The 461373-nt window shown below is 60.1% G+C and carries 408 protein-coding genes, 11 tRNA genes, 1 other RNA gene and 5 pseudogenes (2 of these 425 running past the window's edge); 182 read left to right on the top strand and 243 right to left on the bottom strand.

Annotated features, from left to right (window positions below; genetic code table 11):
- The 22 genes from mltG to ACLQ8T_RS08695 all read left to right on the top strand — a co-directional run.
- On the top strand, positions 1 to 765 hold the 3' portion of the coding sequence (mltG, locus tag ACLQ8T_RS08800; RefSeq protein ID WP_413454437.1) for an endolytic transglycosylase MltG. Its footprint begins 657 nt before the window's first position; 765 of the gene's 1422 nt are visible here — the last part of the coding sequence; the start codon falls outside the window, past its left edge; the stop codon is at positions 763 to 765.
- A 65-nt stretch (positions 766 to 830) separates the two neighbouring features.
- Positions 831 to 1679, top strand: coding sequence for a shikimate dehydrogenase family protein (locus ACLQ8T_RS08795; protein ID WP_413454436.1), 849 nt, complete (start codon positions 831 to 833; stop codon positions 1677 to 1679).
- Between the two features lie 29 nt (positions 1680 to 1708).
- The gene (aroC, locus tag ACLQ8T_RS08790; RefSeq protein WP_413454435.1) at positions 1709 to 2908 is read left to right on the top strand and encodes a chorismate synthase; all 1200 of its coding nucleotides are present in this window, start codon (positions 1709 to 1711) and stop codon (positions 2906 to 2908) included.
- Between the two features lie 13 nt (positions 2909 to 2921).
- Complete coding sequence (locus ACLQ8T_RS08785; RefSeq protein WP_204722208.1) at positions 2922 to 3410, top strand: shikimate kinase; 489 nt, start codon at positions 2922 to 2924, stop codon at positions 3408 to 3410.
- 81 nt (positions 3411 to 3491) lie between these two features.
- On the top strand, positions 3492 to 4583 hold the full coding sequence (gene aroB, locus ACLQ8T_RS08780; protein WP_413454434.1) for a 3-dehydroquinate synthase: 1092 nt from the start codon (positions 3492 to 3494) through the stop codon (positions 4581 to 4583).
- A gap of 4 nt (positions 4584 to 4587) precedes the next feature.
- Positions 4588 to 5118 carry a tetratricopeptide repeat protein gene (locus tag ACLQ8T_RS08775; RefSeq protein WP_204722206.1) on the top strand — a complete coding sequence of 177 codons (531 nt, stop codon included), beginning with the start codon at positions 4588 to 4590 and terminating at the stop codon, positions 5116 to 5118.
- A gap of 110 nt (positions 5119 to 5228) precedes the next feature.
- Positions 5229 to 5789, top strand: coding sequence for an elongation factor P (gene efp, locus ACLQ8T_RS08770; RefSeq protein ID WP_204722205.1), 561 nt, complete (start codon positions 5229 to 5231; stop codon positions 5787 to 5789).
- Positions 5789 to 6199, top strand: coding sequence for a transcription antitermination factor NusB (gene nusB / locus ACLQ8T_RS08765; protein WP_038991129.1), 411 nt, complete (start codon positions 5789 to 5791; stop codon positions 6197 to 6199). The genes efp and nusB overlap by 1 nt, the downstream gene beginning before the upstream one ends.
- A 208-nt stretch (positions 6200 to 6407) precedes the next feature.
- Positions 6408 to 6866, top strand: a complete 459-nt coding sequence (locus ACLQ8T_RS08760) for a DUF664 domain-containing protein (protein WP_413454433.1) — start codon at positions 6408 to 6410, stop codon at positions 6864 to 6866.
- A 267-nt stretch (positions 6867 to 7133) separates the two neighbouring features.
- Positions 7134 to 7703 carry a bifunctional pyr operon transcriptional regulator/uracil phosphoribosyltransferase PyrR gene (gene pyrR / locus ACLQ8T_RS08755; protein WP_413454432.1) on the top strand — a complete coding sequence of 190 codons (570 nt, stop codon included), beginning with the start codon at positions 7134 to 7136 and terminating at the stop codon, positions 7701 to 7703.
- On the top strand, positions 7700 to 8662 hold the full coding sequence (locus tag ACLQ8T_RS08750) for an aspartate carbamoyltransferase catalytic subunit (protein WP_413454431.1): 963 nt from the start codon (positions 7700 to 7702) through the stop codon (positions 8660 to 8662). The genes pyrR and ACLQ8T_RS08750 overlap by 4 nt, the downstream gene beginning before the upstream one ends.
- A gap of 11 nt (positions 8663 to 8673) precedes the next feature.
- The gene (locus tag ACLQ8T_RS08745; protein ID WP_413454430.1) at positions 8674 to 9978 is read left to right on the top strand and encodes a dihydroorotase; all 1305 of its coding nucleotides are present in this window, start codon (positions 8674 to 8676) and stop codon (positions 9976 to 9978) included.
- On the top strand, positions 9971 to 10477 hold the full coding sequence (locus tag ACLQ8T_RS08740) for a hypothetical protein (protein WP_413454429.1): 507 nt from the start codon (positions 9971 to 9973) through the stop codon (positions 10475 to 10477). The genes ACLQ8T_RS08745 and ACLQ8T_RS08740 overlap by 8 nt, the downstream gene beginning before the upstream one ends.
- Positions 10478 to 11647 (top strand): glutamine-hydrolyzing carbamoyl-phosphate synthase small subunit, encoded by a 1170-nt coding sequence (carA, locus tag ACLQ8T_RS08735; protein WP_413454428.1) that lies wholly within the window; start codon positions 10478 to 10480, stop codon positions 11645 to 11647.
- The gene (carB, locus tag ACLQ8T_RS08730; protein WP_413454427.1) at positions 11647 to 14925 is read left to right on the top strand and encodes a carbamoyl-phosphate synthase large subunit; all 3279 of its coding nucleotides are present in this window, start codon (positions 11647 to 11649) and stop codon (positions 14923 to 14925) included. The genes carA and carB overlap by 1 nt, the downstream gene beginning before the upstream one ends.
- The gene (gene pyrF, locus ACLQ8T_RS08725; RefSeq protein WP_073706210.1) at positions 14918 to 15760 is read left to right on the top strand and encodes an orotidine-5'-phosphate decarboxylase; all 843 of its coding nucleotides are present in this window, start codon (positions 14918 to 14920) and stop codon (positions 15758 to 15760) included. The genes carB and pyrF overlap by 8 nt, the downstream gene beginning before the upstream one ends.
- 147 nt (positions 15761 to 15907) lie before the next feature.
- Positions 15908 to 16243 carry an integration host factor, actinobacterial type gene (mihF, locus tag ACLQ8T_RS08720; protein WP_013349055.1) on the top strand — a complete coding sequence of 112 codons (336 nt, stop codon included), beginning with the start codon at positions 15908 to 15910 and terminating at the stop codon, positions 16241 to 16243.
- 3 nt (positions 16244 to 16246) lie between these two features.
- A complete protein-coding gene (gene gmk / locus ACLQ8T_RS08715; protein WP_038991117.1) occupies positions 16247 to 16813 on the top strand; it encodes a guanylate kinase in 567 nt (188 codons plus the stop codon).
- Between the two features lie 8 nt (positions 16814 to 16821).
- Positions 16822 to 17082, top strand: a complete 261-nt coding sequence (gene rpoZ, locus ACLQ8T_RS08710; RefSeq protein ID WP_038991115.1) for a DNA-directed RNA polymerase subunit omega — start codon at positions 16822 to 16824, stop codon at positions 17080 to 17082.
- 95 nt (positions 17083 to 17177) lie between these two features.
- Positions 17178 to 18404, top strand: coding sequence for a bifunctional phosphopantothenoylcysteine decarboxylase/phosphopantothenate--cysteine ligase CoaBC (gene coaBC, locus ACLQ8T_RS08705; RefSeq protein ID WP_413454426.1), 1227 nt, complete (start codon positions 17178 to 17180; stop codon positions 18402 to 18404).
- 76 nt (positions 18405 to 18480) lie between these two features.
- Entirely contained in the window at positions 18481 to 19686 is a 1206-nt protein-coding gene (gene metK, locus ACLQ8T_RS08700) for a methionine adenosyltransferase (RefSeq protein ID WP_204722197.1), read from the top strand.
- Between the two features lie 9 nt (positions 19687 to 19695).
- Positions 19696 to 21657: a primosomal protein PriA gene (locus tag ACLQ8T_RS08695; RefSeq protein WP_413454425.1), complete on the top strand. Its 1962-nt coding sequence runs from the start codon at positions 19696 to 19698 to the stop codon at positions 21655 to 21657.
- On the opposite strand, the gene ACLQ8T_RS08690 is transcribed toward ACLQ8T_RS08695, so the two are convergent.
- Both ACLQ8T_RS08690 and ACLQ8T_RS08685 read right to left on the bottom strand, forming a co-directional pair.
- Positions 21654 to 22526, bottom strand: coding sequence for an alpha/beta fold hydrolase (locus ACLQ8T_RS08690; RefSeq protein WP_413454424.1), 873 nt, complete (start codon positions 22524 to 22526; stop codon positions 21654 to 21656). The genes ACLQ8T_RS08695 and ACLQ8T_RS08690 overlap by 4 nt on opposite strands.
- 9 nt (positions 22527 to 22535) lie before the next feature.
- Positions 22536 to 23543 carry a sugar-binding transcriptional regulator gene (locus tag ACLQ8T_RS08685; protein ID WP_204722194.1) on the bottom strand — a complete coding sequence of 336 codons (1008 nt, stop codon included), beginning with the start codon at positions 23541 to 23543 and terminating at the stop codon, positions 22536 to 22538.
- Between the two features lie 106 nt (positions 23544 to 23649).
- Here ACLQ8T_RS08685 and ACLQ8T_RS08680 point away from each other — a divergent pair, with 106 nt between their 5' ends.
- The 3 genes from ACLQ8T_RS08680 to glpK are packed head-to-tail and all read left to right on the top strand — an operon-like array spanning position 23650 to position 27655.
- Positions 23650 to 25329 carry an FAD-dependent oxidoreductase gene (locus ACLQ8T_RS08680; RefSeq protein ID WP_413454423.1) on the top strand — a complete coding sequence of 560 codons (1680 nt, stop codon included), beginning with the start codon at positions 23650 to 23652 and terminating at the stop codon, positions 25327 to 25329.
- Between the two features lie 59 nt (positions 25330 to 25388).
- Entirely contained in the window at positions 25389 to 26117 is a 729-nt protein-coding gene (locus ACLQ8T_RS08675) for an MIP/aquaporin family protein (protein WP_413456399.1), read from the top strand.
- Positions 26118 to 26134: 17 nt separating this feature from the next.
- A complete protein-coding gene (gene glpK / locus ACLQ8T_RS08670; RefSeq protein WP_204722192.1) occupies positions 26135 to 27655 on the top strand; it encodes a glycerol kinase GlpK in 1521 nt (506 codons plus the stop codon).
- A 90-nt stretch (positions 27656 to 27745) separates the two neighbouring features.
- Here the strand turns inward: glpK and ACLQ8T_RS08665 are convergent, their stop codons facing one another.
- On the bottom strand, positions 27746 to 29596 hold the full coding sequence (locus tag ACLQ8T_RS08665) for a hypothetical protein (RefSeq protein WP_413454422.1): 1851 nt from the start codon (positions 29594 to 29596) through the stop codon (positions 27746 to 27748).
- Between the two features lie 288 nt (positions 29597 to 29884).
- Between ACLQ8T_RS08665 and leuS the strand changes: the two genes are divergently transcribed.
- The 7 genes from leuS (at position 29885) to holA (ending at position 39019) form a co-directional block, all read left to right on the top strand.
- On the top strand, positions 29885 to 32374 hold the full coding sequence (gene leuS / locus ACLQ8T_RS08660; RefSeq protein ID WP_413454421.1) for a leucine--tRNA ligase: 2490 nt from the start codon (positions 29885 to 29887) through the stop codon (positions 32372 to 32374).
- Positions 32375 to 32383: 9 nt separating this feature from the next.
- Complete coding sequence (locus ACLQ8T_RS08655; RefSeq protein WP_413454420.1) at positions 32384 to 33322, top strand: DegV family protein; 939 nt, start codon at positions 32384 to 32386, stop codon at positions 33320 to 33322.
- A gap of 15 nt (positions 33323 to 33337) precedes the next feature.
- Positions 33338 to 33703: an SLBB domain-containing protein gene (locus ACLQ8T_RS08650; RefSeq protein WP_413454419.1), complete on the top strand. Its 366-nt coding sequence runs from the start codon at positions 33338 to 33340 to the stop codon at positions 33701 to 33703.
- A gap of 88 nt (positions 33704 to 33791) precedes the next feature.
- The gene (locus ACLQ8T_RS08645) at positions 33792 to 35228 is read left to right on the top strand and encodes an IS1380 family transposase (RefSeq protein ID WP_413454418.1); all 1437 of its coding nucleotides are present in this window, start codon (positions 33792 to 33794) and stop codon (positions 35226 to 35228) included.
- A 140-nt stretch (positions 35229 to 35368) separates the two neighbouring features.
- On the top strand, positions 35369 to 35728 hold the full coding sequence (locus ACLQ8T_RS08640) for a ComEA family DNA-binding protein (RefSeq protein ID WP_413454417.1): 360 nt from the start codon (positions 35369 to 35371) through the stop codon (positions 35726 to 35728).
- A complete protein-coding gene (locus ACLQ8T_RS08635; RefSeq protein WP_413454416.1) occupies positions 35725 to 37992 on the top strand; it encodes a ComEC/Rec2 family competence protein in 2268 nt (755 codons plus the stop codon). The genes ACLQ8T_RS08640 and ACLQ8T_RS08635 overlap by 4 nt, the downstream gene beginning before the upstream one ends.
- 34 nt (positions 37993 to 38026) lie before the next feature.
- The gene (gene holA, locus ACLQ8T_RS08630; RefSeq protein ID WP_413454415.1) at positions 38027 to 39019 is read left to right on the top strand and encodes a DNA polymerase III subunit delta; all 993 of its coding nucleotides are present in this window, start codon (positions 38027 to 38029) and stop codon (positions 39017 to 39019) included.
- A 178-nt stretch (positions 39020 to 39197) separates the two neighbouring features.
- Here the strand turns inward: holA and rpsT are convergent, their stop codons facing one another.
- Both rpsT and ACLQ8T_RS08620 read right to left on the bottom strand, forming a co-directional pair.
- Entirely contained in the window at positions 39198 to 39458 is a 261-nt protein-coding gene (gene rpsT / locus ACLQ8T_RS08625; protein WP_038991103.1) for a 30S ribosomal protein S20, read from the bottom strand.
- Between the two features lie 170 nt (positions 39459 to 39628).
- Positions 39629 to 40198, bottom strand: a complete 570-nt coding sequence (locus tag ACLQ8T_RS08620; RefSeq protein ID WP_204722179.1) for a type II toxin-antitoxin system PemK/MazF family toxin — start codon at positions 40196 to 40198, stop codon at positions 39629 to 39631.
- Between the two features lie 112 nt (positions 40199 to 40310).
- Here ACLQ8T_RS08620 and lepA point away from each other — a divergent pair, with 112 nt between their 5' ends.
- A complete protein-coding gene (gene lepA, locus ACLQ8T_RS08615; RefSeq protein ID WP_413454414.1) occupies positions 40311 to 42158 on the top strand; it encodes a translation elongation factor 4 in 1848 nt (615 codons plus the stop codon).
- Entirely contained in the window at positions 42159 to 43388 is a 1230-nt protein-coding gene (gene hemW / locus ACLQ8T_RS08610) for a radical SAM family heme chaperone HemW (protein WP_413454413.1), read from the top strand. It begins immediately after the preceding gene.
- Between the two features lie 16 nt (positions 43389 to 43404).
- Here hemW and ACLQ8T_RS08605 read toward each other — a convergent pair whose 3' ends face one another.
- Complete coding sequence (locus tag ACLQ8T_RS08605) at positions 43405 to 43806, bottom strand: DUF4870 domain-containing protein (protein ID WP_128470272.1); 402 nt, start codon at positions 43804 to 43806, stop codon at positions 43405 to 43407.
- Positions 43807 to 43897: 91 nt separating this feature from the next.
- Positions 43898 to 44767: a DUF3097 domain-containing protein gene (locus tag ACLQ8T_RS08600; RefSeq protein WP_413454412.1), complete on the bottom strand. Its 870-nt coding sequence runs from the start codon at positions 44765 to 44767 to the stop codon at positions 43898 to 43900.
- 127 nt (positions 44768 to 44894) lie between these two features.
- Between ACLQ8T_RS08600 and hrcA the strand changes: the two genes are divergently transcribed.
- The 3 genes from hrcA (at position 44895) to ACLQ8T_RS08585 (ending at position 47873) form a co-directional block, all read left to right on the top strand.
- Entirely contained in the window at positions 44895 to 45908 is a 1014-nt protein-coding gene (hrcA, locus tag ACLQ8T_RS08595; protein WP_413454411.1) for a heat-inducible transcriptional repressor HrcA, read from the top strand.
- Positions 45909 to 45974: 66 nt separating this feature from the next.
- The gene (gene dnaJ, locus ACLQ8T_RS08590) at positions 45975 to 47096 is read left to right on the top strand and encodes a molecular chaperone DnaJ (RefSeq protein WP_413454410.1); all 1122 of its coding nucleotides are present in this window, start codon (positions 45975 to 45977) and stop codon (positions 47094 to 47096) included.
- Positions 47097 to 47099: 3 nt separating this feature from the next.
- Positions 47100 to 47873, top strand: a complete 774-nt coding sequence (locus ACLQ8T_RS08585) for a 16S rRNA (uracil(1498)-N(3))-methyltransferase (RefSeq protein WP_413454409.1) — start codon at positions 47100 to 47102, stop codon at positions 47871 to 47873.
- A 340-nt stretch (positions 47874 to 48213) separates the two neighbouring features.
- Here ACLQ8T_RS08585 and ACLQ8T_RS08580 read toward each other — a convergent pair whose 3' ends face one another.
- Positions 48214 to 49125 (bottom strand): GerMN domain-containing protein, encoded by a 912-nt coding sequence (locus ACLQ8T_RS08580; RefSeq protein WP_413454408.1) that lies wholly within the window; start codon positions 49123 to 49125, stop codon positions 48214 to 48216.
- 310 nt (positions 49126 to 49435) lie between these two features.
- Between ACLQ8T_RS08580 and ACLQ8T_RS08575 the strand changes: the two genes are divergently transcribed.
- From ACLQ8T_RS08575 to ACLQ8T_RS08555, 5 genes are all read left to right on the top strand, one after another.
- Positions 49436 to 50464, top strand: a complete 1029-nt coding sequence (locus tag ACLQ8T_RS08575; RefSeq protein ID WP_204722163.1) for a PhoH family protein — start codon at positions 49436 to 49438, stop codon at positions 50462 to 50464.
- A complete protein-coding gene (ybeY, locus tag ACLQ8T_RS08570) occupies positions 50461 to 50934 on the top strand; it encodes an rRNA maturation RNase YbeY (RefSeq protein WP_413454407.1) in 474 nt (157 codons plus the stop codon). Before ACLQ8T_RS08575 ends, ybeY begins: the two co-directional genes overlap by 4 nt.
- A 4-nt stretch (positions 50935 to 50938) precedes the next feature.
- The gene (locus ACLQ8T_RS08565; protein WP_204722159.1) at positions 50939 to 52225 is read left to right on the top strand and encodes a CBS domain-containing protein; all 1287 of its coding nucleotides are present in this window, start codon (positions 50939 to 50941) and stop codon (positions 52223 to 52225) included.
- Positions 52218 to 53180: a GTPase Era gene (gene era, locus ACLQ8T_RS08560; RefSeq protein ID WP_204722157.1), complete on the top strand. Its 963-nt coding sequence runs from the start codon at positions 52218 to 52220 to the stop codon at positions 53178 to 53180. Before ACLQ8T_RS08565 ends, era begins: the two co-directional genes overlap by 8 nt.
- 122 nt (positions 53181 to 53302) lie before the next feature.
- Positions 53303 to 53908 (top strand): hypothetical protein, encoded by a 606-nt coding sequence (locus ACLQ8T_RS08555; RefSeq protein WP_413454406.1) that lies wholly within the window; start codon positions 53303 to 53305, stop codon positions 53906 to 53908.
- 42 nt (positions 53909 to 53950) lie between these two features.
- Here the strand turns inward: ACLQ8T_RS08555 and ACLQ8T_RS08550 are convergent, their stop codons facing one another.
- Positions 53951 to 55123, bottom strand: a complete 1173-nt coding sequence (locus tag ACLQ8T_RS08550) for an FAD-dependent monooxygenase (protein ID WP_413454405.1) — start codon at positions 55121 to 55123, stop codon at positions 53951 to 53953.
- A gap of 298 nt (positions 55124 to 55421) precedes the next feature.
- On the opposite strand from ACLQ8T_RS08550, the gene leuA reads away from it, so the two are divergent.
- From leuA to ACLQ8T_RS08535, 3 genes are all read left to right on the top strand, one after another.
- Positions 55422 to 57164, top strand: a complete 1743-nt coding sequence (gene leuA, locus ACLQ8T_RS08545) for a 2-isopropylmalate synthase (RefSeq protein WP_204722151.1) — start codon at positions 55422 to 55424, stop codon at positions 57162 to 57164.
- A 247-nt stretch (positions 57165 to 57411) separates the two neighbouring features.
- Entirely contained in the window at positions 57412 to 58161 is a 750-nt protein-coding gene (gene recO / locus ACLQ8T_RS08540; protein ID WP_413454404.1) for a DNA repair protein RecO, read from the top strand.
- Positions 58158 to 58964 carry an isoprenyl transferase gene (locus ACLQ8T_RS08535; protein ID WP_073706233.1) on the top strand — a complete coding sequence of 269 codons (807 nt, stop codon included), beginning with the start codon at positions 58158 to 58160 and terminating at the stop codon, positions 58962 to 58964. Before recO ends, ACLQ8T_RS08535 begins: the two co-directional genes overlap by 4 nt.
- A 5-nt stretch (positions 58965 to 58969) precedes the next feature.
- On the opposite strand, the gene ACLQ8T_RS08530 is transcribed toward ACLQ8T_RS08535, so the two are convergent.
- A complete protein-coding gene (locus tag ACLQ8T_RS08530) occupies positions 58970 to 60007 on the bottom strand; it encodes an alpha/beta hydrolase (protein ID WP_204722145.1) in 1038 nt (345 codons plus the stop codon).
- A gap of 60 nt (positions 60008 to 60067) precedes the next feature.
- Between ACLQ8T_RS08530 and ACLQ8T_RS08525 the strand changes: the two genes are divergently transcribed.
- Positions 60068 to 61132: a quinone-dependent dihydroorotate dehydrogenase gene (locus ACLQ8T_RS08525; protein WP_204722143.1), complete on the top strand. Its 1065-nt coding sequence runs from the start codon at positions 60068 to 60070 to the stop codon at positions 61130 to 61132.
- Positions 61133 to 61537: 405 nt separating this feature from the next.
- Here the strand turns inward: ACLQ8T_RS08525 and ACLQ8T_RS08520 are convergent, their stop codons facing one another.
- The gene (locus ACLQ8T_RS08520) at positions 61538 to 62131 is read right to left on the bottom strand and encodes a DUF3043 domain-containing protein (protein WP_038991084.1); all 594 of its coding nucleotides are present in this window, start codon (positions 62129 to 62131) and stop codon (positions 61538 to 61540) included.
- Positions 62132 to 62200: 69 nt separating this feature from the next.
- Between ACLQ8T_RS08520 and ACLQ8T_RS08515 the strand changes: the two genes are divergently transcribed.
- The 6 genes from ACLQ8T_RS08515 (at position 62201) to ACLQ8T_RS08490 (ending at position 68235) form a co-directional block, all read left to right on the top strand.
- Positions 62201 to 63610, top strand: coding sequence for a M20/M25/M40 family metallo-hydrolase (locus ACLQ8T_RS08515; RefSeq protein ID WP_413454403.1), 1410 nt, complete (start codon positions 62201 to 62203; stop codon positions 63608 to 63610).
- A 133-nt stretch (positions 63611 to 63743) separates the two neighbouring features.
- Positions 63744 to 64118, top strand: coding sequence for a HesB/IscA family protein (locus ACLQ8T_RS08510; RefSeq protein ID WP_038991082.1), 375 nt, complete (start codon positions 63744 to 63746; stop codon positions 64116 to 64118).
- Between the two features lie 172 nt (positions 64119 to 64290).
- The gene (gene coxB, locus ACLQ8T_RS08505; RefSeq protein ID WP_413454402.1) at positions 64291 to 65214 is read left to right on the top strand and encodes a cytochrome c oxidase subunit II; all 924 of its coding nucleotides are present in this window, start codon (positions 64291 to 64293) and stop codon (positions 65212 to 65214) included.
- A 2-nt stretch (positions 65215 to 65216) separates the two neighbouring features.
- Positions 65217 to 66935 carry a cytochrome c oxidase subunit I gene (ctaD, locus tag ACLQ8T_RS08500; RefSeq protein WP_413454401.1) on the top strand — a complete coding sequence of 573 codons (1719 nt, stop codon included), beginning with the start codon at positions 65217 to 65219 and terminating at the stop codon, positions 66933 to 66935.
- Positions 66936 to 66937: 2 nt separating this feature from the next.
- On the top strand, positions 66938 to 67339 hold the full coding sequence (locus tag ACLQ8T_RS08495; protein ID WP_413454400.1) for a cytochrome c oxidase subunit 4: 402 nt from the start codon (positions 66938 to 66940) through the stop codon (positions 67337 to 67339).
- A gap of 113 nt (positions 67340 to 67452) precedes the next feature.
- A complete protein-coding gene (locus ACLQ8T_RS08490; RefSeq protein WP_204722133.1) occupies positions 67453 to 68235 on the top strand; it encodes a GntR family transcriptional regulator in 783 nt (260 codons plus the stop codon).
- 740 nt (positions 68236 to 68975) lie between these two features.
- Here the strand turns inward: ACLQ8T_RS08490 and ACLQ8T_RS08485 are convergent.
- From ACLQ8T_RS08485 to ACLQ8T_RS08470, 4 genes are all read right to left on the bottom strand, one after another.
- On the bottom strand, positions 68976 to 70643 hold the full coding sequence (locus ACLQ8T_RS08485; RefSeq protein ID WP_038991077.1) for a cytochrome b: 1668 nt from the start codon (positions 70641 to 70643) through the stop codon (positions 68976 to 68978).
- Positions 70644 to 70645: 2 nt separating this feature from the next.
- Entirely contained in the window at positions 70646 to 71695 is a 1050-nt protein-coding gene (locus tag ACLQ8T_RS08480) for a ubiquinol-cytochrome c reductase iron-sulfur subunit (protein WP_038991076.1), read from the bottom strand.
- 70 nt (positions 71696 to 71765) lie between these two features.
- Complete coding sequence (locus ACLQ8T_RS08475; RefSeq protein ID WP_038991075.1) at positions 71766 to 72560, bottom strand: c-type cytochrome; 795 nt, start codon at positions 72558 to 72560, stop codon at positions 71766 to 71768.
- Between the two features lie 76 nt (positions 72561 to 72636).
- Positions 72637 to 73275, bottom strand: a complete 639-nt coding sequence (locus ACLQ8T_RS08470; RefSeq protein ID WP_254590165.1) for a heme-copper oxidase subunit III — start codon at positions 73273 to 73275, stop codon at positions 72637 to 72639.
- A gap of 389 nt (positions 73276 to 73664) precedes the next feature.
- Between ACLQ8T_RS08470 and trpD the strand changes: the two genes are divergently transcribed.
- Positions 73665 to 74630 (top strand): anthranilate phosphoribosyltransferase, encoded by a 966-nt coding sequence (gene trpD, locus ACLQ8T_RS08465; RefSeq protein WP_413454399.1) that lies wholly within the window; start codon positions 73665 to 73667, stop codon positions 74628 to 74630.
- Positions 74631 to 74714: 84 nt separating this feature from the next.
- Here trpD and ACLQ8T_RS08460 read toward each other — a convergent pair whose 3' ends face one another.
- Positions 74715 to 74996: an Lrp/AsnC family transcriptional regulator gene (locus ACLQ8T_RS08460; RefSeq protein WP_066138340.1), complete on the bottom strand. Its 282-nt coding sequence runs from the start codon at positions 74994 to 74996 to the stop codon at positions 74715 to 74717.
- A gap of 137 nt (positions 74997 to 75133) precedes the next feature.
- Here ACLQ8T_RS08460 and ACLQ8T_RS08455 point away from each other — a divergent pair, with 137 nt between their 5' ends.
- Positions 75134 to 75757, top strand: a complete 624-nt coding sequence (locus ACLQ8T_RS08455; RefSeq protein ID WP_239543321.1) for a SatD family protein — start codon at positions 75134 to 75136, stop codon at positions 75755 to 75757.
- Positions 75758 to 76300, top strand: a complete 543-nt coding sequence (locus ACLQ8T_RS08450) for a hypothetical protein (RefSeq protein ID WP_413454398.1) — start codon at positions 75758 to 75760, stop codon at positions 76298 to 76300.
- Here the strand turns inward: ACLQ8T_RS08450 and ACLQ8T_RS08445 are convergent.
- On the bottom strand, positions 76289 to 76663 hold the full coding sequence (locus tag ACLQ8T_RS08445) for a DUF3054 domain-containing protein (RefSeq protein ID WP_413454397.1): 375 nt from the start codon (positions 76661 to 76663) through the stop codon (positions 76289 to 76291). The genes ACLQ8T_RS08450 and ACLQ8T_RS08445 overlap by 12 nt on opposite strands.
- A 149-nt stretch (positions 76664 to 76812) precedes the next feature.
- On the opposite strand from ACLQ8T_RS08445, the gene ACLQ8T_RS08440 reads away from it, so the two are divergent.
- Positions 76813 to 77793: an arsenic resistance protein gene (locus ACLQ8T_RS08440; RefSeq protein ID WP_413454396.1), complete on the top strand. Its 981-nt coding sequence runs from the start codon at positions 76813 to 76815 to the stop codon at positions 77791 to 77793.
- 334 nt (positions 77794 to 78127) lie between these two features.
- Here the strand turns inward: ACLQ8T_RS08440 and ACLQ8T_RS08435 are convergent, their stop codons facing one another.
- From ACLQ8T_RS08435 to ACLQ8T_RS08415, 5 genes are all read right to left on the bottom strand, one after another.
- On the bottom strand, positions 78128 to 78622 hold the full coding sequence (locus ACLQ8T_RS08435) for an SRPBCC domain-containing protein (RefSeq protein ID WP_413454395.1): 495 nt from the start codon (positions 78620 to 78622) through the stop codon (positions 78128 to 78130).
- 70 nt (positions 78623 to 78692) lie between these two features.
- Positions 78693 to 79682, bottom strand: a complete 990-nt coding sequence (locus ACLQ8T_RS08430; RefSeq protein ID WP_011273866.1) for an IS481-like element IS5564 family transposase — start codon at positions 79680 to 79682, stop codon at positions 78693 to 78695.
- Positions 79682 to 80857, bottom strand: coding sequence for a chloramphenicol efflux MFS transporter Cmx (cmx, locus tag ACLQ8T_RS08425; RefSeq protein WP_047217927.1), 1176 nt, complete (start codon positions 80855 to 80857; stop codon positions 79682 to 79684). Before cmx ends, ACLQ8T_RS08430 begins: the two co-directional genes overlap by 1 nt.
- Positions 80858 to 80878: 21 nt before the next feature.
- Positions 80879 to 80932, bottom strand: a complete 54-nt coding sequence (locus ACLQ8T_RS08420; RefSeq protein WP_011113070.1) for a chloramphenicol resistance leader peptide — start codon at positions 80930 to 80932, stop codon at positions 80879 to 80881.
- A gap of 305 nt (positions 80933 to 81237) precedes the next feature.
- Positions 81238 to 81600 carry an ArsR/SmtB family transcription factor gene (locus tag ACLQ8T_RS08415; RefSeq protein WP_204722122.1) on the bottom strand — a complete coding sequence of 121 codons (363 nt, stop codon included), beginning with the start codon at positions 81598 to 81600 and terminating at the stop codon, positions 81238 to 81240.
- A gap of 247 nt (positions 81601 to 81847) precedes the next feature.
- On the opposite strand from ACLQ8T_RS08415, the gene zapE reads away from it, so the two are divergent.
- The 7 genes and pseudogenes from zapE to ACLQ8T_RS08380 all read left to right on the top strand — a co-directional run bounded on the left by zapE (position 81848) and on the right by ACLQ8T_RS08380 (position 86566).
- Complete coding sequence (gene zapE / locus ACLQ8T_RS08410; RefSeq protein ID WP_413454394.1) at positions 81848 to 82972, top strand: cell division protein ZapE; 1125 nt, start codon at positions 81848 to 81850, stop codon at positions 82970 to 82972.
- The gene (gene def, locus ACLQ8T_RS08405) at positions 82969 to 83610 is read left to right on the top strand and encodes a peptide deformylase (protein ID WP_204722118.1); all 642 of its coding nucleotides are present in this window, start codon (positions 82969 to 82971) and stop codon (positions 83608 to 83610) included. The genes zapE and def (ACLQ8T_RS08405) overlap by 4 nt, the downstream gene beginning before the upstream one ends.
- Positions 83610 to 83699: pseudogene (locus ACLQ8T_RS08400) on the top strand (hypothetical protein); the annotation flags it as partial. The gene def (ACLQ8T_RS08405) and the pseudogene ACLQ8T_RS08400, both read left to right, overlap by 1 nt.
- Positions 83700 to 83744: 45 nt before the next feature.
- Positions 83745 to 84461 carry a methyltransferase domain-containing protein gene (locus ACLQ8T_RS08395; protein ID WP_413456398.1) on the top strand — a complete coding sequence of 239 codons (717 nt, stop codon included), beginning with the start codon at positions 83745 to 83747 and terminating at the stop codon, positions 84459 to 84461.
- A 104-nt stretch (positions 84462 to 84565) separates the two neighbouring features.
- A complete protein-coding gene (locus ACLQ8T_RS08390) occupies positions 84566 to 85042 on the top strand; it encodes an NfeD family protein (RefSeq protein WP_038991063.1) in 477 nt (158 codons plus the stop codon).
- 53 nt (positions 85043 to 85095) lie between these two features.
- Positions 85096 to 86034, top strand: a complete 939-nt coding sequence (locus tag ACLQ8T_RS08385) for an SPFH domain-containing protein (protein WP_204722114.1) — start codon at positions 85096 to 85098, stop codon at positions 86032 to 86034.
- A gap of 184 nt (positions 86035 to 86218) precedes the next feature.
- The gene (locus ACLQ8T_RS08380) at positions 86219 to 86566 is read left to right on the top strand and encodes an RNA polymerase-binding protein RbpA (protein WP_038991059.1); all 348 of its coding nucleotides are present in this window, start codon (positions 86219 to 86221) and stop codon (positions 86564 to 86566) included.
- Positions 86567 to 86820: 254 nt separating this feature from the next.
- Here ACLQ8T_RS08380 and ACLQ8T_RS08375 read toward each other — a convergent pair whose 3' ends face one another.
- The 16 genes from ACLQ8T_RS08375 to ACLQ8T_RS08300 form a co-directional block, all read right to left on the bottom strand.
- The gene (locus ACLQ8T_RS08375; RefSeq protein WP_038991057.1) at positions 86821 to 87549 is read right to left on the bottom strand and encodes a polyprenol monophosphomannose synthase; all 729 of its coding nucleotides are present in this window, start codon (positions 87547 to 87549) and stop codon (positions 86821 to 86823) included.
- 410 nt (positions 87550 to 87959) lie between these two features.
- Positions 87960 to 89564, bottom strand: a complete 1605-nt coding sequence (locus tag ACLQ8T_RS08370; RefSeq protein ID WP_413454393.1) for an amidohydrolase — start codon at positions 89562 to 89564, stop codon at positions 87960 to 87962.
- A 55-nt stretch (positions 89565 to 89619) separates the two neighbouring features.
- On the bottom strand, positions 89620 to 92418 hold the full coding sequence (locus ACLQ8T_RS08365; protein WP_413454392.1) for a DEAD/DEAH box helicase: 2799 nt from the start codon (positions 92416 to 92418) through the stop codon (positions 89620 to 89622).
- Positions 92419 to 92446: 28 nt separating this feature from the next.
- Positions 92447 to 93313 carry a twin-arginine translocase subunit TatC gene (gene tatC, locus ACLQ8T_RS08360; protein ID WP_413454391.1) on the bottom strand — a complete coding sequence of 289 codons (867 nt, stop codon included), beginning with the start codon at positions 93311 to 93313 and terminating at the stop codon, positions 92447 to 92449.
- Between the two features lie 9 nt (positions 93314 to 93322).
- Positions 93323 to 93538 carry a Sec-independent protein translocase subunit TatA gene (gene tatA, locus ACLQ8T_RS08355; RefSeq protein ID WP_022875116.1) on the bottom strand — a complete coding sequence of 72 codons (216 nt, stop codon included), beginning with the start codon at positions 93536 to 93538 and terminating at the stop codon, positions 93323 to 93325.
- 31 nt (positions 93539 to 93569) lie between these two features.
- A complete protein-coding gene (locus ACLQ8T_RS08350) occupies positions 93570 to 93929 on the bottom strand; it encodes a hypothetical protein (RefSeq protein ID WP_204722106.1) in 360 nt (119 codons plus the stop codon).
- On the bottom strand, positions 93930 to 95936 hold the full coding sequence (locus ACLQ8T_RS08345) for a helix-turn-helix transcriptional regulator (RefSeq protein WP_413454390.1): 2007 nt from the start codon (positions 95934 to 95936) through the stop codon (positions 93930 to 93932). It lies immediately after the preceding gene.
- 93 nt (positions 95937 to 96029) lie between these two features.
- Entirely contained in the window at positions 96030 to 96425 is a 396-nt protein-coding gene (locus ACLQ8T_RS08340) for an FKBP-type peptidyl-prolyl cis-trans isomerase (RefSeq protein ID WP_066138294.1), read from the bottom strand.
- Positions 96426 to 96441: 16 nt separating this feature from the next.
- Positions 96442 to 97377 (bottom strand): FKBP-type peptidyl-prolyl cis-trans isomerase, encoded by a 936-nt coding sequence (locus ACLQ8T_RS08335; RefSeq protein WP_413454389.1) that lies wholly within the window; start codon positions 97375 to 97377, stop codon positions 96442 to 96444.
- Between the two features lie 121 nt (positions 97378 to 97498).
- Entirely contained in the window at positions 97499 to 98872 is a 1374-nt protein-coding gene (gene pafA, locus ACLQ8T_RS08330; protein ID WP_413454388.1) for a Pup--protein ligase, read from the bottom strand.
- Positions 98873 to 98950: 78 nt separating this feature from the next.
- On the bottom strand, positions 98951 to 99136 hold the full coding sequence (locus ACLQ8T_RS08325) for a ubiquitin-like protein Pup (protein ID WP_413454387.1): 186 nt from the start codon (positions 99134 to 99136) through the stop codon (positions 98951 to 98953).
- Between the two features lie 67 nt (positions 99137 to 99203).
- Positions 99204 to 100820: a depupylase/deamidase Dop gene (gene dop / locus ACLQ8T_RS08320; protein ID WP_413454386.1), complete on the bottom strand. Its 1617-nt coding sequence runs from the start codon at positions 100818 to 100820 to the stop codon at positions 99204 to 99206.
- Complete coding sequence (gene arc, locus ACLQ8T_RS08315; protein ID WP_413456397.1) at positions 100817 to 102526, bottom strand: proteasome ATPase; 1710 nt, start codon at positions 102524 to 102526, stop codon at positions 100817 to 100819. The genes dop and arc overlap by 4 nt, the downstream gene beginning before the upstream one ends.
- Positions 102527 to 102674: 148 nt before the next feature.
- Positions 102675 to 103733, bottom strand: coding sequence for a tRNA (adenine-N1)-methyltransferase (locus ACLQ8T_RS08310; RefSeq protein WP_204722098.1), 1059 nt, complete (start codon positions 103731 to 103733; stop codon positions 102675 to 102677).
- A 42-nt stretch (positions 103734 to 103775) separates the two neighbouring features.
- Complete coding sequence (locus tag ACLQ8T_RS08305; RefSeq protein ID WP_413454385.1) at positions 103776 to 104903, bottom strand: site-2 protease family protein; 1128 nt, start codon at positions 104901 to 104903, stop codon at positions 103776 to 103778.
- Positions 104900 to 105613: an HAD family hydrolase gene (locus ACLQ8T_RS08300; protein ID WP_204722094.1), complete on the bottom strand. Its 714-nt coding sequence runs from the start codon at positions 105611 to 105613 to the stop codon at positions 104900 to 104902. Before ACLQ8T_RS08300 ends, ACLQ8T_RS08305 begins: the two co-directional genes overlap by 4 nt.
- 83 nt (positions 105614 to 105696) lie before the next feature.
- Here ACLQ8T_RS08300 and ACLQ8T_RS08295 point away from each other — a divergent pair, with 83 nt between their 5' ends.
- Positions 105697 to 106605 (top strand): proteasome assembly chaperone family protein, encoded by a 909-nt coding sequence (locus ACLQ8T_RS08295; protein ID WP_413454384.1) that lies wholly within the window; start codon positions 105697 to 105699, stop codon positions 106603 to 106605.
- A gap of 32 nt (positions 106606 to 106637) precedes the next feature.
- On the opposite strand, the gene mshC is transcribed toward ACLQ8T_RS08295, so the two are convergent.
- From mshC to ACLQ8T_RS08280, 3 genes are all read right to left on the bottom strand, one after another.
- Entirely contained in the window at positions 106638 to 107900 is a 1263-nt protein-coding gene (gene mshC / locus ACLQ8T_RS08290) for a cysteine--1-D-myo-inosityl 2-amino-2-deoxy-alpha-D-glucopyranoside ligase (protein ID WP_413454383.1), read from the bottom strand.
- A gap of 127 nt (positions 107901 to 108027) precedes the next feature.
- Positions 108028 to 108852: an undecaprenyl-diphosphate phosphatase gene (locus tag ACLQ8T_RS08285; protein ID WP_073706253.1), complete on the bottom strand. Its 825-nt coding sequence runs from the start codon at positions 108850 to 108852 to the stop codon at positions 108028 to 108030.
- A 78-nt stretch (positions 108853 to 108930) separates the two neighbouring features.
- On the bottom strand, positions 108931 to 109140 hold the full coding sequence (locus tag ACLQ8T_RS08280; RefSeq protein ID WP_204722086.1) for a hypothetical protein: 210 nt from the start codon (positions 109138 to 109140) through the stop codon (positions 108931 to 108933).
- 44 nt (positions 109141 to 109184) lie between these two features.
- Between ACLQ8T_RS08280 and ACLQ8T_RS08275 the strand changes: the two genes are divergently transcribed.
- Positions 109185 to 109418: a DUF5703 family protein gene (locus ACLQ8T_RS08275; RefSeq protein ID WP_204722084.1), complete on the top strand. Its 234-nt coding sequence runs from the start codon at positions 109185 to 109187 to the stop codon at positions 109416 to 109418.
- Between the two features lie 33 nt (positions 109419 to 109451).
- On the opposite strand, the gene ACLQ8T_RS08270 is transcribed toward ACLQ8T_RS08275, so the two are convergent.
- The 5 genes from ACLQ8T_RS08270 to ACLQ8T_RS08250 all read right to left on the bottom strand — a co-directional run bounded on the left by ACLQ8T_RS08270 (position 109452) and on the right by ACLQ8T_RS08250 (position 115115).
- A complete protein-coding gene (locus ACLQ8T_RS08270; protein WP_413454382.1) occupies positions 109452 to 110591 on the bottom strand; it encodes an acyl-CoA dehydrogenase family protein in 1140 nt (379 codons plus the stop codon).
- 47 nt (positions 110592 to 110638) lie between these two features.
- The gene (locus ACLQ8T_RS08265; RefSeq protein ID WP_413454381.1) at positions 110639 to 111955 is read right to left on the bottom strand and encodes a M20/M25/M40 family metallo-hydrolase; all 1317 of its coding nucleotides are present in this window, start codon (positions 111953 to 111955) and stop codon (positions 110639 to 110641) included.
- A gap of 85 nt (positions 111956 to 112040) precedes the next feature.
- Positions 112041 to 113015, bottom strand: a complete 975-nt coding sequence (locus ACLQ8T_RS08260; protein WP_413454380.1) for a TAXI family TRAP transporter solute-binding subunit — start codon at positions 113013 to 113015, stop codon at positions 112041 to 112043.
- On the bottom strand, positions 113005 to 114450 hold the full coding sequence (locus ACLQ8T_RS08255; RefSeq protein ID WP_413456358.1) for a sensor histidine kinase: 1446 nt from the start codon (positions 114448 to 114450) through the stop codon (positions 113005 to 113007). The genes ACLQ8T_RS08260 and ACLQ8T_RS08255 overlap by 11 nt, the downstream gene beginning before the upstream one ends.
- On the bottom strand, positions 114447 to 115115 hold the full coding sequence (locus tag ACLQ8T_RS08250; RefSeq protein ID WP_204723270.1) for a winged helix-turn-helix domain-containing protein: 669 nt from the start codon (positions 115113 to 115115) through the stop codon (positions 114447 to 114449). The genes ACLQ8T_RS08255 and ACLQ8T_RS08250 overlap by 4 nt, the downstream gene beginning before the upstream one ends.
- A 241-nt stretch (positions 115116 to 115356) precedes the next feature.
- On the opposite strand from ACLQ8T_RS08250, the gene ACLQ8T_RS08245 reads away from it, so the two are divergent.
- From ACLQ8T_RS08245 to ACLQ8T_RS08225, 5 genes are all read left to right on the top strand, one after another.
- Complete coding sequence (locus tag ACLQ8T_RS08245) at positions 115357 to 116637, top strand: Nramp family divalent metal transporter (protein WP_413456357.1); 1281 nt, start codon at positions 115357 to 115359, stop codon at positions 116635 to 116637.
- Positions 116638 to 116717: 80 nt separating this feature from the next.
- Positions 116718 to 117359: an NADPH-dependent F420 reductase gene (locus ACLQ8T_RS08240; RefSeq protein ID WP_413456356.1), complete on the top strand. Its 642-nt coding sequence runs from the start codon at positions 116718 to 116720 to the stop codon at positions 117357 to 117359.
- 205 nt (positions 117360 to 117564) lie between these two features.
- Positions 117565 to 117789, top strand: a complete 225-nt coding sequence (locus ACLQ8T_RS08235) for a hypothetical protein (RefSeq protein ID WP_413456355.1) — start codon at positions 117565 to 117567, stop codon at positions 117787 to 117789.
- A 182-nt stretch (positions 117790 to 117971) separates the two neighbouring features.
- Positions 117972 to 118466, top strand: coding sequence for an FAD-binding protein (locus tag ACLQ8T_RS08230; protein WP_413456354.1), 495 nt, complete (start codon positions 117972 to 117974; stop codon positions 118464 to 118466).
- 120 nt (positions 118467 to 118586) lie between these two features.
- The gene (locus tag ACLQ8T_RS08225; RefSeq protein ID WP_413456353.1) at positions 118587 to 118982 is read left to right on the top strand and encodes an FAD-binding protein; all 396 of its coding nucleotides are present in this window, start codon (positions 118587 to 118589) and stop codon (positions 118980 to 118982) included.
- Positions 118983 to 119060: 78 nt separating this feature from the next.
- On the opposite strand, the gene ACLQ8T_RS08220 is transcribed toward ACLQ8T_RS08225, so the two are convergent.
- Positions 119061 to 119145 (bottom strand) — tRNA-Leu (locus ACLQ8T_RS08220).
- A 510-nt stretch (positions 119146 to 119655) separates the two neighbouring features.
- Here ACLQ8T_RS08220 and ACLQ8T_RS08215 point away from each other — a divergent pair.
- The 3 genes from ACLQ8T_RS08215 to ACLQ8T_RS08205 all read left to right on the top strand — a co-directional run bounded on the left by ACLQ8T_RS08215 (position 119656) and on the right by ACLQ8T_RS08205 (position 122530).
- The gene (locus ACLQ8T_RS08215; protein ID WP_413456352.1) at positions 119656 to 120177 is read left to right on the top strand and encodes a DUF2127 domain-containing protein; all 522 of its coding nucleotides are present in this window, start codon (positions 119656 to 119658) and stop codon (positions 120175 to 120177) included.
- A 114-nt stretch (positions 120178 to 120291) separates the two neighbouring features.
- The gene (locus ACLQ8T_RS08210) at positions 120292 to 121269 is read left to right on the top strand and encodes an alpha/beta fold hydrolase (protein ID WP_413456351.1); all 978 of its coding nucleotides are present in this window, start codon (positions 120292 to 120294) and stop codon (positions 121267 to 121269) included.
- Between the two features lie 19 nt (positions 121270 to 121288).
- Positions 121289 to 122530 carry a glycosyltransferase gene (locus tag ACLQ8T_RS08205; protein ID WP_413456350.1) on the top strand — a complete coding sequence of 414 codons (1242 nt, stop codon included), beginning with the start codon at positions 121289 to 121291 and terminating at the stop codon, positions 122528 to 122530.
- Positions 122531 to 122604: 74 nt separating this feature from the next.
- On the opposite strand, the gene ACLQ8T_RS08200 is transcribed toward ACLQ8T_RS08205, so the two are convergent.
- The 3 genes from ACLQ8T_RS08200 to ACLQ8T_RS08190 are packed head-to-tail and all read right to left on the bottom strand — an operon-like array spanning position 122605 to position 126093.
- A complete protein-coding gene (locus ACLQ8T_RS08200; RefSeq protein ID WP_413456349.1) occupies positions 122605 to 123459 on the bottom strand; it encodes a MaoC family dehydratase in 855 nt (284 codons plus the stop codon).
- A 1-nt stretch (position 123460) separates the two neighbouring features.
- On the bottom strand, positions 123461 to 124798 hold the full coding sequence (locus ACLQ8T_RS08195; RefSeq protein WP_413456348.1) for a 3-oxoacyl-ACP reductase: 1338 nt from the start codon (positions 124796 to 124798) through the stop codon (positions 123461 to 123463).
- Entirely contained in the window at positions 124798 to 126093 is a 1296-nt protein-coding gene (locus ACLQ8T_RS08190) for an acetyl-CoA C-acetyltransferase (RefSeq protein ID WP_204722060.1), read from the bottom strand. Before ACLQ8T_RS08190 ends, ACLQ8T_RS08195 begins: the two co-directional genes overlap by 1 nt.
- 75 nt (positions 126094 to 126168) lie before the next feature.
- On the opposite strand from ACLQ8T_RS08190, the gene ACLQ8T_RS08185 reads away from it, so the two are divergent.
- The 3 genes from ACLQ8T_RS08185 to ACLQ8T_RS08175 all read left to right on the top strand — a co-directional run bounded on the left by ACLQ8T_RS08185 (position 126169) and on the right by ACLQ8T_RS08175 (position 130262).
- Positions 126169 to 126828 (top strand): TetR/AcrR family transcriptional regulator, encoded by a 660-nt coding sequence (locus tag ACLQ8T_RS08185; RefSeq protein ID WP_413456347.1) that lies wholly within the window; start codon positions 126169 to 126171, stop codon positions 126826 to 126828.
- Between the two features lie 50 nt (positions 126829 to 126878).
- Complete coding sequence (locus ACLQ8T_RS08180) at positions 126879 to 128894, top strand: acyl-CoA dehydrogenase (RefSeq protein WP_413456346.1); 2016 nt, start codon at positions 126879 to 126881, stop codon at positions 128892 to 128894.
- 381 nt (positions 128895 to 129275) lie between these two features.
- Positions 129276 to 130262, top strand: a complete 987-nt coding sequence (locus ACLQ8T_RS08175) for an Abi family protein (RefSeq protein ID WP_413456345.1) — start codon at positions 129276 to 129278, stop codon at positions 130260 to 130262.
- A gap of 628 nt (positions 130263 to 130890) precedes the next feature.
- Here ACLQ8T_RS08175 and ACLQ8T_RS08170 read toward each other — a convergent pair.
- Both ACLQ8T_RS08170 and ACLQ8T_RS08165 read right to left on the bottom strand, forming a co-directional pair.
- Complete coding sequence (locus tag ACLQ8T_RS08170) at positions 130891 to 131166, bottom strand: hypothetical protein (RefSeq protein ID WP_413456344.1); 276 nt, start codon at positions 131164 to 131166, stop codon at positions 130891 to 130893.
- A 226-nt stretch (positions 131167 to 131392) separates the two neighbouring features.
- Positions 131393 to 131836 carry a VOC family protein gene (locus ACLQ8T_RS08165; protein WP_413456343.1) on the bottom strand — a complete coding sequence of 148 codons (444 nt, stop codon included), beginning with the start codon at positions 131834 to 131836 and terminating at the stop codon, positions 131393 to 131395.
- Positions 131837 to 131930: 94 nt separating this feature from the next.
- Between ACLQ8T_RS08165 and ACLQ8T_RS08160 the strand changes: the two genes are divergently transcribed.
- Positions 131931 to 132485, top strand: coding sequence for an N-acetyltransferase family protein (locus ACLQ8T_RS08160; RefSeq protein ID WP_413456342.1), 555 nt, complete (start codon positions 131931 to 131933; stop codon positions 132483 to 132485).
- Here ACLQ8T_RS08160 and ACLQ8T_RS08155 read toward each other — a convergent pair.
- Together ACLQ8T_RS08155 and ACLQ8T_RS08150 are read right to left on the bottom strand one after the other, a co-directional pair.
- Positions 132482 to 133426: a dihydrodipicolinate synthase family protein gene (locus tag ACLQ8T_RS08155; RefSeq protein WP_413456341.1), complete on the bottom strand. Its 945-nt coding sequence runs from the start codon at positions 133424 to 133426 to the stop codon at positions 132482 to 132484. The two genes, ACLQ8T_RS08160 and ACLQ8T_RS08155, sit on opposite strands and share 4 nt — an antisense overlap.
- A 287-nt stretch (positions 133427 to 133713) precedes the next feature.
- Positions 133714 to 134274: a hypothetical protein gene (locus ACLQ8T_RS08150; protein ID WP_413456340.1), complete on the bottom strand. Its 561-nt coding sequence runs from the start codon at positions 134272 to 134274 to the stop codon at positions 133714 to 133716.
- A 127-nt stretch (positions 134275 to 134401) separates the two neighbouring features.
- On the opposite strand from ACLQ8T_RS08150, the gene pepN reads away from it, so the two are divergent.
- The gene (gene pepN, locus ACLQ8T_RS08145) at positions 134402 to 137050 is read left to right on the top strand and encodes an aminopeptidase N (protein WP_413456339.1); all 2649 of its coding nucleotides are present in this window, start codon (positions 134402 to 134404) and stop codon (positions 137048 to 137050) included.
- 130 nt (positions 137051 to 137180) lie between these two features.
- Here the strand turns inward: pepN and ACLQ8T_RS08140 are convergent, their stop codons facing one another.
- A complete protein-coding gene (locus tag ACLQ8T_RS08140; RefSeq protein ID WP_413456338.1) occupies positions 137181 to 138236 on the bottom strand; it encodes a biotin/lipoate A/B protein ligase family protein in 1056 nt (351 codons plus the stop codon).
- A gap of 170 nt (positions 138237 to 138406) precedes the next feature.
- Here ACLQ8T_RS08140 and ACLQ8T_RS08135 point away from each other — a divergent pair, with 170 nt between their 5' ends.
- Positions 138407 to 138994 carry a hypothetical protein gene (locus ACLQ8T_RS08135; RefSeq protein WP_413456337.1) on the top strand — a complete coding sequence of 196 codons (588 nt, stop codon included), beginning with the start codon at positions 138407 to 138409 and terminating at the stop codon, positions 138992 to 138994.
- Positions 138995 to 139415: 421 nt separating this feature from the next.
- On the opposite strand, the gene ACLQ8T_RS08130 is transcribed toward ACLQ8T_RS08135, so the two are convergent.
- The 4 genes from ACLQ8T_RS08130 to ACLQ8T_RS08115 form a co-directional block, all read right to left on the bottom strand.
- The gene (locus ACLQ8T_RS08130) at positions 139416 to 139673 is read right to left on the bottom strand and encodes a type B 50S ribosomal protein L31 (protein ID WP_038991006.1); all 258 of its coding nucleotides are present in this window, start codon (positions 139671 to 139673) and stop codon (positions 139416 to 139418) included.
- A 145-nt stretch (positions 139674 to 139818) separates the two neighbouring features.
- Entirely contained in the window at positions 139819 to 140652 is an 834-nt protein-coding gene (locus ACLQ8T_RS08125) for a TrmH family RNA methyltransferase (RefSeq protein WP_413456336.1), read from the bottom strand.
- Between the two features lie 4 nt (positions 140653 to 140656).
- Positions 140657 to 141454 carry a sulfite exporter TauE/SafE family protein gene (locus tag ACLQ8T_RS08120; RefSeq protein ID WP_338085773.1) on the bottom strand — a complete coding sequence of 266 codons (798 nt, stop codon included), beginning with the start codon at positions 141452 to 141454 and terminating at the stop codon, positions 140657 to 140659.
- A gap of 28 nt (positions 141455 to 141482) precedes the next feature.
- Positions 141483 to 142268, bottom strand: a complete 786-nt coding sequence (locus tag ACLQ8T_RS08115; RefSeq protein WP_204722045.1) for an ABC transporter ATP-binding protein — start codon at positions 142266 to 142268, stop codon at positions 141483 to 141485.
- A gap of 189 nt (positions 142269 to 142457) precedes the next feature.
- On the opposite strand from ACLQ8T_RS08115, the gene serB reads away from it, so the two are divergent.
- Both serB and ACLQ8T_RS08105 read left to right on the top strand, forming a co-directional pair.
- The gene (serB, locus tag ACLQ8T_RS08110; RefSeq protein WP_413456335.1) at positions 142458 to 143378 is read left to right on the top strand and encodes a phosphoserine phosphatase SerB; all 921 of its coding nucleotides are present in this window, start codon (positions 142458 to 142460) and stop codon (positions 143376 to 143378) included.
- A gap of 161 nt (positions 143379 to 143539) precedes the next feature.
- A complete protein-coding gene (locus ACLQ8T_RS08105) occupies positions 143540 to 145288 on the top strand; it encodes a VanW family protein (protein ID WP_413456334.1) in 1749 nt (582 codons plus the stop codon).
- A 157-nt stretch (positions 145289 to 145445) separates the two neighbouring features.
- Here the strand turns inward: ACLQ8T_RS08105 and ACLQ8T_RS08100 are convergent, their stop codons facing one another.
- Positions 145446 to 146195, bottom strand: coding sequence for an SDR family oxidoreductase (locus ACLQ8T_RS08100; protein ID WP_413456333.1), 750 nt, complete (start codon positions 146193 to 146195; stop codon positions 145446 to 145448).
- A 34-nt stretch (positions 146196 to 146229) separates the two neighbouring features.
- Positions 146230 to 146988, bottom strand: coding sequence for a beta-ketoacyl-ACP reductase (locus ACLQ8T_RS08095; RefSeq protein WP_204722037.1), 759 nt, complete (start codon positions 146986 to 146988; stop codon positions 146230 to 146232).
- A gap of 180 nt (positions 146989 to 147168) precedes the next feature.
- On the opposite strand from ACLQ8T_RS08095, the gene ACLQ8T_RS08090 reads away from it, so the two are divergent.
- Genes ACLQ8T_RS08090 through ACLQ8T_RS08080 form a run of 3 tightly spaced genes read left to right on the top strand, consistent with a single transcriptional unit; the run spans position 147169 to position 148739 of the window.
- Positions 147169 to 147585 (top strand): DUF3099 domain-containing protein, encoded by a 417-nt coding sequence (locus ACLQ8T_RS08090; protein WP_413456332.1) that lies wholly within the window; start codon positions 147169 to 147171, stop codon positions 147583 to 147585.
- A complete protein-coding gene (locus tag ACLQ8T_RS08085) occupies positions 147585 to 147830 on the top strand; it encodes an acetone carboxylase (protein ID WP_128470337.1) in 246 nt (81 codons plus the stop codon). Before ACLQ8T_RS08090 ends, ACLQ8T_RS08085 begins: the two co-directional genes overlap by 1 nt.
- Positions 147831 to 148739 (top strand): SURF1 family protein, encoded by a 909-nt coding sequence (locus ACLQ8T_RS08080; RefSeq protein ID WP_413456331.1) that lies wholly within the window; start codon positions 147831 to 147833, stop codon positions 148737 to 148739. It begins immediately after the preceding gene.
- Positions 148740 to 148814: 75 nt separating this feature from the next.
- Here ACLQ8T_RS08080 and ACLQ8T_RS08075 read toward each other — a convergent pair whose 3' ends face one another.
- The 7 genes from ACLQ8T_RS08075 to mptB (ACLQ8T_RS08045) form a co-directional block, all read right to left on the bottom strand.
- Entirely contained in the window at positions 148815 to 149261 is a 447-nt protein-coding gene (locus ACLQ8T_RS08075; RefSeq protein WP_413456330.1) for a hypothetical protein, read from the bottom strand.
- 69 nt (positions 149262 to 149330) lie between these two features.
- A complete protein-coding gene (locus tag ACLQ8T_RS08070; RefSeq protein ID WP_413456329.1) occupies positions 149331 to 150932 on the bottom strand; it encodes an ABC-F family ATP-binding cassette domain-containing protein in 1602 nt (533 codons plus the stop codon).
- 150 nt (positions 150933 to 151082) lie between these two features.
- Complete coding sequence (locus ACLQ8T_RS08065) at positions 151083 to 152186, bottom strand: GTP pyrophosphokinase family protein (RefSeq protein WP_413456328.1); 1104 nt, start codon at positions 152184 to 152186, stop codon at positions 151083 to 151085.
- An 83-nt stretch (positions 152187 to 152269) separates the two neighbouring features.
- Positions 152270 to 153040, bottom strand: coding sequence for a DUF2637 domain-containing protein (locus ACLQ8T_RS08060; RefSeq protein ID WP_413456327.1), 771 nt, complete (start codon positions 153038 to 153040; stop codon positions 152270 to 152272).
- Positions 153041 to 153171: 131 nt separating this feature from the next.
- Positions 153172 to 154275 (bottom strand): VanZ family protein, encoded by a 1104-nt coding sequence (locus ACLQ8T_RS08055; RefSeq protein WP_413456326.1) that lies wholly within the window; start codon positions 154273 to 154275, stop codon positions 153172 to 153174.
- 57 nt (positions 154276 to 154332) lie between these two features.
- Positions 154333 to 155808, bottom strand: a complete 1476-nt coding sequence (mptB, locus tag ACLQ8T_RS08050; RefSeq protein ID WP_413456325.1) for a polyprenol phosphomannose-dependent alpha 1,6 mannosyltransferase MptB — start codon at positions 155806 to 155808, stop codon at positions 154333 to 154335.
- A 5-nt stretch (positions 155809 to 155813) separates the two neighbouring features.
- On the bottom strand, positions 155814 to 157340 hold the full coding sequence (gene mptB, locus ACLQ8T_RS08045) for a polyprenol phosphomannose-dependent alpha 1,6 mannosyltransferase MptB (protein ID WP_413456324.1): 1527 nt from the start codon (positions 157338 to 157340) through the stop codon (positions 155814 to 155816).
- A gap of 254 nt (positions 157341 to 157594) precedes the next feature.
- Here mptB (ACLQ8T_RS08045) and orn point away from each other — a divergent pair, with 254 nt between their 5' ends.
- Together orn and ACLQ8T_RS08035 are read left to right on the top strand one after the other, a co-directional pair.
- On the top strand, positions 157595 to 158164 hold the full coding sequence (gene orn / locus ACLQ8T_RS08040) for an oligoribonuclease (RefSeq protein WP_413456323.1): 570 nt from the start codon (positions 157595 to 157597) through the stop codon (positions 158162 to 158164).
- Positions 158165 to 158322: 158 nt separating this feature from the next.
- Positions 158323 to 158398 (top strand) — tRNA-His (locus tag ACLQ8T_RS08035).
- A gap of 83 nt (positions 158399 to 158481) precedes the next feature.
- On the opposite strand, the gene ACLQ8T_RS08030 is transcribed toward ACLQ8T_RS08035, so the two are convergent.
- A complete protein-coding gene (locus ACLQ8T_RS08030) occupies positions 158482 to 159072 on the bottom strand; it encodes a DapH/DapD/GlmU-related protein (RefSeq protein WP_413456322.1) in 591 nt (196 codons plus the stop codon).
- Positions 159073 to 159376: 304 nt separating this feature from the next.
- Between ACLQ8T_RS08030 and ACLQ8T_RS08025 the strand changes: the two genes are divergently transcribed.
- The 3 genes from ACLQ8T_RS08025 to def (ACLQ8T_RS08015) all read left to right on the top strand — a co-directional run bounded on the left by ACLQ8T_RS08025 (position 159377) and on the right by def (ACLQ8T_RS08015) (position 161881).
- Positions 159377 to 159452, top strand: a tRNA-His gene (locus ACLQ8T_RS08025).
- A gap of 683 nt (positions 159453 to 160135) precedes the next feature.
- On the top strand, positions 160136 to 161284 hold the full coding sequence (locus ACLQ8T_RS08020) for an acyl-CoA dehydrogenase family protein (RefSeq protein WP_413456321.1): 1149 nt from the start codon (positions 160136 to 160138) through the stop codon (positions 161282 to 161284).
- A 24-nt stretch (positions 161285 to 161308) separates the two neighbouring features.
- Positions 161309 to 161881 carry a peptide deformylase gene (gene def / locus ACLQ8T_RS08015; RefSeq protein WP_413456320.1) on the top strand — a complete coding sequence of 191 codons (573 nt, stop codon included), beginning with the start codon at positions 161309 to 161311 and terminating at the stop codon, positions 161879 to 161881.
- A gap of 27 nt (positions 161882 to 161908) precedes the next feature.
- Here the strand turns inward: def (ACLQ8T_RS08015) and ACLQ8T_RS08010 are convergent, their stop codons facing one another.
- From ACLQ8T_RS08010 to rnpB, 4 genes are all read right to left on the bottom strand, one after another.
- Positions 161909 to 162955, bottom strand: coding sequence for a winged helix DNA-binding domain-containing protein (locus ACLQ8T_RS08010; protein ID WP_413456319.1), 1047 nt, complete (start codon positions 162953 to 162955; stop codon positions 161909 to 161911).
- Between the two features lie 142 nt (positions 162956 to 163097).
- Positions 163098 to 163724: a hypothetical protein gene (locus tag ACLQ8T_RS08005; protein ID WP_413456318.1), complete on the bottom strand. Its 627-nt coding sequence runs from the start codon at positions 163722 to 163724 to the stop codon at positions 163098 to 163100.
- Between the two features lie 231 nt (positions 163725 to 163955).
- A complete protein-coding gene (locus tag ACLQ8T_RS08000; RefSeq protein WP_413456317.1) occupies positions 163956 to 165413 on the bottom strand; it encodes a glyceraldehyde-3-phosphate dehydrogenase in 1458 nt (485 codons plus the stop codon).
- 234 nt (positions 165414 to 165647) lie between these two features.
- Positions 165648 to 166003, bottom strand: an RNA gene (rnpB, locus tag ACLQ8T_RS07995) — RNase P RNA component class A.
- A 133-nt stretch (positions 166004 to 166136) separates the two neighbouring features.
- On the opposite strand from rnpB, the gene ACLQ8T_RS07990 reads away from it, so the two are divergent.
- Positions 166137 to 166925, top strand: a complete 789-nt coding sequence (locus ACLQ8T_RS07990; protein ID WP_413456396.1) for a YaaA family protein — start codon at positions 166137 to 166139, stop codon at positions 166923 to 166925.
- Positions 166926 to 166989: 64 nt separating this feature from the next.
- On the opposite strand, the gene ACLQ8T_RS07985 is transcribed toward ACLQ8T_RS07990, so the two are convergent.
- Both ACLQ8T_RS07985 and ACLQ8T_RS07980 read right to left on the bottom strand, forming a co-directional pair.
- Positions 166990 to 167373, bottom strand: coding sequence for a VOC family protein (locus ACLQ8T_RS07985; RefSeq protein WP_413456316.1), 384 nt, complete (start codon positions 167371 to 167373; stop codon positions 166990 to 166992).
- Between the two features lie 12 nt (positions 167374 to 167385).
- A complete protein-coding gene (locus tag ACLQ8T_RS07980; protein ID WP_413456315.1) occupies positions 167386 to 168339 on the bottom strand; it encodes a Nif3-like dinuclear metal center hexameric protein in 954 nt (317 codons plus the stop codon).
- Between the two features lie 132 nt (positions 168340 to 168471).
- Between ACLQ8T_RS07980 and msrA the strand changes: the two genes are divergently transcribed.
- The 3 genes from msrA (at position 168472) to epsC (ending at position 170789) form a co-directional block, all read left to right on the top strand.
- Positions 168472 to 168999, top strand: coding sequence for a peptide-methionine (S)-S-oxide reductase MsrA (gene msrA, locus ACLQ8T_RS07975; RefSeq protein WP_413456395.1), 528 nt, complete (start codon positions 168472 to 168474; stop codon positions 168997 to 168999).
- A 127-nt stretch (positions 169000 to 169126) separates the two neighbouring features.
- A complete protein-coding gene (cysK, locus tag ACLQ8T_RS07970; RefSeq protein ID WP_038990964.1) occupies positions 169127 to 170062 on the top strand; it encodes a cysteine synthase A in 936 nt (311 codons plus the stop codon).
- 142 nt (positions 170063 to 170204) lie between these two features.
- Positions 170205 to 170789, top strand: coding sequence for a serine O-acetyltransferase EpsC (gene epsC / locus ACLQ8T_RS07965; RefSeq protein ID WP_413456314.1), 585 nt, complete (start codon positions 170205 to 170207; stop codon positions 170787 to 170789).
- Positions 170790 to 170965: 176 nt separating this feature from the next.
- Here the strand turns inward: epsC and ACLQ8T_RS07960 are convergent, their stop codons facing one another.
- Positions 170966 to 172246: a dicarboxylate/amino acid:cation symporter gene (locus ACLQ8T_RS07960; RefSeq protein WP_413456313.1), complete on the bottom strand. Its 1281-nt coding sequence runs from the start codon at positions 172244 to 172246 to the stop codon at positions 170966 to 170968.
- A 296-nt stretch (positions 172247 to 172542) separates the two neighbouring features.
- Positions 172543 to 173097 (bottom strand): hypothetical protein, encoded by a 555-nt coding sequence (locus tag ACLQ8T_RS07955; protein ID WP_413456312.1) that lies wholly within the window; start codon positions 173095 to 173097, stop codon positions 172543 to 172545.
- A 131-nt stretch (positions 173098 to 173228) separates the two neighbouring features.
- Between ACLQ8T_RS07955 and ACLQ8T_RS07950 the strand changes: the two genes are divergently transcribed.
- Both ACLQ8T_RS07950 and ACLQ8T_RS07945 read left to right on the top strand, forming a co-directional pair.
- Positions 173229 to 175490, top strand: a complete 2262-nt coding sequence (locus ACLQ8T_RS07950) for an ATP-binding cassette domain-containing protein (RefSeq protein ID WP_413456311.1) — start codon at positions 173229 to 173231, stop codon at positions 175488 to 175490.
- A 2-nt stretch (positions 175491 to 175492) separates the two neighbouring features.
- Positions 175493 to 175993, top strand: a complete 501-nt coding sequence (locus ACLQ8T_RS07945) for an N-acetyltransferase family protein (RefSeq protein ID WP_413456310.1) — start codon at positions 175493 to 175495, stop codon at positions 175991 to 175993.
- Here the strand turns inward: ACLQ8T_RS07945 and ACLQ8T_RS07940 are convergent, their stop codons facing one another.
- The 3 genes from ACLQ8T_RS07940 to ACLQ8T_RS07930 are packed head-to-tail and all read right to left on the bottom strand — an operon-like array spanning position 175994 to position 178034.
- Positions 175994 to 176527: a hypothetical protein gene (locus ACLQ8T_RS07940; protein WP_204721995.1), complete on the bottom strand. Its 534-nt coding sequence runs from the start codon at positions 176525 to 176527 to the stop codon at positions 175994 to 175996.
- Positions 176528 to 176579: 52 nt separating this feature from the next.
- Positions 176580 to 177590: an NADP-dependent oxidoreductase gene (locus ACLQ8T_RS07935; protein WP_413456309.1), complete on the bottom strand. Its 1011-nt coding sequence runs from the start codon at positions 177588 to 177590 to the stop codon at positions 176580 to 176582.
- Between the two features lie 51 nt (positions 177591 to 177641).
- Positions 177642 to 178034 (bottom strand): DUF1304 domain-containing protein, encoded by a 393-nt coding sequence (locus ACLQ8T_RS07930; protein ID WP_413456308.1) that lies wholly within the window; start codon positions 178032 to 178034, stop codon positions 177642 to 177644.
- Positions 178035 to 178126: 92 nt separating this feature from the next.
- On the opposite strand from ACLQ8T_RS07930, the gene ACLQ8T_RS07925 reads away from it, so the two are divergent.
- Positions 178127 to 178705, top strand: coding sequence for a TetR/AcrR family transcriptional regulator (locus tag ACLQ8T_RS07925; RefSeq protein WP_413456307.1), 579 nt, complete (start codon positions 178127 to 178129; stop codon positions 178703 to 178705).
- 96 nt (positions 178706 to 178801) lie between these two features.
- Positions 178802 to 179320 carry a DinB family protein gene (locus ACLQ8T_RS07920; protein ID WP_413456306.1) on the top strand — a complete coding sequence of 173 codons (519 nt, stop codon included), beginning with the start codon at positions 178802 to 178804 and terminating at the stop codon, positions 179318 to 179320.
- Between the two features lie 153 nt (positions 179321 to 179473).
- Here the strand turns inward: ACLQ8T_RS07920 and gndA are convergent, their stop codons facing one another.
- Positions 179474 to 180913: an NADP-dependent phosphogluconate dehydrogenase gene (gene gndA, locus ACLQ8T_RS07915; RefSeq protein WP_413456305.1), complete on the bottom strand. Its 1440-nt coding sequence runs from the start codon at positions 180911 to 180913 to the stop codon at positions 179474 to 179476.
- Between the two features lie 209 nt (positions 180914 to 181122).
- On the opposite strand from gndA, the gene ACLQ8T_RS07910 reads away from it, so the two are divergent.
- Positions 181123 to 181857, top strand: coding sequence for a FadR/GntR family transcriptional regulator (locus tag ACLQ8T_RS07910; RefSeq protein WP_413456304.1), 735 nt, complete (start codon positions 181123 to 181125; stop codon positions 181855 to 181857).
- 89 nt (positions 181858 to 181946) lie between these two features.
- On the opposite strand, the gene ACLQ8T_RS07905 is transcribed toward ACLQ8T_RS07910, so the two are convergent.
- Together ACLQ8T_RS07905 and ACLQ8T_RS07900 are read right to left on the bottom strand one after the other, a co-directional pair.
- The gene (locus ACLQ8T_RS07905; RefSeq protein WP_413456303.1) at positions 181947 to 183362 is read right to left on the bottom strand and encodes a GntP family permease; all 1416 of its coding nucleotides are present in this window, start codon (positions 183360 to 183362) and stop codon (positions 181947 to 181949) included.
- A 52-nt stretch (positions 183363 to 183414) separates the two neighbouring features.
- Positions 183415 to 183948 carry a gluconokinase gene (locus ACLQ8T_RS07900; protein WP_413456302.1) on the bottom strand — a complete coding sequence of 178 codons (534 nt, stop codon included), beginning with the start codon at positions 183946 to 183948 and terminating at the stop codon, positions 183415 to 183417.
- 320 nt (positions 183949 to 184268) lie between these two features.
- Between ACLQ8T_RS07900 and ACLQ8T_RS07895 the strand changes: the two genes are divergently transcribed.
- Positions 184269 to 184529: a GlsB/YeaQ/YmgE family stress response membrane protein gene (locus ACLQ8T_RS07895; RefSeq protein ID WP_121866769.1), complete on the top strand. Its 261-nt coding sequence runs from the start codon at positions 184269 to 184271 to the stop codon at positions 184527 to 184529.
- Between the two features lie 184 nt (positions 184530 to 184713).
- Positions 184714 to 185403 (top strand): PAQR family membrane homeostasis protein TrhA, encoded by a 690-nt coding sequence (gene trhA, locus ACLQ8T_RS07890; protein ID WP_236641076.1) that lies wholly within the window; start codon positions 184714 to 184716, stop codon positions 185401 to 185403.
- An 88-nt stretch (positions 185404 to 185491) separates the two neighbouring features.
- Here trhA and ACLQ8T_RS07885 read toward each other — a convergent pair whose 3' ends face one another.
- From ACLQ8T_RS07885 to ACLQ8T_RS07875, 3 genes are all read right to left on the bottom strand, one after another.
- Positions 185492 to 186766 (bottom strand): MFS transporter, encoded by a 1275-nt coding sequence (locus ACLQ8T_RS07885; protein WP_413456301.1) that lies wholly within the window; start codon positions 186764 to 186766, stop codon positions 185492 to 185494.
- Positions 186763 to 187932, bottom strand: coding sequence for an acetylornithine deacetylase (gene argE, locus ACLQ8T_RS07880; protein WP_413456300.1), 1170 nt, complete (start codon positions 187930 to 187932; stop codon positions 186763 to 186765). Before argE ends, ACLQ8T_RS07885 begins: the two co-directional genes overlap by 4 nt.
- A 93-nt stretch (positions 187933 to 188025) precedes the next feature.
- On the bottom strand, positions 188026 to 188667 hold the full coding sequence (locus tag ACLQ8T_RS07875; RefSeq protein ID WP_413456299.1) for a TetR/AcrR family transcriptional regulator C-terminal domain-containing protein: 642 nt from the start codon (positions 188665 to 188667) through the stop codon (positions 188026 to 188028).
- Positions 188668 to 188993: 326 nt separating this feature from the next.
- Here ACLQ8T_RS07875 and ACLQ8T_RS07870 point away from each other — a divergent pair, with 326 nt between their 5' ends.
- A complete protein-coding gene (locus tag ACLQ8T_RS07870; RefSeq protein WP_413456298.1) occupies positions 188994 to 189239 on the top strand; it encodes a hypothetical protein in 246 nt (81 codons plus the stop codon).
- Positions 189240 to 189537: 298 nt separating this feature from the next.
- On the top strand, positions 189538 to 189834 hold the full coding sequence (locus ACLQ8T_RS07865; RefSeq protein ID WP_413456297.1) for a glycosyltransferase: 297 nt from the start codon (positions 189538 to 189540) through the stop codon (positions 189832 to 189834).
- 165 nt (positions 189835 to 189999) lie between these two features.
- Here the strand turns inward: ACLQ8T_RS07865 and ACLQ8T_RS07860 are convergent, their stop codons facing one another.
- The 4 genes from ACLQ8T_RS07860 to ACLQ8T_RS07845 all read right to left on the bottom strand — a co-directional run bounded on the left by ACLQ8T_RS07860 (position 190000) and on the right by ACLQ8T_RS07845 (position 191994).
- Positions 190000 to 190293, bottom strand: coding sequence for a transcriptional regulator (locus ACLQ8T_RS07860; RefSeq protein WP_413456296.1), 294 nt, complete (start codon positions 190291 to 190293; stop codon positions 190000 to 190002).
- On the bottom strand, positions 190280 to 190942 hold the full coding sequence (locus ACLQ8T_RS07855) for a hypothetical protein (protein ID WP_413456295.1): 663 nt from the start codon (positions 190940 to 190942) through the stop codon (positions 190280 to 190282). Before ACLQ8T_RS07855 ends, ACLQ8T_RS07860 begins: the two co-directional genes overlap by 14 nt.
- A 257-nt stretch (positions 190943 to 191199) precedes the next feature.
- Entirely contained in the window at positions 191200 to 191808 is a 609-nt protein-coding gene (locus ACLQ8T_RS07850) for a class I SAM-dependent methyltransferase (protein ID WP_413456294.1), read from the bottom strand.
- 110 nt (positions 191809 to 191918) lie between these two features.
- Positions 191919 to 191994: transfer RNA gene (locus ACLQ8T_RS07845), tRNA-Val, on the bottom strand.
- A gap of 192 nt (positions 191995 to 192186) precedes the next feature.
- Between ACLQ8T_RS07845 and ACLQ8T_RS07840 the strand changes: the two genes are divergently transcribed.
- A complete protein-coding gene (locus ACLQ8T_RS07840) occupies positions 192187 to 192636 on the top strand; it encodes a hypothetical protein (RefSeq protein WP_413456293.1) in 450 nt (149 codons plus the stop codon).
- 50 nt (positions 192637 to 192686) lie between these two features.
- Here the strand turns inward: ACLQ8T_RS07840 and ACLQ8T_RS07835 are convergent.
- From ACLQ8T_RS07835 to ACLQ8T_RS07825, 3 genes are all read right to left on the bottom strand, one after another.
- A tRNA-Val gene (locus ACLQ8T_RS07835) sits at positions 192687 to 192762 on the bottom strand.
- Positions 192763 to 192877: 115 nt separating this feature from the next.
- Positions 192878 to 193330, bottom strand: a complete 453-nt coding sequence (locus ACLQ8T_RS07830) for a redoxin domain-containing protein (protein ID WP_413456292.1) — start codon at positions 193328 to 193330, stop codon at positions 192878 to 192880.
- Complete coding sequence (locus ACLQ8T_RS07825) at positions 193330 to 193746, bottom strand: DUF3052 domain-containing protein (RefSeq protein ID WP_413456291.1); 417 nt, start codon at positions 193744 to 193746, stop codon at positions 193330 to 193332. The genes ACLQ8T_RS07830 and ACLQ8T_RS07825 overlap by 1 nt, the downstream gene beginning before the upstream one ends.
- 362 nt (positions 193747 to 194108) lie before the next feature.
- Between ACLQ8T_RS07825 and aceE the strand changes: the two genes are divergently transcribed.
- The 6 genes from aceE to ACLQ8T_RS07795 all read left to right on the top strand — a co-directional run bounded on the left by aceE (position 194109) and on the right by ACLQ8T_RS07795 (position 201921).
- On the top strand, positions 194109 to 196853 hold the full coding sequence (gene aceE / locus ACLQ8T_RS07820) for a pyruvate dehydrogenase (acetyl-transferring), homodimeric type (protein WP_413456290.1): 2745 nt from the start codon (positions 194109 to 194111) through the stop codon (positions 196851 to 196853).
- 153 nt (positions 196854 to 197006) lie between these two features.
- On the top strand, positions 197007 to 198218 hold the full coding sequence (locus ACLQ8T_RS07815) for a PucR family transcriptional regulator (RefSeq protein WP_413456289.1): 1212 nt from the start codon (positions 197007 to 197009) through the stop codon (positions 198216 to 198218).
- A 176-nt stretch (positions 198219 to 198394) separates the two neighbouring features.
- Positions 198395 to 199318 (top strand): ACP S-malonyltransferase, encoded by a 924-nt coding sequence (locus ACLQ8T_RS07810; RefSeq protein WP_413456288.1) that lies wholly within the window; start codon positions 198395 to 198397, stop codon positions 199316 to 199318.
- A 219-nt stretch (positions 199319 to 199537) separates the two neighbouring features.
- The gene (locus ACLQ8T_RS07805) at positions 199538 to 199783 is read left to right on the top strand and encodes an acyl carrier protein (RefSeq protein ID WP_038991515.1); all 246 of its coding nucleotides are present in this window, start codon (positions 199538 to 199540) and stop codon (positions 199781 to 199783) included.
- A gap of 120 nt (positions 199784 to 199903) precedes the next feature.
- Positions 199904 to 201151 carry a beta-ketoacyl-ACP synthase II gene (fabF, locus tag ACLQ8T_RS07800; RefSeq protein ID WP_204721961.1) on the top strand — a complete coding sequence of 416 codons (1248 nt, stop codon included), beginning with the start codon at positions 199904 to 199906 and terminating at the stop codon, positions 201149 to 201151.
- Between the two features lie 194 nt (positions 201152 to 201345).
- Positions 201346 to 201921, top strand: coding sequence for a dihydrofolate reductase family protein (locus tag ACLQ8T_RS07795; protein WP_413456287.1), 576 nt, complete (start codon positions 201346 to 201348; stop codon positions 201919 to 201921).
- A 6-nt stretch (positions 201922 to 201927) separates the two neighbouring features.
- Here ACLQ8T_RS07795 and ACLQ8T_RS07790 read toward each other — a convergent pair whose 3' ends face one another.
- From ACLQ8T_RS07790 to rpsP, 17 genes are all read right to left on the bottom strand, one after another.
- Entirely contained in the window at positions 201928 to 202314 is a 387-nt protein-coding gene (locus ACLQ8T_RS07790; protein ID WP_413456286.1) for a VOC family protein, read from the bottom strand.
- Between the two features lie 300 nt (positions 202315 to 202614).
- Positions 202615 to 203118, bottom strand: coding sequence for a DUF3145 domain-containing protein (locus ACLQ8T_RS07785; RefSeq protein ID WP_413456285.1), 504 nt, complete (start codon positions 203116 to 203118; stop codon positions 202615 to 202617).
- 141 nt (positions 203119 to 203259) lie between these two features.
- Positions 203260 to 204255: a tyrosine recombinase XerC gene (locus ACLQ8T_RS07780; RefSeq protein ID WP_413456394.1), complete on the bottom strand. Its 996-nt coding sequence runs from the start codon at positions 204253 to 204255 to the stop codon at positions 203260 to 203262.
- A 33-nt stretch (positions 204256 to 204288) separates the two neighbouring features.
- Positions 204289 to 205533 carry a DNA-processing protein DprA gene (gene dprA / locus ACLQ8T_RS07775; protein ID WP_413456284.1) on the bottom strand — a complete coding sequence of 415 codons (1245 nt, stop codon included), beginning with the start codon at positions 205531 to 205533 and terminating at the stop codon, positions 204289 to 204291.
- Positions 205534 to 205541: 8 nt separating this feature from the next.
- Complete coding sequence (locus ACLQ8T_RS07770) at positions 205542 to 207095, bottom strand: YifB family Mg chelatase-like AAA ATPase (protein ID WP_413456283.1); 1554 nt, start codon at positions 207093 to 207095, stop codon at positions 205542 to 205544.
- Positions 207092 to 207454, bottom strand: a complete 363-nt coding sequence (locus tag ACLQ8T_RS07765; protein WP_204721949.1) for a YraN family protein — start codon at positions 207452 to 207454, stop codon at positions 207092 to 207094. The genes ACLQ8T_RS07770 and ACLQ8T_RS07765 overlap by 4 nt, the downstream gene beginning before the upstream one ends.
- 161 nt (positions 207455 to 207615) lie before the next feature.
- Positions 207616 to 207936 (bottom strand): DUF2469 domain-containing protein, encoded by a 321-nt coding sequence (locus tag ACLQ8T_RS07760; protein WP_128470383.1) that lies wholly within the window; start codon positions 207934 to 207936, stop codon positions 207616 to 207618.
- Positions 207936 to 208661, bottom strand: coding sequence for a ribonuclease HII (locus ACLQ8T_RS07755; RefSeq protein WP_413456282.1), 726 nt, complete (start codon positions 208659 to 208661; stop codon positions 207936 to 207938). Before ACLQ8T_RS07755 ends, ACLQ8T_RS07760 begins: the two co-directional genes overlap by 1 nt.
- An 11-nt stretch (positions 208662 to 208672) precedes the next feature.
- A complete protein-coding gene (gene lepB, locus ACLQ8T_RS07750; RefSeq protein WP_338085771.1) occupies positions 208673 to 209377 on the bottom strand; it encodes a signal peptidase I in 705 nt (234 codons plus the stop codon).
- A 164-nt stretch (positions 209378 to 209541) separates the two neighbouring features.
- Complete coding sequence (locus tag ACLQ8T_RS07745) at positions 209542 to 210129, bottom strand: hypothetical protein (protein WP_193057783.1); 588 nt, start codon at positions 210127 to 210129, stop codon at positions 209542 to 209544.
- Positions 210130 to 210302: 173 nt separating this feature from the next.
- Positions 210303 to 212600 (bottom strand): trypsin-like serine protease, encoded by a 2298-nt coding sequence (locus tag ACLQ8T_RS07740; RefSeq protein WP_413456281.1) that lies wholly within the window; start codon positions 212598 to 212600, stop codon positions 210303 to 210305.
- Positions 212601 to 213024: 424 nt separating this feature from the next.
- The gene (gene lepB / locus ACLQ8T_RS07735; protein ID WP_413456280.1) at positions 213025 to 213672 is read right to left on the bottom strand and encodes a signal peptidase I; all 648 of its coding nucleotides are present in this window, start codon (positions 213670 to 213672) and stop codon (positions 213025 to 213027) included.
- A gap of 13 nt (positions 213673 to 213685) precedes the next feature.
- On the bottom strand, positions 213686 to 214045 hold the full coding sequence (gene rplS, locus ACLQ8T_RS07730) for a 50S ribosomal protein L19 (protein ID WP_204721937.1): 360 nt from the start codon (positions 214043 to 214045) through the stop codon (positions 213686 to 213688).
- 249 nt (positions 214046 to 214294) lie between these two features.
- On the bottom strand, positions 214295 to 215119 hold the full coding sequence (gene trmD / locus ACLQ8T_RS07725) for a tRNA (guanosine(37)-N1)-methyltransferase TrmD (protein WP_413456279.1): 825 nt from the start codon (positions 215117 to 215119) through the stop codon (positions 214295 to 214297).
- A gap of 3 nt (positions 215120 to 215122) precedes the next feature.
- Positions 215123 to 215665, bottom strand: coding sequence for a ribosome maturation factor RimM (gene rimM / locus ACLQ8T_RS07720; RefSeq protein WP_084083780.1), 543 nt, complete (start codon positions 215663 to 215665; stop codon positions 215123 to 215125).
- A gap of 154 nt (positions 215666 to 215819) precedes the next feature.
- On the bottom strand, positions 215820 to 216062 hold the full coding sequence (locus ACLQ8T_RS07715) for an RNA-binding protein (RefSeq protein ID WP_038991490.1): 243 nt from the start codon (positions 216060 to 216062) through the stop codon (positions 215820 to 215822).
- Between the two features lie 2 nt (positions 216063 to 216064).
- Entirely contained in the window at positions 216065 to 216475 is a 411-nt protein-coding gene (gene rpsP, locus ACLQ8T_RS07710; RefSeq protein WP_038991489.1) for a 30S ribosomal protein S16, read from the bottom strand.
- A gap of 250 nt (positions 216476 to 216725) precedes the next feature.
- Between rpsP and ACLQ8T_RS07705 the strand changes: the two genes are divergently transcribed.
- Complete coding sequence (locus ACLQ8T_RS07705) at positions 216726 to 217355, top strand: LysE family translocator (RefSeq protein WP_073706331.1); 630 nt, start codon at positions 216726 to 216728, stop codon at positions 217353 to 217355.
- A 47-nt stretch (positions 217356 to 217402) separates the two neighbouring features.
- On the opposite strand, the gene ACLQ8T_RS07700 is transcribed toward ACLQ8T_RS07705, so the two are convergent.
- Together ACLQ8T_RS07700 and ACLQ8T_RS07695 are read right to left on the bottom strand one after the other, a co-directional pair.
- Positions 217403 to 219130, bottom strand: a complete 1728-nt coding sequence (locus tag ACLQ8T_RS07700) for an HNH endonuclease signature motif containing protein (RefSeq protein WP_413456278.1) — start codon at positions 219128 to 219130, stop codon at positions 217403 to 217405.
- A gap of 64 nt (positions 219131 to 219194) precedes the next feature.
- A complete protein-coding gene (locus ACLQ8T_RS07695) occupies positions 219195 to 219581 on the bottom strand; it encodes an iron chelate uptake ABC transporter family permease subunit (protein WP_413456277.1) in 387 nt (128 codons plus the stop codon).
- On the opposite strand from ACLQ8T_RS07695, the gene ACLQ8T_RS07690 reads away from it, so the two are divergent.
- Positions 219526 to 220041: a hypothetical protein gene (locus ACLQ8T_RS07690; protein ID WP_413456276.1), complete on the top strand. Its 516-nt coding sequence runs from the start codon at positions 219526 to 219528 to the stop codon at positions 220039 to 220041. The two genes, ACLQ8T_RS07695 and ACLQ8T_RS07690, sit on opposite strands and share 56 nt — an antisense overlap.
- Before the next feature lie 120 nt (positions 220042 to 220161).
- Here the strand turns inward: ACLQ8T_RS07690 and ACLQ8T_RS07685 are convergent, their stop codons facing one another.
- Complete coding sequence (locus ACLQ8T_RS07685; RefSeq protein ID WP_255209554.1) at positions 220162 to 220290, bottom strand: hypothetical protein; 129 nt, start codon at positions 220288 to 220290, stop codon at positions 220162 to 220164.
- Between the two features lie 316 nt (positions 220291 to 220606).
- On the opposite strand from ACLQ8T_RS07685, the gene ACLQ8T_RS07680 reads away from it, so the two are divergent.
- A complete protein-coding gene (locus ACLQ8T_RS07680; protein ID WP_413456275.1) occupies positions 220607 to 222412 on the top strand; it encodes a glycosyltransferase in 1806 nt (601 codons plus the stop codon).
- 67 nt (positions 222413 to 222479) lie between these two features.
- Positions 222480 to 223271 (top strand): CatB-related O-acetyltransferase, encoded by a 792-nt coding sequence (locus tag ACLQ8T_RS07675; RefSeq protein WP_413456274.1) that lies wholly within the window; start codon positions 222480 to 222482, stop codon positions 223269 to 223271.
- Positions 223272 to 223345: 74 nt separating this feature from the next.
- Here ACLQ8T_RS07675 and ACLQ8T_RS07670 read toward each other — a convergent pair whose 3' ends face one another.
- Positions 223346 to 224215, bottom strand: a complete 870-nt coding sequence (locus tag ACLQ8T_RS07670) for a VOC family protein (RefSeq protein WP_413456273.1) — start codon at positions 224213 to 224215, stop codon at positions 223346 to 223348.
- A gap of 127 nt (positions 224216 to 224342) precedes the next feature.
- On the bottom strand, positions 224343 to 225203 hold the full coding sequence (locus ACLQ8T_RS07665; protein WP_413456272.1) for a carbohydrate kinase family protein: 861 nt from the start codon (positions 225201 to 225203) through the stop codon (positions 224343 to 224345).
- A gap of 148 nt (positions 225204 to 225351) precedes the next feature.
- On the opposite strand from ACLQ8T_RS07665, the gene ACLQ8T_RS07660 reads away from it, so the two are divergent.
- Positions 225352 to 227064, top strand: a complete 1713-nt coding sequence (locus ACLQ8T_RS07660; protein ID WP_413456271.1) for an AMP-binding protein — start codon at positions 225352 to 225354, stop codon at positions 227062 to 227064.
- 77 nt (positions 227065 to 227141) lie between these two features.
- Here ACLQ8T_RS07660 and ACLQ8T_RS07655 read toward each other — a convergent pair whose 3' ends face one another.
- The 3 genes from ACLQ8T_RS07655 to ACLQ8T_RS07645 all read right to left on the bottom strand — a co-directional run bounded on the left by ACLQ8T_RS07655 (position 227142) and on the right by ACLQ8T_RS07645 (position 232143).
- On the bottom strand, positions 227142 to 228335 hold the full coding sequence (locus ACLQ8T_RS07655; RefSeq protein ID WP_413456270.1) for a hypothetical protein: 1194 nt from the start codon (positions 228333 to 228335) through the stop codon (positions 227142 to 227144).
- A gap of 141 nt (positions 228336 to 228476) precedes the next feature.
- The gene (ffh, locus tag ACLQ8T_RS07650) at positions 228477 to 230039 is read right to left on the bottom strand and encodes a signal recognition particle protein (protein ID WP_413456269.1); all 1563 of its coding nucleotides are present in this window, start codon (positions 230037 to 230039) and stop codon (positions 228477 to 228479) included.
- 193 nt (positions 230040 to 230232) lie between these two features.
- Positions 230233 to 232143 carry a peptidoglycan DD-metalloendopeptidase family protein gene (locus tag ACLQ8T_RS07645; protein ID WP_413456268.1) on the bottom strand — a complete coding sequence of 637 codons (1911 nt, stop codon included), beginning with the start codon at positions 232141 to 232143 and terminating at the stop codon, positions 230233 to 230235.
- 438 nt (positions 232144 to 232581) lie between these two features.
- Here ACLQ8T_RS07645 and ACLQ8T_RS07640 point away from each other — a divergent pair, with 438 nt between their 5' ends.
- The 5 genes and pseudogenes from ACLQ8T_RS07640 (at position 232582) to ACLQ8T_RS07620 (ending at position 235379) form a co-directional block, all read left to right on the top strand.
- A complete protein-coding gene (locus ACLQ8T_RS07640) occupies positions 232582 to 233292 on the top strand; it encodes an alpha/beta hydrolase (protein ID WP_413456267.1) in 711 nt (236 codons plus the stop codon).
- 156 nt (positions 233293 to 233448) lie between these two features.
- A complete protein-coding gene (locus tag ACLQ8T_RS07635; protein WP_141355555.1) occupies positions 233449 to 233664 on the top strand; it encodes a DUF6480 family protein in 216 nt (71 codons plus the stop codon).
- A pseudogene (locus ACLQ8T_RS07630) lies at positions 233654 to 234091 on the top strand (cyclodeaminase/cyclohydrolase family protein); the annotation flags it as partial. The gene ACLQ8T_RS07635 and the pseudogene ACLQ8T_RS07630, both read left to right, overlap by 11 nt.
- A 116-nt stretch (positions 234092 to 234207) precedes the next feature.
- On the top strand, positions 234208 to 234624 hold the full coding sequence (locus ACLQ8T_RS07625; protein WP_413456436.1) for a phytoene desaturase family protein: 417 nt from the start codon (positions 234208 to 234210) through the stop codon (positions 234622 to 234624).
- A gap of 428 nt (positions 234625 to 235052) precedes the next feature.
- Entirely contained in the window at positions 235053 to 235379 is a 327-nt protein-coding gene (locus tag ACLQ8T_RS07620; protein ID WP_223308937.1) for a hypothetical protein, read from the top strand.
- A 530-nt stretch (positions 235380 to 235909) separates the two neighbouring features.
- Here the strand turns inward: ACLQ8T_RS07620 and ACLQ8T_RS07615 are convergent.
- A pseudogene (locus ACLQ8T_RS07615) lies at positions 235910 to 236437 on the bottom strand (catalase); the annotation flags it as partial.
- A 99-nt stretch (positions 236438 to 236536) separates the two neighbouring features.
- Between ACLQ8T_RS07615 and ACLQ8T_RS07610 the strand changes: the two are divergent.
- Positions 236537 to 237538: an IS481 family transposase gene (locus ACLQ8T_RS07610; protein WP_413455854.1), complete on the top strand. Its 1002-nt coding sequence runs from the start codon at positions 236537 to 236539 to the stop codon at positions 237536 to 237538.
- Between the two features lie 321 nt (positions 237539 to 237859).
- On the opposite strand, the gene ACLQ8T_RS07605 is transcribed toward ACLQ8T_RS07610, so the two are convergent.
- On the bottom strand, positions 237860 to 239080 hold the full coding sequence (locus ACLQ8T_RS07605) for an ammonium transporter (RefSeq protein WP_413456393.1): 1221 nt from the start codon (positions 239078 to 239080) through the stop codon (positions 237860 to 237862).
- A 260-nt stretch (positions 239081 to 239340) separates the two neighbouring features.
- On the bottom strand, positions 239341 to 240000 hold the full coding sequence (locus ACLQ8T_RS07600) for a hypothetical protein (protein ID WP_413456266.1): 660 nt from the start codon (positions 239998 to 240000) through the stop codon (positions 239341 to 239343).
- Between the two features lie 109 nt (positions 240001 to 240109).
- On the opposite strand from ACLQ8T_RS07600, the gene ACLQ8T_RS07595 reads away from it, so the two are divergent.
- Complete coding sequence (locus ACLQ8T_RS07595; protein ID WP_413456265.1) at positions 240110 to 240778, top strand: DNA-3-methyladenine glycosylase; 669 nt, start codon at positions 240110 to 240112, stop codon at positions 240776 to 240778.
- A 71-nt stretch (positions 240779 to 240849) separates the two neighbouring features.
- Here the strand turns inward: ACLQ8T_RS07595 and ACLQ8T_RS07590 are convergent, their stop codons facing one another.
- On the bottom strand, positions 240850 to 242982 hold the full coding sequence (locus tag ACLQ8T_RS07590; protein WP_413456264.1) for an acyltransferase family protein: 2133 nt from the start codon (positions 242980 to 242982) through the stop codon (positions 240850 to 240852).
- 426 nt (positions 242983 to 243408) lie between these two features.
- A complete protein-coding gene (ftsY, locus tag ACLQ8T_RS07585) occupies positions 243409 to 244590 on the bottom strand; it encodes a signal recognition particle-docking protein FtsY (RefSeq protein WP_141355589.1) in 1182 nt (393 codons plus the stop codon).
- 176 nt (positions 244591 to 244766) lie between these two features.
- Here ftsY and ACLQ8T_RS07580 point away from each other — a divergent pair, with 176 nt between their 5' ends.
- On the top strand, positions 244767 to 246002 hold the full coding sequence (locus tag ACLQ8T_RS07580) for an MFS transporter (RefSeq protein ID WP_413456263.1): 1236 nt from the start codon (positions 244767 to 244769) through the stop codon (positions 246000 to 246002).
- A gap of 366 nt (positions 246003 to 246368) precedes the next feature.
- Positions 246369 to 248348 (top strand): cell wall-binding repeat-containing protein, encoded by a 1980-nt coding sequence (locus tag ACLQ8T_RS07575; RefSeq protein WP_413456262.1) that lies wholly within the window; start codon positions 246369 to 246371, stop codon positions 248346 to 248348.
- Between the two features lie 132 nt (positions 248349 to 248480).
- Here ACLQ8T_RS07575 and ACLQ8T_RS07570 read toward each other — a convergent pair whose 3' ends face one another.
- Complete coding sequence (locus ACLQ8T_RS07570; protein WP_413456261.1) at positions 248481 to 249926, bottom strand: glycosyltransferase family 2 protein; 1446 nt, start codon at positions 249924 to 249926, stop codon at positions 248481 to 248483.
- A gap of 74 nt (positions 249927 to 250000) precedes the next feature.
- Positions 250001 to 253573, bottom strand: a complete 3573-nt coding sequence (gene smc, locus ACLQ8T_RS07565; RefSeq protein ID WP_413456260.1) for a chromosome segregation protein SMC — start codon at positions 253571 to 253573, stop codon at positions 250001 to 250003.
- 104 nt (positions 253574 to 253677) lie between these two features.
- Here smc and ACLQ8T_RS07560 point away from each other — a divergent pair, with 104 nt between their 5' ends.
- The 5 genes from ACLQ8T_RS07560 to ACLQ8T_RS07540 all read left to right on the top strand — a co-directional run bounded on the left by ACLQ8T_RS07560 (position 253678) and on the right by ACLQ8T_RS07540 (position 259493).
- Positions 253678 to 254550: a serine hydrolase domain-containing protein gene (locus ACLQ8T_RS07560; RefSeq protein WP_413456259.1), complete on the top strand. Its 873-nt coding sequence runs from the start codon at positions 253678 to 253680 to the stop codon at positions 254548 to 254550.
- A 165-nt stretch (positions 254551 to 254715) separates the two neighbouring features.
- Positions 254716 to 255630 (top strand): hypothetical protein, encoded by a 915-nt coding sequence (locus tag ACLQ8T_RS07555; RefSeq protein ID WP_413456258.1) that lies wholly within the window; start codon positions 254716 to 254718, stop codon positions 255628 to 255630.
- A gap of 267 nt (positions 255631 to 255897) precedes the next feature.
- Complete coding sequence (locus tag ACLQ8T_RS07550; protein WP_413456257.1) at positions 255898 to 256743, top strand: hypothetical protein; 846 nt, start codon at positions 255898 to 255900, stop codon at positions 256741 to 256743.
- Positions 256744 to 256868: 125 nt separating this feature from the next.
- Entirely contained in the window at positions 256869 to 258695 is a 1827-nt protein-coding gene (locus tag ACLQ8T_RS07545) for a hypothetical protein (RefSeq protein ID WP_413456256.1), read from the top strand.
- Positions 258696 to 258764: 69 nt separating this feature from the next.
- Positions 258765 to 259493, top strand: coding sequence for a DUF6270 domain-containing protein (locus ACLQ8T_RS07540; protein WP_413456255.1), 729 nt, complete (start codon positions 258765 to 258767; stop codon positions 259491 to 259493).
- A 1-nt stretch (position 259494) separates the two neighbouring features.
- On the opposite strand, the gene mutM is transcribed toward ACLQ8T_RS07540, so the two are convergent.
- Genes mutM through ACLQ8T_RS07520 form a run of 4 tightly spaced genes read right to left on the bottom strand, consistent with a single transcriptional unit; the run spans position 259495 to position 261906 of the window.
- The gene (gene mutM / locus ACLQ8T_RS07535; protein ID WP_413456254.1) at positions 259495 to 260424 is read right to left on the bottom strand and encodes a bifunctional DNA-formamidopyrimidine glycosylase/DNA-(apurinic or apyrimidinic site) lyase; all 930 of its coding nucleotides are present in this window, start codon (positions 260422 to 260424) and stop codon (positions 259495 to 259497) included.
- Between the two features lie 10 nt (positions 260425 to 260434).
- Positions 260435 to 261133, bottom strand: coding sequence for a ribonuclease III (rnc, locus tag ACLQ8T_RS07530; protein WP_413456253.1), 699 nt, complete (start codon positions 261131 to 261133; stop codon positions 260435 to 260437).
- Between the two features lie 3 nt (positions 261134 to 261136).
- Positions 261137 to 261340, bottom strand: coding sequence for a 50S ribosomal protein L32 (rpmF, locus tag ACLQ8T_RS07525; RefSeq protein WP_013348816.1), 204 nt, complete (start codon positions 261338 to 261340; stop codon positions 261137 to 261139).
- A gap of 2 nt (positions 261341 to 261342) precedes the next feature.
- The gene (locus ACLQ8T_RS07520; protein WP_413456392.1) at positions 261343 to 261906 is read right to left on the bottom strand and encodes a YceD family protein; all 564 of its coding nucleotides are present in this window, start codon (positions 261904 to 261906) and stop codon (positions 261343 to 261345) included.
- Positions 261907 to 262286: 380 nt separating this feature from the next.
- On the opposite strand from ACLQ8T_RS07520, the gene ACLQ8T_RS07515 reads away from it, so the two are divergent.
- Positions 262287 to 263501 carry a CDP-glycerol glycerophosphotransferase family protein gene (locus tag ACLQ8T_RS07515; protein ID WP_413456252.1) on the top strand — a complete coding sequence of 405 codons (1215 nt, stop codon included), beginning with the start codon at positions 262287 to 262289 and terminating at the stop codon, positions 263499 to 263501.
- A 75-nt stretch (positions 263502 to 263576) separates the two neighbouring features.
- Here the strand turns inward: ACLQ8T_RS07515 and ACLQ8T_RS07510 are convergent, their stop codons facing one another.
- The 11 genes from ACLQ8T_RS07510 to coaD form a co-directional block, all read right to left on the bottom strand.
- The gene (locus tag ACLQ8T_RS07510) at positions 263577 to 267089 is read right to left on the bottom strand and encodes a CDP-glycerol glycerophosphotransferase family protein (protein WP_413456251.1); all 3513 of its coding nucleotides are present in this window, start codon (positions 267087 to 267089) and stop codon (positions 263577 to 263579) included.
- Between the two features lie 299 nt (positions 267090 to 267388).
- Positions 267389 to 268666, bottom strand: a complete 1278-nt coding sequence (locus ACLQ8T_RS07505) for a CDP-glycerol glycerophosphotransferase family protein (RefSeq protein ID WP_413456250.1) — start codon at positions 268664 to 268666, stop codon at positions 267389 to 267391.
- A gap of 48 nt (positions 268667 to 268714) precedes the next feature.
- The gene (locus ACLQ8T_RS07500; protein ID WP_121866717.1) at positions 268715 to 269176 is read right to left on the bottom strand and encodes an adenylyltransferase/cytidyltransferase family protein; all 462 of its coding nucleotides are present in this window, start codon (positions 269174 to 269176) and stop codon (positions 268715 to 268717) included.
- Positions 269177 to 269242: 66 nt separating this feature from the next.
- Positions 269243 to 270133 carry a glycosyltransferase family 2 protein gene (locus tag ACLQ8T_RS07495; RefSeq protein ID WP_413456249.1) on the bottom strand — a complete coding sequence of 297 codons (891 nt, stop codon included), beginning with the start codon at positions 270131 to 270133 and terminating at the stop codon, positions 269243 to 269245.
- Between the two features lie 40 nt (positions 270134 to 270173).
- Positions 270174 to 270992: a CDP-alcohol phosphatidyltransferase family protein gene (locus ACLQ8T_RS07490; protein WP_413456248.1), complete on the bottom strand. Its 819-nt coding sequence runs from the start codon at positions 270990 to 270992 to the stop codon at positions 270174 to 270176.
- Between the two features lie 2 nt (positions 270993 to 270994).
- Positions 270995 to 272032: a glycosyltransferase family 2 protein gene (locus ACLQ8T_RS07485; RefSeq protein ID WP_413456247.1), complete on the bottom strand. Its 1038-nt coding sequence runs from the start codon at positions 272030 to 272032 to the stop codon at positions 270995 to 270997.
- 7 nt (positions 272033 to 272039) lie between these two features.
- A complete protein-coding gene (locus tag ACLQ8T_RS07480) occupies positions 272040 to 272831 on the bottom strand; it encodes an ABC transporter ATP-binding protein (protein ID WP_413456391.1) in 792 nt (263 codons plus the stop codon).
- An 85-nt stretch (positions 272832 to 272916) separates the two neighbouring features.
- Positions 272917 to 273765 (bottom strand): ABC transporter permease, encoded by an 849-nt coding sequence (locus ACLQ8T_RS07475; protein WP_413456246.1) that lies wholly within the window; start codon positions 273763 to 273765, stop codon positions 272917 to 272919.
- Between the two features lie 136 nt (positions 273766 to 273901).
- Entirely contained in the window at positions 273902 to 274876 is a 975-nt protein-coding gene (locus ACLQ8T_RS07470; RefSeq protein WP_413456245.1) for an LCP family protein, read from the bottom strand.
- Positions 274877 to 275086: 210 nt separating this feature from the next.
- Positions 275087 to 275989: a UTP--glucose-1-phosphate uridylyltransferase GalU gene (galU, locus tag ACLQ8T_RS07465; protein WP_413456244.1), complete on the bottom strand. Its 903-nt coding sequence runs from the start codon at positions 275987 to 275989 to the stop codon at positions 275087 to 275089.
- Positions 275990 to 276044: 55 nt separating this feature from the next.
- Positions 276045 to 276515 carry a pantetheine-phosphate adenylyltransferase gene (gene coaD, locus ACLQ8T_RS07460; RefSeq protein WP_128470436.1) on the bottom strand — a complete coding sequence of 157 codons (471 nt, stop codon included), beginning with the start codon at positions 276513 to 276515 and terminating at the stop codon, positions 276045 to 276047.
- 112 nt (positions 276516 to 276627) lie between these two features.
- Between coaD and ACLQ8T_RS07455 the strand changes: the two genes are divergently transcribed.
- Positions 276628 to 277839 carry an aminotransferase class I/II-fold pyridoxal phosphate-dependent enzyme gene (locus ACLQ8T_RS07455; protein ID WP_413456243.1) on the top strand — a complete coding sequence of 404 codons (1212 nt, stop codon included), beginning with the start codon at positions 276628 to 276630 and terminating at the stop codon, positions 277837 to 277839.
- On the top strand, positions 277836 to 278618 hold the full coding sequence (locus tag ACLQ8T_RS07450) for a spermidine synthase (protein WP_413456242.1): 783 nt from the start codon (positions 277836 to 277838) through the stop codon (positions 278616 to 278618). Before ACLQ8T_RS07455 ends, ACLQ8T_RS07450 begins: the two co-directional genes overlap by 4 nt.
- Here ACLQ8T_RS07450 and rsmD read toward each other — a convergent pair.
- Genes rsmD through ACLQ8T_RS07430 form a run of 4 tightly spaced genes read right to left on the bottom strand, consistent with a single transcriptional unit; the run spans position 278595 to position 283414 of the window.
- On the bottom strand, positions 278595 to 279179 hold the full coding sequence (rsmD, locus tag ACLQ8T_RS07445; protein WP_413456241.1) for a 16S rRNA (guanine(966)-N(2))-methyltransferase RsmD: 585 nt from the start codon (positions 279177 to 279179) through the stop codon (positions 278595 to 278597). The two genes, ACLQ8T_RS07450 and rsmD, sit on opposite strands and share 24 nt — an antisense overlap.
- Before the next feature lie 19 nt (positions 279180 to 279198).
- Positions 279199 to 281385 (bottom strand): ATP-dependent DNA helicase RecG, encoded by a 2187-nt coding sequence (locus tag ACLQ8T_RS07440; protein WP_413456240.1) that lies wholly within the window; start codon positions 281383 to 281385, stop codon positions 279199 to 279201.
- Positions 281378 to 282346: a DAK2 domain-containing protein gene (locus ACLQ8T_RS07435; protein WP_413456239.1), complete on the bottom strand. Its 969-nt coding sequence runs from the start codon at positions 282344 to 282346 to the stop codon at positions 281378 to 281380. Before ACLQ8T_RS07435 ends, ACLQ8T_RS07440 begins: the two co-directional genes overlap by 8 nt.
- 24 nt (positions 282347 to 282370) lie before the next feature.
- On the bottom strand, positions 282371 to 283414 hold the full coding sequence (locus tag ACLQ8T_RS07430) for an LCP family protein (protein ID WP_413456238.1): 1044 nt from the start codon (positions 283412 to 283414) through the stop codon (positions 282371 to 282373).
- Between the two features lie 141 nt (positions 283415 to 283555).
- Between ACLQ8T_RS07430 and ACLQ8T_RS07425 the strand changes: the two genes are divergently transcribed.
- A complete protein-coding gene (locus ACLQ8T_RS07425; RefSeq protein ID WP_413456390.1) occupies positions 283556 to 284005 on the top strand; it encodes a DUF3515 domain-containing protein in 450 nt (149 codons plus the stop codon).
- A 74-nt stretch (positions 284006 to 284079) separates the two neighbouring features.
- Here the strand turns inward: ACLQ8T_RS07425 and ACLQ8T_RS07420 are convergent, their stop codons facing one another.
- The 6 genes from ACLQ8T_RS07420 to leuC all read right to left on the bottom strand — a co-directional run bounded on the left by ACLQ8T_RS07420 (position 284080) and on the right by leuC (position 290674).
- Positions 284080 to 285192, bottom strand: a complete 1113-nt coding sequence (locus ACLQ8T_RS07420; RefSeq protein ID WP_413456237.1) for a D-alanine--D-alanine ligase family protein — start codon at positions 285190 to 285192, stop codon at positions 284080 to 284082.
- Positions 285192 to 286193: an NAD(P)H-dependent glycerol-3-phosphate dehydrogenase gene (locus ACLQ8T_RS07415; RefSeq protein ID WP_413456389.1), complete on the bottom strand. Its 1002-nt coding sequence runs from the start codon at positions 286191 to 286193 to the stop codon at positions 285192 to 285194. The genes ACLQ8T_RS07420 and ACLQ8T_RS07415 overlap by 1 nt, the downstream gene beginning before the upstream one ends.
- Before the next feature lie 66 nt (positions 286194 to 286259).
- A complete protein-coding gene (locus ACLQ8T_RS07410) occupies positions 286260 to 286943 on the bottom strand; it encodes a lysophospholipid acyltransferase family protein (RefSeq protein WP_413456388.1) in 684 nt (227 codons plus the stop codon).
- A 95-nt stretch (positions 286944 to 287038) separates the two neighbouring features.
- A complete protein-coding gene (gene murA, locus ACLQ8T_RS07405; RefSeq protein WP_413456236.1) occupies positions 287039 to 288358 on the bottom strand; it encodes a UDP-N-acetylglucosamine 1-carboxyvinyltransferase in 1320 nt (439 codons plus the stop codon).
- 256 nt (positions 288359 to 288614) lie between these two features.
- Positions 288615 to 289220 carry a 3-isopropylmalate dehydratase small subunit gene (gene leuD, locus ACLQ8T_RS07400; protein WP_413456235.1) on the bottom strand — a complete coding sequence of 202 codons (606 nt, stop codon included), beginning with the start codon at positions 289218 to 289220 and terminating at the stop codon, positions 288615 to 288617.
- Between the two features lie 14 nt (positions 289221 to 289234).
- A complete protein-coding gene (leuC, locus tag ACLQ8T_RS07395) occupies positions 289235 to 290674 on the bottom strand; it encodes a 3-isopropylmalate dehydratase large subunit (RefSeq protein WP_413456387.1) in 1440 nt (479 codons plus the stop codon).
- Positions 290675 to 290796: 122 nt separating this feature from the next.
- Here leuC and ACLQ8T_RS07390 point away from each other — a divergent pair, with 122 nt between their 5' ends.
- Positions 290797 to 291522 (top strand): IclR family transcriptional regulator, encoded by a 726-nt coding sequence (locus ACLQ8T_RS07390; RefSeq protein ID WP_413456234.1) that lies wholly within the window; start codon positions 290797 to 290799, stop codon positions 291520 to 291522.
- Between the two features lie 27 nt (positions 291523 to 291549).
- Here ACLQ8T_RS07390 and thiL read toward each other — a convergent pair whose 3' ends face one another.
- The 11 genes from thiL to ACLQ8T_RS07335 all read right to left on the bottom strand — a co-directional run bounded on the left by thiL (position 291550) and on the right by ACLQ8T_RS07335 (position 304280).
- Positions 291550 to 292494 (bottom strand): thiamine-phosphate kinase, encoded by a 945-nt coding sequence (thiL, locus tag ACLQ8T_RS07385; protein WP_413456233.1) that lies wholly within the window; start codon positions 292492 to 292494, stop codon positions 291550 to 291552.
- Positions 292495 to 292572: 78 nt separating this feature from the next.
- On the bottom strand, positions 292573 to 294216 hold the full coding sequence (locus ACLQ8T_RS07380; RefSeq protein WP_413456232.1) for a GTPase: 1644 nt from the start codon (positions 294214 to 294216) through the stop codon (positions 292573 to 292575).
- Positions 294216 to 295907, bottom strand: a complete 1692-nt coding sequence (locus tag ACLQ8T_RS07375; RefSeq protein ID WP_413456231.1) for an ABC transporter — start codon at positions 295905 to 295907, stop codon at positions 294216 to 294218. Before ACLQ8T_RS07375 ends, ACLQ8T_RS07380 begins: the two co-directional genes overlap by 1 nt.
- Positions 295908 to 296081: 174 nt before the next feature.
- Positions 296082 to 296157 (bottom strand) — tRNA-Glu (locus ACLQ8T_RS07370).
- 48 nt (positions 296158 to 296205) lie between these two features.
- Positions 296206 to 296277, bottom strand: a tRNA-Gln gene (locus tag ACLQ8T_RS07365).
- A 138-nt stretch (positions 296278 to 296415) separates the two neighbouring features.
- Positions 296416 to 297144, bottom strand: coding sequence for an HAD family hydrolase (locus tag ACLQ8T_RS07360; protein ID WP_413456230.1), 729 nt, complete (start codon positions 297142 to 297144; stop codon positions 296416 to 296418).
- Positions 297145 to 297174: 30 nt separating this feature from the next.
- Positions 297175 to 298680, bottom strand: a complete 1506-nt coding sequence (gene gltX, locus ACLQ8T_RS07355) for a glutamate--tRNA ligase (protein WP_413456229.1) — start codon at positions 298678 to 298680, stop codon at positions 297175 to 297177.
- Between the two features lie 103 nt (positions 298681 to 298783).
- Entirely contained in the window at positions 298784 to 299554 is a 771-nt protein-coding gene (locus ACLQ8T_RS07350; protein WP_413456228.1) for a fumarylacetoacetate hydrolase family protein, read from the bottom strand.
- 130 nt (positions 299555 to 299684) lie between these two features.
- Positions 299685 to 301808, bottom strand: coding sequence for a hypothetical protein (locus ACLQ8T_RS07345; RefSeq protein WP_413456227.1), 2124 nt, complete (start codon positions 301806 to 301808; stop codon positions 299685 to 299687).
- A 204-nt stretch (positions 301809 to 302012) separates the two neighbouring features.
- Positions 302013 to 303107, bottom strand: a complete 1095-nt coding sequence (locus tag ACLQ8T_RS07340) for a branched-chain amino acid aminotransferase (protein WP_413456226.1) — start codon at positions 303105 to 303107, stop codon at positions 302013 to 302015.
- 114 nt (positions 303108 to 303221) lie between these two features.
- Positions 303222 to 304280, bottom strand: coding sequence for a 3-isopropylmalate dehydrogenase (locus tag ACLQ8T_RS07335; protein ID WP_413456225.1), 1059 nt, complete (start codon positions 304278 to 304280; stop codon positions 303222 to 303224).
- A gap of 196 nt (positions 304281 to 304476) precedes the next feature.
- Between ACLQ8T_RS07335 and ACLQ8T_RS07330 the strand changes: the two genes are divergently transcribed.
- Both ACLQ8T_RS07330 and ACLQ8T_RS07325 read left to right on the top strand, forming a co-directional pair.
- Positions 304477 to 305700 (top strand): sensor histidine kinase, encoded by a 1224-nt coding sequence (locus tag ACLQ8T_RS07330; protein ID WP_413456224.1) that lies wholly within the window; start codon positions 304477 to 304479, stop codon positions 305698 to 305700.
- Between the two features lie 7 nt (positions 305701 to 305707).
- Positions 305708 to 306400: a response regulator gene (locus ACLQ8T_RS07325; RefSeq protein ID WP_413456223.1), complete on the top strand. Its 693-nt coding sequence runs from the start codon at positions 305708 to 305710 to the stop codon at positions 306398 to 306400.
- A 79-nt stretch (positions 306401 to 306479) separates the two neighbouring features.
- On the opposite strand, the gene metG is transcribed toward ACLQ8T_RS07325, so the two are convergent.
- From metG to ACLQ8T_RS07275, 10 genes and pseudogenes are all read right to left on the bottom strand, one after another.
- Positions 306480 to 308027 carry a methionine--tRNA ligase gene (gene metG / locus ACLQ8T_RS07320; protein WP_413456222.1) on the bottom strand — a complete coding sequence of 516 codons (1548 nt, stop codon included), beginning with the start codon at positions 308025 to 308027 and terminating at the stop codon, positions 306480 to 306482.
- 57 nt (positions 308028 to 308084) lie between these two features.
- Entirely contained in the window at positions 308085 to 309092 is a 1008-nt protein-coding gene (locus ACLQ8T_RS07315; RefSeq protein WP_413456221.1) for an NYN domain-containing protein, read from the bottom strand.
- Between the two features lie 123 nt (positions 309093 to 309215).
- Positions 309216 to 310400 carry a non-hydrolyzing UDP-N-acetylglucosamine 2-epimerase gene (gene wecB / locus ACLQ8T_RS07310; protein ID WP_413456220.1) on the bottom strand — a complete coding sequence of 395 codons (1185 nt, stop codon included), beginning with the start codon at positions 310398 to 310400 and terminating at the stop codon, positions 309216 to 309218.
- Positions 310401 to 310426: 26 nt separating this feature from the next.
- The gene (wecC, locus tag ACLQ8T_RS07305; protein WP_413456219.1) at positions 310427 to 311659 is read right to left on the bottom strand and encodes a UDP-N-acetyl-D-mannosamine dehydrogenase; all 1233 of its coding nucleotides are present in this window, start codon (positions 311657 to 311659) and stop codon (positions 310427 to 310429) included.
- Positions 311660 to 311785: 126 nt separating this feature from the next.
- A complete protein-coding gene (locus tag ACLQ8T_RS07300; RefSeq protein ID WP_413456218.1) occupies positions 311786 to 313537 on the bottom strand; it encodes a glycosyltransferase family 4 protein in 1752 nt (583 codons plus the stop codon).
- 9 nt (positions 313538 to 313546) lie between these two features.
- Positions 313547 to 314722, bottom strand: a complete 1176-nt coding sequence (locus tag ACLQ8T_RS07295) for a glycosyltransferase family 4 protein (RefSeq protein ID WP_413456386.1) — start codon at positions 314720 to 314722, stop codon at positions 313547 to 313549.
- 50 nt (positions 314723 to 314772) lie between these two features.
- Complete coding sequence (locus ACLQ8T_RS07290; protein WP_413456217.1) at positions 314773 to 316686, bottom strand: glycosyltransferase; 1914 nt, start codon at positions 316684 to 316686, stop codon at positions 314773 to 314775.
- Positions 316687 to 316795: 109 nt separating this feature from the next.
- Entirely contained in the window at positions 316796 to 321226 is a 4431-nt protein-coding gene (locus ACLQ8T_RS07285; protein ID WP_413456216.1) for a glycosyltransferase, read from the bottom strand.
- Positions 321227 to 321869: 643 nt separating this feature from the next.
- Positions 321870 to 323224: pseudogene (locus ACLQ8T_RS07280) on the bottom strand (integrase core domain-containing protein).
- A gap of 369 nt (positions 323225 to 323593) precedes the next feature.
- A complete protein-coding gene (locus ACLQ8T_RS07275; protein WP_413455087.1) occupies positions 323594 to 325030 on the bottom strand; it encodes an IS1380 family transposase in 1437 nt (478 codons plus the stop codon).
- A gap of 509 nt (positions 325031 to 325539) precedes the next feature.
- Between ACLQ8T_RS07275 and ACLQ8T_RS07270 the strand changes: the two genes are divergently transcribed.
- The 3 genes from ACLQ8T_RS07270 to ACLQ8T_RS07260 all read left to right on the top strand — a co-directional run bounded on the left by ACLQ8T_RS07270 (position 325540) and on the right by ACLQ8T_RS07260 (position 332829).
- Positions 325540 to 327519 (top strand): FAD-dependent oxidoreductase, encoded by a 1980-nt coding sequence (locus tag ACLQ8T_RS07270; RefSeq protein WP_413456215.1) that lies wholly within the window; start codon positions 325540 to 325542, stop codon positions 327517 to 327519.
- 729 nt (positions 327520 to 328248) lie between these two features.
- Entirely contained in the window at positions 328249 to 331101 is a 2853-nt protein-coding gene (locus ACLQ8T_RS07265) for a polysaccharide pyruvyl transferase family protein (RefSeq protein ID WP_413456214.1), read from the top strand.
- A gap of 885 nt (positions 331102 to 331986) precedes the next feature.
- The gene (locus ACLQ8T_RS07260; RefSeq protein ID WP_413456213.1) at positions 331987 to 332829 is read left to right on the top strand and encodes a hypothetical protein; all 843 of its coding nucleotides are present in this window, start codon (positions 331987 to 331989) and stop codon (positions 332827 to 332829) included.
- Here the strand turns inward: ACLQ8T_RS07260 and ACLQ8T_RS07255 are convergent.
- From ACLQ8T_RS07255 to serA, 3 genes are all read right to left on the bottom strand, one after another.
- Positions 332826 to 333386, bottom strand: coding sequence for a hypothetical protein (locus ACLQ8T_RS07255; RefSeq protein WP_413456212.1), 561 nt, complete (start codon positions 333384 to 333386; stop codon positions 332826 to 332828). The two genes, ACLQ8T_RS07260 and ACLQ8T_RS07255, sit on opposite strands and share 4 nt — an antisense overlap.
- Positions 333387 to 333397: 11 nt before the next feature.
- Positions 333398 to 335542: a hypothetical protein gene (locus ACLQ8T_RS07250; RefSeq protein ID WP_413456211.1), complete on the bottom strand. Its 2145-nt coding sequence runs from the start codon at positions 335540 to 335542 to the stop codon at positions 333398 to 333400.
- Between the two features lie 337 nt (positions 335543 to 335879).
- Positions 335880 to 337475 carry a phosphoglycerate dehydrogenase gene (serA, locus tag ACLQ8T_RS07245; RefSeq protein WP_413456210.1) on the bottom strand — a complete coding sequence of 532 codons (1596 nt, stop codon included), beginning with the start codon at positions 337473 to 337475 and terminating at the stop codon, positions 335880 to 335882.
- A 469-nt stretch (positions 337476 to 337944) separates the two neighbouring features.
- On the opposite strand from serA, the gene lhgO reads away from it, so the two are divergent.
- Positions 337945 to 339147 carry an L-2-hydroxyglutarate oxidase gene (lhgO, locus tag ACLQ8T_RS07240; RefSeq protein WP_413456209.1) on the top strand — a complete coding sequence of 401 codons (1203 nt, stop codon included), beginning with the start codon at positions 337945 to 337947 and terminating at the stop codon, positions 339145 to 339147.
- Positions 339148 to 340061: 914 nt separating this feature from the next.
- Here lhgO and ACLQ8T_RS07235 read toward each other — a convergent pair.
- A complete protein-coding gene (locus ACLQ8T_RS07235; RefSeq protein WP_413456208.1) occupies positions 340062 to 340454 on the bottom strand; it encodes a hypothetical protein in 393 nt (130 codons plus the stop codon).
- Between ACLQ8T_RS07235 and ACLQ8T_RS07230 the strand changes: the two genes are divergently transcribed.
- The 3 genes from ACLQ8T_RS07230 (at position 340447) to ACLQ8T_RS07220 (ending at position 345338) form a co-directional block, all read left to right on the top strand.
- A complete protein-coding gene (locus ACLQ8T_RS07230) occupies positions 340447 to 342822 on the top strand; it encodes a SpaA isopeptide-forming pilin-related protein (protein ID WP_413456207.1) in 2376 nt (791 codons plus the stop codon). The genes ACLQ8T_RS07235 and ACLQ8T_RS07230 overlap by 8 nt on opposite strands.
- Before the next feature lie 69 nt (positions 342823 to 342891).
- Positions 342892 to 344301: a SpaH/EbpB family LPXTG-anchored major pilin gene (locus tag ACLQ8T_RS07225; protein ID WP_413456206.1), complete on the top strand. Its 1410-nt coding sequence runs from the start codon at positions 342892 to 342894 to the stop codon at positions 344299 to 344301.
- A 125-nt stretch (positions 344302 to 344426) separates the two neighbouring features.
- Complete coding sequence (locus tag ACLQ8T_RS07220) at positions 344427 to 345338, top strand: class C sortase (RefSeq protein ID WP_413456205.1); 912 nt, start codon at positions 344427 to 344429, stop codon at positions 345336 to 345338.
- Between the two features lie 29 nt (positions 345339 to 345367).
- Here ACLQ8T_RS07220 and ACLQ8T_RS07215 read toward each other — a convergent pair whose 3' ends face one another.
- The 4 genes from ACLQ8T_RS07215 to ACLQ8T_RS07200 all read right to left on the bottom strand — a co-directional run bounded on the left by ACLQ8T_RS07215 (position 345368) and on the right by ACLQ8T_RS07200 (position 349955).
- A complete protein-coding gene (locus ACLQ8T_RS07215) occupies positions 345368 to 346072 on the bottom strand; it encodes a class I SAM-dependent methyltransferase (protein WP_413456204.1) in 705 nt (234 codons plus the stop codon).
- 325 nt (positions 346073 to 346397) lie between these two features.
- Positions 346398 to 347429 carry a ketol-acid reductoisomerase gene (gene ilvC / locus ACLQ8T_RS07210; protein ID WP_038991389.1) on the bottom strand — a complete coding sequence of 344 codons (1032 nt, stop codon included), beginning with the start codon at positions 347427 to 347429 and terminating at the stop codon, positions 346398 to 346400.
- 120 nt (positions 347430 to 347549) lie between these two features.
- Positions 347550 to 348068: an acetolactate synthase small subunit gene (gene ilvN / locus ACLQ8T_RS07205; protein WP_413456203.1), complete on the bottom strand. Its 519-nt coding sequence runs from the start codon at positions 348066 to 348068 to the stop codon at positions 347550 to 347552.
- A gap of 3 nt (positions 348069 to 348071) precedes the next feature.
- Positions 348072 to 349955, bottom strand: a complete 1884-nt coding sequence (locus ACLQ8T_RS07200) for an acetolactate synthase large subunit (RefSeq protein ID WP_038991385.1) — start codon at positions 349953 to 349955, stop codon at positions 348072 to 348074.
- 617 nt (positions 349956 to 350572) lie between these two features.
- Between ACLQ8T_RS07200 and ACLQ8T_RS07195 the strand changes: the two genes are divergently transcribed.
- Complete coding sequence (locus ACLQ8T_RS07195; RefSeq protein WP_413456202.1) at positions 350573 to 351034, top strand: hypothetical protein; 462 nt, start codon at positions 350573 to 350575, stop codon at positions 351032 to 351034.
- Positions 351035 to 351114: 80 nt separating this feature from the next.
- On the opposite strand, the gene ACLQ8T_RS07190 is transcribed toward ACLQ8T_RS07195, so the two are convergent.
- From ACLQ8T_RS07190 to ACLQ8T_RS07150, 9 genes are all read right to left on the bottom strand, one after another.
- A complete protein-coding gene (locus tag ACLQ8T_RS07190; RefSeq protein WP_413456201.1) occupies positions 351115 to 351639 on the bottom strand; it encodes a hypothetical protein in 525 nt (174 codons plus the stop codon).
- Between the two features lie 80 nt (positions 351640 to 351719).
- Positions 351720 to 352244 carry an isopentenyl-diphosphate Delta-isomerase gene (gene idi, locus ACLQ8T_RS07185; protein ID WP_413456200.1) on the bottom strand — a complete coding sequence of 175 codons (525 nt, stop codon included), beginning with the start codon at positions 352242 to 352244 and terminating at the stop codon, positions 351720 to 351722.
- A gap of 30 nt (positions 352245 to 352274) precedes the next feature.
- On the bottom strand, positions 352275 to 353135 hold the full coding sequence (locus ACLQ8T_RS07180) for a prenyltransferase (RefSeq protein WP_413456199.1): 861 nt from the start codon (positions 353133 to 353135) through the stop codon (positions 352275 to 352277).
- A complete protein-coding gene (locus tag ACLQ8T_RS07175) occupies positions 353132 to 353446 on the bottom strand; it encodes a lycopene cyclase domain-containing protein (protein ID WP_413456198.1) in 315 nt (104 codons plus the stop codon). The genes ACLQ8T_RS07180 and ACLQ8T_RS07175 overlap by 4 nt, the downstream gene beginning before the upstream one ends.
- On the bottom strand, positions 353436 to 353765 hold the full coding sequence (locus ACLQ8T_RS07170; protein ID WP_121866643.1) for a lycopene cyclase domain-containing protein: 330 nt from the start codon (positions 353763 to 353765) through the stop codon (positions 353436 to 353438). The genes ACLQ8T_RS07175 and ACLQ8T_RS07170 overlap by 11 nt, the downstream gene beginning before the upstream one ends.
- Entirely contained in the window at positions 353762 to 355354 is a 1593-nt protein-coding gene (gene crtI / locus ACLQ8T_RS07165) for a phytoene desaturase family protein (protein WP_413456197.1), read from the bottom strand. Before crtI ends, ACLQ8T_RS07170 begins: the two co-directional genes overlap by 4 nt.
- Entirely contained in the window at positions 355351 to 356295 is a 945-nt protein-coding gene (locus ACLQ8T_RS07160) for a phytoene/squalene synthase family protein (protein WP_413456196.1), read from the bottom strand. The genes crtI and ACLQ8T_RS07160 overlap by 4 nt, the downstream gene beginning before the upstream one ends.
- 5 nt (positions 356296 to 356300) lie before the next feature.
- Positions 356301 to 357434, bottom strand: coding sequence for a polyprenyl synthetase family protein (locus ACLQ8T_RS07155; protein WP_413456195.1), 1134 nt, complete (start codon positions 357432 to 357434; stop codon positions 356301 to 356303).
- On the bottom strand, positions 357431 to 357928 hold the full coding sequence (locus ACLQ8T_RS07150) for a MarR family winged helix-turn-helix transcriptional regulator (RefSeq protein WP_413456194.1): 498 nt from the start codon (positions 357926 to 357928) through the stop codon (positions 357431 to 357433). Before ACLQ8T_RS07150 ends, ACLQ8T_RS07155 begins: the two co-directional genes overlap by 4 nt.
- A 117-nt stretch (positions 357929 to 358045) precedes the next feature.
- Between ACLQ8T_RS07150 and ACLQ8T_RS07145 the strand changes: the two genes are divergently transcribed.
- Together ACLQ8T_RS07145 and ACLQ8T_RS07140 are read left to right on the top strand one after the other, a co-directional pair.
- The gene (locus ACLQ8T_RS07145) at positions 358046 to 358876 is read left to right on the top strand and encodes a tryptophan-rich sensory protein (RefSeq protein WP_413456193.1); all 831 of its coding nucleotides are present in this window, start codon (positions 358046 to 358048) and stop codon (positions 358874 to 358876) included.
- Positions 358873 to 360336 carry an SDR family oxidoreductase gene (locus tag ACLQ8T_RS07140; RefSeq protein ID WP_413456192.1) on the top strand — a complete coding sequence of 488 codons (1464 nt, stop codon included), beginning with the start codon at positions 358873 to 358875 and terminating at the stop codon, positions 360334 to 360336. Before ACLQ8T_RS07145 ends, ACLQ8T_RS07140 begins: the two co-directional genes overlap by 4 nt.
- 21 nt (positions 360337 to 360357) lie before the next feature.
- Here the strand turns inward: ACLQ8T_RS07140 and ACLQ8T_RS07135 are convergent, their stop codons facing one another.
- The 6 genes from ACLQ8T_RS07135 to ACLQ8T_RS07110 form a co-directional block, all read right to left on the bottom strand.
- A complete protein-coding gene (locus tag ACLQ8T_RS07135; RefSeq protein WP_413456191.1) occupies positions 360358 to 360918 on the bottom strand; it encodes a MarR family winged helix-turn-helix transcriptional regulator in 561 nt (186 codons plus the stop codon).
- Positions 360919 to 361030: 112 nt separating this feature from the next.
- Positions 361031 to 361115 (bottom strand) — tRNA-Leu (locus ACLQ8T_RS07130).
- 92 nt (positions 361116 to 361207) lie between these two features.
- Positions 361208 to 361699: a thioredoxin-dependent thiol peroxidase gene (bcp, locus tag ACLQ8T_RS07125; RefSeq protein ID WP_413456190.1), complete on the bottom strand. Its 492-nt coding sequence runs from the start codon at positions 361697 to 361699 to the stop codon at positions 361208 to 361210.
- Between the two features lie 66 nt (positions 361700 to 361765).
- Positions 361766 to 361838, bottom strand: a tRNA-Lys gene (locus ACLQ8T_RS07120).
- A gap of 434 nt (positions 361839 to 362272) precedes the next feature.
- Positions 362273 to 362345: transfer RNA gene (locus ACLQ8T_RS07115), tRNA-Lys, on the bottom strand.
- A 49-nt stretch (positions 362346 to 362394) separates the two neighbouring features.
- Positions 362395 to 362467 (bottom strand) — tRNA-Lys (locus ACLQ8T_RS07110).
- A gap of 173 nt (positions 362468 to 362640) precedes the next feature.
- Here ACLQ8T_RS07110 and ACLQ8T_RS07105 point away from each other — a divergent pair.
- The 3 genes from ACLQ8T_RS07105 to ACLQ8T_RS07095 all read left to right on the top strand — a co-directional run bounded on the left by ACLQ8T_RS07105 (position 362641) and on the right by ACLQ8T_RS07095 (position 367134).
- Positions 362641 to 363573: a 2-hydroxyacid dehydrogenase gene (locus ACLQ8T_RS07105; RefSeq protein ID WP_413456189.1), complete on the top strand. Its 933-nt coding sequence runs from the start codon at positions 362641 to 362643 to the stop codon at positions 363571 to 363573.
- Positions 363574 to 363723: 150 nt separating this feature from the next.
- Positions 363724 to 365568: an ABC transporter substrate-binding protein gene (locus ACLQ8T_RS07100; protein ID WP_413456188.1), complete on the top strand. Its 1845-nt coding sequence runs from the start codon at positions 363724 to 363726 to the stop codon at positions 365566 to 365568.
- A gap of 78 nt (positions 365569 to 365646) precedes the next feature.
- Positions 365647 to 367134 (top strand): malate:quinone oxidoreductase, encoded by a 1488-nt coding sequence (locus ACLQ8T_RS07095; protein WP_413456187.1) that lies wholly within the window; start codon positions 365647 to 365649, stop codon positions 367132 to 367134.
- Between the two features lie 118 nt (positions 367135 to 367252).
- On the opposite strand, the gene ACLQ8T_RS07090 is transcribed toward ACLQ8T_RS07095, so the two are convergent.
- Positions 367253 to 367462 (bottom strand): hypothetical protein, encoded by a 210-nt coding sequence (locus tag ACLQ8T_RS07090; RefSeq protein WP_413456186.1) that lies wholly within the window; start codon positions 367460 to 367462, stop codon positions 367253 to 367255.
- A complete protein-coding gene (locus tag ACLQ8T_RS07085; RefSeq protein ID WP_413456185.1) occupies positions 367441 to 367713 on the bottom strand; it encodes an OsmC family protein in 273 nt (90 codons plus the stop codon). Before ACLQ8T_RS07085 ends, ACLQ8T_RS07090 begins: the two co-directional genes overlap by 22 nt.
- A gap of 262 nt (positions 367714 to 367975) precedes the next feature.
- Here ACLQ8T_RS07085 and ACLQ8T_RS07080 point away from each other — a divergent pair, with 262 nt between their 5' ends.
- Positions 367976 to 368563 (top strand): helix-turn-helix domain-containing protein, encoded by a 588-nt coding sequence (locus tag ACLQ8T_RS07080; protein ID WP_413456184.1) that lies wholly within the window; start codon positions 367976 to 367978, stop codon positions 368561 to 368563.
- 191 nt (positions 368564 to 368754) lie between these two features.
- Positions 368755 to 372147 carry an efflux RND transporter permease subunit gene (locus tag ACLQ8T_RS07075; protein ID WP_413456183.1) on the top strand — a complete coding sequence of 1131 codons (3393 nt, stop codon included), beginning with the start codon at positions 368755 to 368757 and terminating at the stop codon, positions 372145 to 372147.
- Positions 372148 to 372234: 87 nt separating this feature from the next.
- On the opposite strand, the gene ACLQ8T_RS07070 is transcribed toward ACLQ8T_RS07075, so the two are convergent.
- The 3 genes from ACLQ8T_RS07070 to ACLQ8T_RS07060 form a co-directional block, all read right to left on the bottom strand.
- Positions 372235 to 372870 carry a CueP family metal-binding protein gene (locus ACLQ8T_RS07070; protein WP_413456182.1) on the bottom strand — a complete coding sequence of 212 codons (636 nt, stop codon included), beginning with the start codon at positions 372868 to 372870 and terminating at the stop codon, positions 372235 to 372237.
- A gap of 33 nt (positions 372871 to 372903) precedes the next feature.
- Positions 372904 to 373506, bottom strand: a complete 603-nt coding sequence (locus ACLQ8T_RS07065; protein ID WP_413456181.1) for a DUF305 domain-containing protein — start codon at positions 373504 to 373506, stop codon at positions 372904 to 372906.
- Between the two features lie 93 nt (positions 373507 to 373599).
- Entirely contained in the window at positions 373600 to 374034 is a 435-nt protein-coding gene (locus ACLQ8T_RS07060) for a hypothetical protein (protein ID WP_413456180.1), read from the bottom strand.
- A gap of 144 nt (positions 374035 to 374178) precedes the next feature.
- On the opposite strand from ACLQ8T_RS07060, the gene ACLQ8T_RS07055 reads away from it, so the two are divergent.
- The 7 genes from ACLQ8T_RS07055 (at position 374179) to ACLQ8T_RS07025 (ending at position 379629) form a co-directional block, all read left to right on the top strand.
- Positions 374179 to 374631: a MarR family winged helix-turn-helix transcriptional regulator gene (locus ACLQ8T_RS07055; RefSeq protein ID WP_413456179.1), complete on the top strand. Its 453-nt coding sequence runs from the start codon at positions 374179 to 374181 to the stop codon at positions 374629 to 374631.
- Positions 374632 to 374665: 34 nt separating this feature from the next.
- The gene (locus ACLQ8T_RS07050) at positions 374666 to 375088 is read left to right on the top strand and encodes an organic hydroperoxide resistance protein (RefSeq protein ID WP_413456178.1); all 423 of its coding nucleotides are present in this window, start codon (positions 374666 to 374668) and stop codon (positions 375086 to 375088) included.
- Entirely contained in the window at positions 375081 to 375518 is a 438-nt protein-coding gene (locus ACLQ8T_RS07045) for a DoxX family membrane protein (RefSeq protein WP_413456177.1), read from the top strand. The genes ACLQ8T_RS07050 and ACLQ8T_RS07045 overlap by 8 nt, the downstream gene beginning before the upstream one ends.
- A gap of 1024 nt (positions 375519 to 376542) precedes the next feature.
- Positions 376543 to 377676 carry an LLM class flavin-dependent oxidoreductase gene (locus ACLQ8T_RS07040; RefSeq protein WP_121866599.1) on the top strand — a complete coding sequence of 378 codons (1134 nt, stop codon included), beginning with the start codon at positions 376543 to 376545 and terminating at the stop codon, positions 377674 to 377676.
- A complete protein-coding gene (locus ACLQ8T_RS07035; protein ID WP_149596720.1) occupies positions 377660 to 378118 on the top strand; it encodes a MarR family winged helix-turn-helix transcriptional regulator in 459 nt (152 codons plus the stop codon). Before ACLQ8T_RS07040 ends, ACLQ8T_RS07035 begins: the two co-directional genes overlap by 17 nt.
- A gap of 124 nt (positions 378119 to 378242) precedes the next feature.
- Positions 378243 to 378926 (top strand): hypothetical protein, encoded by a 684-nt coding sequence (locus ACLQ8T_RS07030; protein WP_413456176.1) that lies wholly within the window; start codon positions 378243 to 378245, stop codon positions 378924 to 378926.
- 109 nt (positions 378927 to 379035) lie between these two features.
- Positions 379036 to 379629 (top strand): dihydrofolate reductase family protein, encoded by a 594-nt coding sequence (locus ACLQ8T_RS07025; RefSeq protein ID WP_413456175.1) that lies wholly within the window; start codon positions 379036 to 379038, stop codon positions 379627 to 379629.
- Between the two features lie 12 nt (positions 379630 to 379641).
- On the opposite strand, the gene ACLQ8T_RS07020 is transcribed toward ACLQ8T_RS07025, so the two are convergent.
- Both ACLQ8T_RS07020 and ACLQ8T_RS07015 read right to left on the bottom strand, forming a co-directional pair.
- Positions 379642 to 380118 (bottom strand): SRPBCC domain-containing protein, encoded by a 477-nt coding sequence (locus ACLQ8T_RS07020; RefSeq protein ID WP_413456174.1) that lies wholly within the window; start codon positions 380116 to 380118, stop codon positions 379642 to 379644.
- A 69-nt stretch (positions 380119 to 380187) separates the two neighbouring features.
- Positions 380188 to 380697, bottom strand: coding sequence for a GNAT family N-acetyltransferase (locus ACLQ8T_RS07015; RefSeq protein WP_413456173.1), 510 nt, complete (start codon positions 380695 to 380697; stop codon positions 380188 to 380190).
- A gap of 451 nt (positions 380698 to 381148) precedes the next feature.
- On the opposite strand from ACLQ8T_RS07015, the gene ACLQ8T_RS07010 reads away from it, so the two are divergent.
- Both ACLQ8T_RS07010 and ACLQ8T_RS07005 read left to right on the top strand, forming a co-directional pair.
- Positions 381149 to 382576, top strand: coding sequence for a D-alanyl-D-alanine carboxypeptidase family protein (locus ACLQ8T_RS07010; protein WP_413456172.1), 1428 nt, complete (start codon positions 381149 to 381151; stop codon positions 382574 to 382576).
- A 300-nt stretch (positions 382577 to 382876) separates the two neighbouring features.
- Positions 382877 to 384052 (top strand): hypothetical protein, encoded by a 1176-nt coding sequence (locus ACLQ8T_RS07005; RefSeq protein WP_413456171.1) that lies wholly within the window; start codon positions 382877 to 382879, stop codon positions 384050 to 384052.
- Between the two features lie 171 nt (positions 384053 to 384223).
- Here the strand turns inward: ACLQ8T_RS07005 and ACLQ8T_RS07000 are convergent, their stop codons facing one another.
- The 5 genes from ACLQ8T_RS07000 to ACLQ8T_RS06980 are packed head-to-tail and all read right to left on the bottom strand — an operon-like array spanning position 384224 to position 389927.
- Positions 384224 to 385366 carry a cysteine desulfurase family protein gene (locus ACLQ8T_RS07000; RefSeq protein ID WP_413456170.1) on the bottom strand — a complete coding sequence of 381 codons (1143 nt, stop codon included), beginning with the start codon at positions 385364 to 385366 and terminating at the stop codon, positions 384224 to 384226.
- Entirely contained in the window at positions 385363 to 386229 is an 867-nt protein-coding gene (gene nadC, locus ACLQ8T_RS06995) for a carboxylating nicotinate-nucleotide diphosphorylase (RefSeq protein WP_413456169.1), read from the bottom strand. The genes ACLQ8T_RS07000 and nadC overlap by 4 nt, the downstream gene beginning before the upstream one ends.
- On the bottom strand, positions 386226 to 387869 hold the full coding sequence (nadB, locus tag ACLQ8T_RS06990) for an L-aspartate oxidase (RefSeq protein ID WP_413456168.1): 1644 nt from the start codon (positions 387867 to 387869) through the stop codon (positions 386226 to 386228). Before nadB ends, nadC begins: the two co-directional genes overlap by 4 nt.
- Complete coding sequence (gene nadA, locus ACLQ8T_RS06985) at positions 387866 to 389149, bottom strand: quinolinate synthase NadA (RefSeq protein WP_413456167.1); 1284 nt, start codon at positions 389147 to 389149, stop codon at positions 387866 to 387868. The genes nadB and nadA overlap by 4 nt, the downstream gene beginning before the upstream one ends.
- 52 nt (positions 389150 to 389201) lie before the next feature.
- Positions 389202 to 389927 carry an NUDIX hydrolase gene (locus ACLQ8T_RS06980; RefSeq protein ID WP_204721704.1) on the bottom strand — a complete coding sequence of 242 codons (726 nt, stop codon included), beginning with the start codon at positions 389925 to 389927 and terminating at the stop codon, positions 389202 to 389204.
- Between the two features lie 115 nt (positions 389928 to 390042).
- Between ACLQ8T_RS06980 and ACLQ8T_RS06975 the strand changes: the two genes are divergently transcribed.
- Positions 390043 to 390792, top strand: a complete 750-nt coding sequence (locus ACLQ8T_RS06975; protein ID WP_246857151.1) for an alpha/beta fold hydrolase — start codon at positions 390043 to 390045, stop codon at positions 390790 to 390792.
- Positions 390793 to 390892: 100 nt separating this feature from the next.
- On the opposite strand, the gene ACLQ8T_RS06970 is transcribed toward ACLQ8T_RS06975, so the two are convergent.
- Positions 390893 to 391672, bottom strand: a complete 780-nt coding sequence (locus ACLQ8T_RS06970) for a helix-turn-helix transcriptional regulator (RefSeq protein WP_149596711.1) — start codon at positions 391670 to 391672, stop codon at positions 390893 to 390895.
- 85 nt (positions 391673 to 391757) lie between these two features.
- Here ACLQ8T_RS06970 and ilvD point away from each other — a divergent pair, with 85 nt between their 5' ends.
- Together ilvD and ACLQ8T_RS06960 are read left to right on the top strand one after the other, a co-directional pair.
- Complete coding sequence (ilvD, locus tag ACLQ8T_RS06965) at positions 391758 to 393677, top strand: dihydroxy-acid dehydratase (RefSeq protein ID WP_128470556.1); 1920 nt, start codon at positions 391758 to 391760, stop codon at positions 393675 to 393677.
- A gap of 380 nt (positions 393678 to 394057) precedes the next feature.
- Positions 394058 to 395677 carry a hypothetical protein gene (locus tag ACLQ8T_RS06960; RefSeq protein WP_413456166.1) on the top strand — a complete coding sequence of 540 codons (1620 nt, stop codon included), beginning with the start codon at positions 394058 to 394060 and terminating at the stop codon, positions 395675 to 395677.
- A gap of 256 nt (positions 395678 to 395933) precedes the next feature.
- On the opposite strand, the gene ACLQ8T_RS06955 is transcribed toward ACLQ8T_RS06960, so the two are convergent.
- Positions 395934 to 403508 (bottom strand): hypothetical protein, encoded by a 7575-nt coding sequence (locus ACLQ8T_RS06955; protein WP_413456165.1) that lies wholly within the window; start codon positions 403506 to 403508, stop codon positions 395934 to 395936.
- Here ACLQ8T_RS06955 and ACLQ8T_RS06950 point away from each other — a divergent pair.
- The 8 genes from ACLQ8T_RS06950 (at position 403507) to hpaD (ending at position 412989) form a co-directional block, all read left to right on the top strand.
- Positions 403507 to 403917 (top strand): hypothetical protein, encoded by a 411-nt coding sequence (locus ACLQ8T_RS06950; protein WP_413456164.1) that lies wholly within the window; start codon positions 403507 to 403509, stop codon positions 403915 to 403917. The genes ACLQ8T_RS06955 and ACLQ8T_RS06950 overlap by 2 nt on opposite strands.
- Before the next feature lie 776 nt (positions 403918 to 404693).
- Positions 404694 to 405773: an efflux RND transporter periplasmic adaptor subunit gene (locus tag ACLQ8T_RS06945; protein ID WP_413456163.1), complete on the top strand. Its 1080-nt coding sequence runs from the start codon at positions 404694 to 404696 to the stop codon at positions 405771 to 405773.
- Positions 405763 to 406470: an ABC transporter ATP-binding protein gene (locus ACLQ8T_RS06940; RefSeq protein WP_413456162.1), complete on the top strand. Its 708-nt coding sequence runs from the start codon at positions 405763 to 405765 to the stop codon at positions 406468 to 406470. The genes ACLQ8T_RS06945 and ACLQ8T_RS06940 overlap by 11 nt, the downstream gene beginning before the upstream one ends.
- Positions 406467 to 407702, top strand: a complete 1236-nt coding sequence (locus tag ACLQ8T_RS06935; RefSeq protein WP_413456161.1) for an ABC transporter permease — start codon at positions 406467 to 406469, stop codon at positions 407700 to 407702. The genes ACLQ8T_RS06940 and ACLQ8T_RS06935 overlap by 4 nt, the downstream gene beginning before the upstream one ends.
- Before the next feature lie 387 nt (positions 407703 to 408089).
- On the top strand, positions 408090 to 409592 hold the full coding sequence (locus ACLQ8T_RS06930) for a fumarylacetoacetate hydrolase family protein (RefSeq protein WP_413456160.1): 1503 nt from the start codon (positions 408090 to 408092) through the stop codon (positions 409590 to 409592).
- Positions 409592 to 410251, top strand: coding sequence for a GntR family transcriptional regulator (locus ACLQ8T_RS06925; protein ID WP_052253786.1), 660 nt, complete (start codon positions 409592 to 409594; stop codon positions 410249 to 410251). Before ACLQ8T_RS06930 ends, ACLQ8T_RS06925 begins: the two co-directional genes overlap by 1 nt.
- An 80-nt stretch (positions 410252 to 410331) precedes the next feature.
- Positions 410332 to 411828 carry a 5-carboxymethyl-2-hydroxymuconate semialdehyde dehydrogenase gene (gene hpaE / locus ACLQ8T_RS06920; RefSeq protein ID WP_413456159.1) on the top strand — a complete coding sequence of 499 codons (1497 nt, stop codon included), beginning with the start codon at positions 410332 to 410334 and terminating at the stop codon, positions 411826 to 411828.
- Between the two features lie 63 nt (positions 411829 to 411891).
- A complete protein-coding gene (hpaD, locus tag ACLQ8T_RS06915) occupies positions 411892 to 412989 on the top strand; it encodes a 3,4-dihydroxyphenylacetate 2,3-dioxygenase (RefSeq protein WP_413456385.1) in 1098 nt (365 codons plus the stop codon).
- Between the two features lie 206 nt (positions 412990 to 413195).
- Here hpaD and ACLQ8T_RS06910 read toward each other — a convergent pair whose 3' ends face one another.
- Both ACLQ8T_RS06910 and ACLQ8T_RS06905 read right to left on the bottom strand, forming a co-directional pair.
- On the bottom strand, positions 413196 to 413600 hold the full coding sequence (locus tag ACLQ8T_RS06910; RefSeq protein WP_413456158.1) for an acyltransferase family protein: 405 nt from the start codon (positions 413598 to 413600) through the stop codon (positions 413196 to 413198).
- Between the two features lie 369 nt (positions 413601 to 413969).
- Positions 413970 to 414203 carry an acyltransferase family protein gene (locus ACLQ8T_RS06905; protein WP_413456157.1) on the bottom strand — a complete coding sequence of 78 codons (234 nt, stop codon included), beginning with the start codon at positions 414201 to 414203 and terminating at the stop codon, positions 413970 to 413972.
- Between the two features lie 237 nt (positions 414204 to 414440).
- Between ACLQ8T_RS06905 and ACLQ8T_RS06900 the strand changes: the two genes are divergently transcribed.
- Entirely contained in the window at positions 414441 to 415097 is a 657-nt protein-coding gene (locus tag ACLQ8T_RS06900; protein WP_413456156.1) for a phosphoribosyltransferase, read from the top strand.
- A gap of 50 nt (positions 415098 to 415147) precedes the next feature.
- Here the strand turns inward: ACLQ8T_RS06900 and ACLQ8T_RS06895 are convergent, their stop codons facing one another.
- Both ACLQ8T_RS06895 and ACLQ8T_RS06890 read right to left on the bottom strand, forming a co-directional pair.
- Entirely contained in the window at positions 415148 to 416371 is a 1224-nt protein-coding gene (locus ACLQ8T_RS06895) for an MFS transporter (protein WP_413456155.1), read from the bottom strand.
- 26 nt (positions 416372 to 416397) lie between these two features.
- Positions 416398 to 416763 carry an ArsR/SmtB family transcription factor gene (locus ACLQ8T_RS06890; RefSeq protein ID WP_413456154.1) on the bottom strand — a complete coding sequence of 122 codons (366 nt, stop codon included), beginning with the start codon at positions 416761 to 416763 and terminating at the stop codon, positions 416398 to 416400.
- A gap of 83 nt (positions 416764 to 416846) precedes the next feature.
- Between ACLQ8T_RS06890 and ACLQ8T_RS06885 the strand changes: the two genes are divergently transcribed.
- Positions 416847 to 418487, top strand: coding sequence for an ABC-F family ATP-binding cassette domain-containing protein (locus ACLQ8T_RS06885; RefSeq protein WP_413456153.1), 1641 nt, complete (start codon positions 416847 to 416849; stop codon positions 418485 to 418487).
- Positions 418488 to 418614: 127 nt separating this feature from the next.
- Positions 418615 to 419715 carry a fatty acid desaturase family protein gene (locus ACLQ8T_RS06880; RefSeq protein ID WP_413456152.1) on the top strand — a complete coding sequence of 367 codons (1101 nt, stop codon included), beginning with the start codon at positions 418615 to 418617 and terminating at the stop codon, positions 419713 to 419715.
- 21 nt (positions 419716 to 419736) lie between these two features.
- On the opposite strand, the gene ACLQ8T_RS06875 is transcribed toward ACLQ8T_RS06880, so the two are convergent.
- The 7 genes from ACLQ8T_RS06875 to ACLQ8T_RS06845 all read right to left on the bottom strand — a co-directional run bounded on the left by ACLQ8T_RS06875 (position 419737) and on the right by ACLQ8T_RS06845 (position 427654).
- Entirely contained in the window at positions 419737 to 420153 is a 417-nt protein-coding gene (locus ACLQ8T_RS06875) for an META domain-containing protein (RefSeq protein ID WP_038992131.1), read from the bottom strand.
- Positions 420154 to 420196: 43 nt separating this feature from the next.
- Positions 420197 to 421753: an MFS transporter gene (locus ACLQ8T_RS06870; protein WP_413456151.1), complete on the bottom strand. Its 1557-nt coding sequence runs from the start codon at positions 421751 to 421753 to the stop codon at positions 420197 to 420199.
- Positions 421754 to 421850: 97 nt separating this feature from the next.
- Entirely contained in the window at positions 421851 to 422606 is a 756-nt protein-coding gene (locus ACLQ8T_RS06865) for a TetR/AcrR family transcriptional regulator (protein ID WP_083515389.1), read from the bottom strand.
- Between the two features lie 62 nt (positions 422607 to 422668).
- Positions 422669 to 423658 (bottom strand): HAAS signaling domain-containing protein, encoded by a 990-nt coding sequence (locus ACLQ8T_RS06860; RefSeq protein WP_413456150.1) that lies wholly within the window; start codon positions 423656 to 423658, stop codon positions 422669 to 422671.
- Positions 423659 to 423759: 101 nt separating this feature from the next.
- The gene (locus ACLQ8T_RS06855; RefSeq protein ID WP_413456149.1) at positions 423760 to 424674 is read right to left on the bottom strand and encodes a sugar ABC transporter permease; all 915 of its coding nucleotides are present in this window, start codon (positions 424672 to 424674) and stop codon (positions 423760 to 423762) included.
- Positions 424674 to 426269, bottom strand: a complete 1596-nt coding sequence (locus tag ACLQ8T_RS06850) for an ABC transporter permease subunit (RefSeq protein ID WP_413456148.1) — start codon at positions 426267 to 426269, stop codon at positions 424674 to 424676. Before ACLQ8T_RS06850 ends, ACLQ8T_RS06855 begins: the two co-directional genes overlap by 1 nt.
- Positions 426270 to 426385: 116 nt before the next feature.
- A complete protein-coding gene (locus ACLQ8T_RS06845; RefSeq protein ID WP_413456147.1) occupies positions 426386 to 427654 on the bottom strand; it encodes an extracellular solute-binding protein in 1269 nt (422 codons plus the stop codon).
- A gap of 266 nt (positions 427655 to 427920) precedes the next feature.
- On the opposite strand from ACLQ8T_RS06845, the gene ACLQ8T_RS06840 reads away from it, so the two are divergent.
- On the top strand, positions 427921 to 429609 hold the full coding sequence (locus ACLQ8T_RS06840; RefSeq protein ID WP_413456146.1) for a glycoside hydrolase family 13 protein: 1689 nt from the start codon (positions 427921 to 427923) through the stop codon (positions 429607 to 429609).
- Positions 429610 to 429722: 113 nt separating this feature from the next.
- Positions 429723 to 430730 (top strand): LacI family DNA-binding transcriptional regulator, encoded by a 1008-nt coding sequence (locus tag ACLQ8T_RS06835; RefSeq protein ID WP_413456384.1) that lies wholly within the window; start codon positions 429723 to 429725, stop codon positions 430728 to 430730.
- A gap of 192 nt (positions 430731 to 430922) precedes the next feature.
- Here the strand turns inward: ACLQ8T_RS06835 and ACLQ8T_RS06830 are convergent, their stop codons facing one another.
- From ACLQ8T_RS06830 to ACLQ8T_RS06820, 3 genes are all read right to left on the bottom strand, one after another.
- On the bottom strand, positions 430923 to 431174 hold the full coding sequence (locus ACLQ8T_RS06830; protein ID WP_413456145.1) for a hypothetical protein: 252 nt from the start codon (positions 431172 to 431174) through the stop codon (positions 430923 to 430925).
- A gap of 19 nt (positions 431175 to 431193) precedes the next feature.
- Positions 431194 to 431691 (bottom strand): hypothetical protein, encoded by a 498-nt coding sequence (locus ACLQ8T_RS06825; RefSeq protein WP_413456144.1) that lies wholly within the window; start codon positions 431689 to 431691, stop codon positions 431194 to 431196.
- 327 nt (positions 431692 to 432018) lie between these two features.
- Positions 432019 to 433359, bottom strand: a complete 1341-nt coding sequence (locus ACLQ8T_RS06820) for an MFS transporter (RefSeq protein WP_413456143.1) — start codon at positions 433357 to 433359, stop codon at positions 432019 to 432021.
- A gap of 268 nt (positions 433360 to 433627) precedes the next feature.
- On the opposite strand from ACLQ8T_RS06820, the gene ACLQ8T_RS06815 reads away from it, so the two are divergent.
- Entirely contained in the window at positions 433628 to 434323 is a 696-nt protein-coding gene (locus ACLQ8T_RS06815; RefSeq protein ID WP_413456142.1) for an IclR family transcriptional regulator, read from the top strand.
- Between the two features lie 114 nt (positions 434324 to 434437).
- On the opposite strand, the gene ACLQ8T_RS06810 is transcribed toward ACLQ8T_RS06815, so the two are convergent.
- The 3 genes from ACLQ8T_RS06810 to ACLQ8T_RS06800 all read right to left on the bottom strand — a co-directional run bounded on the left by ACLQ8T_RS06810 (position 434438) and on the right by ACLQ8T_RS06800 (position 440074).
- Positions 434438 to 435712, bottom strand: coding sequence for an MFS transporter (locus ACLQ8T_RS06810; RefSeq protein WP_052253862.1), 1275 nt, complete (start codon positions 435710 to 435712; stop codon positions 434438 to 434440).
- Between the two features lie 112 nt (positions 435713 to 435824).
- Entirely contained in the window at positions 435825 to 438911 is a 3087-nt protein-coding gene (locus tag ACLQ8T_RS06805) for an AAA family ATPase (RefSeq protein ID WP_413456141.1), read from the bottom strand.
- Complete coding sequence (locus tag ACLQ8T_RS06800) at positions 438908 to 440074, bottom strand: exonuclease SbcCD subunit D (protein WP_413456140.1); 1167 nt, start codon at positions 440072 to 440074, stop codon at positions 438908 to 438910. The genes ACLQ8T_RS06805 and ACLQ8T_RS06800 overlap by 4 nt, the downstream gene beginning before the upstream one ends.
- Before the next feature lie 43 nt (positions 440075 to 440117).
- On the opposite strand from ACLQ8T_RS06800, the gene ACLQ8T_RS06795 reads away from it, so the two are divergent.
- Entirely contained in the window at positions 440118 to 441065 is a 948-nt protein-coding gene (locus ACLQ8T_RS06795) for a hypothetical protein (protein ID WP_413456139.1), read from the top strand.
- A gap of 86 nt (positions 441066 to 441151) precedes the next feature.
- Here ACLQ8T_RS06795 and ACLQ8T_RS06790 read toward each other — a convergent pair whose 3' ends face one another.
- The 5 genes from ACLQ8T_RS06790 to ACLQ8T_RS06770 form a co-directional block, all read right to left on the bottom strand.
- Positions 441152 to 442153, bottom strand: coding sequence for an exonuclease domain-containing protein (locus ACLQ8T_RS06790; protein WP_413456138.1), 1002 nt, complete (start codon positions 442151 to 442153; stop codon positions 441152 to 441154).
- A gap of 218 nt (positions 442154 to 442371) precedes the next feature.
- Positions 442372 to 442869, bottom strand: a complete 498-nt coding sequence (locus ACLQ8T_RS06785; RefSeq protein ID WP_413456137.1) for a hypothetical protein — start codon at positions 442867 to 442869, stop codon at positions 442372 to 442374.
- Between the two features lie 158 nt (positions 442870 to 443027).
- Positions 443028 to 443723, bottom strand: coding sequence for a hypothetical protein (locus ACLQ8T_RS06780; RefSeq protein ID WP_413456136.1), 696 nt, complete (start codon positions 443721 to 443723; stop codon positions 443028 to 443030).
- A complete protein-coding gene (locus ACLQ8T_RS06775; RefSeq protein WP_413456135.1) occupies positions 443720 to 444637 on the bottom strand; it encodes an ABC transporter ATP-binding protein in 918 nt (305 codons plus the stop codon). The genes ACLQ8T_RS06780 and ACLQ8T_RS06775 overlap by 4 nt, the downstream gene beginning before the upstream one ends.
- 29 nt (positions 444638 to 444666) lie before the next feature.
- Positions 444667 to 445026 (bottom strand): GntR family transcriptional regulator, encoded by a 360-nt coding sequence (locus ACLQ8T_RS06770; RefSeq protein WP_413456134.1) that lies wholly within the window; start codon positions 445024 to 445026, stop codon positions 444667 to 444669.
- A 507-nt stretch (positions 445027 to 445533) separates the two neighbouring features.
- Between ACLQ8T_RS06770 and ACLQ8T_RS06765 the strand changes: the two genes are divergently transcribed.
- Positions 445534 to 446538: an HNH endonuclease signature motif containing protein gene (locus ACLQ8T_RS06765; RefSeq protein WP_413456133.1), complete on the top strand. Its 1005-nt coding sequence runs from the start codon at positions 445534 to 445536 to the stop codon at positions 446536 to 446538.
- 63 nt (positions 446539 to 446601) lie between these two features.
- Here the strand turns inward: ACLQ8T_RS06765 and rdgB are convergent, their stop codons facing one another.
- The 3 genes from rdgB to ACLQ8T_RS06750 all read right to left on the bottom strand — a co-directional run bounded on the left by rdgB (position 446602) and on the right by ACLQ8T_RS06750 (position 448720).
- Complete coding sequence (gene rdgB, locus ACLQ8T_RS06760) at positions 446602 to 447234, bottom strand: RdgB/HAM1 family non-canonical purine NTP pyrophosphatase (protein ID WP_413456132.1); 633 nt, start codon at positions 447232 to 447234, stop codon at positions 446602 to 446604.
- A complete protein-coding gene (gene rph / locus ACLQ8T_RS06755) occupies positions 447231 to 447965 on the bottom strand; it encodes a ribonuclease PH (RefSeq protein WP_038992098.1) in 735 nt (244 codons plus the stop codon). Before rph ends, rdgB begins: the two co-directional genes overlap by 4 nt.
- A gap of 89 nt (positions 447966 to 448054) precedes the next feature.
- Positions 448055 to 448720 (bottom strand): helix-turn-helix transcriptional regulator, encoded by a 666-nt coding sequence (locus tag ACLQ8T_RS06750; RefSeq protein WP_413456131.1) that lies wholly within the window; start codon positions 448718 to 448720, stop codon positions 448055 to 448057.
- On the opposite strand from ACLQ8T_RS06750, the gene ACLQ8T_RS06745 reads away from it, so the two are divergent.
- Both ACLQ8T_RS06745 and ACLQ8T_RS06740 read left to right on the top strand, forming a co-directional pair.
- Entirely contained in the window at positions 448719 to 448865 is a 147-nt protein-coding gene (locus ACLQ8T_RS06745) for a hypothetical protein (RefSeq protein ID WP_413456130.1), read from the top strand. The two genes, ACLQ8T_RS06750 and ACLQ8T_RS06745, sit on opposite strands and share 2 nt — an antisense overlap.
- 9 nt (positions 448866 to 448874) lie before the next feature.
- Positions 448875 to 449183 (top strand): hypothetical protein, encoded by a 309-nt coding sequence (locus ACLQ8T_RS06740; protein WP_413456129.1) that lies wholly within the window; start codon positions 448875 to 448877, stop codon positions 449181 to 449183.
- Positions 449184 to 449420: 237 nt separating this feature from the next.
- On the opposite strand, the pseudogene ACLQ8T_RS06735 reads toward ACLQ8T_RS06740, so the two are convergent.
- The 4 genes and pseudogenes from ACLQ8T_RS06735 to clpS all read right to left on the bottom strand — a co-directional run.
- Positions 449421 to 450215, bottom strand: a pseudogene (locus ACLQ8T_RS06735) (MBL fold metallo-hydrolase); the annotation flags it as partial.
- A complete protein-coding gene (gene murI / locus ACLQ8T_RS06730; protein WP_038992079.1) occupies positions 450212 to 451135 on the bottom strand; it encodes a glutamate racemase in 924 nt (307 codons plus the stop codon). The pseudogene ACLQ8T_RS06735 and the gene murI, both read right to left, overlap by 4 nt.
- A gap of 4 nt (positions 451136 to 451139) precedes the next feature.
- Entirely contained in the window at positions 451140 to 451649 is a 510-nt protein-coding gene (locus ACLQ8T_RS06725; protein ID WP_413456383.1) for a DUF2017 domain-containing protein, read from the bottom strand.
- A gap of 71 nt (positions 451650 to 451720) precedes the next feature.
- Positions 451721 to 452005, bottom strand: coding sequence for an ATP-dependent Clp protease adapter ClpS (clpS, locus tag ACLQ8T_RS06720; RefSeq protein ID WP_038992076.1), 285 nt, complete (start codon positions 452003 to 452005; stop codon positions 451721 to 451723).
- Between the two features lie 140 nt (positions 452006 to 452145).
- On the opposite strand from clpS, the gene ACLQ8T_RS06715 reads away from it, so the two are divergent.
- Entirely contained in the window at positions 452146 to 453444 is a 1299-nt protein-coding gene (locus tag ACLQ8T_RS06715) for a nicotinate phosphoribosyltransferase (RefSeq protein WP_038992074.1), read from the top strand.
- A gap of 103 nt (positions 453445 to 453547) precedes the next feature.
- Complete coding sequence (locus tag ACLQ8T_RS06710; protein ID WP_149596687.1) at positions 453548 to 454141, top strand: isochorismatase family protein; 594 nt, start codon at positions 453548 to 453550, stop codon at positions 454139 to 454141.
- A gap of 76 nt (positions 454142 to 454217) precedes the next feature.
- On the opposite strand, the gene ACLQ8T_RS06705 is transcribed toward ACLQ8T_RS06710, so the two are convergent.
- From ACLQ8T_RS06705 to ACLQ8T_RS06680, 6 genes are all read right to left on the bottom strand, one after another.
- Positions 454218 to 455984 carry a DEAD/DEAH box helicase gene (locus ACLQ8T_RS06705; protein ID WP_128470591.1) on the bottom strand — a complete coding sequence of 589 codons (1767 nt, stop codon included), beginning with the start codon at positions 455982 to 455984 and terminating at the stop codon, positions 454218 to 454220.
- A gap of 55 nt (positions 455985 to 456039) precedes the next feature.
- Entirely contained in the window at positions 456040 to 456291 is a 252-nt protein-coding gene (locus ACLQ8T_RS06700; protein WP_038990501.1) for a DUF3039 domain-containing protein, read from the bottom strand.
- 298 nt (positions 456292 to 456589) lie between these two features.
- Positions 456590 to 458155 (bottom strand): transporter, encoded by a 1566-nt coding sequence (locus ACLQ8T_RS06695; RefSeq protein WP_413456128.1) that lies wholly within the window; start codon positions 458153 to 458155, stop codon positions 456590 to 456592.
- Positions 458137 to 458895 (bottom strand): ABC transporter ATP-binding protein, encoded by a 759-nt coding sequence (locus ACLQ8T_RS06690; protein ID WP_204721624.1) that lies wholly within the window; start codon positions 458893 to 458895, stop codon positions 458137 to 458139. The genes ACLQ8T_RS06695 and ACLQ8T_RS06690 overlap by 19 nt, the downstream gene beginning before the upstream one ends.
- A gap of 137 nt (positions 458896 to 459032) precedes the next feature.
- Entirely contained in the window at positions 459033 to 459944 is a 912-nt protein-coding gene (locus ACLQ8T_RS06685; protein WP_413456127.1) for a co-chaperone YbbN, read from the bottom strand.
- Between the two features lie 5 nt (positions 459945 to 459949).
- Positions 459950 to 461373, bottom strand: partial view of a hypothetical protein gene (locus ACLQ8T_RS06680; RefSeq protein WP_413456126.1) — the 3' portion only. Its footprint extends 283 nt past the window's final position; the window shows 1424 of its 1707 coding nt (coding positions 284-1707); its start codon lies beyond the right edge, outside the window; the stop codon is at positions 459950 to 459952.

The following is a 461373-nucleotide window of genomic DNA, read 5'->3' as shown; positions in this document are numbered from 1 at the left end:
AAGAAGCAGATGCCAGCAGCCGACGCGGCCGAGGTCCTCATCAACCAGCGTCCGGACAAGGTCTTCTATTTCGCGTTGAAGGCCAATATGCGCATGGATGCCGCGCTCAAGGAAATTGCCAAGGGCTCGGGCTTGAAGGAGAAGGACCTGCAGGCGCTGGCCAGCAAGCCGCAGGAGTTCGGCCTGCCCGACTCGGTGACGAACCTCGAAGGCTGGCTGCACCCGGGGGAGTACCGCTTCCCGTTGGAAACCAGCGCCAAAGAAGTGCTGGCCGAGCTGGTCAAGGCCACCAAGGTTTCTCTCGAGCAGGCGGGCATTACCGACCTCGACGAGGGCTACCGCATCCTGAAGATCGCCTCGATCCTGCAGGCGGAGGCGCGCACCCCGGACTACGCCACGGTCGCCGGAGCGATCGAGAACCGGCTGGATCCGGGCAACCGCGAGACGCACGGGCTGCTGCAGGTCGACTCCGCGGTGATCTACGGGCTGGGCCGCTACTCGCTGCAGTTCAGCGCGCAGGAGAAGCAGGACGCGTCGAACAAATACAACACCTACGTCCATAAGGGCCTGACGCCAACTCCGATCGGCTCGCCAGCGAATCCCGCGATCGAGGCCGCCGCCAATCCGGAAGACAACGGCTACTACTACTGGGTGACCGTCAACATCGAAACCGGCGAGACCAAGTTCGCCTCGACCTACGAAGAGCACCAGCGGTACAAGGCCGAATTCGACGCCTGGTGCGACAAGCATCCAGACGTCTGCTAGCGCAAGCCCGCGAACGAAAGACGCGTTGCCGCCCCCAGGGCCGGGCAATTACCAGCAGGAAGTCCATGAAGAAAATGAAGCAGGCAGCTGTCCTGGGCCACCCCATCAGCCATTCCAAGTCTCCAGTGCTGCACCGTGCCGCCTACCAGCTGCTCGGCGCGCCGATCAGCTACAGCGCGATCGACATTGAACCGGGCCAGGCTGCCGAGCATGCTGCCGCACTGCGCGCAGGCAACTGGACCGGCTGCTCGGTGACCATGCCGCTGAAGGATGCGTTCGTGCCATTCATGGACGACCTGTCCGCACGCGTGCAGCGCCTCGGCGCGCTGAACACCATCGTGGTCCGCGACGACGGCACCCTCTACGGGGAAAACACCGACGTGGACGGCCTGGTGCAGGCCCTTGCCGATGTGGGGCTCGCCCAGTGCGCGCAGGCGATGATCCTGGGCTCGGGCAACACCGCGCTGGCAGCCATCGAGGCCGCCGCTGAAGTCGGCGTACGCCAGCTGGATCTTGTCGTGCGTGCCACCTCGCGGGCCTCCCGGGCCGTCGATCTGGCCCACCAGCTGGGAATGGAAACGACCGTCCACGAGATTTCGGGAATCGACCAGGCAGTGGCCGCGACGCTGAACCGCATCCCGCTTGTGTTCTCCACTCTGCCGCCGCGTGCGGCCGACGACTGGGTGCCGGTGATCGGCGCAGGCAGCGGCATCCTGCTGGATGTGGCCTACGACCCGTGGCCCTCTGCCTTGGCGCAATCCTGGCGCGGCACCGTAATCTCCGGAATCCACATGCTCGTGCACCAAGCCGTGGAACAAGTGCGATTCTTCAGTGCCGGAGCCTGGCAGGAATCGCGCCGAGCGGACGTCACAAATGCGATGTATGACTCTTTGGGTCTGGCCCGACACCAGTAATCAGTTCGTGTCATGGCAAAATAGATGACATGTTGCGTTGGTTGACCGCGGGCGAATCGCATGGCCCGGCACTCGTTGGAATTCTTGAAGGCCTACCTGCCGGAGTATCGGTGGATAGCGAAGCAGTGCGGGAGGCACTGGCACGCCGCCGTCTCGGCTATGGCCGCGGCGCGCGCATGAAATTTGAAAAGGACCAGGTCACCTTTCTTGGTGGCGTCCGCCATGGCAAGACCCAGGGCGGCCCGGTAGCCATCGAAATCGGCAACACCGAATGGCCCAAGTGGGAACGCGTGATGAACGCCGATCCGGTGGATCTGGATGAGCTGGCCTCGCTGGCGCGCAACGCGCCGCTGACCCGCCCGCGTCCGGGCCACGCCGATTTCACCGGCATGCAGAAGTACGGATTCGAGGACGCCCGCCCGATCCTCGAGCGCGCCAGCGCCCGCGAAACAGCGGCCCGCGTCGCACTAGGCACGGTGGCCTCCCGATTCCTCAGTGATTTGGGCATCCAGCTCGTCTCGCACACCACGGCAGTCGGCGCCGTGGCCGCACCGGCCGATGCGCCGCTGCCTGGAGCCGCCGATGTCGCCGCCCTGGATGCCGACCCGCTGCGCTGCTTCCACGCAGAAACCAGCGAAGCCATGGTCGCCGAGGTCGACGACGCCCACAAGGCGGGGGAGACCCTGGGCGGCGTCGTCGAGGTCCTCGCCTACAACCTGCCTCCGGGCATCGGCTCCTACGTGCACTGGGACCGCCGCCTGGACGCGCGCCTGGCCGCCGCCCTGATGGGCATCCAGGCCATCAAGGGCGTCGAGGTCGGCGACGGATTCGCCACCGCGGCGCGCCGCGGTTCGGCTGCGCACGATGAGATCGTGCACGCCGAAGACGGCAGCATCAAGCGCAACTCGAACCGCGCCGGCGGCATCGAGGGCGGCATGAGCATCGGCGAGGTGCTGCGCGTGCGCGCCGCCATGAAGCCGATCGCCACCGTGCCCCGCGCCCTGCGCACCGTGGACACCGCCACCGGCGAGGACACCACCGCGCACCACCAGCGCTCGGATGTCTGCGCCGTGCCGGCTGCCGGCGTGGTCGCCGAGGCCATGGTCGCCCTGGTGCTGGCCCAGTCCCTGCTGGAGAAGTTCGGCGGCGATTCGGTGGCCGAGACCAAGCGCAATATCGAGTCCTACCTGGCCAGCATCCCGGGCAATCTGGGTTCGACCGGCGTCTAGGAAGCACGCTTCAATGATCTACCTCATTGGTCCGATGGCCAGTGGCAAGTCCACCGTGGGCAAGTCACTGGCCACGGCCCTTTCTACCAGCTTCGCGGATTCCGACGCGGCCATCGTCGCCCACCACGGAACCATTGCGCAGATCTTCGCCGAGCATGGCGAAGCGCATTTCCGCGACCTGGAAGTCCAAGCGCTGTGCCGGCTGCGCACCGGCGTGGTCGCTACCGGCGGCGGCGCGGTGCTGCGCGAGGAGAACCAGCAGCTGCTCTCGCGCGGCACGGTAATCTACCTGGAACTCGGCGAACAGGCTGCCGCCGAGCGCATCAAGGGCGACGGACACCGCCCGCTGCTGGCTGGTGACGAAGCCCTCAAGAGCTGGATCGCCGTTTACGAAAAGCGCCGTCCAATTTATGAAATGCTCGCTGACGTGCATGTTCTCGTGGATGGAAAGTCCGTTTCGCAAATTCTCGACGAGGTGTTGCCGCAGCTGGAGGGGCTGTGATTAGCCTCACGAGATGCAACTTCTGGCCGCGCTCACGCGTACGCTAGAAAAAATCACCACCATCAGGAGGAAGCTAGACTGATGCCTATCGCACCGACCACCATGAAGGTCACCGGAAGCACCCCCGCGGAGTCGTACCCCGTCATGGTCGGCAACGGCCTCTTGGGCCAACTGCCCGACCTGCTTGGCCCCGCGGTCAAGAAGGTCCTGGTCATCCACCCGCGAGCCCTGCGCGTCACCGGTGACGTGGTTCGCGACGAACTGGCGAAGTCAGGCTTGGAGGCATTGACCGCGGAAATTCCGGATGCCGAAGAAGGCAAGCACATCCAGGTTGCCTCCTTCTGCTGGGAAGTGCTGGGCAAGAACGACTTCACCCGCTCCGATGCTGTGGTCTCAGTGGGCGGCGGGGCCGTCACCGACGTGGCAGGATTCGTCGCGGCCACCTGGCTGCGCGGCGTGAAGGTTATCCATATTCCCACCTCGCTGCTGGCCATGGTCGACGCTGCCGTAGGCGGCAAGACCGGGATCAACACCGCCGAGGGCAAGAACCTCGTCGGCGCCTTCCACCCGCCGGCCGCGGTGCTCGCCGACCTCGACGCGCTGGCCACCTTGCCGAAGAACGAGCTGGTTACCGGCATGGCTGAAATCGTCAAATGCGGCTTCATCGCCGACGAGCGCATCCTGGAGCTGATCGAAGAGGATCCGGCCGATGCCGTCGATCCCGCCAGCGATCGCCTGCGCGAGCTGGTCGAGCGAACCATCGCCGTGAAGATCGACGTGGTCTCGCGGGATTTGAAGGAATCCGGCGACCGCGAATTCCTGAACTACGGCCACACCCTGGCCCACGCCATCGAGCTGGCCGAGCGCTACCAGATGCGCCATGGCGCAGCCGTGTCCATCGGTCTGGCCTTCGCCGCCGAACTGGGCCGCTCGGTGGGCTACACCTCCGACGCAGTGGCCGACCGCCACGTCGCGATCCTGAAGTCCCTCGGGTTGCCGACCACCTACCGCAACGATCGCTGGGCGGCGCTGCTCGATGGCATGAAGCGCGACAAGAAGGCCCGCGGCAGCCAGCTGCGCTTCGTCGTGCTGGAAGAAATAGGCAAGCCGCGCATCTACGAAGTCCCTGATAACTCGTTGCTCTTCGCCGCCTACCAGGAAATCGGGGAGTAGGCACATGGTCGACTACACCGCATACGCCATTGACGTCGCATCGGTCAACCGCGAGGGTGTCGGCACAGCTGTTGAAGGCGTGCTGATCGATCCCGAGACGCTCAAGCCCTACATCGCCGACGAGGCGGCCGCCGAGCAGCAGCTGCTGGTCGGTTCGCCCACCGACCAGGTAATGGTGCTGCTCGCCCGTGGCGAGCTGGCCAAGGCCGGCGAGCTGATCGCGGAATCGCGTTTCGTCGATCCGACCAACGCCCACCTGCGCGTCCTGGACACCGAGCTGACCCGCATGCAGGGCGACTTCGATCGCGCGATCAACCGCCTGCGCAAGCTGGCCGAGGAATTCGCCGGCACCGCGTACGAGCCGCTGATGCACTACCATGCAGGCCTTTCCTTTTTCGCGAAGGGCGACTACAAGGCGGCGGCCACCCGATTCCGCAAGGCCCTGGAGCTGCGCATCGAGTTGGACGACGACGCATACCTGGTCAACGCGGCCAGCACCTGCATGCAAATCGCCGAGAAACGCGCCGCGCAGTAATGCGCGCCACCGTGCCCAACCCTTTGTGCCCCACGGCGCGTAGGGTAAACTTGAACATGGATTTTTGATAATGCCGGCTGTCGCTGGCGAAAATAGAGGATTGAGGAAACGTGGCGGATACAACTGACATCAAGAATGGACAGGTCATCAAGATCGATGGCCAGCTCTGGACCATCATTGACTTCCAGCACGTCAAGCCAGGCAAGGGCGGCGCATTCGTGCGCACCAAGATGCGCAACGTCATGTCCGGCAAGGTCCTGGACAAGACCTACAACGCAGGCACCAAGATCGAACTGGCCACCGTTGACCGCCGAGATTACCAATACCTCTACCAGGATGGCGAAGACTACGTCTTCATGAACCTGGAAGACTACGACCAGCTCACCGTTCCCGGCGCCACCGTTGGCGACGCCGCTGGCTTCCTGCTGGAGAACCAGAACCTGACCATCGCCATGTACGACGGCAGCCCGCTGTACCTGGAACTGCCGGCATCGGTCGTTCTGGAAATCACCTACACCGAGCCGGGCCTGCAGGGCGACCGCTCCTCGGCTGGCACCAAGCCGGCAACCCTGGAAACCGGCAAGGAAATCCAGGTGCCGCTGTTCGTCGAGCAGAACACCAAGGTGAAGGTTGACACCCGCACCGGCGATTACCTGGGTCGTGTCAACTAGTGAGAGCCCGCGCCAAAGCCCGCCGCCGAGCCCTTGAGTTCCTGTTCGAAGCCGAGGCCCGCGATGCAGATCCGCTGGCCGTGGCCATCGCACGACGGGAAAACTCGGACATCGTACTCAACGAGTACTCGCTGGCGATCATCGAAGGCGTGACCGCCCACCTGGCCCGCATTGACGAAGTTCTCGAAAGCTACGTCAAGGACTGGACCATCGAGCGCATGCCAGCTGTTGACCGCAGCGCACTGCGCATCGGCGTGTGGGAGCTGCTGTACAACGATGACGTTCCCGACGCTGTCGCCGTGGCCGAAGCTGTGGTGAACGTGCGGGAATTGTCCACCGATGAATCGCCGGAGTTCGTCAATGGCGTTTTGGGCCGCATCCAGAGCGTCAAGGACACCCTGGTCGACTAATTCGATCCTCACGTTTCCGAGCCCGGGCCGGAACCCCACAAAGGGGTTCCGGCCCGGGCTTTTTTGTGCAGCCATTGCCCGCGGGGCGTGCGACGGCGAGGCTAGGGTGCATCAGCCAGAAGCCCGAACGCTGGAGCAAATCGGTGATCGTGCCGGACATGTGACTTGATCTCGACCAGGATCCGCGGGAAGCAGGGGACGACCCGGCGTGCAGCGGGCCACCTGCGTACGCTACCTGCGCGACTATCGGCTCACCATCGAACTCAAATGCCAGGGCCTGGACGCGGCCCAGATTACCTCGCGCCCGGTCCCGCCCTCCATGATCAGCCTGCTGGGCCTGCTGCGCCACCTCGGCGAAGTCGAGCGGGACCGGCGCAACTGGATCACCGCGGGAGAGCCTGCCGGCAGGATCTACGGGCCGGCGGGATCCGACTTCGAAACGGTGCGCCCGGATCCCGCCCAGGCATCCCAGGCGCTGCGCATCCTGCATGGAGAGCAAGATGCCACCGACCGCCTGCTGGCCGGCTTCGAAGACCTCGGCCAGCGCGCAGGACGCGAGCAGGTGATCATCCGCGACCTGATGGTCCACCGCATCGAGGAGTACGCCAGGCACAGCGGGCATGCAGACCTGCTGCGCGAATGCTTCGACGGCAGGGTGGGCCAATAGCGCAGCACGCTTCCAGCGGTCCTGGCCGCTTAGTGCGTGTGTCGATCGCAACACCTGCCGTGCCTGCGGCTGGGTCGGTTTACGGGATCTGCGTGATTCTGCCCCTTGGCGAGAACCGTCAGATGCATCCTTGTGACCGATCCCATGCCCTATTCAGTGTCATGCATAGGTTTCCGCTAGGGAATCGCCTCGCGCTCGTGATAATTTGGGTTAGCAATATTCCTTTAAATCCCGTCCCGTGAGGCGGAGAAGGGAGAGATGCACAGCATGGATGAGAATTCAGTGCCAGATGCCGCGCGCACGGTATTAACCGGCGACGACATCGAACGTGTACTCACTCGCGTAGCCTACGAAATCATCGAGGCCAACAAGGGCACCGACGACCTGGTCCTCCTTGGCATTCCCAGCCGCGGATTCCCGCTGGCCCAGCGCCTGGCAGCCCGCATCGCAGCCACCGCCGATGGCAATCTCGACCCGGCATCGCTGGTAGGCCAGCTCGACATCACCATGTACCGCGACGATCTGCGCCACTCCACCACCCGCACCCCGGCGCCGACGCGCCTTCCAGCAGGCGGCATCGAGCGCAAGGTTGTCGTACTGGTCGACGACGTGCTCTATTCCGGGCGGACCATCCGCGCCGCCCTGGACGCCCTGGCCGACTGGGGACGCCCGCGCACCGTGCGCCTGGCGGTGCTGGTTGACCGCGGGCATCGCGAACTGCCGATCCGCGCTGATCATGTGGGCAAGAACCTGCCGACCGCGAAGAGCGAAAAGGTTCGCGTGCACCTGGCAGAAATCGATGGCACCAACGAAGTAGTGATCGAGGGCGCCGCATGAAGCACCTGCTCTCCACCGCGGATCTGACCCGCGACGAAGCCATCGCCATCCTGGATGTCGCCGAAGAGATGCGAGAATCGGGAACCCGTCAGATCAAGAAGCTGCCGGCCCTGCGCGGACGCACCGTGGTGAATCTGTTCTTCGAGGACTCCACCCGGACCCGGATTTCCTTCGAGGCCGCCGCCAAGCGCCTGAGCGCTGACGTCATCAACTTCTCGGCCAAGGGATCGAGCGTATCCAAGGGCGAGTCGCTGAAGGACACCGCGCAGACCCTGCTGGCCATCGGAGCCGACGCGGTAGTCATCCGCCACCCGGATTCCGGTGCCCCCGCCAGGCTGGCGGCCACCGACTGGATCGGGCTGCCGATCGTCAACGCCGGCGACGGCACGCATGAGCACCCCACCCAGGCGCTGCTCGACGCCTTCACCCTGCGCCGCCAGGTGGCGCTGCGCGAGGGCACCAGCCCGGCAGGCCGCGGCCTGGACGGACTGAAGGTCGCGATCGTCGGCGACATCCTGCACAGCCGCGTCGCCCGCTCCAACCTGTGGCTGCTGAACACCCTCGGTGCCGAAGTCACGATGGTCGCCCCTCCCACCCTGCTGCCGGTGGGCGCCGGATCCTGGCCGTGCACCATCAGCTACGACCTGGACCAGGTGATCGCCAAGGGCGTCGACGCGCTGATGATGCTGCGCGTGCAGGGCGAGCGGATGAACGCCGCCTACTTCCCGAACCCCCGCGAATACTCGCGCTACTGGGGACTGGACGATGCGCGCCTGGCGGAATTGGACGCTTCGGGCGCCGAAACCCTGATCATGCACCCGGGGCCGATGAACCGCGGCCTGGAAATCTCCTCGGCCGCCGCGGACTCGCCGCGCTCCACCGTGCTCGACCAGGTCACCAATGGCGTGGCCGTGCGCATGGCCAGCCTCTACATGCTCCTCTCCGGCGACCTGATCTGAAGGAAGAAACCATGAACTACTTGATCAAGCAGGCCTCCATCCTCGGCGGCGAACCTGCCGACGTGCTGATCACCGACGGCAAGATCGCCCAGCTGGGCACCATCACCGACGCCGGCGACGCGCAGGTGATCGATGCGACGGACCTGGTGCTGCTGCCGGGCCTGGTCGACACCCACACCCACCTGCGCGAACCGGGCCGCGAAGACGCCGAAACCGTGGAAACCGGTTCGCAGGCAGCCGCCCGCGGCGGCTACACCGCCGTGCACGCGATGGCCAACTCCACCCCGGTGGCCGACACCGCCGGCGTCGTCGAGCAGGTCTACGAATTGGGCCGCAAGGCCGGCTGGGTGGATGTCCGCCCGGTCGGTGCCGTCACCGTCGGCCTGGCCGGCAAGCAGCTGAGCGAAATCGGCGCGATGGCCGATTCCCGTGCCGCGGTGAAGATGTTCTCCGACGACGGCATCTGCGTCTTCGACCCGCTGCTGATGCGCCGCGCCCTGGAATACGTGAAGGCCTTTGACGGGGTCATCGCCCAGCACGCCCAGGAACCGCGGCTGACCGAAGGCGCCCAGATGAACGAGGGCGAAGTCTCCTCGATCCTGGGCATGCCCGGCTGGCCTGCGGTCGCCGAGGAATCGATCATCGCCCGCGATGTGCTGCTGGCCGAGCATGTCGGCGCGCGGCTGCACATCTGCCATGTGTCCACCGCCGGCTCGGTGGAGATCATCCGCTGGGCCAAGGCCCGCGGCATCCAGGTCACCGCGGAGGTCACCCCGCACCACCTGCTGCTCACCGACGAGAAAGTCCGCACCTACGACCCGGTGTTCAAAGTCAACCCGCCGCTGCGCCGCGAGGAAGACGTGATGGCGCTGCGCGCCGGCGTCGCCGACGGCACCATCGACGTGATCGGCACCGACCACGCCCCTCACCCGTCCGAAGCCAAGGACTGCGAGTGGGGCGCGGCGGCCATGGGCATGACCGGGCTGGAGACCGCGCTGTCGATCGTGCAGCACACGCTGGTCGACACCGGCTTGATGGGCTGGGCTGACGTCGCGCGCATCACCTCCGAGGTGCCCGCGCAGATCGGCCGCGTCGCCGACCAGGGCCGCCCGATCGCGGTGGGCGAGCCGGCCAACCTCACCCTGGTGGATCCGGCAGCCCGCTGGATCGTCGACCCGGCAGCCATGGCCACCAAGGGCCGCAACTCGCCGTTCGCCGGCATGGAGCTGCCCGGATCGGTGCGCGCCACCTTCTTCCACGGGCACGCCACCGTGCTCGATGGCCAGCTGGCAACCCCGAGGTCGATCAATGCCTGAGGGAGCACTTCAGCCGCTCATCTGGACGATCGTCGCGGTCGTCGTTGCCGTGACGCTGATCCTGCTGGGCTGGCGCAACCTCAAGGCCCGGCAATCGGCGATTCCCGAGCCGTATGAGGAGTTCGCCGACCAAGTGGAGCACAGCTTCGACGGCATGTACGTGGTCACCACGAAATTCGACGACTGGCTGGACCGCATTGCCGTGCATGAGCTCGGCGTGCGCACCAACGCCACCTTGGAGCTGGGCAGCGAAGGCGTGCACCTGATCCGTTCCGGAGCGCGCGACGTGCACATCCCGTGGGAGCACTACGAAGAAGTCAAGCGCAGCAGCGGGATGATCGGCAAGGTCGTGGAGAAGAACGGCCTGATCGTCATCACCTGGAACAAGGACGGCTTCACCTTCGACACCGGATTCCGTCCCCGCTACCACGAGGACACCCCCAAGATTTATCAGTTGCTGGCGTCGCACGACGACGTAAGCCGAGCAGGAGACAAATAAGTGAATTCCCTGAGCAACCTACCAGCCGTGTTGGTACTCGAAGATGGCCGCATCTTCCGCGGACGCAGCTATGGCGCCGTGGGCACCACCCTGGGTGAAGCAGTCTTCACCACCGGCATGACCGGCTACCAGGAAACCCTGACTGACCCGTCCTACGCGCACCAGATCATCGTGCAGACCTTCCCGCACATCGGCAACACCGGCGTGAACTCCGAGGATCCGGAATCCACCCGCATGTGGGCCGCCGGCTATGTGGTGCGCGACGCCGCCCGCCGTCCGAGCAACTGGCGCAGCGAGCGCACCCTGGACGAGGACCTTGTCGAGTACGGCATTGTCGGCATCCAGGGCGTGGACACCCGCGCCCTGACCCGCCACCTGCGCGACGCCGGAGCCATGAAGTCCGGCATCTTCTCCGGCGACGACGCCGCGAAGTCCGACGCCGAACTGGTGGAACTGGTCAAGGCGCAGCCGTCGATGGCAGGGCGCAACATCTCCGCCGAGGTCTCGGTGGACACCGCCTACCTCGTCGAGCCGGCCGACCACGGCTACACCGGCGAGCCCAAGCACACCGTCGCCGCCATCGACCTGGGCATGAAGTCGATGACCCCGCACCGCCTGGCCGAGCGCGGCCTGCGCGTGCACGTGCTGCCGTACAACGCCACCCTTGAGGACATCAAGGCCACCGGCGCCGAAGGCGTCTTCTTCTCCAACGGCCCGGGCGACCCCGCCACCGCCACCGCGCAGGTGGAACTGGTGCGCTCGGTGCTCGACGCCGGCATTCCGTACTTCGGCATCTGCTTCGGCAACCAGATCCTGGGCCGCGCGCTGGGCTTCGACACCTACAAGCTGCGCTTCGGCCACCGCGGCATCAACCAGCCGGTGATGGACAAGGCCACCGGCCGCGTGGAAATCACCAGCCAGAACCACGGCTTCGCCGTCGACGCGCCGATCGAAGGCTCCGTCACCGCGCCGGTCGAGCGCTTCGGCAAGGTCGAGGTCTCGCACTACTCGCTGAACGACCACGTGGTCGAGGGCCTGTCCTGCCTGGACATCCCGGCCTTTTCCGTGCAGTACCACCCAGAGGCCGCATCCGGCCCCCACGATGCCGCCTACCTCTTTGACCGCTTCATGACCGCGTTGGATTCCGCCGCAGAAAAGGACAGCAAGTAATGCCTAAGCGCACCGATCTGAAATCAGTTCTCGTCATCGGTTCGGGTCCGATCGTCATCGGCCAGGCCGCCGAGTTCGACTATTCCGGCACCCAGGCTCTGCGCGTGCTGAAGGAGGAGGGCCTGCGGGTCATTCTGGTCAACTCCAACCCGGCCACCATCATGACCGACCCGGAATTCGCCGACGCCACCTACGTCGAGCCGATCACCCCCGAGGTCGTCGAGAAGATCATCGCCAAGGAACGCCCGGATGCGATCCTGCCGACCCTGGGTGGCCAGACCGCGCTGAACACCGCGATCGCGCTGGACAAGTCCGGTGCCCTTCAGAAGTACGATGTCGAGCTGATCGGCGCGAACATCGAAGCCATCGAGCTGGGCGAGGACCGCGAGAAGTTCAAGGGCGTCGTCGAGCGCTGCGGCGCCGAATCGGCCCGCTCGGTCATCGTGCACACCCTGGACGAGGCCTTCGCCGCCGTCGAGGAGCTGAACTACCCGGTGGTCGTGCGCCCGTCGTTCACCATGGGCGGCCTGGGCTCGGGCATGGCCTACAACCCGGAGGACCTGCGCCGCATCGCCGGCGCCGGCCTACAGTACTCGCCAACCACCGAGGTGCTCCTGGAGGAGTCGATCCTGGGCTGGAAGGAGTACGAGCTGGAGATGATGCGCGACAAGAACGACAACGTCGTGGTCGTGTGCTCCATCGAGAACTTCGATCCGGTCGGCGTGCACACCGGCGACTCGATCACCGTCGCCCCGGCGATGACCCTGACCGACCGCGAATACCAGAAGCTGCGCGACATCTCCATCGCGGTCATCCGCGAAGTCGGCGTGGACACCGGCGGCTGCAACATCCAGTTCGCCATCGACCCGGCAACCGGCCGCGTCGTGGTCATCGAGATGAACCCGCGCGTTTCGCGTTCCTCCGCGCTGGCTTCCAAGGCCACCGGCTTCGCGATCGCGAAGATCGCCACCAAGCTGGCCGTGGGCTACACCCTGGATGAGATCCCGAACGACATTACCAAGAAGACCCCGGCTTCCTTCGAGCCGGCCCTGGACTACGTGGTCGTGAAGGTCCCGCGCTTCGCCTTCGAGAAGTTCCCGGCCGCGGACAAGACCCTGACCACCACCATGAAGTCGGTCGGCGAAGCGATGGCCCTGGGCCGCAACTTCACCGAGGCGCTGCAGAAGGCGCTGCGCTCCCTGGAGCAGAAGGGCTCCGAGCTGTCCTTCGAGCCCATCCCGGAAGCCGAGCACGAAGCAGTGCTGGCCTCGATCGTGAAGGGCTCGACCGAACGCCTCTCGCTGGTCCAACGCCTGCTGTTCTCCGGCGTGTCCATCGAGAAGCTGTTCGAGACCACCGCGATCGACCCGTGGTACCTGGACCAGCTGCAGCTGATCAACGAGGTCGCGCAGCTGGTGGCCGCGAACAAGCACCTGCCCGAGCACGTGCTGCGCGAAGCCAAGCGCCACGGCTTCTCCGATGCGCAGCTGGCCCAGCTGACCGGCAAGTCCGAGGCTGTTATCCGCGGCATCCGCCACGCGCTGGGCGTGCGCCCGGTCTACAAGACCGTGGACACCTGCGCGGCCGAGTTCGAGGCGTTCACCCCGTACATGTACTCCTCGTACGATGAAGAAACCGAACTGGGACGCCACGAGAAGAAGTCGGTCATCATCCTCGGCTCGGGCCCGAACCGCATCGGCCAGGGCATCGAGTTCGACTACTCCTGCGTGCACGCGGTGATGGCGCTGCGCGCCGAGGGCTACGAGACCGTGATGGTCAACTGCAACCCGGAGACCGTCTCCACCGACTACGACATCTCCGACCGCCTCTACTTCGAGCCGCTGACTCTGGAAGACGTGCTCGAGGTCATCCACGCCGAAGAGGAAACCGGCGGCGTGCTGGGCGTGTTCGTCCAGCTCGGGGGCCAGACCCCGCTGAAGCTCGCCGCCGAGCTGAAGGCCGCCGGCGTGCCGATCCTGGGCACCTCGCCGGAAGCCATCGACCTGGCCGAGCACCGCGGCGCCTTCCAGCAGGTGCTGGACAACGCCGGGCTCATCGCGCCGAAGAACGGCACCGCCGTGTCCTTCGCCGAGGCCAAGGCCATCGCCGACTCCATCGGCTACCCGGTGCTGGTCCGCCCGTCCTACGTGCTGGGCGGCCGCGGCATGGAGATCGTGTACGACGAGGCCAACCTCGAGCGCTACATCACCAACGCCACCGAGATCACCGTGGACCACCCGGTCCTGGTTGACCGCTTCCTGGAAGACGCCATCGAGATTGACGTCGACGCCCTGTTCGACGGCACCGACCTGTACGTCGGCGGCATCATGGAGCACATCGAGGAAGCCGGCATCCACTCCGGCGACTCGGCCTGCACCCTGCCTCCGATCACCCTGGGCCCCGATGTGCGCGAGCGCGTGAAGCAGGCCACCCGTGCGATCGCCGAAGGCGTGGGCGTGCGCGGCCTGATCAACATCCAGTTCGCGCTGGCCAGCGACATCCTGTACGTGATCGAGGCGAACCCGCGTGCTTCGCGTACCGTGCCGTTCACCTCGAAGGCCACCGGCGTGCAGCTGTCCAAGGTCGCCGCGCTGATCGGCGTCGGCAAGACCTTGGCCGAGCTGCGCGGCAGCTACCTGCCGTCCACCGGCGACGGCGCGCACCTGCCGGAAGCCGCGGCCATCGCGGTGAAGGAAGCTGTCATGCCGTTCGCCCGCTTCCGCACCCCGGAAGGCAAGGTCGTCGACTCGCTGCTCGGCCCTGAAATGCGCTCCACCGGCGAGGTCATGGGCTTCGACAAGTATTTCGATACCGCCTTCGCCAAGTCGCAGGCCGCGGCGAACAACCCGCTGCCCACCGCCGGCAAGGTGTTCGTCTCGGTCACCAACCGCGACAAGCGCTCGATCGTGATGCCGGTCAAGCACCTGTCCGACAACGGCTTCGAGATCATCTCCACCGGCGGCACCGCCGAGGTGCTGCGCCGCAACGGCATCCCGACCCAGGTGGTGGGCAAGCTGCACGAAGGCGGAGAGTCCATCGTCGACCTGATCGTGGCCGGCCAGATCGGCCTGATCCTGAACACCCCGTCGGGTTCGGATGCGCGTGGCGACGGCTACGAGATCCGCGCCGCCGCGACCTCGGTCGGCACCCCGGTGATCACCACCGTTGCGGAATTCAACGCCTCCGTCCAGGCAATCGATGCCCTGCGCGAGTACGAGTGGGATGTCACCAGCTTGCAGGTGCACGATGCCAATCTGAACGCGGCACGCAATGCCTGAGCCGATTCCATTCGGCCAGCGGCTTCGTTCGGCCATGCAGGCTTCCGGCCCGCTGTGCGTGGGGATTGATCCGCACCCGGCGCTGCTGGAAGCCTGGGGGCTGGAGAATACCGCAGATGGCGTGCGATCTTTCTCACTGGCAGTCGTGGAAGCGATGGCCGGTGCGGCGGCAATACTCAAGCCCCAGGTCGCCCTGTACGAGCGCTTCGGGTCCAAGGGATTTGCCGCGCTGGAGGACACCTTGAGCGCCGCGAAGGCCGCCGGGCTGCTCACGCTGGCCGACGCCAAGCGCGGGGATATCGGTTCGACCATGGCCGCGTACGCGACCGCATGGCTCGATGACGCTTCCCCGCTGGCCTCAGACGCGGTGACCTTGAGCCCATATCTAGGCTACGAGTCGCTGCGACCGGCACTGGATTTGGCTGCTGCCACCGGCAGGGGAGTGTTCGTTCTCGGGCTGACTTCCAACCCGGAGGGGCCGTCTGTGCAGCATGTCGGCGGAGAAAACTCTGTTGCTAAAACGATTATTGACCAAGTCACTGCAGAAAATTCAGGTGCAGAAGATTTAGGTCATGTCGGTTTGGTCGTCGGCGCCACCATCGGCGATGCGCCGGCCAAGCTCGGAATCGATCTAGCGACCTCCAAGGCTCCGCTGCTCACACCGGGACTTGGCGCGCAAGGCGCCACGGCAGCTGATATTGCCAAGTCATTCGCCTCCAGCTATGGCCAAGTGCTGGGCACGAGCAGCCGGGACATCCTCAAAGCGGGGCCGGACAAGACCGCGCTTCGCGACAAGGCCCTGAGGGTCCGGGACGAATTGCTGGCAGCTAGCTAGCAAAAAATTCGAATAAGTGGCATTGGCGCGTTGTGGCTATTAGAGTTTCTAGTAGCCACAACGCGTTTAGTCTTGCAAAAGCAGCGTTACCTCGCTATGTTTCTCAACATAAGCCTTAGTCCACTACAACTGAAGGATGGCTGAACGATGGTACTGCGAGAACTCTCTGACGAAGATCGTATCCGGGCCCGCGCCAAAGCACTCGCCGCACGCACTCGTCGTGCAGAAATCAAGGCGGAGTTCAGTGCCGGAAAAATTTCCATCACCGAGGTACTAGACTTGGTATACGAAGATGAAGCCGTGGGACGCATGCGTGTCATGGACCTTCTGGAATCGGTACCGGGCGTAGGTGAAGTACGCGCGGCAAACTTGCTGGAGCGACTTGGCATTTCCCCATCCCGCCGTCTGCGCGGACTGGGACGCAAGCAGCGCACCGCAATCACCGAGCACTTCAAGCAAAGCCCGCCAAAAACGAAAGTGTAGTCAATGACCGCAGCGTCGGTAACTGTTCTAGCCGGCCCCACGGCAGTAGGCAAGGGCACCGTCTCTACCTACATCCGCGATAACTATCCAGATGTCTGGCTCTCGGTGTCGGCAACGACCCGCAACGCCCGGCCGGGGGAGCAGGATGGAGTCCACTACTTCTTCGTGGGCCCCGAGCGCTTCCAAACCCTGGTTGAGGAAGGCCAGATGCTGGAATGGGCTGTCGTCCATGGCCAGAACAGCTACGGCACGATTCGCTCCACGGTTGAAAATGCAGTGGCACAGGGCAAGAAGGTCCTGCTGGAAATCGATCTGCAGGGTGCGCGCCAGGTCAAGGAGTCGATGCCCGAGGCAAAATTCGTCTTCCTCGCCCCGCCATCGTGGGACGAATTGGTGCGCCGGCTTGTGGGACGCGGCACTGAAACGGCCGAGGAACAGCAGCGCCGCCTGGAAACCGCTAAACTAGAACTTGCAGCGGAATCAGAATTCGACGTGACCATCGTCAACGACGATGTAGCACGTGCCGCCGAAGAGCTTGTAGCCCTCATGGGGCTAAAGAACGACAAATAGGGAGTCCTGTGTCCAACCCAGAGGGAATCATCAACCCATCGATCGACTCGTTGCTTGAGACCAACGACTCGAAGTACGCCATTGTGCTGAACTCGGCCAAGCGCGCACGCCAGATCAACGCCTACTACGCGCAGCTCAACGAAGGCCTGTTCGAGTACGTCGGCCCGCTGGTGGAAACCAAGCTGAACGAGAAGCCCCTGACCATAGCCTTGCGCGAGCTGGATGACAGCCTGCTGAAGGTCACTCCGGCCGAGGCCATCGAGGACTAATCGGAAAGTCGGCGCCCCCAGCGGGCGCCTTCTTTTTCGTTAAGCCCCTTTTCCACGCACCTCATCACCGCACCGAATCCTCGAGGAAGTACTTCGTGAAGCGAATTGTCCTAGGCGTTTCAGCTGGCATCGCCGCCTACAAGTCCGTGCTCCTGCTGCGCTTGCTGCGCGAAGCCGGCCACCATGTCGATGTGATCCCCACCCAGAACGTCGCGAACTTCGTGGGCAATGCCACCTGGGAGGCCCTGTCCGGAAATCCGGTGACCTCGAATGTATTCGAAGCGGTCGATACCGTCAACCACGTGCGTCTCGGCCAGCAGGCCGATCTGGTATTGATTGTTCCGGCTACAGCCGATGTGCTGGCCAAGGCCGCCGCAGGGATGGCCGACGACCTGCTCACCGGCACCTTGCTTGCCACCCGGGCTCCGGTTGTGGTGGCCCCGGCCATGCACACCGAAATGTGGCAGCACCCGGCCACCGTCGCGAACGTGCAGACCCTGCGCGATCGCGGCGTGCGGGTGATCGAACCTGCATCGGGGCGGCTTACCGGAAAGGATTCGGGACCGGGCCGGCTTCCGGAACCAGATGAGATCTTTGCCGCAGTACAGGACCTGCTCTCCGAGCCGGTGCTCGCTGGTTCCAAGGTCCTGATCACGGCCGGGGGCACCCGTGAACCGCTGGACCCGGTGCGCTTCTTGGGCAACCGCTCCTCGGGCCGCCAGGGTGTCGCGCTGGCGCAGGCCGCCCGTGATGCCGGGGCCGAGGTCACGCTGATCGCCACCCATCTGGAAGTTCCCGCGCCGCATGGCGTGAAGCTGGTGCATGCTTCAAGCGCGCTGGAGCTGCGCGAGGCGGTCTTCGAAAACGCTCCGGGCCAGGACGTGCTGATCATGAACGCGGCCGTCGCCGATTTCCGTCCGGCACGCATCGAGAACTCGAAGATCAAGAAGCGCGACGAGCATTCGGCACCGGTTATCGAGCTGGTGCGCAACCCGGATATCCTCGCCGAACTGGTTTCCGCCCGCAGTCAGAACCCGGACCTGCCGGAGTTCATCGTCGGCTTTGCCGCCGAGACCGGCGACGAGCAGGGCAGCGTGCTCGAGTACGGGCAGGCCAAGCTGGAGCGCAAGGGCTGCGAAATGCTCGTGGTCAATGAGGTGGGTGCGACGCTGACCTTCGGGCAGGAAACCAATAGCATCCACGTGCTCTTCGCCGATCACGCCGAGCCGGTGAAAGCCTCGGGCAGCAAGCTGGAGGTGGCCCGCGTGGTCATCGAGCAGATTTCGAATGCCACAAAAAGTCATGCAGCTGTAACAAGGTGAGCCGCGCCATATGGTGCTTGTTCACGAAATGTCCTAGTTCTGCTTACCGGTCCCAGAGACCAGATAGAGTTATACGGTGACTTCAACAACCCCTGAACTTCGTCTTTTCACCTCGGAATCCGTGACCGAGGGCCACCCCGACAAGATCTGCGACCAGATCTCGGACGCGATCCTCGACGCCATGCTGGCCCAGGATCCGGACTCGAAGGTCGCCGTCGAGACGCTGACCACCACCGGCCTGGTGCACGTGGCCGGCGAGGTGACCACCAATGGCTATGTGGAGATCCCCGAGATCGTCCGCAAGACCATCCTGGACATCGGCTACGATTCCTCGGCCAACGGCTTCGACGGGGCGCGCTGCGGCGTGTCCGTGTCCATCGGCCAGCAGTCCCAGGAAATCCACGACGGGGTCTTCAACTCGCTGGAGTCCCGCGAAGGCACCGCCAAGGATCCCCGCGACTTGCAGGGCGCCGGCGACCAAGGCCTGATGTTCGGCTACGCCTCGGATGAGACCGACTCGCTGATGCCGACCCCGATCTTCCTGGCCCACCGCCTGTCCGAACGCCTGACCCAGGTGCGCAAGAACGGCCGCATGCCGCTGTTGCGCCCGGACGGCAAGACCCAGGTCACCATCGGCTACGACGGCGACAAACCGGTCTCCGTGGACACCGTGGTCGTCTCCAGCCAGCACGCCGCCGAATACGAGCTGGCCACGCTGAAGGCGGACCTGCACGAAGAGGTCGTCACACCGATCCTGGAGCGTTCGGGCCTGGATACCTCGAACACGAAGATCATCCTGAATCCTTCGGGCCCGTTCATCATCGGCGGCCCCGTCGGCGATGCCGGGTTGACCGGACGCAAGATCATCGTGGACACCTACGGTGGATTCGCTCGCCACGGCGGCGGCGCGTTCTCCGGCAAGGATCCATCGAAGGTCGACCGCTCCGCAGCCTACGCCATGCGCTGGGTGGCCAAGAATGTGGTCGCCGCCGGCCTGGCCCGCCGTGCCGAGGTCCAGGTGGCCTACGCGATCGGAGTTGCCCGTCCGGTCGGCCTTTACGTGGAGACCTTCGGCACCGAGACCGTTGACCCGGCGAAGATCACCAAGGCCATCAACGAGGTGTTCGACCTGCGTCCGCTGGGCATCATCGAGGACCTGGACCTCAAGCGCCCGATCTACCGCAAGACCGCTGCCCACGGCCATTTCGGCCGCGAGGACAACGACTTCACCTGGGAGAAGCTGGACCGCGTCGACGCCCTGCGCAGCTGGTTCAACGCCTAGGATCATTCAGTGCAGCAAGATGCCCTGATTTCAGCACCCGAACCGGCCCGTCTCAAGCGGGTTGCTCGGGTGCTGATTGATTCTTCGGTCCCGCATCTGGACCGCTTCTTCGACTACGAGATCCCGCCCTCGATGACCCAAGACGCCGTGGCCGGGGTGCGCGTGAAAGTGCCTTTTGGCCCGCAGCAGCTCTCCGGGTTCATCGTGGAAGTACTTGAAGACTATGCGCCGGAAATGAAGCTTCGCCCGCTGGCAACGCTGGTCAGCACCCAGGTGGCGTTGTATCCGCAAATTGTTGAAGCAGCCCAAGCAATCGCCACGCGCTACTCCGGGACCCTGTGGGATGTGGTGCGTCTAGCCGTGCCCGCCCGCGCCGCCAAGGTTGAAAAAGAAGAGCTGGCTACCATCAGCCCGGTACTTCCCGAGGCACCGAACCAGCTGGAGCATTACGAGCACGGGCCAGAAGCGCTGCAGGCCTGGGCCGATGGGCGCAGCTTCCGCGCGGTAGCTACCTGGGCGCCGAACTTCTACGGAGCGTGGCCTGGCTTCTTGATGGACGCGGCCCGACCGGTGCTGCAGCGTGGCAAGCGCGTACTGCTGCTGGTGCCCGACAAGCGCGATCTGCTGCTGCTGGGCAGCTATCTGGACCAGCACTTCGGGGCTGACTCCTACGCGCAGTTGCAAGCCGATGACGGACCGACCCCGCGCTACCGCAATTTCCTGCGTGCCATCGGCGGGCATGTGCAGATCGTGATCGGCACCCGCTCCGCAGCCCTGTGCCACGTGCCGGACCTGGAACTGATCATTCTCTGGCAGGATGCCGACCAGTCGCACCGCGAACAGCGCGCCCCCTACCAGCACAGCCGCGAGGTCGCGTTGCTGCGCAGCACCCTGGCCGGCATTTCGCTGCTCATCGCTTCGCCATCGCGCTCGGTTGAAGCCCAGCGCTTGGTTTCCACCGGCTGGGCCACCGAGCTGAAGGTCCCACGCGATATCTTGCGTGCCCAAACTGCACGTATCGTGGCCACCACCAATGATTTCGAACTTGAACGCGACCCGGTGCTGGCCCGCGCCCGCATTCCCTCCTTGGCCTGGCGCGAAGCCACCAAGGCATTGGAAACCGGCCCGGTGCTCGTCCAGGTGGCGCGCACCGGATTCATGCCCGCATTGGCCTGTCAGGATTGCCGCACTTTGGCCCGTTGCACGCTGTGCCAAGGGCCGCTGCATATCGCAGGCAAAGGTTCGCATGTGGCCTGCCGCTGGTGCGGCGAACAGTACCACGACTACCGTTGCGTGAACTGCTCTTCTTCACGGATCCGCGCCGCAAGCATCGGAGCCGATCGCACGGCCGAAGAACTTGGCCTAGCATTCCCCAAAGTCAGCGTTATTTCATCAACCGGAGCTAAACCGGTGGAGAAAATCCCTGATAAACCGGCTCTAGTGGTCGCAACACCAGGGGTCGAACCCTTTGCTGAATCCGGATACGCCGCCGTGCTGCTGCTTGACGCCGACAAGATGCTGGCCCACGATTCGCTACGCAACGCCGAAGAAGTCATCGCCCGCTGGTTCACCGCCGCCTCCATGGCCCGCTCCAGCGGGGTAGTGGTGCTGACCGGAAATCCAAGTCCTGCCGGCGCCGCGCTGGTACGCTACGACCCGGCATCCTTTGCCGAACGCGAATTGGCCGAACGCCGGGAGGTGGGTTTGCCCCCGGCGGTACGCAGCGCGGTCATTTCCGGGCTGGGAGCCGAACGGCTCATCGCCAACTTGGATCCCGAAACCCGCCAGCGCGTGCAAGTACACGGTCCCACGGTCATTGACGGGCCGCCAGCGCAGCACCGGTACGTGCTGTTCTTCTCCTACGCCGACGGACCGGCAGTAACCAAGGCCCTGCGCCAACTGCGCGCGAGCATGTCGGCAGCCAAGGACCCGGTCGTGAATATCGCCATCGATCCGGACGACGCGCTCTAGGAGCTGGCAGCCAGCTTCTGCAGGAAGTTCTCGATCGCGTCGGCGGTTTGCGGTGCCTTCTCGTAATGAATCAGGTGCCCTACATTCTCCAGCATCACCAGGTGCGCATCGGCGAAGCGGGCCCGCAAGGCCTCCTGGGTTTGCGGGGTGCCCAGTTCATCTTGCATTCCGCCGACCATGAGCGTGGGCAAGTCGAGCTGCGGGGCGTAGTCCCCGACAGTAGCGCTGATCGAGGCACGATAGGCCTGGGCCAGGGTGGCACGGGAATCGAAACCGCCAAAGTAGGCGCGGTGCTGATCGCGCACATAGACGCGCGTCGAAGGATCCTTGCTCTTGGTCATCACCAGGCTCATGGCGTCGCTGAACAGCTTCGAGCGCAGCAGTGGTTCGCCGATACGTGCTGGCAGCTTGGCGCATACCTCGTAGTATCCACTGGTGAGCTTGGCCAGCAGCGCCTGGTCTGATTCCAAGGCCAGCTCGGAGATCGGGTTGAGCAAGATCAGCGAAGCGAAGCTGCGCGTGGTTGCCAGCTTGGCCGCTACGATCGAGCCGAAAGAATGCCCCAGCAGGTGCACCGAGGAATCCAGCTGCAGTTCCTGGGCGAGCTGCGCGAGCACGGCCGCGTAGCCGTTCACGTCGTGTTCCAGGTCCGCCATGGAGGTGGACGAGCCAAATCCTGGCAGGTCGGGAACGATCACCGTGTAGTGCGCTAGGTGCGAAGAGATGCGCGCCAGTCCATGGTGGTCTCCGCGGAATCCGTGCACCGCGTAGATCACTCCGCGAGAGGGCTGTTGGGCCAGGTGGGTGTAGACCCGAATTTCAGCACCGTTCAGATGGTGGGTGGTCACTAGTTGTTCTCGTGGGGCCATGGTTTAACCCTACCCGTCCAGCAGTGCCAGTGCGGTACCTTCATCGATCACCAGATCGGTAATCAACCCGCCTTTAAGCGCACCGCGCACGGCTTGCAGCTTGCCCCGTCCGGCGACCACGCAAAAACGTGTCGGCACTTTGAGCAGGGCTTCGAGGTTGGGGCCCGTGGAACGGGCGTTCAGCGAAATATTGGAGCTGTTCCCGTCCTTGTCGAAGAACACGGTGGCCACATCGCCGACCACGCCGATTTCGTGCAATTCCTGCGTTTCGGCCCTCGTCAGGTAACCGCCGCGGTACACCTGGGAAGCCACCGCGGAGCCGGCCGATCCCAGGGAGAAGACCGCGAGGTTCATTTCCTTCTGCACTTGCAGCACGCGGCGGATGGAGGTTTCCTGCCACATGGCTTCACGGGTGGAGGCGCGGTCGAAGAAGGCAGGAACCGGGAACTGCTCGGTGCGGGCGGTAAATGCTTGGCCGAAGCGGGTGAGGATGTCGTTGGCATAGCGCACGCCGCTGGTTACCGGGTTCGCCGCACCGTTCAGCTGCACGATCTGCGTGTCGTGGGTTGGGTGCGAGCCCAACGCCATGGACACAGCCTGCATGGTCGAGCCCCATGCAACGCCCACGGTCATCGATGAGGAAACCATGCCGCCCAGCAGGTAGGCCGCGTGCGCGGCGACCCGGGCGAGCAATTCGGAATCATCCATATTCCCGTCGGTGGGCACCACGTTGAAGCTGACGCCGTAGTGCTCGGAGAGCTGGTTTCCCAGCAGCGCGGACATGTTCGCGCTGGGGGAGATACTGATGGAAACCATGCCGGTGCGTTTGGCATGGGATAGCAGGCGGGAGACCGTGGAACGCGATGTTCGCAGCTCCTTGGCGATCACTTCCATCTTCATATCCTGCAGGTAGTACAGCTGTGCGGCGCGCAGCGCGTCCTTGGCTTTCGGGGTGCTCTGCACGGATGTGTCAGCCAGCCCCCGCTTATATGTGCCGCCGTATGAAGATTTCATCATGATTCAGACCACTTCTGCACGTTTGTGCATTTTGTTTGACCGATTTGCCGTTTAGTAACAAGACTAGCTTCAGACTTATTCATTAGTTACATAAGGGGCACAAATCGTGATTCGGGAACAGCTAGCCAAACTGCGTGAACGTCCGCAGGCGAAGGTTCTGGTTGTTGGCGGTGGCATCAACGGAGTTGCAACCTTCCGTTACCTTGCCATGCAGGGGATTGATGTGGCGCTAATCGAGCGGGGCGACTACTGCCAGGGCGCTTCGGGCGCCAGCTCACACATGATCCATGGTGGCATCCGCTACCTCGAAAACGGCGAGTTCCGTCTGGTTCATGAATCCGTTCAGGAGCGAAACTCGCTGCTGGAAATCGCTCCGCACTATGTGAAGCCGCTGCAGACCACCATCCCGATCTTCTCCACTTTCTCGGGCATCCTCAGCGCACCGATGCGCTTCCTGACCCACAAGTCCGGCAAGCCAACCGAACGCGGCGCAGCGTTGATCAAGGCCGGGCTGATCATGTATGACGTGTTCGCTGGCATCGGCGGACGCAACACCCCTTGGCACAACTTCAAGGCCGGCAAAGCCGCCCGCGAAGATCTGCCGGAACTGCGCGATGACGTGAAGTACACCGCCACCTACTTCGACGCTTCGGTGCACAACCCCGAACGACTGACCCTGGATGTGCTGCGCGAAGGGCTGAACGCCAACGACCAGGCACGAGCCAGCAACTACGTTGAGCTGACCGGAGTCGAATCAGGCACCGCCAAGCTGCGCGACGTGCTCTCCGGCGAAGAATTCGACTTCGACGCCGAGGTTATCATCAACGCAACCGGCGCATGGGTCGACATGACCAACAAGGATCTGGGACGCGAAACCAAGTGGACCGGCGGCACCAAAGGATCGCACATCGTGCTGGACCACCCGGAACTGCTTGCCGCTACCGGCGGCCGCGAGATCTTCTTCGAACATGAAGATGGCCGCATCGTGCTGATTTACCCGATGCTCGGCCGCGTGCTGGTAGGCACCACGGACCTCGAGCACGACATGAACGAACCAGCGGTATGCACCGATGAGGAAGTGGAGTACTTCTTCGACTTGGTGCACCACGTCTTCCCGGGCATCAAGGCCACCGAAGAGCAGATCGTCTACAAGTTCTCCGGCGTCCGCCCGCTCCCCAGCCACGACGATACCGCTCCAGGGTTCGTGTCCCGTGACTACCAGATCAAGGAAACCCGCCTGACAGACACCACCACCATGCTTTCGCTGATCGGCGGCAAGTGGACCACGTTCCGCGCACTGAGCGAAAACCTGGGCGGTAAGGCCCTGGAATTCCTGGGCGCCCGCGAAGTGAAGTCCACCGCCGGGGTGGCCATCGGCGGCGGCAAGAACTTCCCTCGCAACGAAGGCGAAGTTGCCGCCTGGTTCGCAGCACGTGAAAGCCGTGCCGGACGCGAACGCCTGCGCATTTTGCTTGAACGCTATGGAACTGGCGCCGACGCGCTGCTCGAGGCCATCGGCGAGAACGAGACCCTGCTGGAGCACACCAAGGAACTGAGCTGCGAAGAATTGGCCTACATGGCCAACTACGAGCAGGTCGGCCGCTTGATCGACGTTTTCATCCGCCGCACCAATCTGGCCTTCCGTGGCCTGGTAACAAAGAATTTGGTGATCGAGGTCGCTAACTGCCTCGCTGATCCGATGGGCTGGGACAAGTCCCAGATCCAAGCCGAGATCGACCATTCTGTCTCGGTCCTTGCAGATGCCCACGGAGTTCTCCTGGATTAATCTGCTCTTGGCCGGCGGCAAATTGCTGCCGGCAGTTGAAATCACCTAAGAGGTCAATGATGTCCACTCACGTGTTTTTCGCCGAGATGCTCGGCACCTTCGTACTATTGCTGATGGGTGGCGGCGTCTGCGCCAATGTCGCCTTGAAAGGCACATTAGGTAGCGCCGCTGGCTGGTTGTCCATCAGCTTCGGCTGGGGCTTTGCTGTTTACTGCGGCGTGTGGGTTGCCGGTGTTTCCGGTGCGCACCTGAACCCTGCGGTGACCTTGGGCCTGATGGTCAATAGCGACGTCACCGAATACGCTCCGGGAGTTGCCATCACCTTGGCCAACACCTTGCTGTATTTCCTGGCGCAGTTCATCGGCGCATTCCTTGGTGCCGTGGGCGTCTGGCTGGCCTACAAGAAGCACCTTGATGACCCGCAGAATGCCGGGACCCAGCTGGGCGTCTTCGCAACCGGCCCGGCTATCCGCTCCTACGGATGGAACGTGGTCACCGAGATCTTCGGTACCTTCATTTTGGTCTTCGTGATCGCTGGCCTGGGCAAGACTCCGCACCAGCTGGGCCCACTGGCCGTAGCATTGCTGGTTGTTGCCATCGGCCTGTCCCTGGGTGGAGCCACCGGCTACGCCATCAACCCATTCCGTGACCTTGCCCCACGCTTGGCGCACCAGTTGCTGCCAATCAAGGGCAAGGGCGGTTCGGACTGGGCTTACTCCTGGGTTCCACTAGCTGGCCCAGCAATCGGCGGTATCCTCGGCGGCGCGCTTGCCGCGGCAATCTTCTAGAAGGAGAGTAGTGAATCATGAGTGAAAAATTCGTTATTGCCATTGACCAGGGAACGACCAGTTCCCGTGCGATCGTCTTCACCCATGCCGGTGAGGTCCACTCGGTAGGGCAGAAAGAACACGAGCAGATTTTCCCAGCCGCCGGATGGGTCGAGCATGATCCAGCTGAAATCTGGAGCAATGTACGCGAAGTGATCGGCCAGGCGCTGTCCAAGGCCAATCTGACCCGTCACGACATTGAGGTTGTCGGCATCACCAACCAGCGCGAAACCGCGGTGGTATGGGATAAGAACACCGGCGAGGCCGTCTACAACGCCATTGTCTGGCAGGACACCCGCACCCAGGACATCGTCGAAGAGCTGGCTGGCGATGAAGGACTTGAACGCTACAAGCAGACCGTGGGCCTGCCGCTGGCCACCTACTTCTCCGGTACCAAGATCAAGTGGATCCTGGACAATGTCGAAGGTGCCCGCGAACGTGCCGAAGCCGGAGACTTGCTCTTCGGCACCACCGACAGCTGGGTTCTGTGGAACCTGACCGGTGGCGTTGACGGCGGCGTGCACGTCACCGACGTGACCAATGCTTCCCGCACCCTGTTCATGGACCTGAAGACCCTGCAGTGGGACGAGAAGATCCTGGCAGACTTCGGCGTGCCGCGCTCGATGATGCCAGAAATCCGTTCCTCCTCCGAGGTCTACGGAACCGTGCACACCAACCAGCTGCTGCGCGAGGTTCCTGTTGCAGGCATCTTGGGTGACCAGCAGGCTGCAACCTTCGGCCAGGCGGCATTCACCGCAGGTACCGCGAAGAACACCTACGGCACCGGCTGCTTCCTGATCTTCAACACCGGCACCGAGATCGTGAACTCGACCAACGGCCTGCTGACCACCATGGCCTACAAGCTGGGTGACGAAGCACCGGTCTACGCTTTGGAAGGCTCGATCGCTGTGGCCGGATCCCTGGTCCAGTGGTTGCGCGATAACATCGGCATGATTTCAAGCGCTCCGGAGATCGAGGCGCTGGCAGCCAAGGTCGAGGACAACGGTGGCGTGTACATCGTTCCAGCTTTCTCCGGGCTGTTCGCACCGTACTGGCGTTCGGATGCCCGCGGCGCGATCGTGGGCCTGACCCGATTTGCGAACAAGAACCACATCGCTCGTGCGGCCCTGGAGGCTACGGCTTTCCAGACCCGTGAGGTTCTGGATGCGGTCAACGCCGATGCTGAGGTTCCACTGACCGAGCTGAAGGTCGATGGCGGCATGGTCGCCAATGAAGCGCTGATGCAGTTCCAGGCCGACATCCTAGGCGTACCAGTGGTCCGTCCGAAGGTCACCGAGACCACCGCGCTGGGTGCCGCCTATGCTGCAGGTCTCGCCGTTGGCTTCTGGAAGGATCTGGGCGAGCTGGAAGCGAACTGGTCCGAGGATACGCGCTGGGAGCCAACCATGGATGAGGCTACGCGTGAGCGCAGCCTGCGCCTGTGGAAGAAGGCTGTTACCCGAACCTTCGACTGGGTCGATGAAGACACCAAGGCCTAGGCCGCTGATGGCCTGATCCGCTGAAAACCGCAAACGCTCGAATCACCGTGATGGTGGTTCGAGCGTTTGCGGTTTAACTCGGAGTCGGATTCAGGCACCGTCAGACGCCAGCGGATCCTCGTTATCATCGTCGGACGCCGGGAAATGCGCTTTAGGAGCGCCGGTAGGGGCGGTGCCGTTGGAAGAATCGCACGTAGCTGAGTTAGTGCGGGCGGGGGATTCGCCTGCCTGCCGCGCATCCCAGTAGGCGTTGCGCCGCGGAATCTGTTCGGGGTCCTGGTGTTCGGGCAAAAGCACGTGGGGAAGTCCGTCGACATCGAGAACCTTGAGCTGGCCGGCATGGCGCTTGTGGTGATCTTTGGTGCACATGCCCGCACCGGAGTACACGCTGGTCTCTCCACCATCAGACCAGGCCTTGAGGTAATGATCCATTTCAACTTGATCTGGCGGTGCAGTGCAATCGGGCACGATGCAGCCACGATCCCGGGCCAGGATCGCTTCCCGGATGGGCCCTTGGTGATAGCGCATGCGCCGGCCCATATCCAGCACCTGGCTGTTGCCGCCCAGGACCACCGGGATGATATTTGCCCGTGCCAGCAGCTGGCGCAGTTCTCCGGGTGGGATGTCCACGCCGTTGGCGCTCATTCCGTGCGCATCGGCCAAGTTCTGCAGGTCAGCGTGCCACAGATACACAACGCACTTGGGGATGATGACCTTTCGCTTGCCGCCGGTAAAGGGGGCCCGCAGCAGCGCCATGAATGCGTTCAGCCGGCGAAGGGGCTGATCAGGTTCGGCGGCTGGATCATCGTGCGCTTCAGTATTGGGCGGGTGTTCTTCTCCGTCGGGCTCGTCGGCATCGTCCTCTGATGCTTCTCCGGCCCACGGTGGCATGGGCTGCTCGCTGCGCAACCACTCCGGTACGGGGCCTGGCTCCTGGTTGGCCGAGCTGGAATCTTGTTGTGTGCCAGCTTCAGCTTCGTCGTTCTGCTCAATATCCTCACCGGCGCCCTCGGTCTGCTCTTGAGATGCCTGGCGATCAGCGCGGCCGGCTTCGGTGCGTGGATTGCCGGACTGGGAGCATACAGACTGAATCAGCTGCGCGTCGGTTGCGTTGGTGCGCAGGGAGAAGAAGTGCACGCCGTTTACCACCGGACCGGGGAAGAATCCGAGTTTGGGTGGCAACTGCTTTCCATGAGTTTGCTTGTAGGTCTTGATGGCGGAATTGATCTTCTTCTGAGCCGCTCTGGGGCCCAGATCCTTCAGCGTTTGCGCCGCAAATTCATCCAAGGTGCGGCCATCGTCCCCATGGGCCACCAGTTCGGTAGCAGTGCCCACGAAAGTGGTGTCCTGCGGCTCGAGCTTTTCCAAGCGGCGGGCCGTGCTGGCGATGGCGCGGCGGTTGGCGGTGCCCTGGTCATAGAGCTTGGCGAGTTCGGTGAAGCGCGGTGCGCAGATGCTACCATCGGGTGTGCGCCGGCCAATGAGCAGGTGGGCGTCGGCGATGCGCCGTTGGGCTTCGAAGTAGGCGATACCCAGCCAGGCTGCCAGCAGCTCTTCCGCGTTCTTATGGCAGCTGCGTCCCTGGACCACAGGAGGTGGACCTGCAAAGAGGTCATCGGTGATGGCGTGGGGATCATCTTCGGGCAGGCGCAGTGCGGCGTAGCTTTCCAGGCTCAGCGCGTGCGCGCCGCTGGCTTGAGCATCAAGGGCTCCGGCGAGCTGGTCGCGATGAAGCTGCTGCGAGAACCGCTCGACCAGCTGCAGTTGCGCCAGGACCAGGCGCGGATCGCCGCTTTGGTGCACGGCCTTGCCCACGGCGGTGAACAGCGCCAGGCACAGATAGCCAAGGCGCAGCAGCACGGCCCCGGACAGCTGGGGCCCGAAGTGCAGTGCTGCCGAACACGCGGTGCGCATGCTGGCGATCAAATGCGGCGTACTCATGGCACCATGATCGAACACTGCAAACGGCTAGATGCGGCGCCTTGACCGGATGTGGATAAGCGCTCAAGCGTGGTGCTGGCCGCTGTGTTCAATCTTGCGCTTCACCGATGCGCGCGTGGGCAGGACAGATGCGATAGAATCGCGATATGAATCCTCAGCGCAACCTCGTATAAGCGCGGCCCGATGGCCGTACCCCCGAGTGGAAATTTGGGGGCTTTTGTTGTGTCTGGAACCAAGAGCAAATTTTCCTATCGGAAATTTTTCCGCAAAGCGTGTGAGAAGAGCAGCGTGACATCATCGACGAACGAACCCAGGACCTACGACTTCAAGGACATCGAGTCCAAGTGGCTTCCGGTGTGGGACGAGCTACAGGTGTTCAAGCCCGCCGATGACGGCAGCCGCGAACGCCGCTACGTGCTGGACATGTTCCCGTACCCCTCGGGCGATTTGCACATGGGCCACGCCGAGGCCTTCGCCATGGGCGACGTCGTCGCACGCTACTGGCGCCTGCGCGGCTATGACGTGATGCACCCGATCGGCTGGGACTCGTTCGGCCTTCCGGCGGAGAACGCCGCGATCAAGCGCAATGCGCACCCTGCGGAGTGGACCTACAAGAACATCGACACCCAGGCCGCCAGCTTCAAGCGCTACGCGATTTCCGCGGACTGGTCGCGCCGCCTGCACACCTCGGATCCCGAGTACTACCGCTGGACCCAGTGGCTGTTCAACAAGTTCTACGACAAGGGCCTGGCCTACCGCAAGGACCACCCGGTGAACTGGTGCCCGAAGGACCAGACCGTGCTGGCCAACGAGCAGGTCGTCAACGGCGCGTGCGAACGCTGCGGCACTGCAGTGACCAAGAAGTCGCTGAACCAGTGGTACTTCAAGATCACCGACTACGCCGACCGCCTGCTTGAGGACATGGACCAGCTCAAGGGCCACTGGCCCGAGCGCGTGCTGCTGATGCAGAAGAACTGGATCGGCCGCTCCGAAGGCGCCGAGGTCACCTTCGAGATCGAGGCGCACGAGGATCAGCCGGCGGTGAAGATCCCGGTCTTCACCACCCGCCCGGACACCCTGTACGGCGCGACCTTCATGGTCGTCGCCGCCGATGCCGACCTGGCCGGCGAACTGGTCACCGCTGAGCACCGCGAAGCGCTGGAAGCCTACCAGGAGCAGGTCAAGGCGCTGAGCGAAATCGAGCGCCAGTCCACCGAGCGCGAGAAGACCGGCGTGTTCACCGGGCGCTACGGGATCAACCCGCTGTCGGGGGAGAAGCTGCCGATCTGGGCCGCCGACTACGTGCTGGCCGACTACGGCACCGGCGCGATCATGGCCGTGCCCGCGCACGACCAGCGCGACCTCGACTTCGCGCGCACCTTCGATTTGCCGGTGCGCGTGGTCGTCGACACCGGGGAAGAGGACCCGAACGCCACCGGCATCGCCACCGCCGGCGAGGGCCAGCTGGTGAACTCCGGGCAGCTGGACGGGCTGGGCAAGGCCGAAGCGATCGCCCGCGCCATCGAAATCGTGGAAGCTGCCGGCACCGGCAAGCACACCGTGAACTTCCGCCTGCGCGACTGGCTGCTGAGCCGCCAGCGCTTCTGGGGCACCCCGATCCCGATCATCCACTGCGCGGACTGCGGCGAGGTGCCGGTTCCCGATGACCAGCTGCCGGTGCGCCTGCCGGATAATCTCCGCGGCGAGCAGCTGGCTCCCAAGGGCACCAGCCCGCTGGCCGCAGCTGAGGAATGGGTCAACGTGGCTTGCCCTAAGTGCGGGGCGGATGCCAAGCGCGACACCGACACCATGGACACCTTCGTGGACTCCTCGTGGTACTTCCTGCGCTTCGTCTCCCCGGATTACACCGAAGGGCCATTCGATCCGAAGGCGGTGCGCGACTGGATGCCGGTCGGCCAGTACGTCGGCGGAGTCGAGCATGCGATCCTGCACCTGCTCTACTCGCGCTTCTTCACCAAGGTCATCCACGATTTGGGCCTGATCGAGGCGACCGAGCCGTTCAGCGCGCTGCTGAACCAGGGCCAGGTGCTCAACGGCGGCAAGGCGATGAGCAAGTCGCTGGGCAACGGCGTGGATTTGGGCGAGCAGCTGGACAAGTTCGGCGTGGACGCGGTGCGATTGACCATGGTCTTCGCCTCCCCGCCGGAGGACGACGTGGACTGGGCCGATGTGTCGCCATCGGGCTCGCAGAAGTTCCTGGCCCGCGCCTGGCGCATCGCCCAGGACGTGGCCAGCGAACCAGACGTCGACTACGCGGCAGGAGACAAGGCGCTGCGCCAGGTCACCCACCGCACCGTGCACGAGGCCGCGCAGCTGCTGGACTCGGGCAAGTTCAACGTGGTCATCGCCAAGGCCATGGAGCTGGTCAACGCCAGCCGCAAGACCATCGACTCCGGCGCCGGCGCAGCCGACCCGGCAGTGCGCGAAGCCGCCACGGTTCTCGCCCAGCTGCTGAGCATGTTCGCTCCGTACACCGCCGAGGACATGTGGGAAGCGCTGGGCTACGCCCCGAGCGTGGTCACCAGCGCGTGGCCGCAGGTCGAAGAGTCGCTGCTGGTCGATGACACCATCACCGCGGTCGTACAGATCAAGGGCAAGGTGCGCGCGCGCCTGGAAGTGCCCGTGGACATTACCGAGGATGAGCTGCGCGAGCAGGCGCTGGCCCACGAGTCGGTGATCCGGATGCTCGATGGCAAGGACCCGCTGAAGGTCATCGTGCGAGCGCCGAAGCTGGTGAACGTGGTCCCCGCACCGTAAGCTCAGCTCATGACTGAACGCCAGAAAAGCTCGCGCGCGGGCTGGCTGCCCAAGTGGCTGGCCCCGCGCGGGCTTTCGCGTACCCGCATCGGGGTGGTCTCCGATTCGGCGTCTTGCCTGCCCGAGGCCTTTGCGCGGCATGCCGACTTCATCGAGGTGACGATCCCGATCATCGTGGACAACCACGTGCAAGGCGAGGACCTGCAGGCGCTGATGATGGGCCTGGCCATGGGCAAGGCGGTGAAAACCTCCCGCCCGGCACCCGGCGAGTTCGAACGCGCCTACCGCCAGCTGCTGGACGCCGGCTGCGAATCGGTCATCTCGATCCACATGTCCGGGGCGCTGTCGGGCACCGTGGACGCCGCCCGCCTGGCCGCGCGCAGCTTCGACGCACCCATCGCGGTGGTCGACACGCGCACCGTCTGCCTGCCCCAGGGCTTCGCCGTGGCCGATGTGCTGGTCGCGCGCGACGCCGGCGCCCCGCTGGAAATGCTCGAGCAGATCGCCCGCACCGCCACCGCCAACTCCGTGTACTTCGCGGTGCCCAGCCTGGAGCAGCTGCGCCGCGGCGGCCGGATCAGCGCGCTGTCCTCGGTTCTCGGCAGCCTGCTGAACTTCAAGCCCATCCTCGGGATTGCCGAAGGCGCGATCGCCGCCCTGGAAAAGCCGCGCTCCTTCGCGCGCGCCACCGCGCGGCTGGTCTCGCTGGCCTTGCGCGACGCCCGCGGCGCCACAGGCGAGGTGCGCCTGGGCGTGATGCATTTCGGCGCCGAGGAACTGGCCGAGGAGATCGCCACCGAACTGGCCCCGTTCAGCGCCGAGCCGGTCGTGGTCGAATCGCTGCCAGCGGTGCTGGCCGCGCATACCGGGATCGGCGTGATCGCCGTGTGCGTCGCTCCGCTGAATCCACAACCGGAATCCATTCTGGACAGCCAGCCCGTCCCTTAGCCCAGACTGTGGCCCATGGGCCGCCACGACTTCTTCAGCAAGTACGCGCCACGTCCCGGCCGCTTGAGGTTCGCGATCTCGCGTGTGGCCGTGCTGGTGCTGGTCATCGTGGTGCTCGCCTGGATCGCGATCTCCATCCTGCTTGCGCCACCGCCGGTAGCCCAGGAGCTTGAAACGGTTCCGCTGGTGTCCGATCCCTCCGCATCGGCTCCGGGGAACCAGCTGTCCACGAGCCCGGCCGGTCCCGAGGTCACGGTCCATGTGGTCGGAGCGGTGAAGAAGCCCGGCGTCTACACGCTGCCCGCGGATTCGCGGATCACCGACGCGGTCGCGGCTGCCGGCGGGCTAGCCCGGGTATTTCATGAAGACAGCAGTCATTAACTGACTTAAAAGAAGAAAAGGTGACCTGAACTGGAAAAATAGGAGTTGTCGAAGCTCTAAATCACCAGATCGAAGGATCACCTTTTCAATGCACCATTCTACCCACGTTTTCCCTGCTCTCTCGACCCAACTCACCGGCCAGTCCCTGGTCTCCCATGCTGGCCTGTCAGTGCTCAGCAACTTCCTGAACGCACTGGACTTCCAACGGGTCTGCGAAGACCGTTTCTCCCAGTTCGTGCCAGCCACCGCAGCCCACCGGTCAGGAAGAATCCTCGGAGCACTGGCGCTCTCGTTGGCCGCCGGCGGCGAGCAAGCCACTGACATTGACCAGCTGCGCGCCGCACCAGGACTCTTCGGCCCAGTGGCGTCTGATGCCACGGTCAGCCGGTTCATGAGCCGGATCAAGGAGCAACCAGACGCTTTCGCCTATGGCTTCGCCACCATGACCCGGACCCTGCGCTCCAAAGTTTGGGCCGCGTCCGGGCCACGGAATCCTGCCCGGCTGGCTACGCCAGCTGATCCTTTGATCATCGACATCGATGCCTCCTTAGTGCACGTCCACTCCGAAAAAGAATTCAGCGCAGGAACGTATAAAGGCGGGTACGGGTTCTCGCCCATGATTGCCATGGCCGACTACGGAAAGACGAATGGGACTGGTGAAGTCCTCGCCGTGCACCTGCGCCCGGGCAATCGGGGAGCGAATTCCGCGGCCTCGCATATCGAGGTGCTCAACCAAGCGTTGGCGCAGCTGCCTGATGATTTCTATGACGAGCGCGGAAACCTGCGTGGTGAGAAGATCCTGGTCCGTACCGATAGTGCCGGTTCGTCCCGGGAGTTTTTGCACTACCTGGATTCGTTGGGGATCCAGTTCTCCACCTCGTACTCGTTACCCGTCATCAAGGAACGGTTCATCCGGTGGATCGATGAGAAGAAATACTGGGAACCAGCGCTGAACGCTGGCGGGGATCAGCGTGATGATGCGTGGGTGATCGACGCGAGCAAGGTGATCGAGTTGAAGGACTACCCTGCGGGGACAAGGATCTATTTGCGGGCTGAGCCGTTGCATCCTGGGGCGAAGGCGACCTTGTTCGATACGGACGGGAACAGGGTGACCGCATTCTTGACCAACAGCCCGCGATTCAATGTGGCGTTCCTCGATGCCCGGCACCGGGCGCGTGGCCGGTGCGAGAACCGGATCAAGACGCTGAAGAGCACGGGGTTGGGCAAGCTGCCGTATTGGTCTTTCGCCTCGAACCAGGCGTGGGCGGTCCTGGCGATGCTCGCACTGAATCTGGTGGCCTGGCTGCAACTGGCCGTGCTGCCTGGTGGCCATGAGGCTTCGGTCTGGGATGTGAAGCGGTGGCGGTACCGGCTGTTTTCAATGGCAGGGAAAGTCGTCTCTGGCGGCCGGCAACGCCGGCTTCTGATCCCTGAGAAGGCGCCTGAAGCGCGGCTGTTATGCCAGTTGCACGAGGGCATCGGTGCGTTGTTCCAGCGGTGGCGGCACGGCGAGCTGGCCGCCTGAACTGGTGGTTGCCCTGTTGCTTCTTTGATTTCGAAAGGTCATTACAACCCAGGTCGGTGGAGCCTGGCATTCAGCGCTGGTGGTTCCGGCGCTCTTTGGCGTGGGCAGAAGCGCAGACGGCCTCCGAAAATCACTGGGTAGTGGATTTCGATGGCCGTCGGAGCTCGGATGAAAAATCTGGGCTAGCCAAGGGCGCGCAGGCGCAGCTGGTGAATCTGGCAGCCAAGCTGGTCGACGGCCAGCAGATCATCCTTCCCGGCACCGAGACCGGCAAGGACCTCCCAGCGGCACCGAGCGCCACGGCCGGCGGGAAGATCTCGCTGAACACCGCCGATGCGCAGACCCTGCAGGAGCTTCCGGGGATCGGCCCGGCCCTGGCCGGCAGGATCATCGACTTCCGCACCGAGAACGGCCCCTTCACCTCCGTAGAGGAGCTGGATGCGGTCTCCGGCATCGGCCCGGCGCTGCTGGGGCAGCTGAGCGAGCTGGTGGTCCCGTGAACACCGATTTCCGGGGCCTGTGGCTGCTGGGCGGGGCCTGGACCGCCGCCTATTTCAGCCTCCCGGCCTGGCTGCTGTGGCTGCTGTCGGCGCTGCTCGCCTTTCTGCTGTTCCTGCTCATGCGTCCCCGGCACGACCGCGCCTACGCCGCACCGTGGTTCACCGGTCCGATCATCCTGCTGCTGGGAATGGTCGCGGTCAGCAGCCTGTCGTTCACCGACCCCCAATGCCGGCTGCCCGGCGCTCCCGAGCAGCAGCGCCGCGCTGTCGTGCGTTTCCAGGACCTGGCATCCGCGCAGGGCCTGGGAAGTACCGCGGGCCGGGCGGAAATCCAGCGCTACTGGGACGATGGCCAATGGGTGGCATGCCAGGTGCCGGTCTACCTGAGCGTGGATTTCGGGCTGCCTGCCAACGCCGGGCAGTTCGAGGCCATCCTCGATTTGGACGCCGCGGATGCCGGATCTTTCGACTGGTGGGCGCAGGCCGCCAGCGAGCCGCAGGTCAGTTCTTGGGCGGAACCGACTGCAGCCGACCTGCTCAAGGAACGCTTCACCCTCAGCCTTCGCGACCTGCCTGGCAATGCCCAAGCGCTGCTGCCCGGAATGCTCTACGGCGACCGCTCCGGGCAGGATGAAGCGCTGGGCGAGGCGATGAGATCCAGCGGGCTGAGCCATCTCACCGCCGTGAGCGGCTCGAATATCGCGCTGATCGGGGCCATCGTGCTGGTCCTTTTTCGGCTGTTCTCGGTTCCGCGCGCCCCCAGCGCGATCCTGATGATTGGCGTAGTCGGGCTTTTCGCCTGGTTCGTCGGGCCGGATCCCAGCGTGCTGCGCGCCAGCCTGATGGGCAGCATTGCGGCGGTTTCGGTACTGCTCGGCCGCGGCCAAGGCTCATTGGGGATTCTGTGCCTGAGCGGAACAGCCTTGCTGGCCATCGATCGAAGCCTGGGCGCCGAACCGGCCTTTGCCCTGTCGGTGCTGGCAACCTTGGGCATCATCATGCTCTCGCCGGCGCTGACCGAAATCCTGCTCCACATCATGCCGGCCTGGCTGGCGCAGCTGACCGCCATCTGCTGTGCCGCGCAATTCACCTGCCTGCCGGTGGTGATCGCATTGAATTCGGATTTCAGCCTGTACTCGTTGCCCGCGAATCTCCTGGTGGCGCCGTTGCTGCCGTTGATTACCGCGCTCGGAATGATCTGCCTGTTGCTGTGCACCCCGTGGCCGGGATTGGAATCGGTGCTGATCTGGGTGCCCGGGCTGCCAGCCGAAGCTATCGGCAAGGTTGCCCATGTCGTCTCCGGGCTGCCGGGTGCTGCCCGTCCATGGCCGGAAGGACTGCCGGGAATCCTGCTGGCGGCCACGCTGTCGCTTGCGCTGTGCTCGCTGCTGGTGCTGGGACGTGAAACCGAACGGCTGCGCGTGCGCCAGGTCTCGCTCGGCGTGCTGGGCGCGATCATGGTCTTCGCCGTGGCGCTCATTGTGCCTGCAACCCTGTTCTATCGGGAAGATGTTGCCACGGATTGGAGCATCGCCATGTGCGATGTGGGGCAGGGCGATGCGTTCGTCATCAATCTGGGGGATGCCGAAGGCTGGCTGATCGATACCGGGCCGCCGGATAGCGGTTTGCTGCTGTGCCTGGACCGGCTGGGCATCACCTCCCTGGGCAAGGTCTTCATCACGCATACGCACAGCGACCATTTCGGCGCCATCCGGGAACTGGAGGAGTCGAAGGTGCGGATCGGGGACCGCTTGGTCTCCACCGGATTCGATCTGGAGCTCTGGCCCGGGGCTCGGGTGCTGGAGCCTGGTACGCGGCAGACTGCGGGGGAGGTGAGCTTCGAAGTCGTGGGTCCCGAGGCTCGGTACGCGCAATACGCCGAGCCCAACGACACGTCGCTGGTCATCCGGTTCAGCTTTTCCACCCAGAGTGGTACCGTCGATTTCTTTGCCGCCGGGGATATGGAGACCGAAGCCATGGATCGCCTGCTGCGGCTGCATCCGCAAGGCCAGGCCGCAATCTTGAAGGCTTCGCACCATGGCGCGCGCAACGGCGGCACACAGATCATTGAGCAGATCCATCCGCAGATCCTGCTGGTCTCCGCCGGGAAGGACAACTCCTATGGCCACCCGCACCCGGAAACATTGGAAATGGCCAAGCGGATCGGCGCGACAGTGCTGCGCACCGACCAATCCGGTACCGTACTGCTCACATTTACCGGCCAGGGCATCCGTGGTACCTCCCTTGGTACTCCGGTTCGGTAGGATCAATATATCGACCGATGCACTAAGGAGCTCGATGGCACGCGCCCAAGCAAATCCGGGTATCTCATGGCGGGAACTGCGCCCGCAACCGCTGATCCTGTTGACCGGTTCAGAAGATTACCTCGCTTCACGCGCCTTCGAGCTGCTGCGCTCCCAAGCCGGCCAGCGGGACGACATCCAGTACACGCGTCTTGACGCGTCCAAGTACGAGCCGGGAGAGCTGCTCATGGCCACCAGCTCCTCGCTGTTCTCCACCGCCAACCTGGTCGAGGTCCACGAACTGGCGCACATGAACGAGTACTTCCTCAAGGATGCGATGGCCTATCTGCAGGACCAGGCACCCGAGAATGTGCTGATCATGCATTATTCGGGCGGCACCCGCGGCAAGAAGCTGATAGACGCGATCAAGGCCGCCGGCGCGGTGGTCGTCAACTGCCAGCCGGTGAAGAAGGACTCCGAGAAGATCGACTTCGTCCAGTCCGAATTCAAGGCAGCCAAGCGCCGGATTACCAATGACGCGGTCAAGGCCCTCGTTGCCGCAGTCGGCAATTCGCTGGCAGAGCTCGGTTCGAGCTGCTCCCAGCTGATCGCCGACACCACGGGAACGATTGACCAGGATACCGTTGACAAGTACTACGGGGGGCGGGTCGAAGCGACCGCGTTCAAGGTGGCCGATGCGGCGATTTCGGGCAATGCCCAGCTCGCGCTGCGCACCTTGCGCCACGCGCTGGGTACCGGAACCGACCCGATTCCCATTGTGGCCACCTTGGCGATGAAGGTCCGCCAGATCGCCAAGGTCGCGGGCGTGAATGAACCTGCTGCTGCCCTGGCCTCCGAATTGGGGATGGCTCCGTGGCAGGTGCAGCAGGCGCAGCAGCAGGCTCGCGGCTGGAAGCGCGGCGATCTGGCCCTGTGCGTCGAGGAAATCGCGAATACCGACCGCATGGTCAAGGGCGGCAGCCGTTCACCCGGATACGCCCTGGAACACGCCATCATGTTTATTGCTGGCAAGGCACCAAGCCGCTGATCCCTGTCGGATTCAGGTGGGGGCGCGCACGATGCATTCGTGCGCGCCCCCACTGTGTCCGCTTCCGCGAAGTCTGCCACGCGTCCCTGATCCGGGAAAGCCGCGAAAAGCAGTTTTGGGCAAAACAAAACCCCCGCACTCGATGAGCGCGGGGGAGTTGATGAAGTCTAAGCTCGGCTTAGAGGGCGTTAACCTTCTTGGCGATGGCCGACTTGCGGTTAGCAGCGTTGTTCTTGTGCAGAACACCCTTGCTTACAGCCTTGTCGAGCTTCTTGCCAGCCAGGCGCAGCGCCTCGGTTGCCTTGTCCTTGTCGCCGGCGGCGATTGCCTCGTTGACGTTGCGGATCACGGTCTTGACCTCGGAACGGACAGCTACGTTACGCAGACGTGCCTTCTCGTTGGTCAGGTTACGCTTCTTCTGGGACTTGATGTTAGCCACTTTAATAAACTCTCTCGTTTATCGTTTTATACGGTCGGTAGAGGGTTCATCCTCCAGGCCATCGACTGAGCGGTGTGGGGCACCTATGGCGACCCGAAGGGGGCGTGTTGCCCAACCTGCGCAACACACAAGGATTAACTCTATCAGATACAGAGCCCGGCAACGAGTGCCTATGCGAGTTCGTTTAGGGCGTTCACCACATTCGAGAAGCGTTCGCGGTCCAGAATGGCGCCTTCGCGGCGAACACCCCGTTCGTCTACTCGAATGATGCGATCAAGCTTGACCTCACTAGGGCGACGCTCGCGGTCCCAGTCCCCGGTACCAATATCCATGTAATTCCGATCGCGGTGACCCGGATTATTCCGGTCCTTGCTGGTTAGCATGAGCCCGAGCAGCCAACCGCTATCGCGTCCAACAATCAGCACCGGTCGATCTTTGCCTCTCGAATAGTCTTCTTCATAAGGAACCCAGGTCCAAACGATCTCGCCTGGATCAGCATTGCCATCCTTGGACGGGTTGTACTCGTAGTGAACCTTGCCACGGTAATCGCCCGGGTATCCGGCACCCCTTGGCACATGCTGCACGGTGGATGCTGCTGGAGATTCTCCACTAGCACTCCGATTCCAACCGTTCGGGCGATTGCGAGCTGGGGAACTGCCGGTCGAATTCGCGCGGATCTTGTTGATTTCCTTGATCGCGCGCATGACCATGCTAAATATCTTCTGCGGATTCAGTGCCATGCACGACAAACTACCAGTTCTAAGCTGTCGAAATATGTGATGACGCGGAAATCATGACAGAATGGAAGCTAATCCAACTATGTCTTTTAGTCAGCTAGTGAGGTCTGTTTAGGTGTCTCCATTGGCCCGCACCGCTCAGGTGCCTGCCGCGACCGATCCGTCGCTCATCCGTAATTTCTGCATTATTGCCCATATCGACCACGGCAAGTCGACCCTGGCCGACCGGATGCTGCAGCTGACCGGCGTTGTTGCTGCCCGCGACATGAAGGCCCAGTACCTCGACCGCATGGACATCGAGCGCGAACGCGGCATCACCATCAAGTCCCAGGCCGTGCGCATGCCCTGGGCCGCCGAGGACGGCACGACGTACGCGCTGAACATGATCGATACCCCGGGGCACGTCGACTTCACCTATGAAGTGTCGCGTTCGCTGGCCGCCTGCGAAGGCGCGATCCTGCTGGTCGACGCAGCCCAGGGCATCGAAGCCCAAACCCTGGCGAATTTGTACTTGGCGATTGAGGGCGATCTGACGATCATCCCGGTGCTGAACAAGATCGACCTGCCTAACGCGCAGCCGGAGAAGTACGCCGCCGAGATCGCCAACCTGATCGGTTGCGAGCCCGAAGACGTGCTGAAGGTTTCGGGCAAGACCGGCGAAGGCGTCGAGGCGCTGCTTGACGAAGTCATCAAGCAGCTGCCGCCGCCGGTCGGCGAAGCCGACGCACCGGCCCGTGCGATGATCTTTGACTCCGTCTATGACACCTACCGCGGCGTGGTCACCTACGTCCGCGTGGTCGACGGCAAGCTCACTCCTCGTGAGAAGATCCAGATGATGTCCACCGGCACCACCCACGAGCTGCTGGAAATCGGCGTATCCTCGCCGAACCCCGAGCCCACCAAGGGCCTTGGCGTCGGCGAGGTAGGCTACCTGATCACCGGCGTGAAGGACGTGCGCCAGTCCAAGGTCGGCGATACCGTCACCAACTCGCTCAAGCCGGCCAGCGAATCCCTGGGCGGCTACGAAGAAGCCAAGCCGATGGTCTTCTCCGGCCTGTACCCGATGGACGGGACCGACTACCCGGCACTGCGTGATGCGCTGGACAAGCTGCAGCTCAACGATGCCGCACTGACCTACGAGCCGGAAACGTCCGTCGCACTGGGCTTCGGCTTCCGCGTGGGCTTCCTGGGCCTGCTGCACCTGGAAATCACCCGCCAGCGCCTGGAATCCGAATTCAACCTGGACCTGATCTCCACCGCGCCGAACGTGGTGTACGAGGTCATGGGCGAAGACAAGCAGATGATGACGGTGACCAACCCTTCGGAATTCCCCGATGGGAAGATCCTCGAGGTGCATGAGCCGATGGTCGCCGCCACCATCCTGGCGCCGAGCGAATTCATTGGTGCGGTCATGGAGCTGTGCCAGTCCCGCCGCGGCACCATGCGCGGGATGGACTACCTCTCCGAGGACCGCGTGGAAATGCGCTACCACCTGCCGCTGGCCGAGATCGTGTTCGACTTCTTCGACCACCTCAAGTCCAAGACCCGCGGCTACGCTTCGCTGGACTGGAAGGCCGACGGCGAGCAGGTTGCAGACCTGGTCAAGGTCGACATCCTGCTCCAGGGCGACCAGGTGGACGCATTCTCCGCAATCACCCACCGCGACAAGGCCTACTCCTACGGCACCATGATGACCACGAAGCTGCGCGAGCTGATCCCGCGCCAGCAGTTCGAGGTGCCGATCCAGGCAGCCATCGGTTCGCGCATCATTGCTCGCGAGAACATCCGCGCCATCCGCAAGGACGTGCTCGCCAAGTGCTACGGCGGCGACATCAGCCGCAAGCGCAAGCTGCTGGAAAAGCAGAAGGAAGGCAAGAAGCGCATGAAGATGGTCGGCCGCGTGGAGGTCCCGCAGGAAGCCTTCATTGCAGCACTGTCCACCGACGAGCCGAAAAAGAAGTAAATGCCTTCAGTTCTGCCTGACGGCGATCCGGCTCCGGCCGATGGTCTGCTCCCTGCCTCATGCGCGCATGAGGCACAGGAGCGGACCATGTCCTTTTATGTTCATATCCCGTTTTGCACCGTCCGTTGCGGCTACTGCGATTTCAACACGTACACCGCCACGGAGCTGGGCTCCGGTTCCAGCCAAGCGACCTATGCTGCCACCGTCAGCAAGGAAATCAGCTTCGCCCGCGAGGTGATGGACCGTTCGGGCCAGCCGGATCGCGAAATCGAGACCGTCTTCTTCGGAGGCGGCACTCCCACATTGCTGCCCGCCGGCGACCTGGTTTCGGTGCTCGGCAGGATCCGCGACGAATTCGGCCTGAAGCCAGGTGCAGAAATCACCACCGAGGCCAACCCTGATTCGGTGACCCGCGAGAGCCTGCAGGAGCTGGCCGATGGCGGTTTCACCCGGGTGTCCTTCGGCATGCAGTCGGCGGTGCCGCATGTGCTCAAGGTGCTGGAGCGGACCCATGATCCGAAGCGGGTTCCGCAAGCGGTTGCCTGGGCGCGCGAGGCCGGCCTGGATGTCAGTGTGGATCTGATTTATGGCACACCGGGGGAGAGCCTTGAGGATTGGCGCACCAGTATCGAAGCCGCGCTGAGCTACGAGCCTGATCATATTTCGGCCTACGCGCTGATCATCGAGGAGGGCACCAAGCTCGCGGGCCAGATCCGCCGCGGCCAGGTGCCGAACATCGACGATGACGATCATGCCGAAAAGTACCAGATGGCCGATGAGATGTTTGCCGCGGCCGGTTTCTCCTGGTACGAGGTCAGCAACTGGGCCAAGACCGCGGCCAATGCGTGCCAGCACAACATCGCCTACTGGAAGGGCGGCGACTGGTGGGGTGCAGGCCCTGGCGCGCATTCGCACGTTGGCGGACTGCGCTGGTGGAATGTGAAGCATCCAGCCGCCTATCAGCAGCGGATCGACGCCGGAATTTCGCCGGGACACGGCCGCGAGTACCCGGATGCCCAAGCCGTGCAGCTGGAACGCACCATGCTGCTTACGCGCTTGAGCTCTGGAATGCAGATCAGCGAGCTCGATGAGACCGGGCGCAAGAAGATTGCCGGATTGCTCGCAGACGAGCTGATTGATGCCAAGGCAGCATTCTCCGGGACCTTGGTGTTAACGCAGCGAGGCCGGCTCCTGGCCGACCTCGTGGTGCGTAAACTGCTTGATTTCTGAGACTGGGTAGCTGGCGCTACTTCATCAGCCTCAGATTGAATCGATAGCGGTAGGGGCGTCCCTTGTTGGCCTGGATGGCGGCAAGGGCGCCGGAGACCGTCATGTAGACCCACAGGGCCACGGCCAGAACTGCAAAAAGCCAGCCGATCACCGGCAAGATCATCAGCACGTTGAACACGATGGCCAGAATGGTCAGCGGGAACGTGAAATTGAACGCTTCCTTGGATTCCTGTGCAGTGAATGGTCCGCGGTCACGGAATACGGCGAAGACGATTGCCGATGGAACACAACCCAAGATGGCGCCGAAGTGGGCCATGGTGGCCCACTGGCGGTCTTCTGAAGGAGTCAGCGGCAGCGCAGAGGTCCGGGAACCTTCGAAGCGGGAATTCTCCGATGGCTTCGTCTGGCGTGATGTCACTATTAATCCTTGTCTTGCTTAAGTGTGGTTTCTCTTATCATAGCGACCGCGGCTGAGCGGACGGGGAGATTCGCCGACAAATCTCCAACTATTAGTCAATCGTTAGGAAACCGTAATCTTCGGTCGTGAGAAAATCGATCAATTCTTCTATTCGGCCCAGCAGCTGCGGTTCAAGCTGCCCGTAATTCTGCACCGTCGACAACAGCCGCTGCCATCCGATGCCGATATCCTCTGCCGTAGCGTGCGGCCAGCCAAAGGCCTTGAGCACTCCGGTTTTCCAGTCGACCCCCTTGGGGATGACCGGCCACGCCTTGATGCCCAGGGTCGCAGGCTTGATCGCCTGCCACACGTCAACGTAGGGGTGGCCGAGGATCAGCACGTTATCGGCCGCGCCGGGAACCTGCATCGCCTCGGCGACAATACGCGATTCCTTGCTACCAGCGACCAGGTGGTCGACCAGGATTCCCAGACGACGCTGCGGCGACGGGGCGAAGTCGCGGATGGCGCCGGCCAGATCGTCAACGCCATGCAGCGGTTCGACGACAATGCCTTCGACACGCAAGTCGTGGCCCCAGACTTTTTCAACCAGCTCGGCATCGTGCTTGCCTTCAACCCAGATGCGGCTGGCCCTGGCCTCCCGGGCCTTCAGCCCCGCAACGGCACGCGAACCCGAAGCGGAAACCAGGTTCTTCGGCTCCGCGGCCTTGGCGACGGGCTCGACAATTTCCACCGGTTCCCCTTCGAGGAGGAACCCGAAGCCGGCTTGGAAGGAACGGCTCTTACCATGGCGGTCTTCGAGCGTGATCACGCGCATACCGCCGGACTTTTCGGTACGGATGACTTCTCCCACCCAACCTGAGGTGGCATCTTCCAGGATCATGCCACGTTCCACGGGGACCTGGCGGAGTTTTCGAGGTGCCGGTGCACTGAGATCTCGTGGTCCCCAGGAGTAATTAGCCACGTACTGCCTTTCGCTGTGATCGAATACGCTCGAAATCCAATGCTAGCAACAGCTGAACGTATTAGACTTGGCACTTGACAGGTTAGAGTGCCAAGGCTGGGCACAGGGAATCCAAGGAGGTGCTGTCATGTCGGAGCCACGACGCTTGGACGTTCTGCGTGCCATCGTGGAGGACTACGTCCAATCCCGTGAGCCGGTGGGTTCCAAAGCGCTCCTCGACCGCCACAACCTCGGCGTCAGCGCCGCGACGATCCGCAATGACATGGCTTTGCTGGAAGAGGAGGGGCTGATTGCCGCTCCGCATACTTCCTCCGGACGCATCCCCACCGAAAAGGGCTACCGCCGCTTCGTGGACGAGATCGGCGAACTGAAGCCGCTGTCGCGGGCCGAACGCGACGCCATCAACAAGATCCTGGATAACTCCACGGACCTCGACGAGTTGCTCAAGAGCACGGTGCGCCTGCTGTCACGATTGACCAACCAGGTGGCGATGATTCAGGTGCCGCACTATGACACCGCGTCATTGAAGAACCTCGAACTGGTGGGCTTGGGCCCAACCCAGGTGCTGATGGTGATGATCGCCTCCAACGGCACGGTGGACCAGCGGATGATGCCGGTCAAGCGTTCCTACAGCGATGACGAGCTGGGCGAGCTGAAGTCGTGGCTGCTGAATAATTTCGGGGGAGTGCAGCTGGCGGAGCTGGCCGGCCGGCTCGGCCGCATAGAGCTCAGCCCGGCACAGCAGGCCGACCCGTTGGTGGAGCATGTGATCGGCGCGCTGGAAGAAATGGCCCAAGCAGCCAATGCCCAGCGCATCATCATGGCCGGCACCGCCAACCTCGCCCGCGTGGAGGGGGACTTCCCGCTGAGCATCACCCCGGTGCTCGAGGCGCTCGAAGAGCAGGTGGTGCTGCTCAAGCTCTTCTCCGAGCTGGAAGCCGATTCTCGCGGGGTGGCCGTGGCGATCGGCACCGAGCACCACTATGGCCAGCTCTCGGATGCAGCAGTGGTCGCGACGACCTATGGCGCCGATGTGCGCAACAAGCTCGGGGTCCTGGGCCCCACCCGGATGAACTATCCGACCTCCATGGCCTCGGTGCGTGCGGTGGCACGGTACCTGTCGAAGATTTTGGCTAACTAGCCTCGCTGGGCACCAGCCCGGCACGAATGAAGTTTAAGAGTCTTAGGAAAGGACACGGCGAATAACGTGAGCTCGCATTACGAGACCCTGGGTGTAGCCAAGGACGCGACCCCGCAGGAAATCAAGAGTGCCTACCGGAAGCTGGCACGTAAGCTGCACCCGGATGTGAACCCGAGCGATGAAGCTGCAGAGCAGTTCAAGCTGGTCACCCGCGCCTACGAAGTCCTTTCCGACCAGACCAAGCGCGCCAACTACGACGCCACCGGCGATGAGAACGGCAACGGCCACCCGGGCTTCGGCGGGGGCCAGGGCTTTGGCGGCTTCGGCGACATCTTCGAGCAGTTCTTCGGCGGCGGCCAGGGCCAGGGCCCGGCATCGCGCACCCAGCCGGGCCGCGACGCGCTGATCACCATCACCATCGACCTAGAGGACGCGGTCAAGGGCACCGTGTACCCGCTTGAGATGGAAACCGCCGTCACCTGCAAAACCTGCATCGGCTCGTGCACTCGCGAGGGCACCAGCCCGGTCACCTGCGACATCTGCCATGGTGCAGGCCAGGTCCAGCGTCCGGTGCGTTCCTTCCTGGGCCAGATGATGACCGTGGAAACCTGTGCTGCCTGCCGCGGCTTCGGCACCACCATCCCGGACCCCTGCCTGGAGTGCAACGGCGAAGGCCGCGTGCGCGAGCACGTCTCCAAGTCGCTGAACGTTCCTGCAGGTGTCGACTCCGGCACCCGCATTCAGCTGCGCGGCCAGGGCGAAGCCGGTCCGGGCGGCGGCCCGAACGGCAACCTGTTCGTCGAGGTCGACGTGCGCCGCCACAAGGTGTTCGAGCGCTCCGGCACCGACCTGCACGCCAAGATGAGCCTGCCGATGACCGCCGCGGCCCTAGGCTGCGAGCTGAAGCTGGAAACCTTCGACGGCGAGCAGGCCATCAATGTCGAGCCTGGCGCCCAGGATGGCGACACCGTGACCCTGCCGGGCCTCGGCGTGCCGCGCCTGCGCGGAGGCAAGCGCGGGGACATCATCGTGCACCTGCAGGTGGAGACCCCGACAAAGCTGGACTCTGCGCAACGCGAGCTGCTCGAGCAGCTGGCCAAGCTGCGTGGCGAGGAAATGACGGCCGGCCGTGTCGAGCATTCCGGCGGCATGTTCTCCCGCCTGCGCGACAAGCTGAACCAGCGCTAGGTCATGAGCAACCACAGCTTCGTCATCGACGCCCAGCAGGGCCAGGATGCCTCTGTCGGCGACGTGCTCGAGCTCGACGGCCCCGAGGCGCACCACGCAGTCACCGTCAAGCGGGCCGCCGCCGGCGAGCAGCTGGACCTGCTCGATGGCAAGGGGCTGCGCCTGACCGTGGAGGTCGTCGCCACCGCCAAGGATCTGCTGCGCGTCAAGGTCCTGCGGCGCACCGAGGAAGCCGTCAGCGACCACCCGGTCACCCTGGTCCAGGCCCTGTCCAAGGGGGACCGCGACCTGCAGGCTGTTGAGGCCGCCGTCGAGCTTGGCGCCCTGGCTGTGCGCCCTTGGCAGGCCGACCGGTCGATCGTGCGCTGGAACGCGGCCAAGGTCGAGAAGGCCATGACCAAGTGGCGTGCCCAGGTGCGCTCAGCGCAGAAGCAGTCCCGCCGCGCCTATGAGCCAGAGGTACTGGACCCGATGGGCTCCAAGGAGCTGGCCAAGGCCATTGCCGAGGATGCCGCGCGCGGCGCTCTGGTCCTGGTCCTGCATGAGCAGGCTGCGGATTCGGTCGCGGGGCACGTGCAGTCGTGGCTCGCCGAGGCGCAGCCCGGCCAGGAGGTCATCATGATCGTCGGTCCGGAAGGCGGCGTCTCGGACACGGAACTGCAGTCCTTCGTGGATGCCGGTGCGCATGCAGCCCTGCTCGGCCAGCACGTGCTGCGCGCTTCGACCGCCGGTCCGGCGGCACTAGTCTTGATCCGCCATCTGATCGGCGAGATCTAGCTTCATGCAATCTTGCGAGCATCGAAAGTGCTCCGTGCAAGCCTAGGGCGCGCCTGCGCTCGGCTTGTGCGGAGCAATTCTGCTTTTGGCGGGCACGCAAGTTTCTGCACCTCGACCTGGCATGGCCCAGGCGACCGCCATCCGGCTCGACGTGCAGGATCTTCGTTCGCCGCAGTGCATCCCATGGTTGTGAAGGCAGTTTCGCAGGCAGCCTGAAGCGGGAAAATTCGGCGCTATCGCGCCATTAGTTGCCGTTCGCGGGACAGGGATCGTTGCCTTTCGCAACCACGTCAGGGCCGCTGCAGGAAACCGGGAACCGTCCGGCAACAGTGGCGGTACGCTACTCGACGCGGAAGTCGCTGATGACCTTGCCGACCAGATGCTCTGATCCAGTTTCAAGTCCCCAGAAGGTTAGGCGGTAGGATCCTGCACGCAGATCGGTGGTCAGTGTGAAGGAACCGTCGTCCTTGATCTGCCCGGGATTGACCTGCTTCTGCGCGGTCATCACCGTGAGCTTGCCGTCGGCGTCCTTGCGCTGCAAGGAGTAGAAGGTGCCGATATCGAACTGGGTGGTTCGGCCATTGATCTTGATCGAGCCGTTTTTCAAGGTCGCGCCGAACTGCGGATCAATGATCCAGATCGGTGCAATGAAGTCCGCATCGCGTGCGTAGACATCCTTGAGCCGGAATCCGTCGAAGACCGTCGCGTTGGCTTGGCCGTCCACCAGGATGCGGACCGTCGGGGCGGTATCCCCGACAACCAGGCCAGCGCTGGCGGCTGCTGCCGTGGCGGTGAAGACGAGCTGCTGGATGGCCCGTTCGGAGAGTCCCTGATCCAGTCGGGCGCTGAACACCTTGGCTGGAAGATCCAGCGTGATGACATTCGCGTTGCTGATGGAAACGCCGATTTCATCGGTTGGCTTCAGATGGGTATAGCGCTTCGGCTTCATCGGGTCTGCGGTGAGCAGCGTCCAGATCGCATCGCCAATGGGTTCCTGATGGCGGGTGTCCTGGATGTATTCGCGGTACAGGTACACGCCGGTGTCCGTGTTTTCCAGCCAGTAGACCGGCAGGATGGCGGCCATGCCGACATCCTCGCCAGCGTCGGTGGCGCTCGGCAGGTTCAGCGATGCGGCCGCGGGGGTCGAAGGCATCTCATAGGAGCTCTCGCGATTCGTCAACCCGCAGCCTGCGGCGACGACGAGAGCGGCAGTGATTCCCAAAACGCCGAATCGACGTGGAATCTTCCGCAAGATCCTTGATTGCACTGCGAACCAATCCGTGGTGATTTATTGCTGTTTCGGCCCGCGGCAGTTGCGGAACCGCTCTCAAGCTTGCCATATTCGAGGCGGCTAACAGGCTAAAACTAGCCCAACTTACTAATCCGTAACCAAATCTATATGTTCGCCACATGCTCCTATTAGCATCATTCAAGAGTGCTTTCAGGTATTCCGGCTTACGCTGAGACCTGAATTTTCTCCGGATTGGCCTGAGACTCGATAGAATGGCAAGCACAACAATTCTCGAACACTACGAAGCTCGCAAAGGGGCGCCGCGCACTGCATGCAGGTTGAACAGAATAAAGCGACCGCGGACAACGGATCCGCATCGCTCACCATCAGTTTCGATACGGCTGAGCTCATGATTGCCACGCTGGGCCCCAATGACGAGCTATTGCGGATCCTCTCCGGAGCCTACCCGCATGTCAGCTTCCGCCCCAACGGCCAAGCCCTGGCCCTGGTCGGCGATCCCCAGCAAGTCCGCAAGGCCCAGCGAGTCACCGAGGAAGCGCGTTCGCTGGCCACCCGCGGCTCGCGCATGAGCGCCGAAACCATCGAGCAGATCATCAAGATGCTCAGCGCCGGCAACCCAGATGCGCCCACCGACGTCCTGGGCCTGAAGATCCTCTCGGGACGCGGACGCTCCATCCGGCCCAAGACTGTGAACCAGAAGAGCTATGTCGACGCCATCGAGGATTCGACCATCACCTTCGGCATCGGCCCGGCCGGCACCGGAAAGACATTCCTGGCCATGGCCATGGCCGTCGCCGCCCTGCAGGACAAGCAGGTCAACCGCATCATCCTGACCCGTCCTGCGGTTGAGGCGGGGGAGAAGCTGGGCTTCTTGCCCGGCTCGTTGACCGAGAAGATCGACCCGTACCTGCGTCCGCTCTACGATGCCCTGCACGACATGGTCAATCCGGAAACCATTCCGCAGCTGCTGGAAGCCGGAACCATTGAGGTTGCACCGCTGGCCTATATGCGCGGCCGCACGCTCAATGACGCGTTCGTGATCCTGGATGAAGCGCAGAACACCACCACCGAGCAGATGAAGATGTTCCTCACCCGCCTTGGGTTCGGTTCGAAGATGGTAGTAACCGGCGATGTCACCCAAGTGGATCTGCCGAACAATGCCACTTCCGGGTTGCGCATGGCCAGCGATGTCCTCGACGGCATCGACGACATCAGCATCTGCCGGCTCGACTCTTCGGATGTGGTGCGCCACCGCCTGATTGCCGACATCGTCACAGCCTACGACCGTTGGGATGACACCCGACGCAAAGAACACGACCGGGGACGCCGCAGCAAATGAGCATCGAAGTAAATAACGAAACCGAGTACGACGTCGACCTCCAGGACGTCAACGCCTTGGCCGAATCGGTGATGCGGGCCATGTTCTTGCACCCGGAAACCGAGGTGTCCATCGTTTTCATCGACGAGGAAGCCATGAGCGCCCTGCATGTCGAGTGGATGGACCTCGAAGGCCCCACCGACGTGATGAGCTTCCCGATGGATGAGCTGCGTCCGGGCACCGCCGGCGCGCCGGGGGAGAACGGCATTCTTGGCGACATCGTGATCTGCCCTTCGGTCGCCGAAGCCCAGGCCAAGGCCGGCGGGCACAGCACGCACGACGAGATCCTGCTGCTGACCACCCATGGCTTGCTGCACCTGATGGGCTTCGACCACATGGAACCAGCCGAAAAGGAAGAGATGTTCGCACTGCAGCGCAAGCTGCTGGAATCCTACACTGGCCGCCCAGCACCGAAGGAAACGGTGGAATAACCCGGTGGAAATCATCTTGCTGGTCCTGGCCCTGGTTTTCATGGCCTTCTCGGCCGTGCTGACCGCTGTCGACTCGGCCTTCTACGCGTTATCCCGGCACGCGGCCGAACGCCTGCGCGCCGAATCCAATTCCAAGTCGCTCTCCGCGATCCTGGATGAGGCGCAAAGCCACGCCCAGGCGGTGAAGTTCTGGCGCATCTGGTTCGAGACCGCTTCGGCGGTCGCCGTGGCCCTGCTCGTTTCCCAGTGGATCGAGAATGTGTGGCTGATCGGCATGATCTCCACAATTGCCATGGCCGCCCTGGGTTTCGTCCTGGTCAGCGTGTCCCCGCGGCGCTACGGGCGGTCCAACGCGCAGAAGGTCGTGCAGTCCACCGCCACCCTGGTCCGCTTCCTGCGCCTGGTCCTGGGGCCGGTCACCAACTGGCTGGCATCCATTGCCAAGGCGCTGAGCCCCGGCGGGGCGGATGGCGAGGGCTATCTGGGCAAGGAACGCCTGCGCGATCTGGTGGATCGCGCCTCCGAAGGCGAGGACCTGGACGAGGAATCGGCCGAACTGATCTCCTCGGTGATCGACCTGGAGGAGACCAGCGTCCGCTCCGTGATGGTGCCGCGCACCGACATGGTGGTGCTGGATGCTGACCATTCATTCCACAGCGCCATGGACCTGTTCATCGCCTCGGGCTTCTCCCGCATCCCGCTGATCGGCGAGGATACCGATGACATCCAGGGGATCATCTACCTCAAGGACCTGATCCGCGAAATCCACGGCCTGCAGCAGGCGCAGTCCCTGGCCGACCTGGCGCGCAAGGTCCGCTTCGTTCCCGAATCGAAGTCCGCGGCAGAGCTGATGCAGGAACTGCAGCAGGAGTCAATCCACCTGGCAGTGGTCATCGACGAATACGGCGGCACCGCGGGCCTGGTGACCCTGGAGGACCTGCTGGAGGAAATCGTGGGCGAGATCGACGACGAGTATGATCGTTCCCGGGCGGAACTGATCGAGAACCCCGACGGTTCGATCTTCGCCGTGGCAGCCGCATCCATTGACGATGTGGCCGACCACTTCGGCATGCACATCGAGGAAGAGGACGTCGATACCGTCGGCGGCCTGCTCTCTAAGGCCTTGGAATCCGTGCCGGTACTCGGTTCCACCGCTGATGTGCACGGCCTGCGCCTGACCGTGGTGGCCCTTGCTGGCCGCCGCAACCGCATCGGCAAAATCCATGTAGAGCGCCTGGAAGCAGACGCATCCGACCATATTGAGAACGACGAGGATTCCTCAGATGAGTGAGAACCAGAACCTGCTCGCCGCCAGCGGATGGCCCGAGGGCTTCCGCTCCGGCTTCACCTCCTTCGTGGGCCGCCCGAACGCCGGCAAGTCCACGCTGACCAATGCGCTGGTGGGCCAGAAGGTGGCCATCACCTCCGCCAAGCCGCAGACGACCCGCCACACCATCCGTGGCATCGTGCACCGCGAGGATGCGCAGCTGATCCTGGTCGACACCCCCGGCCTGCACCGTCCGCGCACCCTGCTCGGCCAGCGGCTGAACGACCTGGTCGCCGAGACCCTCTCCGAGGTGGACGCGATCGGCTTCTGCATCCCGGCCAACGAGAAGATCGGCCCGGGCGACCGCTACATCGCCACGCAGCTGGCGCAGCTGCAGCGAAAGCCGATCATCGCCCTGGTCACCAAGGCCGACCTGGTGGACCGCGAGCAGCTCGCGCAGCAGCTGATCGCCGTTGCCGAGATGGGCACCCAGAACTTCGGCGAGCAGGGCTTCGCCGCGATCGTGCCCGTGTCCGCGGTCAAGGAATTCCAGGTCGAAGAGGTTGCCAATGTGCTGGTCGAGCACCTGCCGGTAGGCCCGCCGCTGTACCCGGACGGCGAGCTGACCGACGAGCCGGAAGCCAAGATGGTTGCCGAGCTGATCCGCGAAGCCGCGTTGGAAGGCGTGCGCGACGAATTGCCGCACTCGCTGGCAGTGGTCGTCGAGGAAATGGTTCCGCGCGAGGGCCGCAGCGAGAGCAACCCGCTGATCGACATCCACGTTTCGCTGTTCGTCGAGCGCTCCAGCCAGAAGGCCATCATCATCGGCCGCGGCGGTTCGCGGCTGCGCGAGGTAGGAACCAATGCCCGTCGCGGCATCGAGAAGCTGCTGGGCACGAAGGTCTACCTTGACCTGCATGTGAAGGTCGCCAAGGATTGGCAGCGCGATCCGAAGCAGCTCGGACGCCTCGGCTTCTAGCCGTTTTCCGCCAAGCGATATATCGCCCCGGGAGGCCTCTAACCGAGGCCGCCCGGGGCGATGCTTGTCCCAGCGGCATGAGCCGCCCGCCAACCTGCAAATGAACGGAAAAGCGTACCTGCATGGCCACCACTCGACTGTTCTCCGTCCTGGTCGCCGGGGCACTGCTGCTTGCCGTCGGGGCGGCGCTCGCGAATCCCTGGCCGTTCCTTGCTGGGGTTCTTGCCGTGTGCGGGTTGCTGCTGCTCGTGGCCTGGCCGGCCTTCTGCATCGTCGTCGAGATCCGCACGACACGGCGGCGAAAGCGGGGGCTGGATATTTCGCCTCGGCTAACCGCGGCGCAGCGGGCAATCGCAGCGATCCAGGCGGTGACCATGTTGATCCTGCTTCCCACGATCGTCCTCGGAGGACTCGCCGCCTATTGCCTGCTCACGGCCGACGAGGACACCGGCCAGGGCGTGTTCAAGATCGCCGTGGGCACCGGCTCGCTGCTGTTGGCCGCCGTGCCGCTGTTGTTTTTCGCTCACGGACGCTCGCCCTTCATGCTCCGTCTTGCCGGTGTCGGGGTGGCCTTGTTCGGTGCCGGCGGGCTCGGAGCTGCAGCGCTCGGCGACCGCGACGGGGGCGCCGGTGGGGGAGAACTGGTAATGCTGGTGGCGGGCCTGGTGATGATCTGCGCAGGTGCTTGGCTGGCCGTCACCGGCCGGAACCGGTGGCGGCGCGACTGAGATGCCACGCCGCCGCTGGCTGCGTCCCGAAGCAGCAGCACGCTACTTGGCCAGGCGCTTGACGATCTGGCGGGCCACCAGCCGGTCCATGCCCGGAAGATGCGTGGAGTTCACAATGATTCGCCGTATCCACAGTCCCAGCTGGTTGCGCGGGAGGAAGCTGTTGGCCGCACGGCGCCCTGAAGCCTGGGCGGTGGCGATCTTGGGCCGCATCGCCTGCTCGTATCGGGCGAGGGCCGGCTTCAGCTGCCCGGGATCGGTGACGCCGCCCACGGCATCGCCCAAGGCCGCGGCCGCGCAGACAGCCATCGCCCCGCCCTGCCCGGCGAGCAGCGACACCGCGGCGGCTGCATCGCCGATCAGCACCACCGGGCCGGCATGCCAGGAATCCATCACCACCTGCGCGACGGCATCGTCATACGGATCTTCCGGGCATTGCATCAGCAACCGGTCCACCTGCGCACCGCAGCCTGCGAAAATACTGCGCAGCCGATCGCGGGCCGACCCGAGCGGCGCCCCGTGTTCATGGCGGTAGACCAGGAATGATGCGACCTCGTCGCTGCGCAGCCCATAGATGCCCGCGGTGCGGTCAACCGTATCGGTCAGCACGAAGCGGTTCTTGTATTGCCGGTTCAGCTCCGGATCCCGGACGATGAAGGCCGCCGCCCTCATCCCCAGGGGGCGCAGGACTTCGGTTTCCGGCCCGAAGAACCTGGCCCGTACTGCGGAATGGATCCCGTCGGCGCCGACCAGCAGATCACCAACCTCTGGCTGGCTCTGCCCCTTGATGCCCACGTGGACCTGTTGGCCACGGACTTCCAGCCGATCGATATCAACCCCGTAGCGCAGGTCCAAGCGCGAGGCGTCGACCTCTTTCAGCGCTTCTCGTGCGGCGGCTTCCATGTCCGGACGCAGCAAGGTGAGCACCTTGCCGCCGGCAAGATCGGAGAACTTCGAGTAGTCCAGCGACGCTGTCGGCTTGCCCCGCCGGTCTACATACTGTGCTGCCTGCACTCGGTGGGCGGCCTGGGCCAGATAGGGGTACAGCCCGATGCGCTCGGAGGCTTCGATGCCCGGGCCGAAGAAGTCCATCATGTACCCGTCGGGGCGCGGGGCAGCCGACCGCTCGAGCACCAGCACATTCCAGCCGGCAAGCCCGAGCTGCCGGGCCGCGACGAGCCCGGCGATGCCCGCGCCGATGATGATCGCCTTCATTGCTGGACCTCCTGCGGGCTGTGGCGTGATGGTGCCCATTCTTCGCCTGCGCTGCCTTCATGTCCACCGCTGTTCGCCACCGGGATGTCCAATATGTGACACGCATGCGAAATAAGTTTCACCTGCCTGAGAAGCGCGGTGCTATGCTCATCTCGTGCATTTCGACCTTCTACTACTACTCAGCCGCTGCGAGGATCCAAAGGACCGCTAGTGGTCTACAGGCCGACCCCTCGTCGCGGAGTAGCTCTTGTCTGGCCCCACAAAGTAAGCACTATTTTTGTCTAGGGGACCCACAGAAATGCAGAACATGCAGAAATCTTCGAACATGCCAATCCACAAGTATGTTCCATTCCAGGACCAGATCGAGGTCAATCTGCCCGATCGCACCTGGCCCGACAAGTACATCACCAAGGCCCCGCGCTGGTGCGCGGTCGACCTGCGCGACGGCAACCAGGCGCTGATCGACCCGATGAGCCCCGAGCGCAAGCACAAGATGTTCGACCTGCTGGTCCAGATGGGCTTCAAGGAAATCGAGGTCGGCTTCCCATCGGCGTCGCAGACCGACTTCGACTTCGTGCGCCAGCTCATCGAGCAGAACCGCATTCCCGAGGACGTCACCATCCAGGTGCTCACCCAGTCGCGCGAACACCTGATCGAGCGCACCTACGAAGCCCTGGAAGGCGCCAAGCAGGCTATCGTGCACCTGTACAACTCCACCTCGATCCTGCAACGCGAAGTCGTGTTCCGCCAAGATGAGGACGGCATCGTGGACATCGCCGTCCAGGGCGCACGGCTGTGCAAGAAGTACGAAGAGCAGCTGACCGGCACCAAGATCACCTACGAATACTCGCCGGAGTCCTACACCGGCACCGAACTGGAATTCGCCAAGCGCATCTCCGAGGCCGTCGCCGAGGTGCTGGAAGCCAGCCCGGAGAACAAGATGATCCTGAACCTGCCGGCCACCGTGGAAATGGCAACCCCGAACGTGTACGCTGACTCGATCGAGTGGATGCACCGCAATCTGGCCAACCGTGATTCGATCATCCTCTCGCTGCACCCGCACAATGACCGCGGCACCGGCGTCGCAGCCGCAGAGCTGGGCTACCTGGCCGGCGCGGACCGCATCGAAGGCTGCCTGTTCGGCAACGGCGAACGCACCGGCAACGTCGACCTGGTGACCCTGGGCATGAACATGTTCGGCCAGGGCGTCGACCCGCAAATCGACTTCTCGGACATGGACCACATCCGCCGCACCGTCGAGTACTGCAACCAGCTGCCAGTGCCCGAGCGCAGCCCATATGGCGGCGACCTGGTCTTCACCGCCTTCTCCGGCTCCCACCAGGATGCGATCAAGAAGGGCCTGGAAGCGATGGAAGCCAAGGCTTCGGCTGAAGGCAAGGACATCAATGACCTGGTCTGGGCTGTTCCGTACCTGCCGGTCGATCCGAAGGATATCGGCCGCTCCTACGAAGCAGTGATCCGGGTCAATTCGCAATCCGGCAAGGGCGGCGTGGCCTACTTGCTGAAGAACGACTACAATCTGGATCTGCCGCGCCGCGCGCAGATCGAGTTCTCCGGCGTCATCCAGCGCAAGACGGATACCGAGGGCGGCGAGATCTCCTCGCAGCATATCTGGGATGTCTTCCAGGACGAGTACCTGCCGGTCAGCGAGGATTCGGGAATGAACTCGTGGGGCTACTACCAGATCGCTTCAGCCACCGCGGCTTCGGCAGAGGATGGCAGCTTCCGCCTGGATACCAAGCTGATCATCGACGGCGTGGCCCATGAGCGCAGCGCCCAGGGCAACGGTCCGGTCTCCGCACTGGTCAAGCTGCTCAACGACGATGGCGTGGATCTGCGTGTGCTGGACTACTCCGAACATGCCATGAGCGAAGGCGGCAACGCCCGCGCCGCGGCCTTCGTCGAATGCGCCGTGGGCGACCGCATCCTCTGGGGCATCGGCCTGGACACCAATACCAACATCGCGGCGCTGAAGGCCGTGGTCTCTGCGGTCAACCGCGCAATCCGCGACAGCAAGTAGGCAGCCGGCAGAACCTGCCGTCAGCAAAACGCCACGGCCAGCCCACTCAGCTGGCCGTGGCGTTTAGTCCTGCACGGCGTTCTCGGCCTTTCTGCCCGGTTCAAGTCGAGGTGTGCCTCGAACCCTTTGGATTCGGGCCCGGTAGATGCCGGTTTGCTCGTGCAACTGCCATGTCCGCCGGCGAATCGGAACTCCTGGTATTCAAGCGATTCAGAACTTTGGCAGTTGAAGTGGGAGAATACTGTCTGTGTCCAGATCAGGTTTCGCTTCCAAGAGCTACCACACCCGTGGTCTGGTCTTGCGCACCCATAAGCTAGGTGAAGCCGACCGGATCATCACGCTGCTGACCCCCAACGGAATTGTCCGTGCCGTGGCCAAGGGCGTACGCCGGACCTCGTCGAGGATGGGCGCAACGCTGGAACCTTTCATGGAGGTCAATGCTCTGCTGGTGATGGGCCGGAACCTCGATATCGTCTCGCAGGCCCAGCTGCGCAACCCCTACGGCCAGCTGCTGGTCATGGATTACCCGAGCTATACGGTGGCCAACGCCATGTCGGAGATCGCCGAAAGGCTGCTCGAGACGGACAGCGATTCAACGCTCCAGCAATATAAGCTCTTCCACGGTGCGATCGCGCTGCTCTCCAAGCAGAGGGTTGATTCCGGGGCCGTGCTCGATTCCTATATTCTGCGGGCGCTGTCGGTCGCTGGTTGGGCACCGTCATTCACCAATTGCGTGCGCTGCGGCAAGCCTGGCCCGCATCAAGCACTGCACGTCCAGCTTGGCGGCGTGGTTTGCCCCGAATGCCGCCCTTCCGGGTCATTATCCCCGCACCCCATCACCATCGAATATCTGCAGGCCCTATTGGAGGGGGACTGGTTCACCGTGGCACAGGCAGGACCCCGTGCGCGCAAGCAGGCAGCAGATATCGTGGCCAATTACTTGCAATGGCACCTAGAGCGTGCAGTGAATTCCCTACGTCTTGTGGAGAGAAATTGAAGAAGCTTCCAAAGATCACCGGTCGCCGAGGCCCCGTTGCTCCCTTTGCGCATCCGGAGAATCCACAGGTGCCGGCCATTCCCCAGGAGCTCATCCCTGAGCACGTGGCGATTGTCATGGACGGCAATGGGCGGTGGGCCAACCAGCGCGGACTGCCGCGTACCGAGGGGCATCGTGCAGGCGAAGCCGCGCTGCTCGATGTGATGGCAGGCGCCGTGGAGTTGGGTGTCAAATATGTTTCGGTCTATGCGTTCTCCACGGAAAACTGGAAGCGCAGCCCAGAGGAAGTCCGCTTCCTGATGGGCTTTTCGCGTGATGTCCTGCGCCGCCAACGCGATACGTTGAATTCTTGGGGCGTGCGCATTCGCTGGTCGGGCCGGGAGCCCAAGCTCTGGAAGTCAGTGATCAACGAGCTCAAAGAAGCCGAAGAGCTGACCAAGGACAACTTGGGATGCCAGCTGACCATGTGTGTGAACTATGGCGGTCGGGCAGAACTTGGCGACGCAGTCAGCCAAATTGCCCAAGATGTCGCTGCCGGCAAGCTTCGCGCCAGTTCCGTTGGCGAAAAGACCATTGCCAAGTACCTGCATGCGCCAGAACTCCCAGATGTGGATCTCTTCCTGCGGACCAGTGGCGAGCAGCGCACCAGCAACTTCCTGCTGTGGCAGTCGGCCTACGCGGAGATGGTCTTCCTGGACCAGTTGTGGCCGGATGTCGACCGGCGGACGCTGTATGCCGCAGTGGAAGAATACGCAAAGCGCGATCGCCGCTACGGCGGAGCCGTCGACAAGCCCCAGGGGTAGGACGTTCAGCGCGCTGTGCCCACCATCCGCAGCCAAAGGCTCAAGTCGCGATACGCCGCGGCTCTGGCCGGTTCAGCGGAGGTGAACACATCGTGCATTGCTCCGGGAATTTCGGACAGGGTGACGAAACTGCCCAGCTTCATCGCCCGCAGGCGAGTCTGCTGAACGTCCAGTACCGAATCGCAATGCTGCATATCGGGGGAGTAGGTCGTGCCGATGTGGGTCCGGTCCGAGGTGAGCACGAAGATCGGCTGCTGGAGTTTCAGCCCTTTGGCTACTAGTGCATGGCCATCGAAGATCGTTTTCAGCCATCCCGCGGTATTCGGAAAAGCGACTCTTGGCCGCCACAGTCGATGAACATCCCACTGGCCGTGGCTGTCGGTACTCAGTGATTGCCAGTAATGGTCGAATTCTGGCCCGCTGAGCTTCCGGCGCGGATTCGTGCGGGTGATCGCTTCCATCAGGCCATGAATGGGAATGCGCAAGAAGGCTGTTCCCTGGAATTCGAGCCATGGAGCATTCAGCACCAGAGCCTTGATCTCTGGTTGCCGGCGGGCAATCCATAAGCTATGAATCAGTCCGCCGGTCGAGTGCCCTTGGGCCACTACTGGCAGGCCCGGATGCTCCTTGCGCAGCAGTTCCAAAGTCGCTTCAAGCTCTTCGTCGAAGTCCGCCAAGTCGTCAACGTATCCGGGCAAGGCATGTTCTGCTCTCAAGCTGCGACCATGCCTGCGCAGATCCAGTGCGTAGAAGTGGTATCCGTGATGATGCCAGAAAGCAGCCAGTTCACGGTTGTAGAAATAGTCGCTCCAGCCGTGCACGCTCAGCACGATTCCCTGCGCCTTGCGCCCGAGACGTTGCCGGAATCCTGCCGGGCGGTACCGAATCAGCGTTGCCACCGCCGGGCCTTCGGCATCGGTTCCGAAATCCAGGGTTTGGTGCTCGAAATCGGGCCCCAGCGGATCTTCAACCCATTGCCCCGGGCAGGTGGAAGACATGAAGTCGGGCCAGTTGCTGCTTTCTGGGACGACGAAGTGCTTCATATCTTGAATACTACCCACCTCAAGTTGTCTGTTTCGGCCTCTTCGCGGGAAAATGGGTCTATGCGCATATACCCACTGGTCTTCAAGCACGTCTTCACCAAGATGGATCCTGAACAGGCTCACCATTTTGCCTTCAACGCGATCAAGATTGCGCAACGTGCAGGGCTCACCAAGGCAGCACGCAAATTCTTCGCCCCGGCACCCAAACTGAATCGCACCGTCATGGGTATCGACTTCCCATCGCCATTTGGATTGGCTGCCGGTTTCGACAAGGGAGCCACCGGCATCTTGGCGTTGAGCGACATAGGTTTCGGCCATGTTGAAATCGGAACGGTTACCGGACAGGCCCAGCCCGGCAATCCGCAACCAAGGCTTTTCCGTCTGGTTGACGACCGCGCGGTTATCAACCGCATGGGCTTCAACAATGAAGGTGCCGAGCGCGTGGCTGCCCGCGTCGCCGGTGCCCGCCAGGAGCTCAAGTCTGATTACGCTGGAACCCGTCCGGTGATTGGCGTGAATATCGGCAAGACCAAGGTCGTGGAGTTGGAGGATGCGGTCGCGGATTACCTGTCGTCCACTCGCCAGCTGGCGATCCACGCGGATTACCTGGTGGTGAACGTTTCAAGCCCGAACACCCCAGGACTTCGCCTGCTGCAGAGCGTCGATTCTCTTCGCCCGCTGCTTTCGGAAGTTGGCCAGCTGGCTGACAAGGTTGCAGGCCGGCACATCCCGCTGCTGGTTAAGATCGCTCCCGACTTGAGCGATGAGGACGTTGCCGATGTCGCGCGCTTGGCCATCGAACTTGAACTCGATGGCATCATTGCCACCAACACGACTATCGGTCGTGAGAACTTGAATAGCGATGCCGCCAAAGTTGAAGAAATTGGTGCCGGCGGACTATCAGGGGCTCCGCTCAAGCAGCGATCGCTTGAGGTTCTTCGCCAGCTGCGTTCATTCGTTCCTGCCGAAATGGCGTTGATTTCCGTCGGCGGCGTGGAAAATGCCACGGATGTGAAGGAACGCCTGGACGCGGGCGCGGACTTGGTGCAGGGCTACACGGCATTCCTCTACGAGGGTCCGTTCTGGGCACGTTCCATCAACAAGGATCTGGAGCGCATGCTCTAGAGCGTTGGTCGTGCAAGCCCATCATCACTCTGGTACGGCCTCGATTTTCACAATCGGGGCCGTACAGCTTTAAGCTCGTTCAGCTACTGCGAAGCTGGCCCGACAATGACCTCGTGTGCTATCTCGAGCACGTGGTGAATCCAGAGCCAGGGAGGCAGGGGAGAAGCTGGCAATTTAGAGCGACAGGCTCCAGGAATCCTTGTATCCGCGTCCACAAGCACGAGACTCACCTCCAGATACAAGGCTGTATGGAAAATTTCCTGCTGGAACTGCCCGGTAGATGAAGATCTCCATTCTTCTTGTATTCACGTTCACAAAGTTATAACCCTGTACCACATGGAGGAATTCGATTAGAAAAGGGGCAAGCTCATGCGAGCTTGCCCCTCAGTGGTCTAGCTGGATCGACTAGTCGATAATTTCGCCGCGCTTGACCTGCGGCTTCGGCAGGCGCAATTTGCGGAACTGCATGCCGCGCATCGCAGCGTACATGCGTACGCCCTTCTCCATGTGGCCGAACTTGGCAGTCAAGCGCTTCTTCAAGATTATGGAAGTCACGATGGCCTCGACGATGATCAATGCGATCACGACCCACAGGGCCAGCTGCACGAACATCTGGACCTGCAGATTGCTCTGGAATACCAGCGAGATGACCAAGAAGGCCAGGATGATGAACATCATGAACTCGCCGAACATCCAGCGGGAGTCAATGAAATTCCGGGTGTAGCGCTTCTGCTCGCCCTTATCGCGCGGCATCAGGTAGCGTTCATCGCCAGTTTCGTTCGCCAAGCGTAAACGGTTCTGGGCTTCGATGCGTCGTTGACGTTCAGCCTCTTTCGCGGCCTTGCGATCAGTAGGAACCAACGGGCGTTGCCGGTTCGCCTGCTGCGCACTGCGCTTGGGCGTTGGACCGGTCTTGCGGCCGTCGGTGGATTCCGGGGCCTGCTGAGCAGGCTCCACATTTACGGGGGATTGAGGTTCATCCTTCTTACGTCCAAACACCCCTCCATCTTAGCCGGGATTCGACAACGGCGTGACATTCGATACCCGTGGAATTGCTAGGCTGAAGACATGACCGAAAATACTTCCTTGGACGCCGCTGCTAACGGTGTCGATATTGCCGCGCTCAAGAGCCACATCGAAACGAACTTCGAGAAGATCCTCGAAGAGCTCACCTCCCTGGTCGCGATCCCAAGCATCGCATGGGAATCCTTCGACCCGCAGAACCTGGAAAAATCAGCTGCTGCCGCTGCCGAATTGGCGAAGTCGGCTGGCATGGAGACCGTGGAAATCCTGCGCGAACCAGCGCAGAATGGCGCTATGGGCGCACCTGCCGTTGTCGCGCAGCGCAAGGCGGCCCCCGGGAAGCCGACCGTGCTGCTCTACGCGCACCACGACGTCCAGCCCCCAGGCAACGAGGCAGACTGGAATACCCCGGTCTTCGAAGCCACGAGGGTAGGGGACCGGCTGTTCGGACGCGGCGCCGCCGACGACAAGGCGGGCATCATGGTGCACATCGCTGCGATGCGCGCCGTGCTGGATCTCGTCAGCGACTTCGGCGTTGGCGTAACCTACTTCTTCGAAGGCGAAGAAGAAGCAGGCTCCCCATCCTTCCGCAACTTCTTGGAAGCGCATCAGGAAAAGCTGGCGGCAGACGTTATCGTCGTTGCCGACTCGTCCAACTGGTCAGTTGGAACTCCGGCGCTGACCAGTTCATTGCGCGGCATGTGCGCGGCAGAGATAACCGTCCGCTCGCTGAACCATGCGGTCCATTCTGGCATGTTCGGCGGCCCAGTTCTCGATGGCCCCATCCTGGCTGCCAAGCTGATTTCCAGTTTCCACAATGACGATGGCTCCGTGGCCGTTGCGGGATTGGTCGCCAACGACGCTGCCGAAGTCGAGTTCGATGAAGCCGAGTTCCGCAAGGATTCCGGCGTACTGGATTCCTTCCAGCTCGCTGGATCCGGGAAAATCACCGACCGCTTATGGAATAAACCAGCACTGAGCGTGATTGGAATGGATATCCCAAGCGTTGACCACTCATCGAATACCTTGCTGCCGGCAACTCGCCTCAAGGTATCGATGCGGCTGGCGCCAGGGCAGGACCCGGCCGATGCGCTCAAGGCCCTTGAATCACATGTCAAGAGCATTGACCTGCGTGGCGCCGAAGTTGAATTTGTGGCTACGGAAGCGGGCAACGCCTACAAGGCCGATTTGGATGCTTCAGCTAATGACACTGCGCGCTGGGCACTGGAACAAGCTTGGGGTGTTGTACCAGTGAATATGGGGCTGGGTGGATCAATTCCATTCATTGCAGATTTGCTGGAAGTCTTCCCGCAGGCCCAGATTCTCGTCACTGGCGTCGAGGATCCTGATTCGCGCGCGCATTCAGCCAACGAGTCGCTGCACCTGGGCGACTTCCAGCACGCCATTGAGGCTGAAGCACTGATGCTGGCAAGGATCAACGCCGAGGGACTATGAAGCGTGTCATACGGAGAGACGCAAGGGGAGAAATCTTCAGCGTAGCGACGTAGGATAGAAGCAAGAACAGAGGTGCCAGCTCCAGAACAAATCTGGGGCTTGGTACCGCATCGAGCAGTATGGGAGGAAAATCATGACTGCATCTGTTGACCAGACCAAGGGCGACCCAACCGAGGTTCCAACCCACGAGGTAGAAATTTCCGACGTGGCAGCGGCCAAGGTTCGCTCGCTTCTGGAGCAGGAAGGTCGGGATGATCTTCGTCTCCGCATCGCAGTGCAGCCAGGAGGCTGCTCGGGCCTGATCTACCAGCTTTATTTCGATGAGCGCATGCTCGAAGGCGACGCTGTGCGCGACTTCGACGGCGTTGAAGTCATCGTCGACAAGATGAGCGTGCCTTATCTTGCTGGCGCATCCATTGATTTCGAGGACACCATCTCGAAGCAGGGCTTCACCATCGACAACCCCGCCGCATCCGGCTCCTGCGCGTGTGGAGATTCCTTCCACTAGGCCGTAGGGAACTAACGCCGCTGTTCAAACGTTGAAGAAATTTCTCGTTAGTACAGCGGCGTTTTTCGGCATTCTGACCCCAAAGAGGGTAAGCTCTACACTAAGTAGTAAAACTATGTTTCCCTTCGTGAGCCACCTCACCGTGCAACTCGTTTAAACCACGAGGTGACTTATGAAGACCACATTCTGCACCAACAAAGAGGAAGGGCCGTCTGTGAGTTCGCAAGACCGAACCGGCAGTCGCGGGTCCGCTAAAGCCAAAGTACTGGCTTTAGTCGGCACTGGCGCATTGCTGTTGACGGGATGTACAGCGGAGGCAAAACGCGGTTGGCTCCCAAACGTGGAGCGCGATACCACCAACCACACCGGGGCAATCCAGGATTTCTGGGTTAACTCGTGGATCGCTGTTATTGTCATCGGCGTATTGACCTGGGGATTGATGCTCTGGTGCGTCATTGCCTACCGTCGCCGCAAGAACGATACGGGTTACCCGCGTCAGCTGAGCTACAACCTGCCATTGGAGATCTTCTACACGGCCATTCCTTTGGTCCTTGTTGTAGTCTTCTTTAGCTTCAACAACAACCTGGTAAAGCAGATCAACGCTCCTGTTGATTCTGAGGTTGTAGTGGACGTCCGAGCCAAGCAATGGGCCTGGGACTTCAACTACAGCTACCAGGGCACCGAGAAGTACTTTGCCGGCGAACAGGCTCACTTGAACACCGATGGCTCGGAAGGCGTTCGCGAAGAACTGCCAACCTTGTACCTGCCAGCAGGCAAGTCGGTAACCCTTGAGCTCAATAGCCGCGATGTCATCCACTCCTTCTGGGTCCCAGCCTTCTTGCAGAAGCTGGACATGATCCCAGGCAGGACCAACTACATCTACCTGACTCCGCAGGTTGAAGGCACCTACGACGGCAAGTGCGCCGAGCTTTGCGGCGAGTACCACTCGGAGATGCTCTTCAAGGTCGAGGTTGTCAGCGAGTCCGAGTTCAAGGCTCAGCTGGCGAAGATGGAAGATGGCCACATTGGTGAAGAATACGACCGTCAGCCAAATGCTGTAAACGGCGTAGTAGTAGAGCGCGGGGAAGGAGAGTAATCATGACAACGTTTGAATATGCGACTGACGACGTAAAGTCGATTGCCCCAGCCGTAGTGCCGAAGTCTAAGGGTCGTCTGTTCGTCGACTACATCACTTCGACCGACCACAAGAAGATCGGGTACATGTACCTGATCAGCTCGTTCATCCTGTTCTGCATCGGCGGCCTGATGGCGCTGCTGATTCGTGCAGAGCTGTTCGAACCAGGCATGCAGATCCTGCAGACCAAGGAACAGTACAACCAGCTGTTCACCATGCACGGCACCGTCATGCTCCTGATGTTCGCAACCCCGCTGTTCGCTGGTTTCGCCAACGTCATGATGCCTCTGCAGATCGGCTCGCCGGATGTGGCCTTCCCACGTCTGAACGCCTTGGCATTCTGGTTCTTCTCGCTGGGCTCGATTATCGCCCTGGCCGGCTACCTCACCCCTCAGGGTGCAGCGAGCTTCGGTTGGTTCGCGTACGCACCGCTGTCGAACACCACCTTCTCGCCAGGCATCGGCGGCGACCTCTGGGTCTTCGGCCTTGCACTGTCGGGCTTCGGTACCATCCTTGGCGCCGTCAACTTCATCACCACCATCATCTGCCTGCGCGCGCCTGGCATGACCATGTGGCGCATGTCGATCTTCTCGTGGAACACCCTGATCACCTCGTTGCTGGTCCTGATGGCCTTCCCGCCGCTGGCAGCTGCCCTGTTCGCACTGGGTGCAGACCGCCGCTTCGGCGCTCACATCTTCGATCCGGACAATGGCGGTGCCGTACTCTGGCAGAACCTGTTCTGGTTCTTCGGCCACCCTGAGGTATACATCATTGCCTTGCCGTTCTTCGGCATCGTCTCTGAGATCTTCCCAGTGTTCTCCCGCAAGCCGATCTTCGGCTACAAGGGCCTGGTCTTCGCGACCATCGCAATTGCCGCCCTGTCGGTTTCCGTGTGGGCACACCACATGTACGTCACCGGCGCGGTTATGCTGCCATTCTTCGGCTTCATGACCATGCTGATCGCAGTTCCAACCGGTGTGAAGTTCTTCAACTGGATCGGTACCCTGTGGCGCGGCTCGATCACCTTCGAAACCCCCATGCTCTGGAGCATGGGCTTCATGATCACCTTCCTGTTCGGCGGCCTGACCGGCATCATCCTGGCGGCTCCGTCCCTGGACTTCCACGTATCGGATACCTACTTCGTTGTGGCCCACTTCCACTACGTGGTCTTCGGTACCGTCGTGTTCGCGATGTTCGCTGGCTTCTACTTCTGGTGGCCAAAGTGGACCGGCAAGATGCTCAACGAGCGCCTTGGCAAGATCCACTTCTGGTTGCTGTTCATCGGCTTCCACGGCACTTTCCTGATCCAGCACTGGCTGGGCGTCATGGGCATGCCACGTCGCTACGCCGACTACTTGCCTGAAGATGGCTTCACAACCATGAACCAGGTATCGACCGTCTTCGCATTCATCCTGGGTGCATCGATGATTCCATTCTTCTGGAACGTGTGGGTAACCCACCGAAACGCCAAGATGGTTGAAGTTGACGATCCATGGGGCTTCGGCGCATCGCTGGAGTGGGCAACCTCTTGCCCTCCACCACGTCACAACTTCCACTCCATCCCTCGCATCCGTTCGGAGCGTCCAGCACTGGATCTGCACCACCCGGAACTGAGCGGACGGGTTACCCCCGAAACTCCGGTTGCGAAGATCTTCGGCTCGGCTGACCAGAAGGACGTATAACGATGAAAGTTGAATCCTGGATTTTCCTGGGTGGCATCTTCTTCTTCACCCCGGTAGCAATTGTCTACGGTTACATGACCAACTGGGAAGAATGGGTCGGATTGCTGTCCTTGATCATGCTGGTTGGACTCTCGGCAATGGTAGGCGGCTACTTGCTGTTCACCGCTAAGCGCGTTGGCAACCGCCCGGAGGACCGTGTGGATGGCGAAATCCACGAGAACGCCGGCGATATCGGAATGTTCTCCCCATGGAGCTGGTGGCCATTGGTGCTGGCATCCGCGGCAGCTGTTGGCTTCCTTGGCCTGGCTGTCGGCTGGTGGGTCTTCTTCATCGGCGCCGGCTTGGCCGTCGTTGGTGTGACCGGCTGGGTTTACGAATACAGCCGTGGCGATCACGCTCACTAAGCAGCAACCCTGACGGGGTGGCAAGCACTTTTGCTTGCCACCCCGTTAGTCTTTTAATAACAGTTCTTCGAAGGCAATTGGCCTTCGGGATATCCAGTTCGAGGAGAAGCAGCATGCGCCACGCACCGCAGCCACACGTTCAGGCGCACCTTGATCCGCAGAGCAAGCAAAGCAAGTACCGGCAGATCCGCGAGATTCTCAAGACCCATGCGCGCGAAGCCTGCAAACCTGGCTACAAGCTGCCACCCGAACGCGTGCTGGCTGAGCACTTCGGCGTGGCTCGCAAAACCATCCGGCAAGCCATCGACGCGCTGGTCGATGAACAGGTGCTCAAGCGGGTAGTCGGAATTGGGACCTTCGTTGTGCCCGAGAAACTGGATCTCCGTGTCCGCCTGCACTCCTACTCCGAGGACATGATGCGCCGCGGCATGGTTCCCGATGCCCACGTACTCGAATTCGCGGAGATCAAGGCCAACGCCAGCCTTGCGGCGCAGCTGATGATGGAGGAGGGCACAGCAGTCGTCCAGTTCAAGCGCCTGCTGCTCGCCGATGGCATTCCCATGAGCCTGGACGAGAACTATATGCCCGCTGATCTCGTGCCGGGTTTCGTGGACGGCGAGCCGCCGTCAAAGCTATATCAAGCCTTGCACGAGCGCTACGGCATCTTGCTTGAATGGGGCGAGGATCAAGTGGAAAGCACTGCAGCCAGCAAGAGGCAAGCGGTGCTCTTAGGCGTAGACCCCGGCTTCCCGCTCCTGCAGATCACGCGCTACGCCTACATCGGCGATCGGCTGGCCGACTACTCTGTCTCGCTCTACCGGTCGGACCGCTACAAGCTGTTCGTTCCACTGCAGCGAGTCGGTACTCGCACGCCACGCTACACGGACACGTTCTGAGGTTAGGCTTGCGACTCGGGTGTCAAGGAAATTGGTTTCTGCCCAACAGCGGCAATGAATAATGCCCACTGATGGCCAACAGAACTGCACGTTGACGGTCAGCAGCACCACTGCACACTGACCTATCCGTGCAAGCACGGCGGCGACCGTCATCCACGGCAACAGACCAACCTCCAAAACGCCATCTCTAGGTCCTGATCAACTATTCCAACGCCGGTGCCGGCCTTGATCACTTGAAAGTGTGTCAGGAGAGGGACGCAGCAAGTTGGCTGCTGAAGGGAATAGTCCTAGATCGCTTCCTGGAGCTGGACAATTGTCTGGGCAGCAACCACCTCGGGCAGCCACAGTTGTGAGCGGCTCCGATCCGGAATTGCGGCTGGCTGGTGGCCTCCCAGATTCATCTGCAGACGGCATTCCGCTTCCTCGCGGGTGAAGAGCAAGGGAGCCTACGCGCACAGGTTGAATCAACCATCGCAGCAGGTTCTTGGCCACACCCGGTAACCCAACGCCTTTTGCGAGCCTGGCGGGGGAGCAAGCCCATGCTGGCCCCCGCGTCGCATGCTGGCACAGCGCCAGAAGCCCTTCTAATCGACTGGGAGATCCGTGGATGGCCCCGAGATCATGTTCGCGGCATTGGCTAGAGCTCTGGTGCACACAAGGCCGCAGGAAAGATGGGTTAACGAAGGGAGGGACACACCTTGCGGTGTGTCCCTTTCCTTTGTGACTAACTCGAGTCGCTATTACTTAGTGATCGAGTCCTGCTTGTCGCCTTCGACCTCATGGTGGCCGTGGGCTGCATGAGCAGCTTCCAACTCCGATGGGGTTACCGGGGCGACGCGGTCTTCGAAGAAGAACTTCGACAGTGCCGCACGACGCTTCTCCGAACCGGAGACGTGTCCTGCTGCATCAGGCTGAGCCGGGATGTACTGGCGATCAACGTAGTTGGTCAGCAGGTAACGCTTGTAGACATCAATTTCCTCGTGCTTCTCCGAGAAGCCACCCTCAGGCGACATCTGGATGATGCCGGCTTCGCGGCCGTGCAGGACGATCTCGCGATCCTTGCGCTGCAGCGACAGGCAGATACGGCGAGTCAGCCAGAAGGCCAGGATTGGGCCCAGGAAGAACAGCGTACGCAGCCAGTAGGTGACATCGTTCAGCGACACATGGAAGTGGGTCGCGATCAAGTCGGAGGAGGCAGCAGCCCACATGACGCAGTAGAACACTACGCCTGCCGCGCCCATTGCCGTACGGAATGGAGCGTTGCGTGGACGGTCGAGCAGGTGGTGCTCGCGGTCATCCTTGGTGACCCAGCGTTCGATCCATGGCCAGGCGAACATCACTGCGAACAGTGCGCCGGCAGGAACCAATGCTGGCAGCAGGACGGACAGCACCAGGGTGTTGTCGCCCCATGGGAATGGAATGATCCATTCGAAGCTGAAGTTGCCAAGCACACCAGGCATCAGGCGCAGAGCGCCATCAACGAAGCCGATGTACCAGTCCGGCTGGGTACCAGCCGAAACAGGGGATGGGTCGTAAGGTCCGTAGTTCCATACCGGGTTGATCTGGAACAGGCCAGCAATCAATGCCACGATGCCGAAGACGATGAAGAAGAATCCACCGGCCTTCGCTGCGTAGACCGGGCCAACAGGGAAGCCAACAACGTTGTCGTTGGTGCGGCCTGGGCCTGGGTACTGGGTGTGCTTATGAGTCACAACCATGAACAGGTGGATCACAATCAGCAGGATGATGATCGCAGGAACGATCATGATGTGCAGCGAGTACAGACGCGGGATCACCGTATCGCCTGGGAACTCTCCGCCGAAGAAGAACATCGACAGGTAGGTGCCCACGATTGGCAGAGCCTTCATGACGCCATCGATAATGCGCAGGCCGTTACCGGACAGCAGGTCATCCGGCAGGGAGTAGCCGGTGAAACCGGCAGCCAGACCCATGATCAGCAGCACGCCGCCAACAACCCAGTTCAGTTCACGTGGGCGACGGAATGCGCCGGTGAAGAATACGCGCAGCATGTGCACGGAGAGGGAAGCAACAAACAGCAGTGCCGACCAGTGGTGCACCTGGCGCATGAACAGGCCGCCGCGCACGTCGAAGGAGATCTCCATGGTCGAGGCCATAGCCGTCGACATGCCGATGCCCTTCATCGGTACATACGAACCGTTGTAGATGACGTGCGCCATCGACGGATCGAAGAAGAAGGTCAGGAAGGTGCCGGAGAGCAGCAGCAGCACGAAGGTGTACATCGCCACTTCACCGAACATGAACGACCAGTGGTCAGGGAAGATCTTGCGACCGAATTCCTTGACGATGCCCGACGCGCCTACGCGGGAGTCCACGAAGTTCGCGATGCGACCGGTAGCGGTCGATGCTTGGTACTCGTTAGTAGCCATGATTAACCACGCTCCCAGTACGATGGGCCAACTGGCTCGTGGAAGTCACTCTGGGCGACCAGGTAGCCCTCGGAGTCCACGGTGATTGGCAGCTGCGGCAGTGCGTGGCCAGCCGGGCCGAAGATGACCTTGCATTCCTGCGTCAGGTCAAAGGTCGACTGGTGGCATGGGCACAGCAAGTGGTGGGTGTGCTGCTCGTACAGAGCAATCGGGCAACCAACGTGGGTGCAAATCTTGGAGTACGCGACGATGCCGTCGACGTTCCAGGTTTCACGCCCCTCGGAGATCTGCATTTCCGCTGGATCCATGCGCATCAGCAGAACGACGGCCTTGGCCTTTTCGTTCAGCGGGTGCTCGGCCTCGTTCAGGCCTTCTGGGATCACGTGGAAAGCAGAACCGATCTGCACGTCTGAAGCCTTGATCGGGGTACCGGATGGGTCGCGGGTCAGACGGACGCCCTTGTCCCACATGGTGTGGCGCAGGGAATCGATCATCTGGCTCGCGGTGTTTCCGGTGCGATCCAGGTCGCGGAACATGAAGATTGCCGGGATTGGAGCCAAGGCAATGGCGCCGATCAGGGTATTGCGGATCAGCGGACGACGCTTGATGCCGGATTCCTCGATAACGGTATCGATGATCTCGACGGCATCCTGGCGATCTTCTTCCGAGCGGATCTCGTGGCGCATTTCCATGAGCTCGTGATCCGGCATCAGGGTCTTGGCCCAGTGGACAATACCCACACCGATACCAAGCATCGCGAAGGCGGTGCCCAGTCCCAGTGCAGCATTCTGCACACGCAGTTCAGCGAAGGTCATCTCACCTAGGCGGCCCAGGACGAAGTAGGCCACGAAGAAGAAGAGCGTGCCGATGATGGAGATGGTAAATAGGAGCGCTACTTGACGCTCATGTCGCTTGGCTGCGCGCGGATCGCGGTCTGCGAGACGCGGACGATGCGGTGGTAGGCCCGGATCTGGGAAACGATCCGGAGCTACATCGTCAGCCTTAGCAACGGTGCCCGAGTTTTCGGGACTGCCGTGACTATGGTCGCCCATGTTTCTCTCTCATCCTTCTGTTAGGAATTTATGTACGTAGTGATGGTTACGGCCGTGGCCGTGGTTTGCCTTAGGAAGGACGCGAGGTCAACCAAATGGTGAAGGCAATGATGATACCCAGACCTGCGGTCCAGGTGAACAGGCCTTCAGCAACTGGACCCAGGGAGCCCAGGGCTGCACCGCCAGCGGAACCATTGGCTTCAATGGTCTTCAGGAAGGTGATGACATCACGCTTCTCTTCTGGGGTGATGTTCGAGTCGTTGAACACTGGCATGTTCTGCGGGCCGGTAGCCATCGCTTCGTAGATGTGCTTTTCGGATACACCGGTCAGGGTTGGCGCGAACTTGCCGCGGGTCAGCGCACCACCGGCAGCAGCCGCGTTGTGGCACATCGCGCAGTTCACACGGAAGAGGGTGCCACCGAGGGCGGCGTCGCCCTGGGTGGTATCCAAGTATTCCTCATCAGGGATCGCTGGGCCTGCACCCAGGCTTGCAACGTATGCTGCCAGCTGGGAGATCTGCTCGTCGTCGAACTGCACCGGCTTGACCTGGGCCTGTGGTCCCTGCATCTGCATCGGCATGCGGCCGGTGCCGACCTGGAAGTCCACGGATGCCGCGCCAACGCCAATCAGCGATGGACCGGAATCGGAGCCTTGGGCATTCATGCCGTGGCAAGTAGCGCAGTTGGCGATGAAAAGCTTCTGACCTTCTTCTACATCGGCCTGCGATGCAGTAGTGGTCTCAGCTGCCTTCGCTTCGCTGATGTTACCGGCTGCAGTGTAGAGACTGCCGGTAATCAGCAATCCGAACAGAAGCAGGGCCACAGCGGCGAGCGGGTGGCGGCGCTTTTTCGAAAGAGCCTTCACTTGCTGGTTCCTCACTTAGTTTCTTTGGTGTGGTGTTGCCGTACTTCTTGTTGAGGCAACTAATGAATTTAAGCTGCTACTTCAAGAAGTAGATGATCGCGAACAGGGCGATCCAAACAACGTCAACGAAGTGCCAGTAGTAGGACACCACGATGGAGCCGGTTGCTTCGAAGTGACCAAACTTCTTAGCCAGCATCGCACGACCAATGATCAGCAAGAATGCGATCAGACCACCAGCGACGTGGATGCCGTGGAAGCCGGTCGTAATGTAGAAGACCGAAGCGTAGGAGTTCGAGTTGATGGCCACGCCCTCGCTAACGAGGACAGCGTATTCGTAGGCCTGGACCGAAACGAAGATCGCACCAAGGATGAAGGTGAGAATGAACCATTCAATCATTCCCCATTCCTTGAAGTTGAACAGCCCGCCAGAGCGGCGAGGCTTGAATTCTTCGGCACGGAACACGCCTAGCTGGCAGGAGAACGAGCTGGACACCAGGATGATGGTGTTAGCCAGCGCGAACGGCACGTTGAGCTTGGCAGTTTCAGTCGCCCATAGTTCGGGCGCGGCAGCCCGGAGGCTGAAGTACATGGCGAAGAGGGCGGCGAAGAACATGAGCTCGCTGGAGAGCCACACCATCGTTCCCACCGACACCATGTTTGGGCGGTTCGGCGCATGTGGCGCCGTCGTATTTGGGGCATGAGTCGCAGTTGTCACACTGACATTATGTCTCTAAATGGCCCTCAGATACCAATGCAAAAGCGGGTTCACGGAGGTTTGTTGCGCCACACCACGGCAACATCCGCGGAAACATGCGGAAGTACAGAGAAAACTCTTTCTACAATTCGTAGAGCTTCATTCGGCGCGTCTCACGAAACAATCACTTATGCAACGAAAGTGTTGCGTATTTATCCTTGGAAAATAGGCGATTTTAGCGACTTGAGCCACATCATTTAGCGACATGAATTGGGTGGCGCGGCCAGTGTCTCGATAGGCTTTCTCATGTGTCAACGAGCCTTGTAAACGAAAAGTTCCCGACGTGGCCAGATCTATTGGCCACCCTGATCGACGGTGGCGATCTCAGCCGCGAACAGGCCGCTTGGGCCATGAATGAGATAATGTCCGGCGAGGCGAGCGACGTGCAGATCGCCGGCTTCCTGGTTGCACTGCGCTCCAAAGGCGAAACCGTGGCCGAATTGACCGGCCTAGTGGACTCCATGGTGGCCAACGCCCGCCCATTGACCATTGACGCACAAACCTTGGACATTGTCGGCACGGGCGGCGATCGCCAGAACACGGTCAATATCTCCACGATGTCCACGTTGGTCTGCGCTGGTGCCGGCGTGAGCATAGTTAAGCACGGCAACCGCGCGTCCTCTTCATCCTCAGGATCGGCCGACGTGCTCGAAGCACTAGGGGTCCGACTTGAGGTACCAATCGAGCGCCTTGTAGAGGTGTACGACAAGGTTGGGATAGCGTTCTGCTTCGCCAATGTCTTTCACCCCTCAATGCGCCACGTTGCCGGAGCACGACGTCAATTGCGGATACCTACCGCCTTCAACTTCATGGGCCCGTTGACCAATCCCGCCTTGCCAACCGCATCCGCCATCGGATGCTCCGACCTGGTCATGGCACCAATCATGGCTGGCGTGCTTGCAAGCCGTGGCGTGCGCGGCCTAGTCTTCCGCGGAGACGACGGACTGGATGAACTAACGACCACTGCTGCCAACCGAGTCTGGGAAGTGCGCAATGGCCAAGTCACCGACTTCATGTTCGACGCCCAAGATGTTGGACTCGCCCGGGCGACGCTCGATGATCTCCGCGGTGGGGATGCGCAACACAACGCAGGGGTTGTACTCGATGTCATCTCGGGAGCGACCGGCCCTGTTCGGGACGCGGTTCTCCTCAACGCGGCCGCAGGAATGGTTGCGTACAGCGATACTGCTGAGGGCAGTTTCGAAGATCGCATGCGGGCCGCCATTGAAAAGGCAGCACATTCGATCGATTCCGGTGCGGCGAAGTCCGCCCTGGACGCTTGGTCGTCAACGACCCAGGCGATCGTAGGGGAGTAGCTCCTGCAGGCAGCGACAAAGCCGGTCTTTGGTTCACGAGTTTACAATCAGTGAACCAAAGACCGGCTTTGTTTTCGATACCGCTTAGTCGTCTAGACCGAGGGAAAAAGCTGCTTCGAGGTCATGCTCGGAATAAGCGCGGAAAGCGATGTGGGTCTGGGTGCCGCGGATGCCTGGAATCTTGGAAAGCTTATTAGCGATGACTTCGGCGAGATCCTCGTGCTTGTTGACCCGTGCAATGGCAATCAAGTCCCAGTCGCCTGCGACGGAGTAGACTTCACTGATGCCCGAGATTGCCGAGATCTGCTGTGCGCACTCGGGGATACTGTCAGTTGCAGTCTGGATCATGACGAATGCGGTGACCATCACTATGCCTTTCGGTTCTAACTTGCCGCCTGGCAAGAGGCGGTTGATTTGGAATCAACTGTAGTCGAAAAGCCGAGAATGGCAGGCATGGCTGCATCACCAGACTTAGCAAAGTACAAGAATTTTAATTTGTAGATATGAATACAAAGTTTTATGATTGTTCCATGATTGTCTTGACTATTGACCAGCGACGTTCCCGATCCACCGAAGACAAGGTGGAAGCACTAGTCAAGCAAGCTAATGCTACCGTCCCTGTGGTCCGCCCGTTCCAGCGAACCGCCGGCGATGAGGTTCAGGCTGTCTTGGATGATGCCAATGAAGCAATTCGCTTGGCAGTGATGATGGCGGCGTCAGGGGACTGGAGCGTTGGCCTTGGTTTCGGACAGGTCGAAACGCCGTTGCCGGAAGAGACCCGGGCTGGCCGAGGACCGGCCTTTGAGTATGCCCGTGTTGCCGTGGAACGCGCTAAGAACACCAACGCACATATCGCTGTTCACGGGCCATCGCATGAAGCCACCCGTCTGGAAGCTGAGCTCCAGTTAACTGCCTGTATCGTTTCCAAGCGAAGGGCCACAGCTTGGGAAGCCGGCACATTGGCTGACGAGGGCATGACCCAGCAACAGATTGCCAAGGCACTTGGAATCACTCAGCAAGCCGTCTCTTCTCGGCTGTCGGCCGCACTATGGTTTGAAGCGAATCGGATGATGGATGAAGCTGCGAAATCGCTAACCCGTCAGCTCAAGATGTTAAAGGAGCAGTAAATGCTTTGGATCGCGTGGGGGAGTCTTTGCCTAGCGGCATTCGTCTCTTGCATATCCGCTTACTTCGGTCATGCCATGGGCAAACGAGCTCGCGTTCGTGACTGGCTCGTAGTTGGTTCTGGCTTGTTCGCACTGCTTTCGGCACTGCTGGCTGCAGTCTCCCAAACATCGATGCAGACGCAAGGGATTCCACCGGTTTACGCTATCGTCCTGAGTTCCATCTTTGCCATTAGTTTCGGCGGCCCTTTTACGGAGCTGACTTTCCGGCTTGCTGCCAAGAATGACGTCGAGCTCCAAAAGGAAGAGTGTGACCCTTCACCGCTTCGTGGCGGACTTTGGATCGGACTTCTGGAACGGACAGCAATTGTCGGAAGCCTCTGGGCTGGTTGGCCAGAAGGCATTGCGGTCGTTCTGGCGGTTAAGGGTCTCGGGCGGTTCTCGGAACTGAAAGATCATCGCGCCGCTGAACAGTTCATCCTGGGGACTTTCGCCAGCGGCCTTGTTGCCGCAGGTTCCTACGGGCTTGGACTGCTAATTATCTAAGCGCTTGGCCACCAACGAAGTTAACAGCCTACGCCCCATCAAGAACAGGCCCAGGACCAGCGAAGCAACGATAATGAATGGGACAGCTGCGGTGGAACCAAAAGCGATGCGCAGCGCTAGCCCAGCTGCTACGGTCCCTACCCAGACCAGTACGCCTGCAGGGACGAGCTTATTGATCGTGAACCATGGCCTGGACAGCAAGGTCATCACCACATAGGCGATCAAGAACGGCAGGGCTGTCATCAAGATGCCACTAAAGCTCAAGGCATGTTCATGTTCACGCCTCCCGAGCAGGGCGAAGAGAACAATCAGAACAACGTCGACAGCCATCCACAATGGCCACATACGAATAGATTCCTTCATGTACTCATCATAGGTTTACCCTGCGGACCATGAATAATCTGGTGCTGTTTCGAGCGATCTCGGTTCAGCCACACGCGTGCCTGATGAAGGCTCGCCACAAATGCCCTGGCATTCCTTCCTGATGCAAGGTCTGCTCTAGCATTAGTCCCATGAAGACGTGGCCTGGCAATGCATGGATGCAAGCTCACCAGATCGCTCTCTATCTCACCGCGATCGCGGCCGGATGCGTCTTCGGCCTGGTTTTGCCTTCAGCCAGCAAGGCGCTTGAATTCACGGTCAATCCAATCCTGGGTCTGCTGCTCTACGCTACTTTCCTGAGCATGCCGCTAACACGCTTGCCCCAGGCCTTCCGGGACATCCGGTTCATTGGTGCACTGTGCACCATCAACTTTGTCGTAGTGCCGATCGTGGCCTTCGGCTTATCGCGTCTCGTGGCGGGGGAACAGCCTCTGCTCTTCGGGGTTCTACTGGTCCTGCTGGCACCCTGCATCGACTACGTCATCGTGTTTACCGGCTTAGCTGGGGGAGACAGCCAAAGGCTGCTGGCCGCCACACCCCTTTTGCTGATTTTACAGATGGTGCTTGTGCCGGCATACCTCTACTTGTTTGCTGGCCCTTCTGCAATCAGCATGATCGTTCCAGTGCCTTTCCTGATGGCGTTGCTGTGGCTCATTGCGCTTCCCTTGCTCACAGCAGCACTCACCCAGGCACTGTCAACGCGCTTTGCACGGATGGAGTGCATCGGCGATTGGGCCGACTACCTCATGGTTCCCTTGATGATGGGAACGCTGTTTTGCGTGGTCGGTTCGCAGATCTACACGGTGCAGTCCAGCTTTGCCCAATTGGCGCTGGCCATCCTTGTTTTTGTCCTTTTTATCGGCCTGATGAACATCCTTGGATACTCTGCAGGAAAACTCTTCCAGCTACCCATGGCCTCACTGTGGGCCGCGACATTCAGCGGCGTCACCCGAAATTCACTGGTAGTGCTTCCACTGGCCCTGGCCCTGCCGGCGGAGCTGGAATTAGCCTCTGCCGTAGTCGTGAGCCAGACCTTGGTAGAGCTGCTTGGCATGTTGGTGATGGTTCGCTTCACGCCGAAACAAAGCACCACATTGCAATCCAAACTATAAGCAATACATCTCGAATATGATGATGCACCGTCGTTGGGGTCAATGAAATGAGCGGATGGGGGATGCCCATTCTGCACGACCAGAGCGGCAATTGCGCCACCAGACACAATATTAATCGATCGTTTAATCGATCCGATGAGCACTGGCCTCGTCGCCTATCCCTCCAGGAAGAAAGCGCCGAGATGGCCAGGAGTAAAACCAGCAGACCACCAATCGCGGCCCTGCACGGCGAAGGCGAGGTGAGCATCAGCTTCGTCCCAGGTGGTGTTTGTGCACGGTGATGCAAACCGTCCGCAAAGTCTAGAGAAATCGGAACCACCTGTCGGCAAAAAGATTAGGGGAGAGGTGCAGGCGAATCGCCCACACTCTCGTATATCTCCCGATAAAGATCCCCAAATTGATCCATCGACCGCGGCGCTCCCAGCAAGACGGACTCCAGATAGGTTAGATGCGTTTCCCACCCAGCCAAGTAAGTTGCGACGTCAACGCTGATATTTGAGTGGGTGAGCACGAGTTCAGCTCCGATCGGGACGGACCGCAGAATCCAACTAACTTTCGATTCCGATTCTTCTGGAAACTTCCAGGACATCTCAAGGGCCGTCGCTGGATCAATCCGCTCAATCAGGCTTTCGCAGATATAGCCTTCCGCATGTTCGATTTTCACAGTCGAACCCACGGCAAGGTTGCCAGCGCGGTGGGTACCCAGCCAGAGTGGCAAGGTCTGGCAGCCAGTCAGCACCTTCCAGTGTCGGTCAGCCGATACGTTGAAACTCCATCGAAGAACTAGCGAACCCGACGAATCGTCCGCGAACTTTCGGATGAGTGGCATATGAAGACACTACGTCGATACTTTGACGTCACAAAAGGGAATAGCGCACTGAAACCCGAATCGGGGAGGCCTAGATGTGATGTCCAGGGACGTTGTTGAGTCGGTCGAAGGGTACGCCGCCAATCGCAGAGTGGTGTCGGTGGTGGTTGTAGAAGTGGAGCCAGCCGGGCAGCGCCAGGCGTCGTTCGGCCTCTGAACCGTAAAACCTGGCATAGGCCCAGCCGTCCCCGAGCGTGCGGTGGAATCGCTCGATCTTCCCGTTCGTCTGCGGCCGGTAGGGGCGTGTCCGCTTGTGTCGGATGCCGAGCCGAGCGCAGAAGTCCCTCCATGCGTGGGATCTGTATGCCGACCCGTTGTCGGATAGGACTCGCTCGACGGTCACGCCTCGTTCGGCGAACCAGGCCACGGCGCGTTCGAGAACTCCCACCGCTGTGCTCGCCTGCTCATCCGACCAGATTTCTGCGTATGCGACGCGGGAGTGGTCGTCGATGACTGTGTGAACGAACGCCGTCCCGGTGCGCGGCTTGTGATCTTTTCCTCGTGGTAATCCCGGAGTCGCGAGCTTGTTCCGTGCGCCTTGCTGCCGACCTACGTAACGATGTCCACCGCCGTCGGGGATGTTGCCGAACTTCGTGACATCGACATGAATCAACGATCCCGGATGAGGATGCTCATATCGCCGCAATGGCTCGCCAGTGACACGATCGATATGCGAGAGGCGGTTCACGCGGCAACGGACGAGGACCGCGTGAACAGTCGACGTCGAGAGACCAAGTCGCGCAGCGATCTGGGCTGGCCCCAGTCGAAGCCGCCAGCGCAGGTTGATGATCTTCTTCTTGACATGCTCGGGCGTCCTGCCTGGGATCCGGTGCGGCTTGCTGGAGCGATCCTGCATCCCAAACTCACCCTCTTCCCGGTAGCGGCCTGCCCATTTCCGGGCAGTGATCGGGGAGACCATGAACATCTTTGCGGCGATCGTGGCCGGATAGCCGTCTTCGACAATCAGCCGGGCTAACCGGAGACGGGCACGAGGAGTGAGAAGAGCGTTCGGATGGGTCATCAATTGGCCTCCGCCGCGGTCTTCGTAAGCGCGCGTCTGGTGAGAAGCATGATGACGAGAGCGATCGCTGTCAGCACCGAAGCGACCCAAACCGGCGCGAGCAGCCCCAGCCCGGTCGCGAGCCCGAGCGCACCAAGCACGGGCCCCGCTGCAGCTCCGATATTCAATGCTGCGGTTGCGTACGAACCGCCCATCGTTGGCGCACCCGATGCTGCATACAGCACACGCGTGATCAGAGTACTGCCGACGCCGAACGACAGGAATCCCTGAACGAGGACGAGGACGATAAGCGCGACGGGATGAGATGCGACCACTGCCAACACGATCCAGCCTGTCAGCAATAGCGGTCCGCCGACTGCGAGCACGAGGCCAGGTCGTTGATCTGATAGTCGTCCTGCGATCGTGACGCCAAGGAACGATCCGATGCCGAACATCACCAGCGCGACGGACACCCACGCTTCGGCCAAGCCCGCGGTCTCGGTCACGATGGGTGCCAGGAAGGTGAATGCCGCAAAGGTCCCTCCGTTGATCAGCGCTCCGAGTACCATGGCCAGGATGAGCCGCGGCGTCGCCAACTGGCTGAGCTCGACACGGAGCCTTGGTGAGGTCGCGCTAGTCTCGCTCCGACCAACATTGTTCGTGACGCCACGAATGACTCCAACGGCCGCGGGAATACAGAGGATGGCGATCGCCCAGAACGTCGTTCGCCAGCCCAGCGCTGTGCCGAGCAGTGCCCCGGCGGGGACGCCCACGACGGTTGCGATCGTCGTGCCGGAGAGCAGGATCGACAGTGCACGCCCCTTCTGGTTCGCTGGCACGAGGGTAGTGGCCGTGCTCAGTGCTACGGCGAGGAATCCTGCGTTTGCGAGAGCGCTGAGCACCCGGGTGATGAGCAGGAGAGAGAACACTGGTGTCATCGCTCCGATGACGTGGCTTCCCGCGAACACGAGAAGGCAAACGATCAATGTGAGCCGCGGTGGCCAACGGCGAGCGAATGCCGCCATCACTGGCGCGCCGACGACCATACCGACTGCGAATGCGGAGGTCAGCAGGCCCGCAGTGCCGACCGAGACGTCAAGTTCGGTCGCGATCGCGGGGAGCAATCCCGCGAGCATGAATTCTGAAGTGCCCATGACGAAGACCGCCAGGGCAAGCATGTAGAGGGCAAAAGGCATCGAGTACTCCGAGGTGTGAGATCAAGAAATGGTTCTTCTTGTCACCACGGCCAGCGCCCCGGGTACGCCAGACATACGCCCACACAGATCGTGGGCGTCGTAACTAGTGGTTCAAGGGGCTGGCGGTGTGACCGACAACCCCTGACCTGTCTGATTCGGGACTCGACATGCCCCAAACTCTAACATGCCTTCAATGGCGAGCGGTCTGGACAGATACTTCTTGAATCGGCACGGTGTCATTACGGGCGGGGGCCAGAACAACGTCCCTGGACATCACACCTAGATTTCCACTACTTTACATAATGTAGATTATCGGCTTACCGGAAATGCGGCTGGAAGTGGCTGCACTCGTTCCATTGGACACGTATTTCTACAGTTGCTTATTGGTCTTCCTCTAGGCGCACATCCTGCAGATCAAGCCGATGCTTCGCGAAGTCCAAGGTCTGCCGGATGAACTCCCGCGATCGCTCGTCGTGCATCGAGTAAATTACGTGACGTCCGGATTTCCTAGTTTGAAGCACACCCGCGGCCCGCAACCTGGACAGCAACTGGCTGGCGACCGTTGGGCTGACGCCAATCAACTGGGCCAGATCAGACAGAGATAGGTCCTCCATGGACAACGCCCAGAGCATCTGAAGTCTTGCCGGATCAGACAAGGTCTTGAGCACGGTTACCGACATGTCCAAGAGATCACTGGAGACGATCCCGTCTTCAGTCGTTGGGACAATGAATTCGCTGGTCATCTCACGCACTCCCTCTCCGCCATTCGCCCGCCCTGGCCTGATCCAACCATTGCGGTCCAGCCCTATGGGTGTGTCCATTATGGCCACGTAATGCGATAAAGCGATAGATACGCAAAAAATTCACATGTCTTGAGCGGGTTCATGGTCAAAACTGTGAGCACTCCCCTGCTTAAATCATTCATTTAGTTATACACTACATAACCGGTGACTAGTAGTTTTGACCACAATTTTCTAGCACAAAGCTTTCGTGCCGTCTCCAAAGGTGGCGATTGCATCACAGAAGATTGGTCGTATCAGTGCCCGGTGGCAAAATTTAGATATGGCTAAACCGCTGCTGGGCATTCCCCACAGGAATAAGTACGCTCGTCGGATCCGTGAATCGCTCAAGCTGCAAAATATCGAAGCTGATACGGTCCAGAGTGAACTGATCGACCTTCTTGAACGCACTCTGCGCGCGCAGTCGCCCGCAAAACAACCCGGTGTCTATATTTACGGGCCTCCAGGCCGCGGCAAGACACTCATCATGAACACCTTGGTCTCCGTCTTGCCAAACGCCACCACGGCGCGCTTCCATTTCCACGAGTTCTTCCAGCGTTTGAATTCGCCGGTCAACCGCGTCCCTGGCCAGCCACTGGGGGCGGTCTTCGCGCAAGGTCTTGAGCGCGAACTGTCTGGCCTCGAGGTACTGGTTTTCGATGAGTTCCATTGCACCGAACCCGGAGATGCGATGTTCATGGCAAAACTCCTCCGGCATTGCACGGAGCATGGAATCCAGCTGTTCACCACGTCGAACTACGGTCCGGAGAACCTTCTGGATGATGACGCGTTCCATCACTTGGTACAGCCGACCATTGACCGGATTCAACGGGACTTCATTGTTTTTTCCCTGGATCATTCAGTTGATTATCGTCAGCTCGTTTCCGATCCAGGGCTCGCTCCTGACGGGTATCGGAAAGGCTCACTGAATCTTTTCGAGACGCCAAACGAAATGCCAGTTCACGATACGATGGTCGAGATCGGCTACGACGAAATCGGTCCTGTGCACTTGAGGGCGGATGAAATCTGGATCAGCTTCGATCAAATTTGCCGAACCCGCCGCAATACTGCCGACTATCTGGAGCTGGCAAGACGGTATCCATGCTGGCATATAACTTCCATCCCAGCGAGCTCCACCTTGCCGATGGATGAGGAACGTCGACTAGCGAATCTCATCGATATCTTCTATGACAAGAACGTGGAAGTGCACCTGTACGCCGCGGACAATCTCGGCGATCTTGGCCATATGCTGCATGACACCGAAAGGGCTCGACTCACTTCGCGCCTGGCCCAACTGCAGCTCAACGAGTACGAAAGGACTTGCGTTTCCCGATGAACACCCCATACACCGCCCAGGACATCGAGATTTTGGTTCGAGAAGTCCTGGACACGGCAAACGATGATCTCGTTTTGCCAATCGTCCAGCTAGGTCATCCAGTTCTCCGCCAGCAGGCCGAAGCCTACGACCACCAGCTGCCACAGGAATTGCTCGAAGAACTGCTCGATGCGATGCGCCAGACCATGTACGATGCTCCTGGCGTAGGCCTCGCAGCGCCTCAGGTGGGTATCCCCCTGCAGATCGCGGTACTCGAAGATCTCTATCCAGTTCCAGAGGAAATTGCTGCGCAACGAGAGCGTGAACCGCTGGATTACTTCGAGATCTTCAACCCTGCTTATGCTGCCGCCACGGATCGTGAAGCAGTGTTCTATGAAGGCTGCCTGTCCTTCGAGGGGTTCCAAGGCGTAGTCACCCGCCCCGCCGATATCACCGCAAATTACCAAGACCGCGACGGCCAGAAAATCACGCGCAACTTCTCCGGCTGGCAGGCCCGCATTTTCCAGCACGAAACCGATCACCTGTCGGGCACCGTCTACATCGACAAGGCCGTAACCCGCTCCTTGATCAACGAGTCCGAACTGTGGCGCCATGAAAGCACGGACGTCGCAACTGCACAAAAGGTACTGAAATTCTAATGTCCTCCGGCGCTGCCAGCGTTACCTGTCCGGTATGCGAGCAACCCCTAGGCTACACAGGAACCCCGGGCAGAACCCTGAGCTGCGATGCAGGGCATCGCTTCGATGCCGCAAAACAGGGCTACTTCAATTTCTTGACTGGCAAGGGAACCAATTTCCTCGAAGACACCTCGGGCATGGTTCAGGCCCGTGATGCGTTCCAAGCCAAGGGGCATTACGAGCCTCTGGCGCTCGCGCTGTCCCAGCTGATCAATAGTCATCACCACGGAAGTTCTCTCGACGTGCTGGATGCGGGCGCAGGTACTGGCTACTACCTAGCAAGAATCCTGGAACACTCCCCTGCTGACGAACGTGATGCGTTGGCCTTGGACATCTCGCGCTTTGCAATGCGTCGAGCCGCGAAAGTTCCCAGCACGCTCGCCGTGGTCTGGGATGTCTGGCGAAAATTGCCCACGGCTGATCGATCACGTGATGTGGTGCTCAACTGCTTCGCTCCGCATAACCCCGCCGAGTTCCAGCGCGTGCTCCGTCCCGGTGGGATATGCATTGTCGTGACCGGTGAACCAGAGCATCTGAACGAAGTCATCGAGCCGCTGGGCATGCTCTCCGTCGCCCCAGGCAAGCAAGCAGCCCTGATTGAAAAATTTGATGCCGAAGGATTCCGCCATCTCGAATCCACGAAGCTGTCCTATCGAATGAATTTGAATACGGATGATCTCTTTCAACTTGCATTCATGGGTCCATCCGGTCACCACCTCTCCCCCGAATTGCTGCATCAGCAAGCTTTCGAACTGGGTGACCAGGCGGTAACCGCCTCCTTCGGAGTACACGCATTCGTCACGCAGGGCTAGAAAATACCCCAAAATGACTACACTCTTTACCCGACATCTACGGCAGAATGGAGGAAAGACCAGTTACGGCTGGTCAGGGTCCTAACAGAATTTAGGTGAATGCCATGACAACCGCCGAATGGATCATCAGCAACGCTTGGGTGATCTGGCTGGCACTGTTCTTGCTGCTGGCGATCATCGAGATGCTATCTCTTGATCTCTACTTCATCATGCTCGGCGTCGGGGCCCTAGGTGGCGTAGCGGTCGCACTGCTCAGTGGACCCATATGGCTGCAGGTTCTCGTATTCTGCGTTATTTCATTGTTGATGATCTTCTTGGTTCGACCAATCGCGGTCAAGCATCTACGGAAATCACCCGAGGGATTCCGCACGAACATCGAGCGGCTCATTGGTGCGGATGCACTAATTCTTGAACCGACCTCGCGCATGTCGGGTTCGGCCAAGATCCATGGAGAGATTTGGACTGCCCGCGCTGATTCGAGCGTTCCAACCATGAATCCCGGTACGTATGCCGTGGTTTCCCGTATCGACGGGGCAACTGCGTACCTGACCGCGAAGTCCCCGGACCCCGCAAACGGCTAAATATCCTGACGCCCCAAATTCATCACTACTGCACAAAGAAAGAGGGTACGACCATGAATTCAGATGGTTTTGGCTTGACTATTGTGCTTGTCGTTCTGGCAATCTTCGTGATTGTCGTCCTGCTGCGCAGCGTGCGTATCGTGCCACAGGCACGTGCTGGCATCGTTGAGCGGCTCGGCAAGTACAACCGAACCCTAAACCCCGGCCTGACGATCTTGATCCCCTTTGTGGATCGCTTGCTGCCCCTGCTGGACCTCCGTGAACAGGTTGTTTCCTTCCCGCCACAGCCAGTCATCACCGAAGACAACCTGGTCGTTTCGATTGACACCGTGGTCTACTTCCAGATCACCGAGCCACGCGCGGCCACCTATGAAATCGCCAACTACATCCAAGCTGTCGAACAGCTGACCACCACGACGCTTCGTAACGTCGTAGGTGGCCTGAATCTGGAAGAGGCCTTGACCAGCCGCGACCAGATCAATGGCCAGCTGCGCGGCGTGCTCGACGAGGCCACCGGCAAATGGGGCATCCGTGTTTCCCGTGTCGAGCTGAAGGCCATTGATCCACCGCTGTCGATCCAGGACTCGATGGAGAAGCAGATGCGTGCCGAGCGTGACCGCCGTGCGGCCATCTTGACCGCTGAGGGCACCAAGCAGTCCGATATCCTCACCGCCGAAGGTGAGCGCCAGGCAGCGATTCTCAAAGCCGAAGGTGACGCACAGGCATCCATCCTGCGCGCGGATGGCGAGTCCCAAGCTATCCAGAAGGTCTTCGACGCAATTCACGCAGGACGCCCGGATCACGAGTTGCTGGCCTACCAGTACCTGCAGACCCTCCCGAAGCTTGCCGAAGGCACTTCGAACACCCTGTGGGTCATTCCGAGTGAACTGACCGAAGCGCTCAAGGGCATCGGCGGAGCACTGGGCGGCAACGGTTCAAGCAGCAAACCTGCGGCTCCGGAATCGCCATCAGCTCCCGACAGCAACCTCTAGCGACAACCGGTTGAGAACCTAATAGCCGTCTGCGGCGAGGTGCATACGATGCACCTCGCCGCAGACGCGTATAATGGATGTTTTGGCACCAGGAATTATCTTCATCTCTAGTCGGAGGGAATGATTTCCGAATGCCAAACGTTGGTACGTGTAGCGAATTCTTCAAACATCGCGGAGGGAAAACATGAGCGATCGCAGCCTACGAGGCATGCGCCTGGGTGCACAGAGCATGGAATCTGAGGCAGGTGTGGAGCCGGCTGCCCGTCAGCGCGTGGAATACCGTACCGAAGAGGGCGAGACCGTCTTCGTCGTCTTTGCTGCAGAAGCTGAAATTCCAGCGACCTGGCACACCAAGACCGGTAAGGAAGCCAAGCTCGTCCATGGCGAAGCCAAGGCCGAAGAACCAGGCAATGAGAAGCCTGTCCGTACCCACTGGGACATGCTTCTGGAGCGCCGCTCCGAGGAAGAACTGGAAAAGACTCTGGCTGACCGCCTCCAGCAGCTGCGTGCTGCGCGTGGAGAAGCCGTCTAATCTCCCCCACTGCCGGTTGGATGCCGTTTTGGCATCTCCGCAAGGGTTTTAGTCGAGGGCTCGGTTTGACAGCATTATCGCTGTCAAACCGAGCCCTCGAACTTGTACCGAATGGCTTGAGCACAAACGCCGATGGTGATGCGTAATTTGCGGTCGCTGTAAGGCGGATGCTTGAAGCTTTCCGATGCTTCTGGGTTAAAGGGAACTGGCGTGCAACGATTCTTCGTTGCACGCCAGTTCCCTTTGCCAAGTATTTACTTTTTGGAAGTCAGCTTCTTCCACCGGGCGCCCAAGCCCCAGCGGGTGACATTCCACATTGCTTCGAATACGATGTTGCCACTCATCTTCGAAGCGCCCAGTTCGCGCTCTACGAACGTGACCGGAACTTCAACGATCTTCTTGCGCAGCATGGCCACGCGGAAGGTCATATCGACCTGGAAGCCGTAGCCCCGCGACTCAACTGCATCGAAGTCGATGGCTTCCAAGGTTTCTCGCTTGAAGGCACGGTAGCCTGCGGTGATGTCACGCAGCGGCAAGCCCAGCATGGTACGCGAGTAGAAGCTGCCGCCGCGGGAAATGATCTTGCGCAGCAACGGCCAGTTAACTACTTCGCCGCCTTTGACCCAGCGCGAACCGATCACAAGATCCGCACCTGCAGCGCTTGCCTCCAGAAGGCGTGGAAGCTGCTCTGGCATATGCGAGCCGTCAGCGTCCATCTCAACCAGCACGTCGTAGTCGCGTGCCAGGGCCCACTCGAAACCTGCGATGTATGCGGCGCCTAGGCCATCCTTGCCGGTACGGTGCAACACATGGATATTCGAGTCCTCAGCAGCCATCTTGTCTGCCAGTTCTCCTGTGCCGTCGGGCGAGTTATCATCGACGATCAATACATCCGAGTCAGGAACTGCGGTACGCAAGCGTCCTACAGTCAGCGGAAGCGACTCCAGTTCGTTGTAAGTCGGAATGATTGTAATGACGCGCACGCGGCGGCACCTTTCTTGGTATTCGACACAAAGCTTGTTGCCTGCTCGGCTTCGGCCCATGACTTCAGCAGGAATCTAGGCCAACAAGAGTTAATCCAAACTAAAATTATAGTCATCAATTGCAAGCCAGCGATCTTCGGACACCGTGTTAACGAACGATCCTCAGTGACTTCGGCCCTATTCTCTACGTCGAAAGGCACAGAGAATGTTATCTAAGGTCACTGAGGATCGTTGTATAAATTACGTCGTTTCCAACGCAATGAATGTGCATCTCGAAGAGGCGCTTAGTCCAGCCTAGTGCGTACCCCACCTAGCCTGTCAACCATCAAATGACTTCACTCTTTATCTAGACACCACTAGTCAGGATAAAATTCGTGAAATTATTCCAATTACTGAGCAACTGTTTCGCTTTAGGCTAATTCCGCTGGTTCGAGCGCATTGAAAAGCGTGACTCCAGCGCGTACTGTACGCAGGCACTGTGGAATCTCCTCATCAACCACCGGGAGCATCGGAGTCCCGGCACGGGCGTCAGTGCTCCAAGAACTAATTCGGACATCCGGGGTTTGCACAGCAAGTTCAGAGGCAGTCCACACCGCAAAGGTCGCCGGTGCACCGATCACGAGCTGCCCGGCAAATGGGTTCATCTCGCCCATGGCTCGATAGGTGGATCGGGTCTGCGCCAGGAAGGCCGCACGTGCAGAGATTCGCGCTTCGGCATTCGCCATGTTCATGCCGGCGCGCACAACCTGCCAGCCGTCGACCTCGGTGACCGGGGCATCAGAACCAAGCACCAGTGGGACACCGGCGGAGAGCATGGCCGAGAGGTTGTTCATTGAGCTTGCGCGCTCCCCCAGGCGCTGCGCGTACATGCCGTTCGAACCGCCCCACGCCTGGTCGAAGACCGGCTGCATGGAAACCATGATGGCGTACTTCAGCAAACGGGCCCGCGAAGCGTCATCAACCATCTCGACGTGTTCCAGACGGTGGCGGCACATCTGCAGTTTGGCTACGCCAATCTGCTCGGCGGCCAGATCGAAACCTGCCAAGACCTCGTCCAGGGCGCCATCGCCGATCACATGGAATGCTGCCTGGATTCCCCGGGAACTGCACGCAACCAGATGGGCCGCGATCTCCTCGCGCTTCAGGTACAGGCAGCCACGTTCACCTGCCAGATCGCTATACTCCTCGCGCAGGTATGCCGTGTGGCTGCCCAACGAACCATCCACGCGAAGGTCGCCTCCCAAACCCAGCAGCTTGCCTTGCGGGAACGACGCGACCAGTTCCTGGGCGATATCCGGATCGCTGACCAGTTCACCCCAGTAGGCATGCACTTGCGGCAGCTCAGCGTTGTCGATGGACAGCAGCTGTTCCAGTGCCTCGCGGCCTTCGATATGCGGGGCCGCCATCTCCACAACGCTGGCGAATCCACGCGAGGCATAGTGCTCCAGTGCCAGGCGCTGGTATTCCTGTTCCGCTTTGTGCGCTACGGCCAGCGCTTCACGCACCGTGTCGTGATCCGCACCCGCAACGATGCCGGAGACCAGGTGCCCCAGATCCAGCAAATCCAGCAGTTCCCGATTCACCAATGCGCTATGCACATCCCGGCGGGCCAGATAGTAGCCACGGCCTTCAGCGGCACTGGTCAGATCCGTTTCCGCAGGCAGTTCCTGGTTGGCCCAAGCGGAGTTGTCCCAGCCCTGGGCCAGTACCAGCTTGGTCGACTTCTGAGCCTGCTCGGCGACGAGGGAAAGCAACGACGAACCCGAGGCGGCTGCCCCCAGATCGGCGCCCGACAGGGTCCGGCCCAGGGCGGCAAGGTGGGTATGGGATTCGACGAAGGCAGGGGTAACCAGGCCGCCCTTCAGGTCGATCACTTCGTCGGCGGCCGCCACGTGGCGCTCGGCCGCGTCCTCGCCGCCCAACCAAGAAATGGTGTCGCCGTCCACCACCATGGCGGTCGCGAATGGATCGGCCGCCGAATAGATGGACCCGTTTCGGTAGAGTGATTTTGCCATCAGCGTCTCCCTTTTCTCCTGCACTGGCTAATAAGTATTCGACTGGACGACCCGGCTAGTCCAGCACATTCGAGTAGGCCACGACGCCGCGCTTGATCTGGTCCACTGCCTTGTAGGCGTTGCGCACCAGCAAGGGCGGAAGATCGGAATTCTTGGCGAACTGGTCCAGGGTATCGATGACCTGCTTGGCCCAGCGCACGAAGTCGCCCGGTGCCAGATCGGTACCGCGCAACGCGCTGTTCAGGCTCGAGCCCCGCGCCCACTTGTATATCGGCCAGATCAAGCCGGATTCCGGCGGAGCGGTCGGGTCGAGGTTCAACGCCTCTTCAGCATCCGAGAGTTCGCCCCAGATCTTGATGGTGGTGTTCCAGATGTCATCGATCTTGCCCGTGGGCATTTTCGGATCGGCACGATCCATGTCCCGGCGCGCCTGGTAGACCAGGCTGGCCACCACTGCGCAAAGTTCTTCGGACTTGAGCTGGGTCAACTTGCCGGTCTCCAGGATCTGGCTGGTGAGCAGGTCGCGGTCGCCATAAATCCGGCGCAACCGGCGGCCCGAGTCGGTCAGCACGAAATCTTCGCCGCCGTCGGATGGAACAAGGTATTCGAACTGCTCCAGCACCTTGCAGACCTTGTCGAACTGCGTGGCAATGGTGTTGGTCCGTCCGCGGATGGCGCGACGGGCCTTGTCCGTATCCTTCTTCAGCTTCCAGTACCTGTCGGCCCAGCGCATGTGCTGGTCCTTCTCCGAGCAGGCGTGGCAAGGATGGTCCTTGAGCTCAAGGCGCAGCGCGTTGATTTCACGTTCGAAAGAATCCGATCCTTCGAAATCGAAGCTCTGGGCATCCTGGCGCGGAGGACGCGACTCGTAGATCGAGTTGCGCAGGGACGAGGCGAGGTCCCGGCGCTCCTTAGGCGTACGCCCGCTGAAACCCTTGGGAATCTTGATCCTCGAGATGATCTGGACTGGCCCGTTGAGGTCTTCTACTGAGAGCCGGCGAAGCTGCGCTTCTTCGGTCAGGACCGTATGGCGTGGGTTGTACATTGCCTTATCAAGCTCGACAACCACGGCACGGCCAAAGCGGCGTCCGCCGGGCAGGTCAACCACATCTCCGCGGATCACTGCTTGCAAGGACTGCTCTGCTGCCGAACGGCGCTGGTGGCGGCGGTCCTTGGCAGCATTCTTCTCGACCTGCGCCAGATTCCGCTGCAGTTTCAGGTACTCCGTGAAATCACCGAGATGGCATTCCATCGACTTCGCGTAGCCAGCTAGGGATTCCTCCTTGGAACGAACCTGGCGGGCCATCCCCACCACGGAACGGTCCGCCTGGTACTGGGCAAAGGACGACTCGAGAATTTGCCGGGTCTGCTCACGGCCAAACTGCGCCAGCAAATTGGTTGACATGTTGTAGGTCGGGCGGAACGAAGAATTCAGCGGATAGGTGCGCTTCGAAGCGAGGCCTGCCAAGGCCTCCGGCTCCAGATCAGGGTTCCAGAGGACAATTGAATGGCCCTCAACGTCAATGCCACGGCGCCCCGCACGCCCGGTGAGCTGTGTGTACTCCCCCGAAGAAATCTGCACATGGGATTCGCCGTTGAATTTCACCAGCTTCTCCAGCACAACCGAACGAGCCGGCATGTTCACGCCCAGCGCGAGGGTTTCTGTCGCGAACACCACCTTGATCAGGTTCCGCGCAAAGAGGTCCTCGACGATTTCCTTGAAGATCGGCAGCAGGCCTGCGTGGTGCGAGGCAAAGCCGCGAACCAGCCCATCGCGCCAAGACCAGAATTCGAGAACGTCCAGATCTTCGTTGGGGATCCGGTAAGCAACTTCATCCAGAGCCTGGGCAATCTCGGCCGCTTCTTCATTGGTCGTCAGGCGCAGATCCGCCATGGCGCACTGCTGGACCGCCATATCGCAGCCCTTGCGCGAAAAAATGAAAAAAATCGCTGGCAGCAAAGCGGCACGGTCGAGCTTGCCGATCACCGCAGGGCGACTGATACGATGCCCCATCCCGGATCCACGCTGGGGTGCGCGGCCGCCACGGCCTCGGCCGCCGTTTCCGCGGCCGCGCTGCACGCGTCCTCCAGGACTGTGCGAGCGGACGAGCTTGCGCAGTTCGGGGTTGACCGAGGCTTTTGAATCGTCTTCGGCGACCTTGTCGAAGGCCACATCCTCGGCAAACAAGTCCACCACATTGGGGCCGACCATGACATGCTGGAAAAGCGGCACCGGACGATGCTCGGAAACGATGATGTCGGTCTGGCCACGGACGGTATCCAGCCAGCCGCCGAATTCCTCGGCGTTGGATACAGTAGCCGAGAGCGAAATGATCTGCACGTTGGACGGCAGATGGATGATGACTTCTTCCCAGACGGCGCCGCGGAATTTATCCGCAAGGTAGTGGACCTCGTCCATGATCACGTAACCCAAGCCGTCGAGGGTCTGGGAATCCGCATAGAGCATGTTGCGCAGCACTTCGGTAGTCATCACGACGATCTGCGCCTCGGAGTTGATCGACGTGTCGCCGGTCAGCAATCCGACCTTCTGGGCACCATAGCGGTTGACCAGTTCCGAATACTTCTGGTTGCTCAACGCCTTGATCGGTGTGGTATAGAAAGCCTTGCGGTTCTCACCCAGCGCCTGGTAGATGGCGTACTCGCCAACTACGGTCTTGCCCGCGCCGGTGGGTGCGGCGACCAAGACGCTGTGCCCTTCTGCGACCTTCTGGCAGGCTTCGGCCTGGAACGGATCAAGGTCGAAGGAGATGCTGGCTCGGAATTCCGGAAGTGCAGTGCCGTTTTCGACCTGCCGTGCCTTGGAAATCGCGTAGCGTTCCGCGGGTGAAGTCACTTGTGGTCGTTCACTTTCTCGCCCTGGTTCAGAGCTGGGATTTCGGTTCGTCAATCGGGCTTGGGGTATTAATGCCAGAAGTCTCGCCACTGGCCAGGCGCTCATTCTCGGCTTCCTGCGCCGCCAGCTTCTTCGCGCGCTTCTTGTCATTGAAGTGGCAGATCAAGGTAGCCACCGCGAAGGTGATGAACAATGGCCCGGCCAACGCGAACATCGTGATCGCATCGCCACCCGGTGCAGCCATGGCGGCCACCAGCGCAATAAGGAAGACGGTGATGCGCCAGTGCTTCAAGATGAGCTTGGCTGGCAGGATGCCCACCATGTTCAGGCCGACCATCAGCACGGGCACCAGCATGGCCAGGCCGAATGCCAGCAGCAGACGGAAGATGAAGGGGAGGTACTCTGAAATGTTCAGCAGGTTATCGGAGTTTTCCGGCGACAGGCTGATGAAGAATTCCAGTGCGAAAGGCAGAACGAAGTACGCCATCGCTACGCCGCCAAGGAACAGCGGCACCGCAGCGGCGACGAAACTGTAGCTCAACCGGCGCTCGTTCTTCTTCAGCCCCGGGACGATAAATGCCCACAACTGGTAGAGCCATACCGGGGAGGAAACGATGAGGCCAACGAAGAGCGCTACCTTGATCATGATGTCGAAGGGCGACATCACTGCGGTGAATACTACCGAGCCGCCTGCATCTTTCACAGGTGCAATGAGCAAGGCAAGCAGCCAGTCGTAAACGAAGAAGCCAGCAACCGTACCCAAGGTCAGCGCAATGAGCGACTTGAATAACCGGTTGCGTGCTTCAATCAGATGCTCTTTAAGAGCCATCCGACCTTCGTCGTTCTTGACCCGCTTCTTCTTGCCGCGCGGGTTCTTGTCTTTATTTGTTGCCACTGAAGAGGTCTACGAGTTGTTCTTTTCGTTGGGGTTCGGTTCATTGACGGTGCCATCAACGGTTTCCGATTTAGGATCGTCGTCCTTCATCTGGCGAACCTCGGACTTGAAAATGCGCAACGACTGACCCATCGAGCGAGCCAAGCCTGGAAGCTTTGGAGCGCCGAACAGCAGAAGCGCCAGCACGATAATGATGACCAGATGCCATCCCTGTAAGCCACCCATGTGGATTCCCTTCTCTTTCCTTAAGTCTACGTCAGAACAGGCGCAGATCACGCATGTTCTGAGCCTGGCCGCGCTGTGCGCGACGTGCGACACGTCGTACTCGACGCGCCTCGATTCTTTCGGCTCTCCCCTGATCGCGAAGCGCTTTGATCATCTCCGGATCCCCATGCGTCGCATCGGTTCCGTGCGGGTAGCGACGCGGGTTCGCAGCGTATTCGACGACGCTGCCTTCTTGGCTTAAACCGGCACTGATGTGATCAGCCGCGTCGCCAAGCCCCTCAACGACCGCCATGCCTCGTTTGAATAAACGGAAGCCGGCCATCACTGCTGCAAGTACTGTTGCCAAAACGAGTACAGTCCACAAAAGGACCCAGAACCACCAAGGAAGCATCTACTTATCCTCATACATTGCGATAGCCTCGTCCAACCAACCCAGTACATGTTCGCGCGTAGCGTCAGGAGAGACCACAGTCAGTTTACCGCTATGGCGAGCCACCAGCGGCGCAGCTACTTGGTGATCCGAGAACTGGACCTTGGCCAAATATCCCGCCCCGATCCTTCCCGTAGACCAGGATGACGGATGGAATGCTTCGATAACCGGCAAGATTTCCGCGTCAACATGGACAATGACCTGTAGATCCTCGTCGCTGGACTCGTAGCGGATCTGGACATCCTGCTGGTCTTCATGCCGGGATTCCAGCTCGAAGTGTTCACCGATAATTTCCACGCTTAACATCCGGTCCACCCTGAAAGTTAATACGCTGTGCCGTTTTCGGCACCATGCGCGCAGATACTGCACTACGCCATCTTCAATGAGCCGGATCGGTTCCACATCGCGAAGCTGGTGCGTGCGCGAACTGGCCGAGTAGTAGTCGATGCGCACGACGTCCTGGGACCGTATTGCCTGGACCAGCTGCTGCGGAATGTCGTTCTCCCGCGCCTTGGAGAGCGCGAAGCCCAGCGCCCCGCTCCAGCCGTCAAAGCGGGCCACGGCGGAGTTGACCTTGGCCAGCGCGGCATCGAGCACCTGCTGGTGCTCGAACTCGGGAATGCTCGACAGGGCATTTAGCCCGCCGAGCACGGCCACTGCCTCCAGCGGTGCCAGCTTCTGCGGCTCGGCGAGCAGTGCCGCATTGGAGATCGTCACGGTATCGGACTCGACGTCTCCGTCGTTGACGTTGATCAGCTCATCGTGCTGGCCGTTTGGCACGCCGCACATCATGATCATGGCCAATTCTTCGCGCACCTTGGCAACGCTCATGGCGTAGCGTTCGGCCAGTTCCCCGATTTCCACGACACCGTGGGCGTGCACATATTGGATCATGTCGATATTCCGCATGACCTGGGTCGTGGTGGTGCCACGGCCGGTGGCGCGATGCGGACGGAACTTCACGTCTGCAAAGTCGCCCTCGGTGCCCTGGCTGCTCTGGGCGTTGCGTGCGTCGCGCAGAATCTGCTGCACCTGCGTTACGAGTTCGGCTGGCGCCAGGACTTTGGCTGCCGGACCGTAGGCGGCCAGCTGCCGGGCAAATGAATGCGGATCCGCATAGCCGATCTGCAGCTTATCCTGGTCGCTGCGTCCATTCACTGCTTGGGCACGCAGCGGAATGGCGTCATCGCCCAGGAGCAGCACCGTTGCCATCAGCCCCGGATGCTGCAGGTCGAAGTCCTGCAGCACCCGGGTCATGTCGAAATCTGCCGGCCGGGCACGATACTGCCCGTTGGACCCAGCACCGCCATGCCGGAAGTTGGCGAACTTGCCCTGCACCCGCGAAAGGCGGAAGACGCGGGTGTCGTCCCGCGTATGGTCGTAGCCGGTGAAGTACCAGTTGCCGTAGCGCTGGCCGATCCCCCACACATCGACGATGCGGTCGCTGCGCGTCCCGTTGGAGGACGTGTAAGCGAACTTCAACGTGTTGCGGTTGAAGACGGCCAGGGCGCATTCCCGGAAGTTCGGTTCATCCATGGACAGGCGCGGAACCAGTGAGCCGGCCAACGGGGCGACCGGAGCGGCATCGCCTTCAAGCCCGGTGACCCGGGCGGCTGCGTTGAGCCCGAGCGTCTGCAGCTTGGTGTCTTTCCAGAGGCTCGCGGCCAAGGCGACGAGGCCGGCTTCCGCGGGGCTGAATTCCACCGGCGGAAGGAACCAATCGGTCGTATCGATGCTGTAGTACGTGACATCGTCGATCACTTCCTTGTCCAGCTGCAGCCCGAAGTCATTTCGGATGTCGTCCTTGAGGCGATCCAGTGCCTTCTCGCGGGTTTCCTTGCTGCCTTCCGGCACCAGGTATGATCCAATGCGCTCGGCGTTGAACTTCCGTGATTTGGTAGCCAGCGCATAGATGAGGCTGGTCAGGCGTTCTGCCTTGCTGGGTCCAGGAGTTTGCTTTGTGCTCACGTGCCTACAGTAACCAATTTTCACTTGCAACGATGACTTTTAAGACAGCAACGGCCCCGATTCGTGAATCGGGGCCGTTGCCAGCACATGGAATTACTTCGTGCCCATCAAATCGACAACGAAGATCAGCGCTTCATTAGGACCGATGGCACCCGGGGCGCCACGCTCGCCGTAGGCCAGGTGCGATGGGATGTCCAGGCGGCGGCGGCCGCCGACCTTCATGCCCAGCAGGCCCTGGTCCCAGCCCTGGATGACCATTCCGACGCCCACTGGGAAGTCGAGGGTCTGCCCGCGGCCCCAGGAGGAGTCAAATTCCTCGCCGGTTGACCAGGCGACGCCTACGTAGTGTGCCTGGACGGTGGTGCCTGGGGTGACCTCCGCGCCGGTTCCCTCGATCAGGTCGGTGATGACCAGTTCTTCAGGAGCGTCGGTGCCCGGGAAATCGATCTCCGGCTTAGTGCGGTCGTAGTTGCGTTCTCCGAACGACATGCTCACGGCCTTTCTGTTACTTGCTTTCGCTTACCTTGTCTAATTCTACGTAGAAGACCAGTGGGCCTGCAGGCTTGCCCTGGGCTTCAGCGTTTTCGCCGTAGGCCAAGTCGGTCGGGATGGTCAGCAAGACCTTGCTGCCTTCCTTCAGGCCCTGGAAGCCCTGCAGCCAGCCCTCGATCACGCCGCCAGTCATATCGGCCTCGTAGCCTTGTTCGCTGCCGAAGTTGCCGTCGAACTTCTTGCCGTCTTCCCAGCGCACGCCGTGGTAGTGGGCGGTGACCTTCGAGGTTTCGCCAACGGCTGGCCCGTCTCCTTCTTCAAGGACGTCCACGGCCAGCCCTTCAGGAGCCTCGGTGTCCTTCGGGATGGTGATCTGCGGATCGCCCTTGCCGGTCTTCACGGTGGGGAGCTTGCCCGCGTCCTTGAGCTTCTTGACCTCGTCCTGGCCCAGGGTCTGGCTAGGGCTCTTGGAATCGGCGATCTTGATCACGATCAGCCGTTCGGCACGCGAGCCTTCGGCCGGTTCGGCCACGGAACCATCTGCCTGCTGCACGCCTTCAATCGCCGCATAGGCGATCCAGTCGCCAACCTGGGACTTCAACAGGGTGTCGTACAGCTCGGGCATCTGCTCCTTGAGCGTCTCGTCAACCTTCATCGGCGATGGATCGGCGGTGAAGTTCTCATTGGTCAGCAGGCCGTCAATGGTCTTGTAGAGGCCCGACTGGATCTGGATGGTGTCGCCTTCCTTGACGTCCGCTCCCTCGCCCTCCACCACGGTGACAGCTTCTGCCTTCTCGGTCAGCAACGGGGCATCGAACTTGACCTCCGGTGCGGTCTTCTCATCTGCTGCTGGCTTGACGTCGATGTCGCTCAGGGCTGACGAACCCGAACCGCAGGACGCCAGGGCAAGGATGGACGCGGTGGCGCATACTGCCAAAACTTTTCGCACGAATCTTCTTTCCGGTTGGATTAGCTGGTGTTGCATTGCGGGCTTGCCTGAAAGGCATGGCTCGAAATGGCCTGCGTCCAGCATAGTTGTTTTTGCTGTGTAAATACTTGTTTCCAGCTTGCTATTGCTGCTGGCCCATCAGCTCGATGAGCTCGTCGATCCGCGGATTGCTGGTAGCGAACGGGTCCTTGCACAGCACGATGCCGCCCGGACCGTCCTCGTACTTCATGTGCACCCAGTCCGCGCTATAGCGCCGTCCGTTGGCCCGTGCGGCACGAATGAATTTGCTGCGCAGCGCCGCGCGTGTCGTGGCCGGCGGATTGTTCACCGCCTGCAGGATTTCGGCATCGGAGACCACCGAGCTGGCCAGGCCGCGGCGCTTGAGCAGGTGGAACAGCCCGCGCTGCGGATCGATGTCGTGATAGGTCAGGTTCAGCTGCGCGAGCCGTGGCGCCGAGAGCTCGAGGGAATTCTTCCGCGCATATCCCATCAGCAGCTTGTGCTTGATGGCCCAGTCGATGTCCTTGTCGATCAGCGAGAAGTCCTGGCTCTCCACGGCGTTCAGGGTGCGTTCCCATAATTCCAGGACGGTGTCGACCTGGTCGTGGTGCGCGCCGTGGCGGGCGATGAATTCCTTGACCGATTCGAAGAGGATCCATTGGATCTGCAGTGCGGTGGGCTCGTCGCCTCCCATCAGCCGCACCACGGTCTGGCCGGTGAAGTCATGGGAGATCTGGCGGATCGAGCGGATCGGGTTTTCCAGCCGCAAATCGTGGTAGATCTCCCCCGATTCGATCAGCCGCAGCACCAGGTCGGTGGCGCCGATCTTGAGCAGCTGGGTGGTTTCGCTCATTGTCGAATCGCCCACGATGACATGCAGCCGGCGGTGGTACTCGGCATCCGCATGCGGCTCGTCGCGGGTGTTGATGATCGGCCGCGAGCGCGTCGTGGCCGAGGAGACCCCTTCCCACATGTGGTCGGCGCGCTGGGAGAAGACGTACTTGGTTTCCCCCTCATCGGTGATCAGATGCCCTGCACCGCACAAGAGTTGGCGGGTGACGAGGAAGGGGATGAGCATGTCTGCCAGGCGCTTGAACTCGATCTTGCGCGGGATGAGGTAATTCTCGTGGCACCCGTAGGAGTTGCCGGCGGAGTCCACATTGTTCTTGAACATGTAGATCCGGCCTTCGTGGCCTTCTTCGGCCAGCTGGTCTTCGGCCTGGTCGACGAGGTCGAGCATGAAGAATTCGCCTGCGCGGTCATGGGCGATCAACTGCTTGAGCTGGTCGCATTCGGCGGTGGCATACTCGGGGTGCGAGCCGACATCCAGGTAGAGGCGCGAGCCGTTCTCCAGGAAGACATTCGAGCTGCGCCCCCAGCTGACCACCGGCTTGAACAGGTGCCGTGCGGCATCTTCCGGGGTGAGCCGCCGCCCATCGGACGGGACATAATTCAGTCCGAACTCGGTTTCCAGACCAAAAATTCTGCGATCCACGCGAAGCTACTTCCCCTCAACTGCGGTTCTGCGCCGGGTGGCAGAACACGACGTCCAAAGCCGAAAGCCCGTGCGGGCTTACTGGCCGCCCTTTTGCACGAATCCGCGCACGAACTCCTCGGCGTTGGATTCCAACACCGAGTCGATCTCGTCCAGCAGGTCGTCCACGCCGGCGGACTGGCCGGTGGTGTTCACCTGGACCTGCTCGGCTTCAGCCTGCTGGTCTTGGGTGTTGCGGCGGGACGAGAAGCTTTCCTGGGTCATCGTTTTCTCCTGACGTAGTCGCGAATCCCGGAATTACGCACCGGGACTCATACCTATTCTGCGCCGATTAGCGGTGCCGCGCCAATTCGTCGATAAATTCCGCAATCTCCAACTCGGCCTCGAACAGCTCGCCCACCTGCGCCCGGGTTCCGGCCAGCGGCTCGGGCATGTGGAAGCGGCTGATCTTGCGCGCCCCGGGCACGGCGAAGGACAGAGCATCCCAGTTCGCCGCGACCACATACGGCGCATAGCGCTGCAGGGTCATGCCGCGCAGGTAGGCGCGGGTATTCTCGGGCGGCGCGCTGACCGCCTGGTTGATCTCCTGCTGGCTGAACAGCGTCTGGATGGCTCCGCGTTCGGCCAGCCGGTAGTACAGCCCCTTGTTTGTGCGCAGATCCGCCCATTGCAGATCGAGCATCGCCACGCGCGGATCCGACAGCTCCACTCCGTGGCGCTGGGCGAACCCGTTGACCAGCTGGTATTTGGCGATCCAGTCGATCTGATCGGCAGCGTCCATCGGGTCGCGCTCGAGCAGATCCAGCATCTGCGCCCAACGGGTGAGGATCTCGGTGGTATCTGGATCCGCAATCCCCCGTGCCGCGCAGTAGTTTTCCGCCGCGTGCAGGTAATGGCGCTGGATCTCGATGGCCGTCAGCTGCACCCCGCCGCGCAATCCCACCTTGGCCTTCAGCGTCGGATCGTGGCTGATCTGCTGCAAGGCCAGGACCGGCTCGGCCAGTTCCAGCTGCGGGGCCATGCCCGCTTCGATCAGCGAGAGCACCAGGTTGGTGGTGCCCACGCGCAGCAGGGTGGAGATCTGTCCGAGGTTCGCATCCCCGATGATCACGTGCAGCCGCCGGTACTTGTCCCAGTTCGCGTGCGGCTCGTCGCGGGTGTTGATGATCGGGCGGTTGATCGTGGTTTCGAGCCCCACTTCGGCTTCGAAGAAGTCGGCGCGCTGGGAGATCTGGAAGGCGGCCCGTTCGTTGAGCATGCCCTGGCCTACCCGCCCGGCACCGCAGAAAATCTGGCGGCTGGCGAAGAACGGGGTGAGCCCGCTGGCAATGGCAGAGAACTCGATGCCGCGCGGCATCAGGTAGTTCTCATGCGAACCGTAGGAGACCGACTTGTTGTCGGTGTTGTTCTTGTAGAGCAGCAGTTCCCCGCTGCCCAGGCGCGCGGCGGCCTGGGCGGCGCGGCGCATCACCTCGTCGCCGGCCTGGTCCCAGAGCACCGCGTCGCGCGGGCTCATCGTTTCCGGGCTGGAGTATTCCGGGTGGGCATGGTCCACGTATAGGCGTGCGCCGTTGCCCAGCACCATATTCATCACTACATCCGTGGAGTCCTTTTCCTGGTAGAGCGTGGATCCCACATGCGCGTCATTGCCGTCGAGCGCAATGGACTCGGCGGTCCAGATGCCCTCGTCATCCAGCCCCGGTTCCACGTCGGTCAGCTGGCTCGGGTGCGCCTGCGCGCGGTCCATAGCGAAGCCGCGCGCATCGGCCAGCGGGGATTCGTCGGAATAGTCCCAGCGCGCGGCCTTGGCCGCCGAGTCCTGCTCGGCGACCAGTTGCGCGTAGGCATCAACGATCTGCGCCGAGAGCACCGTGGCTTTGGCCTTGGGCATGTTCGGGCGGATGATGCCGTATTCGGTTTCCAGGCCGACTAGCCGGCGGGCGCTCATTTGCCGGCCTGCTGGTTGACCAGGGAACGGATGTTGCTGATCCGCTCGCCCTTGCGCCCGGAAATCCGCGCCCAGTCATCGGGGTTGGTGGTGTTGGGCATGTCTTCGTGCTCGGCGAATTCCTCGCGCACCGCGCGCAGCAGGTACTCGGTTTTCAGGCCTCGCTCGTTGTCCGTGATCAGCGCCTTGATGGCGTGTTTCTTGGCGCGGTCCACGATGTTGTGGATGACCGCGCCGGAGGCGAAGTCCTTGAAGTACAGCACCTCCGTATCCCCGGTGACGTAGGTGACTTCGAGGAATTCGTTGATCCGCTCGGTGGAGTACATGGCCTTCACCGCCTCGCTGATCATGCGGGCGATGGTGGCGGAGGCATCGCCGGCATCGGCCGCGAGCTCCTCGGCGTGCAGCGGCAGCTGCGTGGTCAGGTACTTGCTGAAGATCTCCGCGGCGCCCTCGGCGTCGGGACGGCGGATCTTGATCTTGACGTCGAGCCGTCCTGGCCGCAGGATCGCCGGGTCGATCATGTCCTCGCGGTTCGAGGCGCCGATGACGATCACGTTGTCCAGCCGCTCCACGCCATCGATTTCGGCCAGCAGCTGCGGCACGATGGTGGTTTCCACGTCCGAGGAGACGCCGGTGCCGCGGGTCCGGAACAGCGCTTCCATCTCGTCGAAGAACACCACGACCGGATCGCCGTGCAGCGCCTTCTCGCGGGCGCGGGCGAAGATCAGCCGGATGTGGCGTTCGGTTTCGCCCACGTACTTGTCCAGCAGCTCCGGGCCCTTGATGTTCAGGAAGTAGCTGCGGTTGCTGGTGCCTTCCTTGCGCTCGGCGACCCGCTGGGCCAGCGAGTGGGCCACGGCCTTGGCGATCAGCGTCTTGCCGCAGCCCGGAGGGCCGTAGAGCAGGATCCCCTTGGGCGCGCTCAGCCCGTGCTCGCGGTACAGTTCCGGATGGGTGAAGGGCAGTTCCACCGAGTCCTTGATGGCTTCGATCTGCGAGTTCAGCCCGCCGATATCCGAGTAGGCGATGTCGGGCACTTCTTCGAGCACCAGGGATTGCACGTCGGTGAGCTGGACGCGGGAGACCGCCATGCCCGAGCGGGAATCGATGGACAGCTGGTCGCCGACGCGCAGGTGCATCTCGCGCAGCGGTCCGGCCAGCTCGATCACGCGCTGGTCATCGGCCCGGGCCATGACCACCGCGTGGTGGTTTTCCAGCAGTTCCTTGACCGTGACCAGTTCCCCGGTTTCCTCGAAGCCCAGGGCTGCAACGATCACCAGTGCCTCGTTGAGCAGCACCTGCTGGCCGATGACCAGCTTCTCGAAGTCCAGCAGCGGGCTGACCGCCACGCGCATCTTGCGCCCAGAGTAGATCACGTCGGCCGCCTGCGCGCCGGTGGATTCGATGCCCAGGCCCGGTTCGGGGTGCTTGCGCGGGTGCTTGGCCACGATGGTGCCGTGGCTGAAGGGGGTGTCGCCGTCTTTTTCCAGCGCGGCCTTCAGGTTGATGATCTGCTCGCGCGTGGTTTCCAGCAAGGCGACCAGCCGCTTGTTGTTCCCGCTGATGCCTGCCAGCTGCTTGTCGAGGTTGCGGTTCTTGTCGCGCAGCACGTTGACCTGGCGTTCGGTCATCTGCAGCCGCTCGGCCAATTGTTCTGCTTCGCGATTATCGTTCACGTTCCAACCTCCAACATCCAACGCCATCCGGGCCCGTTCTGGGAGCCTGATGAAGTTTTTCCAGTGCATGGCGCACTGGCTTGCTTCCATCCTAGGAACTGAAGGCCCCGAGTGCAGAACACCCGGGGCCTAAATCCGCATAATGAGACGTTGCGTCTCAGCATGCGGATTCTACTCAGGCGCCGCCGGCGCCTTCGGCGTTTTCCTCAGCTGCGCGCACGCGCACCGACTGGTTGGCGTCGCGCGCGGCACGGCGCAGCTTCTTGTCCGACAGGCCGCGCTCGCCCAGGGCTTCTGCCGTCCATTCGTCCTCAGCGTGATCGCGGGTCCAGGCGCTGAGGTCCTCGTCCGAGTAGGAGTGCTCCTTGATCCGCTTGGCCTTTGGGATGCCGTCAGCCGAGTCGGCCAGCCGGCGGCAGGTGATCAGGAAGGCGGTATGCGCGACCATGCGGTGGTCCGGGCGCACCGCCAGGCCGTCGACGTGCCAGCCGCGCACCAGAGTTTCGAAGCATTCGGGCTCGGTGAACTGGCCGGAGGCGCGAATCGCTTCGACCACCCGGGACATCTGGGTCACTGAGGAGACGTAGTTGGTCCACACCCCGCCCGGCGCCAGCACGGTGGCTACCGCGTCAAGGCATTCCCAGGGGCTGAGCATGTCCAGCACCACGCGGTCGATGCTGCCTGGCTCTTCGAGCTCTACAACCTTGTCCTGGAAGTCGCCGATGGAGATCTGCCAGGACGGGTGGTCTCCGCCGAAGACGGTGGAGACGTTGCCGCGGGCGATCTCGGCGAACTCCTCGCGGCGCTCGAAGGAGTGCAGGAAGCCCTCGTCGCCCACCGCGCGCAGCAGCGAGATGGACAGCGCGCCGGAGCCGACGCCTGCCTCGACCACGCGGGCGCCGGGGAAGATGTCGCCGAACTGCACGATCTGCGCCGCGTCCTTCGGGTAGACCACGGTAGCTCCGCGCGGCATGGAGAGCACGAAGTCCTTGGCCAGCGGGCGCAGGGCCTGGTAGCGGAAGCCGTCGGCATTCTCGATGACCGAGCCCTCGGGCAACCCGATGATGTCCTCGTGCGGCAGCACGCCCTTGTGCGTATGGAATTCGCCACCGCGCTGCAGGGTGATGGTGTTGATCCGGCGCTTCTCGTCGGTCAGCTGCACGCGGTCCCCGACCCGGAAGGGGCCGCGGCGGGCTGCCGCTCCGTGGGGGGCCTGGCTGATGGCTTCGCTCACTGATGTGATCCTTTTCTTGGTGCTTTCAGTCTGTATAGAAGTCTACTTGCGGCGTCCGGTGACGGCGTTGACGATCTGCCGCTGGTGCAGCAGGCCCACCACGTTCCCGGTGGAGCTGATCACCGCGTATTCGGCGCTCTCCACGCTGGCCAGGTAGTCGATCAGCGCGCGCCCGTCCGAATCCTCGGCGACGATCGCGCCCTGGCCCAGGGCGCGGGACACTGCCAGCGCGGGAACCTGCGCCGCCTGGCTCCGATCCACCCGGGACAGTGCCTGCGCGTCGATGACCCCGACCGGCATTCCCTTCGGGTCGATCAGGATGATCTCTCCCCCGCGTGCCCCCTGGCGCACCAGCACATCGGCAACGCTGGCGTGCGAGACCATGGCCGAAGCCGGGCGCATCAGGTCGGTAGCGATCACCGTGGGCAGGTTCAGCATCATCTTGGAGTGCGCGATCAGCTGCGTGGTCGCCTGCCACATGAACATCGCCACCATGATGCCGACCACCACGGTGATGATCTGCGGCTGCTCGCCGCGAATGAGCGGATAGATGACGAAGTATCCGATCAGGCCCACGGCGATCGCCCGGCCCACCCAGGACGAGGCGATCGTGCCCTTGAACTGGGACCCGGTGGCCTTCCAGACGATGGACTCGACCAGCCGCCCGCCATCGAGCGGAAGCCCGGGCAGGGCGTTGAACGCGCCGAGCAGCAGGTTGGCATAGACGAAGAAGTCAAGCAGCAGGTTCGGGTACACGCCCAGGGTGGCGTTCTGGATCACCAGCCAGCCCAATCCGGCCAGCACGAAGTTGGACAGCGGCCCGGAGAGCGCCACCCAGAGCGACGCGCCGGGCTTGGCCTTGAAGGAGCCGAACTGGGTGTGCCCGCCCATCAGGGTCAGCACAATGTGCGCATCGGGCCATTTGAAGGCGCGCGCGGTCATCGCGTGGGCTACCTCGTGGACCAGCACCGCCACGGCGATGGCCACGGCGCAGGCCAGGCCCATCAGGTAGGCGCTCAGCGGCGGGATAATGCCGCCGCGCGCCAGCTGGATGCCCACGCTGAAGGTGATCACCGCGGTGATGATGAACCACGAGCTGGAGAGGTAGACCGGGACGCCGCCGATGCGGCCCAGCTTGATTCCGGGGGACTTTTCCTGGGTATCGCTCACGCGCTGACCTGCACCAGCCAGCGGGACATTGCGGCCACATCCACGGAAGCCAAGGAGTCGATCCGGCGCCACTTGCCCTCGCCGGGGTCGGTGGCGTTGGGAACCAGCACCGCATGCAGCCCGGCCTCGGACGCCGAGGCGATGCCCGGCACCGAATCCTCGAAGCCGATGCACTGGGAGGCGGACAGCTGCTGGCCGGTGGCTTCGCCCAGCAGCCGCAGTCCGCGCAGGTAGGGCTCGGGGTGCGGCTTGCCGTGGGCCACCTCTTCGCCGGTCACGCTGGCCTGGAAGGTGCCTTCGGGGATGGCGAGCATCAGCTCGTCGACGATGCTGCGCTCGGACATGGTCACCAAGGCCTGCGGGATCCCTGCCTGATTGCAGGCGGCCAGCAGCTCGCGCGCTCCAGGGCGCCAGGGGATTTCGCGGCGGATGCCGGCAACCACCCGGGCCGAGAGCCAGTCGATGATCTCGCGGATTTCCAGCTGCACCCCGGCCAGCTGCAGGGCGCGGGCGCCATCGGGCAACGCGTTGCCAACCAGGGCCAGGCCCTGCTCATGGCTCCAGGTTCCGCCATGGGAGGCCACCAGCTCGGCTTCGGCAGCCAGCCAATAGGGCTCGGTGTCGATCAGCGTGCCGTCCATATCCCACAACACGGCTTGCGGGGTTGCGGGCTTGGTTCCGGCGGCAAAGTCAAAACTGGTGCTTGGCATGAGTCCATTCTAGATGGAAGAGTGGGGCTAAGCCGCCTCGGCGAGCCACGCCGGGTACATCGAGTGCTGCCAAGGAGTCGTCAATGAACGAGGAATACCACGCCCCGACGCTGGACAGCTATATCGCCAAGACCCAGCATGAGATTCGCCCCACCATTGCCCTGGCCGCCTTCGAGGGGTGGAACGACGCCGGCTCGGCGGCGACGGATGCCGTGCGCCTGCTGCTCGAATCCCACGAGTACGAGCATCTGGCCACGGTGGGCGAGGACGACTTCTACGACTACCAGTTCACCAGGCCCAAGACCCGGCGCACCGAGAGTGGACGCGTGGTGGAATGGCCGCGCACCGAGCTGTTCAAGATCGCGCTGCCGCAGGCGGCCGCCGACCTGCTGGTGGTCCTCGGGGTCGAGCCGACGTTCAAGTGGCAGGCGTTCTGCTCCCGGATCATCAAGGTGGCGCAGGCGCACAATGCCCATGCGGTGCTGAGCGTGGGCGCGTTGCTGGCCGACGTGCCGCATACCCGCCCGGTGCCGACCTCGCTGGCCAGCGACGATGCGCGCTTGCAGGAGCATCTGAAGATCAGCGCCTCCAGCTATGAGGGGCCCACCGGAATCCCCTCGGTGCTCGGTGTGGAGTTCGAACGCTACGGGATCCCGAGCCTGTCGCTCTGGGCGCAGCTCTCCCACTATGTCGCCCAATCCCCCAGCCCGCGGGTCCAGCTGGCCATCATCGAGCTGCTGGAGGAGATCCTCCCGGTGTCCGTGCGCGACCAGAAGCTGCGCGAGGATGCGCTGGCCTGGAAGCATGGGGTGGACGAGCTGGCGGCAGCGGATCCGGATGTCGCCAAGTATGTCGAGCAGCTGGAGCAGGCCACCGACACCAGCGAACTGCCCGAGGCCAGCGGCGAATCCATTGCCCGGGAGTTCGAGCGCTACCTGCGCCGCCGCGGAAAGTACCGCTCGGACGGCCCGGGGTCCGACTACGATATCTGAGGCGGACGCCGGGTTGCGTGCGAAGCAGCGTGCTAGAGCTTGAGCCCGAGCAGCGCGTCGATGCCGTCGCGCAAGGCGTTGGCGCCCTCGTGATTCGAGCTGGCAGGCTGTGCGGCCCACCGGTCGATGGCATTCAGCGCGGCGGGTGCATCAAGGTCATTGGCCAGGTGCTTGCGGATCTGGGCCATCACGCTGGCCGAATCCTCGAGGCTGGCGCTGGCCAGCGCCTCGCGCCAGGCCGCCACGCGCCGCTGCGCGGTGGCCAGCAGCTCGTCGGTCCAGAACCAGTCGCTGCGGTAGTGCTGGGAGAGCAGCACGGCGCGGATCGCCACCGGCTCGACGCCGGCGGCGCGCAGCTTGGAGACCAGCACCAGATTGCCCAGGGACTTGCTCATCTTCTCGCCATCGAGGCCCACCATGCCGGTGTGCACGTAGGCCTGCGCGAGTTCGGCATTATCGCCGGCGGCCGCGTGGGCTGCGGAGAATTCGTGGTGCGGGAAGATCAGGTCCGAACCGCCGCCCTGGACGGTGAACGGAGCCGGCAGGGTCTTTCGGGCAATCACCGAGCATTCGATATGCCAGCCGGGGCGGCCTTCGCCCAGCGTGCCGCCATCCCACCGGGGCTCGCCCTCGCGGGCGGCACGCCACAACAGCGGATCCAGCGCGTCGCGCTTGCCTGCGCGGTCCGGGTCGCCGCCGCGTTCGGCGAAGAAGCCGAGCATCGTCTCGCGGTCGTAGTTGGAGACCGAACCCAGCTTCCAGGCATCGTTCTGCGCGGCCATGGTGTCGAAGTACACGTCGCCTTCGACCCCATCGGCACCGGCCGGCACGCGGTAGGCCAGGTCCGCGTCGAGCAGCTGCTCGACCACGGGGACCAGCCAGCCGATGGATTCCACGGCGCCGATGTAGTTCTGCGGCGGGATGACATTCAGCGCTTCCATGTCGTCGCGGAAGAGCTGGATCTGCGACTCGGCCAGTTCCCGCCAGTCGACGCCCGTGGCCGTTGCACGCTCCAGCAGCGGATCGTCCACGTCGGTGATGTTCTGGGTGTAGGCCACGGTTCGCCCGGCATCGAGCCAGGCGCGCTGCACCAGGTCGAAGGTGACATATGTGGCGGCGTGGCCCATATGGGTAGCGTCATACGGGGTAATTCCGCAGACGTACATGCTTGCCGGTGCAAGAGCCTCGTCCGCTGGCGCAGTGGCCTGCTGGGTACCGGTGGCGGTGTTGAAAAGTTCCAGTGTCGGTGCTGAACCAGCCACCTGAGGTACCTCAGGGTTTTTCCACGCGTGCACTTATGAACATCCTTTCGCAGATGCGACGTATTTCTTCCTTTAAGTCCAAGTGAAGCAGGACAAGGTTTATTCCCATTAACTGCAAGATGTCCGTGAAGCAGTCCACGGACATCTTTCAGGGCAAGAATCAGGCGGCCATCCAGCCCAATCCGAGAGCGACGAACAACGCCAGGCCCAGCAGGATGCGGTACCAGACGAAGAAGCGGTAGGAGTGGGTGGAAACGAACTTCAGGAACCAGCCCACGATCAGGAAGCCGACGATGAAGGCGACGACGGTGGCGACACCGGTCTGCGCCAGGGTGTAGACCCCCGGCTCATCGAAGGACTTGGCCAGCTTGTACAGGCCCGAGGCGAATACCGCAGGGATGGCCAGCAGGAACGAGTAGCGGGCCGCCGCCTCGCGGGTGTAGCCCATGAGCAGGCCGGCGGTGATGGTGCCGCCGGAGCGCGAGACGCCCGGAATCAGGGCCATGGCCTGCGCGAAGCCGTAGAAGATGCCGTGCTTGACGGTCAGCTTCTCCAAGGTGCGCTGTTGCTTGCCGTAGTGGTCGGCAATGGCCAGGATCAGGCCGAAGACCACCAGGGTTGTCGCCACGATCCACAGCGAACGGAAGTTCGTATCGATGTAGTCTTCCAGCAGCAGGCCCAGGATCGCGATGGGCAGGGAGCCGACGATGATCAGCCAGCCCATCTTGGCATCCGGATCCGAATGCGGGATCTTGCCGGCCAAGGCCTTGCACCACGCACCGATGATGCGTACGATGTCACGCCAGAAGAAGACGATCACCGCGGTTTCGGTACCCAGCTGGGTAATGGCGGTAAAAGCCGCCCCGGGGTCCTGGGCGTTAGGCAAAAGTTCGCCAACGATGCGCAAGTGGGCGGAGGACGAGATCGGGAGGAACTCGGTCAGGCCCTGGATCAATCCTAGGAAAGCTGCTTCAAACCAATTCACCCCTCGACATTACTTCACGGATTGCGAGTATCCGGACTCAGAAACACGTAATGCGAAAAATTCACCCCGTGGTCGTACTCACGCATCATCCGAGGGTATGGTGAAGGGCAAAAGCTCGGAATACTGTTCGTAGAGGGCGTCCTCATAGTCTTCGAAGGCATCGGCCAACGCGCCAAAGGCGTCGTCGACGGAAGCCTCGGCGGCACCGCGGCTCTGCGACACAATTGCCAGATGCTGCTCCAGGCGGGCAATAAATGCTTGCAGTGCAAAACTCGGATCAGTACTCATAGCATGAGGCTACAACGCATGGCGTTCTTTAGATAGGGGGCAGGATGCTCGAAGAAAGAATTAAGCCGCCGCTGCATCATCCCGATGACCAGCGCTTCGAATACCTGGTCATCACCTCCTTCCCCGGCGAGCCGAAGCATGTAGCCCGGGCAGCCCTGCGCGAGCATGCGGATAACGGCAAATGGGAGCTGATGCGCACCTGCCGCTACGAGGGCGGCGCCTACAAGTATTGGCTGCGCCGGCGCGTGATGCGCATTCGCAGCACGCTGGCTACCTGAACCGCCACTGGGCAGGCGGCGCCGGGCCTCGGCCTAGCTGTCGAGCGGGCCGACCAGCCAAGAGGCCACCGTATTGGCAGCCGACGCCGCATTGGACGGGTGGTACCAGCTGGCCTGCACGTCGCGGTAGAGCCGTTCGAATTCCGAGCCGCGGAAATACCCGCCGCCGCCCAGCAGCTGGCCGGCAACCTGGACGTTCTCCCGCGCGGTGTCCCCCGCGATGGTCCGCAGCGTCACCAGCTTCGGGAACCAGGCACCCTGGTGGTCAGCCTTCGCTTCCAGGTCTCCGGCCACCGAGCGCTGCAAGGCATCCAGGGACAGCAGGCGCATGGCCGCCTCCGCCAGCAGGCCGCGGGCGTGGACATCCTGCGAATACTTGGTCCCGTCCTGGTGCACTCGATCATTCAGCGCCTCCTGCGCCAGGGTCACCGCACGATCGGCGATGCCCACGTAGACGCTCGCGGTCAGGGTGAGGAAGGAGGCGAAGATGCCGAAGATCAGCGGGTCCGCGTTCGGGCCGACCGGCAGCCGGCTATGCACCCAATCGCTGGGAGCCACCGCATCCTCCAGCTTCGTGGTGTGCGACTGGCTGGCCCGCATGCCCAGGGTGTTCCAGTCGTCCATCGGCTGCACGCCTTCGCCGCGGGCGACGAAGCCGTGGACCAGCTCCCCGGAGTCCTGATCCTTGCCGAACACCCCCAGACGGGTGAACGCCGGGGAAAGCGAGGTGAAGATCTTCACGCCGGTGAATGCCACCGAACAATCGGCAGCGGTGGCCGCACTGGTCTTGGAATCGAAGAGCACCGCATCGTTGCCTGGTTCCGAAATCCCGAAGGCCATCACCTCGCCCTCGGCGACCCAATCGGCAACCATGTCCAGGCGCCGGTCCCCTCGGGCCTGCAGAAGATAGGCGACGCCTGCCCAGACCTGGTGCATGTTGATCGCCAGCGCCGTACCCGGTGCGGCCGTGGCGAGGCGGCGCTGGGCTAGCGCCAGGGTGTCGAAACTCCACCCCAGTCCCCCGCGATCCGCCGGCACCAGTGCCTTGAGGTAGCCGATTTCCACCAGCTCGTTGAAGTCGTCGATGGCGAACGCGTTGGCCTCGTCATAGCCGGCTGCCCGGCCACGGAAGCGTTCAAGCAGCTCGTTGGTCAGTACTGATTCGATGGACAATGATTCTGCTCCCGGTTTCTCTTGTGCTCGGTGGGTGGAGGAGGGTTCTAGTAGTCCTGCAAGAGCTTCTGCAGGACGCGGACGCCGAATTTGACGGAGTCCACCGGCACTCGTTCATCGACGCCGTGGAACATTCCGGTGAAGTCCAGTTCGGCGGGAAGCTGCAGCGGCGCGAATCCGTAGCCGGTGATGCCCAGCTTGGCCAGCCATTTGTTATCGGTGCCGCCGGAGAGCATATAGGGCAGGACCACCGCGTCCGGGTCCTCGGCCAAGAGCGATTCGATCATCGAATCCACCAGCGCACCGGCGAACGGCACCTCAAGGGAATCCTGCTCATGCACCATGGACAGCTCGACGTGTTCCCCGGCCAATTCGCGCAGGGTCTGCACGGTGGCTTCGTGCTGCTCGGGCAGGGTGCGGCAGTCGATCAGCGCTTCGGCATGGCCGGGAATGACGTTGTGCTTGTAGCCGGCGTCCAATGCGGAGGGGTTCGCGGTATTCTGCAAGGTCGCGCCGACGAACCTCGAGACGTTGCCCATGGCCGAGAGCAGCGGTGCAGGATCTGCTTCATCGAAGTCCAGCCCGGACAGCTCGGCCACCTGTTCAAGCAAGGCCCGCGTGGTCTTGGTGTAGGACAGCGGCCACTGATGCTCGCCGATGCGATGCACGGCTCCTGCCAGACGGGTGACCGCATTATCGGTGTTCAGCTGCGAACCGTGGCCTGCCATGCCCTGGGCGCTCAGCTTCAGCCAGGCGATACCCTTTTCCGCGGTCTGCAGCATGTAGGCGCGGCGGCCGTTGATCTCGACCGAGAACCCGCCGACTTCGCTGATCGCCTCGGTGGCGCCGGCAAAGAGCTCTGGATGGTTCTGCACCATCCAGCCTGCACCATAGTCCCCGCCGGCTTCCTCATCGGCAAAGAAGGCGATGACCAGGTCGCGCCGTTGGGTGATCTTTTCGCGCTGCAGATGGCGGATGGCGGCGATGATCATTGCGTCCATGTTCTTCATGTCTACCGCACCGCGTCCCCAGATCATCGAGTCGATGATCTCCGCCCCGAAGGGATCCACGCTCCAGTCTTCGGCGATGGCTGGCACGACATCCAAATGGCCGTGCACCACCAGGGCCGGCAGCGCCGGGTCAGCACCCGGAATACGCGTGAGCACATTGGCCCGCCCGGGAGCAGACTCGTAGATCTTCGCCTCCAGGCCAACTTCCTGGAGCAAACCGGCAACATATTCGGCGGCCTCCAGCTCGCCTGCCCCCTTGTTGCCACCGTAGTTCGTCGTGTCGATCTGGATCAGTTTCCGGCAAATCTCGACGGCTTCATTTTCCATGCGTGCAATGGCGTCGGCAGTGGGCATCACAATTGATCCTCTCGTAGCAGTGCTCTGCCATACACACTAGTCGGCCAAGCCCCCGGCCGTCTCGTACCGGCGTGCCCGACGCTTATCCGTGCAGTTCCCGGTAGGCGGTGCGCGCACCCGGGTGCAACGGCAGGCCACCGGTGCTGATCAAGGTTTCAGTGCTCAGGAATTGGATGCCGGCGCTGGAGGCCGGGACCAGCTGGTCAGCGTTGTCGACCAGGAGCTTGACGATGGCTCCGGCCAGGTCATCAGCCATGTCCGCGCGCGCCATCAACAAGTTGCCAACCCCGATTGCCTGGACGGACTTGACGCCGTGGTAGGTTCCCTCCGGGATGACAACCGCGTCGTACAGGTCCGGGTACCGCTCACGCAACTGCGGCAGGACCCCCGACACGTCGAGCAGTTCCAGATCCATGCTGGACGCGAGTTCGCTCAGCGGCATCACCGGCAGGCCACCGAAGAGGAAGAGCGCGTCAATGCTTCCGCGGCTCAGCGCGTCCAGCCCTGCCGCGTACCCGTACTGCAGCTCCGTGGGCGCATTCGCACTGTTCTTGAGGTTCGCCGCTTCAAGGATCCGCTGGCCGGTAACCCACGTACCGGATTCCGGAGCGCCGGTTCCGATGGTGCGTCCTGCAAGATCATGCAGCGATTCAATGCCGGTTCCAGGACGGAGGATGCAATGGAAGTAGTTCTGGTAGACGCGGCCCAGGGCCAGCGGCGGGGCTTTCGAAGCATAGTCCTTCCGGTACTGTTCTACGGTATCGGCCAGCGCCAGAGCCAGCTCGGCCTCATTGCCTGCGAGCATCGCCAGGTTCTGGGCGCTAGCTTGGGTGTTCAAGGCGCTGGACTGCTCGGCGACCCCGTTGGCCACCAACGCCTTGGAGAGCAAGAAGGCAAATTGGAAGTACATTCCCCCATCTTCCCCTGAAGCGATATCCAATCGGCCTGCACTAGCCCGCGAAGTGCAAGAACCCAAGGCCGGGATCGTGGCAGCCACCGGGAGCGCAAGCAGGTATTTGAGCAGATTTCGCCGCGACGGCAATGGCTCAGGATTCATCGTTGACCTCGGTTTCCTCGGTTTCCTCGGTGTGCCGCGGAAGGCTGATGGTCGCTTTCAGCCCCTGGCCCGGAGCCGATTCCAGCGTGAGCCCACCGGCATTGGCGCGTGCCAGGCGATCGACGATGGCCAATCCCAGGCCGGTTCCCGGGCGGTGCCGCACCTGTTCTGCGCGCCAGAAGCGATCTGCGGCGTTCTCCAGTTCAGCGGCGCTCATGCCGGGACCGTGGTCTTGTATCTGGATCTCGGCAGTTCGCTGGTGGAGCCCGAGGCCCATCACGATGCTGCTGCCGGGTGCGTATTTGAAGGCGTTCTCAACCAGTTCTGCGAGCATCTGCTGCAAATCGAAGCCGTTGCACCACGCGATGGCTTCCGGTTCCGAGGTGGCACTAGCATCGAGTACCAGCTGGCTGCCCAGCAGCCGGGCAGCTTCGGATTGCCGTTCGACTTCTTCGGCAAGCATCTGCCCGACGTCGATTTGCTGGCCGCGCACAGCTGCGTCGGGCAGTGCGTCCCCGGCTTTCTGCTCGGTCAGCCTATGCTCGGCGCTGGCCAAGCGCATGACGCCATCCAGCAAGGTCTCCACCCGATCCAGTTCGCTTTCCACGGCGCGCACTCCAGCGGGATCCGCCTGCTCGCCCAGGCGCATCTTCAGCAGATCCACGCGAAGCCTCAAAGCTGCTACCGGGTTGCGCAGCTGATGGGATGTCTCGGCGATAAGCTCTTGCTGCTGTTCAAGGCTCTCGGCCATGGTCCGGGCCATATTGCTTAGCGACCGGGACAGCTGGCGCAGCTCTGGCGGTCCTTGCTCTTCCAGATGCACCGGCACCTGGTGCTGCGCAATGTCATTGACCGCATCGTTGAGCCGGTGCACCGGGCGAAGCACCCAAGAGGTGAGGCGGTCGGCCAGGAGCAGCAGTCCGGCACCAAGGGAGATGACCATGAGCCAGAGCACGCTGGACTTTTCCAGCACCTTTGTGCGTGCAGTTTCCAGGTTCACTTGCATGGTGACCGAGCCGAGCACCTGGGCGGAATTGCCGAAAGGTTGCGAAAGCAATGCAGTGGCATCGGAGAAGAGATCGATGGGCGGAAGCTGGAGGAGCCCGAGGTTCAGTTCGGCATTGCGCACGGCCTGCGCCACCTCGGGGTCCTGCGGGTCGATGCTCCCCGAGACCAATTGCCGCTGGCCAAGGTTGATCAGCAGGCCTTCGCCGTACAAATCGCTATAGGTATCCATCTCCAGCTGGAGCAGCGACATGTCGCTGTTCAGGTCGGCATGGGTGGCGAGCTGGACGAAACGGTTCAATGCCGAAATCCGGTTCAGCTGCAGATCCGCGGTGGCATCGCGGCTCACGCTCTGCAACAGCATCGCGCTGGCGATGGCGACGATCGCCAGCAGCAGCGTGCCCAAAATTCCCAGTACGCGCAGCCTCACGGGTTCGGCGTTTCCAACCGGTAGCCGACCCCGCGGACGTTCACAATCATCCCCGGGGCAGCGAGCTTGGAACGCAAGCCGGTGAGGTGGACATCCAAGGAACGAGAAACCGCAATGAATGCGTCGCCCCAGAGGTGGTCAAGGATCTGCTCCCGGGTGACTACCGATCCGGCGTGCTGGGACAGCAACGCCAGCAAGTCGAATTCCTTAGCGGTCAAATGCAGCGACCGCCCGTCGAGTACCGCTTCGTGCTTGCCAGTATCCACGCGCAGCCCGCCGGCGATGAGCACGCCGTCATTGTCGTCGGCGAGCACCTTCGCCCGCCGTGCCACTGCGTCAATGCGGGCAAGGAGAACTGCCAGGCCGATGGGCTTGACCAGGAAATCGTCTGCGCCCTGGCGCAGCCCCCGGACCACGCTGCGCTCGTCATTGCGAGCCGAGAGGATGACGACGGGAACGTCGCTAACTTGACGCAGCTTGCGCAGGACTTCAAGCCCGTCCATATCCGGCAGGCCCAGATCCAGCAGGATCATCTGCGCGTTGCGATGCTTCAACAGCGCGTCGGCACCGCGGCCGACATGCTCTGCCTGGTGGCCTGCCGCACGCACCGCATCAATCAGGGCGCGGGCGACGGCCTCGTCGTCTTCGACGATCAACAGCTGCACGGCATCATCCTCGGTGATCAGATCCGGGCGCGAAGCCCGCAGGTAACTGGTCAATTCTAGCAATTCGGGCACGCAGTGTTTCTCACGTCACCCTCAAACTTAAGAAAGTGTTAGTAGTTGACCGCGAGTTTGCCAGTAAGAAAGATCACAACCAAGATTGAATACGATCTCACACCCCCGTGGTCCGCATCACCGTAGATGCGATGCCGCGGCGGCATCGCATTGCGGCAAAGGAAATTAAATGAGTGAAAACATCGAGGCGCAACGCGCCGACCTGGACGCTGGCGGCCCACCGCGCTGGAAAGTCATCGGCCCTGGCTTGGTCGTTGCGGCGACCGGCGTGGGCGCGGCCGACATGGTTGCCACCCTGATAGCAGGCAGCCAGTATGGCTATGCCCTGCTGTGGGCGGTGATTCTCGGCGTGATCCTGAAGATTGTTCTGGTTGAAGGCGCCGGCCGCTACACCTTGGCCACCGGAAAGACCATCTTCGAGGGCTGGAGCACCCTGGGCAAGTGGACCACCTGGTACTTCGGTCCCTACATCATTATCTGGGGCTTCGTCTACGGCGCTACCGCGATGAGCTCTGCCGCGTTGCCGCTGGCGGCGTTGATGCCGGCAGTGGACCTGAAGATCTGGGCAGTGATCATGGGCCTGCTGGGCTTCGTGATGGTCTGGTTCGGCAAGTACAACTTCTTCGAGAAGATCACCGCCGTGCTGGTGGGCATCATGTTCGTGACCGTGGTGGGCTTGGCGTTCATCGCTGTACCGAACATTCCGGAGATGCTCAAGGGCCTGATCCCGATGATTCCACAGGGCGGCGTGGTCTACACCCTGGCTTTGGCCGGCGGCGTCGGCGGCACCATCACCTTGGCCGCCTACGGCTACTGGCTGCGCGAAAAGGGCTGGTACACCCCTAAGTGGATGCGTGTCATGCGCATCGACAACACCATGGCCTACGTCATGACCGGCATTTTCGTGCTCGCGATGCTGGTCGTCGGCGCAGAAGTTGTTCGCGCCGCTGGCGTCACCATTTCCGGTGGCGACAAGGGACTGCTGGAACTGGGCGATGTGCTGAAGGCCGAGTATGGCGATGTTGTCGGCAACGGCTTCCTGGTAGGCTTCTGGGCCGCTTCCTTCTCGTCGATCATCGGCGTGTGGAACGGCGTTTCGCTGATGTTCGCTGACTTCTGGGGCCACATGCGCAAGAAGCCTGCAAACCACCCGGACACCATGACCGGTGGCAAGTACTTCAAGTTCTACGTCCTGTGGCTGACCTTCCCGCCAATGGTGCTGTTCCTGCTGGACAAGCCGATCGCCCTGATCTTGGCCTACGGCGTCCTGGGCGCACTGTTCATGCCGTTCCTGGCAGTCACCCTCTTGGGCCTGCTCAACGGCAAGCGCATCCCGAAGGCATGGGCGAACCGCTGGCACACCAATACGGCGCTGGCGATTACCGCGGTGCTGTTCATCATCTTGGGCTTGCAGCAGCTGATCAAGTCCCTTGCTCCGCTTTGGAGCTGACAAGCTTCCGCTAAGTTGAAGGCCGTGGTGGCATGCAATAAATTGCATGCCACCACGGCCTTCGCGTCTAGGCTGGAGCTATGAGCATCAAGCGGATTGGAATCCTGGGCGCAGGACGAGCTGGCACGGCATTGGCCCGGGCAGCGGCAGCTGCCGGCATTGAGGTGCGCATCGCGGGCTCACGGCCGCCGCGGATGATGAAATACCACTTGGCGCAGTATGCATCCCGGGCCACCGGCGTGCTGGCCGAGGAGATCGCCGAGGATGTCGACTTGGTGGTTCTCATGGTGCCGCAGGAAGAACTCGGCGACATCGATGTCTCCTCCTTGGCTGGCACCCTGCTGGTGGATGCGACCAACCGTTGGGAAGAAGAGCCGCTTCCCGAGTGGCTGGAAGCCTCGCTGGATGCCGGCCTGTCCAGTTCCGAGGGCATCGCGGCCCGCTTCAAGAGCTCGCGCGTAGTCAAGGCACTGAATCACATCAGCCATTGGGATATGGATGCGGATCGGGCAACTAAGCAATCTGCGCAACGTGCCCTGGGCGTCGCCGCGGATAACGCGCAGGATGCCCAGATGGTTTCGGAACTCACCAAGGCATTGGGTTTCTCTCCGGTGCAGCTGCCCAGCTTGGCAGCCGGCCGGGTGCTGGAACCGCAGGGACCGGTCTTCAACCAGGTGCTGGATGCCGAGAGCCTGCGCCGGCTCAGCGGTACCCGAGGGTAGCTGGGCTCAAGACACGACGGTTCCATCCAGGGCGACTGGTTCGCAGTGAATCGGCAGTGGACAGTTAATCTTCTGGATACTTTTGGTCCATTTCGAAAGGATGCCCGCACATGTCCGAAAGCAGCTCGTTCAACATTTCAGCCAGCAGCATCAGCAACTGGGATTACGAGGCCGGTGTGGTGGTTGCCGGCTAGGCATCGCCGGGGTGAGCATCGCCATCGAGGCTGCACGCGCCGGAGCCGAGGTGCTGATGCTCGAACGTTCCGGACGCTGGGGCGGCGCCGCGTCGATGACCGGCGGCTTCATCTACCTCGGAGGAGGCACTCTCCTGCAACGGGCGCTGGGTTTCGAGGACACGGTGGAGAACATGAAGGCATTCATGAAGGCCGCTCTCCGCCCGGGGACCGACGAGGCGAAGGTCGATGCCTAGTGCGAGGGCAGCGTGGATCATTACAACTGGCCGGTCGACGCGGGCGTCGTCTTCAAGGAATCCTTCTGGGGGCAGCCTGGCTGGGAACCTCCCCATGATGACGGGCGGTTGCACTCCGGCGGCGAAAATGCCGCCCCGTTCAGCGCCTCGATTCCCCGGCTCAGCGCGGGCACGTTCCGAAGATGTCCAGTAAGAAGACCGGCGAGCAGGGCGGCAGCTACATGCTCATGAAACCGCTGGTCGAGACCGAGCAAGCCCTGGGCGTGCGCGCCGAATTCGACCTGCGCGTCCAGTCACTGGTCGTCGAGGCGGATGGATGCGTGGTTGGCATCGGAGCCAAGCGCTACGGCGAAGACGTCTACGTCAAGGCCCGCCGCGGCGAGCTCCTGGCCATGGGCAGTTTCGCCTTCAATGAGGACATGGTCCGCGCCAACGAACCGCGCTTCCTGGGCCGCCTGGCTGGATCCATCGAGGCGCACGACGGGCGTGCCATCCAGATGGGCCAATCAATTGGCGCTGCCACCGCCCATACGGACGCCACCGAGGTCGCATTCTTCTGCGATCCGCAGCTGCTGGTGCGCAGCATCCTGGTCAACGGCCGCGGCCAGCGCTACATCAACGAGGACACCTACCCGGGCCGGCTCGGCCAGGCGACGCTGTTCCACCAGGAAAACTAAGCGTTCCTGGTCATCGACGAGGCTGCATTCGAAGAAGGCTGGGCCAGCGAAACCTCCAGCCCGGAACTGCTGATGCAGCCAACCTAGGTTGCCGTCACCGCCGCCGGATTGGCAGCCGAGATGGGACTGCCTGCAGGCAGCCTTCGGGCCACCATCGAGCAGTCAAACCGCTTCGCGGCCGAGGGCACCGATCCCCTGCTGGGCAAGAACCCCAAGTGGGTCAAGCCACTGCGCGGTGCGCTGGCGGCGATCGACCTGCGTGGCCGAACCGGAGGATTCACCCTGGGCGGACTGAAGACCGATACCAACCCACGGGTACTGCATGTTTCGGGCGCAACGATCCCGGGCCTGTTCGCGGCGGGACGCTGCACTTCGGGGGTCTGCGCCGGCGGCTACGCCAGCGGTACCAGCCTGGGCGATGGAAGCTTCTTCGGACGCCGCGCCGGAATCAGCGCGGCACAGGAAGCAAAGTCCCCGGATGGCATCGCGATGGCGCAGGGAGCCGCGGCTCATTGAATCCGTCCCCAGCGGGCCAAGATTTCTGGCAGATGTGAAAAATCCCCGGTTGACCGAAGTCAACCGGGGATTTACCTGTGCGCGAAAGGGGACTTGAACCCCTACCCTCTATTCGAGGACCAGCACCTCAAGCTGGCGCGTCTACCTATTCCGCCACCCGCGCAGGTTGTCTGTTGTTCGCGTTGTTATCGCTGGCAACGAAGTAAAACTCTACCACCGCTTTCGCGTGAATTCCAATCGGACACCAGCTGCCCCGAAGTCGCTGAAACGCCCGTAAATTCGCGGAATATTCGGCCTTGAGTAGGAGGTTTCAGCATTTTCACTGCAATTTCGTGTCAAGGGTCACAAGATTTTCGGCAGAATTGCAGGTTTTCGCCGTCCGTGGTGCCAGTTGCCAGCGATTCGAGCATTCAACTGTACTCGCGCAGGCGTGCGAATGACGCGGGTGCCCACTGTCTTTCGTTGATCAATTAGGCGAAGCGACGGCTCACTGTCCTCGTGGCTTCGATCAGCGCCTGATCTCCCTACGACATTCAGGAACGAAAACTGATTGCAAATGAACATCGCTCGCCACGTGGAATCGAATTGGCAGCATGCCAGCTCTCAGATACTCCATAGCGATTCGTCGCACTTTGAGAAGTAAGCTCAGATCATCGTTAATGCTTGTCAAACAATGAAGAAAGCACAGCGGGCCATGAACCATCCGGAATCAGCACCAGGACAAGTCAAACGCCGCAGATTGCTTGACCGAACTTTTTACGTGGGTCTGATCCTCAAGGGCATCACGGGCGTTTCGGAACTCGTGGCTGGCACCATATTTCTCTTTGCCGGGCCATCTCAGATCATGGTGTTCGTAAGTGCAGTGACTCACCACGAACTTTCCGAAGATCCGCAGGATTTCATCGCCCGCTTTCTGGTCAGTTTGGCTGAACGCCTAGATGTTTCTGCAACGCTCTTTGCAGCGGCTTACCTGCTACTCCATGGGATAGTAAAGGTGGTGCTGGTGTGGGCAGTGCTGAGAAAGCAATTGTGGGCTTATCCGTGGCTCATTGGATTCCTGATTGCATTCATCGTGTACCAGATCTACGAGCTGTTTATCAGCTTCAGCTGGGGACTCATCGGGCTCACAGTTTTGGACGCATTCATCGTTGTACTGACATGGCGCGAGTATCAACTTCATCGACGGACAGCTTGAACTCTCCAGCCGAGCTCCCCGCATTTTCAATGACGGCCGGCCAAGGAGATTTAGAAGAGCGGAAGCAACTTTCGATGAATCCCTCGTTGGCCCGCTTTCCCGTAAAGTGCGTACATGACTGATTTTTCCCTCGGCAGCAATCCCATCCATCACGGGCTGATGCCGACCGACGATGGCCACCAGCTGTACTGGGAAGAGTTCGGACGGCGCGACGGAATCCCGGCACTGCATCTGCACGGCGGCCCGGGAGGAACGCTCGGCGTCAGCGGCTATCGAAACCGCTGGGACCTGTCCCGTACGCGCCTCATCGGTTTCGAGCAGCGCGGTTGCGGCCGTTCCCACCCCTCGGCTGCAGATGCAAACGTGGAGATGGAATCATTCACTACCCCGCGGCTCATTGCCGACATCGAAACGTTGCGCATCGAGCTGGGAATCGAGAAATGGATCCTCAATGGCGCGTCCTGGGGCTCGACCTTGGCGCTCGCCTACGCGCAGGCGCATCCCGAACGTGTTATCGGCATCGTGCTGTTCGCGGTGACGACAACCAGCCGTGAAGAAGTCCAATGGATCACCGAAACCGTCGGAGCGCTCTTCCCCGAGGCATGGGACCGGCTCGCGGTGTTCGCCAGCAGGCATGTTCCTGCCTATGCGTCCGGAGAGTTGCGGCTGGTCGAGGCCTACGCGCAACTGCTCAGCTCCAGCGATCTTGAACTTCGCGATGCGGCCTCCCGCGAATGGGCTCTGTGGGAGGACACCCACATTTCCCTCGGCTCCGAGCAGGTGGTTCGGGATCCGCGCTGGGAAGAGCGCAGTTTTCGGCATTCGATGTCCCGGATGACGACGCACTTCTGGGCCCACGACGGCTTCTGCCAGCCACCGATCCTCGAGAACATGGCCAAGATCCAGCATCTTCCGGCCGTCCTGATCCACGGACGCGCCGATGTTTCCGGTCCTGCAAGAACCGCATGGAAGCTGCACCAGCTCTGGCCGGCTTCCTCGCTGGTCATCTGCGAAGAAGATGGCCACGGAGGAGCGGACATGGTGGATCATTGGACATCCGCAAACGCGAAGATGCTTGACCTGGCTTCTTGATAGCATCAGAGGCGGAGTTTTGAACGAAAAATTCCGTCACCAGCACAGCACCTTGGGAGCACCGATCATGCGCATAGCCATGCTTTCCCTGCATACTTCGCCAATGCAGCAACCCGGCTCCGGCGATGCAGGAGGCATGAACGTGTACATCCAGAACCTTTCCTATGCGCTGGGCGCGCTGGGCCACGAAGTGCATATGCTCACGCGCACCGCCGGGGAATCAGAGTCGCTGCAGGTCAGTGAGGGCGTATGGATGCACCAGGTGCAGGTAGCCGCGAACCGGACCCTGGCCAAGGAGCAGCTGCCCGAAATCGTCGACGAAGCCGCGGAAGAAATAGCCACCCACCTGCACGGCGTGAACATCGATGTGATCCATGGACACTATTGGCTCTCGGGAATGGTGGGACTGCAGCTGGCCCGGCAGTGGGAGGCTCCCCTGCTGGTGTCGATGCACACCTCGGCCGCGGCCAAGGAGCACGAATCTGGCATCCCCGAGCCCGGGTACCGCAAGGAAGCCGAGCAGCAGCTGCTTGCCGAATGCGCGCGCATCATCGCCAACACTCCGGTGGAAGCGAAGCAGCTCGGGAGCTTTTACGCCGTGGAATCGAAAAAGCTCGACATCGTGTTGCCCGGCGTCAACCACCGAATCTTCCATCCGGACCAGGACAAGGTGCGCCGCCCGCTGGGCGAGGTTGACCTGCATCTGGTCTATGCCGGACGGATGCAACCGCTGAAGGGAGCGCATCTGCTGCTCGAAGCCATGGGCATCGCGCGCCGCGAGGACCCCAGCCTGCGCATCACCGCATCACTCTTCGGCGCCCTGTCCGGGCAAACCAACTACGACCTGCCTTCGCTCGTGCAACGCCACGGCCTTCAGGACGTCGTCCGCTTCTTCGATCCGCTCTCCCCCGAGAAATTGGCACTCATCTTCGCCAACGCCGACGTCGTTGCAGTCCCTTCGCTCTCCGAGACCTTCGGCCTGGTAGCTGCCGAAGCGCAGGCCTGCGGCACTCCGGTTCTGGCCAATGCCGTGGGCGGTTTGGCGTACGCCGTGAACGACGGCGAGTCAGGGTGGCTCATGGACGAGCCCGATGCCCAGCTGTGGGCCGAAAAATTGCTTGAGCTTGCCCGGGATCCTGAACAGATTACCGCCGCCGGCCATGGCGCACTGGAGCATTCGGGACTATTCACCTGGGAGCGCGCCGCTGTCGCTACATTGGCCAGCTATCGCATGGCCCAGTCCGAGCGCTACCGAGCCTAGTCAAGGACGGTGGCACCACAGTGCCCTGGTCGTCAACGCTACTGCGTCGATGACCAGGGCACTGGTGATTTCACCTAGCCGCGCACCAGCTCCATTTCGAAGTGGGGCTTGGATTTGCGCGCGTTCCACGCTTGGACGGTGTAACCGTCGGAGTTCGGCTGGAAGGCCAGGTCAATCGAAGCCGGAAGCACCACCGGAGTCTTGAACTCGATGCTCCAGCGGTAGCTTCCGCCAGCAGGCTCGATCCCCGCCAGCGCACGGGCCGCCAGGTAGATGCCGTGGGCGATGGCCGCCGGCATGCCCAATGCCTTGGCGCTGAGCGCAGACAGGTGGATCGGGTTGTAGTCCCCGGCAACCGCGGCCCAGCGGCGTCCGGTTCCCGCATCCAGTTTCCAGCTTGCGGTGCGCTGCGGTGCGGCAAAGTCAGGGTGCGTGCTTTTCTCCGGCGTGGCCCCATCGAGCCGCACGCCTTTGGCCAAGAACGTGCTGCGCAGCAGCATCCGGTCCTGCCCATCCACCACAATGCGCATCACCAGGTCGGCGGTCACCCCGTGCGGATGGGCCGCGAGGTTCTCGCTGTGCACCTCGATGTCGAATGCCTCCACCTCCCCCAGCGGCTGCTGGACCTCCACCTGGTTGACCAGATGGATCATGCCCAGAAGCGGCAACGGGAAATCGTCGCGCACCATCAAGGACATCGCCAGCGGGAACGCCAAGGAGTGCACGTAGAGACTCGGCAGCACGCCGTTCATCGGTGCGTCCACGGCCTTGCGGAACTCGGCAAGCTTCGCCGGATCGGCCTTCGCGCCCTGGAACACCAGCACGGTTTCGGGCAGCACCGGGTTCTTCGGCTTGCGCTTCACGGTCTTGACGGACTGGGCATAGACCGAGGCCATCGACGGAATTCCGGCAACGATCTGCGCACCCATCTCAGGCACCTACCAGCGATTGGCCGCAGACGCGCAGCACCTGGCCGTTCAGCCCGGCCGCGGCGTCCGAGCCGAGGAAGCTGATGGCTTCGGCAACATCCACCGGCAGGCCGCCCTGCATCAGCGATGGCAGGACCATGCGGGCCACGGTGCGGGTGCCCAGCGGGATCTTTGCGGTCATCTCGGTCTCGATGAATCCCGGGGCCACCGCGGCGATGGAGCCGCCATTTTCGGCGAACAGCTTGGCGCTGGCGTGCACCATGCCGATCACCCCGCCCTTGGAAGCGGCATAGTTGGTCTGCCCGCGGTTGCCGGCGATGCCGGAGGTGGACGCCAGCGATACGATGCGCAGGCCCGGCCGCTTGGCCGCCAGGAAGGCCTCGTTCATGCGCAGCTGCGAGGCAATGTTCACGGCGATCACCGAATCCCAGCGGCCGGCGTCCATGTTGGCCAGCAGCTTGTCGCGGGTGATTCCGGCATTGTGGATCACCAGATCCAGCGAGCCATGGCGGCCGATCGCGTGATCCATGATCTGCTGCGCCGCATCCTCGGCAGTGACATCCAGCTGCAAGGTGGTGGCGCCGATGGAATTGGCCACCTTGGCCAGCGCTTCGCCGGCGGCCGGCATGTCCACCACGACCACCTGCGCCCCATCGCGGGACAGCGTTTTGGCGATGGCCGCGCCGATGCCGCGGGCGGCCCCGGTCACCACTGCCACCTTGCCGGCCAGCGGCTTGGCGAAGTCAGCCGGAAGCACGCCATCGTTGGTGCGCACGGTCAGGAATTGGCCGTCCACATAGGCGCTGCGCCCGGAGAAGAAGAAGCGCAAGGCGGCCAGCGCACTCGGGCTGGCCACGGTAGTGCCAGCTTCGAGTACGATGCCATTGGCGGTCGCGCCGCCGCGCATTTCGCGGCCCATCGAGCGCACCACGCCATCGATGCCCTGGCGCACGGCTGACAGCTGGGGCGCATCATCATCCCCGGCAGGCCGGGAGAAAGCGACCACGCGGCCGCCGGGAAGCAGCTTGCGCAGCGCCTGGCCGGCCGCCAGCATCAGCGGCGAAAGGTCAGTGGGGCGCTCGAGCTCGTCAAGCAGCAGGACCAGAGCGCCGAGCTTGGCTTCCCCTGCGTCGTGGCGGCGCACATCCAGGCCCCAGGAGACCAAGGTGTCGCTCAATTCCTGCGCCTTGGCCGAAGCGCCGAGGATCAATACCGGGCCGGGCAGCAGCGCGGCATCCGGGCTGTAGCGGCGCAGCCGCGGCGGACGCGGCAGGCCCAGCATGGTGGCCAGCTTCTTGGTCAGACCGGTGTTTACCAGTTCCATGTACTTGTCTGCCATTAGTTGCGAGCCTCCAGAATAGCGACGACGCCCTGGCCGCCTGCTGCGCAGACCGAAATCAGTGCGCGGCCCGAGCCCTTTTCATGCAGCATCTTTGCGGTGCTGGCGATAATGCGGCCGCCGGTGGCGGCAAATGGGTGTCCGGCTGCGAGCGAGGAGCCGTTCACGTTAAGCTTTGACCGGTCGATGGCGCCCAGCGCGGCATCCAGGCCAAGCTTCTCGCGGCAGAATTCCTCGTCTTCCCACGCCTTGAGCGTGGACAGCACGGTGCCGGCGAAAGCTTCGTGGATCTCGTAGAAATCAAAGTCCTGCAAGGTGAGGTTGTTGCGCTTGAGCATGCGGGCGGTGGCGTAGGCGGGAGCCATCAGCAGGCCCTCTTCGCCGTGCACGAAGTCCACCGCGGCGGCTTCGAAGTCCACGAAGTTCGCCAGCATTGGCAGGTCGTTGGCTTGGGCGTACTCTTCGCTGCCCAGCAGCACTGCCGAGGCGCCGTCGGTCAGCGGAGTGGAGTTGCCAGCGGTCATGGTCGCCGCTTCGCCCAGGTTCTTGCCGAAGGCCGGCTTGAGCTTGGCGAGCTTTTCCATGCTGGAGTCGGCGCGCAGGTTGTTGTCCTTGGACAGGCCGTTGAATGGGGTGATCAGGTCGTTGAAGAAACCGCGGTCATAGGCTGCAGCCAGGTTCTTGTGGCTGGCCAAGGCCAGTTCATCCTGTGCTTCGCGGGTGATGCCCCACTTCTTGGTGGTGATCGCCTGGTGGTCGCCCATGGACAGTCCGGTGCGTGGTTCGCCGGTGCCTGGAGCCGCTGGGGCCAGGTGGCCTGGGCGCAGCTTGGACAACGCAGCCAACTTGGCTTTGGTGGAGCGGGCCCGGGAAAGTTCCATCAGGATCGCGCGCAGCGAATCGGATACGGCGATGGGCGCGTCGGAGGTGGTGTCCACGCCGCCGCCGATGGCCGAGTCGAGCTGGCCGAGCTTGATCTTGTTGGCCAGCGAGCCGATGGCTTCCATGCCGGTGGCGCAGGCCATTTGCACGTCGTAGGCCGGGGTGGCGTGATCCAGCGAGGAGCCGAGTACCGATTCGCGGATCAGGTTGAAGTTCTTGGAGTGCTTGAGCACCGCACCGCCGGAGACTGCACCGATGCGCTGTCCCTGCAGTCCGTAGCGGGCAACCAGGCCCTCGAGTGCGGCGGTGAACATGTCCTGGTTGGACGCATTCACATAAGCGGTGTTGGAACGGGCGAAGGGAATGCGGTTGCCACCGATGATCACGGCGTTGCGCACAGAAGGCTGGCTCATGTTCGTTGAACTCCTACAAATATTCTGGTGTGACAAGTATTACTGTAACCAAGAGTACATGATACTCTGAGTTACGTGAACAAGATCGCTGAGGAAATCGACCGCGAGACCGACGGCCGGGCAGCTCGCTGGGAAGCGCATCGCACCGCGCGCCACGAGGAACTGCTCAAGTTGGCACGCAAAGCCGTGCACAAGCTCGGTGCCCAGGTCTCCATGGAGGACATTGCCGGACACGCAAAGACCTCCAAGCCGGTTTACTACCGGTACTTCGGCGACAAGGAAGGCCTGCGCCAGGCACTGAGCGCCATGGTGATCAACGACTTCCGCGAACGCGTCATCGCCGCCGGCCTGGCCAAGGAAGACGAAATCAGCGCGCTCCACGCGATGGTCTCCTCCTACCTGGAGCTGGCCGACAACAGCCCCAACCTGTACTTCTTCGTGACCTCCGCCCCGCGCTCGGCCGATGACGAGTCGGCCGGGGCTCTGAACACCTTCTTCGAGGAGGCCTCCAGCTTGATGAGCGAACGCCTGCTCAAGCTCTACGACCAGCACGCCACCGCCTCCACCCTCGATTTGTGGCCGCGTGCGGCCCTGGGCATGGTCCGAGCCGCCGGTGAGCAGTGGCTGAGCCACCCGGCAGGCCCCGGCAAGCCGTCACTGCAGTCGCTGGCCACCGAGCTGACCAACTGGCTGGCCTACGGCATCGCCTCCACCCGGACACCGACAACCCGCTGAAGCACCCCTTGGTGCACCCCAATCCGAACCACCGAAATGAAAGGCACGCCATGAGCGAGAACCGCATCAACATCACCGCCCTCTCCGAGCAGCTGCTCGGCCCCTACGCCGAAATCCGCAAGGCCTCGCGCGCCCGCGCCGCCAATCCGCAGCTGCAGCGCGACCCGCTGCTGGGCATGGCCGAGCACCGCGAACGGGTGCTCGGCCAGCTGGGCATCCTCGTCGAGCAGGAGGCCGTGCAGCGTGCCTTCCCCAAGGAATTCGGCGGCTTCGATGACCACGGCGGCTCGCTGGCCGCCTTCGAGGAACTGGTGGCAGCCGACCCATCGCTGCAGATCAAGGCAGGGGTGCAGTGGGGCCTGTTCGCCGGAGCGATCCTGCACCTGGGCAGCGAAGAGCACCACGCCAAGTGGCTGCCGGATGCCATGAGCCTGAAGACCCCGGGCGCCTTCGCCATGACCGAGATCGGCCACGGCTCGGACGTCGCCTCCGTCGCCACCACTGCCACCTACGACGAAGCCACGGAGGAATTCGTCATCCACACCCCGTTCAAGGCAGCCTGGAAGGACTATCTGGGCAACGCCGCGCTGCACGGCAAGGCAGCCACCGTCTTTGCCCAGCTGATCACCAAGGGCGTGAACCATGGCGTGCACTGCTTCTACGTGCCGATCCGCGACGAGGACGGCAACTTCCTGGAAGGCGTCGGCGGTGAGGACGACGGGCTCAAGGGCGGGCTGAACGGCATCGACAACGGCCGGCTGCACTTCACCAACGTGCGTGTTCCGCGCACCAACCTGCTCAACCGCTACGGCAACGTGGACGCCGACGGCACCTACTCCTCGCCAATCCCTTCGCCGGGCCGCCGCTTCTTCACCATGCTCGGCACCCTGGTCCAGGGCCGCGTCTCGCTGGATGGCGCCGCCACCAACGCCTCGAAGATCGCCCTGCAGATCGCTGTGACCTACGGCAACCAGCGCCGACAGTTCAACTCCACCTCGGACACCGAGGAAACCACCCTGCTGGACTACCAGCGCCACCAGCGCCGGCTGATCACCCGCCTGGCCCGCACCTATGCCTCCTCCTTCGCCCACGACGGCCTGCTGGACAAGTTCGACGCGGTATTCTCCGGCCGCGCCGACAGCGACGACGACCGCCAGGATCTGGAAACCCTCGCCGCCGCGCTGAAGCCGCTGAGCACCTGGGACGCGCTGGACACCATCCAGGAATGCCGCGAAGCCTGCGGCGGTGCCGGGTTCATCGCCAAGAACCGCTTCACCCAGCTCTACGCCGACCTGGATGTCTATGTGACCTTTGAGGGCGACAACAACGTGCTGCTGCAGCTGGTGGGTAAGCGCCTGCTCACCGACTATGCGGCCGAGTTCCGCAAGCTCGACACCGGCGCGATGGCGCTGTACGCGGCCAAGCAGGCTGGCACCACCGCACTGCACCGCTCCGGGCTGCGCAGCGTGGGCCAGGCCTTCGCGGACATCTCCGATGAGCGCAAGAGCGCCAACTTCTTCAAGGACCCTGAGAACCAGCGCGCCTTGCTTACCGACCGCATCAATGCCAAGGTCGCCGCGGTGGCCAACGCCCTGCGCGCCGCCGGGAAGGACAAGGCCAAGGGCGCCGCCGCGTTCAACGAGAACCAGGAGCTGCTGATCTCCGCGGCCCGCGACCACGGCCAGCTGCTGCGCTGGGAGGCATTCACCGCGGCACTGGAGAAGATCCAGGATCCGGCCACCGCCGAGGTGCTGACCTGGCTGCGCGATGTCTTCGCGCTGTCGCTGGTCGAGGACGACCTGGGCTGGTACCTGGCCAACGGCCTGCTCTCGATGCAGCGCGCCCGCACCCTGTCCGGCTACATCAACCGCCTGCTTGCCCGCCTGCGCCCGCACGCCCAGGACCTGGTCGACGCCTTCGGCTACACCCAGGACCACCTGCGTGCCGACATCTCCTCGGGCGGCGAAGCCGAGCGCCAGGATGAGGCCATGGAGTACTTCCGTAAGCTGCGCGCCAGCGACAATGCGCCGATCAGCGAGAAGTCCTTGCAGAAGGCCAAGGCCTGATCAGCCACTGGCACGGCTGCAATCACGACCGCCGGCCCGCCCGAGGCACCTGGTGTGCTGGGCGGGCCGGCGGCCCGTCCCGACGACACTCTGCTCCCGGCTGCCGTCCGGTGGACGGTGGCTGGCATGGCCGGGAAGCGGACCGGCGGCGACACCATGCTCACCTGCCGCCTGGGCCGCCTGGGGCGCACGTCCGACGTGCTCGCGACCCTGCCTGGCTGCGAAGATGGAGGCCTGCACAGACGCCGAGCGCCGCTCTTTGGCCAGCCGACAGGTTAGCCGAGGCATGGTGCGCTGTGACTGACTGTGCTAGTATTGGCTCATCATGATCAGCCCGTTGCCGCAAGGCGCGGGCTGATTTTCTTTGTGCAGGAGTGATGGATGGCGCAGTACGCGAAGCAGTGGCTGTCCCTGGAGCAGCAGGTCGATCGACTCGTTGCCCGGGGCCTGGACGTCAAGGACCGCGCCCGCGCTATCGCGGTGCTGGAAGTGATCGGCTACTACCGTCTCACGGGCTACCTCTACCCGTTCCTGGAGTCCGAGGCGTACACCGACGACGAAGGCCGAGCACGCGTCCGCGTGCTGGGCAGGTACTTGACGGGGACGGCGATGGAGCATGCCGAGGCCGTGATCGAGTTCGACAGACGTTTGCGGTTGCTCGTCATGGAGGGCGTGGAGCGCATCGAGGTCGCCGTGCGCATGAGGACCGGCTATATCCTGGGCCGTACTTCGGCTTTCGCCCATGAACAAGCTGCCTGCTTCGACGATTCGTTCACGCGCCCGAGCACCGACAGCCGTGATCCGAGGCCCAGCAAGCACGTGCAATGGCTGGAGCGCGTCAAGGTGCGTCGCGACAGCTCTGACGAGCAGTTCGTCGCGCATTTCCGTGACAAGTACGACGACCTGATGCCGGTCTGGGCGCTCACCGAGCTGTTGGAGCTGGGACATCTCTCGACGCTGTACCGCGGAATGCTCCAGAAGGACGCCGAGGAGCTCGCCGCCGCTTTCGGGGTCCCGAGGAAGAAGATGATGGCCAGCTGGCTGGCCAGCCTGAACTACGTGCGCAACGTGGCAGCGCATCACGCGCGGCTGTTCAACCGCAAGCTACAGAACGCGCCGTCCAGGCCGGCTGCCGGCGCAATCCCCGTGCTTGACCACCTGCGGGCGGAAAATGCGCCGAAGCAGGACTTCGGGACCTATAACGCATTGGCCGTGATCGCTTACCTCCTGCAAACGGTTGATCCCGAGTGCGGATGGCACGAACGGGTCGGAGAGTTGTTGCAGCAGTTCCCGTCCTCGCATGCGCTGACGGTCCAATCGCTGGGTGTCCCCGTAGGCTGGGAGAAGCTCGATCTGTGGAGCAGGTGAGATTCATGCCAGTTTCGCTCTTGGTCCCTCACCAGCCGCTCGGACAACGCGCTGGTTGGTCCTTCTGGGCGTCCCACTCCAGAGCGTCCGGGATGCTGCACCGCTCGAGTCACCCCTTACAGGACACCAAAATGACGGCTATACATCCAGTCATGTGAACATTCTGCGGGAAGGTGTGAAGGCCACTGTGGGTGGGAGCATCGACTTGTTCATTTCACGGGGATGAAAATGAGTTCGACTTGCGCGGCACCAACAGCCTGGCCTGCCAATCTCCAAAAACCCGTTCACCTGTGAACCCAGCAGTGGTGACGACTTTGTGAAAGTGCTCAATCCTGATCGCGTCCGGCGACGATCCGATCAGCCGGGACCCAACGTTCGACACGCGAGAGCCAGTATGGCGTCACCGAGGAAATACTCCACCAGCGCTGTCTCCGATGCCTTACCCCAGCAACCGGCCTGGCGCCAATCAGCTGGTCACCAGTGGGACTCGTACCTTTGGTGCCTATCAGGCTGAAAGCAATATGTCGTAGACGTGCCGCCAGCCGTTGCGGACATACTCCGCCTGTGGCAAATGGTTGCTTCTCGTTCTTCCAGCAGATTCCGCAGATCGAGTTATCCGCTGGACGTTTTAACCATCATTACCAGGTTTCGAATTCAGTTTCTTGTTAGTCGTGCGAGAACTGGAACGATAGCCTTCGGCCGCTGCGTCCGCTCGACGAAAGTACTCATCCTGGTCAATCGCACCGCGCGCCACGTCGGTCAAATTTTCGACGTCCTCGCGGTTCGGGACCCATCCCTCGTGCCAAGAAGCAGCAAGGGCCTGCCGCACGGAATTGCGTTGCATGGCATCGAGTTGCGCAAACAGTTCCGGCCAGCGTTCCTCGATGTCGAATTTCTCGCCCATCACCGGGTTCCTTTCCGAGCCTTTGGTTCTGTCCAATTTTACCAAGTCGCCTGGACAAATAGCAGGAAAGCCAACGGACGGTTATGGTCTCGGAATAAAGTTTCAGGCCGTTCCGGGATGCTGCTCATGCGCCGACGGCAACCAGGTACGCCTCTTCGCTCTTCGCCAGCGGATTGGGCGTGCAGAGAATGCGCTCGCCTCCCGATCATTGAGCCCGGTCGCGTCGCTATCCCAACCGCTCGGCGAGCGCGACGATCAACCCCTCCGGTCCGCGCACGTAGGCCATGAGCCACTGGTCCGCGTAGCGGCCGATGCCGCCATCCAGCCCATAGCCTTCCTCGCCCAGCCGCTGCACGAGTGCTTCCAGGTCATCGACCTCGAAGGCCACCGATCGCAGCCCGAGCTCGTTGGCCAAGGCGTGCGGATTGCCGGGCGCCGGGTCGGGCCGCTGGAAGCTGGACAGCTCGATGCCCACGTCGCTGCCCGGGGCCCGGAGCATCACGATGCTGGTGCGGGCCTGGTGCAGGCCGCAGACCGTGTCGAGGAACTCCCCTTCCATTCTCTCGAGGCGCCCGTCGATTTCAAGGCCGAGCTGCGTGAAGAAACCGGTCACCAGCTCCAGATCGGCAACGGTGATGCCGATATGGTCGAACCGCTTGATCCCTGCCATGGCATTGCCCCTTCCGGTAGCCTTGGGAGCACCTTTTGCGTACTCCATGCTAATCACGCGGCACGTTCGGATTCCAGAGCAGGGGGCTAATTCCATGGATTACCGGATTGCGGCCGCGACGGCTGATCGTTGGCAGGATGTGCTGCAGGTGTTCGGCACGCACGGGGATCCGTCATGGTGCAAGTGCCAGTACTTCATCGACCCGCAGTGGAATCAGGGGGCTGCGGCCAACGAGGCGGCCCTGCACCGCCAGGTGTGCGAGGAACAGGTCCCGGCAGGCCTGCTCGCCTACCGGGGCGATGTGCCCGCAGGCTGGCTGCAGTTCGGTCCCAGCACCCGCTACCCGCGGTTCCGCCCGCGCGGGCACCAGGCCGACGAGGATGCCTGGGTGGCCACCTGCTTTGTGGTCCGCGACGGCTACCGCAGGCAGGGTGTGGCCACCGCGCTGCTCGCGGCGGGCATCGAGCAGGCGCAGGCCCGCGGCGCACGGATCCTGCGGGCGCGGCCCACCGATACGCAGATCAACGCCAAGGACAGTGCCGGGTTGTTCACCGGGGTTCTGAGCACCTTCACCGCTGCCGGGTTCCAGGTGCTCGGCCACAACCGCAGCCTGGCCCTGGTGGAACTGGATCTCTCCCGGGACGGTTAGCTGCGCGGTGCCCCATCAAGCCCGAGGTGCTGGAGCACCTGCGCCAACTCGGCCCGTGCCTGCAATCCCAGCGGCTGCACCGGCAACGGCAGGCTGTCGTGCTGGGCCAAGCCCAGGAGGCCGGCGGCCGCGGCGCTCACCCGCAAGCTGCCGTAGCGGGCCACCAGCTCCCACAGCGGGGCGAGCCCGGCGGAGAGTTCCAGGGCGTGTTCGGTGCTGCCCTGCTGCGCCGCGCGGGTGATCGCCATCATCGGTGCGGGCAGGGTTCCGCCCACGGCGGTGTACCAGGCGTCGCATCCTGCGATCAGCCCAGCTGCGCCGAAGGCATCTCCGGATACGCCGATTCCCACGTGCTCGGGAAGCACCGCCCGGATCGCGGCAACATGCGCCCGCCCTTGATCCGGATCTTCCGGCACCCCGGGAATCTTGATGGAAATGATCCCGGGCAACTGCGCGATCCGCCCGTAGAGCTGGTTGCTGAAGGTGAAATGGGTGGTTGACGGATTGTCGTAGACGACCACTGGCAGCTCGCTGCGCCCGGTGGCTGCCCGGAACAGCTCGAAGACCTCGTCATCATCCAGCCGCTGGTAGCCGACCGGGGCGAGCAGCACTCCGGCCGCGCCGGCGGCCCGGGCATCATCAATATGCGCCAGCACGCGCTCCGTGCGCATGGCGCCCACGCCGGCGAGCACCGGGATCCCCGCGGCATGCTGCACTGCCAATTGGATGACGCGCTCGCGCTCTGCACGATCCAGATACATGTATGAACCGGTCGAGCCCAGCACGGTGATCGAATCGACCCCGGCGGCAACCAGGCGCTGCACCAGTCCGGCGAACGCGGGCTGATCGAGCAGGCCGTCTTTCAACGGGGTGAGCGGGAAAGCGCTGAGCCCGGTCAATGCAGTCACGGGCACCGTTCCGGTGCTATCTGGCGATGTCATCATGGAAGTCCTGTTCACTATGATGGTTCCTTGATCTTACGTCCAGAAGGGTCTAGTCGGTGGAGTTAGCGATCGACGTTGCCTCACGTGGCTGGCGCCCGCGCTATCGTCAAAGCATAGGGATGTCCCTTGTCATAAAATATCTTCGCAAGATTATGAGTAACTGGGTTGCTCATAATTATGCGACTGTCTTCCGGCGGATTGCGAGGCAGTGCTCGCGCAAAAAACGGCGGCTGTGGTCTTGGCCAGAACCTCCCAAACACCGCAGCCACCGGAATCTTCGCGGGCTACAGCCCGTCGACCTCGACCAGGCCGCGACGGGTAGGCACCGGAGCCACGTGCGTGCCGTTGGCCGCGACCCGCTGCACCGACAGCAAGCGTGAAGCGGGTCCATCCGCGGTCTGCAGGATCCACGGGCCGACCATCAGGTAGCCGAGGTCCTTTTCGGCCTCGGTGACCACCCCGGTCACCACGAACTCCCCGTAGGGTTCCTGGCTGAAGGAAGCCACCACCAGATCGCCGTGGGACAGCTCGGACACCTCGATGTCCTCCGGGGCGAAGTCGCCCTCGAAGACCGCAGGAAAGGCGCGAACATCCTTGTCGGGCTGTCGCTGCATGATCTCGCCGCCATCGGCATCCTTGGCCTTCTTCTTCGCCGCGGCTGCGTTCAGCCCGCCGACCATCACGTCATCGAGCACCGTCGCGTGCGCGGCCCCGGTGATCAGGAAGTTGCCAAAGCGTTCGGTCTTGTAGAGCACCGAGAGGACATCGCCACCCTGGACCTCGCCGAAGGCCGCTTTCATGCCCGCTACGTCGCGCTTGGAAGGGCCTTTGATAAAGACGTCCACTGTTTTCTCCATCCTCACAGGTGTTTGCACAGACCCATCAAGCCTAGCGCAGGAAGGCCTGGCGCCGGAGAACCGTGGAAATCCAGTAGAAAAAACCCTAAAGCATTCGTTTCACAGCTAAGCTGGGATGGTGGACACACTTCAACGCTATGCACCCAATGAAAACCTCAGGCGCGACGAAGCGGCCTGGCGCGCACGGAATATCGAATGGCACTTCGCCGAAGTCCAGCTCGACCTGGCCAATGCCGCCGACCGCAACGCCACCAGCTTCACCTCGATCACCACGCTGAACTTCAGCTCCAGGGAACCGGTAACCTTCATCGACTTCATCCACGAATCGGTGGCCGAGGTGCTGGTTAACGGCACCGCGATCGATGTGGATTCCGCCGTGCTTGATGCGCGCATCTACCTCGATAACCTGCGCACCGATGCGCCGAACACCGTGAAGATCACCGGCCAGGCCATCTACTCGCGCTCCGGCGAGGGCCTGCACCGCTTCGTGGACCCGCAGGACGGCGAAACCTACCTCTACACCCAGTTCGAGCCTTCCGAGGCGCGCCGCGTCTTCGCCTGCTTCGAACAGCCGGATCTGAAGACCAGCTACCGCTTCACGCTCACCGGTCGGGCCGATTGGCACCTGGCCAGCAACCAGCCGATCGTCGATGAGGTCGTGAACGAGGACGGCACCAAGACCGTCGCCTGCTCCCCCACACCTAAGATCTCCTCCTACATCACCGCGGTGCTGGCCGGCCCGTACCACGTGGTGCGCGGCGAGCACGTGCAGAAGCTGGCCGACGGCGAAGAGCTGGCCATCGAGATGGCCGCCACCTGCCGGGCCTCACTGGCCGAGCACTTCGACGGCGAGGAAATCATCAAGCTGACCAGCCAGGGCCTTGGCTACTTCCACGAGCTGTTCGACTACCCCTACCCGTGGGGCAAGTACGACTCGGCGTTCGTCCCCGAGTACAACCTCGGCGCCATGGAGAACCCGGGCCTGGTCACCTTCACCGAACGCTACGTGTTCACCTCGCACGCCACCGAAGGCCAGTACGAGCAGCGCGGCAACACCCTGATGCACGAGATGGCGCACATGTGGTTCGGCGACCTGGTCACCATGAAGTGGTGGGACGACCTGTGGCTCAAGGAATCCTTCGCCGACTACATCGGCACCCTGGCCAACGACGAGGCCACCGACTTCACCACCGCCTGGACCACCTTCGCCGCGCGCCGCAAGGCCTGGGCCTACGTCGCGGACCAGATGCCCACCACTCACCCGATCGTCGCCGATATCCCCGATTTGCTGGCAGCGGACCAGAATTTCGACGGCATCACCTACGCCAAGGGGGCGTCCGTGCTCAAGCAGCTGGCTGCCTTCGTTGGCGCGGATGCCTTCCGCGACGCCGCCCGCGCCTACTTCCGCAAGCATGCTTACGGCAACACCTCGCTGGATGACTTCCTCGAAGCGCTGGAAGCCGCCAGCGGCCGCGACATGGGACAGTGGGCCGACGCCTGGCTGAAGACCAGCGGCGTGCCGAAGCTGCACGTCCAGTACGACACCGACGAGTCGGGCACCATCACCTCGGCCTCGCTGATCCAGTCGGGCACCGACCCGGTTACCGCAGCGCCGATCGCCCGCCCGCATGTGCTCTCCGTGGGCGCCTACGAGCTGGACTCGGGCAAGCTGCAGCGCACCGATTCGGTGCAGGTGGAGCTGGCAGGCGAACAGGTGGCCCTGGACTTCCTCATCGGACGAAAGGTCCCTGACCTGCTGCTGCCCAATGACGGGGACGAGACCTACGCGCTGATCGAATTCGATCCGGTCTCGCGCACCACTTTGCTTGGCCACCTTTCGGGGCTGACCGACTCGCTGCCGCGCGCCACCTGCTGGGCCTCGCTGTGGGATGCGGTGCGTTCGGCCACGCTCGACGCGCAGAGCTATGTGCAAGCCATCCTGGATCACGCGCACGCCGTCACCGATGCCGGCGTCTTCGGGGTGCTCACCGACCAGCTGGCCACCTCGATCGCCAAGTACGTGGCTCCCGAGCTGCGCGCAGGGCTGCGCCAGCAGGCAGCCGCAACGCTCACCGGATGGCTGAACGAATTCGAGGCAGGCAGCGACCAGCAAACCACCACCGCACGCACCCTGGTCCGCCTGGCCCGCTCCGGCGTGGCCCCCGAGGTGCTCGATGCGTTCCTCGGCGAGCAACCCAACGCCTATCAGGTCACCGTCGACGAGCAGCTGCTCTGGGGTTCCTACATCGCGCTGTCCGCCGCCGGCCGGCTCGATGACGCCGCCGAAGCACGCATGCACGAGGCCGCTAAGGCCAACCCCACCAGTGTTGCGCAGAATTCGGTACGCACCGCGCTGGCCGCCCGCCCGGACCTGCAGGCCAAGGACACCGCCTTCGATACCGTGCTGATGGCGCGCGATGAGCAGGGAGAACTGTCCAACGACGCCCTCTCGGCTACCGCCCTGGGCTTCACCCTGGGTTCGGCCGCACTGCTGGCCCCATTCGAGGAGCGCTACTGGGCCGCGATCCTGCCGGTCTTCGAGACCATGGGCATGGAATTCGCCACCCGCGTGATCGAGGGACTGTATCCAGGCCACCAGGATCTTCAGGGCTCCATCGAGCAGAACAAGGCGCTGGCCACAGCCACCACCTGGCTCGAACGCCACGAGGGCGCCCCGGCCGCTCTCAAGCGCATCCTGCTGGAGGAACGCGCCGAGCTGCAGCGCTCGCTGCAGGCCCAGGCCTACAGCCGCGCCAGCCGCTAGCCGATAGCCACTGGCGCTCCAAGCCGGCCCCCTGCTTCATCAAGCAGAGGGCCGGCTTTTTGCCGCCTGAAACGAAGCAGGGGCCCGTTCTCGATGCGGAATCGAGAACGAGCCCTTGGATCCTGCCGTCTTATGGAACGCGTGCGGTCCACTGCTCGGTGGCGAATTTGGCAGCCGCCAGCTCCTGCGCCGCCTGTCGGGATTCGGCATCCAGCTGTGCCGGCTTGGCACCGGTGCGCTTGGCGAAGGTATCCATCATGACCTTGATGATCTCCATGCGTTCGAGCTGGGTCTGCGACTTCAGCGGATCAACGCGCTTGACCGCCGAGGCGATGCCCTTGTCGGAAATCTTCTCCCGGCCGATCCGCAGCACCTGAGTCATCTTCTGCGCATCGATGTCGTAGCTCATCGTGACGTGGTGCAGCATCGCGCCATTGGCCAGGCGCTTCTGCGCGGCGCCGCCGATCTTTCCGGCCGGGGTGGCGATGTCGTTCAGCGGCTTGTAGTGCGCCTTCAGCCCGATGCTTTCCAACGCTTCCATCACCCATGCATCCAGGAACGGGTAGGAATCGGCAAAGCTCATGCCGTCCACAAGGGATTCGGGCGCGTACAGCGAGTAGGTGATGCAGTTGCCGGCCTCCATGAACATCGCCCCGCCGCCTGAAATGCGTCGAACGACCTGGATGCCATGCTTTTCAGCTTGCTCCATGTCGACTTCGTTCTTCAGTGACTGGAAGGATCCAATGACCACGGCGCCTTCGCTCCAGTCCCAGAAACGGATCGTCGGCTTGCGCGCGCCCTTGGCAATCTGACGGGTCAGCACCTCATCCAGCGCCACTTGCTCGGCGATGGGGATGATCTCCGGGCCCAGAATTTCCCACTCATGGTCTTCCCACTTGGTGGCATGGCCCAGCGCGCGACGCACTACGCGCGCAATAGCGTTTTCGTCGAAGCCGATCATCACTGCACCTTCGCGCAGGTTCTCGGTTACCGCCGTGCGAATGGTGCTGTGGCTGGCATCGGTTGGCAGTCCGCGGATCGCATCATTCAGGTCGTCGAGCGCATCGTCCGGCTCCAGGAAGAAGTCGCCATTCAACGACACTTCGGTGATCACGCCGTCGGCAGTATCCAGATCTACAACGACTAATTTGCCACCGACTACCTTGTATTCACCATGATGCATCATGGTTTCATTCTATCCCCGGCCACCGGCGAGTCGAATCCGGGCAGCGGTAGACTCGCCGGTTTCCGGTCGACAAGCACTCCCACGCTAACAACCGAATAAACATTCGAAAAGGCATCAACAATCCGCGGATTTCCGGGCCAAAATGTCCGACCCCGGCCGGAGAATTAACTATGGCAATACCCGACTCCATCCAAGACGACGATGATGAGCATCGTCTGCCGCTGCTCCCAGCCTGCACCCGAAGAGAATCCCACAAGGACTCTTTCTTCAGTGATCGCATCGAACATCAATTGTCCTATGGTCCTGCGAAACTCATTGCCGATGAGCTTTACGACGCAGAGCCGCTCAATGGCCCAGGCGACGCCCTCGAACGGCTGAGAATGATCCAGCGCCTGCAGAGCAGCCTTGATGCGCTGACCTCAGTGCTGCTGGCGGACTCAACCGAACAGGTCAGTGAATCATTGGCCGATACCATTGCCACGCAGGACTCGAGCACCGAGGAGGAGGAACGCGAAGTGACACCGCGCGGCCTGAATTCCATTGTGGTTCCGGGCAGCGTAAAGCGCGTAGATCAGTTCGATCATGTGAGCGATCATTGCCCAAAGCGCCCCAGGGTCATCCCCCTTCCTCAAGTCCGATTGACGCCAAAAGGGGGCAGGTTACTCGGGCTCAAGCCGCACATCGACATTCCGGATAAGAGTCCAGGAACCGAACCGCCCCACATGGGCGGACAACGGGAAACAGGCCAAGTGCCCTAGCCCGGATGACCGATCTTGGGTGGCAAATTTTTTCAGTCACCAGAAGCACCACACGACCCATGAACACTTCAGGCAACCGCAATGGAGCCGGTTGCCCATCTCGATGCGGCCAAATGCGATTCTTCGAGAGGCCAGTGCACACTTTTTTGCTGTCGCCGCCGGTAGACCCCGACGGCTATCGCATCAAGAAGCTCCCTGCCGACGCCACCGACAGAATTTTTCAGTCAGTCAAGTCTTCACCTGACGTTCGGGACACCTGGCGCGTCGCACGTTGCGTTCAACGGCGTCCCGCCAATTTTTCAGTGAAAACTTTTTCAGTCATTGCAGGTCCGGCATCCGGGGATGGCCAGTCCGTTAAAGCAGCGACGGCGTGTTTCCAGAAACTGGAAACACGCCGCGAAAGCTTACTAGGGGCGAAGTATTACTTCTTGCCGCCGAAGCCCTTGAAGCGGGCGTTGAAGCGCTCGACACGACCAGCGGTGTCCATGATGCGCTGCTTGCCGGTGTAGAACGGGTGCGAAGCTGCCGAGATTTCGACGTCGATTACTGGGTAGGTGTTGCCATCTTCCCATTCGATGGTCTTGTCCGACTTAGCGGTCGAACGGGTCAGGAACTTTTCGCCGGATGCCAGGTCGTTGAAGACAACTGGGCCGTACTGTGGATGGATATCAGCCTTCATAGCTATACACCTTTTGTTTATGGCCACTGGATTTTGCCAGCAGCTACTTACTCGGAAATTGTGTCCCGCATTCAGGGCTCCACGTAGAAACCTCAAAGCACAGACAGTCCATCCTATCGCAAAATCGTTGACTGCAGAAACGTTCTCAGCGTGGCGCGGAGCACAAATGCCAGAACGCAATTGCGCTTGCGGCACCAACATTCAGTGAATCCACATCACGGTGCATCGGGATGATGACGGTCCGGTCAACGGCGGCGATAGCTTCATCGGTGACTCCCCTGCCTTCATTGCCCAATATCATCGCGACCTTCTGCCCAGCCTTGATCTCCACTTCGTTCAACGGGGTCGCGTCATCGGTCAGTTCCATGGCGAACATCTCATAGCCATGGTTCTTCAGCGTCTGGAGATCTTCTGGCCAGGACTGCATTCGCACCCAAGGAAGGTCGAAGACCGTACCCATCGAGACACGCGCGCTGCGCCGGTACCAAGGGTCAACGCATTTAGGAGTGAGCAGCACTGCATCTACCCCGAGGCCCGAGGCCGAGCGGATAATTGCGCCGAGATTCGTATGGTCAGCGATGTCTTCCAAGATGGCAATCCGGGAACTGGCCTCAAGCACGTCATCCAGATCCAGCGGTTCGGGACGATTCATCGCGGCCATGGCGCCGCGGTGCAGATGGAAGCCGACTAAGTCCTGAAGCTGCCGGTCGTCCCCGATGAAAATCGGCGCGTCCGGGAAGCGGTTGAATTCCTCGGCCAGCTGATCCAGATGCTTTTCAGCGAGCAGGAAGCTGCGTGGCACATGGCCTGCATTGATCGCACGCTGGACAACTTTGGTGCTCTCGGCGATGTAGAGGCCATTTTCCACATCGGTGCGCATGCGCAGATGCGCCTCCGAGAGCCGGAGGTACTCATCGAGACGGGGATCCTCCAGATCCGCCACCTGCAAGATGCGTTCAGGATTAAGAATTTCTGCCACGAAGCTACACCAGCTTGTAGAGCATGTTGCCCAAAGCAATCAGCCCCAGAATGACGATGACGGCGCGCAGCCATCCCGGCGAGAGCTTGCGTCCCACCTTGGCACCGATGAAACCGCCGATCAGCGAGCCGACAGCAATCAGCAGCACGATGAGCCAGTGGATGCGCTCGGGCGCGATGATCAGGTACATCGCGGCCGCCACAAGATTCACGATCAAGGAAAGGATCACCTTGATGGCGTTGGACTGCTGCAGCGAAGCGTGCAGGAAAACACCGAATACGGCCATCAGCAGTACGCCCTGCGCCGCGGTGAAGTAGCCGCCGTAGACACCGATCAGGAACACGAGGATATACAGCACCAATGGAATCGGCGCGCGGTCGGCATCATCCGGGTCTATACCGCCAGATGCGGTCTGGCGGGTCTTCGCCCACTTGGAAAGCCGCGGCTGGAAGATTACCAAGACCAGCGCGCAGACCAGCAGCACCGGCGCCACGACGCCGAAGACCGACTCCGGCAAATTCAATAGCAGCAGTGAACCAATCAACCCGCCGGCCAAGGAGACTGGCACGAGCTTGAGCAGCGTCTTCTTGACGCTGGCGGCTTCCCGCCGGTAGCCCCAGGCGCCGGAGAAGCCTCCAGCAACCAGACCCATGGCGTTGGAGACCACGGCATTCACCGGTGCCGTGCCCAACGCCACGAGAATGGGGAAAGTGACCAAGGTACCCGACCCGACGACGGTGTTGATAGTTCCGGCCCAGAGTCCTCCAAGGAAGATCAGGGCTTCACGCCAAAATTCGATCACGTGGTGCTTTCCCCTTTAGTTGTTGCTGTTAGCTGCGTGCGAAAGCCGAATAGCGTCCACCTTCACGGCGCAGGCTCAGCGGCACGCCGTAGGTTGCTTCCAGGTTTTCTTCGTTGAGCGTGGAGCCGATCTCGCCGGCGGCGACGACTTCGCCGTCACGCATCATCAAGATGTGGGTGAATCCCGCTGGCACCTCTTCAAGGTGGTGGGTCACCAGAACCAGTGCTGGAGCATCCTCGTCGGCTGCCAGTTCAGCCAGCTTGCCAACCAGGTCTTCTCGACCGGCAAGATCCAGACCAGCTGCCGGCTCATCGAGGATCAGCAGCTCGGGATCGGTCATCAAGGCACGGGCGATCAGCACGCGCTTGCGTTCGCCTTCGGAAAGCTTGCCGAAAGGCTGGTTCATGAAGGTCGACATGCCCCAGTTGTGCAGCAGGTGGAAAGCACGGCGCTCATCGAGCTTCTCGTACTTCTCGCGCCAGCGGCCGGTCATGCCGTAGGCGGCAGTGAGCACCACGTTCAGCGCGGTTTCGTTGGCTGGAATGGAGTTGGCAACCAGGGCCGAGCTCAGGCCGATCAGCGGACGCAGATCGAAGACCGAAACCTTGCCCAAGCGTTCACCAAGAATATCCGCGGTACCGCGGGTGGGGTGCAGCCGAGTGGATGCGATGTTCATCAAGGTCGACTTGCCGGCGCCATTGGGGCCGATCACAATCCACCGCTGCCCTTCTTTGACTTCCCAGGACACGTCCTTGAGCAGTTCTTTTCGCCCGCGTACAACGCTGACATCTTTGAAAGTTAGCACTTCGCTCATGGTATTCAAGATTAGACTTTCCACCCCTGTTTCACTAATCGGAAATGCCATGCAAGACTCGAAAATCGGCGGATTGACCTGCATCGCCTCCTGTTGCAATGCCAGTTCGCGCCCATCGGACCGGTGCCTGTGCCCGGGGCCAACACGTCATGTTTGGTCGTAATCACCGGGGCAATGAAAAATGATTGCATGGCTTCATCATTGGTTTTCGCATCCCGCCCATCCCTTTCACGCACCGACTTCGCCGCTGTCCTGCAGCGGGCAACGGGAGCCGGACTGATTCCGGACGCCGACGAAAGCCGGATCAAAACCATCGAAGAGCGATTGGTTGCCAAATTCCGCATCGAGCAGGCCGATCACGCTCAGCTGCAGCAGGCTGCCAAGCAATTCGTCGATGCCCTAGTCGCCGACGGGGCACTGGATTATGCGGACTTGTGCGTAGCTGCGGTTCCTGCCGGGCTTACCGAGGCGCCACAGCTCCTGCTGCTGATGGATGTCGATTCCACCTTGATCAAGCAGGAAGTCATCGAATTGCTCGCCGCCCACGCTGGTCGGGAAGAAGAAGTGGCTGCAGTGACCGAGGCCGCGATGCGCGGCGAATTGGACTTCGCCCAATCCTTGATCCAGCGCGTAGCTACTTTGAAGGATTTGCCAGTTGATGTCCTCGCCGAGGTTGGCCAGCGCATTATCTTCTCCGACGGCGCCGAATCCCTGGTCAAGCGGTTCCATGCGGCCGGGCACAAGGTCGGCGTAGTTTCCGGCGGGTTCCAGCAGATTCTGGATCCGTTGGCTGCCCACCTCGGACTGGACCATGCGCTTGCCAACACCTTGGGGATTACCGGAGGAATTCTTGACGGTACCGTTCACGGCAAGATTGTCGACCGTGAAATGAAGGAAACAATGCTACGCGCTTGGGCGCAGGAGCACCAGATCCCGATGTCTGCAACGATCGCCGCCGGTGATGGCGCCAACGACCTCGCCATGGTTGCCGCCGCAGGATTGGGTGTTGCTTTCAACGCGAAGCCTGCCCTGCGCGACGAGGCGGACGTTCGTCTGGACTTCTCGCGCCTGGATGCCATCGCCGACCTGGTTCTCGATGATTTGGCTTAGGGGAATCCAACAACTGCATAACGATTATGCGCTCACCGGCTTTTGATATCTCGTTCGGTTGTTCCAGCAGTTAGTATTTCTATTGATGCGTGCAACGGCTTGAGGCATTAGCCTTAGCCGCGCGTCGAGCCCCCATCGCTTTCGAAAGAGCTACTAGACCAGTGCAGACCCCCTCCCCGGACAGTTCCTCATCTACGACTGTTCACTCCCAACAGGACAAGAAAAAGCAGAAGGGCAAGGCCAAGCCTTGGATCATTGCCGGTTCTTGCGTGGCAGCCGTAGCAGCAGCATATTTCGGCGGAGCAGCCTTTGTCAGCTCCCAGGTCCCGGCCAACGCCTCCATTGCGGGTGTGAACATCGGATCCATGAACAATGACCAGGCTCGCGCCGAGCTGGAGCGCGAGGTTCTCCCCCTGGCTCAGAAGCCAGTGGATGTCACTGTCAACGGTGAAAAGTACACACTGGATCCTGCCAAGGCCGGTCTGGAACTGAACGTTGAAGACACCGTCAATGAACTGACGTCCTACGAAGTCAACCCGGTCAAGCTCTACGAACGCCTCACCGGCGAGTTCCACGTCACCCCGACTGTCGACGTTGACGAGGATAAGCTGGCTGCGCAACTCGATGCACTGGCCAAGAAGGCCAACGCCGAGGTTGCCGAAGGAACCATCGAATTCGAGGACGGCACCTCCAAGCTGACCAAGCCCGTTGACGGCGTCGCGCTGAAGACCAAGGAAGCTGCGGACTTGATCAGCGACGACTGGGAAATTGCCGGCCCTGCGATCGCCCTGCCAGCCGATGTCATTAAGCCGCAGATTTCTGCCGACACTCTGCAGGCCTTCTACGACAAGGACGTCAAGGCGCTGCTGAAGGACGAAGTCACCCTGGCCTCGGGCAAGAAGAAAGCTACCATCTCGGTCGCATCCATTGCCGCGGCAGCGAGCTACGTGCCCAAGGACGGTGCTCCGGCGATCGCTTTGGACGACAAGAAGCTCTACAAGGCGGCAACGAAGAACTCCGATCTTTCCAGCACCGCCAAGGATGCGCAGATCGTCTTGAAGGACGGCAAGCCTTCGATCATCAAGTCCTCCAAGGGCATCTCGCTGGAGACCAAGGGCCTCGGTGCCAAGGTCTTGGCCGCGACGGCCGCCAAGAATCGTACTGCCGAAGTCGAGATGACCGAGAAGGAAGCGGACTTCACCACCGTAGATGCGAAGAAGCTTGGCATCAAGGAACCGATCGTCACCTTCTCCACCCGGTACCCTGCCTCAGACACCGTGCGTACTAAGAACCTGCGTGCCGGTTCGGCTCGAGTCAACGGGGACATCATCAAGCCGGGCGAACGCTTCTCGCTGCTCGAAGCCCTGGGCCCGATCACCGTGGCCAACGGCTACTACAGCTCCGGGGTTGTGGAAAACGGCTTCAGTACCGAAGCCGTTGGCGGCGGGCTCTCGCAGATCTCCACCCAGATGTACAACGTCGGCTTCCTGGCCGGCTACGACGACATCACCCACAAGCCGCATTCGCGCTGGTTCGAACGCTACCCTGCAGGACGCGAAGCTACCCTGTGGGAAGGCCAGATCGACATGATCTGGGAGAACAACACCCCCTACGGCGTGATGATCCAGGCATGGGTTTCGGGCGACAAGGTCAATACCCGCCTGTGGTCCACCAAGTACTGGGATGTCTCGCAGAAGAGCTCGGGGAAGTACAACCTGACCAACCCGGAAACCAAGTACAACCCGGCCGAGAAGTGCGTCTCGGAATCCGGCGGCAAGAAGGGCTTCAGCATCGATATCACCCGTTACCGGGAGACCATCGACGGCTCCAAGAAGCTGCCAGCCGAAACCAAGAGCTGGACCTACAGCCCATGGCATAAGATCGTCTGCGACGAAAAGCCGAAGGACTAGATCACCGATTATATCTAGCCGAATCGCCGGGCACCTCCATTATGAGAGGTACCCGGCGATTTTTTATTCCTGCCGTTGCGGCCCAGGCACGAAAAAGCTGGCGGCCGGAACCCCGAAACAGGATCCCGGCCGCCAGCTGATGCGGTTGCTGAGGGGCCTACTTGCCCGACTGCGTCAGGAAGTCTCCTGCGCCGCCCACCAGCTCGGTGTGGCCGGTCTCGACGTCGGCGAAGACCATCTTGGCTACCTCGGCACCGAACTCCTCAACGGAGTACAGCTTGCCGGCAGCTTCGCGGCGGGCGTCGATGGCACCTGGCTCCATGCGGTTGAGCAGGGTTGCGGTGATCGTGCCTTCGATCATGTCGCCGGAAACCACCACGAAGGTGATGTTCTTCTCGGCCAGCTCCGGGATCATTTCACGCAATGCATCTTCGCCGGCACGCTTGGACTTCGCTACAGCGTCATAGGCATCCATGGTGCTCACTTCGTTGATGAAGTGCGCCTGGTGGCTGGTCACGAAGACCACGCGGCCGCCCTCGCTGAGCTTGGGCAGCGCAGCCTGGAGCATGGCGACCTGCGCGTCGCGGTTCAGGCGCAGCGCGTAGTTCTCGCCCATGGAGGTTTCCATGCCGCCTGAAGCGTTCAGCACGACGACGTCCAGCGAACCGAAATTCTCCACGGCGGCGTCGATCAGAGCCTGCGGCCCCTCGGCGGAGGTCAGGTCTGCGCCGACGGCCACTGCCTTGCCGCCCTTTTCCTCAATGGCGGCGACAATCTTGTTGGCGCGTGGGGCCTTGGCGCGGTAGTTGACCACGACGCCAATGCCCTGCTCGGCCAGCAGCTGTGCGGTGACTGCACCGATGCCGCGGGAGGAACCGGTAACAATGGCACCTTTGAACTCACACATGGTGATACTCCTTTAGATCTCTTGCTTAAAACTTCTAGTGGCCCATGCCCAGGCCGCCGTCAACCGGGATTACCGCTCCGGAGATGTACGCTGCTTCATCGCTGGCGATCCAGCGGACGACGTTGGCAACTTCTTCTGGCTCAGCAAAGCGGTTGGCCGGAATGCTTTCGAGGTATCCCTTCTGGGTTTCCTCTGGCAAGACTGCGGTCATTTCGGTGTTCACGAAGCCCGGAGCGACGACGTTGGCGGTGATGCCGCGCGAACCCAGTTCGCGGGTCAGCGAGCGGGCGATGCCGACCAGGCCGGACTTCGAAGCCGCGTAGTTGATCTGGCCTGGCGAGCCGTACAGGCCCACGACCGAGGAGATCAGCACGACGCGGCCGCGCTTGAGCCGGATCATGCCCTTGGATGCGCGCTTGATCACGCGGAAGGCGCCGGTGAGGTTGGTGTCGATGACCGAGGTGAAGTCGTCTTCGCTCATGCGCAGCAGCAAGGTGTCCTTGGTGACTCCTGCATTGGCGATAAGAACTTCCACTGGACCGTGTGCAGCTTCAACTTCCTTGAAAGCGGCGTCGATGGACTCGCTGTCGGTGACATCAGCCTTGACGCCGAGCAGTCCGGCCGGAACCTCTCCACTGCGGTATGTGATGGCCACCTTGTCGCCGTTGGCTTCGAATGCACGCGCAATAGCAAGTCCGATTCCGCGGTTGCCGCCGGTCACGAGGACGCTGCGGCCAGTGGTTGGTTCCGTAGTCAATGTATTTCTCCATTCATGCGCTCGAGTTCCTGGCATGGAAAATCCCTCCATTGGCCAGCCGAAAACGCACTTTGCCTAGTTAAGTAGCTACTCCGTGAACAATCCTATTAGTTACTCACCAGTTTTACCGCTTCGACGGCGCGTAGAAATTACCCTCTGGGTGCTACAAGTGAGACAATGGGAGCAGATCCCGTATTGCAAAGCGAAGTCTTTTACATGTCCTCACAGCCAATGAACCACGGTTCCGGCCAACCCGAAGTTCACCGCATTACCGAAGCGCGCCAGTCGCATACCGCCGAGCGTGATACCCGTGTGCGCAAATACACGATTTCGATGACCGTGCGCCTGGTCTGCTTTGTTCTCGCCTTCTTTTTCGACGGCTGGCTTCGCTGGGTCCTGCTCATTGGCGCGGTGGTCCTGCCCTACATCGCTGTGGTGATCGCCAACGGAGGTGCGGATCTGACCAAACGTGAACCGCCAGCCGAGTTCTACAGGGCGCCCGATGCCCATCAACTCGACGCACCCAAGTACACCGCACAGCAGCAGGAGCGGGAACCAGAAGTGATTGACGGCAACTTTGCCGATGACGAGGAATCCGTGCAACACCCGACAACATCCCCCAAGGAGGACTAGTGGATCTGCTAGGTTCGCTAGGCGGACTCCCCGCTGCCGCCGAAATCCAGTGCTCGCGAAAGGGCTGCCGGAAAGGCGCCGACTACCAGCTGCTGTGGAACAATCCGAAAATCCATACCCCGGACCGGCGCAAGATCTGGCTGGCCTGCGAAGAGCATCGCGATTGGCTCGAAAATTACCTCAAGGAACGGCTGCTTTACAAGGAAACGCTGCCAATGCAGGGCAACGAAGGAGAAGGCAAGTAGATGTATCGTTTTCTGGCGAGCACCCGCTGGGTCGGGTGGCTGGTTCTCGTCGCCATCTTCGCCTCCGCGTGCATTGCCCTGGGCAATTGGCAGAATGACCGCCGCGATGCTGTTTTGGAAGGCATCGAGCGCGTCAACCGCAACTACTTCGCCGAGCCGGTGACCGGCAAGCAGGCTCTGGAGAACTTCCACAACCTCGACGAAGACAAGACCTGGATGACCGCCGAGCTGACCGGCGAATACGTCGCCGAGGACACCATGATCGTGCGCAACCGGATCAAGGCCGGCCGGCCCGGCTACGAGGTTCTGGTGCCGTTCAAGACCAGCGAAGGCGAAACTGTCATCGTTGACCGCGGCTACCTGCCGATCGGCAACGAGGAAAGCGGCCACCCGGATGCGGTTCCGGCACCGCCTGAGGGCAAGGTCACCGTGGATGTGCGCTTGAAGCCATCGGAAATCCGCTTGGACCGCGGCGCCCCGGAAGGCCAGTTGGCCTCCATCCAGCTCGAGGACTACGCCAAGCAGCTGGATTACGAGATCACCCAGGGCGCCTACGGCCTGATGTATGGAGAGGACCCGGCCCCGGCCGAGGCACCCCAGCAGCTGGATCCGCCGGACATGGACGAAGGTCCGCACCTGTCCTACGAGATCCAGTGGTACATCTTCGGCGTGCTGGCCTTCGTCGGCTTCTGGTACGCGGCCCGTCAGCAGAAGAAGCTGAACGCCGAGGAGGCCGCCGAGCGGGCCGAAGCCGAGGCACTGGGTCTGGAGGAGCCGATGCACAAGGTGCGCAAGATCCGGGCGAAGCAGGAGAAGAAGTTCCGCCGCGACGGCACGCTGACCGACGAGGCCATCGAGGATGCAATGCTCGATGAGGCGGAGCATACGCCAGGCGGTACCACGAAGTAGCAGTGCGCAGCAAACGCAGACCGCGCGGCACGTGGGCATAGTCCAGGTGCCGCGCGGTTTCGCGTTCCATGGCGTTTAGCTTGGCGTGGCAGGCGGGCTCCAGCGGATTCCGCCGTCGCTGCAGTTGGAGGCCTGCTGTTCTGCCCGTTCGTGGCAGGAGGCATCAATCAGGACTCGGTCCCCCACCGGCTCGCCAAGCTCAAGCGTGTACGGCACCGTCTCGTTGCCCTGGCAGTTCTGCGCCTCGCCTTCCAGCGGTTCAACTGCAATGCCGATGGCGATCTGGCCATCGGCCAGGTCCACATGGGTGGCGGTGACATCCCCGGTCTTCCCGGAAGCGCAGGCAAGGCCCATCACGCCGAGTTCCAGGCTGGTGCTCGACGCATTCACTCCGGACGGGTCGATCAGCGCCCACTGGGCGTTGACCTCGTCGGGCACCTGGACTGCGCAACCGGCCAGCGTACCGGCAAGCAGCGCTGCGGCGCCTGCGAGCACCGGCAATCTGCGTCTTAGAACACTCATGGCTTGGCACATCCCCTTCACGGTGGTGATCTGCCAAGCCTACGAGAGTTCCTTGGTGTTGGTAAGGATTTAGGTCAGCGAGACCAATTCGAGGTAGTCCTCGCTGAACAGGTCCTCGTCGCCGTCGGGCAGGATGACCACGCGCTCGGGCTTCAGCGCCATGACCGCGCCTTCATCGTGGGACACCATGACCACGGCACCTGGGAAGGTGGACAGCGCGCCGAGCACCTCGGCGCGCGAGGCAGGGTCCAGGTTGTTGGTCGGCTCATCGAGCAGCAGCACGTTGGCGCTGGAGGCCACGATGGTGGCCAGGGCCAGACGGGTCTTCTCGCCGCCGGAAAGCACGCCGGCCGGCTTGGTGACGTCGTCGCCGACGAACAGGAAGGAGCCGAGGATGGAACGCACGTCGGCATCGTTCAGGTGCTCCGGCGCGTTGCGGCGCATGTTCTCCAGCACGCTGGCATCCGGATCCAGGGTGTCATGCTCCTGGGCGAAGTAGCCGATCTTCAGGCCGTGGCCCGGAACGATCTTTCCGGTATCGGGCTCGGAGACGCCGGCGAGCATGCGCAGCAGGGTGGTCTTGCCGGCGCCGTTCAGGCCCAGGATGACCACCTTCGAGCCGCGGTCGATGGCCAGCGAGACGTCGTTGAAGATTTCCAGCGACCCATAGGCCTTGGACAGGCCCTCGGCCATGAGCGGAGTCTTGCCGCAGGGGGCAGGATCCGGGAAGCGCAGGGCCGCGACCTTGTCGGAGGCGCGCTCTTCCTGCAGTCCGGCGAGCATGCGGTCCACGCGCTTGAGCATGGATTGCGCGGCCGAGGCACCGGAGGCGCGCGCCTTCATCCGGTTCGCCTGGGTCAAGAGGACCGAAGCCTTCTTCTCGATGTTGGCGCGCTCGCGCTTGCGGGCGCGCTCATCGGTTTCGCGCTGGACCTTGTAGCGCTTCCAGTTCATGTTGTAGACATCCACCACGCCGCGGTTCGCGTCCAGATTCAGCACCTTGTTCACGGTGGCTTCCATCAGGCCGGTGTCGTGGCTGATCATCAGCACGCCGCCGGGGTAGTTCTTGATGAAGTCGCGCAGCCACATGATCGAATCGACGTCCAGGTGGTTGGTGGGCTCATCGAGCAGCAGCGTCTCGGCATCCGAGTAGAGGATGCGGGCCAATTCCACGCGGCGGCGCTGGCCGCCAGAGAGGGTGCGCAGCGGCTGGTCCAGGATCCGGTCGGGCAGATCCAGGTTGGCGCAGATGGCCGCGGCCTCGGATTCGGCGGCGTAGCCGCCGGCGGCGATGAATTCAGCTTCCAGGCGGTCGTACTGGCGCAGAGCCTTGGCGGAGACCGCAGGATCCTCGCTGGCCATGTCCTCGCGGTTCTGGGCCAGCTTGGTGACCACCACATCCAGGCCACGGGCGCCGAGGATGCGGTTGCGCGCGAGCTGCTCCATGTCAGGGGTCTTGGGATCTTGCGGCAGGTAGCCGATGGATCCCTTGTGCGTGACTTCGCCAGCGGTTGGCTGGGTCTCGCCGGCGAGGACCTTGGTCATCGTGGTCTTCCCGGCACCGTTGCGTCCCACCAGTCCGATCTTGTCGCCCTTGTCGATGCGGAAGTTCACTTCGTCCATCAGCAGGCGGGCGCCGACGCGTAGCTCAAGGTTGGCTACGGAAATCATATGGTGTGGCCCTTTCACGCGGGTAATAAAGCTATGCGGCCCAGAAATTGGGCAACTTGACTAGTCTACCGGCCAACGGCTCCCCGGCTGGCCGAACGTGCACAAACTAACAGTTCCGCGGTTGAGCTGGTAAAAGTGTTCGAAGCCCGGTCAGTTCTTGGCGCCCAGCTGCGAGCGGTAGTCCATCATCTGGATCAGCCGGCGGCGCAACGAGGCTTCGCGGCGCAAATCTCCCCCGCTGGTCTTCTCGATGTGGTCCTTGCCGAAGCGCCAGAGTAGCACGTCATCCAGCAGCCGGTCCGGGCCCGGCGAATAGCGGTGATCCAGCGCGGCACGCACGTCGGTGACAACATTCGCGTCCAGCAGCTGCGCCAGCTGCCAAGTCTGGCCGATGCCGTGGGCGCCGAGCAGCTCGGCGGCCCAGGACCAGTCGTCATCGCGCTTGCGGTCGACATGCGGCAGCAGCGTCTGCCAGATTTCGCCGATCTTCTCCCCGGTCAGCGGCTCCGATCCGGCGCCCTGCTGGTCGTGGTAGCCGTTGAGCCGGTGGTACAGCTCGTCGATGTCGGTGAAGTAGTCCTCAACCGTTTCCAGCATCGCTGCGGTGGCGGTGAAGTGACGGTCGATCTGCGGATTCCAGGCGGCTTCGCCGGGATGCTTGAAGCGGATGTCATGTTCCATTTCGGACCAGGCATGCTGCAGCACGGTGCGGATCTGCACCTCGAAGACGAAGTTGCCGCTGGCAACCACCGGCTTGCCGAGGGCTTCCTGAAATTTGCGCACGACCGGCTCGCTGCGGGTCTTGAGCAGCAGGTGGCGCGAGGAGTAGCCGTAGGTGCCGGATTCCACCGAGCCGATGTCCTTCTCGCGGTCGCTGCGGCAGTCGAAGGAGTCCCGGTGCGACTTGATCAGGCTGGCTACCTGCTGGATCTCGTGGGGCAGCATCACGATGATGCGGATACCCACCATGTCGTGGATCTCGCGCAGCGGGTTGGGGAATTCGAGCACCGGGGCGGTCTCGGAGTTCTCCTGCAGGCGGCGCGAGGCCTTGGCCGCAAAGGATTGCGGCGATTTCACCCGGCCGGTGATGAACAGCGGCTGCACCTCGGAATTGGCGAAGAGCCGGCGGATCTTCGCCTTCATGGCAGACATGACGGTATTCAGTTCGCCGGTCACCGATTTGTACTGCTCAACGGCGGCCGCAATCTGCTCGGAGAACTCGTCGTGCCCCTGGCCTTGCGCCGGATCCATCATTGATGCCTCCTGGATGCTGCAGCTTCTGTGGAAATGCTGTCCTTCAGTTCGTGCTCACGCGCCAACCGGGTGCGGCTGGGTCCCTATGGACGGGACAGGCGCTTGGCCATGTCGTCGAACAATGGAGCCTTGTCCTCGCCGTTCTTCTGCGCGGCGGCCTTGGTCTCCTTGGCTGGCTGCGCATTCTGCTTGATCGGGGTGACCTTCGAGTCCGATCGGCCTGCGGCGATGCCTTCGGCGCGCGCCCGGGCCAGCGCGTCCTGGTGCTCCTGCTCCAGGGCGGCCAGGCGTTCTTCCTCGGCGGTCTTGGTGTCGGCCAAGGCCGCGTTGTAGCCATCGTCATAGGCCACGCCGTACTTCTCGGCGTTTTCCTTTTCCTCGTCGTACTCCAGCTCGGCGCGCAGCTTCGCGGCTTCGGACTTCTTCTGGTACATGTGCACGGTCAGGTGGGTGATGGCCAGCAGGACGATTGGCGGCATGGCGGCGACCAGCGCGGACACCAGCGGCGGCACGCCGTTCTCGATGGAGTCCACGGTCAGGATTGCATGGGTGGAGTTCGCCGCGGTGGAAACAATCGCGCCGAAGAACAGCAGCGACCACGGGTAGATCATGGCCTTGCGGTTGAAGCCGTTCAGGGCCACGATGGCCACGGTGGCGGCAACGATCATGCCGTCGATGATGATTGGCCAGATCCATGCCAGGCGCGGGCTGATGCCCGAGCGTTCAGCCAGGTCGGTCAACGCCGCGAATGAGAGCACGAATGCGCCGACGGCAATGAGGACCGTCGCGCCTACTGCCGTGCCTAGGACGGCGCGGTGCGGTTCGGCCGGGACCTCTAGTTTGTTATCTTCCATGCTGCTGAGCAGACCTATCTTTTGAGAATAACGGTATGTCTTCAAACGCGAGTTGTGCTGGACCGCGCCGAAAGGCGCAGGCCACCGCGTTCCATTTTAGCTTGCACCCGGCATTGCCGGGGTGCCTTGAGTCAAAGTGCGCGGCGGTCGATGAATCCGGTTCCGCTGATTTTTCCGGCCAGCCCCCGGTGATTTGCGTCGAAGATGAAGTAGAAGGCGCTGATCGCGATATAGATCACAGCAAGCATGTTCAGTAGCGGGTAGACGCTAATCTCGTCCATGCTGGTGGATATCTGGAAAAGGAAGTTGATCCCGCCAAACCCGAGCAGGCTACGCAGCAACGCCCTGCCTGCCGGGGACGGCCCGCCCTGCTTGCTGGCGACCATCAGCCAGGCGCAGCGCTGGCCCAGTGTGGCCCGCCCCGGGGCCAGGCTCGGCAGCCAGAAGACGAAGAAGACCACGATCAGCGGCAGCCAGAAGTTCATCCACTGTTTGCCGAAGTCCACGCCGCCCAGGCGCTGAAGCAGTTCCAGCGCGGCGCCGATGACGAACAGCGCACCGGAGGTGAAGCCCGCATCGAAGACGTTGGCCAGTGCCCGGCGTGCCCGGGTGACCGGGCGCGCCGGCGCCTGGGCCGCATCGGCTTCCACCGGGCCGGAGAGGAAGCGGAAGATCGGCAGGTAGGCGATGATCGCACCGAGCAGCGCTCCGGCGGTGTTGGTGATCAGGTCATCGACGTCGGCCACGCGGTAGGCGCAGGTGTACAGCCCCCAGATGCCGGTGTATTGGGTCAGCTCGATGGCCAGCGAGGCGGCGAAGCCCAGCAGCACCCCGGTGATGATGTTGCCGCGCAGCCAGCGCACAGCCAGGATCCCCAGCGGCATGAACAAGATGATGTTGAACAGCACCTGCCACAGGGTGAAGCTGGTCGCGAATCCGCTGAGCCCGCGCTCCACGACAACCAGCTTGAAGTCATCGAGGAACCGTCCGGGCACCAGCTGAGGGATGGCCACCCCGGGCCGGCAATACTCGTCGCGCGAGGAGGGCAACGGGAGCATGGTGTAGCTGAACAGCCCGAAGCCGTAGATCGCCGCGGTGGCTGTCGTTACGGTGCGGCGCCAGGACAGTCGTCCGTGCCGGCGGTATTGCACGGCCAGCAGGAAGATGCCGGCGGAGGCCAGGAAGAAGGCGCCGCCGAGAATCGCGATAGTCGCTGGCCAGAACATCGTTTGCATATTTCCATCTAAGCGGAATAAACCGTGAGGAAGCTGAGCCGCGGACTGTGAGCTTGGCTATGCTTCCGGCCCCCGCAGCACCCGCTTGGTGGCGGCATCGGCGGTGAAGAGCACAACGAACAGGCCCAGGACCACCACGCCGGCCATCGACTTCATCAGCCAGGCCGAATGCCACTGCTCGATGGAGAGCTGGTCGACGAAGACCGCCACTAGGATGATGCTCGATGCATGGATCATCAGCTTTTCCGATCCCCAGGCAACCCTGTGCGAAATGGCGAACAGCGCGATCAGCCACAGGATGTACCAGGGCTGGATGATCGGAGCGAGCAGCACCACCGCGGAAAGCGCCCAGGCCGCCAGGCGCACCGGACTGGAGGCGTCCTTGGCCAGCGCCAAGCGCGCGACGATTACCAGGGACAGCAGCTGGAAGATGGCCACCACGATGGTATTGACCAGCGAAATGTCGGCACCGAACAGGCCTGCGAGGTTGCTCACCGACCAGCCAATCAGTCCTACCGGAGCGTAGGGGAACGCCGCGTCGCCGGCGGTGAACATGGCAGGCAGCCAACCGAACCAGAGGTTGGTGACGGCGCCGATCAGCAGCAGCCAGGTCAGCGACATGGCCGCGACCTTGACCCAGATCTTCCAGCGTGCGCGCATCGTGCGGGTGCGGCCAAGCAGCACCAGTCCGATGAATGGCAGCGCCAGCAGCACGATGGGCTTGACCGATACGGCGATGGCCAGGGCCATGGTGGCCGCCATCGGGCGCCGGTCATAGGCGTAGGCGAAGGCGCTGAAGACGCCGGCAATCATCAGCGCGTCGTTGTGGACTCCGCCGATCATGGTCAGCAGGAACAGCGGATTGCCCACGATCGCCCAGTTGGCCCAGTTGGGGCTCTGCCCCATTTTCGCTGCCAGCTTCGCGGTGTAGTGGTAGCAGCCCCAGACGCCGAGCACGGCGATGATGCGCAGCAGGCCCACGCCGACTTCGGGGATGCCGTTGGAGACGAAGTAGATGATGCGCGAGAGCACCAGGAAGAACGGCCCGTAGGGCGAGGGTGACTGCGCCCAGAGGCCGTCGGATCCTCCGTCGAACCAGCCGGGCAGCGCGGAGATGCCTTCGGCATACGGGGATTTGTCGGCGTGCAGCATGCGGCCCTGCGCCAGATAGGAGTAGACATCTCGGCTGAGGATCGGGAAGCTGAGCATCAGCGGCGCGGACCACATGGCCAGCAGCCGGCTCAGTTCTTTCCGGGTGATCTCGCCTGCGCTCTGCACCCATGGCCGGGCCAGGATCCAGGTCCGGGTCAGCCAGACGATGCCCACGGCCATCAGCACGATGCAGATGATGACCCCCGGCGCATCGGTGCGGAACTCGATGAAGAAGCCGCTGCGGGCCAGCGGGGAAAGCTGGTTGCGCGGGAACCAGCCGATTCCCCAGGAGGCAACTGTGATCAGCGCCGAGGCGATGAACCCCTGCCAGGATAACGACCGCAGGCTTGCGCGTTGCGGTTCCAGCTTTCGCTCCTGCACTGCCACTAGGCTTTCTTGCGTTTCTTGAGCCAATTGGTCGAGCTAAGCAGGTCGGCGCAGATGTTCTTGGTCTTCGGATCGAAGAAGACCAGGTACACGGCGCAGGCAATCGAGATTCCCCAGGAAATCAGCTGGACGCGCGGAACCAGCGACTCCTGCAGGAACTGCCAGACGAAGATCTGGTCAGCGGCCTGGTAGGCGAGGAAGAAGATGGTGGTCAGGTGCAGCCACAGCATCTGCCAGTCGTCGCGCAGCCCGGTGACGGCGAAGAACGGCAGCAGCCACAGCAGGTACCACGGCTGGATCACCGGGGACAGCACGACAATCGCGGTGAACGCGATGGCCATGCGCTGCACCAGGTGCGAATACTTGCCGCGGAACATCAGCACGAAGGCGATCACCACGCCGATCAGGCGTCCAGCGGTCTTGACCACGTCCAGCACGCCGCCTGAATCCAGGCCGAAGGAATGGAAGATGTTCTGGATGCCCACGGTCGCCAGGCCCAGCGGAGCGTAGATCGAGAATCCGGCGCCGGTGTAGTTGAGCATGACCGAGAGCCAGCCGAACCAGTAGCCGTTGAGCCAGCCCACCAGGGTCATCAGCGCGAGGAACAGCATGCCGGTGTAGAACCAGTACAGGATGCGGCGCGGCCACTTGGCGTCCGGGCCTGCCCAGAGCAGGCCGATGAAGGGCAGCAGCACCAGGGTGATCGGCTTGACGCCGACCGAGGCGGCGAGCACGACCACCGCCCAGAATCCGTGGCGCTTGCAGGCCAGGTAGACAGCCCATACGGCCAGGCCGATCATCAGCGAGTCGTTATGCGCGCTGGCCACGAAGTTGACGAGGAACAGCGGGTTGGCCACGGTCATCCAGGTGGCCTTGGCTCCGGACACCGCGTGCAGTTCTGCCAGCTTCGGCACGAAGTGCAGGCACAGCAGCACGCCGATGAACGCGATGGCCCGGAAAGCCAGGATGGCCACGTCGGTGGAGCCGCTGACAATGTTGACCACAAGCCATTCGATGCTCAGGTACAGCGGGCCATAGGGGGTGCCGTCCTGGGCCCACATCGTGTCGGTTCCCAGCTGGAACCAGTTGTTCAGCGACGAAATGCCGTCAACGTAAGGATCCTGCCCAGCGTCGACCAAACGCCCCTGGCCGATGTAGGCGAACACGTCCCGGCTCATGATCGGCAGCGTGACGAGCATCGGGATGCTCCACAGCCAGACGGCGCGGCGGACCACCTTCAGCGAGCCATCGCCCCAGCCCTTGAGCTTCTGTCCCAGCCGCCACCACGAGCGGAAGAGCAGCCAGCAACCCAGGGCCAGCAGGATCACGCAGGCAGTCACGCCGGCGGGTTCGGTGCGCAGCATGATGAAAAACGGGTCGCGGTTCAGCGGGGAGACGCTGGCCAGCCAGCCGGTGCCGAAGGATCCGAAGAGGATCAGGGAGGAACCGATGACGCCACTGAGAAGGGTCCTGTTCACTCCAGCGTAGGGCGGGGAGCTCACTGCGGCTGGGTTGCTGGCTGACACGTTGGCACCTCGGGCTGTAACGGACATGAGTTCGAGAGTAATTAGGCCAGCGTCGCCTGGGCTCCGCCCTTGCGAGCGTGGCACGTCAACAGCCGGAAATCTCAGACGATTTTAGCATTCGCCATGCCTTCGGGCCGGTTGGGACACTGTTCTTCCGCGCCGTTAAGAGGGTGCGCTCCCCCACAGCGTTCGTTGAAGTGTAGATTGGTTGCGTGGCTAGTAATTCAGAAAAAATTGTATGGATCGATTGCGAGATGACCGGATTGGATCTGGTTAAAGACGCATTGATCGAAGTAGCGGTGCTCATTACCGACTCGGATCTGGAGATCGTCGATGAGGGCATCCAGGTTGTCATCAAGCCCGAGCCGGCGGCTCTGGCGCAAATGGATGACTTCGTGCGCAATATGCATGTGGCCAGCGGCCTGCTGCCCGAGCTGGAAAACGGCATTTCCATGGCCGAAGCCCAGCGCTTGGTGGTCGACTACATCAAGAAGCACGTTCCGGAGCCGAAGAAGGCGCTGCTTGGCGGCAACTCGGTGGGTACCGACAAGAACTTCTTGGCCCGCGATATGCCCGAGGTCATTGAGCACCTGCACTACCGCATTATCGACGTATCGACCCTGAAGGAATTGAGCCGCCGCTGGTTCCCGAAGGCCCACTATGGCGCTCCGGCCAAGACCGGCAACCACCGGGCGCTGGGCGACATCCAGGATTCGATCAACGAGCTGCGCTACTACCGCGAAGCCATCATGGTTCCGGCCCCGGGCCCAACCTCCGATGAAGCCCGGAAGATCGCCACGGGGATCAGCCAAAGCGCCGGCTAGCTGCCAGGGATGGGTACTGGGGCATGGGTGATGCACTGCACAGTGCGCCAGGGGCTTTCCGATTGGCGTCCAAGCGGAAAATCCGTGTATAGTATTTCTCGTTGCCCGATACGGAATCGGTTCGCGAAAGCGTCCTGACTAGTATCGAAGCGAACATGGTGGGTATAGCTCAGTCGGTAGAGCGTCTGGTTGTGGTCCAGAAGGTCGCGGGTTCAAACCCCGTTACTCACCCCAGCAGAAAAGGCTCGGTTCGGAATGGAAATTCTGAATCGAGCCTTTTGCTTTCCCCGCACGCCAGATTGCACCGCCGCGCAGAATCAGACCGTGCGCACCACCCTGGCTGGCGATCCGACCACCACTGCACCAGCAGGAACATCCTTGGTTACCACCGCGGCAGCAGCAACCACAGCATTGTCGCCGATCGCCACGCCGGTAAGTATCGTCGCATTCGCGCCAACCCAGACATTGCGCCCAATGCTCACCGGTGCCGGAAGCATGTCAGCTCGACGGGCAGGATCGAGATCATGGTTGAGCGTAGCCACGACGACGTTATGGCCGATCAAGCACTCATCCCCGATGCTGATGCCGCCCTGGTCCTGGAACTTGCACCCGGCATTGATGAAGACGCGCTTGCCCAGTTTGATATTGCGTCCAAAGTCCGAGTTGAACGGCGGGAACAACACCACCGACTCGTCAACATGCCTGCCGGTCAATTGCCGGAGGAGCTCACGCACTTCGCCTGGACTGCGGTAGCCGCTATTCAATTCCGCGCAGATGCGCAACGCGTCCTGGCTCGCGCTATGCATGAGAGCATGCAGCTCAGAACCGGCGGCAATTCGCTGGCCGGACTCCAGCACTTCCAACAGATCATCAACGTCCACGACTCCCCCATCAGCTATTCGTGCCATTAGGTCGAACTATAGCGACTTTCGTGCATCCGCATGGAGCCAGGTTGCCCGCCTCACTTGCCATACCCCTGTGGCACCAAGCGCCACAGGCAAGGGCAACAGCATGGCACTGGACATCAGCCGTTATGCCAGATCAGCAGCGCACGACAGGTTCCCAATCACGAATCATGAGCATCGCGTCACAATCCCATTGGCAGCAGTGGGCGAATTGGTATTTCTGGCTCGAATGCGTGTATAGTTATGTTCGTTGCCCGGTACGAAATCTTGAGCGCTATTGCTTCTGACTAGTATCGAAGTAGACATGGTGGGTATAGCTCAGTCGGTAGAGCGTCTGGTTGTGGTCCAGAAGGTCGCGGGTTCAAACCCCGTTACTCACCCCAGTTCGAAAGATCTGGTTTGGAATGGAAATTCTGAACCAGATCTTTTTTGCTTCCAGCACTGTGGAGCTCCATGACCACGGCGGCACATTTCCTGGCTCAGTGTTCGACTTCATACCGCCGACAGCCATCGCATGAACCCGTGAGATGCAAGGCCATGCCCAAGACGGGCAAAACGGTTTCACTGAACAGACGAGCTCCTCGTCACGCTGCCTCACTGCTCCCCGCCCATAGCGACCTGCAATCCGCCTATCAACCGTCCGAATGGAGCGTCAACCACACGGGGCACCCAGACGCATCGGGCTGCGCGCCACGCAAAGTCACGAGTCCAGGCACGGGCAAGACCGGCAAGCCCAGTCCATCACCGAGGCCAGCTGCAAGCACGATACGGAAGCGCCTAGACGAACAGGAAACTCGGTCCTACCGGCGAGCGCAACGCCGTCCAAATGCGGCATTAAGTCATATTTCGACAGGTTGAAACACTGATTCGAAAGTATGTTCGAATGCTTGGCGTTTCGAGGTCTAACCCCGTGTTTTTCGAGACTTTTTGCGTTATTTGGTGACTTGAATCGTTGTTTGCCCTAGCGAATAGGCATGAATTGGCCTGAGCAACCATAATGGATCATGTACTTCGGCAAGCCAGTGAGCTACATGCCTTCGTTCTACCCACCGAAAGGTACTCCCCTGTGAAACGCGCGCTCTTTGAAGAGGACCACGAGCAGTTCCGTGAACTGGCTACAGAGTTCAATGCCCGGGAGATTTCCGGCAAATACGCCCAGTGGGAGAAGGAGCACCAGATACCCCGCGAAGTGTGGCAGGCCGCCGGAGAGAACGGCTTGCTGGGTCTTGCCGTGCCAGAGGAGTTCGGCGGCATGGGGATCGACGACTACCGCTTCCGTGTAGTGCTCGATGAGGAGTTCGTGCGTTCCGGTCACCTGGCCGTGGCGTTGGCGTTCCACCTGCATGACGATCTGGTGCTGCCTTATTTGCTGTCCTACGGCTCGGCCGAGCTCAAGGCCAAGTGGCTGCCCCGCATGGTCGACGGCTCCACCATTACTTCCTGCGCGTTTACCGAGCCTGGCGCGGGGTCCGACCTGCGTGCCGTACGCACAAAGGCGGTCCGCGATGGAGATGACTGGCTGATCAGCGGGCAAAAGACCTTCATCGGCAATGCAGCGTTTGGCGATGCAGCGCTGGTGCTGGCGCGCACCGACGGCGAGAGCGGACGGGCCACCGAACAGTCCTTCTCGCTGTTCATGGTCGAGCGTTCCGAGGGGTACACCAATGGCACCCCCTTCGACAAGATCGGGTTGCGCGCTTCGGATACTGCGGAGCTGTTCTTCGACGATGTCCGCGTGAGTGCTGACGATCTGGTTGGCGAAGTCGGCCAGGGCCTGTCCTATGTCAAGGCTCATCTCCCCCAGGCGCGTCTGGCCATTGCCGTGGCGGCGTCGGCGATCTGCACCGCATCCTTCGAGCAGGCGCTGGAGCATGCGAAGAACCGCTCGACCTTCGGCCAGGCGCTGACCGAATACCAGAACACGCGTTTCGAGCTGGCTAACCTGAAGACTGAGGCGCATGTCACCCAGAGCTTCGTGGATCGGGCGGTACTGGCGTTCAACGAGGGCGAGCTGGATGCTGCCGAGGCCGCGGAGGTCAAGCTTTGGGCTAGTGAGAGCGCTAAAAAGCTTTCCGATCAGGCGTTGCAGATCCATGGCGGCTACGGCTACATCATGGAGTACCCGATCGCGCAGTCGTTCACCGCCTCGCGCTTGCTGACCATTTTCGGTGGCACAAGTGAGATCATGCGTGAAACTATTGGACGAGCACTCTAAGCACTTTTGAAAGGAACTGATCACGTGCCTATTCGGCAGATCACTGTTTACGGAGAACCTGTACTTCACCAGCGTGCGGTGGAGGTCACCGAGTTTGACGACGCCTTGCGCGAGCTCGTGGCCGATATGCACCTGACCATGGATGAAGCGCACGGTGTCGGCTTGGCCGCTCCGCAGATCGGTTTGGGCCTGCGCATGTTCACCTACGTCTTCGCAGACCAGGACGATGCTCCCGAGCGTGGTGTGGTGATCAACCCGAAGCTGACCCTTTCGAAGGTTTCGCAGGCTCCTGCCCACCCGGATGAGGATTCAGAGGGCTGCTTGTCCGTACCTGGCTTGAACTACCCGTTGCAGCGCGCCGACTATGCGAAGGTGGAGGGCTTCGACGAGTTCGGCAAGCCGATCTCCTTCGAGGCGCATGGCTGGTTCGCCCGCATCATGCAGCACGAGTACGACCATCTGGATGGCCTGCTGTACGTGGACAAGCTGCAGCCGCGCTGGGAGAAGAAGTGGAAGAAGGCCAAGAAGGCTCTTGGCTGGGGCGTCCCGGGCAACACCTGGCTGCCGGGGACCGATGAGGACCCCTTCGGCCACTAGGCCCAGTCCCTCCTGGCAGGCGGCCGCCTACCGGGCGGTCTTGAAGTCCAGATACCGCTGATGCAGCGCCGTACCGAGTTGATCGGTCGGCGCTGCTTCTGCGTTCCAGAGCCTTGCCGCCCTGCCTTGTTCAAGCCAGAAGGGCAGGAACATGCCATTCTTGCCGAGCAGGATCTGCTGGGCCATCTGCTCGTCGGCTGCCAGCGACCGGTTCGCGTAGCCGAGGTAGTACTCGTCAAAGGGACCCAAGAGGCGCAGGGGCAACCGGGTGCGCTGCGGCGTTTCAAGCTCGTGGTGGGCCAGGCTTCCGGCCATGACCCAATAGTCCTCGCCTCGCTCATCATGGCCTGCGCTCACCAGCTGGTAGCCTAATGCCTCGGCAGCAGTTCTCACGGCAGAAAGCGTCTGCCCCGCGTACCAGGCTGCGTCACGAAGGGTAGCTGGTCCATGCGAGTTGAGATAGCGGCGCAAGAGCTCTTCCAAGGGATGCTCCTCTTCCCTGAGCCGCGCAATCCATTGATCGACGAGCACGAAGTCCTGCGCGACGAGTTTCGCATCATCCGGGATGGGTCCCTGGCAGATCAGTCCGTCCAGGGCCAGGACCTGCAGCAGGTGCAAGCCGCGTTGCTGGCCTGTCTCGATTCCGTGCCGGTTCAGCGCGCTGAAGAGTGCGGTACGGCTGGCTTGGCCGCATTCGCGCAAATGCGAGCTGACGACGCCGGCGGCCTGGTCAATGACCTGTGCGTCAATCTGCAGTCCACGCAGGCGCGCGGCCGCTGAGCGCAAGGTGCGTTCACGGCTGGCGCGCACCAGCCACCGCAGGTCCTCGGCGACGCAGATGTGCAACGTACCCCGCATGGTCCACGACCGGACCAGCTGGCCGCCGGTGAACAGCGCGTCGACCCGCTGACGCGATTCTTGGGCTGTCGAGCGCTGGGCCAGCCCGTAGCGTCCTGCAGCGAAGTCCTGGGACTGGAAGGCGAGCATGTGCTTGGCGGCCTGCAGCGTGGATTCTGCCGGTTCCAGCAGAAGCTGGCTGGCCATGCGTGCTGCCAGCACCCTGGTCCTGTCCATCGGTCCACCTCGATCCATTCCCGATGGCGTAGAGCCTAGCAGTCCGGCGCAGCGGATGTGCCGCCGGATCCGCAGCCGCCATGCCTCGCCGTGGTGTGCAGATGGTCGTTGACGTAAGACTGCCGCAGCAACTGGCGACGCCTCACGTCAGCGGCGCGCGAATCCACTCTGCGAGCGCCTGCCTGAGCAGGGAGCAGTTGGCGGCGGTGTCGAAGGAGGTTGCCAGGTGCGAATCGCCTAGCCGGTGCATGCAGTATCCAGCCCACGGCACCACGATGAGATCCGTCAACCCGCGCTCCCAGGCGGCGACCAGCACCGGCCGGACCTCCGTGCTGCGCAGCACCGGTTCTGGATTCAATCCCAACCACGGATCGAACATCTGTTCCCATTGCTCGAACGCGATGAGGTCGATCCCCTCGTCGCCGTACTGCTGGGTCCAGAAATCATTGCCGGTGGCTGAACCGGTTGCCGCGATAGTTGCCGCCAGCCCGGGGATGCGGTGGGCACCCTGCGCCTTTCCCGCCCACGCGTTCGACCAGGTCTGGATCCACCGTTGCTCCCACAGGTCCCGGTCGGCTTCGTCTGGCAGGGCCGAGGATCCCGTCTCGGGAACCGGGCTGAGCTGGGGTAGCGCGAGATCTTCGGCTAGACCCCAGGCCTGCCGGATGAACAACAGCATCCGGATTGGCTGCGCGTGATCATCCATGGACAGCGACATGTCTGCGGGCCACCCGCCGTGGTTCAGGGCCGGATTCGTTGATCGCATCATGCCCCGAGCCTTGCACAGGGCACTTCCTCTGGCAATAGGTTCTGAGCGCAGGAAACAGGATAGCGACCCCCGGGAATACTGGACCCCCGTCCGGTTCTGCCCACGACGCGGAAAAGCGTGCATCAGGAAAACCCGGCAAGACCGTTCCTATCGCAGGCCCAGAACCCAAGAAGGGACCATCCCAGCGCGCAATGCGTTGGGATGGCCCCTTCAGCTGAAACCCTTGAGGTCCTAGGCGGTGACGGCTTCTGCCTTCACTGCAGGCACTGCAGCTGGGTGGGTGCCGGCCATGGTTTCGATGACGCGGACTACCTGGCAGGAGTAGCCGAATTCGTTGTCATACCAAACGTAGACGACAGCGTTCTTGCCGGACACGATGGTGGCCAGGCCGTCAACGATGCCAGCGCGGCGCGAGCCGACGAAGTCGGTGGAAACAACCTCAGGCGAATCGATGTAGTCGATCTGCTTGTGCAGGTTCGAGGTCAGCGAGGTCTCGCGCAGGTAGGCGTTCAGCTCTTCCTTGGTGGTCTCGTTCTCAAGGTTGAGGTTCAAGATCGCCATGGAGACATCCGGGGTAGGAACGCGGATGGCGTTGCCGGTCAGCTTGCCTTCGAACTCCGGCAGGGCCTTGGCAACAGCCTTGGCGGCACCGGTTTCGGTGATCACCATGTTCAGCGCTGCCGAGCGGCCGCGGCGCTCGCCCTTGTGGAAGTTGTCGATCAGGTTCTGGTCGTTGGTGAACGAATGAACGGTCTCCACGTGCCCGTGGGTAACGCCGAACTTCTCGTTCAGTGCCTTCAGCACAGGGGTGATGGCGTTGGTGGTGCACGATGCAGCGGTGACAATCTTGTCTTCTGCCGTGATCCACGAATCGTTGATGCCGTGGACGATGTTCTTCAGATCGCCCTTGCCGGGTGCGGTCAGCAGGACACGGGAAACGCCCTTGGCGGCCAGGTGCTGGGACAGGCCGGCCTCATCGCGCCAGCGGCCGGTGTTGTCAACGACGATGGCGTTGTCGATGCCGTGCTCGGTGTAGTCAACGGTGGTCGGGTCGTTCGAGTAGATGACCTTGATCATGGTGCCGTTGGCGAGGATGGTGCTGTTTTCCTCGTCAACGGTGATCGAGCCGTCGAAGCGGCCGTGGACCGAGTCGCGGCGCAGCAGCGAGGCGCGCTTGACCAAGTCGTTCTCCGCGCCCTTGCGGACTACGATGGCACGCAGGCGCAGGCCGTAGCCGCCGCGCTCGATGAGGATGCGGGCCAGGAGGCGGCCGATGCGGCCGAAGCCGTACAGCACGACATCCTGCGGTTCTGCGTCGGTTGCGCCAGCCTGACCAACCTTCTCGCCCAATTCATCAGCCAGGAAGGCGTTCAGATCAACGGAACCGGACTCCTTGAACTTCTTGTTCATACGGCCGAGATCAACGGAGACCGAGCCGACATTCAGGGACTCGATGGCATCGAGGATCGCCTTGGTGTCGTTCAGGTCGAGCTCTTCGCCATCGATGCGGCGCACGACGCGGTGGGCCTTGATGATGTCGATGGCGGACTGGTTGATCAGCTTGCGGCCGTAGACGGAGGTCACCACATTGTTCTTGCGGTACAGACGTCCGATCAGTGGAATCATGGCCTCGGCGAGCTCTTCGCGCCCGCTCCATTCTTGCTGGGCAACGACAGACTGCTGGGTCACAGAAAATCCTTCCAATTCAGCCGACTCGCAGATCCATGAAGTCGGTTGGCACCGTGGGAAGCACCATTGCTTTTGCGGTGGCACGAGGTAACAGGATCATCCTCGTAAGTACATGATCCATTCTAGACCGTGCGCTGAAAAAGCGCGGATCGGGAACTGTGAATCATCTCACGAGCGGGCAAGGGCCGGGCGATGCGATCAGGAATGAAGGGCTGGATGCAGCGAAGGAATTAATGAATGGGATGGCCGATACGCCGGGTTTTGTCGCGCCGAAGCGGGACGGTCATCTATCTACGACTGCCGTTGCCGGCAGCCTCTAGCGGTCCACCCGACTGCATGGGGCGAACAGCCCTCATAACGCAGTCTGTCTGACCTTGCTCCGAGTGGGGTTTACCTAGCCACCCCAATCACTTGGGGTGCTGGTGGTCTCTTACACCACCGTTTCACCCTTACCAGGAAAACCTGGCGGTCTATTTTCTGTGGCACTAGCCTGCGGGTTACCCCGAGTGGGCGTTACCCACCACCCTGTTCTGTGGAGCCCGGACGTTCCTCGGGACAATTGCTTGCCACGCGACCGTCTGGCCATCCCATTCACTACCAGTCTAATCGTTTCAGGACAGCCTTCAGACCACTTTCGAACACTTGATCGCTCACAGCCGGAGTCGCCACGGCGGGGACATGGCCGGCGCAGAGCAGCAGGTGGACTCCGATAAGCTGGAGAGCGTGCTTATTTTGTTGCCGCCTTCCGAAGGCAAGACCGCCCACGTCGAAGGAGCTCCCTTCGAAATCGAAGATCTCTCTTTTCCGGAGCTCTCTGCCGAACGCCGCCTCGTGCTCGATGCTCTGGCAGAAGTATCAGCAAGGGAAGATGCCATGGACCTGCTGGGCGTCGGAGCTTCGCTGGCCAATGAGGTAGCACGGAATATCAACCTGCACACCGAGCCGGCCGCCCAGGCTCACGATATTTACTCGGGGGTGCTCTTCGAAGCCCTGGACTACGCGAGCCTGGATGAAGCCGCGCGACGGCGCGCCGACGAATCCGTCATCGTGATCTCCGCGCTATGGGGCGCCGTGCGATTTGGCGATCGCATTCCGCCGTACCGCTTGTCCATGTCGGTCAAGCTCGAACCGCTGGGCAAGCTGGCCACCTGGTGGAAGAAGTGGCTGGCCCCGGTTCTCGATGAGGCGGCCGGCAGCCAGCTGATCGTTGACGCCCGGTCGAGCACCTACGCAGCCGCCTACAAGCCAGCCAATGGCAACACCGTTGCGGTCAATGTGTTCCAGATGCGCAACGGAACGCCGAAAGTGGTCTCGCATTTCGCCAAGCACACCCGGGGCGAGGTCGCGCGCTTCCTGGTCGAGCAGCCGGTCGACCCGAAGAATCCTGGAGAATTGCTCGACCTTGTCCAGACCAAGTGGGAAGCTTCCCTAGTTGAAGACAAGAAGGGCCTGGCCCTGAACATCCTGCTGCCAGAAGACCACCAGTTCACCACCGTGAGGCACGCCGCCTGAGCTCGTTGCGACAGCGAATGATGCCGTGCCGGCCGGGCAATCCCGCCAAGCCTGCACGGCATCATCATTTTGCTGCAACCAGTTCGACTTCGAACCCGGCCGCATCCTCCAAATAGGCCGCGTAGTGCTGCGCTCCCCCTGCATACGGGTGCAGTTGCGCGAACATGAGGGCGAAACCGTGATCCAGCGCTTCGGCCGCCAACATGTCGACGTCCTGCCTGGTGCCGGCATGGAAGGCCAAATGGTTCAGCCCGGGGGCACGCCGGTCATGCCGTTGCTTCTTCGCACCCGGTCCTGATTCCAGAACGATATAGAACTCTCCGCAGGAATAGCTGATGCCGTTGGCCCATTGCGAATTGACCGTGTAGCCAAGACGGGTCAGCAGCCAGCCCAGGGATGCCGTGCTGGCTGCCAAGTCCTCCACCCAAATCTCTACGTGGTGCAGCATGCCAAGCTCCGGCTAGGGTGTGAGGACAAAGTCCCAAGGATCGGAATTCACCTGGGATACCTCGATTTCCACCGCATGCCCCAGATCGTTCAGCACATTGCCCAAGGCACGGGCACCGGCCGAGAGCCAGACCCATTCCGAAGCGAAGTGGGAAACGTCGATCAGGTAAGGGAAGCCACCATTGGCAGCTTCGCGCGCTTCGCTTGCCGGGTGATGGCGCAGGTCGGCGGTTACGTACACATCGGCCTGGTGCGAGCGCACCGCATCGAACAGGGAATCACCGGCTCCGCCGCACAGGGCAACCTTCCGGATGATTCCGTTGCGGTCTCCGGCGACGCGCACTCCGCCGGCGACGGCCGGCAGCACGGTGTAGACGCGTTCCGCGAAATCGTCGAGCTTCATCGGCTTCTCCAAGAAGCCCACCCGGCCCAGGCCTTCCTCGGGCAGCCCGTCCTTGGACTCCACCAACGGCACGCAGTCCTTCAGCCCGAAGGCATCGGCCAGCGCGTCGTTGACGCCCCCGATGGCACTGTCGGCATTGGTGTGCGCGGTCAGCAATGCGGTACCGGATTCAATCAGGCGGTGGATGGCCTCACCCTTGAATGTCGTGCCGGCAACCTGGGTGACTCCGCGCAACAGCAGCGGGTGGTGAGTGATCAGCAGATCGGCTCCACGCTCGATTGCGTCCTCGATCACCTCCAGCGTTGGATCAACAGCCATCACGATCTTGGAAATCTGCTGGCCGGTTCGCCCGGTGACCAGCCCAACGGCATCCCAATCCTCGGCCAATGACTTTGGCCAAAGTTCCTCGGCGGCTTCAAGGACGTTACCCAGGGTGGTCTGCGCAGCCGAGGCGTCTTCCACCGGCCGCTCTGGCTTTGCTTCGGTAACGGGCTTGAGCGTCGAGGCCTCCGGGGAAACGTTGCTCTTCCCCAGGTCTTGCGAGTTATTTGCCTTGCTCTGCATACCAACCAGACTACGCGGTGCAAATGAGGATGGAACAGAATGCAACGCCGCAACGTTGTGAACTGTGTGAGTATTCTCAGCCTTCAGTCACCTCATCAATTCACCCCGGCTCTGGAAGTCCAGGACACCAAGTTGAGCACCTTCGTGCTAGCTGGCGGTTGCTTCTGGTGCTTGGATGCCGTGTACCAGCGAACGCGTGGCGTCTACGCGGTGATTTCCGGATATATCGGCGGCCATACCAAGGATCCGAACTACCGCGAGGTTTGCACCGGCACCACCGGCCATGCCGAAGGTGTCGCGGTGATCTTCGATCCGCAAGTGGTTCCGGCCGACGTCATCCTGGACATGTTCTTCACCGTGCACGACCCGACCACGCTGAACCGCCAAGGCTACGATGTGGGAACCCAGTACCGCTCGGCGATGTTTCCGCTCGACGATGCGCAGCGCGAGCTTTTCGAAGCCTCCATCGACAAGTTCTCGCGCGTATACCCCAATCCGATCGTCACCACGCTGGAAGAGTCGAAAGATTTCTATCCTGCCGAGCAAATTCACCAGGATTATTACTCCGAAAACCAAGAAGTCGGATATTGCCGGGTGATTATCGATCCAAAGCTCGCAAGAGTCAGGAAATATTACGCTCAATGGCTAAACGAAGCCTAGTCGCGCTTTAGGCCTATTAGGGTTAGTTGTGAACCCGATGGATGACCGGCGGATACGCCAGATTCCAGCAGTTATTTCGCCGCAACTATCTGCGGCTGCATAGAGTCACGTAAGGATTGCATACAAGATGGGCAAGATCTACAACAACGTCACCGAAGTCGTCGGCAACACCCCGCTGGTGAACCTGAACCGCGTCGGCGAGGGCCTGCCAGGCAACATCGCCGTGAAGCTGGAATTCTACAACCCGGCCAACTCCGTCAAGGACCGCATCGGAGTGGCCATCGTCGATGCAGCCGAGGCATCGGGCGCGTTGAAGCCAGGTGGCACCATCGTCGAGGGCACATCCGGCAACACCGGCATCGCGCTGGCCATGGTTGGCGCGGCTCGCGGCTACAAGGTCGTGTTGACCATGCCTGAGACCATGTCCACCGAACGCCGCGTCATGCTGCGCGCTTTCGGTGCCGAGATCGTGCTGACCCCGGGCGCCGATGGCATGCGCGGCGCCGTGGAAAAGGCCAAGGAGATCGTTGCGACCTCCGATAACGCCATCTGGGCGCAGCAGTTCGCCAACACCGCGAACCCGCAGGTGCACGCAGACACCACTGGTCCGGAAATCTGGGCCGATACCGAAGGCAAGGTCGATATCCTGGTAGCGGGCATCGGTACCGGTGGAACGATCACCGGCGCAGGCCGCTACCTGAAGGAAAAGAATCCGAACCTGAAGATCGTGGCAGTGGAGCCGAAGGATTCCCCAATCCTCAATGGCGGAAAGCCGGGCCCGCACAAGATCCAGGGTTTGGGCGCGAACTTCATCCCCGAGGTACTCGATACCGAGCTGTACGACGAAGTCCTGGATGCCAGCATCGAGGATTCGGTGTCGACCGCTCGCGCGCTGGGCGTCAAGGAAGGCATCCTCGGCGGCATCTCCGCTGGTGCAGCTGTATGGGGCGCCGTGCAGGTCGCCGCACGCGAGGAAAATGCAGGCAAGCAGATCGTTGCGATCATCCCCGACTTCGGTGAGCGCTACATCTCCACGCTGCTCTTCGACGACATCCGCGGCTAAGCAGATTCGCAGTAGCAGAATAAATCGGCGTGAGCCACCGTTGGGTCTATAGAGAGACCTTTATCGGTGCAGCTCGCGCCGATTTGCTGTGTGACATCTGCGGATTGTCCCGCAGCGAACCGCAACCATTAAGGTAGTATTCATGAGTTTTATCTCCCGCCTGCGTGAGGATTTGGCTAACGCACGCCAGCACGATCCGGCAGCGCGAAGCGATCCCGAAAACTTCTTCGTGTATTCCGGGCTGCACGCCATCTGGATGCACCGGCTGGCCCACAAGATGTGGCAGAACCCGGCGCTGAAATGGCCAGCCCGTTTGCTATCCCAGGCGAACCGCGCACTAACCGGCATCGAGATCCATCCCGGCGCGACCATCGGCCGCCGCTTCTTCATCGACCACGGCATGGGCATCGTCATTGGCGAGACGGCCGAAATCGGCGACGACGTGATGCTGTACCACGGGGTGACCCTCGGCGGCCGGTCGCTGGCCAAGGTCAAGCGCCACCCGACCATCGGGGACCGCGTGGTCATCGGCGCCGGAGCCAAGGTCCTGGGCCCGATCGTGATCGGTGCCGACTCGGCGATCGGCGCGAACGCCGTTGTCGTCAAGGATGCCCCGGCAGCATCGATCGTCACCGGAATCCCTGCGCAGAACCGTCCACGCCGGCCTGAAGAGCACAAGCCAGCGGTGGACCCGGCCGAGTACATCGACCCGGCCATGTGGATCTAGGACTTCTGCTTCCGTTACGGCAGCGCAAACCCGCCCAGCGTCCGAACTGTTCAGGTTCGACCGCTGGGCGGGTTTCTTCTTGGTCCGGCTTGGTCGCCGGCAGAACAAAGCATTGATGCCCGGTACCTGCGAGTCTGGTACCGGGCATCGATGCTCATGCTTGTGCGGCAAGCGGGTTAGGCCAGCTTGTGGTCTTCCGATTCGGTGCCATCTGCCAGTTCAACGATTTCGTCCTCGGGATCCTGCGGCTGCGTGCCGAGCTTGCCTCGGGTCAGCTTGTGCATGATCATGGCCAGCGCTCCGTCACCGGTCACGTTGGTTGCGGTGCCGAAGCTATCCAGTGCAATGTAGGCCGCGAACATCAGGCCGACCTCGACCTCGCCGAAGCCGAGCAGCTGGGAGAGCAAGCCAGCAGCGGCCGCAATAGCGCCGCCGGGCACGCCCGGGGCGGCGATCATCATGACGCCCAGCATCAGGATGAACGGGAAGTACGTGCCGAAAGATACGTCGCCGCCGGTCAGCAGGAGCACTGCGATGGAGAAGCAGGTGATCTTGACCATCGAGCCGGACAGGTGGATCGTGGCGCACAGCGGGATCACGAAGCCTGCCACGGCGTCGGCCACGCCATTCTTCTTGGCCGATTCCAGGGTCACCGGAATGGTTGCGGCCGAAGACGAGGTGCCCAATGCGGTGAAGTAGGCATTGCGCATTCCCCACAGGGCGGCCAGCGGGTTGCGCTTGTTCATCGCACCAGCGATCGTGAACTGCGCCAGCAGGACAATCAAGGTGAGCACGAAGGAAATCACTGCAACGAAGAGGAACTTCTGGACCACGACGACGGCGTCACCGGCGGCGGACAGATCCAGGAAGATGCCGAAGATGAACAGCGGCAGCGCCGGAACGATCACGCGGCGGATGACCATTTCGATGATGCTGCGGAATTCCACCGCACCACGGAAGAGCACGGTGGAACGGAAGGCAGTGAGCCCCAGGCCCAGCATGAACGCCAGCACCAGTGCGGTCATCACACCCATCAGCGGAGTCAGCACGATTTCAGTTGCGGAATCTCCCGCCTCGCCGACCAGGGAGAAGTACGGCTCGAAACCGGATCCTTCGCCTGCACCAACTTCTTCGACGCCGCCGCCGGACAGCGACTTGGTGAACAGCCAGCGGCTGACGAAGTAGGCAAGCAGGCCTGCGGCCATGGTCGAGGCGTACGCAATGACTGCGGTGATGCCCAACCACTTGCCGGCGCCCTTGCCAAGCTCAGCGATTGCCGGCGCGACCAAGCCGAAGATGATCAAAGGCACGATGAAGCCAAGGAATCCGGAGAAGATCGAGTTGTAGGTCAGGAATACGCTTCCCAGCCAGACCGGCATGACCGGGCCAAGCAGTATGCCCAGCACGATGGCAACGAGCACCCAGCCAAGCAGTGGGATAGATTTCAGCAGCTTCATGAAAGTCCTTATATACGGTTAGGGATCGGAGCACCCTGCGCGACGGCCACAGGTGTGTCGTGGCGCACGCCTCAATCATGATAGACGTAGTTTCCATTACACCGAAATCCTGTGATTGGCTTAAGTGTTATGGAAATTCTCGCTTCTGCCGAATAATTCCCGCTAGAAATCGCAAGGACTCCCACTGGATTCGATTGCTGGGGTATCGACCGTTCCCTAGATGAATATTCAGCGATTCAGCGGCTGAGGGCGTCTGGCCACAATTAAGCGGCATGCTGCTGGTGTGACGTCGTGGACTACTCGAAGCTTGCTTCAACCACGCCTTGTTCATGGCCCTGGCCGACAACCTGGTTTTGCACCCGCAGGTTCAGCACAGTCCCGTCATCGGCATTTTCATAGCTCACGAACACCGACCCTGCTCCGGCGTCGCTGCTGGTTTGCGACCAATTTGGTCCACCTGCCGCCGAATGCTCAGTTAGGGACGCGACCACTTGGGCGGTGGCCAACTGCTTCATTTGGGCTTCGTTCCCATTGCCCCAGGCAACGACCAGCGCGTCGGCATACTCGGTGGCGTTTGACGGCAGCTTGCCCAGCTCCTGTCCCCCGATCGTTTCCGTTTGCTCCGATTCCTCATCGGCCGGCGTGCTTGAAGCTGCAGGCTCTGTCGGCTCGGACGAGGTCGCGGTTGGGGATGCGGTTGCGGAGGAGGTTTGCGTCGGGCTGGCTCCAGGATTCGACGGCGCTTCGCTAGGTGCGCCGCCGGAGGTGCTGCCGCAACCGGCGAGCGCGAGGCAGCCGGCCAGTGCTGCTGCCGAGCTGAGCTTGAGTAGTTTCCGAGGTGCATCCGGCATGGCATTCTCCGCTCTCGACGAGGAATCGCTGATTCCCTGATAGTTCGATCCTCCACCGTAGGGGGCAGCAATTGCAAGCAGGCAAGCCCGGGCGAGGTGCTGGTGGGTCCAATTGTCAGTAGGCTTGGGACATGAACCTGCACCCTGCCGATAGCCATGACACGATCCGAGTACGCCAAGCACGGGAAAACAACCTGCGGGGCGTCGACGTCGATATTCCCAAACGCCGCATCACCGCCTTTACCGGCGTATCGGGTTCAGGAAAGTCCTCGCTGGTGTTCGGCACAATTGCCGCCGAGTCCCAGCGGCTGATCAATGAAACGTACACGACCTTCATCCAGAGCTTCATGCCGTCGATGCCCCGGCCTGACGTGGAGGTGCTGGAGAATCTGTCTACGGCCATCGTGGTCGACCAGGAACGGATGGGCGCGAATTCGCGTTCTACCGTGGGCACGGCAACCGATGCCTATTCGCTTCTGCGCGTGCTGTATTCGCGGTACTCCACCCCGAGCGCCGGCGGCGCGGGCGCGTATTCGTTTAATCTCGGCCAGGGGGCGTGCCCGGTATGCGAGGGTTTCGGCACCGAGGCGAGCATCGACCTTGATGAACTGCTGGATTGGGACAAAACCCTGAATGAGGGAGCCATCAAGGCGCCCAACTTCGCCCCGGGCGCGTGGCTGTGGCAGACGCTGACCGCCGGCACGCAGCCGGACCTGAACGTGAAGCTCAGGGACATGCCCAAGGCCATGCTGGACCGCATGCTCTATGAGGAAGCGGGCAAGGTCAAGCTCAACGGCGCGAACATGAGCTACTCCGGCTTGATCACCCGCATCAAGTCCAATTACATCCATTCGGGCAGGGAAATCAAGCAAGCCCATATCCGCGAGTGGATCGAGCGGATCTCCACGACCGCCCCTTGCTCCGCCTGCGACGGTTCCCGGCTGGGACCGGCGGCCCGCGAGTCGAAGATCAATTCCCTGGGGATCGCGGACATGACGGTAATGCAGGTGTCCGAGCTGCTCGACGCACTGGATCAGATCCAGATTCAGGATGCGTCGCCGCTGATCACCAATTTGAAGGCCGTGCTCGAATCCATGGTGGATCTGGGCCTGGGATACCTTTCGCTGGACCGCCCGGCTGGCACGCTCTCCGGCGGTGAAGCCCAGCGCGTGAAGATGATCCGGCATCTTGGATCGGCGCTCAGCGATGTCACCTATGTATTCGACGAGCCCACCGTGGGTTTGCATCCCCATGACATCCAGCGGATGAACAGGTTGCTGGCCGGCCTGCGCGACAAGGGCAATACCGTGCTGGTGGTGGAGCACAAGCCAGACGTCATCGGCATTGCCGACCACGTCATCGACCTGGGTCCGGGCGCCGGCACCCACGGCGGCACCATTTGCTACAGCGGAGCCGTGGATGGCCTGCTCGCCAGCGATACGCTCACCGGGAAGCATTTCACGACGCGTGCCGCCCTCAATACGACCCCGCGCAAGGCCACTGGCGCGATGGAAGTGCGTGGCGCCTCCCTGCATAACCTGAAGAATCTTTCCGTTGATATTCCCACCGGCGTGATGTGCGCGATCACCGGCGTCGCGGGTTCGGGCAAGTCCACGCTGATCCACTCGACGATCGCCAAGCGCGAGGATGTTGCCGTGGTGGACCAAACGGCGATCCGCGGATCACGGCGTTCGAACCCTGCCACCTACACCGGGATCATGGATCCGATCCGTGCCGCCTTTGCGAAGGCCAACGGCGTGAAGCCGGCCTTGTTCAGCGCCAACTCGGCCGGCGCCTGTCCTGCCTGCAGCGGTGTCGGCTACACCTACACGGATTTGGCTTCCATGGCCGGGGTCGCCCTGCCGTGCGAGCAGTGCGGAGGCAAGCGGTATACAGCTGAAGTGCTGGAATACACCCTGGACGGCTTGAACATCGCCGAAGTCCTGGACTTGAGCATGGAAGAAGCCTTGGAGCAGCTGAAGGTGCCCAAGGCCAAGGCCATGCTGGAACGGCTGAATCAGGTGGGCTTGGGCTACCTGAAACTGGGCCAGCGGCTGAATACGCTCTCCGGCGGCGAACGGCAGCGCATCAAGCTGGCCATCAACCTGGGCCAGGGCGCCGGTACGTACGTCCTTGATGAGCCAACCACCGGGTTGCATATTGCCGATGTGCAGAACCTGCTGCGGCTGCTCGACGAGATGGTCGACGAAGGCAATACCGTCATTGTCATCGAGCATCACCTGGCAGTCGTCGCGCACAGCGACTGGGTCATCGACTTGGGCCCCGGGGCAGGCCACGAAGGCGGAAGCATCGTCTTCGAAGGGACCCCTGCGGATCTTGCCGCCTCGGGCACGCTGACCGGCGAACACCTCGCCGCCTACGTCAGGGGATAGGCGTGGCGCAGAAACTCAGGAAACCTCAGCCGGCTGACGCGCCGGAGTTGGCCCGGCTGCATGTCGAGTGCTGGAAGGAAACCTACACGCATCTGCTGCCCGACGGGTTCTTCGACTCCGCGCATGATGAGCAACGCCTGGGCATGTGGACCAGGGTGCTGGATGACCCGAATCCGCTGTTCCGGATCTGCGTCGCGGAGAACGAGGACAGGAAGCTTGTCGGCTTCGCCTTCGCGGCTCCGCCCACGGGAAATACCGAAGGCCTGCGCGAAGACGTGGCTCGGCAGCTGTACAACCTGTATGTGCTGCGGGCCTTCCATGGGGATGGCACCGGGCAGGCGCTGCTGGATGCAGTGCTGGGCGACGAGCCGGCCGTGCTCTGGGTGGCTACCCAGAATCCGCGGGCCATCAGGTTCTATGAACGCAACGGCTTCGACTTCGACGGAGCCACCGAGGTTGACCCGGCCGCCCCGGAAATCACCGACGCGAGGATGCTGCGGTAGCTAGCCGCCGGCAAGAATCTCCAGGATGTCCGGGTCCGTTGGGGTGCCCAGTTTCGCATCGATCTTCGAGACCAACTGCGCTTGGCGACGCAGCGTGTCGTATTCGGCATGCGAATCAGTGTCCTTCCGAATTCCCATGGAGTCTCGCGCATGGAACTTGTCCAGTGCCAGCTCCTTGACCACATCGCGAATCAACGCCAAGTCCTCGGGCTGCACCGCCCAGCTATCTTGATGCTCGCGCATCCAGGATCTGCGCTGCGCGTCGTCCAGGCCTTCGGGCGGCTGGCCTGCGCCCTGAAGATGCTCGAGCATCGACGTGCCGACATTCTGCTCGACGATGTCCTGGGACAAACACCGGTCAATGGCGTATTGGACGCGTAGCCACCATTGACCGGCGGTATCCACTTTCGAGCGCAGCCGCAGCGTTCGCATGGCCAGGACTACGCCTGCGCCCGCGATGATTACTGTTAGCAGCGGGACGAGCGCGAGCACGATTCCCAGCCCAGTGCCCCAGCCGCCACCATATCCGTTCATGCTCCGATCCTAGATTGGGCTTCGGACCGGAGCAATCGTCACGTGGCCGAGGCTAGATGCGCACGAGCATCTTGCCGGTGTTCGCTCCGCGCATCATGCCCAGGAAGGCGTCCACGGTATTCTCGATGCCGTCAACAATTGTCTCGTCGTAGGCGATCTTGCCTTCGGAGAACCACTGGCCCATGCGCTCGCCGAATTCCGGGGCGAGATCAAGGTAGCTGGAAAGGGTGAACCCCTGCAGCTTCAGCCCGCGGGTGATCAGGTTGGACATGTTCTGCGGACCCGGAGCCGGCTCGGTGGTGTTGTAGCTGGCGATGGCGCCGCACAGGGCTGCGCGCCCGCCATCGTTGAAAGCTGCCAGCGCGGCTTCGAGGTGATCCCCGCCGACGTTGTCGAAAAAGACGTCGATGCCCTCGGGAGCTGCGGTGGCCAGCTGGCCGCGCACGTCGCCATCCTTGTAGTTGAAGGCTGCGTCGTAGCCGTACTTGCTGGTCAGCAGTTCAATCTTCTCGGCGCTGCCGGCCGAACCGATGACGCGCTTGGCTCCCATGAGCTTGGCGATCTGCCCGGCAGCAGTGCCCACTGCCCCTGCGGCACCGGAGACGAAGACGGTCTCCCCTTCTGCAAGATTTGCGATAGCGCTCAGGCCCACGTAGGCGGTCAACCCGGTCATGCCCAGGATGTGCAGACGAAGAGATGACGATACCCCAGGCAGATCAGGCGCCGGCTTGAAGCTGGACGAATCGGCTTGCACGGTGTCCGACCAGCCCAGCTGATGCTGGACCAAGGTGCCTGCCGGGAATGCCGCGTCAGCGGTCTCGACCACGCGGCCAATCGCTCCGCCGAGGATCTGCTCGCCGATCTGGAACGGAGGAATGTAGGAGCGGGTGTCGTTCATGCGTCCGCGCATGTAAGGGTCCACCGAAATGAACTCGTTGCGCACCCGAATTTCCCCGGTTTTCAGCTCCGGCAGCTCAACGGTCTGCACGGTGAAGTTCTCGTGGGTCGGCCAGCCGGAGGGGCGGGAGGCGAGCAGGATCTGCGTGCTGGTTGCTTTGGTCATGGTTACCAGTTCTTTCAAGTCTCGGTAGCGTGTGGAATTCTTCGTGTCGTACTAGTTGCCCAGCACGAGGCCAAGGATCAGCAGTACGACGGCCAGAAATGGCAATACCCCCTGCTTGATGGCGAGCTTCGCTTTGCCAGGGCTGCCCAGTGCCAGCACCAGCGCGGCGGCCAGCATCGAGCCGGTTCCGGCGAAGACCAAGGTAGCGCCCACTGCCATGTGTCCCAGGCCCAAGGCGATCACGCCTGCAATTGACGCTATGGCCAGGAAGAGGTTGTAGAACCCCTGGTTGAAGGCCATCTCCCGCGTCGCTTCCGCTTCAGCCTCGCTGGTCTTGAACACCGACCGGGTCTTGGCGGTGGTCCATGACAGAGACTCCATCGAGAAGATGTAGATGTGCAGCAGGGCGGCTGCTGTTGCGAAGATCTGCGCGGCGATGATCATGATGCGTCCTTAATGTGCGGGGAACAACTATTCTGTAACGACCATTTCAATATATACTGGAATGGTCGTTACGAAAAGAGGAGATGGGTGTGATGGCGCGAACATCCGCATTCGATAAAGAAAAAGTCATCCAGAGTGCCCGATCGGTCTTCTGGTCACGCGGCTTCGAGGCCACGTCCATTCCCGAGCTTGAAAACGCTACCGGCCTGAGCCGCTCCAGCATCTACAACTCGTTCGGCTCCAAGCGCGGCCTCTTCGACGCAGCGGTGGACAGCTACCTCAATGAGATCGTGCGCCCGCGATTGCGTCCACTGCTCCAGGATCCCGTACCGGCCCACGCGCTGGAAGACTACCTGCGCGGACTTGCCGCCGCCTTCGCGAAACCCGAATCCCTGCCAGCGGCCCATGGCTGCCTGCTGATCAATACCGCCAGCGCACCAATTGCCGCCGAAAACGACATCGCTGCCGTCATTTCCGCCTACCGCGAAGAACTCGATGGCGCCGTGGGCCGCGGATTGAAGGCAGTTTGCCCAGAGCTCTCCTCCGAACGCCATGCCCTGCTCAGCGATACCATTACCGGGCTCGTGGTGGCGGCCTTCGCCCTGGTGCGCATCTCCCCCGGCGAAGCAGTCCGCTTGCTGCAGTGCGCGGAGAACCTGTTGGAGGACTAGCAGCACATCTTCCTAGACGGTGCCGCTGCGCGAAGACGGGTTTACCATGGAATCCCGGCAACGGGCTCGGGACTTCCTTGCGCGGAGCGATGACCGATGGACCAGGTTCGAGAACAAATTGCCGCCAGCTACCGGCGTGATGCCGCTGCCTTGGCTGGCTTCTTGTCTGGCGCCGATCGCAGCTCGTTGGCCAAGCACAGCGAAAGCACCCGCTGGAGCAACGAGCAGCTGCTCTTCCATATGGTCTTCGGCTATATGGTGGTCCGCGCGCTCATCCCGCTGGTGCACCTGCTGATCAAATGCCCGCCGTGGATCCGTTCGGCCTTCTGCGCGGTGCTCAATTCCGGCACGCGGCTGTTCCACCCGGTGAATTACCTCGGATCCTGCGCGGCGGCTACGGTCTACAACCATCGCCGGATGCGCACACGGCTGGAGCGGACCCAAGCAACGATCCTGGCCACGCTGGCAACAGAAGACATCGCGGACCTGCAACGCTGCGTCGACTTCCCGCGCCGATGGGATCCGTTTTTCCATGAGCACATGAGCTTGGCCGATGTCTATGCCTACCCCAGCTTGCACTTCGCTTTCCATGCCAGACAGCTGTCGCTGCCCTGAAGCCGAACCGGTACGCGAGGGACAAGTGCCCGCACTACGTCGCGATCAGCGTCTGCGCGGAATACATTCGGCTGATCCATGATCATTCGCGCGCAAAAATGGCCTGCCCGAACTCCAGCGAGTTCGGGCAGGCCATTGGAGGAAATCCCGGTATTAGTGGGTGTCCTCGGCTGCGATTTCGGTACGGTCACCGCTCCACTGCGTGTGGAAGGTGCCTTCCTTGTCGGTGCGGCGGTAGGTGTGCGCACCGAAGTAGTCGCGCAGGCCCTGGGTCAGTGCTGCTGGCAGGCGGTCGCGGCGCAGGCCATCGTAGTAGGCCAGCGACGAGGAGAACACCGGTGCAGGGATGCCCAGCTGGACAGCAACGGAAACCACGCGGCGCCATGCTGGAACTGCCTTGTTGATGGCCTCGGCGAAGGCCGGGGCGAACAGCAGGTTCGAAGGCTTCTCGCCGGCCGAGTAGGCGGCGGTGATGTCCTTGAGCAGGGCCGCACGGATGATGCAGCCCTCGCGCCACAGACCGGCGATCTCGTCGAGCTTCAGCTCCCAGTTGTATTCGCCGGCAGCCGAGGTGAGCATGTCGATGCCCTGGGCGTAGGAAACCAGCTTCGAGGCGAACAGCGCCTGGCGCACATCCTCGACGAAGTTCTCCGGCAGTGCGACCTCGGCGGTTTCGCCGGTCAGCACCTGCTGGCCCACGGCGCGGATATCGCGCTGCGAGGACAGTGAGCGGGCGAAGACCGATTCGGCAATGGCCGATACCGGCGAGCCCATGTCCAGGCCGGACTGCACGGTCCAGCGGCCGGTGCCCTTCTGCCCTGCGGAGTCCTGGATGACATCGACCAGCGGCTTGCCGGTGGATGCATCGACGTGGCCCAGCACTTCGGCGGTGATCTCGATCAGGAAGCTGGACAGCTCGTCCTGGTTCCACTCGTTGAAGATCTCTGCCTGCTTGGCCGGCTCGATGCCTGCGGCGTTGCGCATCAGGTCGTAGGCTTCGCCGATGACCTGCATGTCGGCGTATTCGATGCCGTTGTGGACCATCTTCACGAAGTGGCCGGCACCGTCGGTGGAGATCCAGGCGCAGCATGGTGCACCGTCGTCGGCCTTCGCGGAGATCTTCTCCAGCATCGGGCCCAGCGACTTGTATGATTCGGCGGATCCACCTGGCATGATCGATGGGCCCAGCAGCGCGCCTTCTTCGCCGCCGGAGACGCCGATGCCCACGAAGTGCAGGCCCTTTTCGGCCAGGGAGGCTTCGCGGCGGCGGGTGTCGGTGTAGTGCGAGTTGCCCGCGTCGATGACCACGTCGCCCTCTTCAAGCAGCGGCACCAGCTGGTCGATGACCGAGTCCACCGGAGAGCCGGCCTTGACCATAATCAGCACGCGGCGCGGCGTTTCGAGGTTTGCAACCAGTTCTTCCAAGCTTTCGGTGCGAATGAAATCGCCTTCATCGCCATGCGCTTCGAGCAGCGCGTCGGTCTTGCCGACCGAGCGGTTGTGCAGGGCGACGGTATATCCGTTGCGGGCGAAGTTGCGGGCCAGGTTTGCGCCCATGACGGCCAGACCTGTGACACCAATCTGTGCAGGCATAAAAATAAGTCTCCATCGATTACGGGGAGTTGGACCGCCAAGCAGAGACCGGATGAGTCACGATCCCTGTTCACGGCCACGTGACCCTTCCATCCTACAAGGGCGAGGGCCGTGATTTACAGCGGTTCGCAAAAGTTAAAGCATATTTATTTCGGGGATCGACTTGCCTTTGCCTGATTTGACGCAGGCCATTGGCTAAACTGAACCCCATGGCAACAAGTCTGCACGCTCATGTGGTTGAGCACCTCGGCTCCCGCATTATCAGCGGGCAAATTCCGCGCGGCTCCATTATCCTCGCCGCCGACCTGGAACAGAAGCTGCAGGTCTCGCGCTCGGTGATCCGTGAAGCCATCCGGGTCCTGGCTCAATGCGGCCTAGTCAACAGCACCAAGCGGGTAGGTATTCGAGTGCTCGGCGCCGAGAGCTGGAACCCCTACGACGATCATGTCATCCGCTGGCGGCTGGCCAGCGACCAGAAGGGCGCGCAGCTGCGCTCACTGACCGAACTGCGCATTTCCGTCGAGCCGATGGCCGCGGAACTGGCGGCCGAGTTCGCCCCCGAAGCGATGCGCAAGGAGCTGATGATGCTCTCCGCGCAGATGAACCATTACGGACGCCAAGGTGATTTACGGCGATTCCTGGAGCTGGATATCCGATTCCATGCGGTGGTGCTGGCCGCCTCGGGCAACGAGATGTTCGCGAATCTCGCCACCCCGATCGGAGCGATCCTGCGTGGCCGCACCGAACTGGGCCTGATGCCCGAACGTCCCCACGAAGAAGCCCTGCTCTGGCACCAGTCGGTCGCGGATGCGATCTCCAATTCGGATGCCGCCAGTGCGCGGAAGAATATGGAAAGCATCATGCGCCGGACGCACAACGAGATCTGCAGCCTCTGGGACGGAGCACCGCGCTTGTTCGTGGATCCGGCCAAGAGCTCCCAGTAGCCAGGCTATCCCGCATCGCATTAAGAAACCGCCGGGGCAGCGATCTGCGTCGCTGCCCCGGCGGATTCTTTGCTTAGCCCGAGCTCGCTTTAGGCCAGCGCGGTCGCCAGGCCGTAGAACACCATGACACAGGCGAAGCCGACCACCGAAACCAGCGCCTGGCCAACAGTCCACACCTTCAAGGTCGTGGGCACATCGAGATCCAGGAAGCGCGAGATCAGCCAGAAGCCCGAATCATTGACGTGGCCGGCGAAGACCGAGCCCGCAGCCAGTGCCAGCACCATGGCGGCAACCTGGAAGGCGCTCAGTGAGGAATCGGCCAGCACCGCGGGCTGGACGATGGCGGCCGCCGTAGTCAGCGCCACCGTGGCCGAACCCTGGGCCAGGCGGACGATGGCGGCGATCAGGAAGCCGGCGACGATCAACGGCATGCCCACCGATTCAAGCGAGCTCGCGATAGCGTTGCCGATACCGCTCGCCCGCAGCACGCCGCCGAACATGCCTCCGGCGCCGGTGATCAAAATGATCGAGCAGACCGGGCCCAAGGCCGAGTCCACGACGGTTTCGGTCAGCGTCTTGTCCTTGCCCTTGAGGAATCCCAGCAGGAAGATGCCCAACAGCACCGTAATAAGCAGGGCCACCGGGGTCTCGCCGAGCAGGCGCAGCCAGCGCACCCAGGCGGATTCCGGATCCACGACGCCTGCGGAGCCGAGCATGTTCAAGCCGGTATTCATGAAGATCAGCAGCAGCGGGAGCAGCAGCAGGCTGAATACCGTGCCCACCGACGGCAAGGACTTGAACTCGTCCTTCGATGCCCCGTTGCCCAGAGCCGCATCCAGGATATTCGGGACCGGGATATCGAACTTCTTGCCGACGAACTTTCCGAACAGATGCCCGGCAACGAACCAGGTCGGGATCGCGACGACCAGGCCGAGCACCAGCACGAGCCCGACGTTGGCTTCCAGAAGGCCGGACGCGGCCACCGGTCCAGGGTGGGGCGGCACGAATACGTGCATCACCGAGAATGCGGTGGCCGAGGGGATTGCGTAGAGCAGCAGCGAACCGCCCAGGCGGCGGGCCACAGTGAAGATGATCGGCAGCATGACTACCAGTCCAGCATCGAAGAAGATCGGGAAGCCGAAGAGCAGCGAAGCCACCGACAAGGCCAGTGGCGCGCGCTTCTCGCCGAACTTGGAGATCAGCCAGCTGGTCATCACATCAGCACCGCCGCTGGTTTCCAGCATGCGTCCGAGCATTGCACCCAAGCCGACCAGCAGTGCCACGCTGGCCAAAGTGGATCCGAAGCCGCCGGTCAGTGTCGTAATGACCGATTCAGCGGGGATGCCCGACGCTACGGCGGTCAGCAAGCTGGTAAGTACCAGTGCGAGGAACGCATGGACGCGGAAGCGGATGATCAGCAGCAGCAGCAGCGCTACCGCGGCGACCGCCAGTAGCAGCAGGCCGGGCGTGCCCAGCGTCCAGTTCAGTTCAAGTTCGCTTGTCATTGTCTTCCTTGATCAATGGGAGGCCTTTGCCTTGGGGGGTTGCGGATTGATGTCAGTGCGCCGCACGAGGAGCGGTCGGCGAAGTGAGCTTTGCGGCCAATTGACTGACGATCTCCTCTGGGCTGTCGGCAATATCGGCACTGAGCACCGGTTCGTCCGGGTCCGGTACTTCGAGTGTGGCCAGCTGGCTGTTGAGCAGGCTGGCCGGCATGTACTCGTGCGAACGCGCAGTAATCCGATCCCGAATCAAGTTCGGGCCACCGGCAAGGTGGATGAAAACCGTCGCCGGTGCCAGGCGCCTGATGAGATCCCGGTAGCTTCGCTTGAGCGCGGAGCAGGCGATCACCGGCGGCGCCTGGCGCTGATTGCTTTCGGCCAGCTTCGTTCCAATCAGTTCCAGCCATGGCTCGCGATCAGCGTCATCCAGCGCCTGGCCGGCAGCCATTTTTTCCTTGTTGGCCTTGGGATGCAAGCTGTCGCCATCGATGAATTCATGCTCCAGCCGGTCGGCGAGCAGTTGGCCGATGGTGGTTTTGCCGCTGCCCGAAACACCCATCACCACAATGGGCGGGACTTGCTGATTCATGCATTCACTCCGTTGCGTGCAAACTAATATATGACTTATGGATATTCTAGTTCCATAAAATATGATTTAACTAGACTAAGAGTGAGCTGGGCTACTGTCAACAAATGTCGCGGAGAATCTGCTTGATCCACGCAAACGCACTGGTCAGCCAGTATATTTCCAGGAAATCATGCCAATCCTTCAATCGATGCTTGAACCAAGTCTATGAAAACCCTGAATTTCGATGCGATTTTCGTAGATCACCTGCTCAAACCCATGTATTGTCTCGTTTTAGGTGGATCGAACCCGACCACTACACAGTCTGACCATTGGAGCGAATCATGGGATTCATTGGATGGATCGTATTGGGCTTGATTGCCGGAGCGATCGCAAAGGCCATTCTGCCCGGCAAGCAAGGTGGCGGCTGGATTGCCACCTTGGTACTCGGTGTCGTCGGCGCGCTGATCGGCGGCTGGCTCGGAAGCCTGATCTTCGATGTCGGGCTCAACGAGTTCTGGAGCATCTCCACATGGCTGCTGGCCATTGGCGGCGCACTGATCGTACTGGTTATCTGGGGATTCATCACCAAAAAGCGCGGCTAATCCAGCTTCGCTATCGCTAGCCCCGTCTATCCAGACAGTTGAACCCGCCGATGGGCAGCTCCCGCTGCCCATCGGCGGGTTCTCTTTTGCCATGTGCTGGCGAATGCCACAGCTACCCACCAGTAATCTGCCGTAGAATTCGAACACGGGGGATTAATCCCCGAGCACCACATTAAGGACGGCCATGGCTACCGCACCACTCCCCGCTCCAAGCACAGTCCGGGCAGCGCGCACTTTCGCGCACATCGGCACCGAACGCACGCGCTGGCGCGGGCTCATCCACGCCTGGTCCACCCCGGGCATCATCATCATGAACCTGGTGCTGATCGTGCTGGCCGACGGGCGCTTGGCCGAATGGACCACCGCCGTCTTCGCCCTCTGCTCAATCCTGCTCTTTGGCACCTCGGCGCTATATCACCGCGGGAACTGGACGGACAAGGTTATGGGCCTCTTCCGCCGAGCCGACCATGCGAACATTTTCCTGCTCATCGCCGGCACCTATACCCCGGTCGCAGCGCTGACCTTGCCGGGCCGGCAGGCGATCATCGTCCTGTCGATCATCTGGGCCGGAGCATTGGCCGGGATCGCCATCAAGTCCTTCTGGCCAGCTGCACCGCGCTGGGTAGGGGTCAGCCTCTACATCCTGCTCGGTTGGGGCGCGTTGATGCAGCTGCCAGCTTTCTGGGCCGCGAATCCCGCGGTGATGATCCTGATTCTTGCAGGCGGCGTGGCTTATACGGTTGGGGCGGTGTTCTACGCCACCAAGCGGCCTAATCCCCTGCCGAAGATCTTCGGATTCCATGAGCTCTTCCATGCCTGCACCGTCATGGCCTTCCTCTGCCATTGGACGGCAGTGCTTCTCGTAGCCCTGTAGCCGTACCGGCCAGTTTTTATAAGCGAACGCCGCAAGCTTCTTCAAGAAGCTTGCGGCGATCGCTTTTATGCATCCGCTACTATGCTGGCTAGCGCTGGCCGTAGCGCTTGCGCACGACAACCAGTCCGAGCAGCGAGATCACGGCAATCGCCATATAGTACAGGCTGGGCGCATCCAGTGACCCGGTCACGTCAAGCAGCCAGGTCAGCACCAGCGGGGCGATGCCACCCAAGAGGGTTACGCCCACGTTGTACGCCACCGACAGGCCTGAACCGCGGATCGCAGCCGGGAAGAGGTTTGAGAGCAACGCCGGCAGCGGGCCGAAATAGAAGGACATGATCACACCAAGCACCGCAATCACGATCACCATCACGATGACGCTCGGCTTCGAAGTCATCAGCTTGAACAACGGGTAGGCCAGCACGAACGCTGCCACTGCCGCATAGGTCATCACCCTTGCCGGGCCGATCCGGTCGGCCAGATGGCCCACCAGCGGAACACCGCACAGCGTGATGATGCCCGCCGAGATTCCACCCAGGAAGGCTGCATCGGCGGGGATCTTCAGGTTCGTGACGGCGAAGGTCGGCATGTACAGGATCATGTACACCGAAATCGTGGCCACGCCAATGGTTGCCACCGCGGCGAGCACGCGTCCGTAGTGCTGGGCAAACAGCGTGCCCAGCGGCGATTTCTCCTTGGCCGTGGAAATGAACTCCTCGGTTTCCTCCAGCTTTGCGCGAATGTACAGGCCGACCGGCCCGATCAGCAGGCCAACGAAGAACGGCACGCGCCAGCCCCAGCTCTCCAGGGCTTCCTGGCTCAAGCCCGTGGTCAGGAAATAGCCGAAGGCCGAGGCCAGCAGCATGGACGCACCCTGGCTGGCGACTTGCCACGAAGAGTAGAACGCTTTCTTATGCGGTGCCGTTTCAATCAGGAACGCGGTGGCCGTGCCGAACTCGCCACCGGCGGAGAATCCTTGAATCAACCGCGAGAGCAGGATGATCAAGGCACCCGCCACGCCCGCCACTTCATAGGGCGGCGCCACGGCCATGATCAGCGTTCCGAGCATCATCAACCCCAGCGTCAGGGTCAGTGCGCTCTTGCGCCCCTTGCGGTCGGCATAGCTGCCCAGCACCATGCCGCCCAAGGGCCTGATCACGTAGGAAATCGCGAAGGTGGCGAAGGTGAGAATCAGCGCGAACGTGCCATCGGATTCCGGATAGAACACCTTGGCGATCGTGGTTGCAAAGGTGGCATAGACAATGATGTCGAACCATTCAAGGGCCGCGCCGATGGAACTGGAGATGACGGCCTTGCGCGCCTTGGCGATCTGTTCTGGCGTAGCCACGGCTCCGTTGCTCATGAGCTGGCCTTTGCAATCAGCGAATCAATGAAGTTCTCGCAGGCCACGATCTGCTCCAGCTCGATGTACTCGTCCGGAGCGTGCGCCTGGGCGATATCGCCGGGACCGCACACCACGGTGGGAATGCCTGCCGCCGCGAACAGCCCGGCTTCGGTGCCATAGGTGACCTTTTCATCGGTGGCAATGGCGCCGCATGCGGCCGCGAAGGACACGATTTCTTCATCGGGTGCGGTATCCAGACCCGGAGCTCCTGCCTGCTGGGCGAGCTTCACTGAGCAGGCAGGGTTCTGCTCGCGCATTTCGGCCTCCAGCTTGGCCGCTTCGTCGCGGAAGCGTCCGGTGAGCGCCTCGCGGTCCACTACCGCCAGCGAGCGGTATTCGAAGTGGACCACTGCCTGCGAGGGAATGGTGTTCACCGCGATGCCGCCGTCGAACTTGTTCACGTTCATGGTGGTGGTCGGTTCGATGAAGGATTCATCGCGCGGACCATTGCTGCGCAGCTCGGCTGAAACTTCTTCGACGAAATTCGCGAAGCGCAGCGCGTAGGAAATGGCGTTGACGCCTTCGGATGGCAGCGAGGAGTGGGCGGCGACACCGTTGAACTCGGCGCGGAAAACATTCATCGACTTGTGCCCGCGGATGGCCCGCATGCTCGACGGCTCCCCCACGAAGCATCCGCGCGGTGCCAGGTTCTGGTCAACGATCTTCTGCACTAGCGACACCGCGCCGACGCAGCCGACTTCTTCGTCGTAGGACAGCGCCAGGTGGATTGGCTCGGCAAGTTTTGCGCTGGTGAGCTGGTCCAGCTTGGCGAGGATCACCCCGAGGTAGCCCTTCATGTCGCAGGTGCCGCGGCCATAGAGCTTGCCGTCGCGCACCTGTGCATCGAACGGATCGCTGCTCCAGTCCTGGCCGTCCACCGGCACCACGTCGGTGTGCCCGGAGAGCACGATGCCGCCGGTGCGCGTCCCATCGGCCGCGGGGATGGTGGCCAGCAGGTTGGCTTTGGTGCCTTCGTCGTTGTGGATCAGCTGGGAGCTGATGCCGTAGGCGTCCAGCTTCTTCACCACATTCTCGATGAGTGGGAGGTTACTGTCGCGGCTCGTGGTGTCCACGGCGATGAGCTCGTGGATTTCCTTCATGCTTGCTTCGCTGGGCGCAGTCATCTCAGCTCCTGGTTCTAGGCAATAACGCTATGGACTCATAGTTCCACAGTGACCCTTCTCCGCCTAGAAAAATTTCGCAGAATGGCTTTCTGGCTAGTTGCGAATAATGACGGCGCCCCGCAAATAGTTCATGATTGCGTCCTCGAAGGCTGCTCGCTGGTCCACGAGCGTTGCCGCTGGGGCCAGCGCAGCTGACAGGTGCGGGTAGCTGCCCGTTTCCAATTGCGTGAACAGTGCCGCTGAATCCTGGGGCTGCTGCTGTTCCTGCTCATTCAGCGCAAATGCCGTAGTCATGGCATTGAGCATGGCCAGGCACTGCAGTTTGGCACCCGCATCCAGCCCGCTGCCATCCAGGGCAGTTGATCCGCGCTCCAGGTAGGCCAAAGTGTTCGGGCCCGTGGCATGCTTGCCCATGGCCAGCCCAGGGGTCCAAGGATGCCGGCGCATGATCCGCAACCCCTGGGTGGCCAGGCCCAGAAGCTGGTGGGCTGCGGAACCGGTGGGAGACTCGAGTTCATATTCAGCGCTGATCTGCTCCACCATGAGACCGCTGAGTTCCTCGTGGGAGTCCAGATAGCGGTAGAGCGATGCAGGGGCAGCTCCGATCTTGGCAGCTACGGCCCTGATTGATACCGACGCCATGCCTTCGGCATCGGCCAGTGCAATCGCCGCCAGGGCGATCTTAGTCTTGGAGTGCCGGGGCTTGGGTCCGGTGCGAGGCTGGATTCCTGGCATTGCTGCTTCTTTACCGCATGGCGCACGGTGCGCCAATCTCCGGTGTGTAGTTAATTGCGAACATCGTTCGCTATTAGTGCTACAGGCGAATCCATGCGCTTGCTGATGATCGGACCAGGAACACGCGGCGACGTCGCGCCGATGGCTGGCCATGGCCAGAGCCTGGCGGCCCACGGCATCGATGTCTCCATTGCGGCAAACCCTGCTGACAAGGACCTGGTCGTTACCGCAGGCTGCCGCTTCCGGGAGCCGTCCGGGGACATGAGTGCATTGGTCAAGCCGGCACCCCGGGCGCCAAAGCCAGCACCAAGGATCTGCGCTAATGCATGCGGGCGCTCAAAGATTATTTCGAACTGGCAGCTGCCGGAACGATCGCCGCGGCCGAACATGGTGCCGACATCATCATGGCCTATGCGGTAGCACTCTACGCCTATGACATAGCCGAGGCCATGGCGATCCCTGCGATCGGCGCGCACCTGCAGCCCAACGAACCTAGCACGGCGTACGCGCCCATGGCGTTGGGGTCAGCGCGCAGCTTCGGGTCCCCATCCTCCACGGCTTCAGTTCACTAGTCGTTTCGCGTCCCGCTGACTGGCATGAAGGGATCGTCAATTGCGGGTACTGCCAACCGCCGGCCGATCCGACATAGACCCCATCGCAGCGACTGCTCGACTTCCTCAACGATGGCCCACCTCCGGTCTTCATTGGCTTCGGCAGCACGCAGGCACTGGAACCGGCCTCATCATGGATGTTGCCCAGCGCGCTGGAAGACGCATCATCGTGCAAGGGGAACCGGAAATCGACGAACCCTCAGTCCTGGGCATTGGCGCAGTTCCGCACCATTGACTGTTTCCGCAGATGGCGGCCGTCGTGCACCATGCCGGGGCAGGCACCACAGCAGCAGGGCTGCTGGCTGGTGTCCCAGCAGTTCCAGTACCGATCTTCACCGACCAGCCGTTCTGGGCCCAGCGCATCCACCAGCTCGACGCTGCAGCTCAGCCCATTGCCTACAAGCAATTGACCGCACGGCGCCTTGCGGCCTCGATTGATGAGGTCCTGGCCAACGAGGATCTGGCTAGCGGCGTCCAGCGAATTGCCCGGCGCCTGGTCGCCGAACCTGACAGCTCGATTCCGGTGGCAAGGGCCCTCGAACAGCTCTGCAACTAGTATCGCCCCTGCAGGCCTGGCAGGCGTCGGCAGATCTGGCAATCCGGACACTCGCAGCAGTATTGCTCACGCGCGGTTCCCATGCCGCCCGGCAACGGGGCTCGTGGTTGCGGCCGTTGGTCGCGATCCCCGCGGCATTCTGATAATCGCGGCTCAGGTATACGGTCACACCGAGTTCAGCAAGGAGCGAAGCTGTTCCTTGTAGTCCTCAAAGGCAGTTCGCCCAGCACGCGTCAGAGCGATGTAGGTCACCGGATTCCGCCCTTCCAGGACCTTCTCCACCGCCACATACCCTGCTTCTTCGAGTTTGCGCAGGTGCGTTGCCAGATTTCCTGATGTCATCGACAGCAGGCCCTGCAGCTTGGGAAACGAGATGCTGTCCCCTGCACCCAAGGTATCCAGAACCGTTACGGTCCTCAGCCGCGCTTGGGCGTGGATGACCGGGTCAAGCTCCTGCATGCCCGCCTCGGATCAACGAACCTGAAACCAGCTCCGGCTTGCTGACGTGTAGCAGGCCCAGCACAATGAACCCCAAGCCGCCCAGTACTCCAGCCAGGAGATTCAATGGCGCCGGTGCAGCCAGCGACAACAGCGCAATGGCCAGGATCCAGGCTCCGAAAATCAGCTGGGTCCGGTCATTGAAGAGCAGTGAGCCGGCAACCACCAATACTCCGATGACCAGGCACAAGCTGCTGAGAGCAAAAGTGACCATGCCCATGGAGCTCAGCCCTTCGGCATGCAGCCGCCACCCCAGCAGGGCGGTGATGATCATGCCGAGGCTGAAGGTGTTGCCATAAATAGCGCCTTGAGCCATCGATGGCCCCTTGGTCCCCGAGCCGCGCTTGGCCGAATGCACTGCGGATATCACGATGGCGATGAGAAATGCGGCAGCCGCGATGCCAATACCAACCGCTGCAGGCAGCAGTGGCGAACCTTGCGGCGCCAGCGCGAAGAAGAGGCCGAGGAAGGCAATGATCCATGCGCCACCCCAGATTGAAAACAGCAGATGCTGGTTCGGGCTCATGCCCTCACGGGCTTGCTGTGCGTCCGCCTCGATTCCCTGCAGAATGCGAGCCGGGTCGATTTCCTTGTTATTCCCGCTGTCCATGGCGGTCTGCCTCCTCCGGCGTGTGCCGTTTCCGAGACGCAAAGCGATACGTGATGAAAACCACTTTGCATTGCAAAGTCTAAGATAGCCCTGCCATCCACTAGCCGCAAGAGGCGCGTTCTGGCCGCGGGACAGAATTAAGTCCCGGGAAATTCCATACAACAGCAGAAGGCACAGGCCAGAGGTAGTTCACGAGGCTTTGCACCATGCAATGAAACGCAAATAATTTTTCCTGCAGGGCGGCTAACTGCTTGCAGCTATTTGCGTCCGAGCACGGCCACTAGGAAATCGTCGGCAGGCAAATGGAAGTTCCATGTCGAATAGCGTTGCTGAATTACCAACCCCGCCTCTATGGCATCGGATTCGAAGTCAACGAACTCGTACCCACGTCCGGAACCGAAGCCGATGATCATGCGTCCGTCCGACGCCAAGTGCTCGCGCAGCTGCTGCAGTGATGGAAGGCGTTCGGACTCGGATAGGAAAGTGACAACATTGCCGGCGGAGACAATCAGATCGAATTCCTGCTTCTCCCCCGCTTCATCAGCAACTGTGAATTCAGCGAGGTTCCCGACCTGCCATTGGGCATTGGGGTACTCCATTCGCGCAACTTCGATGAGGTGCGGGTCGAGGTCGACGCCCACGACGTGGTGTCCTTGCTCGGAAAGCCAGCCGCCGATGCGCCCGGTTCCGCATCCGGCATCCAGGATCCTGCTGCCGCGGGCAACCATTGCGTCAACGGCGCGTGCTTCTCCGAAAATATCCTGGCCTTCGGCGGCGAGCGTGCGCCAGCGCTGGGCGAAGTTCTGCGAGTGGTCCGGGTTCTTGCGCACGGTGGCGAGCCAAAGGTTTTCTTCTGGTACAGTCATGAATCCAGTTTCGCACCTTCAGCGGACGTCGGCGATTCGACGGCCACGTCCAGAAAACGAGAAGAGACCGTTTCAATCACTGTGAAAAGTGATTGAAACGGTCTTCGTTGTGGTGGGCCCTACCGGGATCGAACCGATGACATTCACGGTGTAAACGTGACGCTCTACCAGCTGAGCTAAAGGCCCTCCTGCAATGGGTGAACTCGGAAATTGCTTTCCTTCATCCCTCCGCTGCAACAAGTAATAATCTAATGCATCCCGAACTGACTTGGCAACTTGATATGGACGTTTTGCCAAAAGAGTGCCGAGTATCACCCGCGAGGCAACCTTTAGAACCATTTTTCCCATTCTGTCGCAGGCACGGGAGAGGATGAATGCATGAACAAGAAATTCGCAATTGCCACCCTTGCCCTAAGCCTGCTCATTTCCGGCTGCGCTTCGAAGCCCAACGGAACCGGTGCGGCACCTCAGTCCCCGTCCGCCGAAAATGTGGTACCAGAACCTGCCGACCTGACCGGGACTTGGACGCAAAGCAACTCCATGAGCGATGACTCATACCAGGAAGCGGTGATCGACAACGACATCATCACCATCAATTGGGTGATGAATAATGGTGATACCAAATCTCTTTACTGGGTTGGCAGCTTCGAGGCACCCGTGAATGCAGCCGAACCCTCCACCTGGACCTCCAAGCGCGATAAGAAGGCCACTGAAAACGCCATGATGGCCTCGGGCAGCGATACCAAGGAGTTCACCTTCACCGACAATGAAATATCCTACGAAGCCAGCATCTTGGGCACCACGAGCATCGTCCGACTGGCAAAATAATCTGCCGACGACAAAAATCCTCGATCCGGAACGGATCGAGGATTCTTATTTGGTGGGCCCTACCGGGATCGAACCGATGACATTCACGGTGTAAACGTGACGCTCTACCAGCTGAGCTAAAGGCCCTTACCATGTTCGCTTTTGCAAGCCAACGAGGAATAACTCTACACAGGTATCTGCACACAGGCAAATCGAGGAGCCTGTTTTTCCAGTGAACCGGAGCACAGTTACCATCGGCAGGCTAAGCGCTGCGCTCCACCGTCGCCTTATAGTCTTCGACACTTCTTGGCTGGGTCATCTCGCTGCGGAAAATATCGCGCACCTCACCGTCGACCAGGTACAGCGACAGCCTCGTTGCGACCCCGCGTTCGTGATCGAAGGCGTCGGCTTGTTGGGCCACTGCCCCGTGTGGCCAGAAGTCGGCCAGCAGCTCGAATTGAAGGTCGAGGGACTGCGCGTAATTGCGCAGGGTGAACTTATGGTCCACTGAAATGGCAACGATGCGCACCTGATGCCGCTCGAAGAATTCGTAGTGCTCTTGGAGTGTCACCAGTTCCGACCCGCATACCCGTGAAAACGCCCAGGGATAAAAGACAACCAGCACCCGGCCTTTGGACAGCCCGGTACTGGTTATCGTTTCGCCGTACTGATTTTCCAGCGAGAAGTCGAACAGGCGTGAACCTGCTTGGATCATTAGTTCTTCTTACGCGGGGCGAGGCGGATTGCGGACCAATCCTCCGAGACACCTTCACTAGTAGTTACGTGCAGGCCGGCCGATGGGGCCTCCTGCTGGATCAGCGATGGCGATACATGTCCCTCGCGGCCCTGCTTCGGAGTGAGCAGCCAAACGACGCCCCTCTCATCCAAGCAGTTCAGCGCGTCCATCAATGCGTCAACAAGGTCTCCATCGCCGTCGCGCCACCAGAAAATGACTGCGTCGACAACGTCATGGTCCTCTTCGGTGAGCAGCTCTGAACCAATCAGGTCCTCGATCGAATCGCGCAGATCGTAATCCACGTCATCGTCATAACCCAGTTCCTGAATAAGGTCTTCATTAGCGAAGCCCAATTTTTTGGCGGGCTCCAAGTTTGCCGATACGGCGTCGCTCACTTCATTCCTCCTGCTGGTGCAAAGCGTTACTACCAACGAAACACGGTTTTGCCGTTCCGTTCAAGCGCTGCAGCGATAACACGCCGAACAAATATAACCCGAATTCCCGTGACCCGCACCATAGTGACATGACCATATTGTAGATAGCCCCCATACACAGTTGCCTAAGTCACTTCAAATATCCGATTTTAGCCCGTTTGCGCTCGAAATCACGACACCAAAGATGAGCTTTTGACACTAGAGTTGCATATGAACCGGCAGTGCACATCATTCCAGTGTTACTGCACCCGTTGTCCCAATACCGGTGCACCGCAGCGCAAAACTGCACAGCGTCGGAGCCGCAATTCAATCAAGGAGCTTCAGTGGCTGTAGAGGAACACATCTCCCAGATCCGTAGCGGGCTGACTTACCAGCTGTCCGATCGGGATCCTGAGGAAACTCAGGAATGGATGGACTCGTTTGACTCCCTCGTAGAAACCCAGGGCACCGAGCGTGCCCAGTTCATTATCCGCTCGCTGCTGCAGCGCGCAGGTGCCAAGTCCGTGGGCGTGCCGCACGTGACCACCACCGACTACGTGAACACCATTCCTGTAGACCAGGAACCAGAATTCCCCGGCGATGAGGCCATCGAGCGCCGCTACCGCGCTTTCATGCGCTGGAATGCCGCCATCATGGTGCACCGCGCGCAGAACCCGAACATCGGCGTTGGCGGACACATCTCCACCTACGCTGGTGCGGCGACCCTGTATGAAGTAGGTTTCAACCACTTCTTCCGTGGCAAGGACCACCCAGGCGGCGGCGACCAGGTCTTCTTCCAGGGCCACGCTTCGCCGGGCATGTACGCCCGCGCCTTCCTCGAAGGCCGACTGTCCGAAGAGGACATGGACGGATTCCGCCAGGAGAAGTCGAAGGAAGGCCACGCGCTTCCTTCCTACCCGCACCCGCGTTCCCTGCCTGACTTCTGGGAATTCCCGACCGTGTCGATGGGCATCGGCCCGGCCAACGCCATCTACCAGGCGCAGCTGAACCGCTACCTGCACAACCGCGGCATCAAGGACACCTCGGACCAGCAGGTCTGGGCCTTCCTCGGCGATGGCGAAATGGACGAGCCGGAGTCGCGCGGCTTCCTGCAGCTGGCCGCCAACGAGAAGCTGGACAACCTGAACTTCGTCATCAACTGCAACCTGCAGCGCCTCGATGGCCCGGTCCGCGGCAACGGCAAGATCATGCAGGAACTGGAAGCCTTCTTCCGCGGTGCAGGCTGGAACGTCATCAAGGTTGCCTGGGGCCGCGAGTGGGATGCCCTGCTCGAAGCAGACAAGACCAACGCCCTGGTTGACATCATGAACCAGACCCCGGATGGCGACTACCAGACCTACAAGGCCGAGTCCGGCGCGTTCGTGCGCGAGCACTTCTTCGGCCAGCGTCCGGAAACCAAGGAATTGGTTGCCGACATGACCGACGATGAGATCTGGAACCTGAAGCGCGGTGGCCACGATTACCACAAGGTCTACGCCGCCTACAAGGCTGCCGTGGAGTTCAAGGGCAAGCCGTCCGTCATCCTGGCGAAGACCGTCAAGGGCTACGGCCTGGGTTCGCACTTCGAGGCTCGCAACGCGACCCACCAGATGAAGAAGCTGACCATGGAGGACTTGAAGAAGTTCCGTGATCACCTGCGCATCCCGATCACCGACGAGCAGCTCGAAGCCGACCTGTACACTCCTCCGTACTACCGCCCGGCCGAGGATTCGGCGGAGTACAAGTACATGATGGAGCGCCGTGCGGCCCTGGGCGGTTCGGTGCCGACCCGCCGCCAGGAAACCTCGAAGAAGCTGGCCCTGCCAGGCGAGAAGACCTACGCGATCGCCAAACGCGGCTCGGGCAAGCAGCAGGCGGCCACCACCATGGCCTTCGTGCGCCTGCTCAAGGACCTGATGCGCGACAAGGAATTCGGCCACCGCATCGTGCCGATCGTTCCGGATGAGTCCCGCACCTTCGGCATGGACTCGTTCTTCCCGACCGCGAAGATCTACAACCCGGGTGGCCAGAACTACCTGTCCGTGGACCGCGATCTGGTGCTGGCCTACAAGGAATCCCCGCAGGGCCAGCTGATCCACCCGGGCATCAACGAGGCCGGCGCCGTTGCAGCATTCACCGCTGCGGGCACCAGCTACTCGACTCACGACGAGCCGCTGATCCCGATCTACGTGTTCTACTCGATGTTCGGCTTCCAGCGCACCGGCGACCAGTTCTGGGCTGCCGGGGACCAGATGACCCGTGGCTTCATCATCGGCGCCACCGCCGGCCGCACCACCCTGACCGGTGAGGGCCTGCAGCACGCCGATGGCCACTCGCCGATCCTGGCCTCGACCAACCCGTCGGTGATCACCTACGATCCGGCCTACGGCTACGAAATCGGCCACATCATGCGTTCCGGCCTGGAGCGCATGTACGGCGGAACCCACGCCGATCCGAACGTGATGTACTACCTGACCGTGTACAACGAGCCGATCAGCCAGCCAGCTGAGCCGGAGAACGTGGACATCGAGGGCATCATCAAGGGCATCCACCTGCTCAAGGAAGCCACCACCGACGGCCCGCGCGCACAGCTTCTGGCTTCGGGCGTAGCCGTGCCATGGGCACTGGAAGCGCAGTCCATCCTGGCCGAGGAGTGGGGTGTCTCCGCCGATGTCTGGTCGGTCACCTCGTGGAACGAACTGGCCCGCGACGGCCAGCGCGCCGACGCCGAGGTGCTCGTGGATCCATCGAAGCCGCGCCGCACCCCGTACGTCACCTCGAAGCTGGAGTCCACCCCGGGCCCGGTCATCGCGACCACCGACTACATGCGCGCCGTACCTGAGCAGCTGCGCCCATACGTGCCAGGCGAGTTCCACACCCTGGGCGCTGACGGCTTCGGCTTCTCGGACACCCGTGCGGCAGCGCGCCGCTTCTTCAAGATCGATGCGCACTCGCTGGTCGTGCAGACCTTGCAGTCGCTGGTTGAGCGCGGCGAAATCCCTGCGGACACCGCAGTGAAGGCGCATGCGAAGTACGATCTGAACAACCCGAACGCCGGCCAGTCCGGCAACGCTGGCGGCGACGCCTAGCACCGGTTCGCGGGGGCTGGATCCGCCTCCGGCACCGCACCGATCAGCTGCCCGGCAACGAGGATTCCTCGTTGCCGGGCAGCTGATTCATTTAATCTCACCTTTACCCCGGGGCCCGGGCACGGGAACGGAAAAGAAACTAAGCTGGAAAACATGAGTCCTGAAATGGATGCCGCCGCAGCTCCGAAGAACCGTCCCAGCCGATCCCAGGCACCCAGCAGCGAAACGCTCAAGCGACTCAAGAGCCACATCGGCGTACTGTCCACCGCAGCGCTGAAATACCTGGACCAGCAGCTGCCCTGGTACCGCTCGCTGGCGCCCAACGAGCGCGCCGCCCTGGGACTCATCGCCCAGAAGGGCATCTCCACGTTCGTGACCTGGTACGAAGATCCGTCCTCCACCCCTTCCTGGGTGGTCACCGACGTCTTTGGCGCCGCCCCAACGGAGCTGACCCGCTCCATCTCCCTGCAGAAGGCCTTGGGCCTGCTGCGCACCATTGTGGAAGTGGTCGAATCGCAGGTGCCGGACATCGCCGCCGAGCACGAGCAGGCAGCCCTGCGCGAAGCGGTGCTGCGCTATTCGCGCGAGGTCGCCTTTGCCGCCGCCGATGTCTACGCCCGCGCCGCTGAAACCCGCGGGGCGTGGGACTCGCGCCTGGAGGCGCATGTGGTCGATGCGGTGCTGCACGGCGAAGCCCACGATTCGCTCTCCTCGCGCATTGCCGCCATCGGCTGGAAGTCGCAGAAGAACATCCGCATCCTGGTGGGCACCACCCCCTCGTCCAACCCGGCAACCTTCGTCTCGGCGCTGCGCCGCATGGCCATCCGCTACTCGCGCGACTCCCTGGTGGGCGTGCTTGGCGACCGCTCGGTGCTGATGCTCTCGGACACCAAATTCGAGGAAGCCGACCTGAGCCGGCTGACCCGGTTCTTCGGTCCCGGCCCGCTGGTCTACTCCCCTCTGGCCCCGACGGTCAAGGAAATGCACCACGCCGCGGTCGCGGCCGTGGCCGGATTCAGTGCCGCCAAGGCCTGGCCGCAGGCGCCGAATCCGGTCAGCGCCGATGACCTGTGGCCAGAGCGCGCCTGCAACGGCGACGAGCTGGCCCGCACGGCGCTGGTGGAGCAGGTCTACCAGCCGCTGCAGCAGGCATCCAACGGCCTGGCCGAAACGCTCTCCAGCTACTTGGCCCTCGGCCACTCGCTGGAAGGCACCGCCCGCGAGCTGTTCGTCCATGCGAACACGGTGCGCTACCGGCTCAAGCGGGTCAGCGAGGTCACCGGCTGGGATCCGCTGGTTCCCCGCGATGCCTTCGTGCTGCAGACCGCGTTGCTTTTCGGCCGGCTTCACGAATCGTACTTGTAGGCTTCTGCCAAAGAACACCGGGCAGCCATGACGGATATTTCCGTGTTGATCGCGCATTACCGGGGAATTCAGCTTCTGGATACGCTAGGCTTTTGTGGAGATCCTACAAACAGTCACCTCGAGCTTGGTACTCAAAAGAAGCGCCAAAAGCTCCCAACATTTGGAAAGCTGGAAGAGTGTTAGCAATCGTTTGCCCCGGACAGGGCTCCCAGACCCCAGGTTTCCTCACCGAATGGCTCGACGTCGATGGCGTTGCCGAGCACCTGCAGGCGCTCAGCTCGATCACCGAGCGCGACCTCACCGCTCACGGCACCACCTCCGATGAAGAGACCATCAAGGACACCGCCGTCGCCCAGCCGCTGATCGTCGCCGCTGGCCTGGTCACCGCGCGTGCGCTCTTCGGCGAATCGCTTCCAGCCGGTGCCATCGTTGCCGGTCACTCCGTTGGCGAGATCACCGCTTCGGCATTGGCCGGCGCGCTCGACGAGGCTGACGCCATGAATTTCGTGAAGGTGCGCGCCAACGCCATGGCCGAGGCCGCAGCCGCCACCCCGACCGGCATGGCCGCCGTGCTCGGCGGAGATCCCGAAGAAGTCCTGGCCAAGCTCGACGAGCTGGGACTGACCCCTGCCAATGCCAACGGCGGCGGCCAGACCGTGGCCGCAGGCACCCTGGAGCAGCTCGCTGCCTTGGGCGAGAACCCGCCAGCAAAGGCGCGCGTGATCCCGCTGAAGGTTGCCGGCGCATTCCACACCGCGCACATGCAGCCAGCAGTCGGCACACTGCAGGAACTGGCCGATACCATCACCCCGAAGAACCCTTCGGCAACGCTGCTCTCGAACTTCGATGGCCAGGCCGTAGCCGATGGACAGGCAAATCTCAATTCGCTGGTCGCCCAGGTCTCCCGCCCGGTCCGCTGGGACCTGTGCATGCAGACCCTGGCCGAGGCTGGCGTGACCGGCGTGCTGGAACTGGCACCGGCCGGAACCCTGGTGGGCTTGGCCCGCCGCGGCCTGAAGGGCGTGAAGACCCTGGCCGTGAAGAGCCCCGCGGATCTGGAAGCAGCCAAGGCGTTCATCTCCGAGCACACCGCCAGCTAGGCTGGTGGGCCAATCGAAGATTGTGCTCGCCGGGAACGTCATGTTGCCTGCCCCGAGCCCATCTCTGGCCTAAGCTTTAAACCGACGAAACCTGCCACGCATCGCTGATGCACCAGCAAAGTTTCATTAAGCCGGCTGGAACCGGCTCCTGGAAACAGGATCCAGACCCAGCCACAAAAATGACCGGAGTCCTCCGGCTAAGAAGAAAAGGAGCCATCCATGGCTAGCAACGAAGAAATCCTGGCGGGCCTCGCCGAAATCGTCAACTCCGAGACCGGCCTGGACGAAGCAGACGTGCAGCTGGACAAGTCCTTCACCGAGGACCTGGACATCGACTCGATCTCGATGATGACCATCGTCGTTGAGGCCGAGGAAAAGTTCGAGGTCAAGATCCCTGACGAAGAGGTCAAGAACCTGAAGACCGTCGGCGACGCCGTCAACTTCATCGCTGCGGCACAGGCCTAAGCTTCCAGGCGTTCATCGCCACACCGTTGCGCGGGCAAGCCGCGCACACGGGCCGGTACGTCAAGCCGGCCCCCTGAATTTCCAAGCACAGTTCTAATTCGCACAGTAGAGAGTTTGATGATGGCGCGCAAAGTAGTGATCACCGGTCTCGGAGCCACGACCCCGATCGGCGGCGATGTCCCCACCCTATGGGAAAACGCCCTCAAGGGTGTCTCCGGTGCCGCACCCCTGGCAGATGACTGGGTCAAGGAATACGACCTGCCGGTCACCTTCGCCGCCCGCGCTGCTGTGCAGCCGACCGAGGTGCTCACCCGCCCGGAGACCAAGCGCATGGACCCATCCACCCAGTTCGCTGTAGTCGCGGCCCGCGAGGCCTGGGCCGATTCCGGCTTGGTCAAGGAAGAGATGGACCAGAACAAGCTGGCCGTAGCCTTCGCTACCGGCATCGGCGGTGTCTGGACCCTGCTCAACGCCTGGGACACCCTGCGCGAAAAGGGCCCGCGCCGCGTGCTGCCGATGACCGTGCCGATGCTGATGCCCAATGGCCCGGCAGCTGCCGTGTCGCTTGATCTGGGTGCTGCCGGTGGCGCGCACACCCCGGTGTCGGCGTGCGCTTCGGGTACCGAGGCGATGCACGTAGGCCTGGATCTGATCCGCTCGGGCAAGGCCGATGTGGTCATGGTCGGTGGCGCGGAAGCCGCGATCCATCCGATGCCGCTGGCCGCCTTCGCGTCCATGCACGCGCTCTCCCGCCGCAACGACGATCCAGCCAAGGCTTCGCGCCCCTATGATGTCGACCGCGATGGCTTCGTCATGGGCGAAGGCGCCGGTGCACTGGTGCTGGAGGCCGAAGAGCATGCCATCGCCCGCGGCGCCCGCATCTATGCCGAACTGGCAGGTTCCTCGGTGACCTCCGATGCGCACCACATCACCGCTCCGGATCCGGATGGCCTGGGCGCGACCCGTGCGCTGAAGGCCGCCATGTTCGACGGCCGCATCCAGCCAGAGGACGTCGCTCACGTCAACGCCCACGCAACCTCAACTCCGGTCGGCGACAAGCCGGAATACACTGCGCTGAAGAGCGCCCTGGGCGATCAGCTCGACAACGTCTGGGTTTCGGCGACCAAGTCGCAGATGGGCCACTTGCTGGGTGCCTCGGGCGCTGTGGAGTCCGTGCTGTGCGCACTGGCCGTCTACCATCGCAAGGCCCCGGTGACCATCAACCTGGACAATCAGGATCCGGAGATCCCCTTGAAGGTCGTCACCGGCGAGCCAGCGCAGCTGCCAGCCGAAGGCACCATCGTTGCTCTGAACAACTCGTTCGGCTTCGGCGGCCACAACGCTGTCGTAGCCATCCGCAGCGTCTAATCGCTTCGGCAGCAACACGCACGCACGCCACTGGGTTGGCTGGAGGAAATCCTTCAGCCAACCCAGCGGCTTTTAACCTGGGAGGAATTGGCGGGCAGCCATTGCTTCGGTCCTGACACGTTGTTTAGACTCAGGTACCGTCTCGAATCGGAGGCACCTGACGGTACTTGGCCGATTGCAAAGGATCCTTTCCCATGCGCACCCTGATTGCCACTTCTTTCGTATCCCTGGATGGCGTCGTCGAGGCGCCGGGCGGTGAACCGGGCTACCGCAATTCAGGCTGGACGGTGGATACGGTCGACTTCGACCCGGCCGCCTATGAGCTGAAGGGCACCGAGCAAGCCGAGGCCAGCGCGATGCTCTTGGGCCGGCACAGCTACGAGTCGTTCTCTGCGGTATGGCCGTCAATGACCGAGGAATTTCCGCAGTACAACGCGATGCCTAAGTTCGTGCTGTCCACGACCTTGCAGGAGAAGGACCTGGCCACGAACTGGGGCGAGAGCACCATCTTGCGTTCGGTAGCCGATGTGGCGCGGCTTCGAGCAGGCGACGGCGGACCAATCAGCATCCACGGTTCCGCGACGATGGTCCACTCACTGCAGGAGCATCAGCTCATCGACCAATACAACCTGCTGGTCTTCCCGGTCTTGCTCGGTGCCGGCAAGCGCCTGTTCAGCGACACAAGCCTGGATGCGCAGAAGCTGAAGCTCGTCGATTCCCAGGTGTACTCCAACGGGATCCAGAAGAACATATTCAAGGTCCAGCGCTAGAGGATCCTAGCCAGCCACTGGCAGATGGGGCCGGGTAATCAATTCCAGGTAGTGCCCGGAAGGGTCAAGCAGATAGACACCCCTGCCACCATGGTCCCGATTGATCCGCCCTGCCAGCTGCCGTTGCGGGTCTCTCCAGTGCTCGATTTCCCGCTTGCAGATCGTGGCGTACGCACGATCGAATTGCTCGTCGTCAAGCAGGTAAGCGTAATGCTGCGGCGGGAAGTCGATCGGTGGTGTGGCGAACTGCAGCAGCACGCCATGGGCCAGGCTCATGTTGGCAAATGGTCCCCAGCCCGGTTTCTCGTGTGCTTCGAGCAGTTCCAGGTAGAGCTTCACCATGCGCTGCGGGTCCAGTGAAGCGATGATGGTGTGGTTGAACTGTGCGGTCATTCTCTCCCTTTCGTGTATCAGATGTGCTGTTCATTGGTTGAATGCATCTGGCACGGGAGGTCGGCGAACCAGGGAACGACCAGATAGCCGTTCCGGGAGTGGCCTGCAACGGCCTGGCTGGTCTTCATCGCCACCGAGCGTAGCACTGGTAAGCGACGCGACGCCACAATCGCAGTTCTAATGGCAAGAAGTGGGATCCCCGGCATGGGATCCCACTTCTTTGTTGGTAACAACCCCGCACCAACGGGGTCATTTCTGGGTGAGCTACGAAAAGTCACCCAGAGACTAATTAACCAGTCGTTATACCACCTGGTTGAGCCATCGTACAGGCGCATCTTCGCCCGCGTGACGGAAGGGTTCAAGTTCTTCATCCCAGGGCTCGCCAAGGGCGATGGACATTTCCTGGTAGAACACCGACGGGTTGCCGTCGCCTTTTTCATAGGCCCAGCGGATGCGTTCTTCACTGACCATGACATTGCCAGCGCAATCGACAGTGGCGTGGAAGATACCGAGGTCAGGGGTCACGGACCAGCGGCTTCCGTCAGCCCCAGGGCTCGGGTCCTCGGTGATTTCGAATCGAAGGTGCTGCCAGCCGTGCATTTCGCTGGTCAGCAAGGCGCCGGTACCTTGGGTACCAACCCACTCGATTTCGGCGCGGCAAAATCCGGGTGCGACGTGCTGTTCGGCCCACTCCATCTTTACTGGAGTGCCGAGCACGGACCCGATTGCCCATTCCAGATGTGGGCATAGCGCTGCAGGGGCGGAATGAATATAAATCACGCCTCTGGTCATCGGTGCAGACATGCCATCCTCCGTTGCGGTGTTGATCGTCTTCCCCTACGTCAACATCGTTCCGGTGCCATCGCCGCCGATACTTCCATTTTGCCTGATGATGAGGGCTTTCGCCACCCAGAAAGGCCATTTTCGCGGATTCATGCCAAATAGTCAGGCTCGCGGATGGGCTTGGCGATAGCTTTGCCTCAGCCGATCGACCGAAACATGCGTATAGAGCTGGGTCGTTGCCAGTGAAGCGTGTCCGAGGAACTCCTGGACAGCACGCAAATCAGCCCCGCCATCAAGCAGATGGGTGGCCACGGTGTGGCGTAACGCGTGCGGACCGCTAGCAGCGGTGTCCCCCAGCGATTCCAGCGCCTTAGAAATGACCTCTCGCGCTTGGCGCACGTTCAAGCGCGCACCGCGCACGCCGACAAGCAATGCCCCCTTGGCCTCCTGCCGCGCCAATACCTTGCGATGCGAGCGGATCCACGCGATGATCACGCGCTCTGCAGGCTTGCCGAAAGGAACAACCCGTTCCTTATTTCCCTTGCCAAGAACCTTCAGGGTACGTCGTTCGAAGTCGATGTCGTCCACGTCCAGGGCCACGAGCTCGCTGATGCGCAATCCGGACGCGTATAGCAGCTCCGCGATGGCCTTGTCGCGTGCCGCTACCGCCTGGCTCCTGGCATCCGGGACTGATTCCGCTGCGCTTTCGCTATCGCCTGCGCCGGCAGTCACCTCAGTTTTTTCGGAGAGCAGGCGATCGATCTGGCTTGGCTGCAAAACGTGCGGAAGCCGCCGCTCCTTCTTGGGCGCGGCCAGCCGCAGGGCGGGGTCGGTGTCGATCAATTGCTGCTTCAGCGCCCATGCGAAGAAATTCTTCACCGCAGAGATCCGCCGGGCCAAGGTAGTGCGGGAAACCTGCGCTTCGTGAAGCTGGGCCAACCAGTCGCGGAGTATCTCAACCGTAATCTGCTTGAGGCTCGGATCCTGGGACTGGTGCTGCAGGAACTGGCCAAGGTTGCGCAAGTCCACGTCGTAGGCTCGCAGAGTATTAGCGCTTCGGCCGCGTTCGCGTTGCAGATACTCCAGGTAATCCGCAACCGGCTCGGCGAACTTTGCCGACAGCGCAGTGCTGGTGTGCGTCGTTGGTTCTTGCTTCATCACTATTGAGAATACCCCCAGCTGCTTCTCCGGCTAGTTGTGGCGCACCAGCTTCCAGGTCAAGCCATCGGTAGCGGCCATGTCCAGCGACTCCAACCGGTTGATGGCCCGGAGCGTCTTGATCAGTGGCACGCCACTGCGCGCCGAGATTTCATCGACCAGCATCCCTTTGGCGAAGGACATCGTGTCGTACACCATGCCTTCATCTTTGCTCAGGTTGTCAGTAAGGCGCGGCTGGGCTTTGGAACTGGGAGACTCTGTTTGGCGATGCTGGCCCAGCAGGCCCAGTGCGTCTTGCGGACTGGCAAGCAACGCCGCACTGCCCTCCGCAATCAAGCGATGGCATCCTGCCGAGTTGGGAGCGAAAACACTGCCGGGAACAGCAGCAACATCGCGTCCGAGCTCGACCGCATGGCTGGCGGTGTTCAGCGCACCGGAACGGTGGCGCGCTTCGCTGATGATGACAAGCCTGCTCAATGCGGCGATCAGCCGGTTGCGGTTCAGGAAGCGGAAGCGAGCGGATGTGGTCCCGGGCGGCACCTCGGAGATCAGCACGCCGCGGGCAATAATCTGGTTCAGCAGATTGCTGTTGCCCGAAGGGTAGAGCCGATCGATGCCACCGGCCATAACGGTGATCGTTGGCGGACCTGGGTACTGCCAATCCTCCACGCTCAGGGCTGCCCGGTGCGCGCTGGCATCAATGCCGTAGGCTCCGCCCGAGACAACGGTGTACCCACTCAAAGCCAATGTTCTGCCAAGATCGAAGGTGACTTGATCGCCGTAGTCGCTGGCGTCACGTGAGCCGACGATCGCAACGTTGCTGGCCAGCTCTTGGCCTTCAAGCAGCTGGGGGCTTGCCGATCGCCACCACAAGCACAACGGACGCCCGAGATTCAGGTCGGCTAGCTGACGTGGCCAGGCGGCATCGCTGGGGATCAGCAGTCCTCCACCAACCCGAGCGGCGGCATCCAGCGCGCCGACCGGGTTGCTCAACGACAGGCGTTTCCGCCATCGGGTCAGCGCCACTTTCAGGTCTTGCGCGGAATCCCCTGCAGGGTGGAATCCCAGGATTCCGTCAACCGGAAGCCTGAGCGCGGACGGATAGAAATCCTCTCGCTGGATCAGGCGCAGCAATTCCTGTGGGCTCATGAGCTCCAGCAAGGCCGTGGCCACGTAGTCGTTGGGCTCTATGAGCTGGTTCAGGTGCGCGTAGACCTGACGCTCTTGGGAGCTTGGGGCCACCGATCCCCCGGCAGTGTTTGTATTACTGGAAGTCATGGCTTTACCTAGCTGCTTTCCAAGTTCTGGCGGAGATGGCCGGCGATGGCCAAATCATCCGCGCTCGGTGCTGTGTGTTCCTGCTGATCTGCCACAGTCCACGCAAGCCGCAAGAGGCGGTGGATTGCCCGGGCAGAGAGCCCGCGACGCGTGGCAAGCTGCTCAAGCGCCGCCCTCGTCTTGGCCGGATAGTTCAGCTCGTTTTTGAGGATTTGTGTTGGAATCTGCGCGTTGCAGGCAATTGAGAACTTTCCCAGCCGAGCCTGGCTGCGTGCGCGGGTGGCCACGACTCGTTCACGAACCTGAGCACTGGATTCGTTCGGTGCCGAGTTCAGAAGCTGGGCTTGCGGAACCGGGTTGACTCTGACCTGCAGATCGACACGGTCGAGAATCGGTCCGGAGAGCCGAGCGAAGTAGCGCCGACGAGCCATGGGAGTGCAGGTGCACCCGGTACCGGTTCCGAAGTTCTTTCCGCAGGGACACGGGTTGGAGGCCATGATGAGTTGGAAACGGGCCGGCAGACGCTGGTGTCCCCGGATCCGTGCGAGGTTGATATAGCCTTCCTCGATTGGTTGGCGCAGCGCATCGAGTACCCCAGTATGGAATTGCGCTGCCTCGTCGAGGAACAGGATGCCGTGGTGGGCGCGGGTAATGGCACCGGGAATCAGTTGTGCTGTTCCACCGCCGATCAAAGCCGAACGAGATGCCGTGTGGTGCGGTGCGACGAAAGGCGGCGTGCGTTGCAACTCGTCCAGTTCCCCGGCACCTCCCCGGGTGATCGAATGCACCGCGGTGGCTTCGAGAGCCTGGAGCTCATCCAAGGGCGGCATGATTGTCGGCAGGCATTTAGCCAGCATGGTTTTTCCGGCGCCGGCCGGTCCAACCATGATCAGGTGGTGTCCCCCGGCTGCTGCCAATTCCAGCGCAAGCCGTGCTTCCTGTTGTCCGTTGACCAAACCCAGATCCATGTCGTCAGCAGCACCGGCGGCATGCCCGCCAGCTTCGCCAGGTGGTTGCGGTGGCCGGTGGCGCAGGTAGGTGGTTATCTGGTCCTTCGCCGCTCCGCAGTAGGCGAGGACCTGCCCGAGGTGGCGCAGCGCGATGACCTCAATGCCACCCACCAGCCTGGCTTCCGCGCCGTTCTCCTCGGCCACGATCACCTGGTCAAAGCCATGGGCGCGAGCCAGCTGCACCGCTGGCAGCACACCAGGAACCGGTCTCAAGGTGCCATCCAAGCCAAGTTCTGCCATGTACAGGGTGCCTGGTGAAGCGAGCAGTTGCTGATCAGCGGCCAAGGCGGCAACGACGATGGCAAGATCAAAAGCCGACCCGTATTTCGGCAGCGTGGCCGGAGAGAGATTGACCGTCAGCTTCCGGTTGGCCAGCGGGATCCCTGAATTCCGTGCCGCTGCCTTGATCCGTTCACGGGCTTCGCTCAAGGATGCATCGGGCAAACCCAGCAGGACGAATCCCGGGATGCCGTTGCCAAGGTCTGCTTCGACTTCCACCAAGGAAGCGCTGACCCCGTGCAGGGCCACAGCACTGGTTCGCGCCGTACTCATGAGTGCACATTTTCATGCAGGTGGCAGTCGAATCCGCTCACCGTCGCGTATACCTCGACGACGTCCACGCGAAGTTCGGCGAGAAACAGGCGATGGGATTGGGCCCAGAAGAGAAGCAGCTTGTTGAGCCGGCGAAACTTGGCCGGGGTGATCGCGTCGAAGCCGGAACCGAAACGTTGCGAGGACCGCGTTTTGACCTCGACGGCCACAATCTGGCCGTTGCCGGCCCGCGCCACCAGATCCAGCTCCCCTGCCGGGCATCGCCAATTGCGGTCAAGGATTTCGTAGCGCTGCCCGGTGAGAAATGCTGCGGCGGCTCGTTCCCCGTCGGCACCTAGCCGTTGCTTCTCGGTCTGCATGTTTGCTCCTCGATGTCTATGATCCGTTCTGGAAACATCGTCGGAGATTCATAAGCCACGGCAACAGCACTGGCCGCGAAATGTGGATATCTCGTTGCCAACGAGAAAGCCGGCCCTGTTCTGGAAACAGGGCCGGCGATCGCATGACTGTGCGGTTTGAGCTAGTTGCCCAGTCCGTCTTTGGGAATCTGGAACTCGTCGGGGTTGAGTTCTTCGACGTTGACGTCCTTGAATGTCAGCACCTTGACGGACTTCACGAAGCGGCCTTGGCGGTAGATGTCCCAAACCCACGCGTCGGTGAGGTTCAGCTCGAAGTACACTTCCCCGGCATTGGACAGGGTCTTCACGTCTACCTCGTTGGCCAGGTAGAAGCGGCGTTCGGTCTCGACCACGTAATTGAACAGCCCCACCACGGTCTTGTACTCGCGGTACAGCTGCAGTTCCATGTCGGACTCGTAGTTTTCCAGGTCGTCGGCAGCCATCACTTTGCTTTCTTTGTCGTGGCTTCACCTTGGGCCTGATCAGCACCCGAAGTCAAGTTCCAGCTCTTTCGGTGGTAATCGCAGGGACCCTGGAGGACAATCGCGGCGCGATGCGCGGCGGTGGCATAGCCCTTGTTGATCTCCCAACCGAAGTGCGGATGCTCGGTGGCCAGACCAACCATGATGCCGTCGCGTTCGACCTTGGCCAGGATGGACGCGCCGGCGATAGCCTGGCAGGTCATGTCGCCCTTCACGATGGTAGCCACCGGGATGTGCAGGCCCACGGGCTCGCGGTCGTCGGCCAGGATATCGAACAAGTCCGGTTCAGGGGCTGTCAGCCAGTCGTAGCTGCCATCCAGCAGAGCCGCTTCAGGCTGGACGGCGCACTGCGTCATGGCCCGCGTTCCGGCCAGGCGCAGGGCACCGGTGACACCGAGCTCATCGATTTCAGCTGCCGAAGCATGCCCCACGCCGTAGCCGACCGCCCATTGGCGCACTGGGTCGACCAGCGACATCCGGGTTTCTGGGCTCAGGAGCTTGGAATCGCGCAGTTCAGGGAATTCGTTGACCTGCTGGATATCGATCACAGTCATTCCGACGGTAATCGGACCAGCTAGCGCGCCGCGTCCCACCTCATCGACGGCAGCGATGTAGCGGACGCCATGCTTGGCGGCCAGGGCGCGCTCGTGCTCGAGTGTGGTTGCCTTGCTCTTGGAATCAGCCATGTGCATGTACGCTACTCAGCCACTGCGTTCGGGACATTGGCGAAGACTTCTTCATGGGAATCGATGGTGCCCCAGCGAGAAGTAGGCCAAGAGATCACCGAAGCGCGGCCTTGGACGGATTCGATATCGACGAATCCGCCTTGGCGATCTGCATGGAAGCGGGAATCCGCGCTGGCTGCACGGTGATCCCCCATCACCCAGAGCTTTCCTTCTGGGACGGTCACCTTGAATTCCATATCCGACGGGCTGTCACCGTCGTAGATGTATGGCTCGACGATGGGCTCGCCGTTGATGGTGATGGCGCCTTCTGCGGTGCAGCACTCAACGGTGTCACCGGGCATGCCGATGATGCGCTTGACCAGGTACTGCTCATCAGCGGCTGGAAGCACGCCGACAAAGGAAAGCACGTTCTGGAATGCGGTGGGATACTCGGTCAGCGGCGGCAGCCACTCCTGGTCGTCGCGGAATACGACGACATCTCCGCGTTCCAGTTCGAATGGACCGGGAACCATGAGGTTGGCGAAAATCCTGTCGTCGACCTCGAGAGTATGCTCCATGGAGCCGGATGGAATGTAGTAGGCACGGAAGAAGAAGGTCTTGATCACGAATGAGAGCAACAGCGCGATCGCTATAATGAAGACAATCTCGCGAACGAAGCGCCATAGTTTGTAAAGTGGACCCCGGTTTCGAGGAGTCTCTGCTGATGCTGCACTCACGATTCGATTAGTGCCTTCCATTGTCGCGTGTTATCCCCATCTTACGTGCCGAATCAGGCCCAACGTATCATTGCACGGCTACGGCCAGTTGCTCCGGAACGCGCCAACGGCCAGCCCCGGCGAAGGGACTGGCCGCTAGTGCGTTCCACCAAAGCGGAGCCTGGCTACTGCGTGGCTGCCGGCGTCATGATGCCGCCGCTCTCCTTGTAGTCCACAGGGATTTCGCCGATGGGCTTCTCATCTTCGATCAGCTTTTCAACAGCTTCGAGCTGGCTCTTGTCCACCGACAAGGTGATGCCGCCCGTCTCAGGATTCAGCGTGTAGGCATGGATGGCGTTGCGCACAGGGTTTTCCTGCTTGCTTTGCCACTTCATGATTTCGGAGATTGCCGAGCGGAGTTCTTCGCTGCTGAACTGGACCAGGTGTCCGACGGCCCCGGCTTCTTCAATGGTGGAAAGCTGTTCTTCGCTGGTAGTTGAAACGTTCAGCTTCCCATCCTTGATCCAGCCTTGGACGTAGTCATCACCCAATGCTTCGGAAAGCTGGTCATTGGTTTGGAGCAGTGCGTCTTGATCCACGGCATTCTCACTTGAATTGTCTGTTTGCTGCGAGGATTCGGATGCCGTAGCGCTTGCCGAGGGCTGTGTGCCTGGATCGGTTCCCTGGCCGCAGCCGGTAAGCAATAGTGCAGCCATGGCGGCGGTAGATGCCAGCATGATTGGCGTGCGTGAAGTTCTAGCGTTCGAATTCATAATTTACACCTCGGTGGTATTCACGTTGCCGCAACGATCTTAGCTTTCAGGCTAGTGCCAGATTCGTAGAGCAACCAAGGAGCTACATGTGTGCCAAGTAAAAATGCCCCGCTACTTGTTCCAAAGTAGCGGGGCACTTTCAGCAGGATCTATTCCCGTGGGTCAAGAATCCCTTAGCCGTGACGGCGTGCGCTGCGGCGGAACAGCAGGAATGCTGCACCGGCCAGAGCCATTGCACCACCAGCGGCGATCAGCGGAACGCTGTTCGAACCGGTGTCTGCCAATGGATCTTCCTTCTTAGGAGTTTCCTTTGGAGTTGCAGACTTGCTTGGCTCATCGTCCTTAGGAGCTTCCGACTGCTCCTCATCTTCCGAAGCGGAAGGCGAGGTCGATGGCTCGTCGGATTCATCCTCGGAAGGCGATGGCGAGGTGCTCTCGGAAGGCTCTTCGGTTGGCTCATCAGTCGGGTCCTCGGAAGGCGAGGTCGATGGCGTCTCCGAAGGTTCTTCGGTTGGCTCGTCAGTCGGAGTCTCAGTTGGCTCGTCAGTCGGAGTCTCAGTTGGCTCGTCAGTCGGAGTCTCGGTTGGAGTCGGCGTTGGGGTTGGGGTCGGAGTCGGCGTCGGAGTTGGGGTTGGGGTCGGAGTCGGCGTCGGAGTTGGGGTCGGCGTCGGAGTTGGGGTCGGCGTCGGAGTTGGGGTCGGCGTCGGAGTTGGGGTCGGCGTCGGAGTTGGGGTCGGCGCAGCAACGATCACGACGTTGGCGTTGACCCGCTCAGACGTGTTGAATCCGTTCTTGGCCTGCAGGGTGAACGAGTACTCGCCCAGCTTCTCCGGTGCGGTGAAGCTGAAGTTGCCTTCGGCATCCACAGTCACGGTATCGACAACCTTGCCGTCAACGATGATGTTGACCTTGGTGCCACTGGCGGCGTTCTTGACGGTGCCGGTGATGGTATCGCCAGCCTCAACCTCGGTGCCGTTCTCCACGGACAGTGCAGGGGCGTTCACGAAGAACTTCACCTGGTAGCCGTCGATGTAGCCCTTCTTGAAGACATCGTCCAGCGAGGTGTACATCGCAACGTCGTCCGCGTTGTTCTCGATTCCGTCCTGGCCGCCCGAGTTGGCGGAGTTGATGCCCACGGCCTTGCTGCCGACGAGCACTGGTCCACCGGAGTCGCCCTGGTCCAGCACGGTCTGGCCCGGGTTCTCTGCGGAGTAGCCCCAGACCGAACGCACGGTGTCGTTCTGGCCGTAGACGAAGAAGACGCCTTCGCCGTAAATTTCCGAGCAGCTCCAGCCGGTGGTGCGGCCAGCCGAGCAGGCCTCGGACCCGATGACGGCCTTGGACACGCCGGTCACGTTAATGACCTTGTCACGCTCGTCCTGGCCTTCTGGCCACTGCGAGACCGCAGCGTGCAGGTTCAGCTCAGGGTTGATGTCGTCGATCACCGAGATGTCGGTGCCCGGCTCCAGGTTCTCGAACTCTTCTTCAGTCATCGAGTTCAGTTCTTCGATGGTTAAGCCCGAGTTGCCCGGACCACCGAACTGGTTGAAGCCAAAGGTGCCCAGTTCGGCACTGATGCCTTCAATCTCGCTTGGGGCCGAGTGCTCCAAGAGACCGAGGATCGTGGTGGTGCCGTCCTCGGAGCAGTGGCCTGCGGAGATGACTGCATCTTCGCCAGCTGGGTTCCAAGCGTTGAAGCCCAGCGAGCAAACGGTGGTTGCGTCGGAAGGCTGGCCGGACTGGTCCATGGCGTATCCCATTGCACCGTAGACGTCTTCCAGGGCGGTAGTCTCGGCGACGCCGGAGCCTTCTTCACCCTCGACGTATTTGGCCTGGCTGACGAATTCTTCGATGGTCAGGTCCTCGGCCGAGAGCTCGGCAGCCTGGGATTCGAGAGCCTTGGCTTCCTTCTTCTCGAAGCCTTCAGCATAGATCTTCAGGCCTTCGGCGGTGTTCAGAATCGCGGTAATGCGCTTCATTTCCTTCGGCGCAACGGTCTTCGCAAGTTCCTTGTAGACCTGTCGTGGAGTCTTGACCTCAGCATCGAGGACCTTAATTTCCAACGTGGTAGGTGCTGGAGTAGCGGTTTCAGCGATGATCTTCTTCGCCTTGTCGGCGTCGTCCTTGCCGACGGTGATTTCGGCCTTGCCGTCCTTCACCGAGGCAGTGGCTTCCACGCCCTTTTCGTTCAGTTCGTCGCGAACCTTGGAAACAGCGTCGCTGGTTTCCCCGTCCTTGACGTACTCCTCAACCGACTTGTCGAGGTCTCGTTCGATAGCCTTGTCGAGACCTTCGGTATCGACAGCGCTGGCGCTCGGCGATGGCTTCTCGCTAGACGGAGTGGAAGCAGTCGGCGATTCGGAAACCGTCGGCGCTGCCGCTGCAGGCATGAAGCTCGAACCGACCACCAAAGCGGTCGCGGCTGCTGCAACGATGCCGCGTTGCGCAGTCTTCTTTTTTGGATGTGGCATTAACGCTTCTCCCAGATTTATGGTGCGAGTGCTTGCGTTTCCCCTTACCTAAGGGCGCACGCGTAAGCACAGGTGTTGTTACCAAAATGAAACAATACTTGGTTCCCGCACAGCTTTTCAAGCTTCGAATCCAACAAAAATACAAACTCAGAGTTACGTTTTACCTAGTCAAGTGCCTTCGGCCGAAACGGGTTGGGTCACAAATTACGAGCCAGTAACGTTGGTTTAAGATTGGAATACTCTTTCTAATCCCTAGTCAGCTTGGTAGATCCTGAAAGTTGCCGCACAATTTGCACACCGATTACACAGGAACTCTTAGGCCGTGAAATTCAAACCAAATTAATTACATGTTCATAGAAAAAATGCGCCAGATGGGTAGTTCTACCCATCTGGCGCAAGCGAATTTGCTAGTTGTTACGGCGTGTCACCGGATTTCCGAACGCTGATCGAGAGGCCAAATTACCTTTGCGGCCTTGCCGGTAACCCGTTCAACACTGATCATCCCGCCGCCGCTGGCACCCAGCAACGAGCGCGAATCCTTGGACGTGGACCGGTGATCGCCCATGACCCACAAACGGCCTTCCGGCACTTCTACGGAAAATTCCTGTTCGCTCGGAGCATCCCCGGGGTAGATGTACGGCTCGTCTACGGGTTCGCCGTTAACGAGCAGCCGCCCATCAGCGCTGCAGCATTCCACGGTATCTCCCCCAACGCCGATAACGCGCTTGACGTACTTGTTGTTGCTTCCTGCGAGGCTGAACGCCGAGAGCAGATCATCAGCAAAACTCGGCTTGGCGTACGGGAGGAACGAGCCGCGGCCATCGAAAACGATGATGTCTCCGCGCTGCGGTTCGGCATCCGAGTAGGCCCGGCGGTCCACGGAGATGCTTTGGCCAGGGTTGAGCGTGGGCTCCATCGAGTTGGACTCGATACGGAAGACATCGATCACCGTGGCTCGAAGAAGAATGGTGGCCAGCAGGCCGAGAATAACTGCGAGTACAGCGAAGCGCCAGACCCATGAAAAGGCCTGGCGCTTCGTTGTTGCCCGCTCGGTGCGTGCAATCCGGTTCATCGAAGAACGCAGATTACTTCTTTGCGCCGAAGTCGCGCTTCTCGCGGATGCGAGCAGCCTTGCCGTGGCGATCGCGCATGTAGTACAGCTTTGCACGACGCACGTCGCCCTTGGTCACAACCTCAATCTTTTCGATGATTGGGGAGTGAACTGGGAAGGTACGCTCAACACCGGTGCCGAAGGAAACCTTGCGAACGGTGAAGGTCTCGCCGATGCCGCGGCCCTGGCGGCCAAGCACGTAGCCCTGGAAGACCTGAACACGGGAGTTCTTGCCTTCGATGATGTTGACGTGCACCTTCAAGGTGTCGCCTGGGGCGAAGGCTGGAACGTCGGAGCGCAGCGAAGCTGCGTCAACAGAGTCAAGAATATGCATGGTGCATCTCCTAGGATCAATGCCGCAGGTCACCGAATCCTCGTAGCGGGGCCCGACACCGGTCGAAACCAGTGAAATCCCCGGAACGTTGTACCATCGATTGCCCCTAGCAATCGATGCGGCGGTCTTCTATGGCTCGAACTTCCCCCTGCGGCAGGAGTCGAACAAAAACACACCAAGAAACAATTATGCCGTATCAGCGAAGCCGACGCGAGTCTGCCCGAAATGGCTTCGAGTGATTTTGCCCTCTTAGCCCGCCTCGGTGTCGGCACCGGTGGCCCAGTCCAGTTCGGACTTGGGGGTAATGGCACCGTCAACGAGCGCGAATCCGCTGTGCCACAGGGCATCGCGGTCCTTCCGGTTCAGGCTCTCGGGATCCAGCTGCATGATCAGGTCAGGGCGGCGCGCAGCGGTGCGCTTGATCTGCTCATCGCGGCGGAACCGTCCCACCCGCTGGTGGTTGCCGCCGAGCAGCACCTCCGGGACATCGCGGCCTCGCCAAGAGGCCGGCTTGGTGTACACCGGGTATTCCAGCAGGACATCCGAGTGGGATTCTTCCACCAGGGATTCAGGGTTGCCGATGACACCGGGGATCAGTCGGGCGATGGCTTCCACCATCACCATGACGGCAACCTCTCCCCCGTTGAGCACGTAATCGCCGATGGATACCGGGATGACGTTGAAGTTCTCGTGCGCGTACTCGATGACGCGTTCGTCGATGCCCTCATAGCGGCCGCAGGCGAAGACCAGGTGCTCTTCTTCGGCAAGGTCGTAGGCCATTTGCTGGTTGAAGACAGTGCCTGCAGGCGACGGGACGATCAACGTCGGCTTGGGACCGGCAGCGTCGGCTGGGCGCACCGAGTCAAGTGCCTGACCCCACGGCTCGGGCATCATCACCATGCCGGCTCCACCACCGTAGGGGGTATCGTCGACCTTTCGGTGCTTGTCGGTGGTGAAGTCGCGCAGGTTGGTGACATTCAGATCCAGGATGCCGTCTTGCGCGGCGCGTCCGATCAGCGACAGCGAGAGCGGCTGCAGGTACTCAGGGAAAATCGAGATGACGTCCAGACGCATGGCTTACTTTGTTCCCTCTTCTTCGCTGCCTTCTTCATCGCTGTTCAAGGTCAGCAGTCCTGCCGGCGGGGTGATGACCACGATGCCGGCTTCCGGATCGATCTCCGGCACGAACTCGTCGACGAACGGCAGGTAGATTTCCTCGCCGTCAGCGTCTTCGAAGACCAGCAGATCTTGGGCTGGATTGGTGCGCAGTGCGGTGATGACGCCGACCTGCTCGCCATCGAGCATGACCTTCAGATCCAGCAATTCGTGCTCGTACCATTCGTCCGAGTCGTCTTCCGGCTCGTCCGAGACCTCGATTTCCAGGCGTGCGCCACGCAGGGTTTCCGCCTGGTTGCGGTCGGCAATTTCCTTGAAGGCGAGCAGCAGGATGGTCTTGTTCCAGCGGGCGTTCTTGATGGTCAGGGTTTTGACCGGGCCGTCGACGACGATGAATTCTTCGCCAGCGGTGAAGCGCTCTTCCGGGTTATCGGTCATGACCTGGACGGTGACTTCACCACGGATGCCGTGGGGCTTGCCGATGCGGGCAACCTGCAATCGCATAGTCTGCTGCTCTTTCTGCACTAAGTTCCGTGGCGTGCGCCGGGAGACTGGTTTGGAAATTCTAGGGTAAACACGAAAAGGAGTTCCCGTCACTTCTCAGGACGGAAACTCCTTTCGTTTCGAAGCCAACTTACAAGTCAGACTTCTAAGTTGTTCAGCCTCGGCGACGGTCGGTGTCGATTACATCAACACGTACCGGCTCCTTGGCCAACGCTGCCATCACGGTGCGCAGTGCTCGCGCGGTGCGTCCCTGGCGTCCGATCACACGACCGAGATCCTCAGGATTCACACGAACTTCGAGCAGGTCGCCGCGGCGGGTGGACTTCAAGGCAACCTTGACGTCTTCCGGTTCCTCGACAACCCCGCGTACCAGATGGTCTAGCGCGTCAACGAGCACTGTTACTCAGCCTCGGTAGCTTCGGCCTCTGCCTCTTCAGCAGCTGGCTTCTCAGCCTTCTTGGTGATTGCCTCTGGGAGGATCACGGAACCCTTTTCAGGAGCAACGAATGCTGGCTTAGGCTCGGCAACCTTGTAGGTGCCTTCCTGGCCATCGATGCCCTTGAACTTCTGCCAGTCACCGGTGACCTTCAGCAGTGCGTGTACCTGCTCGGTTGGCTGTGCGCCAACGGACAGCCAGTACTGTGCACGATCCGAATCGATCTCGATAACCGATGGGTTCTCGGTTGGGTGGTACTTGCCGATCTCCTCGATGGCACGGCCATCGCGCTTGGCGCGCGAGTCCATGACGACAACGCGGTAGAAAGGTGCGCGCATCTTGCCGAAGCGCTTCAGACGAATCTTTACGGCCACTTTTGTGGTCTCCTGTTTCTCAACATGGTCGAATCCAATTTTTGGCACCTGTGGGGCAGGCCTTACTGGTTGGACTCTAAAAGGACAGGATTCGTAGCGGAGAGAGGGGCCACTGCGAATCGAGTACCCTGCAATTATGCCAGAGAGCAGGCTGGCTGGCCAACTCCATCTGGCGCAACGCGTCGGGCAATGATCATGAGCTTGCTCACCCCGGAGGCCACACTGATTTGGAGCTCTTAGTATTTATTCTATGACCGTCACTTCCGCTTTGCTGGCCTTCAGCGCCGTTGCCGCCTTGATGACCCTGATTCCGGGTGTTGATACTGCGTTGATCCTTCGTTCGGCGATCACCCGTGGGCGCGGCGAGGCCATGCTGGCCGGGCTGGGGATTTGCACCGGTGTCTTCGTCTGGGGCGTGGCCGCGGCCGCCGGAGCATCGGCAATTCTGGCCGCGTCGGCGCTGGCGTACCAGATCCTCACTTACGCCGGCGCTGCCTACCTGGTCTTCCTGGGCGGGCAGATGATCTACCGGAGCCTGCGCAAGAAGCAGCTGCCGAGCACCGAAATCCCGGTGCCGCAAAGCGGCATTCGAACCTACCTGACCGGCCTGGTCACCAACGTGCTGAACCCGAAGATCGGCGTTTTCTATATCGCGGCCATCCCGCAATTCACCCCTGCCGGCAGCAATGCCCTGCTCATGGGCGTCGGCCTGTCCGCCGTGCATGTTGCCCTCACCCTGATGTGGGCCGCCATTCTGGTATTCGGAGTACGGATCGCTGGACGCTGGCTGAGCTCAGCCAAGGCGGTGTCCTGGATGGATCGGATCACCGGGACGGTACTGATCGGTTTCGGGCTGAAGGTCGCGCTCTCGCGGCCGTAACCTCGTGCACCAGCCGCCGTGGCGGCGCAGCTGGGCATTCGGCGTGCTCAGGCAGCTACCGGGACACTGTTTCTTCGCGGCATTTGCAGCGGATCCAGGTGCTTGGGCAGCAGGATGTGCGCCAGTCCCCCGACCGTAACCACGGAGAGCAACCCGGCATGGACGGCATGGTGGTGCCGCCGGCACAGGCAGCTGCCGTTGCGCGTCGAGGTGCACCCGCCTCGCTCCCACCAATTGTTGTGGTGGTATTCGATCGTTTCCGGTGGTGCGCTGCATCCCGGGACAATGCATCCACGGTCTCGGGCGAAGATCGCCCGTTTCATCGCTTCCGTGAAGAAGCGTTCCTTGCGCCCCACATCCAGCGGCTGGCCATCGGGACCGAACACCACCCGGTAGATTTCACCCTGGCAGATCAGCTGGGCGGTATCCACGGAATCGAGTTTCAACCCATGATCTGTGGTGGCTCCCAGCTTGGCTGGATCACCCAGATCCTGCAGGTCGTTCAATTGGATGTGGATGCCGATCCTTGGCGCGATGCCCTTGGCTGGCGACCCTGTCGAACGCTGCTTCAGCGCGGCCAATAGTGCATTGAGCCGACGCTGAGGCACGGGCACGTCCCCATCGCCAAGCAAGGCGGAATCCTTAGAGCCTTTAGTGCCATCAGTGCCTTGAGCATCTTGGGTGCCTGGCTGCCACTCGGAGGACCTGGACTCTGCGTCCTCCTGGTCCTCAGACTCGCAGTGCTCTTCGTGTTCTTCGTGTTCTTCTTGTTCTGCTTGGGCCCACGGTGGCGGAGGTTCGCTGCTGCTGAACAAGTCGTCGCTGGCTGGCTCGTCCGCGACGTTAGCCTGTTGGCGTGGCGCCGCGTCTGGGGCGGCTCCGGCCGCACGGGCGGCCTTGCCTGCCGTGGTGCGCGGATTATCCGCCTGGGCCAGGGTGGAGCGGAATTCCTCGCGCTGGGTTCCGCCGATCAGCAGCTCGTACTTGTCGCAGTCCCCGACGGTGCCCCGCGGATAGATGCCCGGTTGCGGAGTCCGTGTCTGCGTGCGGGCCTTGCGTTCAGCGCTCAGCATGGCCGACAGCTTGGTTTCGCGGGTGGCGCGATCGGGTTCCTGCAGCAGCTCGGCGGCTTGTTCTTCGAGCAGCTGGCCCTGGGCATTGCAGGCGGTGGGTTGCAGCGGCTGGCCTTGGAAGCTGGTGTCTGCCGGCTCGAACTTGTCCAGGGCACGGGCCGCGCGGGCCACCATCCGCGGATCCAATGCAGGAGCCTCGGCGTAGAGCTTGGCCAGTTGCGCGAAGCGCGGTGCGGCGGTGCTGCCATCCATCAGCCGGCGCGCGATGAGCAGGTGGGCGTCGCTGACCCGATGCTGCCCTTCGTGGGCGTTGATTCCCAGCCACCCGGCCAGGAAGTCTCCGGTGTTCTGGTAGTGGGCGCGTCCCGAATGCTGGCGGGCTGGCCGGGCCAAATTGACTGTTGAATCCGCGACGGCCGCCAGCTCGTCGTCTTCCAGCAGGTGGGCGCCGGTTGATTCGAGGTGGATGGCGCTGCGCAGCTGCTCGCGCAAGGTGTAGCGGTAGAGCAGTTCAACCAGCCGGGCATGGGCGGCCGCCACCCGCGGGTCATCACTCTCACGCAGGGCGGCAGACAGCTTGGCCGGCAGCGCGAGGCAGGAAGCCATCAGCTCCAGGAGCACTCCGGCCGCTTGGCGCGGCAGGTCCCCGTTGATGGCTTCGCGCAGGATCTGCGTCGCTGCGGCTAGCTGGTGGATTCCCATGGACCCAGCATCGCCCCGGCCCATTGCGCTGGCCGGGCCGATGCCGCGAAATGTGGATAAGCGGTTATCCGCGCTGGCGGACCTTGGACTGGCGGATCACCAGGAAGATCAGGTACGGGGCGCCAATCACCGCGGTGGCCACCCCGGCGGGCAGGATCACCGGGAAGACGCGGGCCGCGAGCAGGTCGGCCAGCAGCACGAAGATCGCCCCGATCAGCGCCGCATGCGGCACCGGAGGGATGGTGCCGCGGGCCACCAGCCGGGCGGCGTGCCCGCTGGCCAGCGCGACGAAAGCCAGTGGCCCGGCGATCACGGTCGCGGCGATGGCGCGCAGCGAGGCGATGCCCAGCATCAGCACCCGGTCGCGGCCCAGGTGCATGCCCAGTGCGCGGGAGGTGTCCGAATCCAGGGCCAGCACCTCGCGCTGGCTGCACAGCAGCGCCGCGGCCACCAGTCCCAGAACGATTACCGCCGCCGCGGTAGGCAAAGAAATCCTGGCGAAGAAGCCGGAGACCACCTATTCGCTGGTGCGCTTCGCCGGCGAGGACACCGCGCGCCTGTACGCCACCGATTCGTTCATCGGCGAGATCATGGTCGACATGGGCATCCCGCGTCCGGAGGACGCGCCGGACACCACCGAATCGATCTTCGTTCCGCTCTCGCCGGAGGAAATCCTGAAGGCGGATGCCGAAGTGATCTTCCAGTCCACCTGGGCGCCGGAAGGTGCCGAGGGTGACGCATCGCGCGCCCAGGAGAAGAAGTTCACCTCCAACCCGCTGTGGGAGAAGCTGGAGGGCGAGGTCATGCCGGTTGACGACTCGATCTTCCTCTCCTCGGTTTCGCTGCAGGGCGCCGGCGAGGTCATCACCCAGGTGGCCGAGCACTTCGAGGTCGACCCGCAGCTGCCATAGCGGCCGCGAGCAGCTCCAACCATTAAAGAGAATCGAGTCCCTGCCCGGCGTCATTCGCCGTAGGCAGGGACTCGATGCTGTTAACTAGCGGCCCCGAAAGGTGCCGCGCTCAATCAGTGGTTATCTGGCGGCCTTGCGCACCGGATCGACAGCGCTCTCCGCGTGCTTCAGCCGCTTCTCAGCGCGCTTCTCCTTGATGCTCTTGCCTGGTTTTTTCGCTTCGCCCTTGCGCGGGGATTTGCTCGACATGACGTGCCGTCCTTTACCAGAGGCGCGCTGCGCCTCCAACAAATGCGGGGAAAGTACCCCATGCCCACGACCATAGGAAGTTTCGCCCAGAAGGGCAAGGGATGCGGGCAGCTGGGCGATTCTTACCATGATTCCGGCATACTCGGCGCATCCGGCGAGCACACTGCCCGCTGCGCAAATGACGCGATGTGACCGGCACAACGGCGCATTTCCAGCGCCCGCCTAGCTTCACCCCGTAGGCTGAAATCTGGCGCGAGGTACTTCCTGTTCTCGTGTGAAATTAACTTTCCTGTGGTCAACCTAAGGATCATTCGCCGTGGAATTCAAGAAACAGCATCTTCACGCCTATATGGTGACGTGGAAACTGGAGCGCGAATTCGGCGGGATGACCACAGTCTGCACCCAGCGCGCGGCGGCTTTCGCCGAGCGCCATGGCTCGGCGGCAGTGATCACCTTCGCCCCGAATGCGCAGATTCCGCAGATCGCCGAAGAGCTCGTGGAACGCGGCAAGCTCTCGCCCAAGGTCCAGGTGCTCAACCCCTATATCCACCTGGCCGAGCACGACCTGCAGCCGCAGGACAGTATCCCGGGCAGGAAAGCGGAACCCACGCACCAGGACTTCACCCTCACTGAATCGGTCCGCCATCCCGGCGGCGCCGGCGTGTTCTGCGAGCACAGCGTGGCCGGCACGGAGGGCGAGGTCAGGCAAACCGCCTACTTCCGCGGCGACGGCACCGCCTTCCTGACCGATACGAAATTCCATGATGGCAAGCACCGGCGCATCCTCGAGGCATTCGACCGCACCGGAATGCTGGTGGCGCGCTTCAACAGCGCTGCATCGTTCTACCGCTATTGGCTCTCGCAGATCGTCGACCACCCGGACTCCCTGATGGTGATCGACAGCAAATTCACCGCGGCAATGCTGGCCTCGTGGAAAACCGTGCATGTGCCCAAGGTGTTCGCCTTCCACAGCATCCATGTGGCCAAGGGGCAGGATCTAGCCACCGGCAAGCTTTCCAAGGGCCACGGCCCGATCATCGAGGAACGCGCCAACTGGGATGCGTTCGTCTTCCTGACCCGCGCGCAGCGCCAGGCCTATGTCGAGCGCTTCGGGAATCCGGACTCGGCATTCGTCATTCCCAATCCGCTGAAGCCTTCGGTTCTCCAGCCGCCAGAACCCGAACGCGGCGCCACGGATTTGATCGTCGCCGGTTCGCTGACCCCCAACAAGAATGTGGCCGCCGCACTGGATGCCGTCCATGAGCTGTCGCGCCGCGGCAAGCATCCCACCTTGCACATCGTGGGCGAGGGCAGCGAGCGCGACGCGCTGGAAGTGCGGGCCGCCGAGCTGGGCTTGGGCGAGCAGGTGGTCTTCCACGGCTTCTCCGATCAGCTCCCCCGCCACTTCGCCTCCTGCCTGGCCCAGCTGTTCACCTCGACCAACGAGGGCCAGGCCCTGGTGATCCTCGAAGCCCAGGCGCAGGGATGCATTCCGGTGTCCTTCGACATCAACTTCGGCCCCGCCGACAGCATCACCGATGGGGACAACGGCTTTTTGATCCCCCATGGGGATATCCAGCTGATGGCGGACCGCGTCGAGCAGCTCATGGAAGACCCTGCGCTGGCCGCGAGGATGTCGCAGCAAGCCCGCACCTTTGCCCGCGAGTACCAGTCTCGCGATCTCGTCTCGCTCTGGGAGGAAACCGTGTCCATCGCCAAGCTGTTCAAGAAGAAGGCCGCAACCAGCGACGTCCCGCATTTCGATGCGCGGCTGCGCGGCGTGGAATTCCCCGAGGGCCAGGGACTGCAGGTGAAGGTGGAGCATCACGCGGACCTCGATGCCCTGCCCGCCGATGCCGTTTTCGAGCTGGTCTTCGTCAACCGCGGCAGCAAGGAAGAGCTCGCCTTGGTGCCCAGCACCGGCGTGGAGGGAGAACTGGCCTTCTTCGATGTGGATCCCCAGCTGCTGGGCGAGATCCCGGAGCAGGACACGGCAGTGGACGTGAACCTGCGCCTGCGGGTGGGCAAGGATGCTGAAGACAAGCGCCTGGGCCTGCCCGAATCGATGATCCTGCCCTACTTCACGACGCAGAAGAACCTCTCCTTCCGCCCCGAGCAGTAGCCGGCATCCAGCGCGTGCTCCGCGCCCATGGACAGTTCTCCAATGCCGCTTCGATAAACTCGAACGCATGCGAATCAAGATGTCCCGGCTGCGGCCGCTGCTCAAGAGCCACCGGATCCTCATGACGGTTCCTGGCATGAAGGAATTCGAGGACACCGGAAGCACCTACAATCCCGATGCCTGGGTCAGCTACGAGGAAGACCTCGCCCTGGATCCCTACACCACCTTCTGGGGCACCAGCGGAACAGCCCTGCCGCGTATGGGCGCGTTCTCCTACACGCATTCGAAGCTCAACAAGGCCATCAGCGTCGGGCGCTTCACCTCGATCGCCAAGGGCCTGTCGGTCATGGGTGCCAAGCACCCTTTGGAGTGGGCTTCGACCAGCCCGGTGTTCTACAACCAGCGGCTGCTGATGCAGACCTACTGCGCCGATCGCGGCGTGGAACTGGGCACGGCGAAGTACGGCTACACGCCGGGGAAGATCACCATCGGCAACGACGTGTGGATCGGCGAGAAGGTCACCCTGGGCCATGGGGTATCGATTGGCGATGGAGCGGTCATCGCCTCGAATTCGGTAATCACCAAGGACGTGGCGCCATTCACCGTGGTGGGCGGGCTGCCGGCGAAGAAGATCCGCGACCGCTTCGATGCCCAGACCACCGAAGCGCTGAAGGCCTCCCAATGGTGGCGGTACGCCCCGGAGGATCTCACGCCGCTGCAGGTGTCGGACCCTGCGGCCTTCGCCGAGCAGGTGCTTGAACGGGCAGCGGCCGGCACGCTGCAGCCCTTAGAAACCCAGCCGCTGACCGCCAGGCACATTGCCGAGCACCTGGATTCGGTGCAATCCGCAAGCGACTGAACATGGGAATGCCCCGGGCGCTCGCCGAATTGGCGGGCGCCCGGGGCAATTAAGCTGTCGGGCCGGAGTCTGGATCAGCCCACTGCCACGCGCAGCTCGTTGTTCCATGGGTCCTTGAAACGCAGCTCCGCGCCGGTATGGTGATTCTCCACCTTGGCGAAGGCCAGACGTTCGGCCAGCTTGCCCACCTCGTCTTCGGTCGGGACGTTGATCAGCACCTCGCCCAGACCCAGGGTGTCCTTGCGCGGCCCGGCGCCGCGCGAGTTCCACACATTCATGGCCATATGGTGGTGGTATCCGCCAGCGGAGACGAACAGCGCCTGGTTGCCCAGCGTGGTGGTCTCGTCGAAGCCCAGGGTGTTGACGTAGAACTGGCGGGCGGTGGCGACATCGCCGACCTGCAGGTGCACGTGCCCGATATCAGCGGCGGCCTGGCGCTGTCCGGTGATGGCCTGCTCGTTCAGGTGCTCATTGAGGAACTTGTTCGGATCCAGGTAGATGGTATCCATGGCCACCTCGCCGCCGCTCCAGCTCCACGTATCGCGCGGACGGTCCCAGTACAGCTCGATGCCGTTGCCTTCCGGATCGGTGAAGTAGAAGGCCTCGGAGACCAGGTGATCCGAGCTGCCCACGAAGCGGCTCTGGTCGAACTGGGCCGCCGAGAGCACGGTGGCTGCCAGATCGGCCTTGGTGTCGAAGAGCAGTGCGGTATGGAAGAGCCCCGCTTCGTTGCGCGATGGCAGCTGCAGGCCTGGCGCGTTCTGCAGGTTGACCAGTTCCTGGGTGCCGCGGCCCAGGCGGGTGCCTTCCGCGGTTTCATCCAAAACAGCCAGTCCCAACGCCTGCTGGTAGTACTCGCTCATGACCTTCATGTCGCCGACCTTCAGTTGCACGGCGTTCATGTGGGTGGTTGCGGCGAGCTTGTCTTCTTTGAGCATGGTCATCTCCAGCGCCTTCTTTCCGATCAGGACTTCCTGTTGGATATCACCCTACTCCAATTTACTTGATGCCTCAAGTAAATTCTGGTGTTCCGGTGATCACGCCATTGAACGCATCGGGTGCACCGCTCCGCTAGGCTGGCAACTGGGCGAGCTTCGGGTGCAGATGCCTGCTCGATAGCGCTGCCGCCGCACTGCTGGCAGCCGCCTCCATCGACGCCTGCACTGGCGCGCCGCGCAGCCGGGCCGCCAAGAATCCCGCCATGAAGGCATCTCCGGCACCATTGGTATCGACCACCTCGACCTTTGGCGCGGCCACTTCCCAACGCCGGCCCTGGCGATCCATGGCCACCGCGCCCTGCTCCCCCAGCGTGCAAATACCCAGACCGGGGCCGCGGCGCAGGCAACCGGCCAGCAGCTCCCACGGGTCACTGGTGGCATCATCGTTCATGAAAACCACAGAAGCCGCGTCCAGGAATGGCTGATGGAACGAGGTAAAGCCATCAAAGTCATGCAGGTCGACCCACAGCGGCACGGCCAGCCCACGCAATCGCTCAATGACCCGCAACCCCAACTCGCTCAGATCAATCACCGCCAGATCGGCTTCGCGCACCGCGGCGCAAACGGCTTGGACATCCGCATCCGCGGGAGTGGACGGCGTGGCAAGATAGACCGAGACCCGCTGGCCGCCAGCCATGAGGTTAACATGCTGCTCAGTGCTCGCGCTGGGCACCACCTGCAGGTTGATGCCAGCGCCCAAGAGCGCACGCCGCAGCACACGCCCGGATTCATCGTCGCCCACTTGGGTAAAGAGCTCGGTGGCGACATCCAGCGAACTCAAGTGCAGTGCCTTGCCCGCAGAAGTGCCACCGACGGTACGCCATGCGCTGTTGGCGAGGAGTTGCTGGGGGCGGGGTTCGGGCAGGCGGTCAAGCTCAACCAGCTGATTCCAGCTGGATGGACCACAGACAAGTACCTTGGGCTGCTGGCTCATACACTAATTCAACACCCCCGACCTCAGGTGATTCAAGATGTCGGTCGGCAACAACGCTTTCAAACCCTTGGACTTCCAAGTATATTGGCCAGTGATCCGCCTCACTCTAACGACGGGGCGCCATTGTCCACGCGAGGGAAGGTTAGTTGTGAGCGTTACCGATGAATTCAGAGCTGCCCGAGATCGGCTCCTGGAATTGCGCAACGATTACCAGCAGGCACGGACCGAGTTCACCTGGCCTCAGTTCAGTGAGTTCAATTTCGGCTTTGACTGGTTTGACCAGGTTGCCAAGGATCCGGCGCGGGCCAATGAACCGGCACTGATCCTCACCGAACCCGATGGCAGCTCCGCACGCTACAGCTGGGCCGAGCTCTCGCGCCGCTCCAGCCAGGTGGCCCGCTGGCTCTCGGATGAGGGCCTGCAGCGCGGCGACACCATCATCGTCATGCTGGGTAACGAGGTGGCCCTGTGGGAGGTGATGCTGGCGGGCATGAAGCTCGGCGCGGTGATCATCCCGTCGACCACGCAGCTGGTCAGCGCGGATCTGGCCGACCGCATCGAGCGCGGCAACGCGAACTGGGTGATCACCAGCCATGACCAGGTCGCCAAATTCGACACGGTCCCCGGGGACTACCGGATCGTCCAGGTGCGCGGAGAGGCCAGCGAGGGCACCTTGCACTACGGCAAGTCCCACGACGCGCCGGCCGAATTCAGCCTGGATACCCCGACGCTGGCCGATGAGAACATGCTGCTCTACTTCACCTCGGGAACCACCTCGCTGGCCAAGCTGGTGCAGCACACCCACACCTCGTACACCGTGGGCCACCTGGCAACGATGTTCTGGATCGGCCTGGAACCAGGCGACGTGCACCTGAATGTGGCATCCCCCGGGTGGGGCAAGCACGCCTGGTCGAACTTCTTCGGCCCGTGGATCGCCGAGGCGACGGTGTTCGTCTACAACTACGAGCGCTTTGATCCGCTGGCGCTGATGAACCAGATGGCGGTGGAGAAGGTCACCAGCTTCTGCGCTCCGCCCACCGTATGGCGCCTGCTGATCCAGGCGGACCTGGGCACCCTGAAGACTCCCCCGCGCAAGCTGGTCTCCGCAGGCGAGCCGTTGAATGCAGAGGTCATCGACCAGGTGCGCAAGGCCTGGGGCCAGGTGATCCGCGATGGCTACGGGCAGACCGAAACCACGGTGCAGATCGCCAATTCGCCGGGCACCGAGGTGAAGGTCGGCGCAATGGGCCGCCCGATGCCGGGCTATGCGGTGGAACTGCGCAACCCGACCACCGGGCAGCTGGCCGAAATCGGGGAAATCTGCCTGCGGCTTGATCCGGCTCCGGCAGGCTTGATGAAGGGCTACTTCGCCGATGAGGAGAAAACCGCCGAAGCGATGCAGGGCGGCGTTTACCACACCGGCGATATCGCCGAACGCGATGAGGAAGGCGTGCTGACCTATGTGGGCCGCGCCGATGACATCTTCAAGTCCAGCGACTACAAGCTCAGCCCGTTCGAGCTGGAGTCGGTGCTGCTGGAGCATCCTGCGGTGGCCGAGGCGGCCGTGGTGCCCTCTCCTGATCCGCTGAAGCTCTCGGTGCCCAAGGCCTTCGTGGTGCTAGCCGGCAACCTGGAGCCATCCGCCGAGGTAGCCAAGGACATCCTCGGCTTCTGCCGCGAGCAGCTGGCCCCCTACAAGCGGATCCGCCGGCTGGAATTCACCACCCTGCCCAAGACCATCTCGGGCAAGATCCGCCGCGTCGAGCTGCGCCTGGCCGAAGAAGAACGGCATGCTGCCGGCACCACCGTGACCGGAGAGTACCGAGATACCGATTTCCCTGAACTCAAGGACCGCGGCTAGGACTTTGCGGCAAAGGCCAGCCCGCCAGGAAGCATTCTCGCTACCTGCCGGGCTGGCCTCTGGTTTGCTGCGATTGGCTAGCGGCTGCGCTTGGCTTTCAGCGCGTCGACGAGGCCCTTGCCCAGGTAGAAGGCGCCGTCGGCGTACCAGGCCAGCATCAGCAGCTGGCGCGCCGGCTTGGGCAGCCAGGCAAAGCGTTCGCTCTTGGCCAGCACCAGGTGCACTGCCGCACCGGATGCCAGCACCGCTGCGCCTGAACCGATCAGCGCCTTGGGGTTCCAGTTGTGGCGGTAGAGCAGCCGTTCCAGGCCCTTGGCTTCGCGCTCCTGCTCGGCCAGGGCCGACTTGATGGTCTTGTATGGGCCGCCGGTGGTGATGACCCGGCGTTCTTCGGGCAGCGGACGGCCAGTGAGGTAGTCGACGCTGCGCGCATCGAAGCCCAGCAGCGTCAGCAGGCGCTTGAGATCCTTCAAATCCCTGCTGCCGCGAGCCAGCTGCTGCGCCTCGGCGCGGTGGGCAGGATCGTCGACCAGCTGCTCGATGAGCTCCAGTTCCGTCTCGTCCCAGCCATGGAGCAGGTGATCCAGTTCTTCGAGGCGCACCGCTGCCGGGCTGCCGGCTTCCGGCTCCAGGATGACGGTGCGTTCCAGGTCCACCGTCATGGACATCGAGGAGCCGAACAGCTCCAGGCGCGGCCCCTTGGCTTCGATGGTTGCGGTGATGACATTGCCGGTACGGTCCAGGGACAGGTATGGGCGGTTTGAACGCCCGATGCTCGGGGCATAAACCGGTTCCTGGGGCATGGCCATCAGCCCGGCGCCGTGCTCCCACACGGTGATCTCGTTTTTGTCGAAGCCTGCCGCGAGCACCAGCTCGGAGGCCTTGAGCTTCGGACCGTGCAGCAGCTCGCTGGAAGTGCCGTAGTCGCCCAGCAGCTCCTCATCCGGGTTGGGCCCGTCGATCTCGTCCCCGTCCACAAGCACGTAGTCGGCACCGGTGGAGTTCTTCAGTTCGTGGACCAGCTTGGTCACGCGCGAGCCTTCGCGCAGCTTGCCCTTGGCATCGATGCGGTAGAGCACCGCATCGCGGGCTTCGCTCACCGTGGCCACCTCGGCCATCACTTCGGTGGAATGCTCGCGTTCAACTGCCCCGCCGATGAATCCCAGCAGGCGCCGGTCGGCCAGCGCGGTGCGGATCAGCGCGGCCGCATCAGGCTTGTCGCCCATGAAGATGAATTCCAGGTTGAGGTAGTTGAACTCGGTTGAATCCACGGAGGCGGACCCCTTTCGCGGGTGGGATTGTCGTTATCTATCAATCATAGGTGGCGCTGTGCTGCGCAAAGGAAAACCGCGCCATGGGAACTGGTTCCAGTTCCCATGGCGCGGTCACTTCCCTGTACAGGGAACCAGGGCCTACTTGTTGCCCAGGTACTTCTCGAAGCCGGCTGGCAGGTTCAGGCTCGACGGATCGAAGTCCTGGTTGGCGCCTGCGCCGAAGGCGGCACCGTTCGGGGCTGCGGCCTTCTTGTTCTTGGCCTCCAGCTCGGCCTGCGCGGCCTTGGCTGGGTTGCCGTACTTCTGCTTCTTGCCCTTGCCCTTGGCTTTCGCCTTGCGGGCTGCGCCCTTGCCGGCACCCGGCATGCCCGGGATGCCGCCGCCGGCAGCCATCTTCTTCATCATCTTCTGCGCTTCGCCAAAGCGCTCCAGCATCTGGTTCACCTCGGAGACCGAGACGCCCGAGCCCTTGGCGATGCGTGCGCGGCGAGAGCCGTTGATGATCTTCGGGGCCACGCGCTCATGCGGGGTCATCGAACGGACGATGGCCTCGACGCGGTCGATCTGGCGCTCGTCGAACTGCTCAAGCTGCTGGCGGGAGATCTGCGCGCCGGGCATCATGCCCAGCAGCTTCTTCATCGAGCCCATCTTCTTGATCTGGGCCATCTGGGCGAGGAAGTCGTCCAGGGTGAAGTCTTCCTGGTCGGCGAACTTCTTCGCCATGCGCTCGGCTTCGCCCTTGTCCCAGTTCTTCTCGGCCTGCTCGATCAGGGTGAGCACATCGCCCATGTCCAGGATGCGCGAAGCCATGCGGTCCGGGTGGAAGATCTCGAAGTCGTCCAGGTTCTCGCCGGTGGAGGCGAACATGACCGGCTTGCCGGTCACCGAGGCCACCGACAGGGCGGCGCCGCCGCGGGCGTCGCCGTCCAGCTTGGACAGGACCACGCCGGTGAAGTCCACGCCCTCATGGAAGGCCTGGGCGGTGTTGACCGCGTCCTGGCCGATCATCGCGTCGATGACGAAGAGCACTTCATCCGGGTTGATGGCGGCGCGGATGTTCGCGGCCTGGGCCATCATCTCGGTGTCCACGCCCAGGCGGCCGGCGGTATCGACAATCACGATGTCGTGCAGCTTGGTCTTGGCTTCGGCCACGCCGTCGCGGGCCACTGCTACCGGGTCGCCGGTCGGGGTGTCGAATTCGGAGGAGACGCCCGGGTGCGGTGCGTAGACCGGCACGCCGGCGCGTTCGCCGTTGATCTGCAGCTGCTTGACCGCGTTGGGGCGCTGCAGGTCGCAGGCCACCAGCATCGGGGTGTGGCCTTCGGCCTTCAGGTGCTTGGCCAGCTTGCCGGCCAGGGTGGTCTTGCCGGCGCCCTGCAGGCCGGCGAGCATGATCACCGTGGGAGGGTTCTTGGCCAGGTTCAGCCGGCGGGTTTCCCCGCCGAGGATGCCCACGAGTTCCTCGTTGACGATCTTGACGACCTGCTGGCCCGGGTTCAGCGACTCGGAGACCTCGGCACCCAGAGCGCGTTCCTTCACCTGGGCCACGAAGCCGCGAACCACCGGCACGGCGACGTCGGCGTCAAGCAGGGCGCGGCGGATCTCGCGTACGGTACCGTCGATGTCCGCTTCGCTCAGGCGGCCCTTGCCGCGCAGGTTCTTGAAGGTTTCTGTCAGGCGATCGGAAAGTGAATTAAACACGTGCCGGGCACTTCTTTCGATAGGTCTTGTGGTGCGCATTGGAAAATCGCACAGGACTCAACTCCCAAGAATATCAATAATCGGGCGCCGAACTAACCAGCTGTGCAGCGTTTCACCAGCAGCCTATGGCGCAACGCCGAAGCTGCTCCCCTCCGAAAGGATGGGAGCAGCTTCGGATGCCGGCAGCCAAGGGCTACGGCTTTGCCTCGCGGGCAGCAGGCGCGGTGCCTGCCGACGGCTTCGGCACCTTGGCTGGGGCGGCAGCTTCAGCCGGTGCAGGAACCGCGCCCTTCGGGTTCGGCTTGGCCGCTGTCGGGGCAGCTTTCTGCACGGCCGGCGCCGCAACTGGAGGCTTTGGCATTGGCTTCGGTTTTGGTTTCGGCTGCAGCTTTGGCTTCGGCTGAGGTTGCGGAACCGCCGCGACCGGGGCCTTCGCGACCTTCTTCGCTGCAGGCGCAGCCGCCTTGGCCGGAGCTGCCGGCTTGGGCTTTTCAGCCGCTGGCTTCTTTGCGCTCTTCTTCTCTGGAGCAGCAGGCTTGGCCGGCGCCAGCTCCTTGGCTACAGGTGGAGCCTTCTGGCGCTTCTCTGCCTGCATGTCCACGATCTTCGGCTGGGCTACTCCGATGATCTTCTCTGTCCCGGCCGTGGGCTCGGTTTCCTCCTCATGGTCCGACGTGTCCGGGTTTCCCGTTTCTTTCTCCTGCTGCGGTTCGATACCCGAGTCCGGGCTCGGTTCAGGAGCGAGGGTCGGCTCGGCCAATGGAGGTGGCTGGGTGGATTCCACTTCCTCTGTTGGATTCTCCGGAGCTGGAGACTCCGAGGCGCTCGGTGATGCCGAAGGCATCGTCGACTCGGTGGGTGACGCGGTAGGTGATGCGGAAGCGCTGGGTTGCTCCACTGGTCCAGTGCTTGGCGTTGGCGCTGCCGTTGACGCGCTTGGCTCAGCTGGAACAGGAGTTTGCGTTGGCTGGGCCTTCGGGCGTTCGGTTCCTAGCTTCTTCGGCGGCTTAGGCGCCTTGTTCGACTGCGGTGCCGCCTGCGTGGTTCGTGGAGACGGGCTGGCTTTCGAGTGATCCTTTTTCGGCTGATTCCTAGGCTTGGCCATCTTGGCCTTTTTCTGGTTGCCCTCGGCAGATGGCTGCACCGGGTCAGCCTGGTAATGCTTCACACGGGTTGGGCGTTCTTCGCCTGCTGAGCCGCGGTTGCTTGAGGTCCCGGAAGAATGCCCAAACGCTCCAGCAACCGATTGCTGGCGCAGGGCACTGCCGGCGTCCACCGCAAATGGCCCGGTTGCAAGCACCGCTCGCCGTTGCCCGCCGGCCATCGGCAGGTAGTTGCTCGGATTCTGCCACTGCCCATTGACGATGACTTCGAAATGCACATGGCACCCAGTGGAATTGCCGGTTGTCCCGGACAACGCAATGACTTGGCCTTGGACCACGAATTCGCCAACGCTTACCAGCAGCAGCGAATTGTGGCTGTATCCGGTCTGCACCCGATTCCCGTGGTCAATGGTGACCCGTTGGCCGGAATGGCCCGCCCAGCCGGCGACAATCACCCTGCCGGTCTCGCTGGCCCGAACAGGCGAGCCGCAGGCAATGGGATAATCCTGGCCGATGTGGATTTGGTGCCCGGCACCTGTCGGGTTGGCTCTCCAGCCGAACGCACTGGAGATTTGCCGGGTGGCCACCGGGTGCTCCAGCAGCAGGCCGGTGCGCAGCATGGCCGTCCGGATCTCCTGGGACGCGGCAATCGGTGCGGGCGGCACTGTTACCCCCGAACTCGACGTTGCCGTCATAGAAGCTCGACGCTCAGCCACCTGTGCCACCGGGCCAGGCTCGGACCCGCTGAGCCTCTCAGTGCCAGATTTCAGGCCGGTGATTTCTATGCCGGCCACTTCGGGCATATCCGGTACGGTGACGACGTCGCGCCCGAGCAGCGGCCGGGATTCCGCGCTGAAGGCCACGGTGCTTGATTCGGCTCTGGCAGGCATTGCACCGGCCGCACCGGGCCACGCCAATGCACTGCTCAGGCCAAATGCCGCAGCGATAGCCAGTGCCCCATACGGCAACCGGCGGCTGGTCCCCAAGACTCCGCGCGGCATAGAACTGCTTAAACCATGATGTTGTCGTTTCATAACTTGCCAGTCCCCCAAAACTGCAATTACTCAACAGAACCTCAGAATAGCCCTAGCCCGATGAATAATCCATGGCTAGTTGAAGGCTTTTGCAACGGCGGGGATGGTCCTGCGGAACACCGTTCTCCCGCGGCACCATCCCAGCCGTGCCGCCACCCCGGAAATCCGGCATCAAAACGTTGCGGTTCCGATGCCTGCTCGTCTTCCGGCGAGCGCTGATTCCACCCGGGATTCCTGCTTCGATACGGCGCGTTGGCGACAACTGCTCGGCCGCCGGAAACCCGGAAATTCCTGGGCGGACAATATCGCTTCCTGCTTGAACCGTGCTGATGTGCTGATAATGCTGTGAGGAGGGACCCCGGGGCAACCGGTCCCCGCAGCGCGGTGAAAAACGGAGGATCCACGATGGAGACCAGCGCCCTGGCCGGCAGGCTTTCCCGGTGGGCAATGCTGTCCTGCGCATGGCTGCAAGATTATCTTTATGCTGGCGCCGGGCAGCTTCGTTCGCTGCTGCCGGGCACGCCGGCCGACCAGCTGCGCACGGGCAACGACCCGGCGGCCGAACCGGTGGTGCTGATTCCGGGAATCTGGGAAGCCTGGAAATTCATGCTCCCGCTGGCCAAAGCGCTGCACCAAGCCGGCCACCCGGTGCATGTGATCCCCCAGCTCGGCTTCAACCACGGCACCGTACCGGAGATGTCCGAGGCAGTTTCCCGCTACCTGGCCACGGAGCAGCTCGACGGTGCGGTGCTGGTGGCGCACAGCAAGGGCGGCCTGATCGGCAAGTACCTCATGGCCGCCTCACTGCAGGGCTACCGGATCAACCGGATGATCGCCATCGGCACTCCTTTCTCCGGTTCGCGCTATGCACGCTATGCTCCGATCCGCTCCCTGCGGGCCTTGTCCCCCAATGACCAGGGGCTGCTCGAGCTCTCGGCCAACTTGAGCGTGAATTCGCGGATCATCTCCATCTACAGCAGCTTCGACCCGCACATTCCCGGCGGCTGCGACTTGGCCGGAGCCACCAATATCAAGCTGTCCACGCTGGGGCATTTCCGGTTGCTGTCCGATGCGCGCCTGCATGCAGCAGTGCTCAAGCACCTGGGGCATGGATAGTCCTCGGCAGGTTGATCCCCGGCAGGCAGCGCACCTCAATCCGAGCGTTCGGTGTGAATTGCTCCTTGCTGTTGAACCCGCCGCCGAGCGCTGTCTAGCGTGAGCGGACAAGGGCTGGACTCTCACCTCCAGCAATCATGCAGACAGGAGCAGCCGATGAACCCGCAGGAATTCTCCGCGCCGCAGGACGATGGCGAACGCGACGACGCACACGACGATGCGCAATCAGCCAACCGCGAGGCCGCGGCCACATCCAACCCCGATCCAGAAGAGCAACTGATTACCGGGCTTGAACCGGGAGGTTCGGTACCACCGGGTGAAACCCCGCCCGGTGAAGGTTCGATGAGCCAAGACCAGGGGCATGGCGAATAGCCTGGCGCAGCGTCCAATCAGCGATGCACGCATTGGACGCTGGCTGGAGGAGCTGGCTGAATCGGACGGGAACCCGGGCGGCGCAGCCGCGGCGGCGCTGATGCTCGCAGCCGCCGCCGCGCTGATGTCAATGTCCGGCGGCTACGTATCGGCTTCGGCGACCGCACAGTCCGAACTCACCGGCCTGCTGTCACGGGCCAAGCAGCTGCGGCTCAACGCGCTGGCCATGGCAGACCGTGATGCGCGGGCTTCCGCGGAGTTCGGGGTAGCCTACGCGCAACCGGCCTCGGAGCAGCGCGACCGCCGCCTTGCACAGGCCTGCTTGCAGGTCGCGAAATCCTCTGCCGCACTCGGTGCGCTGGCCATGACCGCTCTGGATGACCTGCGCTGGCTCTCGCAGCAAGCCAAGCCGCAACTGGTGGCCGATGTCGCCGAGTTCTTCCTGGGCATGCTGAGCGCAGTGCTGAAGGCTGCCAGCAGCAATCTGCGCTATGACCTTTTCCAGTTGGCTTCCGGCCCGGCGCAGGTCAAGCACGCAGGGTTATGGGATACCGCAGCATCGCTGGACCGGGCGATGCAGAACGCAGGAGAGCTGGCCGCCACGTCATCTGGACCTACGCCCACGTGCCCCAGGGCTATGCCGGGGATGCCGGTGCGCTTATCGATGCGCAGATCGAGCGGTTCGCGCCGGGCTTCAGGGACCGGATCGTGCAGCGGGTGGACACTTCCCCGGCGCAGCTGCAGGCTTGGGATCCCAACCTGGTCGGCGGCGATATCGGCGGCGGATCGCTGTCCGGCACCCAGCAATTCTTCCGCCCCTCCGCTTCGCCCAATCCCTATTCCCTCGGCGTGCCGGGACTGTACCTGTGCTCCTCTTCCACGCCGCCGGGTGGCGGGGTGCATGGCATGGCCGGCTGGCATGCGGCGCATCGGGCACTGCGCGAGCTTGGGCGCACCTGAGCCGATAATCAGCTTCCTTGGTTGCCGGCGATGGATCAGCGGCACGCAACTACATAGGCGAACCGAGCCCGCGCAGCCCAAGCCAATTCCTGCAATAAAGCTTTTGACTAGTAAAAAATAAAGTCTGGGAATTTCCTCAGAATCGGGACGGGTGCACAAGAACTTGGTGGGCCAATGATAATTTCATACCAAGTCCCCCACCGCTTGGCGTATGGTCGACAGCGTCACAGAAGGCCATGCCGCCGCCTCAGGGGCCGGAAAACTGCATAGTTGAAGTGAGAAGTATCGTCTAGAAGTGGAGGGTAGTTCACATGCCAGGAAGGCTAGTCAGATCCCAGACTGCGGTGCGCGTTGCTGAGTTGCTGGGATCACGCGAGGGCAGAAGACATTTGGGCAATTATGGCTGGACCCAGGGAATGCCAGTGGTCATGACGCAGCCTGAGGAATCGCTCGATGATGTCATGGGCCTCGTGTCAGTGCACAAGCGGCCTGTGCTGGTCGCGATGCTAGGAAAGCAGACCGGGGAGCTGAAATTCTTGCACATTTCCGAGCCTTCTCCAGTCTTGGAAGTGGTTCCGGCCAGCGCGCCGCGCAGCACGATCAAGGATTTGTTCGCGCAGGCCGAGCACAGCGGCATGGCAGCATTCCGCGTGAAGTATTGGCAGTACAGTGCGGTCGCCCACGCGGTGCCCCATTTCGACGCGAATGCGCCAGGACACAGCTACGCCGCACAGGAGTCCGGCAGCAGCTCATGACAGCTGGCAACGCTGCCACTGGTACAGCCCTCTGGTAATCTGCGCACCGCGCAGTTCACCAGGGGGCTGTTTCCATGCCAGGGACCAGGTCTGCTTGCTGGATGCTAGCCGGTGTTGAGCATCCGGTGTTCCAGGGCTGCCAGATAGTCCGCGAAGCCTTCGTCCAGCCGGCCGCGCAAGCGCCCAGAGGTGGTTGCCTGCAGCCGGGCCGTGGCCTGGACCCGGTAGCCGGCATGGCGCAAGGCTTCCACCAGTGCCACATCCTCCCGGGCCGCCAGCGGCTCGAAGCCTCCGACAGCCAGATAGGCGGCAGCGCACACGCCGAAGTTCGCGCCGTGGATATGGCCATGCCCCTCCACCGGCCGGTATTCCTGCTGCCATAGGGCGAAGAGGTGCTCATCGAGTTCGCTGCGGTCTGGTTCCACGGTTCCCGCTACCGCATCTGCCCCGTCGGCGTGCAGGCGGGCAAAGCCCTGAAGCCAATGCTCTGGGACGCAGGTATCCGCGTCGGTGCTAGCCAGCCAGATGGCGCCCGGGTCGCTCATCTGCCACATCACGTGGGCTTGGGCAGGGGTATGCAGGGAGACGAAATCCCAGAAGGTGTCGTGGGCGGATTGCGCCTGCGGGATCTCCGTATCGGGATGCGGCTTCGCGGCGTGGACGAGGTCCGGGAACTTGATCCCGTCCTGGATGAAGAACACCGGGATGTTGTTGCCCACCAGGTCGAAGATGCCTTCGTTAGTGTAGAACTTCGTGGCGAAGCCGCGGGTATCGCGGGCGGTGTCCATGGAGCCGCGGGATCCGACCACGGTGGAGAAGCGGACGAAGACCTTAGTTTGGCGTCCGGGCTTAAGGAAGTCGGCACGGCACAGCTTGCCGGCATTGCCGTAGCTGGTTAACGTGCCGTGGGCGCCGGCACCGCGCGCATGGACAACGCGCTCGGGAATCCGCTCGTGATCGAAATGCATGATCTGCTCACGCAGGTGGTGGTCCTGCAGCAGGGTGGGGCCCCGCTCGCCGGCTTTCAGCGAGTGATCGGTGTCGTTGACTTCAGCGCCCTAGGTGTAGTTCCCCGGGACGTTGTGAACACTAGCGAATGAAGAAGACCTCCGGCAGGATGTGGGTTACCACACTCACCATCGTGCACGGAGGTCTTCATGTCCCACGCTAACGCACCACTGACGCCCGAAGGAAGACGACGCCTAGCTTCCTTGATCATCGATGAGCACTGGCCCATCCGCCGCGCCGCCGAACGATTCCAGGTCTCGCCCGCAACAGCCAAAAAATGGGCAACGAGATACCATGCCAACGAATCCCTCGGCGACCGCTCCTCACGCCCTGTTTGCTCTCCGACACGACTGTGCCGCAAGAGCGAACGCCGCATCATTGCCCTACGCTTCAACCGGCAATGGGGACCGCACCGGATCAGCTACCACCTCGGCATTCCCCGTAGCACCGTCGGACGCGTCCTGGACCGCTACCGGATGCCCAAACTGGCGCATCTGGACCAAACCACCGGGCTGCCGGTACGCAAGCCCCGCCCTGTGCGCTACGAGAAGCAGGCACCGGGCGAGCTGGTGCATGTGGACATCAAGAAACTGGGCCGCATCCCAAAGGGCGGAGGCTGGCGCGCGCATGGTCGCGGTTCAGCCCAAGACCGCCAGGCCGGTGCCGCGCGGGACCGTGCGGCACGCCAGGGCGCCAAGGGGTCACGGGGCTATCTTTTCCTGCATCACGCGGTCGACGACCATTCGCGGCTGGCCTATTCCGAAATCCTCAACGACGAGAAGAAGGAAACCGCAGCCGGGTTCTGGCAGCGAGCCCGTGGATTCTTCGCCGCGGCTGGCATTGTCGTCACCGCGGTGATGACCGATAACGGTTCCTGCTACCGTTCCAAGGTGTTCGCCCAGGCGTTGGGGCCGGGCGTGAAGCACCGGCGCACCCGACCGTATCGACCTCAGACCAATGGGAAAGTCGAACGGTTCAACCGGACGTTGTCGCAGGAATGGGCGTACGTGAGGGCTTATGACAGCGAAGAAGCCAGGGCCGCAGCCTACGGCGCCTGGCTTCATCACTATAATTATCATCGACCCCATACCGGGATCGGTGGTCTTACTCCGTCAGATCGTGTTCACAACCTCACGGGGAACTACACCTAGGTCGTGGTCAGGTACGCACTGTCCTGTCCGGGGCCGGACAGCACCGTCTTTTGGCCGTGAGTTGATGGCTGTTGTGGTTCGCTGGTCATGGCACTCTCCTTAGTCGCATGAATGATCGGCTGGTCAGTGCCACGCTAAGGTCCTTCGCGGTGCCGATGCCACCGGGCAAGCTGATTCCCATGGTTTGCACATGTGCCAGCTGGCGCATCGGCAAATGCCAAGACCGCCGGTGGCTGCATGGCCCACCGGCGGTCTTGTCGGACGTTTCAGAAACGTCCTGCCCCTCGTGCTTGTACTGCGTTATTTTCCAGATTCCACTCCTTACTTGGAAACCAGCTGGTATCCATTTTCGTTGTGTTCGGCCTCGTCGATCCCGGCAATCTCGATGTCTGCCGTGACACGCCATGGGCTGAACTTTCCAATAACCGTTGCGATGACCCAGGTCATCACCGCGGAGAAGGCCATGACCACGATCAGGGTGGCCGTCTGGGCGATCAGCTGGGCTACGCCGCCGCCGTAGAACAGGCCGCCGGCGCTTTCCTCGGTTGGCAGTGCGAAGAAGCCGAGGAACAGGGTGCCGATCAGGCCGGCGACCAGGTGCACGCCGACAACATCCAGCGAGTCGTCGTAGCCGAGCTTCCACTTCAGGTTCACGGCCCAGGCGGCACCGGCTCCGGCCAGCACGCCCAGCAGCATGGCGGCCCATGGGGCAACGTCGGCGCAGGATGGGGTGATGGCTACCAGGCCGGCCACCAGGCCGGAGGCAACGCCCAGCGAGCTGGGGCGGGAGCCGCGCAGCTTCTCGACCAGGATCCAGCCGAGGACTGCGGCACCCGGAGCTGCCAGGGTGTTGACCCAGATGAGTCCTGCCTGCTCGACGGTGGTTGCCGCCCCGGCATTGAAGCCGAACCAGCCGAACCACAGCAGGCCTGCACCGAGCATCACCAGCGGGGTGTTGTGCGGCTGCGGACGGTCGTGGAAGTTGTGGCGCTGGCCGAGCTTCAGGGCCAGGACCAGGGCTGCGATACCTGCGTTGGTGTGGACCACTGCGCCACCGGCGAAGTCGATGGCCTCGCCGAAGATGCTGCCCAGGAAGCCGTCGGCGGAAAGCAGGCCGCCGCCCCAGACCCAGAAGGCAACCGGTGCGTAGACCAGGGTGACCCACAGCGGCACGAAGAACAGCCATGGTGCGAAGCGCGCACGGTCGGCGATGGCTCCGGAGATGATGGCCACGGAGATCATGGCGAAGGTTCCGGCGAATCCGGCGGCGAGCAGCTCAGACTGCTCGGTGTTTTGCATCGCGAAGTCGCTGATCGGGTTGCCGACAATCCCGGCGATGGCTGGTTCTCCGGCGGAGAACGAGTAGCCCCACAGCACCCAGACGACTGCGGTGATCGCCGCGGCGGAGAAGCTCATCAGCATCATGTTCACTACGCCGGTGGCGCGAGTCATGCCGCCGTAGAAAAGTCCCAGTGCCGGTGTCATCAGCAGCACGAGCGCGGCAGCTATCAGGATCCATAAGCTGGCAACATCCAACTCCATCTGGATCACGTCCCCTCAAGTTATTCGGTGTATCGGTGGTGATATGACTATTGAACTAACCCGATGTTTCCGAATGCTCGCTGCTTCGTTTCCACTGTGTATCAAGTTCTTGCCGGGGGTAACGGTTGCTTCTCGGCAATGTTTCGCCACCGTTTCGAACAGTTCACGCTGCTGCTGGCGGCCGGTTAGAACGGGCAGCCCGGCATCGGCAGAAAATGCTTTCTGCCGATGCCGGACTGGTGCGCTGACGCCGCGTGCGGCTACAGGCGCTTGATTTTCACGACCTGGAACTTCGGCACCGTCGTGGAGCCGCCGATGGTGGTGTCGTAGCTCAGCGAACCGGTAACCGTGGCGGTGATTTGCACGATGTCCTCGGCCACGATGTCATCAAGCACCTTGCAATCCACCAGGCCGTCGCCGGCGGTGAACATCGAATTGTGCTCGTAGTCGTATTTGCCTACGTGCGCGTGGCTGAGATCAGCGCGGAAGGTGCAGGGACCGGTCGCCGAGTCGAACTGCGTGACCCGCCCGTAGACGATCACGTTCTCGTCGATATGCGAGTCCGGCTTCTTCACGATCTGCGCCAGCTCACGCTTGGTGATTTTCCGGGCCTTGTTGGCCTTGGCTTTCTCAGCCTTGGCCGCGTCTTCCTTCTCCTTCTTCTCCTTCGCCTTGCGGGCTTTCTCGGCTTCTTCGGCAGCAACGCGTTCTTCTTCGGCCGCGCGAAGCTCTGCAGCTTCGTCCTGGGCCAGGGCCAATTGCGATTCCGTTTCGGTCAGCTGCACTTGAAGTGTTTCTACTTCTGCGGCCATGGCCGAGCTTGAGGCCTGCGCGGCCTCGAAATCTTCCGTGGAGACGCCGCAAGCGGCCAGCGAGAGAATTCCGGCAAGTGCAAATGCCGGCAGAATGGACTTTTTCATGGTCCACCTCCATTTCACGAGTGCGAGTTACTTGAACCCCCAAGTTCCAAGTAAAAAGAATCGTGGCATGCGCCAGGGACAATTTGGCTTCAGCAGGCACACTGGAGACATGGACCGCACTTTCTTCTTGCCCGATGCGCTCAGCGTCGCTCCACAGTTGCTCGGGGCCGTGCTCACCGTGGATTCCGCCGAAGGACCGGTCAGCGTGCGCATCACAGAAACCGAAGCGTACATGGGGTTGGGCACCGGCGGCCCCTACGATCCCGGCAGCCACTCGAAAGATCGGAAAACCGAGCGCAACGCATCCATGTTCCTGGACCCCGGACATGCATATGTTTATTTCAGCTACGGCATGCACTATGCCCTGAATTTCGTTTGCTCGCCCCCGGGCATTGCCTCCGGGGTGCTGATACGCTCAGGCGCAATTACGTCTGGGACAGAACTGGCACTGGCCCGCCGGCTGGAGAAACGCCCAGCCCGCTACTCGCGCAATCCCATCCCGGAAGTCCAGCTAGCCCGCGGACCGGGAAACTTGGCAGCTGCGCTGGGACTCACGAGGTTGGCACATGATGGCTTGGACCTGTTCTCTCCCCCATTTGCCATCCACGCCGCGCCCAACGCTCCGGTAGCAATCCGCACCGGGCCGCGGGTTGGAGTTGCCGGGATAGCAGGAGGGCCGCAGTTCCCATGGAGGTTCTGGCTGCCCGGAGAACCCAGCGTCTCCACCTTCCGCCCAGGCCGAGATGCTCCTGCATCACGGTCGAACGCTGCAGAATGACAATGGGACCCGGTCACGATGCAATCAATGCGTTGTGGCCGGAGCCCATCAGGCGATGTCCATTCGACGCCTTATGCGGCCGGGAACAGCTCCTCGGAATCCAGAGCCTTCTTCAGACGCGATTCCAGAGTCGGTGACAGAGATCCTGCAAAGGTTTCGGTCAGGTGCGAGTGGTCCCAATAGGCCACGATACCGCCAACCACTGCAAAGCAACGGCCGTCCTCGCACAGCTGGTCATTCATGTCGACGTCGATGATGTTCGGATTATCAAGCGCGATCACGGCATCGGACTGCGGGTCCATCGGTATCCACTGCTTTGCATCGCCACTGCATTCGATGAACTCTCCAGCATTGGAAGCCACGCAGTCAGGGACATTCTCCACGGTCTCGCCGGGGAAAGCAGTATCCCTGATGACCGCCACAGCAGCACCCGTACCAGCCCACTCTTCCAGAATTTTTTCGTAGGCCTTCTGGGCAGGCTCTGCCGTGTTCTCCATTTCATAACCGGAGACTGGCAGGGACTGACGGTTGGAACTGATCACCAGGTCGTAGTCTTCTTTCTCGATCTGCTTGGTGACCCATCCACCAAAATCAGCGCATCCCTTTTCAGTTGCCTCGGAGTCGAAAACCTGAGGCTCGCCCATCACGGCACAGCGGCTGGCGAGATAGGTGTCGATGGTCCAGCCATTTTTCTTGGCCATAGGTTCCAGTGCGGGAATCCACTGGCCAGCATGCGAGTTTCCAACCAGCGCGACCTTGATTTTTCCATCACCGTAACTGCAGACCGGGCGGTCCTTGTAGTCGGCAGACTGGCTGGCGAAGCAATCATCCTTGTATACGACCGGCTTGTCGGTCTTCGCAACAACTGGTGCCGGGGCCACCGGCTGGTAGGCAGTTTCGATATTCACCGACTCGTCGCACGAATCGCTCAATGACGCAGCACCGAAGCAGTCCTCGCCCAATTCCTTTTCGACCTGCGCCAATGCCTTGTCGACGTCTTGGGCATCGTTGATGATGCGTTCGGTGTTGAGATAGAAGGCACCCGCCACCAAAGCCAAGACAAGACTTCCAGTGGCCAGGAAACGTGGAGCCGTGAGCAGCGCGGAGGAGTCAATGAACTTGCGGAATCGTACCTCGACCAGTTTCTGCGTCAATACCGCTAGAACCAGGGTGAGGACCAAGGCAATGATCTTCTGCGGCCATTTGAAATCGTCCACCATGAACGGCATCAGAATCAGCAGCGGCCAGTGCCAAAGATATATGGCGTAGGAATTATCCCCGAAGAATTGGAACAGCTTACTGCTCAAAAATACGTTGGGCGAGTACTTGTGCGTCGAATGGCAGAGCAGGATCAGCGCGGTACCGAATACTGGAATCGCGGCGATATATCCAGGGAACGGCATCTGGCCGGTGAAAGCCAACGCGCTGAATGCGATGGCGAGGACACCACCCCAGGACCCGATCAAGCTGGTCACGTCATTCTTTGCCGCATGCGCGCGCGCTCCCAATGCCGCTACCAATGCGCCGGCGGAGAATTCCCAAACACGGGTGAAGGTTGAGAAGTATGCGCTGCCCGGCTCAGTTGCTGTCGCGTACAGCGAGTATCCGAAAGAAAGCAAGAAGACTGCACTGATGCCGGCCAACGCGGCGGTCGCCGGTTTGAGGCCGAACTTGATGGCGGCAAAGATCAGCAGGCCGATCATGATTGGCCAGACGAAATAGAACTGCTCTTCGGCAGACAGGGACCAGAAATGCTGGAAGGGACTTGCCGCTTCGCCCTCGGCCAGGTAATCAACCTTGGTCAGCGCCAGGTACCAGTTCTGGAAGTAGAACGTCGCTGCCATCGCTTGCAGTCCCCAGTCTTGCCAGACAGTCGATGGCGCGAAGAGCCAAATGCCCAGGACGCTGGCCAGAATCACCAAGAACGAGGCCGGGATGAGACGCTTGACTCGCCGCATCCAGAAATTGGCCACGTCAGCGAAATTCTTCGGTGGTTTGGTCAGCAGATGCGAGGTAATCAGGAATCCCGAGATCACGAAGAACACGTCGACGCCGACGAAGCCGCCGGGCAGATAGTGCCCCCAGAAGTGGTAAAGCACGACGACACCCACGGCGATGGCGCGCAGGCCCTGGATGTCCATGCGGAAAGCCTTGGGTTTCGGGTCCCGCTTGGATGGCATGGGCAAGTCTTGATTCGACGACACTTCTGGATGGATCCTTTACCGGCTGGTCTGGCCGCCCGGGCATCCTGAATCATCTGGAGTGCCGTGCAGGCAGTGCGTACGGACTGAAGGGACACAATTCCCCAGAAAGCATCTTTACCCAAGAAATCTGGACGTTTTCTGTAGCCCGGGTCACCAAACTCTTGGACATACCGCAACTAGAATGGACCCAGAAGACCGCTTCAGTTATTGACCTGCACTTTTCTGCCGGCATCGGGAAGATGCTTCGGAAGCAGCAAATAGTCAATGTGATCCATTTCACTGGCAGCTTCCATCTATTTCAGCCCGCTGTCCAGCCAAGGCCCTGAACTAATCCGCACCAAGCAGCTGACGGCACATTCACGTTTTAAACAGATCTCCCCACCATATTTTGCATGGCGGGGAGATCAAGAAATTTAGACGCTTCGATTAGCCTTCGAGCAGTGCGTCCACGAAATCTTCGGGGTTGAATGGAGCAAGGTCGTCCGGGCCTTCGCCCAAGCCGACGAGCTTTACCGGAACGCCAAGCTGGCGCTGGATAGCCACGACGATGCCGCCCTTTGCGGTGCCATCGAGTTTGGTCAGCACGATTCCCGAAACGTTGACGACCTCGGAGAAGACCTTGGCCTGCTGCAGGCCGTTCTGGCCGGTAGTCGCGTCGAGGACCAGCAGGACTTCGTCAATGGTGGCCTTCTTCTCGACCACGCGCTTGATCTTGCCCAGCTCGTCCATCAGGCCGACCTTGTTCTGCAAGCGTCCGGCTGTGTCGATCATGACAATGTCGACTTCCTGGTCAATGCCGGCGGAAACAGCTTCAAAGGCAACGGATGCCGGGTCGGCACCGTCAATCTCCGAGCGAACGGTTGGCACGCCCACGCGGTCGCCCCAGGTGGCAAGCTGCTCTGCAGCGGCAGCGCGGAAGGTGTCGGCCGCGCCCAGCAGGACGTCCTTGTCTTCAGCAACGAGAACTCGGGCCATCTTGCCGATGGTGGTGGTCTTGCCGACGCCGTTGACACCGACAACCATGATGATGCTCGGGCGGTCCGGGTGCGGTTCAGGCAGGTAGCTGCGGTCCAGGCTCGGGTCGACCAGCTTGAGCAGTTCCTCGCGGAGCATGGCCTTGACCCGGGCTGGGTCCTTGCTGCCTTCAATCTTCACTCGTTCGCGCAGCGCGTCGACAAGCTCAAGGGCAGGTTCGGTACCCAAGTCTGCCATCAGCAGGTTCTCTTCAATCTCTTCCCAGACATCCTCGTCAATCGAGTCTTGGCTGAGCAGGGCCAGCAGGCCCTTGGAGAACATGTTGTTGGACTTGGTCAGTCGCGCACGCAGGCGGGCCAGGCGGCCCTGCACTGGTTCAGGAACATCGAGCTGTGGTGCAGCCGGTGCGGCAGGTTCCTGGACTGCGATGGGCGCATCGCTTGCTCCGGCAGTGTCCGCTGCGGCATCAGTATCGCCCTCAGCGCTCTGGCCGGTTGGCAAGTCGTCTGCATCGCGCTCTGACGTATACGGAGTCTTGGGCTTGCGGCCCTTGGTGACGAAGGCAATGACGCCAATGGCCACCACGGCAACAACCGCGACAATGATGATGGTTAATATAAGCGAATCAGACACGCTTTAAATCGTCTCATATCTCCAAGGATTTAGGGATCATGTGGCACGCAGCACCAGCGAAAGCGTATTTGGCATCCGGGGCTAGACTGGCAGGTGGGCTGATTCGCCCTACACGTCGTTCCAGAAAGGCTGACGGTTGCTGCCCGCTTGTCGGCAGAACCATCTCTCCAATAGACATGGCATTGAAAACCACCCGTACCACCAGGCCGCCGATCCCCCAGGAGATTGGCGTGCTGCTGGTAGCGGCCTTCATCATCGCCCTGGGTTTCGGGCTCATCGCCCCGATCCTGCCCCAGTATGCGGTGAGCTTTGATGTCGGCAATGCGGCCGCCACGATCATCGTCAGCATCTTTGCCTTTACCCGTTTGATTTTCGCGCCGGTAGCCGGAGTGCTGGTAGGCAAGCTGGGCGAGCCGAGGATCTACGTCACCGGCGTGCTGCTGGTGGCGTTATCCACCTTGCTCTGCGCGGTGGTGCAGGACTACACCCAGCTGTTGATTGCCCGCGGCCTGGGTGGATTCGGCTCAACCATGTTCACCATTTCGGCCATGGCGCTGATTGCACGCCTGGCTCCGGAGAAGTCCCGCGGACGCATCTCGGGTTTGTACGCCGGCTCTTTCCTCTTGGGCAATGTCTTTGGCCCGGTTCTCGGGACCCTCCTCGCCCCGCTGGGCATGCGTGTTCCCTTCCTGATCTACGGAACAGCCCTGGTGATTGCGGCGGGTGTGGTCTACATGGCCTTGGGCCGCCGCCGTGAACTGGATGCAGATGCCGCCAATCCGCGTTCAAGGAAAACAGACATCGAAGTAGTGACCACACGTGAGGCGCTGGGCTCCCCTGCCTACCGCGCGGCGTTGTTTTCCGGATTCAGCTACGGATGGTTGGCATTCGGCGTACGCAACAGCATGATCCCGCTCTTCGCCTTGGCCGTCTTCGGACAAGGCATGGGCGCCACGGCGGCCGGGATTTCCATGACGGTGTTTGCCATCGGCAATGGTTGCGCACTGCTGTTCTCCGGCCGCCTGACCGATAGCATTGGCCGCAAGATTCCGATTGTCTTCGGGATGAGCATCCTGCTCTTGTCCATTGGTGCCATGGGCTATTCGACGTCCCTGGTTGGCTTCATCGTCTTCTCAGTGCTGGCTGGTCTTGGCGGTGGGCTGCTTGGCCCAGCGCAGCAGGCATCCGTGGCTGACGTGATTGGTTCCGGACGCAACGGCGGCAAGGCCCTGGCCGGTTTCCAGATGTGCACCGATCTCGGCTCAATTATCGGTCCACTGTTGGCAGGGGCCATAGCGGATATGATCAGTTTCCAATTGGCATTCAATATTTCGGCAGTGGTTGGCCTGGTCGGGGTGATTGCGTGGCTTCTAGTTCCAAAAACCATAAAGCCGGTGAAATTGACTGAATAGGCAACTTCGTTTCCACTGTTTTTCAGGCTGAATATTAATTCCCGGAATCTTGCCGGAAAACATCGGGTAGATATACTGGCAAAGGCTTTTGCCATGTCACTTGCACTCAATTTTTCAGGGGAATCCATGCCGGCACTCCGGTCACGACGATCCAAAGCCCTATCCATTGCGGTCGTAGCCACACTTTCCATCCCGCTTTCTGCGGGTCCGGGTTTCGCTGCACCAGCGGAAGAACCCTCCGCTCAATCAAGCCAATCTCCTACTGCCACGGCTACCGCGACAGACGCGCCGGAACTATTTTCGACGGCATCTGATGCGCCGGAGACCACCGGAACCGGCACCAACGTTGCTGAGTCCACGGCGCCAATGCAGAGCACATCTGCAGTGGCGGCCACGCCAGCTGCTGAGGAAATCTCTACGGCACTGTCCAAGGGTGAAGATCTTTCCAACAAGGAGCGCGTGAAGCTGGCCGACAAGGCGCTGGCCGAACTGGATATGGAGCACCTCGATGCCCAACTGGGGCAGGGTGCCAAGCGAATCGCGGAAACCGGAGACGCCACCGTCCCAACCGTGGCCGAGCTGGCGGATCTCGCGCAGCTGGCCTCGGATGATGCTGCCGCTTCCATTCCGTTCGAGGTCGGTGCGCCCGCTTCCCTGGATGAGCTGCGCACTTGGCGTCCGCCGGGCACCCTCGGAATCGATGTTTCCCGCCATCAAGGCACCGTGAACTGGTCCACCGCCAAGGCCAACGGAGCACGCTTCGCCTACATCAAGGCCACGCAGTCATGGCCTTCGTCCTTGTACAAGGACCCGAAGTTCAGCCAGAACTACACCAACTCGCGCAATGCCGGCCTGATCCGTGGTGCGTACCATTTCGCAATGCCTGCCCATTCGTCCGGCGCTGTACAGGCCCAGGAATTCATGGCCAACGGCGGCGGTTGGACCAACGACGGGTACACGATGCCTCCACTGCTGGATATCGAGTGGAACCCGTACAGCAAGACCGCTTACCCGCAGGGCAAGGGCGATAAGTGCTACGGCATGTCCCCTTCGGCAATGGTCGCGTGGATCAAGGACTTCGGCAACACCGTCAAGGCCAAGACCGGCCGCCTGCCGATGATCTACACTGCCCAGTCTTGGTGGGACGAGTGCACCGGTGATTCCGTAGCGTTCAAGTCCTGGCCACTGCATGTGTCCATTTTCCCGACCGCTGACGTCGCAAAGAACCCCCGGGAGCTTCCCGAAGGCTGGACCACGTTCAACGTCTGGCAGTATTCATCCAACTCCAATATGCTGGGCTCGACCAATAACGTGGATGCCAACGTGTGGAACGGCGACCTGACCTCATTGCGCGACTTCGCAAAGAACCGCCGCAGCACCGCTTACAAGTTGACCACCAGCTACTTCGGCAATGCGGATGTGTGGCCAACCCGTTTGGGCCCGTCGCGCATGTCTGGTGCCAACCGCTACGGAACTCCTGTTGCGATCTCCAAGCGCACCTTCCCCTATGGAGCGAAGACTGTTGTTGTCGCTTCAGGCGCGCACTTCGCCGATGCGCTGTCGGTCACCTCGCTGGCCAACCGCCACAACGCTCCTTTGCTGTTGACCAAGCAGGCGTACCTGCCCAGCGAGGTAGCTGCGGAAATCAAACGCCTGAATCCTTCGCGCATCATTATTGCAGGTGGCCCGACCGCAGTCAGCAGCAAGACGTTCACTCAATTGAAGAAGTACGCACCGGTATCGCGTGAAGCGGGAAGCACCCGTTACGGAACCAGCGCCGAGATCGCTACGAATTGGTCCTCTGCGAAGAACGTGTTCGTTGCCTCGGGACGTTCGTTCCCTGATGCCCTGTCCATGGCGGCAGTCGCGGCGGACCGCGAGGCTCCGTTGCTGTTGAGCAGCAAGAAGTACGTCCCGAGCGCCATCTTGAAACAACTGAAGCGCTTGAATCCTTCCACAGTGTATTTGGCCGGCGGACCACTGGCGGTTTCCAAGACTGCGGAAAACCAGATCCGCAAGGCGGTTCCGAATGCCCGCATCGCCCGCTATGGCGGCGCAACGCGATATGACACCAGTGCTGTCATCGCCAAGGCCTTCTGGCCCAATGGTTCACAGCGACAGTTCATTGCCAACGGCAAGAATTTCCCTGACGGGCTCAGCGGTGCTGTTGCAGCAGGCTATAACGGAGCGCCAATGCTACTGGCCAAGAAGACCTGCCTGCCGAAATCAATCGGCTCGGCACTGACCAGCATGGAAGGCTGGACCAACGTCCTCATCGGCGGACCGCTGGCTCTTGATTCAACAGTTGCTTACCGGAATGACGGAAAGATTAATACGTGTTCGTAAGCATGGCGAATTAGCCGTTGCACAGTAAAGAAGCTCGTAGTTGCCGCTAGCGGCAACTACGAGCTTCTTTGCTTCTGCACGGCGTCGCAGGGCAATTTGAAGCCCAGCTGCACGACTAAATGTGCCGACGTGCTACCTCACTTGGCGAGTATCTATGCTCAAATATCCGTTCGAGGTTGCATAGACCAGCAAACCATCGAATTCCTGGTTCGCAACATTTTCCCCCATTTTGATCCGTTTTGCAGGAACTCCATGGCACTCGATGAAGATGTTGCCCAATCGGGAGACAGACTCAAGCACGGAATCTCGCGAAAAAGACGCAGTAATTCGTGATCCGCTGTCGTCAATTGCGATTTCACCCTTGGCCAGGATTTCGGTGTCCCGATCCCTGATATGGATGCCTTTCGGCGCCGGATCCGTAGCGGGCAAATCGACAATCAAAGAAACATTTTCAGCAGTATTCTCAATCGAGACAACCGCTGGCGGTTGTTCCGCTTCGATCTTCTTTCGTGCATGCTCTTCCAAGTACGCGATATCGCTGTCTAGGATGGCTTCGACCAGCCGAGCGTCCTGCGGCTTGAAGAACTCTGCAGGGTTGTCCAGGTGGAAAGTTTCCAAGAAACCCTTGTGATTTGATACCCACGCCTCACGCTGTTCGGCAGTGAAGCGAAGGAAGCGTTGGCCGTCGTAGAAGCGCAAGCCTTTGCGAACGAACAATCCGGCAATGCGCTTCCGGGCCAACACCAGATCCGCTCCTGTGTAGTCCGCGATTGTTTGGGCGATCTTGGACAAGGAATCAACGTAACCGGCAGGATCGATTCGCTCCGTACTAATATTCTGGCCGTCGGATCTCAGCCGGATCTCGTAGTAGTTGTAGTCGCCAAGGATGCTTATTCGCTGAGCAGCAGAATAAGCCTCGACCATGGCGATGCCATCTTCCAGCCTGACTTTCTCTTCGACAAAGCGGATACCATGCGAATTGAGCAGACTGCGCCGAATCATCTTTTGCGGCGACAAGGTCCGCAAAATAACGTCGTAGTCAACATCGAGAATTGTTTTCCCGAATAATTTCGCTTGAACTCTTCGGCCGTCCAAGCCCACCATTTTCGGGACAAGAACATCCACGTCATGTTTCAGGGCGAAGGACGTCATGCGCCTGAGCGCTTCGATACCCAACCGATCATCACTGTCGATGAAGAAGACATACTCTCCTCGCGCATGGTCGATTCCCACATTGCGCGGCTTACCGGGCCAACCGCTGTTTTCTTGATGCACAACGTTGAAGTTCGAATTTCGCTTCGCATAGACGTCCAAGATCTCTCCGCCAAAATCCGTAGAGCCGTCATCTACTGCGATGACTTCGAAATCTTCTGATTTCAAGTCTTGGGCTTCAAGTGAATTAAGCAGTTCCGTCAGGTACGGCATGGCGTTGTAAACAGGAATAACGACGCTCACTAATGGAGCAGGTTCTAGGCTCTTTTGCGCCTCCGCGACAATAGACTCATCCTCAGCTCCCCCACGGACAGAAAGTAACGGAACTGCAGAGTTATCGTTGCTGCGTTTACGGAAAAATGCCATGCCAGCCTAAGTAGAGATAATGAATTACAGAACGAATTAGCTCGTACCTGTAAATTCCAACTGTACCGCAGTGGCTAAGACGTTACAGCTCTTTCCATTTTCTGGCTGATCACCGTGGAAACTCCGTCTCCTCGCATGGTGACACCGTACAGCGCATCGGCGACTTCCATGGTCTTTTTCTGGTGGGTAATCACAATCAGCTGGGAGGACTCGCGTAGTTCTTCAAAGATCGTGATCAGGCGACCCAAGTTCATATCGTCCAAGGCCGCCTCGACCTCATCCATCACATAGAACGGCGAAGGGCGCGCCTTGAAGATGGCGACCAGCAAAGCGACGGCAGTCAGCGAACGCTCGCCACCGGAGAGCAGCGAGAGCCGCTTGATCTTCTTGCCGGCCGGACGCGCTTCCACCTCGATACCGGTGGTGAGCATATTCTCCGGATCAGTGAGCACGAGCTGTCCCTCGCCGCCTGGGAACAGGCGATCGAAGATCCGTTTGAACTGCACGGCTGTGTCGTTGTAGGCCTCGGTGAACACTCGTTCAACGTGGGAATCAACGTCAGCAATGATCTGCTGCAAATCCCCGCGGGACTTCTTCAAATCCTCGAGCTGGCCTGACAGGAACTTATGGCGCTCCTCCAAGGCGGCGAATTCTTCAAGTGCCAGCGGGTTGACCTTGCCCAGGGCCGCTAAGTCGCGTTCTGCTTTCTTCAGCCGCTTTTCCTGCTCCACGCGATCATAGGCTCGGGTACCGACAGTGTTTCCGTCTTCGTCAACGCTCTGCCGCAGCGCACCCCACTTGTCGTCTTCATCAACAGCTTCCGGAATCAGCTGGTCTGGACCATAGTTGGCAATCAGATGATCGGGAGTGAATCCCAGTTCCTCCAGTGCCTTGGTCTCAAGGTTCTCAATACGCATCCGCAGTTCGGCACGGGCCATCTCATCGCGATGCACGGCATCCGCAAGCCGAGCGAGCTCTGCGGAGAGCTGTTCCGCTTCCCTGCGCTGGCTACCCAGCATGGATTCGAGTTCGGTTTTTTTGCCGTCGAGCTCTTCGCGTTCTTGGCCAGCCATGGATACCGATACTTCAATGAAACGCAGAACGCGATCAGCGGCTTGCTCAATGCGGTTCGCATTGACGGCCTGGGCCTTGCGCTGTTCAGCACGCCGGGCAGCGACTTCACGGTGATTTCGCTCGGCGGCCGCAGTGCGGCGCAACCCCTCGATACGTGAGCGTAACGCAGAAACTCGCTCTTCGCTGCTGCGCAAGGCCAGACGGGCTTCCAATTCCTGCTGGCGTGCGGCGGCCGCGGCATCGGCCAGTGCTGCCCGGGCCGCGTCGTCCACGGTTTCTTCGTCTTGATCGGTCGAAGCAAGTTCCATGCGCTCAGTAATCTCTTCCAGAGACTCCTGCTCAATTTCCAGCTTCTCAAGCGTTGCTTCGAGCTTTTCTTCCAACGCGGATTTATCCGATTGCGCGCTCCGCAGCTTCTGCCCGAGACGTGCCAGATACGACGACAGTTCATCAATTGTCGCGTCTGATTCCGTTAAAGCGGACAAGGCGTCTTCGCGCTGTTGCTGGGCGACGGAAAGCTCTGGACCTCGTTGGGCCAGTCTTTGTTCAACTGATGAAAGTTCTTCTTGGCACTGGGATAGTTCGTTTTCCGTCTGTTCTACCAACGCCTGTTGAGCGATCAAGGAAGCGCCCGCTGAATCTCCCACAGAGCTGCGTAACGCGGAAACAGTTATGCCGTCCAAGGTGGTGAGCAAAGCCATCGGGCGCTGTGCCAACACTGCCGGCGCTTGGCTCATCTCCTCAATGATGTAGTGGCCATCAAAAAGCAGATCAAGCAAACTGTCCAAAGCGCTATCGGCCGCAACAACTTCACGAGCGCTGACAGCGTCAGCCACGCCAGCCGCAGTAGCAACCTGTGAAGACAGCTCTGCGTGAAGGAAAACCTGGCTGGCCTCTTGCTGTTGAACCTCTTCGATGAGCTCCAGCGCGTTGCCGAGGTTCTTGGCTACCAAGGCTTCGGCGTTCTCACGCAATATCGCGGCGATGGCCTGTTCATATCCGGGGTTGACCGTTATCAGCTCACCCAAACGCCCCAGGAGCTTGCCAGCAGCTGAACGAAGAAGCTGAGCGGACTGATCATCTGGTTTTGAGTTCAGCTTCAGGGCATCAAGGCGTGCGCGCAGTCCGGAAACACGCACAGATAGCTCGCGTTCCCGCTGGCTATCGATGTTGTGGGCTTCTGACAATGCTGAATGTTCTTGATCCGCACTCTCGAAATCCTGATTCAGCTGTGCTTCGCCAGCTAGCTGTTTTTCAAGATCGGTGGCGACTTCGGCGTGAGAGCGCGAATCCAATTCAAGATCCGAGTCGAAGGAACGGGCACTTTCCTGAAGGCGAGATATCTCAGCACGAGTTACGTCGACACGACTACGTGCTGAAGCCACCTGGGAGGCTAGCCGGGACATACCCTCGCGGCGATCCGCTGCAGCACGAAGCATGGCAGCCATTCGTTGTTGTTCAGCCCGCGAAGCTTCCTCTGCCTGCTCCTTAGCTTCAACGGCTTCAGCCAGGATCTCATGGCGGTCTTCAAGAGCTTCTTCTAGTTCCTCAAGTTCTGCGCTCATTCGCTCAGCTTGGGCTTCCAACCGCTCAGGATCTCGGCTGGAATCGAAATGAGTTTCGTTGCTTTCCAGCAATTTCGCTCGTTCACGAGCCAACGCGGCCAGCGAGCGGTACCTTTCTGCCTGGGTGCTCAGCGCAACCCATGTTTCCTGAATCTGGCCAAGACGCGGGGTTATGGTCTCCATCTGGGAAGCGAGTTCTTCGATATGCTTCTTGACGCGTTCCAGGCGCGCAGTAGCCTCTTCTTGCTGAGCTTGGATCTTTGATTCGTCATCAATATCTTGTGCTAGCTTGTTATTCAGCGTGACCAAATCATCAGCGAGCAGGCGAGACTTCGCATCCCGAACGTCGAGCTGAACCGTCTGCGCGCGGCGAGCAATTTTCGCCTGCCGTCCCAACGGGGCCAACTGGCGCCGCACCTCAGCGCTCAAATCCTCAAGGCGATCCAGGTTTCCCTGCATTGCCTGCAGCTTACGCAGAGTTTTCTCTTTGCGCCGACGGTGCTTGAGCACGCCGGCCGCCTCTTCAATGAAGCCACGCCGGTCTTCGGCTGTTGCGTGCAGAATGCGGTCCAGCTGCCCCTGCCCGACAATCACATGCATTTCCCGCCCCAGGCCGGAGTCCGAGAGCAGCTCTTGAATGTCCAGTAAACGGCACGAGCTTCCATTAATTGCGTATTCGGATCCGCCGGTACGGAATAAGGTGCGGGAGATAGTGACTTCTGCATAGTCGATGGGAAGCTGGCCATCTGCGTTATCGATGGTCAAGGAAACGTGGGCACGTCCAAGCGGTGGGCGACCCGACGTGCCGGCGAAGATCACGTCTTCCATCTTGCCGCCGCGAAGTGTCTTGGCACCCTGCTCCCCCATGACCCAAGAGAGCGCATCTACCACATTGGATTTGCCCGAGCCGTTAGGCCCGACAACTGCTGTGACACCGGGTTCGAATTCAAAGGTGGTCGCCGACGCAAAAGACTTGAATCCGCGAACGGTGAGAGTCTTCAGATGCACGGCGTGAAGTTCCTAAGTTTGGGTCGAATGGCTAAAGTTGGGTTGGGCATCCAAACCCAATCCTTGTGGCAATTCTAGCGAAGCACGGTAGGGATTTTCTGGTTGTGCTCGCAAAATCCAAGAACGAAATTCGAGGGATAGATCATTCTATGAGCATTCTGACGCAGATTGACCAGTGGCCAAGTGACAATGCGGTTTCGGTGGTAGTCAACGGCAACGGGGCAATCGTTGACCAGCACGGTGATACTGCACGCGTTTATCCCTTGGCCTCGGTGACGAAATTGCTCAGTGCCTACACGTTCTTGGTAGCGCTGGAAGAAGAAGCTATAACCCTCGAAGATCCTGCAGGGCCAGAGGGTTCCACGGTGCACCACCTCCTGGCACATACAGCCGGCTATGACTTCGATTCCGAAGCGATCCGCTTTGCCGTGGGCACCAAACGCGGCTACTCGAATTTCGGATTCGAGAAGCTTGCAGGGCATCTAGAGCAGCAGACTGGAATCAGCATGTCGGAGTATGCGCAAGAGGCTGTCTTCGCTCCCCTGGCCATGGCTAATACTGAGATTGCCGGCAGCTGCGCGAAGGATGGGCGCTCCACTGCCGCGGACTTGGCAAAATTCTCTGCTGAGCTGTTGAACCCAACTATCGTGGCCCAAGCTACTTTGCGTGACGCAACGCGTGTTCATTTCGAGAACCTTGCTGGGATTTTGCCTGGCTATGGGCGGCAGAATCCGAATGACTGGGGCCTCGGCTTTGAAATCCGATCATCCAAATCGCCACACTGGACAGGCGCAAGCCATCCGGCGTCAACATTCGGGCACTTCGGGCAGTCCGGCACATTCCTCTGGGTGGACCCCGAGCATCGTCTAGCCTGTGTGACGCTCACCGATAAGAACTTTGGACAGTGGGCCGTTGACGCTTGGGCACCATTCAATGAGCGCCTTCTAGCTGACCTGCAAAATAACTTCGACAGGTAGTCGTCTACTACTTACCTCCAGCAGTTCATATGCCTTGATCGGCAATGAAAACACCGGGATGCTCAGATATCCAGATATAATGTAAAATCATTGAAAATCAAAAACTCAACAGTCTCACCGAGCTAATTTACGCCACACTAATCATTCACTAAAGCGAGCAAACGAATGTCGAATAAAAACTTCAGACAATGGCAAGTTCTTCACTATACATGGGACAACATTGACGATTTTAAGAATCGTTGGAGCATGCTCTCAGGCATCCACACTATTCAATTCGGCGACGGACAATTGCCAATAGACATTTACGTCAACGAGCATATAAGTACTTCCGACTTTAAAGCACAGCCAGTTTTTTTCACAGGTGCCATCTCTTCTCGCGGCGAAAAGAAGGGTCCGTTCTTTTCCGGGCTAGGCCTGACGAATAATAAAAAACTTCCTCTTGTTGCTATCGCTGACCCGAGTCTAGACGATGACGTTTCACTCAGCTTAGCCTGGTACACAGGCGGACCTAACGACAACTTCACAACGAATCTCCTCGCTACTTTATCAGCACTGCAAGAAAGCCTTAATCGTGAGATGATTTTTATAGGTGGATCTGGAGGTGGTTTCGCCGCTCTAAATATCGCTTCAAACTTTAAAGGTGACTCGACAGCTCTGGTTTGGAACCCACAAACCGATCTGTACGAATACGCAGAGCGTTTCGTAAAGGCTTATTTGAGAAGTCGCTTTAATTTCGCGTACGCCACCTTGGCTTCATCTGAATGGAAACAATTTTGCAAAAGCCGAACTGATTCCAAAGTACCAACCAACGTTTTAAGTAGTGAGACACTCACCACGCCTCGACGCCTAATTTACCTTCAAAACAGTGCTGATTGGCATCGCACCAAACATCTTCTGCCACTGTGGTCCTTAACAACATCAAAAGAACTACAAGAGGGGATCAATTCACTGGATGACAATCACATCGTCTACGTAAGGGAATTTGCCGAAGGGCATGCACCGCCGCCATCGTCTCTAATTGCCAACCTCTTAGAACAATTAATGAATCCGTCAACAACAGCTAAAGAGTTAGTTTTTTAATAACAAAACTCGACTTAAATCGAAAACAACGCCGCATTCGCTCCTGACAAAATTTCACTTAGACGACCAACCGCTCTCCTCTTTGTCGTGTACTTATAGGAGCGGGCTCCGGATGGAAGGACAGCGCCCAAGTCTTAGGCAAAGACTCACTCGAGCGCAGCAACACCGGTCATATAATAACTACGATGCAGGCTTAAAATTTCGATGCGAAGAATCGAAATTTTATAACGGTAAAAAAACCGTCCAACTTCAGGCAAGGGTCTCAATATGCAAAACCGCACCAGGAACATAAAGAAGTACTCCTCAAAAGGTAGACGCATATTCGAAGACATAGAGACCTCACTTCGTGCCGGCCTTACTGAGGGTCTCACTATTGTAAAATCGAACGGAAGATATTTCGATTACTATTTCGAAGACCGAAATTCGCCCGTCACGCTCGTCACTTTCCATGCGGCGACAGGTCCTAATACCGTTGAATATCCGATTTTCACAGGCTCACGTATTGCGGACGAGCTTGGGGTCAATTTGCTCGCCTTCGCCGACTCAGCTTGTGGCGGGGCAGAGAAGCTATTAACTTTTTGGCACCAGAGCACCAAACGAGTACCGTCCGGTAAGTTCATCCCGGCTATCATCGCCCTAACTCAGTACCCCAGGCATGAAACGCATCTTATTTTTTTCGGTTCCTCCGCAGGCGGATACGCAGCGCTTCATTACAGTACATTTTTCCCAAAATCAGCTGCATTAGTAATGAACCCCCGGATAGAACTCCTTGGTAAGCCTGACCGCTTCGACGACTATTCCCAAATAGCTTATCCGGGTTGGAACCCGCAAATGGTTGCCGAGAGAATCCCGACAAGCATGTCAAAGTGGTACAAGGAAGGAAGGGAAAATACCGTAGCTTATATACAAAATAGCGGCGACAAGTTGTATTACGAGAATCACTTCTCACACTTTGAAGCCGCCACTAAGGGGCAAACAAATATTCATTTTAAGATTAAGCATTGGGGAAAGGGGCATATAGTACCTCCCGCGCATGAATACATGAAACCTCTTAAAGCACTCGTTAGTCATGCACCACATTGGAATACAGCGCTATCGAATTTCAACAATTGAGGTACTCTAGAATCCGGTTGCAAGCCCAGATATCTCGCCACTTCCTCGTTTAACTTAAATTACTGAATGACACCAGACAAAGCGCATCGCGGCAAGCCTAGACTTGCCATAGTAAGCTTAGGGGCATGGCTTCCAATAAGACTTACGCTCCGGTCATTACAGGGTTACCTCATACACCAAGCAATTCCAGACCATCAAACAGTATTGTAAAACGGCATGAAGAACCTGTTATTCGCGGTTCACGACGTTTCTGGCTCGACGGTAGCGTAATACTCAACGGATACTGCGTTAAACGAACAGCCGAGCTCGATGAAATATTACCCAAGGTAGCGGAAAGCTGGAGTGTTGAAGAAATTGCTGATTGGTGGTCAAGCGGCGCACGAAACCCCGGTGCACTCTTCGTAGAAGATACCATCAATTCGTGGAGTGCTTGTCTGCCCGATCCTCTGGGAGGTGCACTGGCATTTTCTTTCAGCGTACAGGGCAAATCATTCGTTTCTACAAGCATTGTAGAGCTTGCACACTCGATCGAGGAACATGGAATCACCTTAGAAAAGGAGCCATTGTTCCAGATAGAGCGTCTTATGCTTGGCAACGGTGGTCTTACACCCGCAAGTTACAAGGGTGTTCAATCACTCGAACCTTTCCAGTATTTCGTACTGCAAGGCAATCAAGTATTTACAAAGCACTACAAAGTTCGAGAGAACCTTCAATCTGCGTCGCTTCTCGAATTATTTACAATTCTTCGATCCGACGTCCAAAGTTCAGTCCAAGCAATAGCAGATTCAAATTCTCAACAAGTCATCTCCCATTTGACTGGCGGCTTTGACTCACGTCTAGTTCTCTCCGCAGTCCTGAATCTCGGACTAAGTGATCGAGTCAACATATTCTGCTCCGGTCCTGAGGGTTCCACCGACAGAATTATCGCCGATGGCTTGACAAGACAGTATGGGCTTAATCGAGTAGATGGCGCAGGACTCACTACAGCCCCTACGACAAACATGTCCGAACGTTTAATGGGGGCACTCTTTGCTAGTGGAGGAATAACCAATACGGGGCCATTCGGACGTGAGATCGCTGTACCAGTCAGCGCCATGGGCGGTGGATACGGCGAGGTGCTGCGAACATTCTTTGGAAACCGAAAGATTACGAACGCCCGTGATCAAATTGATACTTCGGTCCTGGTATCAAGCTACTTGCCTACCGCAAATCCGAAGGGTAGTTATCTATCACCAGATGCAATTGCAGAGATCTCATCCTTACTAAGAACTAAATTCGACTACTTGTCCCACCTGTATCAGGATATCGATTTCATTGGGGATGCTTTTTACACACATAACAGAAATCGATACCACATCGGCCAGACTTCGTTACTATGGAGCCGCGTAGGTTCTAGGTTTGACCCGCTGTATTCCGTTGCTGGTTTCGAGTTAGCACGCAGATCGACGCAGCATGTAAGATCGGCAAATGTCGTTGGCCATGATTTATTAGAATCACTGAAACCAGATTTGCTATCATGGCCCTTTGACTATGACAGATACAGCAAGGACCTTCTCCAGTTACGAAAACGACGAGAAATTCGATCCTGGCCACAGAACGACGACAAAATTTCTTTCTCCAAGGGGCTCACGCCGGAATGCGAAACAGATAGTACATTCTTATCTGTACTCAAGCAGCTCAATGCCACTGAACCGAAGCTTTCGGCAGCACAGCGTAAGGCTAAGGTTGACGAAGCAAATGGCCTAGGAGTCAATTTTTGGCAAGTCGTCTATAAGGAAACGGGACAGGAACTATTATCTAGTGCTCTCGAAAAAACGAATGGGACCGCTTTACAGGGAACTGTCTACACTGAATATATTCACAAATTATCAACTTCAAATACCCTAAACAAAAAGCAGCTTCGTGATCTATACAGCCTCGGTGGGATCATGGCCTGGCTCAGTTTCGGATAGTTTAAATACTTAAGTTAGTCAACAGAGAAACTTCTTCTAATAATTATTAGAACCTATTCCGCAGGAACAATGGTAAATTTCTTCATATTCGGTGGTTGCGTTTCAAGGGATACCTTCGAGCTAGTTAAGGACGCTCATATACTAACCGGGTACGTCGCTCGCCAGTCGCTTATCAGTGCCAACTCCGTACCAGAAACGCGAATAAATACAGCAAATTCACCGACAAACTTCAATTCACGAATGGTTGTCGGAGACATCAATTCCTCCCTCTTCCCTACTTTACGCCAAAAATCGAACGATTCTGATGTGTTCCTATTTGACATCTTAAGTGAACGGCTAGGAGTATATCGACTCCAGGGCGGGCGGTACATTACGAACTCAGCTGAACTCTCAAAATCAAAACTTTTAGGTAATTTTCCCTATGCCAAAGGAAATATTCATTTCGGTACAAGTCAACATTTAGAACTTTGGAAACAAGGAGTTCAAGGTCTCAAAGATATTCTTATCGAATGTGGCCTATTCAGCAAGAGCATATACATCGAGACGGTTTGGACTGACCATACTGAGAGAGGCAATAATGTTCCTAAGTTTAGGAATTGGTCTGCTCTTCACGCAAATAAATTATATGAACCCTATTTCCTGTACTTGCGAAAGTTAGGTTTTCGCTCTGTCAAGCCGTCCCCGGAAGTCAGCTTCTCCGATGAAAATCACAAATGGGGAAGTTCGCAGTATCATTATCAACCCGAATATTATCAGGAAATCTTAGCGCAGGTCTTCGACCTAATTTCAGATAAGTAGATCATTTCCGCATTCGACGGGGACGTGGCTGGCACACGGGACAGCTGTATGAGGAACGACCCATAAACGGATCGCGTCGAATCAACGATTCTCGTCCGTTCTCCTCGCACCGCAAACAGGCCTTGCCTTCACGCCCGTAGGCGTTCAATGACCTGGAGAAATAACCGCTGGCACCGTTCACATTAACATAGAGGGAATCAAAGCTGGTACCCCCAGCTGCAAGGGCGCGCGTCATCACATCAACCAAGGCATCGTTGAGGCGTTGAACTTCAGGACGCCTAATTGTTGCGGTACTGCGCAATCCGGAGAGGCACGCTTGCCATAGGGCTTCATCCGCATAGATGTTGCCGACGCCTGAAATGATCCCCTGGTCCAGAATGGCCCGCTTCAATTCTGTATTCTTTTTGCGAAGCGCGACGTACAGATCCTCGGGATTGCGGTGAGGGTCCAGGACGTCTCTGGCGATGTGTGCAGCCGCTAATGGGATCGATGCCTGTATCGAACCTGCGCCCGCAGGCAACCCATCGGGTGTTGCGATCAGAGGCGACAGGAACATTCCGCCGAAGATTCGCTGGTCGACGAAGCGCAATTCGCCTGGGAAGCCAGATTTATTGCTCAATGATAGGCGTACTTTTAGATGCTTCTCATCGGGAGCGTCAGGCTCTTCAACAAGAAGTTGCCCGCTCATCCCCAGGTGAGCTACCAAGGCCGCCGGCGTAGATACGCCTTCCAAGTCCATCCAGAGGAACTTGCCACGGCGAACAACAGAAGCAATGGAACAGCCGCTCAGGGTCTGCTCGAAATCTTCAACGCCATCGGCATGGCGGCGGACAGAACGGGGGTCGAGCACCTGAACGGTTTTCACCGTTCGAGTGCGAACCCACTTGTCCAAGCCTTCGCGGACGACTTCAACTTCTGGCAGTTCTGGCATGCGCTGAATGCTATCCCTTGGGTAGCTGCTCACCAGGATGCAGCATTAGCCAAGTCTTGTGTGCCGCTTCCTGCTCGGCTTCTTTCTTGGACGGCCCATGCCCCTCGCCAAATACCTTGTCACCGATGAGGAGTTCAGCGAGGTAGGTACGGGCATGGTCGGGACCGGAACCGCTGACCTGGTAGTGCATCTCGCCTAGTTTTTGGGAGGCTACTTCTTCCTGGATTACAGTTTTCCAGTCGGTGGTTGCGCCCAGCAGTCGAGGATCCTCCAGCAGTGGAGTGACGAAACGAAGCACAAATGAGCGTGCCGCTTCCATACCTTGGACCAGGTATGTTGCTCCAAGGATGGCTTCCATGGTGTCTGCCAGAATGGATGACTTCTTTGAGCCATTGGACTGCGCTTCACCACGCCCCAGGAGCAAGTGCTCCCCCACTTCCAGATCGCGGGCAATCATTGCCAAGGCGCGGGTGCTGACGATAGCCGCGCGCCGTTTCGCGAGATCGCCTTCTGGCAGAAGCGGGAAAGTTGCGTATAGGTATTCTGCAACGCAGAAGCCAAGAATTGAATCACCCAGGAACTCAAGACGTTCATTTGTTGGAATGCCACCGTTCTCATATGAATAGGAGCGGTGGGTGAATGCAAGACGAAACGTCTCGGAATCAATGTTGATTCCGAGACGCTTCATAAGTTCTTCTTTAGAAGACATGTCTTAGACGTCTGCGACCTTGCGACCCTTGTACTCAAGGAACAGTTCGGTACCAGCCGAGTCGGTGACAACCTTAGCCTGGTGAGGCAGGCTGTAGGTAACGCGACCGTTTTCAACGGTCTTCACCAGGTTCGGTGCGGTAGCCTTCCACTGAGAACGGCGGGCACGAGTATTCGCACGGGACATCTTCCGCTTTGGAACAGCCACGACTACTTCTCTTCTCTCTTGTCTGACGTTTTATCGTTTGTCGCATCCTCTGCGACAATGTCGGACAGCTGCGCTAGCGCTGCCCAACGTGGATCCAGGATCTCGTGATCATGCTGGGGGTCATCGTTGAGGCTGATTCCGCATTCACTGCAGAGCCCCAAGCAATCTTCCCGGCAAACCGGCTGGAACGGCAGGGCGGTAACCACTGCGCTCCGTAGTACCGGATCGATGTCAATCAAGTCACCAACCACCCAATACTGATCCACATCATCATCGTCTTCGAATTCTTCGCTCTCTTCATAGTAGAAGAGCTCTTGAATATCAGCCTCGAAATCGTACTCGATGGGCTCCAGGCATCGTCCACATTCCCCAGCAATCTGCGCTGTAGCGGTACCCGATACCAGAATTCCCTCATGCACGGCTTCAAAGCGAAGATCTAAGTCAAGCTCAGATCCTCCACGAATACCGATGAGTGCATTTCCCACATCCGTGGGCGCCGGAACCTGCTCTTTGAGAGTTTTCATCGAGCCAGGCGAACGGCCGAGCTCCCTGGTTGAAAAAACCAGAGGCGAGTTGCGATCGAGTTCGCCGTGCGGCGATCGATCAGAACGCTTTTCGCTAATGATGACTCCTATAGAAACATAGTCCGACATTTCATCTTAGCTTGCCGTTGGCCAAGTTCCCAAACTGAAACCAATTTTAGCGTTCGATATCAGTGTTGCACTCACCACAGCATAGCGCAGGAAGCGGATCAGATTCTGCACGGTCCATTTGAGTGGTTGAGACAAATGCTGAACAGATTTCAACGGCGTCCAACGCACCCGATAAGGCAGGACCACGCTAAGAGCAACCCGACGCAAAATGGCTTATAGCAAACCTCCCGAAGAATTGCAGTATGAAGAATTATGCTTAGTCACGCATCGATTTAAGTGCTGAGGGATAGTTCATGAATGTAATACATACCGTCGATAGAGTCGTCGAAAAGCTCCGGAAGCGCATTGCGACTCGACGACGCATTGAGTTCATTCGGAACCACGCCACAGAACTCCACGAGCTGCCCGTCGGAGCTGGCCGGTACAAGGTCGCGCTCCACTTTCCCGATGAAATGGTCAATGCCTACCAGCTCAGGCAATGGTATGAGCCACTTGTAGCCTTGGCAGAATTCGTGCCTGTAGTAATTCTCGTTCGATGTCCCGAAACTGCGCTGTCCTTGCGCGAGGAATGCCCGCTACCGGTCCACTACGCCCCTGCTGTGGACGACATCGAACGGCTCATGCATACTCAGGATCTGCGCGTGGTGTTCTATGTGAACCAGAATATTCGCAATTTCCAAGCTCTTCGGCTCAATGGACCTAACCATGTTTTCATCTGCCACGGTGAAAGCGAGAAAGCCTACATGTGGTCCAATCAGCTCAAGGCCTATGATTACGTATTTTCTGCCGGTGAAGCAGCCAAGAATCGTCTGGCAAAGCACCTACGCAACTTCGACCCTTCGGAGCGCTGCCGCCTCATAGGTCGTCCTCAAATAGATGTGAACTACACACCGCCCGTAACAGTGAATAAGGAGCTGCCTACGCTTCTCTACGCGCCTACGTGGGAAGGTGACAGGCCTTCGATGAATTACGGATCAGCACTTTCGCACGGTGAGCTATTGGTCGACGCACTGATCAAGGATGGCGGTTTCAATATCATTTTTCGTCCGCATCCGCGTTCGGGGATGAGTGCAAAACCATATGGGCAGGCTGTAGAACGAATCCGCAAACGGCTGGATGCTCACGACGATACTTCCAACGCACGATTCATTTTCGACGATTCCTCGCATTGGGGTTGGCAATGGTCAATCGCTGACCTTTGTGTCACTGATATTTCCGCCGTTGCCTACGACTTCCTGGCAACGGGAAAACCAATGTTCGTGACCGCACCGGTGTCAGGCGACGCCACTATTGATGACTCACCTGCACTTCGACAGGTCCCTGCGTTGTCGGCCCAGCAGGCTGACGAAATAATTCGCCTCGCCCATGACGCGCTCAATAGCAACAACCGCCAGTTGCACGAATTGGTCGAATACTACTTTGGCGACATTTCCCGAGGCGCCAGCATGCAGCGGTTCATTGCCGAAACTCTTTCCCTTGTGCACGAGGATAGCATCGCTGATCGCTAGTCCGCTTGCCAGAATCGTGTTGCCGGAACTAGGACTGTTCCGGCAACACCTTCTCAACTGCCAGTGAGGACTTCCCTATTCAAAGAAGCGTTCAACAACGCGTCGTGCGGCCTGCCCATCATCATGTGGTGCAAACTTCTTGATGAAGTCGTCACGGTTCACACCATGAAGTTGTTCCCCCGCAAGGGCTGACGCGAGTGCATCCCAGAGGTCACTCTCTTCTTCGACAATCGGGCCAGGCAGCGCGCTCTCGTAGTCCAAGTAGAAACCACGAAGGTTATCGCGGTAGTTCTCCAGGTCATATGCATAGAAGATAATCGGACGACGCAACAGTGAGTAGTCGAAGAACACAGAGGAGTAATCGGTAATCAATACATCTGAGGCCAGATACAGTTCCTGGATGTCTGGATGACTGGACACGTCGATTATGCGATGCCGCAGGCTCTCCGGAATTGACACTGCATTTGAAATCAGCACATGCATGCGCAGCATCAGGATGGTGTCTTCACCGAAACGACGGTCGAACTCGTCCAGGTCCATTGGCAGATCGAATCGGAATTTACCTCGGTTTGAGGCAGCATCATCACGGAATGTCGGCGCGTAGAGAACCGTTTTGATTCCAGGGGGAATCGCAAGCTCATCACGCACGCGCTGTTCTTGATCGGCAACGTCAGGACCCGTCAAGATATCGTTCCGTGGATATCCGAGTTCCACCGCTTCGCCCGAGAATGCGTATGCAGACCGCATAATCTCACTGGTGTAGCGAGATGGCGAAATCAGATGCGTCCATTGACGCGTAGCTCGAGTAACTCGGTCCAGATAGCCCTCATCGCGGCCCTGGACTTCTCGGATATCGAGAGCCATCTGCTTCAATGGCGTACCATGCCATGTCTGCAGGAACACGCCCTTGGCACGACGCTTCACGTAGTGAGGGAAGCTCTGGTTATTGACCCAGAATTTCGCCCGTGCGAGGTACCAGAAGTATTCCGGCGACAACCGCTTTACAGTAGACGTCAACGGATCGGTGAAGCGGTGCTTGCCTGAGTAAACCCAAATCTTGCGTCGTGTATCTCCCTGTCGCAGCAATTCCTCGTAGATATATCGAGGAGAATCTCCGTACTGACGTCCAAGACCGGATTCGAATACGATGAGGTCTTCATCCATTGGTGCCAGCTTGTACAGCTTGTAAAGCTTGCGCATGACATCAAAGTACCGCTTATGCCCTCGGAACTTGTTCTTCAGCTTAACTGGCAATTCTGCGCGCCAACCAACGTTGGGTTTGCCACGCAATTCGGCTCGTTCAATTTCTGCGACAATACGTCGTGAATTGTTCTGGTCCCGATGTGTCATGAAGACGTCAGCCCGTTGACGGAACTTCTGCTCCATGGCCTTGCCACGATCCAGTGTATGAGATAGATCCCTCAACAACGTTTCGCTGTCGAAAGCAATGCGACCGGGCAATTCATCATCGAGGTTCAAATGCGAACCGTTGGGACCCAAGAATCGAGCACGGTCGAACTGATAGTAATGAACAGGCTTGTGCAGGAAGCTGAAGTCGAAGTTCACCGAAGAGTAATCGGTGATCATGATCGCAGCGGTCTTAATGAGTTCTTGGACATCAATTTCACCCTGGACGATCAGCCGGGCCGGCGATCCAGCAAAATGATCCCTGAATTGCATCATGTTGGGGTGAAGACAGAAAACTACTTCCAAGCCGTGCTTCTGCACCAGGTCTGCCAGCTCCACCGAATTTAGCAGGTTCTTCCATTGCTCAAGGTAGTCCGATTCAAGGAACACGTCCTCGTTCTGCAACCAGTCCCGCCACGTCGGGATGATCAGCAGCAAATTCTCGTTCACGTGAAGATCCTTGGCCAGCAAGGAATCGAACCTGGATAGCCCTGTGACCTTTACTTCTTCCGGCGAGTAAAGGAAGTCTTTAACGATGTATTGCTTCTCGCGCTCTGACGACACCATGAATAGGTCTGTAGCAAAGCCAGGCGAGTTCTTGCCGTAATTGGGAACCATCCATTTAGTTCCCATGACGCCATGCTGCAAGAATACTCTGGTAGCACGGCAACGCGATGAAAAGCTATGGTGCCTCGTCGGGTACAGGTAATCTGCGTGGTGAGTACCGATGACACGTTGCGCACGAATAGCCAATTCAAAATGCTCTTTGCTGCCATGGAAAACGACGTGATCCATGGAGTCGAAATTCCGCAAGTCCGGAGCGTTTTCATCGATGACGTAGTAGGCATCAATATCTGGACGTTCCTGCCGCAGGTAATTGAACAGGTGCAACCCGTTGTCCTGGGCTTTATAGGATAGTTCGCCAATGATCCAGATCGGCTTGGAATCGGATGGCTGGCTAATCGGGAAACTGCGCTGCCTAGCGTCCGCAAGGACGGCAAAGGCTTCTTTGTCGAACACTTCCAGTATCAGCGATGTAGATTTCGCTTTAAAGGTGAAGTACGGAGAGATCGCTAGAGTCTTATCACCGTTGGTCACTGTACCGGCTCGCGTTGTACTACGCACGGCGAATGGAGTGCGACTTACCCGAACCCGAGCGGGTTCACCTCCGGAGTACGGGGCAGCCAGTAAATAGAGATCGTAGTTATCGCCACGATCTATCGCCGTCCAGTCTGCAGATTTGAAGTCTAGGGATGCCGACCAGCCGTAGCTGGCACGTCCGAAACGTTTTTCTGCATCTTTCTCATCAAAGTTCAGCTCGACTGGAACGTCAAGCCTGAACTCGGACTTACGTCCAACAAGTTGCAATGTGGCTGAGGACAACCGATCGCTTTGCGTTTCCAGAACGCCGCCTAAGGACAGCTTTCCATCATGTATCTGGGTGATATCTGTACGGATCCGGTACTTGAATCGCAATGGTCGATTAATGGCCAGTGCAACTTCGGCCTTTTTATTGATATACAGTCCTACGCTTCGATCGCCCGCATGGTAGACCGTGTTGCTGCTGAAGGCTGTTGAAGAAAACCGTCCCAAAATGCGGTGGGCAATTACGGGTCCATCGAGGATTAGTTCCCCTGCCTCTATGCGCTCCCGGACTTCTTTTCGCCGGAGCAATTCGCCGCCTTCAGCAAGTTGCAACCATGCAATGCCGGAAGGCAATTCATTAAAATCGGAAACGAAGGTTAGCGCGAGACGTACCGTACCGGAGTACTGCTCATCATCCAATGTGACATGGTCGTCATCTGCCTCATCCGAATCAACAGAGCTGAGTTCCGGCTCTTCATCATTTGAAGCAAGTTCCCGGTACTCATGCCACTGATCCAGAACTGAATCCAGTGAGATCTGTGCCTGGAACCGACGGAGTTCAGCGTTGCCGCTCTTTAGCGGTTCATGTTCAAGTGGCGTCACTGCAAGAACTATGTGGCTTCCGTGTAATACCGAAACAGATTGAACAGACTGGGCAACGCAGGCTTCCAGGTGCAGTACGTCATCACGAATCACAAGATTCAGTTCTTGGTAGCCGCTGTAATAGCGATACCTCTTACGCTTCAACCGTTGGGTGCGCAAAGTCTGCAATCCGGACTGCGCTAGGTCTTGCATAGATCGAATTTCAACTGCCACGAAAAGAGTCCTTCAATGTTCTAGCTGCATTGCACCGCATGAGACTTTCAGCGGATCAGCCTGGACATCACGCGAGTACAACATGAAAGGACACCAACACCAACGTGCAGTGTCCACGCTTTCATGTGATCCACAGTAAAGATTACCGCCCGAACGCTCACAAATCGGTTTGAAACCACCACAGTCGCTTGCAAAAGGTCACAGCGGTCCTGCAATGAGGTCGTGCCAGCAACTTGTGCTTAAAAGCAATCGATCCCAATTCGCAAGGTACGAATTGGGATCGAGGAATTTACGGAACTCTAGCTGTGCCAGCCCCGGAAATTCTCCAGTTTTCCTTGACGCTCGGCAATCAACTGCTGAACTACATGCTGGAACCTCTTGGTCGAATCGCCCCGATTTAGGTCTCCAAAGTAGAATTGGCGCATTTCAATACGCTGGTCCTTGTGGCTGTCATGCGTCAACGCATCATTGAGTAAGGCTCGAATATTCATCACGCTGTCGCGGTCCACTACATGGCAGGCCTGGGCAACGGGAGCGTCGCGGTGAAGAATTTCACGGTTGCTGCGTCGGTCGGAAATGACGAGTGGATTCTCCGGGTGAAGGTACAAGTAGTCCAATCCCACGCTGGAAACATCGGTAATTAACGCGTCGGTAGATTCAAACATGGCCAAGATATTGCCCTGTTCCGAAATCACGTGCTCTCCGCCAGCCTCGTTGGCAGATTCGATCATCTGCAATATACGTGCGTGAGACTGGGCAACACCAGGTGTATTGCTGGTCTGGATCCGCGGGTGAGGCTTGTAGATGACACGCCAAGCTGGGTTTTCCAGCAAAGACTCGACAATGGTTACACCATATTTGTCCAACGAGGTGTAGTTGTTGTCCTCGTTCTCGCCTTCCCACGTCGGCGCATACATAACATCGAGTTTGTCGCTTGGATCCAGTTCGAGTTCGAAGTCGATATCCAGCTGCGGACGACCAGTGACTTCCAATTTGTTGAAATCGAAGTCAATCAGCATTGCCTCGTGACGCTTGATGGCTGCTGGGCCCGCTACAAATACCTTGTCATAGGCTTTGGCCTTATTGGAAACCATGGAGAGTTTGTCGCTCTCACCGTGGTTGACATGCACGTGGACTAGTCTTGGGTGATCAAGTGATTGGAAGTTCGTTCTCGAATTATTGGTGTAGATGACCAGCTTCAGGTCATTGTCATCATATAGATCCATCAAATCAGTCAACCTACGTACATAGATCTTTGGCAGATCAGTAATTCTCTCAGCCGCTTTAAATGCGCTCAGTGTACGGAAGACCAGGAGAACTTCTTCTTTTTCGTGCAATTCTTCAAGCACAGGCAACCATTGAGCTACTTGGTAGATCTTGTCCGCACCATCACCGAAGTAGACCGCGACAGATCCTGGTACGGGAATATTGGACACGCCAACATTCACATTGGCCGAAGAACGCCCGGATAACCCCATTAAGCGGGAAATCCGCTTGGCTTCCGGACGCCGACCCACCTTTCGCAGGGCGTCTTTTACGCTGGACTTAATGGAGTCTGTGATGTGCTCGCTAGCCATGTTTACCTTGAAACCTCGAAAACAGAAACTTACAACTAAATGAGTTTACTAGCTCAGTTCCTTCACGATCTGGCTTAAAGTGTCCAGTGTGTTCTTTAACGACGTGACATGTCGCTCATCAAACTCGCTCAGGACGCGCTTCATTTCGGTGGTCGAAATACCGGAGGTACGTGGAAGGTAGACAACTTCGACTTCATCGCCAAGGTCGTCAAACTTGCCCTTCCAGTCCTCTCCGATGCCGAATACCTTGGCATCATACTTCTTTATGTCAGTACGTTTCTGTTCCCAGTTCTCTTCAGGAATGGCGAGGTCTACGTACTTGATCGCCTGGACAATCTCAAGGCGCTGTTCGAATGGAACTACAGGCTTCTTGCCTTTGATGGCGTTGAATTCATCCGTGGATACGCCAACAATCAGGCGGTCGCCCTTTTCCTTGAGACGCTTCAGGATATTCAGGTGACCGATATGGAACAGGTCAAAAGTTCCGTACGTCAACACAGTTTTAGTCATAGATCCCTCTCGAAGTAAGGTACAAGTATTTCGCGCTCGGCTGGTAGCGCTCACTTGGATTTGTCATTAGATAATTGGCGCGCGGCCCGCGAGGGTCATGCGAACAATTGTTTTCCATCTCAGTTTAGGCCGTGGCTCCCGGTACCAGGGACTGCCGGACCATCCCGCACGCCATCCTGCCAAATATTGAGCCACGGCACTTTTACTATGGCGAAGCCGCAAGCACTCAATCAGCATCCAGGATGTTGGATAAATCCAACGCAGCGGCAGTGGCAAATTACGGCGGGCCAGCCATACCCGGTTGCGGGCATTCAAACGATAAAATTCGTCGTGGCGTCGAGGGTCCACGATCGGATGGCCGATCTGCATATCGCCGGCATACCAGACGTAAGTACCGGTATCCCAAACGCGCCAAGCGAGTTCAATGCCTTCATGCGCGTACCAGAACCCCCCTGCCCAGCCACCTGTGGCATCAAAGATTTCGCGGGTGGTAACCAAGCAGGTTTCCCCCACATGGAAAACCTTGCTTGGTTCTACTGCCGTACGTTTTTTCAAACGAGGAATCCAGCGTCTTGGATTCTGCTCTTCATGCGCCGGGTCTGTGATACGCGGCTGCAACAGCCCCATGCGGGGATAATGTTTGAATCGCTCAACAGCCGTGATCAAGAAATCGTCATCAATGAACCAGGAATCGTCGTCAAGGAAGCACAGGTACTCACCTTGTACCTGATCAACTCCGGCATTCCGGCCGGCAGGAATGCCCAAATTTTCCGGAAGAAAATGAGTTTTGATGCCTTCCGGGATATCCGTTGGATCCCACCCGTTACCGACAACAACAGCATCAATCGACACTGATCGTTGGGCTAGCAAAGATTCCAAGGCGCGCTGGAGTTCAATCGGGCGGTTACCCATGGTCAACACAACTACACCGATAGTCGGCTTAATCTCTGCAGGCATTTGTCCTCTGAGGCGGTGGGATACAGGCAATACGGTCAAACTATGCCTTGAGGCGGGATGAGGCCATGTTGGACAGGAAATGCCCGATGTTCACGAGGACGCAAGCAGGCAATAGGATCCATATCATCCATTTTTCAGCAATTCCCGGTGCACCCGCAATCATGGAGATAATCGAGCATCCGAGAATGATCAGCGACAGTTCTACAGCGTGCAGGAGCTTATGGAATGGCAAGAAGCGAGCCAGCGAACGCAATTTTCCTACGAGTGACGTTGTTGGAACAGATCTGGCGGCAGCCGTATCCGGCAATTTTCCAAGCCCAGCCATGCCTCGAGCTGCATGAACCATGAGCGACTGCGAACGATTCAGGACCAGAAGCACCGACAGACAAGCGGCCATGAACAATGTTGGCCACGCCTGCTCGACAGTTGACTTCTCTGTCGAGAGTTCCGTGAAGACTCGGTACCCCAAGGCAATTGGAATCAACGCCTCAGTTGTGTGGTGTCCAACCATGTCCATGAAGATACCGCGTGGAGATTGCGTTCCCCTCCAGCGAGCGACTTCTCCGTCAGAGCAGTCGAAATACAACTGGACCTGAGACAGGAGCACTGCCAGCAGCGGCCCCCAGATGCCAGGGATCAATAGCGCTACAGACATCCCCCAGCCGGCAAGGATCATCAACCCGGTAACTCCGTTGGCGCTGATTCGCGTTCGTACCAGCGCTGCGGTGAGGTAAATCGAGATATGACGCAGGTACAGTTCAGCGGTCCAGTGCTCGGCATTTTTTCGCGCACGAACTTCCGGAGGTTGGCAGACGGCTCGCAACTGGTCAAGCGTTGGGTTATTAGGACGTTCGGCCATGACTACTTCACACGTCCCTTATCGACGGTGCCGGATGCTCCGAATATGCGACCTTTGAGGTATCCGACGGCCCAAGGCAAATGAATGGCTGGGAAAGCACACGTTGCCAACAGCTTGTCTCTCAGGCCCGTCGCGTTGCTTGCCAGTCCAGCAGCCAAAGCGATCGCGGCGTACATGGCAGGGACAGCTTTCGCCAGGTTCAGAGCTACTCGAACCTGGGGTGGTACATCTTGACGAACCAGCGGTTCAATGACGGTTGCTGCCAATCCTGTCGCGACGCCCAAGAGCAAGAGTGGTGGAACATCATGGCGCAACGATTTCCCTTCCGGGAAACGTCGAGCAATTTCAGCCCTCCAGGTACCCGAGGCCATCGACTGGCTCATTAGAGACTTGAAGTTATCACGTGGGTAATAGCCGACCTTTAGTTCCGGATCGAACCAAACGGTGTGGCCTGCCTGTCGAATTCGCAGACAGAGTTCCCAGTCTTGGGCACGCCACAATTCCTCATTATAAAAACCGACTTCGTCGAATACTTCGCGACGGAAGATACCAAGGTACGCAGATTCAGCTGGTCCCTCGGGCGCGCCTGAGTGATAGGCCGGCCCGCCGAATCCGAACTTCGAATGATAGGCAGCTGCAATCCCCCGCTGGACGGCTGTGCGCCCTTTGGCGTCCATCAGTCCCCCAACATCGTGCGCATTCGCACGGAAAAGGGTCTCGATTCCTCGCCGCGTGTAGTTCGACGGCAGCTCACTATGGGCATCAACACGAACAACAATCGGCATAGTGGAAGCCTTGATTGCCAAATTGAGACCGATAGGTGTTCTACCTAGAGGATTATGAACCAGAGTAATTCGCGCGTCAGCATCAGCGAGACGTTCGGCAACATCGTTTGATGCGTCAGTACTAGGACCCAAAGCTAGTACAAGTTCCTTCTCGCCAGAATATTCTTGCCCCAAAATCGAACCAACTGCTTCTTCGAGGTACGCAGCTTCGTTCAGCACAGGCATGACGTAGGAAACGCCTGGAAGTTGAGTCATGCCGGCCTTACTTTTTCGCTTTCAAGAATTTCTGATATTCCTTTGTTACTGAGGCCGTGTCGCCATCCATCATTTGGACACCCTTTTCAATCCAAATGCAGCGATCGCAGGTCTCCTTAATCGAATTCATCGAATGTGAAACATTGAAGATGGTACCCGCGCTGTCTCGGATCTCGCGGATTTTAGCTTCGCTGCGCTTCCGGAACTTTGCATCACCTACGGCAAGAGCCTCATCAACGATGAGAATGTCATGTTTTTTGGATGCGGCAATTGCGAACTTGAGTCTTGCACCCATACCAGAAGAGTACGTTCGCATTGGAAGGTCGATGAACTCTTCCAGCTCCGCAAATTTGGTTATGTCTTCGCGCATCTTCTCAACTTCCGCTCGGCTGTAACCAAGCGCTAATCCACCAAGTGTGATGTTTTTATCCCCCGAAAGATCAGGGATTAAGGCAGCACCAACGCCAAGTAGGCTGGGACGGGAACGAGCATAGACCGCACCTTCCGAAGGTGGCGTCAGCCCGGTAATCGCCCTAAGCAAAGTGGATTTGCCCGACCCGTTCGAGCCGACTACACCAATAGATTCATTTTCATACGCAACAAAAGAAATCCCCTTTAGGGCATGAACGGTGCGCACGCCCTTGAGCTTTGGTTGAAGTAGGCGACGAGCGCCGGCGTTTCCAATCGCCTTCCCGCTCGCGAACACCTCATACTTGACATGCAAATTATCGACAATTACGACAGGCTGCCTCGACGAATCCACATTGATGGACTTGGATTCGACTTGGTCAGGCGTCACTACATCGATAAACGAGGTATCGTCAGAAAAAATAGGCGCTGGCTCGTACTCGGGATGCAACTGCGGGTTAATCAGATCATCGAAACTAATTCGCACGTCCGTACCTTTCCTCAGCCTTCCAGAAGAAGATCAGCCCGACAATAAGCGTTATTACCGCCCACACGGTTATAACCCACCATGCCTGCGGGTCGTATTCAGCATGATCCATAATGAAGCCACGAGCTAACTGAAGAGTCTGATAAATCGGATGCACATCGAAAATTGCAATCATCCATGGCCATTGATTGAGTAGTCGCTCTGCACTGAAAAGGACTCCGGAAGTATAGAACAGTACCCGGCCAATCATTGGTAGCACGTTCGAGAAGTCACGGACGTGCACAGTGATACGCGCACAGATTAAGGCGACTCCTAGGTTAAAAACAGTAAAGACTGCAAGTATCGGCACAATTCCAAACCAAGTCCATTTAGGGCTGGTGCCCAGAATTAGCGCGTAAATGAACATAACTGCGAGCATCGGCATCAGCGTAAGCAAGTTCTGCGTGACCTGCGCGACCGGCAAAGATAGTCGAGGGAACGCCAGTGATTGAACTAAAGACGAATTACCAGTTATGGACTTAGCTCCCCCGTTCATCGACGTAGAGAAAAATTCGAAAAGGAAGACACCGACCACGATGTAAACCGGGTAATCGACGCCTCGTGCCCCGCCCTGCAAAATGCCAAAGACGAATCCATACACCAGAGCGTTGAAAGTAGGTTTGATAACAATCCAAACCATCCCCAAGCGATTTCGCTGGTTCTGGGATTGCACACGTGCTTTAGCCAGCTCATAAATGAACTCGCGGCGTTGCCATGTCTGCTTCAGATAGTTAGCCAACGTCGGTCGTGCACCTACTCGGTGCAAGCCGTACTTTTCGGCCTCCTCTGCAACTGTCATGCGAATTATGTCCTCTTGTTCGAATGCTTCTTGATGCATTATCGGCTAAGCATAGATGTTCAAAGTCTAGTAGATGGAGAGCTGTTCTTCTGGCTTTCTCACCTCAGCATGATGTAGTTCATCCCACATCACCCGATCATGGTGTTTCCGGCGGGTTCTCACGAAGGTAATCAGCCATCGTGTCGTTTTGCAACGCTTCGCTAATTTGAGTGATGGCGAGTTCGCTAGCCAATTCTATTGATTGCCCATCCGCACTCATCGATGCGCCTGCGGTTGGCATCGTGAACATCGCCATATTATCTGTGTCCACGTTTTTGAGTTGCAAGCCTAGTCCAACCACGGTTGCAGCATCAAAGCTGTCGTCAAAAGTCAGATAAGGAGAAACTTTGTCGACGATGTCGTAAAGCTTAACCGGGTTAGCCAGTGTTTCTGATGAAAGTACCTGGTTGACAGCTGCAGCGATGAATTTGCGTTGATTCGCAACACGTTGGTAGTCACCATTGGTAAACGACTTCCGTTCTCGGACATATCGAAGCGCCCGGTCGCCTTCCAGCTTGATGTCACCTACAGGGTAGAAGTAGTCAGTATCATTCGCGGTGAAAGGGATTTCGTTATTTACAGTTACTCCGCCTAAAGCCGTTGACAGTTCTCGGAATCCTTCGAAATCAACCATGGCTACATGATCCAGCTTGGTCTCAAAAATTCCTTCGATTGTTTGCATCAACAGTGGAACTCCGCCAAGCGATATTGCGGCGTTGAGCTTGTTCATTCCGTGGCCGGGAATCTCCACGTACATGTCTCGAACCATCGACATGATGAACACCTGAGAGCGGTCCTCCGGGATATGGACAAGCATCATCGAATCGCTCCGCTGCGATACTGCCTCATTCAAAGCAGCGGATTCAGCTGTATCTTCATCGGCATGGTCGACACCCAGCAACAGAATATTCAGGGACTTGTCGTCCTGATCCTTTACGGGGCGGGCCTGTTCCTCGGCGTCTGAAAAACCCAATGCTACGGTGTTAGATTTTGCGTTGAACTGACGTTGCAAATCGAATAACACATAGCCTGCGCTGAGTACTGCAACCAGTAGCACTGCAACTACAGACACGACGATGCTTTGGGTTCGTTTCTTCTTCCGACGTTCAGATTTAGTTCGCGCACTCCGCGACGTAAAGACTGAATCCTGGTCTTGCACTTTTCTCTTTCCTACTCCACCGGGCAACGATCCCCAAAAGCCAACGGCAGCCGAGGTGACTTCGCGCAATGAAAAAGACTACCCAAGATAAATGTGATTATCCTGAGTAGCCTAGGTCAGTAGCTAGTCTTCGAGCGTTTCGACGAAGCTTTTTAGCCAGATTCTAAGTTCCCCTCCGAGTTCTTCGTTCTCGACAGCAAGGGTGATGTTCGCTTGCAGATAACTCAATTTATCCCCTGTGTCGTAACGTCGACCTCTAAAAATTACAGCGTGGACACCAGAGCCCTCACCGTCGGCAGTTGCCAACTCCTGGAGTGCGTCAGTTAACTGAATTTCATTGCCCCGTCCTGGAGCAGTGTGCTTCAAGATTTCGAATACACGAGGATGCAGTAAATAACGGCCGATAACAGCTAGATTGCTGGGTGCTTCGTCAATGCTCGGTTTTTCCACCAATCCATTCACTTTGACATAGTCAGCATTCGCTACGCGGGCTACATCGGCACATCCGTAAGCACTTATTTGGTTTGGATCGACTTCCATCAATGCAATTACTGAACCGCCAGTCTGCTTCTGGACTTCAATCATGAAGGAAAGCAGATCATCATCTTCATGGATCAAGTCGTCACCAAGAAGTACCGCGAATGGCTCATCGCCCACATGTTGCTCAGCACATAAAACGGCATGGCCCAACCCTCGCGGATCACGTTGCCGCACGTAATGGATATCCCCCAATGCGGTGGCGTCTTGCACCAACGCAAGCTTGTTCGCGTCGCCTTTCGCTTCTAGGGTCGCTTCAAGCGACGGGACACGGTCAAAGTGGTCTTCGAGTGCGCGCTTGTTTCGGCCGGTAATCATCAAGACATCATTCAGCCCTGCGCGAGCGGCTTCGGCGACAACGTATTGAATTGCTGGCTTGTCTACAACTGGGAGCATCTCCTTGGGCATTGCTTTTGTCGCAGGAAGAAAACGTGTCCCTAAACCGGCTGCCGGAATGACTGCTTTGGTGATGGAGCGAGAGGTAGACATAAAGTTAAATTCCCTATCTTCGGATTGGTCGTTCGCGATAGCTATGCGCAACGACCTATGGATGAGTGAGTCTCTTGATAACAGCCCGCGGGAAGTACTCGTCAACGTCCCCACCAAGTGCCTGTACTTCCTTGAGCAACGAAGATGACAAATGCGTGTAGCGCGTATCGGCCTGAAGGAAGACAGTTTCAACTCCAGTCAGATGCCGATTCATCGTGGCCATGGGAATTTCGTATGCGTAGTCAACAGTGCTGCGCAATCCCTTGACGATTGCCTCGGCGCCCTGCTCCTTGCAGAAATCAGCCAGCAGGCCTTGCCCCATAGGAACAGCGGAAACCCCACGCAGTCCCCCAACAGTTTCCTCAACCATCGCTACGCGTTCTTCTTCACTGAAGCGGTACTTTTTGGAGTAATTCGTAGACACAGCCACGATCACCTCATCAAAAAGGCTCGCTGCGCGCGCAATGATCTCGACGTGTCCATTGTGAATTGGGTCAAAAGAACCCGGGCATACCGCTCTTCGCATGATCTGAATCTATCAAGAACTCTCGCCAATTCAGCGAACTGGTATGAATGTCTCGTAAAGATTCAATGACTTAATGCCCATGCTCGCCTATACACAAGACGATAATGGAACCATGAGCATTGAGTACTCTCCATGGCAACGGACCGCTTACGGTGCCAACCTACTAGATTCCACTGGCCGGCCGGGAGTGACCATCTTCGAAGAAATCACGGGTCTGGCGAACGATCATCGGGCAATTAACCTTGGGCAAGGATTCCCGGATTCCGAAGGGCCCGAAGAAATCAAGAAAATTGCTATCGATGCGATCCAGAATGGCGCTAACCAATATGCGCCCGGTTCAGGAACTCCTTCGCTCCGCGAAGCCATCGTTGCCCACCAGGAGCGCTTTTATTCATTGAACCTGGACCCCGAATCCGAGGTCGTAGTTTCGACTGGCGCTACCGAAGCTATCGCTGCTTCCTTACTTGCCTTCCTGGAACCTGACGATGAAGTGGTGACCTTTGAACCGTATTACGATTCCTATGCGGCCATGATCGGGTTGGCCAATGCAGTGCATAAGGTCGTTCAGCTCAAGGCTCCGAAATTCGAGCCGGATATGGATGACCTTCGACGTGCGGTCACAGACAAGACCCGTGTAATCGTCGTGAACAATCCCCACAATCCAACGGGCACAGTTCTAGATATTTCGGTGCTCCAGGAAATCATTTCTCTAGCACATCAGCACAACTGCATCATCATCTCCGACGAGGTCTATGAACACCTCACTTTTGGCGTACGGCATGTTCCGATCGCGAGCTTGCCAGGTGGATTCGAACGAACCATCACCATTTCTTCGGCAGGCAAGTCCTTCTCCTTTACCGGCTGGAAAGTTGGATGGGCAACCGGACCCAGCGAACTGATCACAGCCGTCCGTACGGTAAAACAGTTCCTTACCTATTCCTCGGGCCCTGCGTTCCAACCTGCTGTCGCACAAGCCTTGAATCTTGCTGATGCATTTTTCGAACGCTTCGCTGCTGATTTAGGACAGCAGGGAGAAATTCTCGCATCAGGCCTGGAACAAGCTGGGATCCCGGTTATACGTCCAAAGGGCACCTACTTCTTGGTTGCTGACGTACGCAGCTTTGATCTGAACGACGCTGCTGAAGTAGCGCGCATGATGCCCGAGCGCGTAGGCGTAGCTGCGATTCCGATGTCTGCCTTTGTCCATCCCGAGAATCAGCAAGACTACCAAGGACTGTTGCGTTTCGCCTTCTGCAAGAAGCGTGAGGTCATTGCCGATGCCGTCGAGCACTTGCGTCTCCTGCCAAGGTTGCTTTCCCAATGACGCGCAAGCCTGCTAAACGGTGGCTCGGATTCATCCAGGAACACGCCACTATTTACGACGATGATTTGATCCCCGGGTCAAAAATACTAGCGATCGGCGATGCGCCTCAATCCCATGTGAATCTTTCCCATCCGGAAGAAGTGTTCTACGAGTATCTCGCACGCATAGCTAACCATCTGAAGGTCTTGCGCCCAGAAATTCGCCCATTGAAGATGCTTCATCTAGGTGCAGGCGCATTGACCTTGGCCCGTTGGGCGAGTGTGGTTTACCCATCGAGTACCCACGTGGCTGTAGACATTGAGCGCGAACTTCTTGATTTCGTTCTCACGCATCTCCCGTTGCCTGATGGCTGCTACTTGTCACCGATCGTCGCCGATGCGAGGAGTGTACTTGCCGAACAACTGGCCGGTGAAAAGTTTGACGTCATCGTCTTGGATATTTTCTCTGGTCCGGAAGCACCAGAACACCTGACTACGGCGGACTATTACGCGGAACTCAAGAACTCTTTGGCCAATGACGGATTGCTCTTCGTGAATATCGGCGATGATCCGCCGTTGAATTTCACTTGCACCCAAGTCGAGGCGGCAAACTCCAGCTTTGAGTTCGTGATGTTGAGTTCAAGCCCGGAAATGTTTACCAAGCGCTTCCCCGGGAACTTGATTCTCACAGCGTCGCGCCAACACTTCACCGATGACCAAATACTCCAGTGCCAGGAAGCGGGACCGTACCCGTCAGAAATTCGCCATTCAATGGATCTAGATGGGTTCTGCAAACCATAGCTGCGTTTCGCCGTATTTCTTGTCGGCAAACTTCTCCATGGTGCTTGGCCATGTAGGTTCCGGTGAGCGTCCGGAACGCTCCACAATGACTGTGGCATCCTCAGCCAGGATTCTGGATATTTTCTCGAGGGTGACAGCCAGTTCTTCTTCAGTCAGCGGGTAGGGGGGATCCAGCAAGACTATGTCAAAGGTCTTGCTGGGCACGCCCGAAATTGCGTTGTAATAGCCGTCTAGGGCACTATCAACGGTTCCCCGCTGTACTGTCACCCTATTGGCCTTCAACACCTTGTTCACCAGTGACGCGTTTTGCTGGCAAACAGAAACCGCTTTAGGGGCTTTTTCTACCAGAACAACCTGCCGCGCACCGCGACTGGCCGCCTCGACTCCCAGCGACCCCGAACCTGCGAAGAGATCCAGCACTCGGGCGCCGACAAGAATATCCCAGCTATCCAAGCGGGAGAATAGGGCTTCCTTGACACGATCCGTTGTCGGGCGCGTTGCATCACCTGGTACGGACTTCAGTGGATGCCCGCCGGCAGCTCCAGCGATAATACGGCTCATTGCCTAGCAATACCTTCAATCAGTTCTTATTCAAAAATTCTTTAGTGGACTCATCAAGCCAATTCCCGGCTGCGCTCAGGAGCCCCGGATAGTTGCTTCCCCAGTTGGCATTGGCAAGAAGCCTGCCCACATCGGTTCTCGCCTGCTCAATAAGCGAGCGATCCTTGCTGATGCTCAGTTCCCGCAACGTCGACCGGCTGCCTGATTGCTGAACACCCAAGATATTTCCTTCTTTGCGTTCAGCCAAGTCTGCCTCGGCTAGCTCAAAACCGTCGATGGTTGACTCGATGGTCTTCAAGCGTCCAACCGACGGATGGTCCGCGTCCAGCCATGTCGTCATGAGGCACGTACCAGGCAGTCCGCCACGGCCTACTCGACCGCGCAGCTGATGGAGTTGCGAGATGCCGAAGCGCTCAGCATCCATGATCACCATCAATGTCGCGTTATGGACGTCAACGCCAACCTCAATGACTGTCGTGGAAATCAGCACGTCAATTTCAGCACGGGCAAAGGAATCCATGGTTGCCTGCTTGTCTGCCGCATCTAATTGCGAGTGCAACGCCTCGGTGCGTATCCCAGCGAATTCAGGCATCCCAGCGAGCATCTCCTGCATGGCTTCTACACTCATGGGCTGACCGGAGGATTCTTCATAGGACGCCAGAAGAACGCCTTGTTCCGCGGCTGTGTCCGAAATTCTTGGGCACACGACATATACTTGGTGGCCCTTCTCCACTTCTTCAGCAATTCTGGTGAATAGCCTGTCGCGGAAACCGGTCAGCTGCATTGGCACGATATGCGTGTGGATCGGGGCGCGGCCGGCGGGCAAGCGTTTAATTGTGGAGGTGTCCAAATCGCCGAATACGGTCATGGCGACGGTTCTCGGTATCGGAGTAGCAGTCATGACCAGGGTATGAGGAACCGAGTCGACTGCTTTAGACCTCAATGCGTCGCGCTGCTCAACACCAAATCGATGTTGTTCGTCCACGACGACGAGGCCGAGATCTGCAAACTGCACATGGTCGCTCAAGAGGGCATGCGTACCAATAATCAGTCCAGTCTCACCGCTGGCAATACCCAGCAATGCTTCACGGCGATGGGCACTTTTTGCCGACCCGGTGAGAAGCTCAACGCCTGTTCCTTCGCCTTCGCCGAAAAGCCCAGGTTCAGCGAGCTTGCCAAGCATCTTCTTGATCGAGGCGTAGTGTTGTGCGGCCAGGACTTCTGTCGGTGCTAGGAGTGCAGCTTGTCCTCCGGCATCGATCACCTGCAAGATGGCCCGTAGCGCGACAACCGTCTTGCCGGAGCCGACTTCGCCCTGCAGCAAGCGATGCATTGGATGCGCCTGCTCCAGGTCCTTGGAAATTTGTTCACCGACGACAAGCTGGTCTTCGGTCAAGCTAAACGGCAGCTGGGCATCGAATTTGTCAGCTAAGCGGCCCGGCGCCGGTGGGCGAGCAATGGCCTTCTGCGCGCCCAGCTGGCGCCCGCGTTCGCCTAACGCCAACTGCAGCATAAATGCTTCTTCAAAGGCAAAGCGCTGTCGAGCGACGTAGGCGTACTTGATTTCCTTGGGGAAATGGCGATCCAAGAACGCTTGATGGCGTTGTGGATAATGATGCGTGCGAAGAAGTTCCCTTGGAAGAAACTCAGGAAGCTTCTGATCTGTGAAGTGCTCCAGCAACAGACCCATCAGATCCCGGATGCGCTTGTTGGGCATCTTTGCCGAAGCAGGATAGATCGGAATTGGACGTGGATCTGCCTGCGATGCCTCATCCAGGATCGCGTACTCAGGCTGGCTCAACTGCAGGTGGTCCTGGTACCAACCGACCTTGCCGCTGAACATCGCGATCGTTCCAATGTGCAGATCTGTCCGTGCTTGATAGCCATTGAAGAAGGTCATCTTCAGCTCTTGGCCGCCTGCGCTGAGCTCGTCGCTGACGGTCACTTCGAAAATGAAACCGCGCCGCGAGTGCATCTGCCGCTGGCTGACGTTGACAACCTGGGCGACAACTGTAACGTGCTCATCGAAGGGAAGCTCTGAAATCGGGGTGAGCTCGCCTACTTCAACATATCGACGCGGAAAATGCCATAAGAACTCCCCCACCGTCGTATAGCCGAATGCCTTTTCCAGCGCGGTGGAGTTCTTTTTTCCCAGGAATGCTGAGAGCTCTGCACTCTCAAACGAAGTAAGCGTTGTTTCAGCCATCGTGGGTGCACAGGTCAGTGACACTGATATTCACCGGGTCACCGTGTTTTCTTATGAGTTCCAGTGCCGGTTCGGCATCAGGAACGTGGACGTGAACGCGCCATCTGTAGGTGTCTTCCTCCAACTGATTAACTGGCGACATGATCACTGAATTGCCCATTGAATCCAGTTGTCCGCGCAGAGTAGCGGCACCCAAAGCATCCAGAGCTACGGTGCACATCACTTCTACACCAGTCTCATTGTCCTTGTTCAGATGAATATGGGGATCTTGAACCTGATAGCCATGGAAATTCTCGTATGAATCGAAATCAGTGTCGTCGCTTCGAATGGCAGCGCAGAGTTCATCGATGATGATCAACATGCCAACTGCACCAGCATCTACCACACCGGCTTCCACGAGGGACGGTAGCTCTGTTTCGGTGCCCTTCACTGCCAATCGGGCCGCTTGGCTCATCTGGGTCAAGACGGAGTCCAACGCTGCGCGGCTTTCCAAATCGATCTTCAGGTGTGCAAGAGTCGATCCTGCGGCCAAAGCGATGGCATTGATCACCGAAAGCATGGTGCCCTCGACCGGTTCGCTCAACGCCGACCAGGAGCGCACCTTGGCACGTTCAAGTCCCAGCGCCAAAAGTGGCGCAGTAAGCCGTTCGCATCCGCTCCACGGTTCACTAAGGCCGCTAAGGAAAACAGCCAACAGGGTGCCGGAATTGCCGCGCGCCGATTCCATCGAAGCACGCGCGGCAACTTCCAAGAAGCCACCGATATCGTCGCTTTCCAACTTGCTCACCGCATCGTGACCGGCCCGCGCCGTCAGATACAGATTGCTACCTGTGTCGCCGTCAGCAACAGGGAATACATTGATAGCGTTCAGCCGGTCGGAGTGGTTCCCGAGACTCTTGACGCTCCGTGCTAGCCATTCCCTGATGGCACGCACTGAGGTATCGAGTTTTTGGGGAGTCATGGAAAGTTCGGTCCTTCGGTGGAATTAGCGAGACAAGTCAGTAGTTTCTACGAACTCTGCCATCTTGTCTTCTTGCAGTGCTTGGCCAAACTTCTCGATCACATCCATATCAGGAATGACAATGGACTGGCCGTCGGCGGAACGTCCCGGGCCCTTGTTTGGAAGCGTGAAGAATTCCATGTCGCTTGGACGCAAGTCCAGCATGGACGAGGCATAGGAAGCAACCTTGGCAGCGTCCAGTGTTTCGTCAACTGCGATGAACGGGGCGATTTGGGAAACGACTTCGGAAACCTTGCCGGGGTTGGTCAGGGTTTCTTTGGACATCAACTGTCCCAGCAACGCCTTGAGGAAAAGCTGCTGGTTCTTGACGCGCTGGTAGTCGCTGCCCGGGAAGGACTTGCGTTCGCGCACGAACGCCAGAGCCTGTTCGCCATTCAGTGTCTGCACGCCTTCTGGGAAGTACATGCCATTCACAATCGACTGCTTGAAAGCACGAGGGTTATTGACGGTCACTCCCCCGACAGCATCTGTCAGTCCCTTGAATCCTTCAAAATCGATGGACGCCACGTGATTAATGCGAACTCCAAAGAGACCTTCGAGGGTCTCAACGGCCTTCGGCACTCCACCGCTAGCGAATGCACGGTTGATTTTTGCCGTGCCTACGCCCGGAATATCAAGCCAGGTGTCACGCATGACTGAGGTGACAAACACGTTTTTGCGGTCTGCAGGGATGTGAACCAGCATCATGGTGTCCGAGCGACCGCCATTGGGCAAGGTACCGAATTCCTCGCTGTCCTCATCCGTGTCACGCGTTGCTCGAGTATCACTGCCAAGCAGCAAGATGTTCACCGCGTCCTTGGACTCTTCCTTGACCTCAGGACGAGTTTCTTCCGCAGGGAAAGCGTTGGTAATCGTCTGGCTTTCGGAGTCGAAGGTTCGGCCGAGGTTCCAGAGGTAACCGCCGGCGACGAGTCCAGCGACCACCACAAGGGCAAGCACACTTAAGACGATGGCTCGACCCGTGCGCTTCTTCTTTCGCGGTCGCACTGGATGCTCTTCAAATGACATTTGCTACCTTTCACAGTTTCAACTCTGTACATCTTATCTTTCAGACTGCCCATGTAGGCTTATAACGTGTCTAAAATCAGTTCGAAAGCGCGACCGTCACCAAACCTTAACCGAAAACTTGTCCAAAGTTCGGCCTTGGTGATGAGCGGTGCTCTTTTGCTTCCATTACTTGCAGGTTGTGCTTCAGTTGCTTCCGTTGATGCTGCCCCAGACGCGGCCAACCCACTGTGCGCAGAAATGATGGTTGTCCTGCCCGAAGCCATCGATGACGCTGAACGCCGTAGCACAACGTCCCAATCAACGGCAGCCTGGGGCGATCCGTCCAAAGTTGTCCTTCGTTGCGGTGTAGAAGTCCCCGGGCCGACCACAGATCCTTGCGTATCGGTGAATGACGTTGATTGGGTAGCGCATGAGGACGCAGCAACAAGCATCTGGACCTTGACCACTTATGGCCGGACCCCGGCAACCGAAGTTATCCTCGATCCGAACGTCATTCCATCGAGCACAGTCTTGGCGACACTTTCAGATGCTGCACAGAAGATCCCAGCTTCCAAGAAGTGCGTCAGCGTTGACAAGTCAGTGAACTTGTAAGTAACTCGTCGACAAAAGTTTCGGGGTGTGCTGAATTCTCAACACACCCCGAGGTTCCACCAATGCTCGTTGGCCTAGCGCAAACCGATGTTCCGCTCGGTCGCCAGGGCAATCAGCTCATCAATGAGTTCCCGGTACTCAATTCCCGTCTTCGCCCACATTTGCGGGTACATGCTGGACGGAGTAAAGCCGGGCATGGTGTTGATTTCATTGATGATCCACTCACCTTCGGGAGTGTAGAAGAAATCAACTCGGGATAGGCCTTCTGCGTCGATGGCGTCAAACGCCTTGACTGCCAGCTCACGGATTTCGCGCGTGGCTTCATCGCTTAAGTTTGCAGGGCAGCTGAGCTCGGCCGCCGCTCCATCAACGTACTTGGCTTCGAAATCATAGAAGGTGTGCTGGTTGTCCGCCACCGCAATTTCTCCTGGCAATGAAGCGCGCGATGGTCCACTGCCGCGGCCTTCAAGAACGCCGCATTCGATTTCCCGCCCGACGATCCCCTGCTCGATGATCACCTTGGGATCTTCGGCCCGTGCGATCTCAATAGCAGCACGCAGCTCGGACGGATCATCAACCTTCGTGATGCCTACTGAAGACCCTGCGCGGGCCGGCTTGACGAACAACGGGTACTGCAGGTTTTCGCAACGCTTCATGGCAGCTTCGCTATCGCGCAGCCACTGCTTGTTGGTGATGACTTCGTACGGGCTCACCTTGAAGCCGGCCCCTTCGAAAACCACCTTCATGTAGTGCTTGTCCATGCCCATCGCACTGGCTGCGATACCCGAGCCCACATAGGACACGCCTGCCATTTCAAGCATGCCCTGGATTGACCCGTCTTCACCGAATGGACCATGAAGCAACGGGAAGACCACGTCGATCTCGCCCAGGTCCGCCACAGCGGAATCCGAGTAGGACAGCAATGATGTCTTCTGCGCGTCGGTGGACAGGTGCACCGGATGATCCACCGAGGAAATCTCCGGCAGCTTGCCGGTGTTCAGAGCCCAGCCTTCCGGATCTTCATCCAGCAGGGTCCAGCCTCCGTCGCGGGTGATCCCTACCGGAACGATTTCAAAGCGTTCACGGTCGATGGCGTGCATGACGCCGGCAGCGGTCACGCAGGAAACGGAGTGTTCTGAGGAACGGCCTCCGAAGAGCAAGAGGACGCGTAGCTTGCGTTCAGTCATTAGTGGCGTTCTCCTTCGGATTTCAATTCACGCGACAACAGGCGTGCGGCCATGTTCTCAACGCTCAAGGTGCCTTCCAGGACCATCACCACTGCTTCGGTAATCGGCATTTCCACGTTGTGGGCTCGGGAAAGGTCGAATACGGCACGTGCTGATTTGATGCCTTCCGCGGTCTGCGACATGCGATCATTGACCTCCTCCAAGAAGAGCCCCTGGCCAAGCAGACGTCCGGCGGTATTGTTGCGGGAGAGCGAGGAAGAACAGGTAGCGACAAGGTCACCCAAACCTGACAGGCCTGCCAAGGTATCCAAGCGGCCGCCCAGGGCGAGGACCAAGCGAGTGGTCTCGGCCAAACCGCGAGTGATCACTGTGGACTTGGTATTATCGCCCATCCCCATGCCGTCGCACATGCCCACGGCCAGCGCGATGATGTTCTTGACGATACCGCCAAGCTCCACGCCCAGTACATCATCATTCGTGTAGGGACGGAAGTACGGAGCGGAGCACAGCTCAGCGATCCACTGCGCGATATCGGAATCTGTGCAGGCAACAACAGAGGCGGTGGGCTGCTCGCGCGCAATCTCCATGGCCAGGTTCGGCCCGGACAGCACGGCAATCTGCTCAGCTGGCAGCCCGGTCACTTCCGCGATCACCTGGCTCATGCGCAGGTCGGTTCCGCGTTCAAGGCCCTTCATCAGCGAAAGCAGCACGGCGTCTAATTCAAAGAATTCCTTGAATTTCGCCAATTCCTGGCGCAAGGACTGCGAGGGAATTGCCAAGACCACAAGGTCGGCGCCAGTAAGCACGGTCTGCGGATCCGATGATGCCGTGACGTTGGCGGGAAGCTTGGTTTCGCGCAGGTAGCGTGAATTGGTATGGCGTTCGTTGATTTCATTGGCTGCGTCTTCGCGACGTGCCCAAATTTGAACCGCGAGTCCCTTGTCTGCAACTGAATCGGCAAGCACCTTGGCGAAGGTGGTCCCCCAGCTGCCAGCGCCCATGACGGCGATTTTGCGTGGTAGCGGCTTAGTCAAAGTCAGTCCTCTGGAAGGTGATGATGAAAGTAATTAATTTTCCGGGGTATCGAAATTGCGTCCAGTCTTCGACTGGCCGTGCTTGCTGGGATCCCAACGCACAGCTGGCGCTTCTTCTTGGCGCAGTTCTGCGGTCAGTGCAGTGATTCCGTCCATGATGCGATCTGTGGCTTCCTGCAGCACTGCACGAGTGCGCGGGCCTCCACGAAGATCGTCTAGATCCACTGGCTGCCCGACGGACACGGTGACGTGCTTTCGCGGGAACAGGTACATCTTCTTGGAATAGCGAGGCAGCAGTTCCTGATCGCCCCAGTGTGCCATCGGCACCACTGGTGCGCCGGTTTGCAGAGCCAATCGTGCGGCGCCAGTCCGTCCAACCATTGGCCACAAATTGGGGTCGCGGGTCAGTGTGCCCTCCGGGTAAATGACAATGACACCGCCGGCATCTAGCACTTTCTTGGCCGCGGCCAGCGATTCACCGGCGTTGGATGCGCTGCGTGAGACCGGTACCTGGCCGGTCTCGCGCAGCAGCCAGCCGAGCACTGGAATCTTGAACAAGGACTCCTTGGCCAACCAGCGTGGCAGCCGGCCATTGCTGTAAATAGCGTGGCCTACAACCAGCGGATCGATTTCGGTGAGGTGATTGGGGCAGAGGATGTACCCGCCCTGCGGAAGCGTCTCGAAACCCTTCCACGTCTTGCCCATCAAAGCGTTCATGGAAGTACGGACAACGCCCGCCAATACCGAGAAAACCCGCTTGGTCCTTGCAGATTCACCAGGGGCCAGAATCTTTACCACGAATCTGATCCCCTTTAGTTGCTCAGCTCGACGTTTGCGCCCAGGGCCTGCAGCTTCTCCATGAAGTGCTCGTAGCCACGGTTGATGATCTCGATTCCAGTGACCTTGCTGGTGCCTTCGGCAGCCAACGCGGCAATCAGGTGGGAAAATCCACCACGAAGATCCGGTACATCGATGTCGGCACCGGTGAGCTTGGCGGGGCCTACGACAACAGCTGAATGCTTGAAGTTGCGCTGCCCGAAGCGGCAAGGGGTGGATCCGAGGCAGTCGGTGTGCACCTGGACAGTGGATCCCATGCGAACCAGCGCATCGGTGAATCCAAAGCGGTTCTCGTACACGGTTTCGTGAATGACCGATACGCCGTTGGCCTGGGTCAAGGCAACGACCAGCGGTTGCTGCCAGTCGGTCATGAAGCCCGGGTGCACATCGGTTTCCAGGATCAGCGGATTAAGGTCGCCGCCTGGGTGGTAGAAGCGGATGCCGTCGGCCTTGACCTCGAACTCGCCGCCAATCTGGCGATAGACGTGCAGGAAAGCGGTCAGATCACGCTGGGTGGCGTCCTGTACGAAAATATCGCCCTTGGTGACCAGAGCGGCAGAGGCCCAAGATGCGGCTTCATTGCGGTCTGGCAGAGCGGAGTGGTCGAAGCTCGAAAGCTTCTCAACACCCTGGATGCGGATCACGCGATCGCGGTGCACCGAGATGATGGCGCCCATCTTCTGCAACAGCGAGATGAGGTCCAGGATTTCCGGCTCAATGGCTGCATTGCTGACTTCGGTGACACCCTTGGCGCGGACGGCCGAAAGCAGCACCTGCTCGGTGGTGCCAACGCTCGGGTACTGCAGTTCGAGCTTGGCGCCGGTCAGCCCGTTTGGGGCAGAAATGCGGATGCCGTCGGCTGTTTTGTCCACGATGGCGCCAAAGTCGCGCAATACTTCGAGGTGGAAATCGATTGGGCGGTCGCCGATGCGGCAGCCACCCAGGTCCGGGATGAAGGCTTCGCCCAGCGAATGGATCAGTGGTCCGCAGAAAAGAATGGGGATACGCGAGTCGCCCGCGTGGGCATCAATGGCCTGGTTCGAGGCGGTCTTGACCTGGGTAGGGTCCATGGTGAGATCACCGGTGTCGGGATCCTGGTCCACCTTGACGCCGTGGATTTCAAGCAGGCTGCGGACAACAGCTACGTCCTTGATCTCCGGTACGTTGCGCAGTACCGAAGGGCTGTCGCCCAGCAGAGCCGCGACCATGGCTTTTGGCACTAGGTTCTTCGCTCCGCCGACTCGTACGGTGCCCTTTAGCGGAACACCACCATGGATCGTCAGGATCTTACCCATGTATGAATTACCTCATCGCGTAGTCGTTATCGCCCGCCGAAGCATCAAGGCTTTCGAACTGGCAGGACTAAGTAAGCATACCGCCTCTATACCTCCCAGTACGCCCAGATCATCTCGTGGCGCACACATTGTGAGCATGCTTTCAGACAGAGCCATGATGCCCTGCAGAAAAACATTGCGTTGGGAACGCAATGGTCCGCTCACCCCTAACAACGCCAGGGATGAGCGGACCATTCCATTTACCTTGAACTCGGTGCTAGCCCGCAGTGCGTACGGGCAAAGTCCTCGGCTTGTGAGCAGGGCGCTTGGCCTCGTATGCGGTGATATCGTCCTCGTGTTGCAAGGTCAGGCCGATGTCATCCAGACCTTCCATCAAGCGCCAGCGGGTGTAGTCGTCAATCTGGAACGGTGCGGAGATGGAACCGCAGTGAATCGTACGCGATTCCAAGTCCACGGTCACCGTGGTTCCTGGATTGTTTTCCAGTTCCTTCCAGATCAACTCGATGTCGCTTTGCGCAACTTCGGCAGCAACTAATCCCTGCTTGCCCGAGTTGCCACGGAAGATATCGGCAAAGCGCGAGGAGATCACGGCTTTGAATCCGTAATCCTTCAAGGACCAGACAGCGTGCTCGCGTGAGGAGCCGGTGCCGAAGTCGGGGCCCGCCACCAGTACGGAGCCGGTGTTGAATGGTTCCTGGTTCAGGATGAAGTTCTCATCCCGTCGCCACCCAGCAAACAACGCGTCCTCAAAACCGGTGCGGGTGATGCGCTTGAGGTATACGGCAGGAATAATCTGGTCCGTATCCACATTGCTCTGCCGCAGTGGAACACCAATACCGGTGTGGCTGACAATCTTTTCCATGACGGTGATCCTTCCTAGACCGAAACCGGTGCGTTGACGAGGTCGCTAGGCGACGAGAGGGTTCCACGGATTGCGGTAGCGGCGGCTACCAGTGGCGAAACCAGATGGGTGCGTCCACCCTTGCCCTGGCGTCCTTCGAAGTTGCGGTTCGAGGTGGACGCGCAGCGCTCACCCTCGGCCAGCTGGTCCGGGTTCATGCCCAGGCACATGGAGCAGCCGGCGAACCGCCATTCAGCACCGAAGTCCTTGAAAATCTGGTCCAGTCCTTCTGCTTCGGCTTCCAAGCGAACTCGCGCCGAACCAGGGACCACAATCATGCGGACGTTGGGGTCTTTTTCCTTACCCTTGATGACCTCAGCGGCTGCCCGCAGATCCTCCATGCGGGAGTTGGTGCAGGATCCCAGGAACACGGTATCCACCCGGATATCCTTCATGGGTGTACCGCCCTCAAGTCCCATGTAGGTCAATGCTCGCTCGCAGGCCTTGCGGTCATTTTCGTCTTCGAAGTCTTCTGGCGAAGGCACATTCTCGGACAGCGAGACACCCTGGCCAGGGTTGGTGCCCCAGGTGACGAAAGGTTCGAGTTCATCAGCGTTCAAAAAGACTTCAGCGTCGAAACGTGCACCCTCATCGGTGTGCAGCTGCTTCCAGTCTGCAACAGCGGCATCCCAATCTTCGCCCTCCGGAGCGTGTGGGCGACCCTTGACATATTCGAACGTCGTTTCGTCCGGTGCAATCATACCGGCGCGGGCACCGGCCTCGATGGACATGTTGCAGATGGTCATGCGGGCATCCATGGACAGCGAGCGAATCGCCGAACCGCGGTACTCCAGCACGTAACCCTGGCCGCCACCGGTACCGATCTTGGCAATCACGGCGAGGATGATGTCCTTTGAGGTTACGCCTGGCTTCAAGGTGCCCTCGACGTTGATGGCCATGGTCTTGAACGGCTTCAGGCTCAGCGACTGGGTAGCCATGACATGTTCGACTTCCGAGGTGCCGATGCCAAAGGCCAGGGCGCCGAAGGCGCCATGTGTCGAAGTGTGCGAGTCGCCGCAGACAACGGTCATGCCCGGCTGTGTCAATCCCAGCTGCGGACCCACGACGTGGACAATACCCTGTTCCTTGTCGCCCAAGGAGTGCAAGCGGACGCCGAATTCCTTGCAGTTGTCGCGCAGGGTGTGGATCTGGGTGCGGCTGGTCAAGTCGGCAATGGGCTTGTCGATGTCCAGCGTCGGAGTGTTGTGGTCCTCTGTCGCAATGGTCAGATCTGGACGACGCAGCGGACGGCCAGCGAGACGCAGACCTTCGAAGGCCTGCGGAGAGGTCACCTCATGCAGCAGGTGGAGATCAATGTAAATCAAGTCCGGCTGGCGGGCTTCGCCTTCGCCTTCTCCTCGACGCACAACATGTGCATTCCAGACTTTTTCTGCCAACGTCTGGGGCGACTGCATGACGGACATGCGACACACTCCTCAAGCTACGAACAATTGATACTCCAACTTTGACACTTCACAGAGCGACTTTTCCAGTATGCGGACTTGAATCTCAAATAATGAGACGTGATACTTGAATCATGACAACAGGCAGCGGCGTAGGCGTACTGGATAAGGCAGCAGCCATTCTCAATGCATTGGAGAATGGCCCCACTTCCCTTTCCCAGTTGGTGGAATTCACCGAAATTTCGCGCCCCACGGTGCACCGCATTGCCCAATCATTGGTCCATCACGGGTTAGTTGGGCGCGACATGCATGGCCGCTTTGAGCTGGGAAACCGCCTGGTGGAACTCGCCAGCGCGGCCGGTGAAGACCGGTTGGTCAGCGCAGCCGGGCCGGTGCTCATCAAGCTTCGCGACCTCACCGGTGAAAGCACGCAAATATTCCGCAAGCAGGGCGATTACCGTGTGTGCATAGCCAGCGCCGAGCGTCCAATCGGCCTGCGCGACACCATTCCTGTGGGAACCCAACTGTCAATGAAGGCCGGTTCGGCAGCCCAGATCCTGCTCGCGTGGGAAGACAATGAGCGCATGGTGGAAGGATTGCACCACGCGCGCTTCACGCCGACAATCCTGGCAGGCGTCCGCCGGCGCGGTTGGGCCCAGTCGCTGGGAGAACGCGAGCCTGGCGTCGCTTCGGTTTCCGCACCAGTTCGCGGGCAGTCCGGACGCGTCATCGCTGCTCTGTCCTTATCGGGCCCGATTGAACGGCTGACCCGCCAACCTGGCAAGATCCACCACGAAGCGGTGGCAAGCGCCGCCCACGAACTTTCTGAACTCCTGCGCGTTCAAAATGACCGTGCATAGCCAACACACGAATCAGGTGCCAAGAAGCTAAGCGAAGTGGTCAAAGCCCGTCTCAGGCTTTGCGACCTTGCCATCGACCTTCACCACCGCGCGACGGCCATTGACCGGCTTGGCAACACCGATGACAGTAAATTCTCCGGGGATTTCAAGTCCCTGAGGGAAGGCTGCCAGGAGTCCGAAATCCTCACCACCATAAAGTACCCATGACATCGGATCGGTGCCCGTCAGTTCTGAGGCAGCCTCCAGTCGAAGCGCGAAGTCCTGGAGAGCAGAAGATTCCAACTCGAGATTCACATGGCTGGCTTTGGCCATGCGCCCGGCGTCGCGGATCAGCCCATCGGATAGATCCATCATGGCTGTCGCACCCGCTTCGGCAGCTCGTGGCCCAGATTCCAACGGCGGCATGGGACGGCACTGCGCCTGGACCAGACGGCGCACTGCTCTGCTCCAACGTCGATTGTCATGCTCGTGTTCAAGCACAGAGAGTCCTGCCCCGGCGGCGCCAACACGTCCGGCCACCGCTATGCGGTCTCCGGCTCGGACTCCGCTCCTCAGCACCTTCCCATGCTCGCATTCACCGAGAACAGTAGTGGTAACGGAAATTTCCTGCGACTTCCCGAGGTCTCCCCCAAGAATCGTCAGTTCCTTGGCGCCAAGCTCCGCGACAGCCTCGGCAACGCCACGGCTGAAGTCCCTCACCCATTCCAGGGACGTGGACTTCGGCAGGGACAACGAAATCACAGCGCCAGTGGCATGACCACCCATCGCATTAATGTCTGAAACATTTTGGGCAATGGACTTCCAACCGATGTCATAAGCACTGTGTTCCAACCCGCTGGGCCAGAGGAGTCGAAAATCCTGGTTTTCAACCAGAGTATCTACCGAGACGAGAACTTCGTTCCCGCTCACCCTCAACGCACCCGCGTCGTCGCCCGGCCCGAGACTTGCCTGCGCTGAATCAAGCAGCGGCAAGATCGCGTCCAGGATGCCTTGCTCGCCTAGGTCACCCACTGTTGCATCGACTTTTGGTTGGTTTGTAGTCACAGAGTTCTAATCGGCTTTCTTGGCTGCTGAGGTGATCAATGCTGAGTAGCTGTTGTAGGTGCCCAGATGCTGGTCAACGGGCTCAATGACGGCCTGCCTAACCAGCTGGGATACCGAGCGTTCAATATTCTTCAACGCTTTCCTTCGCTTAACTTTAGCGACTATTCGGTTGACAAACGAGCACGCCAATCCCAGGACAATGCCCAGCAGTATTCCAATGAAAACTAGCAGCGTTGGTACAGCGATACCTTCGACTCGTGGAGCCTCCGGAAGCTGAAATTGGAAGTATCCGGCAACCGGATATCCGGCGAGCCACAAAGCACCACCCAAGGCCGCAACAAGTGCCATCCATTGGATGACCTTGACTACGGGCCACCACCACGAAGACCGTTCAACACCTAACGGAGTGCCGGCAATCGCCGCATCAATGCTGTCATCTAGCACCGCCGCATTTGCGTGCACTTTCTCTCGGAGAGGCTCTTTCCAGGTTTCCGGAAGATCTGCAGACGCTTCGGCGACGTACTGGTTGATGCCATGTTCTATAGCCGCAGTTTCTGCGATGGACAGCTCTGGACGAGAAGTCAATGACAATTCTGGGTCTTCATGCTGCCGCCCAAGATTCATCCTCTTGAGTGGATCGTTGCGCAACTTGACCAGCCAAGTGGTCAACGGCCATCCGGTGCGCGAGGCGCCACGAAGCAAGTATGAGGTTTCCACTGCGTCAGCAATGTAATGGGCACCGTGCGCTTTGGCGATCACGCGCTCCAGCTCAGCTTGGTGCATCTGGCTGGGGACACGCACCTTCTCCACTTCGAGTTCCTCGCTCAAGCGATGAATGACTTGATCAACATCTGCGCGGAGTCGACGCGTGGAGAGCGCCTTGTTCTTGGCCGCGGCCGCAATCTTGGCCTGTACGTCCGAGACCCCTTCACCCGTAACGGCAGAGGCACAGACGATGGGCAGATTCTCCAACCCAGAGGTGGCCAAGATGCCGCGCAAGGAATCGACAACTTGCTTTCGATCGCGTTCGGCAATCGTGTCTATCTGGTTCAGGACAATCAGCAGGTTGCCTTGCTGGCTGCGCAGGGAATTGAGATACCCGTGGTGGATTGAAGCATCGGCATATTTCTGGGGATCAAGCACCCACACCAGATAATCCACCTGGCCCACCAACCGGGCAGCAATTTTATGGTGATCAACTGCTGTCGAGTCCATGTCGGGCAAGTCCAATAGCAGGAGCCCCGAGTCGAATGTTCTTTTCTTTGCAGAGTCCGCTTGGCCGTCCCGATCCTCAATGACGTGGCGAGTAGCCACTTCCAGCCAGTCCAGAAGTTCGCCAGAGCCTTCCGGTTCCCAAATGGCAGCAACAGTGTCGGTAGTCGTCGGGCGGATGACACCTGTGGTGGCAAGGTCCTGACCCACAAGCGCGTTGAACATCGTTGACTTTCCGCTGCCGGTGGCACCGAAAAGTCCCACCACGACATGCTCCGCGGAAAGCTGGCGTCGAGATTCAGCGCGGGCGATAACGTCTGCGGCCAAATCGATGGTTTCTGGTTGCAGGTATGCCTCTGCAAGCTGCATCGCTTCCACGATGCTGTTGATTTGCGAGTTGAGGCCGCTGACGGCCCGCAGGATCTTGCGTTCAGACATCAGCGGGCCCCCTTTCCATTCAAGCCTGTGGTAATCTTGCCCAGCCGTTCAGCAAGCTCCGGTTGCGAAGTGGCAGAGAGCTCATCCAGATAGATTGAGGAGCTCTGCGCCAAGAGATCGCGTGCTCTGGAATCAAGCATCTTTCGTGCCTTGGTGGCCATGCGGCGTACCGCGTCCTCTCCGAATATTGCTTCCAGCAGTTTCTGCCCCACCAATGCCGAGCCCCCGGCAATACCGATTTCCAATCCAGTGAGACCTGCCGTTGATGCAAAGACCACAACCATCAAGATCACAGCCACCCCGTTGACGCCGAATGCGGCCATCCGGGCGGTTTTGCGCTTTCCGGCGCCTTCCTGGCGGATCATGTCCAGGACGTCTTTTTGCCAGAGCCGGATGCTTTCGGATGCTTGCTCGTTGAGATCCTGCGGCGGACGCGGCGTTGGCAAATTTGCCCGTATCGTCTGGCCGAAGGGCGTGTTCTGCCACGACCTGTCGATATCATGGCAGGCCTTCGTGATTTCGGCAATGAAGACTGCATGCAGGCCTGATTCAATGGCTTGTTCAACCCTGTGGGTAGCTGGAGGCCTCCCCGTGAGGAACGCGCCTACACGATCTCTCACCCGTCCGATGGCACCTTCGATTCCGCGCAGCAGCTCGCCGGCTCCGACGAAGTCCTGCCATCGTGCCAGGATTTCGCCACGCAGCAATGAGCCGTCATTGAGTGAATCGTTGATCCTGGCCAAGGCTTGTGCGAAGCGTTCGTCGGTCAACGTGCGTAGTTCACCGAGCTGGTTTTCCTGCTCTTGCAGTTCAGCGATTAGTTCACTGACATCGGCGGTGGTGCGGCGCAACGCGCCATCAAGGGTTTGGGCCGCGATACGCTGCCGTTGAGCGGAATCCGCGGCCAGTGAGTTCAGCCACGCTAGCAACGGCTCCACGTGCTCACTGGGAATCAATTTTTCTTCACCGAGCTGCGTCTCGTTGAGAACATGCAGCAGTGTGGGGTCCAGGTCCTTGTCACGTAGTAAGCGCTTCAGGTCCGGAACGATGTCGTTTTCGGCTCCAGGAGGAACTCTGTTCAATACGACGCAGACGGTTATCTTGCGTGCACCAGCCTCGGAGAGCAGATCCCAGGGTAGAGCGTCAGCATATCTATTGGCCGTCGTGACGAAAATCCAGAGGTCCGCGGCATTCAGAAGCTGGCCAGCTAATTCCCTGTTCTCATCGGAAACCGAATCGATATCCGGGGCATCAAGAATCGCCAGCCCTTGAGGTACTTGTTGCCGGGGCGTCATCAATAGTGCTTGTTTACTGGATGGTCCGCCTTGCGCATTGAATCCACCACCAGCTACACGTTTAAGTTCGGGAAGAATCCGGTCAGATTCAAAGAAGTGTTGGTCAACCGGGTTGAACGCCAAAACCGGAGTTCGCGTCGTCGGGCGTACCGCACCGGAAAGGCTTACCTGTTCCCCTAGCAGGGAATTCAAAAGAGTCGATTTTCCTGAGCCCGTGGATCCTCCGACAACCGCCAATAGCGGTGCGCCCAGGTTCGAAATTCGAGGTATCAGGTAGTCCGAAATTTGGTGCGATACCTTGTTGCGCAGTACTTCGAATCCGGATGCATCTCGTGGTTGAGGGTTAACAAAGGACAGCTCACTGAGCACATCCTGAAGCTCGTTCAATTGCTTCACGGCTTCGCTGCCGGTTCCGGCTGGCGAAGCGATTTCCTGCCCTGAGCTCTTATCCAGATCTGAATTCGACTCCATGAGAACTATCTTGCCTCATGCCAACAGGTAATTTCTCTAGCCCAGTAGAGATTTTGTCCGGGAAACACGAAAACCGCGGATTTCTCCGCGGTTTTCCATTGGTGACCCCAACGGGATTCGAACCCGTGTTGCTGCCGTGAGAGGGCAGAGTACTAGGCCGCTATACGATGGGGCCGTATGCTGAAGAGCTACCTTCAACCCATCAAATTTCTTTGATGAAGCGCTGGGATACCAGGACTCGAACCTAGAATGACGGAACCAGAAACCGTTGTGTTGCCAATTACACCATATCCCACTGTGACTTGGCGTTTCAGGAATTCAGCTAATTATCATTCCGGCCACTGCCGTAGCACGAGATAAAACTATACCGGCCAAATGACCAGCACACAAATCGAGCATCGCGGCCAATTTTCCACCGGCATTCCGCGGAAAATCAGGACAGAACCGTCGTGAGCGAGCCCAAATCCTTCACCCGCCATCCAAGAAAATTCTTGTGAACTGAAGCACGATCCAAGAGCACTGGCTGGAGTCCAGCGTCACTGGCCCCTTGATAATCATTAATCGGGTTGTCCCCAATGTACAGTGTGTGGGCCGGCAGACCTTTTAGCGCAGCGCACCCGGCCAGGAACGGGGCCGAGTGCGGTTTCGGTGCCCCAGCAGTATCGGAACCAATGACGCATTGGAATCCGGCGAGCCCGGCGGCCTGGAGCTTGTCACGCTGGTATGACTCGACATTGTTGCTAACCGCGCCATACGGGATCCCCAGAGACTCCAGCTGGTCCAAGAATGCCGGCACGTCACCAAAGGGCTTCCACGACTCGCGAACTTTCGTCTCATATTCATGAGCCCAACGTGCATATGCTTGGCCGCTGGGGGCAGTGACCCCAGCCAACCTGTACGCGCGCTGCAGCCGCACTTCTCGCTGGCCAAGGAAAGTCAGCTCGCCTGCCATGTACCTGTCATAGGCCTGCGCACCATCATCGGCGAAGTCTGCCGCGATCTCAGTTACTTGTTCAGAATTCAGGTGCGCCAGCGCCGACGCCGACAAGGATGAGAAGCCTTGGATAGCGGCGGAGCGCAAATCCACGAGGGTCTCATCGATATCGAAGAGAACGCCCCGGATAGAAACAGTTGCAGGAGTGGTTCCATCCGAGACGTTCACAGTGCTTCTCATCGATTTATCGGAGAATCTCTACCGGGACTCGCCGAATGCACGAAGTCGTTTTAGGCTCGACTCGCGTCCAAGAATTTCCATGGACTCGAAGAGCGGTGGCGAAACGCGCTTTCCGGAGATTGCAACGCGGGCCGGACCGAAGGCCTGGCGAGGCTTCAGTTCCAGTTCGTCTACAAGTTTCGTGCGCAGGGCTGCCTGAATGGTTTCAGCGTTCCATTCGGCAAGGCCTTCCAGGCCATGGATGCTAGCGTCGATCACTTCAACCAGGTTTGCAGGCATGCCCTTGAGTGCTTTTTCTTCGATGGCAATTTCGTCATCAGCCTTGAAGAGGAACTCAAGCATGTCGGTTGCTTCTCCCAACAGCGCGATACGTTCCTGAACCAATGGCGACGCCTGATCCAAGATCTCGTTTTCGCGTTCTGTAAGCACTTCGCCCACTAGGCCCGCGGCCTGCAGGTAAGGGACCAAACGATCACGGAAATCCTGCGGCTCCAGCATGCGCACGTGAGTGCCGTTGATTGCTTCTGCCTTCTTCACATCGAAGCGTGCAGGGTTGGACAGCACGTCCTTAACGTCAAAGGCTTCAACCAGCTGTTCACGCGAGAAGATATCTTCATCAGCGCTCAGCGACCACCCCAGCAGGGCCAGATAGTTCAGCAGGCCTTCCGGGATGAAACCGTTGTCGCGGTGGAGGAACAAGCTGGATTCCGGATCACGCTTGGAAAGCTTCTTGTTGCCCTGGCCCATGACGTACGGCAGGTGGCCGAAGCGTGGCATGTACTGGGCAACGCCGATGTCATGCAGTAATGCGTACAAGACGACCTGGCGCGGAGTCGAGGACAACAGATCCTCGCCACGAAGCACATGGGTAATTCCCATCAGCGCATCATCGATTGGGTTGACCAGGGTGTACAGCGGCTTGCCGTTGGCGCGCACGACCACGTAGTCGGGAACAGATCCCGCCTTGAAGGTGATCTCGCCACGCACCAGGTCGGTGAAGGTGATGTCGTGATCTGGCATGCGAACACGCAATACCGGTTCGCGGCCTTCGGCCTTGAACGCGGCTTGCTGCTCTTCGGTCAACTCGCGGTCGAAATTGTCATAGCCCAGCTTCGGATCGCGTCCAGCCGCCTTGTGGCGAACTTCGACTTCCTCGGGGGTCGAGTAGGACTCGTAAAGATGGCCAGCTGCACGAAGCTTCTCAATGACATCCTGGTAGATGTCACCGCGCTGCGACTGGCGGTATGGCTCATGAGGGCCGCCCGCGTTGACGCCCTCGTCCCAATCAATGCCCAACCAAGCCAAGGCATCCAGAAGCTGGTTGTAGCTTTCCTCGGAGTCGCGCTTGGCATCGGTGTCTTCAATGCGGAAGATCATCTTGCCGCCGGTGTGACGCGCATAAGCCCAGTTGAACAGGGCAGTACGGATCAAACCTACGTGAGGAGTACCAGTTGGTGATGGGCAAAAGCGAACGCGTACCGGGGTGTCTTCGGTAACAACGGGAATCAACGATAGATCAGTCATGATGTTTTTATTCTATGCCTTCAAGACGGAAACCGGCACTTCAAAGCGCGAGGCTCCCGATCACATTAATGATCGAGAGCCTCATAGTCTCGAGGTGTGTTGCCTAACGGCGGAAGACGGTTCGCAGGGAGCCTATTCCTTCAACTTCGATTTCTACTACGTCGCCTTCATTGACCAGGCCGACACCGGCTGGGGTGCCGGTCATGATGACGTCGCCTGGCAGCAAGGTAAATGCTTCGGAAGCACGGGCAACGAGTTCGTTGACCGGCCAGATCATGTCATTGGTAGTTCCGTCTTGGCGAACCTCGCCATTCACTCGGCTGACGATAGTCAGGTCGTCAGCATCTTCGATTTCGATTTCGGTTTCGATCCACGGTCCCAGCGGGCAAGAACCGTCAAATCCCTTGGCACGAGCCCACTGCGGATCAGTTCGCTGGGCATCGCGTGCGGTCAGATCGTTTGCCACCGTGTAGCCGAAGATCACGTCCTGCGCCTTGTCGGCCGGAACATCCTTGCAAATGCGGCCAATTACCACGGCCAGTTCGCCTTCGAAGGAAACTTCGTTCGAAAACGCCGGGAGGGTGACGGGGTCCCCATGGCCCACTACGGAGGTATTTGGCTTCAAGAACATTAATGGTTCGGCCGGAACTTCATTGCCCAGCTCCTTGGCATGCTCGCGGTACGTGCGGCCAAAGCCAACGACCTTCGAACGAGGGATGATTGGGGCTACCAGCCGGACATCATCCAAGGAGTGCGTAGCACCAGTCGTCTTGATGCCCTGGAAAAACGGATCTCCAGCCAAAACATGAATATCGTTACCGTCAACGACGCCGTACAGCGGGTCGCTATCTACTACAAATCGTGCAATGCGCATGAATACAAGCCTAATCCATGTCGTTCTGGCTTTTCCTTTATTGTAGGAACAGCATCTACGCAATATTGCTAATCAAGGGAAAGTCTATCCTCGAACGGTCAACTGCCTCGGTTGCCCACAGCGAGCTCGGCTAGGCCACTTCCGGGGTCAGCGAGAGTTGGACCAATGCCGTTTGGTTTAAAGTCCCATACACTTGTCCGTCAGCACCAACAGTCAATCTGGTCCCAAACCGGTCCTGGCGTCTTGTGCTCACCACAGAATGAGTAGTGCCCGAGACATAATCGATCACAGTTACTTCGCCCGCAGCGGTATGCACCATTTTTTGACCGTCAGGGGTGGCCCTCATATCTGCTGAAAGCCACCCAGGACGGTAGGACGTGTTTTTAACGTTGTTGACGACATGCCGTTTCTTCAACGCTCCGCTTTCCAGATCCAATAAGGCGACGCCCTGAAGATCAGCTACTGCCAGCCAGCCACCGATAATGGCTGGTGAATACAATGCTTGCGCAGACGAAATAGGACTTACCTCCCAGACGATCTTGCGGGAAGCTATATGCATTTTGAAGACCTTGGCCTGACCTTTCGTGTCATCGATCCCATATCCATTGCGTAGTGAAGTCGTGCCGTAGAGATGCGATTCATCGGCAGCTAGCCCGATGATGGAATGGCCTTCAATGAATCCCTTGCCATCGCCGTCAAGTATCCAGGAAACCGTATCCGTGGCCGGATCAATCTCTCCCAGAACTCCGCCCGAGACACCGTACTCCGGCACAGTCCCGAAAAACACGCTGGAAGCATTTGCGGCCCATCCAAAGGGCCTCGACTGCGAGTATTCAGTTAGCAGACGAGCGATGCGGTCATATTTTCTGTCGGCATTGTTCTGAGATGTTTCCATGAGGACTAGGTCTGCGCTGCCGTAAGAACCGATATAGGTTTTATCCTGGTTGTACTCAACCATTCCCTCGATCTGGTTGATTACCTGTTCGTCATCGCCAGAGTTCCAGCGGACACCGGTTTCCGGATTCAATGCGGCAATGCCGTTCGCCTTGTATCCTCCGATGTAGATGTTCCCGTCGCTGTGGCCGAGCAGGGATTGGATCTTGATGGCACTCGCGGTGAGCCTGATTTTGCGAGCAACGCGTACGCGATGCAAGCTCAAATCGAATGTTTCGCAGAGTACCCCATCGGACGTCGTACTGACGATCAAGATCTGGCCATCTTGCGGGATGATGCACAAGACGCCGCTTGCCTCGACTTTTCCAATTTGGCTGTCTGCCATTCCCTGCAATGATGTTGAATGCAGATGGCCAGACGTGATGCTGAAGAACCGTCCCGAACTAGCTTTGGAAATCTCGCGCGATGCCCAAATCCGGGTTACAGGGTCACGCCATTTCATCGTCCGGGTATCAAGTATCAGTTGCTCCGAAACGGAACTCACGGTAACGGCGAGGTAGTGGCCGATCGGGTTAATGGAACCGATGAACCCATGTGCCACATCTACTGGAAGGTTTATTTCTCGCACCGTGCCCGGCTGGTTGGCCTCAAAAGTGAATAGCCTAGGATTCCGGGAACCCGTACCCATCCATACCCTGCCCCTGTCATCCAGCGCTAGCCTGCGGATGTAGTCGGTGTCTTTCGCTACACGATCGAACACTCGGAGTTTTTTGCTCTTTACGTTGTAATGGAAGCTTGCACCAAGTGGGTAGGTGCCTCCCCATAGATTGCCGTTCGAATCAAGCCGAAGCTCGTATACTGTCGAGGCGCCCTCGACGTCCACCAGAGTAGTGAATTGCTTTGGAATTACTGGATTCCAAGCGAGAATACTCCCATCCACACTGAGGTACAGTCTTTGCCGGGATTCATCCCAAACCATCGAGTCAATTCCGTGCCCGCTCTCGTCGGGCAAGTTCAACGTGTGAATCGATTTGCCGACGGATGGATCGATTATTTGCAATTCATTGATATGCCCGACGATAGACACAGCGATGCGAAGCTCCGAAGTGTGGCGATAGTTGGTCAGCGGTACCGCACTTAATATCTTCAGCGCCGAGTAAGCCCTGCCGAAGGTCTTTTCAGGACCATGAATCCCTTGCCCCCGCTTGAGAGCAGATAAGTAGCGGGTATCCGGAGTCGGAATTGCGTCGGGACTCGGCGATGGCGCCACCGAAGGACCGCTAACCTCAGAGACACGATGGTCTGGAAATAAAATAGAAAGCCCAGCGGCAGCTCCACCGACAACGGCAAGTCCGAGCAAGCTTCGCCTTGCGATGCTTTTAGTTTCCCTACGTTCGTCTCCAGACAAACATTTCTCCGTTCAATTAGCGACAGAACTTGCCACGGTGGAACAGCATCCACCGTGTACTGACGCTAGCAACCGCGTAAGCACATGACCAACTCTGATTTAAGAAACACTGGTCCCGAGGCTCCAAGTCTCGAGACCAGTGACTTTGAGGTAGCTCTATGCCAAACGTTCCAGCCAACCATGACGGTCTTCCACGGTGCCCAGCTGGATTCCCAGCAGTTCTTCGCGGATGGACATGGTCACTTCGCCGGCGGCAGCGTTCTCATCACCAATGAGCTCTTCACCGTTCTTCAGCACACCGATTGGGGTGATCACAGCAGCAGTGCCGCACGCGAAAACCTCTGCGATATAGCCTGAAGCGATCCCTTCACGCCATTCGTCCAGGGTGATCTTGCGTTCTTCAACTTCCATGCCGCGGTCCTTCGCGAGCTGGATGACCGATGAACGGGTCACCCCTTCAAGGATGGTTCCGGTCAACGCTGGCGTCACCAGCTTGTTGTCCCTGGTGACGAAGAAGACGTTCATGCCGCCAAGTTCTTCGACAGCATTGTCATTGAAGGAGTCGAGGAACAGGACCTGCTTGCAGCCGTTTTCTTCAGCTTCCAGCTGGGCTACGAGCGAGGCGGCATAGTTGCCGCCGCACTTAGCCGAGCCGGTGCCGCCGCGGCCAGCGCGCGCATAGTTCTTCGAGACCCAGATGGCAACCGGCTTGAGCTCACCGCCAAAGTAATTGCCTGCAGGTGACGCGATGACACGGTAGGAAACCTCACGGGCTGCGCGTACCCCAAGGAACGCTTCGGTAGCAATCATGAAAGGACGCAGATACAGGGCTTCCCCGTCACCGGTCGGAACCCAATTGATATCAGTTGCTACAAGCTTGCGCAGCGACTCGACGAAAACTTCTTCATCCAGCTGCGGGAGTGCAAGGCGCTGAGCGGACTTGTTCAAGCGGGCAGCGTTAGCATGCGGACGGAAAGTCCACACAGAACCGTCTGCATGCCGGTAGGCCTTGAGCCCTTCGAAAATTTCCTGTCCGTAATGCAATACCGAAGCGGCTGGATCCATGGCGATTGGACCATATGGCTCTATTCGAGCATCATGCCATTCACCGTTACGGCCACTATCGTCTGCTGACCAGTCGATGACTGCGGTGTGATCGGTGAAGAAGTCTCCGAACCCAGGATTAGCCAAAACGTCAGCTCGCTCCTGCTCGCTCTTGCGATTCGTTGAGAGATTTTCGGTAAATTCCATCTACCCTTGACTTCCTAGTTCAATAAACAAAGAACGGATGCTCCACGCCTCTGCGGAACATCCGTTCGTGGATTTGCTACTGGTTAGTGGCTAACCAGAAACGTCACTTTCAGCTTATGCCAGCAACGCGACAATTGCATCGCCAATTTCACTGGTGGTGCGATTATCGGTCAATTCTTGGCGTGAAGTGATCTCTTTTTCAACAGCTTGCTCAACTGTCCGTGCTTCATCAACCAAACCGAGATGGTCAAGCATCAGTGCCACCGACAAGATTGCCGCAGTTGGGTCCGCCTTCTGCTGACCCGCAATATCCGGTGCAGAACCATGAACTGGTTCAAACATCGAAGGGTAGGTGCGGTCCACGTTAATGTTGCCACTGGCAGCCAAGCCGATACCACCGGTGATGGCGCCGGCTTGGTCCGTGAGGATGTCGCCGAAGAGGTTATCGGTGACAATCACGTCGAAGCGCGAAGGGTCCGTAGTCAAGAAAATGGTTGCCGCATCCACGTGCAGGTAGTCATGGGTAACCTCTGGGAATTCCTGCGCAACCATTTCGACCGTTCGCTTCCACAGATGTCCAGCATGCACCAGCACGTTGTGCTTATGGACCAGCGTTACGTGCTTGCGTTCACGCTCTGCTGCGCGGCGGAATGCGTCCCGGACAACACGTTCTACGCCATAGGCTGTATTCACGGATACTTCGGTGGCGATTTCATGCGTGGTGCCCGTGCGAACAGAGCCACCATTGCCGACATACGGTCCTTCGGTGCCTTCACGAACTACTACGAAGTCGATTTCACCCGGGTTAGCCAGAGGGCTTTCAATTCCTGGATACAGCTTCGCCGGACGCAAGTTCACGAAATGGTCCAGCGAGAAGCGGAGCTTCAATAGCATCTCGCGCTCGATGATGCCGGACGGAATTCGGGTATCCCCGGGAGCTGCGCCAACAGCACCGAAGAGAATTGCATCATGCTTCTTGATAGCTTCCAAGGTCTCTTCCGGCAGGGTTTCCCCGGTCTCCAACCAATGCTCTGCACCAAGCTTGTAGTCAGTCAGCTTAACCTCGGTCTTGCCTCCGTTAGTGACGAATTTCAGAACCTTGACGGCTTCAGCAACAACTTCTGGGCCAATACCGTCACCCGGAATGACCGCAATATCAATTACATTTCCCATGGAAAAGATTCTATCGACTAGCGTCCGCTATTTGAGAGTTCATCTCATATAATGAGAATACTTCGATTTGAAACGACATATTTCCTCCCTGGGCATGAGGTCGCGCATCCTTCGCTACCGATAACCTTGGATACACAAGGTCCATGGCTTCGCTACCAGGATCGGCTGTTACTAACACGTTGAATTGCAGGAAAACTTGATCTTTGCCAATCCCCACCGTCGTATCGACGGTTGGATCCGCGAGAATCCCGGACGAGTCGATTTCATCACCGGTCTGCTGTACACGCTACTTTGCATGCCGACAGCTCTCGGCTTGGCATCATCAATGTCGACTCCTGCATCCTTTGCAGCTGTGCTGACGCTGTCGGTGCTTCAATCCGCGCCGCTGATGTTGAGGCGTCGATTTCCATGGGCCGTTACCCTTGTCGTAGCCGCCGGCCACCTTATGCAGCTTGCGTTTGATGGACTCATCCTGTTCTCTCAAGTCTCAGTGCCGATCCTGGTCTACACCATGGCCGTATACGGGAAACGCTGGCAATCTTTCAGCACCTTGGGGTTGGGTTTGCTCGGCGCATTGCTGGCAACGTTCAGCATGTTCGGCGCGTCAAGGAATTCGCCTGATCCAACGCCCGTCTTTACTTTCGACATGATGATTTCCTTCGTCGGCCTCGCATTGGTTGTCGCCCTGTCGTGGACCTTCGGTGATCTGGCCCGCACAAGACGACTGGCAATGAAATCATTGCGTGAGCATGCCGAGCGGCTGGAAAAGGAGCGTCTCATAGAACGCGCACTGGCTGCATCAGATGAGCGAAACCACATTGCTCGCGAGATGCATGACATCGTCGCGCATTCACTCTCCGTCATCATCACCCAGGCAAACGGGGCACTATATGCCGCAGCCAAACACCCGGAGGTCGCCATCGAGACTCTAAAGACAGTTTCGGATACTGGACGCGCATCACTGAAAGAGATGCGCAGGCTCCTGGGCGTTCTGCGAAAAGATGAGGAGCTAGAGAATCGCCCTCTTCCGTCGCTGGCAAACATACCTGAACTTGTAGAAAGCGTTGCCGTATCCGGACTGAATGTCCAGCTGGAAACTTCGGGAACTCCACGGAAAGAACTGCCTGCAGGTGCGGAGCTCACTATTTATCGATGCATTCAAGAATCGCTCACGAATGTCATTAAGCATGCTGGCCCGGACTCTCAGACCCTAGTCCATATCGAATGGACTTCTCGGGGCTTGAATTTGACCGTCAATGACGACGGGCGAGGTGCTGGATCCATCGTCCTCGAAGGCACGGGCCAGGGCCTGCAGGGGATGAAAGAACGCGTAGCCTTATATGAAGGTACCTGTACTGCGCTCCCCCGAGCTGGGGGCGGTTTCGCTGTTAATGTTTCCATCACATACACCGAGGACTAATATTCAAATGCCTAAACCCGAAGCCATCAAGGTTGCCTTGGTCGATGATCAACTACTTGTTCGCAGTGGTTTCAGAATGCTTATCAATTCCCAAGACGATATGGAAGTCATTGTCGAGGCCGGCAATGGTCGCGAAGCGCTGGCTGCACCGCTAATGTCCCAGGCGGACGTCATCTTGATGGACGTGCGTATGCCGGAAATGGATGGAATCGAAGCTACCGAGCGGCTACTGGATCCGGATAAGAAGGCCGCGGATGGCCCAAAGATCATCGTGCTGACGACCTTCGACATGGATGAGTACGCGCTGAGCGCGATTCAAGCCGGCGCCAGCGGATTCCTTCTCAAAGACGCTCCCCCAGAAGAACTCTTGGAATCCGTGCGCACCGTCAATCGAGGCGATGCCGTAATAGCCCCGTCGACCACTCGGCGGTTGTTGGAACACATGGCGCCAATGCTCAAGAAGAATTCATCACAGCACAATGCTCACCTTGTTGCCGCTGTCGAATCGCTGACGCCTCGCGAACGGGAAGTTTTCGGATTGATTGCAGAAGGCTTTTCCAACCCTGAGATTGCCGACAAATTATTCCTTTCTGAAGCGACAGTCAAAACCCACGTAGGCCACATCTTGGCAAAATTGGAAGCTCGAGATCGGGTTCAGGCCGTTGTCATCGCCTACCAGACGGGCGTCGTCACTCCCTGATTGACTGCAAAAAATTGAGGTATTCTGCGCAAATTTCAATTTGGGCAGAATACCTCAATGTTCATTCTGGTACTTCTTACTACTCTTCTTCGTAGCGTGGGAACACTGGCGATGGAGCCGGCAGTTCAGTTCCAGGCACCAAAGCGCTCTCAAAGGACTCGAAGGTTCGCGCAGAACCTTCTCCAACTGCCAACGCGTTGAGCATCGAAGTCATTGCCTGGGGCAAGACTGGCTGAAGCAGCAAAGCGACCTTGCGGACAATCTCGATGGTCACGTACAAAACCGTCGCCATACGCTCTGGATCAGTCTTCTTCAGCTTCCAGGGCTCTTGTTCAGCGAAGTAGGCGTTGGTGTCGCCCAGAACGTGCCATACTGCTTCAAGCGCCTTGCTGAATTCTTGACGGGAGAAGGCGTCGCGGTTGATTTCCAGCAGCTTGCAGGCTGCATCCAGTATTTGCTGATCGGCTTCCAGCAATTTCCCTGGGGTTGGTACTACTCCCCCGCAGTTCTTCGCGACCATCGACAGCGAACGCTGTGCAAGGTTGCCGAAGTTGTTTGCCAAGTCTCCGTTAATTCGCGCAACAATGGTTTCATGGTTGTAGCTGCCGTCGGCGCCAAAGGGAACTTCACGCAGGAAGAAGTAGCGCACCTGATCCAGACCATAACGGTTCACAAAATCGTCTGGGGACACGGTGTTGCCCAAGGACTTGGACATTTTCACGCCATTGTTGTGCAGGAAGCCGTGGATCATGACACGCTTCGGCAACGGCAATTTGGCTGACATGAGGAATGCTGGCCAGTAAATCGCATGGAATCGCGAGATGTCCTTGCCGATGACGTGGACATCTGCCGGCCAGTATTTGCGGAAAGAAGCTGAATCAACGTCAGGGAATCCTACACCAGTCAGGTAGTTGGTGAGTGCGTCTACCCACACGTACATGACATGCTTCTCATTGCCCGGTACTGGGATGCCCCAGTCAAAGGTTGTACGGGAAATGGAAAGGTCGGTCAGACCGCCTTCGACGAAACGTACTACTTCATTGAAGCGGGAACGCGGCGCGCCGAATTCAGGGTTGTTTTGGTAGTAGTCCAGCAACTTGTCCTGGTACTTGGACAGTCGGAAGAAGTATGACTCTTCTTCTGTCCAGGTAACCTCGGTGTCAGTTTCAATGGCATAGCGGATGCCATCTTCACGAACTTCCGTCTGTTCCTCGGTGTAGAAGGCTTCATCGCGTACCGAGTACCAACCAGCGTACTTATCCAGGTAAATGTCATCATTGGCTTCCATGCGGCGCCACAGTTCCTGTGCAGCCGCATGATGGTCCGCATCAGTCGTACGGATGAAGCGATCGTAGCTCGTGCCCAGCTCATCGTTCATGGCTTGGAAAGCATCCGAGTTTCGCTGCGCCAGTTGAGCCGGCGTGATGCCAAGATTCTCTGCGGTCTGCATCATCTTCTGGCCATGCTCGTCGGTGCCGGTCATGAAGAAGACATCAAAACCGTCCAGCCGCTTGAATCGAGCCATGACGTCGGTTGCCACCACCTCATAGGCGTGCCCAATGTGCGGGGTACCATTTGGGTATGAAATAGCCGTGGTGATGTAAAAGGGTTTCTGCTGAGAAGTCACGATATAAATTTACCTTAGCTTGCGCCTGAAAGCGGATTTGCGGATAGTGCTGACTCGTCACATGATCCTGTCCAAGTACTCCCAGAAGGCGCCTCGCAACGTGCGCCGAATGGTCTGCTGGTCGGTTTTCCATTCACCAAGCACCTGGGCGCAGTCCTTGAGCAAAGTCCTGTCAATCTCTGGTGGCAACTGCGGCTTGTCGGCGATCAGTTCTACTACGTCGTGCTGTGTAGTAAAGGCCAGCCAAGATTCCGCGACTTTCGCGCCGATTTCTTCGGCAACTTTCAGTTCTTTTTGCTCGTAAGCTGCGGATCCCTGATAACCAGAACTTTGGCCACCACTGGAATAGATCACTTCTGCTTCGGCTTCCCGTTCCGTCGTTGTTCGGGCAACAAGCTTCTGAGCCATGACTGCAGGTGTGGGAACTATCGGCTTTCCGACTGGCTTTGGTTCCGTTTCTGTCGAGGCACGAGCGATCAGAGAGGTCTTTTCCGAATGATTTTTGTCCCACTCAAGAACTTTGGTGAATGCGCTATCCAACAATTGATTAGGAACGGTTTCGATGTAGTCAGCGGTTAAAGCCAGGTGTTCAGCGACGGAAGCAACACCGAGTCGGCTATCGGATTTTGCTACGCCGAGTAGCACGACTTTCATCCCTAAGTCCTGCGCTTCCTCAACTGCTTCGGCGAGGTCATCATCCCCGGAAACCAGATATGCGATGGAAGCAGAACCATTCCGAGCAACACCAACTAAGTCCAGTGCCAGTCTCAAGTCCACACCTTTTTGCTCGCCGTTATAGGAGATACGTCCTAGGCGGACTTTAACGCCTGGTATCAATCCAATACGCTTATGCTGTTCGGTAAATAGGCCGTCCTTCGAGGCGTCATACCAATAAACGCGAAGGTTATTCAGACCCGTATTCTTCTTGACCGTTTGCACAATCCCGCGTATTAAAGCCTCGTAATGAGTTGTGAAGGCTGAACGTAAGGTAGTTCCGGCGGCACGATGGCCGCCTAGTGAGAGTAGAAAACCGGCATCAATAAATATTGCAGTTTGATTCATCATGTTTCGATCGTACTGATTAAACTAGGCAAACCATATTGATTAGGTCCGCACCGCATGGATCTTTCCCTATTAAACCCAGAAAAGGCCAGTTCGACGGATGTTGAACTGGCCTTTTCTACCGAACTAGATGCTGGTTGCGCGCATCATGTCATCTGGATCAGAGAGCTTAGAATCGAATTCCTCGATACGGGAACCTACGCCAAGCAATTCTGCAATGGCAGCGACAGTACGTTCGGATGCCTTGCCATCACCGTAAGGATTTACAGCATTAGCCATCTCGTTGTACGCGGCCTCATCGTGCAACAGCTCAGATACCGAGTCGAAGATACGCTTCTCGTCGGTACCGATTAGACGTACAGTACCCGCGGCGACTGCTTCAGGTCGCTCGGTGTTCAGGCGCATGACAAGTACTGGCTTGCCAAGGCTTGGAGCTTCTTCCTGAACGCCGCCGGAGTCGGTCAAGACGACGGTCGAGGCATCAATGATGCGAGTGAATTCGCCGTAAGCCAAAGGCTCGGTCAAAGTCACATTCGCCAGTCCATCGATTTCCGGAAGCAATGCTTCGCGAACCGCAGGGTTGCGATGCAGAGGCAAGATGAATTCGACATCCGGTTCAGCGTTGGAAAGCTTGGCCAGTGCACGACCGATGCCGCGCATCGGTTCGCCCTGGTTTTCACGACGATGAGTCGTAACCAGAACGATGCGCTTGCCAGAGGAAACCAATTCTTCCAACTTCGGATCCGAGAAAGGAACCTTCTTCTCGACAACCGTCAGCAATGCATCGATGACGGAGTTGCCGGTGATGACAATGTCGCTGCCCTTGAACGTTTCACGCTCAAGGTTGCGCTTGCTCAACGAAGTTGGAGCCAAATGCAGGCTGGCGATCTGGCTGGTCAGCTTGCGATTAGCTTCCTCCGGGAACGGAGAGAAAATATCGTAGCTCCGAAGTCCAGCCTCAGCGTGAACAACCGGAATACCACGGTAGAAGGCCGCGATCGCACCAGCGGTCGAAGTAGTGGTATCACCCTGGACTACTACAGCGTCAGGCTTCTCTTTTTCGAAAATTTCATCAAGACCCGCAATGGTCTTAGTGAGCAAGCCGTTCAGGGTCTGGCGAGGCTGGATGACATCCAAGTCGTAGTCCGGCGTGATGCCAAAGAGCTCATTTACCTGATCTAGCATTTCGCGGTGCTGTCCGGTGACAACAACAACGCATTCAAATTCGTCGGCTTCTTTCAAAGCCTTGACGATCGGGGCAACTTTAATGGCCTCAGGACGAGTGCCATAGATGGGCATGATCTTCTTCATTGGTTTTTACCTTGTCAGTTCGAAAATTAGCGCCAGAGGCCGCGGGTGTCGATAACTTCTTTACCTGCCAGTGCGGTTGCTGGAACAGACTTGAATTGATCGTGGTCGACCAGCAGAGTAACTACACTTGCCGATTCTAGAGCCTCATCAGTCGAAACGAGGCGCAGGTTGGTAATGCCCTCGAGATTCTTAGGCAATACTTCGACATGTGGCTCCACGGCAAGGAACTCAACTGTTGAATTGGCTTCGGCCAATTTGCGCGCAATTGCAATCGACGGAGATTCGCGCATGTCATCAATGTTGGCCTTGAAAGCCAGTCCCAAAACCGCAACCTTGCCGTTGAAGGATGGGGCCTTGGTAGCTTCGACTACCTTGTCAATGACCCAGTTTGGCTTCGCATCGTTGGTATTGCGAGCCATGCGAATCAGTTTGGATTCTTCAGGAGCAGCCGAAACGATGAACCATGGATCAACAGCGATGCAGTGACCGCCAACGCCTGGACCGGGCTGAAGAATGTTGACCCGTGGGTGGCGGTTTGCAAGGGAGATTAGTTCCCACACGTCAATACCCAGCTTGTCTGAAATAACCGACAGTTCATTAGCGAATGCGATATTCACGTCGCGGTAAGAGTTCTCAACCAGCTTTGCCATTTCGGCAGTCATCGCATCGGTGGTGAGGATCGCTGCCTGGCAGAAGGTCTCGTACAGTGCTTTGGCCTTCTCGGCTGCTTCCGGAGTTATACCGCCCACAATGCGGTCATTGGTGACCAGTTCTTCCATGACATAGCCGGGAAGCACGCGTTCTGGGCAGTGCGCTACGAGCAAGCTGTCCTCATCCAAGTCAGGGCGCTTGGCAAGAAGGTAGTCGAAGAGGTGTTGGGTTGCACCTGGAGGCGAGGTCGATTCGAGAATCACCAGCTCGCCACCCTTGAGCTTAGGTGCGATACCCTCAGCGGCAGCGTCGATGTATGACAGGTCTGCGGTGTAGTCATCATTGAACGGAGTTGGCACCGCAACAATGTAGGCTTCAGCTTCTGGGGTATCGAAGCTTGCAGACAAGGTACCGGCATTGACAGCAGCAGAAACGAATTCACCCAACGCCGGCTCTACGAACGGCACCTCGCCCTTGTTGACCGCCTCTACGGTTCGAGGAGTTACATCTACGCCTTTTACAGTGATGCCCTTCGAGGCAAGAATCGCGGCAGTTGGCAATCCGATGTAGCCCAAACCGATAACGGCGACTTCTTTAATGTTGTTCACTAAAGTGATTTTCCTTCTGGTACGAGCGATTTTCCCTACGAAAGGGCCTGCAAACTGATCCTATAGCACAAGAAGTGCAAGATTAGCCCTATAAACCATATCCCATCACTGAGATCAACGACGGTTTCATTGTCCCGGAGCTTTACTTATTACTCGCTCGTAAACTTCGACAATGCTAAGTGCGTTTTGTTCCCAAGTTCTATTAGCTAGTACGAATTCCCGCCCTGACTTGCCCATGCGTCGGGCATTTTCTGGGTTCAGCATCAATTTCTCGATACATTCAGCCCACTCGGCAACTGCTCCTGCCTTAATCAAGTGACCGTTCTCACCGTCTGTGATCAGTTCTCGCAATGCAGGAAGGTCAGATGCCAAGACTGGTACTTTTGATGCCAATGCTTCCACAGGTTTGAGCGGAGTCACCGAGCGCGTGACCGCCGAGTCAATTCTTGGCACGACGAAAACGTTCAACGCAGCATGATAGAGATGCGCTTGTTCTCGAGGAATGCGACCTGGAAACACACATCGCCCAGCAATTCCTAGTTTTTTGGCAAGGCTTACCAGATTTTCACGATCAATACCGTCCCCGACAATCAGAAGACGTAATGACTCATGTTGATTCGCAAGTTCGGCAACAGCGCGGATTACCGTCGAAAGGCCCTCATAGTGAACCAAGCTGCTGACGGTACCTACATAAAATGCTTCAGAATCAAGCCTCAGCTGGTCACGCGCTTGGCGCCTAGATACAGGTTCCTCAACAAACTTTTCCCCGATTCCGTTTGGCAAGATTGAAATCTTGCGCTCATCAACACCCGCATCCACCAGATTGCGCTTCATGGCATCACCCAAAGTGAAGACATGATCAGCGTGCTGTGCTACAAACGCTTCGCGTTCCAGGAATAGTCGGTAACGTTCCGAATCCTTAGAAGAATCAGGACGCGTCGACAGCCACGTATCTGCCAGCTGACCACGAACTTCATATACCCAGGGTGTACGAGTCGCTTCTGCAACTGCCTTAACCGCCAGGGCATTAGAAAAATCTGTCGTGGTGTGCAGCACAGAAGGCTTCTCTCGAATAACTCTCGCTAAGAGATCCTCAGCTTGTTGCTGAATTCTTCCAGTCAGATCATGCTTCGCAGGAAAAGGCAGACAACGCTGGTATTCAATATCAGATACGACGTCTGTTTCAGAAGCTGACAATTTCCCGATATTTAATGGGTAATTGACCCTTGTCAGTCCCTTGACTCTCCAACCGGCTTCTTTCAAGGACGTCAGTATTGAGTGGGTCCGTTGTGCGTATCCGCTACCAGTGTGCGGCAATGAGTTTGTAGCAACATAAATAACCGACCGGGTCTCACTATTCGATTTATCTGGAACACGGGGTGCAGCAAGTTGAGGCTCTCTACCCTTGAAAGTTGCCAGTTCGGATTCATAGTGGCTAAGTTGACGCCCGCTGCGAATGTCTCGCAACAGATTTATGGCATCGGTCATTCGGCCTAATGACCACAAAAGGCGGGCATTAGCGCGTACATGAGCGTTAGACGGAGCACCCCGACTCAACAACTCCTCTGCAATTTTCCATTCATTAGATGCAATACAAAGATTGGCTAGGAATACAGCGTGGCTTGGGTTGCCACCCGTACTTACCCAGTCTCTGCAGGCAGACTGGAATGCACTGCTTTTGTCCCTCAGCATCGCCGAGAGCGCACGTAGGCGAATGTTCGAATTATCGCTTCCCAGAGTGCTAATTAACGCGCCTAGAACAGGATTGGACTTGAAACGGCGGGCAACTTGGAGCGCAAAAAAAGTCGGGTCATCAGCAACGTTTGATAGTACCAATTTACCGGTGTTGATTGCGTTCGGAAGGACTTTTAGATTCAACAGTTTGCTCTATCTTTTGGCGTGCGCGTCGATAACTGTAGCCAGCAATTTGGCATAATCCCGTCCGGCTTGACGCAGAGATCCGTGTTTCCTGACCCAGTCGGTACCACTATGATTTGTCTGCAATATTTTGGGGTTCGCAACCACCTCATTAATGTATGAAGATAGCGCAGATGCGTCCTGCTCAATCACTACCCCGGCGTTCGAATCACGGATGATTTCGGCAGCCTCTCCTCTGACCAATCCAGTAACGTGCTGATTCAAATACAGAAGTTCGTACAGTTTCGATGGAACTGTGTGATTAAAACTCGGCCAATCAGGACGAAGCGAGACCACACATGTGTCCGCCCATGAGTAGTTTTCCAGTACCCGTTGGCCGTAGACAGGGTCTTGGAAGTCAATGTCAAGTCCGAGGTCCATCGCCAGTCTCACCAATTTGGCCTTCTCAGTCCCTTGGCCGACAATGCGTAGACGTACATTTTCCGGTACATGTTTCATTGCCCGGATAACGGTCTCAAGTCCTTGACTCCGACCAATATTCCCTAAATAAAGAATATGGAATTCGCCATCACTTTCGCGTTGAGAGACTTCGAGGTCTGCGCGTTCGGTTTCAACGCCATTAGGGATCGTGGCGATGTTTTCCATCCCGTTTCGCTGCATCTTGAATGCCAGGCCTTGCGTCACTGTCACCAGCATGTCGCTTCGGTTCACAATAAAACTGATGAGCTTCGAGATAACCGGCTCAACCCAGCGGAACTTAATAACTTGTGATTCACTGAGCAAATCGGGCCAGGCATCTCGAAGGTCGACAACCAACGGTACGCGCCGTAGCCGGCTAGCCACAAAGCCAACAATTAGCGTTGGAATAGCTGGTACAGTTGCAACAATAACGTCGGGCTTCTGCCGCCGGAATGCAGCCGGAACGCTTAGAACAGCATCTACGCCATGCTTCAATACTTTTCCGAGCATCGTTTTGGAGCGACGCATTGACGGATAATGCTGCAACGTCACATAAGGACTATCGAGAAGTCGGCGTTGGCGTTTAGTTGCAATCCGATTCGATTTTGGGGTCACTACTGTAATTTCATGGCCCAATTGCCCCAGTTCGTCGACGATAATCGACCAGCGTCGCTGAGGCGGCGAGATCTCAGGCGTAAAAGAGTGAGTCAGAAGCATAACTTTCATCGTTTTCACACCCTTGGATTACCTCGTACTACTTGCACAATAAAATTTTCCTAGAAAAAGACATGTTTATCGTTGCGTCCAAACCACTGAATAGTACCAGTAGCAGTCAGCTCCGCGTCGCTCAGATCCCACGTATGTGCCAAACCATCGCTTCCTCGCATCTGAGTAAAATTAAAGCGGTCACTCGAATAAATTGTTCCGCCACGCTCAATGACGTCTTTTAGGAATTTGGTATCTTCACCACGGTTGCGTGTATCAAAAGGCGTCTCGCGGAAAACATGTGCGTGACCAAGTATCGTCGGCCCCATGACAAGATTGGTAAATCGGTGTTCGCGTTCTGGGAATCGCAACAAGGTTGCATCAGAATCCGCGAGGTACATGTAATGCGCCTGCTTACCGACTATCGAAGCTCCGCTGTAACGTAGTGCCGCAACTTGGTCAAAGAGATAGTAGTCGCCATATAGATCATCATCGTCCATTTTCGTGATGAAGTCCCCTGTTGCCATCGCGACCGCTGCGTTCAGGCAGTCACCTAAAGTGCTTTCTTCGCCCATCTCAAGCAAATGATAAGTGGCTACCCCAGCTGCCGATGCCATTTCGTTCAGCTTTTCGACGTCGGCCGAAAACTTATGGGCCACGAGGACAAGCTCGACGTCAACGTCTTTCTGTCTTCCGACAGTATCGAATATTTGCTGGAGCTGGTGAGGTCTGATGGTTGAAACGATCGCACTAACTTTTGGGGTACATGTCATGGACATTGGACGACGTTCGGGAGAGATCAGCCCTACAAGCTGTTCGACTTGCTCAGCACGATGCGCATAAGTATGGCTCTTCCAGATCCGGCGCTGCCCCATATGCACCATACGCTCACGAAGCTCAGGGCTTCGTACCAGGCTACGAATCGCGTCGGCCGCCTGTTCCCTGCTGGATACCTGGACTACCTCTGAAGCAGTGAAGAAATTCTCAATAGCAGCGCTTGGTGCCGATATCACCGGAGTACCAGCGGCGGTAATCTCGAATATACGTCGGGCACACATGCTTGGCGAATCAACTACGGAGTTTACGTTCAAGAAAACGTTGTAGTACTTGTAAGCAGAAAGCATCTTGTCATAGTCAAGTGCACCTACGACGTTCTTGTCATACGGTGCCGGGAACTGGTATTTCGCGTCCCCAGCGTGCTGTCGGGAGAAAATGTCCAGCCCACTAGTTAGCTTCGGAGAGATGTCCATGGCTCCGCCAAGAACGATCTCCATCTGTTCTTGACGCTCGGGATACTTGTCGGCGAAGTACATTCCAGCAAAAGCTACATCTCGTCGCTCTTGGTTGAGTGGCCGAACAGGATTATGGAACTTGGGTTGAGCAGCAAAGCTTAGTGCCGCGACGCGATCGTGGCCCAATGCTTTGTGATACTCCGGAATCTTTCGGGAATCCGATGTGAAAACAACATCGAACAATTTTGCAGAGTCCAGGAAATCAGCAAAATGCGGTGGATCTTCTTTGTTCCAGAACGCTGTTGGGATAGATCGCTTTTTGAACGCTTCTACCATCTCGACAAACGCCGGTCGAGGCGCTGTCGGTCCGGTCAGATGGTACTGCCAAGACTTGTTATTTCCAGCCCATGCTGACTCGACGAAAAGAAGATCGAATTCTTGTGTTTCAAGCGCGTTTTGCCACGACCCGGGGGTAATAAAGGTGCAGTTCCATTCAGGTGACCAAGCTTTCGCGCTGAAGTCATCAAGAATGACAGCAACTTCTAATTTGCCTTCGTGATCATCAGAAGGTTCAAACTCTGCCGATGGGAATTGCAGTCCAAGCCGTTGCTCAACGTCACTTTGCACGTGGCGTTTCAGTCCCCCTGTACGCAAATCGTAGTTGCGACGCTGGTACCACTCCTGCAATTGCTGTGGACCACCATGGCGAAGATGCCAAAGCGCTTTTCGAAAGTCCCCTAATGCAATTTTCACTCTTCAACTCACTTCAACTTCAACGCAGACTAGACCAATAATACAGTGAGGTGCGCTCCGTGGCGATTGCCACCAAACGCACCTCACCAGCGGAAAGACTTACATCCCGCTACTTTGCTTCAATTTCGTTCATGATTCGATCAAGAATTTCGTTGGAGGAATAGTTCTTCACTGTGAACTCGCGTGCAGCTTCAACCTGCCGCGCCAAATTCGCTTGATCCCGGACCTGACTGACCACATATTGAGCTGCTGACTCAGTGTCTGCGTGCAACCACTCATTCGGGTACAGCCACTCCGCTCCCGGCCAGGCCAGGCCTACCGGCAACGCACGAGATGCTGCACCATCTGCAAGGGTAAAGTGGAACGACTCAAAATCGCTTGTAGATACGGCAACACCGATACCTTGGTACCACTGTGCCATGTCATCGCCCTGAGGGTCGAAGATTACTGCGCCACGGAGTAGGCCAGACTCTTCAATGCGGGCATACTGTGCTTCATAGAAGGCCATTTCGTCTTCGCGTGCAGCCATCCAAGGGTAATCTTCCGGCCGTTTGCCCTTGACTCGCAACGTGTATCGGCTGTCGATCGCCCGCAACTTTTCCAGTAAGTCCAGGACCAGGTCAAATCGCTTCATCTGCGGAACCATGCCAACGAATCCCAGTACATACTTGGAAGCATCAGACTTCGGAAGATCGAGTTTCTTCGTATCTACAGAGTTGGGAATGACCATGGTCTTAGCCGCAGGAATTCCGAACTTTTGAATCGCCATGCCGCGAATCAATTCGCTGACAAAGATCACCTTGTCAACTTTCTTGTAGTTCACCGAACGCGGGTAATCCGTAAATAGTTCCTGGGAATGGAAACGGGTAACCAGTTTTTGCCCAGGCTTCAAATGCTTTGAATACCATGCCAAGTTGCCTAGCGACCATTCGCAGAACACCGTGTCTGCATCTTCTAGAAACTCTTGGCTTTCTTCGACATTGTGCTGCGCGTGGCCGTCCCACTTATCGACCAGTAGGTTATGCCCACGTCCGGAAATTCCTGACATGAGTGAGCCGGCAAACTTGAGGTCATGTCCGACAACTAAAACGTTCTGCACGTCCTTGGATACATGATTTGCCGTGAGAGCATCTTCTGGTTCTTCAATATCAAGTGGGCGTCGAAGGCAAATGGTCACATCGCCTGCCGCTGATGTCTTGGCAGTACGCTTCATCGTCGGCAACTGCTCATTCGCGTGCTCGCGCATCCAGAGGGGCAGTCCTTGGGTACCTACGTATTTATCGGAGACCTGAACTGTTGAAGCTTGCCCATAGAACATTGCAATTAGCATATCCTCAAGAACCTGAAGATCCTTGAGGACATCTTCAACGTTAGTGGCAATCACGTCGACTTCACGAACCGAGTCACCGCTTAATACTTCTATCCCAGCAGATCGCAAAATGTTCGCTGCAACGTCATCGTCGTCGATCCCAGCAACGAAAACCTGAGCAGGTCGAACGCTAGCGGCTAGGAGGTCCCGGGCATTTTCCTCGGTCATTGTCTCCAACTCAATGCCAAGTGATGGCAAGGCAGGGATATCAATTGCGAGACCAGCCATCCGAAGTGCCAAAGCCAAACGATGGTGCGCCAGATGCTTACGGAAAGTTACCCGTAGTGGCGCCCATGCATCCGCGACGCGATCAGCTTCGGAATTCATCCACAGTGCTGAAATCAGTTCCGATTCGCGTCTCGAAGCGACTACCGGAACTGAACCATCAAACATCCAGGTAACACCGAAGCTCTTACCGCTAATTACGGGAGTGCCACAGGCAGCAAGCTCGAACACCCGACGGGAGAACATAGTAGGCGAGGCATTCACCGAGTTCACGTTTACGTGCACAGGATGAGACTTGTAAGCCTCTACCATTTCTTCATAAGTTAATCCGCCCTGTACGTACTCCTGCAATGCTGGTGGGAACTTGTATGGGGAATCAGGATTGTCAGCCTGGCGATCATAAATAGTTAGCCCTTGGGGACGTGCTCCTTCCAGGATTGCGCGCAGTTCCTTCGAACGCTCTGCATAACGATCGCCATAATAGGAGCCGCCGTACGCGACAGTATGCGAGTATTCGCGGGATGTTCCCATGGGATTGTGGATCTCTGCTTGAGCCCAGAAGGAAAGGCTGCCCAGCGCCTTGAGGTTTCCACCACGGTGCTCCCAATAGTCGTTCAAGCAGTTAGCATCAGTAGTCAAAACCACGTCGAAGTATTTGGCTGTGCGTCGGAATCGATTGAAATGAACCGGATCTTCCTTGTTCCAGAAGATTGTTGGGATGTTCTTGCTCCGGCAGTAACCAATCAGGGCTACAAGATCCGCGCATTCCTCATCGTCGTAATAACCGACCTTGCGGGTCCAAGTACCGTCATTTCCTGCCCATGCAGATTCCACAAAGAGTAAATCGACAGGGTTTGACGCCAAGACTTCTCGCCAGTTCTCAGGAGTTGGCGAAACAACATTGACCTCACGGCGGATGGTTGAAGTGGTAAATTCGTCAGCGATAAGAGCCATACGAATCTCGTCAAGCTTCTTACCCGTTGGCCTACGGTCTTGGACACTTCCAATTTGAGCAATGAAAGTCTTTGCAACGATCGGCCAGGTACGGTTCTCCACGGTCCATTTACGTGAGCGGCGTCCCATGTCCTGAGCTGTTTTAGGATCTACCGCCAATTGGACAATCGCCTCGGACAATGACTGAATATTGTCCGCGTCGAAGAGGAGGCCGCGAGTGCCATCAGTGCCAAGCAAGGTAGCAATTGGCGATACGTTGGAACCGATCACAGGACGTCCTGCGGCCATGGCTTCAATCGGCTTCAATGGCGATACGAGTTCAGTAACAATGTTCGATTTTCGTGGGCAGACGACGGCGTCAAAAATTGCCAGGTAATCGTTGATTCGTTCGTTCGGTACGCGCCCCGTGAATCGAACACGCGCGTCCAAGCCCAAATCAGATACCTGCTGCTTTAGGGCTGGCAAAACCGAGCCGTCGCCGACGATTATAGCGCCAACATGAGACAAGGATTCGGGCAATTCGGCTATCGCGTTGATTAGCAGGTCCAGACCCTCATAGTCGACCAAGCTGCCTGCGTATCCGAGAAGGAACTCATCCTTCTTTTTCTCTGCAACAACCTTCGAACGCTCAGCCGGGAGCGGAACGAATTGGAAAATATTGGCAGCATTCGGCAAGATTTCAATCTTGCCTCGTTCCGCGCCACGCTTCACAAGTTCTTCGCGGACTTCCTCAGTAATCGCAAAAGCTCGATCTGCTTCGTTCGCCACGAGAGACTCTATGCGGCGCGCTAGCTCGAATCGCTCTGATTTATGCCAGGTTTCGTTGCCAGCAGCTGCGGTGATTTCCCAGAGACCACGAACTTCATAGATGAACGGAATGCCAAGACGACGAGCTGCAATCAATGCCGGCAGTGCCGTAATGTGGTTCGACGCAGAAACGATCACCGCGGGTCGATTCATCATCGCTTCGCGGACGTAGATATCTGCCGCGATCTGCACAAACTTATCCAGTGGATCATTACGCAATGACACGCCAGGATTGAAGTATGTATCGACGCCTTGGTAATGGCGGATCAGGCGCTTTTCTTTTGGCATCTTCTTGTTGACCTTGGAGTCCCAAGGGTAACCAGGTCGCGCTGCGATAAAGAGGTCGATACCCGCTTCGGTAACCGCGGTTGTTAGGCCAGTTGTACGCGTCGAATATCCGTTGCTGTTATATTCACCGGTGCTATGGGCGCAATACATCACCTTATCCGGTTGTGGCACGTAGGCAGGCGTCGAAGTCTTCGGCGGAACTGCCGGCAAGGAATCGAGTAGTCGGGATTGTCCCAAAATCTGATCATGCAAGGCACCGAAGCTTGAAGGCGCTTCCTCCTGATTGGCAAGCTCACCTAACCCTGCCGCTGGTTCTACTATCTCACCCAAGTCTCGATAGCGGGCTATATAAGCATCAACCTCACGCTTGATGGCACCGATCACGCCGTTCTGAGAACTGGTTACGGTTGAAGTACGTGGCGTAACCTCGCTTATGGAATTGGAGATGGCCTTTGGTGCCAAAGTATGACTAGCGTTTTGGACCTCGCGGGGTGGAACCGGTTTACGCGAGAAGGGGCTCTTCATCCCTCGGGCAGCTCTCACAACCGGATGGTTCTTTAGATTCTCATACGCTGCCTTAAATTTCTCTGCCCGATTGTGTTCCTTCGCCAGTTGCTTCTTAAGGATCGATGCTTCACTGCTAAACCGCTGCCTCTCTTCTTTGGCAGAAGACAGTTCTCGTTCAAGCCTTGCGATTAGCCCCTCAGCTTTAACTTTGCGTGCACGGAGCTTCTCGTTTTCGCTCGATAGCTTGGATGCTTGGGCACTGTACTTCGCTAGGTCATCGAGAACCCGTGCCTCAAAGTCATCTCCAAGGTCCAGGTACTTTTGTCTAATGCCAAAGAGTTCGGCGCGCGAACTAATTGTCTGTGTGGTTTTATGATTCGATCGTTTCACAAGGAAACTCCCTAAACTCTGCGTTCTTCTCTGTGAGTAATTCTAGCGGTTCGATTGGATAAGCTGAATTTTGACGCTTCTCCTACATTGCCATAGGTAACAACGGCTGTTCCGGCGACTTGGCATCTAATCAAAGGACTTCGTGAACGCAAGATCTCATCCCATCATGGGCAACCGGGCTCAAGTCTGCACCCGGTCACAAAAAAGAAGTACCGTCAATCGCTATTCTGCACGTTAACACCGTCAAGTACTTGGTACTAAGCACCCATGGCAGTCAAAGCACCGACGTGAGAATCATCGGCGAACGTGTCGCCACGCTGGCGGAAAGTCTCGTTTGTCGTGCGCTACCCGATCGATTCGCGAGCGAGGCCGATCGTCGACCGGCTTGCGAATAACACCAGACGGCTGCTATTCGGCCAAACGCGCATACGAACATCGGAGGGGCGCCCACGCTTGTGACACAGCTGACTCAAGAGAATAGATCGTGCCCTCTATTTCTTCCCACGGTCGTTGGTTGAATAAAACCATTGCCTGTTGACTAGTTGCTTCATGGTATGCGACATCTTAATTAAGGGGCATTAATTTAATTGTGTGATGTCTCAAGACACCGGTGACACTTCTGCCTCATGACATCGGCAACAGATCAGACCGGGTCAGGCATGTTTTGGAACTTCGCCGTGGCATGCTTCAAACTCAAATACTTCACGCCCTGCGGGAACGGGTAATCGAATTTCGCGACCAGTTCACCCTCCATGCTCAGCACCATCAAGTCCGTCGGGTCCCAAACCACATTTACCACTGTCGAGCGCAGTAGCTTGCCCAGATAAATTTCAACCCCGGCAACCCGCAGGCAACGGTTCTTATTGGCCCGCAGCACGTGGCTTCCGCTCTCACCCATGAGTTCAGAACGCAGCGTGGCGCTGAGCTTAGCCGGCTCTGGAGGGGTTCGCGCAGCAGCGATCTGCCGGGCCTCGCGCTCACTTCCGGCTTGGACGCCAAGAGCTACTTGAGCCTGGCTCGGTCCTGGTTTCGTGCTCAGTTCCTTCCATTGCCCAAGCTCCAGCGGCTCAGCTGTGGGCGTTGCATCCCACGCTTCTTGTGGAGTCATCCGATCTTCCAGGGACTGGTGCCCGCGTTGGGTGTTATAGGCATGGTCGAAGACATCCAGCTGCGTCTGCAACTGTGCTAGATCGGTGGCGAACGGCTGCTTTTTCAGCCATTTGAACAAGGTTGAATGAAGCCGTTCGTTCTTGCCCTGGGTGGTGGGCTTGTGGGGTTTGCCAGTGATCGTCGCGATGCCCAGACTGTTGGCGTAAGCGACCAGCTCGCTCAGCACGGCACGGCGGATGGGGTTCAGCGCATCACCATTATCGGTGAGCAGTCTTTGCGGCACGCCGCACGATTCGATGCCTTTGCGGAAGACCTTCACTGCATCTTGGCCGTTCTCGGTCTTGGCGGCCAATGGAGCGACCGCCGGCCGGGAATGGTCATCGATCAGCTGGAAGATCACGCATTTGCGTCCTCCTTCCAGCACGTATTCGGTGGCGTCCAGATGCCAGCAGGAATTGGGCATCGGATAGCGGAAGGACCGGTAGGAGGAGCGCGGACGCTTCTGCGGGCTGGGGTAACCAGGCCTCGTTCGGAGAAGATCCGGGCCAGTGCCGAGATCGATACCGTGGGCATACCCGGCTTCTTCATGTGATCGTGCACGCTGATCGGTCTGTGATCCCGGCCCGAGGTTTGCAATGCCTTGCGCATTGCGACCGCTTGGTCCTTGACGGCTTCGTTTGTTGCGGTAGGCGCTTTTTTCGGCCGTCGGGAGCGGGGTTCCAGGGCTGCTGCTTGGCCTTCGGTTTGGGCTCGTTTGCGGATTTGGTAGAAAGTCTTGCGGCTAATTTCGTGTTCCGTGCAGAAGGCGGTGACCGCGCCTCTGGGAGCGTCTTGTGGCCATCGGGCGATGGCTAAGCGTATTGTCGAGTTGACTGGATCATTTTTCACACTTTCCAGTTCATCAGCCCGCGTGCTGGCCGAGAGGCCGGTAGGCGGGCTGTGTCCTTCGGGGCGTTAAATCCCGGGGAGAAGTGTCACCACTTTAAATGTTGGAGTGTTACCGATGTCCTGAGGCAGAACTGTTACCGATGTTCTGAGAGAAAACAGCATTAATTTAATTGTTTTCATGAAATACCCTGGCTAGCCCAACTTTTTCATGACGGCCCGGAAACCCACCAACGCACGGCCTAAGCCACGCACTGGTGGGTTTCCCCATTCCTGGGCACGACGAAGAGCGCCAACCACTGGCGCACGTGCCGGCCACCACCCGCCGAAAAGCATTGCTGTTGAAGGAATCAAGAACCAGGAACCAGCGGCTCAGGCCGCCAAGTGCCCATTCCGCCACTGACCAGCCAACAGGCTGATCCGCTCCTGCAACAGCAGCACCAACCCCGCTTCCGGCGCGTCCTGGTTGACCAGGAGCCGCGGCTGGCGGCTGCCGGTGACCAGCTTCCCCGCCAGCGACCAGACGCGGTACCGCCACCTCTTCAAGTCCCAGCACCCAGCTATGTGCTCGGCTGGCAGCACGGCCAGTTGCAGCCATATCACCAGGTTCAAGGCGAACATCGCCAGGTTCGCCCAGGCCTGGTTCGCACCGAACGCGAAGAACGGCAGCTTGCCCAACCCGGCAGCCTTCAGCGACTTGATCCGATTCTCGCAACGGCCCCGCGCCCGATGCCGCACGTCCAGGAACGCCGGATCAAACCGCGGAGCATTGGTCAAAAACGCAGTCACCCGATTCCCGTCCGTGTCGAATAAGCTGGCCTTCGCCCCGGGATGCAGGGGCTCGGCCCGCAAATAGATCCTGGTGCCCGGCGGATAATCCCTCAACCCCAAGATCTTGGTCGCGTCGATCACCCACGCATCCTCACGCTGCTCGCCGGTGGCGGTCAGCGCCGGCTCCCAATACTTCTTCTCATTGATCCACCCGATGAACCGCTCATTGACCACCGGCAGCGCGTACGAAGTGGAGAACTGCAAACCCAGGGCATCCAGGTGGTGCAAAAACTCGCGGGACGCACCAGCACTATCGGTGCGGACCAGAATCTTCTCACCGATCAGACACCCGTTTTGGTCATAGAAATCATCGGGCAGCTGAGCCAGCGCCTCGGTGAGGATGCTGATATGGTCCGCCGCGCTGTTGGCTCCCTTATTGCCGGGGCGCATCCTCACCGCCAGCACCTCGCCAGTGCCGTGGCCCTGGCCGTAATCGGCCATGGCGATCATCGGAGCGAAGCCGTACCCGCGCTTATAAGTGCCCTTGGCACCTTCCTTATCCGAGTGCACATGCACCAACGACGCATCAATATCCACAATAAGAGGATGGGTGCGGGTCGCCCGGACGGCGGGGCTACGCTTTCCTGCGGCAGCCCAGAGCCGGGAGCGAACCTCCCTTTGCATGGTCGCGAAGGCGTAGTCGAACGCGCCGGGATGCTCGGCGAGGCGGGTGAAGAAGCGGCTGAACGTCGCCTCGGAGGCAACCTGCCCGAACACGCCTGGAGTGGTGCGTAGCTGATCGGTATCGGTCACGTGTTCCCCGCCAGAGGCGAGCATCAACACCAGGTCGCTGATCATCTTCCCTGGCCGGTGGGTCGCGGTGGCGGGGACGAACTGGCTGAGCCGGTCCTCGGCCAGTTGACGGAACCCGAGGGTGTTGAGCAGGCCGGTCAGCGTGGACAGTCCTGCGTGGGACACCAGATTCTGGGAGGTGGTCATGGTTGGGAGCTGGGGGTAAAGGCCGGTATGATTGTTCATTGAAAGAGTGATCCTTGAACTCATGGAATTTTGGCTTAGACACCTTTATTTTCCCAGTTCAGATCACTCTTTCGTCTTTAATGACAGTTAATGACGTGGCCCATCATGAAACACCCGGGCTAGCTCCAAGGCCTTAGTCGCCTACCGCTGGCATTGCGCCCTTAATGCTGTATGATCCGATCATTTTTGTGCCGATGCTGCCAGAACTCGAAGGATTGACTCAAGGTCTTGAAAAGGGATGATACCGATAGAACAAAAAAGTCGTGACGCAGCGCTCTGCAACACACCGCCTGGCTTACTCCGATCAGCAGGGTTTGATGCTTTCGACGCTGCAACAAGATGAACTGAGAGTGTTACCAATGACTTGATGCGGTTTATCACTGACGTACTGACACATGGCTAGGCTAAATGGAAGCCGCAGCCCACCTAGCAGACCTCGTCAGAAACTATTATTTGTCCAACTCATCTCAACTTCGTCCACCAAAAATCAGTGAATAACTGCATTAGCTATGAAATATACGAAAAAGGACCAGCAAGGGGAAAATGAGATTAGAGCTTCACCAAAAGACTACTCCATAGTAATTTATAACCCGAATGACGTAGCTTCATTTCCATTCGGCTATCATGATTCCATGATCGCAAATATTGATGACGTAGAATACACAATTGCTAGAATTCTACAGTTTCACCCAGAGGCAACAACGAATGCAAAGACGCCTCTAACTAAAGAACAAAAACTCAAATGGAAAGAGATCCCAGCCTACAGAGAGCGGCACGTGGATCTTGTGATTGCTGGTGGAGGTCTGTCCGGTTGCGCGGCAGCGATCTCAGCCGCTCGAAGAGGGCTAGACGTAGCACTTGTGGAGCCAACCCACATGGTAGGTGGGCAAGCGACTGCAGCTGGCGTATCTGCCTTTGACTTAACGTTCTTTTACGATCGACTACTTCATGATTACGGTTTATGGGGTGAACTAGTTCGTAAAATTCAGGATATTTACGATTTCGAACTTATGCGCCCTGTAAATGTTGGCCACTATAGGAATACTTCTATCATGCCAAACGTGGTGGCAGTTGAACGAGCTCTGTCCGAAATGCTTGAAGCAAGTGGTGCCAACGTTCTGCGCAATACCAAGATAGAAGGCGTAATAAGAACCGGAAGAAGAATTTCAGGTCTACACACCAATGCTGGAGTGATTATAGCCACACAAACAATTGACGCCACTGAAGACGGAGCGTTGCTCGCGCTTGGCGGAATCCCTCATCGCATAAGCAATGGAAATTCGGACGGGGTAGAAGAAAAGAACATTACCTCACCCAAAAGAGCAATCCAAGATATTACGTATACGGCTGTAATTCGCATGTATCCCGACGGTGTTCCCGATGCTTTGCGCGTTACGGTAAAACCAGAAAATTATGAAAAATACGTACTCACGTTTCGAAAGGTATATCCACCAGCCGGCGAGCTCGACAAACACATACAAAAAGTTGGTCCTACAGGATTCGCTGGATATCGAGCAGCACCCGATATCGCATCGACTAACATGCAAACTGGTTCGCAATATCACCAAGTAACACGAACGTGCTTGAATTATTACAACGATATGACCACTAATGCGTATTTTCTTACCGATAGTGAATTTAGGGAGAAATTCGAAGCTAGCGCAAAACTGAAGACGATCTCACTAATATACTATCTTCAGAATGAACTTGGCATCCCCTGGTCGGTCGTGACTGATGAAGGTTTCGCAGATGGGCCCAAGCTCCCACTTAATCCCCATGTACCTGATTGCTACAAAAACATTGAGCAACACATGCCGCTAATACCTTACATTCGTGAATCTAGGCGAATTATCGGGTTGTCAACATTAACTGGAAAAACTATAAGCCGACCCAAGAAACGATCAGAAGCAAAATGGATGACCGATTCCGTTGCTGTTGGAACGTATCACCCGGATCTACATGGCGGTCGCACTAATGCGCACTTAGAATCAAGTCTATTGGAATCTGAAGCGGACAAACCAAAAGGCTGGGTTGAAGGCCCTTTCCCTATACCTGCAGGCGCATTAATCCCAGTTCGAATCGATGGTTTCATTGCTGCCGAAAAGAACATCTCCTGTTCACGGATTGCAGCTGGGGCGATTCGACTGCATCCTACAGTCGTAGCCATCGGAGAGGCTGCAGGCGTGCTTGCATCTTTGGCAATCTGCAACAGAGTGGAACCGAGAGAGGTTCCCATCGCCGCCGTGCAAGCAGAGCTCGCATGCGGAGGTGCTCTGGTCTCACAATTAGAAGTAGAAGGTGCCACCCGCTCAGATCAAAATTTTGCTGAGGTAACCTTATCCGTTGCCAGAAATCGTGTGCCATGGTCGGTTGTTCGCCCTCACAATAATGCTGAACCTGTCATTAAAACCGAACTAGGCGCTGCTGCAGAGCAAGGTAAGTGGACCTACAACTACTGTCGGAATTGGCTAGAAGCCATCAAAAAATGATTAGAAGACCCCGAGTTCCCACGGCGCTATTTGTCCGTGAACCCACATAATGACGTCAAAGCAAAGTCCTGCCGGCTGCAAAGCACTGCAAGCAGGTTTTGTGTTTTGCCCAGCTACAATAACAAACTTGGCCATGTTGCAAGATCGACTGACGCTGCGAACGGGAGGTGTCGTTCGTAACGCGGAATGTCAATTGCTTCACCCGTCGCCGAGAACATGGAGCAACTTCAGGTACAGCTGTGTTAGCGACCGAGAACGTCAACCTAGTGAGACTATGCCCCTTCTCATCCGGTCGGTTGAACCTCATGTCCAAGACGGGACGAGTTCCCCAAGATACCCAAAGGTAGTATTGGGGCATAGCAACTTTGGTTTCAGTTCGCGTGCGACTAATTTGACGAAGAGCCAGGAAAGATGGAGAGCAATGCTTCTTCGCAGCCACTCGATGCTTGCGTGTAGAGGGATGTCACATTACAAATTTTCAATACCCCACCTTCGACCTGTAGGGTGATTGAACGAAATTGCCTTTGTGCGGCGTTCAAGCAACGTAGGATGGATCTAGATACTTGCAACATCGTGCACGGGTTAAGCGGAGATTATAAATCCTCTACAACCTAAATCTCCACCAACCCAAAATTGTGACATCTGCAACTACAATAGATATTACTTGACACATTTCGGTACCTCCGAGTGACGCGTTTGCCGATTGAATGAAATGAAAAGGTGACCAAATTGAATGAAATTCAAGAACTGAAAAATGATCTGAAGAATAAAATTTTTGATCAAGGGTTTCACTGGAAGATTCTATTCATTGGAACTTCCGTCAATGGAACTACAGATATAGTTTCGTCGTTGTCACGATCACTGCGTAATCTAGGCCACCACGTCTTGGACCTTGACACGTCTCGACATCGTATCCTTAACAATCCTCTTCGCCGGCAAGGCGGCATGGGACCGATTTATGTTGACTACGACAAGTTGTCACCAACCGTCGAAGCATTTCAGCCGCAGGTCATCATTTGTTGTGCCGGTGGACTTACCTTTACTGAATCGGATGCCCAGAAGTTGAAGGATCGGGGCATCGTCCTTGTTGGAATCACATTGAGCGATCCAGATGTGTTTCCATCCATAAAGGAACATCAGCATGTATTCGACTTACACACAACGAATGCTGAAATTTCGATGGCCATGTACAAAGACGCCGGGATTCATAACACCGTCTACTTCCCATTCGGCATCGATCGTGGCTTTGTTACTCAGGATGTACCAGAGACTGATAAATTTGATGCTGATGTCATCTGTTTGGGCCATGCCACAAATCGGCCCGACAGAAATACAATGATGACCTACCTTGACAAAAAATTCGACGTGCGAACTTACGGTCGAGGGTGGGAAGTTCCTAACTCTGTGACTGTTGCCGGACAGGAAATGGTTCAAGCGCTCCAGGGTGGTAAAGTACACGTAAACTTTCCGTTGACTAGGGCGGGATTCATAAACATTAAATGTGGTGTTTTCGAATCTGCCGGTCAAGGTAAAGTCGTCGCGACTGGCGAATTTGAAGAAATGTCTCATTTTTTCAAATACGATGAAGAGATTATTGGCTACAAAGATGAAGCCGATCTTGAAAAGAAAATTGCCCGGTTGCTTGAAAATCCGGAAGAGTACGACCGAATCGCGACCGCAGGGTTTAAACGCATCGTAAATGAGCATCTTTATGAACACCGGTGGATGGCACTATTCGACGAGCTACGTTCAATTACCGAAAAAAATAATAGATGGTTGAACCGAGAACGAGCGTTCCAGATAGAACAAATCCTGGCCACCAGTTACCCCCGTGCCAAGAAAGTGATCATCTCCGGTTTCTACGGCGCACGCAACCTTGGCGATGAAATGATTCTCAAATCCATAAGTAGCAGAATCCGACAAGCTGATCCTGCGGCACAAGTATATGTCGCTGCAGAAAGCCCAACGAATGTTGAAAGTCGTCATGGTCTACAAGCTTTTGATCGGAAACTTCACGAAGTTAGCGCCTATCAGGTGAAGACGGCTGCGGCCGTGGTACTTGGTGGTGGCGGACTTTGGCATGATTATACTTTTGAACGCGGCGGAGGATTAGCTGCGTTATTCAACGGAGGCACGATCTCCATGGCAGGATTCGGCATATTGCCTTTGATGGCAAAAGTTGTCGGTGCCCAGTTCCACGTGGTTGGATTGGGCGTCGGGCCATTGACTGACAAGTATGCGGCAAATACCGTACGCTTCTTGGCGAATCAGGCAGACAGCATTTATGTTCGGGATCCTGAATCCGAATCTTTACTTACTAAAGTCGTCGGTCTCCGTCCGGATCAAGTTTTCTCTGCACCAGACACCGTCTATGGAGTTGAAATCCCAGCGGTTCATTCGGAAAACGATAAGTTAAGACAATTGCAGCAAGCAGGGTACTCCATCATTGGAATTAACCTTCGCCCTTGGGCGGCTGAAAACATGGTGGAAATTGCCAAGACCGTAAGTCGATCCCTAATTGCGTTAGAAAGAAAGTTAGGCGCTGAAGGCAAGAAGTTAGCCGTTGTATCGCTTCCGATGCAGGCAGGTGTCCGCATGGACAGGGCCGCCGTAGGTGAAGTGTTCCGTCGACTTCCAAAGTCCATAGAAACCATCGAACTTAGTGCTGACGGCGAAATCAGCTTGGAGCAGTACATTTCCGCTCTAGAGAGTTGCGAAGCCATTTTGGCCATGCGTTTACATGCGTCGTTGATCGCGCATCGCGTAGGCACCCCAGCTGTTGGCCTTTGCTACGATCCAAAAGTAAGTCGTCATTTCGAGGAAGTAGACCGTTCTGAATTTGGCCTTCCGTTGCTTGCGGATTCGGAGCAGATCCTAGATGCACTTTACTTGTCGATGATCCATGGCATTTCTGAAAAATCTAGAGAATCGGTCAATGCCCTTGAAAAGGCAGTTGGTGAAGCGTTAGACGTCTCTGTCAACGCGATCTCGAATATTATTGATGAACCTCGGGTGTACGTCGTACCGGCTGATAATGAAGTGACACCTAAACGTAGAGCTACACCACCGCCTCCGGTGAAAAAAGCATCATTCCAATCAATTGTCTCAGAAGTTGATGGTATTCCAGGGGGCCTCAATAGCGTTAGGAAGGAACTAATTTCTGGACTGGAAGTTCTGCAATTAGCTATGAATGTCGACCGCCCAGCAGCTGGAATGCGAGTTTCACACTCGGGTGTCTTAAAGTTTGTAGAAGCGAAACCAACAGAAGTGTCGTTTAAACTCACTTCGCTTTACAACAATGCCAAAGCCGCTGGGAAGTTGTTTGTCGAATTTGTATGTGACGGACAGACGTTCCGACAGGACCTCACCGAAACGACGATGCCTGTTGAAATTATGTTAACAACTACGGGTAAGCCCGAATTAAAGTTCACTTATAGCATCATTTGTGAGGAAGAAGCATTCAAAGCACGTTCTTGGGCTGACGCAACGAAGGTACTGCTTGAGCTCGTCTCCACTAAGCCCGCAGCACGAGTCACGCGATCAACGATGAAGTCCAGTGCAGGAACTGTAATTTCTGCATAACGAAAACGAGTGTAGGTTCGAGACATGTTCGATAGTGTTGACAGGCGGGTAGTATTTTCTAGAATTGCGGCTTCAATTCCTCAATGAATTATTTGAGTGAGGGTATGACATGTACGTTCGTAGATGTCATACCCTCGAATGGCCTCTTAGATGAAAACGTTGTGCCCCTTGCGGTATTTGAAGTCGTTAGCCCAGGAGTGTGACCCGGTGTCAAATATCATTAACTAAGACTCACGATCCGGCAACTGTGTCGAGGTTTTTCGTGGAGGTTCAAATGCCCCAGCGCGCGGTATTTGCCAAGTGGGGATGGGTTTCCCGATTCAGGATAAAGACGAACAGTGCCACCCGCTGACGCGCTGGGCTGTGGACCGGAACCGGGAGGTAAGGACTCAGCAGGAGTGACCGGCTGCTTCGGTGGCAGTAGATTGCATGAAAACCGGCCGTCCGGTTTGTTGTCTTAACGCTGGCGGTGATGACGCTGTAGTCGGTCAGGGTCAACAGAACAGACACAGCGTCGAATGGTCCGGGATCATCGAACGCGTCTCGAAGTACCTTGCTAATGAATGTCTATGCAACACTCATCTTCGAAATAGAAATCGATCAGTACGTATCTTCCGATCACCAGCTAGAACTCGAATTACCGTTTTCGGTGGAATAGAATCCAGAGATTCTTATAGCCTCAAGTCGGGATTTATTGATTCAATAATTAATCCTGTCACGCTTTCAGCGAAAGACTTGAACGAGTGAGCATTGGTGTTTAAAAATAATTCTTTCAAAGAAACTCATTTCCGGTTCTGAAAACCAAGTTATTTCGAGTCAACGTATTATTGTGAAATTCTGAAGGTACTTGAGCGCCCCAGGCAACCATTAAGATGTGGAGTAGTCATGCAAAACAGAAAACGGTTGATTTTAAAATTCAACACGAATGGGCACTATTGTTACAAAACAATCAATGAGATTGGAAATAATGGTGCTAACAGCGGTCTACATTCAATCAAACTTGGAACAAGCTGGTTTGACTTCCTATACGTAAATAATAAGGCTCCAGTCACTCTGGTCACTTTTTCCGCAGCCGTACCAATTGACCATTCCTATCCTGTATTTTCAGGCTGGTCTTTTCCGAAAGACATAGAGGTAAACCTACTTGCATTTGCTGATCCTGCAATTGCGTCAAGGCCGCCTGTGAAGACTTCCTGGCATTTAGGAAATAGCCATATCCACGGCCCCAATCTGGCGCGACGCGTGATCGATCAGTTTGCCCCTGATAATCAACTCACGCTTTTCTTTGGCGCATCAGCCGGCGGGTACGCCGCGCTTCTTCATAGTTACGAAAGGCCGGACTCTGCCGCGTTCGTCATGAACCCAAGAATAGATCTACAAGCTCCCCCCAACATATTTACGGAAGCTTCCAGCGACCTCTCAAACGGCCCAATAAATGAAGAAGTTCTCAGCCGAGAGCCATCAGATTTGAAACTTCTTTACACCCAGAATCCGTTGAATCACATATTTCATTTGCAGAATCTCGGCGATGCTTGGTACCTCAAAGAGCAGTACGGGCCGTTTCGAGATTTATTATCAGATTACCCCAACTATCATCGCATAGTTCATAATTGGGGCCGTGGACATTTGGCTCCACCTCGAAAGGACTATATTGACTATTTAACAAGTTTGGTAAAGTCTGCACCCAATTGGTCGCTTGGTCAACCCGGGAAGATTTCAATAATCTAAGGGATTACATCTTCAAGTAAGGCCCTGTTATGTAGAATAAATTCGCTAAGAGAGCTTTCCATTACTTCAATATCCAAATTCGCTACACTTTGAAAATTTCGTTCTTTTCGGTAAGCTGATTTTTCAGAAGACAGGAGAACCAAGTCAAAGCCATCGAGTATTCCTGATCGATAAGCCATGTCGAAATACTTGTCAATTACGATCGCTAAAGTCGGAATACTTTTGCTTGAAATGCATTTCATCAAGTTACTGAATTTTTTAATATTATTTATTTTGGCATCATTTAACTTCCAGGACCGATCTTGAGACTGAGGAGCAAATTCAAGGACAAATATTTTTGGAGAAATGTTTTCAAGCAAGAAACTGTATTCTGAGCTGTTTGGACAAATGGCTTCTCCGGAAAATATATATTTGGATTCAAAGGAGTCACCCGAAACAAATAAAACAGATATATTTTTTGCGTATTTTCGACAATTCTCTTTATCAAGAGCTAATTGAATACGATTAGAAATTAATTTCGATGACTCGTGCATGCTTCGCGGAGTAAATTTAATCAATTTGCAGTTTCCTAGTAAGTGATTGGTTGCTTGGATTCCGAATCTTCGATAAATGAAATTATTGAACTAATCAGATTTGCCCCAGAGTACTTACTTGTCACTTGACAGTGGGTCGCCAAATCATTTTTGCGAACACTCTGGTATGAACGATTATATTTAGAAAAAAGCTCGTTCAACGAACCAAAAAGAAATGAGTTTGCTCCTTCAAGCTCTGTATAGGATGCTGTAGGAACTCGATAGAGAGCGACCTGATTTGCCATCAAAAGACCATGGCCTAGGAACTTCGAATTGAGATTTCCTGGTCGAGACGGATCTGGAAAAACTATCAGGAGATCCGTTGCCAACCGTTTGGCCACTTCTCCCAGGTCGTCAACTGATTCAAAATCATCTGCGATTAGTACTTCGGCGCCCGCCAAAGACAGCTGTCCTAAAATATCTTGGTGTAGGGTTTTATGGCCTTCTCGTTGCAGAAGCAACGTAATTGCGTGCCCATTGGATTCTATATTGCTGGCAGCGGCAATAAAGCTTTCATCTACCATGTCTGGGATATATATCATATTCCTGATACCCGCGTGTTTGCAGGCAGACACCATTTTTTGATCTGGGGTTGTTAGAACGTCAGATAGAGACGAAAGTACCTTCGTTCGCATAGTGACATCAGGGCCCAGTAGCGAATACGATACTAATACCGCACCACGATCTTTGAGCTTCATTCGGCTTATTTTATCAATTGAGTAATTATCACCTACCAACACAATAGAATCAAATTTAATATTTTCACTCTCTTCAAAACCAACAATATCTATTAAACGCGCGAATAACTCAGTTGGGTCCTCCGAGGAGTATTTCTTGCCATTTCTGAAAATATCGAATTTTTTAACAGTAAGTCCGGACGATGTTAATTGCCGGTAAATGACATTTGAAGGAGAGAACGCGAATTTCCAACGATCACCAATTAATAAAACATTTGAGCCTAGTGTCGCATGTATGTCTACGTCTCGTCGATTAACAACCTTGCCAAATGGCTCAGACACGAATAATCGCTGGTCATCTGGCCGCTGGAAAGAGCCATCGAACTCGGTTCTGTCCTTGGAAAGTTTCTGAGTATTAGACTCGAATTGTCTATACCAAGTTGCTCGGGATGTCGAATCCATATTCTTCCAAGAATCATTTTCCATCAATGACTCAATTGCCATTACTCTGGAATCAGCATGGTAATATTTAGCGAACTCTTCAAAAATTCTATTTGAGATTTCGTTGAGAGATCCTTTTTCGAGCAATCTACGCGTCAACTCTTCACAAGCTCTGATATCAGCAACTCTTAAGCTACTTTGAAACGCACTAGGTGAAATGTTTTTAGGCTCTATTGTAACGATAGGCAACCCCATAGCAGCACATTGAACAACACGGCTTGGAGTTTCGAAATACCCTAAACCTCCTAGCTCATCGAACCACATCGGTTGATTCTCATACGTTTGGAAGTATTGCGGGATATTTATAGCAATTTTAGCAGTTGATCCAACTTGTCTTATTTCTTCCTGCGAATCTAGATAACCGCCGCCAAGTCCAAAATAATCTGGATTGACGTTTCCGTAAATTTTTAAGCTCGAAGAAAGTGTCGCGAGGTCATAGTATCTCTGACGTCTAATGGGGCCGGTTGCATTTCCTAAAAATACGAGTTCACTCTCAGGTTCATTTCGACCGTAAGAATACGGGAACTCGACGGTGTCCGTCCAGAATGGAAAATTGACTCCTGTGGCATAGCCAAATTTTGATTCGTAGAAATCAAGTACGTTTTTTCCTCCGCAATGAAGAATTGCATCATATTCGTTAATGGAATACTTATAGGTTTGATTCCAAAGCACTGGATCATCAGAAAGCCAGACAAAAAGTCTAGCACCTGAGCTCCTCAGCTTTGGAAGAAGATTAATTGGTAAAGCGGAAGGGCGAAAAACTATAATGATATCTGGCTTGAATGCAAGTGTTTCTTCGATTGCTGCTTGAACTAAGTCAAGATCCTGGCCATCAGTAATGTACTCAAATCCCGATGTCAGCTTGCCAGTTAGGCATACATTGTGCCCACGATTAAGAAATGCTCTGCCTAGAGACCGGACTACGTGCATCTCTTGGATGCCGTCAAACAATACTACGCGCATATACTTCTCCTGCTGGCGATGACACAATCTACGGTCCACCATTTTCGGGTAATGTGTCACTTTATTCTACTCTTGCGCAAACGACCTCATTTTGCTTTGCTTGAGGCTTGAGGCTTGAGGCTTGAGGCTTGAACGATTTTGCTCGTTCAACGGCCAGTTTAAACTATTTTGAATTAGTGGACTGCCTCCGAACTATTATCATGTAGGTTTAGTAACTTCGGGTTCTGTTAAGGCATATTAGACGCCTTATATACGCAGAGTAAGTCATCAAGGAATGCCATTTTCTAGCAAACCTTGATGACTTAGCACGGGTATGTAATTCGCTGGTGGCGTCCGGTTACTCAGCTAGATTGATCTCTCGTGCAACGCTCGCACCGATCGCTGCACCGACAACATCCAGCACACCGCCCGGCAACGCCGAATCAATGTTAATGACAGCCAGCGCTTCAGCCTTCTTCTCATCGCGCGAAACCTGCATGCCAGCGATGTTGACGCTCTGCTCCCCTAGTACGTTGCCCAGCGAGCCAACGACACCCGGACGGTCCGCGTAGCGAACGACGATCATGTGATCGGAAATCGGGATTTCGATCTCGTGACCGTTGATGCCCACCAGCTTCTCAATCTGCTTAGGACCGGTCAGCGTACCGGCCACAGCAAGCTGGGCCCCCTCATTGGTGGATCCCTTGATCGTCAGTTGGTTGCGGTACTCAGGAGAGTCAGGGGTGGTGATCAGTCGAGTAGCAACGCCACGCTGCTCGGCCAGGACCGGTGCGTTCACGTAGGACACCTGGTCCGATACGACGTCCATGAAGACACCCTTGAGTGCCGACAGTTCCAGGGCCTTGACATCGAGTGCTGCGATTTCGCCGGCAACCTCGACATCGATGCTGGTCAGCGAGCCGGAAGCCAAAGCGTTGAAGATGCGGCCGAGCTTCTCGATCAACGGGATGCCGGGGCGAACATTCTCATCGATGACACCGCCTGCAACGTTTACCGCATCTGGAACCAATTCGCCGTCCAGTGCCAGGCGGACCGACTTGGCAACCGACACGCCAGCCTTCTCCTGCGCTTCGTCGGTCGAAGCACCCAGGTGCGGGGTCACGGTCACATTGTCGAATTCGAAGAATGGGAGGTCAGTGCTTGGCTCCTTGACGAAAACGTCAATACCGGCGCCGGCAATCTCTTCATTCTTCAATGCTTCGTACAGCGCGTCTTCGTCCACCAGGCCGCCACGTGCCACGTTGACCACATAGGCGGACTTCTTCATCTTGGTGAAGGCGTCCTTGCCCAGCATTCCCACGGTTTCCGGGGTCTTCGGCATGTGGATGGTGATGAAGTCGGCTTCACCCAGCAGCTCATCCAAGGTCAGCAGGGTGACACCCAGTTGTGCGGCACGAGCTGGAGTGACGTATGGGTCATAGGCGACGATTTCCATGCCGAACCCCTGCAGTCGTGCTGCTACGAGGGCGCCGATGCGGCCGAGCCCAATGATGCCGGCCTTTTTCTCGAAGAGTTCAACGCCAGTGAAGGAGCTTCGCTTCCATGCGCCGCTCTTCAGCGATGCATTGGCTGCTGGAATGCGGCGTGCCAGCGACACGATGTGACCTACAGTCAGTTCAGCTGCGGAGATGATGTTGGAAGTCGGTGCGTTGACTACCATGACGCCAGCCTGGGTGGCTGCCTTGATGTCCACGTTGTCCAGGCCCACGCCGGCGCGGGCGATGACCTTCAGGTTCTTTGCGGCGGCAATTGCCTCAGCATCTACCTGGGTGGCGGAGCGCACGAGGATTGCATCTACATCGGCAATGGCTTCGAGCAGCTGGGAACGGTCCGCTCCGTCGGTCTGACGAATTTCAAAGTCGGGGCCGAGGGCAGCAACGGTTGCTGGGGAGAGTTGTTCGGCCAGAAGTACGATTGGCTTGTTGTCAGACACGGGTGTGGCACCTCTGCGATTTCTTGGGCTGATGCTTGCATGGAAGCAGCTGTTAATCGCTGCTTACATTTCCAGAGTAGCGCTATGCATCCTCCGTTTTCCCTTGAATTCACGCATGTTACGAAGAGAAAACCAGACTTTGTGAAAACTTTCACTTATTCGATAGACTTTGACGAGCGCTGTCTCCCGCCACGTTGTAAAGCCTACTCTTTCCCGCGCAGGACAGTCTCAGATTCCGTAATAATTCCACGTTTAGTCGCTCAGTCTGCACGATGTCTCGGACACCGGCACATCACATCAATCCCCTGCCACAGCGAAGCCAATGGGCGTTCAAACCTTATTCGCTTCTGCCCTACTTGCCAGATCAAGTACAGGCACCCATAGACGCGGTGATGCGCCCCGGATACGAACAGTGAAAATCAGGATTATCGGCTGCGCAGCGCGTCGCAGACTTTCATTGCTGGGAGCCATGGAAACACGTATCGGGATCATTGGCGGCGGGATCCTCAGGATTGCCCTGGCCCGCGCCCTGTCCATCATTGCAGGGCATCACGTCACGGTGTTGGAAACGGAAGCAACCCTGGCCAGCCACCAGACCGGACGCAACGCCGGCGTGGTCCATGCCGGGTTGTACTACCAGCCTGGCTCGCTCAAGGCCCAGCTCTGCGCCCGCGGCATGGCCATGACCCGGGAATACTGCCAGCAGCACGCCCTGCCCTACCAGGAGCTGGGAAAACTCGTCGTAGCCCTGGACGATTCCCCACTGGGGCGACTGGCGAATATTGAGCAACGGGCTATCAAGAACCGGGTTCCTTCCTCGGCGCGCCTGGAACGCGACGAGCTGCGGGACATTGAACCGCATGCCGCCGGAATCGCAGCACTGCACTCCCCGCGCACAGCATCGGTTGATTACTCGGCCATCACCCGCCGCATGGCCGAGGACGTCGTTCAGGCCGGTGGGCAGATCCTCTGCAGCACCGAGGTGACGGCCATCCAGAACCTCGGCGATACCTGCCTGGTCTCCACCAGCGACACGACGCATCGATTCGCCCAGCTCATCGTGTGCGCCGGGCTGCAGTCCGATATCATCGCACGAATGGTCGGTGCCAGCCCGTCTCCCAAGATCCTCCCCTTCCGCGGCGAGTACTGGGAGATGAGCAAGGACTCCGCCCCGATGGTCAACGCCATGATCTACCCGGTGCCCGACCCGCGCTTCCCCTTCCTCGGCGTGCATTTCACCCGTGGCGTGAACGGTGAGGTGCATGTGGGCCCGAACGCTGTCCCGGCACTGTCGCGTGAAGGATACAGCTGGAGATCCATCTCGGTGAAAGACACCGTCGAGTCCCTGCGCTGGTCCGGTGCGCCGAGCCTGGTGAAGAAATACTGGAAAATGGGACTCGCTGAAATCGGCGCCTCGCTGGCCAAGCCGCTGTGCCTCAAGCAGGCGCAGGCCTATCTTCCCGAATTGTCCTCCGCTGATCTCGTGGCGAAGGGCAAGGCCGGGGTCCGAGCTCAAGCCTGGGACAAGGATGGCTCGCTGCTCGATTATTTCGCTGTGGACCGCGTGGGCCCGGTGACGCTGTTGCGCAATGCTCGCTCCCCTGTGGCATCCTCGGCCATGGCCATTGCCGAATACGTGCTGGAGCACTTCCCCATCAGCCGGCGTCGGTAGCGACGCGACTCTAGTTCGCCGCGGCCGGTAGCTTCCTCGGTAGATTCGTCGGCATGAATGAAACTATTTTGGCCGGGGAATCAAGCCGCGCCTGTACCCTCCCCGAGCCGTGAACGAGCCGAGTCGATCATCGTCTGGCTCATAACAGAGATCGCGGATCTGCGATCCGGAGGCGTCAATGGCCATTTAGGGTTTTGCTGGACGGCCGTATACGACATTCAGTATGGTCGGCTCGCTCTCACCCGAAAATGCTCGGGCAAAGTCGTCATAAGTAGTTCCAGCAGTCGCACTATTCTGCTCTTCGTTAAGTCCCCGTTTAAGCTACTTCTTAGAACTTTTCGAATGCCCAAAAATTTCCTCTTCCAAGAGAAACCGCGCATTCGCAGCCTTGACTGCCATCATCTTGAGCTTCCGCATCCAATTATTAATCTTCGTTGTTGACGAAATTGAATTTCATCCGATACGCTGTCGCCATATCACTCGCCCGGATGTTGGGGGTCCGGCAAAACTTGGGGAAAGCCAGTTGATCGTGGGGATCAAGTGGCTGCAATTTTGGCACTCGTTTTTGGGAAACGAGCGTCAAATTCTACGCACCAGTCTGCGTTCTTCAGGTCTAGCATCCCCAATGTCCTCGGATATTGGGGAATTCTTGTGTTTGGCAAACCTGTTGGGGACAGAGTTGCACGACGGAACAACGGTCGTTCCGGTAAATGCTCCTTGCTCTGGGGAGCAAGAAAACATGGCACGTCGCAAAGTGCCATTTCCAGCGTCGCAGTCAGCGCTGGAATCGTCTTCGCCCTGGCGTTCGCCGGAACATTCGTTCCAGCTTCCGCCACTTCGTCGGGCGAATCGCCAGTGGATGAAAAGCTGGCCCCGTCGGCTGCCGAATTCGATTCGAAAATTGTACTTGCCTCTCAGTCTCCAACTAGCCCGGCACCATCACCGGCTGAATCTTCAACGGCTGCGTCTTCTCTCGAACCTACTGTTCCAAAGGTGAAATCTTCAAAGCCACCCGTTGAAAAGCAACTCGCGGTGACGCAGACGCCAACTTCCGTGCCGAAAAAGGAATCGGAGACACCGGTTGCTCGAACGCTGCCAACTGAGGAGCCGACCGTCGATGAGGAGACCACTACCGAGGAAGCTTCCAGCGCGCCGTCCTCGAAAAGCGCACCGGCAACCCTGAAAGCATCTGCCACAGCCGAATCCTCTCCTACCGAGGCTGCGAAGAAGTCATCGGAGTCGCCCTCTCCGACACCGACATCGTCGCCCAGCAATACTGAAAACAAACTGCTCGCACCGATGGCCATAGGGGGCGTTTGCAACGTCGTCCAGGCATCAACTCAGGTTCTTGGGGGATTTGAGCTTGATGGCAACCTATGTGCCAATAACGCGAATCTCGCCGATTGGACGACCGTCCTGTCGGCGCCTTCGGGCAATGATGGTTTCGACGACAGCACACAGTTCACCCGCGGTGCCAGCGAAAGGAACTGGCCATGGGCCGCGAACCAAATCAATGGCACGGGACAAGCTTCGAGCCAGGCAGATATTGGCCGCAACTACGCCTACTCGACCACGAGCAATGGCCACGTCTACGCTTTCTTGGGGTTTGAGCGAGGGACAAGCACCGGCACCATCCGCTATATCGTTGAGCTCAATGCCAATAAAAACGACCCCGCGGTCATCCCGACTCCGGTTCGCACCAATGGCGACCTTCGTTTGAGCATCGAACAGGATGGCAACAACAATCTCATCCTTGCCGGTGCCTACATGTGGAACGCAAGCACCGGCCTATGGGTGCAGCAGCAGACTCTTAGCGGTTTTGTCGGAGCGACAAATACCCAGCCCATCACCGGCTTCGATGGAACCAGCACGATCCCTGTGCGTGGCTTCGCCGAAATCGGCGTAGACCTGACCTCGCTCTTTGGACAAGCTACCTGCACCGGCAATTACGGCACGTTGAATCTGCGTTCCTCGTCAGCCATTCAGGAAACTTCCAACTTGGGTGACTGGATCGCGCCAATCTCCCTCTCCGTACCGAGCACCTGCTCCAGCGTGACAGTCGAAAAGAACTGGGTTATTGACGGTGAAGAATTCGAGAACGGCCAGCAGCCCGATGACTACACTGCCGCTCTGGAACTGACCGGCCAGAACTCCCCGCAGTTCGGCACCGCTTACGCCAAGCGCAGCAATGGAGCCGACTACGAGGCCAATGAAGAAATCATCATCGGCGAATCTGTCCCGGCGTTGCCCGCCGGTTGCACCAATGTTTCCTCTGGGGATCTCGGAGCACAGGTATTGCAACCGGGGCTGAACACCTACACGGTCACCAACACCGTCACTTGCACCACCCTGACCTTGGAAAAGGAAGTTATAGGTGCGGCGGCTGCCACGGAATGGACGCTGGCAGCTGACGGCAGCTCATCGGACCTGTCCGGAATAACGGGCAGCGAAAGCGTAACCAACGTACCGGTAGCTCCCGGCCAATACGCCATCTCCGAATCCGGACCGGAAAACTACCAGCTGACGGACTTGTCCTGCGAGGGTGCGGTTGTTGGGGAAGACAACACCGTCACCATTGCAGCCGGGAGCAAGGCCACTTGCGTGCTCACCAATACCCAGGAAATTGACCTGACAGTTACCAAAACCTGGGTGGTCAATGGCACCGAGTACGCCCACGGAGATCAACCAGTCGGCGACGCGGAATTGAGCATCAGTGGGCAACCGGCAGAATTCGGGGCCATTAGCACCGGACACCTGATCGGCGACGAAGTAGCCATCGAGGAAACCCTCTCCGGCACGCTTCCGGAACTATGCACGGTCACCAGTTCAACGATCGACGGCATCGAAGGCGAATCCGCTATGCACACCATGACCGGAACGCCTTCGCCCAATGTGGTGGCTGTCGTGAATACAGTGGACTGCGAGCAGCATTTGACCCTCGTCAAGGTGGTGGACAACGAGGAATTCAACGGCACTTCGACCGCGGGCGACTGGACGCTGAAGGCTGCCGGCACCGCCGGGAGCATCGAAGGCAAAACCGGGGATACCGCCATCACCGACGCTTCGGTCAGCGTGGGAACCTACCAGTTGACCGAGGAAGGCACCGCTGCAGGCTATGAGCCAGGCACATGGAGCTGCGTCGGCACCGGAAGTGGAGAGGGCGCGAGCATCACGCTGGAGTTTGGCCAAGAAGCCACCTGCACCATCGTGAACACGGCCCTTCCCGGGTCGGTCAGCTGGAGCAAGACCACCGTTGACGGCGACCTGCTTGCAGGCGCCGAATGGACCCTGACCGGTCCGCTGGGAGATGCATCGGCAACCATCTTGGTCACCGACTGCATGGACGAGGGCTGCACCGGTCCGGACATGGATCCAGCCAAGGGGAAGTTCGCCTTGGCCAACCTGAAATGGGGGAACTATACGCTCCAAGAAACTACGGCTCCTCCGGGCTACATCAAGGACGAGACGATCCACGAGTTTGACGTCACCGGGGACGCGCTGGATATAGAGCTGGCTGCCATCACCAATGAGCAGCAGGACGGTCCAGCGCTTCCACTCACCGGAGGCATCGGCCGAGATCAGATATATCTGATTGGCGGCGGAATCCTGGTACTAGGGCTGGGCATTTGGGGTGCGCAGGCCTTCCGTATCCGTCATAGCCGGAATCTCGGCTAGATTCAACAATTTCACCAACCACGCCGAACTTGGGTAGGCGTAAAAACACTCGCACAAGAAGGAGTAATCGTGTTCACGCAACGCAGACTCGGCAAGCTAGTTGCCGGAGCAAGCGCCTTGGCTCTTGCTGGGATGGGGCTATTTGGGGTAGCTGCCGCATCCGCTGACGAAGTTTCGGATATTACGCCGGGAACCATCGGCAGCATCACTGTCCACAAGTCCTCGGCGGACCCTGTTGAAGGGCTCAATAACGGCACGCTGCTGGATCCGGATCCAGGCGCCGGCAAAGGCCTGGACGGTGTGGAATTCACCTTGCAGCCGGTGCTGTTCGACGGCGATCCCATTGACTTGAGCACGGCTGAAGGTTGGGAACTGGCAGAAGCGTTGCCATCTGAAACTGCAGGCGAAGCATTGCCGTTAGGCTACAGCCTGGGAACCGGTGTCTCGCAGGCAACCGTCGGAGGCTTCACTACGTTCTCCGGTTTGGAATTGGGACTGTACCTGATCACCGAAACCGATTCGGGCAACAACCTGATCGATGCCGCGGCCGCACCGTTCTACGTGAGCATTCCTTACCCGAATGCCGACAGCACCTGGAATTACAATGTTCATGTGTACCCGAAGAACACGCTGAACACGATCGAGCAGCACAAGAGCGTGGATGACACTGCCAAGCTGCTGGGCGATGAAGTCACCTGGACGCTGGTCACCGACGTGCCTGCATCGGATCTTCCGTACAAGTCCTACACCCTGACTGATAACCTGTCGGCAAATCTGGAATTCATCTCCTGGGAATCGGTATCGATCGGTACCGAGGAACTGGACCTGGATACCGACTACACGATTTCGCCGGACAATTCGGTGATCACGCTGACCGGTTCGGGCCTCACCAAGCTTGATGACGCCGGCGCCACCACGGTGACGGCGGTTGTGAAGACCAAGGTCATCTCGATTCCTGAAAGCGGAGTCATCGAGAACACCGCAACGGTGAACATCAATGGCACGGAAGATAAAGGCACCACCAACACCAACCTGGGCACCCTGCAGCTGGAAAAGAAGGCTGAAGGCGAGAACGGCGTCCTGCTGGACGGTGCGGTCTTCGAGCTCTACGGAACGGCACCTGATGCCGACGGCAATGCCACCAGCGCCCCTCTGGCTACCGGAACCACCGAAAACGGGGTCGTCAAGTGGGAACTGCATCTGGGCATCGAGGATGACATGCAATCGAGCTACTGGGTCAAGGAAACCAAGGCACCAGCCGGATACGTGCTCCCAGCTGACCCATGGTCCGATGAATTGGTTGTCACCAGCGGCCAAATCCTGGTCGAAACGATCACCAACCATAAGCCGACCGGTCCTGATCTGCCGCTCACTGGCGCTTCGGGCACCGTCCTGTTCACCATTGCAGGTGTTGGCCTGATGGCCGCCGCCGGTGGTGCGGTACTGGTGAAGCGCCGCCGCGCACGCACCCAGGGCTAAGCCCGCGTACTGGTTGCTGCAGCGCAAAGCCAACCAGTAGATGGCGGGAGAACTAAGCATTGCTTGGGTCTCCCGCCATTTCCATTCTGAACTTGCTGCTTCCTACGACTCCATAGGCAGAAATCATGAGCTCCACATCCAGTTCCACGCTGGCTCCACCACCCAGGCCCAGGGACCGCTGGCGCGCCCCGGTCTCCACCTTGGTGATCGCCGCCGTCTTCCTGGCGGGCACGCTCATGCTGCTGTACCCACCAACCGCGAGCTGGTTCTCGCAGTACAACCAATCCAGGATCATCAAGGAGATCTCCAGCGACGTTTCGCACGAGGACAGCTCAAGGATCTCCCAGGAGCTTCTGCGGGCACAGGAGTACAACGAGGAATTGGTTGGCGGTGGATTGCTGGCTCCGGGCAGCAACGTCCCCACCAGCGACGGCTCGGTGCGGGAAGATACTGAGTACGACTCCCTGCTGAACGTCAACAGCGAGGGGCTCATAGGCCGGCTGCGCGTACCGTCGGTGGAAATCGACCTGCCGATCTACCACGGTACCGATGCGGAAACCCTGCTTAAAGGCGTAGGGCATCTGCAGGGCACGGCGTTGCCTGTAGGCGGGCAATCCCGGCATACGGTGCTGACCGCTCACCGCGGACTGCCGGAAGCCAATATGTTCAACGATCTGCCCCAGGTCGAAATCGGCGAGACCTTCAGCATCGAAGTCTTCAACGAGGTGCTGACTTACCGGGTCGTCGAAACCCAGACGGTGGAACCGGATGAGACCAAGGCGCTTGCCCCTCAGTTCGGTAAGGATCTGGCCACCCTGGTCACCTGTACTCCCCTGGGCATCAACACGCATCGCATGCTGGTCACCGGCGAACGCGTGCACCCCACCCCGCAGGCCGATCTCGATGCTCTCGGCTCCACTCCCGAGATCCCGGGCTTCCCCTGGTGGAGCGTCTGGCTCGGGTCGGTTCTGGTGCTCCTGGGTATCTGGGTGTACCTTGCCGGTCGCCCGCGAAAGAGCGGGGACACCGGGTCCTAGTCCGCGGTGGCAGGTTTGCGCATCACCTGCTAGCGCGTCGAACGCAGCGAGAAGAATAGGAAGCTCAAGAACGCGTCTCGCTCGCGCAGCGCCTCCGGAATCACTCCTTCTGGCGCATCCTTCACGTACGGAGGTTCCCATACCCGCTCGATGGCGAACCCGGCGGAGATCAGCGCTGCCATGGTTTCATGCAGCGGACGATGCCAATAGGTCAGCTGGGCAGGCTTCCCATTGAAGGCTACTTCATCGGTGTACTGGGTGAGCTGGAAATAGTCTTTGCCGCGGTGGTTGAACGGATAGAGAATCGGGTGGTTCACCGACATGATGAGCCGCCCGCCGGGCTTGAGCACACGGCGAACTTCTTCCAAGGCGTAGGTCCAGTCCGGCAAGTAGTGGAATACCAGGGAAGCAATGGCGTCATCGAAACTGCTGTCGCTGTAGGGAAGCTTCTCCCCCAGCGTGGCTACTTGGAGGTCTGCGTCATCGCCCAGCCGCTGGCGCGCCAGATCCACCATTGCCTGGCTGGTATCGAAGCCCGAGACGGTGGCTCCGCGAAGGATCAGCTGTTCAGCCAGGGGCCCAGCACCGCACCCGATATCAAGGATCTTCCGGCCTGCGACCTCTCCTGCCAACTCCTGTGTGGCCGGGCGCTCGTAGTAGCCGTTCAGCAGGCTGAATTCGTTCTCATCCGCGTAGTCCGTAGCGAAATCATCGTAGTTGCTTTCCTGCAGCACCGGCGCACTCCCTTGGTTGTTTCCAGCTAGTCTAGCAATCAGCTTGAGAAAAACGCTCAGGAAACACGGGCTTCCGACGGCGGCTTCCCGAACGCTTGCACCCCCGTACAGCCAAACAAGCTATGCAACCGGGTCGATCAGAAACGCACGTTTGCACGGTGAATCATTCTCCAATCGATTTCTTGTTACTGAACGCAGCAACGAGTCGCACTCGCGCCATCAAACCAGTGTGTCGATTCCTGGCAGCAAAAAGCCGCTGGCCCCGACAAATAATAATTGTCGAGGCCAGCGGCGCATGGCTAGCGGATCAGCTCATTGCCTGCGATTAGCGGGCTACAGAACCATCCACGTAGTCATCCGAGGATGCGTCCGAGATCCAGGAGAACAGCGAGCGCAGTTCGCGGCCGGTGGTCTCGATCGGATGCGCTTCGCCCTTGGCACGCAGTTCCTTGAACTCAGGAGCGCCGGCCTTCTGGTCTTCCATGAAGCGGTTTGCGAAAGCGCCGGACTGGATGTCAGCCAGGACAGCCTTCATGTTTTCCTTCACCTCTGGGGTGATCACGCGTGGGCCGGAGACGTAGTCGCCGTACTCAGCGGTGTCGGAGATCGACCAGCGCTGCTTGGCGATGCCGCCTTCCCACATCAGGTCGACGATCAGCTTCAGCTCGTGGAGCACCTCGAAGTAGGCGATTTCCGGCTTGTAGCCGGCTTCGGTCAGGACCTCGAAGCCGTACTGGACCAACTGGGAGGTGCCGCCGCAGAGCACAGCCTGCTCGCCGAACAGGTCGGTTTCGGTCTCTTCGGTGAAGGTGGTTTCGATGACGCCGGCGCGGGTGCCGCCGATGCCTGCTGCGTAGGACAGTGCCAGTTCCTTGGCGCCGCCGGTGAAGTTCTGCTCCACGGCGATCAGGTCAGGGATGCCACGACCGGCTTCGAATTCGCGGCGCACGGTGTGGCCTGGTGCCTTAGGGGCAACCAGGGCAACGTCAACGTTGGCTGGTGGCTGGATGAAACCGAAGCGGATGTTGAAGCCGTGGCCGAAGAACAGGGCGTTGCCCTCTTCGAGGTGCTCGGCGATCGACTCGGTGTAGACCTGGGCCTGGACCTGGTCCGGGGTCAGGATCATGATGACGTCTGCCCAGGCTGCTGCCTCGGCAACGGTGGCGACCTTCAGGCCTTCGGCCTCAGCCTTGGCGCGGGACTTCGAGCCCTCGGCCAGGCCAACGGTGATTTCGACACCCGAGTCGCGCAGGCTCAGTGCGTGGGCGTGGCCCTGGGAGCCGTAGCCGATGATGGCTACCTTCTTGCCCTGGATGATCGAGAGGTCTGCGTCGTCTTCGTAATACAGATCAGCCACTGTAGTTCTCCTTATATGTGCTTCTGGTGAAGAAGTCTTTGCTGAGGCACTGTTGCTTACTTCCAAGCTAGGTGCCAAGTATCTTAATTTTGTAGTTCGTGTCTCTTGAAGTCGTTGCGCCTAGGCGGAAATCGTCTTCAAGGCGCGGTCGCTCATGGACTTTGATCCACGGCCCACAGCCAGCGTTCCTGCCTGGACGATCTCGCGGATGCCGAAAGGCTCAAGCACTGCCAGCAGCGCATCGATCTTCGCGGCGTTGCCGGTGGCTTCCACGACCAGCGAGTCGGTGGATACATCGATCACCGAAGCGCGGAACAGTTCGGCGGCCTGGGTCACCTGCAGGCGGGTCGCCGCATCGGCGCGCACCTTGATCATGATGTGGTCGCGCTGCACCGAGGTTTCTGGCAGCAATTCCACGATCTTGATGACGTTGACCAGCTTGTTCAACTGCTTGGTGACCTGCTCCAGGGAATCCCCCTCGGCGTCGACCACCACGGTCATGCGGCTGATGCCGGCGATTTCCGTCGGGCCCACGGCCAGCGAGTGGATGTTGAAGGCACGGCGAGCGAAGAGGCTGGCGACGCGGGTCAGCACGCCGGGAACGTCTTCAACCAGTACCGAAAGCGTATGCTTTGCCATGTTCTAGTCCTCCTCTTCCCATTCAGGGGTCATGCCGCGGGCAATCTGGATCTGGTCGTTGCTGACTCCCGATGGAACCATCGGCCACACCATGGAATCGGCCGAGACCACGAAGTCGATGACTACCGGGCGGTCATTGATTTCCAATGCCTTCTGGATGGTCGCATCGATGTCCTCGTCGCGTTCGCAGCGCAGGCCCACGCAGCCGTAGGCGTCTGCCAGCTTCACGAAGTCGGGAATCCGGGCGGTTCCGTGCCCGGTGTTCAAATCGGTGTTGGAGTAGCGGCCATCATAGAACAGGGTCTGCCACTGGCGAACCATGCCCAGCGACGAGTTGTTGATCACCGCAACCTTGATCGGGATCTGGTTGATCACGCAGGTGGCCAGCTCCTGGTTGGTCATCTGGAAGCAGCCGTCGCCGTCAATGGCCCAGACCACGCGGTCCGGCTGGGCAACCTTGGCACCCATCGCAGCCGGCACCGAGTAGCCCATGGTGCCCAGGCCTGCGGAGTTCAGCCACGAGCGCGGGCGCTCGTACTTCACGAACTGCGCGGCCCACATCTGGTGCTGGCCCACGCCTGCCACGTATACGCCTTCCGGACCGGTCAGCTCGCCGATCCGCTGGATGACGTTCTGCGGAGCCGAGAGGCCATCGTGGGTTTCGGTGTAGCCGATCGGGTAGGTTTCGCGCAGCCGGTTGAGCAGTCCCCACCAGCCGGTCAGATCCTGCTGGGCTTCGTTCTCGAAGCGTGCGGCGCAGGCTTCGTGCAGCTGCGGGATGATCTCATCCAGCGAACCCACGATCGGCACATCGGCCACGCGGTTCTTGGAGATTTCCGCAGGGTCGATATCGGCGTGGATCACCTTCGCGTTCGGCGCAAAGGTGGAGAGCACGCCGGTGACACGGTCATCGAAGCGGGCCCCGAGGGTGATCAGCAGATCCGCCTGCTGCAGTGCGGTCACTGCGGACACGGCGCCGTGCATGCCGGGCATGCCCACATGCTGCTCGTGGGAGTCCGGGAACGCGCCGCGGGCGGTCAGGGTGGTGACCACTGGTGCGTTGATGAATTCCGCGAATTCCTTCAGCTGCTCGTGCGCGTTGGCCTTGATCACGCCGCCACCGACGTACAGCACCGGGCGGGTTGCCGAAGCGATGAGCTTGGCGGCTTCGCGCAGCTGCTTGTTGTGGCCACGGGTGACCACGCGGTAGCCGGGCAGGTCCACCTTGGGCGGCCAGGAGAAGGTCATCTCGGATGTCTGCGCATCCTTGGTGATATCCACCAGCACCGGACCGGGACGGCCGGTCTGCGCCAGGTAGAACGCGCTGGCCAGCGTGCGAGGAATGTCCTCTGCGTTGGTGACCAGGAAAGCGTGCTTGGTGATCGGCATCGTGATGCCGACAATGTCTGCTTCCTGGAATGCGTCAGAGCCAATGAAAGCGCTATTGACCTGACCGGTGATGGCCACCATTGGGACCGAGTCCATATTGGCATCGGCCAGTGCGGTGACGAGGTTGGTTGCGCCTGGACCGGAAGTGGCGATGCAGACGCCCACTTCCCCGCTCACCATGGCGTAACCCTGTGCGGCATGGCCTGCACCCTGTTCGTGGCGGACCAAGACGTGGTTAATCTTGGTCGAATCCATCAGTGGATCATAAGTGGGAAGGATGGCCCCACCTGGTAATCCGAAGACGTCTTTGACGCCCATTTCTTCCAGCGAGCGGACGATGGCTTGTGAGCCCGTCATCTGTGTGGGAGCAACGATATTATTCGGACCCTGGACCGGGTTCGAAGCTTCCACGACGGAAGAGACAGCGGCGGCGGCATCCTTGGTTCGATTGATTGACTTCGCAACCGACGCCGGATTGGCGGGTGTTGAGTTGCTCATCGGGATCCTTTCCATTTCTATCTCTTCGTTTACGCATAAAAAACGCCCCGCGGCCGTCACTGATGACGAAAGGGGGCTTGCGCGTTACCGGTGTACCGTCCGTGGTGTTGGACAGCGCCTCAGGCTCCGCGCCTGATAACTAGTAGTACATCGGTGTTTGTTTGCATGCCTCTAGTTTTCTCCACCTCACGGCAAAGAGCAACTAGACACCCTGTTTATCTCATTATATGAGATGAATGTCCAAAGATTGGACGCGTCCCCACGTTCAGACTTTGGCCATTTTGCTTCCCGGGCACTGAAAGCGCCTGTCGAAGCGGGGTTAGCTGGAGACAAGCACCAACTGCCAGGGATGCGATTAATCCAGCTCGCAGCCCTTGCCCCAAGGAAACCGCCTGCCTTGCAGATGGTTTCGCTTGCAGCTGTAAGCCAAGAAGGGCATGAATTGGGCCAGTGGCCACACGTGCGCATGGCGTCTTGACTCAATTAGCATCTTGGCTCATTAATCCCATTCTAGAAGTCAATATGACCAATCAGATAACCCATGACGTGTCGATGACATATTTCGATAAGTGTTGCGTCTGATCAAATTGTCCAAACTTATCGGTAGAGTAAGGGGTATGGACAAGCGCCCAGACGAAAATCCGACCCAGCAGGTCAAGGACCGCCTCCACGAGGCTTTTGACTCGCAGATCCCCAATTTCGCCAGCTACAATCTCGTGGCAGGCATCGGCATCGCCGGCTCCGGGGGGCTCAAGGTCATCGGATATCGACGCCAGCCGGCGGAGCTGATTATTGCGCCAGTCAATGCAAGCAGCTTGGAAGCCTCCGAAGATGCCATCAACATCAACAACACGAACGTGAACCAGCTGGCCGAGCTGAGCGATGGCGGCTACGAGATTGCGATCTCTACCGGTCGCGTGTTCCGCTTCAGCGTTCCTGAAGCACCGAGCATCGACTTGCATGTGGATGACGCGATCAGCATTGGTGCCACGCTCGACCAGAAATCGGACGCTGAAGACTTCGCCGATTTCATGGATCACTTCATGAACACCATCGAAGGCACCGAGAACTTCGTATAAGCAGCAACAGCATCCCAAAACGAGAAGGCCATCTCGCCTGCCAGCTCCATCGCGAGCCCTGCGGTGAGGTGGTCTTTCGTTCACAGCGCTCCGGGGTGATTCGCGCGGTAGTCGGAAGCGAGCAACTCACCTTCTACGGTGATAATCTCGACCCGGTTCAATTCGCTGGATTCGTAGCCGACGGATGTGATGACCAGTCCGGCATAGCGGGCGGCACTGCCATCGGCGATCCAGTCACTGCCCTCCACAACTATGGCGAGCACGCCCTGGACCGGAGAAAGCCAGCCGACGGTGGCGTATTGGATGGAATCCTTGGCGAATGAATGGAATCCCGCAGCGCCCTGGCCGTTGAGGTACTGGAAGATTTTCTGATCAGCCCATTCCTGCCGGCCCTCGACTTCCTCCAGGTTATCGGCATACTTCGGCAGCGCCGCGATCGTCGCGTTTGCACCCGGGATGCGGTCGGATGCTTCGAACTGCAGCGGCGTGCAGCCGGCCAGGCATGTTGCCAGCACCAGTCCGGCAGCTACGACGCTGGTTTTGCCCATGGCATGCTTGGCCTTTGAGCGCCGTTTGATCCCGGCAGCAAATACTTGAAGCACCATGCAATTGAGCCTAGCCCATGGCCAGGACAACTTCTCACCCAATGACCGGGCCGAAGCTCATTCCAACGCGATGCCCGGGTTCAGCCCTGCTGGGCCCGGTACAGTGAAAGCTGTTCGGCCTGCATCACCAGCCACGGGCTGAAGGCCCACGGGGTTGCGCGCAGGGCAACGCCCAGCTGCGCCGGATCCACCCAGCAGTAGTCCATGACTTCATCCGGGTTGGCGGTGATCTCGCTGTCAATCACGGCGGTGAAGACCGGGCAGATTTCATTCTCCACAATGCCCGAGGCATCCACGGCGCGATAGCGGAAATCCGGCAGCGCCGAATCGATGCTACTGACCTTGAAGCCGAGCTCATGGGCCGCATGGCGGGCAATCGCTTCCTCGAAGCTTTCACCGGGCTGCGGATGCCCGCAGAAGGAATTGGTCCATACCCCTGGCCAGGTCACCTTGGACAGTGCGCGGCGGGTCACCAGCACCTGGCCGGCGGCATTGCGCACATGGCACGAGAATGCCTGGTGCAGCACGGTATCCGTGGTGTGGACCAGTTCTTTCGGTCGCACGCCGATTGGCTGGCCATCCTCCGAAAGCAAAATGACATCCATTGAAATCCTTGATTCCCCATCCGGGTCTAGTTAGGTGAAAAGTGCCGAAAAGATCAGGAGCATGGTCAGCAGGAAACCGCACAGGTAGTTGATCCACAAGAATCTCTTCCATCCTCGATTAACCGTACCCGAGCTCGCGTCGCTGACTCCAAGATGCGGTAGGACGTTGAGCACATAAGGCAGGGCCAGCAGCGACGCCCAGCGGCCGATCCCCTGCACCCCGGCGACCACCAGCACTCCGGCCAGCACATAGCCGGCAAGGACCAGCCAGATGGTGGTGCGGGCGGACAAGGCGGTGGCAATCGAAGACAGGCCACCCTGGCGATCGGGAATGATGTCCTGGATTGCGCCGAGGGCATGGCTGGCCATCCCCCACAGCAGGAATGCGCCGAAGACCAGCCACTGCCCGGGCTGCACGCTGGCACCAGCGAGCACCCAGCCGTAGACCGCCGGCGAAACGAAATGCACCGCGCTGGTCAGCGAGTCCAGCCCGGGCCGTTCCTTGAAGCGCAGCCGCGGTGCCGAATAGGCAAGCACAGCGAAGATGGACACGGCCAGCACGAGGTTGGCCACCAGGCTTCCCGCCGCTGCGAGCACCGCGAGGAACGGAACGGCGCACGCAACGCAGGCGACGAGCAGCGCCTTGTGGCTCTGCCGGGACAGCAGCGCGCCCTCGATTCCGCCCTTGCGCGGATTGCGCAGATCCGATTCGTAGTCGAAGACATCGTTGATGCCGTACATCAGCAGATTGTAGGGAAACAGGAAGAACACCGTGCCCACGGCCAAGCGCCAATCAACTCCCCCGCCGGCCAGCAGATAGGCGGCGGCGAACGGGTAGGCGGTATTCACCCAGGAAATGGGCCGCGAGCTGGCAACGATTCCGCGGATCATGAAGCATCCTTTCTGCCTGCGCCGAGCAGCCACCACAGCCCGGGGAGAAGGAAGACCGCGCAGGCGGCGTAGAAGAAGTCCTCGATCGGGGCCAAACCAATATGCACCCCGGACAGCGTACCGCGGCCGTAGCCGAACAGCCCGGCGTAGATCATCAGGTTGTCGAAAATCGCGGTGAGCACCAGCATCACGGCCAATGCGGCGCCCAGCGGCTTGATCACCGTGCGCAGGTGCTGCTTGCTGGCGGCCAGCCCGGCGGCGAAGATGGCCATGGCCGCGGCAAGGAAGCAGAAGCTCAATTCAAGGAACATGCCGCTCCCCTCGCAGCCCGCGGACCAGCATCGGCAGGCCGGCGAAGGCGATCATCGCGCAGTAGCACAGGAAGATGAGGAAGAAGACTTCTTCCAGCGGGAACTGCTCGCCCACCATGATCCCGGTCATGAGCTGCGATTCCTTGTGCAGGAAGATGCCCTGCCTGATGGCCAGCACATCCCAGAGCACGAAGAAACCGGTGCCCAGCGCAAGGGCCAGGATCCCGCGCACGGGGTGGCGGAAGAGAAACAGCTTCCCCTTGGCATCCAGCAGCACCATGCAGGCAAGCAGAAACAACAGGATGCCCAAATAGATCATGCTCCGGCCTCCTGCGCCAGCGTTGCAGCACCGCTTTCGGCCATCGGCCCGGCACCGGGGACACCGAGCACCGCCTTGGCTGCCAGCTCCCCGCTGATCAGGCACATCGGCACCCCGATTCCGGGGCGCACGGTGCTGCCGGCATAGTACAGCCCGCGCACGGTGGCGCTGCGGTTGCCCGGACGCAGCATGGCGCTTTGCCCCAGGGTATGGGCCAAGCCCAGCGCACCGCCCTTGAAGGCGCCGTACTGGGCGGCGAAGTCCCCGGGGCCGATGCTCTGGCGCACCACGATCCGCGACCGCAAATCCTCGATGCCGGCCCAGGAGGCCAGCTGGTCGATGGCAGCGTCGGCCACCGCCTCGACCATGGCGGCTCCTGCGCCATCGGCGGCGCCCATCCCCCATCCGGGCACGGCTGGGGCTGGGACGAGGATGAACAGGTTCTCGCAGCCCTCCGGTGCCACGTCCGGGTCGGTGGCGCTGGGTTTGCAGACATAGATGCTGGTTTCTTCCTGCAGAGCCTGCCCGTTGCGGATGCGAGAGAAGTTCTCGTCCCAGTCGGTGGTGAACAGCAGGTTGTGGTGTTCCAGCTGGGGCAGCTTGCCTTTGACCCCCAGGCAGAGCAGCACCGCGCTGGGGCCGGGATCCTTGCGCTGGAAGCTCTTGGCGGTATGGGTCTGCAGCTCTTCGGGCAGCAGCTCGCCGTCCAGGTGGCGCACGTCCGCGGCTCCGATGACATGCGTGGCCTCGGTGCGCTGCGCCTTGCCGTGCTCATCGATCCAGCGCACCGCGGTGACCCGCGGGTGCTTTCCCGGGCTGGTTTCTATGGCCGTTGCGGTGGCTGAGAGGTGGATGGCTGCGCCGTGCTTCTGTGCCAGTGCGGCCATCGCATCGGCCACGGCGGCGAAGCCTCCCATCGGGTATTTGACCCCGTCGGCCAGATCCAGGTGGCTCATCAGCTGGTAGAGCGCTGGTGTGCGCTTCGGGCTGGAGCCCAGGAACACCGCCGGGTAGCCGAGCAGCTGGCGGATCTCGGTGCTGGCAAAGCGCCGGGCGGCATGGCCTGCCAGGCTGGTGGCCAGCAGCTTGGCCAGCTGCGGGGCGCGGCGCAGGATCTTCGGGTTCAGCAGCCCGGTCAGCGAGCTGAAATCATCGTAGAGGAAATGCTCCAGGGCCAGTTCGTAGCCTTCCTTCGCGGTGCGCAGGTAACGCGCCAGGGCTGGAGCGCTGCCCGGTTCCAGGGCTTCGAACAGGGCGCTGGCCGCGGTGCCGGTGCCCACGTCCACGGGTGCGTCGCGGTGCTGGAAGAAGACGCGGTAGCCGGGATCCAGCTCGCGCAGCTGAAGCTGTTCGCTGGCGCTGGTGCCCATGAGCCGGAACCAGTGCTCGAAGACCTCGGGCATCAGGTACCAGGAGGGCCCGGTGTCGAAGCGGAATCCTTCGCGTTCCAGGCGTCCTGAGCGTCCGCCAGGATGCGGCTGCTGCTCGATGACGGTGACCTTGCAGCCCCGGGCGGCCAGCAGCCCGGCGCTGGCCAGGCCGGAGAAACCTGCCCCGATGACGACGACATCCGGGTTTTCGTTCTTCATCTGCGTGCTCTTTCCATGAGTTGCTTGCGGTGCGCGCTGCGGCTGGTTCCCAGCAGCACGCGGGCGGCGATCAGCGCCTTGCGCGGGGTGGAGACCGAGATGCGGGTGCGCAGCAGGTCGGCGGCGTCGGCCTTGCCCAGCTGGGAATTCAGTTCGCGGAACAGGTCATGGGCCAGGCGCACCGCCCGGGCCGCTGACGGGGCCAGATAAGGCATCCCGGCGCGGGCTTGGGCCAGGTCCTGCTCGATCTGCTCCACCAGCAGCGCCTTGGCCTGCTCGTCGAAGCGGGCCGGGTTAATCCCGGGAAAGTAGCTGCGTCCCAAGTCCTGGCTGTCTTCGGCCAGATCGCGCAGGAAGTTGACCTTCTGGAAGGCCGCGCCCAGGCTGCGGGCAGCCTGGCGGGCCTGCTGCTCCTCGGCCCGGTCCAGTTCAGGTGCGCCGGGCATCGCCTGGAAGACCCGCAGGCACATCAGCCCGATGACTTCGGCCGAGCCGTAGATGTAGTCCTCTAGGCTGCGCGCGTCGTGCTGCCCGGTGGAGAGGTCCGCGCGCATGGATGCGAAGAACGGGCCGGTGAGCGCGGCGTTGATGCCGGTGGCCCGGGCGGAGATAGCGAAGGCATGGACCACCATGTTGGTGCTGTAGCCGCGGTCCATCGCGCGCAGGGTTTCGGCTTCCAGCTCGTCGAGGCAGCCTCCGATGGCCTGGTCATCCAGGCCGGCCTGGCAGGCCACCCCGTCCACGATCTCATCAGCCAGGCGCACCAGCGCATAAATATTGGCAATGTGCCGGGCACTGCCGGCATCCAGCATCCTGCAGGCCAGCGAGAACGAGGTGGAGTATTCGCCCAGCACCACCTGTGCGCTGCGCTGGGCAGCGCGCGAGTAGTGCTCCAGGGCGGCGGTGCCGGCAGCGGGCCTCAGGGAAGTATCGCGTTTCATGGTGTTCAGCTGCTTCGATCCAGGATCAGGCTGGTGCATTCGAGCAGCAGCGTGCGGGCTTCTTTGGGCAAGTCCAGGAAGGCGGCGGAGCCGGTGGCCCGCGAGCACAGCTGCGCAGCCAGCTGGCGGGCGAAGCGCTCTGCTCCCTGCGCCGCCAGCTCCTGGCGGATCCTGCCGGCATCCACCGTTCCCTCGCGGAATCCGTTGAACAGTGCGGAGAATTCTGGTTGCTCGCTGGCCAGGGCCAGCAGGATGGTGCTCTTGAATTCGCGCAGATCAGATTCCACCGGCTTGCCAGTGCGCGTCGGATCACCGAAGGTGCCCAGCACGTCATCGATGATCTGGTAGGCCACGCCGAGCTGGCATCCCACCGTGCCGAGGGCTTCGGCCTGCACGGGGTGCGCTCCGGCCAGCAGGGCTCCTGCCTGCAGCGGCAGCTGGAAGGAGTAGGCGGCGGTTTTCATCTGCTCCATGCGCAGCACCTGGCTGGTGGTGGCAGGTGCAGGGCCCAGCGAGTAGAGCAGGTCTTCGAGTTCCCCGGCCCCTGCCTGCTCGATGGCTTGGAAGAAGGCTTGTTCCACGCCGGCTTCGGCATCGCTGCCGGCCGCGGCGCGGGCGGCGAGCTTGATCGCCTCGCTGATCAGCAGGTCCCCGGCGATGATGCCCACCGAATTGCCCGCATGCTCGGCATCGGCAGGATTCCGCCCGTTGGCCAGCGCGTGGTCGCGGTAGAGCGCGGAGATGGTCGGCTCTCCGCGGCGTACGAAGTCGCGGTCCACCACGTCATCGTGGATCAAGAGGGCCGCATGCAGCAGCTCGAAGGCGCAGCCCAAGTCGATGGCGCGGGCTTCGTTGCGTCCGCCGAACGCCCGGTATCCGAGCATCACCATCCCTGGCCGCATGAGCTTGCCGGTTCCCAGCCGTGCGCCGATTCGGGACCAGAGCAGCGCGGTCTGCTCCGAGTAGGCGGCGCTGCGGCGCTGGGCCTGGATGGCCAGAAGTTCCAGCCGGTCGCTGATGGCCTGCCGGGTGGCCTCATCGATGAGCCCGCGCGCGGCCGGTGCTGTTTGCGATAGCGGAGTGTGTGCTGGCGCTGTTGGGGCCGGCAGGGACTGGTGCGTGGTGGTGTGCGTTCTCATGATTCCCTGCTCCCAGGTTGTGGTGTGGTTGCTTGGTGTTCTTCACTGCTCCCGGTCTCCCGCTGGTCCAGTTCACGCCGGGAAGCTTCCAGCTCGGCGCGCAGCCAGGCACGGTCCGGCTCGTCGAGTTGCGCACTGAAGGTGTGCAGATGCCGGAGCAGTACCTGTCCCGGTCCGGTGGACACAGGGAAATTGGGTCCCGGGACCACCAAGGTGCGCCGGCGGTCCGAGGCGTGATGCCGTCTTTCCACCACTCCGCGGGCCTCCAGCCGATCCAGGACCGAGGTGATTCCTGCCGATGAGACCCCAAGTTCGCGGGCCAGTTGCCCGGAGCTGGGTGTTTGCAGGGAGCGCAGCAGGTTCACCGCGCGCAGGTCTGTATCGTTCAGACCAAGCCGATGCCGCAAGCGTGCCTCGCACAGGGCGTAGGAGCGCGTCAGCCGCAACAGCTCCCGGAAGAGTTCCGAGGTCGTCAGCACTGCTGGACATTCCATGATCACTTCTCTCGGCTTATTGATATTTAGCTTATCTAGATACATCATGGTTTAACTATCTCGTTTTGTCGACCCGATACGGGAAAAAATTTTCCATCGACCTTTCAGGAGCGCACGATGAGCAGTTCAACCAATTCCCCCGATTTCCCCCTGCCGGCCCGAACGGCCACGGCATCGTGGACGCTGCCGGTGATCACGGCGCTGGCACTGGTTCTGGCCATCGCCGTATCGTTCATCGGCAGCGGGGCCCTGGGCGGGACACCGATCCAGCAGGTAGCCGGCGGCTATCTCAGCGCCGATTCGACTTTGCTGGCACCGGCCGGCCCGGCGTTCTCCATTTGGAGCGTAATCTATGCAGGACTGGCCGTCTACGGAATTTTCCAGCTCACGTCCGCCGGGCGCCGCTCGGCCTGGGCGGCCGGGCTGCGGATGCCCGCGCTGCTTTCGGCATTGCTTAATGCCGCCTGGATTGCCGTCGTGCAGCTTGGCTGGCTGGGAGTAAGCGTCGCGGTGATCTTCACCCTGGTTGCCTGCCTGGCCTGGATGCTGACCATCATGATGGCCGGCACACCTGGCTCGCGCACCGAGCACTGGATCATGTGGCTGACTTTCGGCATCTACCTGGGCTGGGTCTGCGTGGCCAGCATCGCCAACACCGCAGCGTGGCTGCTCTCGCTGGGCGTTGGCGAAGGCGCTTCTTGGGCGCCAGGGTTGGCTGTGGTGCTGCTGGTAGCGGCAGCGGGCATCGGTCTGGGCGTCACCGCCTACTCGGGCAGGATTTTCACCGCGGTGGCCATCGCCTGGGGCCTTGCCTGGATCGGCGCGAGCCGGCTGGCCGGCAGCAACCAGTCCGAGCTGGTGGGCTACGCCGGCTTGGGCTGCGCGGCATTGCTGCTTCTCGGCTCGCTGGCCATCGCCTGGCGCCAGCGCGGGGTGACGGCGCCATGAGCTTGATCGCGGTAACCGGAGCCAGCGGATATATTGGCGGACGGCTGGTGCCGCTGCTGTTGAGCAATGGGCACCAGGTCAGGGTGTTCACCCGTGATGCTCAGCGCCTGCGCGATATACCCTGGCGCAGCCAGGTGGAAGTCGTCGAGGGCGACCTGCAGGACCGGGGCGCCGTGGCCCGGCTCTGCAAGGACGTGGACCTGCTCTACTACCTGGTGCACTCGATGTCGGGAACCCGAGATTTCGCGGCCCAGGAGAAAGCTTGCGCACAGGTTGTGGCGCAGGCCGCGCGGGAGCAATCGGTCGGCCAGCTGGTCTATCTCTCGGGCCTGCATCCCGCCGGCGAACTGAGCGAGCATCTGGCATCACGGGTGGCCGTGGGAGAAATCCTGTCGGAGGCCGCCAGCACGCTGGTGCTCCAGGCAGGCCTGGTGATCGGCTCGGGCTCGGCCAGTTTCGAAATGGTCAGGCACCTGAGCGATGTGCTGCCGGTAATGCCGGCACCGCGATGGGTGCTGAACCAGGTGCAGCCCATCGCCATCCGCGACACCCTGCACTACCTTGCGGCCTGCGCCGAGCTGGCGGAACCCGCGCAGGGCACCTATGACATCGGCGGGCCAAGCACCTACAGCTACGCCCAGCTGATGAAGATCTATGCCCGGGTGGCCGGCCTGCGCGAGCCGAGCATCTGGCCGCTGCCGCTGCTGACCCCGCGGCTGGCCTCGCACTGGGTGAATCTGGTGACGCCATTGCCGCACACATTGGCATCCGCGCTGGTGCAGTCGCTGCAGCATGATTGCGTGATGGGCTCGCGGGAGATCGATGCGCTGATTGCCCCGCCAGCCGAAGGGCTGTGCGACTATCCGCGGGCGGTGCAGCTGGCGCTGGAGAAGATGGATGCTGACGCGGTGCAAACCAGCTGGGCTACCGCCCAGCCGATCGCTGCCCCGGCCGAACCGCTGCCTTCAGACCCGGACTGGGCAGGGCGCAAGGCCTACACGGACATCCGCCGGATCAGCACCAACGCCACCGCGGCGCAGCTGTTCAGCGTGCTGCAGCGGCTTGGCGGGGATTCGCCCTATTTCGCCTTCCCCGCCTTGTGGAAGCTGCGCGGCCTGATGGACAAGCTGGCGGGAGGCGTAGGCTCACGGCGCGGCAGGCGCTCGCACAGCACCTTGGCGCTGGGAGATGTGCTGGATTGGTGGCGGGTGGAAGCCCTGGAGGAGAACAGCCTGCTGCGCCTGCGCGCGGAGATGCGCGCCCCGGGCCGGGCCTGGCTGGATTACCGCATCGGACAGGACAGCGAGGGGCGAACGGAGCTGATCCAGCGTGCGGTGTTCTTCCCGCGCGGCCTGGCAGGACGCTGCTATTGGTGGGCTGTTTACCCGTTCCATGGCGCCATTTTCCCGGCCACCATCAAGAACATCGTGCGCGCCGCGGAAAAGCAGGAGGAGGGCTGAGCAGCTCCTGTTACTCCGGGGCTATTCGGTTTCGCCGGGGACCGCTTCGTCGAGGCTGCTTTCCATGGCATCAGAGGTGCTGGCAAGGAACCGGATCACCACTTCCCGTTCTTCGGGGCTCAGCGATTTGGCGACTTCGAATCGCTTTGCATGATGCCGGCCGACCTGCTCGCGGGCGACCAGATGGGTTTGGTCGGTCACTTCCACGCACAGCGAGCGACGGTCGTTTGGATGCTTGGTGCGCCGAACATGGCCATGGGCCTCCAACCGGTCAATCATCTTGGTGACCGACGCACTGGAAATTCCCAAATACTGGCTCAGGGCGCCAGGGGTGACCGATTGCCCGGCATGCTTGGCGGAGATCATCTTGCGGATGGCGCGCATGTCGGTTTCGTTCAGCTTCATGTACTGCTGCGAGCTGCGCATGATCTTGCGCTCGATCTGGCGCATCCGGCCCATTTCAGCCATGATCCGGTCAATTTGCTGCAGATCCGCATCCACGACGCCAGCCCGCTTGATCAGCTTCTGGCCAGGATCGGATTCAGCTAGCCCGTACATGGTGGGCAGGTCTTTGGCGGACATGATGCTTCTCCTGATCGAATCTCGGACGCGTGCCTAATTGGATCTTACGCCGTGCGTGATAGGTGCATGCAGAAAACCCTGCGGCCGATGGAATCAGACCGCAGGGTTTTGTTGGTGCGAGTAGAGAGACTTGAACTCTCACGTCCGAAGACACTGGAACCTAAATCCAGCGCGTCTACCAATTCCGCCATACTCGCTAGCGCTACACCGGAAACACCGTTTCCCTGAAGGCGACCTCATTTAGTGTAGCGGAACTTGGGCCTGATATGAAATCAGTCAAGGGCAGCGGTTACTTCGGATCAATCCCCAAGTCACGGCGCAGCTTTGCCACATGTCCGGTGGCACGCACGTTGTACTGCGCGAGTGCAACCTTGCCCTCTTCATCGACCACGATCGTGGAGCGGATCAGGCCTTCGTAGATCTTGCCGTAATTCTTCTTTTCTCCCCAAGCACCATAGGCTTCAGCCACCGCGTGATCTTCATCGGAAAGCAGCGGGAAATTCAGCTCCTCGTTGGCAACGAACTTTTCAAGCTTTGCGGTCTTGTCCGGGGAGATGCCCAGAACTGCATAGCCCAGGCCCTTCAATGATTCGAGCGAATCACGGAAGTCGCACGCCTGCTTGGTGCAGCCAGGGGTGGATGCCGCTGGATAGAAGTACACAATGGTCTTCTTACCACGGTAATCGGACAAGGAGACGGAATTGCCGGCAGCGTCCTGCAAGGTGAAATCAGGGGCCTGGTCGCCGACGGACAGGCGGTTAGCCGTTGCGGGAGTACTCATGAGCTGATCCTCTTTTCTTTGCGGTATACAAAAAATCCGACCTGATGAATCAGATCGGATCTACTGTGCGCCCTCCGGGACTCGAACCCGGAACCTAATGATTAAGAGTCATTTGCTCTACCAATTGAGCTAAAGGCGCTTCCTCACTCTGACTAGTTCTTTTTCTGAACCCGTCATTGCGACGTAGACAATCATAGGCAGAAATGGCGCAAAAGCAAAAATCGCCCAGCATCCAGTCCGCAAAGATAAACATCCAAGTCAGCTTCATGTTATCACGACTACGCCGATGGCGAAGTAATCTATAACACACACAAGTTTTCACTTCGGCAATGCCCATTGCCATCGCGCACCGTAGTTGCATATTCCATAACGCCGACCACCCGCTAGAAGTTCGCCATCGCGGTCGCTGCGCCGCGAGCCGCAAACGGGCATGAGTCGAAACGCTGATCCGCACCGGCATTGCCAGCGGACAAGCCCCGCGGCCGGTAAATTGCGGCCTGGCGCCATGACCGGAAGCGCAGAATCGCGCATGGTCAACAAAAAAGGCCAGACCGAAGCCTGACCTTTGTTTTGTGCGCCCTCCGGGACTCGAACCCGGAACCTAATGATTAAGAGTCATTTGCTCTACCAATTGAGCTAAAGGCGCGTATTGATTTATATAAACAAGTTGCCTGGTGAACCGAACAAATTGTTCGTGCGCCCCCCGGGACTTGAACCCGGAACCTAATGATTAAGAGTCATTTGCTCTGCCAATTGAGCTAGAGGCGCCCGCTGCGATGTTCTAGAAGCTTTTCGGGCTTCGCGCTTTCGCAACGAGATAAAACTTTACCAGCAATTTCCCTCAGTGCAAATTCGCTTGCCAGCATTCCGCGGTGACCTTCATTACAGGAGATGACTAGGGGTTACTACCAAAGAGCGGAAGGGGTTTGTACAGTGATTCCATGAGCACCCAACGAAGGATTTCATTCCCCACCCAAGAACTGATTGATGCGGTCGGACCGATCCCGGAAAATCTCAAGGCAGTGCTCTGGGACTTGGAGAACGACCCCGAGACCCCGCTGGAAGACATCGACATTGCCATCCTTCCCTACATGGCGAATCCCCAGACGCTGGAGAACGTCCGCAAGGCGCCCAATGTCAAGGTGGTCCAGACGCAGACAACCGGCTTCGACGGAATGATCGATTTGATCGGCGACCGCGCCGATATCAATACAGCGGCCGGCGTCCACGCGGCGGCTACCGCCGAGATGGCACTGGGACTGGCCATCGCCTCCTTGCGAGGCTTTCCGCAATCGGTGCGCGATCAGCAGCAGGGCCGATGGAATCCCCAGCAATGGCCCGGGTTAGCTGACCGTACCGTGGGCTTGGTTGGCGTGGGCGGCATCGGCGAGGAGATCCGCAAGCGTCTGGAGCCTTTTGAAGTCAATCTCTTGCGCTTCGGATCGACCGCCCGCACCGATGAGCATGGCGAGGTCTTCGCAACCTCCGAGCTGGCGGCTCGTGCGCCGGAAATCGAGGTACTGATCCTGATCGTGCCACTCAATGATTCCACCCGCCACCTGGTGGATGCGCAATTGCTGGCCAAGCTTCCTGACGGCGCGACGGTCATCAACGTGGCCCGCGGTCCGGTGGTGGACACCGACGCCATCGTGGCGGAAGTCGCCTCGGGCCGCTTGAACATGGCATCAGATGTCTTCGACCCGGAACCGCTGCCTGCCGGCCATCCATTGTGGCAGCACCCCAATGCGTTGGTCATTCCGCACAATGGCGGGAACACCAAGGCGTTCTTCCCGCGCATGGTGAAGCTGCTCAAGAAGCAGGTGCAGGCCTGGGCAGCGGGCAACGACGGCGAGAACCTCGTGCACCGTAGCTAACAATTTAGTGACAGTTGACGGCTCCGGGAGTTTTGGCTCCCGGAGCCGTGGACGTGGTGCGATATCTTTGATAAATACCTTTGCGCATTGCTCCCTGCTTGTTCCCTGCGCAAAGCAGTACCGCCTGCCGAAGGAAGATGAGCCATCCCCGTGCCCGAATTGCCACCGAAACCCGTATCACGACGCGCATTGCTGACCGGTACATTGGCGACAACCGCACTGGCGCTGACCGCCTGCACCGGCAATTCCGGGCCCGCTGCCTCCGCTTCGCCCTCGGCCTCCGCCAGCGCGTCCCCTGTTCCGCGGACCTTGCGCTTGGCGGCAGCCGCTCCCCCGGTCAAGCTCGATCCTGCCATCGTCGGCGATAACGAATCCTTCCGGATCACCCGCCAGGTCTTCGAAACGCTGGTCGACATCGATCCGGATACCGGCAGCACCGTAGCCGGCCTGGCCGAGTCCTGGACCGAAAGCCCCGACGGCCTGCGCTACACCTTTACCCTGCGCCAGGGAGTGCTCTTCCATGACGGCACCGAATTGACCGCTAAGGCAGTGGTCGCCAACTTCAACCGCTGGGAGAACTTGTCGCCGCAGCTGCGCACCGCCTCCAGCCAGGGTTTCGCGAACATCTTCCACATCGATAGCGACATCCCCAAGCTGCCCACCGCCAAGGAACTTGAGAAGACCTTCAAGAGCACTGGCGAGGCTACCGAAGAAGAGCTGGCCACCCAGCAGTCGCGCACCGAGCAGCTCGAAGAGTTGTCCAAGCAGTTCGAGACGAAGCTCTTTGAAGGCAAATCCTCCGCGGGTTCGGCAAGCTATTTCGCGTCCGTCGAGGCCACCGGCGAGTACGTGGTCACCTTGAACTTGCGCCGCAGGCTGCCAGGGCTGGTCGACGCGCTGACCTTGCCGGGCATGGCCATCGCCGCACCGAGCGCGTTGACCGGCGGACCAAAGCAGAATCCTGCCCAGTCGCTGTCCACCCACCCGGTAGGTACCGGGCCGTACACCTTCGTCTCCAATGGCAACGGCGTGGTGCGCCTGGAGATCTTCAAGGACTACTGGAACCAGGCGCGCCTGGACAATAACACCGGGCATCCTGAAGTCGCGCTGATCTCCGCAGTTCCTTCGCCCTACAACCGCGAAGGCGCGCTGCTGGCCGATGAAATCGACGGCTTCGACATGGTGTCGGTGGACATCATGCGCACCCTGGTGCGCAATGCCAAGGTGGTCGTCCAGCGCGACCCCTTCTCGGTGCTCTACCTCGGCATGGACCAGCGCAACAAGTGGCTGGCCAAGCCGAATTTCCGCATGGCCATTGCCCATGCAATCAACCGCAGCTCGCTGGCCGAGAAGCTGTTCCTGCAAGGATCCAAGCATGCTTCCACCCTGCTGCCTCCCGCGCTGAGCATTCCGGCTCCGGAAGAAACCCCCAACCACGACGCCACGAAGGCCAAGGCGTTGCTGGACGAGCTGGGCTACGACGGTGAAGAAATCGAATTCGCCTATCCGCTGCGGGTTTCGCGCAACTACCTGCCGTTGCCCGAGCGCACCTTCGCCCAGATCGCCGACGACCTGGCCGCGGTGGGTATCCGCATCAAGCCCAAGCCGATCGCCTGGACCGACGGCTATGTGCAGACCGTGCAGTCCAAGGACTTCAATGGGCTGCACCTGCTGGGCTTCTCCGGCGGCTACCGTTCCGCCGACGACTTCCTTTCGGGCATCCTGGCTTCCAAGGAGAATGAGTTCGGCTACACCTCGGCGTTACTCGACTCACAGGTCATGCTGGCCCGTTCCGTCCCATTTGGCGAGGAGCGGACCGCCGCCTATGCCGATATCCTCAAGACGCTGAACACCGATCTGCCCGCGCTCCCCTTGGTCTTTCCGATCTCTGCGCTGGCGTTTAACGGAAACGTCACCTTCTATCCGCCATCGCCAATGCTCAACGAGTGCTACGCGGATGTGCAGATGACGAATTCACCGTCCATCTCAAGTTAGCGACCGTTAACCCAGTTAACGATTTCTGGCCCCCGGGGATATGGGTCTACTCTGGGAGAGAGCAAAGTATCACTGTCGATGGAGATCCTCGTGCCTTCTGAAACGTCAACCGAATCTTTTGACGTAGTACTAATCGGTGCCGGCATCATGAGTGCCACCCTTGGCACCATGATCAACCAGCTGGAGCCAACCTGGTCCATTGGTCTTTTCGAGAACCTGGACAAGGCCGGGCAGGAATCCTCCTCCCCTTGGAACAACGCAGGCACCGGCCACTCGGCACTGTGCGAGCTGAACTACACCGCTGCCAAGGCTGACGGCTCGGTCGATCCGGCCAAGGCCATCGGCATCAACGAGCAGTTCCAGGTGTCTCGCCAGTTCTACTCGTGGGCCGTGGAGAACAAGCGCGTAGCTGACAACAGCTTCATCAACGCCCTGCCGCACATGTCCTTCGTCATCGGCGAGGACCACTCCAAGTACCTGCAGACGCGCTACGAGGCGCTGAAGCCGAACGCCCTGTTCGACGAACTGGAAATCACCAACGACCTGGACACCATCAACGAGTGGACCCCGCTGGTTGCCAAGGGCCGTGACGCCTCGCAGAAGGTCGCCGCGTCCCGCGTGCTCTCCGGCACCGACGTCGATTTCGGCCGGTTGACCCGCGAGTTGACCGACTCGCTGAGCGCCGCCGGCGCCTCCGTGAACTACGGCCACAAGGTCAAGGGCCTCAAGCGTTCGGGCGCCGGCTGGGAGCTGACCGTCAAGGACAACGCTTCGGGCGCAGTGAAGAACGTCAAGGCCAAGTTCGTGTTCGTCGGCGCGGGCGGCGGCGCACTACCGCTGCTGCAGAAGGCAGGCATCGACGAGATCAAGGGCTTCGGCGGATTCCCGGTCTCCGGGCAGTTCCTGCGCTGCACCGACGAAACCGTCATCAACCAGCACCATGCCAAGGTCTACGGCCAGGCTTCCGTGGGCGCACCTCCAATGTCGGTGCCGCACCTGGACACCCGCTTTGTCGACGGCAAGCGCTCGCTGATGTTCGGCCCGTACGCCGGCTTCTCGATGAACTTCCTGAAGTCCACCGGCCAGCTGGATCTTCCACTGTCACTGCGTCCGCACAACATCATCCCGATGCTGGCCGTGGGCAAGGACAACCTGGATCTGACCACCTACCTGATCAAGGAAGTTCTCAAGTCGCGCGCCAAGAAGGACGAGTCGCTGGCAGAGTACTTCCCTCAGGCTGATGGTTCCAAGTGGGAACTGATCACCGCTGGCCAGCGCGTCCAGGTCATCAAGAAGGATGCCAAGAAGGGCGGCGTGCTGCAGTTCGGCACCGAGGTCATCACTTCCTCGGACGGCTCGATCTCCGGCCTGCTCGGCGCTTCGCCAGGCGCGTCGACCGCCACCCCGATCATGATCGGCCTGCTCTCGCGCTGCTTCCCTAAGCAGTTCGCCGGCTGGGAGTCGAAGCTGAAGGACATGATTCCTTCCTACGGCCAGAAGCTGAACGAGAACCCGGCACTCTACGCCGAGGTCAAGGCGGCTACCGACAAGTCCCTGGGACTGTAGCCACTTGGCATTACGAGGACCGTCCACCAGCATTGGTGGGCGGTTCTTCGCATATCCGGGCTAAGCAGTACCGCAGGTTATTGCACCGACGCGGCGACCTCGATGTCCAGCGGGGATTTCAGGGTCTGGAGCACCACGCAATATTTTCGGTGGCCTCGGTCAGCTGCGCGACTTCCTGCTCGCTGGCCTCGGGCTTCAGCTCGAAGGACAGCTTGATCGAGCTGAACCCCACCGCGGCGTCGGGATCCAATCCCAAGGTGCCGCGCACATCCAGCAGGCCCCTCGCGTGGACGCTGCCGCTCACGCTCAGCGAGCGGTTGATCGCCACCGCGAGGTGACACCGGCACAGGCCACCAGCGCCTGCAGGAGCATGTCCCCCGAGCAGGCCAATGTCCCGTCCCCGCCGGTGGACGGGTGCAGGCCGGCGTCCACCAAGGCTTGGCCGGTGTGCACCGAGCAGGACAGCCCTTCTTCTCCGAGCGTTCCGATGGCCTCCAGCACGATGCTTCCAACCTCCGGCTGCTCGCGGTATAGCTGCTTCAATGGCCACTGCACGCTGCGTAGAGTATCCCAATCCATGGCTGCCCTGCCCCTCTGCGAAGTTCCGCGGGACTATCCCGTAGATCGAGTATGCGCGCGATTCCGCACAATAGAGCCGGGCGATCGGCAGGTTATTCGCGCCGGGTTAGTTGCCTGAAGTACGCTGCTTCGCTCCCAGTGCGCATCGCCAAATCCAGTGGCATCGTAGGTTCGACGATCTAGCGCCTCGACATCAAGAGTCGATTCCGAACTACGACTTGGATATCTACATTTAGTATGCGAACGGTGCCATAATGCAGGAATGGGAACGATTAGTACTGCACATGATCTGGGGCGAGCAATCCGTGGCGCCCGGATTCAAAACGGCTTGAGCCAACAGGCGCTCGCAAGCAAAACCGGGCAATCACGAAAGTTCATCGTAGATCTTGAATCAGGCAAAGAGACGGCTGAGCTCGGCGCTTCCTTGCGAGTTGCCAATGCCTTGGATATCCACTGGGCTGCCCCACTTCCAACTCCTCAGTTAATACTCGACGAGGCAGTCCGCGATATTGCCCACGAGCTGTCTTCCGGCGACAACGAATTCGCTCTTAGAATCGCAATGAATGCATTGAAGCAATCGAAAATGATGAAGCCGGAACACCTGAAGAAGCCCAAATCTACCGGGAGCGGACGATTCGATGCCTTGCTGGCAGCGGGCGCGCGGATTGCGCTTGATGGCGTTTCAACGCGGAAACCTCGGTGGGGAGTGAAACTGCAGAATCCATGGTTTCCAGGTGCAGACACCCGGAGCATGAGCGAGGCGTTCAAGGAATTGACGATAAAGCGCACCCCGAAGGCGTTCGCTGATTTCAATATTTTCCTCAAAGACAATTCGCTGGAGATGTCGTGAACAAAGACTTCACGTTAGGTGAGATTCGCGAACTGCTCATCTAACTACCGGCCGCTACAGGCAGCTGCCGGGTAGTCCATTCGGATGATTTTTGCGTGCTTAACATCTCTCCGTGACCGTTGTGCAATGGCAACCAACTAGAGTTGAAGGCAAGCCCCATTCACCCAGGACACCGCTAGGACCTCACCCGCATGCAGCGCTTGGCCACATTGTCATTGAGAAACAGGGCGCTGATCGCGCTCATCACGGTTTTCGCCGCCATTTTCGGCGTGATTTCCATGGGATCGCTCAAGCAGGAGCTGATCCCGGAACTGGAATTCCCGCAGATCTCGGTCATGGCAACCCAAATGGGTTCCAGCCCCGAGGTGATCGACGAACAGGTCGCCGAACCGCTGGAAACCGCGCTGCAGGCTGTCGAGGGCCTGGAATCCTCCACCGCCACCTCGCAGACCGGCTTCACCCGCATCGGCTTGACCTTCGAATACGGCACGGACATGGACCGCGCCCGCACCCAGGTGGAACGGGCCATTGCCAACTCCAAGTCCCAGCTGCCCGAGGATGTGGAGCCGACCGCGTTCGCCGGTTCCATCGCCGATTTCCCGGTGCTGGTCCTGGCGGTCTCCTCGGACCAGTCGCTGGAAGCGCTCAACGACGACGTGGAGCGCATCACCCTGCCCAAGCTGCAGAAGATCGACGGCGTGCGCGAGGCCTCGGTCTCCGGCGGCTCCTCCCAGCACATTGCGGTGATCCCGAAGGACAGCCAGATGCGCGAGGCCGGGCTGTCCGTCGCGGACCTGAAGGACGGCATCGAGAACGCCGGCTCCCCCATGCCCATCGGCAACATGGACGTCGACGGACTGGAGCTTCCGGTGATTGCCGGGTCCACCCCGGATACCCTGGACGCCATCAAGGACATCCCGCTGGTCACCGACAACGGTCCGGTGCTTCTCAAGGACGTCGCCGAGGTCTCGGTGCAGGCCGACGAGGCCACCAGCATCACCCGCACCAACGGCGAGGAAACCCTGTCCATCCAGGTCACCAAGACCCCGGATGGCGACACCGTAGCCATCTCGCATGCCATCACCGCGATGCTCACCGAGCTGGAATCGGAGCTGGGCCACAAGGCCACCATGACCACGATCTTCGACCAGGCGCCGTTCATCGAGAACTCGATCAAGCACCTGGCACTGGAAGGCGCGCTGGGCCTGGGCTTCGCCGTGATCATCATCCTGGTGTTCCTCTTCTCGGTACGCTCCACCCTGGTCACCGCAATTTCCATCCCGCTGTCGCTAATGGCGACGTTCATCGGGATGAACGTCTTCGGGTACACGCTGAACATGCTGACCCTGGGCGCACTGACCATTTCCATTGGCCGCGTGGTGGATGACTCGATTGTGGTCATCGAGAACATCAAGCGCCATCTGGCCCACGGCGAATCCAAGGCGCAGGCCATCCTGCTGGCGGTCAAGGAAGTTGCCGGCGCCGTTACCGCGGCGACCCTGACCACCGTGGCGGTATTCCTGCCGATCGCCCTGGTGGGCGGCATGGCCGGCGAGCTGTTCAGCCCGTTCGCGCTGACCATGACCATCGCGCTGCTGGCCTCGCTGCTGGTATCGCTGACCATCGTCCCGGTGCTGGCGTACTGGTTCCTGCCGCACCGCCCGGGCAGCGGCGAAACCCACACCGTGCACGTAGCCGAAGACAAGTCCTGGCTGCAGCGCGCCTATATCCCGGTGCTGAAGAAGACCCAGAAGCACCCTGTCATCACGCTGCTCGCCTCCGTGCTGGTGCTTGCCGGCACCGTGGCGATGACCCCGCTGCTGAACACCAACCTGCTGGGCTCCACCGGTGAGAACTCGATTTCCATCACCGCCGAAATGCCGTCGGGCACGGCCATGGAAACCACCGAGAAGGAAGCGGCGAAGATCGAATCAAAGCTCGCGGACATCGACGGCATCGAAGATGTCCAGCTGACCGTGGGCACCGCCAGCGGCATGGCGGCCATGTTCTCCTCCGGCTCGGACACCGCCAGCTTCACCGTGATCACCGATCCCGATGCGGACCAGGAAGCGCTGAAGAACACGGTGCGCGAGCAGGTCGAGGCACTGGACCTGCCCAAGGACCTGGACCTAGGGTTCGGCTCGAACTCCTCGGCCATGATGTCCAGCGATGTCACCGTCGAGGTCAAGGCCCCGGATGAGGGAATCCTGCGTGAGGCGACCACCGCGACGCGCGAAGCGCTGGAAGGCACCGCGCACGTCACCGAAATCTCCGATAACCTCTCTGCCGAACGCGAGCAGGTCTCCATCGATATCGATGCCACCAAGGCCGCCGAGTCCGGGCTGACCGAAACTCAGCTGGCTGGCATGGTTGCCTCCCAGGTCTCCCCCGTTCCTGCCGGCACGCTGCGCCTGGAGTACACCGACATGACGGTGCAGATCGGCGAGGGCATGGACCTGGACAGCCTTGACAAGCTGCGCGAGCTGGAGATCCCGACCGCCGCCGGCGTCAAGGAACTGCAGGACCTGGCCACCGTGGAACGCGCCAAGGTGGTCCAGCAGGTCACCACCTCCAACGGCGAGCGGATCGCCACCGTCACCCTGACTCCTGCAGAGAACATGCTCGGGGATGTGTCCAAGGACGTCACCGAGCGCCTGGAGTCGGTGCAGCTGCCTGAGGGCGCCACTGCCGAAATCGGCGGCGCCGCCACCGAGCAGGCCGAGTCCTTCAACCAGCTGTACCTGGCGCTGCTGGCGGCCATCGCCATTGTCTACGTGATCATGGTGGCGACGTTCAAGTCGCTGATCCAGCCGCTGATCCTGCTGGTCTCGATTCCGTTCGCGGCTACCGGCGCGATCGGCCTGCTGCTGATCTCCGGCATCCCGCTGGGACTGCCGTCGCTGATCGGCATGCTGATGCTGGTGGGCATCGTGGTGACCAACGCGATTGTGCTGATCGACCTGATCAACCAGTATCGCGAGGACACGCCCGAGCGCCCTGCCATGGTGCTGGAAGATGCCATCATGCACGGCGCCCGCCAGCGCCTGCGACCGATTTTGATGACCGCGCTGGCGACCATCTTCGCGCTGGTGCCGATGGGCCTGGGCCTGACCGGCCAGTCGGGTTTCATCTCCCAGCCTTTGGCTGTGGTGGTCATCGGCGGCCTGGTCTCCTCCACCTTGCTCACGCTGATCCTGGTGCCGGTGCTCTACCGCTTAGTCGAGTCCCGCAAGGAGAAAAGCGCCAAGGCGCGCTCTGCGCGCAGGCATTCGGCGCAGCAGCACACCGCGGCCCAGGACCTGACCCGTGCCATGGACAGCGCCAGCGCCAAGATCGCGCCGGAGGCTGCACCGGCAGCCGATGCCAAGTCCAAGTCTGAAGACACGGCCGGAGACAAGGACAAGGACAAGGACAAGGAACAGCCGAAACCAGCCGAGACTGGCAAGGCCGGCAAGAATGAGAATCCGGCGGCACCGGCCGATCAGGTCGTCAACCCGTTGACCGGACAGATTCCGGTCTCGCGCAGGGAACGCCGCGCGTTCGAAGAGATGATGAAGCAGACGCCGCCAAAGACTGACGACTAGCTTTCAGCGTCGATAGAAATCGGGCCTGCAACCACAACGGTGGTTGCAGGCCCGATGCCGTTATCGCGAAGCCAACGACAGCTGGTGCTACACCAGCTGTAGCTCCGTCAGGCAGGTCGCGTTCTCATCCCCGGCGGTGGTCACCGTGGTTTGCGCGGTCTTTCCCTGGTACGTGAACTCCAGGTCCACCGAAATTCCCCGCGGAACCCACAGGCCGATAAATCCGTTGTCGAAGGATTCCATGTCCTGGTCCACCAATACTTCACCGGTATCCGAGTTGACTGCCTTGACCTTCATTTCCACGCCTTGCAGCTGCCCCACGCAGGTGGTGAGGCTATGGAAATGGCAGCTGTGCGTCTGGTCCACATAGGGTGCGGCCGAGAGGTAGTACTGGTCTTCGGGTAGCGGCAGGTTCGCGGTGCGTCCCGATTCATCGGCCAGCACCAGCTGCGTTGGCTTCACCTGGGCGGTGAAGTTCTCAGTCCGTTGATCCAGTGGCATGCGGTCGAGCTGGTCGATGACCTGCTTGGCGTCCAACCCTTCCAGTCCCAGCTCGGCAAGGAACTGCCCTGCGTGCTCGGCACCGATGGCTGTCGTGGCAGACTGGCTTGCTGGTTGCCCGGCACTGCATCCTGCGAGGAGGGCCAGTGCCAGGACGGTTCCAGCGCCGGTTGCTGCCGCCTTCCAGCGTGCAGTGCGAGGGGGCGAAATTCGTTGAGTCAAGTGATATCCCATCTTCCTGGTTCGCAGCACCGTTTACAGTCCGGCCAGCAGCTGTTTCATTTCATCGATTTCAGCTGTCTGAGAGTCGATGATCTGCCCAGCCAATTCCTTGGCCTCGGCATTCTGGCCGTCCTCCAGCTCCGACTCGGCCATGTCCACCGCACCTTCGTGATGCATGATCATCTGCTCGAGGAACAGCTGCGCCGCTTCCTTTCCGGAAGCTTCCTGCAGTGCCTTGATCCCGTCTTCCGGAACCATGCCATCGTGCTCCATGCTTCCGTGGTCCATGCCTTCTGGCATGTCCCACTCGGCTAGCCAGCTGTCCATTCGCTCGATCTCCGGCGCCTGGGCTGCCTTGATGCGCTCGGCCAAGGCTGTGACCTCCTGCGGGATGTCTTTCTTGCCCAAGATCATCTCGGACATCTCGATCGCCTGTTCATGGTGCACCTTCATGCCCGAAGCGAAAGCCATATCGGCATCGTTGGCTGACGCTGACTGGTCCATGGAATGGCCGGCCTGCGAATCGGACGCTGAGGCGCTCGGCGCCGGGGTACTTGATGATTCCCCCGCGCATCCGGCGAGGGCGAGCGTTGCGCCCAGCACGAGGGCGCTGCAAATGAGGATCTGCTTGTTCATGGTAATTCTCCTGGTGGATATCGAACGTGAATGGCGCCCGCCTGCGGCGGCGCCGGAACCAGCCGGAGGCCGGTGCGTGGACCGGCCAAGCCCTCACGTTCGGCAGATCCCCAAGGCAACCAGATCAGGTTTTTCCGGCCCGATACCAGGCAGCGCCGATGCCGCGCACAACGTCTGCGGGAACGCCGTCGGGAGCACGGCTACGGTATGCGGCGGCCGCAAGAACAGCAGCATGGCCAGCAGCGCCAACACGCAACCCGCGGCGGCCATGCCATGGTCCATCGGACAGTCGGCGCAGCCCTGCTCCGAGCCACCCGCGTCGGCTGGCGGCGCATGTGGCGTGGGCTCGGCGTCTGCCGGATGTGCATGGGCCACCGGGGCCAAGGACTGCGACGGGGCTGCATGGTTCATCACATGCATCGAGAACAAGCCGAGGAGCACCGCGCTGATCAGGAACAGCGAGCGGACGACCGCCAGGCGGGGGCAGTTGCGCCCGCCGGCCTTCGCCGGGTGTTTTCCGATGCTCATGAATCCCAGCTTAGCGACGGCAGCTCACGGACGCGAAGCGCGTCCACGTCCGAATCCCCGTTCTGCGTTGATTGCAGCTCCAAGCTCGGATATACCATTAATATTTAAGTTGTGCACAATTGAATTGTGTGCAATCATTATTCCATGGCAATAGTTGACGATATGGTGTGCTTCTCCCTCTACTCGGCAAGCCGGGCAACCACTCGCGCATATACCGAACTGCTCGCCCCATGGCAGCTGACCTACACCCAGTATCTGGTGCTCGTTGCGCTGTGGACCGAAGGCGATAAGCCGGTGCGCGAAATCGGCGAAATGCTCCAGCTGGACTCCGGGACCCTGTCTCCGCTACTTCGCCGGCTGGAGCAGAAGGGCTTCATTGAACGGCGCCGCGATAGCCAGGACAGCCGCGTCGTCAACGTCAACTTGACTCCCGCTGGCACATCCCTGCGCAAGGACCTGGCGCACATCCCGGCGCAGATTGCTTGCGGTACCGGACTGCCGGATATGCAAAGCGCCAAAGCGCTGCTGGCAACCCTGCACCGCATCACCACTTCCATGCAGGAAATCCCTGCTCCGGAGCAACCCTCCCGAAAATAGCTGCAAGCTTTCACCATCAACGAAAGGCAATTCCATGGAAACCCTATACACCGCAGAGTCCCTGTCCACCGGCCAAGGCCGCGAAGGGCGCGTCCAGACCCCCGACGGCAAGCTCGACCTGGTTTTGGCCTCCCCGGCAGAACTAGGCGGCTCGGGAGCCGGTACCAACCCGGAACAGCTGTTCGCCGCTGGCTACGCCGCTTGCTTCCACTCGGCATTAAATCTGGTCGCGCGCGGCCGCAAGGTAAAAATTGACGACTCCAGCGTCGGCGGCCGTGTCCACCTGAACCGCGACGGGGAGAACGGATTCAAGTTGTCGGTAGAGCTGGAAGTCATCATTCCCGGCCTGGAACCCGCACTGGCCCAGGAACTGGCCGATGCGGCTCACCAAGTCTGCCCCTACTCCAATGCCACCCGCGGCAACATCGATGTCCTGGTCAGCGTCAGCGATGACTAGGTCCCGGGCGGCGAAACCCCTGGGATTAGCGCGGCACGGAGCACGGATAGCGCTCGGCTCATTTCTCGGCTTCGCCGGGGTCAGCCACCTGACCTTTGCCCGCGAGGAATTCCGCGCACAGGTCCCTGACTTCGTCCCGCTGGATCCGGACCTGACAGTCATCCTTTCCGGTGTCGTGGAAATCGGCCTGGGACTTTCCTTGCTGGCGCTGCTCAGGAAGCGGGTAGCCGTGGGCTGGATCGCCGCCCTCTTCTTCGTCGCAGTGTTCCCCGGCAATCTAGCCCAGTGGCAGGAGGGACGCGATGCGTTCGGCTTGGACACCGACGCGAAACGACTGGCCCGGCTCTTCTTCCAGCCGGCGCTGATAGCGCTCGCACTGTGGAGCACCGCAGCATGGCGCGACCGGGCCCAGCTGCGGTCCAAGGCCTAGAAAAGCGGCGGCATGCGCACGGCGGGAGTTTCGGGCATCACGCCGGATGCCCCGCCGTGCACTGCCTGCGCAATTTCGCTGGCCGGCGGTCTGGCGCCCGCCCATGGCTAGGCATCCCGGCGTTTCAAGCTGATGCATGCTGCGCCGAGCAAAGCAACGCTCCACGCAATCAAGACCATCAAGGCCACCAAAAGCCCGTACGGTTCGCTGGCTTCGATCGCCATGAACGTCGCTGCGTTGGTTGGCAAATACTGGATCACTTCTTGGATCCGCTCGATAGGCCTCGGGCAGCTCGCTCAACGCGTCGGCAATTTCGGTCAAGGTCAGCCCCACACGCTGGCCGGCGGCAATAATGGCCAACCTGCGCAGCGTGTGCTTGGGAAAAGGCGCATGTTCCCGCTGGTACGGGTGGAGAAAATCAGGTTCCGCGATTCATAGAACCTGATGGTGGCGACTGAATACCCCGGCCCGGCGTGCAAGATCCCCGATGCCCAATTGGTTTTTCTTGGTTGGCACTGCGGATTCGCTGCGGGTCATAAAAGGAATTATTCAGGTCAACCCGCTTGACCTCAAGTTAGCTAGAGCCTGCTGGCGGTCGTATGAATAACGACGAAAGGCCACGACTTGAGCATCACCCAGATCCACCCACGCAACACCCCGTTCTCACTGAAGCCGGAACTGCAACTTGATGCCGGGAACGCTGCTCCGTTGAACGCGCGCCAGCTGCGGCGTTATCTGCGGTAGCTACGCAAGCACCGACGCCATTGCCAGTGCACGCCGCAGGGAACATCAATGGAATTGCCCCATGAGCACAATTCCCTCTTCTGGGGCGGCGGCTTCATCCCCACGCATCGCTGAGCCACGGTGTGCGGCCGGAGGACTGGCACGAACGAACAGAAGCAAGTGCAAGCAAGTGCACCATTCAGGGAATGGGAATATTTGACGCATCAATTTGTTATTACATGCATACGCATATAAATTGGTGGCAGGACAAAATGCTTGCACCGTCGTAACAGGAGTGGACATGCAATTCGGAGTATTCTCAGTCAGCGACATCACTCGCGACCCGACCACCGGCCGCATCCCCACCGAGAAAGAGCGCATCGACGCATCGGTGGCAATCGCCAAGAAGGTCGAAGAGATCGGCATGGATGTCTATGCCATCGGCGAGCACCACAACCGTCCCTTCTTCTCTTCCTCCCCCACCACCACGCTGGCCTACATTGCCGCGCAGACCGAGCGCATCATCCTGTCCACGGCGACTACGCTGATCACCACCAATGACCCGGTGAAGATCGCCGAGGACTTCGCGATGCTCCAGCATCTGGCCGACGGCCGCGTGGACCTGGTCCTGGGCCGCGGCAACACCGGCCCGGTCTACCCATGGTTCGGCAAGAACATGCAGGACTCGGTCAACCTGACCGTGGAGAACTACCACCTGCTGCGCCGCCTGTGGGATGAGGATGTGGTGAACTGGGAAGGCAAGTTCCGCACCCCGCTGCAGAACTTCACCTCGACCCCACGCCCGCTCGATGACGTGGCACCGTTCGTCTGGCACGGATCGATCCGTACCCCGCAGGTCGCTGAAATCGCCGCCTACTACGGCGACGGCTTCTTCGCCAACAACATCTTCTGGCCGAAGGAGCACTACCAGCAGCTGATCGGCTTGTACCGCGAGCGCTACGAGCACTACGGCCACGGACGCGCAGACCAGGCAGTGGTGGGACTGGGCGGCCAGTTCTACATGGCCAAGGATTCCCAGCAGGCGGTCAAGGAATTCCGCCCGTACTTCGATAACGCCCCGGTCTACGGGCACGGCCCATCGCTGGAAGACTTCACCGCGCAGACCCCGTTGACCGTCGGCTCGCCGCAGCAGGTGCTGGAGAAGACCCTGTCCTTCCAGGAATACTTCGGCAGCTACCAGCGCCAGCTGTTCCTGATCGACCACGCGGGCCTTCCGCTGAAGACCGTGCTGAACCAGCTGGACATGTTCGGCGAGTACGTGCTGCCTGAACTGCGCAAGGAAATGGAGTCCCGCGCACCGAAGGACCTCACCCCGGCACCAACGCATGAAGGCCTGGTGGCCGCTCGCAACGCTAAACTGGTCGCTGAGCAAGCAACCACCAAGGAGCCAGCAGCAAGTGACCGGGACCAGTAATCCAGCAGCCTCGTTGAAGGTCACCACCGATGCCTGGGAAGCGCTTTTCCGGGCACAGGTGGCGGTCATGCGCCAGATCACCGCAATGCCCGAATTCGGCAAGCTCTCCATGCGCGAGTACGACGTGCTGTTCAACTTGCGCACCTGCCCCGGAGGCAAGAGCCGGCTGGTTGACCTGAATAAGCAGCTGCTGATCTCGCAACCCAGCCTGAGCCGCATGGTCACCCGATTGGAAGATCAGGGGCTGGTAGTTCGCGAACCCGACCCGGATGACCATCGCGCCATGCAGCTCTCGCTGACCGAGAAGGGACGCAAGCTGCAGCAGGAAATCGGGCGCGAGCACGTCAAGCACCTGCACAACCTGCTGGGCAGCGCGCTGAGCGAAGACGAATTCCATGAACTGCGGCGCCTGAGCACCAAGCTGCGAGATGCGGTGCAGTAGCGCATCCGCCAGGCCCGGAAGGACATGCCATGAGGCAGCTCCTTCCGGGCTCTTTGGCATTGCATGGGATTAAATTGATTCATCATCACCTGTTCATTTACGGCATGCAGAAGGCAGATCACTTTTGAAGGACGAGAAGCTATTCAGCTTGGAAGAAGCCGCCGGCACCCTTGGGGTAGACACCAAGCAACTGCGCAGCTATCTGCGCCAGCATCGTCCCAAGGGCGCAATCCAGAAGCCTCCCCAGCCAGGCGGCACGTGGCATGTGTCCACCACCTTGCTGGCCCAGCTGCAGTTCGCCGGCGCACCGGGAATGGACATTGCCCTCAAGCCCATTGATGACCAGGTCATTGATTCGCTGGAATGGTCGCCGTGGGAATCCTTCGAAGCCACCGCCGACTCGGCACCTGTGGCTCCGGGGGTCTACATTTTCCGCCGAGCCGGCGCCGAGGACCACGAGCCCATCTACGTAGGGCAGGCCGGCGAGCGCAGCGGCAAGGGCCTGCGCGGACGGCTGAAGATCTATTCCAGCGGCAAGGGTGCGACTTCCGGCCTGGGCAAGTACGCCTTCGACGAAGCGTTGGCGGACTCGCAGTGGCTTCGGGCGCTGGCGACCGAGGCTGATCGCGGCGAGTCCCGGACCGTCCAGCAAGTGGCACGTCTGGCCATTGACCGCTTGCATCTCGAAGGCCGGTGGGTGACCTGCATCCACCGCAAGGCTGCCCTGCTGCTGGAAGCCGCGTTGATCCGGAAATACCACGCTACGTTGTGGAATGTCGCCGGTGCGCCGAAGGATGCCGGGAACTGAGTCTCCTGCTGGATTTTCCCGGGCTTGGGGTTGATTCTGCTTGCGTGCAGGTTCATTGTTGGAGTAGCCACCCTCCCGCCAGCACGTAGGTTGAATCGAGGCATTTGCCATGGGCCCGGTAGTTTGCGATGTCACCGTCTCCTTGGACGGATTCTGCGCTGGACCCAATCAGAGCATGGAGCAGCCGCTGGGCGAAGGAGCCGAAGCGCTGCACCGCTGGCAGTTCGAGAATCCCGAGGAGAACCAGGCCGAAATCGCTGCCATTACCCAAGCCTCGGCTTTCATCATGGGCAGCAAGATGTTCGGCCCTCCAGCCGGAGAAGACGAGGCCGGCTGGATCGGGTGGTGGGGAGAGTACCCTCCGTATCAAGCACCGGTCTTCGTGCTGACCAATCATCCGAAGCCGGTGCTTTGCCTGGAGGGCGGAACCAGCTTCCAGTTCATCTCCGAGGGGATCGAGGAAGCCCTCGCCGAGGCACGGGAAGCCGCTGGCGAGAATCCGGTGGCCGTTGCCGGCGGTGCGAACACGATCGTGCAATTCCTGCGCGCCGGCCTCATTGACGAGCTGCGGCTGCATATCTCGCCGATCCGCCTGGGACGCGGGGAGCCCATCACCGTTGAAGACATAGAAACACATATGGACCGCGTTTCCCGCCGCGAAACGTCACTCGTGACGCATGTGTACTACCGTCGCCGCCGGTAGCTCACGCACGGGCTATTTGTAGAAGCCTTCGCGCAGGTTGATCCCGTACTCCAGCCAAGCTTTCATTGCGGCCAGCATTCCGGTCCATCCCTCGCAATTGCCGAAGGCGGCCTTGGCACCGTCGGCGGTGGCAACCCAGCTCGCTTCGCTGATGGTCACCTTGGTTCGGGTGCTGTCCTCCAGGGACTCGAAGTCGAACCTCACGGTATTCATGCCATCTTCAGCCGTGGATTGCTGGCCGACCCACTGGATGACGATGCGCTTTGGTTCTTCCACTTCCACAACCTTGACCGGGAATGCTCCGGGGAAATCATGGAAGTCCCAGGTAACGGTGGCACCGTTTTCCAAGTATCCTTCAGCTCCCCCGGTAGTGAAATAATGGGAAAGCTGTTCCGGATCGGCCACAGCTTCGAAGACTTGCCTGATCGACTTGGCAATGATGCCTGAGACGGAGAAGGACAGTTCGCGAAGCTCTTCATGTGTTTCCATATGTCAGGTTTACGCCCGAGGTGCACAGGTGACAATAGGAACGGGAAAATTCCCAGCGAAAATTAGCGGCTAAACGCCAAACGGCTTGGCATAACGGTAGTCGCCGCGCGGCAGGCAGCTGTCATCGAAGACGCGCACCATGAAGTGCTCGCCCCACGACGGAACTGAAGGGTGGATGCCTCGCAGCTGGGCATCTTCGTAGCCGAAGCGGCTGTAATAGCCAGGGGCACCGAGCAGGACAATGCCGCTGATGCTTTCTTGCTCAGCCCTGTCATGAATTTCTTGCATCAGGATCGATCCGACACCCCGGTGCTGGTATTCCGGAGCGACAGCCAGCGGACCTAGTCCCAGTAAGGGTTCCCCATTGACTGCGCCCCATGTCGCGATGACGTGGCCGATAACCGTTGTGTCGTCCAGGGCAACGATTGAGAAGCGGTTGTCATATTGGTCGCACTCGAAGAGCTGCTGCAGCAGTCCGACTTCCTCAGGCTCAACCATCGGATCGATTCCGGCGAACGCAGCGTGCGTAATTGCATACACCGCAGCTCGGTCATCGAAGACTTCTGGACGGATACGCATGCACGCAAACCTACCAAATCTCGCCCAACTAGAAAAATTGACTCGTCGCATTATTCTGTTCGCCAGAACGCCTGCCCAGGGCATCTCCGCGCCTGCTGGAGAAAAGATTGCAGCATCTTGCGAGCAAGTCTGGGGCCGCGATTTCCCGCGCAACCGGCCTTGTAGAACTACGAGGCTGAATGGAATTCCCGATTGCTGCTTGGCCGGGGCCACGACTCGTGGAAATTCTCCGATTCCCCACGTGGGAAGATGCTTCTCCTGGTGCAGGCAGGACATCGCAGATGATGGCACGTGGTTTCATCCAAGGGATAAAACAATCCGCTTGCTTCCGCAAAAGCTCGGTCGCAATAGGCTCGTTTCATCTCCAACGTTTGCAGTAACACCTTGAATGACTCATGGATAAGTGATGGAATGATGGTCGCATCGCTTGTCACCTCTATCGGAGAATTCCATGAAACAGCCTCGGGCGTTCAAGATTTCCATGGCTGCCGCGCTATCGGCTGCGCTGTTCGCAACAGTGCTGCCGGCAAATCCGGCACTAGCCACAGCTCCTGCCTCCGCCATGTCAGTGCCCCAAGCACAGGTGCTCACAGTTGACAACGGACTGCAGATTGCTGCCAAGAAGATCCAGCGCAATCCAAGCAAGGATGACGTCTTCGTCAACAAGAAGTACCCGCTGAGTCCCGTGAAGTTCGCTCCGAAGACGGTCGCCGTCAAAGGCACCAACGTCAGGCTGAGGTCCTCGGCCGCCAAGGCCTACACCAAGATGGTGAAGGCGGCGGCCAAGGATGGCGTAAAGATTCGCGCCGTCAGCGGATACCGTTCATACAACCGCCAGGCGGAGCTGTTCAACTACTACTCGCGCATCTACGGCAAGAGCTACGCTTCGCGCATTTCTGCTGTACCAGGCACCAGCGAGCACCAAACCGGTCTGGCAATTGACGTTGGAAACGCCAATGGCGCCTGCGGATTGCAGGCCTGCTTCGCCAACACTCCTGTGGGCAAGTGGGTTGGCAAGAATGCGCACAAGTACGGCTTCATCATGCGATATCAGAAGGGCCAGGAATCCGTTACCGGCTACGCCTACGAGCCATGGCACTTCCGCTACTTGGGCACCTCGCTGGCCAAGAGCGTCAAGAATTCAGGTGCCAAGAGCCTCGAAGCCTACTACGGGGTTTCCGGCAAGAAGTCTGACAGCGCTCCGAAGAAATCCAAGGGCACTGCACAGACCACCGCTAATCTGAATATGCGCACCGGGGCGGGCACTGGCAATCGCGTGCTGCTGACCATCCCGAAGGGCAAGACCGTCCAGCTGACCGGTTCCAAGAAGTCCGGCTGGTACCAGGTTCGCTACAGCTCGAAGACCGGCTGGGTTTCAGGCAAGTACCTGAAGAACGTCTCGATGCCGTCTGCGCCGAAGAAGGATACGAAGAAGAGCACGCCGCAGAAGAACACCAGCAACGCCAAGTCGGCCAAGACCACGGCCAACTTAAACATGCGTACCGGGGCAGGCACTAGTAATCGCATCGTGCTGACCATCCCGCAGGGCAAGAAGGTAGCCATTCGCGGTGCCAAGAAGTCCGGCTGGTACCCGGTGAAGTACGCAGGCAAATACGGCTGGGTCTCGGGTACCTACCTGAGCAGTTTCTCCTCGACCGGTACAGCTCCGAAAACGACGAAGCCCAAGACCTCGAAATCTTCGTCAAAGAAGACCATCGCGAATTTGAACATGCGCACCGGTGTTGGGACGAGCAAGCGAGTCATCCTCACCATTCCCAAGGGCAAGACGGTGACGGTCCGCGGTGCGAAGAAGTCCGGCTGGTACCCAGTGAAGTATGCAGGCAAGAACGGCTGGGTCTCTGGCAAGTACCTGCGCTAATTCTTTGAACTAGCGCACCAGTGTCCGCATTGTGGAAGATAGGCGATTCATTCTCAAATGAATCGCCTATCTTTTTGCTGTTGCACTTCCCCAAGGTACAGCGAAGTTGCCACTTCAATGGTCAATTATTTACTTCGACGCTCAACGGCAAGTTCGCAAGTCGCTAACTGGCAGACACAGGATTGGCCGCTTCATGGTTCCAAACGGATCCCGTTTCCTAGCACTTATTGGATAGGCTAAGAGCAACTTGCCTACACTTCGCGCAGCTGGTTTCCAGCACAAAACTTTGGGGGAAATACATTGCAGGAAAGCACGAACCAGAAGTCTGATCTCGCCAGCCAGCAGGAGGAAGAAGAACTAGGTGCGGTGGATCCGAACGCCACGAATCCGGATCACGGAGCGGACGAGACCCTCTCCGATATGCTCAAGGATCAGAATGTCGACGCCGAGCAATTCGCGACTGCTTTCCTCAAGAAAGTAATTCGGCTCAGAGGCGTGAAAATCGATCGTGATCATTTCCTCACGGCAGAGCTGCACAAAAAGGGATGCAGCCGCGATCAGATAGATAGGGCAGTCTCTACCAACCCAGCCGCGGCAGGCATCGGGCCCAAGATGTTGGATGAAATCGCTTCCGAATCCATTGACTTTGAAACCCGCAAATCCACTGCTTTGTCATTTGCCAGTGGATTACCTGGCGGTTTGTTCATGTTCGGAACCATCCCGGCGGATATCACGCAGTTCTATATCCATGCGTTCAGGGTCATGCAAAAAATTGCTTACACCTACGGTTGGCAATCTTTCCTCGACGACGTGGATCATATCGATGATGAAACCTTGGGTAAGCTTGCTGGTTTTCTCGGCGTGATGATGGGAGTCAGCGGGGCATCGACCACGGTCGGCCGGTTCGCTGCCCAGGTAGCCGGACCGGCTATTCAGAAAAATTTAGCCAAGCAGGCTCTGACAAAAACCGCCTGGTATGGTCCGATGAAACAAACGCTGAAGTTGATTGGCGTCAATGTCACCAAGCAAAGCTTTGCGAAGAGCGTCAGCAAGATTGTTCCTGTCGTTGGCGGTGTGGTCTCGGGAGGACTGACCTTCGTTACGCTCAAGGTGCAGTCCAATAGGCTGAAGCAGCACTTGCGCGAGCTTCCGCCACCTCTAGTTGACGCAGCGCAGTATTTGGCTGCCCTTCAGGATCTGGACAAGACCGAAACCGAGAATGGCCTGTCGGCGACGCTGAGTTCAGCAGGAGCTTCTGTCCGCGACAAGGCACACAAGGTTTCGGATTCCGTGCGCGACAGCAACTTGGTAAAAGGTGGCCTGTCTGGAGCTTCTGCTGGCGTATCCAAGGCGAAAAATCTTGGGTCATCGCTGGCCGGTGCAGCTAGCGGGCGACTTGGCGGAAAGAAGCGAGCCGAACGCCAACAGGCACTCCCCGCTGCTCCGACCGATGAGCAACAGGAAACCGACGACTGATAGCCAAGCGATCTCGAACGATTCCCCAAAAGCTGGAGCAGACGATCACAGCTTTTGGGGAAATATTCGTCCTAGGACATTGCAGGATGCTGCAATGTGTCAAGAAGTCCGTCGGAGCCACTGTCACCGAACTGCAAACACAACATTGGACAATCCAGGCTATAGCCTTGGCTATTTCAGAAGCCCGGAAACGCAAGAAACGACAGCCGACGCTACCTGGCTGATCTCGTTCTCTTTCACCGTACGTGTGAACGACAGCCTGACAGCCGTATGGGCCAATTCTTCTTCATAGCCCATTGCGGTGAGCACCGCGGAAGGATCGGTCGAGCCTGCAGCGCACGCAGAACCCGAAGAGCAGAGGACTCCCCTGCGGGCCAGCTCAATCAACACCGTTTCCCCAGCGGTCTTTGGGAAGACGAAAGAGGCGATGCCGCCAACGCGATGCACCGGATCGCCGGTGAGCTGGACACTTCCCGGGTGCTTGGCATTGAGCTCATTGAGAATCCGCTCAATCAGGTACGGGCCAAAGTTGTCGCCAAGTCCGGCTTCGCGCTGCGCAGTCGCCGCTTGCAACGCCACGGCTATGCCAACGGCGGCAGCCGGGTTCTCGGTGCCCGAACGCAGTCCGCCCTGCTGCCCGCCACCGTGCATCAGCGGCACAAAGCGGTGCTTGCCTGACAGATACATTGCTCCGCTGCCCTTGAGGCTGCCGATCTTGTGCCCGGAGATGCTCAATGCGTCCACGGCAACGCACAATGGCTTGAGATCGATCCAGCCGGCGGCCTGCACGGCATCCGTATGCATGATCGCCCCGGCAGCGTGTGCCAGTTGGGCCAACTGCTCGACCGGCTGAGTGGTGCCGACTTCATTGTTCACCGCCATCACCGAAACCACGGCAACATCCGCATCGATCAGCTGGCCGGCCACTTCCAGATCCACGAGCCCCGTGGCCGAGACAGGGATGATGCGGTGTTCGAATCCGTGGAATTCAACCAGATACTTGCAGGCTTCCAGCACTGCTGGATGCTCAATGGCGCTGGAGACCACTACACGTCCGCGGGGTTTGGCCAAGGCCGCGCCGATGACGGCAGCGTTGGCTCCCTCGGTGCCGCCGGAAGTGAAATACACTTCTTCTGCCGCCACACCCAGCTGGCCGGCTACCTGCGTTCTTGCCCAGTCATTGGCCCGCTTGGCTTGCTGGCCGGCTTCATGCAAGGATGCCGGATTGCCGAAATCCTTGGTCAGCAATGGGTTGAGCATGTCGAGAACGTCTTGGCGAGGTGGCGCAGTGGATGCGGCATCCATGTAGATCATGCAATAACCATATCCAGACCAAGGTCGATTGCTTTCACCGAGTGGGTGATGGCACCCGAAGAAATGACATCGACACCGGCCTCGGCGACTGCCGCAACGGTGGCCGCGTTGATGTTCCCGCTGGCTTCGACCACTGCTTGCCCGTTAATCAGTTCAATTGCTGCAGGAATGTCAACCGGATCAAAGTTATCCAGCATGATGATGTCCACTCCAGCGGCGAGCACCGGCGGAATCTGCTCAATGGAATCCACTTCAACTTCCATCGAGGTAGTGTGCCCCAGCCGGGAGCGCACGGATTTCAGGGCTGCGGTCAGCTGCTCCCCGTTATCCAGCAAGGCCAGATGGTTGTCCTTGGCCATGAAAGCATCGGACAGGTTGTCGCGGTGATTGACTCCCCCACCGCAACGGACAGCATAACGTTCGAGGACGCGAAGTCCTGGCGTTGTCTTCCTGGTATCGGCAATGCGGGCTTTGGTGTGCGCAACCAGTCCTACCAGTTCGGCGGTTGCGGTGGCGATGGCACTCATGCGCTGCAAGAGGTTGAGTCCCACGCGTTCAGCGGTCAGCAAGCTCGCCGCAGGCCCGCAGACCCTGAGCAAGCTATCTCCGGCAGCAAAGGACTTTCCCTCGGCAACCAGCTGCTCGACCTCCAGCCGCGCATCGACCAGCTGCATCGTCCTGGTAAATACTGCCCCACCGGAGAGCACGCCCGGCTGACGGGCCTGCACCACGGCAGTAGCTCTCGCACCATCGGGCACGATGGTCAGGGCGGTGATGTCGCCACGCGGATTGTCCTCGGCGAGCGCCATTTCAATGATGCGGTCCATGGCTGCGGTGGGTACCGGATGGATCAAAGTGTTCACGCGTTCAGTTCCTTGCTCAAGAAGTTCTTGTTATTCAGCTCGCTTGGGTGCAATGTCCAGCCATAGCGGACGCTCTGGTATGGCCCACTGCCGGTGCATTCGGTTGAATCAAGGCGATGGTGTGCACCCAGGCTTCCGATGCGTGCCATGGCACCTGCGGCAATGATCCGTGCGGCGATCCATAGATTGCGCAGTTCCGCTTGCTCTCGAGCCGTGGCCGCTACCGGGGCACTCGTCGCCAGCATCTGTGCCATTTCCTCCAGCTGCCCACCGGTGCGGTAGACGCCAAGGGAGTTGCTGGCAGCGGCCTGCAGGCGCTCAAGATCCAGCGGCGCTTCCGGGATGGACTCTGAGATCTGCCGGATGGCTAGCCCTTCGATAGTGCAGCGGGCATCCGCCGGGTCGCTGCTCACTGCCACAACGGCGTCCCGGGCGAAGACCATGGCTTCTAGCAACGAGTTGCTGGCCAAACGGTTGGCACCGTGAACTGTCGTGTTGGCGCATTCACCGGCCGCATAGAGTCCGGGGACACTGGTACGTCCTGAGGTGTCGGTGTAGATCCCGCCCATGAAGTAATGCTGGGCAGCCACCACCGGAATCAGGTCATGAGCCATGTCCAATCCGGAACCGTCCTCGGTGCACGAGGCGAGCTTGGCCGTGATGGAAGGGAAACGGGTTGCGAGGAATCCTGCGCCACGGGCTGCTTCCACTGCCCGCGCATCAAGGAAAACCTGGTGCCCGGATTGGATTTGCCCATGGATGCCTCGGGCTACGACATCACGGGGTGCCAGTTCTGCATCCGGGTGGAGTTCAGGCATGAAACGATGCCCGGCCTCGTTGACCAGGATGGCCCCTTCCCCACGCACCGCTTCGGACACCATGCCGGCCTTCGGATATTTGGCAGGGTCAACTAGTGTTGGATGGAATTGGATGAATTCGGCATCAGCGATCACAGCACCAGCCCGGGCGGCCAGGCCAAGGCCGTCGGCGGTTGCGCCTTCGGGATTGGTGGTCGCCGAGTACAACTGTCCAATCCCGCCAGTTGCCAATAGCACCGACTCGGCTTCAAGCAGCTGCTCCGCGTCGTGGCGCAGATAGTGCACCCCTGAGACTCTTCCGTCCTGCAGCAGCAGGTCTGTGGCTAGCGCATCCTCGATGATGCTGAGCTCGTTTGCAGTCTCCAGTTGGCGCACGGCGCGAACCAGCGTTTTCACCAACGAAGCGCCCGTGGCATCGCCGTTGATATGCAGAATTCGGTGTGCGCTGTGTGCGGCCTCAAGGCCGAGCTGGTAGGAGCCGTCTGAATTTCGGTCAAACTCCACCGCGTAGGTTTCCAAGGCCTGCACCAGCTCTTCGCCCGAGGAGCACAGGTGTTCCACTGGTTCCAGACCGCAGTGTCCCGCGCCGGCTTTCAGGGTATCGGCAACGTGCTTGGCTACCGAGTCGCCGTGGGCTAGGGATGCTTCGGTGACAGCCGACAGGCCACCCTGCGCGTGCTCGGAGTTCGAGTCGCCGAGTTTGCCTTTGGTCAGCAGTACCGGCCGGATGCCCAGCTTCACGGCTTGCAGGGCAGCGCATAGGCCTGCCATGCCCGAGCCGATGATCACCAGCTTCTCTGGTGTTCGTTGCTCCTGGCTCATGGCTTGGCAGCCAGCATGCGCTCCAGTGCGATCTTTGCGTCTGCCTGCTGTTCCGCCGGCACCGAGATCTGGTTGACCACGCGTCCGGCAACCAGCTCTTCGAGTACCCAGGCAAGGTAGCCCGGGTGGATCCGGTACATGGTGGAGCATGGGCAGATCACTGGATCAAGGCAGAAGATGTTGTGCTGCGGATACTGGGCAGCCAGGCGGTTGACCATGTTGATTTCGGTTCCGATGGCGAAATCCGTCGGTTCGGTTGCGGCTGCAATGGCCTTTTGGATGTAGTCGGTGGAGCCGGCTTCATCTGCGGCGTCTACGACTTCCATCGGGCATTCCGGGTGCACGATAACGCGCACGCCCGGGAAGTCCTGGCGCGCCTTGGCGATCTGCGCAGGGTTGAAGCGCTTGTGCACGGAGCAGAAGCCGTGCCACAAGATGACCTTGGCATCGAGTAATGTGGCAGCTTCGTTGCCACCCAGTTCCTTGCGCGGAGTCCACATTGGCATTTGCTCCAATGGAATGCCCATGGCCTTGGCGGTGTTGCGTCCGAGGTGCTGGTCCGGGAAGAACAGGACACGGCGTCCGCGCTCGAAAGCCCACTCCAAAACGGTCGCCGCGTTGGAGGAGGTGCATACCAGTCCGCCGTTGCGACCGACAAATGCCTTGAGCTCGGCGGAGCAGTTCATGTAGGTCACGGGAATGACCGGCATCCGCCCGTCATCGGCTTCATCCGCGTAGAGCGCGGTGAGCTCTTCCCAGCACTGTTGCACACTCGGGCCGTCGGCCATGTCTGCCATCGAGCAGCCTGCCGCAAGATTGGGCAAGATCACCGACTGGTCCTCGCGGCTGAGGATATCCGCGGTTTCGGCCATGAAGTGCACGCCGCAGAACACGATGGCTTCTGCCTTGTCGCGGGTCAGGGCAGCGTTGGCCAGCTGGAAGGAGTCGCCTACGAAGTCCGCGTACTTCACCACTTCGTCGCGCTGGTAGAAGTGCCCGAGGATCACTGCCTTCTCCCCCAGGGTTTCCTTGGCAGCAATGATGCGGGCATCAAGCTCGGTATCGCTGGCCTTGAGGTATTCTTCCGGGATGGAACCCTGCACCGGGTAGCCAGCTGGAACCGAATCTCCTTGGGAGGCGCCGGGCCCGTAGCCGGCAGGCGTGTCCCACGGGTTGGAAGCCAGATCGGTGGAGCAGGTGGAATCCGGCGCCAGCAGATTAAGCCGAGCGATGTTCTGGGCTACCGAGGCATTGGCCTTGTCAGTGAATTGGGTGCTCATAGGTTCGTCCGTTTCTTACAGGATGACGGTGAATAAGTATGGATGTTGCTTGCTAGTCGTGCAGCGGGTCGACTTCCAAAGGGTCAGGCCCGTGCCCCACGTAGCGGTAGAGCCGAGGAGGCCGGTGCTGTCCGCCAGCCAGATACTCATCGGTTTCCTCGATGGAAGCCGTGCTCTTGAGCGTGCGGCGGAAGTTCGCGGGATCCAGGCGCCGTCCGAGGATGGCCTCGTAGACTCCGCGCAGTGCCGCCAAGGTGAAGCGCTCCCCCAGCAGTCGATGCGCGATCTGCCCGTATTCGGTCTTGTTGCGCAGCCGCCACATGGCGTAGTCCAGGATCTTCCGGTGATCGAAAGCCATCTGGGCGATCTGCGGGTCATCGATATCGAACCAGGCCACATTGTCGTCTTGGACCGTAGCTCCGACTTGGTCAGCGTTCAGCAGCGCAAAGTAGGCGATGGTGACCAGCCGGTGGGTTGGCGAGCGGTCGATATCGCCGAAAGTGTAGAGCTGCTCCAGGTAGGAGGGGCGTAGACCTGTGGTCTCGGCCAAGTTGCGCCCGGCCGCTTGGCCGAGGGATTCGCGCGGATCAACTGGACCGCCCGGCAGCGCCCACATTCCGGCGTGGGGTTGCCTAACTCGACGGACCACGGGCAAGCAGAGTTTGTCAGGTCCACCGTCCTTGCCTTCACGGATTCCCAGGATCACCGTGGAAACCGCAAGAGCGGGTGCCAGGTTGCGGCGTTCTTCGACGTTCGCCCAGCCAGGTACGGATGACATTTATTCGTGCCTCGTTTTCAGCGCAATCAATTTCGTTAGAGTCATTCTGACATTAACACTCGTGGCACGCTAGCCCGGATCTCATTTCGCCGGTGGATAGCCTATGATCGATGGCATGACTTTGGATCTGAATCTTCGAGTGGTTCGCGCAAACACTGAGGTGAAAAGCCCATCCGTGCTTTTCATCCACGGCTTCGCCTCATCCGGCGAATTGAATTGGGACCGCTCGCGTTGGCTGAAATATTTCACCGATGCGGGACGCGATGTCCTTCTGATTGACTTGCCCGGCCATGGAGAAGACCCTCGACGCAACGACGGCAGCTGGGCGCCTAGCCAGATTCGCCAGGCGCTCGCGGCCATTGTGATGGATCTGGACGAAGGTCCGGTAGATGTCATCGGCTACTCGTTGGGTTCACGTCTCGCCTGGGAATTCGCCGCTTTCAATCCTGATTTGGTGAATCACCTGGTCATCGGCGGTCCAGGGGCCGGCGATCCGCTGGCCGCCTTCGAATTGGATCAGGCCCGCGCCCATGTCGAGACGGGCGAAAAGATCCATGATGACTACACTGCCACCATCATGCAGATTGCCAAGGCTGAGCCGTCCAATGATCTCTCGGCGCTCTTTGAGCTGATCGAAGCCATCAAGTCCGAGCCGTATGACCCTGCCGCAAAGGTACCGTCAGTCCCGACCTTGCTGGTGGCTGGAGACCAAGATGATCTCGCCACGACCATGCCGCATTTGCGTCGCCTTCTGAAGGACGCGGGAACACGCAATGAAGTGCTGTGGCTGGCAGGACGCAATCACGCCAACGCAGTAACGAGCCGCGAGTTCAAGGAAAAGGCTCTGGAGTTCTTGAAATCCTAGGCGCAATCCCACAACCGGTTGACTGCCCTTCGGAATTTCCGTAGGGCAGTTCGGTTTTAAGTACACCCGTATCAGATCGGACCAGCACCGTAGTCCGATACTACAGCGGCGTGTACATCAACAGGGTCAAGTCCGTGGCTTCGGTAGGGGTCAGGTTGTGCTGCTCGTAGCGGGTCAGCCCCAATTCAGGGTGCCGGAACACCCGTTCGCCGGTGCGGAACCCGGCAACGTCCCGCTCATTCCAGATGGAGGCGAATTCCGGAGAAGCCGCCGAGACCCGGGCAACAATGCCGCTCTCCCCCGACGGGCTGAGCCATCCACGCGTTTCGGCACGGAAGCTTCCGACGAAACCTCGGCTTTGCACTTCCCAGTCCGGCAGCATTTCGCGCAGCTGCGCGTCGGTGAACACCAGCCACAAGAGGTTCCGGTCCTCGCTCTCCAACGACTCTACCCGCGGATACAGCTCCGCGTAGGCCCGGTTCCATCCCAGGATGGTCCAGTCAGCCGAAAGCAAGAAGGCCGGGAACTGCAACGCATCCAGCAAGCGCTGCAGGGCCGGGGTCATTCCGCCGTTGCCAATTGGTTCCAGCTCGCCGTGCCCAGCCAGTGAAAACAGGTACGAGGATTCCACCGGGGTCAGCCGGTACAAGCGTGCCAATGACTGCAAGACCTGGCGGGAGGGATTGATGTCGCGGGCCTGCTCCAGCCAGGTGTACCAGGTAACCGAAACACCGGCCAAGGTGGCGACTTCCTCACGGCGCAAACCTCGCACCCGGCTGCGTCCGATTTCCGGCAGTCCGTGCGATGCCCTGTCAGCCCGGGCTCTGCGGTCCTTGAGGAAGGCCGCGAGCTCTTCTCTGCGTCTCTGGCTTGGATTCACTGGGCCCACCCCTCTGCATGGTAGTAGTACTACTAGTATTGTCACCGTCTGGGTTTGGCGGCAAATATATGGTGAGATTTTAGGTATGACCACACTTCGTTCACACACTGTCACCCATGGCCGCAATATGGCCGGCGCTCGCGCATTGTTCCGCGCAGCCGGCGTGAACGGCGCCGACCTCGGGCGCAAGCCGATCATCGCGGTCTCCAACAGCTTCACCGAGTTCGTTCCCGGACACACCCACCTGCAGCCGGTTGGCCGCATCGTGTCCGAGGCCATCGAGGCAGCCGGCGGCATTCCCCGCGAATTCAACACCATCGCGGTGGATGACGGCATCGCCATGGGCCACGGCGGCATGCTCTACTCCCTGCCGTCCCGCGACCTGATCGCGGACTCCGTGGAGTACATGGTCAACGCCCATTGCGCCGATGCGCTGATCTGCATCTCCAACTGCGACAAGATCACCCCCGGCATGCTCATGGCCGCACTGCGCCTGAACATCCCGACCGTCTTCGTCTCCGGCGGACCCATGGAATCGGGCCGCGCCACCCTGGTTGACGGCACCGTGCGCACCCTGGACCTGGTGGACGCCATCTCCGAGGCAGTGAACGAGAACGTCTCCGATGCCGACCTGCTGCGCATCGAAGAGTCCGCCTGCCCTACCTGCGGCTCCTGCTCCGGCATGTTCACCGCCAACTCGATGAACTGCCTGACCGAGGCCATGGGCCTCTCGCTGCCAGGCAACGGCTCCACCCTGGCCACCCACACCGCGCGCAAGGACCTGTACCAGAACGCCGGCAAGCTGGTGGTCGATATCGCCAACCGCTACTACGGCGAAGATGACGAGACCGTGCTGCCACGCAGCATCGCCACCAAGAAGGCCTTCGGCAACGCCATGGCACTTGATATCGCCATGGGCGGTTCCACCAACACCATCCTGCACTTGCTGGCCGCCGCCCGCGAGGCCGGCGTGGACTTCGGCCTGGATGAGATTGACGAAGTCTCCCGCCGCGTGCCATGCCTGGCCAAGGTGGCACCGAACGCTGCCGGCAACGGCACCATCTACTACATGGAAGATGTCCACCGCGCCGGCGGCATCCCTGCCATCCTTGGCGAATTGCGCCGTGGCGGCCTGCTGGATGAAACCGTGCACACCGTCCACTCGGCAACCCTGGGCGAATGGCTCGATAACTGGGATATCCGCGGCGGCAAGGCGACAAAGGAATCCTTCGACCTGTGGCACGCGGCCCCGGGCGGCAAGCGCTCCTCCACCGCATTCTCGCAGTCCGAGAAGTGGGCGGCACTGGACACCGATGACGCCGAAGGCTGCATCCACTCGGTAGAGAACGCCTACTCCAAGGACGGCGGCCTGGCCGTGCTGCGCGGCAACATCGCCGTGGACGGCGCAGTGGTGAAGACCGCTGGAGTCGACCCGTCGATCTGGACCTTCTCCGGCCCGGCTGTGGTCTGCGAATCCCAGGACGAGGCAGTGGAGAAAATCCTGAACAAGCAGGTGAAGGAAGGCGACGTAGTGGTCATTCGCTACGAAGGACCGAGGGGCGGTCCCGGCATGCAGGAAATGCTCTACCCGACCTCGTTCCTCAAGGGCCGCGGACTGGGCAAGTCCTGCGCGCTGATCACCGATGGCCGCTTCTCCGGCGGCACCTCGGGCCTGTCCATCGGCCACGTCTCCCCCGAGGCGGCCTCCGGCGGCCTGATCGCGCTGGTTGAAGATGGCGATACCATCTCCATCGACATCCCGACCCGCGAGCTGACCCTGAACGTCTCCGACGAGGTGTTGGCCCAGCGCCGCGAGCGACTGATCGCCACCACCGGCTACCACCCGAAGAACCGCGAGCGCGTGGTCTCCCCTGCGTTGCGTGCCTACGCCGCCATGGCGTTGTCCGCAGACAAGGGTGCGGTCCGCGACGTCGACAGCGTGGAACGCGCCATGCGCGAAGCCCACGAGCGTGAAGCTGCAGCCCAGAGCGCATCTCAGATCTAGCCTGTAGGCTTGACCGCGGCAGCAGGCCCGGATCTCTTGTGAAAGAGGTCCGGGCCTGCTCTGTTTCTGCCGCACTGTTGATGCCTCGGAAACATAACAAAACCGTAGTACCTGATGAATCGCATAACTGCTCCGTTGGCGAATAGCCAGATGCATTTCAACGACGCGCCCACCTGCCAACGGCGACTACAGGCTAATCGAAACGTGGCATCTTCATTTGACCGCGCTGATTTTCAAGCTCATCATCTGCATGCTCAAAGCAACATTTCTGATGCGCGACATAGCGACAGATAGACTGCTGTTGTCTTCACTTGGCCTCAATTACTTGCTTGAGCCTTGCAACTTGCCATCATGAACCACTTCCGCAGAAAGCCCATTTCATGCCTATCCCAGAAGTTCCCGCACCCGATAATCCAGAATTTATTGGAAACAATGCATCGAGTTCCGAATTGGCCTCACAAGCATCCGATATCGCATTGCTGGAGGTTGGTGACGGATATGCGATGCTTTTCGCTAATCATGCTCCAAAAGACGTTGATCTCCTCGGCTTCGACTTGCTGGGGCAGAATGCAAGCCAAAGCATGGTTGACCACTTCTCTACTGCAACCGGAGTAGGAAACCTGGCTGCTGTTGGCTTATCCGCATTGCCCCAACTTCAGGGACTTGTCCGCCTTGCTCCGGAATCATTGCATATATTGAACCAATCAGGTAATACGCTAATGCAGTCCGCAGGCCAGAGCATGGGCACGATAGTGAATAGCAGTGGAACCATCGTTGCACAAGCTCGATTCCTGCCCGCAGGAATAGCTCCGGCGGGTGCTCTTGGACCGGTAGCTGCTCCAGCAATGGTCCTTTTGGCCATTCAGCTCCAACTGGCTTCCATCTCGCGCAAAGTCGACGAGAACATCGAGCTAACGCGAGACGTGTTGCGTGCAATCCACGAGGATCAGTGGGCCACCTTGATCGGATTGCATGAAACCAGTATTCGTGCGCTCCAGGAGGCAGACGCCGCCGGAACCGTCAACAATCATATCTTCGCCCCATTGGCTACTCGCGAAGCAGATCTGCGCAAGTGCCGAAAGTTGTTCGTCGACTTCGTGCGAGATCATGTCAAGCACCTCGCCGATGATGCCAAATCACGACGAAGCTATATCAAGCAAAATTTTGACCAGATCATCGCCGACTCCCACGGCATGTTAATGGCTGAGTTCGCTTGGTACCGCGCTCAGGTACTTCGCGGAGTCCTCATCAGCCGGGACTCGGAGGAATCAGAGGCCAACAATCGATTGCTTTCCCATCATGTCGAGGAAACGAATTCTGCGCATGAAGAAGCAATGGGTGAAGTCATCAAGTTGCTCGCAGAAGTTGAAAGTCACGTGCGCTTACTCGCGCTCCTGCCTGCTGCTCGAAGTCTTCCATTCACTGGTAAGCGCCGCAGCTTAGACGACGCGCTCAAGATGGCGGATGCGCTGGCAACTACAGTGGCTGACTTACGCAACCAGCTACACTCTGGACGAGATAAATTGGCACCAGCGGTTCCAGTCTTCAAGGAAGGCATGCCAGACAAGCTTGCAGACATTCTTACCTGGGCGCTCCCGGAAAATGCCCAGCTGTTGGCCTTGGCGGATGCGAATCAAGAAAAGCTGCTCACCAACAACGTTTACCTCGGAATTACCAATGATTCATTCTTTGTCGCAGACCAGAGCGATCTCAACAAAGAAGGCGCCATTGAAAATGTAGTTCCCCTGGCAGATGTCCGTTACGTGCGATTCGCGGAACGGACGAAAAAGGGCCCCAAACTGGACGTCATAACCAGGGACGAGAATTACTCGTTTACTTTTGATTCTTGGGCGGCCGAAGGTGCAGCGCTTGAAGCTACTCAGCGAATGGCAAACATCTTTGCTAGCACCATGAACCTTCCCGCCGAAGAGCAACGGACGGATCCGCTGTTGGTGCCCAGCTTGGAAGGTAAAGCCGTTCAGGACCAGATCGAGTCGTAGGTCTATTCCGCCGACGGTCGGAAGTTACGTTCCGCTTCGGCCGAGCCAGCAGGATTAGCATCAACGAACGGTTCACTCGCGACGCTCTCCGAATTAGTTTTGACCGCGACGTCCGCCTGGCGCACTGAACGAAGCAGGCCCGGACCTCTTAGCAAATTCGAGGTCCGGGCCTGCTCTGTTGATTCTGCATTTGCCCGGCACGCCGAATGCCGGCCCTGCCCCGAAAGGCAGAACCGGCATCCAGCTGGCGCACGGACTATGGGTTCCGGCGACGGTACCGAAGCAGGATCAATGCTCCGGCGATAATCACCATCCCTGCAGCCCCTGCCAGCCACAACGTGACCTGGTCAAGGCCGGTTGCTGCGAGCGGTGCTGGCGGGGCAGGTGGTGCTGCCGGCGCTGGCGGTGCCGGAGGAGCTGGCGGTGCCGGAGGAGCTGGCGGTGCCGGTGGCGCTGCCTGCGGAGCCTCGGAGCAAACTTCCACGTCCGCCGAATCCGAATTGTTCGAGTCCTCGCCGGATGCCTCCGGGATTATCGCGGTATTCGTCATCGTCCGGCACTTGCCGGCAATGCCGTCCAAGACCAGTTCGTACGTGAACTTCTTGCTCTGCTCTTCGGCCTTGACCTTGCCCAGTTCCCGTGGATTCTCGGGATTCGTGTAGTCATCGAAGACCGTCACCATCTCATCGGTGGCCGATACCGCTTCGAACTCCAGCGGAGCCTTGGCACTGACCGTCTGCGTGGTTCCTTCCACGTCGGTCCAGCTGGCGTTCACCGTGTTCTCGTGGCCGGTGTAATCGGCCTCAGCAACCGGGGATTCGAAGGAGCAGCTGTACTTCACGGTCCGGGTCTCCCCGGCCAGGAGCATCAGCTTCCCATCCGCCAATCCTTCGATGGAGCAGGTGGCCCCTTCGATGGACAGCTTGTCTTCGAGGAGCACTTGCGTGTCCTTGAAGTCATTCGGGTTGGCCACGGTGATCTCACCGGTGACGGTGAAGTCCTGGTCTTCGTAGCCCTCCAGGTTTGCCTCGACCGTGTACTCGGCCGTGGCTTGTCCATCCGGTTCAACCTCGAACTTCGTTTCCTTCGCATCCTTGCGGATCGACCAGTCGTAGTCCCTGGCGTACTGGGCGTCGGCGCTCTTGGCGATCATCAGTCCCTGCTCGATGCACAGTTGCAGGTCCACCGAGGATTCGTCCTTGCCGTTGCCGTCGGTTTCCTCGTGCACTGCCGCGGTATTGATGTATACCGTGCAGGTACCCGCTTCGGGCTCCAATACCTGTTCGTATTCGAACTGCATTGGCGCTTGCGGGACATGGACTACCCCGAGCACCTTCGGTTCGGCCTCAGGATCCATCATGTCATCGGTGACTGTAACCGATTCGTCCGTGACTGCATCGATCGTGAAGTCGATCGGTGCTTCGGCACGCACCTCGCGGTCATCGAAGGTGGCAATCACGGTGTTGACCGCACCCTCGAAGGCATCGGTGGTGAGCCAGCTGGCCAGTTCGCATTCATACCGGGCCCCCAAGTTCTCCCCGGCATCGAGCACGACCTGCAATCCAGCTGCCGCTTCATCGGCGTCTTCCGCATCGATCCGGCAGCTGGTGCCAGCGGTATCGATCCGGTCTTCCATGGTGGCGGTGATGGAACCGAACTCATTCGGGTTCTGCACCATCACTTCACCGGACAGCCGCAAATTCTGCTCGGCGACTGCGGTGTTGCGAGCTTCCACCCAGTAGTGCGCGATGAACGTGCCATCCTCATTCTGCGTGAGCTTGCTCTGGTCGATCCGCTTCTCTACCTCCCATTCGTAATCCAGGTCCACCAGCCCCTGTGCGGTCTTCTGCAGGCCCAGGGCCTTCTGGCCGCAGAGGGTCACGGTGGTCGAGTCCTCGGCCCCGGTCTGCTTGATCACCGCGGTATTGGTGAACTCCGTGCAGGTGCCGGCTTCGGCCTGGTGGCGCAGGGTGTAGTCGAAGTCGATCGGGGTGCCTTCGGCATTCCAGATCGCTTCGCCCAGCACTACCGGCGACTCGGGGTTGGTCTTATCATCGATGACGGTGACCTGCTTGCCGGTTTCGGCATCCAGCAGGTAGTCCACCGGCGCGGTGGCCGTGGCCATCGAGTCCTCGCCCCAGGTTGCCGTGACGGTGTTGCTGCCGCTGAGCTCATCCGGGGTACCCGAGCAGCTGTAGGGCAGCTGCACCGTGGCGCCGACTCCGTCGCCGCCCACCGGGACCGCGACTTGCAGGCCCTCGGTTTGCGGATCGGCATCCTCGGCTTCGATGGTGCACGTCACCCCTTCGATGCTGATCTCGTCGGTGATGGTGGCCACCGTCGAGGCCGATGCGAAGTGGTTCGGATTCACCAGCACGATCATGCCGTGCACTTCATGCCCGGAATCCTCCGAGCCATCCGGAATGGCCGATACCGTGTAGGAGAAGTCGGCGGTGCCGTCCTCGGCCACGGTGACCTCGGTGCGGTCGGCCTTCTTCTCAAGATCCCAGAAGTAGGTCCGGTCGAAGCTGGCTTCGGCGTCCTTGGTGAGCATCAGGTCGAGCAGGCCGCACAGCTGCACGGTCGCGTCATCGCGCGGATCCTCACCCGCATCGATATCAACCCAGGCGGTGTTCGTGTAGCTCATGCATTCGCCGGCGGGAGCATCATGCTCCAGCTGGTATTCGATGAGCACCGGCGAATCGTCGATGTCCACGGTGCCAAGCAGCACCGGTTCCTCGGGATTCGTCTGGTCATCCCAGATCTCGACCTCGCGGTCGATTTCGGTGTCAAGGGCGAACTCGATCGGCACCTGCGTGCTCGATGCCCGGTCATCGCCCCAGCTGGCCGTCGCGGTGTTGGTGCCGCCGCTGTAGGAGCCGGGATCGACTCCTGCCGAGACATCGCAGCTGTAGCCGACGGTGACCGTCGAGTTGGCCGGGATGCTCACCAGCGATTCCGAGGTGGTGCAGGTGATGCCCTCCAGATCGACCACGTCCTGGATGGTGGCATCGATACCCGTGTACTGGTTCGGGTTGGTGATGGTGATCTTCCCTTCCAGCACCCATCCCGAATCCTCGTGCCCGGTGTTCTCTACCTTGACCACGTAGTCCACCGGCTCACTGGCCGCCGGGTCGGTGGTGATCTTCTCGTCCTGGCCTTCGGCCAGCGACTTCTCGATCTGCCACTGGTAGGTGCGGTCGTACTGGGCGTCAACGGTCTTGCTGATTTCCAGGGCCGCCTCGCGGCAGGCCTCGGCGAGCGCATTGTCCGTCGCGGTGAAGCCGTCATCTCCGGTGAGCGTGGCGACGTTCTCGAAGACCTGGCAGGTGCCTGCCTCGTCCACGGTCCACGTCACCGAGTAGTCCCGGCTTTGCGGCCCATCGGAGACGTCCACGATCCATGGCGGATCGAAGTCGTGGGCGCTGTCGGTGATGGTTACCGTGTCATTCAGCGGCGTCTGGGTCCAGTCGGCTTCCGAGATCTCCACGGTATCCGAGTCCTGGCTGTTGACCGTGCTCAGCGCCTGGGCATCCCAATCCACGGTGGCGGTATTGCTGCCGTCGTAGTCAGGCTGGGATTCGAAGGTGCACGAGTAGGTCATCACCCATTCGGCCCCTGCCGGGATCACCGTCTGGAAGCCGGCTTGCTCGGCGGACATGTCCGCCACCGCTTCACCGCGCACCCCGGTGATCGTGCAGGCCACGTCCCCGCCGGCATCGGCGAAGTCCTGCACCGTAACCGGCGCGTCCTGCCAGTCATTCGGGTTGCTGAGCGTGATTTCTCCGCTCATCGCCCAGTTGCCGTCCTCGTGGCCCTCGGGGGTCACGGTGATCCGGTAGTTCGCCGTGACCTCGCCGGTATTCGGGTTGGCTGCCAGCGGTTGGCCGGAGAGCAGTTCCTTGTCCAGCGACCAGAGGTAGGAGCGGTCGAAGGAGGTCACGACGTTCTTCGCGATATCAAGATCCGCGCCGGCGCACACCGTGGTGCTGGCCGAAGCCGTGTTCTCTTCGCCCTCGCCGGTGGCCTCGTCGAGCACCGCGGTGTTGGTGTACTCGGTGCAGGTTCCGGCAACGCCCTGCAGTTCCAGGTCGTATTCGAAGGCCTTCGGCGATTCCTCGGCGGTGGCGGTGCCGAGCACCACTTCCTGGCCCTCGACGGTCTGGTCATCGGTGATGGTGACTTCGCCGTCGGTCAGCTTCGATTGCTCGAAGCCGAAGCCGACTTCCGTTTCGGCCTGGCGTTCCTGGCCCCAGCTCACCGTTGCGGTATTCGTGTACTGCGCGGTGATGTCGGTGTCCGTGGGCACCTGGCAGTCGTAGTCGAGCGTGATGCTCTCCCCGTCTGCCAGCACGACCTGGAAGCCGTCGGCGCTGCCATCCTCGTCGGTGCCGCCGATGGTGCAGGTGGCTGAAGGGATGGAGAGCACGTCGGCGACCGTGGCCGTCAGTTCCCCGACTTGCGTATTCGGGTTGCTGATGGTGATGGTTCCGGACACCTGCTTCGCGCTGTCCTGGGCTGCGCCGGCGGTGGCCACGACCGTGTAGTGCGCGGTGACCGTGCCGTCGCCGGCGACAGTGAACTCGCTCTGGTCCACCTGCTTCTCCAGCGACCAGTCGTAGTCGCGTTCGTAGCTGGCGTCCACGTCCTTCGTGATGACCAGGTTCTTCTGGTCGCAGATGGAGACGTCTTGCGAGTCCTCGATGTCCTCGCCAGTCAGATCCACCCAGGCGGTGTTCGTGAAGACCAGGCATTCATCGCGTGGCACTTCATAGGTGATCTGGTAGCTGAAGCTCTTTGGAGCGTCGGCGTAGTTCACCGTGCCCAGCAGTACCGGGTCGCCGGATGGATCAGCCTGGTCATCCCAGACGTCAACGGTTGCATCGGTGGTCTCATCGAGGGTGAATTCGATGGGCACCGGCTGGCTTTCGGCCTGCAGCCCGTCGCCCCAGCTGACAATCGCCGTATTGGTGTGGCCGGTGTAGTCGGCCTCGGCAACGGCCGATGCATCGCAGGTGTAGTCCACGGTGATCGAGTCGCCGCGCGGCACCACTTGCTGCATGCCCGCCATGCCCGGATTCGAGTCCTCGGCCACGATGGTGCAGGCGGCTGAGAGGGTGTTCTCGTCGCTGATCGTCACTTCGAGATCTTCGAAGTCGTTGGGATTATTCACGGTAATGGATCCGGAAAGCTGCTGCCCGGAATCCTGATAGCCGGTGTTGTCCACCAGCAACGTGTAATCGACGGTAGCTGTTCCGTCTTCCTCGACCACGACATCTGGCCGCTGGCCTTCGGCCAGCTGCTTGTCGATGCTCCACAGGTAGGTGCGGTCATAACTGGCCGTCACGTCCTTGGTAACGGTCAGGCCTGCCTGGCGGCATGCCTCGACCTCGGCGTCATCGCTCTTGACCAGCTGGTTGCTGCCGGTGATCGTGGCGGTGTTCATGAAGCTCTGGCACGTGCCTGCTTCGTCCACGGTCCAGGTGTATGAATAGGTCCTGGTCTGCGGGCCATCGGAGTAGCTGATGGTCCAGGCCGGATCGAATTCATGCAGCGGATCGGTGACGGTCACCGTCTCGTTCAGCGGTGTCTGCGTCCAGTCGTCCGCATCGACGTCAACCACCTTGGTGGCGCTGGATGATGCGGTGGACGCTTCGCTGGCTGACCAGGTGACCTCGGCGGTATTGCTGCCTTCATAGTTCGGCTGCGATTCAAAGGTGCAGCTGTAGGTGAAGGTCAGCGTTTCGGAGGCATCCAGAGTCGCCTGGAAGCCCGGAGCGGCCGGATCGGCATCCATCGTGTCCGGGTCGCCGACAATGCCGACGACCTGGCAGGTGGCTCCCCCGCCCACATCGACCTGGTCGGTGACGGTCACGTCAACCGATTGCCAGTCGTTGGGGTTGGTTACGGTGATGGTTCCGCTCATGGCCCAGTCGCTGTCCGTGTAGCTTTCGGGAGTGACGGTGACCGAGTACTCGGCGGTGAATTCGCCGGTTTCAGGATCCGCGGTGAACGGCTGCTCGCCCAGGGCATTCTTGACGATGCTCCAGTCGTAGCTGCGGTTGAAGCTGGAGACGACCAGTTTCTCGATGCTCAGGTCCTGGCCGATGCAGATTTCCACCGTGGCATCATCAGTCAGTGTTTCCCCGTCATCCGTGGCGAGGCTGGCGATGTTCTTGTAGTCGGTGCATTGGCCGAGCACGCCATCCCATTCGATGGTGTAGGCGAAGGTCTTCGGACTGTCAGCTACCGTGACCGTGTTGCCGCCCTCGATGCCCGACAGGTCGAATTCGCTATCGGTGACAGTTACTTCGTCATCCGTCACCGTTGGCGAAACGTCCGCGAAGTCGTAGCCGGCCGAGGCGCTGGCCTGGCCATCTGTGCCGTAGTAGTCCTCCGCGTCCCAGGTTGCCGTGACCGTGTTGGTGCCGGCGCTACCGGCGCTGGTTCCCTCGGGCAGGTCGCATTCATAAGTGAAGGACGTCTCGCCTGGCTGTATAGTCAGCGGGTTGGTGATCGGCGATCCGCCAGCGGAAATGACGCAGTTGGCGCCGTCGAGCTGGTCGACCAGGGAAACCCCTGTCATCGCCGTATCATTCGGGTTGTTCACGGTGATGGTGCCGGACAACTCGAAGTTGCTGTCCTGGGCCTCGCTGGCGGTGGCGACCACGTTGTAGTCGACCTCCACTCCGGTGGCCGTCGCCTCTACCGTGGCTTCCTGGCCTTCGGCCAAGGACTTGACCAGATCCCAGTCGTAGTCGCGGTCATAGGATGCCTGCACATCCTTTTGGAGCGTGAGCTCCTCATAGGTGGTCTTCGTATTGGTGAAAGTACAAGTGACTTCATCATTGTCGACCAACTCGAAGGTGATGGACGTCCCGCTGCGAATTGCGGCGGCACCGGTGCAGGTGATATCAGATAGATTCCATCCCGCTGGCAGGCTGTTCTCTGTAACGGTTACCGTGGACGGAGCCACGGTGTAGGTGATGCTGCTTGGCAGGTCCGCACCTGTATCTGAATCCGCGCTGTCATCGAGGTTGAATGACGTCGAGTCGCCGAAGCGGTCCTCAGCGAGCGTGAACGCGAAGTCCGTGCCGTCGGCAGGTACTGCGTCCTTGATGATGGTCACGAAGCCCGCTTGGACCGCACCTGCCTGAATCTGGTTGTCCCGTTGGCCAACGGACTTGCAATTCAGCGATGAAATCACGACGTGATACGGTGACCCGTTGATCGACGAAGCGCCGGTGCCCGGCCCGTGATCCAGTTCGGAGGCGATATGCGCATCGAAGAGCAGAGTGACGTCTGATTCTTCGCCTTCGGTTCCGTCGACCCACAGCGTGATATAGACGGTGTCGACGCGGTCATCCCCGCTCCCCTCGACAACGGTCCAGCCCGTGATCTCGGCCCCCGTAGCGGATTGGTTGAGCAGATAGTCGTAGGCCCACTTGCCGGCCTGCTTGACCTGGTACTTGATGACCAGCTCATTCTCGCCTGCTGGCAGGGTCATTTCCACGCGCTGGTGCACGACGCCACCTTCATAGAGGCCGTCGTGCACGTTGCCGTTGGCATAGTCCGGCATCTCGTCTGACTTCTGCATGAAGGTGTCGACCGAACCCTCGCCTGCGTTGTACTCGCAGGTTACCGGTTCCCCTGGCTCTAGGGCCGCGGCAGCAAGCGGCTCGCGGGCCGCTGCCGAAGACTCGGCAGACTCCTCCGATTCCGAAACTTCGGCCTTCGGCTGCGCAAGTTTCGGCGAAGCCGTGTCCTTCAGCTTCTTTTCCTGCTTGGGTGCCACCGATTCCACACGTTCCGATTTAGGTGCTGGTTTCATGGTTTCCGCTGATTTTGGCTGGTCCGGCTTCTCAGATTCTGGTGCAGGTGCCGGGGCCGGCTCGGGTTCGGCTACTGCATCTTTGTCAGGAGCCGATGCCTTGGTACGGTTTTCTGCTTCAGCAGCTGGCGATTCCTCCGCCATGGTTGCCTCTGAAGATTCCTCAGCTTCGACCGCTGTTTCCTCTGTGGACTTCGTGTCCACGGCGGCTGCGGAGTCCTCCGATTCAGTTGCCGGCTGTGTGGCCGCGGTTTCTTCCCCAACAGAAGTTTCGGCGGCAACTGCCATGCCCGGAATGGTCATGACAAAACACAAGGAAATTGACGAAATTATCGCCAAAAATGGCTTTAAAGATCCTTTTAAAATAGTTTTGCGGCGCGAATTTGGCACAAAAGTGCCACGCCTTTGATGCCTAGACATTTCTCCCCCATACAAGAATGTCCAGAGTGGATCGCGCGGCGTGTAAGTGCGATCCACCCGAAAAAGAGCGAGCGGTAGTAAGGCTCTGACCTCAGATAATAAAAGCCTGGCCTAAGATGCAGCCACCCCATGTGGCTCAACTACTCAGGATGAGTTCCCCAATGCATCTAGAGATGCGAAATGAATGCGAGTGTTTCAATTCGTCTTTAAATCCCCCAATTCAAGACAACGATATGCCGACATCGTACGCCGGGATCCAGGTTTTTGCCAGCATTTGGAGGGAAATAATTTTGGCACAGAATGAAGCAAATGATGCACTTCTTCCTCTGTGGATTAAACCGTCTTGTCATCCCCGCTATTCTCGATCCTGGCACTGTCCGAACACCGGAATCGCGCGGTCGGGACATCCAGATCGACCCCATTTAACGGTGCACGCCATACCGCGGGGCCACGTCCGGTTCCGCTGCGCGCAGGGCTCCCAGCGTCACCTGTTCCGTGATCCCTGCTGCGCCAGGAAGAAGGCTGGGCGTTCAGCGTGCCAATCGCCTTTGGAGGCCCCCTGGCAATCGACGCCACGGCGTTCCGCACAGGGCTCCTCGCGCGCAACGAACTCAAATGCACCCTTCGATCAGTAATTTGACTAGCGGGTCTGACTAGCAAAGTAAAAATACATCTCAATCTGATAAAGGTTACGCGTTTCTCTTGATTAGGCTTGGAGGTTGCAGTTGGCTCGGGTAATTTTTGTATGGTGAAAAGAGCAACTCTATGAGCCAACGCCGCGCGTTCCGCCGCGTTTTCCTTCCCGCTGCCTGGCTGGTCATCGGCGCCTTGATCGCCGTCAGCCTCGTGAAGCTCGCGTTTGCCGGCGGTACTTCCGCCGCCGACGACGACCTGTTCCCCACCGGAGAAATCCCGGCCGAGACCGTTCTTGCCGAAAAAGCAACGATCGAGAACAAGTTGACCATCCCCGGAACCATCAAGCTCACCGAATCCAAAGAGCTGAACGCTCCCGTGGACGGCGTCGTCAACTGGGCCTTCGTCAAACCCGGTGACAACGTCTCCCTTGGCGATCGCATCTTCCAGGTCCGCACAGAGTCCCAGCCGGAAGTCGCTGAAGCCAGCGACTCAGACACCGAGGGTTCCGAAGGCGAACAGTTGCCGCTGGAAGCTGCTCCCGTCGTGAAGTACCACGATGTCTACGCATCGGCCACCGGCAAGGTAGGCGCTTTCCAGATCGAGATTGGCGATGACGTCACCAAGGGCACGGGCCTCGGCTCCATCCAGCCGCAGGAATTCCTGGCGGCCGGTTCGATCGATCCGCTGGATCGCTACCGCCTGATGGACGAAACCCTCGAAGCAACGATCACTATTGACGGCGGGCCGGAGCCCTTCACGTGCAAGGATCTGTCTGTCGGGGACAGCGCGTCGAAGAAATCCAGCGCCAGCACGGCGGAGCAGGATATGGAATCGTCCATGGATCCAATGGCCACCGGCGAATCTCCTCAGAGCTCTTCAAGCAGCGAGATTTCTTGTGCTGTTCCAGCTGACGTCGTGGTCTTTGATGGGCTGAGCATGAACATGGAAATCGATGCTGGCACCGTCGAGGATGCAGTGACCGTACCGGTATCGGCAGTCCGCGGCTTGGTTGGCCAGGGCGCGGTGTGGAAGCTGGATGAGAACGGCAAGGAGATCCGCACCGAAGTAGAGCTGGGCGTGACCGATGGAAAGATCATCGAGGTGGTTTCCGGGCTGAAGGACGAGACCGAAATCCTTCGGTTCGTCCCGGGATCCACCCCGGCGCCAGGTGAAATGATGCAGATGGAGCCCTACCCAGATGAGTGGTGAGCCATTGCTGAAGCTCGAGGACGTCACCCGCAGCGTCCGGCTGCCCGATGACAGCGAGCTGCATATCCTCAACGGGATTGATCTCACCGTATCCGAGGGAGACCACATAGCAATCGTCGGACGTTCGGGCACCGGGAAGTCCACGTTGCTGAACATCCTGGGCCTGCTTGATCGTCCGACCAGCGGCAGCCTGCTGTGGCGCGGCAAGGATGCCGTCCGGCTGAGCGCCAAGCAGGCTGCGCATGCCCGCGGTCGCGACCTCGGGTTCGTCTTCCAGCAGTTCAACCTCCTGCCCGGACGCACAGCACTGGAAAATGTCATGGCTCCGCTGATGTATGCCAGCGGCCGCGACTTCTGGAATCGGCGCAAGCTGGCCACCGAGGCGCTGGAACGTGTCGGGTTGGGCGGGCGCCTGGATTCAATGCCGCAGACCCTCTCGGGCGGCGAGCAGCAGCGCGTGGCGATTGCCCGCGCGCTGGTTCGCCGTCCCCGCGTGGTGCTGGCCGACGAACCGACCGGCGCATTGGATGTCAGCACCGGACGTGCAGTCATGGAACTGCTGGATTCCGCCACGGTTGATTCGGGAGCGGCCCTGATCACCATCACGCACGACAGCAATGTGGCGGCCCTGGCACGTGGGCAGTTCCGCCTCGATTCAGGGCGGCTGCATCCGCTCAGCGAGGTCGTGGTCCGATGAATGCTCTTGCACGCCTGGCCACCGGATTTGCCGCAGCATTGCTGGAAGCATGGCAGGAACTGCGCATCCACAAATTGCGGGTGCTGCTCTCCTTGATTGGCGTGACCGTTGCCGTGGCATCGCTGACCACCGCCCTGGCCGGCGCCGGCATGGCCCGGCAGATGATGACCGAAAGCCTTGAACGCGACGGCCGTCCCGCAATGATCACCACCTATGCCTTCGATGCACGCTCGGATGGAGGTCCGCAGGGCGATGATTCGGTGGCGCAGGCTTTCGAGAAGACCAGCGAGCGCTTCAAGATCGACTACACCACGATGGTTGGACGCAGCTACGACCAGCGGGTCTCATATCAGGGTATGGCCCTTGAAGCGGAAACCCTGGTGGTTGAGCCGGACTACGCCCCGATGCACCGACTGGTCATGAGCCAGGGCCGCTGGCTGGAATCCGAGGATGCGCTAAATCTGTCACCCGCCGTGGTGGTTGACCAGAACATCATGAGGGAATTGGGATTGGAAGGCCAGCGCCTGCCGCTCGCCGTCGACTTGGTGAGCAACGGCAACGCCGTGTCTGTCACGGTCATCGGCACCGCCAGTTCCCGATCCTTCGGGATGTCTGGCCAGTTGTGGATGCTGCCGGCCACCTATGACCATTGGTTCGCAGGCCAATCCCCGATGAATGAAGTGGCCTACAAGATGTGGGTGCCTATCGACGGATCCGAGGAGTTGGCTATGCACTTTGGCCAGCAGATGCAGGCCGAGCTTCCTGGCTTCACCGTCGATTCCCACCGCGAGGATTACCTGATGTGGGGTGCTGATGAGAGCCTGAATCAACTAGCACTAGTGGTTTCCGGCATTGCAGTGATCATCTTGCTGCTTGGCTCGCTGAGCCTGCTGAACGTTGCGATGGTGACCATGAAGCAGCGCATTCGCGAAGTCGGCATCCGCCGCAGCTTCGGCGCCACCACCGGCCGGGTATTCTTCTCGGTCATGATGGAGAGCGTGGTCGCCACCGCGGTGGCCGGCGCCCTGGGCGTGCTGATCTCCGTGGCTCTTGTTTCCAATGAGAGCTTGCTGAACATGGTGCTCGCTACCGAGCTGGACCAGATGCCGCCCTTCCCGCTTGATGCCGCACTGCTGGGCATGGGAGTCTCCGTTGCGGTGGGCGCGCTCACCGGCGTGCTCCCGGCACTGGTGGCAGCGCGAGTGAAGATCGTGGATGCCATCCGCGTGTAGGCCACGGCCTGCCCTGCCACTTGAACAACTTAATAGCACGAGGCGCTGGCCGGGGAATTCTCTCAGGCCAGCGCCGTTTTTAACGCGGTTTTCAACCTATACGGGTCCCTAGCGGAATATCAGATCCGCCGGCTCCCGGCCTCCGCAAGTCATTCCTGTCAGCAATTGCGCGCTATCGTACATTCGATCTGATGCCCTGATTTCGACGATTCTGGAAAACTCTCGGCGGCGCCAAATTTCGTGTGACTCTGCGGAATTTCCGGCCTTCGATGCCATCTGGCTGAATGATTCCTGCTTCCCGCTTGACACCGCCTGAGATTGGGACCAAACTGATCGTATACGATTTGATGTACGAAATGATGTTCGACGAAAGCAGGCCGATCAACGGTGAGCAATATTGTCCCAGTAACCGAAGAGACCTTCGTGCAGGCAGGCAAGATCCTTGCCGTACACCTGAGCTACTCCTCGCGTGCGGCGCAGCGTGGACGCACCCCGAAATTCCCCAGCTACTTTATGAAGGCCACCAGCTCGCTGGCCGCCAGCGGTTCAACCGTGGAACGCCCTGCCGGCACCGAGCTGCTCGCCTTCGAGGGCGAAATCGCACTGATCATCGGCAAGGCCGCCCGCCGAGTCTCGGTTGAGGACGCCTGGAGCTACGTCGGACAGGTCACCGCGTCGAACGACCTGGGCGTGCACGACATGAAGTACGCGGACAAGGGCTCGAACATCCGCTCGAAGTCCGGCGACGGCTACACCCCTCTCGGCCCCAACGCGCTGGATGCTTCCACCCTGGATCCTGCCAAGCTGCGCGTGCAGACCTGGGTCAACGGCCAGCTCGCCCAGGATGCCGACACCTCGGAACTGCTCTTCTCCTTCGCCACCATCGTGGCCGACCTGTCCCAGCAGATGACCCTGCAGCCAGGCGATATCATCCTCACCGGCACCCCTGCCGGCTCCACCGTCTTCTTTCCGGGCGATGTCGTCGAGGTCGAGGTCACCGACCTGGTTTCCGGCGCATCCACCGGCAAGCTGAAGACCACCGCCACCGAGGGCACCGAAGCCTTCGCCGCGTTCGGCAACCAGCCAATGGTCACCGACAAGGACAAGGAAGACGCCTACGGCGATCGCGAGAGCGCCGGCATGGAACCCCTGATTACCGGCAAGTCGGTGCTGACCGACAAGGTCCGCGAGCAGCTGGCCTCGGTCGCTACCGCCACCCTGTCCGCCACCCTGCGCAAGCGCGGGTTGAACAACGTGAACATCGAGGTTCCCGGTGCCACCAAGGGCATGCAGCGCGTGATCGGCACCGCCCGCACCCTGCGCTACATCCCGAACCGCGAGGACCTGTTCAAGGCCCACGGCGGCGGCTACAACATGCAGAAGCAGTCCATCGACTCGCTCAAGGACGGCGAAATCCTGGTCATGGAAGCCCGCGGCGAGACGGGTTCGGCCACCCTGGGCGACATCCTGGCCCTGCGTTCCCAGCAGCTCGGTGCCGCTGGCATCATCTCCGATGGCGGCGTGCGCGACCTGGATGCGGTATCCAACCTTCAGATCCCGGTCTTCTACAACGGCGCCCACCCGGCAGTGCTCGGCCGCAAGCACGTGGCCTGGGACAAGGACATCACCGTGGCCTGCGGCGGCGTGTCCGTGCAGCCGGGCGACGTGATCGTGGCCGACTCCGATGGCATCGTGGTCATCCCGCCGGCCATGGTGGCCGAGGTCGCCGCCGAGGCAGCGGTCACCGAGTCCAATGACGAATTCATCTTCGCCATGGTCAAGCGAGGCCACGGCATCGAAGGCCTGTTCCCGATGAACGCCGAGTGGAAGGCCAAGTACAACGCCTGGAAGGACGCAGGCAGCCCGGATCTGGACTCATGGTCACTGTAATGACTGCTTCCAAGTCCGAGGCGGCCTACCAGCTGGTCTCCGAGCGCATCGTCAACGGGGCATACTCCCCCGGCTACCGGCTGGTGCTGGGCACCATTGCCGATGAGCTGGGCTGCTCCGTGGTTCCGGTGCGCGAGGCGATCCGCCGGCTGGAGGCCGAAGGGCTGGTCCACTTCACCCGAAACGTCGGGGCTACGGTGGCCCATGTGGATTCCACGCTCTACCTGCACACCATGCAGACGCTGATGGTCATCGAGCCGGCCGCCACCGCGCTGGCCGCCGATGCCATGGACGCCAAGTGGCTCGCCGAGGCGCGGGCGCTGAACGAGAAGATGCGCCAATGCCTGGAGGATTTCGACCCGGTGTCCTTCACCCGGATGAACACCGAATTCCACCAGCTGCTCTACGGCCAGTGCCCCAACCCGCACATCCTGGACCTGGTCCAGCGCGGATGGCGGCGGCTGGCGGCGATGCGCGCGAGCTCCTTCACGCACATCCCGAATCGGGCCCGCGCCTCGGTTGAGGAACACGAGAAGCTGCTGGATCTGATTGCCGATCACGCCACCCCGGCGCAGATCGAGGCCGCGGCGCGCGAGCACCGCGCCCGCACCCTGAACGCCTACCTCAAGGCAGCCGGCATGGCACCGAGCGCCATCTAGCCGGCAGCCCCTGCACTACCCATAGTTTTGCCCAAAGTCATCCGGTGAAAACACCGGGACAACGCACGAAAGGAACTGCCATGAGCAAGCACTTCGTACCGGAAAATCTCCCAACCCACCTGCAGCACTACATCAACGGCGAATTCGTTGACTCCATCGGCGGAGCAACCTTCGACGTGCAGGAACCGGTCACCAACACCAACTACGCCACCGTCGCCTCGGCACAGCCAGAGGACGTGGACCTGGCCGTCGCCGCCGCCAGCAAGGCCTTCAAGGAAGGCCCATGGTCAAAGATGCTGCCGCGCGAGCGTTCCCGCGTGCTGCACAAGATCGCCGACATCGTCGAATCCCGCGACGAGGAGCTCTCGCTGCTCGAATCCTACGACTCCGGCCTGCCGATCACCCAGGCCAAGGGCCAGGCCCGCCGCGCCGCCGAGAACTTCCGCTTCTTCGCCGACCTGATCGTCGCGCAGGTGGACAACACCTTCCGCGTCCCGGGCCGCCAGATGAACTACGTGAACCGCAAGCCGATCGGCGTCGCCGCCCTGATCACCCCATGGAACGTGCCGTTCATGCAGGAATCCTGGAAGCTGGCCCCGGCCATCGCCACCGGCAACTCGGTGGTCATGAAGCCTGCCAGCTACACCCCGCTGTCCGCCACCCTGTGGCCAGAGATCTTCCGCGAAGCCGGGCTGCCAGAGGGCGTCTTCAACCTGATCTTCGGCTCCGGCGGGGTGGCCGGCGACTACCTGGTCAAGCACCCGGACGTCCCGCTGGTCTCCTTCACCGGCGACTCCTCCACCGGTGCCACCATCTCCACCGCGGCCGCACCATTCTTCAAGGGCCTGTCCCTGGAGCTGGGCGGCAAGTCCCCTGCCGTGGTCTTCGCCGACGCCGACCTGGAAGCCGCATTGGACGCCACCGTCTTCGGCGTGTTCTCGCTGAACGGCGAGCGTTGCACCGCCGGTTCCCGCGTCCTGGTCCAGCGCGAGATCTACGATGATTTCGTTGCCAAGTTCGCGCAGCGCGCCAAGAACATCCGCGTCGGCCTGCCGAGCGACCCGAAGACCGAGGTCGGCTCGCTGGTCCACCCGAACCACTTCGACAAGGTCATGAGCTACATCGAAATCGGCAAGAACGAAGGCCGGCTGCTGGCCGGCGGCGGCCGCGCCGAAGGATTCGAGAATGAGGGCAACTACGTCGCCCCGACCGTGTTCGCCGATGTCGCACCGGATGCGCAGATCTTCCAGGACGAGATCTTCGGCCCGGTGGTTGCCATCACCCCGTTCGACACCGACGAGGAAGCCCTGGAGCTGGCCAACAACACAAAGTACGGCCTGGCCGCCTACGTGTGGACCTCGAACCTGAAGCGCGCGCACAACTTCGCGCACCAGATCGACTCGGGCATGGTGTGGCTGAACTCGAACAACGTCCGCGACCTGCGCACCCCATTCGGCGGCGTGAAAGCTTCGGGCCTGGGCCGCGAGGGCGGCTACCGCTCGGTGGACTTCTACACCACCCAGCAGTCCATCCAGATCACCCTGAACGAAGCGCACTCCCCGAAGTTCGGCGTCTAGGAAGCACCAGCTTCCCACCACTAAATTTTTTTGCTTGCAAAGGAGCACATCATGAGCAAAGCGATCGCAAACCCGATCCCAACCCCTTCGGTACCAGCGCCGGATATCCTGCGCTGCGCCTACGCCGAACTGGTCGTCACCGACCTTGAGCGCTCGCGCAACTTCTACGTCGACGTGCTGGGCCTGCACGTGTCCTACGAAGACGAGAACCAGATCTACCTGCGTTCCTTCGAGGAATTCATCCACCACAACCTGGTGCTGACCAAGGGCCCAGTGGCCGCGCTGAAGGCCATGGCCTTCCGCGTGCGTTCCACCGAAGAGGTCGACAAGGCCGAGGCCTACTACAAGGAATTGGGCTGCCGCACCGAGCGCCGCAAGGAAGGCTTCGTCAAGGGCATCGGCGACGCCGTGCGCGTTGAGGATCCACTGGGCTTCCCATACGAGTTCTTCTTCGAGACCACCCACGTAGAGCGCCTGCACATGCGCTACGACCTGTACTCGGCTGGCGAACTGGTCCGCCTGGACCACTTCAACCAGGTCACCCCGGACGTGCCACGCGGCCGCAAGTACCTCGAGGCCTTGGGCTTCCGCGTCACCGAGGACATCCAGGATGACGAAGGCACCACCTACGCAGCATGGATGCACCGCAAGGGCACCGTGCACGACACCGCACTGACGGGTGGCAACGGCCCGCGCCTGCACCACGTGGCCTTCTCCACCCACGAGAAGCACAACATCATCCAGATCTGCGACAAGATGGGCGCACTGCGCATTTCGGATCGCATCGAGCGCGGCCCAGGCCGCCACGGTGTCTCCAACGCGTTCTACCTGTACATCCTGGATCCAGATGACCACCGCATCGAGATCTACACCCAGGATTACTACACCGGCGACCCGGACAACCCGACCATCACCTGGAACGTGCACGATAACCAGCGCCGTGACTGGTGGGGCAACCCAGTTGTTCCTTCCTGGTACACCGAAGCTTCCAAGGTCTTGGACCTGGACGGCAACGTGCAGGAAGTTATCGAGCGCACCGACGACTCCGAACTGGAAGTCACCATCGGCGCCGACGGCTTCTCCTTCACCCGTGCCGGTGACGAAGATGGCTCGTACCACGGCCAGGCTTCCAAGGGCTTCAAGCTGGGCAACCAGGTCTAAGCCGAACAAGCTCTGGTCGTGAGCTTGCAGCTTCCCTGAGCTGCCACGCAAAATCCCGGGTCCTTCGCGAAATAATCGCGCAGGACCCGGGATTTTCTTATTTTCAGCAGTGGTTCGCTATGAATGACCAATCTCCTCAACTGTGGTAGCTGAAAGCACGTATCAGGCCAGCAGTAGACCAGTAACCGCCAAAGATCTCGACGTGCCTAGTTGCGCGGTTCCCAAAGTCGCTGGTACGCCAACACCAAGGGCTTAGATATCTGTCTGACGATGAATTGGCTGAACCACCGAATCAACTGGTCGAAGACAGGCAATGCGAACAGCGCTACTGTCAGCACGGTCAAGGGAACCGCAGCCACGAACGCCACGATGCTATTTGTTTGGTCAAGGATCAGGGGAAGATACGGAGTAATAGCGAGAACTACTAAACCGTGCATGAGATATATCGCCAAGCTTCGCCGGCCGAGCATAGCTGGCATGCCATCCTTGTCCGGCATCAGAGATAAGAATACGAATATCGCGGCAGACGCAATGAACAGCAGACCAATGCGGAAGAGCACTCCTTGAGGGTCTTGAGTATCCAGGCGTTCGAAGGAGAAACTGCCGTACAACCATCCAGGCCGAGTGTCTCGATAATACAGATACAACTACGCTCCGGCCAGCGCTACAACTCCTGCAATTTTCCACTGGACGGCAATACGACCTGCAGTGCGGAGAATCACCTGTCCGTGGGTCGCACCCACGACGAAGAATGGCAGGACGACGACGGCACGGGAGAAGGTGAAGTCGTAGCCGATCTATTCAAAAATGCCCGACATACTAGCTATGAGAAATGATAGGCCCACGGATGTCTTGGGGAACTTGGAGATTAGAGGCGTCAGCAACTGCCACCAGCACATGGCCAAAAGGAACCAGAGGATCCAGAAGGGTCTGACAAGCGAGAAGGTCCGCTCTAAACCTAACAGTGGTACCGCGAAAAATTAGAGCGTCTGGAATACGACCAGCAGGACGAGGAACACGCCAATTCGCCGAGGAAGCTGCGTGGACTTGGCGGTGATTCCTGCAAGAAAAACGAACGCCGGCATATGGAACATATAGATGGCCGTCAGCGGGAGTCTGGTGGTTCGAGCTTCCCATCCTGCCGTCGCTTCCAACAGGTGGTCTAGGACAACCAAAATGATCAGTGCGCCTTTTGCTACATCGAGTCGGTGCACCCTGACCCTGCTAGATAGTTCAGTCACCGAGTTAGGCTACCAGCACAGGATTGTCACTCATGCCACCGCAGGACTCCCGGCCGGTAACACAGCCGGACTCGTGGCTCTGCTTCCGACAAGTTCCAACTGAAGGTAAAAGGTATCTGGGGTCGCTTCAGAGCTCCCGTTTCTGTGGAACCCATCTTCAGGATCCTTGGGTGCCCTTGATTTTCCCGGGCTTTGGGCAAGACTGGGTATATGGCCACTGACCAGAGCCTGAAGTTTGATGATCGCAGCCACGCCGGCGCGGCGTTGGGCGTGCGACTGGCCTTGGAGCTGCCCGCCGGCAGCTACACGGTCTTAGGCCTTTTACGCGGCGGTGTCCCGATCGCCTATGAGGTTGCCAAGATACTCAAGGCGCGTCTGGGTGCCTTGGCAGTTCGCAAGCTCGGTGTACCGAGCAATCCTGAACTGGCATTCGGCGCTATCGCCCACTACGCGTCGGGCAACGGACGCTACATCAATGAGGAGATCTACCGCCGGGCACTTCGCTACTTCGGCGCTGATGAACTGGACTCCTTGGAATACGGGACGCACTCGGAACTGATGCTGCTGGCCGACACCTTCAGGGCTTACTCCCCCGGTTTGACCGGGCAAACGGTGATTCTGTGCGATGACGGCATCGCGACCGGCGCCACCATGAAAGCCTCCGTTGAATTGGTGCGGCGGTTGGAAGCAAAGTCCATCGTCATTGCGATACCCGTCGCCGCACGGGAGTCAGTGGAAGAGCTCGAATCGCTTACTGAGCATGTATACGCGGTCTGGACGCCAGAGAATTTCGGCGCCGTGGGCGCGTATTACCGGGACTTCACCCAGATCAATCAGGCGCGTGTGCTGCAGCTTCTGCGTCTATAAGACTAGATTCCGCCACTGGACGAGCCGGCCCCACAGCCACTTCCCTTGTCTCACTGTTCCACTGCCACCGGCACTACATCAGAGCGCCACGAAAGGTACGCCAGCACGGTTCCAGCCAATCCCACAATCACCAGTACTGCAGCGACTGGAGCCAAGCCGATCGCTGCTCCCAGCGCGCCGGCCAGCGGGTAGGTCAGCAAGAAGCAGGCGTGGGACAGCGAAAACTGCGCGGCGAATACGCTGGGCCGGTTTTGCTCGGTGCTGTTGCGGCGAAGCAATCGGGAGGAGGGCGTCAGGATTGTTGCCGTGGCAGCACCAAGCAGCATCCACAACGCGAGGATTGCCGCCCATTGGCTGCTCCCCTCGCCCCAGAAGATCAAGCCCGCGCCAACCAAGAGCAGCAACGGCATGAGTAGCCCGCCAACAAGCATCACCGTGCGATCGGCAACGCGCTCCAGCAGTCCGGGCATGCTCAGGGCAACAATCATGGAGCCTGCTCCATAGGCGCCAAGTAGCAGTGCAACGTCCACCTGGGAACGCCCTAGCTCTGCTTTGACCAGCACGACAGTATTGACGATGACCATCGCCGAGGTCGAGGCCACCACCAGGTTCAAGCCCATCAGGCTGCGCAATTCAGCGGCCGCGAAGAAGGCTCGGGTTCCACCGGTCAGGCGATGGAAGAACTTCGCCTTCTGCGGTGGCGCGATCACAGGGAATTTGGTGGAGGAAACCAAGAGCGCCGAACCGGCAAACCCCACGACGGTCCCCATGAAGAGGTTGTGATAGCTGGTGATGGTCAGCAGCGCTGCGGCGAGCATGGGGCTGGCCAATGATTCCATGTCATAGGCCAGTCGGGACAGCGATAGGGCGCGGGTATAGTCGCGCTCTTCGGTAAGGATCGAGGGAATCACTGCTTGGAATGCCGGGGTAAAAGTCGCCGAGGCCGACTGCAGGATGAAAATCAGGACGTAGATCTGCCATGCCTCGCTGACCAGTGGCAAGCAGAGCGCGATCAGCCCGCGGATAACGTCGGATCCAATGAGCACGGGCTTGCGAGGAATATGGGAGACCAGCGCATTGACCAGCGGGGCCACAGCCACGTAGGCGACCATTTTGATGGTCATTGCCAACCCCAGGACCAGTCCCGCGTCACTGCCGGCAATATCGAAAGCCAGTAATCCCAAGGCAACGGTAAGCAGGCCTGTACCCAGAAGGGCAATCATCTGGGCACTGAAAAGCCTGGCGTAGGACTGGTTTCCTAGTACGCTCAGCATCTTTGCCGCCTCTCTGGCTTTTGGCGCTAGCTTTGCGCAGCGCGGTGGTGCAATGGCAGCCGGCCATTGGAGACAGAATGTTCTGCCTGCTTGATCGCTTCACTGACCAGCCGCGCCGGGTGGTCATCGGTCAGGCTGTAGAGGACCTTGGTTCCGTCTTGGCGGGTAGTGACCATGCGCGCCATGCGCAAGCGAGCCAGGTGCTGGGAAACCCCCGAAGGGCTCTTCTCGACGAGCTCTGCGAGCGCATTGACCGAAAGCTCTCCGGCACGGCGCAGATGCAACACGATGCGGATCCTGGTTGCATCCGAGAGCAAGCCGAAGACTTCGGCGGCCAGCTCAACGAATTCCGTGGAGGGATCCGGAGCATAAATATTATTATCTGCATGCACGCTAATAGACTAATGCTCTTGATGGGGATTGTCTAGGCCACAGCAGGATTCCTTGGTGCCTAACTGGAACTAGAATTGAAGCCATGACTGCAACACTCGTGGCCAAAGACCTCGCAGGTGGCCACGCCCACCGAACCCTCTTCTCGAATCTGAACTTCACCGCCGCACCCGGTGATGTCTATGGCGTGGTGGGCGCCAATGGCGCCGGCAAATCCACGTTGCTCTCACTGCTGGCCGGAGCTGCTGACCCGCAGGCCGGAACCGTGAGCACCGCCCCGGATTCCGCGTTCATCGGCTGGATGCCCCAGGAACACGACCGCGTCCCGGGCGAAACCATTACCGCGTACTTGGCCCGCCGCACTGGTTGCGCCGCGGCCACCACCGCCATGGAATCCACTGCCGAAGATCTGGGCGGATCCAAGCCCGGTGCGGATGACGCGTACGCCGCGGCTTTCGACCACTGGATGGCTTCCGGGGCCATGGACTTGGAAGACCGCATCCCCGAGGTATTGGCCAAGCTTGGCTTCACCCTTCCAGTGGATACCGAGATGACAGCACTTTCCGGCGGACAGGTGGCCCGTGTGGCACTGGCAGCCCTGCTGCTCTCCCGCTTCGATGCAGTACTGCTCGATGAGCCGACCAATGACCTTGATCTTGACGGCTTGGAGCACTTGGAGAATTTCATCAATTCTCTGCGTGCACCGGTGATCCTGGTATCCCATGACCGCGAGTTCCTTGCCCGGTGCACCACCGGCATCATCGAGCTGGACCTGGCGCAGAACCAGGTGGCCACTTATGAAGGCGGCTACGACTCATACCTCGCCGAACGAGCCATCAACCGTTCCCATGCCCTTGAAGCCTATGAGCAGTTCGAGAACCAGAAGGCTGATCTCGTCGCCCGCGCCCGCACCCAGCGCGAATGGTCATCCCAGGGCGTGCGCAATGCGATGCGCAAGGCTCCGGACAATGACAAGATCCGCCGCCGCGCCAACTCCGAGTCCTCGGAGAAGCAGGCCGCGAAGGTGCGCCAGATGGAATCGCGCATTGCCCGGCTGGACGAGGTGGCAGAACCGCGCAAGGAATGGGTACTGCAGTTCTCCATCGCCGCCGCTCCACGCGGTTCCTCGGTCATGTGCACGCTTCACGAAGCCTCGGTATCCCACGGCGATTACACCTTCGGACCGGTTTCGGTGCAGGTCAATGCCGGGGATCGCATTGGCATTACCGGCCCCAATGGCGCAGGTAAGTCCACCTTGCTGAACCTGCTGCTGGGCAAGCTGGCCCCGCACAGCGGCACCGCTTCGCTGGGCAGCTCGGTGAATATCGGCGAAATCGACCAGGCGCGCACCCAGCTGCCAGGCCACCTGCCGCTGGGCGAAGCCTTCGAACACGAAGTTCCCGAGTATTCAGCCGCCGAAGTACGCACCTTGCTGGCCAAGTTCGGCCTGAAAGCCGACCAGTCCTCAGCATTGGTCGATGAGCTCTCCCCCGGCGAACGCACCCGCGCGTCCATGGCACTGCTCCAGGCCCGCGGGGTGAACCTGCTAGTACTCGATGAGCCGACCAACCATTTGGATGTTCCGGCCATCGAGCAGCTCGAAGAAGCCTTGGAAGCCTACACCGGAGCACTGCTTCTGGTCACCCACGATCGCCGATTACTTGAAAATGTCACCTTAGCGGCCAGATGGGAAGTTGCAGAAGGCCAACTAACAGCCCATTTTTAGGTTCTGGCTTGGGCGTTTATTGCACTAGTAAGTTCACAGCTATCCAACGTAGTATTGGCACTAAGGGAGCCGAGTTTTTCAGTTCTTTCGACTGCGAAGTCGACGCCTAGTACCCAAGGATATTTTCTTGAGCAGCACTGCAACACTCGATTCCCAAGGGCCCACGGTCAAGCCGGGAGATCCCAAGAGCTTCTTCCACGTCAAAAAGCTGGTCACCGAAGCCGGACTGATCGGCCGCCGCCGCGGACACTACCTTGGGTTGGGCATTGTGCTGACCGTGCTGCTAGCCGGCACTGTCACCGGTTTCATCCTTCTGGGCGACAGCTGGTTCCAGCTGCTGATGGCAGGGGCCCTGGGCCTGCTGCTTACCCAGTTCGCTTTCTTGGCGCACGAGGCGGCTCACCGCCAGATCCTCGCTTCGCACAAGCGCAATGACAAGCTGGGCCAGTTCTTGGCCAATATCGTGGTGGGCATCAGCTACCAGTGGTGGATGAACAAGCACAACAAGCACCACGCGACGCCCAACACCGTGGGCAAGGATCCGGATATCGAGTGGGACACCATCTCGTTCCAGACCGAAGATGCCAAGCGCCAGCGCGGAGTGCTCAAGTGGATCACCAACCGCCAGGGCTACCTGTTCTTCCCGCTGCTCTCCCTTGAGGGCTTGAACCTGCACATGCACTCGATCAAGTACCTGTTCAAGGCTGGCCGGGTCAAGAACCGCAAACGCGAAATGACCGGCATCTTCCTGCGCATCGCCATCTACTTGGCGGTCATCTTCTACTTCCTTCCGGTGGGCATGGCATTCGCCTTCCTCGGCGTGCAGCTGGCTGTCTTCGGCATCTACATGGGCGCATCCTTCGCACCGAACCACAAGGGCATGCCGATGGTTCCCCAGAACGCCCGCATTGACTTCTTCTCCCGCCAGGTACTGACCGGACGTAATGTCATGGCCAAATCCAGCTGGGGCAACCGCGTGCTCTCCCACGTTTACGGCGGATTGAACTACCAGGTGGAGCACCACCTGTTCCCGTCCATGCCGCGCGCCAACCTGGCCGGCGTCTCGCGCATCGTGCGCCAGTACTGCGAAGAGCATCAGGTGCCCTACACCGTGGCCAGTGTCCGCGAATCCTACGCACAGGTGATCACCTACCTGAACAAGGTAGGGCTATCGGCCCGGGATCCTTTCGAGTGCCCGATGATCTCCGGTTACCGCGTTAGCGCATAGCGTCTGCGCCAGGCGCATGAGCTAGGAATTGCTGCCACCATAAGCAAGGGTTCCCAGCTCTTCGCCGTTGGCGTCAAGAACAAGCATCTTGTTGCCCTCCTCCAGCTTGGCGGTGGCGGCACGCGAAAGCCAGTCATCCACGCCTTCGCAGTACATCTTTGTCGAAGCCAACGCGCCGAATTCCAGCTCTTCGGATCCGCTCCATGTGCCGGTAATGCGGTTGCAGCCATCACTGCCGGCGACCTTGCCATCCGCTGAAAGTTCCAGCCACGGCTGGCCTTGTTCCTTGCTGCCCCACAAACCTGCCGGATCCTGCAGTATCACGCTGGTCTCGCTTTCAGTTGGCTGGCTGGCGCCAGACCCGCTCCCGGTAGATGCGCAGGCGGCAACGCCACAGGCCAGAGCTACTGCTGCGCTGCTCAGGAAGAATCGCTTCATGGTCCCAGCCTAGGTCCAGAATCCTCCGCTGACCAGCACCGAATTATGGCTGGGAGTCTACTGGCGGCGTTGGCTCCTTCGGCCCGGCGATCTCGATTGCGCCGGTCACCGTACGCTGCGCGCCGGTGCTGGCCGGAACTACTTCCTCAGCTTCCGGCTTGGCGTGCGCGGCATGGCCATGGCGCAGGTCGATGACACCGACCAAGAGGGTGGCCAAAACCAAGAGCGAAATGGCAACGAAGGAAAGCGACATGGCCAGCGAATACCCGGCAATATGATTCATGCCGTAGAAGACAGCGGTGATCACCGCAATGCCCACGGCCGTGCCCACGCGCTGGGAAGTCTGCATCAACCCTCCGGCACTTCCCGAATTGGCCACGGGAACTTCCATGAGGGTCAGCGCCTGGTTAGGCGAAATAATGAAGCCCTGCGCGACTCCGATGAAGGCCAGTGATAGCAGCATCCACCAGATGCTCAGCGCCCCGCGGTCTTCTAAGAGCACCACGGCAATGGTGGTCAGCAGGCCGAACAGTGCACTGAGGATGCCGCCAATAACCAATTTCCGTCCCAAGGTCATCACGTAGCGTCCGGCGATATCGGAGCTGAAGGCCGACAGCAGTGCGGCCGGAAGGCAGATCAAACCTGCTTCCAGTGCGCTGAAGCCCTGGGATTGCTGGACATAGATTGCCACCAGCACCCAGACGCTGGAAACCCCCATGAAGTAAAGGCCTGCGATCAGCGTGCCATTGGTGAAGCTGCGGATCTTGAACAAAGCCAGTTCCACCATTGGTTCACGACCGCGCTTCTTGTACTTCTTCTCCCACTGGACCCAGAGCACCAGGAGCAGGACTGCCAATGCCAGAAGCGACCAGAGCCACGGGGTTTCGCGTCCCTGCACGAAGGGCAGCAGCAAGGCGAAAATGCCTACTGCCAGCAGCAAACCGCCAACTGGATCCAAATCCACCTTGCCCGTTGGCTTGCTGAATAGCGGCTTGGGCAGCCACAGCAAGGCCAGCACAATGGCCAGCACGCCGACCGGCACGTTCATCAGGAACGTGGAGCGCCAGCCGGCGTCATCGCCAAGCCAGTTGATCAGCAATCCGCCCAGCACCGGTCCGATGGCCACCGAGAAGCCAACAGCTGTGCCCAGCAGGCCGTAGGCCCGGCCGCGGGCAGCGCCACGGAAATGCTGCTGGATCATGCCCATCACCTGTGGGTTGAGCAGGCCGGAGCCAATGCCCATGATGAACCGGGCAATATTCAATACCAGCGGGTCAGCTGCCAATCCGGCCAGGACGCTGGCCGCCGTGAAGATCGCGACGCCTGCCACGAATATCACGCCGCGGCCCAGCAGGTCGCCGGCGCGTCCAGCGGCTACCAGCACCACGCCGAAGGTCAACGCATATCCGGCCAGCACCCACTGCAGGTCGGCCTCGGTGGCGTGCAGCGTGGAACCGATGGCTGGGAGAACCACGTTGACGATGCTGACCGACACCAGGGACATGAACATCGCGGCGAGCAGCACACCCAGCAATCGCCACCGGGCTCCGGCCGAGAGTTCCTCGGCAACTGGTGCCGCATGCGGCTTGCTCTGGGACATGGGCCAACTTTCACACGAATTCCAGGCCGCAGATTCCTGCGGCCCTGCACCCTACAGCGCCAGCCGGCTGGCTATTATTCCCTGTCGACGTGCTTTTTCACTGTTCGGGATTCTCGGCGGTGCGGTTGAGCTCAAGCATCTGTGCAATGGCCAGCAACCTCAACTCGATAACTTCCTCGAAGAGGTCGTCGCTGTCTTGCTGAGGCAACTCGAGGGATTGGCGTGCCAGCGGCGTGGGAACTTCCGGGTAGGCGTCAAGCAATTGGAGCGGCACCAGCGAGCTCACATAGTCCGGGCTGTCTTTTGAGCGGCGGTCGTAGTAGTAATCCACATGCATCACGAAACCCAGGACGTCCCGTTCCAGCGCGCGGACCAGCGCTACAGCCTGCTTGAGCGTCAAACCGATATCCACGTAGAACGCTAGGATCCGTTCCATCAATTCGTTGCGGAATGGGCCGGGCTCGACCTTGAGCTTTTCGTCGAGCGCCATCTGCGATGCCCGGGGGTAGGCGCGGTAGGCCTTGCGCGTCGCATTGTAGGCTTCGGTCACACCACGCTTCCAGTCGTTGCAGTCGAATTCAATCAGCGGATTAATCGATATGAATCGCGATACAGCGAGGTTGATGACTTCCTGGCGGTCAGCCACGTAGTTGTACAACGCCCGCGGGGTGACATTGAATTCGGTCGCAAGACGATGCATGGTCAGCGCGTCATAGCCCTCGGCACCGGCTATTTCCAATGCCTTCTGGGCAATCTGATCCTTGCTCAGGGTCTGGAACTCGGAGTCCTTGCGCGGGCGCCCGCGACCTCGTTTTATAGGTTCAGGAGAGGATTTTTCCTTATTTTCGGCCATGCCAAGAGGATATACGCATTCCCTATGGAAAATCCCATAAAGCACCACAAGACCTGAAAACGCTAAAACAGGGCCAGCAATTTCCTGGCCCGCTCATGCCACATGCCTGCGGCTACCGCGAGATGGCCAACGGCGAAGCCCATCCCGCCAGCCAGCCATGGCCACGCTAGAACTGCGCCGTAGGTTCCGGGCAGCGCGGCGACGAATCCAGCAGCCATCACCAGCAGGCCGGCTGCCACCAGGGCAATATGGGCCAGCTTCCAGCGGAACGGCAGCAGCAGCGCCAGCACAGCCAGCAGCACGGCCGGAGCCGCAATCAGCCACGGTGCACCGCTGAATCCAGCCAGCCCCTGGTAGCTGGCATACCCGACAACAAGGATCAGCAGCACGGCAGCGCAGATGAGCCAGGCTGGCCCTGGCCTGGCCATGGAACCACGCATCATCAGCAGCGGGGTGAATACCTGTGCCCAGAGCAGCACGGTGACCGGGACGAAGTAGAGAGCGAGCGTTCCGCCACCGGCCACGCAGATGGCGGTCATGATCACCGCCCCTAGGATTTGGATGATGGTGCCGGCAATATTCGGAAGCCACAACGGCACGAGGCTGAGGATGGCCGGAATGAAGGCCAGCCAAAGCAGCTGCGAGCCGATCAGCAATTCAAGTTCCCCCAGGAAGCCGCTTGCTCCCCCGGCAACAAATCCGAAGCCTTGCCCCTCGACCAAGGCGGTCTGGGGCGGGGCGAAGAGCACCATCATCAGGGTGAGCAAGGCAAGCGCGAAGATTGGCCATGCCAGGATGCGCGTCAGGAAGTGCTTGCCGCTACTGACTTCCAGGGCTTCGGGCTCATGGCGTTCGAATTTGCGCGCACGCGATGCAGGCTCGCCAAGCAGGCGAACCAGATCGCGTTTGCGGCGTCCGCCGCCCGGCAGGCGGAGAATCTCCTGCTTGGTCGTTTCAATGACCTCGTTGCGTTCTTCCAGCGACAAGAAATCCAAGGCCCGGCGAAGTTGCTCCAAATAGTTGCGGGCGGCGCGCGGCAGGTAGGGCTTCATGCCATTTACTCTACGTGCTCCGAACGCTTGGCCAGCGCAGGAAAAGGGGGCAACGCCAGTGGCGTTGCCCCCTTTTCGAGCAGCGTAGAGGTGTTCGAGCGCTACTTGCCTGCGCCGGCGGTCAGCCCGCCGACAATGTACTTCTGCAGGAACAGGAACAGCGCCATCACCGGGATTGCTGCCAGCACCGCGCCGGCGGCGAAGACCGACCAGTTGGAAGTGAACTCCTCCGAGACGTAGGAGTACAGGCCCACGGCCAGCGTCTGGTTCTCCGGGGAGACCAGGATGACGGAGGCGATGACGAAGTCCGAGGTGCTGGAGATGAAGGACAGCAGGCCGACAACTGCCAGGATCGGCGCCACCAGGCGCAGGATCATGGTGAAGAAGATGCGGGCGTGGCCGGCCCCATCGATCTTCGCCGCTTCATCGATTTCCACTGGAACGGTGTTGAAGAAGCCGTACATCAGGTAGGTGTTCACTCCCAGTGCGCCGCCCAGGTACACCATGATCAAGGCGATCTGGCTGTCGATGCCCAACACCGGGAAGACATCTCCCAGCGAGGTGAGCAGGATGAAGATCGCCACCACTGCCAGCAGCTGCGGGAAGATCTGCACGACCAGCAGGCTGACCAGGCCCACGCGGCGCCCGGTGAAGCGCATCCGCGAGAAGCTGTAGGCGGCCAGCGCCCCGAGGAACACGGAGGCGGCGGCCGTGGTCAGTCCGATGAACAAGGTGTTCACGAACCAAGCACCGAAGGGACGCTGCTCGTTCTGGAACAGCTCCACATAGCTGTTGAAGCCGACGGTGCTGAAGAAGCCGTTGGAGGACAGCAGGGTGCCGTTGGGGTTCAGCGATGCCGAAAGCACATAGAGCAACGGGAACGCCGCATAGATGCACAGGGCTACGCCGATCAGGTGGCGCCAGCCGGTGGTGGCGAACCATTTGCCAAAGCCTCGCCGCGGTGCCCGTTCCCTGGGCGCGCGTGCCGCGGGACGGCTGGTGATTTGGGTGCTCATTAGTTCAGCTCCTCCAGTGCCTTTGTCTGCTTGAAACTGATAATCGAGATGATCGCGACGATCACGAAGATGATGATGGAGAAGGCGCTGGCCAGGCCGTAGTCGCGTTGCGAGCCGACGAAGGCCACCTTGTAGACCATGGAGATCAGGATGTCGGTGGCTCCCACGTTCAATCCTGCATCCTGCAGGCGCGGCCCGCCTTCGGTGAGCATGTAGATCACGTTGAAGTTGTTGAAGTTGAACGCGAAGGAGCTAATCAGCAGCGGAGCTACCGAGACCAGCAGCAGCGGAAGCTTGATCAGGCGGAAGATCTGGAAAGGCTTGGCACCGTCAATGGTGGCCGCCTCGGAGAGTTCGTTGGGGATGGACTGCAAGGCTCCGGTGCACACCAGGAACATGTATGGGAAGCCCAGCCACAGGTTCACCCAGAGCACCGAGAACTTCGCCAGCCAGGGGTCGGTCAGCCAGGGGATTTCGGCCCCGCCGAAGAGCACCTGGTTCACGAATCCGAAGTCGCGGTTGAGCATGCCAGCCCAGACCAGGCCGCCGAGGAACGCAGGGAATGCGTAGGGCAGGATCGAGATGACGCGGTAGATCTTCCGTCCCTTCATGCGCATGTCATTGAAGACAATCGCCAGGAACAGTCCCAGGAAGAAGGTGGTGGCTACCGAGAGGAAAGCGAAGGCAAAAGTCCACACGGTGACCGAGAACAGCGCGTTGCGAATCGAGGAATCGGTGATCGCCCGAGTGAAGTTATCGAATCCGACGTTGATGGACCAGCCGGGCATCAGCTGCGAGCCGTCTTCGGCGGTGTAGGCGCCGACTCCGGTGTCCTTGTACACCACACCGGTGGCCTTGTCGGTCATGGTGTCGGCGGCCTCGTCGTATTTGATGGACGAGGTGTATTGGTAGGCGGTGCGGCCATCGCTGGTGCGCAAGGTGCCATCTGCCGGGTTCTCGGTGAAGGGAACGCTCAGCGAGGTCACTTCCTGCTGGCGCCCCAGCAAATCGGCGAAAGCCAATTCGCTGTAGTCCCCCAGTCCCGCCGGGTCTACCGGGGCAAATGGTTCATCGGCATCGCCAAGCAGCTGCTGGCCATCGCGCTCGATGAGCATGGCCAGCCCGTCCTGCCCCTCAAGGATGGACACCGGGTAGCCGGCCGATCCTTCGACACGGTTTTGGTTGGACTGCAGCAAGGCGCTGATTGCATCGTCCTTGTCCGAGTTATGCCCTGAACCGTAGTTGGTGAAGGCAATGTACCCCGTGTAGCCGATGACGAACACCTGGAAGATCAACAGGAAAATGGTGCCCGGCAGCAGGTACTTTGCCGGCAACCAGCCGCGCTTGAAGTAGACCACATTGATAGCCACGGTAATCACCGCGATGACCGAGGCAATCACCCAGGCTTCGCGTCCCAAGGCGGTGAAGATCGCGAACACTGCGGTCGCATCAACGATCGCCACCATGATGATCTTGGCGAGCATGGCGCCAACCGAAGTATTGGTGGAGTTGGCGAAACGCCGGGCTGTGGGCGAGAGCGGCGGCTTCTGGGTCTCGGTGCCGGATTGCGCGCCCTGGCGGGCAGTCTTTGTCATCGTGAAGATGTCCCTGTCGATCAAGTGCAGATGGTGCTGGTGAATTCATGGTGCTGGAGCCAGAAGGCTTTCCTTCGGGCTCCAGCACTGAATATTGGGCCTGGTGGCAGGCGGTACTACTTGGAGATGGCCTTTTCGATATCTTCGGTCATCTGCTTCCAGCGCTTGGCCGGATCAGCCTTGCCGGAGATGATCTCGGCCTCGGCTACGCCCCAGAACTCCCATACGGCCGCCATTTCAGGGATGTTCGGCATGGGCACGCCGTTGGCGCCAACTTCACCGAAAGCGGCGATGGTTTCATCGGACTTCGCGGCTTCGAAAGCTGCCTTGTTTGCTGGCGGACGGTTGCCCACTTCGTACAGCTCGGTCTGGACTTCTTCGTTACCGATGTAGTTGGTCAGGAATTCGGTTGCTGCCAGCAGGTTCTCGGTCTTCGCCGAAACGAAGAAGCCCTGGACTGCGACGAATGGCTGGGCTTCTTCGCCACCGGCCGACGGGATCGGATCGATTTCCAGGTTGATGTCAGCGTCTTCAACTGCTTCAACGTTCCATGGTCCGGTCAGGAAGAATGGCGAGTCGCCGGAGACGAACTTCTCCTTGGCGATATCGCCATCTATGGAGGTCTTCAGGTTGCCTTCTTCGCCTTCTTCAGCCAGCCACTTGGCGAATTCAATGCCGCCTTCATTGCCGATCTGCAGGTCTGCCGGGTCGTAGGCCCCGGACTCATCGGTGCCGAAGACCGGTGCGCCGAAGGAGGTCTGGAATGGGTAGGCATGGAATGGATCGCCTACGTCAGAGACCTGGACCAGGAATGGGAATTCGGTGTCGGCCTTTTCGCCGGCGGCAATCATGTCATCGAAGGTCTTGGGAGCTTCCTTGACCAGATCCGCGTTGCGCAGCAGGGCCAGGTTCTCGGTGGCGTAGGGAACGCCGTAGGTGTTGCCTTCGTAGCTCATCGCGTTCACGGCGACGTCCTGGAATTCGCCGGCCTTGTCGCCCAGCTCAACTGGCTGGACCACGCCGTTGTTGACCAGGTTGCCCAGCCAGTCGTGGGCACCGATGGTGATATCCGGTCCCTTGCCGGTTGGCACCTGGCGCAGGAAGTCTTCCTGGATCTTGGAGAAGTCCTTGATCACCAGGTCCACCTTGACACCGGACTGCTTCTCGAAGTCTGCGGCGGCTTCCTTCAGCACTGGTTCGCGGTTGGCATCGACCCAGACGGTCAGCTTGCCGCCGGAAGCGGCTGCCGGGGAGGATTCCGCGGCGGCCGGGCTCGAAGATGCTGCTGGTTCGTTGGTGGCGGACCCGCCGCAAGCGGTGAGTGAGAGTGCGGCAATCGCCGTCAACGCTCCGCCAAGAAGCCAAGGGTGTTTGTTCACCTTCATGGGATGTCCTTTCGTGACAACTGTGTCATCAGGGACCGGGCTGGCCGCGATATTAGCTATGGCTACCGGTCGGGTCGTGAGTGGTGCGGGTTACACCATTTTTGTAAGCGTTTACAGCGTGGCATAGATCATCAACTTTGACAAGAGTAGCCATAAAATCAGTTTTAATCACCCTTAGGTGGAATCACAGTAACTCAGGACGCGCAATCCGTAGAGCATAATTGCAAGCGTTTACATTCTGCGTCCGATCATTTATCGTTACCGTCATGACTTCAATTCGTTCAGCAGCTGATTTCCCTGTGCAGGCCGAAGACGCGCAGTGGTGGCGCTCCTCGGTGATCTACCAGATCTACCCGCGCTCATTCGCCGATTCCAATGGCGATGGCATGGGCGACCTGCGCGGAATTACCCAACGCCTGGAAAGCATCGCGCAGCTTTCGGTCGACGCGATCTGGCTTTCGCCATTCTTCACTTCCCCGCAGAAGGACGCCGGATACGACGTCTCGAACTACTGCGACGTGGATCCGCTATTCGGAACCCTGGAAGACTACGACGCGATGGTGGCCAGGGCCCATGAATTGGGTCTGAAGGTCATCATCGATCTGGTCCCGAACCACTGCTCGGACCAGCACCCATGGTTCCAGGAGGCGCTCCAGGCAGCTCCCGGCTCCCCCGAACGCGACCGCTTCATCTTCAAGGACACCCCGGAAACCGGACACCCGAACAACTGGGGTTCAGTCTTCGGCGGCCCGATGTGGACCGCAACCAGGAACCCGGATGGCAGCACCGGCCAGTCCTACCTGCACATCTTCGATTCCTCGCAGCCTGACTTCAACTGGCACAACGAGGAAGTTCGCGCGATGTTCCGCGACGTCCTGCGCTTCTGGCTGGATCGGGGCACCGACGGCTTCCGCGTCGACGTGGCCCACGGCTTGATCAAGGCCGAAGGCCTGCCCGATTTCACGCCGGACCCCATGGCAGCTTCGATGGGCGGCACCGAAGAACTGGCTCCGTGGTGGGGCCAGGACGGCGTGCATGAAATCTACCGAGACTGGCGCAAGGTGATGGACGAGTACGAGGGCGACCGCGTGCTCTGCGCCGAGGCATGGGTCAATCCCCTGTCGCTGATGGCGAAGTGGGTGCGCAACGACGAAATGCACCAGGCATTCAACTTCCCGTACCTCTCCTGTGATTTCGATGCCAAGCAGATCCGCAAGACCATCGACGAGTCCCTTCAGGAGTTCGGCAAGGTCGGCGCACCGAGCACCTGGGTGCTCTCCAACCACGACGTGGTGCGCCATGCGACCCGCCTGGCGCTGACCGATGAGAACCCGCAGGGCGAGGGCATTGGCCCGAACACCCCGAACCTGCCAGAGCCTGCCGTCGGATTGCGCCGCGCACGCGCTTCCAGCACGCTGATGCTGGCCCTGCCGGGCGGTGCCTACCTCTACCAGGGCGAGGAACTGGGCCTGCCGGAAGCAATCGACCTGCCCGATGATGCGCGCCAGGATCCGACCTGGTTCCGTACCAATGGCGAACGCTATGGCCGCGATGGCTGCCGCGTCCCCTTGCCATGGGAGAGCGGCAAGCCGGCCTTCGGCTTCAGCTCGACCGGTGAAAGCTGGCTGCCGCAGCCAGCCGGCTGGGATTCCTACGCCCGCAATGCGCAGCTCGAAGACCAGTCCTCCACGCTGAACCTGTACCGCCGCCTGTTGCAGCTGCGCCAGGACCACGCGCTGGGCACCGGCACCCTTCAATGGATCGACGGCACCGAGGACGAGGTCCTGGCCTTCGCCAACGGCAACGTGCTGGTCGTGGCCAACTACGCCGCAACCCCCCTGCCATTGCCGGTGCAGGCGCAAGGCGCCACCGAGCTGGTGCGCAGCCAAATGGAGCAGTCCGCGGAACCGGGAATGATCCCGGGCGAAACCGCCATCTGGTTCCAGCTGGCATAGGGAGCAATCAAGTTTCCGGCAGCAGCCGCACCGGGTAACGTTAGGCAGTAGCCGCGGCCATGGGAAAGAGATTTCCTCCAGCCGCGGCTACTGGCATGAAGGAAGGACATGATGTGGCCGGAATCAAGGACGTCGCGCAAGCCGCTGGCGTATCCATTGCCACCGTCTCCCGCGCGCTATCTGGGCGGGGTTCGGTCTCGGCAGCCGCGCAGGAGGCGGTGCAGCGTGCCGCCGCGGAACTGGGCTACGTGGTCTCTTCCTCCGCGTCCGGGCTGGCATCGGGCCGCACTCGCAATATCGGTGTGCTCGTGCCGGTAATCAACCACTGGTTCTACGCCTGCGTGCTGGAAGGCATCTCCAGCCGCCTGATGGACGAGGGCTATGACACCACCCTCTACCAGCTGACCAAGGACCGCACCCAGCGCGAGAAGATCTTCTCCGATTTCCTGCTGCGCCAGCGCGTTGACGCGGTAATCGCTGTCAACGTCGAATTAGCCGATGAGGAGGTCCAGGCCTTGCTGGCTGTGGACAAGCCATTGGTTGGCGTCGGCGGCCCGCTTCCAGGGGTGCCAACGCTGTACGTGAATGATCAAGCGATTTCGGATCTGGCCACCGGGCACCTGATTTCTTTGGGCCATGAACGCATTGGCTTTATTGGCGGCAACGCGGAAACCGATGTGGACTTCATGATTCCCACCCACCGCCGCGCCGGGTACGAGCAGGCGCTGGAGCAGGCAGGGTTGCCTATCGATGAGTCGCTGATCGTGAGCGCCGATTTCTCCATGACCCAGGGCTATGCGGTGGCCAAGCAGCTACTGGGCAACCCTGCTTCCCGGCCTACCGCGGTCTTTGCCGCCAGCGATGAGATGGCAATCGGCGCGATTCTGGCAGCCCGCGATCTGGGCTTGCAATTGCCTCGCGACCTGTCGGTAATAGGCGTGGATAACCACAATCTTGCCGAGCTCTTCGGCTTGACCACCGTCGAGCAGCGTCCGCATGAGCAAGGGCAGCTGGCGGTCGCCATGCTGCTGCGCGCTATCCGCGGCGAGGAACCGGCACAGGCCCACGAGTTGGGCCATCGGCTGATCGTGCGCTCCTCCACCACCCGCCCCGCCCAGTAACCGGCCCAGGAATTCCCGGGTCCCGCATGCCGGTTGCCAAATCGACGCTGACCTCTCGTTGTCCTACATCGCTCTTAGCCGCTGGGCAAACTGCTAAAAATGATCAAAGGGGCATGGCAACGATGGAATATCGTTGCCATGCCCCACAGCTCGGTTATAGCCTTGTGGCTAATCCAAGTCTCGAAGCTTAGTTCATTTTTGGGCTGATGACGCTTTCTTCTTCCTGCGTTCGCGGCCGTTCTCGATGAACAATTCGACAATCAAGAATAGCACGCCAGCACCAACCATAATGAAGAATACGCGAATGCCCTCAGCAGGACTTTCGAATACTCCGCTGAGGAGCCCAGACAACAATGCCGTTGGCACTGCAATCAGGACGAGTATCACAATAGCAATGAGAATCGCAGTTGCTCTTTTCGACAACGACCGGAAAAAATCTTTCATTCGCCTATCCCTTCAGGAGTTAGAGAAGTTCCTTAATAGCACATTTTCGTACCGGTATTGCGATGACCGTCACGATGCCACCGGGAAGCAATGAATTTGCCGCCTTCTTGATGATCAGTTTGGCAACCTTAGGAGAAATTTTTCTAAGTCTTTCGTAAGCAGTTGATGAAGCTTTCCGCCACTGCTTACTCTTGAGTGCCTTGCGCACTTTTGGTTCTGCGAATACTTTGGCAAGCTCAACTGCGGCTTTGATTCCCATTTCTTTCGCAACACACGAACCGAAGGAATTCCAATCCCAGGATACGGCAGCACGACCTATTTGACCTCCGGCAGCGATCTGGCTTGAACTGACGCTCAAACCATCTTCAACCATAGCGAGTTTCTGAACAAGTTGATCTACGTCCATCCTGTAGAAAGAACCGTCAGGAAGCGTGACACCTCCCGTAGCATCCAATTCCGCAAATTCTTTTGCCGACTGCTCAATGAAAGCTCGTTCTTCTTCGGGTGTGACGGTCACGTTGTCATAATCCGAGAGGTCCGCCGTAAGAGGCGCGGTCGTACCTATCTGAGCCTCCCAGGATTTCCCAGATTTTTCACCTGCGATAGCGGGTGACGTGCCTATCATTGCTATTCCAAGCGCAACGATCAGGCTTATTACCGCGCTTTTTTTCGGCGTTGATTATTCATACCAAGACTCTCTGTCATGGGCCCAAGACTCATCATTGGGCCTAGCAAACGTGCTTACCCACTGATCGGCAAACCAGCGGTCGCCAGACGCGCAAATGCCCGCGCGGGCCAGGATCGCTTGATCGCTTGCCTGCGCGGGCATTGTACTGCCGCGAAACTAGTGCGCCACGCGCGAGTCGGCCTGTTCGCCCTCGACTTCTTCCAGATGCAGGTTGCGTCCGCGGGTCTCGCCCACCCAGAGCACCGCCGCCACAGAGATGACGGTCAGCACCATGATGTAGACGGCAATCGAGACCGAAGCGCCGGTGGTCTCCAGCAGGATCTGCGCCACGGTGGCAGCGAAGGCACCACCGAGGATAGCACCGAGCGCATAGCCGATGGAGATGCCCGAGTAGCGGATCTGTGCAGGGAACATTTCCGCGTACATTGCCGACTGCGGGCCGTAGGACAGGCCCAGGCCAACGGTCAGCACGAAGATGGCGATGGTGTACAGCACGATGTTGCCGGTATCGATCATGAGGAACATTGGGATCATCCAGACGAAGACCAGCGCGTAGCCGATCACGAAGGTCGCGCGGCGCCCGATCTTATCCGAGAGCCAGCCGCCGACCAGGGTGAAGATCAGCCAGCCCACCGAACCAATGGTGGTGGCCAAGAGGATTGGCGCAACCGGCATTTCCAGCACCTTGGTGGTGTAGGAGATGAAGAACGCGATGACCAGGTAGCCGGCGGCGTTGTTCGAGATGAAGATCAGCGCAGCCTGCAGGACCTGCTTGGTGTGGCCGGTCATCAGTTCGCGCAACGGCGTGTGCTCGGCGGCCTTGCGCTGGGAGAGCTGCTTGAAGACCGGGGATTCCTCGACCGCACGGCGGATCATGTAGCCCACGAAGATCAGCGCAATGGAGAGCAGGAACGGGATGCGCCAGCCCCAGGCGATAAAGTCTTCCGGGCTCATGGCAACACGCAGGATGTACAGCAGGCCGGTAGCCAGGATCATGCCGATAGGCACACCGATCTGCGGGTAGGCGCCGAAGTAGCCGCGGCGGTGGTTCGGTGCATGCTCTACCGCCATCAAGGCGGCGCCGCCCCATTCGCCGCCGGCCGAGAAGCCCTGGATCACGCGCAGCAGCACGAGCAGGATTGGTGCGGCCACGCCGATAGATGCGTAGGTTGGCAGCAGGCCGATGGCAGCGGTGGCAATGCCCATGAGGATCAGGGTGAGCACCAGGATGCGCTTGCGTCCGTAGCGGTCACCCAGGTGCCCGGCAACTACTGCGCCGAGCGGGCGGAAGAAGAAGGAGATGCCGATCATTGCGAAGGAAAGGATCTGCGCGATGCCCGGGTTCGACTCGCCCAGGGGCGCGAGGAACAGCGGGGTCAGCAGCGTCGCGGTGAGCTGGGCGAAGATGAAGAAGTCGTACCACTCAATGGTGGTGCCCACGAGGGTGCCGGCAAGTACCCGGCGCTCCTCCTGGGTGCGAGAGACAGTCGATGACATGTGAAGACCTTTTGCGAGTTGTATACCGACCGTTCGGACGGTTATATGTCGCACACCATCATAAGCGCAGAGTGAAGCGGATCACAAGATCTGCCCCAAACGTGACCCCATGCAGGCAGGCACTTTGCGACCTGCCCCGCCAGCGAATTCGGTGTTCCAATAGAGAACGACTAAAATCGAAGATAGATCACGGACCTTCCTGGTCCCCAGGCTCACTAAGCAGGCCTCGACGACGTTCCCGCAACGCCGCAGGCCAGATTGAAGATCAATGCCTACCTCCCAGACGCTTTCCCGTGGAATCCGCGTCCTTGAAATCGTCGCCAATTCCCCGGTGAACCTATCCATCGCGGAAATCGCCGCGAAGCTGGAAGTCCACCGATCCATCGCCTACCGGATCATCCGCACCCTGGAACAGCATCACCTGCTCAACCGCGATGAGGCCGGCCATATCCGCTCGGCCTCCGGCCTGGCGGCGCTCGCCCGCTCGGTCCAGCGCGATCTGCAGGCGGCCGCCACTCCCGAGCTCAACGCACTGGCCAACGAACTGTCCATGACCACCTTCGTGGCCGTCTGGGAACATGACCTGTGCACCACCTTGCAGTCGGTCTCCCCGCTGAACTCCCAGCGCGCGATTGTCCACCGCCCGGGTTCGGTGCACGCCATGGACGTGGGAGCCGCCGGCATCGCAATCCAGTCGCGCTACACCAAGGCCGAGTGGGATGCGCTGGACACGGGCATCGAGTACCGTGACGCTACCACCCAGGCACGGGTTGACGGCTATGCCACCAGCGAGAATGAAGTCATCCAGGGCGTGAAGTCCATTGCCGTTCCGATCCAGCATTCGGGGCAAACTCCGGCGGCACTGGCCGTTGTCTTCGCGACCAGCACGGCCGGCAACTACGAGCGCATGATCGAGGAGCTCAAGCACGCGGCGGCACGCATCAGCGACAAGCTCGCGCACTAGGAATTCCCGGCACAGAACGAAATCCCGTGGCACTGCACCTTGATGGCTGCAGTGCCACGGGATTCTGCTCATCCGGCCATGGCGGCCGGATGCACGGTTCTTGGCGTTCGCTTCCTAGCGGACGCGGGCCAGCGACGGAGACTTCGCGACGATGAGCTTCATTGCCACAGCGGCCAGGAAGATCACCAGCGCGCCACCGGTGGAGACCCAGAAGGCGCCGAGATAGCCCAGGGTTTCGGCAAAAACGCCGGCCAGTCCGTTGCCGATCGCGGTTCCCACCACGATGCCGGCAGAGAGCATGGTCATCACGGTGGACAGGCGCTGCGGTGGAGCGACTTCACCGCCAAGGGTCATGACCGTGACAATCACCGGCCCCACGGCAAAGCCTGCGATGAACAGGGCCAGCAGCATCAGCGGCACATTGCCGGCCACGTGCATCCCGAAGCTGAGCACGGTCAGTGCCGCGCCGCACAGAATCCAGCGGTTGATCTGCTTGAAGGATTGCGGCCACGCTGCCACGGAGACTGCAGCAATCGCACTGGAGAAGCCCATGGCGCCATAAAGCAGGCCACCGGAGTTGGAGTCGCCCTGCGCGCCGGCAAAGGCCAGGGTACCGGCTGCCGAGGACCCGAAGACCGTGCCCAGCGCCACCATGCCCAGGATCAGGGCTCCGATCGAGGCAACCTGCGCGCCGCTGATCGAGACCTTCGGCGCGTGTTCGGTATTCTTCACCGGCTTCACGGCATGGCCTGTACGGTGCGAGGCGAAGACCGGCACCAGCACGAGGGTCAGCAGCGCGGCGAGGTAGAGCGGCAGCACCGGATCCACCAAGGAGGCCAGCAGGCCGACGGCCACCGGGCCGAAGACGAAGCCCAGTTCATCGAACATCGATTCAAGGCTCAGGGCCGCCGACAGCACCTTGTGATTCTTTTTCTGCTGGCGGGTGATGGAGATCCAGCGGACACGGGACATCGGACCGACCTGCGGGCCGGTGGCACCGGTGGCAAGGCACAGGATTGCGAGCAGCGCCGCGGACATGTCGGGGCCGGAATTGCCGAAGAGGGTCAGGGCCACCAGTAGGATCGTGTGGATGACGGCGACAGTGGTCAAGACCGGGCGCTGGCCGACGCGGTCGGCCAGATAGCCGATACTGGGGCCGCCCACGGCGGATCCCAGGCCAACCATGGCCGCGGCCAGGCCGCCCATGGCATAGGAGCCGGTGGTTGCGGTCACCAGGGTCATGGACCCGATGGTGAGCATCGCGAGCGGGAGACGTGCAAGGAAAGTGAGTGGCAGGAACGGTGCTCCCACCAAAGGAACTAACGCGGAGTATCCGGACATTTTCTCGGATTCCTCACTGTTTTCCTTCGACAAAGTATGCTGAGTCAACAAAACTCCATGACGAAGCGTGCGTCGTCCCACACCCCCCGACGCACAAATTTCCCAAACATGCCTGATGGCACTACTTTCAAGATAGCTACTGCCCCAAGGCAAGTCCAATCTATCCAGCCAAGATCACAGCGCCTTCGCGTTCAATGGTGGAACCATGCTGGGTCTTTACCACCGATATCCGGTTGGTGATCCTCTGCTTCATCTCTGCAACGTGCGAGACCAGGCCGATGGTCCGGCCCCCTGCACGCAGGTTTTCCAAGGCCAGCATGACTTCTTCCAGCGTCTCGGCATCCAGCGAACCGAAGCCTTCGTCCACGAAGAGCGTCTGCATGTCCACGGCGCCGGAGTGGTGGGAAATGACATCCGCCAAGCCCAAGGCCAAGGCCAGCGAGGCCATGAAGGTCTCGCCCCCGGAAAGCGTCTGGGTCTCACGGCGCTTGCCTGTCCATGAATCGAGCACCTGCAGCCCCAGCCCGGATTTGGCGTTGCCCTGCTTGGAATCATCATGGTGCAGCGAGTAGCGTCCGCCGGACATCACGTCCAGGCGCTGCGTCGCGGCGATGGCCACTTCCTCAAGGCGAGCTGCCAGCACATAGGTGCTCAGCGTCATCTTGTAGAGGTTCTCGCCCCCGCCGCGCACCACTTCTGCCAGGGAGCGCAGCCGGCGATAGGCTTCGATGACCGGACCTGCCTCGGACCGCTGTCGTTCAAGGTCGCTGGTGGCCTGCTCATGGCGAGCCAGCTGGGTCTGGGCCAGTATTTCCTCTTCCCGTGCCGCCTCGAAGCGTTCTTCGGCCTGGTTTGCCAGCACCCGCGCTTGGGCAAGATCTTCCTCGCTGGGTGCGGCGATGCCTTGCGCTGCAAGTTCCCGGGCCTTGAGGCAGTCCTGGGACGCTTGGAGCGTGGCGATGGCACTGGACAAATCCGCATCCGCGCGCTGCAATTGGCGCAGGCGCTCGCGTTCGGCGCCTTCCAGCAGGGCTGCCTCGAAGGCAGCCAGGTTCTCGAAACCGGCGGCGGTGCGCTGGCTGTTCCAGGTGGCTTCCGCTTTCCGCACGGCCTCGGCGGCGTCGATCAGGCGGCGCAGATGCTGTACTGCGCTGGCCAGCCCGTTGGACTTCTTCGCCAGTTCCTCCACCAGCTCGGCCAGGTTCTTCCTGCCTTGGCGCAACTGCGCCAGCTTGGCATCCAGTTCAGTCAGCTGGGAATCCAAGGACTGCGCCTGCTGCTTCGCCGTCGCATGTTCCAGTGCGGCTTGGTTGGCCCGCGCAGCGTGCTTTTCAGTACGCTGGCGCACCGCATCCAGCTTGGCCACGCGGGCAGCGATCTCTACCCGTTGCGTGCGCAGCTGTTCCAGTAGTACCTGGGCCGTGGCGAGTTCTGCCCGCAGGTCAGCGACCGAGGCCTCGCCGGCCGCTTCCTGGGCGGTCTGGAACTTGGCCACCAGCATGTCGCGCGCTTGCGCGGCCTGCTGCCCGGCGGCGCGTGCCGAGGCCTCCGCGTCCTCCAGTTCCTGGATCTGCGCATCGTCGATCAGCGGCGCATCGGCATCGGCCTGGGCCGGGGCGGGATGCTCCTGCGCACCGCAGACCAGGCAGGGTTGCCCGTCTTCCAGCGCGGCGGCCAAGCGCAGGGCGCTTTGGGCCAACTGTTCGGTGCGCAAGTCCAGCAGGGACTTGGCAGCACCGGCAATGACCAGTTCCTGCGCGCTGGCCTTCTCACGGGCGGCCAGCGCCTTGCGTTCCAGCGCGTCGCGCTCGGTAGCGTGCTTGATCCTGGTCTCCAGCTCCTGGACACGTGCCGTGGCCTGCTGGAGCTTGTCGCCAGCAGCCACCAGGTCCAGGTCCCCGGCTTCCAGCGTGTCGCGTTCTGCCTTCAGCTTGGCGACTTCGGCTTCGGCCTGGGCACGGGTCTTTTCATGCTCGGCTGCCAATTCGGCGGCCTTGCGCGCCTGGCCGGCGAGCAGATCGCGGCGCTGCTCATCTTCCAGGGTGGCCTTGGCTACCGCCAGTTCCTCGGCCGCCTGCTGGGCGGGCAGGCGCAGCTGTTCCAGGCTGTTGGCATCGGCACCGGGCGCCAGCCCCATCTCGGTTTGGAGCCACTGCTGACTGCGCAGCCAGGACTGGTTGGCCTGCTCCTGCGCGGCGGACGCCTCATGGAGCTGGGCGAGGTAAGCGCGCACCGCCCCGGCCTTGGCATCGGCCTCCAACCGGGTGCCAGCGGCCGCGGCAGCCTCATGCTTTTCGGCGTAGCCTGCCTGCATGCCCTGCAGCTCGGCCAGGCGAGCGAAAATCCGTCGCCGCTCTTCCATTCCCTGCGACTGCTCGCGGGTGCGGGTCTTCTCGGCGCGCAGGGCGGCCGCTTCGTCGGCCGAACGTTGGAGGATCGCTGCAATCCGGCGGCGATAGCCGGCGAACTGCTCGGCCTGCGCCATATCCTCGCCCGCCTGCGCCTGGCCAGCTCCCTCGGCGCCGTCCAACTCGGTACCATCCAACTCGTCGCTGGTTTCGCGGCCGGCCAGGAATGACCGGGCAGCTGAGTGGATGGCTTCCTCGCTGGCGCTCAGGCGCGCTTCCACACTTTCGGTGTGCTTGCGCGCTTCAGTGAGGCGGGCAGCGAATTCATCTTCGATCCGCGCATAGCCGCTGGTGTCGAAGAGATTCGCCAGCAGCTCTTCGCGGTCCTTGGCCTTGGCCCGCAGGAAGTCGGCGAAGCCGCCCTGCGGCAGCATGACCACCTTGGTGAACTGCTCGCGGTCCAAGCCCAGCAGGCTGCCCAGGATGTGGCCCACCTCGTCATTGCGGGTGGACAGTTCCTGCCAGCCGGCATCGGTGAATTCGCGCAGGAAGCTGGCGGCCTTCTGCTCGGTGGTCTTGTTCTTGCCGCGCTTGGAGGGACGCATCCATGCCGGCGAACGGGTGACCTCGAACCGCCGGTCGCCGATGGTCAGCTCGCAGACCACTTCCGGTGCCAGGCCCGCCGGGGCGTGGTCGGAGCGGATCTGCCGGCTGCCCGCCCGGCTTCCGGGCAGCGCGCCGTACAGGGCATAGCAGATCGCGTCCAGGATGCTGGACTTGCCGGCGCCGGTGGGTCCATCGAGTAGGAACAGCCCGCCGACGGCCAATTCATCGAAATTGATCTCTTCAGTGCCTGCGAAGGGACCGAAAGCCTGGATTTGGAGTCGGTGGATTCTCACTGGCTGGCCTGTGCCTCTCGGGTGGCTTGGATGACTGAGTCGATGACTTCGCGTTCGGGGTCATCGGCGGCGCGTTCCCGGACGTGCTCCACGAAGTCCCGCACCACCTGTTCGGTGCTGGTTGCCTTGGCCATGCGCTCGGCATAGCTGGCCGGCTGCTCCTTTTCACCGGTTCCTTCGGGAGCGAAGTTCAGCACCACGGTGTCGGGGAAACGGGTTCGGATCGTTGCCATCGCGTCGGCGGGGCGCTCGCTGTCGGTCAGCGTGACCTGGCACCAGGCCCCCACGGCGGACTCCAGGTCCTGGTCGGCCAGCAGCTCGGCGAGCTTGCCCTTGAGGATGGCCAATTTCTTCGGCACCGGCAGCAGGATTTCCTCGATGGACTCGATGCCCGAGGCGCTGGTCTCGATCAGCCATACGCCCTTTCGCTGGGTGGCCTCGGAGAAGGAGTAGGCCAGCGGCGAGCCCGAATAGCGCACATGCTCCTTGACCTTCTGCCGTCCGTGCAGGTGGCCCAGGGCCGAGTAGTCGAAGTGCTCGAACAGCTCGGCCGGCACCACGTCGAGGTTGCCGGTGCTCAATTCGCGTTCCGAGTCGCTGCCGATGCCGCCGGCGGCGAACAGGTGCGCCATAGCGATGGAAACGACCGGCTTCTGACCCGCCCGCAGCTGCTCCAGATGCTCGTCGATCTGCGCGATGGCCGCCTGCACCACCGCTTCATGGCTGGCCTTGGCGACGCCCAGGCGTTCCATCACCATGCGCGGTTCCAGGTACGGGATGCCGTAAATCGCTACCTGGTGGTCGCCGGCATCGCGCAGCACCGGCTGCAGCATGCGCTGGGTATCGGCGATGATGTGCACCCCGGCGGAATCCAGCAGATCGGCGCCGAAGCCCAAGCGGGAGGCCGAGTCGTGGTTGCCGCTGGTGATCACGATGGATGCCCCGGTGGCGCGCAGCTCGCGCAGCACCCAGTTGCACAGCTGGACGGCATCCACATGCGGCAGCGCCCGGTCATAGATGTCCCCGGAGATCAGCACCACGTCAACCTGCTGGTTGATGGTGATGTCGATGATTTCCTGCAGCACTGCCCGCTGCGCTTCGATCAGGGAGGCTCCGTGGAAGGTGCGGCCCAAATGCCAGTCCGAGGTATGAAGCAATCGCATGTGTCCAACCTTATGCAATGCCGCGGACAACTTGGACATTAGAATGGGAGTTGTGAATGAAACCGGTGAAACTGCACTCCTGCCAGAGAACTACTCAGACAAGGTGTTTGCGATCCTCCTCGGCCTGGCCGATGGCGCAACCCACGCCCGTGACGACATTGATCCCGGAGCCACCGAAATCCTCCCGCTCTATCTGGCCGACGGCCTGCTCGAAGCGCTGGAATGGGCCCACGACGGTGTAGCCAGCGACGAAGCGGCCTGCATGTGGCTTGCTGCCCTGCGCGGCTACCGCAAGATCACCGGTTCCTTCCCGGAGCGCACCCCGGAACCGCTGGGCCGCTGGATCGACAAGGAATTTTCCAACGTCGAGATCTTCGAGAAGATCCACGACGGCGATCCGCAGAACCTGGCCGGCCTGGACAGCCCCGACATGGGGCAGCCCGGGCGTCCAACCGGTGCCGGCGCCGACTCCACCGGCGTGCTGCCGCGCGCCGCGGTGACCGCGCTGCTGGCCCGGGTCCCGCTGGGCACCACCGAGACGCTGGCCCGTTCGGCGGCCTTCCTCACCCATGACAGCCAGGCGGCCAAGACCGCCGTGGCCGCCGCGAAGATCATCCGCTCGGCCATGGAACGCTCCGAGGCATCTGCCGGAGAATGGGCCGCGCTGCTCGATGGCCTCGAAGGCCCATCGGCCGATGCGCTGCGCGAGGTCGCCACCAAGATCGGCGAGAACATCTCGCTGTCCGGACAGGAAGCCTATGACGCCTACTTCGGCGAGCAGGCGGCCGAAGCGGACGGCGCATCGGACGTGGAAGCAGCCCCGGCGGCTGCCGCCGAGGAAGCAGCCGTGAGGGATCCCGAGGTGGATGCCTACGCTGTTGCGCTGCTGGCCGCCGTCTACGGCACCGAAGCTGTCGGCGAGCGCCCCGCCAGCGCACTGGATGACATCATCTCCGAGCTGCATGACCGCTGGATGGCGCTGCTCGTCTAGGCGCCTGAAGGGAAGCATGAAAAACCTCCGGCTGGCACAGAGCGATCTGTGCCAGCCGGAGGTTTCTTTTCTGCTTTTCTTGGCTGCTAGGCAGTCAGCCCGAAGCCGCCCACCATCTGCATGAATTCTCCTTCGGAGATGATGCTGACCCGCTGGCCCTTTTCGCGCAGCCGCAGCACGTGCTTGGCCTTGTTGGTCAGCCGCCCGGTGGCCAGGTCCTCCGGGACAAAGCCGTCGCCGACCACCAGCGCGGTGGTGGCGCGGGTGACGCGCGAGGCGGTCTGCGCTCCGTGCTCGGCCGCCAGTTCCTTGGCCTTGGGGCGCGGCATGGACAGGTTGCCGGTGAACACCATGATCTGGCCGAACAGCGGGTGGCTGGGATCAGCGTTCTCGCTCGGCTTGGGGTTCGGGCCTTCTTGCGGCCAGTTGCTGAAGGCATCCTGCGGCGGCAGCGGGTTGCCTGCGGCCAGCCAGCCCTGCGCGTCGCGGGTGGCGCGGGACAGTTTGTCGCCTGGCTGCCAGGCCTGGGTCAGGCTCAGCCGGACGCCATAGTGCTCTGCCGTTTCCAGCACCGAGGGCTGTGCGCTGCGCAGGGACATGTCGATCATCGCCCACGCGCAGGCCTCGGCGTCGGCCAGCGCTTCGTGGTGGTTCTCGATCGGGTGCCCGGCTTCCTCGGCAACGAAGGGCAGCGAGTAGCTGGGCAGGTCGTAGGCCTTGCGGGAGAGCTTGACGGTGCACAGGTGCGCGATTTCCGGCACGGCGACTTCGCCGGCTTCGCTGGCCGCGCGGATCACGCCCGAATCGAAAGATGAATTGTGGGCCACCAGCACATCGGATCCGATGAATTCCAGCAGCTGCGGAATCTTGTCGGTAACCCGTGGCGCCGCACTCACCATGTCGGGGGTGATGTGGTGGATCGAGACATTGCGCGGGTCGAAGTGGTCGAATCCGGCCGGCGGCTGCATGAGCCACTGCTCGGTTTCGACGATTTTCCCGGAGCGCACCTTGACCAGGCCCACCGAGCAGGCGGAGCCGATAAAACCGTTTGCTGTCTCAAAATCTACTGCTGTGAAGTCCAATGCCACGCCCAATAGCTTACTCGCTTTATCCCTAGCACTGGCATGGGTGTGACGCGCGCGCCGTGCCAGGCGGGGTTTTCGCAGGGCGATACCGTGGTGGCAATTCACTGTAGTCCCGGAATTGACCTGCGGCTATCAATTAATTGCCGGCCCGCGCGGCGCAAGCCAGAGGCAGGGCATCTCACATTCGAAACCGGCAACCTCGCTTTTGGTGTGCCCGGAAGTCAGCTGCGGAACAATTCCTCGTAATACCCGCTGAGCGCCGGATAGTAATCGGGCTCGAAGACCACGCTCCCCACGTCGGTTCCGTCCACCACCGCGGCCAGCCGATCAAGGTAGAACTCCCAGCCCGGCCCGATGGACCCGGCCTGCTGCGGGTCAAGCCCCGGCATCTGGAAGACCAGGCAGCTGCCCTGGCCCGATGCCTCTACCTTCAGCTCCAGCTGCCAAACCGAATCGCCGGTTCCAGTGCGCACCTGCAGCTGTCGCGTTCGCGGATCACACTGCAAGATCTCCACGCGTTCGATGGGCGCTTCCTCTTCGGCCAGCAGCACTACCTCGACGGCGCCGCTTTTTGGATCCCCGTGCCAGGATCCGAACCAGAGCGCCAAGTACTCGGAATCGGCCAGATAGCGCCAGATCCTGCCCGGGGATTCAGTGAACACGCGGCGCAATTCCAGCGCGCCGTGCGCGGTGCGGTTTCCGGTGGGTGTAGCGCTCATGGCTGTACTCCTGGGTTGCTCCACTGCCACCGCGGCACTGGCTATTCCAATGCCTTCGCCGACAGTGATTGAAGAATAGCAAAAAGCGCTGGCTTCCCTCCCAAATGGAAAAGAAACCAGCGCTCATTTCATGATCTTGGACCCGGCCATCAGACGGGCTACGCGGTAGCCTTGCGCAAGGTGAGATAGGAGCCGCCAGCCATCAGCAGGGCGACAATACCGCCCCACAAGGTCACCCCAGCGGCGGTCCAGGTCAGTGCCCAGCTCCAGAACTCGCCCCAGGAGTTGGTGAAGGTGAACAGGGCGATGATCCCCAGCACCAGCACACCCAAGCAGATGAAGAATGCCACCATGCCAGTGGTGCGCCACCTCATGTAAATGGTCGCTGCCAGGAATCCGATCATGAACAGCAGCACCATCAGCACAAAGTAGAACAGGATCTGGACCAGCCAGTTGTTATCCGCAATCCATTGCAGCGCAAAGAACCGTCCGCCCATGCCCCAACCATCGGTAGCAACTTCCAGCAGTCCCATCAGGTAGTAGAACACCGAGAGCGCCAGCGCGCATACGGAGAACAGTGCCACGGTGCCCAGATAGAAGGTACGCCGCGAAATGCTCATGGCCATGGAGAACGGGAAGGTCAACGTCAGCGACTGGATTCCCAGGGCCAGGAAGTACCACATGGGCGCTTGGGCGCCGCCGCTGTACATTGCCCCGTCTCCGCCGTTGCGCCGGACCAGCCACCAGATGGCCAGGGTGAAAAGGAATGATGCACCCAGGATGATCAGCGGAATTCCGATGAAGGTGCCCTTGTTGATCAGTTGCATGCGGGCAACATTGATGACGCGGTTCATTTTCTTGCCTCCGTCCGTTCTTCTGTCCTTTGTGCCGTGGTGCCGCTCAATGCGCTGCGCACCACCAATTGCTGCAGCGACACGGGGCTCAGGTCCAGGCCCATGAGTTTCGCCTGCTCGCGCTGGTCCGCATCCAGTTTGGCCTTGATCGTGACGCTGGCCAGGGCGCCGAGCGCATCGCGATGCAGTACCTGCGCGGTGCCGATGAATTCCTGGACCTTGGCGGCGTCACCAGTGACAGTGACCGCCGTGCCGCGCAGCTCTTCGGCATCCGAGTCGATGACGATTTGCCCCTTGTCGATCACAATGACGTGTTCAAGAAGGTTGGCGACTTCGTCGATCAGGTGGCTGGAGAGCACGATGGTGCGTGGGTATTCAGCGAAGTCTTCGACAAGGCGGTCGTAGAAGATCTGCCGGGCTACCGCATCGAGGCCGAGGTAGGGCTCATCGAAGAAGGTGATGTCGGCCCGCGAGGCCATGCCGATGATAACGCCAACCGCGGACAGCTGCCCTCGGGAAAGCTTCTTGATCCTCCGCTTGATCGGCAGCGCGAACGCTTCGACGAGCTCCTGGGCCAGATCCTCGTCCCAGTTCTCGAAGAACAAGGCTGCGGATTCGAATGCCTGGTGGACCCTGAAGTCATCGGGGTATTTCTGTGATTCGCGGATGAAGCAGATGCGCGAAAGCGTCGGATCATGCTCGAACGGGGCGTGGCCGAAGATTTCGGCGGTGCCGTGGTCTGCATAGTTCTGCCCGGTCAGGATGGACATCAGCGTGGTCTTGCCGGCTCCGTTGCGTCCAAGCAGCCCGTAGATCCGATCCGGCTCCAGATCCAGAGTGACGTTGTCGAGCGCTTTCACGTCCTTGTAGGTCTTGCTCAGTTCGCGTGTGGCGATTGCTGTCGTGCGTGGCATGTCGTTCCTCCCTGTGCTGTAGAGATGTTTCAAGATTCCGAGCCGGTCTTGATCATGGCGACCAGCTCATCCAGGCCAATGCCCAGCTTGGTAGCTTCTGCGGTCAAAGGCGCGATGAATTGCTGCTGGAATTTCTCGCGGCGTTGCGCTCGCAGCCGCTGCGGTGCTCCTTCGGTGACGAACATGCCGATCCCCCTTTTCTTGTAGAGCAGCCCATCTTCCACGAGCCGGTTGATCCCCTTGGCTGCGGTGGCCGGATTGATCCGGTAGAACGCTGCGAATTCATTGGTTGATGGAACTTGCGCTTCTTCCGCCAGAACACCAGAGATGATGTCGTTCTCAATCAGCTCAGCAATTTGCATGAAGATCGGTTTTGAATCATCAATCATGCTGGCTCCCTCCGTGCTCATCCCCACCAGGTTAGTTAGTGGGTTAGTTACTCATGTAACTAACCATAGAACCTCGGGAAGTTCCGCGCAAGTACGGAGCGGCAGAATTCCCATGAAAAACCGGGGGCTCCATACTGTCCGCCACGGCATCTAAGCTGGGACTTGCCAAGAAAGGTAGCCCTGCACGCGCACCATCGATGTTGCGTTCACAGTGGTGAAACCTTGATTGGAAACGCCCGACCGGGAGAGTTGTACGCCCAGCCCGAAACCGTGGAACACGAGCGCGGGCAGCGAAAAATTGGCCAGGTCTGGTTCGGAAAATTGCGATCGTGCACGTGGAGGCCAACAGCCCTCCTCGTGTTGCAGGCACTTATGGGAGGGACCATGCAAGAAGATTTCAACCGACTTGAGATACCAGATCAGCTTCTTGGAGCGCTGGACCGCCAAGTTCTGCTCGAGCTGTTCAAGGTGTGCTTCCCCGATTGCAGCGGTGAAGACATTGCGCGTATGAGCCGACGTGAACTGATCACCAGGATCCAGACCGAACGCGCTTATGCCGGGCACCGTCCCAGCTGCATCATCGACGACTATCCCCTGCGCCGTCCGAACCTTGGGGCAGTGAAACCCGGATTGCTGATCCGCGAACCAGGCCAGTCGGTCTACTGGTGCCGACAGGCCAAGCCCCTGGAATCAGCTGCAGCTCTGGGGCAGGTGAACCAGAATTACCTCTGGAATTTGCCGGAAACCATGCAAGCGGGAGATCTGATCCTGACGGCATTGGAGAGCACTCCGGCGTTGGTTGCCAGCTTGGAAATCGCCAGTTCGGAGGAACCCGGAAAGCTCACTTTCACTGCATTGGCGACCTTCACTGATCCCATTTCGGTGGCCGACATCGAGTCCATGATCGGCGAGAAGCTGCCACGGCGTTCGCAATATCTGGAAGATCCGCTGGCCGAGAAGGTTCTGGAAAGCATCGCGGAGCTCGTCGAACGCCCGCGCCCGATCTTTGTCACCGCGGGCGCGTGCTCGCCGTCGAAGCCGGCCAAGGCCAACCGGGTGCTGGGCGTTGCTGCCATTCTCCAGCGCAGCGCGCCGGACCAGCCGCTGGCCTGCGAAATTTGCGAGCGGGACATCTCTGCCCGCCCACAGATCCACCTGCCGCAGGCGCACCAGGACAGCCTGCGCTGGGAGATCCAGGACCACGTGGATGAACTGGTGCTGCTGTGCGGCGACTGCCACCAGATGGCCCACCAGCCAACCTTGCAGCAGCTGCGCAACTACGCGAAGCCTGCCTGCCCCGCCTGCGGGGAACGCAATCCGCGGAAGGTCATCTGGGGCATGCCGAGCTTCGAGCCCGATGACGAGGAGTTCGTCACCGCTGGATGCATGATGCCTTTCGGGCCTCCATCGCAATGGGAGTGCCGCGCCTGCGAAACCCAGTACCTGGTGGCCGAATTCGATGACCGGCCGCACCAGGCCTGGGCAATATACGGGCAGAACCTGCAGCGCTGAGCACAAGAACGCCGGCACATCCTGAATTGGATGTGCCGGCGTTCTGCGGCCTTGGCCTTGGTGCTACTTGGCCAGGGCCTTGGTCACCTCGTCGATGATGCGAGGCAGCAAGGCGGCGAAGGCGCGAGCGCGATGCGAGATCGCGTTCTTTTCCTCCGGAGTGTGCTCGGCCATGGACTTGCCGGCCCCCGCGGGTTCGAAGATCGGATCATAGCCAAAGCCATGCTCGCCGGCCCGCTCGGTGCGCAACACGCCCTCGACCTTGCCAAGTTCAACGTGCTCGGCTCCCCCAGGGGCGGCCAGCGCCGCGGCGCAGACGAACTGCGCTCCGCGATGCTCGGCGGCAATGTCGCCGAGCTGGCCGAGCAGCAGATCTATATTCGCTTCGTCGTTGCCGTGCACTCCGGACCAGCGGGCCGAGAAGATGCCCGGGGCTCCCCCGAGCACATCAACGCTCAGGCCGGAATCGTCGGCGAGCGCCACCAGGCCGGTGGATGCCGAGATCTCGCGGGCCTTCTTCAGCGCGTTGCCGGCGAAGCTGACCTGGTCCTCGACCGGGTCGGGCGCCCCCGCGGTGGCGGCGTCGATGACCTGGGTGTCGACATTCAGGCCCGGGACCTTTCCGCGCAGCAGTTCGCGCAATTCGCGCAGCTTTCCCTGGTTGCGCGAGGCGAGGACCAGTACCGGCTTGCTCATTTGGTGCTGTTCAGGGTCTCGCGCTGGATTTCGGCCAGCTCGTTGGTGCCGCCCAGAGCCAGATCCAGCAGGGCATCCAGCTCTTCGCGCTTGAAGGGCACGCCCTCGGCGGTGCCCTGGACCTCGACGAAGTCGCCGGAACCGGTGACCACGACGTTCATGTCGGTCTCGGCGCGGACGTCTTCCTCGTAGGGCAGATCCAGCATCGGGGTGCCGTCGATGATGCCCACCGAGATTGCTGCCACCGAGTCGGTCAGCACCTTGGCGCCGGGCTTCACGATGCCCTGCGAACGGGCCCAGGAGATTGCTTCCGCCAGCGCCACGTAGGCGCCGGTGATCGCTGCGGTGCGGGTGCCGCCGTCGGCCTGCAGGACATCGCAGTCCAGCACGATGGTGTTTTCGCCCAGCGCCTTGGTATCCACCACGGCACGCAGCGAGCGGCCGATCAGGCGGGAGATTTCGTGGGTGCGGCCGGAGAGCTTGCCCTTGACCGACTCGCGGGAGTTGCGGGTGTTGGTGGCGCGCGGGAGCATCGCGTATTCAGCGGTGACCCAGCCGGTGCCTTCGCCCTTGAGCCAGCGCGGCACGCCCTCGGTGAAGGAAGCGGTGCACAGCACGCGGGTGTTGCCGAATTCGATCAGGGCCGAGCCTTCGGCCTGAGCGGACCAGCCGCGGGTGATGGTGATGTCTCGAAGTTGCGCGGCTCCTCGGCCGTCAGCGCGTAAAGTCATGGTTCCATCCTAACCACGTGCGCCCCGCGATCCGCACGGGTGGCGCCGCGCGTTACGGTGAAATGCACCTCGTGGGTGATTCGCGGCCGCTACTGCGGATGCACCACGACGCAGCACCGGCCAGACGGCGGGCTCAGCTCGGCCCTGCCGCAGTCCAGCTGGCAACCTTCCAGGGCGCCGGAAACCAGTTCGTAGTTCATCGAGCAGACCATTTCGGTTTGCTGCTGGGCGATCTGGTGGAATGGGCAGTTCCGCATGGATATTTCCCCGTGCTCATCCACTTCGGGCTCATAGCCCAGCTCATCGAGCAGCGGCACGAGCCCGTCGCCGCCCTGGCCGAGTTTCCTGCCTTCGCCGCGTGCTGCCTGATGCAGCGCAGCGAGCACGGCCCCCGAGGTGTCGGCGCTGGCCGCCTGCGCCAGCAAGCTGCCCAGCAGCCGGTAGTTGCGCGCTGGCAGGCTCACCGACACTTCGGATTGGGCGAGCGCGTAGAGCTTGGCCGTGCGCCCGGCGCCGGGCCCGGTTCTTCCTTCAGGCCGGGCGAAGGTCACGGCCAGCAATCCGGCGGTGGCCAGCCGGTCCAGGTGGTAGGCCGCCAGGGTCCGGCTGATTCCCGCGGCCTTGGCTGCCGCCTCGCGTCCTACCGGTTGCGTGCTTTGCGAAATGAACTCGAACAGCTGGCGCCGCACCGGATCGTTGAGCGATTCGATGACCGCATCTTGGTGCAAGTTCAAATCTTTGGAGGTGATCGCCATGAGCGCCTCATGGAGCGAGAAGCATCCGCTCTCGCACATCCGGGCAACAACAGCTGAACGGGTCAGCACCGACCCGTCGATGAGCGCATTCTGGATCCTGCGCATTGGATTTGTCGCCCTGCCCCTGCTCATGGGACTGGACTAGTTCGCGAACGTGATGGCCTACTGGCCGGACTACCTGGCCCCGTGGGTCATTGCCATCCTGCCGTTCTCCGCGCAAACCGCCATGCACGTGGTTGGCTTGGTGGAACTGGCTGCCGCCGCATCGATGATCATCAAGCCGCGCTATGCGAGCTATGTGCTCGCCCTGTGGCTGCTGGGCATCATCATCAACCTGGTCTCGATGGGCATCTTCCTCGATGTCGCCCTGCGGGACGTGGGACTGCTCGTTGCCGCACTGGCGCTGACCCGCCTGGCCAGCAAGTACGACAAACCGTGGGGCGCTAAGCACGGCACTCACTGATCCGCTGCAGAACAGAGCAAAGCACCGGCGAGAAGGATTACCCCTTCTCGCCGATGCTTTCGTTCCGTGCGTCGAGACTGTTCCGCGCACCTACTTCTTGCGCTTGAGCAGCGGGAACTTGCGGGTCTTCTCGTACTTGATGGTCGGCATGGATCCGGTGCGGGTCTTCAGGTAGTCGGTACCGCGATCCCCCTTGAACAGGGTCGGGTCCTTGTCTTCCTTCAGGCTGCCGGAGTACACGCCGTAGGTTACGCCGGATACGGCAACGGCAATGCCGCCGCTGTAGGTTTCCTTGGCCTCTTCAACCACCTTGTTGATGTCGGTCCATACCGGAATGTGGGTGAGCAGCATGCGCTCGGCACCGGCGGCGGCGGCCATTTCGCCAGCGCGCTTCCCGGTCAGGTGCACGCCGTCAATGTGGTCATCGCGGCCTTCCTCGAAGGCAGCCTCGCACAGGAACATGTCGGCGCCGCGGGCGGCTTCCACCAGGCCATCGCAGCTGTCGGTATCCCCGGAGTAGGTCAGCACGCTGGTCAGCAGCTCGCCGTCGGGGCCCGGTTCATGCGCTTCCACGCGCAGGGCATAGGCTTCCTTGATCGGGTGGCGCACCGGGTACGGGGTGATGGTAAACGGTCCGATATTCACCGGCTTCAGCGATTTCCAGACCTGGAAGTCGTAGTCCTTGGCCATGGTGTCGCCGTCAGGCAGCGAGTAGGCAGTCTCGATGCGCTCGGCGGTATCTTCAGGGCCGTGCACGAGCATCCTCTCGCGGCCCCAGCCGTCAGGATCCCAGCGGATCGCCACATGCAAACCGCACAAATCCATGCAGTGATCGGGATGCAGATGGGAAATCATGATCCCGTCGATGTCTTTCAAATCGGTGTAGCGCTGCAGCACGCCCAAAGCCCCTGAGCCCAGATCCAGCAGGATCTTCCAGTCGCGGGTGCCATCAAAGGCCGTCACCAGGTAGCAGGACGCGGGCGATCCCGGCCCTGGGAATGACCCGGTGCATCCGATGATGGTCAGCTTCATTCGTTACTCGCTTTCGACGCGGCAATCATTTGCGGAGTGATCCGCGAGATAGCTCCGGTCGGATAGTGGGCGGCTACATGGTCCACGTGGCGCACCTGCAGCACCTCGGGTCCGAGGAAACGGCGAGCCAGTACACCAAAACTATCAGCGTTGCCTGTGGCGAGGAACTCATGACGCGCCGCGGCGCCGTCGTTGCGCACCAGCGAATGCCGGGTCAGCGCCCGGAAAACGTCCTTCGCCGTTTCCTCTGCAGATGACACGAGCGTGACCGAATCCCCCATCACGTAGGAGAGCACGCCGGTGAGCAGCGGGTAGTGCGTGCATCCCAGCACCAGGGTGTCCACCTCGGCGGCCTGCAGCGGCGCCAGATACTCCTGCGCGATCTCCAGCAGCTCGGCGCCGGCGGTGATGCCGGATTCCACGAACTCCACGAAACGCGGGCAGGCCACGGTCGATACCTGCAGGTTCGGGGCAGCGGCAAAAGCATCCTCATAGGCGCGCGAGCCCACGGTCGCCTGGGTGCCGATGATGCCGATCCTGCCATTCTTCGTGCCGGCCACGGCACGGCGGACCGCCGGCTGGATGACTTCGACCACCGGGATGCCATAGCGCGCGGTGTAGCGTTCGCGGGCATCGCGCAGCACCGCCGCGGAGGCCGAATTGCAGGCAATGACCAGCAGCTTCACCCCGGAATCCACCAGTTCGTCCATGACGCCCAGGGCGTTGGCCCGCACCTGGGCGATGGGCAGCGGACCGTAGGGAGAGTTGGCGGTATCCCCCACATAGATCAGCGATTCGCCGGGCAGCTGGTCGATGATCGCGCGGGCCACGGTCAGCCCGCCAACACCGGAATCGAAGATGCCAATGGGAGTATTGGCGTCCGGGGCGGAGACCTGCCCGGTGGCAAAGTAGGAATTCATGGGCTCAGGACTCCGCATCCAGCAGCGCGCCCATCAAGGTATCGAGCACCCAAGAAATCAGGTTGTACACCAGGGACATGTATTCCTCGGGGGTTTCCACCTCGGAAGCATCAAGTACCTCGGCGACGCGGGCCGAATCCTCTTCGCTGCGGATCTGAAGGCGTTCGGCGAGCACCAGGCGCACGTCGTTCAGGGCCTGGGCGAAACGCGCCGCGGCGTCCTTGTCCAGCACGAGCTTGTCGGTTTCCAGCAGCAGCTGGGCTTCGCGCAGGCGGCCGACCTTCTGCGCGATCGTATCGGCTTCGGTCAGCCGGCGATGCTCGGCAGCCACCACGGCGTCGTCGCTGGCATCGGGCAGCAGCCTGGCCAGTGCCGGATCGGCAATCGGAGGCAAGTCCATGGACTCGGGCCGCATGCCGGTCAGGGCGTAGAGCGGGTCGATGTCCTCGGGCAGCTGGTGCAGCCGGGCACGTTCTTCGAGCATTTCGATGACGTCGGAGAAGAGTGCGCGGATGAGCTTGCGTTCGGGCGAATGCAGCGTACCGGTAATGCCCTTGGAACCGTTCTTGAAGGCCTTGGCCACGTTCAGGCTCCCTGGGTCATGGTTGCGTTCAGTCCGAACCCGTGCATGGCCTGCACATCGGATTCGATGGCTTCGCGGCTGCCGCTGCGCACGGTGCAGAAGCCGTCATGGTGCACCTGCAGCATGAGCTTCTCAGCTTTTTCCGGGCTGAAACCAAAGTAGGAACGGAACACGTAGGATACGTAGCTCATCAAGTTCACTGGATCATTCCACACGACCAAGCGCCATGGCTTGTCTTGGGATACCAGGGTTTCAAATTCGGAAAGTACATCGGGCATTGCGGTCATGGCTACCATTTTACGCGCGGAAGCTGAACGCAACACCGGACACGGCAAATATCACCTTGGGCGTGAGCCGTTATACAGTAAAACGGGTCTGCTTTCCCAAGCAGCCGCACAAGGCCTTTTCCGATCATCAGGAGCGTCACATGCGCACCAGTCTCTTCACCGACCACTATGAGCTGACCATGCTCCAGGCAGCGCTGGAATCCGGTGCGGCGCACCGCCCATCAGTCTTCGAGGCATTCGCACGCCGCTTGCCCGAAGGCCGGCGCTACGGCGTGGTCGCAGGCACTGGCCGCGTGCTCGAAGGCCTGGCAGATTTCCGCTTCGATGACGAGCAGCTGCGTTTCCTCAGCGATAACAAGGTGGTCAACGCCGAGACCATCAAGTACCTGGAGAACTTCCGTTTCACCGGCAACATCTCCGGCTATGCCGAGGGCGAGCTGTACTTCCCGAACTCGCCGCTGCTGACCGTGGAGTCGACCTTCGCCGAAGCCTGCGTCATCGAGACCTTCGTGCTCTCGGCGATGAACCATGATTCGGCCATTGCCTCGGCCGCCTCGCGCATGATCGCCTCGGCCGGCGAGCGCCCCTGCATCGAGATGGGCTCGCGCCGCACCCATGAGGAATCAGCGGTGGCCGCCGCGCGCGCCGCCATGATTGCCGGATTCTCCTCGACCTCGAACCTGGAAGCCGGTGCACGCTACGGCCTGAAAACCGTTGGCACCTCGGCCCACTCCTTCACCCTGCTGCACGACACCGAGCGCGCCGCCTTCGAAGCGCAGGTTGCTTCGCTGGGCAAGGACACCATCTTGCTGGTCGACACCTACGACGTCGAGAACGGCGTACGCACCGCGGTCGAGGTGGCCGGTCCCGAGCTGGGCGGCGTCCGCCTCGACTCGGGCGACCTGGTGCAGCAGGCAGGCTGGGTCCGCGAGCTGCTCGATGACCTGGGCAACTGGAACACCAAGATCACCGTCACCTCGGACCTGGACGAGTACGCGATTGCCGCCCTGGCCAGCGCCCCGGTGGACTCCTACGGCGTGGGCACGGCCCTGGTCACCGGCTCCGGGCACCCGACCGCGTCCATGGTCTATAAGCTGGTGGCCCGCCAGGACGATGCGGGCGAATGGATTCCCGTGGCCAAGGCCGCGGCGAACAAGGCCAGCGTGGGCGGCCGCAAGTATGCGGTGCGCCAGCTCAACGAGCGCAACCGCGCCGTCGCCGAAATCGTCTCCACCTCCGAGTACACCACCGGTGGCCCCGAGCGCGACTTGGTTGTCCCGCTGGTGCGCAACGGCGAGATCGACCAGGCCCATGTCGGCGCTGCCGGCGTCAAGCGCGCCACCGAGCGCCACCACGCATCGGTCCAGGAGCTGCCGGGCGTGGCCCGCAAGATGCAGCGCGGCGAACCGGTCATCCCGACCGTCATGATCCAGGACTAGCCAAACACACGAAAAACTCAGCTGCGGAACGTAGAATCCAGATTCAAGGATCCTGCGGTCCGCAGTTGTCCAAGGTCTACATTCACCAGCCAGGGAGGCAGCGATGAGCAGAGCCCTATTGATCATTGATGTCCAGCCGGACTTCTGCGAAGGCGGTGCCCTCGCGGTAACCGGCGGCAATGCTGTAGCTACGGCCATTGCCGCGGACATTGCCGAACGCCGCGATTCCTACTCGGCCATCGTGACCACCCAGGATTGGCACATCGAGCCGGGCGATCATTTCTCTCAGAACCCGGACTTCATTGATTCCTGGCCGGTGCACTGTGTCGCCGGCACCCCTGGCGCAGCGCTGCATCCGCAGCTCGCGCACGTGCCAGTCGACGCGCATTTCGCCAAGGGGCGTTTCGCCGCGGCCTATTCCGGCTTCGAAGCCCGGGAACTGGATCCTTCGGCAGACAAGGCCGATGAAAGCGGAGAACTGCTCGGCGACTGGCTCAAGGCCAAGGGCATCACTTCGGTGGATGTCGTGGGACTTGCCGCTGACCACTGCGTGAAGGCCACCGCGTTCGATGCGGTGGAAGCCGGGTTCACCACCACCATCATTTCCCCGCTGACCGCAGCGGTCTCGCCGGAGAATCTGCCAGCGATCCGCGAGGAACTACGCGCAGCCGGCGTCACGGTGCTGTCGCTGGGCTGATCCTTGGCTTGAAAACCACAACGGCTTGGCGCTGACCGAATTCTCCGGTCAGCGCCAAGCCGTTTTTTCGCGGAAACTACTTGCGTCCGACGAACCAGTCCTGCAGCTTGTCGATGCGCGCCTGCAGCTGGTCAGCTGTTGCTTGCGGTACTGCAGGCCCGCCGCAGATACTGCGCAGCTTGTTGTGGATCTGCCCATGCGGCGTGCCGGTCCGGGCAGCCCATGCCGAGACGTTCTTGGACAGCTTCGTGCGCAGCTCCATCATGCGGCGGTGATCGGACACCGGTTCGGGCTTGGTGGCGCCTTTGGAAATCTGCTTGGTCTGCTGCTTGCGCAGCAGCTCGGAAACCTGCTCGGTATCCAGCAGGCCCGGGATGCCCAGAAAGCCCAGTTCCTCTTCGCTGCCGATGTCGGCACCGGTGCCGAATTCGCCACCGTCGAAGAGCACGCGATCGAAAGAAGCCTGCGAGTTCAGCGCTTCGAACTTGTTGCGTGCCAGCTCGTCGCTGGCCTTCTCTTCCTTGTTCGCCGCTTCCAGCAGCGAATCGTCCAGGCCGTCCTCGTCCTTGGAGCCTTCTCGGTCCAAGGCGTGGTCGCGTTCGACTTCCATCTCGTTGGCCAAGGCCATCAGGATCGGCACCGAGGGCAGGAACACCGAGGCCACTTCTCCGCGCTTGCGGCTGCGCACGAAGCGTCCCACCGCCTGGGCGAAGAACAGCGGCGTGGAGGTGGATGTCGCATAGACGCCGACGCACAAGCGCGGCACGTCCACTCCTTCGGATACCATGCGCACCGCGACCATCCAGCGCGCATCGGATTCGGAGAATTCGTCGATCTTCTGCGATGCCTTGGGGTCATCGGACAGGATGGTGGTGACCTTCTCGCCGCAGATGGCTTCGAGCTGGGCAGCATAGCCGCGCGCGTCCTCGTGGTCGGTGGCAATGACCAGGCCGCCGGCGTCCTTCACGGTGCGGCGCACCTCGGACAGGCGCCGGTCAGCGGCTTGCAGCACCGAGGGAATCCAGTCCCCGTGCGGGTCCAGCGCGGTGCGCCAGGCATGGGCGGTGACATCCTTGGTGAAGCCCTCGCCGAGGTTTGCTTCCATCTCCTCGCCGCCGGCGGTTCGCCAGCGCATATTGCCCGAATAGGCCATGAACAGCACCGGACGGACCACATGGTCTGCCAGGGCGTTGCCGTAGCCGTAGGTGTAGTCGGCCTTGGACCGGCGGATGCCGTCTCCCTCATCGACATACTGCACGAAGGGAATCGGTGCAGCATCGGAACGGAACGGGGTACCGGTCAGGGCCAGTCGGCGGGTGGCAGGTTCGAATGCCTCGCGGATGCCGTCGCCCCAGCTCAGCGCATCACCGGCGTGGTGGACCTCGTCCATGATCACCAGGGTGCGGGCATCCTCGGTCTTTGCGCGGTGCACGGCAGGCTTCAGCGCGACCTGGGCATAGGTCACCACGACGCCCATGTAATGCGAGCCGTGCCGGCCGTCGGAGTTCTTGTAGTTCGGGTCCAGGGCAATGCCCACACGCGCTGCCGAATCCGCCCACTGCTTTTTCAGGTGGTCGGTCGGCGCGACAACGATCATGCGGTTGATCTTGCCCGAGTCGATCAGCACCTTGGCCAGGCGCAGCGCAAAGGTGGTCTTGCCGGCGCCAGGGGTCGCCACGGCCATGAAGTCCCTGGGCTCCTTGTCAAAGTACAAGGCCAGGGCTTCGGCCTGCCAGGCACGCAGCTTCGGCCCGGTTCCCCATGCCGCGCGTTCCGGGTACGCTACCGGAAGCTTGTCTTCTAGTGGAAGCTTGTCGCCAAAATCAAAGAGTGTCTCGGTCATTTACCTTTTCCCGGCCGCGTGCATCGTGTGAAGTAGTGCTAGTTCATTCGCAGCACTACCCCATCAAGGAATCGTAGATTTCCTTGCACTCGGGGCATACCGGGAATTTCTGCGGATCTCGGCCTGGGGTCCAGACCTTGCCGCACAGGGCGATCACTGGCTCGCCGGTCATTGCCGACTCCATGATCTTTTCTTTCTGCACATAGTGGGCAAAGCGCTCGTGATCTCCGGCCTCGACACTCTGGGTTGTCTCGGTACGTTCAATCGTGGCAGTGCCGCCGCGGGTTTCTTCAGACTGTTCCACCATGCTTTCAAGTCTAGTACGGATTGCCCCTGCTGTCCGCGTAGCAGGCATGGGAGCTTGTCCACATTGACTTTGCCGCTGTTGCCTGCGAAGCTCCATGTTCCGCTTCATATCTTCAGGTCAGGGATCGTTTTCCTGCATCTTCTCGAATGACTGCCATCCAGTTTGATTTGGATTTCCCCGGCTTGGACGCCACCGGCCAATATCCTGTGAACCTTGTTGCACCAGGGCAGGAAGAAGGCCGTCCGGCGGGAAATTGCTTCCCGCCGGACGGCCCAGGATGCCGTTCCTGCTGCCCTGCCTACTTGTTGAGCATGACCGACTGCATCAACTCTGGAGTGCGCTTCTCATACCATTTGCCGCCGAGGGCAATGCCGGCGAACACCAGTCCGATGCCCAGAACCAGGCCCGCACCCAGGGTGATGAAGCCCAAGACCTGTGAGTGCTGGAACCAGCCGATGGCGTAGGGAATGAGCACCGGGATCAGCAAGAGTCCCATGGTGAGCATGATGCCCAGCTGCGTGAGCGCCATGCGCATGCCGCTGCCAGGAGGGGTCTTCATCGGGTTATCGCCCGGAAGTGGCACCGCATAGGTGTAGCGGGCCGAAGACACCGAGGAAACGCCCAACGCGACGAACAGCGCGGCCAGCGACAAGCCCAGATCACCCGGGATGCGCCACAGCTCGCCAGCGATCAGGCCCGGCAGGATCGCGGCGGCCAGGACCGGAATGATGCCAATCAGGAAGCAGGACAGCGCCCGTCCAGCGCGATCGGCCCGGCCGGATATGCCGGTCAATGCGTGCAGTGCGAAGGCCGTGTTGTCATAGGAAATGTCTGCGGAGATGGAGAAGCCCAGCAGGATGCCGATCAGCGGCCCCATCAGATACATCATCGTGTAGTTGCCGGATTGGCTGCCGGTGAACCAGAAGAGCAATGGAAGCACCGGCACAATCAGCACGCCCACGGCGTAGCGCGGATCCTTGAACCAATAGGTCAGTGCCCTGGCGGCGACGGCGCCGGTCGGCGTTGCCGGCAGCAGCTTGAAGAAGCCCAGCCCCTTGGCCGTGGCAGCGCGCTGCTGCGGCGGCGGGGTAATCGCGGCTTTTGCGGTGGCGCGAGCCAGCAGGACATAGAGCCCGCCGAGGTAGGCCGCACCTAGGGCCAGGTGGATGGCCATTTGCCCGTAGAGCGCCGAGGCATAGGCCCCGGGAACAGCGGCAAAGGCGCCGAGCGGGGTGTAGCCGAGCACCGTGGACAGCGGATGGATCCATTCGCCCATGGACTCTGCCGCGGAGAACGCCGAAGCCATGATCGGGCCCAGCCCGACGAGCAGCAGGAACAGCAGCGCGAACGTCAATTCGCGGAAGCGGCGCTTGGCGCGCAGCGCGGTTGCCATGATCACCAGGTACTGGCACAGCAGGATCGCCATCACCGCGGTCGCCATCGCAGCCAGCAGGCCCAGCATCAGCGCACCTGCATCGCTTCGCCACATCAGCGAGGCGCCCAGCAGGCCGAGAACGGTCAGCACTGCAGGAATCGAGATAAAGCCGGCCAGCACCAGGGCCGGGCCCAGGGTCTTTTCCGGAATCCCGAATTGGACGAAGCGCGACGGTTCCAGGGTGAGGTCGACGCCGGTCAGCAGCGGCGGGATGACGGCCCAGCCCAGCACCACTGCCGAACCGATAAGGGTGAAGATTTCGCCCTGGAAAGGGATCTCGTCAGCGGCGAACCACACGGCCAAGGTCAGCATGGTGATCATGCCCAGGGCGTACAGGCCGCCGATGATGACGCCGATCAGCTGGCCGATGGAGCGCTTGAATCCGTTGGCCAGCAAGCGCAGTTTCAGGCTTAGGACGTGCGCAACCATGACAGCCCCTCGTTATTGGCGCGGCCGCCCACCAGATCGACGAAGCGGTCTTCCAGGCTCATGCCGCCGCGGACCTCGTCCACGGTGCCCTGCGCCTTGAGCATGCCATCGGAAATGACCGCCACGTGCGTGCACATGCGCTGGACCAGGTCCATCACATGCGAGGAAACGATCACGGTGCCGCCGAATTCCACGTAGTTGTTCAGGATGTCGCGGATATTCGCCGCCGAGACCGGGTCCACTGCCTCGAAGGGCTCATCGAGCACCAGCAGCTTTGGCGAATGGATCATCGCGGTAGCCAAGGCGATCTTCTTGGTCATGCCGGCGGAGTAGTCCACCACCAGCTTGTCGCCGTCGTCCAGCAGGTCCATCACGCGCAGCAGGTCCTCGGTCCGCTGGGCAACTTCGGCACGGTCCATGCCGCGCAGCAGCCCGGAATAGGTCACCAGCTGCCGGCCGGTGAGCCGATCGAATTGGCGCACGCCATCGGCCAGGACGCCCAGGGTGGACTTGGCGGCGTGCGGGTCGGCCCAGATATCCACGCCGTTGACCACCGCCTGACCCGCATCCGGGCGCAGCAAACCGGTAGCCATCGAGAGCATGGTAGTCTTTCCGGCGCCATTGGGCCCGACCAGCCCATAGAATGAACCGGCGGGAACTTGCAGGCTGACGTTGTTCACGGCAATCTTGGCGCCAAATTGCTTGGCGAGAGACCGGATGTCCAGTGCGATCTGATTCATAGTTTAAGGCTAGCAATGCCCCTAGTCAGAACACATCATCCTTTGGAATTAAACCTGAAGGCAAGACAAAGCCGCGGCCCGGGAAATATTCCGGACCGCGGCTTGCTGGGTGTGCGCTTCAGCGCTTCGGCATCAGCCTAGAAGAGTACGCGGGCCAGCTTCTGGCGCGAGGCGGCGACGCGTGGGTCGGCATTGCCAATGACCGCATAGAGCTCGATCAGGCGGCGGCGCACCCGCTCGCGGTCTTCATCTGCCAGCTTGGAGATCAGCGAGACCAGCCGGGCGAAGGCGTCCTCGACATGCCCGCCGACCACATCCAGGTCGGCGACAGCCAGCTGCGCCGCGATGTCCTCGGGGTTCTGCGCGGCCTGCTCGCGGGCCTTGTTCAGATCCAGGTTGTGCGTGCGCGAGAGCAAGCGGACCTGGTACACACCAACCTGCGCGTCCTTGTCGTTCGGCTTTTCGTTCAGCGCCTCCAGGTAGGCTGCCTCGGCGGTGGCGTAGTCCCCCGCATCGATGGCGTCGACTGCCTTCTGGTGCAGCGGCGGCAGTTCCGGCTCGGCCTGGCCGGCCTGCCCGGAGAATGCCGGGGCGGTGCCGCTCATGCCCTGCTGCACGGCGAGCTGTTCAAGCTGCGCGAAAACCTGGGCAATTTGCGCTTCTTCGGCAGGCCCCTGGAACAGCGGCACCGGCTGGCCCTTGATCAGCGCAACCACCATCGGGATCTGCTGCGCCTGGAAGGCCTGGGCGATCTGCGGGTAGCTTTCGGCATCCACGAGGCCGAGGACGAACTTGCCGCCCTTGGCATCCACCAGCTTGCGCAGGGTCGCATCCAGGTCTGCAGAGACCTGCACGCGCGGCGAGCCGAGGGAAACGATGGCGGGCACCTGCTGGGACAGGCCGACGAACTGCTGGAACGCGGCCTCGTCCAGGCTGGTGGTCCAGCTGGCGGCACCGCCTGGGGTGCTGCCGGTTGCTTCCGGGCCGTGGTTGGCCAGCGCCGAGAGATCCACCGCACCGCGGGTCGAAGGGATGTTCTGATCAGTCATGGGGATCAGTCAACTTCCTTCACATCGAGCAGGACCTGGCTTGCCGAGATCAGCTGGATCTTGTCCTTGGAACCATCGGCTGGCAGGTAGAACATCACGGGTTCGGCGTAGGTGCTCTCGACGTCGCCGTTCGACGAGCTGGAGCCCAGCAGCTGTTCGGTCAGCTTGTCGGTGCTCTTGAGCGGTTCGGCGTCTTCGGTGCGGACGAACAGCGCCTTGTTGTTCAGCTTGCCGGTGACAATCGCGCCGCCATCCGGGGTGGAGACCACCTTGGTGTCTCCCTCGGTGACCGAGCGCTTGTACTTGACGTTTGCCTCGTTGGCTTCCTTGGACTCATCCTTCTGGGCCGCGTGCACCGCCTTGATGAAGTCGGACTCCGCGAATTTGCCCTTGTCCTTGGCCTTGGGATCGGTCAGGACCTTGCCCAGCGCTTCCAGCGCCTTCTTCGGGGTCATCTGCAGGCCTTCGGCGTCGGCGCTCAGCTGCTTGGTCGACGGATCGCCCACCGCGATGCCCGGGAAGGTGGAGTTCGGCAGCATCTGTCCGGCGAAGACCACCTTGAAGTTCTCGCGGGCATTGGCCTGCACCAGGGTCAGCGCCTGCGGCAGGGTATCTGCGTCGTTGTTCTTCGCGGTCACCACGGAGATCACGCGCGGGAACTTCGCTTCAGTCGCGTTCGGCACCGCGGCCGAGCGGATCACCTGGGTCGTGAGCGCCATCGGCTTGTCGACCTTGAACTCTTCCTTGAGCATGTCGTAGCGCTTGCTGCGCAGGTACTTGAAAGCACCGGCGCTGCGCTGTTCCAGGGCCTTGGAATCGTTCTTTTCATCGGCCTTGGCGATCTGCTTCTGGGCATCGGCCAGCACGCGCTTGAGCTGCTCTTCGGTGATCACCGGGAAGCTGGCCGCTTCCTCCTCCGAGGAAGCGGCGGATTCGGAGCCCTTGGCCTCGTCGGCCTTGGCTTCTTCGGACTTCGCTTCTTCGGACTTCTGCGCCGATTCCGAGGCCTTGGCACGGTCCTCGTCGCTTGGAGCCATCGGCAGCGAGACGCCGGAGATGGCCAGGGCGACAACTGCCACGGCGGCGACCGAGTGCTGGGTGTTCGAGCCGGTCTTCGCCTTGCCCGGGCGCATGGCCAGCAAGGCCAGTCCGAAGACCAGCAGCAGCGCGCCGGCAATGATCAGCGGCAGGGCGAACGGCATGGCGTCGTCATTGGCGTAGGTGACCGAGATGTCCACTGGAGCGGCATCCTTTCCGCCGGCGGCCAGCAGCAGGGACCAGTCGCCGGAATCCGGAGCGGTCCAGCGGTAGGTCATGGTCTGCTCGGCAGTCTGCGAGTCGAAGAAGATGTCATCGCCGGCGGGGTTCGGCACTTCGGCTTCACCCTTGGCGTATTCGGCAATCATCTTGTGGTTGGTCGTGTCGATGC

Source organism: Glutamicibacter sp. FR1, assembly GCF_047300825.1.
GTDB lineage: Bacteria > Actinomycetota > Actinomycetes > Actinomycetales > Micrococcaceae > Glutamicibacter > Glutamicibacter nicotianae.
This window is presented reverse-complemented; position numbering and strand designations above follow the sequence as displayed.

Bases quoted from the DNA above. Each gene is read 5' to 3' on its own strand.
- ACLQ8T_RS08530 (WP_204722145.1), bottom strand. From the start codon at position 60,007: ATGAAGCACTTCGTCGTCCCAGAAAGCAGCAACTGGCCCGACTTCATG.
- ACLQ8T_RS06870 (WP_413456151.1), bottom strand. From the start codon at position 421,753: ATGTCCCAGAGCAAGCCGCATGCGGCACCAGTTGCCGAGGAACTCTCG.
- ACLQ8T_RS06925 (WP_052253786.1), top strand. From the start codon at position 409,592: ATGACTGCTTCCAAGTCCGAGGCGGCCTACCAGCTGGTCTCCGAGCGC.
- mutM (WP_413456254.1), bottom strand. From the start codon at position 260,424: ATGCCAGAACTGCCAGAAGTTGAAGTCGTCCGCGAAGGCTTGGACAAG.
- ACLQ8T_RS07760 (WP_128470383.1), bottom strand. From the start codon at position 207,936: ATGGCTGCCGACGACCTGGAAAACTACGAGTCCGACATGGAACTGCAG.
- ACLQ8T_RS07490 (WP_413456248.1), bottom strand. From the start codon at position 270,992: ATGGCCGAACGTCCTAATAACCCAACGCTTGACCAGTTGCGAGCCGTC.
- ACLQ8T_RS08140 (WP_413456338.1), bottom strand. From the start codon at position 138,236: ATGATGCATCATGGTGAATACAAGGTAGTCGGTGGCAAATTAGTCGTT.
- ACLQ8T_RS08440 (WP_413454396.1), top strand. From the start codon at position 76,813: ATGAAGACGTGGCCTGGCAATGCATGGATGCAAGCTCACCAGATCGCT.
- ACLQ8T_RS06705 (WP_128470591.1), bottom strand. From the start codon at position 455,984: ATGACCGAGACACTCTTTGATTTTGGCGACAAGCTTCCACTAGAAGAC.
- ACLQ8T_RS07795 (WP_413456287.1), top strand. From the start codon at position 201,346: ATGCGCACCCTGATTGCCACTTCTTTCGTATCCCTGGATGGCGTCGTC.
- ACLQ8T_RS07340 (WP_413456226.1), bottom strand. From the start codon at position 303,107: ATGGAATTTACCGAAAATCTCTCAACGAATCGCAAGAGCGAGCAGGAG.
- ACLQ8T_RS08450 (WP_413454398.1), top strand. From the start codon at position 75,758: ATGCTTTGGATCGCGTGGGGGAGTCTTTGCCTAGCGGCATTCGTCTCT.
- ACLQ8T_RS08325 (WP_413454387.1), bottom strand. From the start codon at position 99,136: ATGACCCAGGAAAGCTTCTCGTCCCGCCGCAACACCCAAGACCAGCAG.
- ACLQ8T_RS07955 (WP_413456312.1), bottom strand. From the start codon at position 173,097: ATGCCGGATGCACCTCGGAAACTACTCAAGCTCAGCTCGGCAGCAGCA.
- ACLQ8T_RS07935 (WP_413456309.1), bottom strand. From the start codon at position 177,590: ATGACCAAAGCAACCAGCACGCAGATCCTGCTCGCCTCCCGCCCCTCC.
- ACLQ8T_RS07550 (WP_413456257.1), top strand. From the start codon at position 255,898: ATGCAAAACCGCACCAGGAACATAAAGAAGTACTCCTCAAAAGGTAGA.
- ACLQ8T_RS06800 (WP_413456140.1), bottom strand. From the start codon at position 440,074: ATGCGATTGCTTCATACCTCGGACTGGCATTTGGGCCGCACCTTCCAC.
- ACLQ8T_RS08445 (WP_413454397.1), bottom strand. From the start codon at position 76,663: ATGAAGGAATCTATTCGTATGTGGCCATTGTGGATGGCTGTCGACGTT.
- ACLQ8T_RS07595 (WP_413456265.1), top strand. From the start codon at position 240,110: ATGGACCGCACTTTCTTCTTGCCCGATGCGCTCAGCGTCGCTCCACAG.
- ACLQ8T_RS07200 (WP_038991385.1), bottom strand. From the start codon at position 349,955: ATGAGCAACTCAACACCCGCCAATCCGGCGTCGGTTGCGAAGTCAATC.
- ACLQ8T_RS08180 (WP_413456346.1), top strand. From the start codon at position 126,879: ATGAGCGAGAACCGCATCAACATCACCGCCCTCTCCGAGCAGCTGCTC.
- gndA (WP_413456305.1), bottom strand. From the start codon at position 180,913: ATGCCTGCACAGATTGGTGTCACAGGTCTGGCCGTCATGGGCGCAAAC.
- ACLQ8T_RS07665 (WP_413456272.1), bottom strand. From the start codon at position 225,203: ATGAGCCAGCAGCCCAAGGTACTTGTCTGTGGTCCATCCAGCTGGAAT.
- ACLQ8T_RS07000 (WP_413456170.1), bottom strand. From the start codon at position 385,366: ATGATCTACATGGATGCCGCATCCACTGCGCCACCTCGCCAAGACGTT.
- ACLQ8T_RS08005 (WP_413456318.1), bottom strand. From the start codon at position 163,724: ATGATGCGATCAACGAATCCGGCCCTGAACCACGGCGGGTGGCCCGCA.
- ACLQ8T_RS07895 (WP_121866769.1), top strand. From the start codon at position 184,269: ATGGGATTCATTGGATGGATCGTATTGGGCTTGATTGCCGGAGCGATC.
- ACLQ8T_RS06795 (WP_413456139.1), top strand. From the start codon at position 440,118: ATGGGAGTTGTGAATGAAACCGGTGAAACTGCACTCCTGCCAGAGAAC.
- ilvD (WP_128470556.1), top strand. From the start codon at position 391,758: ATGACCACACTTCGTTCACACACTGTCACCCATGGCCGCAATATGGCC.
- coaD (WP_128470436.1), bottom strand. From the start codon at position 276,515: ATGCGAAGAGCGGTATGCCCGGGTTCTTTTGACCCAATTCACAATGGA.
- ACLQ8T_RS08370 (WP_413454393.1), bottom strand. From the start codon at position 89,564: ATGGCAAAATCACTCTACCGAAACGGGTCCATCTATTCGGCGGCCGAT.
- ACLQ8T_RS06885 (WP_413456153.1), top strand. From the start codon at position 416,847: ATGACTGCAACACTCGTGGCCAAAGACCTCGCAGGTGGCCACGCCCAC.
- ACLQ8T_RS07870 (WP_413456298.1), top strand. From the start codon at position 188,994: ATGCGGGCGCTCAAAGATTATTTCGAACTGGCAGCTGCCGGAACGATC.
- ACLQ8T_RS07505 (WP_413456250.1), bottom strand. From the start codon at position 268,666: ATGGCTAGCGAGCACATCACAGACTCCATTAAGTCCAGCGTAAAAGAC.
- ACLQ8T_RS07315 (WP_413456221.1), bottom strand. From the start codon at position 309,092: ATGATGAATCAAACTGCAATATTTATTGATGCCGGTTTTCTACTCTCA.
- trhA (WP_236641076.1), top strand. From the start codon at position 184,714: ATGGCTACCGCACCACTCCCCGCTCCAAGCACAGTCCGGGCAGCGCGC.
- ACLQ8T_RS07580 (WP_413456263.1), top strand. From the start codon at position 244,767: ATGGCATTGAAAACCACCCGTACCACCAGGCCGCCGATCCCCCAGGAG.
- ACLQ8T_RS08645 (WP_413454418.1), top strand. From the start codon at position 33,792: ATGCACCATTCTACCCACGTTTTCCCTGCTCTCTCGACCCAACTCACC.
- ACLQ8T_RS08030 (WP_413456322.1), bottom strand. From the start codon at position 159,072: ATGGCACGAATAGCTGATGGGGGAGTCGTGGACGTTGATGATCTGTTG.
- ACLQ8T_RS07235 (WP_413456208.1), bottom strand. From the start codon at position 340,454: ATGGCCATCGGTGCGAGCAGTTTGTTTTCAGTATTGCTGGGCGACGAT.
- ACLQ8T_RS06690 (WP_204721624.1), bottom strand. From the start codon at position 458,895: ATGAATCAGATCGCACTGGACATCCGGTCTCTCGCCAAGCAATTTGGC.
- gltX (WP_413456229.1), bottom strand. From the start codon at position 298,680: ATGACTGATCTATCGTTGATTCCCGTTGTTACCGAAGACACCCCGGTA.
- ACLQ8T_RS08115 (WP_204722045.1), bottom strand. From the start codon at position 142,268: ATGAGCGAAGTGCTAACTTTCAAAGATGTCAGCGTTGTACGCGGGCGA.
- ACLQ8T_RS07850 (WP_413456294.1), bottom strand. From the start codon at position 191,808: ATGACTGTACCAGAAGAAAACCTTTGGCTCGCCACCGTGCGCAAGAAC.
- ACLQ8T_RS07765 (WP_204721949.1), bottom strand. From the start codon at position 207,454: ATGCAGACCGAGAAGCAACGGCTAGGTGCCGACGGGGAACGAGCCGCC.
- leuA (WP_204722151.1), top strand. From the start codon at position 55,422: ATGCAGAACATGCAGAAATCTTCGAACATGCCAATCCACAAGTATGTT.
- ACLQ8T_RS07140 (WP_413456192.1), top strand. From the start codon at position 358,873: ATGAGCTTGATCGCGGTAACCGGAGCCAGCGGATATATTGGCGGACGG.
- ACLQ8T_RS07065 (WP_413456181.1), bottom strand. From the start codon at position 373,506: ATGAACAAGCAGATCCTCATTTGCAGCGCCCTCGTGCTGGGCGCAACG.
- ACLQ8T_RS08200 (WP_413456349.1), bottom strand. From the start codon at position 123,459: ATGGGTGCGCAGATCGTTGCCGGAATTCCGTCGATGGCCTCGGTCTAT.
- ACLQ8T_RS08380 (WP_038991059.1), top strand. From the start codon at position 86,219: ATGAGCGATCGCAGCCTACGAGGCATGCGCCTGGGTGCACAGAGCATG.
- ACLQ8T_RS08160 (WP_413456342.1), top strand. From the start codon at position 131,931: ATGGATTACCGGATTGCGGCCGCGACGGCTGATCGTTGGCAGGATGTG.
- ACLQ8T_RS08190 (WP_204722060.1), bottom strand. From the start codon at position 126,093: ATGAGCCAGCCTTCTGTGCGCAACGCCGTGATCATCGGTGGCAACCGC.
- rplS (WP_204721937.1), bottom strand. From the start codon at position 214,045: ATGCATATTCTTGACTCTGTTGACGCAGCTTCGCTGCGCTCCGACGTT.
- ACLQ8T_RS07180 (WP_413456199.1), bottom strand. From the start codon at position 353,135: ATGATCCGCGGAATCGTTGCCAGCTCGCGGCCCATTTCCTGGGTGAAT.
- ACLQ8T_RS07905 (WP_413456303.1), bottom strand. From the start codon at position 183,362: ATGACAAGCGAACTTGAACTGAACTGGACGCTGGGCACGCCCGGCCTG.
- ACLQ8T_RS07785 (WP_413456285.1), bottom strand. From the start codon at position 203,118: ATGTCTGCACCGATGACCAGAGGCGTGATTTATATTCATTCCGCCCCT.
- ACLQ8T_RS06865 (WP_083515389.1), bottom strand. From the start codon at position 422,606: ATGGCCGAAAATAAGGAAAAATCCTCTCCTGAACCTATAAAACGAGGT.
- ACLQ8T_RS07900 (WP_413456302.1), bottom strand. From the start codon at position 183,948: ATGAATCAGCAAGTCCCGCCCATTGTGGTGATGGGTGTTTCGGGCAGC.
- ACLQ8T_RS07415 (WP_413456389.1), bottom strand. From the start codon at position 286,193: ATGGGCGCTGGCAGCTGGGGGACCACCTTCGCCAAGGTGCTTGCCGAT.
- ACLQ8T_RS07645 (WP_413456268.1), bottom strand. From the start codon at position 232,143: ATGCCGCGCGGAGTCTTGGGGACCAGCCGCCGGTTGCCGTATGGGGCA.
- ACLQ8T_RS07610 (WP_413455854.1), top strand. From the start codon at position 236,537: ATGTCCCACGCTAACGCACCACTGACGCCCGAAGGAAGACGACGCCTA.
- ACLQ8T_RS07430 (WP_413456238.1), bottom strand. From the start codon at position 283,414: ATGTCATTTGAAGAGCATCCAGTGCGACCGCGAAAGAAGAAGCGCACG.
- ACLQ8T_RS07145 (WP_413456193.1), top strand. From the start codon at position 358,046: ATGAGCAGTTCAACCAATTCCCCCGATTTCCCCCTGCCGGCCCGAACG.
- ACLQ8T_RS08650 (WP_413454419.1), top strand. From the start codon at position 33,338: ATGGGCCGCCACGACTTCTTCAGCAAGTACGCGCCACGTCCCGGCCGC.
- ACLQ8T_RS08215 (WP_413456352.1), top strand. From the start codon at position 119,656: ATGAAGAAAGCACAGCGGGCCATGAACCATCCGGAATCAGCACCAGGA.
- ACLQ8T_RS07045 (WP_413456177.1), top strand. From the start codon at position 375,081: ATGACTAGGTCCCGGGCGGCGAAACCCCTGGGATTAGCGCGGCACGGA.
- tatA (WP_022875116.1), bottom strand. From the start codon at position 93,538: ATGGGTGGCTTACAGGGATGGCATCTGGTCATCATTATCGTGCTGGCG.
- ACLQ8T_RS07040 (WP_121866599.1), top strand. From the start codon at position 376,543: ATGCAATTCGGAGTATTCTCAGTCAGCGACATCACTCGCGACCCGACC.
- ACLQ8T_RS07055 (WP_413456179.1), top strand. From the start codon at position 374,179: ATGGCAATAGTTGACGATATGGTGTGCTTCTCCCTCTACTCGGCAAGC.
- ACLQ8T_RS08265 (WP_413454381.1), bottom strand. From the start codon at position 111,955: ATGCCCACTGCCGACGCCATTGCACGCATGGAAAATGAAGCCGTCGAG.
- dop (WP_413454386.1), bottom strand. From the start codon at position 100,820: ATGAGCGCCCGCCGGCTAGTCGGCCTGGAAACCGAATACGGCATCATC.
- ACLQ8T_RS08280 (WP_204722086.1), bottom strand. From the start codon at position 109,140: ATGAGTACTGATCCGAGTTTTGCACTGCAAGCATTTATTGCCCGCCTG.
- rdgB (WP_413456132.1), bottom strand. From the start codon at position 447,234: ATGAGCAAGCCGGTACTGGTCCTCGCCTCGCGCAACCAGGGAAAGCTG.
- ACLQ8T_RS07195 (WP_413456202.1), top strand. From the start codon at position 350,573: ATGGACAAGCGCCCAGACGAAAATCCGACCCAGCAGGTCAAGGACCGC.
- epsC (WP_413456314.1), top strand. From the start codon at position 170,205: ATGAGTTTTATCTCCCGCCTGCGTGAGGATTTGGCTAACGCACGCCAG.
- ACLQ8T_RS07670 (WP_413456273.1), bottom strand. From the start codon at position 224,215: ATGACCATGCTCAAAGAAGACAAGCTCGCCGCAACCACCCACATGAAC.
- ACLQ8T_RS08435 (WP_413454395.1), bottom strand. From the start codon at position 78,622: ATGCCACTCATCCGAAAGTTCGCGGACGATTCGTCGGGTTCGCTAGTT.
- ACLQ8T_RS07930 (WP_413456308.1), bottom strand. From the start codon at position 178,034: ATGATCATCGCCGCGCAGATCTTCGCAACAGCAGCCGCCCTGCTGCAC.
- pepN (WP_413456339.1), top strand. From the start codon at position 134,402: ATGGTGGACACACTTCAACGCTATGCACCCAATGAAAACCTCAGGCGC.
- murI (WP_038992079.1), bottom strand. From the start codon at position 451,135: ATGAATTCCTACTTTGCCACCGGGCAGGTCTCCGCCCCGGACGCCAAT.
- ACLQ8T_RS07275 (WP_413455087.1), bottom strand. From the start codon at position 325,030: ATGAACAATCATACCGGCCTTTACCCCCAGCTCCCAACCATGACCACC.
- ACLQ8T_RS07155 (WP_413456195.1), bottom strand. From the start codon at position 357,434: ATGAGAACGCACACCACCACGCACCAGTCCCTGCCGGCCCCAACAGCG.
- ACLQ8T_RS07435 (WP_413456239.1), bottom strand. From the start codon at position 282,346: ATGACTCCCCAAAAACTCGATACCTCAGTGCGTGCCATCAGGGAATGG.
- ACLQ8T_RS08675 (WP_413456399.1), top strand. From the start codon at position 25,389: ATGTCCACTCACGTGTTTTTCGCCGAGATGCTCGGCACCTTCGTACTA.
- ACLQ8T_RS08170 (WP_413456344.1), bottom strand. From the start codon at position 131,166: ATGGGCGAGAAATTCGACATCGAGGAACGCTGGCCGGAACTGTTTGCG.
- ACLQ8T_RS07060 (WP_413456180.1), bottom strand. From the start codon at position 374,034: ATGAGCATCGGAAAACACCCGGCGAAGGCCGGCGGGCGCAACTGCCCC.
- ACLQ8T_RS07605 (WP_413456393.1), bottom strand. From the start codon at position 239,080: ATGGAGTTGGATGTTGCCAGCTTATGGATCCTGATAGCTGCCGCGCTC.
- rnc (WP_413456253.1), bottom strand. From the start codon at position 261,133: ATGTCTTCTAAAGAAGAACTTATGAAGCGTCTCGGAATCAACATTGAT.
- ACLQ8T_RS07960 (WP_413456313.1), bottom strand. From the start codon at position 172,246: ATGAAGCTGCTGAAATCTATCCCACTGCTTGGCTGGGTGCTCGTTGCC.
- ACLQ8T_RS08075 (WP_413456330.1), bottom strand. From the start codon at position 149,261: ATGAGTGTTCTAAGACGCAGATTGCCGGTGCTCGCAGGCGCCGCAGCG.
- ACLQ8T_RS07855 (WP_413456295.1), bottom strand. From the start codon at position 190,942: ATGGACAGCGGGAATAACAAGGAAATCGACCCGGCTCGCATTCTGCAG.
- ACLQ8T_RS06945 (WP_413456163.1), top strand. From the start codon at position 404,694: ATGAGCCAACGCCGCGCGTTCCGCCGCGTTTTCCTTCCCGCTGCCTGG.
- ACLQ8T_RS07705 (WP_073706331.1), top strand. From the start codon at position 216,726: ATGACCGTCACTTCCGCTTTGCTGGCCTTCAGCGCCGTTGCCGCCTTG.
- ACLQ8T_RS08210 (WP_413456351.1), top strand. From the start codon at position 120,292: ATGACTGATTTTTCCCTCGGCAGCAATCCCATCCATCACGGGCTGATG.
- ACLQ8T_RS07980 (WP_413456315.1), bottom strand. From the start codon at position 168,339: ATGCAGAGCAAGGCAAATAACTCGCAAGACCTGGGGAAGAGCAACGTT.
- ACLQ8T_RS07160 (WP_413456196.1), bottom strand. From the start codon at position 356,295: ATGAAACGCGATACTTCCCTGAGGCCCGCTGCCGGCACCGCCGCCCTG.
- ACLQ8T_RS08300 (WP_204722094.1), bottom strand. From the start codon at position 105,613: ATGCCAAGCACCAGTTTTGACTTTGCCGCCGGAACCAAGCCCGCAACC.
- ACLQ8T_RS08060 (WP_413456327.1), bottom strand. From the start codon at position 153,040: ATGGAAGATAACAAACTAGAGGTCCCGGCCGAACCGCACCGCGCCGTC.
- coxB (WP_413454402.1), top strand. From the start codon at position 64,291: ATGAAGACCACATTCTGCACCAACAAAGAGGAAGGGCCGTCTGTGAGT.
- ACLQ8T_RS06935 (WP_413456161.1), top strand. From the start codon at position 406,467: ATGAATGCTCTTGCACGCCTGGCCACCGGATTTGCCGCAGCATTGCTG.
- ACLQ8T_RS06770 (WP_413456134.1), bottom strand. From the start codon at position 445,026: ATGATTGATGATTCAAAACCGATCTTCATGCAAATTGCTGAGCTGATT.
- era (WP_204722157.1), top strand. From the start codon at position 52,218: ATGAGTGAGAACCAGAACCTGCTCGCCGCCAGCGGATGGCCCGAGGGC.
- ACLQ8T_RS07105 (WP_413456189.1), top strand. From the start codon at position 362,641: ATGAGCACCCAACGAAGGATTTCATTCCCCACCCAAGAACTGATTGAT.
- serB (WP_413456335.1), top strand. From the start codon at position 142,458: ATGGCTTCATCATTGGTTTTCGCATCCCGCCCATCCCTTTCACGCACC.
- ACLQ8T_RS06975 (WP_246857151.1), top strand. From the start codon at position 390,043: ATGACTTTGGATCTGAATCTTCGAGTGGTTCGCGCAAACACTGAGGTG.
- ACLQ8T_RS08685 (WP_204722194.1), bottom strand. From the start codon at position 23,543: ATGATGAAATCTTCATACGGCGGCACATATAAGCGGGGGCTGGCTGAC.
- ACLQ8T_RS07950 (WP_413456311.1), top strand. From the start codon at position 173,229: ATGAACCTGCACCCTGCCGATAGCCATGACACGATCCGAGTACGCCAA.
- lepB (WP_413456280.1), bottom strand. From the start codon at position 213,672: ATGAACCGGATTGCACGCACCGAGCGGGCAACAACGAAGCGCCAGGCC.
- ACLQ8T_RS07635 (WP_141355555.1), top strand. From the start codon at position 233,449: ATGAACCCGCAGGAATTCTCCGCGCCGCAGGACGATGGCGAACGCGAC.
- ACLQ8T_RS07675 (WP_413456274.1), top strand. From the start codon at position 222,480: ATGCGAATCAAGATGTCCCGGCTGCGGCCGCTGCTCAAGAGCCACCGG.
- ACLQ8T_RS08095 (WP_204722037.1), bottom strand. From the start codon at position 146,988: ATGCCAGGAACTCGAGCGCATGAATGGAGAAATACATTGACTACGGAA.
- ACLQ8T_RS08245 (WP_413456357.1), top strand. From the start codon at position 115,357: ATGAGTGAAAACATCGAGGCGCAACGCGCCGACCTGGACGCTGGCGGC.
- ACLQ8T_RS07920 (WP_413456306.1), top strand. From the start codon at position 178,802: ATGGACCAGGTTCGAGAACAAATTGCCGCCAGCTACCGGCGTGATGCC.
- ACLQ8T_RS07230 (WP_413456207.1), top strand. From the start codon at position 340,447: ATGGCCATAGGGGGCGTTTGCAACGTCGTCCAGGCATCAACTCAGGTT.
- ACLQ8T_RS06850 (WP_413456148.1), bottom strand. From the start codon at position 426,269: ATGACAAAGACTGCCCGCCAGGGCGCGCAATCCGGCACCGAGACCCAG.
- ACLQ8T_RS08555 (WP_413454406.1), top strand. From the start codon at position 53,303: ATGGCCACCACTCGACTGTTCTCCGTCCTGGTCGCCGGGGCACTGCTG.
- ACLQ8T_RS08090 (WP_413456332.1), top strand. From the start codon at position 147,169: ATGTCCTCACAGCCAATGAACCACGGTTCCGGCCAACCCGAAGTTCAC.
- ACLQ8T_RS07985 (WP_413456316.1), bottom strand. From the start codon at position 167,373: ATGCTGCACCACGTAGAGATTTGGGTGGAGGACTTGGCAGCCAGCACG.
- holA (WP_413454415.1), top strand. From the start codon at position 38,027: ATGGCACGCGCCCAAGCAAATCCGGGTATCTCATGGCGGGAACTGCGC.
- ACLQ8T_RS08165 (WP_413456343.1), bottom strand. From the start codon at position 131,836: ATGGCAGGGATCAAGCGGTTCGACCATATCGGCATCACCGTTGCCGAT.
- ACLQ8T_RS08795 (WP_413454436.1), top strand. From the start codon at position 831: ATGAAGAAAATGAAGCAGGCAGCTGTCCTGGGCCACCCCATCAGCCAT.
- ACLQ8T_RS08155 (WP_413456341.1), bottom strand. From the start codon at position 133,426: ATGACATCGCCAGATAGCACCGGAACGGTGCCCGTGACTGCATTGACC.
- cysK (WP_038990964.1), top strand. From the start codon at position 169,127: ATGGGCAAGATCTACAACAACGTCACCGAAGTCGTCGGCAACACCCCG.
- trpD (WP_413454399.1), top strand. From the start codon at position 73,665: ATGAATGAGATAATGTCCGGCGAGGCGAGCGACGTGCAGATCGCCGGC.
- ACLQ8T_RS07875 (WP_413456299.1), bottom strand. From the start codon at position 188,667: ATGCCAGGAATCCAGCCTCGCACCGGACCCAAGCCCCGGCACTCCAAG.
- ACLQ8T_RS07455 (WP_413456243.1), top strand. From the start codon at position 276,628: ATGAGCATTGAGTACTCTCCATGGCAACGGACCGCTTACGGTGCCAAC.
- ACLQ8T_RS07575 (WP_413456262.1), top strand. From the start codon at position 246,369: ATGCAGAGCACATCTGCAGTGGCGGCCACGCCAGCTGCTGAGGAAATC.
- ACLQ8T_RS08340 (WP_066138294.1), bottom strand. From the start codon at position 96,425: ATGTCGTTCGGAGAACGCAACTACGACCGCACTAAGCCGGAGATCGAT.
- nadA (WP_413456167.1), bottom strand. From the start codon at position 389,149: ATGAGCACCCAATTCACTGACAAGGCCAATGCCTCGGTAGCCCAGAAC.
- ACLQ8T_RS06785 (WP_413456137.1), bottom strand. From the start codon at position 442,869: ATGAGCGCTACACCCACCGGAAACCGCACCGCGCACGGCGCGCTGGAA.
- ACLQ8T_RS08740 (WP_413454429.1), top strand. From the start codon at position 9,971: ATGCCTGAGGGAGCACTTCAGCCGCTCATCTGGACGATCGTCGCGGTC.
- ACLQ8T_RS08515 (WP_413454403.1), top strand. From the start codon at position 62,201: ATGACCGAAAATACTTCCTTGGACGCCGCTGCTAACGGTGTCGATATT.
- clpS (WP_038992076.1), bottom strand. From the start codon at position 452,005: ATGACCGCAATGCCCGATGTACTTTCCGAATTTGAAACCCTGGTATCC.
- ACLQ8T_RS08785 (WP_204722208.1), top strand. From the start codon at position 2,922: ATGATCTACCTCATTGGTCCGATGGCCAGTGGCAAGTCCACCGTGGGC.
- ACLQ8T_RS08240 (WP_413456356.1), top strand. From the start codon at position 116,718: ATGAGCATCAAGCGGATTGGAATCCTGGGCGCAGGACGAGCTGGCACG.
- mihF (WP_013349055.1), top strand. From the start codon at position 15,908: ATGGTACTGCGAGAACTCTCTGACGAAGATCGTATCCGGGCCCGCGCC.
- hpaE (WP_413456159.1), top strand. From the start codon at position 410,332: ATGAGCAAGCACTTCGTACCGGAAAATCTCCCAACCCACCTGCAGCAC.
- argE (WP_413456300.1), bottom strand. From the start codon at position 187,932: ATGACTGCGCCCAGCGAAGCAAGCATGAAGGAAATCCACGAGCTCATC.
- ACLQ8T_RS06700 (WP_038990501.1), bottom strand. From the start codon at position 456,291: ATGGTGGAACAGTCTGAAGAAACCCGCGGCGGCACTGCCACGATTGAA.
- dprA (WP_413456284.1), bottom strand. From the start codon at position 205,533: ATGACTTCCAGTAATACAAACACTGCCGGGGGATCGGTGGCCCCAAGC.
- rimM (WP_084083780.1), bottom strand. From the start codon at position 215,665: ATGCGATTGCAGGTTGCCCGCATCGGCAAGCCCCACGGCATCCGTGGT.
- ACLQ8T_RS08495 (WP_413454400.1), top strand. From the start codon at position 66,938: ATGAAAGTTGAATCCTGGATTTTCCTGGGTGGCATCTTCTTCTTCACC.
- ACLQ8T_RS07600 (WP_413456266.1), bottom strand. From the start codon at position 240,000: ATGAAAAAGTCCATTCTGCCGGCATTTGCACTTGCCGGAATTCTCTCG.
- ACLQ8T_RS07885 (WP_413456301.1), bottom strand. From the start codon at position 186,766: ATGAGCAACGGAGCCGTGGCTACGCCAGAACAGATCGCCAAGGCGCGC.
- ACLQ8T_RS07830 (WP_413456292.1), bottom strand. From the start codon at position 193,330: ATGATCCAAGCAGGTTCACGCCTGTTCGACTTCTCGCTGGAAAATCAG.
- ACLQ8T_RS07410 (WP_413456388.1), bottom strand. From the start codon at position 286,943: ATGAACGCTTTGATGGGCAAGACGTGGAAGGGTTTCGAGACGCTTCCG.
- galU (WP_413456244.1), bottom strand. From the start codon at position 275,989: ATGTCTACCTCTCGCTCCATCACCAAAGCAGTCATTCCGGCAGCCGGT.
- ACLQ8T_RS07420 (WP_413456237.1), bottom strand. From the start codon at position 285,192: ATGACTGAACGCAAGCTACGCGTCCTCTTGCTCTTCGGAGGCCGTTCC.
- leuC (WP_413456387.1), bottom strand. From the start codon at position 290,674: ATGCAGTCGCCCCAGACGTTGGCAGAAAAAGTCTGGAATGCACATGTT.
- ACLQ8T_RS07620 (WP_223308937.1), top strand. From the start codon at position 235,053: ATGACGCAGCCTGAGGAATCGCTCGATGATGTCATGGGCCTCGTGTCA.
- ACLQ8T_RS07570 (WP_413456261.1), bottom strand. From the start codon at position 249,926: ATGGCATTTTTCCGTAAACGCAGCAACGATAACTCTGCAGTTCCGTTA.
- ACLQ8T_RS08065 (WP_413456328.1), bottom strand. From the start codon at position 152,186: ATGATGGATCCGGCGCAAGGCCAGGGGCACGACGAGTTCTCCGAGCAG.
- ACLQ8T_RS07925 (WP_413456307.1), top strand. From the start codon at position 178,127: ATGGCGCGAACATCCGCATTCGATAAAGAAAAAGTCATCCAGAGTGCC.
- ACLQ8T_RS08575 (WP_204722163.1), top strand. From the start codon at position 49,436: ATGCAGGTTGAACAGAATAAAGCGACCGCGGACAACGGATCCGCATCG.
- ACLQ8T_RS06875 (WP_038992131.1), bottom strand. From the start codon at position 420,153: ATGAAGCGATTCTTCCTGAGCAGCGCAGCAGTAGCTCTGGCCTGTGGC.
- ACLQ8T_RS07700 (WP_413456278.1), bottom strand. From the start codon at position 219,130: ATGGGAATCCACCAGCTAGCCGCAGCGACGCAGATCCTGCGCGAAGCC.
- ACLQ8T_RS08550 (WP_413454405.1), bottom strand. From the start codon at position 55,123: ATGAAGGCGATCATCATCGGCGCGGGCATCGCCGGGCTCGTCGCGGCC.
- ACLQ8T_RS07640 (WP_413456267.1), top strand. From the start codon at position 232,582: ATGGAGACCAGCGCCCTGGCCGGCAGGCTTTCCCGGTGGGCAATGCTG.
- ACLQ8T_RS06830 (WP_413456145.1), bottom strand. From the start codon at position 431,174: ATGAAAGATTTTTTCCGGTCGTTGTCGAAAAGAGCAACTGCGATTCTC.
- idi (WP_413456200.1), bottom strand. From the start codon at position 352,244: ATGGATGTCATTTTGCTTTCGGAGGATGGCCAGCCAATCGGCGTGCGA.
- ACLQ8T_RS08510 (WP_038991082.1), top strand. From the start codon at position 63,744: ATGACTGCATCTGTTGACCAGACCAAGGGCGACCCAACCGAGGTTCCA.
- crtI (WP_413456197.1), bottom strand. From the start codon at position 355,354: ATGAAGAACGAAAACCCGGATGTCGTCGTCATCGGGGCAGGTTTCTCC.
- ACLQ8T_RS07350 (WP_413456228.1), bottom strand. From the start codon at position 299,554: ATGCGCATTGCACGATTTGTAGTAGATAGCGACCCGCTGTACGGCGTC.
- ACLQ8T_RS07805 (WP_038991515.1), top strand. From the start codon at position 199,538: ATGGCTAGCAACGAAGAAATCCTGGCGGGCCTCGCCGAAATCGTCAAC.
- ACLQ8T_RS07170 (WP_121866643.1), bottom strand. From the start codon at position 353,765: ATGATCTATTTGGGCATCCTGTTGTTTCTGCTTGCCTGCATGGTGCTG.
- ACLQ8T_RS08665 (WP_413454422.1), bottom strand. From the start codon at position 29,596: ATGAGTACGCCGCATTTGATCGCCAGCATGCGCACCGCGTGTTCGGCA.
- ACLQ8T_RS08455 (WP_239543321.1), top strand. From the start codon at position 75,134: ATGAATACAAAGTTTTATGATTGTTCCATGATTGTCTTGACTATTGAC.
- murA (WP_413456236.1), bottom strand. From the start codon at position 288,358: ATGGGTAAGATCCTGACGATCCATGGTGGTGTTCCGCTAAAGGGCACC.
- ACLQ8T_RS08525 (WP_204722143.1), top strand. From the start codon at position 60,068: ATGCGCATATACCCACTGGTCTTCAAGCACGTCTTCACCAAGATGGAT.
- ACLQ8T_RS08130 (WP_038991006.1), bottom strand. From the start codon at position 139,673: ATGAAGGCTGATATCCATCCACAGTACGGCCCAGTTGTCTTCAACGAC.
- leuD (WP_413456235.1), bottom strand. From the start codon at position 289,220: ATGGAAAAGATTGTCAGCCACACCGGTATTGGTGTTCCACTGCGGCAG.
- ACLQ8T_RS06845 (WP_413456147.1), bottom strand. From the start codon at position 427,654: ATGAAGGTGAACAAACACCCTTGGCTTCTTGGCGGAGCGTTGACGGCG.
- ACLQ8T_RS08655 (WP_413454420.1), top strand. From the start codon at position 32,384: ATGACTGAACGCCAGAAAAGCTCGCGCGCGGGCTGGCTGCCCAAGTGG.
- ACLQ8T_RS07425 (WP_413456390.1), top strand. From the start codon at position 283,556: ATGAGCGGTGCTCTTTTGCTTCCATTACTTGCAGGTTGTGCTTCAGTT.
- ACLQ8T_RS08195 (WP_413456348.1), bottom strand. From the start codon at position 124,798: ATGGCAGACAAGTACATGGAACTGGTAAACACCGGTCTGACCAAGAAG.
- ACLQ8T_RS07555 (WP_413456258.1), top strand. From the start codon at position 254,716: ATGTCGAATAAAAACTTCAGACAATGGCAAGTTCTTCACTATACATGG.
- ACLQ8T_RS08775 (WP_204722206.1), top strand. From the start codon at position 4,588: ATGGTCGACTACACCGCATACGCCATTGACGTCGCATCGGTCAACCGC.
- ACLQ8T_RS08230 (WP_413456354.1), top strand. From the start codon at position 117,972: ATGTCCAGTAAGAAGACCGGCGAGCAGGGCGGCAGCTACATGCTCATG.
- rsmD (WP_413456241.1), bottom strand. From the start codon at position 279,179: ATGAGCCGTATTATCGCTGGAGCTGCCGGCGGGCATCCACTGAAGTCC.
- ACLQ8T_RS07770 (WP_413456283.1), bottom strand. From the start codon at position 207,095: ATGAGTACGGCGCGAACCAGTGCTGTGGCCCTGCACGGGGTCAGCGCT.
- ACLQ8T_RS07380 (WP_413456232.1), bottom strand. From the start codon at position 294,216: ATGTCTGAACGCAAGATCCTGCGGGCCGTCAGCGGCCTCAACTCGCAA.
- ACLQ8T_RS08385 (WP_204722114.1), top strand. From the start codon at position 85,096: ATGAATTCAGATGGTTTTGGCTTGACTATTGTGCTTGTCGTTCTGGCA.
- ACLQ8T_RS08620 (WP_204722179.1), bottom strand. From the start codon at position 40,198: ATGGCACTGAATCCGCAGAAGATATTTAGCATGGTCATGCGCGCGATC.
- ybeY (WP_413454407.1), top strand. From the start codon at position 50,461: ATGAGCATCGAAGTAAATAACGAAACCGAGTACGACGTCGACCTCCAG.
- ACLQ8T_RS06775 (WP_413456135.1), bottom strand. From the start codon at position 444,637: ATGCCACGCACGACAGCAATCGCCACACGCGAACTGAGCAAGACCTAC.
- ACLQ8T_RS07440 (WP_413456240.1), bottom strand. From the start codon at position 281,385: ATGGCTGAAACAACGCTTACTTCGTTTGAGAGTGCAGAGCTCTCAGCA.
- ACLQ8T_RS06940 (WP_413456162.1), top strand. From the start codon at position 405,763: ATGAGTGGTGAGCCATTGCTGAAGCTCGAGGACGTCACCCGCAGCGTC.
- ACLQ8T_RS06695 (WP_413456128.1), bottom strand. From the start codon at position 458,155: ATGGTTGCGCACGTCCTAAGCCTGAAACTGCGCTTGCTGGCCAACGGA.
- ACLQ8T_RS08585 (WP_413454409.1), top strand. From the start codon at position 47,100: ATGAGCAACCACAGCTTCGTCATCGACGCCCAGCAGGGCCAGGATGCC.
- pyrR (WP_413454432.1), top strand. From the start codon at position 7,134: ATGGATGAGAATTCAGTGCCAGATGCCGCGCGCACGGTATTAACCGGC.
- ACLQ8T_RS06745 (WP_413456130.1), top strand. From the start codon at position 448,719: ATGAGCGCCTCATGGAGCGAGAAGCATCCGCTCTCGCACATCCGGGCA.
- orn (WP_413456323.1), top strand. From the start codon at position 157,595: ATGACCGGATTGGATCTGGTTAAAGACGCATTGATCGAAGTAGCGGTG.
- trmD (WP_413456279.1), bottom strand. From the start codon at position 215,119: ATGCGTCTGGACGTCATCTCGATTTTCCCTGAGTACCTGCAGCCGCTC.
- cmx (WP_047217927.1), bottom strand. From the start codon at position 80,857: ATGCCTTTTGCCCTCTACATGCTTGCCCTGGCGGTCTTCGTCATGGGC.
- def (WP_204722118.1), top strand. From the start codon at position 82,969: ATGAACACCCCATACACCGCCCAGGACATCGAGATTTTGGTTCGAGAA.
- ACLQ8T_RS07940 (WP_204721995.1), bottom strand. From the start codon at position 176,527: ATGAACGGATATGGTGGCGGCTGGGGCACTGGGCTGGGAATCGTGCTC.
- ACLQ8T_RS07450 (WP_413456242.1), top strand. From the start codon at position 277,836: ATGACGCGCAAGCCTGCTAAACGGTGGCTCGGATTCATCCAGGAACAC.
- ACLQ8T_RS08135 (WP_413456337.1), top strand. From the start codon at position 138,407: ATGGCAATACCCGACTCCATCCAAGACGACGATGATGAGCATCGTCTG.
- ACLQ8T_RS07485 (WP_413456247.1), bottom strand. From the start codon at position 272,032: ATGACTCAACTTCCAGGCGTTTCCTACGTCATGCCTGTGCTGAACGAA.
- ACLQ8T_RS06960 (WP_413456166.1), top strand. From the start codon at position 394,058: ATGCCTATCCCAGAAGTTCCCGCACCCGATAATCCAGAATTTATTGGA.
- fabF (WP_204721961.1), top strand. From the start codon at position 199,904: ATGGCGCGCAAAGTAGTGATCACCGGTCTCGGAGCCACGACCCCGATC.
- ACLQ8T_RS08100 (WP_413456333.1), bottom strand. From the start codon at position 146,195: ATGTGTGAGTTCAAAGGTGCCATTGTTACCGGTTCCTCCCGCGGCATC.
- ACLQ8T_RS08070 (WP_413456329.1), bottom strand. From the start codon at position 150,932: ATGATTTCCGTAGCCAACCTTGAGCTACGCGTCGGCGCCCGCCTGCTG.
- ACLQ8T_RS08295 (WP_413454384.1), top strand. From the start codon at position 105,697: ATGAACGAGGAATACCACGCCCCGACGCTGGACAGCTATATCGCCAAG.
- ACLQ8T_RS06900 (WP_413456156.1), top strand. From the start codon at position 414,441: ATGGCCACTGACCAGAGCCTGAAGTTTGATGATCGCAGCCACGCCGGC.
- ACLQ8T_RS08055 (WP_413456326.1), bottom strand. From the start codon at position 154,275: ATGCAAACGATGTTCTGGCCAGCGACTATCGCGATTCTCGGCGGCGCC.
- ACLQ8T_RS06840 (WP_413456146.1), top strand. From the start codon at position 427,921: ATGACTTCAATTCGTTCAGCAGCTGATTTCCCTGTGCAGGCCGAAGAC.
- ACLQ8T_RS08690 (WP_413454424.1), bottom strand. From the start codon at position 22,526: ATGGCCCCACGAGAACAACTAGTGACCACCCACCATCTGAACGGTGCT.
- ACLQ8T_RS08415 (WP_204722122.1), bottom strand. From the start codon at position 81,600: ATGACCAGCGAATTCATTGTCCCAACGACTGAAGACGGGATCGTCTCC.
- ACLQ8T_RS07755 (WP_413456282.1), bottom strand. From the start codon at position 208,661: ATGGCTGATTCCAAGAGCAAGGCAACCACACTCGAGCACGAGCGCGCC.
- ACLQ8T_RS06820 (WP_413456143.1), bottom strand. From the start codon at position 433,359: ATGTCATCGACTGTCTCTCGCACCCAGGAGGAGCGCCGGGTACTTGCC.
- aroB (WP_413454434.1), top strand. From the start codon at position 3,492: ATGCCTATCGCACCGACCACCATGAAGGTCACCGGAAGCACCCCCGCG.
- ACLQ8T_RS08350 (WP_204722106.1), bottom strand. From the start codon at position 93,929: ATGCTTCCTTGGTGGTTCTGGGTCCTTTTGTGGACTGTACTCGTTTTG.
- ACLQ8T_RS07010 (WP_413456172.1), top strand. From the start codon at position 381,149: ATGAAACAGCCTCGGGCGTTCAAGATTTCCATGGCTGCCGCGCTATCG.
- hrcA (WP_413454411.1), top strand. From the start codon at position 44,895: ATGTCGGAGCCACGACGCTTGGACGTTCTGCGTGCCATCGTGGAGGAC.
- ACLQ8T_RS07025 (WP_413456175.1), top strand. From the start codon at position 379,036: ATGGGCCCGGTAGTTTGCGATGTCACCGTCTCCTTGGACGGATTCTGC.
- ACLQ8T_RS08745 (WP_413454430.1), top strand. From the start codon at position 8,674: ATGAACTACTTGATCAAGCAGGCCTCCATCCTCGGCGGCGAACCTGCC.
- ACLQ8T_RS07325 (WP_413456223.1), top strand. From the start codon at position 305,708: ATGCCTAAACCCGAAGCCATCAAGGTTGCCTTGGTCGATGATCAACTA.
- ACLQ8T_RS07335 (WP_413456225.1), bottom strand. From the start codon at position 304,280: ATGGGAAATGTAATTGATATTGCGGTCATTCCGGGTGACGGTATTGGC.
- ACLQ8T_RS08460 (WP_066138340.1), bottom strand. From the start codon at position 74,996: ATGGTCACCGCATTCGTCATGATCCAGACTGCAACTGACAGTATCCCC.
- ACLQ8T_RS07745 (WP_193057783.1), bottom strand. From the start codon at position 210,129: ATGAATTCGAACGCTAGAACTTCACGCACGCCAATCATGCTGGCATCT.
- ACLQ8T_RS07475 (WP_413456246.1), bottom strand. From the start codon at position 273,765: ATGACAGTTGCAGAGGAGGCCGAAAAGTACGGCTTGCACCGAGTAGGT.
- arc (WP_413456397.1), bottom strand. From the start codon at position 102,526: ATGGCGTTGGATGTTGGAGGTTGGAACGTGAACGATAATCGCGAAGCA.
- ACLQ8T_RS07540 (WP_413456255.1), top strand. From the start codon at position 258,765: ATGGTAAATTTCTTCATATTCGGTGGTTGCGTTTCAAGGGATACCTTC.
- ACLQ8T_RS08175 (WP_413456345.1), top strand. From the start codon at position 129,276: ATGGCGCAGTACGCGAAGCAGTGGCTGTCCCTGGAGCAGCAGGTCGAT.
- ACLQ8T_RS07150 (WP_413456194.1), bottom strand. From the start codon at position 357,928: ATGGAATGTCCAGCAGTGCTGACGACCTCGGAACTCTTCCGGGAGCTG.
- ACLQ8T_RS07175 (WP_413456198.1), bottom strand. From the start codon at position 353,446: ATGTTCCTTGAATTGAGCTTCTGCTTCCTTGCCGCGGCCATGGCCATC.
- ACLQ8T_RS06980 (WP_204721704.1), bottom strand. From the start codon at position 389,927: ATGTCATCCGTACCTGGCTGGGCGAACGTCGAAGAACGCCGCAACCTG.
- ACLQ8T_RS07515 (WP_413456252.1), top strand. From the start codon at position 262,287: ATGAATGTAATACATACCGTCGATAGAGTCGTCGAAAAGCTCCGGAAG.
- ACLQ8T_RS07625 (WP_413456436.1), top strand. From the start codon at position 234,208: ATGGGATACCGCAGCATCGCTGGACCGGGCGATGCAGAACGCAGGAGA.
- aroC (WP_413454435.1), top strand. From the start codon at position 1,709: ATGTTGCGTTGGTTGACCGCGGGCGAATCGCATGGCCCGGCACTCGTT.
- ACLQ8T_RS07780 (WP_413456394.1), bottom strand. From the start codon at position 204,255: ATGAAGCAAGAACCAACGACGCACACCAGCACTGCGCTGTCGGCAAAG.
- ACLQ8T_RS06750 (WP_413456131.1), bottom strand. From the start codon at position 448,720: ATGGCGATCACCTCCAAAGATTTGAACTTGCACCAAGATGCGGTCATC.
- bcp (WP_413456190.1), bottom strand. From the start codon at position 361,699: ATGAGTACTCCCGCAACGGCTAACCGCCTGTCCGTCGGCGACCAGGCC.
- ACLQ8T_RS06855 (WP_413456149.1), bottom strand. From the start codon at position 424,674: ATGAGCACCCAAATCACCAGCCGTCCCGCGGCACGCGCGCCCAGGGAA.
- ACLQ8T_RS06950 (WP_413456164.1), top strand. From the start codon at position 403,507: ATGGTTTCCGCTGATTTTGGCTGGTCCGGCTTCTCAGATTCTGGTGCA.
- ACLQ8T_RS07080 (WP_413456184.1), top strand. From the start codon at position 367,976: ATGGGAACGATTAGTACTGCACATGATCTGGGGCGAGCAATCCGTGGC.
- ACLQ8T_RS07740 (WP_413456281.1), bottom strand. From the start codon at position 212,600: ATGCCACATCCAAAAAAGAAGACTGCGCAACGCGGCATCGTTGCAGCA.
- gmk (WP_038991117.1), top strand. From the start codon at position 16,247: ATGACCGCAGCGTCGGTAACTGTTCTAGCCGGCCCCACGGCAGTAGGC.
- ACLQ8T_RS07085 (WP_413456185.1), bottom strand. From the start codon at position 367,713: ATGGATTGGGATACTCTACGCAGCGTGCAGTGGCCATTGAAGCAGCTA.
- ACLQ8T_RS07135 (WP_413456191.1), bottom strand. From the start codon at position 360,918: ATGTCCGCCAAAGACCTGCCCACCATGTACGGGCTAGCTGAATCCGAT.
- ACLQ8T_RS08010 (WP_413456319.1), bottom strand. From the start codon at position 162,955: ATGGACAGGACCAGGGTGCTGGCAGCACGCATGGCCAGCCAGCTTCTG.
- ACLQ8T_RS07270 (WP_413456215.1), top strand. From the start codon at position 325,540: ATGAAATATACGAAAAAGGACCAGCAAGGGGAAAATGAGATTAGAGCT.
- ACLQ8T_RS07260 (WP_413456213.1), top strand. From the start codon at position 331,987: ATGCAAAACAGAAAACGGTTGATTTTAAAATTCAACACGAATGGGCAC.
- ACLQ8T_RS07095 (WP_413456187.1), top strand. From the start codon at position 365,647: ATGGAGATCCTCGTGCCTTCTGAAACGTCAACCGAATCTTTTGACGTA.
- ACLQ8T_RS07840 (WP_413456293.1), top strand. From the start codon at position 192,187: ATGAACAAGAAATTCGCAATTGCCACCCTTGCCCTAAGCCTGCTCATT.
- ACLQ8T_RS08750 (WP_413454431.1), top strand. From the start codon at position 7,700: ATGAAGCACCTGCTCTCCACCGCGGATCTGACCCGCGACGAAGCCATC.
- carB (WP_413454427.1), top strand. From the start codon at position 11,647: ATGCCTAAGCGCACCGATCTGAAATCAGTTCTCGTCATCGGTTCGGGT.
- rph (WP_038992098.1), bottom strand. From the start codon at position 447,965: ATGACTTTACGCGCTGACGGCCGAGGAGCCGCGCAACTTCGAGACATC.
- ACLQ8T_RS08275 (WP_204722084.1), top strand. From the start codon at position 109,185: ATGCTCGAAGAAAGAATTAAGCCGCCGCTGCATCATCCCGATGACCAG.
- ACLQ8T_RS06685 (WP_413456127.1), bottom strand. From the start codon at position 459,944: ATGACTGATCAGAACATCCCTTCGACCCGCGGTGCGGTGGATCTCTCG.
- ACLQ8T_RS08430 (WP_011273866.1), bottom strand. From the start codon at position 79,682: ATGACCCATCCGAACGCTCTTCTCACTCCTCGTGCCCGTCTCCGGTTA.
- ACLQ8T_RS07295 (WP_413456386.1), bottom strand. From the start codon at position 314,722: ATGAAAGTTATGCTTCTGACTCACTCTTTTACGCCTGAGATCTCGCCG.
- ACLQ8T_RS07685 (WP_255209554.1), bottom strand. From the start codon at position 220,290: ATGTCGAGCAAATCCCCGCGCAAGGGCGAAGCGAAAAAACCAGGCAAG.
- ACLQ8T_RS07050 (WP_413456178.1), top strand. From the start codon at position 374,666: ATGGAAACCCTATACACCGCAGAGTCCCTGTCCACCGGCCAAGGCCGC.
- ACLQ8T_RS07815 (WP_413456289.1), top strand. From the start codon at position 197,007: ATGAGTCCTGAAATGGATGCCGCCGCAGCTCCGAAGAACCGTCCCAGC.
- glpK (WP_204722192.1), top strand. From the start codon at position 26,135: ATGAGTGAAAAATTCGTTATTGCCATTGACCAGGGAACGACCAGTTCC.
- ACLQ8T_RS07500 (WP_121866717.1), bottom strand. From the start codon at position 269,176: ATGACTAAAACTGTGTTGACGTACGGAACTTTTGACCTGTTCCATATC.
- ACLQ8T_RS07075 (WP_413456183.1), top strand. From the start codon at position 368,755: ATGCAGCGCTTGGCCACATTGTCATTGAGAAACAGGGCGCTGATCGCG.
- ilvN (WP_413456203.1), bottom strand. From the start codon at position 348,068: ATGGCAAAGCATACGCTTTCGGTACTGGTTGAAGACGTTCCCGGCGTG.
- ACLQ8T_RS06715 (WP_038992074.1), top strand. From the start codon at position 452,146: ATGCGCACCAGTCTCTTCACCGACCACTATGAGCTGACCATGCTCCAG.
- lhgO (WP_413456209.1), top strand. From the start codon at position 337,945: ATGGAAACACGTATCGGGATCATTGGCGGCGGGATCCTCAGGATTGCC.
- ACLQ8T_RS07020 (WP_413456174.1), bottom strand. From the start codon at position 380,118: ATGGAAACACATGAAGAGCTTCGCGAACTGTCCTTCTCCGTCTCAGGC.
- ACLQ8T_RS07390 (WP_413456234.1), top strand. From the start codon at position 290,797: ATGACAACAGGCAGCGGCGTAGGCGTACTGGATAAGGCAGCAGCCATT.
- ACLQ8T_RS07860 (WP_413456296.1), bottom strand. From the start codon at position 190,293: ATGCAGGAGCTTGACCCGGTCATCCACGCCCAAGCGCGGCTGAGGACC.
- nadB (WP_413456168.1), bottom strand. From the start codon at position 387,869: ATGAGCCAGGAGCAACGAACACCAGAGAAGCTGGTGATCATCGGCTCG.
- ACLQ8T_RS06860 (WP_413456150.1), bottom strand. From the start codon at position 423,658: ATGAAGCCCTACCTGCCGCGCGCCGCCCGCAACTATTTGGAGCAACTT.
- ACLQ8T_RS06815 (WP_413456142.1), top strand. From the start codon at position 433,628: ATGCCTACCTCCCAGACGCTTTCCCGTGGAATCCGCGTCCTTGAAATC.
- ACLQ8T_RS08225 (WP_413456353.1), top strand. From the start codon at position 118,587: ATGGGACTGCCTGCAGGCAGCCTTCGGGCCACCATCGAGCAGTCAAAC.
- ACLQ8T_RS07545 (WP_413456256.1), top strand. From the start codon at position 256,869: ATGGCTTCCAATAAGACTTACGCTCCGGTCATTACAGGGTTACCTCAT.
- ctaD (WP_413454401.1), top strand. From the start codon at position 65,217: ATGACAACGTTTGAATATGCGACTGACGACGTAAAGTCGATTGCCCCA.
- pyrF (WP_073706210.1), top strand. From the start codon at position 14,918: ATGCCTGAGCCGATTCCATTCGGCCAGCGGCTTCGTTCGGCCATGCAG.
- ACLQ8T_RS06955 (WP_413456165.1), bottom strand. From the start codon at position 403,508: ATGAAACCAGCACCTAAATCGGAACGTGTGGAATCGGTGGCACCCAAG.
- ACLQ8T_RS06780 (WP_413456136.1), bottom strand. From the start codon at position 443,723: ATGAACCGCGTCATCAATGTTGCCCGCATGCAACTGATCAACAAGGGC.
- wecB (WP_413456220.1), bottom strand. From the start codon at position 310,400: ATGAAGAAGATCATGCCCATCTATGGCACTCGTCCTGAGGCCATTAAA.
- ACLQ8T_RS06765 (WP_413456133.1), top strand. From the start codon at position 445,534: ATGAGCCGACGTGAACTGATCACCAGGATCCAGACCGAACGCGCTTAT.
- ACLQ8T_RS08490 (WP_204722133.1), top strand. From the start codon at position 67,453: ATGCGCCACGCACCGCAGCCACACGTTCAGGCGCACCTTGATCCGCAG.
- ACLQ8T_RS07015 (WP_413456173.1), bottom strand. From the start codon at position 380,697: ATGCGTATCCGTCCAGAAGTCTTCGATGACCGAGCTGCGGTGTATGCA.
- ACLQ8T_RS08260 (WP_413454380.1), bottom strand. From the start codon at position 113,015: ATGAATCCTGAGCCATTGCCGTCGCGGCGAAATCTGCTCAAATACCTG.
- ACLQ8T_RS07910 (WP_413456304.1), top strand. From the start codon at position 181,123: ATGGCAACAAGTCTGCACGCTCATGTGGTTGAGCACCTCGGCTCCCGC.
- ACLQ8T_RS08080 (WP_413456331.1), top strand. From the start codon at position 147,831: ATGTATCGTTTTCTGGCGAGCACCCGCTGGGTCGGGTGGCTGGTTCTC.
- ACLQ8T_RS08480 (WP_038991076.1), bottom strand. From the start codon at position 71,695: ATGGGCGACCATAGTCACGGCAGTCCCGAAAACTCGGGCACCGTTGCT.
- ACLQ8T_RS08485 (WP_038991077.1), bottom strand. From the start codon at position 70,643: ATGGCTACTAACGAGTACCAAGCATCGACCGCTACCGGTCGCATCGCG.
- hemW (WP_413454413.1), top strand. From the start codon at position 42,159: ATGCCTTCAGTTCTGCCTGACGGCGATCCGGCTCCGGCCGATGGTCTG.
- ACLQ8T_RS07495 (WP_413456249.1), bottom strand. From the start codon at position 270,133: ATGCCTGCAGAGATTAAGCCGACTATCGGTGTAGTTGTGTTGACCATG.
- ACLQ8T_RS08390 (WP_038991063.1), top strand. From the start codon at position 84,566: ATGACAACCGCCGAATGGATCATCAGCAACGCTTGGGTGATCTGGCTG.
- ACLQ8T_RS06895 (WP_413456155.1), bottom strand. From the start codon at position 416,371: ATGCTGAGCGTACTAGGAAACCAGTCCTACGCCAGGCTTTTCAGTGCC.
- ACLQ8T_RS07250 (WP_413456211.1), bottom strand. From the start codon at position 335,542: ATGCGCGTAGTATTGTTTGACGGCATCCAAGAGATGCACGTAGTCCGG.
- ACLQ8T_RS06710 (WP_149596687.1), top strand. From the start codon at position 453,548: ATGAGCAGAGCCCTATTGATCATTGATGTCCAGCCGGACTTCTGCGAA.
- ACLQ8T_RS07790 (WP_413456286.1), bottom strand. From the start codon at position 202,314: ATGACCGCACAGTTCAACCACACCATCATCGCTTCACTGGACCCGCAG.
- ACLQ8T_RS07190 (WP_413456201.1), bottom strand. From the start codon at position 351,639: ATGGTGCTTCAAGTATTTGCTGCCGGGATCAAACGGCGCTCAAAGGCC.
- ACLQ8T_RS07220 (WP_413456205.1), top strand. From the start codon at position 344,427: ATGAGCTCCACATCCAGTTCCACGCTGGCTCCACCACCCAGGCCCAGG.